Source organism: Enterococcus sp. AZ149, assembly GCF_051714285.1.
Lineage (GTDB): Bacteria > Bacillota > Bacilli > Lactobacillales > Enterococcaceae > Enterococcus_D > Enterococcus_D entomosocium.
Map to the genome: position 1 here is coordinate 2,097,888 of NZ_JBIORO010000001.1, position 461,373 is coordinate 2,559,260.

The window sequence follows — 461,373 nt, forward strand, 5'->3', positions numbered from 1 at the left end:
CTATCTGCTTCTTCTAACACCCACTCATGAAAGCCACTATTGGGATCGCCAAATCCCATTGTCCCTAAACATAATGGTGACACATCAAGTCCCGTATTGCCAAATTTTACATAGTTCATTTGCTCGTCCTCCTGTTTTTTAAGTTACACTAAGCATACAGGTTGAAGTGCACTCTAAGTCAAGCGAATCAGCAAACTTTTTTTCATTTTACTCGCAAATGACTCATAATGACATGCTTTTTGTCGTGCGTTTCATTTCGAATCAGCTTTTGGTACACTAAAGATAAGTATCGATACGCTATCTAGCTGAGAAAAAGGAGCGGAAGATTTTGACTTGTATTTTTTGTACTGCCTCAAAACATGCGATCATTGAAAACGAACGCTTTTATGCGATCTTTGATAAGTTTCCCGTCACCCCTGGACACCTGCTATTGATCCCCAAAGAACATCGAAGGGATTATTTTGCCCTCACCCAAGAGGAATTACAAGACTTGCAGGCTTTGTTGCAGGAAGGCAAAGCCTATTTGTTGGAAACCTATCGACCAGACGGCTTCAACATCGGCTTCAATTGCGGGGAGGCTGCCGGACAGACGGTCTTTCATTGCCATTGTCATTTGATCCCACGCTACCAAGGCGACGTGGAGGAACCAAAAGGCGGCGTTCGAGGCGTGATTCCTGACAAGCAAGCCTACTAAATACAAACAAGCCGTTTCTTCCAGCAAAGGGAAACGGCTTGTTTGTGTTTGTTAAAAATGAGGACGCTTAGGAATTGATCGCTGAATGGTTCATCAACCGATTGATATGAACGCCTAGATAGACGATTTCATTGACAGGGATCTTCGTTTGATATTCTTTATCGATATAGGCTTTGACTTTTGTCGCGATCTCCATAGCATTTGGATAAAGAGCCCACATTTGACGGTATAGTCCTTCGTCTTCTTCTTGCAGCAGACCATCCAAAAAGAACCGGTCAACGAAGAAACGCACGTGGGTGATAAAGCGATTATAATGGATCGAATTGGTGTTGACGTCTTGCTGGATCGAGTAGCGTACCATATTGACGATCAACCCGATCAATTTGGCTTTTTTCAACCCATCTTGATTTTCCTCGGTGTTCGACTGGGCATTGATCAAATGAAACGCGATATTGGAGGCTTCTTCTTCCGGCAGATCAATTTGATACTTCTCTTTCAACAAGCGTAGTGCCTGTTCGGCGGCTCGAAATTCCTCCGTATAGTAATTCTTGATTTCCCAATAGAGTCGATTCGTCACACTCAAGCCTTTTTGCTGACGTTCCACAGCAAAGTGCAAGTGATCCGATAAGGTAAGGTAAATCGTTGAATTTAGCGGATAGGGCAGCATTTTTTGCGCCAGCTGAACGATTTCTTTGGTCATTTCAAAATAGTACAACGGAATCTCATCCACCAAATCGGCAAACTGACCCGATTTTTTTTCATCGATTGGCAGAAAAACTTGATCGATCTGGGTATCGGCTATGCTGTCGCCGACTTTCTTTCCATAGCCGATCCCCTTCCCAAGTGCAATCATTTCCTGGCCTTCCTTATCAACAAGTACGACACTTGAATTTAAGACTTTCTTGATGTAAATCATGCACTCTCGCTCCTCACTGTTTATTCTGCCAAACTTGCGCCATTGGTAGCGATCACTTCTTTGTACCAATCGAAGGAATCTTTTTTCAAACGGTCATAACTGCCGTTTCCTTCATCATCGGCATCCACATAAATGAAGCCGTAGCGTTTCGTCACTTGTGACGTCCCAGCACTGACCAGATCGATCGGTGCCCATGAAGTATAACCAATCAAATCGACTCCTTCATCGATGGCTTCCTTCATTTGTTTGAAGTGTGCCTTGAAATAATTGACCCGATACGGATCATGCACTTGACCGTCTTCAAGGACATCCACGGCACCCATACCATTTTCAACGATCATCAATGGCACTTGATACCGATCATACAATGAAAGCAAGGAGATTTTCAAGCCTTTAGGATCGATCTGCCAGCCCCATTCAGTTGACGGCAGCTTGGGATTTTTTACCCCTAAAACCGTATTGCCCGGTGTCCGTTCCGCATGTGGGTCGCCTGATTCAGCCATAGACATATAATAACTGAAAGAAAGAAAATCAACGGTGTGATCTTTTAAGATTTGGCGGTCTTCTGGTGCCATTTCAATCTTGATGCCCCGTTTTTCGAGATCTTTTTCAATCATTCGCGGATAAGCACCTTTGACTTGAACGTCCGCATAAAAATCATTTTCCAAGTTTTTCTTTAAAGTTAATTCAACATCCAATGGGTCACAAGTCAATGGATACGTCATCAACTTCGTGATCATACAGCCGACTTTGTTGTCGGGATTTATTTCATGGGCGATTTTTGTCACTAATGAGCTGGCCACAAATTGGTGATGGAGGGCTTGATACACGTCTTGCTCTTCCTTACCAGCTTCTGATTGCTCAGGAATGAGACCTGCTGTTGTAAAGGGATGACGATGGATACTGTCGATTTCGTTAAAGGTCAGCCAATACTCCACATACTCCCCAAATTCTTCAAAGCAAACGGTCGCAAAACGGACAAAGTCATCGATCACTTTACGTTCCACCCAGCCATTGTACTTCAAGCTAAGCGCTAACGGCATCTCATAGTGAGACAACGTTACGATCGGTTTGATTCCCAAACGCTGCATTTCTTGGAAGACATTGCGGTAAAAAGCGATCCCTTCTGGATTGGGTGTCGTTTCTTCCCCAGTTGGGAACAATCGGGTCCATGCAATCGATAAACGCAATACTTTAAAACCTATCTCCGCAAATAAAGCCAAATCTTCTGGATAGCGATGATAGAAGTCGATCCCTCGGCGTTTTGGATAGATGGTATCCGTTGAATCCGCCATTGCTTCTTTGACGGCTTCAACAGTCACGCTCATATGTGCTGCAAAGTTTTTCACGTCGACATGAGGTTTGTAAGTAGCCACATCCGCTACCGACAAGCCTTTGCCGCCAAGATTCCATCCCCCTTCTACTTGATTTGCGGCGATAGCGCCACCCCATAAGAAGTCCTTTGGAAAAGTTGTTTCAGTCATTTTTTCAATCCCCTTTTACATTGTTTTTGTTGCATTGCTCATTGGTTTAGACGATCGGTGCAATCGATAAAACACCTTGTTCGTTGCGCTCATCGGTTGATTCGATCGGTTTGACAGTAAAGTTCTCTTGATTGGTGACCACACAGATCACGATTGGATCAAACCCATCTGCTTTGATGGCATCTAGATCAAATTGAATCAGGGGTTGCCCTTGTTTCACTTGATCCCCCGCTTTCACGTAAGGGGTAAAGTGTTTTCCTTCTAATTGAACGGTATCCAAGCCGATATGAAAGAGCAATTCTGCGCCATTACGAGTTTTTAACCCGATCGCATGGTTGGTTTCAAACAACATCGTGATCTCGCCATCTTCTGGTGCGATCAATTCGCCAGACGTCGGGATGATCCCGAAACCTTCTCCGATCATACCGCTTGAAAAGACTTCATCGTTGACTTCAGATAGGGCTACCACTTGGCCTTCTACTGGTTTACTCAATACTTCGGCTTTCGGATCGGCAACTGTCGTCTTATTTTCCACTGTTTTGTCTTTGAATAAGAAAAGGACAAGGACGAAGGAAACAGCAAAGGATACCCCTAACGTGACTAATGCCCACACAAGATTCATCGGGTTGGCTTCATCGACGAACATAGTGATACTTGCTAGACCGGGACCAACTAATGCGAAGGCCTTGATGGCAAATAACCCAGCCACTGCACCACCAACTAGGCTGGAAGCCATCACGCCGTAAAGCACTCGTTTGTGCAGGATCGTCACCCCATACAAAGCAGGCTCGGTTATGCCAAAAAGGGCGGAGATGCCTGCAGAAACAGCGGTTGAACGAAGTTTTTGGTCTTTGGTCCGAACACTCACCGCAAAACAAGCACCGGCTTCTGCGATGTTATGTGCCAATGAGGCAGGTAAGTATAACAGCTCTGCCCCCATCTCACTCATAGACGAAACAGCATAAGGAATCATAGCTTTGTGCATACCGGTAACCACCATCAATGGTAAAACAGCGGCTAAGATCCCCGTTGCCACCCAACCTAAATGGGCATACAGCCAAATAATCGCTGCTGAGAAAATCGTTCCGACTTCAAAGCCTAATGGGCCTAAAATCAATAAAGCAACTGGAACCGTAATAACTAAGCTCATCATTGGAACAAAGAAGATACGGATCGGTTTTGGTGAGATTCGGGTAAACAGTTTTTCAATTTGAGCGTAAAATAAAACCGTTAAAATGGCTGGAAATACTTGTGACGCATAAGCGATATTTTGTAAACCGAAGCCCATGAAAGCTGCGCCATCTGTCAATAGTGTCGTTAGTTCAGGCAAAATCAAGGCACCGACAGCGGAAACCGCCACCAATTGGTTGACCTTTAATTTATTTGCCGTGGTGATCGCCACTAAAATCGGTAAGAAATACAATGGTGCGCCACCGATCAGATTCAAAATTTGATACGTTTGGCTGGTATTGTCCATCAATCCAGTGACAGAAGCAAGTAGCAGTAAGGATTTCAAGACGCCCCCACCAGCGACCGCTGGAATCAACGGTTGAAAAATCGAGATAATAAAATCAAGCAGGACCGCACCCCACGATTGTTTTTGTTTGCCTTCACTTCCTCCATCCGCTGTTAGCTCATGACCTAACACGTTCATAACCTCATCATACACTTCGACGACATCATTGCCGATGATGACTTGGCATTGGACATTTTGTCGCACCCCAATCACGCCATCGACTTTTTCCAAGGCATCTTTTTGTACGAGGCTATTGTCTTTTAAGGTAAAGCGCAAGCGTGTGGAGCAATGTTCCAAATGTGCGATATTTTCTTTTCCGCCAATCAACTCAACGATGGCAGTTGCCGTTTCTTTTACATTCATAATTTTCTTCTCCTTTAATTAGTTTTCCTTTGTTGGCCAAACAAAGAAAAAAGCAGGCAGCACCTACAAAAACATTGAACGGAATCCAACGATCCCTTCCATGTTTTTTATAGGTCCTGCCTGCATTACCAGTCACATGCCTGTTTTATTACTTGCATAATACCATGCTTTATTTGAAAACGCAACCACCGTTTTAAAAATATTTTGCTAAGCCTTTTGCTGAAACGAGAAGTTTGCTACACTTAGTGGATAATCAGTTATTTCGTCTTCCTTGGCTTGCACCAGAAGCAAGAAGAACATAGCTGGCTAAACGTATCACAAGAAAGGATGAATCGGATGACTTCATTGAATCACTCACTGCATGTTGCCGTCCCAACAGCATTTGATCATGCAGAAAGACTTGACACGAAAAGGACGATCGCTCATATCTTGCAACTGCAAAAGCAAGGGATCAAATCGGTTTTGGTGTGCGGCTCCACCGGTGAACAGCATTCATTGACTTTAACAGAAAAAAAACAGCTTCTACATGCCTTAGCGCAAGAAACCAGCTGGGCAGCCGATTTCGAAGTCCTCTTCGGTTTAGCTGGCATTGTATTTCATGAAACGCTCGCGTTGGCAGAAACAATCAGCAAAAATCCCCGAATCGATGGTGTGGTTTTAGGCTTTCCCCCTTATCTTTGCCTGACCCAAAAGGAAGCCGTCCTCTATGCTCAGGGATTGATCCATACTTGCGAAAAACCAGTTATTTTATACAACAATCCCCGCCGCACGGGCTTTGATTTATCTGCAGAAAGTCTCTTGACCTTGATCGCTGACCCTCGGGTGATCGGCTTAAAAGAAGCTGGCAGTAAGGAGCGAGTGCCTCAACTAAAAACAAAGACGGCTGCCGATTTTCGTTTTTATGCTGGTGGTGAAGCGGACTTGGCAGAAAAGGTCGCACTAGGGTTTAACGGGCTGTCATCAATGGCAGGAAACCTTTGTCCCGAGGAGATCCAGGTGATTTGGCAAGGGTTACTCAAAGGTGCTGCAACGATTTCTACGTCGGATGAATGGCAGAAAATGGAACAAGCAGCTGCCGGCGATCCAACAGATACCATCAGTTACCTTCCGTGGCTCAAGCAGCAAATCACCATTGATGGACAGCCCTTTGGCTTTTGTCGTCAGCCGCTAGGTCTAGAAACGAGTGATCGGTTTGGCACTGGCTCAATTCCCCCTCATCTAGCATAAGAAAGGCAGGAGAACCAGACAAATGAAGATTGATTCACAACTAAAGCACTATATTGAAAGCTCCATCATCCCACAATACAACCAATTGGATAGCAGTCACTCCCCAGCGCACGTCCACCAAGTGATCCAAAATAGTTTTGAGATTGCTGAAACATTGCCTGTTGACCTGAATATCGTCTATACGGTAGCTGCCTACCATGATATCGGCTTGCTCTATGGCCGCAAAAACCACGAAAGCAATTCCCGCAAGATCGTTGAACAAGATGCTGTGTTGCCACACTTTTTCTCTCCTCCAGTCATTTCAATGATCGGCGAAGCAGTAGAAGACCATCGCGCCTCGCTGCCCTATGAGCCTCGCTCGCTTTATGGCAAAATTATTTCCGAAGCCGATCGTGACTTAGATTTTGAGCGAATCCTCAAGCGAACCTTGCTTTTTGCTTATGAGAAAAAGCAACTCACAGATCTAGAACAATTGCACCAAGAAGCGTATCAGTACATTTCAAAGAAATATGGTCCTCAAAGTGAGCTGAAGGTTTGGTTGGATTATCGCAAAAACCAAGACGGTTTGGCGATCATTTATCAAAAGTTAGCACAACCTGAAAGCTTTCGTCACTCCTTTGAAAAAATCGTGCCATTAGTTATCCCTACAAGCAAAGAAATTGACGATTGACACTTTGATCCAACACCAGACTTTAAATAGAAACCCTCTGATTTCAAAATGCGCCGAGTGTTTGCGTGCGCTGAATTAGAGGGCTTTTACTGTTATCCTAGTTCTTTTTTCACTGAAGTCCCTCGCTCCTTCACTGCTCCCTCGCTCCTATTGAAATCAGGGAGCAGCAACTGGTTTTCTTCAATCAACAAACGCCACTTCTAAATAACCTTCCTTTTTTTACCGAATTTACTCTTTGTAAGCAAGATAGTTTGCTGAAAATAAAAAAAATGGTATTTTTATTTTATCAAGTGATAAAATAATAGGAGGAATCGTTATGTTTTTGGCAATCAATGAAATACGCCATTCCAAATTGCGTTACGCCCTAGTCACAGGGGTCATGTTTTTAATCGCCTATCTGGTCTTTTTTTTAACTGGCTTAGCGTATGGGTTGGCTCAAGATAATCGGATGGCGGTCGACAAATGGGAGGCAGATCAAATTTTGTTGACTGAAGAAGCAAATGATAATTTAAACATGTCGATGCTTCCTCGCAGTCTTTATGACGAAGTCGATGCACCAGAAAAAGCTGTTTTGGCGCAAACCGCTGGGGTAGTGACTAAAGAAGACAACGGTGAAAAAGTCGATGTCACCTTTTTCGGCATTGATCCAGATCAATTTCTAGCACCAAATATTATCGATGGCGAGATGTTTGCGTCAGATGATGAAGCGGTCGCAGACAGCAGCATTGAGGAAGAATACGGGATTTCCATTGGTGACACCATCAAATTAGCCGGCAGTGACAAAAAATTGAAAATCGTCGGTTTTACAGATAACGCCCGCTTCAGTGTTGCTCCGGTCCTCTACACCTCGATCGGTGCCTATCAAGAAATTCGTTTTGAAAAAGAAGATGATTCAGAAAATGCCCGTATCAACGCGATCGTAACTCGTGGCAAAATCAAAGAAGTGCCAGATAATCTAGTCGCTACGGATATCAGCAAATTTATTAATGAATTGCCTGGTTACAACGCACAAGTGCTGACCTTTGGCTTTATGATCGGGTTCTTGATTGTGATCGCTGCCATCGTTATCGGTATTTTTATCTATGTACTAACGATGCAAAAATCAGAAATTTTCGGTGTCATGAAAGCCCAAGGGATCTCTAGCCGCTACATTGCTTTTTCGGTGATCGCCCAAACGTTCTTGTTGGCCACCTCGGGTGTTTTGATCGGTGGGTTGGCAACGATCGGTACCGCCCTCGTGTTACCTGCGGCAGTGCCATTCCAAATCAATCTATTATTCTTTGCTAGTATCAGTGTAATGATGATTCTGATCGCGATGCTAGGTGCTTTCTTCTCGGTGCGAACGATTGTAAAAATCGACCCATTAAAAGCAATCGGATAGGAGGAAAAAACATGAGTGCCATTGAATTCAAACAAGTCAAAAAATCATTTAAAGATGGGGACGCGACGATTGAAGCCTTGAAAGAAACCAACTTTTCGGTAGAAAAAGGCGAATTTGTCGCCATCATCGGTCCTTCCGGCTCTGGGAAAAGTACCTTTCTGACGATTGCCGGTGGTCTACAAGCTCCCTCTGAAGGCGAAGTATTTATCAATGACGAACCTTTTAGTAAACAAAAAGAAAAGCAACGGGCAAAAACTCGTTTCAAAAAGATCGGCTTTATTTTACAAGCTTCCAACCTTGTCCCTTTTTTGACGGTCAAAAAGCAACTTCAATTGGTGGATAAGGTCAGCAAAGAACCCCAAGAGCAATCAGCTACTGAATTGTTTGAACAACTAGGGATTGAAAAGCTGCAGAACAAATACCCCGATGAACTATCTGGTGGTGAAAGGCAGCGTGTGGCTATTGCCCGAGCGCTCTATCATGATCCCACCATCATTTTGGCAGATGAACCAACGGCGAGTCTTGATTCAAAAAAAGCCGTCGAAGTCGTCAAAATCTTAGCAAAAGAAACCAAAGAAAAACAAAAAGCCACCATTATGGTGACCCATGATACCCGTTTGACAGATTATTGTGATCGGGTCCTCGTCATGAAGGATGGCGTTTTAGAAGAAAAAGAACACACGAAAAAAGAAGCCGAATCAAGTGATTCGCAGAAGGAGCAAGCATGAAAAAAATTATTGTTGTCGGTGCGGGCGTGTCAGGATTAGCTGCTGCTGTCCGTTTGCAAAAACTTGGCTATGACGTCACCCTCTACGAAAAAGAAGGTCAACCTGGGGGCAAAATGAATCAGATCAAGGAAAACGGCTTTACCTTTGATGTGGGACCCACCATCGTGATGATGCCTGAAATTTATCGTGAAGTATTTGAATTTGCTGGCGTTGATCCGAATGACTATATTCCTATGGAGAAAGTCGATCCGATGCTGCAGCTGTATTTTACTCAAGACGAACCGCTGACCTTCTCAAACGACTTAGTAGAATTGACCAAAACGCTAGAAGCGATCTCGGAAGAAGATGCTCAAGGCTATTTTGCCTTTTTAGCAGATATTTACAAACGCTATGTGATCGCCAAAGAGTCCTTCATCACCAAGTCGTTTCGGACATGGCGAGACTTTTACAATCCCAAATCATTATGGGCAGGGTTAAAGCTGCGAACGTTTAGTGACGCCTACTCTTCCATTTCTAAATTTGTCAAAGATGATCGCCTGCGAAAATCATTGGCGTTTCAAACCTTGTATATCGGTGTCTCCCCTTACCAAGGGCCGTCCCTTTATACCATCATCCCTATGATCGAGTTGATGTATGGGGTCTATTTCATCAAAGGCGGCATGTATACATTAGCCACTGGTATGGCACGTTTGTTCCAAGAATTAGGCGGAACGATCCATTACAATACCCCAATCGATGAATTATTGATCGAAAACAAGCAAACCAAAGGCGTTCGTGTCAATGGAGAAACGATCACCGCAGATGCTGTGATTTGTGCGGCTGATTTTCCTTATGCTATGGAAAGCTTGATTCCTGATGAATCAAAACGCGGCAAATATACCAATCAAAAAATCGCTTCGATGGATTACTCTTGTTCTTGTTTCTTGCTTTATTTAGGACTGGACAAAAAATATGAAGATAGCGCACTCCATAGCATTTATTTTGCTAATGATTTTAAACGCAATGTAGACGATCTTTTCGAGGCTGGCAAGCTGCCAGAAGATCCTTCCTTCTACTTGTATCGTCCAACCCTGAAAGATGCTTCCTTAGCACCTGATGGTCAAGAAGGTCTTTATGTTTTAGTCCCAGTACCTGAATTATCTAAATTTGATCAATGGACGGATGAAACGATCCAAAGCTACCGCCAGCAGATCATTGGATTATTAAAAGAAAAAACGATCTTTACGGATATCGATGAACACATCGTGTATGAAAAAATGTATACGCCAGATACGTTCAATGATCGGTTCAATGCCTACAACGGTGCGACATTTGGCTTGAAACCGACCTTAGCCCAAAGCAATTACTATCGTCCCCATAATAAATTTGATTATGCAGAAGGCCTATACTTCTGCGGCAGCAGTACGCATCCGGGAGCGGGTGTGCCAATCGTGATGCAAAGTGCCAAGTTAGCTGTTGAGGAGTTGTTAAAAGATGACCGTTAAATCATTAAGCGTCTTTGATGAATACGACAACGATTTTTTATACTGTGAGGCCATCATAAAAAAGCATTCGAAAAATTTTCATACCGCCTTTTCTCAATTGCCAAAAGACAAAGCCCGCGCCGTCTATGCCGTCTACGCCTTTTGCCGACGTGCCGATGATGCCGTCGATGAAAAGCAAGACCCATTGTTGATCGAAGCCATGAAAAAACGCTTGGAAGAAATGCAAAAACAAGTATCAGACGATGCGATCGACTTGCCGCAAGCCGTCAAGGAAGAAGATCCTGATGAAGCCATTTGGCGGGCATTGACCCTTTCTTTCCAACAGTTTGATCTGCAGTTTCAACCCTTTTTCGACCTATTGGTGGGGCAAAAACAAGACCTTGACTTCCAGCAGCCCACCTCTGAAAAAGAGCTTTCTGACTATAGTTACTACGTAGCTGGCAGTGTAGGTCTGATGCTCTTGCCGATTCTCTCGCAAGCAGCCGCTGCGATTCAAGAGCCTGCCATCAAATTGGGTGAAGCGATGCAGCGCACCAATATTTTACGTGATATTGGCGAGGATCTGCGGATGGACCGCATCTATTTGCCGCAAACGGTCTTGGCGCAATACAACCTTTCGCGAGAGGCTTTAGCAGCTGGCAATCAAAACCCGCAGTTTATCGAGATGTGGGAACACGAGGCGCAACTGGCAGAGACGCTTTATCAAGAATCTTTTGTCATGATGCCGCAAATCGATGAAGATTGCCGTGAGGCTCTATTAGCAGCTGCTTTGATCTATCGGGAAATCTTGACTGTGATTCGCAAAAACAACTATCAAGTATTTGCTGAAAAAACAGCGGTACCGAAACAACGGAAAATCCAACTTTTGTTTACCGCGAAAAAAATGCTTCGTCAGGAACGTTGGGAGGGCTGACTTTGAACTTGCGAGAAAAAATATTACGAGTGGCAGAGAACCTGTTTATGCAGCAGGGGTATCAAGCAACTTCTACTAGACAGATCGCAGAAGCCGTCGGCATCACGCAACCCAATCTTTATTATCACTTCAAAGGCAAAGAAGCCATCTATTATGAAGTGATGGTCTCTTTGGCACAAGAGGTTTCTGGAAAGCTAAATCAGACCGTTGAAGATACTTCCTTGACGATCTCTGAAAAAATCTTGAACATGTTTCTTTTTTTAAGAAGTCGGCATCGGATCAATTTTTATATGATGATGCACGACATTCAGCATACCGTTTCTGAGGACACCTCAAAAAAACTGTACTTGCTTTGGCGGAAAAATTACAAAGAACCGTTTCTTGACTTGTTCCGTCGCAGTGATTCCAATCTTCGTTCGGATGTCGATCCAGAATTTGTTACCAGCCAGTTATTAGTGCTGATGGCGGCTCACTTGGACTCACCAGAAAAAGAAGACAAGATGCCAGAAGCGATCGATTTGTTTTTATTCGGTGCACTAGGCAATGGGCCAATTGCGAAATAGCTGGAACGTTGGCTTTTGTCCCGAGAATAATCATTCGACGAATTTCTGACAATCGCGTACACTGATCCAGTAAACAGAAACTTAAAAGGATGGATGTACATGTCAAAAAATCGAATCGAAGCCTTTACGGATGCGGTCATTGCGATCGTAATGACCTTATTAGTACTGGAATTGCACCAGCCCGAAGGCGATACCTTTGCTTCTTTTTTAGGAGTGGAACAGCAATTTATTATTTATTTGATCAGCTTTGTGATGTTAGCGATCTACTGGAACAATCACCATCATCTATTTCAAGTAGTATCTAAAATTGACGGTTGGACCTTGTGGGCGAATCATTTATTGATCCTGGCACTAACCCTCTTTCCTTTTGTAACGTCATGGGTCAGTCGTTATCCAGTCGCTCTTGCCCCTCAGCTGCTATACGGGTCTGTCATTTTATTGACGGATTTCAGCTATTTCCTTGTAGGAAAGTCCTTGGTGCGTGCCAACCCTGACAATCAAGCCATCGTAGAACTGTTTCGCGGATACAAGAAACTCTACTTTACGTTGTTTATCAACGTGCTGGCATTGCTCCTCGGCTGGCTGGTCCATCCACTACTTATCATCACGCTGGATAGTCTCGTGCTATTGTTGTGGGTGATCCCTGAGAAAAAAGTAGAAACCTTTTTAAAACAATAAAAACACTTGCGGTCTTCTCCTAAAAGCGATGGATGATTGCGCAAAAGCAGCCGATTGTTCTGCTTTTGCGCAGTTATCCATCAAGAGAAGGACGCAAGTGTTTTTTCTAGCGAATCAAGTCTTTTCCTGGTGCCTGTAAGACTTGTTCCACTTGTTCTTTGGTGGTTAATGGGACATCTCCCAGCATCGTATGAGCCAATACAGCATTCGTGATTGCAAAATCAGCGGTGCGTTGGAGCGACCATTTTTCGGCATAGCCTAATAATACACCAGCGGCATAGGCATCCCCTGCCCCGATCCGATCCAATACTTGCAGCAGCTGCGGTGCCGTTTCATAGGCATCCTGCGCCGTAATGATTCTTCCACTGATAAACTGCTTGTCTTCCACGGCTAGACGGCGTGTCCCGCAGAACCATTCTAGTTGATACTGGTCAATAAAGGATTGGATCAACGCAAGCTCGGCGCCTTCTGTTTCCTCTAAGGGATATGCCAGCAGCTCCTCCAAGTCACGGACAGAGCCGAAAACTAGATCACAATAAGGTAGAATCGTTTCATACCGTTGTTTTAGTACCTCCCGATTTAATTCTTCATTCAAGCTTGGGCGGAAGTTAAAATCAAAGCAGACGCGAATCTGCTTTACATGGGCCTGTTTCGCCAAAGCCAATGCAGTTTGCCAGGTTCTCTCAGTCAAACTAAGAGAGATCCCGCAAATATGAATGAGATCGACTGTTTCTAGAAATCCATCGATGGCATATTCTTCTGGACCTGAAACGCCAAAGGAACTATGATGGCGATTTTGATAAGTCACGTAAGTCGGACGAGCGCCGTAGCCGATCTCGGCGAAATAACTGCCGATATGACTATATTTTTTGCCAACAAATGCCGTTTGAATCCCATAGGAACGCAAGCTGGCTTTTGCCGTATCTCCTAATCGGTTGGCTGGCACCTGCGTCAGCATCGACGTCGTCAAGCCGAAATGCGCCAAATTGCCTAACAGATTGACCCCTGTTCCTGTAAAATCCATCCGCAAAGAGTGGGTTTGTTCCAATGTTCGATATTCTGGTGGCGTCAACCGCATCATTACCTCACCGTAAGCACCGATCCGCATCATTGATCCCCCCTATTTGGCTGCTGCCAACACCTTTTTCGTCATTTCTGCTAATGTCTGTACATCTTCAGGGCGTGTGTTCCCTGTTTCGCCATCGATGATCGAGCTGTAAATATGTGGAATGATTTTTTTTACTCCTGCATCAACAGCGATCTGCAAGATTTCTTCAAAGTTTTCTAAATCGATGCCGCCGGTCGGTTCCAAATAAAAATCATTCGCAGCACAAGCCTCTGCTACTGCTTGATACTCTGCTTTATGAGCCAACCCTTTCATTGGAAAATACTTGATAGAACTAGCCCCCATGTCTTTTAATAAAGCGATCGCTGTTTCGACGGGGACTTCTGCAGCTGGAGTTTGTGAACTCAATGGTCCAGTAGCAATATTGACATAGCCGACTTTTCCCGTTGGTGAAACAAGGGCATTGACGATCGTTTCAGATTGTCCTAACAAAGCTCGTGAGGTCCCTGCCCCCGTGAATACTTGGTTGACATGCTGTGGCTGCAGAACAGCGGAAATTCGGGAGACCATTTCACTTTGGTTGGGGTCGCCAGCACCAAGCCCAACAGAAAGGGCATTATTTGTTGCCGCTTGATAGGTTTTCATGTCAACGATGGCTGCCTCATCGCTAGCATAATTTTTTGATAAAACACCTAGGACGATGTTGCCCTCTGCTGCTTCATAACAAGCTTTCGCATTTTCAACAGAGTTTGCTAACACATTCAGACAGACACGGTCAGCGAAATAATTGGGTGAAGTTTTCATTTTTGGGTTGCTCCTAACATAATTTCTTGTAAGCGATCGGTGATCACTGCCATTTCTTGTTCATTGACTGCTCGGATATCAAATTCAATAATGCCGTTATTGGCTTGGTATTCACGGGTATAAATCGCTGGTTCTCCCGCTTTTAGCGCGTCGATCACTGCTTTGGCACTTGGTTCTTTCACTTTGACACTCGCTCGATAAATGTCTCTGCCAGCGCTATCTTGAACGATTTTTGCTTCGAAACCAGTGATTTCATTGATTGCCGCAATAAATGGTTGTAGGCGCTCTTGCATCGAAGCGCCAGATTCTGTTCCCTCCGCTAGATAATCCGTCACGGCTTGGGTAAATCCGAGAATATTGTCTTTACCGATTTTCATTGCTCGACCAATACCTTTGGATTGCAGGCGCACCCAAGAGACATAGGGCTGCTTGCCGATCACTAAGCCAGCACTTGGTCCTGACAGTGCTTTCGCACCTGAATAGATCACTAAATCAGCACCTGCTTGGTCATAGGCAAACAAATCTTCCTCAGCAGCCGCATCAACGATCAATGGAAGATCGTGTGCCTTGGCAACTTGGGCCGTTTCTGCTACCGTCAGCATACTTTTTTGAACGGTGTGATGACTCTTTATGTAGAGGATTGCCGCTGTTTCGGGCGTGATCATCTGTTCAATGTGCTCGGGTGTGCACATATTGGCATAGCCTGCTTCCACGACTTTTCCGCCCCCTTGCGCCACCATCACTTCCACCGGTGTGCCATAATCTACGTTGTGGCCTTTGGGCAAAATGATCTCCCGCTTGCTGATTTTCTCACTGTATGGGTGGTACAAATGATAGCTGTCGCCTTGACCGATGAGTGCCGCCACTGATTGGGCGATTCCCGCCGAAGCGGAAGAAACGATTTGCGCATCTTCCGTTTTCAACAATTTTGCTAAATAGGCACCGGTTTTTTCTGCTAGATCTGCCATTTCAAAGAAATGCTCCCCGCCATAGCGCTGGGCTGCAAGCACGCTTTCGCTGACTTTCGAGACACCTAGAATCGTCATTTTGCCGGAAGCATTGATGACTTCTTTCAAGCCTAGTTCTTCAATATTCAGTGTCAAAAAGTTCCCCTCCTATCACCGCTTTTTGCGGCACGATCTGTTGTGTCGTGATTCGGCGATTGCCGTTAGAATCCGTCAATTCCTTTTCGCCCTCTTCAAAGCGGAAAATCGTAAAATCAGCATCATATCCCAATGCGATCTCGCCTTTGTTCTGTAAATGAAATTGCTTCGCAGGGGCACTGGTCACCTTCTCGATGATCTCACGCCAATCATACCCTACGACCGCTAATTTTTCCATAGTCGTCGCTAAATCAAAAACAGGTCCATTGGTACGATTGCGGATGTAGATATCCGTACTAATGGAAGAAGCCTTTAGCTGATTGGCAAAGGCCGTCTCCGCCACGTCAAAATTGAAACTGTCTGTCCCATGACCAATATCGAAGACCAAGCCTTTTTCATAGGCAGCAAAGACGTAAGGCTTGATGGTTTGGTTCGTCTGATCCAAAATCCCATTGGCTTTGCCGTTAAAGCAATGGGTCACCACATCACCTGCTTCCAATTCAGCGAGAATCTCTGCTAAATTCGGTGGTGCTGAACCAATATGGACCATCAGAGGCAACGGTTGATTTTCAGCTTGGATCGCTTTGGCTAATTTCAACGGCGTGATGCCATTTTCGCCGATCACCGTTTTGCTCATTCGGGCTTTGATTCCGACGATAAAGTCAGGAAACTTCTGCAGCGCTTCTTTGACCAATTCTTTTTTGACTTTTGACAGATCCGCAAGTTCATCCTGCTCTACGATCCCCCATTTGGAAATATTGACTAAAGCAAAGACATTGGTTTTGGCTTCTTTGGCTAAATCATAAAACCGATGGATATTTTCGGCGCCAGTCGTCCCCGCATCGATAACGGTCGTGACACCTCGTTTGACACCGATCTCGTCTGGATAATCATAATAGAGCGTCATTTCCTCGAAACAATGGACATGGTCATCGATCCAACCAGCTGACAAGAACTCCCCTTCTGCTAAGGTCATCTCTTGTTTCGCCTGCTCCTTCAACGTGGGTGCCAAAGCAGTGATTTTGCCGTCTTGAACCCCAATATCAAATACTTCTTCATCGATCGTGCGGGCTTGACGAATAATCAAATCAAACATTTCGTTACACCTTCCTCTCTGTGAAAGTGAATTTCGACCAAGGATGGATAAAGGGCAGCAGAACTAACTCTTGTTCGACGATCGAACCGATTTTATTTTTTCGTGGGTCTGAGTGAGGCTCTAGCACTACTTGCAGCTCGTTTTTGTACTTGCCAAAACGATCATTGCCGATCACAACATCCCCTCGTTGAAAGACGCCTTCGTGGTCATGAGCAGGATTGTCATGGTTCTTATACTTTTTACGAACTTCTGTGGAACGGATCATCCGGTCAGTGATGTCGCCTCGACGGTAATGCTGCTCGTCCAGGGCGATTTGGCGTTCAACTTCATTGATTTCAGGCACAAATTCAATCGCAAATGCCGTCTGGTAGCGATCAATCGCTCCTAGTGCCGCCAATTCTGCTTCCGAAGCATAAGCATTGCCGATAATGACATCATCAATCAAGCCTGTGGCAAACAAATGCTTTGTGGCAGTTTCTACAGGCATTCTTCGGTGCATTTCTAAGGTCGGTAAGCCATCATTGATATCCCAAGGTCCGATCGTTCCCGTTTGAGAAGAGATAAATGCGGCGGTTCGAATGCCTTTTTCCTTGAAACGACGACTGCATTTTTCAAAGAAATCATAGGGTAAGGCAGTCCCTTCTTGCGGATAGAAATTGTGGCAGCCGTATAAGTAAGGAATGTTGGCTTGATAGGTCAAAATATTGTCTAAATACGCCACATCATTGCTCATATTCAATTCAACAGCTAAACCAAAGGGATTGTAGGTCAACATCGCTTCTTTGTTGCCGTCAAAACCTAAATCTAAACGAATTCCATCGGCACCTAGTTCATGGAAAAAGGTCAAATCATCATAGGAGATGCCTAGTTCAGAAAAAATGGCTGGTGCCACGTCTAAAATCGTTTCATAGCCTAATCCTTTGGCAAAATCAATCAACGCTTTAAATTTTTTCTGCACGTTTTCTTTGCCGTCACTCACTTCCAACATACTCATAAAAATGCGGCTAAAGCCATAATCATGGGCTAATTGCAGATAGGCTTTATCTGTTTCAAAATCACTGTGATCGGGATACACCGATACTCCTAGTTTTCTTTTCAACTTATCTCATCCTCATTTCTTCATAAAAAGCAGTAAAACGTGTCAGTAAAAGCGAACTGCAAACAATCGTCGCCGTCATCGTCAAAAATGGTCCCCACGGAAACTGACGGCTCAGTAGGATCGCTGCAGCAACGCCAAGAATCCCGAACAAAAGCATCCGCCAAAACGGCACTTCTTGAATTTTTTTCCCTTGTGCTGATTTTGTTAACCAAATTTGACAACCAAAAAATAAACAAATGGCATAAATCCCCATGTTTGCACCTCACTCTTTTTGTTTTGCTTAAGCGGCTGTTTCTTCTTCTTGCTCTCGGGCAATCTGCTGTTTCTCAAAGACTTTAAAGAATGGGTAATAGATTGCGAGTGTGATAAAGAAGTTGACGATCACTAAAATCGCTGCTGCGATACTCCAGTCCGTACTCATCCAGGCGGCGATTGGTGCTGGAATGGCAAACCCAAGTCTGGCAGCCATCATCGGTACGACGCCCGTAATGGTCGCGAAGTAAGAAATCGTTGTCGTAATCAACGGTGCCACCAAGAAAGGAATGCCTAAGATCGGGTTCATTACGATCGGTGCACCGAAAATCACAGGTTCATTGATATTGAATAGGCCTGGCAAGATGGACAAACGGCCCAATTGTTTCAAGTATTTTGATTTGGAGAAGAAGAACAAAACGACCAACGCTAAGGTCGTACCGGCTCCACCGATCCATACGAACCATTGTAAAAATTGTTCCGTAAAAATATTAGGCAATTCATGCGCATTGCCAGATGCTTGGAAGGCTTCCATATTTTCAGCGATGGAAATATCCCAGAAGGGACGAATGACAGGACCCATGATGGCTGGTCCATGAATTCCCAGTACCCAGAAGAAACAGATCAAGAAGACAGTCAATAAACCACCAAACAAACTGTTACCCGCTAGCACGTCTTTTAACGGCATCAACAAATTACTTAAAAAGCCATTGATATCAAAACCAAGCATATGACGGATCACCCAGAACAAAATCAGGATCGCTCCTCCAGGAATCAATGCCATAAATGAATTCGTCACTTCTGGCGGCACACCATCTGGCATTTTGATGGTGATGTTTTTTACGATAAAGAAACGATAGATTTCAACGGACAAGATCGCCGTAACGATCGCGCCAAACAAAGAGCCGGAGCCTAGGTTGGCCACATTGATATAACGTCCGGCATCAATGATACCTTCCACAGAATCAAAGACTCGCAACGGTGGTGCAGCGGTTACAAGAAAGGACATCGTTGCTAAGATACCCGCAGTCAATGAATCCAGCTTGTAGCTTTTGGCTAGCGATGAAGCAATCCCATACGTTGCATATAATGCCAATAATCCGACTGTATAACGAAATGGAATATCCAAAACTTCCCGATACGGTTCGATCACCGCAGCGACCGATTCAATGGGGAAATTCAGCAAAATCGTAAAGAACGACCCAACGATCGTTAATGGTAAAGTAGCGATGATCCCCTTTCGAATCGCTACCATGTGCCGTTGCATCCCCACTTTATTTGCAATCGGCATCAATTTCTGTTCAATAAATTCTACAAACCCTTTCATAATTGCCTCCTTAGTTTATAACATTATAATGTTTATACAAGGATAATAGCACAGAGGATCAAGGTTCGTAAATAGTTTTTTAAACAGTAGATAGAATAATCTTTTCGCAATAACATTTCTTACAGTAACCATCAAGCGTCCTATCGTTGTCCTTTCGGTCGATACTGATACATAAATCGATTTTGGATGACGGTACAATTGATGATAAGTAACAAAATGAAAACTGGCGCCAAAGGAGTGCGGATCAACAGGAAAAACAAACTGAGTAAGAAAAGTAAGGAAACAAGTAATAGTTTCCAAAAAGCCAGCGTGATTCTAGCATTATTTTTTTCTAAAAGAAGATGGGTCAGAAAAATCAAGAGCAAACAACTCACTACTAGAACCATTCTACTCACCTTCTTTAACTGTTTCTAGCTCTTGCGCCACTTGAAGTTTCTCAAATGCTTTGAAGAATGGATAATAAATCGCTAACGAAACGAAGAAACAGACGAAGACCATCAAACAAGCAACCCAATTCCAATTTGAGGTAATCAATGCGCCAAGAGGTGCGGGAATCGAAAATGGTGGTTTGACCATCATCTTAGGCATCCAATCTAAAGCGGTAACGATATAGACTAAGATAGTATTAGCGATTGGCACAAGAATAAACGGAATTGCCAACAGTGGATTCATCACAATTGGCGTCCCAAAGATCATCGGTTCATTAATATTAAAAATCCCTGGTAAAATGGAAAGACGACCCAATTGTTTTAAATAGTTTGAACGAGAGAACATAAACAAAACAACCAATGCAAGCGTTGATCCAGTACCACCCATTTGCGCATACCATTGATAAAATTGTTCGGTAAAAAGATTTGGTAGATCAAAGGCAGACATCCCATTTTGGAATAATTCCGCATTTTCTAAAATTGCTTGATCCCAAAATGGACGAATGATGGGTCCTAAAACGGCATGGCCATGAATACCCAATACCCAGAAAACGCAGATAACAAATTGTGTGATGATTCCGCCAACCAAATTATTGCCTGTTAAGAAACCTTTTAAAGGAGAGATGGCGATCGTCAGTAATCCATTTAAATCGAAGCCGAAAAAGTGGCGCGGAATCCAAAAGACTAAGATAACCAGCAAGGTTGGTAGGAGTGCCGCAAAGGATTCGCCTAAAACAGGCGGTACGCCTTCTGGCATCTTGATTTCCAAGTTTTTTGCTTTTGTAAAATGATAAATCTCTACTGAAACTAGCGCCGCAATGATCGCACCGAATAATCCTTGTGATCCAAGTGAAGCGATGGGTAAATACCTTCCTGCAAGTACGGCATCTCCTGTCGTGCTGATGCCTTCCGCCAAATTGATTGGAACGACCATTAAAATCGTCGCTAACATGGATAAAAACCCACTTGTTATCCGATCGAGTTTGTAACTTGCACCTAAGTTGGAGCCGATCGTAAATGAGGCATAGAGAGACATTAGCCCCACCGTAAATCGAAAAGGAATGTCAAGTGCCGGTAAATAAGGAGCGACCCATTCGGTATAACCAGGAATCGGCAAATTTAAAATAATGGTGAAAAAAGAGCCAACGATCGTGAGCGGCAAAATAGAAATCAACCCATTTCGAATTGCCTGCAAGTGCCGCTGCTGTCCAATAGCATTGGCAATCGGTAATAACTTCATTGCAACCGAGTCTAAAACTTTCATTATAAAAACCTCCTAAAATTCGTTTGAAAAACCATTTCTTTGAATCACTTCTTTAAACCATAGTCCAGACTTTTTCACCGTTTTTTCTCCTGTTTCTAAATCTAAGCGATAAAAGCCATAGCGATTTTTGAACGCATTTTGCCAACTCCAACAGTCCACAAATGTCCACATGTGATACCCCAGACAGTTACTACCCTCCGTCATTGCTTGGTGAAGCTCAATTAAATGCTCTTTTAAAAAAGCAATCCGATAGTTGTCTTGTACTTGCCCCCCTTCGATAAATGTTTCTTCTCCCTGAATCCCGATGCCATTTTCTGAAACAAACCAATCAATATTCCCGTATTCTAACTGGATTTTTTTGGCGATATCATACAAGCCATGAGGATAAATTTCAATCCCCCTTGAAGTATTCATCCTTCTGCCGGGCATCTCGTAATCATCGTAAAACCATTCTGGCGAAAAAACTCCCTCGGGATTAGGCAATGATTCTTTGGCTCTCACTCGCCGTGGACGGTAATAATTGATCCCTAACAGATCAATCGTTGTTTCAGCAATCAAGGCAAGATCCTGTTCTTCCACTCGTGGCATTTGGTCGTAGCACGTTAAAATAGCCTTTAACTCTTGAGGGTAACGACCTTTTAATATCGCTTCATTAAGGGAGCGAGTATAGAAGAGGTCTGCCATTTCCGCTGCCTTTAAGTCGGCAGGATGCTGGCTTCTTGGGTAAACTGGGATCACATCCATGATGATACCGATTTTTCCTTGATAAGTTCCTTGTCGAAAGACCTTAACTGCCTCACAGTGAGCAAGGATGATATGGTGAAGTACTTGTGCCGCCCGTTTAAAATCAACTACATAAGGATAGTGCCGGTCATGCAAATAGCCGGCTTCTGCTGGAATCATCGGCTCATTAAAGGTAAACCAGTACGCAACTTTCTCATGAAATAAATCAAAACAAATTTTCGCATACGCCCGATACGCTTCGACGACCTCACGATTTTCAAATCCGCCGATTTCTTGTAATTTCATTGGCATGTCAAAGTGATAAAGATTGATAAACGGTTTGATGCCTCTTTGATTTAACCCATCAAGCATTCTGGTATAAAAGTCAACTGCTTCTGGATTGACTTCCCCTGTACCTTCGGGAATAAGACGTGACCAAGAGATCGAAGTCCGAAAAGAATTAAAAGAAAGTGCCGCCATTCGATCCAGATCCGCTTCCATTTCCTGATAAAACCTTGATGTATGTTCTGTTGTAACTCCTTCAAAAAACCGATGGTTATAGTTTTTTGATGCATAATCCCAAATGTTTTCTCCTTTCTTGTCTCCAGCTATCGTTCCTTCTGATTGTGTCGCACTCGTTGCTGCACCCCAGAAAAAATTCTTTGAAAAATTATACTCCATGTCGCCCTCCTACAATTCCTTTTTTACTAAGCGAAGCATCCGCTTACATCGTTGAACAACGAAAGTATAGCATGAAGTAAAATCAATATAATGTTATAATCCAAAATAGAGAACGTTTTCATCCCTTGTCATTTGTTCCACAAAAAAAACACTTTGCTACGGAGGTGCATCATGCTTTTTCTTGACTACAATCCTGAACTTACTGCACTAGAATACGAGGTTTACCGATTTGTATCAAAAAACTTGGCTTCAGTGTCTAAAATGAAGATGAAAGAACTTGCCAAAGAGACCCATACCAGTACTGCTAGTATTAGCCGCTTTTGCAAGAAATTTGAATGTGATACGTTTACCGAATTTAAGATCAATTTGCGCTTTTACTTAGATTCTCTCGTAAAATCCAAAATATCCGATAGTGATGAATCTCAAACAATTGATTTCTTAAAGCGAGTAAACCAGCCCTTTTTATCTGAGAGAATCAATCGAGCAACAGAGATTCTTAAGAACAAAAGCTTCGTTCTATTTATTGGATCAGGCTTATCTGAAACGATTGCGGAATATGGCGCACTCTATTTTACTGACTTGGGAAAAACGGCATTAAAAGTTGACGATCCCTCAAATTATCCTATCGACTGGTTTCCAGAAGACATATTGTGCAAAACCGGTATCATTGTTTTGTCGATTTCTGGGGAAACACAAGAAATGATTCGATACTTACAAAAGTTAAATCAAAAAGATTGTCAGATTATTGCCATCACGAATACGGAAGATTCAACCATCAGCCAGTTATCCGACTTAACGGTGCCCTATTACATTGAAAGAGAGACCATTTTTAAAGCTAGTCAAAAAAAAGAGAAAACCATTGAACTGACTTCTCAGCTACCAGCAATCTATTTAATTGAAAAAATTGCCAAAAGAATACGCCTATCAGAAGAACTTCTCTGATAGGCGTAGGTAGTTTTAATTATTCAGCGGCCTTCACAATCAGTAACTAAATCAAATAAAAGTTCCACCAAATAAATGGCTGGAATTTGTGAGGACAATGAATCAGCTTCTTGATTATCGGAATAATAATAAGCAAAATTTCGCTCAGATAGTTTAGCAATTGACGTTGTTGAACGATTTGTCAGTGAAATGGTTGAAATTCCAGCGAGGCTACATTCAGTGATCAAAGATTCAAGGAATGGATCGGCGCCTTTATTAGAAAAGACCAGCAACGTGGTTTCGCTACTTAAGGTTCGCCAAACGGATTTAATCGATGTTGCTTCTTCCTCTACGCTCACGATCTTATCTAAACGTGTAAACTTTTGTTGGGCATAGCTCAAAGCAAGTGTCGATTCCCTATCACTGGCTAAGATCAAAAGTTTTGCTTTACTTATTCGTTTGGCGATCGTTAATAATGTTTCTCGATAGAAGGATTCATCCATACGTTCAAAAAAATAGTGCAGGGCTTTTTTATCTTGTTTGAATAATCGATCAGTCTTTCCTTGTTTCTGTAACGTCTTTTTCAATTTGATTTTAAATTCTGAAAAACCTTCGCAATCAAATTTTCGACAAAACCGCAGAACAGTCGTTGAGCTAGTTTTTGTTGTATCAGCCAATTCACGAATAGACATCGAACAGACTTCTGCTTGCTGATTTAAAACGTATTGAAATAGTTGCCATTCTTTCTTACTGAACGACTTATTCTTGGCAGTGAGTTCCATTCGTTTTCTCCTTGTTACGCCCCTTCGTCTCCAGCAATCTTCTTCTCATAAATAAAATCATCCATAACAAATCCCGAACCAATCGTAACGGTGCGTTCAGAAACGCGTTCAAAGCCGCGATGTTCATAAACAGCGATCGCCTGCTGATTTTGTTTGTTGACGTTTAAATGCAACGTTTTGCCTGAGGCGATTTCCTCATACCAATCAAAGACTTGGCTGGCATAGCCTTTGCCTCTTGTGGATAGGTGGAGATACAATTTACTTAAATAAATCTGCTGCGGCGTTTCTTCATACGCTGTATACCCCACTGCTTGGTCACCTTCCATTAGTAAAAGATAGACGGCTCCTTGCTGGACTTCGTTTTGAATCGCTGCTGTTGATTGATAATGAGCCAGCATATACGCGACTTGATCCGAACCAATGATTGGTGTAAACACTTCTGGCCAGATTTCTTTGATCAAACGATCCAACGTTTGGAAGTCTTCTGGTGATTGAATGATTTTTTGTGTAATTGCCATAAGAATCCCTTCTCTCTGTTGCTGTGCGAAACAGAAACTCGCTTATAAATATCTCTATTATAAGGGAAGAACCAAAAAAAGAAAGGGCACGTTGAATAAAGATCCCTAAAAGTTTCAAAAGATGGTAAACTAGAAGTGAAAAAAAGGTGACGAAAAGGAGGTAGCAACACGATGCAACTCTTACAACTACTTTTACTGGCAATCATTTTTGTTTCTTTCTTCATGGTGTTGATTGGATGGGTTTTATCGATGACCAATGGCTTGATCTTTTCTCGTTTTCCTTAGCAATTTAAAGCACACGCTCATGATCCTAACTATGAAAAAGAACGACAAGCAGGCAAGCGCTTGAAAGAGATTATATTTCGACGCATTATTCCTTTAGGAATAGCCTCTTTGCTCGTCTATGGATTAACCGCACTATTAAACGTCCTTTAAAAGTTTTTAAAAAGACTTGAACAAATCAAAAAAAACCAGCATCTTTTCCTGTTGATCAATGCTCCTTTCGCTTTCGCTGTGGGGAACATCAATGCATAAGATGCCGGTTTTTTTTATTTGCTTACTGCTGCTTTAGAGGCTTGAACTTTTTTCAGTAAAGCGAAGAGGACTTGGCTATCATCGATAGCCGCAATATATTGTTGGCAAATTGCCATCATTTCTGTTTCATCCATTTTATCTAAAGAAATAACTAATTCATTTTCTACTACCTGCTTATTATTCATAGGGCTCCCTACTTTCTTCCTTTGTTACCTCTAGTTTGCCATGAATGAGCAGGTTCCGTAAGAACTTTTCAGTTTACAAACAGGAAACGGGTGGTTTACATCCTTGTCCTACCAAGGTTTTTCCAGAAAATTTATTCGGTAGCTGGCTCAATGTGGATGTCAGTATCAAACACCTGAAAACGATCAGCTAAGAGATCTTCAATAGCATCTGCCACGTTATGACTCTTTTCAACCGTCAAAGATTTGTCCATCGTCACGACGACATCAAGAAAAACATTGGCGCCATACATTCTTCCTCGAATCGATTTAACAGATTTCACTTCAGAAAAACCAGCGATTGCCGCTTCATACTCCACGACTAACGATTCATCAAACCCATCAGAAAGTGAAAAGGCACTCTCGCGAAAAATATCAACGGCGGTTTTGATAATCAAAAGAGCTACCACGATCGCAGTCAAACTGTCTAACCAACCGATACCAAATGAGGCGGCAAAAATAGCGATCGCCGTTCCAATACTCGTCCACGCATCGCTGCGGTTGTCTTTAGCAGCTGCTAGCAAAGCGGAGCTTTTTACGCGAGCGGATAATCGCTTATTGTAGTAATACATACCATACATCAAAATAGCTGAAATGATACCGACGACTGCCGCAATCATATCGGGACTTTGCGTTTCACCGAGTAGAATCGTTTGAATGGAGGACCATAAAACCTGCAGACCGACCGCCAGCATAATCAAGGATGTTACGAGACTCGCCACATTTTCTGCTTTCCAATGACCATATTTATGGTCTTCATCTGCTGGCTTTTGAGCCAAACGCAAACCGATCAAAACAGCGATAGACGCTACGATATCCGTCGCATTGTTTAATCCATCCGCCCATAATCCTTCAGAGTTTGCCAAACGACCAATAACTAGTTTGGCGATGGAAACAAAAATGTAGGCAACGATACTTAAGATAGCGCCTCTTTCTGCTTGTTTTAATTCTGCATATCTTGTTTGATTCATGTCATCCCCTCCAATTAGTCAACTTGAAAATAATAGCTGAAATTTTCATCAATTGCATCATTTATTTGAGAGATTTTATTTTTTAGGAGTGGCAAACATTCACTTCTAGTGAAACGAATTTCTGTTCTGAGGTTACCAAAAAAACAGGACTCCCAAGGGAATCCTGTTTTTTGCTTTTTTTCTTTCACAAAGAATCGCTGCTACTCGTTCACCAGCAGCTGTCGATTTCTTTCACTGAATTTCTCATTATGGGAAGAAACCATCGCCTGTGGGACACTGGTCGGCTCTAAATAGTGTTTGATTTGGTTGACTGCTTGCGCAGCATCTTGAAAGGCGCCTGCCAAAAGATTCACTTTGCCTTTGAAGTAATGGATGTCACCAGCTGCAAACACACCGGGATGGCTGGTTTTTGTTGGAATCTCACAGTTCAAATAAAAATCTTCATGACGCGCGAGATCAAAGGAAACTTTATCTAACAAGGCACTGTCCCGGTCATAGCCATGTTGGATCAACAAATGATCGCATAAAAAATCGATCGTTTCTTGGTTAGCACTGTTTTTTAATCTTAGAACCATATTGAAGGTTTCGGCTTGATTCACCCCGTCAATCGTGTGATTCATCAGCACTTGAATCCCTTCTGCTTTCATCTTCTTTACTTGTGCTTCATGGGCCTTCAATTTCTCGCCCCGATAACAAAGCGAAACTTTTGCCCCATAAGACGCCGCTTCAATCGCATAATCAACTGCTGCATCCCCGCCGCCAGAGATCACAAGATGTTTGCCTTGGATCGCTTGCTGGTCAGGAAACTGATAGTGGATATAGTTGTCGACATTATTATGGATGAAACAAGGCAATTTTTGCGGAGAAACGACACCGCCGCCAATACAAACTAAAACGGTGCGTCCAACATGGGTCCTCCCTTGGTCATCCACTGCATAAAAAAGATCGTCTTCCTTGGTCAATTCGATGATTTTCGTTTTCAGATAGATCGTTGGATCAAACAACTTAGCCTGTTCAATCAAGTGTTCTTTGACTTTCTTCCCCTTGGTTGGCGGCAATGCACCCACATCCCAGACCATTTTTTCAGGATAAAAATTGATCTTCCCGCCTAATTCGGCTTGTGCTTCAAACAATACGACCGATAGATCACGTAATCCAGCATAAAAACTCGCATAAAGCCCCGTGGGCCCTCCTCCGATAATCAGAACATCTGCTATAGTGGTCATTGGCTAGCCTCTCTTTCATAAATGAAAATCATTCTCAATTAGTTAGTTCGATTATAGTCAACGAATACGTGTTTGTAAAGAATTTTCTGAAAACAAATTAATTAACTTAGCCGATTATTTTTATTTACATTGTAAAGAAAAAAGCCTTTTCCTAAATATCTGCTAAAGAAAAAATGAGTAGAATGTTATTTTTTCTCATTTTATCTAGTGATATGTTTGTGATAGCTACTGACTTCAAGGTATACTCTTAGAAAGTAGGTGAAAAAATGAAAGTTGAAAAATGTTACGCACCCTTACCGGATGGGTCTGTCCTCTATTACGAAAAAACCGGTTCAGGATGCCCTCTTTTTTTATTGCACGGAAATGGCGGTAGCAGTGCCTATTTCTCAAAGCAGGTCGACGCATTGCGACAAAAACATCAATTGTACTTAATCGATAGCCGTGGGCATGGCAAGTCCACTAACACACAGAAAAAGATCGATTTTTTTAAAATGGCAACGGATCTTTTAGCAATCATTCAGCAAGAAAATTTGTCTAAAATCGCCCTATTAGGATTTAGTGATGGGGCTAATCTAGCAATGGTCTTTTGTCATCTTTACCCTGAGTATGTTAGTTGTATGATTTTAAACTCGGGCAATACTGAGCCACGGGGAGTTAGACTCTTTTCTCGAATGGGGAGTGTCTTGCAATATCTGATCGTTTGGCTTTGTTCCCCATTCTCAAAAGGAATGCGGGGCTTTCTCCCTATTTTGGGATTGTTGTTTCGTCCAATCGGTTTATCTACAGCCGATTTGAATCACCTCAGTGTGCCGACATTGATTTTGGTCGGCAAACGTGATTCGATCAAGCTTTCCCATTCTTTTTATATTGCAAACAGTATCCCTCAGTCCAATTTTATCGTCGTCAAAGGACAAGGACATAGTTTTGCACGAAAGAATCCAGAGGTATTTAACACGAAAGTATTATCTTTTTTAGAAAAGGTCGGTGAATAACTATGAGAATCTTTACTTGGCTCCGCGACCACCGCTCACTGTTTAAAACACTCTTCTTGATTGCAGTAGCCGTGATCGTGTTGGGCGAACTGCTTTCATTAAGCAAGACGATCTCCATTGATCAATTAAAAGAGTTGTTTGCGCAACTGGCACTTTGGCGAGTGGCATTAATGGCTGTCATTGGGTTATTATGTGTCTTGCCAATGGTCTTATATGACATTGTCTTGAACCGCCTATTAGGGGACAAACCTGATCGCCGTTATTTGCTGGAAACCAGCTGGATCATCAACACTATGAACAACTTAATCGGCTTCGGCGGCTTCATCAGCATCGGATTACGCTCGGAATTTTACGGCAAAGGAAAAAAAGGCAAAGAAGTTGCCCAAGCAATTTCGAAGATTTTTATTTACCTGATGTCTGGTCTTTCGATTTTATCCCTTGCTGCACTAGCCTTCGTCTTATTTGGTCCAACGACAGATTATCTGCAACAGTATTGGATCTGGCTTTTAGGCGGTAGTCTTTATTTTCCAGTTGTCTATGCCCTTAGTTTTTCCAAAAAAAATGCTTACTTAGGTGGACTGCAACGGCGTGATCGTCTGCAGTTGATCGCCGCTTCCTTATTAGAATGGCTAGGTGTTTTTGCAGCCTTCTTTACGACTGGTCTCTTGATGGGCATCTCGGTGGATGTGTTTCAATTGTTGCCACTTTTCATCGCTGCCTCCGTGATTGGGATCGTTTCGATGATTCCCGGAGAACTTGGAACCTTTGATGTAATGATGATCATGGGAATGGGCTCACTGCAGATTCCCCGTGAAAGTGTCATTGCTTGGCTGTTGCTTTTCCGCCTGTTTTATTACATCATTCCCTTTTTGATCGGTTTGCTTTTTTTCTCAAAAAATGTCGGCGTCTCCCTCAACCAGCGCTTTTCTGGTATTCCAAAAAGCTTGTTGTTGGAAGTGTTCCACAAGATCGAAGTGTTGCTGCTTTATTTGACGGGAACGATGTTGGTGCTCTCCGCCACGATTCCAGAAGCCTTTGATCAAATCAAATGGTTAGCCCACCTCAATCCGATTCGCTTGAATTTTGTGATGCAGTACCCGAGTATTTTTCTCGGTTACCTCTTTTTAATTGCCGGTCGAGGGATATCTGCCCGTGTCAGTCGCGCGTACGTGCCGACGCTTTTGTTGATTGCAGCAACAATCGGTTATGCTATTTTTGCGGGCTTCCGTTTTTCGACCATGCTGTTTCTTCTATTATTATTAGCAATCATGATTTTTTCAAAAAGCGAGTTGTTCCGTAAACAACTCGTCTTCTCGTGGGAATGGCTGACGATCGATGGTTTGTTAATTGGTTCGTTGACGATCCTCTATGTCATTATCGGGGTCTACAATATGCCTCATATCAATCGACATCCAACGCATCACCATTCGATGGATTTTTTGCTTTTCCCTTCTGAAAAATTATGGCTGCAAGGGTTCGTTGCGATTTTATTCGTCGCCATTGCGATGCTGCTGTTTGCCCGGTACTTGATGGGACCAAAACACCAATTAGGCGTCAGTGCTGCCACTGATAAAGTGAAACATGTTTTAAATACTTACGGTGGCAACAGCGACAGCCATCTGGTGTATCTAAAAGACAAGAAAGTATACGTGTATCCAGAAATTGGCGAGCCGACGGTCTTTTTTCAATTTACGACCTTTAATAACAAATGTTTAGTCATGGGGGATCCTTCTGGGAAGCAAGCAGACTTTCCACAGGCACTGGAAACTTTCTTAACAGAAATGGATCAATGGAATTATCTGCCGGTCTTTTATGAAAGTAGTGAAGAAATGGTGATGCTGCTGCATGAATTTGGGTATGACTTTATCAAATTCGGTGAGAAAGCTTATGTGGATCTACCTAGCTTCACCCTCTCAGGAAAGAAAATGAAGGGACAGCGAGCATTGAACAATAAGATTACTAAAGAAGGCTTTACTTTTGATGTGCTCACCCCACCCTTTTCAGCCGAAACATTTGCAACGCTTAAGGAAATTTCTGACAACTGGCTAGATGGACGGAAAGAAAAAGGGTTCTCCCTTGGGTTCTTTTCAGAATCCTATCTAAGCACCGCACCAATTGCTGTCGTCCGAAATCAGCAACAGGAGATCGTCGCATTCGCTTCCTTTATGCCCACCTATCAAACAGGCCTAGCATCCATTGATTTGATGCGCCACGATCCTGAAAAAGCGCCGAATGGAACGATGGATTTCTTGTTTATTCAGCTATTCGACTATTTTAAAGAACAAGGCTACCAACAATTTGATTTAGGCATGGCACCATTAGCCAACGTTGGTACTTTCCGCAGCAGTTTCTTGCAAGAGCGGATCGCCTATCTCGTTTACACCTTTGGTTCTCGTTTCTATTCTTTTGAAGGGTTACGCGAATACAAACAGAAATATGCCGCTTCTTGGTCCCCTCGCTACATTTTATACTCTCGGGATAGTTGGATCGGGTATGTCATGATGGCCCTCTTGATCGTCGATAATCAATCGGCGGAAAAAACGAAGTAAAAAAGGTTCCCATACTCCTCTTTCTTTTCGGAGTATGGGAACCTTTTTCAATTGTTGTGCTTAACTTATTCAGCCGATTTAGATGGTGCATTTTCCCAAAGTTGTTTGACGACTGGAATATTTCCCAGTTCCGTCATATTTGATGGCAGAATGACCGTATTGGTATTGCTATTCACCACATCTCTGAAGGCTTCGATCCCTAGATATGATAGTGAGCGCTCGTCGAGCTGGCTTTCTTTGATTGCTTCATTGATGGCTAAAATCCGTTTGCGTTCAGCTTCAGTGATTTTCGCGATTCGTTCTGCTTCCGCCTCGGCATCAATCCGTACACGCTTTGCCCGCGCCTCGGCATCGATTTGAGTTTGTTCCGCTCGGGCTTCGGCGTCGATCGTCATTTGAGAAGCTTTGGCTTCTGCACTCAAGACTGAAGAAGATTTCTCACCTTGGGCTCTTGTGATCATCGATTCTTTGTCTCTAGAGGCAGTGATCAATTTGTTCATTGATTCAATGATTTCTTGCGAAACTTTGATTTCCCCAATGTTGATTCGGTCGATCGCTAACCCATAGCCTGCCGTGATATCTTTGATTGAAGTAAACAATGCTACGTTGATTTCTTCAGTCCCATTTAAAACTTCATTTAAATCCATTTTCCCGATGATTCCCCGCAAGTTAGATTGGGCATCTTGGATCATTGAAACAACGGAGTTTTCATTTTCGTAGACAAAGGCACGCACATCTGTGACATGGTATTTGATTGCTTCATCAATTTGAACGATTACATTATCTTTTGTGATTGCACTTTGGGGTTCGATCTCCAAAGGAATCTGTTTCAAGGACACTCTTTCTCTAACTGTATACAAAATCGGAACAAGAAAATGAAGCCCTGGTTCCAACGTTCGAACGTACTTCCCAAAACTTTCGACAACTTTGACTTCCCCTTGACGAACGATCACAGCAGTGCTTGCAATCAGCCAAATCAGAATCACTAATACTAAAATAACTAAAATAATTTGGATAATGATCATTGTAAAAACCCTCTTCCATTTTCAAATAATGTATTGTTTACACGGGTCAATAAGACACCGTTTTCAACCCCGATAATCTCTAACATGACATTTTCAGCAGGAATCCCTGCAATCACCCGATATTCTGTATAGGTGCCATAAAGCCGTATATAGCCTGAATAATGATCCGTCAACGATCGAAAATAGCGCCCTACCGCTCGTTTTTCCATATAATCTACGATGATTTTCACCCTCTTTGCCTTCATGCAGTAAATTTGAAGCTTCAAACTCATTTGTTAATCTATTACAAGTGTTACTAACTATGATAGCACGTTTCACCCAAGAGAACAGTAAACTTATGCTGATTCCGGTTTTTTTTAGAAAAAAAACATAGAACGAAAACCAATTCCTTGCATTTTTCAATTAAATTGCATACAATTTAATTGTACAAAATATAAAAATCAGGAGTGAAGAAATGATGAAAAAAATGTATTCGACTAAAATGATCAACACTGGTGGCCGTTCAGGAGAAGTACACAGTCCCGATCATTCATTTGAGCTAAACATCACTGCACCTGGCAAACGTGTCGAAAATGCTACCAATCCAGAACAACTTTTTGCAGCTGGTTTTAGTGCTTGCTTCAACAGTGCCCTTGAATTGGTGAAAAGCAGCAAAGGAATCGATGGTGCTTCTACGGTGAGCGCACAAGTGACCTTATACGCAGAAAGCGAATCCAGTTTTGTCTTGGGTGTTGAGATCGAAGGTCAAATCGAAGGATTGTCAACAGAAGAAACACAAGAATTGCTTGAGATCGCTCATACCGTATGTCCTTATTCAAAAGCCACAGCTGGCAACATTGAAGTGACTGTCAAAGCCGTTAGCGAGTAGACTTTCGTTGAAAAAACAGCTATGATAAGAGGCGGATATTAGAAAAAGGGGTGAAAACATGAATGTCTTAGCGTTAGAAAACCAATTGTGTTTTCCTCTATACGCCGCTTCAAAAGAAATTATCAAACAGTACAAAGACTTACTGGACCCGTTGAATTTGACCTATACCCAATATTTAGTGATGTTGGTGTTATGGGAAGATGAAGCGATCAGTGTCAAAGCATTGGGGAAGCAATTATGTCTCGACTCTGGCACACTGACACCGGTTTTAAAAAAGCTTGAAGCAAAAGGCTACCTAGCAAGAAATCGAAATCAAGACGATGAACGTTCTTTGCGGGTCACATTGACTGACTCAGGCAAAGCGCTTCATGAACAAGCGTTAGAGATCCCCTACAAAGTGACCGAATTCTTGCCTCTTGAACCGGAAGAACTGTCCGTGCTCCATCAATTGACGACAAAAATGGTACAAAGATTTCAAGAACAAGAAAAATGATCCGCTGTTTTCACAGCGGATCATTTTTTTATCATGCAAACGAGTATTCTTTAAGAAGCTTTAGTTTTCAATTCACCAATCACATTTAGCAACTGGGTTAATTGTTCAGGATCTTCGATTTTTCTGATGGCGATTTTCACTAATTCAAAAATCTGGTCATCGGTTAGGCCTGTCTGTAATATCTCCAATTCACTTACAGCTGGCTGAAAGCGACGAGCCAAGACTGATCCGCTCATTTTGATACTTGCAATCTCCAGAACTCCTTTGTTTACTAACTTGCGAATCACGGACAGTGATGTGTTACGGTTTAAGCCGAAACGTTCACTAAATTCTGTACAGCACAGAGGTTCATCCACAGCCCAAAAACAAACTAAGACTTCCCACTCTTTTTTTGAAAAACTCAAGTAATCCATAATTGCTCCTTTCCATGCCGATGAGGCTGGTTCTTATTTTCTAAATTAAAAAAATCGCAGCTATTTCAGTCAGCTGGCTTTCCTCTTCCTTTTTTCGATTGTTTTTTCTTTCACTAAAAGGATTATATACCAATAATAATCTATTTTACTCATAATTTCAAAATAATTTTTATTTTAATGATAAATAACATGTTTAATTATTCTTTTTCTTGATAAAAAAAAACGACTAGATCAGCTAGTCGTTTTCTTACTCTACTTGATATTCCTACGAGAAGTGTTTATTGAACACTGAAGATCAAACTCTCATGCTCTTGTTCTTTTAAGGAATAGCCACAAAATTCTTTATTCAAATTCGGAAAATCACGTTCGATCATCTGAATAATCTCGATTTCCGTCAACAGTTTGTCTTCTGACAATTGCAGCGAGTTCAACAAAACAAAGCGAGAATCATAGCCTAAAATTTCCGGCATCAACCGCCAAAAATTTGTGCTGTCAATTTGTTGGATCGTTTGTTCCATAGCAACAATCAAGTTTTGCACGTGTTCATAGACTTTAGGATAATCAGATTTTAGTAGATCCAACAGTGCTTGGTCTAGCACTTTATCTAAATAAGCCTTTGTATCGGTATAAATTATTGAAGAAATCACTTATTTCATCAATCCTTTCATTCAAATGCCATATTCGACATTGTCAAGGATGGCTCCTTGTTCTTATATATAGCATACTATCGGTGATTTTCGTTCTCAGATTAAGGATAGAATATAGAAAAAAAAGAGAAGCGTCTTTTCTTGTCCCCTAATCTTACTCCACAATAGCAAAATTTTGCTAAACTGATAAGCAAAGCGATTCAGCACCTATCGAAAATGAGAAAATTGTCAGATTTCCTTCCTTTTTTATCTATAGCGATTCCTACCCATCGGGCTCTGTAACTGCCAATATCCTCGCAATTACACACTTCTACGCCTCCCCCAATAAACGTAGGTTTTTTCTCATTTTAACAAACGTCTTACACAGCATAATTTCAGACAGAACCTTATACAACATGTATAATTAAATTATAGAAAGTCATCAAAATAAAACGAAACGAGGAGTGGATCACAGATGAAGAGTCATTGTAAATGTGGAAAAAAAATGAATGCCCATGAAAAAAACTGTCCAGACTGCAAACACAAAAAACAGCAAACCTTAGAATCCTTGGAAAAATTCGTTAAATACGGCAGTTTTGCTTTAGCAGGCCTATCATTAGTTTTAAAAATTGCGAAAAGTCGCCAAAGTTAAAGGGACCGACTTAAACTTTTAGACGAAAAAAACGCCTTCTAGGCGTTTTTTTTTGCTATTCATTAATGATTGTACTCTCCAACAGCCAGTCGACTGTGCCTGTATAGGTACCTGGTAAAATCAAATCTAACTTGGGGACAAAGCGAAAGTAGCAATCATATTCCTGAAGATCCAAGGTTAAGTCCGTTGCTCCTGTTGGCTCCTGCTGGAAAATCACTTGCTCTTCAGAAGTGACAGAAGCCACCAGCTGATTGGTCACCGGATCATAGAGTACCAACTGAATTTCCTCTGCCAATAGTTGCTGCTCTTGCATAAAATCCTTTATCTGTCCACTTAACTGCCAGGTCCCTTCGCTGGTATTGCTGACAGACAAAAGAGCTTCTTGATCAAAAGAAATCGTTAAATAAGCAAAGCCATCGTCTCTGATGGATCGTGCGAGTTCATTCAAGGTCACTGCCGCTGCGTTGATTGAAGCAGGCGCACGCTCAAATACCACGATCCCTCGAAAGTCAATGCCATAATAACGTGTCGCCGATCGATTGCCTTCTGTATCGATCACATAGGAAGCCAGATAATAGGTTGTGCCTGGTTCTAGTTCTTCGGTGTCTAACACCAATGTATCCGTTAGCGGCTCCGACAATGTTCCCCGTTCAACCAACGCTGCTTCAGAGAAATCGGTTTCGGTGATTGTCACATCCTCCGTAAAGAACTCCGTGACATATATTTTGGCTTGGGTCGAGTTTTGGTCATCAATCGTGATCGGTATATAGGAATTGCGCTTTTGCCGCACGATCTGCAGGTCTGCTTTTGCTTCTGCCAATGACGCCGAACCTGTTGTAAGCGTTGGTGGAAAGATTCCAGTCATTTGATAATAATGAATTTCTGGATCACCTGACGTCATACTGGAAACAAAAGCATTTCCATTAAAAACAGTTTGGACAGGGATGGCTATATCTAAATTCTGATTGAGCGGCGCTTCTGTGTAATTGACGGAAAAGTGAACGATGTATTCATTCCCTTTGACCATGTCAGGCAGTGTCGCAACCAATTGCCCATTTTCAATGACAAAAGGTAAGGCAGTTCCGCCTTCCGGCATGCCATTAACCATGATTTCACTGGCTTTTCCAAAATAAACCGCCTCGGGAACTAATGATAGTCCTTCTGGAAAAAGCGATGAGAGCAAGATTCCCGATTCCAAGTCAGCTAGATCACTGGTGCTTTTATAGGAGAGATAGGTCGCATAAGTAATGGTTTTGCTATTGTCGACAGTGGCTTGCTGGGAAAGTGTCGTACCAGTATCCAACAATAGTTTGACTGGGTCTTTTTCAAAAACACCGGTTCGCATCTCAAGTTCTACTAATCCTTCAACATCGACAAACGCCACTGCTTTTTCTTGAACATAGCCCCCGTTTGCACCAGTAAAACCAAAATAGACCGGTGCACTATTAGTCAGGTTCAAATTTGATTTGAAGGTGTCATCAACAGGTACCGTCACATCAACACCGAAATCTGGTACGGTGTAACGCAACGTTTGCGTTGGCTGATCAAAAACTACTGTAAAACTATGCCACACCCCATCGGAAATATCACTTACTGATACCGTATCACGATGATTTAAGACTTTATCGATAATCAGCCAGCCATCGGTGGTATATGCGTCATTTGAGCCGGGAAAATTCCATGCGATATGATGGCCGGAAGGAACATCGCGATCCATCATACCGTCCCCAGTCAAACCGGCATTATTATAGAACGTATCGAATTCAATCGCAAAACTTTGCGGGATTGCCCCCGTATTTAAAGGAGTCGTTCCTCCTGTATTTGACCAGACGCCAATCGTCGGTCCTGCTTGTTCTGCCAGCGCATTTAAGCCATTGCTTTGCATCACAAAAGCGAGCCCATCGCTGTCCGTTGCTGTATTATCGATACAAAATGCCATTTCTAACCGAAAAGAGCGAGTAAAAGAAACCGGCTTATTGAACCAGACACCACCACTGGAGTTGGTAGTAGCTCCATCATTAATCTGAACATAATTAACGCCCGGTTCCCCTTGTGGCGACCCCGCTTGTCCCACAGGAGTGATCAGAGAATCGTCAATCGCTAACGTAGGAAAATCTGGCGCAGATACCGCAGCATGGACGATTTCTTGTTTCCCACATAGCAGCAAAATGCTAAAAAAGAACACATAGCCCCATCGGATAATGCCAAACTTTTTCATCACTGTCCTCCGCTTTCTTCATTCTGATTCTTCTTGCACTGACAGCCTAACATCTGCTTCTGCTTTTTTACGTCTCCTATATAAAATGAACAAGAGAAGTAGGACAAACAGGAAGAGAAGTAGCCCTCCTGCATAGAGCCAGTACTGTTTTTGAAGATACGCTGCACCTAACGTTGTCTGACGGTTGATAAGGTTGGCTTGCTTGCGATCAACCACCACCGAATCCTCAAACACCCATGTTCCTTTAGGCGCATTCAACTCAATCCGTAATAGATAGGTCCCCGGTTCGAGAATGTTCTGATCAAAGGCACTAAACAGCTCCAAAACCGAATTCGGAGCTATTTGAAAATTCTCTGCAGAAAACCCACCGACCTTGTTGCCGCTATCTTGCTCACGTATCACTGTTTTGACAGTGATGTTGCCAAAGGCTGTGGGCTGATCATTGCGGATCCTACTTTTGAGAGCTGTAGAACCATATCTTTCCACCGCCTCAGAATTGACCAAAGACAACTGGGGGTCAGGCATGGTTGCTACATTCTGACGCAAGCGGATCCCTTGTTGAATTTTATAGTTGGCTTGCAGATTTGTTTGCTGACTTTCAGTTGTTTCCGCCGGTTCTTCTTCAAAGTCAAACACACCAAGTATTTCTCCTGCAAATTCTTTTGCCTTCATTGAAAGGGTAAAATGGACCTGACGACTTTCTCCAGGGTCAAGCTGGATCGTCTGTCTCGGATTTTCAATCAATTGACTAAACGAGATTCCTTGGTTCTCTTCGGCGGTCTGTTCTGCTTGGTACGCGATGATCCCAGTAGAGGCCGTATAACTATTTAGTGCTGCTGCTTTAATGGTCAACGGCTCTGAACTTGTATTATGAAGGGCAACGGTCAAATTCTGTTCGGTCTCATGATTTACCAGTAAGTCGAAATAACTGACGTCACTGACTTGATTTTGGGGAAGTTCTGGGGTTACAGTGAACCGTGTGGTCTGTGCATGACCGGTGACTTTCGTAAAGCAACACAAACTGATAAAGAAACTAATGAGTACGAAGCACTTGATTTGTTTTTTCATTGTCGCCCTTTCCTTGCTATTCTGCTTGATAGGTGTTTGATAAGGTCCAAGTGATCGTTCCACTATAAGTGCCGCTGTTCACATTTTGTTTTGGTACGGTTAATGAAGCATTGGAAAAGTTAAAATCATTGGTTGCTAAGCCAGTTGTGCCATTAGCAGAAGCAATCAGCGTTGGATCTGTTGCCCCTACCATCAATTCGGTGCCCGAGACTAGCGCTGCATCGCCTGAAGCCGTTGTACCATTTAAAGTGACTTTGGCATTTGCCAGCTCGTTATCGCTGGCATTCGTCATTTTCGATAATTGCGCCGTCAACTGCCAGCCAGCTTGATTCGGCCCACGGTAATCTGTGATCGATGTCACTTCATTTGACGTTGTTTGAATCACTTGTTCATCGGTAGCGATCTCTTGGATACTGCTTGTACCGAAGTTAAAATTAGTCACCTGATCCAGTGACAAGATTCCTTGTTCGATCGTTAGTGTTGCTTGACTCGTCATTGAAGCCGTTGGATTCGCTTCTGCTGCAGCTGCCGCAGTGGGCGCCATTCCTAAACCCATTCCGACCAAACCTAACATTCGTACCTTTTTGTTCATTTTCATCTCTTCCTTCACTTTTTTTAATGAGAAACCGAGGGTCATCGAAAAAACAACCTTAAAAAATAATAATTTAATTGGTGTTTTTTCATTCTATTCTCATCTATCATAAGTATAATCCATCATGGTTATCATACGGTTCACAGATTTAGCGTAAAAAAAACGCCAAAAAGGAGAATCCCTTATGTATCGAGAATTCATTTCTCCCGCAGAAGAAAAGAAATTAGAGATTTTCAAAGTTGTCTGCAATTCCAACGGAGTGACATTGGTCCAACTGTCAGAAGTTTTGAATATCCCGCAAAAAAGCCTGCAAAAATATATCTATTTTTTAAATGAAGATTTGCAACTGCTCTCACCTCACCTGCTTCTATCAAAAAATCATTACAATCAGTATTTTCTTGATCGAACAGAAGATGATGAACCTTTCTATGCACAATTGATGTATCATTACTTGCTCAACTCCACACAATATAACCTGATTCATTACTTGATTGGGCGCCCGCAAATGACCTTGACTCAATTATGTTTGGATTTGCATGTCAGCCAATCGCATATGTATCGGTTGATCAAGAAAATCAACCAACTATTGGAAAAATTTCAAATCCGAATTCGAACAGACCTGAATAATCGCATCGTTCTTGCTGGAAAAGAGCTTGATATCCGTATTTTCACCTACAGTTTCTTGACCCAAAGTGCGCCTGCTGATTTGTGGCTTTTGCCGAGTATTTCCCATAAAAATGTCGAAGAATTTACGGCATTCTTTGCTGTTTCTCACTTTGATCCGTTGACGAAAAATAAACTCGCTGCATTTTGGCAAGCAGTGGTCAGCCGAACGATCCAGAAAAAATATTTACCGCCGATTCCTGAAAAATACATGGGATTGATGAATTTCTATTGTTTTTTACCAGAAGAAATTCTCGAATCACTTTTTTTGAGTGCCGATTATGCCTCAGAAAAGATGCTTCAGTCAGAGTATCTTTACTTGAATTTCTTTTTGCATGTCTTTTTGCCAGGGGTTGTTCCCCAAGAAAAGAATCAAACGATCATCCAAGAGATCAAACATTCTGATACTGATCTTGTGCGCTTTTTCACTGCAATGATCAAAGATTGGCACGATACCTTTGCTCCAAGTCAGGAAGCCGCCGAATTCGAAAAATTATTAAGCAGCTGTCTACTGGTCTTCAATCTATCGATCATTATCGGCATCGATCTTCTGGAAGTGTGGCAGCTAGAACACCAACTGTTGACTGAAAATGCTCCTTCCAAAGACAGAACCTATGAAGCAATCTGCACACTTTTACTGACCCATGTTGAAAAGTATCCATTTGCTGACTTGGATAAAGAGTATTTTGAACAGACACAGTTGCCTTATCTGGCTCATCTCTTGTATTTGGAAACACAGATGAATACGCCCCCGACCGTGTCGATCTATATTCAAACGACGATTCAATACCGCACAAAGCAAATGATTGAGACGAGGATTCGTTCGATTTATTCTAAAGCTTCTGTGACTTTCGTCAAACAAATGGAAGCCGCAGATTTATTGATCACGGATAATTATGAAGAAGTGATGTTTTCCGAAAAATTAGTCTTACTGTCTAACCTGCAAGCCGAGCAAGAGTGGGCAGCCGTTTTTGCAAAGATCAATCAACTGATGATGACCAAGATGTTTGCCGAACAAGGAAAATAAGTTGCCGATTCCATTTTCATCCGCAAAAAAGCCCGAGCCTCTTTGCTCGAGCTTTTTTCTACTATTTTAGTCCTAGGAATTTTAAGCGAAGAAGCTACCGCCAGTTACACTGTAAACTTGACCAGTTACATAACTTGCTTCATCAGAGGCTAAGAAAACATAGACTGGTGCTAATTCGACTGGTTGTCCAGCACGTTTCATCAGTTCTTTTTGACCAAATTCTGGGATCGCAGATTGTGGCTGTCCACCCGAAATTTGAAGTGGTGTCCAGATTGGACCAGGAGCCACCGTATTGACCCGAATGCCTTTTTCACTTAATTGAGCAGCTAGCCCTTTACTAAAGGAAGTAATAGCACCTTTCGTGGCTGCATAGTCTAAAAGATGGGCACTAGGCTCCGCACTTTGGATCGAAGTGGTCGTGATGATGCTCCCACCAGCTGGCAGATAATCCAACGCTTCTTGGACTGTCCAATACATCGAGATGATATTCGTTGTAAAGGTATCTTGAATTTGTTGTGTAGTCAACTCTTTGATGTCCTTCACCGCTTGTTGCATCCCAGCATTTAGAACCAACGTATCTAACCCGCCTAATTCTTTGGCTGCTTCATGAACCAATTGACGAGCGAAAGTTTCATCTTTCAAGTCTCCTGGGATCAAAACTGCTTTGCGTCCAGCTTTTTCAATGACTGCTTTGACTTCTTGCGCGTCTTCTTCTTCAAAAGGAAGATAGTTGATTGCAACATCGGCGCCTTCTTTGGCAAAAGCAATCGCTGCTGCTCGACCAATACCAGAATCACCACCGGTCACTAATGCTTTGCGTCCAGCTAATTTGCCTGAACCTGCGTAGCTTTCTTCCCCGCAATCAGGTACTGGCTGCATCTTTCCTTGAATTGCCGGTGCTTCTTGCACCTGTTTTTCAAATTTGCCATCATAATACTTCGTTAACGGATTGTTGATTTTTTCTGACATGCTCGTTTCCTCCTTGATTATTTCTACTTCTATTTGTCATAGTTTGTTATGACCTTACTTAAAAGTGTAAAGGAAGATGGAGGGAATGAAAAACGAAACGCTCACCAGAAAAAAAGCATCTGTAAGAAAACAGATGCCTAGTAAAACGAAAAAGCTGCGTGAATCAGTAGTGAAAACGCCCACAGGTATCTCACTATTCTTCTGGAAAATCGTAGTGAAATTTCTGGGTGCAGTGTTTGATTTTGCTACTTTTCTAGCAGTTCGAGGAGAGCCCGATGAAAGGCCTCCATCTCCTCCGCGGTCTGTAGAAAAACATCGGGATGACTGTGATGGCTGTCGATCATCCAGTGTTTCGTGTCTGTAACTTTAAGAAAATCTGCTACTACGGCGTCGGTTTGCTGCGGTTGTGCAGCTTGAGCGGTCTTCAAGAGATAGAAATCTTCAATCCCCCGCTGTAGTTGTTTATACCTTAGGGACAACAATAAATGTCCGTGATTGCCAGGATAGACGAAACAAAGATCACCGATCGGTAGTGTGCTCGTATTGTACCGAATATCGGACCGAGCATGTTCTGGCCAGCAATTGTAGGCCCAACGCAGAAAGCCGTCTGTTTTGAACTGATACGATAAGATTCCTTGCATTCGCGTCTCTAACAGGGGACTATGCAAAAAGGTATTTGGTTTGTCCGGATAATTGCAGACATAGTACTGCATCTTGCCCGGATGGCTTTGTGCTAGTGTTTCGTAATGGTTGCAAGTACAGTAATAGGAAGTCACAGGATGATCGATCACTGGCAGCAGCTCAAATAACACGTCTTCTTTATCAAAAGCAGCTTTGATCTGGATCGACGGATCAATTTCTTTTAAAACAGCTAACGAGGCTCGGAAACTGTCGATTTGATGTTTCTTCGGTTCGTCAGAAACGATGCGAACCTTCTCCCACAGATTCTTTCCTTTAAAATAATCAAATACTTGGCGTAGATACTCCTGCAACTCAGCTTTTTGATGAATAAAGCCAAAGGCGCCTTTCCCTTCATCATAAAAGCGAATCACCAATTTTTCTGGATGGTCCAAGTTGACTAACGGAAAAAATGGCGGTTCCCAGACCCCTAATAAACCAAACACGTCAATTTCTTCTTTGATACCCGCAGCAAAAAAACAATCAAGGTAACGTGTCAGCACAGAAAAATCGCAGGAAAGTTCTCCGTCTGGCGTCTTTTTGACCTTTACCATCGAATACTCATATAAATTGGCGGGATAATCTTTGACGATGTAATTGAACCAGCCCTTCCAAGGAATCTCTCCGGCGATCACTGTGATCGCTTTTTGTCCGATCACAGCGAGACTCTCAGCCATTTCCTTGATCAAGTCAAAGTGGGCATCGCTCCATAACGGAACGTCAAAGGTGCGAGCCAAATTGCTGGGCTGCTGCCACATATTTAAGTGGAACGTCTCTAAATAATCTTTTGGAAAAGTAAAAGCGTCCACTTCAATCGTTAGGTTCTTTTCTAACAAGCACTCCTCTTGGCTAGTCAGATGTGCCCGATAGACCTTGATTTTCACAGGATAAGCTTGCGGTTTGATCGTCTCATCGATCTGCCACTCCAAATAAAGAGGCGCAAAGCGATCGCCAGGATAGGTTTTGGCAGTTCGTTCAAGTAATTTATCGGCGTACGCCAATTCCTGCTGACCGACATAATAGTCGACGAATTGCGCTTTGACCGGCAATTCGCTAAAAATCTCAACGCGTATCATGGGAATCTCGATTTCATCGGGGATCGAAAACTCGTCGCCAATAATATAATGATTGCGGTTGCCATCGTGCAGCAGCAACTGACAAGCAGCAGTACTGTTACGAACAGCTGATAACTGTTCAATCGCTTGTGGCTCTTGGGTGATCAATTCTGTTGAAGTCTTATAGCTTTCATGGACCAGGATTGCTTTCATTTTTACTCTTCCTTTCTAGGATCAATCAGCTGCAAAACAAGCGCTTGATAAGAAACATTCTCAAAAGCTTCTGGCATGATCGTTAGTAGTTGCTGCAAGCTGATGTTTTTTACGATTTTTAAGCGGCTTTTGTCTGCCCATGATGGAAAAGCCTGCAACAGCAAGCGTTTGTTTTCACCTGACTCGAGTAATGCCCGAATTGGCCACTGCCCTAAATCAGGAAACAAAGCTGGCTGGGCAACTTTATCTGCCCAGTTCAACTCTAGCCATTCGACGCATTCATCAAACCAACGGGCAAAACGTGGATCAACCATTTCTTTACGATTACCGAAGCGTTCGGTCGCCAAAGAAAGACCGTGACGTCCTTTTTGGAAAATATGACTTTCAAAGGGAACCTCGTGATCTTCTAGGGCCTGCAGATACGCCAATGAATTTTCGATAGGAACGACATTGTCTTCAAAGGTTGAAAACAAAAAGGTGGGCGGCGTATCTTTTGTGACACATTCCTCTAATGAAGGGGCATCGATCTTCATCACAGTAGCAAATGAAGACAATATCGCTGGGTAGCCTAAAATACATAAGCTCGGTTTCATTGAGGAGAGTGTTGATAACGCCGCTGCCAAATGGCCGCCGGCAGAAAAGCCGATCACAGCGATTTTTTCGGCATCGATTCCCCATTCACTTGCAAGTTCTCGGATTTTAGTAATCGCTTTTTCTGCATCTGCTAAGGAATGGCTGAAACTGCGATGTGTCCCTACATGATAGCGTAAGACCCCGGCGTGAAAGCCTTGGGCAGCAAAATTTAAGGCAATTGGCTCAGCTTCCCGCTCACTGCAAAAGGAGTAGCCGCCACCGGGAATCACCAAGACAAACGGACGATCGCCCACCCGTTCATACTCGGCTTTTTCCTCATGCAGGTACACTGTCAAACCGGCTTGCGCTTCTGGATCAAATAGATATTCCTGAAAAAACATCGCTTACTCTCCTAACCCGTTTTTATCGATAACGTTTTGATACCAATAAAAACTATCTTTCTTGTATCGCGCCAAGTCCAACAGCTGATCGTCCGTACGATTGACATAGATAAACCCGTACCGTTTAGCGATGCCTTCGTGAGTACTGACGAGATCAATGGCACTCCACGGGCAATAGCCGATCACATCGACACCGTCTTCGATCGCCAATGCCATCTGTTTTATGTGCTGCTGCAAGTAGTCGATGCGATAATCATCGTGGATTTTACCATCAGTTGTCAAAACATCCTTGGCACCGATTCCGTTTTCCGTGATCAAAAGAGGCAGACGATAACGGGAATAGATTTCGTTCAACGTAAAGCGAAAGCCTTCTGGATCAATAGGCCAACCGAATTCAGTCATGGGCAAATGGGTGTTTTCTACTACTTGGAAAAAGCCAGGAATCCCGAAACCAGACTGTTGATCGAGTTTTGTCTCTTTTTGAAAATAGCTGCTGACGGTCATCGTATTATAATAATTCAATGCGATGTAATCACATGTTCCAGCCGCCAAAATCTTTCGATCTGCTTCAGTGACTGTCGGTGCTGCACCAATCGTCTCTAACAAATGCCATGCGTTATGGTTGTATGTGCCGAAAACAGCCGCATCTAGGAATAACCAATTTCTCAGCGCACTCATAGAAAGAGCTGCCAGCTGATCGGCTGGTTTTTCAGAAGCTGGATAGACACTGGCGATATTCGGTGCTGGGCCAATCTTGCCGCTAAAATTACCGGCATGAAACTGTTGGGTCACCAATGCTTGTGCCACTAGCATATGATGATTTTCTTGAAATTTTTCTTTCATGGATTTTTGACTTGTCCCAATGACCGAACCAGCAAGTGCCATCACATTTTGCTCGTTGATGGTTTGCCATAGCGGGACTTGATGGCCAAAGTTTTCGAACAGTACTTGGCAGTAATCAGCAAATGCTTGGATCGTCTCTCGGTTTTCCCACCCGCCTTGCTTCGCGATCGCAACGGGCAGATCAAAATGGAATACGGTGACGATTGGTTGAATCTCGTTTTCTAGTAGCAGATCGATCAGGTTTTGATAAAACGCCAATCCTGCTGGGTTGACCTGACCATCGGGCATGACTCGACTCCATGATATAGAAAAACGATAGGCTTTTAACCCTAATTCTTTAAACAATTTCACATCTTCTTCATAGCGATGATAGTGATCTGATGCTACTTTAAAATCAGTGGTCCCTTGCGGAATCTCTTTGATGTCTTGCACTGAGGGACCTTTGCCGTCTTCTGCCCATGCGCCCTCTACTTGATAAGCACTAGTGGATGCTCCCCACAAAAATGCTTCCGGAAATTTACTCATCCCACGGTTCCTCCTTGGCTGCGCCGATCAAATTGGCGTCCGCTTGAAAATAAGCGGCTTGGATCGCAACTGGCTGCAGCGTTTTCTCAATGATTGGTGCGGTTTTAAAAATAGCTTGATAGCTGCTAGCTATGGCTTCGATCAAGCGTGGCTGACGGCTGATCCCGCCACCGATAACGATTTTCTCCAGAGCTAAAAGACACTGAAGATCGAAACACAAGACAGCGACTTCTTTGGTATAAGTTAAAAATAAAGCCTCTGCCTCAGGATCAGCAGTTTTCGTAAGGGTATCAAAGACCAAAGGACCATCAGGCGCGATAGCCATACTAGCAGCCAAACGCTCAATTAATCCGACAGCCGAAAGTCCGATCCCCACAAAAGAGTCCGCGCCTCTCATTTGTCGGTCACGAATCATAAAACTGACTTCACCAGCTTGTCCATGATGCCCACGATAGAGTTTTCCATTGAGACAAAGACCAACTCCCACGCCGGTTCCTAAAATGATCGCCGCACCATTTTGGATCCCTTGCAGATTGCCGGCTTTCATTTCCCCTAGCGCGGCGGCTTTTGCGTCGTTTTCGACAGTAACCTCTGTCACCATGCCATCGCTTAACTGGCAGATCAATTCTGGCAAATTTACCCCATCAAGGTATGGCAAGGCACCACCAAAGAAGACCGTCCCTGTTTCATTAACTGAACCAGGGACTGCGATAGCCACTTTCGTGAAAGAAACTTGACGGGCATAGCTTTGGAGGATCGTTTTGATAGTTTCACTAAATGCCGCCAGCGTTGCCGGGGTGGGAAAACTTCGTCCGTCGGTGACTTCATTGTTTTCAACCCATCCCGTTTTGATGTGCGTCCCACCGATATCAATTCCTAAATAAACCAAATGTGCCACTTCCTTTGTTTACGCTTGAATTTCTTCCACGACTTTTTCTGTCATTTTTGCTGCTTCACTTGCTTGCTTTTTTTCAGCAGCCATTTCTAATTCGTACTCTTTTTTATCCGCAATTTTTAGAAACGGATACCACATAACAATACCGATCAGCATACAGATAACCATCAAGATCGTGTAATTGAGCCCTCCTGAAAAGGGCATTTTGATAAAAGTCGGTGTAGTCCATGGCAATAGACTCATGGTTGGATTCAAACTGATTGGGAGGATCGTTGTCGCCAATCCCCAGGTCACAAAGCCAGCGATCAATTGTGTAAAGACTTGCGGAATAAAGAACAACGGATTCAAAATAATCGGCATCCCGAACATGATTGGCTCTGTGATGTTAAAGATCGACGGGATAAACGACAATTTTCCTAATTGTTTCATTTTTGCCGATTTGCTGCGGATCATAAAGAAGGTCACAAAGCCCATGAAGCCAGCAGCATACATGCCCATATAAATCACTGAAGGAATCAGATAAGGCAGCGCTTGTCCTTGTTGGTAAGCGGCAATATTTGAAACGACCATGGTCATACTAATCGCCCCGAGTGGTCCTTGTAAAACTGCATTATGAATTCCGAAAAACCATAAAACAGCTAATACTTCCATAATGATGATGATCGATAGCGGGCTAGCAACTAAGGAGTTCAACGGCGCATTGATCACATCGATAAAGAATTGGAAAATCGAACCGGATGAAGTAAACCCAAATAAGACACGTAAGACAAAGACGACTGCAAAAATGATCGTGACAACAAACACTGGTGCTAAAGATTGGGTTACCATTGGGGGAACACTATCCGGTAGCTTGATCATAATGTTTTTTCTCGATAAGAAAGCATAAAAGCGAGTGACCAACAAAGCGGTCAGCATGCCGATAAACAGTCCTTGTCCGCCTAAGAAATCAAGCTTCAAAGCTCCAATCGTTTGTTCCACTGCTTGACCATCTTGCATAACAGTCGTTGCGACGGTTTGTGGCATCAACATAATGAAACTAGCTAAAGAAATAATCGCCGAATTGCGTTCGTTGCTTCCTAACTGTTTTGCGTAAGAATACGCCAAACTGTAAACGACATACAATGCAAAGACACCAGTTGCTCCATTAGTGATTGCTTCAACATGCTGGAAGATGCCAATTTTCGTCAAATAGTCCGTCCAACCGGGAATCGGAAAATTTCCCACGATCGTGATAAAGGCAATCCCTAAAGTGATGGGACTCGTTCGAATAAAACCTTCCATCAAAGCGGCCAATACTTTGTTTTGTTGTAATTTTTGTGACATTGGTAATAGTTTGCTACTTAAAAATGCTTCTAATTTTTCCATTTTCTCTCACTCCTTTAGTTTAGATCGTTACACTAAGCATCGTTTCTTTTTGATCGATCCGCATTAGAAATCGATAAGTACCTTTGGTTATGTGTTTCTTCCCCTGATTGTCATAGAAAATAAGTTCTGACAACGGCAGTGACAATCTTTGCTCTTTTTCTTCTTGGGATGCGAATGAGATGAGGTCACTCGCAATTAATTGCCGACTTGGACGAACCATTGCTGCTGGGCGTTGCATCAGGTAAATTTGAATGACGGTTTCTGCCGCTGTTGCCGATTGGTTTTTCACTCGATAAGCCAATTGGATCGTCTCACTAGATACTTCACTACCAAGCCATTCACCAGTAAACGTACCATAACTGAGACCTGTCCCAAATGCGAATAAGGGTTCATTGGATTCATCTCGGTATTTTGACAAAAAGCGATCAGAATGCTCACTATCTGTCAAAGGTCTGCCCGTTGGCAGCTGGGCACTGTATAGTGGTATCTGTCCTTCACTGCGAGGAAAGGTCATGGACAGTTTTGCTGTCGGAGAAGCCTGTCCACTCAGCAGATTGGCGATTCCGATCCCGCCCATCGTTCCCGGATACCAAACCAGCAACAGGCTATCAAATAATGCTTCCACTTGCGTTAAGACTAACGGTCTGCCAGTGTAAAGCACGCCGATCAAAGGCTTACCAGTCTTTTTCAACGCTTGGATCAAACGAATTTGTTTCAGTGGCAGCTGCAAATGAGCTTTTGATGCCCCTTCGCCGCTCTCCAAAAACTGCTCTCCAAAAGTCAAGACGATAACTTCGGCGGCTTCGGCGGCTTCCATGGCTTCCAAAAGCAACTGATCTTCTGGTTCGATCGGTCCATTCAGCTGTTCGATCCCGGCTTTTAAAGGACCAAATTGCTCATACGAGTCGAATAGATTGTATCCACGAGCAAAGATCAAGTTTTCGGGTGCGAAATGCTGCAGCAAACCGGTTTTTAAAGGAATCGTGTCTTGTGGCTTGCCGCTGACTGACGCCCAAAAACCTAAGGTCAACCAGCTTTCTCCATAAGGACCGATCACAGCGACGGTTTGGTCCTTTTTCAAAGGTAAGCTGCCCTCATTTTTTAAAAGCACACAGCTTTTTTCTACTAGCTTAACGGCTAGCTCTTTGGCTTCATCCGACAAAACTTCTCCCGTCTGTTGCGTTTTCAACCCTCGATAAGGGTCTTCAAACAGTCCTAGTTGATTTTTTAATACCAGAATACGCCAAACTGCTTCGTCTAATAAAGCCGCGAGTTCAGGTTGCTTGATCAGTTCTGGTAAGTAAGTTGCATAGACCGATGTCATCATATCAAAATCAACGCCCGCTTCCAAACCTTTCTGAGCGGCCTCCCGTTCATCTTTGACAAAACCGTGGGGGACCAATTCTTTGATGGCGGCATGATCGGAGACCAGTACCCCATCAAAACCGAAACGTTCGCGCAAAATCTCTCGGTTCAACCAGCGGCTACCCGTTGCAGGTTCACCATTCAATAGGTTGAAGGCTGTCATCACTAGCAGTGCTTGGGCTTCGATCGCCGCTTGATAGGGTTGCAAATATTCATTGAATAAGCGCTGATTGGACATATCGACCGTATTGTATTCTCTGCCCGCTTCGGGTGCACCATAACCAGCAAAATGTTTGATGCAAGCAGCAACGTGATTTTCTGCCACTCCTTGATCAAGATTGCCTTGGTAGCCGGTCACGACGCTTTTAGCAAAACGTTTTGCCGTATACACATCCTCTCCTGGCGACTCCATCACTCTGCCCCAGCGAGGATCGCGAACAAGATCCAGCATGGGTGAAAAGATCACATGAAGGCCATTTTGGTAACATTCTTTGGCGGTCATCTCAGCGGCTTGCTCGATCAAATTAAAATCGTAGGAACCTGCTTGGGCAAGGGGAATCGGAAAAATGGTCCGAAACCCGTAGATGACGTCCGACATAAACAGCATAGGAATCTTGAGTCGGCTGTGTGCTAACGTTTCCCTCTGTAACTGAATCAATTTTTGGTAATCGTTCACATTATAAATCGAACCAATCTCGTGAATCTTCAAATTTGGTGGAAGCCCTAAATCGTGCATCGGGCCAGTAGTCATCACCTCATTTTCAATGACTAAACTGCCATTCAATTGAATCGTCTGAGCGATTTTTTCTTCTGGCGTCAATTGCTGAAACAATTCTTTCAATTTTTTACTATCCATGTTTGCTCCTTCCTGTAACCGTTTTATTTATCTGAATTATAGAAAGAATCCTTCCTTAGATATACTAAAAAACTAGTGTTTATAATAAATTGTTTATTGAATGCTAAAAAATTTACGTTATACTAAAAGAAAAAACAATGTTTGGATTTTGAGGTGTCTCATGAACAAAACAACACTTACGACCGCCATGGATCTGCTGTATCGCAAATATTTGATCCCGATGATTCTCTTGGATCAAGAAGGGACTCCGCTGTATCCCCCACTCACCTTAACAGCCAAGAATCCTCTGAAACACTATTTGGAAGAAACGAACGGCCCAGTTGCAAATCTCTATCATTTCGGCAAATATATGCTTGGTTGTTTTGCGTTTCAGTTAGCTGGAAAAACCTGTTATATGGTCATCGGACCCTGTGGTGTGATTGGTACACCAGATACGTCATACCTATTTCTTGAACATGAATACCACTACAATGTGCACTATTCCAAAGAAGACAAATACTCCTTTGAAGAATACATCCAGCTGCTTTATACGCTGTTTGCGGAGCAGAAGTTGGCAAAAGACCAAATCCATTGGCATTACCAAACTGAATCCCACGACCGATCCATGCAAACAGATCTTAGCTTGGAAACCAATCTTTATGAACGCCGTGTGCATGAAGCTACCTTTGATTCCTATCATTTTGAATTGCGCTATCTTGACTACATCAAACGAAACGAGCCGGAAAAAGTAGTCTGGGTATTTAACAAAATGAAAGAGACCTACAGTGTTTCCCTTTCCCCTCATGAACTTGAAGGCTTAAAGCTAAAGTTTTCGGCCTTTGTCGCTGTCGTGACCCGCATGAGCATTGATGAAGGAGTACCAGTCAACCAAGCATTCGGCTTATCTGATTCCTTGATCCAAGGTCTGGTTTATATTCATTCTGCCGAGGAGTGCCTCCGCTATATCAAAGAAGCCACCTACCGCTTTATGGAGCTTCTGCATAGCTATCCGCTGGCGCAAAAATCACTGTTGGTCAAGACGATTGTGAATTATGTCGACAGCCATCTCTATGAAAAAGTGACCATTGATGATCTCGCAGCCATCACTCAAAAACATAAGACCCATCTATGTAATCAGTTCAAAAAAGAAATGAACAAAACGATCCACAGTTACATTCAGGAACGAAAAATCAGTGAAGCCAAACATTTATTGTTGTTCACAGACTATTCCTACGAAAAAATCAGCACCCAATTAGCCTTTGCCAATCAGAGCCATTTTATCCGCAATTTCAAAGCAGTTACGGGGCAAACACCAAAAGAATTTAAAGAGCAGCATTACGCCCATGCTTTAAGTTGAAAACACAATTTACGAAAAAATGCTCAGAAACAATGGTTATTATTTTTAATAACAAGCGTTGTAAGCTATCCTTTTACTCAAATCAATTTGAATGAGGAGAGATAAAATGATCCAACTTGCTCGCTTGATCTTTTGGGTACCAGTCATCTTTTTTTCGTTAGGATTGATCATCTTAACGAAACGAGTGCCGCGTTTCACATGGGTTTCCTTATGCATCACGGTTTCTTTAGTGATCTTTGTTTGTAAGATTTTAGAGTATTCCTATACGATGCCTGACATGCAGCTAACTTTCTATTTTATGGGTTTCTTGATTTCGGCTAGTCTTCTTTGTTTTATTTTCTACTTGAGGATCAGAAAACGGTGAATGACAGTGGCGGGTTTTCCACATAAATTAGTCAGGTCCCCAGTAACTAGGGACCAATAGCTCCATCAAATACACGGGTTTCTTCCTATCTTTTTAAAGAACTCCCCTCCCCTGAAAAGGGGCTTTTTTATTGCTAGTTCTGATTCTAACCTCAAGCTTACTGTGTTACTCTAGAAAGATTCGAATCAAAATACAAGGATGTGCCACTCGTTTTTCTCCCCCCTTCCTGCACACGATCGTTATTCCATGAGCTCCTTGCCTTTTTAACGAACTAAATATATAATGAATTTGCAAAATAATAACACGAAAGAACAAATCATCTATCCTCATAAAAGGAGCTTACCCTATGAACTGGCTGACCTTTGTCGTCCAACCACTGACCCTGTTGTTTTTTCTTACAGTATTCTCTCTTGTCTATTTGATGCCCGAAGCCGTTGTGCCTAAGCCCAAAATGAAAAAATGGGCGTTGACTGTTTCTTTGATTTATCTAGCATGGCAGCTGCTGATTCCCTTTTTCTTCTTTTTTTACTGAGCACAACAAAAAAGCGGCTCTCTTTTTGAGAGCCGCTTTGGTTTATTTTTAATCCTGTAACAAACTACCACCATTGGTGGCAATGACTTCTTTGTACCAGTAGAAACTATCTTTGCGAGAACGATCAAAGCTGCCATTTCCTTCATCATCCGCGTCTACATAGACAAAGCCGTAGCGTTTCGACATTTCTGACGTTGAAGCCGAAACTAAGTCGGTACAACCCCAAGGCGTATAGCCCATCAATTCCACACCATCTTCGATCGCTTCATACATTTGTTCGATATGCGCCTTCAAATAATCGATTCGATAGCTGTCATGGATCGAACCATCCTCTTCCACCGTATCCAAGGCACCTAAGCCGTTTTCAACGATAAACAATGGTACTTGGTAGCGGTCGTACAAGTTATTCAAAGTCACACGCAAGCCGATTGGATCGATTTGCCACCCCCAGTCAGAGGCTTCCAAGTATGGGTTTGATTCGCCTAAAGAAAAGTTGCCGGCCGTTGCTTCGCCGCCTTCTTCAGGATTGTGGCGGGCAATAGAACTCATGTAGTAAGAAAAGGACATGAAGTCGACAGGGTATTGCGCAAGAATGTCTAAATCGCCATCTTCGAAGGTCACTTCGATGCCGTTTTCTTTAAAGAAGCGCTTCGTATACGCTGGATACTTCCCACGAACTTGGACATCAGAGAAGAAGAGATTCTCGTGGTCACGCTTGATTTCTTCCATCACATCTGCTGGATTTGGTGTAGCTGGGTAGGCTTGCATCCGTGCCAACATCATCCCTACTTTGATATCAGGATTGATTTCGTGGGCAAATTTTGTTGCTAAACTAGAAGCCACAAATTGATGATGCACAGCTTGATACATGTCAGAAAGGTTTTGCGTGCCATCTTCGGATAACAAGGCACCGCCAACATAGCCAGAGATCCCCATGATATTGATTTCATTGAAGGTCAACCAATATTTGACTTTGTCTTTGTAGCGGGTCAACACAGTTTCTGCGTATTTGACGAACAAATCGATCACTTGGCGATTTTTCCAGCCGCCATAGTTTAACGCGATCCCGATAGGTGTTTCGTAGTGAGAGAGGGTCACTAAGGGTTCGATCCCGTATTTTGCACACTCATCAAACACGTTGTCATAAAATTGCAAGCCTTCTTCATTTGGCTGAACATCGTCACCATTTGGAAAAATTCTTGACCAAGCGATGGACAGACGGAACGTTTTAAAGCCCATCTCTGCGTACAAGGCGATATCTTCTTTGTAACGATGATAGAAATCTGATCCCCAACGTTTTGGATACAAGCCTTCTTTGTCATTTAAGGCAAACAAGACTTTTTCCCGAGTCATTGGTGCAGCAAATTCTGCCATGTTTTTGCGGTCTTCTGGTTTGACAGCGATCGCCGTATCGGATGTCGCTGGGCCACGTCCGCCTTCGTTCCATGCTCCTTCAAATTGGTTGGCTGCAGTGGCGCCGCCCCATAAAAAGCCTTCTGGAAATTGTTTTTCTGTCATGATTAGCCTACTTTCTTTTTCTTTATTGATCGACACAGCGGATCAGCAAGAAAGCATTCTTACTGATCCTACGACGTGCCGATAAACGCATTTATTTTACGACTTCGATCAAATTGTCGTTCGCTGTTACTTCTTTTGACTGTGTCGTTTGGATGTCACTGTAGTCGTTAGAGTTTGTGACGATGACTGGTGTCAGTAAGGAATAGCCTTCCGCACGAATCGCTTCAGTATCAAATGAGATCAATTTTTGACCGGCTTTGACTTTGTCTCCTTGGTTGATGTAGGCAGTAAAGTGATTGCCTTCAAGTTCCACCGTATTCATGCCGATGTGGATCAATAATTCTGTCCCATCCTCAGTGACTAAGCCGATGGCATGTTTTGTTGGAAACAAGATTTTGACTTCTGCATCTGCTGGAGCAGTGATTTCACCGATCGCTGGTTCAACGGCGATCCCTTTTCCCATAGCACCTGAAGAAAATACTTTGTCTTCCACATCTGCTAAAGCAACCACTTGACCGGTTACTGGGCTTTTGACTGTTTCATCTTTGACGCTGGCAGAAACGGTTTTCGCTTCTGGTGCTGGTGCTGCTGGTGTTGCTTGACCGTCGACTGGTGAATCAACAGTTGTATACAAAGTTGGTACTTTCAATAACATCATGATGATAAATGACGCTACGATTGCAATAACTGTACCGATGGCTAAGTGGATCACGCTATGGAAGCTGCCTGTTGCTGGATCGATATATGCAGGATACAAGAAGATGCCCATACCGCCCATTGCGTAACCAGTGACGTTAAAGATTGACAAGTAGATACCGACGAAACCTGAAACTAAACAAGAAACGATAAATGGTGTTTTCATTGGCAAAGTATAACCGTAGATCGCAGGTTCAGTCACACCGAAGATCGATGAGATCAATGCTGGCATTGCGCCTTGTTTGACTTTTGGTTCTTTCGTTTTCAACCAAATCGCTGCTAACACACCCGTTTGCGTGAAACATGGTAGCACTGCGGCGGTCAAAATAATCGAAGAACCGTTTTGCGCCATATCCATGATCGCCAATGGCACAAGACCCCAATGAAGACCAAACATTACCAATACTTGCCATAATGCCCCTAAAGCAAATCCATAAATGATTGGGCTGAAATCATAAACCGCTTGGAAAGCAATACCGATCCAGCTAGATGCTGTATTTGCGACTGGACCTACCACAAAGAAGGTCAACGGCACAGTGATCAAAATCGTTACAAAAGGAACCACAAACATTTTGACTACATCAGGTGTAACTTTGCGCATAAACTGTTCAATTTTCGAAGCGACAAAAATCGCTAAAATAATCGGCAGTACGCTATTAAAGTAGCCACCTGCTGGTAAGGTCAAGGTTAGACCAAAGACTTTGCTCGCTTCAGCAACGCTTTCTGCTAAACCAGGATAGACCATCGCACCTGCAATCGCTAATGCTGTATAGGTATTCATCTTGAATTTCTTTGCAGCAGTTACGGCTAAGATCATAGGTAAGTATTGGAACAAACCATCGCCTAGGGTATTCATTACTACATAGATTCCATTGGTCGCTTCCATCCCAGTTGCTGCAAGTAGCGCCGTGATCCCTTTTAAAATACCGGCTGCCGCTAATGGACCTAAGAACGGTTGAAACAAGCTTGAGATGACATCGATAAAGCGGTCAAACAAACTGCCTTTCTTTTCGTCGCCTTCGTCGATATCAAGACTGCCGCCATCGGCTAATCCGCCGACTTTCAGCACTTCATCGTAAACATCTGGCACATGATTACCGATAACCACTTGGTATTGTCCGCCTGCTTTGACAACGGTCACGACACCGTCACGTTTTTGCAAATAATCTGTGTCTGCTTTGCTTTCGTCTTTTAAGTGGAAACGTAAGCGAGTCACGCAGTGTTTTACAGAAGAGACATTTTCTTTGCCGCCAACGTGGGCCAAAATGTCTTGTGCTAATTCAGTATATTTTGCCATTTTGATTTCTCCTTTTTAATAGATCATTTAATAAAAATAAAAAGACCGGCCATTTCTACAATAAACAAGCAGGAGTATCACCCATAAAAAACGAGACGGGTCTCCTCAACGAGTATTGTAAGAAAGTGCAGGTCTTGCCAGCCGAACTGTAACGAATCCATTTCCATTCTTAGGTTAATTTTGAGTGAGCGGCTAAGTTACCGATATGCAGAATCAAATACATCAATTCCATATCGTTGACATGCCAGCCCTTTTGTTCAAATAAGTATTCTTTGATCGAATCTGCGGTTTCTTTTTCTTTCGGATAGCTGCTGAAAGCCAAGGCAATCATCGGATTAGCCAATACTGGCTCTTCTTTTTCTTGACTTTGTCGAATTAAATAATAGCGAATGTGGGTCACAAACCGTTGGAAGTAGGAAGAATTCTCATCGTACTCGATGTTCATGCTATACTTAACGATCCGTAAAATATTGTTGGTCAACTCGGTGTGCTCATAGGCACTTTGATTGGCGCTTTTTTCAATTTGCGCATTGACGAAATGCAAAGTGATAAACGCAGCTTCTTCTTGCGAAAAATCGGGATACAGCTCTTTGCGGATCAACTCGACCGCTTGGACACTGACCGCATATTCCTTGGCATAGATTTTCTTGATTTCCCAATGCATGGGATTGGTCAAAACAATTTCTTGCTTTTGACGACTGATGGCAAACAAGATATGATCCATCAGTGTGAAATAAACGTTTGGATTGAAATCGGTTCCAACACTTTCCCGAAAAAGACGCACGATTTCATAAATGACGGCCATTTGTTTCTCGTCAGCCTTCGTCATGACTTTCGACATATGTTCCACTGTCAAGTCATCTTCTGGGTAGTATTTTTTTTCGATTCGCTCAGCCGGAATCAGGTCACCCGGTTTCGTTTGAAAGCCGATCCCTTTTCCCATTAGGATCACTTCAACTTCATCTTCTTTTGAAAGTACAACATTGTTGTTGATCCTCTTGATAATCTTCACGAACGATCCTCCTTGATCAGCATAGCGCATACACAGCTTTGCATCGTTTGACGTCTATGCAGAAGGTCTTGTATTTTTTTCTTTCTCTGACTTGCCATTAAGTGACGAGGTGAATGTCTGCTCCAGGCAGTACTGTAGGATATCGTCAAACCTAGCTGGCACTTCATTGCGTTTTACTTCTCCCCTCCTTTGATGATCAATGACTGGACCTTACCTTGGAACCGGTTCTTTTTTTAGCGAATAGAAATAATGGAGCAAAAAAAGAAGACCAAAGCAAAAAAGTGTACAACCCAAGAAACCTTGGGTAATCAATGCACTTTTTTCCTCTGGTCTTGCCTGCCGAACAGTAACGAATCCAGTAATGAGAACACTCTCGTGTTCCGTTGAGATAATAGTACTCATTCTGAGAAAAAATGTCAACACTTTTTTTGCAAACGTTTTTCTTTTTTTGATTTTGACTTTTTTTCACTATCTTTCTCACTGAATTTCTTGTCTAGCTTTGGTCTTTTAGTTCACTTGAAATACATGGTTTACTGTGTAGCACAATAAGACCACAAAAAAACCGTAATCTTCGTGCATTACGGTCATAGCTGGAAGTATGATGCTTGAAAGACGATCAATCACAAAGAATCAGAAAATTGGGGAAGGTCTGGTGCATGACAGACATTCAATGGGACTGACCACCTTGCGCGATTCATGCGTTTCATGACTTCCACAAACGAAAAGGTCTCTTTGAGTGGGGGAATCAACCAAATAACCTTTCGATTCTTCAAGATCTTCTCTTTCCTGCTTAGAATGTTCGCAGTTCGCCGCGAAAAAAGCAGGACGTAAACTAAATTTCATTTATCAATCTGTCACTGATCCTTCAATGACAAGTATCTAAATGAAAGCCTGTACTAGTTTTTAAATGGGTTGATTTCCCAAGGACCAAATGGTTCAAATTCCATGAAAAACGACCTCCTTTATTATTTGCTATACCCTATTATATTTGATAACATGTTATTAAAATCACATTGTTCAGAAATGCGTCACAATTAAGGAGGTCCCCCATGAAACAGCAAGGCTCTTTAATCAAAAAACTGCGCACAGATCGCAAAATCTCGCAAGCCAAGCTTGCCGAAGGTATTTCCTCTCGTACCACCCTTTCTTCTTTCGAAAATCGCAAAACAAATCTCTCTTCACAAACCTTGTTTGACTACTTAGACAAAATGAATATCACGGTTCATGAGTTCAGTCTGTTGATCGACAGCGAAGCCACAGGACAGAAACGTCAGCTGGTGCAAGATTTCTATACCCGATACTATGATCGAACACTGACTATCGACTACTTGACTAGCCTTGAGGAACGCTACTTTGAGACACAAAATTTTTTTTATTATTCTTTGTATGTCCAAGGCCTGCTGCTGCTCAACCGTGAATCATTTCTGATGAATCGAGGAGCTTACACCCAAGAAGTTGAACTGGTAAAGCAATACTTGTTTGATATCGAAACCTGGGGGCGCTTTGAGTTGAACTTATTCTCAAATTTGTTATTTATTTTCGACCAAGAAACCATCAGTTACTATTTAGATCATGGGATCAAAAAAATTCTTCGCTATGCCAATGATCCCTTTTATGCAAATCTGTTAAGTGTTGTGATCTTAAATGGCTGCGCCTTTGCCAGTGAAAGTAAGGATTCCTATCTGCTTAACAAGTTTCTGCTTTTGTCTCATCCCTTGCCTAATACACCTCTGTATTTTTATTTGAAAATCCATCAAGTCTTGTATCAAGAAATTTACTCCTATTTGCAATCTTCTCAATTAAACAAAGAAGTGTTAAGAAACAGCTTAATCGTTATCGAACAAGCTGGTTACCAGAACCATAAAAATGACCTGCAAAACTTGATTCATACCGTGACGAATATCTCCATTTAACATTTTTCCCTTTGAATCATCCTATATCCTTACAAACATGATTTATCTTTTTCGTAAACGCCTGTCTGCTTATTGAAGGACAGGCGTTTTTCAGTCAAATGCTAGCCTAACTTGTACACAAAAAACCAGTTAGGTGCGTAGACCTAACTGGTTTTCGGGCTAAAATCTTAAAACGTATCTGGTTTATCCTGACCCAGATTTGATTTTACACAACTCATCCCTCCGGTTAACTATAGAAGTAAACTGAGCTGGCTTTTCAGAAAACGACAAAAGCGTTGTTCTCTTTTGATTTCAGTGATTCAACAAATCGATTAGCGAGATTCTGAAGTCACTCCAACTCGTGCCCATGGATTATGATCTGAATCATATGCCCACGTAAAGTTTGCGACACGATCAGAGACCGGCAAAACTTGGTTACGGTACAATGTCGGAATAGCAAACGCTTCTTCAAATGCATATTCTTGCCATGCATCAAATGCTTCTTTACGTTTTTCTTCATCGAAGGAATCATTTGAATCGATGGCTGCTAACAATTCTGTATTGCGTTCAGACTCGTAACGAGTGTAGTTAAAGGCTGAATTTGGTCCCCATAAGCTAGTTGGTGATGGATCTGATCCAGTAGACCAAGCAGCTTGGAAAACATCGATATCTGGATCATCATTTTTCAACTTGTCATAGAATGCTTGGAAGTCGATCAAACGACCTGTAGAGTATTGGACATCCAAACCGATTTCTTGCCATTGTTGGACATAGTAATCTGCCAGTGGTTGTGCCACTTCTCCACCTGACATTGAAGCAAAATTGATGGTTAATTTATTGCCATCTGGATCTTCCCGGAAGCCATCACCATCAACATCGATAAAGCCAGCATCATCTAGGAGTTGATTTGCTTTATCCATATCTAAGTGGTAACCTTCCACATCAGTGCTGTGCAAACTACCATAAACCGGTGGGATCAATGTTGTACCATTTGAACGCAAGCCATGGTAGAAACGCTCACCAATCGCATCATTATCGATAGCATAGCCCATTGCTTGACGCAATGCTTTGTTGGCCATTTTTGCGTTTGGATCAAAATCAACACTATTTGTTTCGTCATTCCATGTTCCTAAATTAAAACCAAGATAGGTGTAAGATTGTTCTGGTCGTCCTAACATTTGGTAGCCATCCATATCTTGATACGTATCGAACGTATCTGTTGGCATTTTCAATACTAAATCATATTGTTTTGCATTTAGTGCTTCATTGATCGATGCAGATGGAACATTACGCATCACAATTTTTTCTAATGTTGGTGTTCCCCCATAATAATGTTCATTCGGAACATACTCTACGGTTTCCCCAGGTACGATATTCGTCATCTTGTAAGGACCAAAACCAATTGGGTTTGTCCGTACAGGATCACTGGATGGCATATCTGCTACTTCAATACCTTCAAAGGTATGTTTTGGTAATGCCGCGTTCCAAATTGCTCCACCGGATTGCTGCATTCCAGGATGCATTTCCTTAAATTCGATCTCAACTACTTTATCGCTAACTGCTGTGATCCCAGAAATCGTATCTGCTTCACCGCTATGGTATTCTTCCATTCCAACAATATTAGTAAAGTCATTATTGTAGCGAACGCCATCATAGTCTTGATGACCAATGACTTCATAAGAAAAAATGACATCTTCGGCTGTAACATCTACCCCGTCCGACCATTTTAGTTCATCACGTAATGTGATCGTCGCTTTATTGTTTTCGACATCCAAGTCTAAGTCTGCAGGTCCACCATCAATAATCTTAAAATCCTCATCTTGTAAGAATAGATATTCATGACTTGGTAACATAAAGTCACGGTCATAGGCATCCTGATAGAACTCCCACTGGAATAATCCTTGGAACTGAGTGTCCATTACTACAGCAACGTCTAAAACTCCACCTTCAATCACTTCATCATCATTGACTACCGCTAGCGGTAATGTGCTGATATCTGATGCTGCAGCGTCTGATGACGACTCTCCTGTATCTGTCGAACCTGTTCCACCTCCGTTACTTTGTCCGCAAGCCCCTAAAACAAGCGCTGCCAATAAAGTAATCATGCCAAACTTCGTTTTCTTCATACTCTTCCTCCTTATTAAATCCCCTCATTTGTGATTCACTGATAAAAAAACCAAGCAAACAGTTTTTTTTATCTTAAAATGGCTTTTTTATTAGAAAATCTGAACGAGATTAACTAAATTATAACAATTTTCTCAAAACTCTTTCCGTCAATAATTTCATCAATCTATGAAATTATTGAAAATAAGACGAAAATCATTGATAAATCGCTATTGCTTTTTTTCAAATATCCTTAAGTTTTTCTTTTATGACGTTCCTTTTCTCTCATATTTTTCGAAAAACGCCTTGTGGAAACTGTCAAAAAAACCTTCTTAGACGAGAAAAGATGTGATACTATGAAAAAAAGGAGCGTTCAGTGAAACTATGTCAGACAAACGAATTTTCTTACAAACGAAATCGAAACCTTTTGCACCGATCTCACAGCTCTTAACTCAGCGGTTGCTTCTGGCTTACAGCTGTGTGTTGATTCTACTCGGCTTGTTCACCTCGCCGCCTCAGGCATTGTGGCAAGGATCGCTGGCTATTTTGAATGCCCCTAGCAATTTGATTTCTGATTATTTTGCAATCGGCAATCTCGGAAGCGCCTTTTTGAATAGCGGCTTATTGACTTTGATTAGTATCCTGCTTGCTAAAAAGCAAGGAACCATTATTAGTGGTCCGATGATCGCCGCTTTCTTTACCATATCCGGCTTTTCTTTTTTTGGAAAAAACATCTTTAACTCAATCCCCATTCCCTTGGGTGTCTATCTATACTCTTACATACAGCAACGGCCCTCAACCCAGTACTCACTTGTCGCTTTATTTGGTAGTGCTGCCTCACCCGTCATTAGTTACTTAGCATTTGGCTTAGGCTTACCTTTGCCCCTAGGAATCGCGTTAGGTTATGGAATCGGCATTTTGATTGGCTTAACACTCCCCCCACTGGCAGCACAATTTTTACAATTCCATCAAGGATTTTCTTTGTACAATATTGGCTTTGCCACCGGTATTATCACTATGTTTTTCACTAGCTTTTTAAGATTATTCGACATGGAAGTCTATTCGAACAAGCAATTGACGACTGACTATCACTATTATCTGACGGCTTTCTTGCTCATCCTTTGTTTTTTCTTGTTTTTTATTGGTTATTTTTTAAATAAACGATCGGTAAAAGGTTTAACGGATCTTTTTAAAACTTCTGGGAAACTGATGACCGATTATGTCACAATTTTTTCACTAGGAATCACCATGATGAACATGGCAATGATGGGGCTCTTGATGTTAGTCTTTATTTTCCTGCTGCAAGGCGAGCTTTCCGGTCCACTTTTAGGGGCTGTATTGACCGTGATTGGTTTCAGTGCCTTTGGAAACCATTGGAAAAATAGTTTGCCCGTGATGATTGGGGTGGTTTTAGCCACCAAAGTCGGTTTGACTTCTGATGTATCCACCTTCAGCTTATTACTCACAGCGATCTTTGGAACAAGTTTAGCTCCGATCAGTGGGTATTATGGTCCTGTAGCTGGTATCTTAGCAGGCATCGTCCATGCAGCACTGGTCACAAATATCACTTATTTACATGGAGGATTGAACTTATACAATAACGGTTTTTCCAGTGGATTTGTCGCGGCGGCAATGGTACCATTGTTAGATGAATACCAACAAATCAGAAGGCGGCGAAAAAAATGATTGAAAAAGAACGGGCACGACGAATCGTCGATGAAGTAGTCACCTACTTTTTGTCCCATGACTGTCAAAAGATAACGAGCGAGATGGCCTTTGAAGCAGAAGGTTTCAAAGCAGTCGTGCAGGGCCCTTTCCCTGAACAGCCCTCTGATCTAGAACATTTTATCAACATGCTCAATACACCAAGAGACAGTACCTTGGAAAACTATTACGTTGAACTGTTGGGCGGTCATCAAACGATCCATGAAGAAAAAGATTACTATTTATTGGGATTAATGATCGATGAAGCCGCCATTATGTATGATGAGGGACAACTAGTCGTTGAACTGTTTCGCAAAAAATATGACTGAAGAGTAACAAGCAAACGACGTTTCTGATTTGTGGATCACACAATTCAGAAACGTTTTTTTGTTCGTTCCTCGTGACAAAATTGAAAGTTTATTGATAGATTTTTCACACTCCTTTTCAGAAAACTAGCGTTATACTTTCATCATAATAAAAAACGAGGTGACCTATTTATGAAAAAATTTTTGATTGGACTAGCAGTTGTCGTGCTTGTGGGATTTGGTGCATTGCAAATTGCTGAATCAGTCATCATGGGAGGCGACAGCTATTATGTCCAAATCACGACAGATGGCGAAAAGACGACTTCTAAAGATGACAGTGGCAATGTCTATACTCAATACCACTATGAACTACCGGCTTATGACGAAAATGGCAAAAGCAAAACCCTTGATTTCAATGGTTTCCAAGAGCGGCCTTTGCGTAAAGAAGCCTATTTGAAACTTACTTGGAATGAGAAAAAAGGCGTGACCAGCTATGAAGAGGTCAAAGAAAAAGACATTCCCGCAAAAGCACTAACTCAATTAAAAGGAGCGTAACTTAATCATGGAAAAAATTATTCAAGCAAGTGAACTTACTAAAGTTTACGGAAAAGCCAACGAAAAACAAACCGAAGCCTTGAAAGGCATCAGCTTTGATATTGAAAAAGGTGAATTTATCGGAATCATGGGAGCTTCAGGCTCCGGTAAGTCTACCTTGTTGAACATTCTTTCAACCTTGGATCATCCAACCAAAGGTATGATCCGCATCAACAACAGCGATATCACCAAACTAAAAGGCGATGCCTTGGCAGATTTTCGCAGCCGTGAAATTGGCTTCATCTTCCAAGATTTCAATCTCCTAGAAAACTTAACAGCTTCTGAAAACATCGCGGTGCCCCTTTCTTTACAAGGGGTCAAACCAAAGATTATCCAACAACGGATCAAACGAGTCGCAGAACGTTTGTCTATCACGCATATCCTCGACAACTATCCGGCAGCAATCTCAGGTGGGCAAAAACAACGGGTGGCAGCCGCTCGAGCCTTGATCACGGAACCAACGATTCTTTTTGCGGATGAACCGACAGGTGCCTTGGATTCAAAAAGTGCCAAAGACTTATTAAATATGATGGACGACTTGAATACCAATGACCAAGTATCGATTTTATTGGTCACTCATGATCCCCTTTCTGCCAGCTATTGCCAACGTATTTTATTTATCAAGGACGGGAAGATCCATCAAGAAGTGAAACGTGAGGATCAAAGCCGGGAAGAATTTTACCGCAAGATCCTTGTCATTCTAGGAAACTTGGAACAATAAGGAGGAAGAACACATGCTTTGGAAATTATCACTTACCGGAATCAAAGGCCGGTTGAAGGATTATATCGTCCTCTTTTCTGGTTTAGTCATGGCCTCAGCCATCTTCTATATGTTCGAATCAATGGCCAGCAATGAAGCCTTTTTAAAAAGCAACTCGATCATCAGTATGGTGGTCTTTATCTTTCGCTTTGGTTCTGTCTTATTGGGGATCATCACCTTTGCCTACATTTTATACGCCAATTCTTTCTTAATGGCGATGCGGCAAAAAGACTATGCCATGTTTATGATGCTAGGAGCCAAAGGACGTAAGATCGCCCAAATGATTTTCATTGAAACATTCTTGGTCGGGATCGCCGCCACTGCTGTTGGTTCTTTACTAGGTATTGGATTAGCCAGTGGTGTCAATACCTTACTAGTGAACCAATTAAATTTACAGATCAGCCATTATGCGGCCTTTAATCTACAAGCATTAGTCGTGACACTTGCCTTCTTCTCGATTCTCTTTTTGATCGCTGCTATCTTTAATGCACGGGCAATTGCCAAAAAATCAATTTTAGCCTTGTTACGAGAAACCAGCACACCGGCGCAAGTCAAGCAACGTCCTTTCATGCTCTTTTTGCAAACTGTCTTAGGGATTTGTTCTTTAGCAGTCGGTTATTATATGATGAGCGACTTGATGAAATTCCAATTGGTGGGGATCGGTGTTGCCCTAGTTACTATTATTTTAGGGACTTACCTCGTCTTTCGTTCCGTGATCATCACGATTTTATCTTTACTGAAGAGGACCGATGCCATTGCTTTGAAAAGGTTAAACAATTTCACCTTGTCTCAGCTAAGCTTTCGGATTCGTGATTATACGCAGATGCTATCGATGGTAGCCATGCTCTTTGCTCTTGCATTAGGTGCCTTGACTGTTGGTCTGGGCTTCAAAAACGAGATCCCAATTATGGCAAAATCCGTTGCCCCTTATGACTTGTATTTGAATAATGCCCAAAATGCTTCTGACGAAAAAGTTGCAGCCTTAAAGCCGACTCTTGATGTCACTTATAGTCTGAAGGAAACAGACGACACCCTTTATTACAATAAAGATCAATTCAACAAGAACAACTTGCTCAGCACCAGTACGAATCAGTTGAGTATCGACGTTACCTACAACAAGCTGTCGGGAGACCAATTAGCCAAAGATATCACCGCGCAGGACCAATTGCGTAGCTACCTCTTGCCAGAACAACGAGGCAAAGAGATCCAAGTTGTCGATCAAACCGCTTTTGACACAATCAATGCCCCTGAATCCAGCTTGCGAATGGTGCAAGTCAAAGACTTTCAAGCAAGTTACGATGCATTACATGAATTGGCGCAAACAAACCAAGAAACCAATACTACTGAAACTGCCGATACGAATTTTTCGCAACGGGTCTTCGTCTATGACACGTATAATGGTCTCTTCTCCGGTTTTGAATTTATGGGCTTTTTCTTGGGGATCGCGTTCTTGACGATGTTAGCAAGCTGCTTGATGTTTAAAATTCTTTCTGGGGCCAACAGCGACATTCAACGCTATACGATGTTGAAAAAAATCGGAACCCGGACTAGCTTATTGAAAGGATCGATCCGCAAAGAGATTGGTGTGCTCTTCCTAGTTCCTGGTATCTTAGGGATGATCCATGTCTTGTTCGGATTACAAATGTTCACAACATTGATGATCGATCCATACCACGATCTATGGCTGCCCTTTGGCATCTTTATTGCTCTCTATGCCATTTATTACGTGGTGACCATCTGGTTATACACCAACATCGTTTTACGACCAAACAAAAAATAACTCGTACAGACTTTCCGAATTGCTCAACGCAAAGAGACCATCAATCCGCTTGATGGTCTCTTTCATTTCGTCGCTCTTCTATCGAAAAAAAACGCCGTTAGCTTTGAGGTTTAACGCCCATATGCATCGCGGCCGCACCTCCTGCATAGCTTTTGACTTGCAGCACATCAAAGCCAGCTGCCTGAAACTCCCGTTTCAATGCCTCCTTGTCAGGAAAATCCCGCGCAGACTCCTGGAGCCAGGAATATTCTTGATAGCTTTTGGCGAACAATTTGCCAAATAACGGCATGACATGGTGAAAATAAAAAGTAAACAGTTGCCGCCAGCCGATCAGTGCGGGCTGTGATGTTTCGAGACAAACGATTTTCCCGTCTGGGCGCAGCACCCGATGGATTTCCGCCAAGACTTGTTGGCGATCCGCGACATTTCTCAACCCGAACCCGATCGTCACATAATCAAAGTGCGCGTCTGGAAAACTTAATGCCATCGCATTGCCGGTCTGCCACTGGATCTGCGTTTGTTGCTTTTTCTGTGCCTTTGCTTTGGCAACCGTTAACATTTCTTCGCTAAAATCAACGCCGGTCACTTGCCCCGTCGGACCGACCGCTTCATTTAAAGCAAACGCCCAATCCCCGGTCCCGCAGCATAAATCTAATATCTCAGCACCCATTGGTACTGCCATCCGTTTCATGGTGTCCTTGCGCCACCGTTTGTGCAGCTGAAAGGAGATAATACCGTTCATTCGATCATAACGGGAAGCGATCGATTCAAATACATCATGTACTTTGGTTTCTTTGGCTGTTGTTGCCATTGCGGCACGTCCTTTCTTTGTTCCCTTCGTTTTGCTGTTGCTTCACGTGCTTCTGCTTTTTAGTCTAGCACGAAAAAACCTGCGGAACAAAAACCCTGCTTTCTCCTTTTCCTCCAGTCATTTTCCCACCAAAAAACAGCCTTTCCTACATAGATCCCCACGTTGTTGACCAAGGCAATTCGGTCAGCAACAAGCGGATCCAGCAGTGAAAGACTGTTCTTCTTCTGTTTGTTTTAAAACAGGTTGTTCACGTTTAATCGATGAAGTCCCAGATATTGTTCCAATAAGAAACACGGTCTGCGCCATTTTCATCTTTGTAGCGCACAAAAATCAAATTACGGATGTCATGAACAGGAATGTCAAGGGTGACAGAATCCGTTACGGGTCTTTGCTGCACGTTGTATGTTCGATAAAAGGTGCCATCCATATAGACGTCAAAGGTACTAAGATTGGAATAAAAAATTTGCAGCTGATTGTTATGAACAGCAAGATTGATCAACTCACCAGTGACAGCGCGTGTGCCGGTCTGAAGCGTGAGACTGTCTTCCCCTATCAGGATGTTTTCCGTCTCTGGTTGATTCCCCGAAACTCTTCCGTTGATCGTTACCGGGGTCAGAACATTACCAGCAGCTGCCTGTTCATCCACTCGAGCAGTCAAGTTCCATTCCATGCGATCCCCCGGTGCGATTGGTCGTTCTAAGTGGATCGTGATACGATCGCCAGAAAGACTAGCCGAGGCTATATTGTCTTGGTACACGAGCGCATCGACATTTAAGAACGTCAATAAATTCGGCGAGATATCTAACGTCACGACAACATTCTCAATATCGTCTTTCCCAGAATTTCGCGCATCGTTGCTTTCTACGATCGTCCGCAAGATCAATTGATTACCCACTGTGATAATCGGATTGCCTTCTTCATCACGATCAAAGCTTTGCGGTACTCGCAACGTAATCGATGGGTCAGAAGGTCGAATACTGGTGACTTCAAAGGATAGTGCTGGTGGGAAACGTTCATCGCCAATGGCATCACGATACCCTAAATAGTCCTCATAATCGCTGGCGGACGGATTCGTGCTCCCCAACTGACCATTGGGTTCCGTCGTGGTCGTATCTGGTAAGGTTCCTACGAAATCGTCGTAGCGATCATTTGCGAAATCTTTTGCGTAAAATTCGATATACACATCCTCTTCAGGAACAAGGCGACGAGGTAATTGATACTGCCAGGGTACGGAATTGCCTTGTTCGGCATCAAGCGTAATGACATATGGGTCACCTGAAGCATCACGGATCAATCCTTGCGCGGTACTCGCATAAATGGCGACGCGCTCTTTTGGCTGGTCGTCTTGCGGAGAATGAAAATCCATGATCCCCGAAACTGTTGTCGTCCGTTCATTAAAGACCTGATCCTCTGCCACTTGCAGACCAGTCGGTGGTCGTACATCCACGACGACCGCATCAGGCAAAGCGGCAATACTCTCTTCTGTTGCATGAATAAAAATCGAATCGTCAACACCCTCCATCGTAGGGTCTAATCCCCGATGGGCACGCAGCACTTCAAAACGTTGACCTGTCTTGAAAAAGTCGTCCCGCGTCCATGCGATCACCCCATTATGCACCTCCCCAAAAACATCGACAGTTGATTGGGAGGAAAGCCATTGCGTTTCAAGCTGGTTGCCTGCTTCGTCCTTCAAAGCAACTTCCACCCAGACTTCATCTTCCCAGGCATCACGAATCGCCCCCGTGTATTCATACGGAACGACCGCTTTGGCATAAAAGGTTTTGTCGGCATTGGTCGGGGTCACTAAGTGCTGGATCATTGGCGGGTAATTATTAGCAGAAAATCGCGTGTAGGCATTTCCGCCCCTAAAAGTCGTACTGTTGAATTCATTTGAAAAAGGCTCTCCCGGCTGCGGACTAACGATTTGTGCAAAATTGACATTGCCTAGTTGATAGCTCAATGGATTCCAGAAATTGTCCGGATCACCATCTAGATTCACTCCGTTGCGTTTTTCCCAAACCGCTAGTCCAACACGATTAGACGTAAAGGTACTGTTGCGATTTGTGTTTGAGAATGCTTGTCCGCCATTCGGACGGTTATTTCGGAAGTCATAAAACAGTGGTTCGTCGATAGTGAAATTACTTACATTGGTGGAACTGATAATACCATTGTTGGCTCCACTTGTATGACCCTCCATTCGAAAGGTAGCATCTTTGCCAGCTAGAAATTCGAACCCACCACTTTGTCCCCAAACTGCTGGTCCCCTGTGAGCATAAATATGAATTCGACTGTTTTCATCTTTTGCATTAAAGACCGAGGTTCCACTGCTATCAAGGGGAAACTGAATCCCTTGTCGACCTGCTCTATCTGCACCATTACTGGCAGTAATGGTGGAAGCGGCTGACGGATCAAATTCTCGTTCTTCATCATTGTACTGATCGAATACGGCAAAGCCTGTTTCATCAATATAGATGCCGTCATCTGCCGCAGTCCTGGTGCCGGCATGGTTAAAGATGTTCAATTGGCCAGCTGACTCCACATAGAACTCGTTGTTCCGCCCGTACATCCGCACTGCAGCCGCATTGCCATGGTATTTGACGATATTCATTCTCCCTTGGTCGGCAAGCACAAAGGTCTGTTCCCCTACTAAGCGAAACCGCATGACAGAAGCATAGTCATGATTTTGCCCATCGCCAAACAGATTGAACTGCGACCCTTCTCCCGTCACCGTCACATTGCCACCGAGTTTGGTGGTCGCTCCCGCTTTTGAAATTTGATTGACAAAAGAAGGGGTTCCTTGCGGTACACCATTCGTGGGAGCAGGCGCTCTAGAATACGAATTTACGACCGCCCCACCAGAAATAATGGTACGGGAAAACTTATTTTGCGTCTCATCCCGTTGTCCAATCAAGGAAATGATTGCACCGTCAGCTCCCGCTAACTCCATTTGTGATGAGGCATTTAAGACCGTGCCTTCACCATCGACTTCAAAAATCACCTCATTTGTGCGATTTTCCATATTCGCCCAAATTACTTGTCGCTGGACGCTGTAGAGGTCTACTTCGGAACCCTTATTGACCCGAAACGAGGTTGAAATGTTGTTGTTATTTGGATGAAGCCGAAAAATCGGCTGCGTATTTGAGATCTTGACATCCGCCTCATCTGTGATCAAGACACTTTTGACATTAAAGCTGCCAGTATCTGAACTGTTGCCCGCGGCTGGGTTCCTGTGAGCCACCCAATGGAACGTTCCGCGAATCTCGAGATTTCCTTGTTGCAAATAAAGGAAATTATTGCCTGTACTTCCCTCTAGCACACCACTTTTTGCCTCGATATTTTCTATTTTGACCGTCCAAAAAGCTGAGGCTGCCAACGATTGTTGATAGATCAACGCGTTTAATCCTAGATTGTTTCCCTGAAAATCGATCGTCATATTTTTCAACTCAAAGACCGCTGGCTGATGATCATGGGTAGTCGTCAGTTCAAAGAAACGTCCAGTAGGATTCGTGCTATAGTTTGGTGTCCCGTTCGTGTTGAAACGCTTCGGTGTGGTTAAGGTAAAGCCATTCCCATCGATGGACACCGACCGATCCAACGCTGTTAAACGATTGTTGGCCTCATCCGTATAATCAGCGGTAATGTCAGCGAGAAACACGATTTCAGAGATCGATGAATCGCTAAAAGCAGCCCGCAGCGCTTGATAGTCCGAAACTTCGGCACGCTCTCCTTGCGTCGCCCGTTCTGAAAGCAGTTCGACTGCCGCTGACTCATTGGTTTCCTGCTGCTGAATGTCAAGCAAGGCTACTTCTTCTACAGCCTTGTCAGCTTCCAATCGCAAGGCTTGTCGTTCCTCGAGAGAAGGCGGAGCGATTTTTTGCAGCGTCCGATTTCCCCGCTTAAGGACAAATTCGATGGCTTCTTCTTCTCCTAAAGAAACTGGTAATGCCAAGGACAACGTTTCTTCCGTAGGCGCCACTTCGATCGCCACACCATAAACACCCTCTTGTTCAGCTGGATGCAAGGTCGCTTCCTCAAGCTCAAGCATTTCAAACATTTCTAATGACACCAGCGCTTCATGATTTGCCATCAAGAAAAGCGTCTCGCCAGCGGCTTGTTCCGATTCGATCGTCAATACATATTGTCCTGTTTCTGGGTCAAAGTGACCGGACACTTCATAAGAATTGCCACCATGGATAGCAAAGACCGCATACAAGATAGAAATTACGATAAAGCCCCCTAATGCAGCGGTAGCCAATTTGATTTTCGAGACAGTCGCTAGAACAGTAAATGATTTCATCTAGGCACCCCTTTCCTTTGATTACTCCAACAGTTCTTGTCCCGTTTCAAAGCTCGATAGATAATACAGCTTGATAACGACACTTGCCGAAAACGCATCTGCTCCTGACGTATTGCTTCCTTGCCGATATTCGACTGATTCAACTTTTAAAAAGCGATTCAGGTTTTCCATCCGATCAATAAAACGCACGATTCCTTCATTCGTCTCACTCAGGAGGTCAAAGCCGATCCTTGTGACCCGAAATTGCGTAGCCAAAGGATTGTCACCAGTCTGATCCGCCATTTGTTCTGGTGTAGGGTAAAGCATCTCCTCATTAAAGGTCGATTGCAAAATCGTGATCGGCAATTCCGTTTCAAGGGCAGCGAGATCGGTAAAATAAGACTCGATCGCCATACCATTGGGAATGATTGGCACCTCATTGACCGTCTCTGAAGAAAGAAGGTCTGGTTCCCCTTGCAGGTAGACCAGCTGTTCCTGAATGTCACGGATCTCAGCTTCGATCCCAGCTAATTCCTGAGCCAATTCGATCCCTTCGGCACGTTTGGGATTCAGTAAAAATAGCCAGAAAATGAGTACTGAGGTAGCGAGAACTAACGCAATTACCGCGGAGATGATGATGTGTTTTTTGGAGAAAAAGACTTTAGTCATCCGCTTCCACCTCGCTTTCTTCTTCGCTGTCTTCACTGATCACTTGTGGTGCATCGATTCGTGAGAGATAGACAGTGATGCGCCCATCTTGCGGCGTTGAACTATGAGAGAAGGATTGATAGGTCACATGGTGCACCCAATCGATTGCTTCAAAAGCTGATTTGAGGCGAATCAGACTTTCATAAACATCCCCTTGGACCGCCAAGTTCACCGAAGGAAACAATGGTGTACCGTCTTGGGCTGTTTCGGACATTGTCCCCTCGCCATTTAGCAGCAAATTATACGAATTGATGGTCACATCGATCCCCGCTGCCACTTCCTCAAAGGTTTCCATAATAGGTGCCGTGAAATATTTCTCTTGCTTTTGCAGGGCGATGAATTCTTGTAGATCTTGTGATTTTGATGCCAGCATCTCTTCTAACTGGCGCTGAAAGACGATACGCTCTGCTTGACTAGACATGATATTGCTTTGATAATTAGTCACCAAACGTTGATAATACCAAAAGCCTAACCCGCAAACCCCAACAACAACTAACGAAAGGAGAAGCGAAACCGAAAGAATGACTTCAAACGCCCGATTACGGATAAATTTATTAGGCAATAGATTGATGTTCATGGTTACACCTCTTTCGTCGCTAATCCCGCAGCCAAGATATAGCGGTCGGGAATTTTTTCTTGCTGGTTTCACTTACTTTTGCGGAAATCGTTTTGACCGGCAAAGAAGACAACTCATGAAATATTTCTTGGACTTCTTTCCGCAGCATTGGATGACCGCCGACTAAGTAGATTTTTTTCAATTCACAATCAGGCGAGATTTCCTGATAATAGTAAGCAATCACCGAATTCAAGGTTTCTGCTAACCCTTCCAGTGCTTGGATCTCCGCACTTTCCCTAAAGTTCACTTGCACAGATTGGGCTTTTTCAATATATTTCCAGTTGGCTTGATTATAATCTTCATACTGCAGGTAAGTCGGCACCAATTCTTCAAAAAAGGTGATATTGGCGATGCCAGCATCTAACTCGACCAGCACGAAATTTTCACTCCAGTTGATCTGTCGCTGAAACATACGACTATACGCCAGAAAACTGCAATCGACGCCCATCAACTGATGGCCGCCTTTTTTCAATGTGTCGCCGAGTTGAATCAAAATCGGCTCTGATGTGACCACGACTGGCACATTGCCATTGATGGTAAACCGATTCCGCTGGATGACCACAGCTTGCGGTTCTGCTTTCTCTTCCTTCTTGCTGGCTTTTTTCTTTTGTGCTTTTGGTGCTTTTTCCTTGTTGCCTTTACCAAGGATCAGTAGATCAAAAATCGGGTTTTCAAAAGGCAAAGAGATGGACTCCCCCAATTCAAAATACAAGTACTCGCGAATCTCTTTTTCCGAGTTCATCTTACCGATTGGGATCTGTTTGATCAGCAGACGAGAATTTAGTGCCGTGATCACCACACTCATCGTGCGTAATCCCAAGCGTTTGGCAATCTCATTGAAGGCGGCTTCAAGACTATCAGGATTGCGCAGCTTATCATCTTTAAAAATCGTACCATTCACAACCAGCTCGCCGTATTTGAGACGGTCACCTTTTTTGGTACAGTAACGGATGCAGTTTTTTTGGATGTCGATCCCTACTAAGCGGGGAATTGTTTTTTTGCCAAACATACGAGGACCTGCTTTCTTCTTGTTGGTTTTATATGAAGGAACCAACGTTATTTCTATGTACAACGCTTGCTTAGCTAATCAAGCAAACGTCAAGGTCAGCAACCCAATTCAAAGGAACCAGCCGCTGCCAAGATAAACCATGCCGGTAGCAATGGCGATAAAGGGACCAAAAGCAATGTAGCGGCTTTTGACTTTGCCCCGTAGCATTTGGATCACGTAAAAGATCACTGCCAAGCAAGAAGCGACAAATAAAACCGTCAAGACTTGCACTGGGCCGATATACACACCTAAGACGGCAAATAATTTGATATCGCCGCCACCCATGCCTTTTTTACTGAGCTCCGCTAATAGATACAATGGCAAGAAGCCAGCAAAGAAGCCGACGAGCCAATACCACCAAAACTCATTTTGCGGTTGGATCAACCGTAAACCGATCCCTCCGGCGAAAAAAGGGGCTAACACTTTATTGGGGATCAGCTGATAGAAGATGTCGCTGGCAGAAATAATGGCTAATAAGGCTAATAAACACCAAGCGGCAATCACTTCAGCAGTGCCCCAAAACAGCAAGGTCGTACCCGTAAATAGCATGCCGATCAACACTTCATAAAGAAAAGCAATCAGCGGGATCTTTTTTTGACACTTACGGCACTTGCCTTTTAAAATAAGGTATGATAAAACTGGAATGAGATCCCTTGCACCTAATGTCTGTTGGCAGTCATCACAGTGCGAGCGAGTCAGCAGGGATTCCTTTTTGGGAACCCGCCAACCAACCACTAGGAAAAAAGAACCTAGACACATTCCTATGATGAAAAGATAACCAATGATTAGGCCCATTGGGATCTGTTGCAAAATTTCGTTCATAAAAAACTCCTTTTTTCCTGGGGGTTGAGTTGCCATACACCTTAGGTCAGGTTAGTGACTTAAGGTCGTGTAAATAGATCATCTCGTGTTAAAGCATTGATTTGACTCTGACTATAACCAGCATTTGCTGCTCCCACAGGATCATTGGTTACTTGCCCTGCTCTCAAAACATCACCTGGAACAAACATTGTAAGTTCACCATCTGCTGAAACATAGAATTGGACTGTGCCTGGAGCATTTGCTGACACTGATGTCCACGCATTTGCACTCAACAAGCCGTCTTCAATCACATCTGCCAAATCAAAATTTGCTGCTCCTGCTGTTCCATTGTTTAATGTACGATTCGTTGATTGGTACAATATTGCTGCTGAAAATGCTTGTTGTACATCTGCAACAGCTGCATCTTCCCGTGAATTTTGAATTACGTTACCGATCGCAATAACCCCGATCCCAGCGATGATCGCTAAGATAACGACTACTGCCAGCAACTCGACCAAGGAGAGGCCGCGCTCGTCTTTCAATAATTTATTCAATCGATTGTCTGTTGTTTCTTCTGCTAAAATTGCATCAATCATAGTGTGTTTACTCCTCCTGTTTCTTCCATATATATTAAACAAGCCGTCTAGGTGGCTTGATAATACCAAAATCATTACCCTTGGATCGCACCGAATAAATCGAACATCGGGATCATGATCGCCGCAACGATCAAGCCAACGATCACACAGATTATCAAGATGACAATCGGTTCCATGATCGTCTTCAGTCGTTTACTGGTTTCATCAACTTCTTTTTGATAGATGATACTCAATCGTTTCAGCATGTCCTCTAGGGAACCAGTACTTTCGCCAATCTCGACCATCTGGGTCACTAACATCGGGACCATCATGTTGCCACGAAAGACATCGCTCATCTTGCCGCCTTCTTCAATTTGAAAAGCACAATTATCGATGATTCGCTTGATGTATTTATTGGAAACGACATCCCGACTCATATTCAAGGCGGTCACCATACCAACGGAACTGCTAAGTAGTGTCGACATGGTGGTCATAAATAATGAAAAACTGTTTTTGGTGATCATATCGCCCATTAGTGGAATGCGTAATAGAAAACTTTGAAAAGCGAAATCGAAGGTTGGATTGCGTCGCGCGATCCACAGTCCGACGAAAAATCCGACGATCAAGACGGCTAAAACCCACCCTCTGGTTTGAAGGAACTCGCTGATCGCCATCGTGGCGACGGTGATCGTCGGCAGATCCGTGTCAAAACTTTCGAATACTTCCACAAACATCGGGACGATCGTTACTAATAAAATAATGGCTACGATAAAGGTTAAAATCACTAAAATAATCGGATAGACCATCGCTGTGACGATCCCGCTGCGGTTTTCGGCGCTTTTTTCATAGTAATCCGCCATATCCTTCAAATTTCCTTCCAGTGATCCAGACATCTCCGAAACAGCGATGACACTGGTCAGAAGTGTCGGAAAGGCATTGGGATGATCTTTGTAGGCTTCTGAGAGCGGGCGTCCGCTATCAATCTCATCCCGAACTTCACCGAGAATTCTCTTGAAATTTGGGTTTTTTTGCTGTTCTTCCAGCATTCGTGAGGCATCAACGATCGTGATCCCCGAAGCGATCAATGTCGAAAACTGGCGCAAATACCCTACCAGCAGTTTTAACGAAACTTTTGTAAAGAGTTGAATCTCTTTATTCGCCAAGGTTTCTGGCTGTTCGATCAAGCTGTTGACTTTGATGTGCTTTTGGCGCAGTTTTTGGCGGGCTTCGACGGAGGAATTGGCACGCAAGCTGCCAGAAAACGTTTCGCCTCGGACATTGGTGCCTTGATAGGCAAAGAGTGCCATCGGCTATTCGCCCCCTTCCTCCATTAAGTTATCTGCCACATCAGCATCGACCCGTTCCGCAGCAACCAGTTCTTCTAAAGAGGCGCTCATGGTATGCATGCCTTCGTTTTTCCCCATCTGCAACATATTATGGATCTGGTGGGTTTTCCCTTGACGGATCAAGCTGGCGATCCCTCGGGTATTGAGCATCATTTCGGTTGCTGCTACACGTCCGTTGCCATCGATCGTTGGCAGCAAGCGCTGGGACAAGATCCCTAGTAATGCGCCAGCAAGCTGTGTACGAATCTGAGTCTGCTGATCGACAGGAAAGACATCGACGATCCGTTCAATAGTCGCTGGGGCACTTGACGTATGCAAGGTTCCTAATACCAAGTGTCCCGTTTCCGCTGCCGTCAAAGCAATCGAGATTGTTTCAAAATCTCGTAGCTCCCCTACTAAGATGACGTCTGGATCTTGACGCAGGGCAGCTCGTAAGCCATTGCCAAAGGACATGGTGTCGCTGCCGACTTCGCGCTGGGCAACGATGCTTTTTTTGTGGTTATGGATGTACTCAATCGGGTCTTCCAACGTCAAAATATGCGTCTTTTTGGTATCATTCAAATAGTCCAGCATCGCAGCCAGTGTCGTTGATTTCCCTGAACCGGTCGGCCCTGTAACTAAGAACAAGCCTTGGCTTTTATGGATCAGAGTCCGCAAGACGGTCGGCATACCGAGTTTGCTTAACTTCGGGATCTCGATGGGGATCTGCCGCAAGGCGATCGAAACGGTATCTTTTTGGCGGAAAATATTGACCCGAAAGCGACAGATGTCGCCTAGTTCGTAGGCCAAGTCGGTCTCGCCTTTTCCCTTGAATTCCTCCCATTGCCGTTCGTTGCAAAGGATTTCGGCAATAGCTTCGATATCCTTGGTGTCGATGGTCGGCACCCCTTCGATCGGTAGCAAGTCGCCGTGGCGACGAAAAATCGGCGGTACGCCTTCGACTAAATGGATATCCGATGCTTTTTGTTCGACGGCGATCATCAACCAATGATCGATCCGCTCTTTAGGTGACATGGCAGCAAATTGCGCCGCTTCGTTGCGATTGACGCCCTGTGTACTGCTGGCAGTCGTCGTTTTTGTCACTGATTGCCGTTCTGCTTTTTGAATGATCTCCCGCGTCGAGACAGATCGGTCTTGATCGCTCTGGCGACTGTGGGCACGTTTTTTTTCTCTCAGTTCACGATTTTCCCGAATGCGGGTACGGGTCGGAGCTGTTTTTTCTCTCGTCGCCCTTTTGGTTGCTCGCTCTTGTGTTGCCACTCTCGTTTGATCCATTAAACCAGCCCCTTTCTATGTGCATTTCCTTCTAAAACAATGTATGTAGTTCTCCGGTGATCCCTGGATCACCGATAAATCAATCAGCGCCTCACTCTTCTGCAGCGACCACCTTCAAGACTTCTTCGATGGTGGAAAAGCCTTGTTGCACTTTGTCTAACCCATCATCCAACAAAAAGCGCATCTTTCGTTCCTGAACATAATCCATCAGCTGGTCGTTGGTCGCTTTGTTCGTGATCATACGGCGCAGCTTGGCATCGATCGTCAACAGCTCTTGGACGGCCATTCGCCCTTTGAATCCCGTATTGCCACACTTTGGACAGCCCACGGGTTGTGCCAGTTCCGTAACCGTGATGCCATAGGATTCAAATAACTGCTTGTCCTTGTCGCTGGCTGGTCCTACTGTCTTACAAGAAGAACAAAGGGTTCGGACGAGCCGTTGAGCTAAGATGCCTTCTAACGCATTGGCAACCAGAAACGGTTCTACCCCCATGTCGACTAAGCGATTGATGGTGCTGACGGAATCATTGGTATGCAGGGTGGATAATACCAAGTGCCCGGTCATGGAAGCCCGAATCGCAATCTCCGCCGTTTCGCCATCTCGAATCTCTCCCACCATCACGACATTGGGGTCTTGTCGCAAGATCGACCGTAACCCAGCGGAAAAGGTCAAACCGACATTGCTGTTGACTGCCACTTGGTTGATGCCTTGCAGCTGAAACTCTACTGGGTCTTCGACGGTGATAATATTGATCTCCGGCGTGTTCAACTCTTGCAGCGCCGCATACAAGGAAGATGATTTCCCTGATCCTGTCGGTCCTGTGACAAGAATGATTCCATGGGGTTTATGCAAAATCGCTTTAAAGGTCGCCAATACCTTCGGTTCAAAGCGAAACTCATCTAGGCGCCGAATGCCACTGGAGCGATCCAACACCCGAATCACGACTTTCTCCCCATGAATGACAGGCAAAACCGAGACCCGCAAATCAACCACGTTGCCCCCGTTACGAATCATTGCCCGACCATCTTGTGGCACACGTGTTTCGGTGATATCCAAGGAGGAAATGATTTTCAGTCGTGAAGTAACACCAGTCTGAATACTCTTAGGCAAGTTTTCATGGGTACGAAGCTCCCCATCGACCCGTAAGCGAACAACTAATCCTTTTTCTTGGGGATCGAAATGGATATCACTGGCGCCCCGATCCACTGCATCTTGCAGCAGGGTATTGACCAATTTTACGATTGGCGAATCATCTAATTTTGAGTCGCCTTCTGGATCGATGGTTTCAACGAGAGAGTCGCTCAAGCCATCCAAACTGATCTCAGAAGGGTAATCGCGAACGATCAGTTGTTGGATATCGGCATTGTGGGCTTTTTGCGGACGAATCAATAACCCAGTGATCAAACGCATTTCATTGATCGCCGCATAATCCCCAGGGTTTGCCATCGCAACGGTCAAGCGGTTGCCTTTTTTTTCTAATGGAAAGACGCTGTGCTGTTTGGCAAACGAGCGGGGGATCAGGGACAAAACCTCTGAGCTGATCTCTAAGTCAAACAGGTTGCCTGTTTGTGTTTTCTCAGCGGTGGTTGAACTTGGACTACTCTCAGACTTTTTGAGAGGCCTTCTAGGTTTTCTACGTGGCGTTCTTTCACTTGATTGCGGCAACTGGCGCCCTCCTTTCAATAATCGAGTTTGTTGATATAGTCAAACATTCGTGTAACGGTTAAATATGCTTCATCATCAGACCACATGTTTCGATCCAAAAAACTTCTGAGGATCGTTACCTCCCCCGGTTGCGCCTGACTTTCAAAGTCGCGGACGCGATAATTGACGCCTAATTGTTGCAGTTGATTTTCTAGTTCCACCTGGTCATCCATATAGTAAGGTACGAGAACGACCGTTCCTTCAAGACGACGGTTATGAGCCCCTGTTGCTAAAAAAGTCGGGTCAAATAATGCCAAATCTGGCAGTATTTCCATGACAAAGGTCGACTCTCTATCCACAGCTAAATGAAAGGGTTCAACGCCTGTATGACCCAAGATCAGCTGGGCACCATTTTTTAAGGTGATTTGATTCCAATACGCTGGATCTTCATAATAAGAATCAAAAACCGCTGAACTGCCGGCTTCTGCTAATGCCAATCTACGAGCAGTTTTCGGCGCATCGATAAATGAAAGCCCGTGAACCTCCATTATGGTATTGCTGCCATCCAATGTGATTCTTGACGGGTCATGGGGCACCGTGAAGTGATTTTGATTCTGAAAATACGAGAAATCATCGATCGTTCCACCACTCGGCATCATCGTATTCGTCAGCATAAAATCACCATAAACAGTAATTCTTCGTTCCGTATCTTCGGTACTATGCACGATCGAGCCTTCCGTGACTGGCCCTGCATAAAAATTGCTGCTCGTCAGAACCATCGATGGCTTCATAAACGTCAAACTACCATCTGCCGCAGGGTTTTGTTTCGTGGCTTCTCGATGATAGAAATTAAAATAATTGCTATTTAATTCGCCTAATCCAGAGCCCGCATCTGGTGAATTTACGGAAACATTCAGATGACCTTCAGCAAAGAGAACCCCTTCTTGCTCAACTCTCGAAGCCGAACTATTGGTATTGTTGATCCATAGGTTTCCAGCAAAAATATCCGTATATGCTTGTGATAAGACCAAGCGGCTGCCAGATCGACTGCCCAAATCGATATACATTCCTAACCCCGCTTGCAAGAAGACGTCTTTGATCAAGTTCAACCCGTTGCTAGGCTGTCCGCCATCATTCTGGATCGCAAGCAGACTTTTTGCCGAAAACTGCCCGCTTCCCTGTCCTTCCATCTGGACCCCATGATTAAAGAAAAAGGAACCATCGAAATGCAGCCGATTAAGAATCGGCTTTGTACGAAAATCTAAAAATCTGCCGTCTTGAAAATCTTGCAGGACATTGTTGGCAAACCCGAATTGCAGGAAGTCATCCGAATCAAAGGCGAGATAATCAAAAGCTGGGCGTACGCGCTGAAAATCGGCAACTTCGAATAATTTTCGAATCCAAGTATCGGCGGATACCGCTTGTCCTACTGTAGAGGGTAGGTAATAGGGATAAAAAATGTTTCGCCAAATATCCAGCTGTGTTTGTCTTTGTTCGAGGTCTTCTTCTTCAAGCTGCATTTCATAGATATATTCGGCAGAAGCTGTATGTACTCGCGGTTGCCCTTCAGCCAATTGCGTCTGATCCGTGACTTGCGATTGAATTTGAATAATGATTTGAAGATTGGTTTTATCTGGCAGCATCGAGGCTGCTTGGATCCATCCTTGCTCCCCACCAGATTTGGTCATTACATAAGGGGCGATCTCATTATATTCATAGTCAACGACAGAGGAGGTAAAAGAAAATTTATCATCGATGGTCTCATTCACATCGACTTCGTCCAGCACAAATCTCAATTCGTTATCCAGATTGTCTATCCATTCATTATTATTAGAATAGAAGCCGCCAGATTGCATGGTTCGAGTGATGAAATCATCTATTCTCAGTTTTAGCTCCTGAGAAGCGAGTTGAAAGGAATATTCGTGTACATCTTCCACGCGACGGAAGCTATCTATCGTTCGAATTTGTGAATTGACATTTCGAGCAACAAGGAAGACCAAGCCAATCATCAAAGAGGAAAGAATGATCGCCGCGAGGGCATAAATCAGCGCAAACCCAGCTTCATTTTGTCTACCATCGTCCATTCCCGGGTCCCCCCCCTCTTGCTTTCTCATTGTCACGATAATTGATCGTAAATTCTCGTTTATAGATAATCTGCTTGTGGTAATCAGTGACCAGATCCTCCATCTGCCACCAGCCAGTCAAATCATCATAATAATCCGCAAAATTGATCGTTTCCGTGTAAAATAAAACGAAAAACTTGGTCTGGATACTGAACGTATCGCGATAATTTGGCGTATAGTGATGGGTCAACGTCGCTTCATTCTCATTTTTTTGTTGAATGATCTTTAACTTAATCGTAGGATCTTTCGTATCATAGACTCTGGCACGGATATTGTTGGTATCTGTGATATCCGTCACAACCATTCGCGGACTGCCCTCTTCCGTAATCGTTGCCCCTAAGGTTCCTTCGGGCATGGTTTTGACAATATGTTCCTCGTGGAAAAGAAGACTATCATATTTTCCTAAATACCCCGCATGTTCATAGATACCATCAATTTTGGCGATTTGGTCTGCTTGCGCCAAGATTTCATTCGCTATCCCTTGAAAGGCAGCAATTCGACCTTGACGAACAGAGGCTTGGACGATCAAAAAGAGTGTCCCAGAAAAGAGTGCAATGATGATGCCGAATATGACCATCGCCCCTAACAATTCGACAAGCGTGATTCCTTGCTCATCCTGTAATCGATGCTTCATCTGCCCCCCTCCTTTGCAACTTCCGAAAGAACAGTCAGCCCTTTCAATAGTCTACTACCCAATGCAGATACGTTTCTGTCAAAAATGCGCCCGTTTGTTTATCGAAGACCTGAATAATAAGTCCGAGCCCGAGCTGACGACGGTCGTAACTGTCTTCTCGCAGTCCATGTCTGGGGTCTTCGCGAATGGAGACCTTGACCAAATAGTTGGTGGTTTCTTCATTCTCCGACAAGTACGTTCCCATATAGAGGCGATTTTCTTCCGAATTTACCAAGGGCTGCGGCAAATGAGCGCCAGAATGATCGTATACCACCTTGCGAATAAATCGGCCCCGATTGAGATCATCTACAGCAATCGGGATTTCTTCATACATCGGTTGCCCTTGCGCATTGTATTGAATCCCTGAATTATCGAGGACCAAATGGTGTCGGCGAACTTCTGAGGGATCATCTGGATCGACCATCATCCAAGAAGGTCTAGCCGTAAAGATCCCGATATTCAAATCCGCCAAGTCTTGAGTCTGTGCCCGGTATATTAGCCATTCCTTGACATCATCTCGTGCTGCGATGGCCTCTTCCATTCGGGTATTGTAGCTAAGGATCAGGTTGTTTTGGATGATCAGCATGGCGATCATGACCATTGCGATCCCGAGAATGACGATCGCTCCAAGGATCTCAACCAGGCTGAACCCCGATTCATCAAGTACACTATGTGCATGTCTGCCGTTTTTCAGTTTTATCACCTGCTTTTTGCCTAGCCTCCGATCAAGGAGAATCCTTTTCTTCTAGCTGGTTGATACTTGTATCTGGGTCAAGAAAAGATAATTTGCTAAGGGTAAACCCCCAGTGAATCAGTTTATTGAAATCAGGGTAGTCAGCTAATGGAATACTTTTTTTGGCTTTGCGTGTGATGCGGATTCGTTCCCTGATATAATGATACCTTTCTTCTTCAACCAGTCGCTGAATCTCGGCGATCCCTTTTTCAACATCAGGATCTTCGACATTCGCTTGCATGTATTGTTGATAGAAATAATCCAAATACTTCCCGTATTGAAGAAAATAACGGTATTCAATTTCTTCAATGACCATTTTCACGTGAATCTCTCCTTGACTTATTTTCTAGCAACTTATTGAAGTGAGTGCAAATGCCGATAGATGATCGCAGTGGCACTCTCTGGCCGATCATTGTCTAACTGAAAGACCTCCTTTAATGATTGTCGATCAGAAGCCTGAATGACTTCGACTTTCGGTAAAAGTTCGTAGGCAAGATGGCTATCGTCTGCGACACTTGTATCGATCATCACTTGTTCGATCAGTGAACGGGTGACGCCATAACCGTCTTCACTTTGATAGGATCGGTCCAAAGGGAAACTATAATAAAACCAGCCATCATCGGGATTATAGATCCAAGTATTTCGATCAATCTGACGGTAATCGCTCAAAGAACCGAATTCGATCATAATGGCTTCTGAATCGATCTGGGCGGGACTTTCAGAGACAAAGCTGCTTAGCGTTTTCACCGTTTGGGTCGGATACAAGCCAGCAGCATCGGGAAACGCACTGATCATCTCTGGCAAGTGAAAGGCACTGCCTAACCCAGATTCTGTCGTCGTGTAATCAAATGACGACTGGTCAATCGTTCCCTGTTCTCCGAGATACGTGAATCCCGTAGGTTCCTCACTGGTGGAAAAGGGGCTGGCTAGCTGCGACTCCGCCCAGTTTCGAACAAAATAACGATACCCTTCAAGATAATAACTATAGGTCAAGTTGGCTGCTTCAAAGGTCCACTCAGCAACCGGATCAGCAGGATTGAGCAGCAGCAGTTCCCCACTCATTTTCTGCATGACCGGTTGTTGGTTTCGTCGAAAGGAATAGCTGAAGTGAGCTTCGACAAGGACCGGTTCTTGCCAGAGATCTGGTGGACCATCGATCAAGTCTGATGACGGTGGCTCCTCCATTTCTTCATTGCCTTCGGTGCGATCGTAGAAGTTCTCAGGATTTTCCTGTTCTTCAGCGTCTAGTTCCCCCAATAACTCCTGCATCTCTTCACTATCGAAGGCATCCAAGGGAGGCGTGGGTGCCAACTCTTCGATCGTCTCATCGCTGATCCAAACCATCACTTGACCATCAAGAGCATTTCCAATGAGTTCTGGGATCTGCTGGGTCACGTTCTGATACCCCCTTGCTAAAATTTCGTTTTCATCAAAGCGAGACAGTACTGGTAATAAGTCTGGCGCATCACTCGCATCTGCCGCCTGCTCAAAAGCTGCTTCCTCACTGTCTGGCGCGATATAGCGCAGCACTTCTTCAAAACTTGCTCGGACAAAGACTGGCACTTCACTAGCGTTCATTACCCGAACGGATCGTTGGATCGTCGTCCCTGTAAGGGTCATTCGTTCCTGCCATTCTTCCAAAATCTCGATTTTTTCGAACACTTCATTTTCATCCGCTAATCGACGAATATGAATAGACTGATTATTCTGCCAAATCAAGATGCTAAGCAACAAAAGAAAGAAAAGCAGACCCGCGATACTATTTCTTAACACAATTTTTTTTTGCACCCTTGTTTCCTCTTTTCTCAAGTAATGACGGCTCTCAAGTAAAGAGATAAATGCCTAATAGAATGAATAAGGCGATCAATGATACACAGAAGATGATGGATAATATCAAGTTTTGATCAATAAAACGAAACACATCTGCTACATGGTTGATACTCATTGAGACTTCTCCAACGAAACGGTCTGCTTCGATGGCTTCTTCCCCAAATGCCTGTCCATCACCAATGACGGATAAATGATAGCCCTGCTCTTCGTCAGCCTCGATCGATAGTACTCGGCGAGCAATATAGCCGGTTCCTGAGCCATTTGTAAAGACCGCGAGCCCGTTTGGCTGTACTTGAGTGAAGGCTTGTTCTCTTAAAATGATCAAATCTTGTGTGCGTAATGCGGAGCTGTCAAGATTCGCCATCCCATTATCTGATAAACGCACCACCCGATGATTAAAAACTGTCATTTCGTTTTGATCAGTCACATATAAGCCGATAAACGTAAATAGGACAGTCATGCTACAAACCAAGAAAATCAGATAGATGATTTTCAGTACGAGATTGCCAGATTTCTTTTTGGCTGTTGGTTTCTTCGTCGCGGCTTTGCCTTTTTGAGGGGGACGTCGTTTCTGGGAAACTTCCGCTGGTTTTTTGCCGTGCTTGTGGGTCCCTTTTGATTTGGCATTAGGATGACTTGATTTTTTGATTTTCCCCTGCTCGTTGTGCTGACTTGGACGTGCTTGCTGCGGTGGACGCTTTTTCTTTTTGCGTGGTGCTTCACTGGTCGTACTGGCAGCTGCTCTTTCTTTTTGCTTGCTAGGATGCTGCTTTTCGGTCGGTAATTTGGGGCGATTCGCTGTGCCAGCCGCTTTTTTTCGTTTCTTTTTCACAGGCGCCTGTCCTGTCGGTTCTTTTTGGGTCGGCTTTTTTGGTCGTTTCTTGCCACTAGAAGGGCTGGCTTGCTTTCCTTGCGCCTGAAACTTTTCGATTCGGGGATTTCTCGGTGTATCCTCTGATTGGTCTCGTTTTTTTTCACGTTTGGCAGGCTGTGGCGGACGTTTTTTTCTTCTAGGTGCTTGCGACTGATTACTCATTGGCATCTACCTCGCTGCCCGCTCGTTCCATCCCTCTTAATTGGTTTGCATAAGTATTGGCATTGGCATTTTCCTGCAAGCGATCCTTGACGGTCCGAATGGACGCTGGCAAATTCCCTGAGCCTCGACGATTTGCCGCGCTTCTTTGCAAGTCTTCAAACAACGAACGGGTCGTCTCCGCTTCTTCCTTGCGGGCTGCTTCGATTGCTTGTGCACGTGTGCGTTCAATCTCTTCCAAAATCTCTTCGGTCGGCTCATTATCATAAATGGTTAGATCATAGGACTTAATCAACGCATTCAGCTTTTGGTCATAATGGATGTCCGTAGCATAGCGCCCTGTCAACCACGCAGTTGCTTCCCGATAAGTTGGGGCATTTTCTTTCCAAACGGGGGCATAAAAGCGCGGGTTGCCTGTGATGCCTCCTCTTAGTAAGCGAGCGTAATCTTCGATGGATTCACGGTAACTTGGGTATTTACGGAAATTGGAAGAGATCGTATACCACGCACCACTTCCATCATCTTCTTGCGTATTGAAGGTCACTTTTTGCCCACGAAAGCTGCCCTTGATGCCAAAGAGATTGTGGTTTGGCGGACTGGATAAGGCACTATTTCCTGAGCCAGTCTCCAAGATGGCTTGTGCGATCATCACTGAAGCATAAAGATCATTGTTATAGGCAACATCCTGCGCGTCAGAACCAATCTCATTGATGAATTGTTGTGTCGTTAGATTACGAGAAACCGAAAATTGAAAGTTGCTTTCCCGCTCTTCTTCATCGATCGGCGATTCGGGTTCTTCAGTGATTGGATCGGGCTCTTTTTCTTTGTCCTGATTGGTTTGATTCCCATTTGATTGGTTGTTTCCGCTATTGTTGCTGCTGTTGGTATCGTTGGTTTCTTGCTCATTCGTTTCAGGTCCAGCAGGCTGATTCGGCTGTTGATCGCCTTCTGAAGGATCTGGCGTCGACGGAACGTCTTCGGCCTCTTGATTTTCTGTTTCATCCGTGCCGCTCTCCATTTCTTCCTCGTCTGTCTGTCCCTCGTCTGCCGGTCGTTCCACATCATTTACGACTTGGACTTCCGTTCCTTTTTCGCCCTGCTCCGCTTCTTCTGGAAGGGTTTCTTTTGTTTGTTCTGGAGGAGTATCAAGTTGCTCCGTTATCCTGTCAGCTCCTTCGTAAGAGACCGGTCGGAGGGCATCCGTTATCGATTGCCCACGACTTTCTCGTTGTGCATCGATGGTTTCCATATAAGTAGATGGTTCTACACCTAAGATCGATCGAACCATGGCTTCAGAAATCGTTTGATTATTGATGATTCCGATAAATGCTCCGATCGCTAACAGACTTTTTACGTTTCTTCTGGGCTTTTTCATCTTCTTGATCCTCCTCCTTGGGGCTGTTCTTGCTGGTGCCTTTTTTTGGTCGTTCATGGTCTTTGCTTTCATTTTTCTCAAGCTGCACAAGCAGCAATTGATAATGAAAGGCATTGTTCCGCAAATACATCGTAAAACCTAGCAAAAGAGCGAGTAAAAACAAGTGACTGATAGTGACATATTCTCGAAAGGCAGAGAGATAAAAATAGGCGGTCAGCTGCAAAAATACCGCTAATGGGATCAAAGAAGCAATAAAGTAGATGCGGTATAAGAATAAGAATCGTTGTTTTTGCTTTTGGGTTCTCATAGACTGCTCCTAACGTCTGTATTGCCTTCGATCAATGCTTTTTTTTCTAATAGATAGCTTTCGCTTTGGAGAAGATCAAAGTAAGCGGCTTTTCGTAAAAGATTGTCATAGTCCATCTTCATAATGCGTGTGTAAGGTTTTCTAAACCATGGTCGCTCATACAATTTGACTCGTGATTCAATCACGCTGCATTCATAAAAAACTAAACTGATATCTTTAGCAGATAGGTTGTTGTCGACCACTTGCTGCACTTGCCCTCTCTCATAGGTCAATTCTTTTTCGTTCAACGTCATTTTTTCGATCTTTTGTACGAGATTGTCATTGATGCGCCAAACCTGTTCGAGGTATTTGGCTTTTTGAAAAAGATAGGTATATTCTCGTAAGCTGATTTTCAATTGCGTATGCCAGTTCTCGTCTTCTTCATCGGTCAAGCTGTTTAAATAGTGGATACTATTTTTGATCAAAGAGGCTTCTAAGTTTTCGATGTAGATCTCAAGCTTTTGATTGGCCAAGCGCAAGCGCTCTTTGCTTGCTCGTTCTCGTTTCGCCTCTTCCTCCAACGCTAATTCATTGGCGTTGACTTTGGACAATTGCTTGGCTTTTTTTGACTGTTTTTTTTTGCTGCTTTTTTTGCGAACTTTCTTTTTGAACTTTGGTGGCTCATCCGCACTGACCTTTTGGAACTCGAGCGTGTCTTCCAGTTCTTTTTTCACTACATTGGTTTTGCCCTGACGTTTTTCTTCATGGACTTGCGCTTTCGGGCGACTCACAAACGTGACATTTTGTTCATCGATCACGCTTTGAACGATTTTTGCCAGTTGCTCTTTAAAGTCGTTCGCATCACTTACACCAGCCGAGGCTTGCTGCTGCAAGCTGGCATCCAACTGAATCGTAAAGGGAAACTCTTCTTCTGTGTAAGCGATTGGTACAAACTCCAAAAACAGATTGCTTTTTTCATCGGACACATGATTGATGCCGATTTGCGTCCACACAAACTGTGGGAATTGCTGTTCCAAAGGAATGCGTAATTTTGAGTAATCGATTTTTTTCCGTAAAATCTCCATCTCGATATGATGGGTGAAGGCTTCGATGGAATAAAATTGCTCAAAGTAATGCGTCACTTGTTTGCGGATCGAGGATTTGAGCGGCCACTTTTTTTGATAGAGGTTGTCGCAGGCAGTGATTACTGATGGAAGTGCCTCTTGTTTATAAAATAATTCCTCAAGATTTGGACTCAAGGTTGGATAGATGGCAATTTTTAAAATATCATTCGTCACATTCGTCCCAATAACCAACATTCTCATAAGAAATCAACTCGTAGTTGTTGCCCGTGATTTCTTAAACAGCACATATGGTCCTAGTGGGTTTCCCTCCTTTGTCGTGTCGCTCTCAGAAATTATTCAGCAGACCTTTTCGTCTATTCCGACTTAAAACCTTCGTTTTAGTCTGGCAGATTCAATACTTTGCTATGCTGGATCAACTGCTCAAACAACCCTTTCGATTCATGATGAAACGTCGTAAGTCGTTCTTGGTATTGCTTGATCTCTTGACGGATTTTCATCACCTCCATCGATGCTTCTGAAATGATCTTGTGGGCTTCATTTTCCGCCATCTGACGTCTTCTGTCGGCTTCCAGTTCTGCTTCAGCAGCGGTTTCCCGTGCTTTTTCTTTTGCTTCGATCAAAATCGTCGCCAGCTCGTCCTTCATTTGTTCGACCTTTGCCAGCTCACGTTCCAAGTCACGCTGTAAGACATTCTTATCTGCCAATTGTTCGACTCTTGAACGTTCGAGATCCCGATATTTCGCTTCCGCTTCTTGCAAGCGCAAGTTCAACTGTTGATTTTCATTTTCAAGCGAAGTGATCCGGCGCATGCTTTCGACTTCTTTTAATTTGTAGTTTTCGATTATCGCCGCTTTTTCTTCTAAATGAATCGCTTTTTCTTCAAAAGCTTGGACTTGTTTGCTTTTCTCTTCTAATTCTTTTAGCAGTTCATCTTCTCTTTGACGCAATTGTTCGAGCTCTTCTTCTACTTCGATCAATTCGTCTTCTTGACTCGTCAACTGCTCAATTTCTTGCTCATAATTGGTTTTGAGGGCTTCTTGTTGACGTTCTGCTTCTTTTAACTGCTGCTGTAACTCGTTGTAGCGCATTTGCAGCTGCTTGTTTTCATAAATGATACTTTCTTGTTGCGTCGCTTGCGAAGCCATCCGATTGATGGATTCTTGTTTGTTTTCCAATTGCTTGGTCAAATGTTCGACTGTCTTGGTCAGTTGTGAAACGGTATTTTCTAATGCCAGCAGCTCTTCTTGGGCATCATCGTCATACTCGTCTTCCTCGTATTCTTCATCCTCGTACTCATCGTCCTCGTACTCGTCGTCATCATATTCTTCATCGTCATACTCATCGTCATCATATTCTTCATCATCGTACTCGTCTTCGTCGTACTCTTCTTCATCATATTCCTCGTCGTAGACATGAACGCCTTCGTAAGTTTCTTCATCTTTCTTTTTGCGAAATAATGCCATGTTACCCCTCCTGATTCCTCACTCATCGATGATTTGATTCGTTGAACAATTTAATGTGTCTACAAATTGGTCTGCTTGTTCGTCTGCTTTCGTGAAAAGTTGCACTTTGGTTGTTCTAACCTCGGTCTTTTTTTCAAACGAGCTGACGTTTCTGCTGTGACCTTTTGAGCAGTGATGTCCGCTTGCTTCTTGTCCCCCTTCGCTTAAAAAAAGAAAGCAAAGACCACCACATCCCTTGATTTCCACGACCTCCATTTATTTTGGAAGATAGAAATCAAGTAAATGAATCGGCCTGTTTCTCAATAAAATAGCCATTAAACGAAAAGACGGCTTCCGTTCGCAGAACATCTGTTGTCTATTTGATAGTATCAAAGCAATAACAGATTGAAAAATCAGATATTTCTTCACTTGATGAAATATTTGTCAGAGGAAACCATTCATCTCAACGATATTGTTAAAAATTGAGCAAAATATCTTCGTGTTAAGGAAACGAATGGTCTTCTTTAAACGATCTTTATCTTAAATCAACAATCACGCCTTCCTAACCGCCGATCAATCCCCTCAAAAAAAATCAGCGACCTTATAAGCCAAGGTCGCTGATCGATTCTTTACCTATTATATAGTTTTACTGCTCAGTCATCTTTCATCTATTGGAAGCGATTCCTTTTCTCTCAGTTTGAAAGCAAGTTCCAGTCCGCTGCTCCGCAACTGTAAGTTTTTTTCTCCCTAATGGGCTGCTCTTCTCTTGCCTTCAAAAAAAGAAAGAACCGTTTCTTGAAAATCAGTTTTCTTTAATCGAACAACTTTTTATGCATGTATAATGTCGCCATCCGATAATCATAATGGATCATCGAAAAGGCTAATAGCTCCCCATTTCTCAGATAGCTGTCGTCTCGTACGATCAGTGCGGGCATGCCTTCTTCTAGATGAAAAAACGCAGCTTGTTCCTGTGATAGCGGTTTGCTTTGGATGAACTTGTCGATGAAGGCGACTGTCAGTTGTTTTTCTTCTGCCAAAGCTTGGAACATTGACCCCTCCATCATTGTTTCGGAGATCTCCCCTACGATTTCAGGTATATAATAGGAACGCTCAATCAAATACGGTTTGTCATCTAGCGTGCGAAACCGTTGGACTTCGATAAAGTGCTGATCTTTCGCAAATTGTTTTTGACTTGGGAGAAACAACGCCTCTGATACTTTGACCAGTCGCTTTGAGGCTTTGACCGTTCGAATGTTTTTCTCGCCCCGTGTCAAGTCTTCATTGAAGCCAAGATCTCCTTGTTCAATGGTCGGTTTTTGGTTGTTATGAAAACGAATATACGAGCCGCGGCCTTGCATCTGGTAGATCCAGCCCATCTTGCTCAACTTATTGAGGGCTTGGCGTAACGTATAACGAGAAACTGGATAAATTGCCAAAAGCTCTCGTTCACTAGGCATCTTCCCCTGCTCATTTCCAATGTCACCGGCTTCGATCTTTCTGATCAATTCTGCTGCTAAGTCTTCAATACTGAGTTTCGTCATCTGCCTACTCCTTTCCTTGCGATTCTCTACTACTATTATCGTCTTTGGCGTAAAAAAAGCCAGCTATTTTTCATAGCCGGCTTATCAAAAAAACGGATAGATTATGCCTTCGTTGCGTTTGCTTGTTCGTCCTTGTATAATTTGCCATCATACATTTTGATGAATGGGAACCAAATCAAGAAAGCAACGACTGCACAGATGATTGCTAAGACAAAGGCACGCCAGTCACCACCTGAACCAATAAAGCCGGATAAGCCAATTGGGGTCGGCCACGCTACTTGGGCAATCGGTGGGTTAACAAAGCCTAAGTTGATGCCAAAATAAGCAACGGACATTGAAACCATCGGTGCTAAGAAGAATGGGATCGCTGTGTACGGGTTGTATACCACTGGCATCCCGAACAAAATCGGTTCATTGATATTGAAGAAGGATGGCACGATCGCTGCTTTTCCTAAAGCACTTAACTGCGCTGATTTTGCAAAGAAGGCGATGAAAATCACCATTCCTAACGTCGCTCCTGAACCACCGATCGTTACGAAACTATTGTTAAACTCACCCGCAAAGGCAATGTTGGCACCATTTTGGTTTTCCACCATATTCGACAATACGATTGGCGTCAAGAATGAGGTCACGATCGTTGCCCCATGAATACCCACGATCCAGAGCGCATGCATGAAGAAGTAGATAACAAGTAGTCCGACCCAAGTACTGGTCAATTGCGTCACGAAACTAAAAGGAATCGCAATGACTTTGAAAATATCTGTGCCCATTGCGACTAATGCACCATTGATGACGATTACAGCTAATGAAGTCAGTGCCGTTGGGATCAATGCTGTAAAAGAGGAAGATACTCCTGTTGGCACTGTGTCAGGCATTTTGATAACAATATTGCGTTTCACACAGAATGCGTAGATTTTTACGGCAATAATCGCCATGATGATCGCTGTAAAGATCCCAGTTGTTCCTAAACGAGTCACCCCGCCAGCCATTTCCCAACCATCGATGATTTTTTGGTCATCAGAAATGACATTGACTAATGTTGCCATACCGCCTTCAAAAACTAATTGTGGCAAGCACATAAAGAACGCCATCATTGAAAGCAACGCGCCATTGACTGGGCTAAGAACGATTTTTTCTTCTTGTGCTTGGATTTTGGTGTACTCGTAACCAAACACGACACAGAAGTAAAGTGCTAAAATCCCCATCGTTGCGGTATTACCTAACATGTAAAGATTTTGGATCTTATCGAATGACGCACTCCAAATGCCCTCTAATGCAGGGAAGCTTTGTGGCAAAACGCTGACGATCAAGAACATAGATCCTACAATAGTGAAAGGAATCGACGCCATCCCGGCTGCCATGACCCCACGAACGATCCGTAATTGTGAGATTTTCCCCATTGGACCCATTAAGTAGCGGTCCAAGAAGGCAAACATTTTGTTATTTTCTGAATCCATTGACTGTTCCTCCTTGAGTTTCAAATGTAGTCAAATACGTGAAATATTTGTCGCGGTCATGCTCGATCAACCACGCTTTACGCTGGATGAACAGGCACGCGATCATGCCGACAGTAAACAAGGCAAGTAAGATGCCTCTACCCGATTGATTCATAAAAGGAATCAATGTTGCTTGCTGTCCGATCAAAATAAATAGAATTGCAATCAGATTGACACCGAATTGGAGCCAATATCCGATTTTTGTCACCAGTAAACGATTCGATTGCTGCCAATATTTTTGAGTTTGTTCAATAAGTATAAGTCCATCAACGATCAATAAGGCAATGGGAATCAAACCAGCCCATGTCCATTGAGACAGACTCAATAGGGTCCAATAAAGATTGACAAAGAAAAAGATCGCCGTCATATAACGAAAAAGTAAAAAACGATTAAACCGCATACTTTTGTTTGTATATTCTTTCTTGGCTGCTTGGGTTACCGGTTTCCTTTTGGTCACAAGTCCTCCTCCTTTCTTTTTGCTTTCGCTCAACAACTTGTTCGAACAAGTTATATTCTAGCAGAATTCTTGTTGAATGCAACCGATTTCTTTTTGAAAGTTTTCTCTGAAAATAATCTGCTTTTTCATTTGTTATTTCTGAAAAGTTAAGCTGATCTCAAGGAACCGTGCAGGATAATACTGGAATGTTCCTGATGTTTGGCTTTTGTTCGAGCAGAAAAAAGTTGTTTTTAGCGTTACTTTTTGCAAAAAATGTTTGTTTCTGAAGGCTTTATCCCCCATTCAAGGCAACAGGTTTGTCAACTTACTAACTTTACAGTACACTCTAAGTAACAAAATAGTTGATTTCAAACATGCGTTATTTTTATTAATCGACATTGCCTGTACTCGTTCCTTAAAACGAAAGGAGATCTCCCAATGGATGTATTAGAAACTTACTTAACCAGCATTGAAGATCCAGTAAAACAAGAAAAACTGCGTGCCTTATTTGCCGCTATTACCAAGAAATTTCCTGACCTCGTTCCAGTCATTAAATGGAATCAGCCGATGTTCACCGCCCATGAAACCTTTATTATCGGTTTCAGCGTTTCAAAACCGCACTTTTCTGTCTCTCCAGAAACCAAGTGTCTTGAACAGTTTATCGATGCCATTGAAAAAGCTGGCTACAGCCATACGGATAACATTTTTCGCATCAAGTGGACTGAGCCGATCGATCAAGCATTGATTGAAGACATGATCGCTTTCAACCTGAAAGACAAAGCGGAGATGACCCGCTTTTGGCGCTGAGCCAATTGAGACTTCGTAAAAGAAGAGCAACCAAAAAATCCGCAGAAGCCTGTTCGCTTCTGCGGATTTTCTGACTATTATAAGCCCAATTCTGGTGCCGGATCAAAGAATCCTGACCATAAGCTTGTTGACATCCCTAAATGTAGATGGACGCCAGTTGAATTTCCAGTCGTTCCCATACCGCCTACATATTGTCTAGCTGAGACGCTTTGTCCGACCGAGACAGCTGGCAGTGTACTAAAGTGCATGTAGTAGCTGTAAATGCCATTGGCATGTTTGATAATCACATAGTTACCAGTTGACGGACCATAGCCCGCTTCGACAACTTCGCCTGCTTGAATCGCATAGATCGGTGTTCCTGTCCCCCCGGTAAAGTCGATGCCATTATGTTGATTTCCTGATGCCCCTGTTGGATCTGTTCGATACCCAAAACGACTCGAAATATGAACCGAATCGACTGGCATTTGCCATCCACCTGTGCTTGCTTGTTCTTTTGGCTCAGTTGCTTGCTGCACAGGTGCAGGAGTAGCTGCAGTTTTTTCTGGCGCCACCGATATTTCTGGCGCCACTGCTGCTTCCGTCTTCGGCTGTGCTGCTGCCACTGCTGCTTGTTGAACGGCAGGATTTTCAGCAGTTTTAGCTGACTCGGCTTCTGCTGCTTGCTGGCGTTTTGCTGCTTCTTCTGCTTCTTTGCGCGCTTTTGCTTCTTGTGCTTCTTGCTCAGCCAGTTGCTTCAACGCTGCTTCTCGTTGCCGTTTTGCTTCTGCTTGGTCCGCTTCCAATTGGTCTTTTTTCTCTTCTTCGGTGTTCAATGCCAAGGCAAGGTCCGCTAGTTCAACTTCTTGATTCAATTTGACATCAGCTAATTCCGCTTGTTTTCCTTGCAATGCGCTTGACTGCTCTTCGATCGCAACCAATTGTTCCTGCAACTCTTTTTCCAATTTCTGGCTCATTGCGATATCTTCTTGCTGTTGTTCGACGATGCTATTGCTGGCATTCATGATCGTTACTGAAGCAATCGCCCGTTGAATGGCTTCTCCGATGGATTCAGCATCAACGATTTTTTGGAACAACCGATTGGAAGGTTCCGACGTTTGAATGTCACGCGCTTGATTCGCCAGTACCTCTGTGCGCTTGATGATTTTTTCTTCAAGGACTTGGATCTCTTGTGCCAAGGCATTGACTTCTTCTTCCGTCGTCGTTTTCTTTTGTAGGATTGCTTGGATTTCTCCTTCAATCGATTGAATCTCTGCCTCTGTGGATCGTTTCAGTGATTCTAATGAGGTAGATTCATTTTTTATGTCACTGATTTTTTCATTTTGCTGCTGGATCTTCTGATCAAAGCTGTCTGCGGATACCGTCACGACAGGCAGCGTCAGCAAAACAAGTGAACTTGCAACCAAAAGTGTCTTTTTCATTTTTTCTCCTTAACTAGATGTGTCTTATCGCTTTCTCTAGCATACCGAAAGATTTCATTCTTGGGGCTGTTTTCACACAAATAACATCTGGCTGCAAGAAATTGACATCTAGCTGAAACAAAATTGTTAGAATATTTCAACGAAAAAGATTGCTTTTCTTCGTCATTTAACCTTCGTTACTTATCAAGCGGTTCGTCTCCTGACCGATTGTCTACGAAAGTGCCGCTATTTGCAGCAATCAGTACTGGACCTATGCTATACTGAATAAAAACGGAGGTTCTCATGATACAACAAGTGACCCAATTTACTGATTCTGAATTAGAAACCATCGCCCAGATTTGGCTGCAAAGTAATTTGGATGCCCATGACTTTATTTCGGCTGCCCATTGGCAAGATAACTATGATTTTGTGAAAAAAGCCTTCTCTGATGCCCTTATTTACACCTATTCGGTGGATGATCAGCCCGTCGGCTTCATCGGGATGTTGGGTGATTATATCGCTGGTATTTTCGTTTTGAAAGACTATCGTGCCCACGGCATTGGCAAGCAGCTTTTACAAAAAGCACAAGCAGAACACGAGAAGCTGACTCTGAATGTCTACCAAAAAAATACAGCTGCTATTGCGTTTTATCTCAAAAACGGCTTTACCATCGTTTCTGAACAACTGGATTCTGATACCAATGAAATCGAAAACACCATGGAGTGGCATCGTTGATGCTGCTCTTTTTCCTATTTTTTTCTACCTGTTAGTTAACGAACCCTTTGGAAACTGTTTAATAAAAAAAGTATAACTGATCAAACAACATATTTCCCAGCAATACATATAGGACAAATATACAAAATTTGAATGAGCGACATTTTCCCCTTCGTGCAGTCCCATCTTCCCTTGGATTGGCACTGTCAAATGGTATAAAGCAGTGGATACTATGGTCATCGATGCAATGAAAGTAAACAGCCTCCTCCTAAATTTTAGGAGGAGGCTGTTTAGGATTGAATCGAACTTATACAGAAGATTCTGCTGGATACTCCCGCAAGCGATACCCGACGCCGATTTCAGTGATCAAATATTCTGGCTGCAGCGTATTGGTTTCGATTTTTTTGCGAATGTTTGAGATATTGACTCGTAAGGTTTGTGCATCCGCTGCAAAAGGTCCCCAAACTTCGCTGGTGAGCGTATCGTAAGTGACGACTTTGCCTAAATTCTTGAACATAACTGCCATGATGCGGTATTCGTTTTTGGTCAAATGGATCTCATTTTGATTCTTGTACAGGATTTTCTTCTCAAAATCGATCGTTAACTCCTTGTTTACGAGAATCGGGCTGCTGCTAAAGGCAGCTGACTCCTTGTGCCGCAATGCCGTGCGGATACGGGCAAATAATTCATTGGTACTGAAGGGCTTTGTTACATAATCATCGGCACCGAGGTCTAACGCTTGCACTTTGTCTTGTTCATCTTTGCGGGCAGAGATCACGATGATCGGTGTGTTCATGCGCTTACGAATGATTTTTAACAGCTCCATGCCGTCAATGTCCGGTAAGCCCAGATCCAGCAAGATGAAGTCGATAGTTTCTTCCTGCAAGAGCATCAATGCCTCCATGCCCGTGCCAACTGACGTAAAGTTGTAGTGTTCTCTTTGCAAGACGACCTCCATAAAATCAACGATATTCGAATCATCTTCAATCAATAAAAAATGTCGCTGCATGCTCTTCCTCCTTACTGCTTTAAATAAATACGAAAGATGGTACTGCCAGCTTTCGTTTCGATCGCCAATTTGCCTTCATGGGCATGGATGATGGTTTTAACGATACTCAGTCCGATGCCTAGTCCATTTTTGGAATCCACCGGCACTTCGGTGTCATTAGTCAAATTCGCTTGGATTTTTTGGTATTGCCCTAGGGGGATCTCCCCTTGGTTCTCGATTTCAATGACCACTTCTTGCTCCTGAAAAACTCGCAAGAAAATCGGTGTATCGGCGGTTCCATGGCGTACGCCATTTTCAATCAAATTAAACAAGGCTTGTTCGATCAAGATTGGATCGACTTTGACAAAAATCAGCTGATCGGGCATCTTCACGATGATTTTTTGTTGCGGATAGACTTTTTTTAGGTGCGTTAAAACCGCTTCGATAATTTCTTCGATTGGTTCTTCACTGCGCTTGACCGCCATGTTAGTCAAATTGATGCGGGTCACCGACAGTAAGTTTTCGACCATGCGGATCAACCACTGGGATTCACTTTGGATATCTCCTAGCAGCTTTTGTTTCGTTTCCTTTTTGATCGCGCCTTCGGTTTCGCTCAATGTTTCGGCAATGCCAGAAATCGTCGTCAGTGGCGTCCGCAAGTCATGAGAAACCGCACGCAGTAGATTGCTGCGGACTTTTTCCCGTTCGTTTTCTAATTGGATCTGTTCTTTCTCACTCGCCAGAGAGACTTGCTCCAACACGGTAGCAATTTGGGTGATCACAAGGCGCAAGTAATTCAATTGACTATTGGCCAACTGATGCTCCTCGTTGCGTTCTACCCCAAGGGCGCCTAGTGGTTTGCCGTTTAAAACGATCGGCAAGTAAAATCCATTGGCACCAATCAGAGTATCTGTGCCGCGACCGGCTTCTTTTTGATTTTTCACGACCCAAAAAGCGACGGCTTTCTCATCCTTGCCAGTCAGTTGAGACAATGTTTCTCTTGAAGAATGCAGACTTCTCAAGTGACCTTCCCTGTCATATAACGCCACTTCTCGCTGGAGTAAGCGTGCCAAATAGGTGGTCGTACTTTCATAAATGTCTTGCTCATTCCGCGTTTCCATGTATTGTTTGTTCAACTCATACAATATCTCCATTTGATGCTCTTTTTCCTTGGCATTTTCTGCCTGGGTCTTCAATCGAACCATCACATTACTGATCATTAAGGCAACGATCAGCATGATCACTAATGTGATTGGATAGCCTGCTTTATAGACCGTCAAGGAATACAAGGGGTCGACAAAGAACCAATTGTAAGAAAGGACACTAATGATCGATGCCATGGCACTCCAAAGATAGCCACTTGTGTAACGTGCCACTAAGAGAACAAAAAAGATATAAACCAGCATCAAATTCTGATCGCCGAAATGTAAGTACTGCATGCCTTCTGTCACTATGGTGGCGAGCATGATCAGCCCAAAGGTCAAGGTGAAATCTCGACCACCGCCTTCAAATAATTGCGAAAACGTCAGCCGTGGTCGCTGCATTTTTTCTTTAAAAGGAATCAAATGGATCTCAATATCATCAAGGCGCCGAATCAAGCGGTCTTCTAAATCCTCGACAAACAATTTTTGGAACCACTTCTGAGAAACCTGTTTCCCCATGATAATGTCACTGGCACCCGTCATTTTGGCATACTCTACGATGGTCTCAAAACTGTCATCCGCTTCGATGTTGATGACTTCTGCTCCCAAACGCTCTGCCAATGGCACCTCGGTAGGTGTATCATCTAACGATCGAATTTGAATCACCGTCCATTCCGCCCCCACTCCTTGGGCTAAGCGGGCGGTCCAACGAATGCATTTCTCTGCCATTTTCGGCAAGCGATCATCAATAATCGTCAAAAGCTTGCTTTGGACTCGTTTTCGACCGCCGTTCATTTGATTGATATGATTGGAAGCTTTTTGGATCGCTAATCCACGTAAATGATCAAGTTTTTCTGGCGTAAAAAAGTTTTTTAGTGCCCGCTTGGCATTTTCATCGGCATAGATTTTGCCTTGTTCCAACCGATCAATCAGTTCGTCTGGTTCAACGTCCACCACTCGTAAGCTGGCGTGCTGGAAAAAGGTGTCGGGTACAGTTTCTCTGACTTCCACTTCCGTGACCTTTTCCACGATGTCATTCAGACTTTCGATATGCTGGACATTGATGGTCGTGTAGACGGTGATTCCTGCATGCAAAAGTTCATCAACATCTTGGTAACGTTTTTTGTTTCGCGCACCAATGGGATTGGTATGTGCTAACTCATCGATCAAGACGATATCTGGTTTTAGTTGGATCAGTCGATCGATATCCGGCTCATATAGGGTCAATTGCTTGTGCTGATATTGCTTTAATGGTACTTGTGGTAACCCTTCAAGCAATCGATTGGTATCGGGACGTTTGTGGGGTTCGATATAGCCGATCACCACATTTTTGCCCATGAGCAAACACTCATGGGCTTCGGTTAACATCGTATAGGTTTTTCCGACACCGGCAGCAAAACCGAAAAATACCCGCAGCTTGCCACGTTTGGGGCCAAATCCGGCTTGCAGCAGCATCTCTTCTGGGATAGTCTGCTGGTTGTTTTCACTCATAGATGCTTCCCCCTATTCTTCGGGTAATTGATCGAGCTGCTGATTCAAGGTCATGATATTGACATATTCTCTCGTGGAGAACAGATCAGCTACTTTATTTCTGTTTATTATATCATGAATTGTTTGTTCATCGATGCCTCTTGTGTCAGCGATCCGCGGCAGTTGAAAAAGTGCCGCTTCGACACTGATATCAGGATCAACGCCACTACCCGAAGCGGTCACGAGATCGATCGGCACACTGGTTTGGGTTGGGTTTTCTGCCAGTAACGCCGCTGTCCGCTCAGCTACAGTCTTTTTTTGGGTCGGATCATAGGGCGACAATTGTGAAACAGTTTGATCACGGCCTTGGAAGTAACCTGTTTGGTCAAAGGGTTGCGCAAGCAGCTCAGACCCTTTGACCTCTCCACCTTCCACGATTTGACTGCCATTGGCTTGATGGGCAAAAAAGACTTGTCCGACACCGGTGACCAACAATGTATAGAGACCGCCAAATAGCACGGTACTAAATAGTAAAAATTTGATACTGGCAAAGAGGGTGTTCTTCATCATGTTTTCCTCCTAAATGACTCTTTGACTCTGATAGACTTCTCTTATAGTAGAACAGCTGACAAAAGCAAATCTACTAGCTTGATACAAATGAATGGTGCGATGATGCCGCCTAGGCCGTAGACGACAAGATTGTGCCGCAGCATTTGGCTGGCTGGTTTTTCTTGGTATTTGACCCCTTTTAACGCCAGAGGGATCAAGGCGATGATCACGACTGCATTGTAAATGACTGCGGACAAAATCGCCGTCAAGGGACTACCAAGATTCATAATATTCAGCGCTGCAAGTTCTGGATAAATCGCATAAAACAGGACAGGGATCACTGCGAAATATTTGGCGATATCATTCGCGATACTAAAGGTCGTCAATGCCCCACGGGTCATCAGCAGCTGTTTACCAATTTGGACTACTTGCAGTAATTTGGTTGGGCTGGAATCAAGGTCGATCATATTGCCCGCTTCTTTGGCTGCTTGTGTACCAGTGTTCATCGCCATTGCCACATCGGCTTGGGCGAGTGCGGGTGCATCGTTGGTTCCATCCCCCGTCATCGCCACCAAATGCCCTTTTTCCTGATATTCGCGAATCAGGTTCATTTTGTTTTCTGGTGTTGCTTCGGCTAAGAAATCATCGACGCCCGCTTCCGCAGCAATAGCAGCTGCCGTCAAGGGGTTGTCTCCGGTGATCATGATCGTCTTGATGCCCATCTTGCGCATGTCGGCAAATTTTTCTTTGACGCCGTTTTTCACGATGTCTTTTAAATAAACGACTCCGAGTACCTGGCCATTTTTCACTACGACCAATGGGGTTCCACCAGCCTTAGCGACCTTTTCTACGATCTCGTCACATGCCGTGTGATAGGTCTGCCCTTTTGCCGTCACATATTGCTTGATCGTATCCGCAGCTCCTTTACGGATCTCATCGCCACGATAGTCGATCCCAGACATCCGTGTTTTGGCACTAAAATCGATCCAATGAACATCGGCTTGCTGAAATTCCCGTTCCCGAATATTGAAGGCTTCTTTGGCTAAAATCACGATACTGCGGCCTTCCGCTGTTTCATCGGCAAAAGATGCCAACTGCGCTGCATCTGCCAACTCTTTGGCGGTGACACCTGGTACCGGCAAGAACTCGCTGGCACGGCGGTTTCCCAGAGTAATGGTCCCTGTTTTATCCAGCAGCAAAACATCCACATCTCCTGCTGCTTCAATCGCGCGGCCACTCATGGCGATGACGTTTTCTTTGGTCAAACGACTCATTCCAGCAATCCCAATCGAGGAAATCAAGGCGCCGATCGTGGTCGGTGCAAGACAAATCAATAAAGCGATCACGATCACACTGGAAATCGCCGTTCCCCGACCAGATAACTGACTGCTAAAATCGGTAAAAGGAATCAATGTGATGGAAACTGCCAAGAAGATGATGGTCAGTGTCACTAAGAACAGCTGCAAGCCAATCTCATTGGGTGTTTTTTTCCGTTGCGTCCCTTCCACCATCGCAATCATCTTATCCAAAAAGGAGTGGCCATTTTCAGCGGTCACTTTGATGACCAAGTAATCGGAAACGACTAACGTTCCTCCCGTGACTGCACTGCGGTCGCCGCCAGACTCACGAATGACAGGGGCTGATTCTCCTGTGATGGCACTTTCGTCCACCGAAGCAGCACCTTCCACGACATCCCCATCGGCAGGAATTTGTTCGCCAGAAGGAACATACACCAAGTCGCCTTTTTTCAAATCGGAGGATCGGACTTCGATAAAAGCCTCTTTCGCTACATCTTCCAAGGACATGACTTTGTAGGTCATGATTTCTTTTTTTGCTTGCTTCAAACTATCCGCTTGTGCTTTGCCGCGCCCTTCTGCCACTGCTTCGGCAAAATTGGCAAACAACAAGGTCAACCATAAGAAGACGGTCACACTGATGCTAAACCACAACGGGACCGTTTGTTCTTGAAAACATAAAATCGTTGTCAAGATCGCCCCTAAGTAAACCACAAACATTACGGGGTTTTTGATTTGTTGGCGAGGGTCCAATTTCTTAAAGGATTCGCCGATCGCCCATTGATAGATTTTTTTCATTTTTTCTCTCTCCTATTTCGTTGTAAAAAAGTCTGCGATTGGTCCTAAAGCCATCGCTGGTAAAAAGCTCAGTGCACCGATCACGATGATCACAATGATTAGCATCGTGACAAAGACTGGACTCGTGGTTGACAAGGTTCCTTCATTACGAACGGTTTTCTTTTTGGCACCCATGTTTTCTGCCAGATACAAGATGGCTGCGATGGGAACGAAACGTGAAACGAACATCAAGATACTACCCAAACTATTCAGGAAAACAGTATCTGCGGTCAAGCCGCCAAAGGCACTCCCGTTGTTGTTGCTGAACGAAGTTGCTGCATACAACAGTTCGCTAAAGCCATGGGCGCCTTGGTTGGTTAGCCAGCTCATGATGTCAGGATGCAAGGTCATCAACATAGCCCCGAAAAGCGTCAGTAGCAATGGCGTCAAAATAACGATACTCGTCATTTTAATGTCAAAGGCTTCGATTTTTTTGCCGATATATTCTGGTGTTCGTCCCACGAGTAAACCAGCGATAAAGACCGTCAATAATAGAAAAGCGATCATGCCATAAAGTCCGCTACCGACACCGCCAAAGATGATTTCCCCCAGCTGCATCAAGAACATTGGGATCGCACCCCCGAGTGGTGTGAAACTATCCAGCATGGCATTGACTGATCCACTGGAAGCGGCGGTGGTACTCACTGCCCAGAGACTCGACCAACCGATACCGAAACGTACTTCTTTGCCTTCTAGGTTGGCATTCCCAAGCACTTGACTGAATTGCGGCCCATAAGCTTCACTGATCACTACGCCAATAAAGGCCAGGATCAAAAAGACGGTTGCGGTGATCAAGATCGTACGTCCTTGTTTCCACTCTTTGATCCAAAAGCCAAAGGCAAAAATCACAGCAGCTGGCAGCAACAAGATCGCTAAGTTTTCTAAAAAATTACTGAACATCGTTGGGTTTTCAAATGGATGGGCGGCGTTGGCGCCAAAAAAACCGCCGCCGTTGGTCCCTAATTGCTTGATGGCGATTTGACTCGCTACCGGCCCGAGCGCCATCCAAAAGGATTTCCCTTCAAATCCATTGACTTCCACGCCGCTGCTCAACGTTTGAACGACGCCTTGAGACAGGAGCAAGATCGCTAAAATCAATGAGAGTGGTAAAAGGATATACAGTAAGGAACGGGTGATGTCTTGCCAAAAATTCCCTACCGTTCGTTTTTGTTTTTGCTGCAGCCCACGAATCAAGGCACACAGTACAGCTAGTCCTACTGCCGCAGATAAGAAATTTTGCACCGTTAATCCTAATGCTTGGGAAAGATTGGTCAGTGCTTCTTCCCCAGCGTAAGCTTGCCAGTTCGTGTTCGTCACAAAACTGACGGCTGTGTTCAATGCTAAGTCAAAGGACAAATTCTCAACGGCCGCCCCTTGCGGTAACCAGTGCTGGACCATCAATAATCCGGTCAATCCGATGATGGAAAAGACGCTGACGGCCAAGACGGAAAATAGATAGGTTTTGGCGGTCATTTCTTTTTTGCTGACCGAACCAATCACTCGATAGGTCAACCGTTCAATGGGTTGAATAAAGCGGACAAACCGCGGTGTTTTTCCTTGCATGATTTCTTTGATATACCAGCCCAAAGGAACCGCTGCTGCTAGTAAGATCAGTAAAAATAAAAAGCCTTGCACAAAATAGCTACTCATCGTTCTCCCCCCTCAAACAAGTACCAAAAGAGATAGATCATTACGATCACTCCGATTATTCCTAAAACAAGATTCATATTCTTCACTCCTTCATGACGTAAGCATACGCAAAAAGAAATAAAAATAGTGTAAATCTTCTGCTAGCATCTTTACATCTTCTTTATACGGCTGCTTATCAGACAAGAAAACCGCAATACTGCAGGTTTTTTTAGAAAGCAAACTAAAAACAGCGGCTATCATTAAGGATAGCCGCTGCTATAGTCATTGAGACTTATTTCGTTTTTCTGCTTTTGTTCGTGTGTTTCTTACGAAAGAAGACGATCCCCGCTAGTGCCACAAGGCTCACTCCTACAATCGAATAACCTTGAGTGATGGCTGTACCGGTCTTTGGTAACACCCGTTTGTCCTTTGCGGTCGCTTTGCTTTGTGTACCAGGCTGTCCTGCATCCGTTGGTTTTTCTTGCCCTTTATTAGAATCATCTTTCTCTGGCTGCTTATCATTCTCCTCTGGTTCTTCTGCTTTTTCAATGACTTTGATCGTCGCTGTGGCGGTGACTGCTTCTTGTGAGTCAGTACCAAATAAGCGTGCGAAAAAGTTAGGAGTTGCTGCTTCATCGGTTATGATTGAATAAGTGACTTGATAGGATCCGGTTTTTTTGGTATCAACCGAACCGTCCACCAACAGTTGCTCCAACGTAAGTGTGTTACCATCACGATCTGTAGCGGAGACAAAATTGTCGGCAGCTGTCCAGTTGTCACCAACATAAATCACGCTATCTTTCACAGTCACAGAGGTCTGGTCTGCCAACACGGTAATTGTGGCAGTGGCTTCGGCTTTGCCGTTGCGATAGGTTACTTGGTATTTTCCAGGCACATCAGTATTGACTGTACCGCTAGTCAATACTTGATCATAATCGACTGCTTGTCCGCTTTTATCTGTTGCCGAGACAAAATTATCGACGGCTTGCCACTTCTCTCCTTCATAGATCGTACTGTCTTTTGCTATGACCGTTTCTTCGTGAGCAACCACAGTGATTGTCGCTATGTCGCTGACTTTTCCATTCGTATAAGTGACTTCGTATGTGCCTTCTTGAGTGGTATCGACGGTACCAGTAACGATTACTCCTGATAATTCAACCGTTGCTCCCGTTTTGTCTGTAGCTAAGACAAAGTTGTCGGCAGCTTCCCAATCGTCACCGACGTACAGAGTACTGTCTTTGGCTTTGACACTCGTTTGATCAGCCAATACGGTGATCGTGGCAGTTGTTTCAGCTTTACCATTGCGGTAAACCACTTCATATCTGCCTGCTTTAGAGGTGTCAACTGTGCCTGATACCGTAATATCGGCAAGTTCTAGTTCTTTGCCGTCTTTGTCTTTGGCCGACACAAAGTTGTCGGCGGCTTGCCAGTCATCGCCTTCATAAATCGTACTATCTTTGGCGACTACCGTTTCTTGGTTCGCAACAACCGTGATCGTAGCAATAGCTTCCATTTTACCATTGCTATAAGTAACTTTATACTGACCTTCTTTGCTGGTATCAACTGATCCGCTAACGATCACTCCTGAAAATGGTAGGTTTGCTCCGGTTTTGTCTGTGGCTGAGACAAAGTTGTCGATTGCTTGCCAGTCATCCCCGATATATAAGGTGCTATCTTTGGCTTCAACTGATGTTTGATCAGCTAACACGGTGATCGTTGCTTTCGCCTCGGCCTTGCCATTGCGATAAATTACTTCATATTTCCCTGGTGTGGCGCTGTCGACTGTACCTATCGTTGTGATATCAGCCAGTTTTACTGCGTTGCCGTCTTTATCTGTTGCCGACACAAAGTTATCGGCGACTTGCCAGTCATCGCCTTCATAAATCGTACTATCTTTGGCGACTACCGTTTCTTTGTTGGCAACCACCGTAATCGTCGCCGTTGCTTTTACTTTGCCGTTTTGATAAACCACTGGATATTGACCTTCTTTGGAAGTATCAACGGCTCCACTAACGGTCACATTTGAAAATGGGACATTCGATCCTGTTTTGTCTGTGGCTGAAACAAAGTTATCAACCGCATGCCAGTCATCCCCAACATATAAGGTACTGTCTTTGGCTTTGACACTCGTTTGATCTGCCAATACAGTGATCGTCGCTGTTGCTTCGGCTTTGCCATTGCGATAGGTTACTTGGTATTCTCCTGGTACTTTCGTATCCACTTCACCACTGGTGGTGACTTCTGCCAAGCTTAACGGTTGCCCCTTCTTATCCGTTGCTGAAACAAAGTTGTCCGCAAGCTCCCATGCATCTCCAACATAAAGTGTACTATCCTTGGCCACGACTGTTTCTTGGTTGGTAACGACCGTAATTGTTGCGACTGCTTTTTGATTGCCATTTTGGTAAATTACTGGATATTGACCTTCTTTGGAAGTATCCACGGCTCCACTAACGGTCACATTTGAAAATGGGACGTTCGCTCCTGTTTTGTCCGTTGCCGAAACAAAGTTATCAACCGCATGCCAGTCGTCCCCGATGTATAAGGTGCTGTCTTTGGCTTTAACCGAAGTTTGGTCGGCTAAGACCGTGATCGTGGCTGTTGCTTCGACTTTGCCGTTACGATAGATCACTTGGTATTCTCCTGGTGTATCCGTGTCAACTTCACCGATAATGGTCACTTCTGATAGTGACAATGCGTTTCCGTCTTTATCCTTTGCCGCTAGAAAATTATCAGCTGCTGTCCATGCATCGCCCACATATAACGTGCTGTCTTTGGCTGCCACCGTTTCTTGGTTGGCCACCACAGTGATCGTCGCTGTCTCGCTCACGTTGCCATTCATGTATTTGACTTCATAAGTGCCGACTTTAGATGTGTCGACCTCACCGTTGACGGTAATTTCCGAGAAGGTCAACGCATTGCCATACTTGTCTGTCGCTGAAACAAAGTTGTCTTCAGCATGCCACTCGTCTCCCACGTAGATCGTGCTATCTTTGGCGTCGATCGTCGACAAGTCTTCTTCTGGTGTGATGCCGACAGAAAGATGATTGCCCGTCCGGTTCACTTGCACCTCTTTACCAAGCTGAAGTTCCTGTGGTATGACGTAACCTTCTGGGACGTAGGAAACATAAAGCATATAGGTCCCTGTATAAATATCAGCTAATTGATACTCTCCCTTCTCATCCGTTACAACAGAAATAACATCTCCAGTCAACTGATTCCAAAGCATCAATGTAACGCCTGCAATTTTCTGAGTTGGTTCTTCGGTATTATAAACATCAAGTGACGCACTAGTTTTGTAAATGATCCCGTTTGAATCACCTGCCGAAAATTGCAGGTTAGTCACCGTCGAAGTAGCTGTCCGTTTGGCTTCCGACAAGGTATCAATCGTATCAGAAACGATCGTTGCTGAAGCTGAGATTTGGCCGGCGTTTTGTGAAAGTACGTTGTAACTGATTTCGATATTTTTCGTTAAAACATAGTTTGAAAAGACAAGCTGTACGTCTCCGTCAACTTCTTTGATTTCGTAGCTATCGTCTGGCACATTTGAAACATTGATTGACCTAAGATCGATTTCACCATTGGTATTTCCCAATGATTTTAGAAGGATCGTTGGATTTGCTACTTTTTTCGAGCCATCATCGATATTTTTTGTTGTGACCTTGACCTGAGTCATGTTTTTTGTATTATTCACGGTATTTTGAGTAATCCCAATAATATCCGTCGCTGTATTGGAAACCGAAACGGTAGTTGAGCCTTGCTGATTATTTGATAGCGGCTCTTTTGCAAAACCAGGTACATAAATCGTACTCATTTCCTGCCAACCATTGGCGTACCGATAGGAAATGATGTAGCGATGGTTAGTCGTCCCAAAATCAAAGGTATAATAGTTGGTTGCCTCATCATGGGTGATCGTTGGATAATTCGGATCGCTTTCTTTCATGGCTTGATTATCATAATAACCACGATCCCAGTACTGTGGATAAATGCCACTGACTTGTTCATTGGAAACATCGATGATCGAAAACACAACATCCGTATTTTTCGGAACATGGGTCTCAACAGTCAAATCACTGATGGTATCTTGACGAGCGTTGACTAAAAACTGATTCTTACTGCTTTGGAGCGTGCGTTCAGAATACAGTTTTCTTCCGGTATAGACGGAGGTATGAACCGTGTCAAGTCCTGTCGCGGAAATCGTGATTGGAATTGTATCGTTAGGAATTGATTTTGTCGGTGCTAAACTGTCTGGCACATAATTGAAGCCAATATCAAATTGAACAGAATAGGTAATGGGCGACGTAAAGGTGACCATCGTTCCGCCTGCTACTTCTTCAATCGTATAATCAGTTCCTAAAGTATAATAGAAGCCGACTTTTGGTACCTTTCTTAAAGAAAGATACTCGGGATGTTCAATAAACATTTGTAAATTTTCGATCGGTTGTGAGGTGCTGCCTTCGATATTGACTGAAGTGTCACTGGCATAGGCACCATTTTGATCATAATTTCCCCAAGCAGTTTCAGCGTTATTGGGATTAAGAACACTGATTGGTTCGACGTAGTTGTCTTCAACGATTTTGAATTCTTTATTAGCAATTAACGGTGTCGAGACATTGAGGATGATATCTTTCTGATCAAAGGGTACGGTTATGTTCGTGGAACCAAGAGTGAGATTGCTGTCTTTTGTGGCCGTCACAATCAGTTTGTCCCCATTATTTTCGACAGAAAAATAATCCGTAAAAGTCACATTTTGATAGAAGGCGTCTCTTGCTGTTAACTGTTTCGCCGTGATCGGCTGTCCGTTTTGACTCGAAAGAATGATTTGTTGACCTGCTTTCATCTCCGTCGGCATTTGATGAATTGATACATAGTAGTTTCCTTTAGAAAGGCCATTCATAAAACTGGCAGAAGCAACCCCCATATAATACCTAGAATCGACTTCTTTTTCATCTTTACTGGTTGCTGCGGTAAAGGAAAACCCTCTGTTTTGGGCAGCTGTTTGTTTTAGCTGTACCGAACCAAATCCGGTCGTCGGATACCCTTTTGAAAAAGAAGAAGTATAATCCGTCAACGCGGTCAAACTCATCGTGAATTGATAAGAAACACCATAGGCCTTTTGCTTGTCCATTTGTTTGACTTCAACAGCAGTATTGTAGAGACTATTTGAGGTGATTGTGTAGTCCGTCCCTTCAGTCAATGCTGTTTGTGTTTCTGGCTTGATCTTTCCTTTGATATCCACTTCATAGCTGAAGACTTTTAACGGTTGGGTCTCAATCTTTTTGAAGGAAGCCCCCGGCGTATCAACCAAATGCAGTGAAAGAGTTTCCGTTCCAGATAATGTCCGATCAGTATTGTAGTAAACCATTCCTTGCATCCCAAAGACATTTTTTTCTGACACATATTGAATCGGGTCAACTTCTTCATACAAATCAATGGCGTAGCTTGTCTGGTTTTGATCGCCCATCTCAATGGTTAGCTGAGGCTTGTCTTCTGAATAAAGATAACTGGTCAACTCGATCGAAAACGATGCATCATGAATGGATTGGTTAAAGGTGATCGTTAATTGATGGGCGGCGCTATCTACTGCCCACGAAGCATTGATTGCTTCATTTGTTCCTTGCATATCACTAAAACCAAGGCCTTCCGGCAGGTCAAAAACAGCAGTGGTACCGGCTAAGTAGTCTTCGTCATTGATTTCAAAGTCTAATTTCAGTTTCACCGGACTATTGTTTAAAATCCGCGTTTCTTCCGTTTGACTGAACTCCTCACCAGCAATCGTCAGTAATGTGCCTTTTTCTAAAAGCTCTTGTCCATTGATGCGGGTGCTGACACGGGAACTCTTTTCGGCTCCTTTTGCCTCTTTCGATTCAGTTTCTGAAGAACTTGTTTGCGTCGAATCTGTAGTATCTGCTGTATGCGTTGATGAAGTTGTAGCAGGCGTTTCACTTTGACTCGTTGTTGCTGCAACCGTCTTGGAGGTTGCTTCGCCGCTTTCTTCTGAAGAACGATCCGTTTGAGTAGTCTCAGTTGTTTGCGCGTCGCTTGTGTTTGTTTCATTGGCAACGCCGCTGGTTGATTCCAGCAGATGATTTGAGTTATCTAAAGTACGAATGGTCTGTTCCTGTTCCGTGGTTTCCGCAAGCGCCATGACCGGAGTGATCACTTGGGACAGACCTAAAGCGGTAACAACAATGCCATGACGAATTCGTTTATTTCTCTTTTTCATTTTTTTCCTCCATTAAATATATGTAGTTTTAACTGATTGCTTTACGGATTTTTTTTCCAACTTCTAATTCTTCCCCATTAAAAAAGCAAAGAACATTGTTTGTTCGATCAATCATTTTGATTTGTCGCGCATTAATAATGTACGATTTGAATACTTTATAATACTCAGGCAAATCTAGCTGTTTGATGACCTTTAACGAAGTTTCAATGCACTCAACTGATTTCTTTTGATGGAATACGATTCGGTTTCGCTCACCTTTGATCGTTGTTATGTAGTTGATTGCTTCTGCATCAACGATCATCAACTCTCGTTTACTAACAATTTTTAATAAGTGTTTTTTTCCCAGCAATGATCGTTTCACTTCAATTGCTTCTGTTAACAAATTTCTTAACTGCATTGCCACATCCTTTTCTTCTGTATCGATGATTCCTAAAGGACAGATAAGATTCAGTTTCTTGATTTCGATTTTGGACGCATAGGCACCATAAAAAGCAATTTGACACTTTTTGCACTGCTCCCTCAATCGCCCTGCTAATTGAAAACTTCGATCAAAGCCCATCATTTCAATGGAAAATAAAAATAAATCGTTCACATCTGTTAGATACCCTTCAAGAAAAGAATCTAGTTCTTCCGGTGAAATGATCTCCACCATAGAATAAGGAACATGACTTTCAGTGATCATTTTTTTCATCAAATTTCCATTAAAAAAGTTGTCATCTACTATATAAACAGCGAAATTGCTCAAATTTGCAGACATCTTAATTCTCCTTTTCACATCATTTCTAATTGTATTCTTAATTAAAAATGCCTGCTTGCACTTTCAAACGAATTAGCGAAACGTTTATGCAAAAAAGGTAGTTTAAATTAAAAACAAAGTAAGAAAAGACTTTATAATTGGTCTAAACCTATTATAGTAAAGGAGTTCCCGTCGTACTGCTTTCTTAACACATTTATAAGACAGAAAGCGCAAACAACAATAAAAACTTATGTTTTTTTAAGTAGTTTAACTAATTAACAATTCCAAAACTTACCGACTACTGCCCAACCTTTCTAATGATTTTAAAAAAAAAAACCTTCGTTCAAATTAAATATTAATCGTTATTTATTCTTCGTTTTTTCGCAAAAAAAAGCTACCCTTCTCTTTGGGCAGTCCGGTTAAGGGTAATCAACTGTTTCCTCTGAAGATTTTCCATCAAAATAAAAGTGATCGTTCGCTGCTGTAAGATGCAATCAAAAAAATTTTCTACTTAATTTACCATATCGAATCTTCATGGACACGACAAAAAACCATTTATTTCGAACAATAAATGGCCTGTTTGCTGCTTTTATTATGCTTTTGATTTACATGCATCCCGTGAATTTTGATTGTTTTCTTTTTTCCTTCTATATTAATAAGGAATTTCTTACAAGTGCTCATGGGGTTTTATCATCTGTTTTTTTTAATGCTCGTTTTAGTTTTCGATTATGCCAAATCAGATAAGCGATGATCAAACATAAAACACCACCAATCGATAGATAGAGAAGGATCGGCGAAGCGGTTTCTTCAATACTGACATCTTGCTCGTTTCTTTCTTGCGCTTCTTGCCTTGCAACTTGGAAGGTCGGCTCTCCCTGCCATTCTTGATCGGCTGCTTTAAGGGTCGCTTTTATTTCATACTCTCCTGATAACAGTTCCTTTCCATCCAGCGGAAGTGCGTAATTCATTAATGCATTGGGCGCTAATTGGATTTCTTTTTCCCCTTTGATGGCTGTTGCTTTTCCTTCATGGAACACTTCATAAGCAAGCGTGGCTTTACTGAGATAATCGGCTGCTGCATTTTCCACCGCTACGATGATGACATTGCGGCGGTTGATCTCTTCCAAATGGGCTTCTTCAATTCGGACCGCTGGCGGGATGTCTGACTCTTTATTTCGGAGCAATACCGCCACTTCTCTTGCTAATAGGTTTTGAACATTCCCTTGAAATTCTTCACTGCCGGTTTGCTGTACGTATAGTCCCCCTGCCAAAATCCCATCAAATGATTTAGATGGCATCCGGACTGTCAAGGTGATTTCTTTTTGTTCATTAGGGGCTAATGAAAGTGTTTCATCACTCAAAGTAACGAGTTCTTCGATCGCGTACGGAGCAGAAGGCGTTGCTTCCTCATTTGCCCCAGAGTACTCAACGACGCCAGTCATGTTCGTGACCGCTCGATTAAACGATAGCTGTAGATTGATTGGTTGCTCGCTTTTATTGGAAACCATGACTGCTAGTTTTTCTTCTGCCTTGGGCTCCAGCAACAAATCATAGTACATCAACTCTTTGTCCCGCTGTGACTCCGGCAATTTGATTTGAACATCGAAGGTATCAAGTGAATCTGCTGCCCCCGTACTACTAGTACCAATGAAAAATAAGACCGTTAGAATACTTACTACCCAATACTGAAATCCTTTGCCTCGAAGTTTGTTCTGATGCATCCTGTCAGATCCTTTCTACACAAAATAGGAAAGAAAAATCAGCTAGCATAAAAAGCAGCCGCTTAGGCAAGCTGCTTTTTTTCTGCTAACTGTTAAGCAATGACTACTAACCTATGGGGTCGTCGGAGCACTGCTGATCGTCCAAACGAGGGTCGTTTGATAGGTTGCCGATTGTTTTTCCGTATTGGCTGGGATCGAAAGGGTAAATTGTTCTAGAGGCATCGACGTTTCACCGATCCCTTCACCAGCATTGGCGGTCAAGAAAGCATATTCATTGTTGATCGCCACAAAATCAAGCTCGCCATTGGCAATATCACTGGTTCCGGTTGGCGGCGAACTTAAGTTGTTGGTCAATGTACCCGTATCTACCGTTAATACCGCACCGTCCAACGTACTGTCTCCTGCCGTAAATTGGGTTGCTTGCCGTACTTTAATTGCCCAAGAAGAGTTCGCCTGTCCTCGGTTATCACTGACTGCAACTGCCCCTCTTTGCAGCGTGGACCCATCGCCAGGTAGTCCAGTCCCATCTGTAGTAGCCACCCACGTTTCGGCATTTTCTGTTTGGATCTCATGGGCACCAAAATCTAAATTCGTTGGTAGCTGCGTATTGGGATCACTCCCGCCTTTATCCGGGTCAAACACGATGCCACCAGAGGTATATTCTACGACACCGGTCGTATCGTCCGCTTGCACCGTGGTCACAATACTAAGGGCGGTCAATACCCCCAATGCGCCTATTACCGATTTCTTTGAAATCATGTTGCCATCCTCCTTTTTTTGATGCAAATGATCAATGTCAGACTAATGAAGAATCCACCTATTAAGGGCAGCCAAAAGTGATTGGTTTCAGCAAGCTGCGGCAGTGGTTCTTCTACGTTAGTGACCGTTTCTTGACTGGGCGGTGGTTCAATTTCTTCATCAATTGAATCACTGCTAGCTGTTTCCGTTGGTCCTTCATAAAACTCAATGTTGCCGGTCGTCGTATTGGCTACTGCTGATGGAACGAAACCGCAGAAACTGCCGATCATCAAAATCAGAAGCAGCACAAGGGGATTCTTTTTCATTCTGCTCTTCCTTTTCAAGGTGTATCGGAAACGGTCCACACGACTGTGGCGCGATACTGACCTTGAAATTTAGGTGTTTTCTCAGGTACAAATAAATTGAACTGGGAAAAATTAACGGTCAGTCCACCAGTCGATGCCGCATTTTCCAACGCCACCACATTTTTTTCGACATTTTGCTGCAGGGCAATCGTTGCATTATCAGGTAAAACCACTCGACCGTCTGTAAATGTCGAATTGACAGTTCCAAGCTGAACCCTTAATTCGGCAGCTGGCAATGTTCGCGTGCCATTGACCCAATTGGTGGATTGTCTGACCTTGACTTGCCATTTTTTCTGACGATTGCGGGTATCATTGATTCGTAAAATCCCAGTGGTAGCTGCTGCGCTTTGATCGCCGTTGGCGGTTGCCCGCCACGTCTCACTCTTTTTCGTTTGAATGGCATGTCGGCCAAAATTCAGCTGAGTCGGCAAATTCGTCCGATCCATCGTCAGTGCTTCGACCATGAAATAAACCATAGTTTGGCGACTGCTGATATTTAGCGCACTAAAGTTTAAGAGATTGATGTCCGTCGGCTTTGCTTTCAAAACAGAAGCGGAAAAATTAGCGGTCCAATTTGCAGTCAACTGACCCGGACCTGAAAGTAACGTCGGAATTTGAACATCCGTTGCTCCTAAAACAGCTGCATCCGCTAGCTGTTCTTGGACAGTTGCCAAATCATTCAACGCTGAATTCACGGTGCTCAGCAGGGTATTGAGCAACCCTTGCAGCAATGTGCGAACGACGCCGCCAATATCGATACCGATCACTCGGATCTGGGTATTTTGAATCGCGGTACTTAAATTCCGTAGAATTTGCGGGACATTGGTTCCTAAGACGACACCAAGGTTCGAACTCATATTGGCATATAAAGCTTCTTTCTGGGTCGTAAACTGCAATGGACTGGTAAATTCAACATTCCCAATATTTCCGACAGTCTTTAGTAAAGAAATCTGCTGATTGATCGCTGTCAAATCGATTTGAACAATCCCAAGGTTGAGATTTAGTGAACTGGTCAAGGAATCAAGCGCTGTTAAGATCGCATTCAAAAGTGGGACATTGGCAATATTGACTGTGGTCGACGTCTTGATCGATGCGGATCCATTGGCACTAATGCTAGTTCTCAATTCTGCTGGGATCGCTAATAAAGCAAATTTATCTTCCCCACTGACATTGACAGAAGCATTCAACCCGCCGTTGCCTTTAATAGAAAAAGTCACTGGTCGATTTGTCACGCTGCCTGGCCATGGAACGCTTACTGAGGTGCCACTTGTATTGGCACTCGTTAAATTGCTTAAAATCTCCACATCTAAAACATTCACTGCTGCTTCGGCTTTTATTGTCGTTGTTAAAAGATACAAATTGACGAAACTGATGCTGGTCAAAAAGAGAATTAATTGGCCGATCGTCCATTTGTAAAGACATTTTTCCCTCCTTCTGCTTTTCATACCATTTCTAACCCTTTCTTTACGAAACGATGATCATTGCTTCAAAACTATTGTTCACTAGAGATACCAGCGGAGGATGTCCACTCCGCTGGTAAAGTCATGCTATTTTTGTTGGTCTTTTTTCTTTCTTGCTTTGAAGAACAAACCAATTCCTCCTACAACGAAGACTGCTGCCCCAATCAGTGAAGCATACCAAGTTCCTTCAGATCCCGTTTTCGGTAGGTACTTACTTCCCCACCAGCTTTGGTTGTTATTGCTACCGTTGCCGTTGTTGTTCCCCCAACTGCCCCAGTTACCCCAAGCGCCGTTGCTTCCGTCGGTACCATTCGTTCCATTGGTACCGTCCGTGCCATTGCTACCGTCCGTGCCGTCGGTACCATCCGTACCATTGTCACCCGTTGGTACCACGATTGGTGTTGCTGCACTGCGGTATTCTCTGCCACCTGCTGTAACGATAGCCACAACGTTAAGGGTTTCTTCTGGTGAAACATCCTCTGGGTCTAATGTGATGCTGAAGGCACCATTCCCATTGGTCGTTCCAGTTCCGACAACGTCACCCGCTTCATTCAAGATTTCGATCGTCGCATTGGCTGGCCCATTCCCGAAGACTGGATAGCCATCGGTAGGATTGCCAGTGATCGTGGCAACCGGTGCGTCAACCGTCAAGGCACCGACTACGGTCGTCGCCGGATCACTTAAGGTTTCGCCTTCGGCTAAAGCAAGAACCGTAACGGTTTCGCCTTCCGTCGCTTCCGCGGATAACTCAACATCCCAGTCACCATTTTGATCGGCGATCGTTGTGATTGGTCCTTCAGCCGCGAAGATGGTCAGGAATCTACTTGTTAACGGATCGCTGATGGTAACGGTGATCGTAGCACCTGGCTCACTCGTTCCGCTGATCGTTGTATCACCAGCCGTAACTGGGTCAATGGTTGGTGTATCTGTCTTGATGCTTTCATCATCGACAGGTACGACGATTGGTGTCGGATTACTGCGGTAGTCATCCCCACCAGCAGTGACGATCGCCACAACCGATAAGTTTTCTTCTGGTGCGACATCCTCACTAGTCAATGTGATCGTATAGTCACCATTTTCATCGGTCGTGCCTGTTCCTACGACAACACCCGCTTCATTAAGAATTTCAATTGCTGCATTGGCAGGCCCGTTCCCGGCTACTGGATAGCCTTCTTGGGAATTACCCGTAATGGACGCTGAAGGTGCGTTGACCGTGATGCCATTAACAACAGTCGTTGCTGGTTCACTGGTGGTTTCTCCTTCACTTTGCGCCACTGCTGTTACGATTTCATCTCGAGAAACTTCTGCAACTTCCACTGACCAATTTCCTGCTTCATCTGCTTCGGTTTCAACCGCTTCTTCTCCCGTTACCGTCACGGTGACCATCGATCCCGGTACAGCAGTACCAGTGATGGTCGTGTCACCAGCTGTGACTGGTTCGATGATTGGTGTGGCGGTTTGATCGATCGTATTCTCAACGGGCACTACGATTGGTGTGGCATTACTCCGATAGTCTTTGCCGCCGGCTGTAATGATCGCAACGACGTTCAATGATTCTTCAGGAGAAACATCTTCACCAGAGAGCGTGATCGTGTAGTTGCCATTTTCATCAGTATTGCCTGATCCAACGACATCCCCCGCTTCATTCACGATTTCAATCGCCGCATTTGGTGCTGCCATCCCCGTCACTGGATAACCATCCTCTGGATTGCCAGTGATGGAAGCGGTCGGTGCTGAAACCGTGATGCCATCCACACTCACTGTGATTGGTGCACTAGGGTCTTTTTCAGGGGATTGTGCCACAACAGTGACGGTATCACCCTCCGCAACTTCAGGTACCTCGACTGTCCAATTGCCCTCTTCGTTCGTTTCAGTTGTGATCGGTTCATTTTCACCAATCGTTACCGTCACCGTCGAACCTGGTTCGGCAGTCCCGCTGATCGTCGTATCGCCAGCTTTGACTGGATCGATCGTTGGTGTTGCAGTTTGTTGCTCTTCTTGATCCAAAGGTACCACGATTGGTGTCGCATTACTGCGGTATTCTTTGCCGCCAGCTGTCAGAACTGCGACGACTGTTAGGCTTTCCGCTGGTGCAACAGCTGTTGGTTCAAGAGTGATACTGTAGTTTCCTTCCGCGTCTGCGGTTCCTGAACCGACGATTTGTCCATCGCTATTCAAGATTTGTATGGTGGCATTGGCTGGTGCCGTCCCACTTACTGGATAGCCATCCGTGCTGTTGCCTGTGATGGTTGCACTAGGAGCATTGACCGTCAACGCCCCCACACCAACTGTTACTGGAGCGCTTGGCTCTTTGTCAGGTGATTGAGCCACAACAGTGACTGCATCGCCTTCAGAAACTTCTGGTACTTCTGCTGTCCAATTGCCTTCGTCATCCGTTTCAGCCGTGATTGGTTCCGCATCTGGTACAGTGATCGTCACGGTTGAACCTGGTTCTGCGGTCCCACTGATGCTGGTATCTCCTGCCGTGATTGGATTGATCGTTGGTGCAGCTGTCTGATCCACTACCGTATCTGCTGGTACGATGACCGCTGTTGGATTACTGCGATACTCTTTCCCACCAGCTGTTACGATGGCAACGACATTTAAGGTTTCTTCTGGATTGACAGTTTCAGCAGTTAAGTCCACTGTATAGTTGCCGTCTCCATCGGCAGTGCCTGTTCCAACGACTTCATTGTCTGCGTTCAAGATCTCGATCGCTGCATTGGCTGGTGCTGTACCAGTCACTGGGTAGCCATCCGTGCTGTTGCCGCTGATGGAAGCTATTGGTGCTGCGACAGTCACTCCTTCAACGATGACAGTGATTGGATCACTTGGGTCTTTGCCGTCACTGTCTGCGACGACTGTGATGGTATCCCCTTCAGACAATTCAGGCACATCGACACTCCAGTTGCCTTCGTCATCTGTTTCGGCGGTCTCTTCTGTGCCATCAGGTAGTGTCACAGTCACAGTTGAGCCAGGTTCGGCCGTTCCACTAACTGTTTCATCGCCTGCTTTGATTGGATCAACCGTTGGTGCCGTTGTTTGATTTTCACCCGGTTCAGCTGGCACCATGATCGGTGTCGCTGGACTACGATAATCTGTACCACCAGCTGTGACCACCGCAACTACCGTCAAGTTTTCTTCAGGAGAGACATCTTCACTGGTCAAATCGATCGTGTAAAGCCCTGCAACATTGGTCGTACCCGTTCCAACTGTCTCGCCAGCTTCGTTCAAGATTTCGATGGTCGCATTCGCTGGTCCTGTTCCGGTCACTGGATAACCTTCGGCTGCATTGCCACTGATGGACGCACTAGGAGCCGCCACCGTTAATGCACCGACTGTGATCGTTGCTGGTGTACTTGGTGTTTCATTTTCTACTTCTGCTACTGCCGTAACAGTCGTCCCTTCGGAAAGCTCTGGCACATCAACTTGCCAATTGCCCTCTTCGTCAACTTCGGCTGAGATTGGGTCTTGCTCACCGACCGTCACGTTGACTATTGCTCCTGGTTCGGCTGTCCCGCTGATTTCTGTTGCGCCGGCAACTGCTGGATTGATCGTTGGTGTCGCCGTTTGATCCGCAGGTACCACGACAGCCGTTGGTTGACTACGGAAGTCATCCCCACCTGCTGAAACGATGGCAATGACACGGACCGTTTCTCCTGCTGATGCCTCTTCACTGGTCAAGGTAACGGTGTAAACACCATTCTCATTGGCCGTCCCTGTGCCAATCACTTGATCATCAGCATTTAAGATTTCGATTGACGCATTAGCTGGTGCTGTACCAGTTACTGGATAGCCATCTGCACTATTGCCAGAAATCGTTGCCGTTGGTGCTGCCACGATCAGCCCTTGCACCGTCACTGTTACTGGTAAACTTTCTGTTTTGCCGTCTGCCAAAGCAGTAACTGTCAAGACATCATCCAGAGAAACCGTCGGCACAGTTGCCGTCCACTCACCTTCGTCATTCGCTGCCACTGTAACAGTATCGCCGTTTGGTAGTTCAACCGTTACATCTGCCCCAGGTTCAGCCGTTCCGCTAACGGTTGTAGCCCCAGCAATCACTGGTGCGACAGTCGGTGCCGCTGTTTGGTCTTCTGCGTTATCTTCTGGCACCACGATAGTAGTTGCCGGACTGCGATAGTCTTGACCGCCGGCTGATACGATAGCCACCACTCGCAAGGTTTCTGCTGGTGAAACACCTTCTGTCAAGGTGATCGTATACTCACCGTCTCCATTGGCAGTACCACTGCCTACCACTTCATTGGCAGCATTTAAGATTTCAATGGTTGCGTTGGCTGGTGCTGTTCCTGTGACTGGATAGCCGTCAGTACTGTTGCCCGTGATCGTTGCGGTTGGTGCAGCCACGTTTAAGGCACCGACACCAACACTGATTGGTGCACTTGGGTCTTTGCCTTCAGCTTCAGCAACCACTGTGACCGTGTCGCCTTCTGAAAGTTCTGGTACGGTGACTGTCCAATTGCCTTCCTCATCCGTTTCGGCAGTCACTGGATCTTCTCCAGGAATCGTTACCGTCACCGTTGAACCAGGTTCGGCAGTTCCTCCGACGGATGTATCACCTGCTTGCACTGGATCGATCGTTGGGGTAGTCGTTTGGTCTGCTGGTACCACGATGGAGAGCGGCGCACTGCGGTACTCATCGCCGCCAGCTGTTACCACTGCCACCACCTGAAGTGCTTCTGAAGGATCAACATCGTCGCTGCTCAATGTGATGCTGTAAGCACCTTCCTCATTTGCTTCACCGCTACCAACAACCTCACCGGCTGCATTTAAGATCTCAATCGCTGCATTTGGCGTGGCCGTTCCGGTTACTGGATACCCCTCCGAACTATTGCCGCTGATCGCTGCTGTCGGTGTCGCGACAGTGAGTGGATTTACGACGACCGTAGCTGCATCACTTGGTGTTTCCCCATCAAGGGTCGCTACCACAGAAACAATTTCTCCTTGAGAAACCTCGGGCACAGTTGCCGTCCAATTGCCGTCGTCATCCGCTTCGGCAGTGACTGGCTCTGCGTCACCAATCGCGACTGAGACTGTCGCGCCAGGTTCAGCCGTACCACTGATGGTCGTGTCGCCGGCTGTCACCGATTCAATCGTTGGGACTGCAGTTTGATCCAAAGGTACTGTGATTGGTGCAGCCGCACTGCGGTACTCTTGACCACCGGCTGTGACTACCGCCACCACCCGTAAGGCTTCAGCTGGAGACGCGTCATTACTCGTTAACGTGATCGTATATTGGCCTTCGTCATTGGCGGTGCCAGTACCTATGACCTCGTCATCGGCATTCAAGATTTCGATGGCTGCATTGGCTGGTGCCGTTCCCGTTACTGGATAACCTGCGGTACTATTGCCGCTGATCGTCGCGGTTGGTGTAGCGATCGTCAACCCATTGACTCCAACACTGATCGGTGCACTTGGGTCTTTGTCTGGTGCTTGTGCGACCACTGTGACGGTTTCTCCTTCAGAAACTTCAGGAACTTCAACTGTCCAGTTCCCCTCGTCATCGGCTTCACCAGTAACAGGTTCTTCACCTGGGATCGTTACCGTCACCGTAGCGCCTGGTTCTGTGGTCCCACTGATCGTCGTATCCCCGGCATTGATTGGGTCAATGGTTGGTGATGCTGTTTGTTCAAGCTCATCTGCTGGGACCGTCACCGGTGTGGCAGGACTGCGGTACTGATCTCCGCCTGCTGTAACAATCGCAACGACAGACAAGGTTTCTTCTGGTGCTGCATCGGATGGTGCGATGGTTACCGTATAGTTTCCATCCCCATCGGCTGTCCCAGTACCGATCACATCGCCTGACTCATTCAACACTTCAATCGCTGCGTTCGCTGGAGCAGTTCCCGTGATTGGATAGCCATCGGTACTATTGCCGCTGATGATCGCTGTTGGTGCTGCAACGGTGACTCCATTGACTCCAACGCTGACTGGCGCGCTTGGCTCTTTGCCTTCGGCTTCCGCAACGACTGTGACTGTATCGCCACCAGAGACTGCTGGCACTTCCGCAAGCCAGTTTCCTTCGTCATCCGTTTCAGCCGTTACTGGTTCTTGACCGGTGATCGTAACAGTAACCGTCGAACCTGGTTCTGCCGTTCCGCTAATCGTGGTATCACCTGCTGTGACCGGATCGATCGTTGGTGTCCCTGTTTGTTCAATGTCTGCTGGTACCGTGATTGGCGTGGCATTACTGCGGTAGTCTTGACCGCCCGCTGTCACAACTGCCACCACCTGCAAGGCTTCTTCTGGCGCCACATCAGCTGGATCTAAGATGACGGTATAAGCACCCGCGTCATCCGCCGTCGTGCTACCAACGACATCTCCTGCTTCATTCAAAATCTCAATGGCCGCATTCGGCGTGGTTGTTCCACTGACCGGATAGCCATCCGTACTATTGCCTGTGATGGAAGCGCTCGGTGCACTGACAGTCACACCATCAACGGTCACGGTAATCGGTGCACTTGGCTCTTTGCCTTCTACTTCGGCAACGACTGTTACCGTATCACCTTCCGTTAATTCTGGTACCGTCGCTTCCCAATTGCCTTCGTCATCGGCTTCTGCCGTGATCGGATCGCCTTCAGGCAGCGTAATCGTCACAGTTGCCCCTGGTTCAGCCGTTCCGCTGACGGTCGTATCCCCAGCTGTTACTGGGTCGATTGTTGGTGTTTCAGTTAAATTTTCTTCATCATCTGCAGGAACTACAAGCGGTGTGCCTGTACTGCGATAATCTTCACCACCAGCCGTCACGATCGCTTCCACTCGTAAGTTGTCGCCAGCTGTCACCTCTTGAGGATCAAGGGTGATCGTGAAGTTACCATCCTCATCAGCTGTTCCGCTACCAACGACCTCTCCTGCTTCATTCAAAATTTCAATTGCTGCATTGGCAGTCGCTGTTCCCGTTACTGGATACCCATCTGTGCTATTTCCGGTGATCGTAGCCGTTGGCGCCGCCACGGTTAAACCGTTTACACTCACGGTGATTGGGGCACTCGGATCTTTGCCTTCAGACTCAGCTACGACGGTCACGGAATCGCCTTCTGATAATTCAGGAACCGTTGCTTCCCAGTTGCCTTCATCATCGGCTTCAGCCGTGATTGGATCGCCTTCAGGAAGCGTGATCGTTACCGTTGCCCCCGGTTCCGCTGTCCCACTAACGGTCGTATCTCCAGCACTGACTGGATCGATCGTTGGTGTTTCCGTCTGCAGGATATCTGCAGGCACCACAACAGGTGTTGGGTTGCTTCGATAGGTTTCGCCGCCAGCGGTCACAACCGCTGTCACATTCAGGGTTTCTTCCGCGTCAACATCCGCTGGATCTAACGTGACTGTATAAACACCATTCTCATTGGCGGTACCTGTTCCGACAATTTCGCCATCCGCATTGGTGATCTCAATGGCCGCATTTGGTGCTGCGGTTCCAGTCACTGGATAGCCCTCTTGACTATTTCCTGTGATCGAAGCCGTTGGTGCGTTGACTGTTAAGGCGGACACGGTGGTGCTAGCCGGTTGGCTTGGCGATTGTCCTGCTAGTTCGGCGATAGCTGAAACCGTATCGCCCTCTGACACTTCGTCCACATCCACACGCCAATTGCCCTCTTCATCGGCTTCCGTCACGATCGGATCTGCACCGTTGATGGTCACAGTAATCGAGGCACCAGGCTCAGCAGTTCCGCTGACGCTTGTATCCCCGGCAGTCACCGGTTGAATCGTTGGTGTTCCCGTTTGTTGCTCCGCATCGTCTGCTGGAACGACAATTGGCGTATTGCCACTACGGTAAGTTTGCCCACCGGCAGTGACGATTGCGGCAACATTCAAGTTTTCATTTTCTGCTACATCTGCTGGGTTCAACGTGATACTGTAGTTGCCGTTCTCATTTGCCGTCCCAGAGCCAACGACTTCACCTTCGGCATTGGTGATTTCAATGGCTGCATTTGCTGCGGCTGTCCCCGTCACAGGATACCCATCGGTACTATTTCCTGTAATCGAAGCCGTTGGTGCATTAACCACTGGTGCTGCTACCGTTGCCGTTGCAGGCTCACTCGCCGATTCCCCCTCAGCTTCCGCTACTGCTGTGACTGTATCGCCTTCCACCAATTCAGGGACATCCGCCGTCCAATTGCCGTCACCATCTGCGGTTGTTGTAATAGGTGCACCGCCGTTGATCGCCAATGTGATGGCTGCGCCTGGCTCAGCTGTTCCGCTGATCGTCGTTTCCCCTGCTGTCAATGGATTGAATGTTGGTGTATCGGTTTGATCTTCTGGTGTATCTGGCGCAAACCAAATCGAGTTATTGCCGTCAGCATCCGTAAATAAATCAATGGTGATCAAATCAAGTTGAGACATCGTTCCTTCGAAGCGGGCTTCGTAAGGATTAGATGGATTCGCCACGCCGTTTTCAACCAATTGTGCATAGGTCGGACTGGTGACATTCGTTGGAATGACCACATTGGTTTGACCTAAAACAGATGCAGAAGCGATTTGATCTGCTAAATCTGTCGTTGCATTGAAGACTGTTTGTGCCGTTTCAACCGTTGCGTTTAAAGTGGCTTTAGCTGTATTAACGGTACTTTGTACCAACGTATTGATTTGACCGATCAAGGTACCGATGCCTGGAATCCCACTTGCACCATCCAAAATACTGACTTGAATCTGGGCTGCTTGTAAATTATCGAGAATTTGATTGATGCGTTGATTGATAACGATAAATAAACCATCATCCACATTGGCAATCAGGGCACGTTCGTTATCGGTTAGTCCAGCTGGAACTTCAAAATTCGCTTGGCCAAATTGTCCAAGTTGATTTAATAAGTCTAACTGGGTAGTGATTTCATCTAAGTTGACGGATATCACTTGGCTAACATCCACGATTGAAGCCGCCGTATACAATGGATTTGGCAAGCCGCCAACGATTGTTGGCGGAATATCAAGTGCATCAGCTAAATTTTGATTGACGATTCCATCCACCGTGCTGATCAAGGTATTGACTGCTGGTGTGACTGTACCGATCAGTGTTTGCAAGGCTGGGAAATTCCCCAGTTGGAGTATCACATTGGTGGAAATCGATGCATTCCCTGCCGATTGAACCAAACCAGTAAGGCCTTGAGGAACCCCAACAACCGCGACTTTATCCCCATTCAAGACATCAACCGTTACTGCATTCGATCCAGAAATCGAGAAATTGACTTGGTTCGTTGCACCAGGAGTTGCATAAGGTGCAGACGCACTCGTGCCTGAGTTATTAGACGCTGTGATATCTGAGAAAAGTTCAGCTGAAACCAAAGCAGCTTCAACCGTCGTTGGTGCCCATAACAAACTTGCTGGCACGACCACCGTACTTGTCAACAACATTCCACTGACAGTTAAATTCGCAATAATATTTTTCTTTGTTCGAACGCGTGTGTTTTTCTTTGAATCCATGAGCTTTTTATAATTAATGCCTTTCATTCATTCTCCTCCTGTTCGAAAAAAATTTAACCGACAAAAGATAAAACTGATGATCTCTGGAATCCTTCTTTCCCCCTTTAAAACCAGATGAAAATCTATTTCAACCCAACACCAAAAGGCATAGAGAGAAAACAAAAAGTAACCGATCGCAAAGCGAAGATTTTTTCGCATGCTTTCTGAAAAACCCAGTGATTTTTGTTCAAATAGTTTAGAAGCACATTAGCTCACTCTTGTGAAACTAAAAAATAAAATAACTAAACGAACACACTGTGTACCAAAATTCTAGCAAATTTATTTCTTTCCAACAAATTATAAACACGATAAATAATTAAAAAAACACTGAATTTCACCTTTCAAAACACAAAAGGTTTATTTTATAAACAAGCAGAAATTATTTATATTTATCTTATAAACAAATGTATAATGATAAAATATTGCCTTTTTTCGTCAGTTAACCTTTCTTTTTTTTATATTTAATCAATATAATGAATACGATTACAATTGCATGTTTATACACCGGGATAGAGAAAAATGATGATTGTGTTTTTTCATGATTTTAACCTCGTTTTTTACCTCCGCAAATAAAAAAACAAAAATAATTTAGACGTTTTTCACGATATCACCTAAAATAACTCTTGCTAACGAAAAAAAGGAATCGAAACGCTCGCAGAAAGGTCTGTGAAAAAAGAATGAAACTATTCTATCAAAATCAACGTTGCACTATTATGAACGATTATTTCTTCAGTTGATCTTCGCTGCTTTTCATCCTCACCTAGTTGTTTGGTCCTACATTTCGGACGTAAACGTTCATTCTACTCGAAGCGGTTATACTTGTTGGTAAGAAGGAAACACCGCTGCCCAATTGGCTTCTTCTAATACGACTTAAGGAGCAACAAACGATGCATTGGCTAGTAATGATTTTTCTATTGATCTACCTCAGTTTTGTCTAAAAAAAGCGTGAGAACCGAATGTTCTCACGTTTTTCTACGATCCCCCTCTGAGGATCCTCTATCACAAAGATTACTGAACGATTTCTTCCACCAAATCAAGGAAAGTCTGAAATAAAAGACCTTTTAGATTCCTCTATTGGCTTTACTTTACTATAATGGGGATACAAGATCTCATTAATTCAACGAGAGCGGAGGCTTTCTTATGTATGGCGAAACGATCAGACAAATCCGATTGAAAAAAGGCTTCACCCAAAAAGAAGTCTATGGCACGATTATTTCAAAGTCTTATGCCATCGAGTTCGAAAAAGGCAAGCATCAAATTGCTGCCAACCTGCTGTTGCAAATTTTAGAAAATCTCTCAATGGATATCGATGAATTTCTTTATATCGCGAATGGCTATCGCTTGGATGAGCAAAACAGCTATAATCATCGGTATAATCAATATTCAAACAAACACGATCTGCCAAATTTACAAAAGCTGTTACAGGAACTACAAAAAACCACTAGTAGACTGAACAATATCCGTATTGCAGAGGTTCGCTCGCGAATTCGCATGCTACAATGCTTGGCAGAACATGGGGTCTATCGACAAAGTGCTGTTTTAGAATGCGATCGCCAAACGATCACTTCTTACCTCATTGATGTTGAGAGCTGGACGTTACAAGAAATCCAACTATTTGGCAACACCATCGATCTTCTGGACAACGACCATAATTTCCTCTTTTTCAAAAAAGTATCCAAGATGCTCGAGTACTACATCGATATGGAAAAAGGTCGTGAAATCTACTGCGCCTTGCTGATCAATTTGATTGAATATACGCTAAAACACCAGCAGTACGATGCGACGGAAGTTCTCGTTGTCCAATTGAAACTTTTAGCGACAGACTACAAAGAATTTTTCCACCAAACCGTCTGCAAGTTTTTCCAAGGCGTGTTGCTCATAAGAACCGGCGATCAAAAAGCTGGTGAAACGATCACGCAAAAGATGTTGGCTATTATGCGAGAACTGGATCAAGAAGCCCTTGCCGATGATTTTGCTTTGCTATTGGATGAAGATTATCTCCGAGCATTTGCCTCCTCCGAGTGATAAAGCGGCAACTGCAGCGTTCGTTAATAAAAAAAGGAAGTGATGATTGCCATCACTTCCTTTTTCAGCTATTAGCTAACACTACGTTCGTCTGTCGCTCCAAAGTATTGATACATTGGTTTTTGGTTGCCATTGAGCAATTGATCCACCGTCACAAATTCATAGCCTTGCGCTTTCAGCGTTTGAATAATACCAGGTACGGCTTGAACGGATTTCGGATGAATATCATGGAGCAGAATTATTGAACCATCGTAGACATTATTTTGTACGACCTTCAAAATTTTGTTCGGATCTTTTAGCTTCCAATCCTCGGTATCAACACTCCATTGAATGATCGATTTTCCTGCCGCTTGGGCGCTCTGTTGATCGATCGCCCCATACGGCGGGCGCAAATTCTTAGGTAAGACTCCTGTTGCCTGATAGATTGCTTTGTCGGTCTTAGTTATTTCAGCTTTGACATCCTCCGGCGACAACGTATTTAATTGCGGATGTGAATAGGAGTGACTGGCAATTTCATGCCCTTCCTCATGGACTTTTCTCGATACTTCAGGATACCGATCCACCATTTGTCCTAATTCAAAAAACGTTGCTTTGACATCGTTGTCCTTTAAAATCTTCAAAAGATCTAATGTGGTTGTGTCGTTAGGGCCATCATCGAAAGTCAGTGCAACATATTTTTTGTTTTCGTCCAATGTCGATTGTTGCTCTTTCAATTGATCCGCATTAACAAGTTCCGGATCAATAAACGGTGCAATCTCTTTGTACGCCAACGTGATCTCAGATACGCCAGTTTGATTTTGGGGCAACTGGATCGTTAATTTTTCAGGATCATACGTAAATTTCGACTCATAGGTGATTCGATCCATCGCCAAGACCGCATCAATGACTTTATCAGGTTCCTTGGCTTGGTCTAAAATCTTTTGCTGAATGACTTGCTGGATCCCTAGCAAGCTGCCCTCGTCTGGAACCAAGTCTTTCAAGGATAATTCATTGCCGGTTTTCTCGGAAATAAAAATTGGATCGGCAACCACGCTATCCGCATCTTCAAAGCGACCAGTTTCCCGATTCCAAACATAGCTGTCCGCTTTTAAAGAATAGGTTGACACTTTCGATGCGACCGCTTGTGCTTCAATCCGAGCAACGGTGACTGTCTCTTTATCTGTGTGTTTTTTGCATAATTTGTTCGCCATGGTCGACAATTTCTTGCTTGCATCTTTGACAGGAATCGTACTTTCTTCTTTTGGTCGGAAAATCAATTCTTTCTTGTCCCCATTAGACAATGTTTCGAGTTTTGCTGGGATTCCCTCTTTAGCTTGTTCTTCTTGGATCGATGCCAATAACTTTTCAGCAGCAGCCTCATATTTTTCCCGTGCCAAGGCTTCTTGCTGCTTCAACGTGAAAGCAATATAGCCGCCAGTGGCGATAATGACGATTGTCAGCAGCGTCATCAATGAAAAGAGATACTTGCGATGGGTTGGCTTCTTTTTAGAAACTTGACGATTGGTGGTTTGCGTGCGTCTTGCCGTTCCCGTTGTTTGCTTTTGATGTGATTCGACCCTTGAAAAAGGTGCTTGTTTTTCAGACGTCGCTTCTTTATGTTGTGAATTATTTGAATAATTGCTTGATTTCTTCATAAACATTCTCCCTAAAACATAATAACGTAAACAAAATGTAACATAAGCGTAATAATATTTCAACAGTGTTACAGAGATTCTTATAAACTTCTCTTTTTGTTCACCATTTTTGAGAATTATTCTAAGAAATCTTTTATTCTGATACTAATAAAAGCAAGCCTATCAGCCATGATATCGTATTCACTCCGTTTTATTTTCGTTTAAAAATAATGAGAGAGATCTTTTTGTACTTTGATGTTTTTTCTGTTTATAATTCAGCGTGTGGCAATTACTTTAAAGGATGTGTTCAAAATGAAACACAAGTCAACAACGTATTTATTTATTCTTACATTAGTCATCGGTTTAACCTATCAAATGCTTCCCTATACACCCCTAAGCGATTCCGTTTTATCCATCATTGGTACTGTATGGAATGTGATTTTGGCATTTGGTGCAGGGTACTTTCTCTTACGAAGGACCTTTTTGGAACAATTCAAGCATTTTCGTTTCATCGTTTTATTATGGGGTGTGCCTTTCGTCATTTTGACTGGCGTGTTCTTTTCCTTTATTTATGCCGCTATTTTTGGACAACCAACAACTAACTCGATCGGCGAAACCATCACTGTCCAAATGGTCTTTTTACAAGTACCCTTCATGTTGATGGGAGAAGAGTTGCTTAGTACCAATCTCTTGTTAGCTTTACAGAAAAAAGGATTCTCTTTCCTCTGGTCTTCCATCATTTGCAGTGTGCTGTTCGCTTTGTGGCATATCCCAGCGTACGGTTTTCATCCAGCACAATTATTGATCACCTTGATGCCCGCAAGATTGGCACTCAACTACGTCTGGAAAAAATCCAATAGTGTTTGGGTCAGCTGGATCTGCCATTTTCTTTATGATGGACTCGGTTTTATTTCATTCTTTCGTTAAATAATCAAAAAAAGACAGCTGAATCGTAGCTGTCTTTTTTTGATAGTCAGTAACGCCTTTCCCCAATGACTTACTTGATCGCTATTTTCGCTTTCTGAAATAAAGCCAGCTTGCTGTGGCGACGAAGCACAAACCAACTACAAATGGGAACAACGTCCCCTGCTCATCGGTTTGCGGCAATCTTTGCGCAGAATTGCTTTTTTTCGAAGTGACAGTCGCTGTTGGGTCTTTTTCTTTTTTATCAGAACTATCCACTGTTGCTACGTTTTCTTTTGTATAAACATACGTCACAGTTGCCCCCTGCTTACCGAATGTGCCTTTGGCATTTTGCGGCAGCTGACTTCCGTCTAATATGTAGCCGTCGATTGTTAGTTGATATTTTTCTGTGCTGGCATCATAAGAGTCGCCTAAGTTTCCACTGATCCTTTGTGGAGGGTGAATTTCTTTGCCTTCGGTGTCCATATACTCCACTGTTATATCCGCTGCTGGTATCGGATTTTTTTTGTAGATGTAGGTGACAGTTTGTGCTGTTTCTTCAAATACACCTTTACTATTTTCTGGTAATTGACTTTGATCTAAGGTGTAGCCTTCGATTGTTACTTGGTATTTTTCTGTGCTGGCATCGTAAGACTCGCCTACGTTTCCAGTTATGATTTGAGAAGGGTGAATTTCTTTGCCTTCTGTATCCACATACTCGACCGTTATATCCGCTGCTGGTACAGAATTTTTTGTGTAGATGTATGTGACTGTTTGTGCTGTTTCGCTAAACAAACCTTTACTATTTTCTGGTAATTGACTTTGATCTAAGGTGTAGCCTTCGATTGTTAGTTGATATTTTTCTGTACTAGCATCGTAAGATTCGCCTACGTTTCCACTGATCGTTTGTGAAGAGTGAATTTCTTTGCCTTCTGTATCCACGTACTCCACTGTGACATCAGCTGCTGGTACCGGATTTTTTATATAGATATACGCAACTGTTTCCGCGGTTTCGCTAAAAATACCTTTACTATTTTCTGGCAACTGGGTTTCATCTAGAGTATAGCCTTCGATCGTTACTTTATATTGATGTGTGCTGGCATCGTATGAATCACCTATACTTCCGCTAATGGTTCGGGAGTCATGAATTTCATTGCCCTCTGTATCAACGTATTTTACTGTTATATCCGCTGCTGGTATCGGATTTTTTATGTAAATGTAGGTAACAGTTTGGGCCGTATCGCTGAATACACCGATACCATTTTCTGGTAGCTTAGTTTCGTCTAAAGTGTAGCCTTCGATTTTTAATTGATATTTTTCTACGCTGGCATCGTATGATTCACCTACATTACCGCTAATCGTTTGGCTAGCGTGGATTTCGTTGCCTTCTGTATCCACATACTCAATCGTTACATCTGCTGCTGGTACGGGATTTTTTGTATACACATAAGTGACTGTTTGCACCGTTTCACCAAATACTCCTGTGGTATTTTCTGGCAGTTGGCTTTCATCCAGTGTATAGCCGTCGATCGTTAATTGATAGTTCTCTGTACTGGCATCGTATGGATTGCCCACATTACCGCTAATCGTCTGAGAAGCGTGGATTTCGTTGCCTTCGGTATCTATATATTCGACCGTGATATCCGCTGCTGGTACGGGATTTTTTGTATACACATAAGTGACTGTTTGCACCGTTTCGCCAAATACACCGATACCATTTTCTGGTAGTTTAGTTTCGTCTAAAGTGTAGCCTTCGATTTTTAATTGATATTGTTCTGTGCTAGCATCGTATGGGTCCCCTACATTTCCACTGATCGTTTGAGAAGGATGAACTTCTTTGCCTTCTGTATCTACGTACTCGACTGTTACATCTGCTGCTGGTGCGGGATTTTTTGTATACACATAGGTGACCGTCTGTGCTGTTTCTCCCAAGATACCTTTACTGTTTTCTGGTAACTTAGTTTCATCTAACGTGTAGCCATCAATTGTTAACTTATATTCTTCGTTGCTGACATCATATGGTTCACCAATGGTACCGGTCAAGGTCTGCATCTCATGGATTTCTTGCCCTTGACCATCAAGGTATCGGACATTTACCTCTCCAATTTGCTCCGGATCGACAATGACATTGACCACATGTGTGGTATTCACGCTATAGGAGGCCTGTCGAGCCATAAAAATTGCTACATAGGAACCTGGCTTGCTTGGGTCAACATTGGTGTAGTAAGGATAGATTTGCGAGTCAGAAATGCTTTTTTCTATATTGCCGCTAAAATTTAGTTTAAACGCCTCAATGCCTAATGCTTTGGTTGAGAAATCAAACGTACTGTTTACAGGAATATGAATCGTATCGGGGCTGTTTCCAAAAGCATACTCACCCGTAATTAAACGCTCGTAGAGTTCAAGTGTTTTCGTTTCCCCAGGCTGCAAGGTGATGGAATTTCCAACCGACGTGAATGCATAGTTTTGTCTTTGATTCGTGGTACCAACTTGCTTAATAAAATAGCCACCTGAAGGAAGTTGAATTGTAACCTTTCCTGAACTGTCCGTGACTAACAATGTCACTTCACCAGATGTCGAGGAGGTCAATGTGAAATAAGCTCCTTGGATCGGTTGGTTTGAATTACCATCTAACACTTGAACCGTCAGTTGCCCATTGACAACTCTTGCAGCTGAAGCATTAACAGATGAGGGGACCTTATCTACAGTGCTTACAGCAGAATCTTCTTTAATATCTGATTCAGAAATATTTTTTTCATTATCACTGTTGACTTGCGTTTGCTCGTTTTTAGCATCCACACTCGATGAGGTCATTGATGTCATCGCAGCATTATCTGCTTCCGTTGAATCATTTGTATCATTAGATGGTGTAGCTATCTTTTCGTCTTGCTCCAACTGTTGGGAATCTGAAAAACCTTCGCTTTCCGCCATTACCTGAAATGCTGGCGTTACCACCGCAGCACTTAATAGGATTATTAAAGACATAATATGTTTAAATTTCTTTTTCACAAACTTTCACCTTAACCTTCTTTTTCAAAATTTATACTTTTTTATTCAAGCTTTTTTCACGCCTGAAAATCATTATAATTTATTAAATTTTAATTTACAAACATTTTTTTATTTATAGTATTCTCCACTCCTAGCTGAAGTTTTTATGCGGACTCATGAAATGCCCTTTATCTTGTGTATACCTGATTCATTTATCATTGCACTACATCACCTCTTCAGAATTTTATAATTCAAGTACCCTTCCCTTCAAGCAAATCCAGTGCAAATCAACGCAAAGCTTCTTTGCATCATTGTTTTATCAACGATTTCCATTTTCTGAAAACAGGACACTATTTTCACCTAAGATTTACTTTCTTTTTTAAATGACTCATATAAAAATACCTCCTAATCTTCAAAAGAGATATTTTTTCAAATTTCCAACTCAGCATAATTGAATTAGGTATTATTTAAAAGAAAAAATCACTAAAAACAATCGAGCTGTCGTGAATATCCAATGCGAAATTCTAGCTAAACTCATTTTATTTTCATTTTTTGAAAACGGAGAAATATACTTGTGCATTTCTTCGTTAAATCGAGCTTTACAATTGTTTCTTTGAACCGCTTTATGATAGGATATGTCAGAAGGAGCATTGAAATGACTATAGCTGAAAAAATAAAAGAGAGTCGCTTGAAATTAGGACTCACCCAACAAGAAGTTTCCGAAAAATTATTTGTTACCAGACAAACGATCTCAAATTGGGAAAACAACCGAAGTACCCCAGACATCGATACATTGATCAAATTAAGTGATCTCTATCAAATCGATTTAGAGGCACTGCTAAAACCAGAACAATTAGCAGACGAACCAGAAAGAATGAGTGAGGAAAAGAAACCCACCTTCCGCCTTCCTCTATACTTGCTCAATTTGACTGCAGTCGTCGCTTGCGTTTTCACCGACTTCTTAACACCTACAGGAACAATGACCCTATGGACAGCTGCTGCACATTTTTTGTTACTAGTTAACTTTGTCCTTTTATTCAGTTTTTTCCTCACAAAAAAAGACCCCTTCCTGCAAAAACAATTGTCTTTGCATTAGGAAAAGGCCTGCTGATCTTAGCCAATATATTAGGTTTTACTCTTTGGTCGAATAAAGGAGCTTCCGCTGATGCGTTACATCTGATCGGCCATAATTATGGTCATTTTGTCTATTTGATGTTTAAAGCAATTGGGGTGATTTATTTGTTTGATTGGCGGAAGTTTGAGATGTAAGGACTCCAATTTCAAATTTAAAATCAAGAATGCAGTTGAGAACAATAATTGATTTGATTGCTCTCAACTACATTAAGATTTAAGAAGAATAATTTTATTCAACAAAACGAAGTTAGTTGTCTCCAAAGATATCTCTTGTATATACCTTATTCTCAACATCCTTCAAAATTTCTTCAAAACGATTGGTAACAATTACATCAGACAAATCTTTAAATTCATCTAAATCTTTTATTACTCTTGAATGATAAAATTCAGTTGCATCTAAAGTTGGTTCATAGACAACAACTTCTATACCTTTTGCTTTAATACGTTTCATAATCCCCTGGATGGAAGAATATCTGAAATTATCTGAGTTTGCCTTCATAGTCAGACGATAGATACCAACCATTTTAGGTTTTTTTGCAATAATTTGATCAGCAATAAAATCCTTACGGGTAGTATTCGCTTCTACAATAGCACCAATAATGTTACTAGGGACATCTTCATAATTTGCTCTTAACTGCTTTGTATCCTTCGGTAAGCAATAACCACCATAACCAAAGGAAGGATTATTATAATGTGAACCTATACGTGGATCTAATCCTACACCCTCAATTATTTGTCTACTATCTAAACCACGTGACTCTGCATAAGTGTCTAACTCATTGAAATACGCTACTCTCAGGGCAAGATACGTATTTGAAAAAAGTTTTATTGCCTCTGCTTCAGTAGAATGAGTGAGTAAAACTGGCACTTCTTCTTTAATACAACTATCTTTGAACATAGCAGCAATTTCTTTGCCCCGATCAGAAACCTCGCCTACAACAATTCTGGAAGGATATAAATTGTCATATAAAGCTTTGCCCTCTCTTAAAAACTCAGGAGAAAAGATAATATTCTCAGTATTAAATCTTGCCTTTATATCTAACGTATATCCAACTGGTACAGTTGATTTAATTATGAAGGTTGCATCTGGGCGTATCGCCAATGCTTTTTCTATAACGTCTTCAACTGTAGATGTATTAAAATAGTTCTTCACTTCATCATAATCAGTTGGTGTAGCAATAATTAGATAATCTGCAAATTTTACAGCGTCTTCAAAATCCTGCGTGAACTCAATATTCAAGTCGTCACGTTTCAAAAATTCGTGTATTTCTTTGTCTTCTAAAGGTGATTTCCTTTGACACAAAAGATTAACTTTTTCATTTACAATATCATACGCTTTAACATGTTCAGTTTGAGATAATAATAACGCGTTTGCTAAGCCAACATAGCCTAATCCAAAAACAGAAATGTTCATTTTTTATTCCACCAATACAAAATTTTTATAATACATCTCTAATTACTTACTAGATTGCACCATCATTCTTAAAGCTTCTTGCCATGTAGGAATTTCAAATCCCAACTCTTTTGCTTTTGAAAGATTCATCACCGAATATTGTGGTCGCTTCGCCTTTTGTGGGAACTCGGAAGAAGGAATCGGCTTGACAACTACATCTGAATCTTTTAGTATCTCGCACGCAAATTCATGCCATGAGCAGCTGTTATCATTGGAAAGATGATAAATTCCAGTCGGTGCTTGCTTTTCGATAACATAAAGCATAAATTCTGCTAATGTTCGTGTCCAAGTTGGGCGCCCATATTGATCATTGACTACTGTTAAAGTCTTATGTTCCTTAGCTAACCGCTGCATGGTATAGACAAAATTGTGTCCGTACCGTCCAAAAACCCAAGAAGTACGAATAATATAGTAATCATCCAATATTCCTTGTACAGCTCGTTCTCCTAATAATTTGGTTCTTCCGTATTCATTTTGGGGATTTACTTGATCATCGACTTGGTATTCACCAACTTGCTTTTCTCCATCAAAAACATAGTCAGTACTGATATAAACAAGTTTTGCACCTATAGCTTTTGCAGCCAGGGCCACATTTCTTGTGCCGTTGACATTGATTAACTCATCTAATTCTTTGCCTTCTTCTTCTGCTTTATCAACTGCGGTATACGCAGCACAATGAAAGATAACCGATGGGTGGATTTCTTTTACTTTCTCCATCGTGACCGTTTCATCTGTGATATCCATCTCTTTCGCATCGGTAGACACGTAGTCAATACCTTTTTCATCAAATAGATGACGTAATTCACTGCCTAATTGGCCATTTCCTCCTGTGATTAAGTACATAAATGATCGCTTCCTTTCAAAAAAGCAGGATCTCTCCTGCTTTTGATTCCTTATTGTCCCTGTTCTGCGTAACTTTTCTCAACTTGATCTTTTTCATCTTGCCACCAAGAAGGATTGTTTCGATACCAGTCGATCGTATCAGCTAGACCTTCTTCAAAATCCGTGAACATCGGCTGCCAACCCAATCCTTCTTTTAATTTTGAGGCATCGATGGCATACCGCAAGTCATGACCGGGGCGATCAGTCACATGATCATAGGCATCTTTTGGCTCTCCCATCAATGTTAAAATCGTTTCAATGACTGATTTGTTGTCTGCTTCTCCATCAGCACCAATCAAGTAAGTCTCGCCAATTCGACCTTTTGTTAAGATTGTCCATACTGCTGAAGAATGATCATTTGTATGGATCCAATCGCGAACATTTTTTCCTTCACCATATAATTTTGGTCGTATGCCACTCAGAATATTCGTAATTTGGCGTGGAATAAATTTTTCGATATGTTGGTAGGGACCATAATTATTGGAACAGTTAGAAAGGGTTGCCCGCAAACCGAACGAACGAACCCAAGCTTTGACTAATAAATCAGAGCCAGCCTTTGTGGAAGAATAGGGACTAGATGGGTTATAGGGTGTTTGGTCGGTAAACTTCTCCCCTGGTCCTTCCCCATGCCCTGGAAGATCTTTTCGTAACGGTAGATCGCCGTACACTTCATCGGTTGATACGTGGTGATAACGCACATCGTATTTTCGACAAGCTTCAATCAATGTATAGGTGCCAATCAGATTTGTCTGAACAAAAGGAAATGGATCTTTCAATGAGTTATCATTGTGTGATTCTGCAGCATAATGAACCACCGCATCGGTTTGCTGGACCAACTGATCGACTAATGCGCTGTCAGCAATATCGCCAACCACTAACTCTACACGATCTTTTGGAAGACCCGCTAGATTTTCTTTGTTTCCAGCATAAGTTAGTTTATCTAAAACAGTGACATGGATCTCTGGGTGATGATTAACGACATAATGGACGAAATTTGACCCAATGAAGCCTGCCCCTCCGGTTACAATGATTTTTTTCATGTCCACTCGCTCCTTATATCTCGCCATAAATAAACGGGTTTTGTTCTTCAAACGCTTTTAAAGTTGGGTGATGTTGGTCTTTTTCCGAAAGAATCGCTTTTTCTTTTGCAATGGGCCAATCGATCGCCAAATCAGGATCATCAAATGCAATACCTGCATCAGCCTGAGCATCATAATAATTATCACACTTGTACAAAAAGTTTACATTTGAAGTCAATGTCATGAACCCATGAGCAAATCCTTTAGGAACCAACAATTGTCGCTGATTACTTTCAGATAAAATATAGCCTTCCCATTCTCCATAGGTTGGACTTCCTTTTCTAATATCAACGATTACATCTAAAACGGCACCCGTCACCACACGAATCAATTTGGTTTGCGCGGCAGTTCCTTTTTGAAAATGAAGTCCTCGCAAAACACCTGCTTCAACGGACAAGGAATGATTGTCCTGTACAAAGGTTTGTGTGATTCCTGCTTCTTGAAAATCAGCTTGAGAATAGCTTTCGGTGAAGAACCCACGATGATCACCAAAGACAGCAGGCTCTAAAATCAAGACATCTGTCAATTTTGTTTTTGTTACGGTTAATTTTCCCATGTTTATGCCTCACTTGCCAGGTTCAATAAATATTGACCATATTGATTTTTTTTCAATGGTTGTGCTAATGCGATCAATTGCTCCTGATTGATATAACCCATTCGATAAGCAATTTCTTCTAAACAAGCAACTTTAAGATTTTGTCGCTTTTCAATGGTTTCAATGAACGTGGATGCTTCTAGTAAGGACTCATGTGTACCTGTATCTAACCAAGCAAATCCCCGTCCCATCACTTCTACTGAGAGTTTTCCTTCTTCAAGATACTTTTGATTGATATCGGTGATTTCCAATTCTCCTCGTTCAGAAGGGACAATTTTTTTAGCAATCTCAACAACTTGATTATCATAGAAGTATAAACCTGTCACGGCATAGCTAGACTTTGGCATAGCAGGTTTTTCTTCAATCGAAACAGCTTGCATCGACTCATCAAATTCTACCACACCAAAACGTTCTGGATCGTTGACATGATAGCCAAATACCGTGGCACCTTCTTCTTTTTGAGCAGCTTTTTGTAACATCTTAGATAAGCCACCGCCATAGTAGATATTGTCTCCTAAAATCAGGCAGACACTCTCATTTCCAATAAATTCTTCCCCAATGATGAAAGCTTGTGCAAGTCCATCAGGTGTTGGCTGAACAGCATATTCTATCTGAAGTCCTAATTCTCGTCCATCGCCAAAGAGCTCTTCGAATCGTGGGGTGTCCTGTGGTGTAGAGATAATCAAGATCTCTTTAATGCCAGCCAGCATCAGCGTAGACATAGGGTAATAGATCATTGGCTTATCATAAATTGGCATCAATTGTTTCGATGTTGCTTTTGTGAGTGGATACAAGCGTGTGCCTGATCCTCCTGCTAGTATGATTCCTTTCATTTACCTACACTACCTCCTAAAAAGTATCGTGTTTCTTCATCTTTATATACACATCTGATAATAAGCAGAGAAGCCACAGATTCAATAAATACTGTATTAACTGCAGTACCAATTTCATTGAATAGAGGAACCAAAATAAAAGTAGATATCAGACTCAGTATTCCTGTCAGAAAGTAGACTTTTGATAATTTATTCTGCCACCCCATGTTTACCAGAACTAAAGTTCCAAATATTTTAGCCCACAAAATTATCAAAGGAATAAAAGACATAATCATTATTAAACTTATTGAACGATTGTAAGAATTTCCAAAAAAATAAGGAAAAGCGAATGGAGATGCTACACAGAGTAAAAAACAAATCATACCCACTATGATAGTCGAATACTTAGTTATTTTCCTAACAAATAATACTGCATTATTTTTATTTTGTTTTAGTAGTAAACTTACATTAGGATAAACGGCTTGAACTAATGGTGATGTTATATTTGTTACGGCTTTAATAATTTTATCTGCTGCAGAATAGTAGCCAACAGAAACATTACCAGCAAAAAAACCTAAAATAACTACGCTACTAGTTGTATAAAAACTGGTAAAAACATTAGACAAAAATAGTGGAAATGCTTCTTTTAGTTGTTTAACTAGTAATTGTCGTTTTGGAATTATGATGGTAGCTTTTTTTGAAATAATAATTATCGTTAGACTTAAAATACCAGACAATATTGAACCTAATGTGTTTAAGATTGGAACTAATAAATAATCATTCGGTGTTTTTACTAAGATAAATATACCAATAGTAAATACTAATTTGGATACAAAATTCAAAATCGCTGTAAATTTCATTTCTTCAATACCTTGAAAATAAAATGATGGAAATAAAACATTGCCTAACACCATGCCAAATGTGTATAAATACAAATTTGTATATCCCTGTAGTTTAGGTAAAATGTTGACGAGTACCATCAGAATTCCAAAGCAAGCAATTAATAATATAGATTTTAATATCATTATAGACCATAGGATCTCCGACTGTTTGATTCTATTCCCTCTACTCTGAGAAACATCACGTGCACCGGTTAAATTAAATCCAAATTCAGTTATAAGTATAAAATATTGAATAATTGCTTGTGAAAAACTAATTAATCCATAAGTTTCAACGCCTAAAGTTCTTGTAAGAAACGGTAAAGTTATAAGAGGTAAAATATAGTTCATGATTTGTACACTAGCTAAAGAAAAAAAATTCTCAACTAATTTATTTGATTTAACCTTCATTTAACATCCCATCTTTCAAGCCCTTGGCAATCGCCTTTATTTTTAAAACTTTTTTTTCTTCGAAAAAAATAATTTTTATGAAACGTTTTAATAATCTTCTATTAGAATCATGAAACCAGTTTTTATATTTTTTATTATACATTTTATACAACCAAATATAATTTCTATAAATATAATACTGGCGAAATGGAGAATGATTATAAACTGAAATATTCTTACCAAAAACTTTTCTTGTTGAAATATATCCCAATTCATGATGAAGCACCGCATGTGCTGATTCAATAACTACTAAATCTTTGGATTGCAATTGAAAACAAATCTCATGATCCACATGATCAATAAAATAATTCTCATTAAACCATATATTATTTTGCATAAACAAGTTAACATTCAATATATTTCCTGATGTCATAATGGTCTCTACTATAGAGTAATGAGTAGATCTATCTTTGGAAACGATATTTTCATCATCATAAACATACTTTGGGCCTATTATTGCCGGATATGTCTTTTTATCTTCTAAAAATTTTAACATAGTTTTTTCCATTTCAATCAAATAGTTTTCACTTGGAAAACTGTCTTGATCTAGAGTTAAAATAAATTTATAGTTACTATCTGAAGCAAATTTTAATGCAATATTTAACGGCTCTGCAATGCCTTTGTTACGATTGTCAGATAGTAAAGTGACCCTAGGTTCAATTTTCTTTAAAAACTCATTTTTACCTTCAGAATTATTAACAACTAAGATTCTTAAATCTCTATTTAAAAAATAATCTGTCAATTTAACAATATTTTCATCTGGATAATATGCTATTATAACAACCAAAATTTGACTTGGATTCATATAAGATTCCTCTTTCTAAGTCCATTTAAAACTTATTCCTAATTTTTGAAATAATATATTTTTCGAATGTTCCAATTTTAAAACAACATATATACCATGGCATTATTAATTTTGAAGCTTTAAGCCATTTTAAAATATAAACTTTCTGAGACTCCAATAAAATTTTTTGTCTGTTTATAAAACTCCCAATACTTTTCTTTGTTGAAGTTCCACCAATATGAGTAATCTTAACTCTAGTATCAACAAATACCTTCTCTGTGACTAAAGATATTTTTTTAAACAATAGATTTTCTTCACCATAAAGAAAAGTTGTTTCATCAAAAAAGCCTACTGATTCAAACAGCGCCCCGTCAATAATGAAAAAACATCCGGATAAAACATCAACTTTCATAATTTTATTATCATAGTTTTCAAAATTATAAAATCTACTTTTATTTATAACCTCAGAAACTTTGGTTGTAAAAAAAGTTGTTTCACTGAATAAATGATAATATGTAGGAAACTTCCAAGCAAAATTCCTTACGATTTTATTTTTATTATCTGCAACCAATCCACTGATTGCTTTTGCTCCATCAGTTTTGATATCATCAACAAGTAAGTTAAAATCTTCTTCACTTATAATAATATCAGGATTGCTAATAATATAGTTTTTAACTTTGTATTTCTTTGCAGCATAACGAAGTCCTAAATTATTTCCAGCTGAATATCCATTGTTCGTCTTATTAAAGATTAGATCAATTTTGGGCTTTTTATTTAAAGATTGAAGGTGCTTTTCTGAATCGTCTGAAGAATTATTATCAACAACGATAATTCTATCGATCCGATTAAATTCAACTAGCGAGTTGACTATCTTTAATGTATTAAATGCATCATTGTAATTTAATATTACCACTATGTTCATCATGTAACTCCTTTTCGAGAAAAAATACGGTTATTCCCCACCATATAGTTGAAACATTTAAATAAAAAAATATTTCAAATAATGTGTGAATCATTAATACACAATAAGCAAAAAAGAAAGCTTGAATGGTTTTTGACCCTTTGTATCCTTTTGAATTTAATAATTTCAATACAGGAAACAAATATAGCATGATTGAAATAATACCTGCAAAAATACCAAAGCTTCTCAGAGAAATCAGAATAAAATTATGTGGATCGTTTTTAAGAGAGTATCCCATGCCAAATATATTTTGAGAGATATCTTGTAAAGAATTAATGATGAGTATATCTCTTCCTGAAATATATCCATCAGAAAGAGATGAAATTGTTGCATTCAAAAATACATTGCCAATTGATGTTTTGCTTAACCCCAAATAGATAATTCCAAAGAGTATTATTAAAGACGAAATTAACCACAATTTCCCTTTTTTTCTCGAAAACCATATTTGGTATAATGTATAAAAAAGTAAAACAAATATAACTGAAATTATTGCTGATTTAGACATAGTTAATAACAAACCTAAGGAGGCAATTAAAGTGTAAATCAACCAATGCTTTTTCTTACCAACATATTCAAATACCAATATGAAAGATATATATATCGATAAATAGTTAGAATTCCCCATAAATGTTGACGCAATTTCTTTTATTGTATAATAATTTGTAGAGTTAATTGCACCATTTAAATAGAATGATATAGAAAGCTGAACAATCAAACTTATAAGCAAAATTCGATTAGCATATATATAATCTTCTAGATTAAAATTGACGTTAGAAAAGAAAATAAATATTAAGATAATATATGTATACACAATTACTGGTAATATTGAAGACATACCAAAAGGAGACCAAAAAAATGTTAACATACTGTAAATTATCATAATAAACGATGTAATTATATATTTTCTTGAAAAAGAATAAATACGGAAATCACTTTTTTTGTATAATATTTTAAGTGTAATCAAAACAATAAAAAATAACAAGAAAACTTCTGCGTAGTTTATATTATAATTTTCCGAACTGTAACTTATAGTTAAAAAGTTTCCAAAGGTTAAAAATAAAAATAAAATCTTAATCATGAATTATCCTCATATCTATGATTTTTTATAATCTGCGGCACCCTTGAACAAGGATTTCAAGGCCTTAATTCTCGAGATTGAACTTTGATTGTTATACCTTCTTAACCAAAACTGAATTATATAGAAAAAGAAATACTTTCTACTTATAGCTGCAAATAATGCTCCCTTGTCAAAATAAAACTTTTCATTATATCCCTTAAACCATGTTGAATCTTCATTATAAACATCTGCAATTGTTTGAGTCACTGAATATACTTTCAATTTTTTATTCAGGACATTCATTAAAAACAAAGAATCTTCTCCTGATCCATATTTAGCTCCACCACCAAATAACAAAGAAAAAAATATTGCATTCTTGTGAATCTTGTCTCGCTTAAACGCAAATGTTACTGTTCCATATCTCAAAGCATTGTAAAATCTGACACGTCCATTTTTAGTTGTAGTATTTTTGATTTTCGATTTATTGTGCACCCGAACGTTAAATATTATCATATCAGCATCCGGATTGTTTTTAAATTCATTCAAAATTATAGATTCATAGTTATCTACAAAAACTTCATCATCATCTGCCATTATCAAAATATCGTCCCAAGCATTTATTAATGCTAAATTACGCGATTTTCCAACACCTCTTTGATTTGAGTTAAATACTTCAACATTGAATTCTTTCTCTTCTAGTTTAATATATTTATTCTCATCACACTGGTTAACGTTTATGACGTTAGTCTTTATATTCATACTTTTATAGTGCATTATATCTTTGTTTAATGATGATAATAATACTTGCAATTAATATTCACTTCCTAAGATAGATTTTTTGATCCAAAATAGTACGAGAAACATAGATGAAAAAAAACTCAAGTTCTCATACACTCTATATATTTCCCAATGGTATTTAATGAGAGATTTCTTATCATACGAAAGACTATTTACTACAACTCTATGCGAACCTAGTACTTTATTTAAGCATCCTAATTTTTTTGCTTTTTTTATCACTTCAATCCACATAAGATAGTCGTTTCTTTTCCTTATATTTGGAACCTCAAATTTACCTAATTTATGTGAATCATATATTACCGTTGAGTTTCCAGGACAATACTTCAATAGCATTTTATAATCTGCAACCTCGGGATATTTTATTATTCGATCCAAATCAATTGATTTCTCATCGATTTTATTATAATAAGTACAAGAAAAACTTAGTTTTTCTTGTATCATGAATGCTATTTGCTCTTCTAGTTTTTTCGGAAACCATAAATCATCACTATCTAAAAAGGCAATGTATCTACCACTTGCTCTATTTACACCAATATTACGAGATTGTGCTGCACCTGAATTAACAGATTGGTATAAGGTCACTATTCTTTTATCCATCTTCTCGTACTTACTAATAATTCTTTTTGTATCATCTTTAGAATTATCGTCAATTAATATAAGCTCCCAGTTCTCGTAAGATTGATTAAGAACACTATTTATTGCTTCTTCTAAGTACATTTCGCAATTATAACACGGCATTATTATCGATACTTTATCCAATTTAATCCACACCTTGCTCAATAATTAAACTTCCAAATGCTTTATTTATTAATCTTCCAATTCTACCAGGAAAATACCCCAGTAAATAAATAATCAAATTTAATCCAGAAAAAAGATATACCTTCTTCCCCTTTGATGCAGCTATTTCTTTGACCATAAAACTAGTTCTCTGAAATACTGGATCTTGTGGTAAAAATACACCGGAATCGGAAAAATCCACTCTTAATTTAATAAAATCACATAGGCGATAAATATTTAACATTGATCTTTCATTTTTTATATTCGGAAAAACTGGTGTCCAATTTGCTATCTTCACAAGCAGTTGATAATTTCCTTTACTTCCCTCACCATATATCATTGGAGGACGGATGAATACTATTTTAAATGTGTCACTTTTGAGAGGTGTCAATTTTTGTTCAGCTTTCCACTTACTATCCCCGTAAAAATTAGATGGATTAGGTAGAGTTTCTGAAGTAATAACACGCTTCTTATTTATGTTTGTTTCCTCACCATAAATAATAATCGAACTCATAAAAATAAATTGTCCGTTTTTACCATTCAAATCATTTTTGTACTTTTCTGCTGTCTCAACTGCAAGATCGCAATTCACTTTATAATAAAGTTGTTTCGTTTCTTCACTGACTTTTGATACATCTGCATGAGCAATTCCTGCGACATGAAAAACAGAATCATACTGAGAGAAATCTTTTTCTTTCCATTGATCTCCATGCATATCAATTGTATCAATTTGATAGTTATCGCCAAATTGCTGCATCCATTTCTCAAAGGATGTGCCGATATAACTATTCGCTCCTGTAATTAGAATTCTTTTCATTCGATTTCCTCCTTCTTCATCGTTCCAGTCCCACCTTCAACGACACCGTCACTTTTGAAAACAGAAGTAATCGTACCAAAGAAGCATTTTATATCCATCCTTAAACTAATATTATCCGTATATTTGCCATCTAACTTGGCCTTAATTGGAATCTCAAGCTCGTCTCGACCACTAATTTGAGCCAAGCCAGTCAATCCTGGTCGAATATCATTTGCTCCATACTTATCACGCTCTTCAATCAAATCATATTGATTCCAGAGAGCAGGACGAGGCCCAATGACAGCCATATCACCTTTGATAATATTGAACAACTGAGGCAGTTCATCCAAACTGGTTTTTCTTAAAAATTTTCCGACCTTGGTGATATAAAAATCAGGGTCTGCTAAAAGATGTGTCGGCATTTCTTTCGGTGTATCGATCTTCATTGTCCGAAATTTATAAATGTTAAAATGGGTTTTATTCTTTCCAACCCGTTTTTGTTTAAAAATAATGGGACCCTTTGAATCGATTTTTATCGCTAGACATAATAGTAATAGTACTGGTGATAAAATAATTATCCCTATTAGCGATAACAGAAAATCAATAATTCTTTTCATTCCATCCTTATACAATAAAACCCACTCCTATTTGTTTGAAGCATTTGCAAATTTCACAATTTCATTAGCCAATGTAGCACTATCTTTAGGAAGTGCATCTACAAAACAAAGTACCTCTTCCAATGAATATCCTTTGATATTCCCAACAAAAATTTTCTCAAAGACTGCTTTATCATTTCGTTCTTTATCCAGCAAAAGCTCTTCATATAATTTTTCCCCAGGTCGAATCCCAGTTTCAATAATCTCAATCTCTTCTTCGCTATAACCACTTAGACGAATCATATTCTTCGCAAGATCAACAATTTTCACCGGTTCGCCCATATCTAAAATGAAGATTTCGCCACCTTGAGCAAGTGCCCCTGACTGAATAACCAAGCGGCTAGCTTCTGGGATCGTCATGAAATAGCGGGTCATACGAAAATCAGTTACTGTGATCGGTCCACCTTTTGCTATTTGCTCACGGAATACTGGAATCACACTGCCTCTTGAACCTAATACATTGCCAAAACGCACAGCAGAAAATTTCGTGCACCCTTTTTCATTTAAGCCGGTAACAATCATCTCGGAGATGCGCTTTGTTGCCCCCATGACGTTTGGTGGATTATTGGCTTTATCCGTAGACACCATTACAAAGTTTTTCACTTTCGCAGCTTTGGCAGCTTCAGCGGTATTTTTCGTTCCGTAAATATTGTTTTTCACTGCTTCTTTAGGATTGTATTCCATCAACGGTACGTGTTTATGTGCTGCCGCATGATAAACGATATCCGGTTTGACTTCCTTCATGATTTCAAACATCTTTTCTCGATCTTGTATATCGGCTATAACAGGAACGATTTCGGTAATATTATCTTTAAAATTGATGTTCAACTCACGGTCAATTAAGTAAATCGAGTTTTCTCCATGTCCTAACAAAACTAGTTTTTTAGGATTGAATTGAATCACTTGGCGACAGATTTCGGAACCGATCGATCCACCAGCACCAGTCACTAATATCGTCTTTCCAGTAATTTGATCTTTGATGGAGTCGATATCCAATTTGACTTCGTCTCTGCCTAGCAAATCAACGACATCGATTTTCTTCAAACGTGAGGTGCTGATTTTTCCAGAGGCGATTTCTTCCATTGATGGCATCGTGTTGACTTTGACATGCAAAGGTTCAATTAAGCTAAAAATACTCCGCAATTTTTTCCGTGACAAGGATGGAATAGCGATCGTAACCATATTGATCTCATACTTTTGAATCAAATCAGGTAAATCACTGATACAACCCAAGACTTTTTTCCCAGAAAGATAAGTGTTTCGTTTATTCGGATCATCATCGACAAATCCGATAATATTAATGTCACTTGCCGTTTTCGAACCTACGAAGCTATTGTAAAGAATACGGCCGCCTTCTCCTGCACCGACGATCAGGGTATTTTTGACAACCTCATTGGACGTACCCCTCATGTTTTTTCTTTCAATATAGATCCGCCAAATCAATCGACTAGCAATAATCAGAAAGAGCGAAAGAAAGTACGTAAAGATCACTAAGCGCACGCTATAGGTTTCATCACCGAAAAACAAGATCACGTTACAAGTAAAAGCGCTGCATGATACAGCCAAGAAGATAGCGATCATTTCTTTCAAGTTCGTGTAACGATTGATCCGAGAAAAAACACGAAATACGGAACCATAAAAAAGGTAGAAACCGACAGACAGACTCACCGACATCAATGTAAATTCTTTTGGAATCGCCACAAAGGGTTTCATAAAATAAACTGCTGCAATATTTGCTGCTATGATCAATAAACTATCTACAACTATCAAAGTTACAATTTTTCTTCTTCTCGTTAATTCAAACAACCCAGTTGCCCCCTAAAATAACCCGAATTTCTTTTTTTTCACTTCTGTAAAAGCTGGAAAACTGATTTGATCCCCGTTTATCAAATCTTTTGCTACTTGTTTCATCAAGGTTACTTTGAGCATGCCAAAATCTTGCTCAATTTGCTCATAAGCTTCTTTTAAATTAAAGGTGCGTTTTGTAACGCCATGGGCATCCGAAGCGACCATCTGAACAAGATTATGTTCAACCATTGTTTTTGCTGTTTTTTGGATTTCTTTTCCAAATACGCCGACATAACTTGGCGCAGTTAACTGTGCCAAACAGCCCATATCCAAAAAAGGGATGAGATTGTTAGGGTCTTTTCTAAAATGAGCATTCCGCTCGGGGTGGACAATGACTGGAATCTTTCCCAGCTGTAGTAAATCGAAGAATATTTGTTCTGTATACGTAGGCACTTCAATGGTAGGAAATTCTATCAAGATATACGTATCATCAAGATCTGTAAAAAGGATGTCATTTTTCTGTATATCCTCAATTAAATCTCCTGTTATCCTAACCTCTTGCCCCTCAAGAACTGTCAAGGGCAGGTTCCGTGCGTCTAATTCTTCTTGTAAAGAGGTAACGAGAGAAATGACCTCTGACTTCGGATTGCGGTATTTTCCATTGTTATGATGTGGGGTACAAAGGATATGCGTAATTCCTTGGCTAATCGCTTTTTCAGCCATAGCAATGCTCGCAGTGATGTCTTCTGCACCATCATCAATTCCTGGTAAAATGTGGCAATGTAAATCAATCATTTCTCTCGTCTCCTTCAAATTAATTAATTTCCATAATAATAGTAGTAACCTGAATCTTTCGAGTGTTCGGCACCGTTATAGACCACCCCAATGATTCTTGCTTGAACCATATTCAAAAGATCTCTCGCTTTTGTTAAGGATTCTTTACGTGCAACATTTTCTCGAACCACTAAGATCGTCCCATCTGCTTTCGATGCCATGATTTGTGCATCGGTGACTGCTACAACTGGTGGCATATCAAAGATAACCACATCGTAAAGGTTTTTCGCTTCTTCCATCACTTGGTTCATTCGTGCTGACCCAAGTAGCTCAGATGGATTTGGTGGTTTTGGTCCGCTAGTTAAGACAGATAAATTATCAATCACCGTTTTTTGAGCTGCTTCAAGGACGCTCGTTGAGGTACTTAATACGGTACTCAATCCACTCGCATTGTTTAAGCTGAATGTTTTGTATACAGTAGGCTTTCGCATATCGGCATCAACTAACAATACTCGTTGTCCTGATTTTGCAAAAACAACCGCTAAATTAGCTGAAGTTGTCGATTTTCCTTCACCTGGACCAGAAGAAGTAACAACAATGGTCTTGATTTGTTTATCTGCTGAAGACGCAAATTGAATATTTGTACGGATCGTACGATATTGCTCTGAGATTGGTGAAGAAGGATCAATTAGCGTGATCAAACTTACTGCATGTGTCTGTGTCCCAGTACGTTCTTGTTTTTTTGCCATCATTGTTCCCTCCTAGACCCGGCTACGACTACGGCGTGATTCTGCCGTTTTGTCGCCTTGCGGTTTCTTAATAAATGGTGCGCTTGGCTTTTTCTGAATGGTCGCAGCCAATTCTTTTGGTGACATTTGGGGTACAGTACCCAATACGGTAAAGCCTAATGTTTCGGTTACAAATTTATCATCTTTGACAGTTCGATCTAGTAGCTCCAATAAGAAGGCTAAACCGACACCGACCATGATCCCTAATACCAGACCAATAGCTAGATTTAGTTTGTTGTTAGGTGAAACGGGTGTAGTACTAGCTACCGCACTTGAAATGATTGAGATTTTATCAACATTCATAACATCTTGAGCATTTTCTTGAAAGACCAATGCTGTCGTATTGGCAATATTTTGCGCTGACACTGCATTTGTACTAGTTGCCTGAATGGAAAACATTTGTGAGTTCTGTGACTGGTTGATCGAAATGGATTCTTTCAATTGTCCGACAGTCAAGTCAAGGTTATTTTCAGACTCCAAACGATCCTTTACTTGTGTCATAACCAAGTCACTGACAATCATATCTTTATACGTATTGATCATTTGCAAGTTTGTATTCACATCGTTGGCATTGGTAGTTTCGGATTGAGGCAATGTCACAATCAACTGAGCTTGTGAACTGTATTTCGGTGTAATGACAAAGAAGGTGAATATCCCTGCTAAAGCTAAACCAGCAAACATTGAAATAAAAATAGCAGCTAAGTGTTTCCGTAGAATTGCGAATATTTCTTTTAAGCTAATTGTTTCTTCCATCTTTTCTCCACTTTCCTATTCATTCTCTAGATTTAGTTGAGCTTTCAACTCTTTTTGAACTCTTGCTAGTTCTTCGTCACTCACACGCTGATATGAGATGCCATCTTGCATGAATCCTTCCCCTTGCAACTGATCTTGTTTGATCGTTTGAAAGGCACTGCGATAGTTAAATGCTAAGGTTCGCATGTCATCGAAACTCATATCTGTCTTCATGTTTTGCTCAACGGCATTTAAGATCGTTTGATATTGGGTGATTCCATCAAGACTCAAGACTTTCTTAACGATCCCTTCAACGATTTTACGTTGGCGTTCTTGACGTCCATAATCGCCGTTTGGATCTTCATAACGCATTCTTGAATAGGCAAGGGCTTGTTCGCCATTTAGTGATGTACGTCCGATAGCAAAATCAAAGCCATCTTGCGAAAAGGTGATTTCATTATCAACTTCAATGCCGCCAACCGCATCGACTAATTCTTTCAAACCAGCCATATTGATTGATACATAATGATCGATCGGAATATCCAAGAATTTTTCTACGGTATTCATTGCCATCGCTGGTCCACCAAAAGCATAGGCATGATTAATTTTATCTGTCGTCCCATGTCCAACGATATCAACATAGGAATCTCTTCCAATACTCACCACCGTCGTCTGATTGTCTTGCGGGCTGATGGTCGCCACCATCATGGTATCAGAACGTCCTTGTTCGACTCTTCCTAAATCACCGGTATCGATCCCCATCAGTAAAACCGAGAAGGAATCTTTTTGGGATAGGTCGACATCATTTTCACGTAGACGATCTTCTCGATCACGTTCGACTGATTGATAGGTTTCTTGAATTGAGTTTGATACATCAAAATATAATTTTGCAGCGACACCGATCATTCCGATGACTAACACTGCAACGATTGAAAAGATGATTAAAAAGATTTTTTTTCCTTTTGACATTTGCTTTCCTCCAGTTATCTCTATTTTCTTCGATACATCTTTAAATTAGTAAACAGTGTCTGAACTTTGGTCTGTCCAGGTGCCATCTCCTGCGGATGTATCCTCTGAATAACTTTCCGTTGAAGCGGGGGGTGTATACGTGCTGTATCCTGTGTACCCCATTTGGGTAGCGACTTTATCTGCTAATTCGGTGAATTTCTCTTTCAATTCTTCGTTGCGAACTTTGCTGATACTGTCGACTGCACTCAGGTATTTTTCTAAGGTGACTTCACTTGTCACCTCATCCCCATCAAGCATTTCATCAAAAGTTTCTTGTAATTTTGCAATGCGGTCCAATTGAGTATCCGCATATTCTAAATAGGAAACAACTAACTCTTTCCATTTACTATCCTCAAAAAAGCTCAGATTTTCACGGACATTCCCGACATCCGTTTCTTTTAGATCAGCTCTAATGGTGACATCATTTTCAGCACTTTGCCAATTTGAAACACCTTCAGTAAATAAGGCTTCCGTATCCGCTTGTACTTTTAATTTTGCCTCGATGTCTTTTAGCTGATCATCAAGGGCGGTTTTTTCTTGTTGGATCTCCACTGACTCACTTGGCAGTGCATCATCATCGATCCCATAATCGTCTGCAGATACTTTCACTGCAGAAAGTTTTGCGACTGTTTTAAGAACGTCTTCTTCTTTAAGATCTTTTCGCAAAAACGTTTGATCTTCGTTGCTGTAAAATTCAGCAATTTCATTTGACAACTCATTGATGCGATCTTTTTCGCTGGCAATCGCTGTCTGTGCATATTCGACTCGTTGCTGATATTGCCTTTGGTTATTTTGTCGGTAACCAATAAAACAAATTGCAACGGCGCCAATACCAACGGCTAAAACAGTCAAAGTCTTTATTAACGGCTTTCCCATGAACACACTCCCTACTTCAATTGTGCTTGTTTAAGCATTCTGCCTTCCTCTCACATAATAAAGGCAATTCTAGTTTATTATAAGAGAAATGTATCATTAAATAAAGGAAATTCCCGTTTTTTATTTATTAAGGTATATTTTTCGTCAATAAAAGACTTATATAATGCCAAACATCAGTTATTTTAAAAAACCATAAATAACGTCTACTTTACTTGACAGCTTTTTTAAACCCTCATTTTAAATAATGAATAATTCAGTTATAATCGTTGTTCTCATCACCTTTGAAGGTTGTCACATTATAGAAAAATAACCTTAAGAGATTATATTCGTTCACTTTCTCAACATCTTTTCATTATAAATAGAAAAGATAAGAAATTCAGAAAGTATTTTTATACACTTTTCTTGTTATTATAAATTAATTTGGCAAAGCTGAATTCTTTTCTTGGCGCACTTAGGGTTTCCTTTGCGGCTGCTATTTATTTACGTCAATCGTTCCTGTTAAAATTATAAGTTGTCTTTCGCAAAGTGACTTTTTTCTTCAATTCTGTTCCCCTTAATATTCAATCGCCCCCCCGAAAAACAATAATCATTTAATTTTTATTCCACCACTAAAAACTTATCGCCTCGTCCCCTCTCTGGCTATTCAATTTCCATCAATCTTCTTCGACATGCTGGAAAAAACGTGTTTCTACCTATATATATGCCGATCGTCAGTTGATTTATAGAAAATGCAAAAAATCTCGCATAGACTCAGGTATAGATTTCACCAATCGATGAAATACGTGATTTGTTTTTTCTTCCCTATCTTCTTTAAGATGAATAAGTAAGATTTGCGATTTTGTTCATGAAAGGAGCCACGTCTTGAGAAATTTTCAAATAAATTTTATTACTAATACTGCAACGATTCGATGGCTGAAAATTTTGAGGGCATTCGAGAAAAATTATCAATGTTCGACTCAAGGTTTGGCAAAAATTTCAGGAAGTACCACGCGAACGATCGTTACGGATGTGACGGATCTAAAAGAGTACTTTGGCGATTGTTTATCGATCGACTCTTCTCACAAGGGCTATATTTTTTCGATCAAACATTCCGCTGTTTATTTAACGAAAAAACGTGCACTGATTGCCAATGAGATTCTGTTCCATATCATCGAAAGTATTTTCCACAATGATCTTTATAGCTCATCTGAATGGGCTGAGAAATACCATATATCAGAAAGCACTGTTCTTCGCTATTTGCGGAAAGTGCAACCGATTTTTTCTTTCTATCGTTTGGAGATCCAAACCAATCCTATTTGCTTTATTGGTGAGGAGATCAATATTCGCAAGTTTTTCCATGATTTCTATTACGAATCGGAAATTACTGCCCATACGATTTTTCCGCCGATCGCCATCCAAAATATCACTGCTAGCGCTTTTTCTAGATGTTATCAACTTGACCAGCATGCTTGTTCGTTTGGTGAATTCAATTATTACTTGTATATCACCTTTGAGCGCCATTGTGCGGGTCAAGGTATCGAGTTGCCTAAGCAAATAAAAAAAATATTTGAGCAATATAATGATTTTTGGCTATTTTCTGAAATCAACGAGACAATGAGTGAACAATACCAAAAAGAACTTCCCTATGAGGAAGTCCTTTATTTGTTCTTATTGGTGAAAACCCGTCGTTCGATCAGCAACTTGGCGATCGAACAAACCTTTTGTAAAGAGTATAATCATTGGCCTGAAATTAAGCAGCTTGCTGCAGCCTTTGTCAAGGATTGTTTGCCAGATACTCAAGATAGCGCTCGTGACCGGCTCTTAGTAGAATCCTTTTTTACGGTAGCAAAAATCAAGCAATTATTATCCCCCTTATTAAACCATATGATTTCGGATACCGTTCATTTTGTCGAAGAGGCGTATATGGATGATTACCATCTATTTAAAAACTATCTGTTGACGCAACCATTAGCCAGAGAAATTTGGGACAGTATCACACTGGAACACTTAGGAACGAGTCTTACGATGTACGTTACCTCTATTAAATCTTTGTACTGGCAAGCAAAGAAGAATATCGCTTTTTTGTTTGAAGGCCCCTTTTATTTATGCCAATTATTAAAATGCAAATCTGTTCGTTATTTGCGCAGCTCTCGGACATTTTATTTTCCAGACTCCAATGAATTGTCGGCAGGCTATTTGGAAAAAAATCAAATTGACTTGATCGTCACCAACTATACGGAATACATTACCGAATATGCCCAAGACATTGATTATTTGCTATTCAAAACTTTTCCCGATGAGCACGACTGGGAAACTTTAGAAGAAAAACTGAATGCCAACTTCAATCCTTGATAAATGAAAATCTTGGCTCTTTAATTTATGGGACTGAGGAATCATAACTGATTCTTCAGCCCCATTTTCATTTTAGGTATTAAAAAACATATCGTTCTCTAGTATGATTAGATCACCACAAAATAAATAACTGAGAGAACGATTGTAAGGACTTGTGAGCAATTTAAATCAAAATAGAGCGTATCGTTCGGGTCGGCACTGACACAGCGATACGCTCTCTACTTATGCCTTATTCTATTAAAAGCAAAAAAAGAAGCAGCCACTTCATTCAGTGAGCTGCTTCTTGCTAGTTGATTGATTAATCGAGAATCGTTACTTTTACTTGACGACGTCCCCATTGGATACATTGTGCTACGTTATCAAAGTGAACATCAATGATATTTCCTTTGATCGCGCCACCAGTATCAAGCGCTAGTGCTACGCCATAGCCTTCAACATTGACTAAGGTGCCTAACGGAATCACGCTTGGATCCACGGCAACTGCCATTGGATTTTTACGTAAGTCTGTACCGCTTGCTGTAAAGAAACTGGAGCCAGCTTCTTTATAAGAGTAGGCAGTTGATTCCATCATCAATGTCCGACCACTGCTTGTATTGCTGTTGTTGCTATTGTTATTGTTGTTGTTGGTATTGCTTGAGCTGCTATTTGAGCTATTGTTACTGCTTGAAGAGCTGCTCGATGATGAGGTGCTGCTTTCAGTCGTATTGCTGCTCGATGAAGCAGCCGATTGTGATTCAGAAGCGCTTGAACGTTCGGCAGCTTGGGCGGCTTCTTTTTCTGCTTTTTCTTTCGCTGCTTGTTCTGCCGCTTCTTTGGCTGCTCGTTCTTCTGCTGCTTTTTCAGCAGCTAAGCGAGCTGTTTCAGCTTCTTTGCTTGAAGCGATTTGTGCCAAGGTTGATTCGTTTTCTTTCAATTGGGCTTGTAGATTCGCAATTTTTGAATCCAGTGTTTTGGCTTCTGATTCTAATGCGGTTTGATTTTCTTTCAATGATTGCTGTGTTGACTGTGCTTTTTCTTCTAAAGCTTCTAGCTTTTCTTTTTCAGTTGTTAATGAATCGATCTTTTCTTTTTCCAAGTTTTGTAACATCGTCATCGCATAGGCACGATTGATAAAATCTTGGATGTTTGATGATTCTAACAGTACCGTCCAGTCTCTGGTAGCCCCGCCATTGACTTGGATGTCTTTCATACGTTCCGCAACGACTGCTTCACGCTTTTCAATTGTTTCTTGTGCAGTTTTGATTTCTGCTTTGGTTGTTGCTAATGATTCTTCATTTTCAGCGATTTGAGATTTTAGCTCTTCTACCTCACTGTATTTCGCATTCACATCAGTCAATGCAATCTGTACTTCCGTACTGATTTCCTGACTTTGCTGCATGACGGCACTTTCTTGCTCTTGCAATGATTCAAGTGACTCAGCCTGCGCAAAGATTGGAGAAACGATTCCTGCCGCAAAGACAGCGACAACGATTGTTCGTAGTTTCTTTGCCTTCAAAAAATTCCCTCACTTCTCACTATGTTTTCCAACATATCCTATTATACAAATTCTTAAGAAGAATTTTATTGCAGGACCTTTACAATTTGTTACAAATTATCGTAATAGTGGGTGTTTTAATCGTCTTTTTCAACTGAAATCAGTCAGAAGTGGGAAGAATCAGCATTGATAAGGGTTTATTTTTTGTAATCTTACCGTAACAAACCTATTTTTTCTTACGGATCGCTTCAATAAATCGAGACAATTCCTGACTGCTTTTTATCTGATTGATTTCTAACTTTTGAAAGTTTTTTAAGAGTCTTCTTTGATGGAAATTCAATCTCGGTAGATTCTGTTTTAATACGCGCCATTCTTCTGGAAACGCTGCGAAGCGCCCTTGCCAATCGTTTTTATATTGCTCAATATTTTCAGCCAATTCTTTTTTGTGCTGTTCAAAGGCTTGATTGACCTGTTGCACCGCTTTCTGAAAGGCAACCAAGTTAGCTAGGGTATAGCCCATATCAAAAGAGAGAACCATTAATAAGAAAACTGGCAATAAGAATCCTACGCGAGCACTCAATGTTTGAACAATCTCCAGCATTTGCGGATGAACAAATCGAACAATGAGCACACAGCACACGCCCCAAAAAAGAGAAATCGGCAATGCCACCCGTCCATTGATATTTAATGGGACTTCTTTATAATCCCACCATGAGGCATGAAAAAAACGCTCAAGTAAATAACTTGTCACATATTCAAGCACGGTAACCAACAACGCTGCCGCAAAGAACAGTGGAATCACTTGCTCATGCAATGGCCGCAATAAATAGACAACGCCAAGAATCCCAAAGCCGTAGATGGGTGTGATGGGACCAACAAGGAAGCCCCGATAAACAAAGTGCTTGGCTTTTAGTGAGCAATAAATGGTTTCCCAAAGCCAACCGATAAATGAGTACAAGAAAAATAATAAAATGATCCGTTCAAATTGAACCATACCTATCCGCTCCTTTTCAAACTGTCACAATGATCTGTGCAATCGTACTTGTCATCACAATCATACCACAAATCAATCAGTCTTATTTTGAATCAGTGCAGTAGCTTATTCCCTGTTTGAACGTTCTTTTTTCGTTGCTTATTGATCACCAAAAATAATTGATGGGTGCACTTGTTCTTTCAAACTATAGCCACATAGTTCTTTGTTAAAGGTAAAATGATCTTGTTCCACATTTGCAATGATCTCATCTTCGGAAAATCCGTGAAAATCGTAGTCATTGATATAACTGCGAAGTAATACTAATTTTGCATCGATCAAGAGAACTCTTTGGATATCCATCCAAAAAGCCATGTCTTTATTTTTCAATATTTTTTTCAATTCTGCTTCCTGTGCTAACCAGTACGCATAGACTGATGGCATTTCACCTTTAATGGTTTCAGCAGATAATCCTTCTCTCATTTTTACTAGATACTCATTTACTGATTGATAAAACAATTTCCTTCCCCCTAGTTCCATTATTTTAAACGTAGATCTTATGTTTCTTCTATTCCTCGCCGCTTTGAGCTATCTTTCTCTATCCGGCTGTCGCTGATGTCGCCCTACTTTTTGTATCGAAAGAAGCCATAGTATTTCGCAACAAAATTCTGACAATTATTCAAAACAAATAGATAAATAAAAAACACACTATTATTTTATAGATATAACCGACACAATTTTTAACTTCACTATTCTTTTAATGCTTCCTTTCTTTTCTAAAGCATAGCAAAAGTCGCCCCGTATTTATAATCAACTTTTGCATCAATCTAAGAAAAAAGTGAAAATAAGCGGTAACAGTCAGTTATTTCGGCTACATTTTTTTAAATTTATTATTTAACAATCCTTTATTTTTTTCTTTTCATGCAGTAACTGAGAATATTTTATTGCGTTATTTCCTTTCCTATTATACGATTAACTAAATAATGTTGGTTATTTGAAAATAGAAAACAAAGGGGAACGTGAGAATAATGAGAAAAAGTGTTGTTTTTAGTTTATTGGGGTTCACACTTCTTTTTGCTGGCTGTACGCCAAAAGAGGAGAAACCAGCTTCAGAAAGCACGGAAAATGCAAGCGCTACAAGCTTATCTATGACTTCGTCAACAGAAGTCGCGCAAGAATCGACGGGCTCTTCCAGCGAAGCGGCTTTACCGAGTTCGGAACAAACCATCACAGGCGTGAGTGGAACAAACTATACCATCGATTTGCCTAGTAATTGGCAAGAGGTACCCGATTTCACTTCATTGAATCCTGACAATGATTTCATGTTGTCAGATGCGTTAGAAACGAAATACTTAGCTGCAGTCGTTGAATCGAAACAAGATTTTGCCGATTTAGAAACATATCTCGGATTGGTTCAAGAAAATTTGGCAACAAGCTTCGATACGACCGCCACCTTTTTACCAATTCCTGACACGAAGGCCTATTTCGTTGATTTCCCAGCGACAGTTGAAGGGCTAAATATCCACTATATTTATTATGTACTTGAAACCGACAATAATTATGTTCAGTTGTATGGTTGGACGTTAGAAAGCTTATACGACTCTTCAAAAGACGAGCTAACAGCGATCATGAACAGCTTCAAAGAAGAATAAACAAAACATCTGGAACCATTTTGGCAAATAGCCGCAAAAATGGTTCCAGATGTTTTTTCATTTTATCTACTTTATCTACGGACTACAAGACGCTGTCCTACAAGAATCAATGAGCCAGAAAGATTATTCCACTGCATCAACTGATTCACAGTCACACTGTAGCGTTGCGAAATGCCCCATAGAGTGTCTCCCGAACGTACGGTATAGGTGGTGCTGTTTGATGAGGAAGTGTTCGTTTCTTGAACATACGCTGCACTTACCCAGCCACGCCCTTCAATTCGATACCAGACGTTGTTGCCATTCACACTGGTTCCGGTCTTTTGCGCAACCGCGCGAAAAGAGGAGTTGTTTAACAAAGAACCAACAATTCTGGCACTGGTAGACGCATCAGAGCGAATATTCAATGTTGCGGTTGTACGAAACTCTTTGTTGATGCTTTGCTCAGAGCTATTACTTCCAGCGTTCACTTCTGTCACGTACGTAGCACTCACCCAGCCGCGTCCTTGAATTCGATACCACACATTGTTTCCGTTGACACTCGTTCCCGTCTTTTGAGCCACTGCTCGAAATGTCGCATTACTTGCCAAGGAGCCAACAACAGAAGCGCTAGTCGATGCATCTGAACGGATGTTCAAGGCAGCAGTTGTGCGGAACTCTTTGTTGATGCTTTGTTCGGCATTGTTGTTATTGTTGTTACCATTATTATTGTTGTTATCATTCCCACCCGTATTCGATGAGATCTCCGTCACGTGAGCAGCACTTACCCAGCCACGTCCTTGAATTCGATACCACGTCGTATTGCCGTTCACACTGGTACCAGTTTTTTGCGCTACTGCTTCAAATGTTGCATTGGCAGCCAATGAACCAACGATCGAGGCGCTAGTGGAAGCATCCGAACGGATATTGAGTGCTGCATTTGTTCTGAATTGCTTATTGATCGCCTGCTCAGAATTGTTATTGTTGTTATCATTTGAACCGCCACCACTTGATGTATCGTACTGGGTCAAATTGTGCGTTTCAATCAAGTTGTTTAGCTTACTTGCATAAGAAGTATCGGTGGCATAACGTCCTTGCAGCCATTGAGTCGCGTCACGATAAGAATTTGTATTAGACTTCCATGCCCCATGGTAGAAGAAAACACCCGGCGAAAATGAGGTAGTTCTCAAAACGTGTGCATTGTCTTGAAAAGATTCTTTTAATGAGGGGTATTTACGAAACCTAGCAATAATCGGATAGAGATTGCCATTCCCGTCATCTTCCATGGTTTGCATCTCTACAAATTGTCCATTGTAAGATCCCTTGATACCAAACATATTATTTGCAAGAGTGGTCAGCGTGGATTGCCCCCAACCCGATTCTAAGATCGCTTGGGCAATCATGACCGAAGCGTAGAGGTCATTTGCCCCGGCAACTTCTTGTGCCATTGGTCCTACTTGCTGAATAAATGCTTGCTGATTGTTGGAACGTGCCATTGGATTGTTGTAGTTGGGCATGACCTTCGTTTCAATGGCGATCCGCTCTTCTTCTGACAGAACAGGAATATCACTATCGGTTTCTGCTTTATTCTGTTCAGAAGCATCATCTGCTGGTGCATTTTCGGGTACCTCTTGGATGTCTACTCCATCCGCACTTTCAGCTTCTGATGGATCGGTACTATCTTGAGTTGCTGGTGATCCCTCGTTCACTTCTTGATCTTCTACAATGCTCACTGAATCATGCGTCGATGTGTCTTGGGTTGACTCTGCTGTTTCAACTACTTGAACACCATTTTGGGCTTCTGCTGACTCGAGTGTATCTGCTAAAACATTCATCGGCAAAATATTCACCGTACTAACAAGTGCAGCGGTTGCCGCCGCACTTTTACGGTAAAGAAGCCCTCTTTTTTGTTTCTTCGCACGATAACGAAGTTGTTTTCTTTCTTCCATTTGTCTCTCCTTAAAACTACAGCTAGCTACTTCTTACATTCTTACTGCAAAGCTAGGTGTAAAATGAGCGGTGCTGCCAACAGAAACATTTTGTCCTGGGCGTGGTGCATGAATGTATTGTCCGCCACCTAAAGCAATGGCTACATGATAGGTGCTACCTGATGAACCCCAGAATAAAAGATCTCCTGGTTGTGCTTGGCTAACGGAAATCACTGTACCGGCTGTTTCTTGTGGCACCGTCCATCCACCAATATCTCTCCCTGTTACTTGTAAAAAGACATAGCGAGTAAACCCAGAACAGTCAAAGCTGTCCGGTCCTTTGGCACCCCACACATAGGGTTTTCCGATATGCTTATAAGCTTCTGCCACGATTGCAGCACCATTTGTTGATGCTGGTGCAGAAGGTGCTGGCGGCGTCACGATCGGTGCAGGTGACGGAGCAGGCGTTGGCACCGGTGTTGGTGTAACGGGCGTCGGTGCAGGAACTGCAGGTGCGCTGTCCGCTGGTGTCTCCGGTGCTGCAGGTGTCACTGGTGTTTCTGGCTCTTGAATTTCTGGTGTATCTACTGGTGTTTCCTCTGGAACCTCTGTTGTTTCAACCGGTTCAGATTCTTGTGTATCCTCTGGTTGCGTTTCTGCTGGTGCTTCTGGCTCTTCCACTGGCGCTGGGCTCTCTGTTTCTGCGTCAGGTTCTGTGCTCTCTACTTGAACAGCTGCTTCATTCAAGGCTGCTTCTTCCGCTGCAGCTTGTTCTGCCTGCTGTTGCGCCGCTTGTTCCGCTTGGGCTTGTAAAGCAGCTACTCGGGCAGCTTCTTCACGAATTCTTGCTTGCTCCGCTTCATAGGCTTCTTTTTCCGCACGCAGCTGTTCTTTTTCTTCTTCTTTCGTTGCTTCTTCGTAGGCTAAATTACTAACTAAGACATTTAATTCTGCTTGGCTTGCTTCCAAAACACCTTTTTGTGCTTCCAGATGGCTCTGTGCTGCTTGCAATTCTGCCACTTTTTCTTGTGATTCCGCACGCTTTTGTTCAACAGCTTGTTGGTCGGCTTTTTGCTGTTCGATCACTTCATTATTCGCTCGAATGATCGTCGTCATCGCATGCAAACGACCGACTAGATCACTGACAGAGTCCGCCTCTAGTACCGCTGTTAGAAAATGGTCGCCTTTTCCATTAACTTGTGTTTCTCTGGCTTGCTTTTCAATGTTTTCTGAGCGTTTGGCAATGCGCTCTTCTAACTGACTGATTTCCTGATCCAATCCTTCGATCGCTTGCAACAAATCACTTTGCTGCGCTAAAATGATTGCTGCTTCTTGATTTAACGAATCAATTTCTGCAGACAATCCGTCAATTTCCCCTTGTACGCTTTGACGTTGCTGTCTCAACTGATCAATTTCGTTATTTTTTTGTTCGATCAATTGATCGTGATTCGTAGCAAAAACGGTCACAGGTCCGCCGAATGATGACAATACAATGCCGCACATACACACTGTTGCAAAGATTTTCTTCTTCATCTGATCCTCCAAATTCAATTTTAAAACTTTTTTTTCATTTATTTGACCATTTTCATTTTACCATAGTTCAGCAACAAACCCAATCCGTAAGCGATTTACATTTTAGTTACATAAATAAGCTCTGTTTTTTTATTACATGTTCCCCACTCCTATCCCACCGACACGCCGAGTGAATCCCTATGTATCAACTGTTCAAGAAAACTTCATAGAAAAAGTCCTTTTTCTTAAGAAAAAATAAATAATGTTGTAGATTTCACTTTTATTACATTAATTTTCTGCAAAATATGCTTGATTCACAAAGTTATAAACAGACGAAAAAAGCTCCTTCCTAGTGTTTTCTAGAAAAGAGCGAGTTTTTTTGTCTGTGTTATTCACGATAAGGGAGTAGTTGTCTCATTACGGCGATTTGGTCATCAATGGTCTGTTCTGTGATGTGACCGGTCAGAGCCAAAATCCCTAATCCTTCAATCACGAACATATAGTTTTCTGCAATCACTGCCAAGTTTTCATCTTTTAATACACCTTGCTGAACGCCCACTTGAAAAATCTCATGGATCGTCCGTTTCGTCTCAGCGAGTTGAGCTTGCTGCAGTGAACTGGAGGCTTCGGTTTTATGCGTATAGTAATACTCGTAGACGGCTCGCAGCATACCGTCAGAAATGCTGTGGAGTAGACGCTTGCGATGGTCGGAAAAATATTTGTTTAAAATCGTTTCAAAGGGTACTTGCTCCATGATCATCTCTCGTACATCATCAAATTTTCGTTTGGAACGCTGCTCTAACACTGCCAAAAAAATCTCATCCACCGAACGAAAGTACAAATAAATGCCGCCGCGACTAATGCCGCACTCTTCGATAATGTCCTTCATTGTCGCATCAATCAAACCTTTCTTACTAAAGACGACTTTGGCACTTTCAAGAATCAAATCACGCTTTTGTTGTTTTTTCTTTTCCGCTGTAGTCAATTCGCTCTGCTGCTTCTTCGCCATTTTTTTGGCTCCTTTCATCACATTATTAATGACACTCGTGTCATTTTGTTGTATAATCAACCTAACTTAAAAATGACACGAGTGTCATTATAAAAAAAGGAGTTTTTACAATGAATACAAAAAGCAAAACCTATCGCCTTGTCATTCGTGCCATTTTGACTGCTATTATTATTTTACAGACGATGGTACCTTTCCTTGGATTTATTCCGATCGGTATCACTAGTTTAACGATCATCCATATCACGGTGATCGTCGCTGCCATCGTTTTAGGGACAAAAGACGGGATGTTCATCGGCTTAGTCTGGGGTGTTTTTACCATGATCCGTGCGTTTACTTCTCCGACAACGCCCTTGGACATTGCCGTTTTCACCAACCCAATCATCTCGGTGGTTCCCCGTGTGTTGGTTGGCTTAGTGGCTGGTCTCTTGTTTACGATCATTTACAAAAAGACCAAAAAAGTCGTCGCTGCTTCGATTGTTGCAGCAATCTTTGGGACCATCACCAATACAGTTTTGGTCTTAACCCTAATGGGAACCTTATATACTGGCTTAGTTGCCAATACCTATGGTGTCGATGCTTCGGCTTTATTCGTGACCCTCGGTGGAATTGCTATAACGAATGGAATCTCTGAGGTGATCACAGCTGCGATCTTAACACCCATTCTAGTAAAAGCCTTATTTGCGGCAACCAGTTTACGTCCAGAAAATCGTTAGTCCCTTCTCTTATCCTATCATTTTTTTCACGTTCTGAGTACTCTTTGCCCAAACATTAAAAGCCCCCGATTTAAGAAAGCTTCTATTGTATAGAAAGGCTTTCTTAGATTAGGGGGCTTCTTCTTTTATTGGTTAAAAAAAGGTGGACAGCAAGGCAAGGATCGCTAGACCGCCTTGGGTCAAAATAATTTTCTTGTCGCTAGTCACACTGCCATATGCAGCTACTAAGATAATGTAGATCAGCAACAAGCGACTGATTTCCAATGGTGCTGAAGCAAAGGTAATACTATACAGTAACCCCAAACCAATGAGTCCATTGTAAACCCCTTGGTTTTTGAACAAGGTCACAACGATCGGTCGTTCAAGTTCTGCTTTCGTCACGTTGAAGACCCGCGCCGTTGCTTTGGACGTAGTGGCAAATGTTTCTAAATAGAGAATATAGAAAAACTCTAAGGCAACCAGTACAATTAAAATCGTCGATAAAATCGTCATCTTTATTCTCCTTGTTGAGCGACAATGATCTCGCTCGGTTTGGCTGCGAAGCCAGGCATTTGCTGGAATAATTGTTGCAGCAGCGGGTTTTGATTGTGGACGGTGATCGCTTCTTGATTCGCCCATTTTTCGACCATGACAAACCGATTGTCCTCTTCCAATGATTCATAGAGATGATAGCCGTGGCAGCCATCCTCAGTTCTTGCCGATGCTATTAATGGGGTAACAGCGGCTAAAAAATCTGCCCGCTTTTCTTCTTTGATGTAAAACGTTGCATTGATGATTTCCATCGTTTTCCCTCCTCTTATAGAAATGTCGTAATTTGTTCTGCGTCTAACCGAACGGATTCATAGCCTAATTCTTTGGCTTTTCCGACTGAAAGGATCATGACAGGAACATAACGTTCTTTGTCTAAGCCAAAAGCTTCTGCTAATTGATCTGCTTCAAAGCCGCCGATTGGGTTGGTTTCATAGCCATGCGCCCGCGCAACTAGCATAAATTGCATCGCTGCTAAACTAGCGTCGATCTTCACCACATCATTCATTTGTTCTTTTGTAAGATTTTCGTAATGAGGAATGATCGCTGCTAATTGTTGGTCACGTACTTCCGCTGGCATTTTGCCTTCTGCTACTGCTTTGTTATAAATTTCTTCTCCTAGTTCATGACAAAGCATATCGCCAAAAATCAAGACCATTGCAGAAGAGGTATCATTTTGTCGGACGTTGAAACGAATCAACGGTTTCAATTTTGCTTTTTGCTCATCGCTTTCCACAACGACAAAGCGCCAAGGCTGCATATTGACTGAGGAAGGTGCTGTCGTTGACTCTTGGATCATGGTCAACATTTCTTCATGGGGGATTTTGTAGGTTTCATCATAGACACGGACCGATTTTCGGCCAAAGGTAATCTCTGAAAAATTGTTATTGCTGTATTCTGTCATGGGTTTGCCTTCTTTCATGGAACTAATTTCATAAGTAATGTTAGAAGCTGTGCTTCTTCTTCTTCGGTCAAATTGATGCCTAACGACTCCTCAGAGCTGGCATGCTTTGAAGCACAACTAGCCAAATCGGCTTGTGCTTTCGGTGTCAAAGAAACAAAAATCTCGCGGTTATTGTCTTTGTTTCGTTCCCGTGTCACAAATTGTTTTTCTTCGAGAATCTTCAAATGCCGGGTGACCGCTGCACTATCGATCTTCAATTCATTCTGTACTTGATTTTGGGTACAGCGTCCTTGCTCATTCAAAAACTGCAGCAACTGATAACGGGTCAGACTAAAGCCAGTCTCTTTTTCAAAGATCGCCGTTAATTCTTGATTCACGATTTTCATCCGATACAGCAATCCGCTTAGCTCACGTAAATTCATTGCATAAACCGCTCCTTCCATCATTGACTTGTCAACTGTTGACTAGTCAAGTATAAATCATTTTCTTTTGCTTGTAAAGAGTAAGCAAAAAAGACCCGCAGCTAGGCGAACTTCATCAAGGATCGAATCAAGAATCCTTTGGCGAAGTTGCGCCATTAGGCTGCGGGTCTTCGTTACTCCGGTATTGAGAAAATACTGGATAATTTATTTTATTTTAATTGGAAGAGTTTCTTCAAGCCCATCACAATCAGTGTAGAGATCGCTGCAGCAGCGAAGATGATCCCCCACGTGCCGGCTTGAATTGGCATCGTGTCTAATAGCTCATTCATAAACGGTACATAGACTGCTGAAAGCTGCAAACCTACGGAAAGGAGCAATGCCCCCATCAACGGTTTGTTTTTCAAGAGAGTTTTGTCTAAGCCAAAACCGCTGCTCTTACGAACGTTGAAAATATGCATCAATTGTGCTACTGCCATAAAGGTAAAGGTCGCTGTTTGTGCATAAAGCAACTCGTGATCCGTCAACATCAAGAAATTGAAGAAGCCAAACGCCACCAAACCAATCACAACACCACTTAAAATGATGCGTCCTAAGAAGCGTTTGTTGACGAGGCCATCAGCTTTCGACCGTGGCTGACGTTTCATGATATCGTCTTCTGCTGGTTCAAAGGCTAACGCCATTGCTGGCGCAATATCGATGACTAGATTCAAGAAAAGGATATGCAACGGTTGGATCGGCATTGGCATCAAGAAGATGACACTTAAAAAGATCGTCACGATCTCAACCATATTACATGAGAACAAGAAAGAAACATATTTTTTGATGTTGTCAAAAATGATGCGTCCTTCTTTGATGGCATCGACGATTGTTCCAAAACGGTCATCCGTTAAAATCATATCGGAAGATTCTTTGGCTACTTCTGTCCCACGAATCCCCATGGCGATCCCGATATCGGCGCCGTTGAGTGCCGGCGCATCGTTAACGCCATCGCCGGTCATTGAAACGATATCGCCTTCTTCACGCAAGGCTTCCACAAGTTGTAATTTATTTTTTGGAGAGACTCGAGCAAAGACAGCGACTTCTTCGATTTTTTCGTTAAAGCCTTCTTGACCTGCCAATTCATCGATCTCTCGACCTGTCATGGTTTTCTCATGATCTATTAAACCAATTTCTTTGGCGATCATTGATGCGGTCTTCGGATGGTCCCCCGTGATCATCTTCACTCGGATCCCCGCTTCTTGGGCGACCTTCACTGCCTCTTTGACATCTGTACGGGGCGGATCGACGATGCCCGCAAAGCCTTGGATCTTGATTTCCTGTAATGCTGCTTTCAGTTCTGCTTCGTCCGTCCCACCTTGATAATCCTTGATGCAACCGACAGCGATCACCCGCTGCCCATGACTGGCTAACGTGTCATTGTATTCATGAAGTTGTTCTTTTTCTGTGGCATCAGCATCAGCTAAATCAATTAAGACATCTGGTGCCCCTTTGATGATCAATGTCCGTTGCTCTCCTTCATACACGGTCACCATGTATTTGTTGTCGGAATCAAAGGGCATTTCTGCGATTTTCTTCAGCCCGCTGTCCTGCTCTTTTTGCCGATCGATGCCGATCTTTTGACCTAAAACGACAAACGCCCCATCCGTTGGATCACCGAGGATCTCGTATTGCCCTTTGTTTTCACGTAAAGTGGCGGTGGTACATAAAGCACCATTTGCAACCATCCCTTGCAGTGCATCATGATTGGTTGCGTCGATCTCGGAATTATCATCCGAGTCTGCCTTATAGAATTTTCCGTTGGGTTCATACCCATTTCCTGTCACTTTGAACATTTCCCCAGAACCTAAAATGATCTCGGCAACCGTCATTTGGTTTTCTGTCAGCGTCCCCGTTTTATCACTGGCAATGATACTGGTGGCGCCAAGAGTCTCGACGGCAGATAACGATTTGACGAGTGCTTTGTGCTCGGCCATCGTCCGCATGCCTCGAGACAATGTGATTGTCGAAACGGCTGGCATTGCTTCAGGAATGGCTGCGACCGCTAAAATAATCGAAATATGGATCATTTCGACAAATGGCTGATTCGTCAAAATACCTGCGACCAAAACTGCCACCGCAGCAAAGAGCGCTGCAATAATGATTGCTTTTCCAAGCTTGTCCAATTCGATATCTAATGGCGTTTGACGCTTTTTATCCCCCGTCAGCATGTCACTGATTTTTCCGACCTCGGTCTTCATGCCGGTTTCTGTCACTACTGCATAGGCATTTCCCCGAGTTGCCGCAGTTCCTGCGAAAACGACATTGCGGCGATCGCCTAATGGAACATCTTCTTCATAAGTTTCTCGTGCATCTTTTTCAACAGCTTCTGACTCACCGGTCAGCGCTGATTCGATGCAGGCAAAGTTGCTCGTTTCAAGTAAGCGGGCATCTGCGGCAATAGCATCCCCTTCTTCCAAAACGAGAATATCGCCTGGAACGATCTTTGCCGACTCGATCTCCATTACTTCTCCATCACGAATCACTTTTGCGGTAGTGTAAATCATGCTTTGAAGTGAATCAATTGATTTTTGTGCTCGTAATTCTGTAATGAAACCGGTCATTACAGCAATCACCACGGCAATCAGTACTGCAATTCCTTCAACCGTTTCCCCCATCGCAAAAGAGAGTAACGCAGCTGCTAGCAAGAGATAAACAATCAAGTTGTTCAAGTTATGCCACAGCAATTCCCATACAGAAAGGGATTCTTGTTGCTGGATCGTGTTTTCTCCGTATTTTTCTAAGCGTTTGTCGGCTTCTTTCCCGCTTAGGCCTTGCTTGCGGTCACTTTCAAAATGTTTCAAGGTCTCTTCAGTCTTTTGCTGGTAAAATTTTTCCATCAAATTCCTCCTTTTAATTGTAAACTTCTTGCCGAGGGTTTCCACGTTTCTGAAGGGATAAAGCGATACAGATACCTTGCACAGTCATTTTTTGATTTTTAATCGGTTCAGGCAATTGCTGATTGAAGGGAATATAACCAATAAGAAAAGCAAACGCAGATTGACTGGCTGAGGGAAAAGGTATGTGTGATGAGCATCGATCATTTTGCGAGCAATGAAGTCGCTGCTTTTAGTCATCGCAAGTGATCTTTCTATGTACGTACTTTGTGAAAAAACCATTCGGCCTATTTCTAACCTATCATGGATGAAGATGTTCGCAAAGGATTTTGCTTCACAAGTGGTGTAAAAAAACAGTCGTGACAAAATTAGCACCACCGCTTTTGGTGACGATTGGGCAGCATGCCAGTAACGGCAAACAGGCACTCGTTTCGGCATTTTCTTAATAACCTGAGCTTTCGCTATGTTGTGATTTACAATGTTACAACTCTAGCAAAAAAATAACTTCAAACAGAGAACACTCGCTGTCCTTACTTTATTTTAACAAAAAAACACAAACTTTTGAACAAAAAAACTGTTTACTGCTAAAAAATAGATAAATCGCTGGATCTTTCCGCTTACAATCTAATTCCTGATCGTCAGAAAAGCCTAAGTTAAAACAAGCCATTGATCCTTTGTGTTCATTCAACACGAGCTCACCACTACCCAAAACAAGCATTCATCGGTTGAATTGTGAATCACCAACCGAAGAATGCTTCGTATTTATTCTACTTTAAGAGGTAATTTCCTCACTCTCGATATAGCAATAGACCCGCAGTTCAGGCAAAGCCTGCTTTATTTGTTGCTCAATGGTATCAATAAACGTGCTTGGTTCTTCATCCGGCGCTAGTTTCAAGCTAAGGTCGGCGACGATCAAAAGTTCCTCTGGGCTTAGATGGAGGGTTCGTAAATCTTTGATTTGAATGATTGCAGGGTCGGCTAAAATTTGTTTGATCGCCATTAAATCTGATGCGGATGCCCCTTCGCCAATCAAAAGGCTATAAAATTCTTTGGCTAAAAAGACAGCAGCAGCAATCAACAACAATCCACCTAAAATGCCCCCGAGGGAATCAAATACTGGATTGCCTGTCAAAGCAGTCAATGAGATTCCTATGATGGCGATCGTCACACTGCCTAAGGCAAACAAATTTTCCGTAAAACCTAATAGTAAATCAGAATCCCGGCTTTCTTTCAAAAAACGGACGAGGGGTTGTTTTTGTTTATTTTGTTCTTTGACTTCTTGCCAACCATCTTGAACTGCAGTCACTTCAATAAACAAACTGACAAATAAGATTGCTGCCACCAGCTGGATCTGCTCCACTTCGTGGGTGGGATCCAGCAAATCGCGGCTGGCTTCGACAACAGCTAAAATGCCGCCTCCTAAAAAGACCGTCATTGCGACCACGGTACTAAAAAAGTAGGTCGCTCGTCCTTCACCGAACTGATACAATTCACTGCGTCCTCGCTGTGCTCGGTTTTCACCGATGGCCAAAAGACCTTGATTGATGCAATCGATCATACTGTGAATACTTTCGTTCATTAAAACTGCACTGCCGCTAAGGAAGTACCCGATGGCTTTCATGAGCAACCCTAAGACATGGGTCAACAAGACGATTCTTCGGGCTTTTTGTTCTTGCTGTTTTTCCATCATGGTTCCTCCCCCAGTGTATGACTTGCTGCAACAAGCTGTCTCTTTTCTTAAGAATAGCACTGCACTTCTTAGATGCAAACGAAAGCGGCTTGAGAGACTGAACTTGTTTTCAATCGATTTTTAAAGGTCTGAGGGTACAAAAAAAGTCAGGAATGTTCCTGACTTTTTTCTCTTGATTAGTAGCCGGTTCCGTCATCAACGACATCCGAGCCGTATCCGTCACCAGTTCCTGCACCTGTCTCGTTTCCAACACCGGTTTGTGTTTCTGTATTGGCATCTGCTTGCGAATCTGCTGGTACTTGACCTAATGCTTTCAACATATCATTACGGATTTCATTGTAAGAATAGTCTTGAATATATACGATCGATTGTCCATCATAAGATTCCCCATCGTACCATTCAAAGGTATGTTTTTGAATATCGAACCCAGACAACATATTGCCCGCTAAAGATACTAAGTCTTCAAACTTAAAGTTTGTATTCACATCTTCGCTGACAGAATCTAAAATTTCTTGGTACTTGGTGACATTATTGATTTTCAAAGCTTGGTGGATCGCTGCTTCAATAACTTCTTGCTGACGGTTTCCTCGATCCACATCAGTATCCATTTTCCGGATACGGGCAAAAATCAAGGCTTGTTCACCGTTCAACAATTGACGTCCTTCTGGAATCAACGTTTCTCCCGTGTTGTCTGAAGTATATTTCTTGTTGATGTCGTAAGGCACATCAACAGTGATTCCGCCAATCGCATCGATTATTTTTTCAAAACTTGTAAAATTGATGTTTACGTAATAGTCAATTGGCAATTGCAGGTAGTTTTGGACTGTTTCAATCGTTGCGTCTTCCTCACCAATCGTGAATGCACTATTGATCTTGGCTGTAGTAGCAATTGTCCCAGTTCCTGTTCCATCATAAATATTGGTCCAAATATCTCTAGGGAGACTAACCATATCGATTTTCTTGTTTTCGCCATCATATACCATGTAAATCAAACTGTCGGTACGGGCACTGTCCAAATGTTCTGTCTTTTCACGTTCCGCGTCATTATCGACACCCATCAGCAAGATCCCAAACTTTGAATTCACGTCAGAAGCTTTCAATGAGTTGTCTTCTTTACTTTTATTGGAACTGATTACAGCGGATTCTTTAAACATTTTATCCACTGAATTTTTTGCTGCATAATACGTATAGCCGGCAAATAAAACGATGCCTGCAATGGCGAAAAGAAAGATTCCTCCAATAATCACGCGTTTGTTGCGCGCTTTGTGGGCTCTTTGCTGTTTATATCTCGTCTTTCTATCCATAGTGCCTCCTTCATTTCTCCTGAATTGCTCTCCCCGATTGTACCAGAATTTTTGCGATCCGCCTATTTTTTTAAGAAGTTTTATTCTTTTTCTGTGAAGTCCTTTAAACATTCCTTAAAAATAATTCTGATGATGAAAGAAAGCTGGATAATTAGTCAACTTCTATGGATATTTTATTAAAAAACGATTTTTTTCATTCACCCTTTTTTGATGGATCAACTTCTTTTTCGACAGTAAGCTGAATAATTACACCAAATGGATCGCGAACACTTGCATAAAAAAACGCAAACGGATTTTCACTAGGTGCCTGGATCACCTGACTGCCCTTTTCCACTAGTCGTTGATAAAGCTTTTGAGCTGTTTTGGTATCGTCTATCGTCAAACTCAAGGATAAGTGATTCCCTGCTTGAATGGGCTCCCCTTCGATCAATGGATTGTCAGCCAGCTGCAACTGGAAATCTCCGATTTGTAGGATAGAATGAGAAAGATACTGTTCTTGACCTGCAAGAATCTCCAGCGTTGGATCAAGTTTTTTTTGATATTCTTGGTTGGTGATGGCGAATAAGAGGGTCGCGTCTAATGTTTCCTGATAAAAGTGGATGGCTTCTTGGGCTTTGCCGTCTAAGGTTAAAAATAAAGCGATTTTTGGTTCGATCATTTGTTGGTTCCTCCTTTTCTTGTTACCATAAGTGTAACTGTGAATATTGCCAAAACTTGGCACCATTGGAGAAAGAAATGAAAAAATCAGAACGTTTAACTCAGGAGCTATTGTATTTACAAGGAAAAACCACTTTTCATCTAGCTGATTTGATGGAAACCTTTGCGATTTCAAAACGCACAGCCGTCCGCGATGTCCAATCGTTGGAAGAGCTGGGCTTGCCTCTCGTAGTAGAAGCCGGTCGTTATGGCGGCTATCAGATTTTAAAAAATCAACTGACCCCCTTGTACTTTGACAACAATGAGCGCTATACCCTTTTCTTTGCTTTACAGCTCTTACAAAAACTGTACGATTCTCCTTTTGATCGGAGCTATCAAGGGCTGCGGCGAAAACTTTTGCAGTCTTTTTATCAAGGAGATACCGACTGGTTAGAAAAAATGGAGACGGCGGTTTCGTTTCAAGGGGTGTCTCAATTGACGAGTGCACCGATCCTCTCAGCGCTTTTTTCAGCGATCGTACAAGAACAGGTCATCCAATTTACCTATCAGCGTTATCAAAAAACGAACAAGACCGTACAACCCTATCAGCTGGATTTTCGTGCTGGTTACTGGTATTGTTTGGCCTTTGATTGTCAAAAGCAGGCCTTTCGCCGCTATCGCTGTGATGCAATGCAGGAACTTGCTCCGACTGAAAAAACAGGCTATACCTTGCAGCAGTTAGCTGAAAAACAGCTGCAGCAACAAGTGTTGACACAAACACTGGGCTATCACATCCGCTTTGATCTATCGGCAAAGGAACGCTTGTGGCAAGAAAAATATCCTGATATGGCAGTGGTGGAACGTCCTAGTGAGCTTTGCTTAGAAGGACACATTGCCGACAATGAGCTTGATTTTCTAGCTGACTTTCTCTTGCAATTTGGGCCAACCATCAAAGAAATCGAACCGTTAGCCCTCAAACAGGCGTATACTGAAAAAGTTCGGCGGATGCTGCAGCCATTTACAACTGACTAAGCGTCTTCACGCTGTTCGATGATGGTTGACACTCTGCCTAAAACGATTCTTACTTATAAGGAGTTTTCTACCCATGTTTCTTTTAAATAAAAAAACCTTCCAAGCGTTGGCAGCCCCCTATTTGACGGAAGGAGCTGTGATCGGTTATGCAAAATGGCAGTCCTTCAATGCCATCACCAGCCGTACCCTGCTCGTCTTAGATGATCAGCAATTGACGATTTTGGCATTGAATCTTTTCTCGACAAAAGTCCTGCAGCACAAAATCGTGCCGCTTGCTGAGCTAAAAAAACAGCACAAAGATCCTGTTGTAGGGATGCTCGTCCCGATTCGCTTTACTTATAAAGGGGAAACCTACCGTTTTCAAATGCAGCGAGTGATTTTGCCCTTGGGGGATTGGCAAAAAACCTTTCTTGCCCGCTGGCAGGCGTGGTAAATAGGCAGCAACTGGCAAGTTCTAATTGTAAAAGAAAGAATTTTCATGAAATTTACACTCTTTTACAAGAAAGTTGTTGTATTTTTCTGATAATGTTTTCGGCTATTTCGTTCTATGGTAAGATGTCCCTAAAGAAATGGAGGCTGTCTATGGTATGTATGGAAAGTGAACGGTTAACGATCCGTCCGTTTCAAGAAAGTGATTTTGCCGATACCTTTGCTATTTATCAGCAAGCGGAAGTTTGCCGTTTCTTACTTCATGAGCCTTGGCAGACAGAAACGGCAGCGGCGTCTTTTGCCAAAAAATGTCAACAGCACACCTTGACGGACCAAGCAGGTCTTTCTTTGGCGGTACTACACGATCAAACGGTCATCGGCGATTTGTCGGTGTGGTCTACTGGTCAGCCGTCTTCCGTTGAAATCGGCTATGTCTTCCATCCGTCATTTGGCGGACAAGGGTTTGCTCAAGAAGCCTTGAAAGAGTTGTTGGACTGGTTGTTTGCCAGTCAGAAGATCCATCGGGTCCAAGCGACGCTAGATGCCCGCAATCAGGCCTCAGCCAAGCTTTGCCAACGGATTGGATTGCGCCAAGAAGCACATTTTATCCAAGACTGGTGGAACAAGGGGGAATGGACCGATAGTTTGGTTTTTGCCTGTTTAGTCAGTGAACATCTTGCTGAAGTTCACTCATAAGCTCATGAGGATGAACAAGTCCGCTCATCCGCAATAATTTAGGAGGTTTTTTATGATAAGCTTGTTACGCTACGCCAAGGATTATCGCAAACAGATTATTCTTGGTCCGTTTTTCAAATTTTTAGAAGCGGTGTTTGAATTGGTCCTGCCTTTACAGATGGCCGCTTTAGTCGATGAGGGGCTACGGCAAAACAATTGGTCGAAAGTCGTTGAAATGACGATCTGGATGATCGTGATGTCCGTGGTAGGCATGATCTGTGCCGTCATCTGTCAGTATTATGCTTCCGTCGCTTCTCAAGGATTCGGGACAGAATTACGCAATCGCTTGATGAAAAAAATCAACACCCTTTCCCATAGCGAACTGAACTTATTCGGTACTGATACGTTGATTACTCGAATGACCAACGACATCAATCAGATGCAGATTGCTTTGGCGATGCTGATTCGGCTGGTTGTCCGGGCGCCCTTCTTAAGTATCGGTTCTGTGATTATGGCCTTTGTCATTGATTGGCAATCTGGCTTGATTTTCCTACTCGTTTTACCGCTCTTTTGTATCGTCTTATTCTGGATCATCGCCAAAACCGTGCCATTGTATAAGAAAGTTCAAGTCCATTTAGATGAGTTGAATGAGCTAGTTAGTCAAAATTTAAGCGGGATTCGGGTGATTCGTGCCTTTGCCCGCACAAAAACGGAAACGAAACGCTTTGATAAGGCAACTGATGATTTAAGTGAGGTCTATTTACGGGTCACAAATCTCTCTGCCTTATTGACGCCTGCCACCACCTTGATCATGAATGTCGGCATTATCGCGTTGTTTTATATCGGTGGATTCAAGGTCAATATTGGCAATTTGCAGCAAGGACAAGTATTGGCACTGGTCAATTACATGAATCAAATGCTCTTAGCGTTGATCGTGGTTTCCAACTTAGTGATCATCTTTACCCGTGCGGCAGCATCTGGTTCACGGATTAACGAAGTGTTAGCCACTGAGCCGTCGATCGGCGACGAGCTTTCAGAAGTCTTTATGGATCAGCCGAAAAACAACGTCGGAGCGATTCGCTTTGAGCACGTTGATTTCCGCTTTTCAAAAGAATACGGATTAGCCTTGAAAAACATTGATTTCCAAGTCGCGCCGGGGTCTATTTTAGGTATCACTGGACCAACCGGGAGTGGGAAATCTGCCTTGACCCAATTGATCCCCCGCTTCTACGATGTGGCAGATGGCAAAGTGATCGTTGACGGACACGATGTGCGGAAATGGCCTTTACAGCAATTACGCCAAAAAATCGCCATGGTGCCTCAAACCGCCGTGCTGTTTACGGGAACGATTCGAGAAAACTTGCAATGGGGCAAAAAAGATGCCACCGATGAAGAGTGTTGGCGAGCACTCGAAATCGCTCAAAGCCGCGACTTCGTTGAAGCCTTGCCGCAGCAACTGGATACCCCGATTTTTGAAGGGGGCAAGAACTTTTCTGGGGGACAAAAACAACGGTTAACGATTGCCAGAGCATTGATCGCTAAACCAGATATCTTGATTTTGGATGATTCTCTAAGTGCCCTTGACTATCAAACCGATCTTGATTTGCGGATGGCTTTAAAAGAAAGCATTCGTGGCACGGTCATCATTATCTCTCAACGGGTTCGCTCCATTCAAGATGCGCAGCAGATCTTAGTCTTAGACCAAGGGAATTTGGTAGGCAAAGGGACCCATGAAGAGCTGTTGGCATCTTCAAAAGAATACCAAGAAATCGTCGCATCACAGGCAGAGGAGGAAGAAGCATGAAAAAGAAATCATTCGATTGGTCGGCCTTTCGTCGCTACCTCCCTTATTTGACTGCCTATGCGAAGGAAACTTGGGCAGCAGTTGTCCTCGGGATTGCTGCTGGCGTCTCCTCGGTTTATATGACGTATCAGATTGGTCAAGCCGTCGATCAGCTGATAGGTGCTGATCAAGTGCAATTTAGCACTCTCTATCGTATTTTGCTTCTGTTTGCCGGAGTGGTTTTAGTGACTGTGGTCAGTCAATGGTTGATCCAGCGACTGGGTAACCGCGTGGCGTATTTATCTGTCGCCGATTTGCGCAAAAAAGGTTTTGCGCATCTCAATACATTGCCTTTGCGCTATTATGACCAAAACTCCCACGGCAACATCGTCAGTCGTTTTACCAATGACATGGATAATATTTCCATTGCCGTCGCTGCAGTCTTCAACCAGCTGTTTTCTGGTATTTCGGTCGTCTTGATCGCCTTAGTCGTCATGCTGCAAATGAGTGTGCCCTTAACGTTGGTCGTATTGGTTTCGACCCCGATCATCTTTTTGGTCAACTGGATCGTGGCACGAACGTCACAATCGCATTTTGCTCGGCAACAAGAAATCGTCGGCGAAATTTCTGGCTTTGTTACGGAAATGATCGGCAATCAAAAAATCGTCAAAGCCTTTGATCGAGAAACCATCAACCAAAACCGTTTTGAAACGATCAACCAAGAATTGAATGTCCGGGGGCAAAAGGCACAGTTTTCTTCTTCTTTGACCAATCCCCTTTCACGATTCGTCGATCATTTGGCGTATCTGTCAGTCGGCTTTGTCGGCGGTCTGCTTTACTTTTCTGGTTCAGGTGCTGTCACGGTTGGGATGATTTCCAGCTTTACGATCTACTCCAGTCAGTTTTCGAAACCATTCATTGAATTGTCAGGAATTACGACCCAGATCCAAACGGCATTGGCTGGACTTTCAAGAACCTTTGAGCTGTTGGATCAAGAGCCAGAAACAGCCGATGATCAAGAATCTCAATCACTGGGAGAGATCAAAGGCGAGATTGCCTTTGAGGAGGTGTCTTTTGCTTATGATCCTGGTCAAAAATTGATCGAAGATTTCACTTTTACTGCAAAACCTGGAGAAACCGTCGCAATCGTCGGAAAAACCGGTGCCGGTAAATCGACGTTGGTCAATTTGTTGATGCGTTTCTATGATGTCGATAAAGGCGCGATCAAGATCGATGGCACCGATATTCGTCAGTTGAAACGAGAAGAATTACGGCAAAGCTTCGGAATGGTCTTGCAAGATACATGGCTCTTTGATGCCTCTTTACGAGAAAACTTGCAATACGGAAATGACACTGCCACAGATGAAGAAATCTATGATGCCCTAAAGCATGCCTATATGTATGAATATGTGATGCGCTTACCAGAAACACTAGATACACCGATCGGTCATCAAGGCATCAAGATCTCTGACGGACAACGACAGCTATTGACGATTGCCCGCACGATGATCAGTAACCCACCAATGCTGATTTTGGATGAAGCAACCAGTTCGGTTGATACTCTGACTGAGAAAAAAATCCAAGATGCCTTTTTGAAAATGATGGAAGGCAAAACCAGCTTTGTGATCGCCCATCGGTTATCAACGATTCGAGCAGCAGACAAGATCCTTGTAATGGATGCCGGTCAAATCGTGGAGCAAGGAACCCATGAAGAATTACTGGCAGAACAAGGCTATTACTATCGCCTGTACCATGCTCAATTCCAACATTGATCAGTCATACAACACCCCCCACCACCTCAAAGAGAGACTCTTGAGTTGGCGGGGGTTGTTTTGGTTGATTTATTGGTTCCAAACATCGGCATATTCTGGTTTGCGTTCAAATTCTTTTTTGGCAAAGGGACACAAAGGAATGATTTTCTTTTGTTCTTTGCGGGCTTTTTCCACCCCTTTTGCCACTAATTTTTCGGCGAGTCCTTGTCCCCGATAAGCAGGATCGACAAAGGTATGATCAATGATCATACGCGTTTCACCGGCTTTTGACCACGTCATTTCACCAATTTCTTTGTCACCGTCTTTTAACACAAATCGAGCATTTTCTTCTAAGATTTCCATGATTGTTCCTCCTTTAACACATACTTTAATGCACCGCTTGGACAGGTATGGATCACTTGTGCCGCTTGGGCTGCTTCCCCATTATCAGGAATCACCCAGGGACGCCGTCCAACTTCAAAAATGGCGGGATTGCCCCGCACACAATTACCGCTGTGGGTGCAGATCTCTTTGTTGTAATAAATATCGATCGCTTCACCACGATACTTCCGATATCCTGCAGCAATCAACCCTTCTTCTGTTTCATTCGCTAGTGGCTGTTCGTCCATGTTGAACACCCTCCTCTTACTGATTGTCAGAAGCAAACTGCCTGCCTCCTCCTTCATCATACGACTTCTCGAGAAAAAAATAAATCATTTGTTCTAAAATAGCCTCTCAGTTGCCGATCATTAGCCAAAAGCTTGCGGCAGCACAATAAAGCGTTCCGTCAAAACAGCATGTTTTGACGGAACGCTTTTTTCATTCGTGGGGCACTTTTGCAACAAAATGAAACCGCTGCGTGGCGTAATCCCCTGCTAAATGAGGATCGATATATAACCCGAGTTGCATCAATTCATCGCCACCGAAGTTCTCTCCCCCACTTTGATAGGTGAGGTCAGGATCAAGACCAGCCAGCTTTAAAGTAACCAATGGTGCAGAGGCTTCAGCTAAAACTCGGAAGTAAAAGACGATCGCTTCTTTTTTATCCTGAGAAACATACAGCCAGGCGGCGTCATTGCCTTCATAAGGGCTGAGCAGTCGAACAAAGCGGCCCAACTGCAGCAGGCGCCGATGTTTTTTATAAAAAGTGATTTGTTCTTTGATTTGCGCTTTTTCTTCTTCTGTCAGCTGTGTTAAGTCAAGCTCATAGCCCAGCAAACCAGACATCGCAGCATTGCCGCGAATCGCTAGATCCGTTGCCCGTTGGGTCTGATGGTTCGGGATCGCTGAGACATGCGCACCCATGGTGGATGGCGGATAGACCAGACTGGTACCGTACTGGATCTTCAAGCGGGCGATGGCGTCGGTGTTGTCGCTGGTCCAAATCTGCGGCATATAATACAAGAAACCGGCATCAAAGCGCCCGCCACCGCCAGAACAGCCTTCAAACAGGATCGTCGGATAGGCAGTGGTCAGTTTCTCTAGGAACTCATACAAGCCCAGCAGATAGCGATGCGCGACCTCCCCTTGCTGGGCAGGATCGAGGAGCAAGGAATAGACATCCGACAGACTGCGGTTCATGTCCCATTTGATATAGTCGATGGCAACCGTATCAAACAGTTGGGTTAACTGCTGATAGAGATGGTCTCTGACATCTTGTCGAGAAAAGTCCAACACATACTGACTGCGGCTAAGCGCTGGCTTGCGATTTGGTACTTGTAACAGCCAATCGGGGTGTTGTCGGTTCAGTTCACTGTCGCCCGAAACCATTTCTGGTTCCAGCCAAAGCCCGAATTGCAGCCCTTTGTCATGGACTTTTTGGGCAAATCCTGCCAAGCCAGAAGCTAGCTTGCCTTCGTTTTCAAACCAATCGCCTAATGAGGTTTGGTCATCTTCTCGCTGACCAAACCAGCCGTCATCCAAAACAAACAGTTCGATTCCCAGCTCCTTCGCTTCATCAACGAGGGCATCCAGTTTTTCTTCATTGAAATCAAAGTACGTTGCTTCCCAGTTATTGATCAGGATCGGCCGTTCTTGCTTTTTGTATTTGCCCCGAATCAAATGCTCATCATAAAAGTCATGATAGGTGGCTGACAGCTGGTTCAAGCCAGTCTCACTATAAGCAATCACGGCTTCTGGGGCTTGAAAGCTTTCAGTTGGCGGCAATTGCCAGGCAAATTGATGGCTGTTGATCCCCATGATCACACGAGTCTGATGATAAGGATCTTTTTCGATGATAATTTCATGGTTGCCACTATACAGCAAACTAAAACCAAAACACTCCCCAGCAAACTCCGTAGCATTAGGTTCCAGTATGACGGCAAAGGGATTTTGCTGATGGCTACTGGAACCACGCTTGCTGTCCAAACGCTTGATGCCGCGATTGATTGGTTCTCGGGTGACTTGGCGTTCCTTCGCCCACGCCCCCGGCAAGTGGATCAAATCAAAGGAACGGTTAGGAAAATCGAGCGCTTGACTCGCCAGCTGCTCGATCGTAACAGGCTGGTTTCCGTGGTTGATTACTTTACTTGAGCGGACGATCACTGCCGCATCCTCGAAAATCGTGTAAAACAGCTGCAGTTCGAGTCCCGTCACATCATCTTTTAAGGACAGAATCAGTGTTTCGATCCCGTCGTCGGCACCATGGGTCTGAGGCAATCCTGCTAGGGCGGGTTTGCCTTGTTGAATCTGGTAATCACTAAAGACAAAATGGCTGACTCGGCTACCGTTAGACTGGCGAATCCTATAAGCTGCTTCTCGAAAATCTCCGAAGCCGTTGCCAGGAAATTCCATCATCAAGGTGTCTAATGAGAAAAGTCGGTCGCTGCTGTCTGGGGGATTGGGCGAAAAGGACCGATCAAGACGTGGATAACGATAGCCGCCAGAATAATGAGCGATTTTTTTTCCAAAATAAAGGTGTGCCACATTGCCCCCTTCTTCTATTTGTATGAGATAGCTGATTTGATCGTTGCTTAAATGAAAGACGTTTAATTGTTTGTCAAAAAGAATCATATCGTACCCTCTACTTTATAATTGTTCGCTGATGCCCCGCTTATTTCACGGATCCCAGCATACCTTGGACAAATTGTTTTTGTAAAACGAAGAAAATGATGGCCGTTGGCAGTGTGGCGATCACAATGCCGCACATCATCATGCCATAATCAGGTGTATAAGAAGCACCCATAGCCGAAAGAACCAGTGGAACGGTCCGTTTGTCTGGTGATTGCAAGGCAACTAATGGCCACAAATAATTGTTCCAGCTGCCCATAAACGTAATGATCGCGGCAGCTGCATAAGTATTTTTAGCCGTCGGCATGTAGACTCTAAAGAAAATACTCAGTTCATTCAAGCCATCGATCCGAGCAGCTTCGACTAATTCTCTAGGGAATGCCTTGATGTTTTGGCGGAAAAAGAAAATCAAAAAGGCGGTACAGACCGAGGGCAAAATTACGACAGCGAAGGTATTGATCCCGATCGGTGTGCCGCTAAGCTTGCTGAACATCCGATAGAGCGGGATCATTAGCGCGGCAAAAGGCACCATCATCGACAGCAGTAGAATATTAAAGATACGGTCTTTGGTTTTCGTCCGATAGATCTCAAAGCCATACCCTGCCATGGAGGAGAACAACAGTGCAAAGAAGGTCGTAATCACGGCAATCACCGCTGAGTTTCCTAATGCCCGAGTAAAATTCAAATCGGAAGAAAAAAGATTTTGGAAGTTGATGACCAACTGATCCCCAATCATGATTTTCCCGGCAACGATATCAAAGGTTTGATTGGTCATCCCTAGGATCATCCAAACAAATGGAAAAATAGAGATGAAAGCCAAAATCGCAAGAAAGACGTATTTTAAAGTGAGTGAGATTGTTTTCAATTTTCTTTTCCTCCTATTTTCGTTTGGATGATCGATAAAATCACGATTGCAATCACGATAACAAAGGAGACCGCAGCGGCATACCCAAAGTTTGGCGTGAATTTGTAACTTAAATTGTAGATGTATTGTGACAAGGTCGTCGTAGCATTGGCTGGTCCACCGCCAGTAATATTTTGAACTTCATCGAATAATTGCAGCGTACCGATCGTTGAAGTGATCGTGGTAAATAGGATGATTGGACGCAAGTTGGGAATCGTGATTTTGAAGAATTGATCCCATTTTGAAGCGCCATCGATCTCTGCCGCTTCATAAATACTTGGATCGATATTCTGCATGCCTGAGATGAAAAAGATCATATTGTAGCCGGTCCAACGCCACGTGATGGCAAAAATAATCAGTACTTTTGCCCAAAAAGGATCTGTCAACCATTGGATCGGCGCATCGATCAGATGTAGCTGCGTCAAAAAGTTATTGACTAACCCGTTTGCCGAAAAGAGACTTTTCATGATCAAGGAATAAGAAACCAAAGATGTGATACATGGTAAAAACAAGGCGGTGCGGAACAGCCCTTTAAATTTCAATTTTTTGTCATTCAATATGTTCGATACGATCAGCGCCAAAAAGAGCATGATCGGAACTTGGACTAATAAGTATAAAAACGTATTGCCAAAGGCTTTTTTAAAGGTTGAGTCGCTCAACATCCGCTGATAGTTGCCAAGACCGTTAAAGGTCATCGCTGTCGGTGGTCCTGATTGGAATGACGTGAACAATGCCGAGACCATCGGGATAAAGACCAGCATCGTGATCAAAATGACGGGTAAGGTAATAAAGGCATTGCCGTTTGCAAACCAATTTTTTGTTTTGTTTTTCATTGTAATTCCCCCTTAACACAGAAACTCGCGATCGCTCACGAGTTTCTGCAAAGTTGTTCGATTAGTTTGCAATTTGTGCTTCCACTTGTGATTGTGCTTCTTCTAATACTTTATCGATGTCTTCACCGTTGATCACTCGTTGCAAGCTTTCAGTCAAGACGGATTCAATGGCATAGGTGTGATTGCCGTAGTTCACGGCTGGAATTTCTTGTGACCATTGTGAGAAATCTTGGAAGACTTTTTGACCGCCATAGAAATCAAGACCCGACGTATATTCTTCCGTTTCTTCTGCAGCATTCATGGTTGAAACTAAACCGATCTCGGTAGCTAATGTACCCATCAATTCTTTGTTTGAAGCAAAGGTATTGGCTAAAAAGTCTTTGGCATTTTCTTCGCCGTCAACCCCTTTGATCACGTACCAGCCTGCTCCGCCGATGCTGGAAGCATTGACTGAATTGCTATCGCCAGCGATGGATGGGATCGGAGCGATCGCCCATTTGCCGCTTTGATCTTCAGCGCCTTGAATTGTGCTAGAATACCACGCACCGGTTGGCGCAGACGCAACATTCCCCGATTGAACAGCATTGACCCCGCCATCCCAATCGGAAACTTGTTCAACTAAGCCTTCATTCAACAATGTTGCCAAGACAGTTAGACCGGCTTTGAAGGATTCATTGTCTTTGATGGTCACGGTGGAGCCATCTTCACCGGTATACCATTCGCCTGCCGATTGCATAATGATTCGTGCCAAGCCAAGATCGCTTGGGTCTAACGACATCATAGCGTGACCCGTTTTTTCTTTGACATCTTTGGCAATGCTGATAAAATCATCCCAGGTAATATCTTGGAGATCCGCTTGCTCATAGCCTGCATCGGTCAAATAATCTGTGCGGTAAAATAGTCCTGCGACGCCACTGTCAAATGGCACCCCATAAATGACATCGTCGACTTTATTGACCGCAAATTTATAGCTGGAGAAATCCTCCTCATTCACGATATCCGTTAGATCACTAAACGCATCTGGATAAGAAGAAAGGTACCCTTGGATGCGGTAGTCTTCGATCAAGACGATATTTGGCAGTCCGTCCGTATTTCCTGATGCCAGACTAGTATTTAATTTTTGGACGATATCATCTTGCGACATCGTCACAACTTCCACATCGACATCTTGATTTTCATACACTTTTTTGGCTTCATTGACTGCCTTGATGTTGAAGGTCTCATCCCATGCCCAGACCGTGACTTTGTTTGAGGACTCGCCGGAATCCCCAGAGCTTGTGTTGCTGTTTCCGCAAGCCGCCAAAGTCAGCACTGCAGCCGCCGTTACCATCGATGCAAGTAGTTTTTTCATTTTTATCCCTCTTTCCTTTTATTTACAAGGCTAACTATACACTGATTTTGTAACCGTATTCAACGATTATGAAAGAGCTTACTAAATTTGTCCAAAAATAGAAAAAAGTTACAATACCTTTCTTTTTTGAAAGCGTTTATAATAAAGAAGAGATATAGGGGGGATACCATGACTATTTTACGCACGGTCTTAGTCGTTGATGATGAGGCAACGATCCGAGATGGATTGAAACATATGATACGTTGGGAGCAAGAAGGGTTCCGTCTCTTAGGCGATGCAGCGAACGGGCAAGAAGCATTGGCGCTGATCCATGAGCTAAATCCCGACATCGTGATCACGGATTTGAAAATGCCACAAATGGATGGTCTTCAACTCACAACGATCATTCAACAACAATATCCAGAAGTCCATTTTTTGGTCTTGAGCAGCTACGATGATTTCCAATACGTCAGTCAGTCTTTTAGAAATGGTGCCATAGATTATCTTTTAAAACCGACACTGACACCGACACTCTTGTTGAAGACGCTGCACAACATCTCACAAAAGCTGTCACATACAAAAGGCTCCGTGACTGAGGAAACGCAGCTGCAAGAATCGTTGAATCGCTATTTAGCAGGGTATGAAGAACCGTTGGCTCCTTTAGCGGACTCTCTTGCATTGGGTCAGCCGCAACAGCAAGCCCAAATTTTGACCACCAATTTTAGCGGCTTTCGTGCCAATGATCAGCTGCTACATGCGTTGACAGAATTTACTCAATCACAACCGCAGGTAAAGACGCTCTTTTTTCAAACCAGTAATAAAGATGCCGGCTTAGTGATCAGTTATCCAGAAGGAACGGATGTTTATTCCGCTTTGAAAGAAACGTTGGAACAATTGCGTTTTACCGAGCCGGATGCCTTCTTTACTCTCAGTGTGCCCTTTCGAAAGATTGAACAGTTACGGGATCATTTTGTGACCCTTAAAGCCAAAAGCCAAGGACAATCGTTTTTTTATAAACGCCAACGGTTGGTGCAAGAACACGAACTCTTTTTGTACATCGAAAGTGATCGCTTTGATACTAAGAAATTCTTACGGGCTTTGTTAGACAACAACTTTTTGCTAGGAATCACCAGAATCGAGGAATATTTTAATGACATGATTTTATCCAATGTCGATCCGACATTTTTAAAACAGCAGGCCAGCAGTATTTTTTACACGTTACTCTCCCGCTTGGAAGAAGAATTTCCCACTGCTCCACGCTTTAGCCGCTTAAAAGCTGAATTTTTGCACGCTATCGGTCACGTACAGTATTTGGAAGATTTTTCTGATTTATTGTTAGCGACCATCGATGATATTCGTCAACAGCTGACGACCTTATCACCGCTGGATGAAGATGATCTACTCGTTGCGATCCAGCGCTTTATTCAAGACAACTACACCAAAAGTCTGTCTTTGTCTGAACTGGCTGAAACCTTTCATTTTAGTTACACCTATCTTTCGGCTTTTCTTTCTGCAAAACTGAAAATGAGCTTTTCTGAGTACGTAAAGAAAACCCGCTTGGATAAAGCCAAAGAACTACTGACACAATCTGATCTGAATCTATCTGAAATCAGTGAAGCGGTCGGGTATTCGGATATCAGCTATTTTTCTCGCATCTTTAAGAAAGAATGTCAGGTCACCCCATCGAAGTATCGGCGGTTGAATCAATTATGAAAATCAACCAATGGATTCAGAAAAATGAATTATTCAGTCGGATCTTCCTCTTTGTTGTCGTCGGGGTCATTAGTGTTTGTCTGCTAACCGTCGTCGTGATCTATGGTCGCTCGAAAGATGCCTATGTTGCTTCGTACCAAAGCTCCAATCAGCTACTTCTGGAAAAAATCCAAGAAGATTATGAGCGTCTGAACGAGAATATCCATCGGATTTTTGACATCGTCGATGAAAGCAAAGCCGTTGAAACATACTTAGAAGGCGACATGAATCAAGGCCGTACGATTTTAGAATTAAACGAGCAATTAAAAGACACCCGCTCTTTGTTTCAAGACATCCCCTCAAATTTAGTGTTGATTGGGGTCAACGGGGGTACTTTTTTTCAAAACGATGCGGTTCGCAATCAATCGGTGGATGATTTTCTCGCCAGTACCTTTATCCAGCAAATCAATGACAATGTCGCCATCAGTCAGTATTATTTCTTGGACCAAGGCTTAAGTACCTCCACCAGCGACTCCCCTGGCTTGATGTACGTGCGCAAATTGATGAAAGAAGAAACGATTTTCGGCTATGCCCTGATTTTCTTAAAGGAATCCGATTTTTCTTCAATTTATCGTCAACTCTTAGATACCAGTCTTCACTCGATCTATATCGTCAATGAACAAAATCAAATTCTCTCCACTTCTGATCCGAGCCTTTTAGGCAAGCCATTTGAGGATCGTCTCATCACGGTCAAAAAAGATACCAGCATCAATCAGCTGCCCCTTTATTCGTATCACTTTACTTTTTACGATGTCTTGGATGAATCGCATCTGGTACGCAATATGAATCTGATTAAACCGGCCCTTTTGATTTCTGTCGTTAGTATTTTACTCTTTAGTCTGCTGGCATTTTGGATCATCCGCAACATCACCCAACCGATTTATCAGCTGATCGCCAAGCTGCCGGCGGTCACGCAAGGCGATTTCAGCGATAAAGTCACCATCAACGGGACGTATGAAACGCGAGAATTGGGGCGTGCCTATAACTTGATGCTGGAGGACTTGGAATCTTATGTCGATCATTTAATGGTTACAGAAGCTGAAAAACGCAAGTTCGAGATTCGTTCACTGCAAATGCAGATCCAACCGCATTTTGTCTACAACACCTTGACTGCTATCAAGTTTTTGATCTGGCAAAACGAGCAAGAGGCCGCCACCCAAGCGATTGAAAGTTTTGTCCAATTGTTGCGGCATACCTTTAACCGCAAAGAGATCGTCCCTTTAAAAGATGAACTAGCGATCGTGGAAGAATACCTCGTTTTAATGAACGTGCGTTATGGCAATCGCATCCAATCGACGATTTTTTCAGAAGATGGCTGTGAAAATATTCTCGTACCGAAAATGATTTTGCAACCGATTATTGAAAATGCCTACTTGCATGCCTTTCCCGAAGAGGATTCAGGATTGATCCAGATTTTTTCTCGTGTCAGTAAGGAAGGCCTGAAAATTGAGATCATCGATACGGGCATCGGGTTCAATGAAGACCACCCAACCAGCTCCGCCAACCATTTTGAACACTATTCGGGTATTGGCTTGGACAATATTGATCAGCGTATCAAGCTGCTCTATGGGGAAAAATACGGATTGACTGTAGAATCACGCATCAACGAAGGAACCACCGTTCGCTTGCTGCTGCCGATCCAGCGGGAGGAAGCAGAATAATTTCTTTCATTAAATAAGAAAAACGCCAACTGAACCAGGCTGCTTCCATGAGCAGTTCTGTTCCGCTGGCGTTTCTTTCCTTAATGATAATCGTTAATTAACTGGCTTAAGCCAAATCTTCCCCATTTGTGGCAATCACTTTTTTGTACCAATAAAAAGATTGCTTCTTGCTGCGGACTAATGTACCATTGCCTTCATTGTCGCGATCGACATAGATATAGCCATAGCGTTTCTTCATTTCTCCGGTTCCTGCAGAGACCAAATCGATACAGCCCCATGAAGTATAGCCCAACAGTTCCACACCGTCTTGGTCAATCGCTTCTTTCATCGCAGCGATATGCGCACGTAGATAGTCGATGCGATACACATCATTGATTTTTCCATCTTCGTTTGGCGTATCCACCGCTCCTAGACCGTTTTCGACGATGAAAAGCGGCTTTTGGTAACGATCATAGAGATCATTCATCGTGATTCGCAAACCAAGCGGATCAATCTGCCAGCCCCATTCTGACGCTTCTAAATACGGATTTTTAATGGTCGGGAACAAGTTGCCTTCCGTTTTCTCAACACCGGAATCTTCTGAAGCAGCAACCCGAGAGGCATAGTATGAAAAGGAAATAAAATCGACGGTATGGGCTTTTAATAAAGCCGCATCTTCGGCGGTTCGTTCCAAAGTGATTCCTTTATCAGCTAGCATCTTCAAACCATAATTTGGATATTCTCCTCGCGATTGCACATCGATAAAGAAATAGTTGCCGCGATCGCTTTTTTTGCTTTCCCAGACATCTTTCGGATTGCAGCTGTAAGGATAATAACTAGCCGCAGCCAGCATACAGCCAACTTTATTTTCTGGATCGATCTCGTGGGCGATTTTTGTTGCCAACGCACTTGCGACTAACTCATGATGAGCAGCCTGGTATTTGACTTGTTCTTCATTTTCTCCTTCAGCAAAGGTCAGCCCTGCACCGAGAAACGGGGCATGCAAGATCATATTGATTTCGTTAAAGGTCAGCCAGTACTTCACCAATCCTTTGTATCGAGTGAAGATCGCTCGACAAAGGTTTTCATAAAAGGTGATCATCTTGCGGTTGCGCCAACCGCCATATTCTTTGATCAAATGGATCGGACAGTCAAAATGCGTGATCGTCACCAAGGGTTCGATTTGGTATTTGCGGCACTCTAAAAATAGTTCTTCATAAAAGCGCAAGCCTTCTTCATTAGGGGTTTTTTCGTCCCCCTTCGGAAAAATTCTTGACCAAGCAATCGATAAACGATAGGTTTTAAAGCCCATCTCCGCAAACAAGGCGATATCTTCTCTGAAATGATGGTACATATCGATCGCTTCTTTGGCTGGATAGAAATACCCTTCTTCAAAGGCAAGCATCTCACGCTTGCTGGTAATAACTGCTCGGCGGTCCTTGCCAGTCGGAATTACATCGACATTGGCAAGCCCACGCCCGCCTTGATCAAACCCGCCTTCACATTGATTGGCGGCTGTTGCACCGCCCCATAAAAAGTTTTCTGGAAATCCCATGTCTTATTCTCCTTTTTTAGCCGATCACTTTGATGATTTGATCGCCAAACGTGATCGGGCCACTGTTAGCCGTCAAAATGTCCCCCACTTCAGTACTGTTGGTGATAACGATCGGCGTGATTACTGGATAGCCTTTTTCTTTAATAAATTCAATATCAAACGTAATCAATGGATCCCCGACTGTCACTTTTTGCCCTTTTTCTACTTGATAGGCATAGCCTTCACCATTTAATTGCACTGTATCGATCCCCACGTGGATCAATAGTTCAATGCCTTCTTCACTGGTCAAGCCAATAGCATGTTTTGAATCAAAGACTGCTGTGACAGTCCCGTTTACTGGAGCTAGCACTTCTCCGACGGTTGGCTCAATCGCTACCCCTTGGCCAAGAATCTCTTCCGAAAACATGCCGTCATTGACTGCTTGCAAGCTTTTTAGTTCCCCTTTTAAAGGTGCTTTGATCTCTGCGCCGCTGATTTGATGTGCGGGTTCTTGCGCTTTGTCTGTCGGTGTTGCTTCAGGTGCTTCTTCTGTGACAGGGTCTTTGTATAAGAATAATGTCGCAATAAATGTGATCACGATACTGATTGCCGCACCGATACAAGCATTGGTCAAATGACGTAAGGTGTCATCGCCGATATAGCTTGGCAAAGTCAACAGGCCTGGTGATCCGCCTGAGAAATTGCGGACACGCATGATTCCCATAAATAGACCACCAAATCCGCCACCGATCATTGCTGCATACAAGGGTGTTTTAAACCGCAAATTGACCCCATACAACGCCGGTTCAGTAATGCCGAATAGCCCAGTCAGACCAGCAGAAAATGCCAGTTGTTTGATCGTAGAATCTTTTGATTTAAAACCAACGCCGATAGCTGCAGCTCCCTGACTGACGTTTGAAGCCAGCATGCCAGGGTAGATCACTGTGTCATAACCTGTGGTCATCCGGTTGTTGATACCGATAGGAACCAATCCATAGTGGGTACCAGTTGCCACGAACAATGGTGTGAAGGCGCCAATCAGTAATGGAACGATCCATGGGCTAACCGTTTCTAAGGCTTGGATCCCTGTAGAGATCGCTTCACTGATCATGTAGCCTAGAGGGCCTAAAGCAACTAATGCTACTGTCCCTACGACGAAGATCGTTAGCAACGGTTTGCTGAAGAATTTGATTGCTTTTGGCGAGACTTTATCGGCGATCGGTTCAACGTAAGACATAAACCAAACACTCAAGATGATTGGGATAACCGATGATGAATAACTCACTGGTGAAATCGGCAAGCCGAATAAATGGATGCCGCCGCCTGCCTCATTGACTGCTGTCACCATCGCGATAAAGTTCGGATGGAGTAAAATCCCCCCTACCATCATAGCTAAATACATATTGGCTTTGAATTTTTGTGCAGAAGAAGCAGCCAGCAAAATCGGCAAGAAGTAGAACGCCGCATCCGCCATAAAGTTTAATATTTGGTAACTTTGACTCTCTGCCGTCAAGACATTGAAGACCACTAGCAATGAAAGAACCGCTTTTAGCATCCCAGCTGCCGTGATGGCTGGTAATATTGGAGTGAAGATCCCGGTGATCGTATCGATGACTTTCGCAACACGTCCGCGATCGTCTTCTGCTGTTTCTTGGTCACTGTTTAAATTGGTTTGGGCAGTGATTTCGTTGTAGACATTGCCAACATCACTGCCGATGATTACTTGGTATTGCCCACCTTTATTGACCACACCCATGATCCCTGGTGTATGTTTTAAAGTACTTTCTTGGGGTTTGCTATCATCTTTCAAGTTGAAGCGCAAGCGTGTCGCACAATGGGTCAAGCTTTGGATATTTTCTTCCCCACCAACATTGGTGATGATCGTTTTTGCTAACTCTTTGTAATTCATGTCGTTCCTCCTATTTTGGTCTTTCGCTTGTTTTTTGTGTGTCAAACCATAAAAAAATACCTAAACAAACCCCTTGGGAGTTCATTTAGGTATAGCCTGCCAATCCAGTAACAATCCTAAGCACTTGTTATTCGTTTGATGTGTATAGTTAAATAGATCAATTCGTCTTCTTCTAACGGTCTACCGAATTCTTTGTTGATGTAGTCACTGATTTTCAACGCACACGCATATTCCTTCATGTAGCGGTCTTTCAACATAAAAATAAAACTGCCGGTTCCTGCATCATCGAGCTTTGTACCGCTGAATAAGCGCTGGACAAAAAATTTCAAATGGGTCACAAAGCGTTCGTAGTTCAATGAATACTCATCAAGCTCCATTGAAAAATGATATTTGACGATGTTTAGGATATGCTGAATGATCTTCGCCATTTCCGATACTTGACTGACCTGCGCCATATCCAACTCAGCATTGACAATGTGCAGAGCAATGAAGCCGGCTTCATCTTCCGGCAGCTCGATCGCCAAGCGATTTTTAATGATCGATAACGCTTCTTTGCCAATGAGGTATTCATGGTTATAAAACCGCTTGATCTCCCATAGCAAGGCATTTTTAATTTCCATGCCGTTTTGATAGCGCTCGATAGCATAATTGATATGATCGGTCAGCGTCAGAAACAATTTTTCGCTCAACTTTTTCCCAAGGGAAACTTTTGCAAAACTGATGATCTCATTCGCTGCTTGAATATGTTCGATAGGGATAGAAGAAAGTAATTGGGTTAGTTTTGTGACATTCCACTCTTGTGTACTGAGATAGACTTTTTCAATCTTGGTATCGTCGATCGCATCGCCCGGCTTTTTCTTAAAGCCTAAGCCTTTGCCCATGACGACCAATTCTTGTTTTTCCTCATTCTCAGAAATCACAATGTTGTTATTGATCACTTTTGTTACGTTCATTTTAACGACCCTATTCTTCTTTAGATTTCTTCACACAAAAAAATAGGTATAGCCCGCCTAAAGCGGTAACAATCCTCAGAGCCAGTGTAGCATGAGAAAAATCACTCGTCAATGGGGATTTTCAACCGCTTGTTTAAAAGCAGAAAACAGCGCTGCTGCCATTTGACTCTTTGGCAGAACGCTGTTCACTGGTTTATAAATCACTAGCTCTCTTGATGAGAGGTAAAATTAGATACGGTTTTCGTGGTCAGCAGTTTTAACTAAGTTTGCTCCCACCATACCACCGATTGACGTAAGAGCGAGTCCTAAGACCATTGCCACAAAGCCCCAAATAGACGCTTTGGCTGTTGCATCACTTGCTTCTTCCGCTTTTTGACGAGCGTCTTCCACTGCTTGGTCAATGTCTTGTTTGGCTTGTTCAAGATTTTGTTGTGCATTTTCGATTTGTTTTTGTGCTTCATCAGAAGCATCTTGTAAGCCGTTCACGATATTGTTCGTTGCTTCTTCCGCTTCTTGTTGGCTTAGATCTGTGTTTTGAGCCACTGCATTTGAGATTGCTTCTTTATCGACTGAATCACCGATCGTTGTAGCACGATCTTGTAATTTGCTTGCTAAATCATCAATGATTTTATCAGCATCATTTGGATTGGTTGCAATGTCTTTGCCGGCATCTTTGATGTCGTTCGTCGCATCAGACAATTGATTTTGCAAGTAGTCTGGTTGCAATTCAGGAACATCGGTATCTTGTAAAACATCATTGACATTCGCTTGTAATTCATCTGTATTGACGTCTTCCATGTTTCCTGTTATTTCATCGAAGGCTTTTGAAGCGACATCGCCAGCACCTGAGGCAACTGTTTCAACGCCACTGCCAACAGCAGAAGCAACGTTTCCTAAAAGTGAACCGACTACAGAAAATGCACCGATCGTTAAGTAAGAGAGCATAACCATCATCACGATCATACTAGTTGCCCATGTTAAGAAACCATGAACCAATCCAACACGTCGAGCCGCCACACCTGAAACAAAACCTGCACCGAATAATGCCAAGACAAAGGTAATGACTGTCCAAATCAATAATCCTGTACCCACACCATCTAATGGATTATTTGATGTTGGTTCCACCAAACCAAAACCGATTGCTGAGCCGATCATTGACAGTGTCATGAACAATGCGATAAATGTTACGACCCCTGCAAAGATAGAACCCCAAGACAAATTATAGCCTGCCTCCCGCTCATCTGAACCTAAATAATTTCTGAATCCTTTTTTCATCATTACATCCCCTTTTTGTTTTTTTAACCTGTATTCAGTCTAACAACTGATTGTTTTTTTATCAATCAACTCGACTTGCGCTATCTTTTTGTAAGAAAAATGAATGATTCTGAATTGTTTGACTATTTATTAAAATAAAACAAAAATTCATTCGTGTATTTTAACTAAAAAAATCTTTCCACGCTCTTTCTTCCGATTACAGGCTTGTTTCTCACATTCTTCTCTTGATTCGCCATTTTGAAGCTAACAAGGTTTCATTAGAGAAAAAAACAGCTTTTCTCAACGTGACCCAAATGAGGGGCAATCGCGAAAAACCACCTTTGCCCAAGGCAAAGGTGGTTGTCTACTTATTTTTCTTCATTTAGTCGATCTGGCATCATGTTTTCCATAAAACCCCAAACGCCGTTTTGTAATACGAGTTCCTCACGTTCGTAAGTAGAAACCGTGGTGCGGATCAACTCATCTTGACCGTCTAAGACTTTTTGTCCCCAATGAGGATCAATCAACAATGCCCGCCCCACTGCAACAAAATCTGCATGTTCTAGCAAGCCCGCGGCATCTTTCGACGTTCGGACATCCCCTACACCAATCAAAGGAACCCGCTGAGCGATTTTTTCATAGACATACGCCAACATTGATTTTTCTTGATACGCTTTTGAAATCGATTTACGGGTATAATCCGCAAGAGAAATGTGCAGATAGTCTAATCCTTTTTCTGCCAGTTGGTCCACTAAGAACAACGTATCTTCAAAGCGAATCCCTGGTTCTTCGAATTCTTCCGGTGAAAACCGATAACCGACGATAAACTCCTTCACACCTGATTGGTCTACTGTTTCCAATACTTCATCGACGAGCTTCTCAATAAAACGATAACGGTTCTCTAGTGAGCCACCCCATTCATCGGATCGACGATTTGAGTGAGGAGAAAAGAATTGTTGGATCAAATACGTATTGGCTCCGTGGAGTTCTACGCCATCAAACCCCGCCTTGATCGCCCGTTCGGTAGCTTTTTTAAAGTTTTCAATAATCGCTAATATCTCATCCACCGTAACTTCCCGGGGAACTTGGGCATTTGGTCGTTCAGCTGCAACCGCGCTGGCGGATATGGGTTGTGTGCCTCGTAAAACTGAGTCATCCGTCATCCGACCGGCATGAAAAATCTGTAAAATGGCTTTGGTCCCATTTGTTTTGATGGTGCTGGCTAATTTGCTTAATCCAGGTAAAAAGGCATCGTCATAAGCGCCTAATTCCCCTTCCCAGCCCTTGCCATCTTCTTGGACATTGGCTGCCGCTGTGATGACTGCTCCGACTTCCCCAGAGCGTAAGCCATAGTAAGCCAACTCATCTTTCGTAATCACCCCATCAAAGAAGGACATCTTGGTCGTCATTGGTGCCATAATGATTCGATTTTTCAACTGTAATCCGCGCTTAAATGTTGCTTTGTCTGTTACATTTCGCATGGGTTTCCCGCCTTTTCCATTGGATTCATTTCGCTTTGTAAATCTGACTGGCTTGGTTACCTAAGGAGATCCTTAAAGCAAATCGGTGCATTTTTTTCTCTTTTGCCAAAATATACATGCACATGCATCTATATTACAAAAGAATCAAGGAGAAAACAAGTGAAAACATCTTTAGTCTAGCATTTCCTCCAAGACTTTTTCAAAAACGACTTTTGAGCGCTGCAGTTTCTTTTCCCCTGATTGGGTCAAATCAATATAGATCCCCCGCTTATCCTCTTGACAAGAATGCCGTTCGATCACACCACACAGGTTGTCTTCCATGCGCATGATCATGCGTGACATCGCACTTTGACTCAAATCAAAATGGGCGATCAAATCGTTGAGGCGCATGCTATGATTGGGGGTCTTTTCTAAGTAATAAAGCACGTAATACTCATTCAAAGACAGATTGCTTTCTGCTTTGAGGGCTTGTTCCAAGCGAGCTTCGATCGTTTGATGCTGATTCGTGAAGGCTAACCATTGGCCCATCCGTTCTTTTTCCATCCTCTTCACCACCCCATTCTCCTATACCAAGGTATTTTAATCTAGATCCCTGCGTTACGCAAGCCGCCAGAAAGCTTCGCCACTATGGCTGAAACTTTATTATACAAAACTAGCCAGCTGCTGCGGACGTTAATGAATATTTTATGATAGAATTGACGAAAAATTCAGCAAAAACTTCCTATTCTTTTTCAGTGTTCTGGATTAAAATATCTTTAACATTAAAGAATATTTAAACGCTATGTCAGCAAAATTGTGCATTTCGCCACAATAGTTTGCTTGTTTTAGATGCTTTAGTATTCTAAGGAAAGGATGAAGTAAACAATGAAAAAAACATTTTCTTTGATTGGCACACTGACGCTCGTCAGTCTGGGGCTTTTGACAGGCTGTAACAACGAAAAAGATACCGCGCAATCAACAAGCGAGCTAAGTCAGAGTCGTGTGTCTACTGAAAGCAAAAAAAGCACGACGGCGCAAACGACTGAAAGTAGTTCATTAGATTCAACCTCTACTTCAAAAACTTCAACCACAAGCCAGCAATCGACGGATCACTCTGACGCAACGCAAACAACAGCAAGCTCAGTATCCACCAATGAGTTTCCATATGCCGTTGATCTTTCCCAATATGGCCCTTCACTGACTTTTTATTTCCATGGCGTCAATGTACCAGATGCTGTCACGATTCAAAATACGAGCCCATTGATCATTTCGATCGGCGACAGCGCAAGCTATGAAGCACAAGTCGATACGATCGCAACAAAAGAGATTCGCGTGTTTTCTGCGAAAAACAATGAGATTCGCACAGTAAAAGTGAACACTCAGTTGACCTTTTCGAAAGGGATCACTTCCAATGGAAATCCTGATTTTAACCAAAACCTGTACCTATTTACAAATAAAGAGGGTGGTCTATCTTTAATCACACCAAATTATGCGGGGAATGTCAGCGATGACCAACGAGATGTGATGTTAGAAGTACTTCAATAAACGAAAAACAGGGAAACGAAGCGTGCTTCGTTTCCCTGTTTCGTTACCCGATCATCACGGTTTCATCAGGATATTTGTAGCCGGCTTCTTGTTTGTTGGCTTTTTTCATCAGTGAAAAAGCAACGGTCATGATGCCAACTCGACCAATGAACATCAAAAAAATGATCAATAGTTTGCCAAAAACCGACAAGTAAGGCGTCAACCCCATGGTCAACCCCACGGTTCCAAAAGCGGAAAAAACTTCAAAGGCAATGGTTGGTAATCCAAAGTTTGGGTTTTGTGGCATACGCTCAGTGATCGACAATAAGAAAATCGCTACGAAGCATAACGTCAATGTAAGGAAGAACAACGTAAAGGCACGCGATACAGCAGATTCTTTGATCGTGCGACCGAACACTTCCGCTCGACTGCGCCCTTTCAATAAACTGCGGATCTTGATGATCAAGACTGCAAACGTCGTTGTCTTCAATCCCCCAGCCGTTGATCCCGAGGTCCCGCCGATATACATTAAAATCATCGTCAGCATCAAGCCTGCTTGACTCATTTGTCCGTAATCAATACTGAAAAATCCCGCGGTTCTTGGGGTGACCGCTAAGAAGAGGTATTGGAAAAAACGTTCGATGACCGAGTCACCCGTGATCAACTGTGAATTGGCTTCGGTCAAAAAGAACCCTGCCGTTCCAAAAACCACCAAAACGATCATAGCGTTCCATGCCAAGCGGCTATGCAGGGACCGTTTTTTGGACGCCGTATGCAGGAGATCGAACCAAACGAGAAACCCAAGACCGCCGGCAATGATCAAGAAACTGATAATCCCCAGCACAAACGGGTCATTTTGAAACCCTACCATGCTGTTTCCGAACAAATCAAACCCAGCATTACAAAAGGCCGAGATCGCATGAAAAACACTGTACCAAAGGCCTTGCTCCCAACCAAAACGGGGCACGAATGCAAAAGCCAGCAAGATAATCCCGCTGACTTGGATCAAAAAGGCGATCCGAATCAGGTACCATGCCAAATGGATCTCTCCAGACATCCGATCCAGATTCAATGATTCCCGCAAAATCATCCTGGTACTAAGATGGACTCTTTTTCTCGCCAAGATGTAAAAGAAGACGGGAATCGACATGAAGCCGATCCCACCGATCTCAATCAACATCAGCAAGACCCCTTGGCCCCAGAGATTGTAATGGTCGGCTACTGTCAAGGTCGAAAGACCCGTCACGCAAACAGCCGATGTGGCAGTAAACAGTGCATCTAAAAAGTTGGTACCTTCACCACTTTGGGTGACAGCCGGCAGCATCAGTAAGCCAGTTCCTGCCAATATCAACAAAACGAAGACCAGTGTGACGATCTGCGGAATCAAAAAGCGTTGCGATGCCAGCTTTTTTTTCAAACGATTTCTTTTTTTCATTTTCATTTCCTTTGACCTTTTGCAAAAACCAATGGCTTGGTAATCCTAGTTTATTGCAGTTGTTTTTCACTTATCATACCATTTTATTTTGATTTATTCTTCACTTTGATCATTCTTGTTACGTTTGCTCGTTCATTTTCTTCCAGCCGCATTTTGATTCCATAAATGGCTTCTTCCAGCTCGGGAATCGTCAAATATTCTAGGGCATTGACGCGTCGGCGAGTACGTTCGATTTCCCCTGCCATCAATTGACAGGTCTTTTCGATTTCCGTTAGCTCCAACAGCTTCGGCATGGCGTCGGTAAAACGGGCGACCGCATTATCTAACGGAACATTGGAATTCAAAAAGCCATATTCGATCGGCGCTTGCATCACCGTATCGTCATAATCAAAATGCATCACTGGCACTTCCACACTCATGATATTTTTCGTGGATAACTCAAGGGAGACCTCAGTTGCTGGTAAAATAAACATTTCTTCAATGTATTTTTCATTGATCGTGGCATTGGCTAAGCGAAATGCCTTCATGGCACGCTGCAATTGTTCTTCTACTTCTTTACGCAAGTGGTCATTCTTTTTGATCAATTCAATAAATTGACGCATGAGTTCGTCTTGTTTGTCTTTTAATAATTTATGTCCGCGTTTGGCTGTCGCCAATTGTTTGCTGAGGCGCGACAGCTCCATGCGGGTTGGATTAACGGTTTTTTGCGCCATTGTTCTCCTCTCCCGGTAAGTATTCCGCCAGTAAGGCATCGCTGATCCGCTTCAGTTCGACTTTTGGCAGCATCGCCAACAAGTCCCACCCTAATTCCAAGGTTTCGATAATCGAACGGTTGGTGCGGTACCCTTGGTTCAAGTATTCATTTTCGAAGCGTTCTGCAAATTTGGCATAGGTTTTATCTACTTCCGACAATGCCGATTCTCCTAAAACGACTGCCAATTCCTTGGCTTGCTTTCCTTGAGCATACGCAGAAAACAACTGGTTCATCGTTGCGGCATGGTCTTTGCGTGTCTTGCCTTCGCCGGTCCCTTTATCTTTTAACCGTGACAATGACGGCAAGACATCGATGGGCGGCTGGATGCCGTTTTTATACAAATCACGAGACAAGATGATTTGTCCTTCGGTGATATAGCCGGTCAAATCGGGAATCGGATGGGTTTTGTCATCTTCTGGCATGGTCAAAATCGGCAGCTGGGTCACTGAACCTTTCAAGCCGCGAATCCGTCCAGCACGTTCATATAACGTGGATAGATTGGTATATAGATACCCAGGATAGCCGCGACGTCCTGGCACTTCACGACGAGCAGAGGAGATCTCCCGCAAAGCTTCACAGTAGTTGGTCATATCCGTCATGATCACCAAGACATGCATGCCCTTTTCATAAGCCAAGTATTCGGCCGCCGTCAGTGCCATTCGGGGAGTAGCGATCCGCTCGATCGCTGGGTCATTGGCTAGATTCATAAAGACGACAGAATGGTCGATGGCGCCCGTTTGACGAAAATCTTCCATGAAATATTCAGCTTCTTCAAAGGTGATCCCGATGCCAGCAAACACAACAGCGAAATCATCTTCTGAATTCAACACTTGTGCTTGACGCGCAATTTGCGAAGCCAATTCTTTATGAGGCAGACCAGATCCAGAAAAAATCGGTAGCTTTTGTCCCCGAACGAGCGTATTCAAGTGGTCGATCGATGAGATCCCCGTTTGAATAAACTCATCAGGATAATCCCGCGCTGCTGGATTAATCACTTCGCCGTTGATGTCCATAAATTTTTCTGGGACGATCTCTACTCCGCCATCTTTGACCCGACCTAAGCCGTCAAAGACTCGCCCGATCATTTGCTCGGAAACGCCTAATTCCAAAGGATGTCCTAAAAAGCGGACCGCAGATTCCCGCAAATTGATCCCGCCGGTTCCTTCAAAAATTTGGACCAACGCTTTGTCTTCTTGGATCTCAAGTACTTGTCCTTGCCGCGTTTCGCCGTTTTGCATGCGGACTTCGATCAACTCTTCGTATTTGACACCGGAGACGCGATCGACGGCCATCAATGGTCCGACGACTTCTCCAATCGTTTTATATTCCTTGATCATCAGTGCGGTCTCCTTTCTGTAAAATTTCTTTCATCGTTGCTTTGATCTCTTGATGCAACGCAGGAATTTTTGCTAATTCTGCTTCAGGCAGGTACTTCATACGTGCCACTTTGTCTCGCAATTCTTCGGTCCCTGCATAGATTTCTGAAAGATACGCACCTAGTGTCAACGCATCTTCCGCTTCTTTGTGGAGCAGCAAGATCGTTTCCAGCATTTTGAACTGCTTTTCACGAGAGGTAAACGTATCAACGTCGTCAAAAGCGTTTTGCTGCAAGAAATCTTCTCGCAAAGACTTGGTGGTTTCTAGCAATAACTGATCTTTTTCGGATAAAGCGTCGATGCCGACAAGTCGCACGATCTCTGACAACTCAGATTCTTTTTGCAGCATCCGCATGGCTTCTGTTACTTGTTTGGACCAATCTACTTGCATTTGTTGGTCCAAAAAGGCACCCAATTCGTTTTCGTATAAAGAATAGCTCTTCAACCAATCGATCGATGGAAAATGACGCTTTTGCGCTAAGGTGGCATCTAAGCCCCAAAAGACTTTAACGACCCGCAACGTATTTTGGGTAACTGGTTCTGAAATATCACCGCCTGATGGTGAAACAGCGCTGATGGCAGTGATGCTGCCTTCTTGATCAGAACCTAAGCAAATCGCTTTTCCAGAACGCTCATAATACTCTGCCAAGCGGCTGCCTAAGTAAGCCGGATACCCTTCATCCCCGGGCATTTCTTCCAGACGACCAGACATTTCCCGCAGTGCTTCTGCCCAACGTGAGGTGGAATCCGCCATGATCGCCACGGAATACCCCATGTCTCGGAAGTATTCCGCAATCGTGATCCCAGTATAAATCGACGCTTCCCGAGCGGCTACCGGCATATTGGAGGTGTTAGCGATCAACACGGTTCTCGCCATTAAAGATTCACCACTGCGAGGGTCGATCAACTCTGGGAACTCGTTCATTACATCGGTCATTTCATTGCCGCGTTCGCCGCAGCCGACATAGACGACTAGGTCGACATCCGCCCATTTGGCGATTTGGTGCTGAACGACAGTCTTCCCTGCACCAAAAGGTCCTGGAACGGCTGACGCCCCGCCTTTAGCGATTGGAAAGAAGGTGTCGATCACTCGCTGGCCAGTAATCATTGGTTCGACTGGATTCAGTTTTTGCTTTACAGGACGACTATGACGAACGGGCCATTTTTGCAGCATCGTGAAAGACCGTTCTCCTTTGGGTGTATCTAAAACATAAATCGTTTCATCGATCGTAAATTCCCCCGCATAAACAGCCTTGACTGTTCCTGAAACGCCATGAGGAACCATGATCTTGTGATTGATCAATGGTGTTTCTTGCACGGTGCCGATGACCATCCCGGTACTGACTGCCGCGCCGACTTCCACAGTCGGTACAAAAGGCCACTTTTTCTCATGATCCAACGCAGGCAATTGCACCCCACGAGTCAAGAAGTTGCTTTGGGTGACAGACATGAAGGTTTCTAAGGGACGTTGGATGCCATCAAACATTTGTGACATGATCCCAGGCGCCAATTCTACGGATAGCGGTTCACCGGTGGTTTCGACTGGTTCACCAGGTCCGATCCCGGACGTTTCTTCATAGACTTGGATCGAAGCGACGTCGCCGCGCATTTCGATGATCTCACCGACCACGCCTAAATCTCCTACATAACAGATATCTTCTAAACTTGCATGGCCCATATTTTTGGCTAACACCAATGGACCGGATACTTTAATAATTGTTCCTTTTTCCACAACATCGGCTCCTCTCTATAGTATGTTTTGCCCAACTGCTTTTTCGACATTTTCTTGAATCATTCGTTTGCCGATTCCTCGGGAACCATCGTAATCAGGGATCAAGATGACTGCAGGTGTCATTTTTTGTTGGACTTTTGCTAATTCATCGGGAATCAGCTCTGCACATTTTTCAGTCAGGTAGATGATCGTACTGTTCTTCATTAATTTTGCCAGCGCCTGCTTCACTTCTTTTTCTTCCGAGGCATAGCAGACCTGAAAGCCAAATAGTTGAAAAGGAATGACGGATTCTTTCTCGCCGATCACGCCGATTTTATGAGTCATAGTGCCGCATCCTTTCTCTGATTTGTTCTTCCGTAAAGCCGCTGCGTTTGCCTACCAGCAAGATACGCAGATTTTGCAGTTCCAAAACCTTAGCATTCAAAAATGCGAGTAAAGGCAGTGGTCCTAAAGCATCCGTTTGAGCTTGACCATAGCTTTCTGTGATCAAATTGTCTTGTAAAAGTGCCAAGCCAGCAAAGTCGATCACCTGTTCATGAATCAAAGGTCGCAACACTTCCTGATAATCACTTTCTAATAAGAAGGCTAAAAAGTCGCTATAGGACGCATCCGCAAACGCTAAAAATTCTTCTTTCGGGATACTGCCGACACTCACTAGGACTGCCTCCATAAAACTGCGCGATCGTTTTTGAAGTACACAACGAGCGGCGATCGTTAGATTGGTCAGATCGATCATCTTGATTACAGCTTCTTGTAGCTCAGGGATCTTGATTTCATCTGCCAGTCGCCGTTGTTCATGTAAATACCGGCGATCGTAAATGATATCGATGCCTTGCAGCACGGCGCCGCCTTCTAAGTACTCCCGCACCTCTTGGATCGTAGTCACGATTTTCTCAGGCAATACCTCTGAGGTTCCCGTTTTGATGGCGGTCCGACACTCATCGATCGTGTAAAAACCATCTTCGATCAGTAGATGATTATAATCTTTTTTAGTGACTGACTCTTTGGTCAAGACTTTTAGATTATGGAAAGTAAAAGGCATCATATACAGTCGGAGGATCTCTTGATCAGGAACCAGCTCGGCCAATTCTTTGATCGTCTTTAACAATTCTTCATCGAGATAGGTTTCGAATCGTTCATGAAAATCCGGCTTCAAATAGCGTTGATAATGGGTCTGCTGCAAGACAGCTTCGACTTCAGCAAACCCTTTTGCCGCAATCATTTGCTCGACTTCTTGCGACTTTAACAACGTCATCTCTTTCAGCCGAATGATTGGATTCAATTGATGATAGTTCCTCATGGATCAACCTCCTTGTTGTATGATCTGCAACCACCGTTCTCGGGTTTCTTTCTTGTATTCATCAAGCAGTACCTGATAGGTAAAATTGTATTGAATGCCGTTGTCATCTACCAAAAAGCCCGCTTCTGTCAATGGTGCGCCTGCTTTGATTTGATACGGTAGTTTTGATTGACAAGACGTAAGCCAAGCGGCATCTAGATGGGCTGCTTGCTCAGGACCAGCGTGGAAGGTCACCGTCCCACTGATCGGCAACTGCTGCAGCACATTTTCAGCAAATGACTGCAGCTCTTCTGGCGTCCAGGCAACCATTTTTTGATACGCTTGCTCAAAAAGTTGTGTCAGGTATTCGTTTTGTTTCACCATTTGCTGCTGCTTAGCGGCACTTGCTTGGCGATTCAGGGCTTGCTGATAATGTTTTTCGGCTTGCTTTTTTGTTTGCTGGGCACGAAGCTGCAAGTCCGACTCTTTTTTCGCCCAGTCACGTGCCATCGTTTCACTGATCCTAGCACGTTCAGCGGCAGCCAAACGTTCCCGTTTTGTCTGCGCTTCTTGGTCTAGTTCAGCAATCATTTTGTCGATTGCGTCCATACCTTCGCCCCCTTTAAATCGTTCCTAAAAGTAAGAAAGAAATAACAAATCCTAAGATGGCATACATCTCAACCATTACTGAGAACATGACCCCTTTAAAGAAATGCTCTGGTTTCTTCGCTAAAATTTGAATCCCAGCTGCAGCGACCTTCCCTTGGGCCATTCCTGAGAATAAGCCAGTAAAGGCAACTGGCAGTGAGGCCATCAAGTACGCCATACCAGTCACTGTCGACATTTCACCACTTAAGCTACCATAGATCATAAACGCAATAACGAATCCGTATAGCCCTTGCGTTCCGGGAAGTAATTGTAAAATCAAGGCTTGTCCAAACTTCTCCGGCTGATTCGTCGTTAAGGCTGCCGCTGCTTCACCAGTTTGGCCCACCCCTTTGGCTGAACCGATCCCAGAAAAGATCGTAGCGATCCCCATTCCGATAATTGCAAACACCATACCACCATTATTATTAATTAAGTAATCAATCATTTATTGTCTCCTCCATTTTCTTTATCAAAATCAACGTATTTCTCACTTGGCTTGAAGGTTTCAAATTGGCGCCCCCCACCAGTGAAAAATTTCCCGAAAAACTCTACATATTGTAAACGAGCGGCATGCACATACGCACTCAGCAACGATAAAAAGATGTTTAAAGCTTGCAGGACAACCAATAAGAGAATGCCTACAGAAAAACGAGCGGCTGGCGGCAAGTAGCCCACCAATAAGTTGAAAGCTGCTGCGATACTCCCACCGGAGATCCCTAATGCCATCAAGCGGCTGTAGCTGACAAAGTCGCCGATGTAACTGGTCACACCGTACAAGTCATACAACCCTAAAAAGAAGCCGCCCACTTTGGTTTTCCCTTTCAGAATCGGTACCACGATGATCAATAAGGCACTAAAGCCTGCTAAGATCAAGCCGACGTTTGTTAGTGCTGGGACATCGATCAAAAGATTGCCTGCGGCGGCCACTAAAAGACCACTCAAAAGTCCTAGCCACGCAAAGCCTTCGTTGACTGCACCTAAAAGATCCTTTTTGCGGATATTTTCTTTAGCTGCTAAATAAAGGCCTGTAAACAGTTGGATCCCACCAAAAATCATGGATAGACCAAAGATCGCCATAAAATCTTCGGAGGGCGATAAAAGTTGGAAGGGCAGTGTAACGCCAAAGAAGGAGCCGTAGATTGCGCCCCAAATCATAGTTGGCACGGACAAAATCTGGAACAATTTCAGAAACCGTTTGGTCCCTTTGGGCAATCGCATGGCGTGCAGCCCGATCGTGGTCGCTACAGCCATTAATGCACCATACCCTAAGTCAGCCACCATCATGCCAAAGAAAACATAGTAAAAAGGTGTCATCCATGGGGTTGGATCGATCTCATCGTATTTTGGCAGGCTGTACATCTCCGTCAACATTTCAAAGGGTTGAATAAACGAGGCGTTTTTTAGCTTCGTTGGCACTTGATTAGCAGCGATCTCCTCTGCAGTGGGTTCTTCAAACGAATAGTAAATCTCGTTGGCAAAGGATTCTTGGACCATTTCCGCCACTAACGGTTGATCCTTTTCTGCGATCCAGCCGCGCAAGAGGGCAAAGGTCTGACCAGCTGCTAAGCGCTGCTGCATCATTGCTCGATTCTCACGAGTCAAAAACAGTTCTTCCGCTTGCTGCAACAGGATCAGCCGTTGTTTGTGCTGACTGATTTCTGTAATCAGTTCTTTGCGCTGCTGGGTCAAGGAAGTCAACGCTTGTTTCGCGTTTTGCAAAACCACTTTTGGTGATTCGGATGTTAGACCGGTTTCTTTCTTCACCCCATATCGGTGAAACAATTGGAACACTCGCTCTTCGATCGCTGTTAAAAACAGGCAGCTGAAATTGACTTTTTTGGGTTCAGAATAGATCACTTCGATATGAACCTCTTCCAATTGACGCAAGGCTTCAGCTAGATCTTCCCAGCGTGGACCTTCGACACTCCCAGCAAAAAAACTTGTATGTGCAGGCGCTTCGATCTCCAAGGGTACGTCAAGATTTTGCCATTGTGTCGCCCATTCTTCCGACTGCGTCGCTGCTTCGATCGCTTCGATCGTCTCTAGCCAGCGCTCCTGCAAATTCTCGACTTCAACCAGCTCCGTTAATGCTGCTGCTTCATCGAAGCTTGTTTCAAAGTCCGACAGCCGCAAGGCATCTCGTTGCCATTCTATGCCTTTTTTCGCATCACCATTTTGGCGAATAAAGCGGATTGCTTCTTGCAGTCGACGAATCATTGGTTGGTGAGAAGCACCTTCTGGGGTGGCTCCTGCAAAAAATTCCCGTAGCCAAGTTTCGTTCGCTTCCTGCTCAAATACGTTCTCGATTTCAACAAACTGCATCGTTTGCAGCTTCGTCAATACCCTTTCTTGGTAGTGCTTCGGGGTGATCAACGTTAGTTTATTTAGTTTGGTTACTGCCATAAGTTCCGATCACTCCTTCAACGATCTGTTGAACCGCTTGCTCTTGGAAGCTTTGCATATTTTTTTGGTAACGATCTAACACTTGCTGGGTCTCTTTTGCCAGCTGCTGCTTTTGTGCTTCTAGTGACTGTTGCAACTGGTCTTCGACTGTTGCTTGTTCCTGAGCAAGGGCTTCTTCCAAAGCGGAAGCCCGCTCTTGCAATGCTTGTTGCTGCTGCGCTTCTTCCGACTGCAGTTCTTTTTTCAAAGCGAGCAATTGCTGTTCATTGGCTTCTTCTGCTTCTCGTAAACGAGTCAAAGCTTCTCTCATCGATTTCCCTCCCATAGTGATTTATATTCTCAACTGAAAAATAAACAAAAAAAGCATACCTCACGAAGAAGTATGCTGATAACAAAAAAAAGGCCAGCATTCCTCCAAGAATGTTTGCCTCACCCCTTGGCAAACCTGATCCTTGAAGCATAAAAAATGCTCAACCTTTGTCTATTTTATTTTTCAATTCCTGAACTATTATAGCAAAAAAAAATGTTTCCTTCAAGTAGAATCGTTTTTTATGAGAAAAAGACGATTTCTACTATTGTATGTTCGCTCGTAATTCCACTGCTCTTGGCTGTCCGAATAACCATTACTATTCGTTCAGTCTCTTGGGGACTTTTCACCTAACATTTGTCAGTGATCGGATTGTTCTTACTAAATTGAAATCGGTCAAAATCAATTTAAGCCTTAGAATGGTCTGAATGAAGAACGTTGAGATTTTTTGAAAATGCTAGACATCATTTGATTGGTACCAAAAAGGAGATAACAATTCCAACAACCCGTTCGATCCCTGACAAATCTTAAGTGAGAAGTTCGCTTATTTCGCTTCTCTTTTTATCGATGGCAGCGGTTGGCCCTTTTCTTCACAAATGAAATAACCGCCTCGGTAAAGGCATGTATAAATCTTACCGGGCTCCATTGTTAGGGGAAGCCCATTTTTTAAATACATCGGTTTTCTTTCCATTGAGCTCACCTTGTCTTTCGTGGGATAATAAGTCAAAATAAAAAACAACAGCTATTTCTAATCTTATCTTCAAGAATACCAAAAAATAAACTAATTTTCTAGTTTTTAATCAAAATATCGCAACTATATTGAATATTTTATAAAAAGATGGATATTTATCCGAGAGCGTGTGTAAAGAATGAACAGGAGGAAAAAAGGATGTCAGATGAACGTTGGTTTCAAATAAGAAGAAAGCGAAACATCGAATTAGGAATTTGTTTGCTCGTCGTCCTGCCGATGGTCTATGGCTTGTGGTTTCAACTGGCTTTTTTGATCCATTACATGTCGTTTTTGTTTCTGGTTGCTGTCTTTACTGCAATCTACGAAGGAATTCGTTGTATCTGGGCTTTCATTAGAAAAAAACGATCTTGAGAAAGCTTTGCTCTGCTATAATAAATGAAACGAGCAGAGAGGAGTGCTTCTATGAAACGAATCATTATGGCTTGTGACTTACAACATACCCCCAAAGCTTTACAAGAATCCGCCCTTTCTTTTGACCCCTTTATCCCGGATTCTCGAAGTGTCGCAGAACTTTTTTATTCGGCCTATCATGAAACGACGGATGACGAAGGGGAATCGATTGCTGACTGGCAAAGAGAGCTGAGAGAGACTGCTGACGGAAAATACGGTCCCTTGAGTCCAGAGCTTTCTTTTCGGTTGCAAATGGATAATTATCCTATCGGTGCCGTAGTAACCAGCACGTTTCAAGAGCTTCCCCTGCTATTATTTGTTGTTATGAGCGCAGCCTTTAAAGGCAAAGGCTTATCCAAACTAATGATGAATGAAGTGATCCAACGAGCAAAAGCCATGGGACTCACTCACCTTTATCTGGTAGTGACGGTTGAAAATCAGCCAGCCTACAAGCTGTATGAAGCATGCGGTTTTTCCTTTGCAGGTGAAAGCTGGGCTGATCTTTCCCCTTAGCTAGGCTCGCAAGTTATCCGTGTCATTTTCTACTATTTGAAAAGGAGCTTCGAACCAATGAATGAACGACTAGCTGCTGCGATCCAACTGCGGGCTGAAAAAAAGCTGCAACAATCAAATGAACAATTGATTCAATTAGCTGCCGAAAATCCCCAAGATGCCTTTGTCCACTACCAAACGGCTTGGAGCTATGATCTTTTAGGGGAAGAACAACAGGCAATTCCTTATTATGAACAAGCAATCGCGTTAGGTTTATCAGAAAACGACTTGCCAGATGCCTACCTAGGTCTAGGCAGCACCTATCGTGCCCTCGGCAAGTATCAAAAAGCCGAAGAAGTGTTTGTACACGCGATGCAGCTGTTTCCAAAAAATCATGCTTTGCAAACCTTCTATGCCATGACACTGTTTAATCTAGCCGAGTATGAGCAAGCCGCTGAACGATTATTGACCCTGCTTGCCGAAACCTCTAGCGATCCAGACATCCAGTCTTACCGACAGGCACTTTTGTTTTATGCGGATAAACTCAATGAGACATGGGGTTAGATGTTTCCGTTGGATCAATCCCTCTACTCCCTTTTCCATTAAGGAAAGGGAGTATTTCTTTTTTCTTCCCCCTAAATCATCCTTCACTATCAGCGATTTGTTGAATCAATGGTCGCCGACTTTCCATGCCCCACTTTCCTTCAATCAATGCCAAACATCCATTATCGAAATATTCGATAATGAAATCAATTGACGTGCACGGTCAAATTTGCTAATTTATCTATGTTTTTTCTATCCCTATTGATCATTTATATTCCCACTCCCACACTTTTGTTGTTTTTTCAAAAACTCGCCTCCCAGCATGACAATCTGACGGCTTTCAGTAAACTTTTTCTACTGCTGATGGTCTTGTTGGATTATTACTTAAGCTATTATTGGTTGAAAAACTGCAAGGTCAAAAAAGCGCACTACCTTTATTTAGTCCTTGTCAATGTCTTCGAATGGCTGATCCACTTCTATCTTTATTCACGATTTGAAACGATCAATCTACTAGTCATTTTGTTGTTCCAGACCGTGCTACTATGCTGTATGATCTTTTTTCCTGTCTCGGAGAAATTTCGCTCATTCCTTCTTACCTAAAAAAAGAGCATCCTTGGTTTCCACATAAAAAACTCCAGCTTCTCAATCGTTTCTTTCTAAGAACCGATTTACACGATAGCCCACCTTTGTTACGATTGATAAAAAGGATGTGTTGTGATGTCATTGATCGTCTTGATTGGCGCGCAAGCGGTAGGAAAAATGACTGTGGGGAAAGAACTGGAAAAACGATTGGATGCAAAACTATTATTCAATCACCAGACCATTGATCTTTTTGCGAATTTTCTTGGCTATAGCCCAGCAGCATTTGCTTTGTCTAATCAAACGCGGATCGAACTCTTCAAAGCCTTTGTTCATAATGAAGCCAATAATACGACAAAATCAATCATCTTTACGGTTTTGATTGATTTCGATCAAGCGGGAGACTTAGCTTTTTTACAAGAGATCGCCCAACTATTTACCGATGCCCGACAAGAGGTCTATTTTATCGAATTAGTGGCTGATATTGAGGAACGTTTAAAGCGCAATTGCCATGAGGACCGTTTAGCCGCAAAGCCGTCAAAAAGAGCGCTGGCTTTTTCTAGAAATGAGCTTTTGTCTTCGTATGAAAACTATCGCTTAGAAAGCCTGCCACAGGAATTAACTACCCTTTTCCCAACAATTCCTTCGCTGAAAATCAACAATACCCACTTGTCACCTGATGAAGTGAGTCAAAAAATTATTGCCCATTTTTCCTTGACTTAAGTGCCAAAGAAACGCCATTATCAAGCTTTGCTTCAATACGAAAATGTCTATTGACTTTGACGCTGCGTCAAGCGGTATCCTCTAATCAAGAGGAGGTGTCAAAATGAAAGTTTATGTTATGCCAATGTTTTACCAAATGAAGACAAAAGATATTGTGCAATCATCGAAATGGTTCACAGAAATCTTGGGTTTCCAGTCATTGTATCAGTTTCGCAATCAAGAAAATCAAGTGATGATGGACCACCTGCGTCTTGCTGACTACCAAGATTTGATGCTGATTGCAGCAGAAGCGTTCACTGTTGGCGATGGGGCAATTTTGAATGTAGCGATGAATGATCTTCAGAATATCGCTCAGAAAATTCCCTCAAAGTGGATCGTGGAACCTTTGATGGAAAAGCCTTGGAATGCCCTTGAAATGACCATCAAAGACCCCAACGGTTATTTGTTTACCCTAACAGAGGCAATAAGAAAAAACGAATCAGACTTTCAAACCTTGATGGACCAAGCCAAGGATTATTTTCAATAAAAGGAACCGAGTAAGAAGAATTGCTTTCTTACTCGGTTCCTTTTTATATAAAAACTTGATTCTGGCAGCAATGACAAAAAAAACGACCCTTTCCTAGAATTACCTAGCGAAACTTTTTGCCCCATCAGATGTACCAATACACCGCTTTAGTATATTTTTAAGTATTGAAGGTAATTATTAACACACCTAACTCAGAACATGTTACACTAAGCGAAAAGGGGGATTTCCTATGGAAAAGAAATCGCAGCTTCCGTGGTACAAGCGTAAAAAATTCTACCTTCCAGTTGCCGTCGTCCTCGGCGTGATTGGGTTTCTTCCCAGTCTCGTTTCTCTTTTCGGGGTATCGATCGATGATGAATTCAATCCTGATTACTATTCTGATCCGAATGAACCAATGTTTAAGAAAAAGCAAAACTGACTGTTGCGATGCCGTATGTAGGTTTTTTGACCAACAAAAAAAGAGCAATCACTCGCTGTTGTGTTTGCTCCTTTTTTAAAAGGGATTCGGCAAACCTACGCACCTTGACAGGGTAAGCTGTTTGGGGAGAGGGCGTTTGAATGCGCGAATGAACAGTAACTTATTACGTGAAACCACTTATACTTTTTTCCTGTTAAAAAATCAATTGCTAACCAATCACAAAGGATCGATTATTTGAAGAAAGAAAAAACGTTAGCCATTAGTTCTACAACTTCCCAGGGAAAACTAAAAAAATCAAACATCCATTTCTCCTCCTTTAATTGACTTTCTTCAAGTTTACCCGCAAAATAAAGCTGTAACATATTTGGACTATTTTTCCGTCCACTTTTTTTAGGAGGGATTTTTTGAAGGCCAATGACTTGTTAAAAGAGTTACGAACGGAACGAAATATCTCACAGCGAAAATTGGTTGAGAACATTTCAGAACGCAGTACACTGGCAACCTTTGAACAAAAAGGGCATCGCATCGCCTTTGATATTTTGCACCAATATTTGGACCGCTTAAATGTCACCTTAGAGGAATTTGAGTATCGCTTGGATGACAATCAAGTCAGCGAGAAAAAACAGCTATCCAAACAGTTGACCACCGCTTACTATGAAAGCAATTATTCTGAAGTACTCTCTTTGATCAACAAAGCCCAAGCACTGTATAAAACCACGAAGGATTTTTTCTATTATGTATTGTATAGTCAATTCTTTTTGATTTTAGAGAAAAAAGGCGTAGTTACCGACGAGGAAGAACGTTGCATCATCGAAGCGACCATCAAGAAATACTTGGAACGAATCGACACGTGGGGAAAGTTTGAAATCTCCTTATTTACCAATCTGCTTTTCCTTTTTTCTGACGAGTACATCTTGTATCAAATGAAACACCTGAATAAAAAAATTTTTTACAGCAATACGCTAAGTATCAATTATCAAATCTACACAAAATTGCTGACGAATGCGGCTTTCTTGTTTATCGATCGCAAAAAACCTGCCGAGTTGGCGCATGTGCTGACGTATCTAGCCGATCACCTGCCGCCGGACAATGATCGTATCCGCCTGATGATTCGTTATTTCGAAGGCATTTACGCCTTGTTCCAAGGAGATCGTACGCTGGGAATGGCCACGATTGAAAAAGCCTTGGACTATCTGCGATTTATTGGACAAGAAGCCTTTGCCAAAGAATTAGAGGTACTGGCTCATAGTATCTAAAAAAACCTGCTGCTTCCTCTCAGTAAGAGAACGACTCTCTTACACGGAGGAAACAGCAGGTTTATTTTTTCTTAAAGTAAATGCAATGCTTCTTTCCAGAGCAAAACTCGTTTGACGGAAGCATTCAAATCAGCTTCCAAATAGCGGCCATCTTCAACCGCTTGTACGACAAAGGGGATCTGTTCTTGGTAGGTAGATGAGATCACTAGATCATTTCCCGCCTGCAACGCCTGTAATGCGGCTTCATTTTGCGGAATGAACTCAGAAAGTCCTGCCATATCCAAGTCATCCGTCATGATGACCCCTTCAAAATGCAATTCATTTCGGAGCAACTCATGCACGGGTTTTGAAATAGAGGCGGGTACAGTGTTATCGATACTATTGACAATCGTATGGGCCACCAAAATACTATCGGCACCAGCCTTGATCCCTGCTGCAAAAGGCAGAAAATCCGTTTCCCGCAGTGCAGATAGCGGGCGGTCATCGGTGACGATGGCGACATGCGAGTCACGATTGTTGCCATAGCCGGGAAAATGCTTCAAGGTTGACCCCACGTGGTGTTTCTGCAAAACATGAACCACACGTTCTACAAACGCACTCGTGCCCTGCGCATCCATGCCAATGGTTCGGTCGTAGATAAAGGACTGCGGATCAGTGGAAACATCGGCAACGGGAAACAGCCCGGCATTGATGCCATACGCTTTTAAAATTTCCGCTTTCTTTGCTGTATCTTCTTCGATCGCCGACCATCCACCTTGGGCATATAGCTGTTGTGGTGAGAGAAAACGCTGATCCGTAAGGTTCGGATTGCGGCTGATGCGAGTCACCGTGCCCCCTTCTTCATCCATACCGATCAACAGCGGAATGGCGCTGGCTGCTTGGTAATCTGAAATTTTCTGTTTCAAGCTCTCCGCCGTCTCATTTTCGGTATCACGGCCGAATAACAGATAGCCGCCAAAGTGATAGTTTTGAAGTTCTTCGATTTGATTGCTTTCAGGTACACGGACAAAAAACAATTGCCCGACCTTCTCCTCCAAACTCATCGTGGCGATTTTTTCTTCTATTGCCTCTTCTGACTGTTCTTGCGTGGAAGTTGAAACAGAAGGTGACGTGGAAATTGAGGTGGTTTCTTGGCTTGCACTGCTTTCTTCCTTTGTTTCGTCTCTCGAGCTGCTTTGCTGGATCACGGATGACTCCTCCGTTTGCTGTTTTTGCTGTTCTATCACCCACTTCATCCCTCCCATTGCTGCTAAGACCAAGAAAAGAAACAGTCCCATAGCGAGTCCTTTTTTATTCATAGGTTCACCTTCCCCTCTAAACAAGTTATTGAGAATGACTAAGCCCATCCTTAGAAAGAAAAAAGTGAACCACTGTCGAAATATTCGCAGATGATTCACTTCAATGGATGTTATCGTTCTTTTTTACTCGTTAAACGAACCGTCGGATCAGCCGTTTGTATGGTACCGCACGCCCTACGATGTAAATCAACGCAGTTTGTATCGGGAACATGATGACTGCTTTTAGCAAGCGGACCGACCAGATGGCCCAGCTTGTCAAAGGAATATTCAGCATCATAGCTAACCAGATCGGAGTTAAGATCAAGGTTATCAAAATAGTATTTAACAAGACGACCGTTGCCGCTCGTTTTAATGTGACTTCTTTCCGATAGAAGAAGTAGCCATAAATCAGTCCACCAACAAAGGCATTGATGGTAAAGCCGAAAAAGTAGGCTGATTTTGGAAAAATCACCATTCCTGCGATATCAGCTAATGACGATCCAACTGCGGTCCAAAACGGACCAAACAGCATACCCATGATCAGCTGTGGTACAAAGGAAAATGTGATTTTGATATAGGAGGTTTCAAACCCCAAGATTTGCGACAAGACCACCATTAAGGCAATCAAAAGTCCCATGACCGCAATCATGTGTGCATCGACTTTTCTTTTCATAGCGAGCATCTCCTTTTAGAGTTGCTACAAATTCATGCAGCGAATGCGAAAATAAAACCGCGAACGAATGACCGTTCTTCGTCCGAAAGGCAACATCCCATCCTTTCAGCACTTAACGCTTTATTTCCTACTCTGATTTTTATTAGGTATTACTACCCAGACACACTATAGCATACAAGCGCGGACTGCCACAATTTTTCTTGCTTATTTTCTTGTACAAAATCTGCCAATGTTCGCTTTTCTTTTTTGCGCATCAAAAAAAACGCTTTTCTTATGTGAATTTTTCTGCCACTAGTAAGTGAGCAACAAACATTCTCAAAAAAAGCGTTCATTCCTGTTTCTTGTTTCCTTTCATGCTTTATGACAAATTATCCAATCAGATTGTCATTGATCAATACCGATTTGATGTCGCGTAATTGATGATCGATAGCTAGTTGTTCATGGGTCATCGTTGCGGTGACCTCTTTCATAGCGTGCATTTCTTCATTTAATTCGTTGATGTTCGTCACTAATTTGTTCAATGCTTCAATAATCAATTGATTGTTATCCATGGTGAAACACTCCTTTTTGTGATGGTTGAGGTCATTCTTCTTCGTTGATTGGCTGCTTCAAAGTACCAACGGCGGCAACTGCGCGTTTCGTTTTATAAAACAATTTGTATAAAACAAGAACGACGACTGGGATCAGTCCGCATAAGATGTAGATCTGCGAGTAATCAAACAGACCGTGCAAGCTTCCTAATGCATAGGGACCTACGCCTAAGCCGAGGTCCAGTCCAATGAAATAGGTGGAGAGCGCTACGCCGACACGGTGAGGATCGACCTCTTTTAGACAAACGGCTTGGCCATTCGACATGAAGGTGCCATAGCCCAAGCCGACAAAGCAACCCGCAAGCAACAACATCCAGCTGCTGCCGGTAATACTCAATAGGAAAAGACCAAGGGTCAAGAAAAGAAAGCTAGGATACATGACCGCATCTGCGCCATGGCGGTCAAATAGTTTGCCAGTCATTGGCCGTGTGAAAGTCACGGAAAGTGCATAGACGATGAAGAAAAAGGCACCGGCCGTTTCTAACCCAAGCTCACTGGCGTAGATCGACAAGAAGCCGAGAACACTGGAGTAAGCCAACCCGATCAAAAAGGCAATCCCGGAAATGAAAAAGACTTTTGGTTCGACAAAACTTTTGATGGACCATTTTTTTAGTTGTGCTCTGTGTTCTTCTGTTAATGGGATGTTTTTGACTGGGAACCAGAAACACGCGATGGCTGTTGCGATTGATAAGATGGTTGCTAACCAAATAATGAAATCAAAGCCGACGGTCGGTAATAATAGCATGCCAATAAAAGGCCCGACTGCCGCTGCTAAACTGGTACTTAATCCATAGTAATTGATCCCTTCGCCATGTTTGGAAGCTGGGATATATGCTGTGACGATCGCATTAGCCGCAGTTGAGACAGCACCATAAGCAAAGCCATTGAAAAAGCGAACGGTATCTAAAATATAGATGTTGACCGAGATTAAATAGGCAGCGGTGGTAATAACATAAAACAAAATCCCCCAGCGCAAAACGGCTTTGCGACCAACTAATTCTAAAATTTTTCCAACATACAAGCGAGCGATCAAGGTCCCGATAATGTAGATCCCCGCTGCCAAGCCAGCTTGTGCGGTGGATGCCCCTAACTCCTGAGTGGCAAATTTCGCAGTGATGACGACAAAACAATAATACACGAGAAAGACGATAAAATTGATCAAGGTAATCGTGATAAACCCTTTGTTCCATAGTTTTTCATTTTTGGTTGACGGCGTCGAGCTGACGATTCCTTCTTGATTGGTTTCCCTGTCTGACATGTTTCTTCCATTCCTCCTGTTTGTGCTGTGATGCGTTTTACTATACCGAAACTTCCTCTACTTGAAATGCGCTTTTGCTGTTAAAAAAGAGCATTAACAAGAAACATTAACATTTGTTATTGCTTTTTCACTAGAAATGTCTTTTAATGAAGCTTGAATAGAGGATATTTCATCTTTTTTTCAGAAAATGTTGGGTTGGCATGAAGTGAAGGAGTAACGTGGGTGGAGAAACAGATATTACGTGATTATTTAGAAAAACAAGCAATACCGGTCGTTATCCGCAAGAAAAAGAGTTACTTGACGTATGAAGGCATCCCGGATCGGTACGTCTATATTTTAAAAAAAGGCATCATCAAAACTAGCGTAGTGACCCATGAAGGGCGCGAATTCAACTTGCGCTATTTGACGGATTTCGAGATCGTCTCTTTGTTTAAAGACGAATCCTCTCAAGAAGTCGAAGCCCCTTTTAATGTGCGGGTTGAATCAGAAGAAGCCGAATTATACAAAATCGTGCGGGATCAATTTTGGGCAGATGTCAATCGTGACCGTCTGCTACAGGATTATGTCAAAGAGTATTATCGGAGAAACTTGATGGATACGATGAAAAAGATGCAGCAAATGCTGATGAACGGCAAATTCGGTGCTGTCTGTACCCAAATCAATGAGCTCTATGAAACTTTTGGGGTTCAAACAACAGAGGGCGTCTTGATCGACTTTGAAGTCACCAATGAAGAGATCGCTCGCTTTTGCGGCATTACCTCTGCCAGCAGTGTCAATCGAATGATGCAAAAATTACGAGAATCTGGCGCCCTAAAGAGTGTCGATCGCAAACTATTAGTGACAGATATCGATTTTATTCGGGAGAATATTATTTATTGATCAAAAAAGACTTTGTACGCCTTTTGGTTTCAGGCACACAAAGTCTTTTTTCGATTAAATAAACGTCACCGTTTCCGTCACTTCGATCGTTGGATCTAACGATTGGATCACGGGGCAATTTGGTGAAACGAGTTTTAGGCAACGGGTCGCTTTGTCATGATCAGCTTCGGCGATTTTCGCATAAAACTGAATTTGGATAGCACTGACTGGTTGGGCTTTTTTATTGTCGTCTCGGTCATAGCTGACTTCGATCTTTTCGATTTCTGCTTCAACCTTTGAATTCTCTAAGACAGATGCGTATACATAGCCGCCGCAAGCAGCTACCGCACTCACAAGCATTTGGACAGGCGAATAGCCTTTTTCCCGTGCTAACACCCAATTGCCAGTTGGTGTCGTCATTTCAAATTTGTCGCTTCCTTGATGGATCGTCAATGTTTCTACTGTCATCGTTTTTCTCTCCTCACAAAATGATCTGGTTCAACTTCGACCCATTCATACAATGGTGTCAAAGTAATCGTGCTTTGAATTTCCGTTTGTTCCATCGCACCTCTTGCTAACACAGGATCAGCGATCGGAGCTGCTGCTAATAATTTCTTCGTGTAAGGATGCAGCGGATTTTCAAACAAACGATCGGTAGGTGCCAATTCAACTAATTTCCCTTGATACATGACGGCTGTTCGATCACTGATATGACGAATCACGGACAAGTCATGGGAAATGAATAAATAAGACAATGAAAACTCTTTTTGTAGACGCAGCAGCAATTGGATGATCTGAGCCTGAATGGAGACATCTAATGCCGAAGTCGGTTCATCACACAAGACGAACGCCGGGCGATTGACCACCGCACGAGCGATACCGATCCGTTGCCGTTGTCCGCCGCTGAAACTGCGAGGCAGTTTATGGACGTCATCACCGGTGATCCCGACGATCGCTAAGATTTCTTTGGCTTTCGCTCGAGCAGCATCTTTCGTTTCATGATACAACGGCTCCATCACCAGTTCAAGTGCTGTCATACGGGGATTCAATGATGAATACGGATCTTGGAAAATGATCTGCATTTGCTGATACGCTGCTTTGCGATCTTCTGCCGTCAATGCTGTTAGCTCTTTGCCTTCAAAGAAAATCTCCCCGCTTGTTAAGGTCTCTAAATTTAAAATACTGCGTCCTAAAGTGGTTTTCCCACTCCCAGATTCCCCCACTAGCCCCAATGTCTCGCCCCGATGGATCGTTAGGCTGACATCTTCGACCGCTCGGACTTCACTGACAGTGCCGCGCCAGTTTTTACTGCGAAAGATTTTCGTCGCATGTTCTACGCGAATCAGTTCTTCCATTATTCTGTCACCTCCTGATTGCGCCAGACGCGATGTGTCTTAGATAGTTGCGTTTCTTGCAGTTCATCTGCCAATGTCTCATGATAGTCAAAGACTTTTAATTCGGCATGCTTGTCGCCTAAATGGGCCGCCTGCAATAATTGTTTCGTATAAGGATGTTCCGGCTGATAAAAAATTTCTTCCGTGGTTCCTTCTTCCACGACTCGGCCTTGATACATCACTTTAATAAAGTCGCACATTCCTGCAACGACCCCAAAGTCATGGGTCACAAGGACGACGGAAAGCTGGTTCTCTCTTTGCAGGTTTTTGATCAATGCCAAAATCTGTGCTTGGATCGTCACATCTAAAGCCGTTGTCGGTTCATCTGCGATCAGCAATTTCGGTTGCGCCAACAAAGCCATGGCAATCATCACCCGCTGACGCATCCCCCCAGATAGCTCATGAGGATATTGTTTCATGCGTTGTGCTGGAAAAGGTATGCCGACTTTTTCTAACTCTTTGACGGCGATTTCTTGTGCTGCTTTTTTCGATACTTTTTGTGAGCGGCGAATCACTTCGATCAAATGATAGCCAATCGTGCGCAAAGGATTTAACGAAGTCATCGGGTCTTGAAAAATCATGGCGATCGGTAATGTTCGACGATCGGTCACTGCTGCTCCTTCAAATGTATAACTGGTATAGTGATCGGTCACTTTATCAGGCAAAAGATCCATGACGCTTTTCATGGTCATACTTTTGCCGCTGCCAGATTCGCCAACGATCCCAACGACTTTGCCCTTAGGAATTACCAGATCAAGATTTTTTACTAACGGTTTCGGACCGGTTTTGCTTTGAAATGTCACATTCAACGCTTCGATCGCTAATAACTCTGTCTTCATCGGTCACACCTCTCTCTGCAAGACATGTTTGATCATGTCGCCGATATTGTTAAAGGAATAGATGGTGAAAATAACAAAGAGCCCTGGAAGAATCGCCATGTATGGTGCCCGCTGCAAGCTGTTTTGCGCGTTTTGCAACAGACTGCCCCACGAAGCCATCGGTTGCTGTATTCCTAAGCCTAGAAAACTCAAAGCCGATTCGGTCATGATCGCTCCTGAAATACTTGCAGATGCCGCAACGATCAAGGTAGGAAGCACTGCTGGGAAAACATGCTTCACGATAATACTAAATGAAGAACGTCCGATAAATTTCCCGTATGCGACATATTCCCGTTCTTTCGCCGCTAACGTTTCACCACGAATCAAACGAGCGATGTTCATCCAGGAGAAGCCGCCGATCACAATAATAATCGTGGTTAGTCCGGGACGTAAAAAGACGCTCAAAACGATCACTAACACCAACCAAGGAATCGATGACAATACATCGACGAGCCGCATCAGCAGGTTGTCGATCCAACCGCCAAAGTAGCCAGAAACAAGCCCGACAAGAGTCCCAATAAACGTCGCTGTGATCATTGCCAAAACACCTACAAACAATGATACCCGACCGCCGTAGACGACCCGAATAAAGTAATCTCGCCCCACTTCATCGGTTCCAAATAAATGAGACCAACTCGGCGGCTGTGACATGTTGCTGACATCCGTTGCATTAGGATCGATGGGGATCAAAGGTGCAACAAGCGACAAAATAATCAATAACGTCAGGAAAACGACAGAAAAGGTATAGATGGGCGAAGCAAGCATGACTTCACTGATTTTTTTGAAACGTTTCATTACTTACTCCCTCCTTTACGGATACGTGGATCAACCACGGAGTATAATACATCCGCTAACAAATTCCCTAAGATGACCAGTGTTGCTGACAACAGCATGATGGCCATGATCACAGGATAATCGAGGCTTTTCGTCGCACTCATCAAGTAAGGGCCGACGCCCGGCCAGCCGTAGATCGTTTCTGTAATGATCGCACCGGTAACTAACATCGGCAACGCCAAGCCGATTTGGGTGACAACAGGAATCAAAATATTTCGACTAATATGACGGCTGAAAATCTGCCATTTGCTGGCATGAAATGCCCGTTGCACCATCACGTAGTCTTCTGAAACTTGTTGTGTCGCTGATGCGCGGATATATCGCGTCAAATCTGGAAAGAAGGCGACTGTCAATGTGGTATAAGGCAAAATAAAATGCTGCAGAAAATCGCCAAAATCCCCTTCTTTACCGACCGTATACATGCCAATGATTGGAAACATATTTAATAAGTAACCAAATACATAAATCAAGATCATCGCAAACCAGAAGGTCGGCACAGCGATTCCTAGAGATGCCACAGCGTCAATGATCCGATCCCAAATCTTTCCTTTGTTGGCAGCAGCCAACAGGCCCAAAATGATGGCCAACAACAAGGCAGTCAAATAAGCGGGGATCACTAGGCGCATGGTATTGGGAATCCGAGTCGCAAGTTCTTGTGAAATACTACTTTGAGACACCAAAGAAAAGCCAAGATTACCGGTAAGAATATTTCTGATCCAAAGAAAATATTGAACCAAAAAGGGTTGATCCAAGCCATAGCGCTGCCGCAAAAGATCGATTTGCTCTTGCGACATATTGGGTGTCGTGATGGAGTCGATCACATCATACGGTGCGATATGTATAAGTGAAAAAACGATAAAAGAGATCACAAACAGCAAAGGGATTGCTTGCAATACTCGTTTTGCAATGTATCGAAACATAACTGACCTACTTTCTTTTTCATAGAAAAAAGCTGTGATAAAAAAGATTCCTCTTTATCACAGCCAATGGATTTACTTGATTGTCAATTTAGACATATCTTCGAATGTATAGATTGGGATCAAACCTGCATCTTCTACATTACCAATTCGGTTATTGACCGCTAGGATTTTCTTGTTGTCAACGATTGGGTAAATGATCGCTTCGTCAGCAATGGCCTTTTGCAAATCATCATACAATGCTTCACGTTTGTCCGTGTCTAATTCAACTGCTGCTTGGGCAAACAAATTGTCAATGGTTTCGCTATTGCTTTGGAAGTAGTTGGCACTACCGCCAGTTTCAAATAGACTGCCGTATAAGTCAGGGTCATTTCCCATGATATACCCGCCAAGGAATAAGTTGTACTTCGTTGAATCAGGTTTCTTCAACTCGGTAAAGATCGCTGTACCATCGCCACCTTCAAGTGTAACCGTTATGCCTGCTTGTTGCAATTGTTGTTGGATCAACGTAGCTTGGATCGTTTGGGCTGGATCGGTTGAGTTGAAAGCCAAATTCAATGACAAATCAGTCACCCCAGCTTCTTGTAAAAGTTCTTTTGCTTTTTCAGCATTCGTCTCATATTTTTCAACATCATCAGTGACGTATGGGTTGTTCGGTGGCAAGAATGAATATGGTGTTGCATAATACTCTTCATCTAAATATGCTGCTTGATTTAATTCATCTTTGTTCAACGCATAGAGAACTGCTTGTCGAACTTTCACATCTTGCAAAGCATCTGAGTGAGTGTTCAAGCCTAGATAACCAACACGGTTTTCAGTATAAGGATAAACAGAGATCTGCTCATCATCTAAGTCTTCAATATCTGAAGGCAAGACAACGGCTGCATCCACTTCCCCTTTTTGCAAAGCGACTTTCGCAGTATCGGTACTTTCGATGATGCGCAACGTCACATTTTGAATCGAAGGCTTGCCGCCATAATAGTTTTCATTGGCTTCAAAAGTAAAGTACTCACCACGTTTGTATTCTTTCAGTTGATACGGACCAGTGCCGACTGGTTTTTCAGGCAGTTCACTGACAGAGAAGTCGGTAACATCTTTAAAGATATGCTCGGGAATGATGTATGTTTCGGTTGCAATATTACTGATCGCTGCCGCACTCGGTGTCGGCAACACGAATTTGACGGTGTATTCATCCACTTTTTCGATCGCGATTGGTTGGTCGTCGACCCAAAGGGAATCGGCATTGCCATTTTCTTTTTTGACTTTTTGTTCATATGTGAAAACAACGTCATCGGCGGTAAAGTCTTCGCCATCTGACCATTTCACATCTTGTTTCAAATGTACTGTCAATGAAAGGCCGTCTTCAGCTGGTTCCACTGATTCTGCCAACGCATTTTGTGTTGTTCCGTCTGCTTCCACTGTAACTAGTGGAGAATAGATCATGTTTGTCACTGTCAATCCCCAACGATCACTGGTGTTGATCGGGTTAGTGGACGATGGGTCCCCGCTGATCGCATAAGTGAATGTTGAATCATCCCCAGCTCCAGCTGCACTACTGGTTGACGTTTCTTCTGTATTTGATCCACCGCAGGCTGCTAGAACAAATCCTAGTCCAACGACGGCAACACTTGCTAAACCTTTTTTCCAATTTATCATTTTTCCATCCTACTTCCTGTTCCTATATAGTAATAGTCGTTTTTAACTTTCTATTCCCATACAGGTATACTAGATTTCTTTGTTACTTCCTCGATGATTGCTTTTACTTCATCGGTCTGATAATATCGAACGACCGTTTGGTAAACGTCATTGTCTGCTTCGTCTGCTCGCGCAGCGATCACATTATAATAAGGCTTGGAGGAATCAGCCACAGGTTCTAAGAAAATCGCATCTTCTGTAGGAACCAAACCAGCATCGACGGCCATGCCATTATTGATCAAAGAAATGTCGATATCGGTCATTGCCCGAGCAGTTTGATTGGAGTCAAGTAGCTCAAATTTCAGGGCTTTGGGATTGTCAATGACATCACTGGTTGTTGGCAGTAAACCTTTTGATTCATCCAAAGTGATCAAACCGGCGGTCTGTAAGAGTAATAGTGCACGGCTCTCATTTGAGACATCATTGGGTAAAGCCACCGTAGCACCATCTGCCAATTCGTTGACATCGGTGATTTTATCGGAATAAATACCAAGTGGGTTTAATGTCGTATAGGCAATCGTCGTGTTGGAATAACCACTTTCTTCGTTGACATTGTCCATAAAAATCTCCGTCAATGCTGCGTGAAGGTCAATTGAGCCATCCTCAAGCGCCACGATTGGCTGACGATAATCGGTGAATTTCACCAATTGCAAGTCGATATTTTCGTTTTCCTTCAATTCTTCCTGCACATGTTCCCAGGCTTCGTTTTGCTCACCCACGACACCCAATTTGACAACGGTGGCTTCCTCATCTGCTTGACTGCTGCCGCAAGCGGCGAAGCTGAACAATGCCAGCAATCCAAGAGCCCCTGTTGCCAATCCCTTTACTACGTTTCTTTTCATCCCTTTTTCCCCTTTTGTTCCCTCCTCAGATCAATCGTCCCGTTTTCTTGACGTATTGCTCAACTAGACCAATTTCACCTCTGTTTCTCAAAACAAATTGTTTTTTCAAAGGAGAAATGGCAAATGCCTGTTGCCGTCAACTGAAAACATCGGACTCACTATTCATATGTAGTGTAACTTTATCCTATACAACTAAAACTGTCAATAAAATTACTCTACAAAAGTAAGTTTTTAACTAGCTGATCTGTGGTCGGGTTATTTGAATATCTTCAGTGCATTTTCTAAGTCATCGATCAAATCTTTACTACTTTCGATCCCAATGGAGATCCGTAAAAGATCCGGCGTCAACCCATAAGATTCTCGTACCTCTTGAGGAATATCCGCGTGGGTCTGTGTCGTTGGATACGTGATGAGACTTTCCACACCACCTAGGCTTTCCGCAAAGGTAAAGACCTGTAATGCTGCTAAAAAGCCGCTGATTTTGGTTTCATCAAGCACCCGAATACTGATCATCGCGCCGGCATTCGGGTACAGCACCTCTTTGATCGCCGGATGGGCTCGTAAAAAACGGCCGACTTCCTTGGCGTTGGCTTCCTGTCGTTCAAAGCGCAACGGCAGCGTCTTTAAACTTCGGATAAATAACCACGTATCAAAGCTGCTCAAAGTCGGGCCTGAAGTATTGGCTAAATAATTCAAACGCTCCCCTACTTGCGCATCTTTGGCGATCACGACACCAGCCAAAATATCATTGTGGCCAGATAAGAATTTGGTGCCTGAATGGATCACTAGATCCGCGCCTTCTTCTAATGGCAACTGCCGTAACGGCGTCAAAAAGGTATTATCCACGATCAATAGTGCCCCCTGTTCGTGAGCAAGCTTGGCGGTTTCAGCAATATCCGTCACGGTCATCAAAGGATTCGTTGGGGTCTCTAAAAAGACAGCCGTTACCTCGTCAGTTAATTTTTCACTTAATTCTGTTACAGTACTGAAGGTATCGAAGAATGCCCGTTGGCTTTTTTCCAATTCCGCAAAATAGCGAAAGCTGCCGCCATACAAATCACGAGAAACCAAAAAGCGACTCCCGCTGGTAAATAAGTCAAAAATCAAAGCGATCGCACTCATGCCAGAGCTGGTCACTACTGCCCGAGCTCCTTTTTCTAATTCGGCAAGACCCGCTTCTAAAATATCCCGGGTCGGATTTTTGGTCCGAGTATAATCATAGCCGGTACTTTGCCCCAATTCAGGATGTGCAAAGGTCGTGGAAAGATAAATTGGCGGACTGATCGCCCCGGTTTGCTGATCCGAATGATTGCCTAATTGGGCCAGAAAAGTTGCTGTATCAATGGTCATGTCGTTCCTCCTTTTTGATTGCCTCGATCAAACGATCAAGGGCTTTTTGAATGATCGTTGGTGTTGTCGCAAGATTCAGACGAATCATGCCCTGACCGTCTTTGGCGAACCATTCCCCATAATCGACTGCGAGACCGGCAGTATCTTGGACCACCTGCTTGGTTCGTTCTTTGGCGATGACTTGCCTCAGATCGACCCAGAGAAGATAGGTTCCTTCTAATGGCAGGAGCTCAATTTTGGGAAATGCTTCTTGCAGTTGCTGGCGGACCTTTTGTTCATTGGCAGCAATCACCAAAAGCAGGTCATCTAGCCATTGATCCCCCGATTCATACGCGGCTTTCGCAGCCACCAATCCCAAACGATTGACTTCCGTCTGCTTGTATTGTCGGCACCAAGCCTGATAGGCTCTGCGCATCTCTAAATCAGGAATCCAAACATGAGAGAGTAACAATCCTGCTAAGTTGAAGGTTTTTGAGGGCGAATCCAGAACGATCAGCTTCTCAAAGCCGAACCCCTGTGCCACTGTCACGGCTGAAACAAATTGCTGCTCACCGAGTATCAGTTCACGATGGATCTCGTCGGCGATCACGACAACCTCATGTTTTTGGCAAATGGCCAATAACTGATGCAATTCTTTCTCTTGCCAGACCCGCCCTACTGGATTGTGGGGGGAGCAGAGAATAAATAGTTTCACTTTTTCTTCAATGATTTTGGCTTCAAAAGCAGCAAAATCGATTTGATAGGAATTCTTCACCTTTTGCAAGGGTGCTTCTATCAAGCGCCTTTTCGTCTCTTTGATGCTGTCAAAAAAGGGATAATAGACGGGCGGCTGGATCAAGATGCCATCGTCAGGTTCTGTGAAACAATGAAGCAAATCAACCAAAGATTGGACGACCCCTGTGGAAAACGAGAGCCATTTTTCTTCGAATTTCGTCCCCCAGTGGCGATCTTGCCAAGCTTGATAGGCTAAAAAATAGCCTGAGGGGGGAATCGCATAGCCAAAGGTTCCTTGAGCAACCAGTTGCTGCAAGGCTTCTTCCACTGCCTTTGGCGCCGCAAAATCCATATCAGCTACCCATAAAGGCAAAAGCTTTTCTCCTTGGAACCGTTGATCCACAAGATCCCATTTTAAAGAATTGGTGCCTTTTCGCTGCCTGGCATAGTGGGAGAGAAAATGCTCAATCGTCATTGATACTCACCCGACCTTCTGGCTCACTGCCAATTCGGTAACCTTCTTTCGTTGGCATGACGGACAGGTCATACGGCGTTCGCAAATAGGTTTCATTGATCCAATTGCTGAAAAACAAAGAGGCATGTCCCCGCCAACGGTTGGTGATTTTTCCCCCTAAGCGGTCATAAGCAAAGTAATTTTTGGGCAACGCGGTATCTAAGCCCCGTTCCATGTCTCGCAAGTACTCTTCATTCAAGGTCGCTGAATGGTATTCAAAATGTCCTAGCAAGAAGGCATTTTTATGATCTTCTGATACGAAGATGGAAGGCCCTGTTTCAACGCCCGCTGCCAATATTTCTAAAGGCGCTTGGGCCAGCTGGACATCATCGATGCCAGTATAGCGCGAATGCGGTGTATAAAAGACGTCGTCAAAGCCCCGAACCAGTGGATGAAAATGCGTGACTGTTTGTTCGAAGACACCGAACAATTTGCTTTGGTACAACACTTTGTCGATACCGTAATGGTAATAAAGCCCCGCTTGTGCCCCCCAGCAAATATGTAGGACTGAAGTGCAATTCGTCTGACTCCAATCCATGATTTTTTGTAGTTCTTGCCAATAGTCAATGGCTTCGAATGCCATTTTTTCAACTGGGGCTCCGGTGATGATCAAGCCATCGAATCGTTGCGGCTGGATCACTGAAAATTCTTGATAAAACTTTTCCATGTGATCGACAGAGGTGTTTTTGCTTTCGTGGTATTTCATTTTTAGTAAAGTCACCTCAATTTGCAGTGGACTTTGGGAAAGTAAACGCAACAACTGATTTTCTGTAGCGATCTTTTTCGGCATCAAATTGACGATCGCGATTTTCAAGGGACGGATCTCTTGCTTCGCCGCTTTATGCTGCAGTAAGGCAAAGACATTTTCTTTTTGCAGGACCGCTGCAGCGGGTAATTCTTTGGGAATAATGATTGGCATTGATTCAACCCCTTACAGATAAATTTCTTGTTGAAGAGAAAGCGAACAGTTTCGGCTGTGAAAAACAAAAAAAGCCGCCCTTTTATCCTTATGGATAAAAGGGACGACTTGATGCGCGTTACCACCCTAATTCGTGCTATTCTCACAAATAACACCTCAACAGTACACTATGATACTTGGCGCTGTAACGGGCGCATGCCGTTTTGCTGGCGTGAACCAACAAAAAAACTCAGAGCTCATCTTCACTGATCACCGCATGTCTCCTTTTTCACCAACCGGAGTCTCTGTACCTTTGTTGATCTGCTACTCTTCTCTTCAACGTTATCGAATTCTTTGTTTAATTTTAAAAAATTATAATTGTTTTTTCATTTACTGTCAACGGCAAGTTGAGACTTTTTCTTAGATTTCTTCTAAATATAAGTATTGCTGACCCATTTTTTCATAGATCGCTGCTAAGTCTTCTTTGCTGACTTCGCGATCCTTATGCCCATAAGGGTCGTTGACATACATCGTATCACCATCGATGCCAGTGATCACTACCGAATGGATCAATGCAGTCACAAGGATTTCGCCATTTTGGGTATTCCATTGAAAGAAATCAGCATCGGTAGGTACTTGTAATTCTAACGTCGCGATCATCCAAACTGGTTTCCCAGATTGCAGGACTTTGACGATCTCATCAAAACTTTTGTCTCGTCCACTAACGACTTCATATTGCTCTTTTACAATACTTTCGGCGACATCAGTGATCGGTTCTACGTCAACACCCATCGCGCTATCGCCGCCATAGATGTTTCCAACAAAGCCTTCTCGCGGATCTCCATGGTGATTATAATCCTCATAAAGTGGGACATACACTAATTCTTCTGCCAATTGATTTTTATTGGTATCAAATCCGTAAAAATTCAAGAGCATCGATAAAGCCGTTACTTCACAACCATTTCCTAACGTAACTTCATCGAATTGATTTTCTAACGGAACGTCCAATTGAATAACGTCACTGTATTCAGGCTCTGGTGTTTGTTCTTCATCCGAAAGTGCTAGTGTCAATTCATCCTCTATCTTTTCAAATGGGGACTGCCCATTCTTACTGTCATAAAAAATCAGCAGAAAGAAGAGCATCAAGACGAACATACCTAAAAGTAACCGTTTTAACTTTTTCTTCTTCATCTACTTCCTCCTCTTTTATATTATAACTTATTTCTGTTTATTATTTCACTATAATAAACGTTTTAAGAGGGAGTATTTTCTTAATCTAAACACAAAAAAATAGACCCGTTTACGCAGCGGGTCTATTCAAACTGGCGCTTATGCCGCTTTCTTCTGTTTCTGAATAAAGCGTCCTTTTGCTTTTGAAAACGAACGAATATCAAATTGTTTGCTTAAGGCACCTGCAACAAAATAAGCCAAATTGAAATCGATCAAGCTATGGATCAAGCCACCGATCCCCATCAAAACGAACAAGAAATAGTAGAAATTGCCATCGAATGCTGTCCCTGGTACATTTCCTGTGAAGTAAAAGGCGACAACGACTGCCATTTCAACGGCAGAATGAATCAGTCCGATAATCAAGTTAAAGCTCTGAAATTTGATATTCAATAAAGAGGGTTTGCCATTTTTCAGTAAAATATCTGGGTGCTTCTGTAAATAAAAGGCACCGATGACTGCAAAAACAACATGGGACAATGCCCGTAATGCAATGATTGGTGGTAGTGTTAAGAAAAAGCCAAAGGTCGTTCCTAAAGCTACAGCGATCGCCATCGCTGGTGAAAAGAACATCGCCACAAATACGGGAACATGGCTAGCTAAGGTAAAAGATGCAGGTCCGATGACGATTTTGGGCATTACCATGGGAATGACGATCCCCATGCCGATTAACAATGCAGCGATCGTTAAATGGCGGATGGAATGATTTTTCATTTATACTCTCTCCTTAAATGTGTCATGACAGTTCTATCTTGCTTATTCTACTGGTATTTCCACAAGGTGTCAAGACACACAAAAAAAAAAAAAAAAACGAATGTTTATTCAACATCCGTTTTTATAGAAGTTATCCTTTGCGCGCTTGCATTTCATTGCTTAATTTGGCAAATTCCGCTAACGACAGCGTTTCTCCACGACGTTTCGGATCGATCCCACTTGCTTCTAAACTGTCTGCCAACCACTGTTTGGTTTCTTCATCTTTTCCATAGCTATTTTGCAAATTGTTCCAAAGGGTTTTACGACGCAACTGAAAGGCTGCTTTCGTTAATTTAAAGAACTCTTTTTCATCGGTGACTGCGACCGCTGGTTGTGGACGGCGCGTCAATTTCAAAATAGCCGAATCAACATTCGGTTGGGGTACAAAAACGGTTTTCGGGACGATGAATGCCAGTTTTGCTTCCATGTAGTATTGCACAGCGATCGACAACGAGCCATAGGCTTTGGTCCCGGGAACTGCTGAGATTCGATCAGCCACTTCTTTTTGCATCATCACGACCATTTCATCTACTGGTACCTGAGACTCTAAAAAGTGCATCATGATAGGCGTAGTAATATAATAAGGCAGATTTGCGACAACTTTTAATGAAGCAGCCGTATCGCTGAATTCTGACCGAATGGTCGTTGATAGGTCTGCTTGCAAGACATCTTGATGAATGATCTTTACGTTTGCGTAAGGCTGCATCGTATCAGCTAATACAGGGATCAACCGATCATCGATTTCAAACGCCAACACTTGCTTGGCGTGTTTTGCCAACTGTTCGGTCAGCGCACCGATTCCAGGTCCAACCTCAATGACGTTTGTCGTTTCGTCGATGCCTGCTGTTTCTACGATTTTCCGTAAAATATTCGGTTCTGTTAAGAAGTTTTGTCCTAAACTTTTTTTAAAGGTAAAGCCATGTTTCGCTAAAATCTCTTTGGTTCTTGAGGGGGTTGCTATATCCCGTTCTTCCTTCACAATTCTTCCTCCACTGTTTTCATAGCTTCTGCCAACTCTGCATCGGTGATACGAAACATTGCCAGCCGCTTCTCTAATTGTTTGCCGTTCGTATAGCCGATGCGTAAAAGATCTCCTAGCCGCTCTCGTTTCTCTTTTGCTCCAGCGCCTGCGATCAAGCCATACGCTAATAACTGTTGGCGATCAATGGTTCCTTCACTGACTTCATTTGAAGCAATCGGGGTTACGACTTTTCGCAAGGCTTCTTTCAATGCTTCATGGCTGGCGTGTTCCACGCCCAAACTGCCTTTGCTTTTCGGTGCTGCCTGACTGCGCGGTAAAAAGGCATGCTTGGCATCCGGAACCACTTCCATAATGATTTTGCGGATCTTTTCTCCCGAAAAATCGGGATCGGTAAACACGATGACCCCTCGTGTTTCTTGGGCATGCTCGATTTGATCAAGGATCGTATCATCGATCGCTGAACCGATCGTTTCGATCGTATCTACTTCGAACACTTCTTGCAATCGACGGGTGTCGTCTTTGCCTTCGACGACAATGATTTCTTCGATTTTCGGTTTATCAGTCATTGATCCTAAACAAGCGGTGGGCATTTTTTGTCGTGTAGGCCGCAACATCAGCGACCGCTTCTTGCCGCAGCTCCGCGATTTTATCCACCACATAATGGGTATAGCCGGGTTCATTGCGTTTGCCGCGATAAGGAACAGGGGCTAAATACGGCGCGTCAGTCTCAACGAGTAGCCGATCTTGTGGTACGACTAGTGCAGCTTCTTGTACCTCCGTGGCCTTTTTGAAGGTCACGACACCACTAAAGGAAATGTACATTCCTAGATCCAAGAACTTTTTCGCCCATTCTCCGTCTCCACTAAAGCTGTGCATAATACCACCGATTGTTTGGACTTTTTCATCCTTTAAGATCGCATAGGTATCTTCTAAGGCTTCACGGGTATGAATACTGATGGGCAGCTGATGTTCACGAGCGATTGCCATTTGCCGACGAAAGACCTTTTCTTGAACTTCTTTCGGATCTTCCATCCAATGGTAGTCTAAACCGATTTCACCTAAGGCAACGACTTTTGGTCGTTCCAAGCGCTCTTGCAAATAGGTTTCTACGTGTGGGGTATAAGAACCAGCTTCGGTGGGATGCCAACCGATAATGCTGTAAATGCCAGGATATTCTTTGCTTAATGCTAACGATTTTTCAATCGTTGGCTGATCGAAACCGACGACCGCCATCTCCGTTACTCCTAGTTCTTGCGCACGGGCGACCGTTTCGGGAATGTCTTCGTTAAACTGTTCTGCATTCAAATGTGTATGAGAATCAAAAATCATGAAATCTCCTCCTTAGTCCTTCTATACTCTAGCATATTTTGACGGTTTAAGAAACGAATCCTCTTCGCTTTTTTCAGCAGTTTAAGAAAACTTTCAGCAAGCAAAAAAAATCCGCCCAAAGTTGGAGGACGCCGAAGCTGATTTTCTCTATACTGAGGGTAACGAAATCGTATGGAGGTGGAAATATGGAACGATCAAAAATTGATCCCGGCCGCTTTTTTTCTGGCCAAAAAGCAGCAGCTAAAGGCACGTTAAAAAATCAATATCACTACTATCGGCAGCAAAATGCCCATCAAGCATTCAATAGCGATTTTCAGCGAAATTTCCAGCAAGATTTCCCCAATTTTGCTACATGGCTAAAACTGCAGCAGCAGACGCCACAAAAGAATCAAACAGCGACTTTTTCTCACTGGTTATTGGTTGGTTTCTTCGGACTTTTGACGGCAGCAAGTTTTTCGCAACAGCTCTTATTCCTACTTTTTGTCTTTGTCATAGCTGCTCTCGTCAAAGGACCTGGCATGATCGTATGGGGCATCGTTTATTCCTTCTTAGTTAGTCTGTTCCCTCCATTGGGTATCGTTCTTTCTAGCTTGTTTTTCTTACTGACCTTGCGTCAATTAACCAAAAATGTCACTTTCGTTTTGACTGCATTGTACTTTTACGGCTATCCGTTTGTCATCACAGCCCTCCAGCACTTCACGAATTGGGACCCGCAATGGCTGTGGGTCGGTAGTATCGGTTTTGCCTTGATCAGTGGCCATTTTGTCTTACAGCAAAACTATCCCTTTGCTTCAAGTAAAAGTCTCGCATGGGCGATCATCTCTGTCCCTTATGATTGTGTCATGGCTTTGATCCCTGTCAAACACAAGGCACGCTTCAAACGATTGGTGAAAATCAAATAATTGCGATCTAGGATACAAAAGATAGGCTGTTGCAGCTTCTTTTGTATCTTTTTTAATGGAAAAATCAAGCGAAATACGATGGATATTTTTTGTTATTTTTGCTTCCGCATGATTGCTTTTTTTGTAAGAATCTACTATGCTAGAAACTAGCAAATCAAAAAAGGAGCCACGCCATGTACACCCTCATTCTTATTGCATTCCTCCTTACGGGCTTGCTAGTTTACTCCTTTATTATTGAACCGCATCTTCTCAAACAACGGCATTATCTCATAAAAAAAGACAAGCGCACCGTCTTAGATATTTCAAAAGCTTATGACCTTTACCAAGCAGAAAGCAATATCGTGATTGCCCATATCAGTGATCTCCATTTTTCTCGTTGGTTTAAACCAAGACGAATGAATCGCATCATTCGATCAACGATCCAAAACAAGCCGGATCTGATCATCATCACGGGGGATCTGATCGATAATTATAAAAAATGGCCGCATCGTTCAACCAAGCGACTGATCGAAAAGCTGAAAAAATTGCAAGCACCTCTGGGTAAGATCGCAGTTATGGGGAACCATGACCATTTGAATGACGGTCATTACTTTGTTAAGGAAATATACCAGCATGCAGGGTTTACCTTACTTGATAATGAGTCGGTTTTTGGTTCTGATGACAAGACGTCGATGAATATTGTCGGTATCGATATAGAAAGTCCGAAAGTCAGTTTTACCTATGAAGCAACCTTAGCAGAATGGCAGCTGCTTTTGCTCCATGAACCCGATTATGTTTCTCGGATCACCAATCTGCCAAACTACGACTTGATTCTTTCTGGCCATAGCCATGGCGGGCAGATTCGCTTGCCTTTTTATTATGCGAAAACAAAGGGCGCGTTGAAATATACCGATGGGCTCTACCTTTTAGGAAATGAGACCTTATTGAGTGTTTCCAGCGGGGTCGGTATGACCAAGATTCCCGCCCGACTCGGCGTCCCGCCAGAGATCCTTTATTACCATTTAGAACCGCAACAGCAATTGAACGTTTCTTAACTGTTCATCGTTGTAATTGGGAAAAAATCAGCAAATCGTTTCAGCAAACGTTCGATTCGCTGATTTTCTTTTTGCCCCTATCGTGTTAAAATATACCAAATAAATACTTTTAAACAATTAGGAGGAACCAAAAAATGGTCATCTCAGGAACACTCTGGTTTTTGATCGCCATCTTTGCTTATACAGCCTATGTTTACGGTCAGGGGTTGTACTTTCCTGTCATCGCATTTCTTGCTGCCTTGATGGGCTGCGGATTTTATCTCTTTGCTTTTCTCCAGCACAAAAATACGACGAAAAAACATCCTTAGCCAGAACGAGCTAAGGATGTTTTTGTATTATTGATTCAAGCCTTGATAAATCGTCTCGAGATTCCACTTCATCATGTTATAGTAGCTGTCGCCTTCTTCTCCCGGTTCTGCAATCGAATCGGTAAAGACGGTTCCGAAAATCGGAATGCCCGCATCACGAGAAACACTTTGCATTGGACGAGTATTGACGCTGCTTTCGACAAACAAGGAAGCGACGGCTGAGTTTTGCAGCTGATCCACTAAGTTTTTGATTTGCGCAGGGGTACCTTCTTCTTCGGTATTGATTTCCCAAATATAGGCAGACGGTACACCATAGGCTTTAGAGAAGTATTTGAAGGCTCCCTCACTGGTGACGATCAATTTCTTCTCTTCAGGAATCGATTGGAAGTTTTCCTTCGCTTGCTGATCCAGTTCTTCTAATGAAGCCAAGTAGCGTTCAAGGTTTTCTTCATAGAAAGAGCGATTGTCAGGGTCCTTTTCACTCAGGCGTTGAGCGATGTTACGGGCATAGATCATGCCGTTTTCTAGATTTAACCATGCATGAGGATCGGCTTTGCTGTGGTCTTCATCATCAGATAAATAAAGCACATCCACGCCATCACTGACGGCAAAGTAATCTTCATTTTCTACCTTATTGGCATTGTTCATCAATTTGGTAAACCAGCCATTGCCGCCAGTTTCTAGATTCAAGCCGTTGTAAAGGATAAGATCAGCATCGGTCGCTTTTCGAACATCTTCCACTAAAGGTTCATATTCATGGGGATCACGCCCCACTGGTACGATACTGTGAAGATCGATTCGATCACCGGCAATGTTTTCCGTAATATCAGCAATGATCGAATTGGTCGCTACTACTGAAAGTTTCCCTTCTGTTTGGGCCATCTGTCCGTTTTGCTGTGCCAAAAAGAAGCCACCAGCTACAGCTGCCGTCGCTAAAACCGCTGTCGCTGACCAGCGCTTGACTGGACTGGTCTTTTGTTTTGGTGAGAACAAGAAACCGATCACGAAAAAGGCTCCTGCGGTCAAAACGATACTTGATCCTGCGGCAATATTAAAGCTGTACCCGATAAATAAGCCGATAAATGAGGCGAGACCACCTAAAACCCCTGCGATGATCATCATATGCTTCAATTGTTTTGTATATAAATAAGCCGTTGCTGCCGGAGTGACTAATAAAGCCACGATCAAGATCGTTCCGACGCTTTGCATCGCTGTCACTGAAACCAAAGTTAATAAGAACATTAATAAGTAGTGATAGGCTTGCACTTTCATCCCAAAGGCCTTTGCCATCATCGGATCAAAAGAAGTGATCAGCAGCGGACGGAAGAAGAGGATGATCACTGCCAGCACAAGGATAGCGATAGCGATCGTCAGCCATTTGTCACTATCTTGCACAGCTAGCACATTCCCAAACAAAATGTGAAACAAATCAGTCGAACTGTTTGCTACCCCAATCAAGATAACCCCTAAAGCTAGAAACGAACTAAAGGTGATACCGATCGCCGTATCACTTTTGATCAGACTGTTATTGGCGATATAGGTAATAATCATGGAAGCCAAGATCCCAAAGAAGATCGCCCCGACAAAAAAATGAACGCCGAAGATATAAGACAAGGCTACCCCTGGTAAGACCGCATGAGAGATTGCATCCCCCATCAAGGACATCCCTCGTAAGATAATAAAACAACCGATCACCCCTGCGACGATTCCGATCGCGACTGCCGTGATCAAGGCATTTTGCAAGAAATGATAGTTACTTAAACTGGTAAAAAAGCTTGTCAACATGTTAAACGCCTCCTTTCACGATGATCGCATCGCCAAATGTTTGCTTCAAATTGCTTTCGGTAAAGACTTCACTCACTGGGCCCGCAGCGATCAGGGTTTGATTGAGCAGAACCAAGTAATCAAAGTATTCGGTGATTTTCCCCAGATCATGGTGAACGATAAAAATCGTCTTGCCAGCATCTCGCAAGTTACGTAACAGCCCGACGATGATCGCTTCACTGGTGGCATCGATCCCTACAAAGGGCTCATCAAGGAAAATATAGTTGGCATCTTGCACCAACGTTCGAGCAATCAAGACCCGCTGAAACTGCCCACCGGACAATTCCCCAATCTGACGTTCCGCAAAGGATTCCATTTCTACCGCTGCCAGAGCGTCTGTCACTTTCTGCCAATCATTGGCCGACATTCTTTGGAACATGCGCATCTTAGGATACAAGCCTAAAGATACGACTTCTTTGACTGTGATCGGAAACGTGTAATCAACCGCGGTCTTTTGTTCGACATAGGCAATTTCCTTTTGAAAGTCTTTTAACGCTTTTTTGTTGACACTCATGTTCCCACTGGAAGGGATCAACTTCAACGCCGCTTTGATCAGCGTTGACTTCCCTGCCCCATTTGGTCCGATGATCCCTACGATCGCCGGTTTCTCTACTTGAAACGACAAATCCGCGATCACTTGATGATTGCCATCATAGGCTGCAGATATTTCTGAAAAAGTAATCATTATTTTCACTCCATTTCCATAGTTAAGGATAGTTTATTTATTTTTTAGGTAGACCTAACTTATTTTTATTATACAAGAAAGGATTGGTTTTGCAAGACAGTTCTCTTGATTTTTTTAAGAAACACCGCAATTTTTTGGCAATGGTTCTTGAAACCCAAGATTCTATCTCTATTTATTGAATAAAAATTGGCGACCACAAATACTGATTCCACTAATTTCTTTCTATCTTTTGATCGCAAAGCGGTTGATTTATTTTCAATAAAAGAGATCGTTCCTCGGCACCTCAGTGACGTACTTTTTTTCAATAACAGAAAAGAGACCAATCAAATCTCATTTCATACTCCCTTCATGATTAATACCAAACAAATCAAAGAATCAGTAATTCTTCTATTTCCACAAATTCACGAATCTACTCTTTTTTATGATGACCAAGAAACCCTTTCATCTCGACTAAAACGCTTTATAAATTAAACTTTTCTAATTATTATGTGATTTTTCGAACAAAACCTAAAAATAACATGACAACTATGTTAGTCTTTGATTTGGAAAAAGTTTTAGGAGGAATAAAAACAATGAAGAAAATTTTCCAAACACTATTAGTCCTAACCTCGTTAGCAACTTTGAGTGCTTGTGGCGCTGATTCACAAACAAGCAGCAGCACAAGTTCTGGTTCATCTGCTAATGAAGAAACAGATGCAACTTCAGCTGCATCTGGTCAAGAATACACAGACCCTAGCGAACTTGCAGACAGCTACGATGTCGTGATTGTCGGTGCGGGTGGCGCTGGAATGGCCGCTGCGATCCAAGCAAAGGAAGCTGGCGCAAACCCAGTTATTTTAGAAAAAATGCCAATTTCTGGTGGGAATACATTGAAATCTTCTGCAGGAATGAACGCTTCAGAAACCAAATTCCAAGAAGCAGAAGGCATTGAAGATTCAAACGATCTATTCTATGAAGAAACATTAGCTGGCGGTCACAACACCAATGATGAAGAATTGTTGCGCTACTTTGTGGATCATTCAGCAGAAGCGATCGATTGGTTAGATTCCATGGGTATCACTTTAGACAACTTAACAACGACTGGCGGGATGAGTGAAAAAAGAACGCACCGTCCATCTGATGGTTCCGCGGTTGGGGAATACTTAGTTGATGGCTTGATGCGCAACATCCATGAATTGGAAATCCCAATTTTTGTAAATGCCGATGTCAAAGAAATCAATGAAGAAGATGGTCAAGTCAACGGGGTGACCGTTGAAGTAGAAGGAAACGAACAAACCATTGATGCCAAAGCAGTTGTCGTTACAACAGGCGGTTTCGGTGCCAATTTCGACATGATCACCGAGTACAAACCAGAATTGGCAGACTACGTGACAACGAACCAAGAGGGTTCGACTGGTGATGGAATCAAAATGATCGAAGCGTTAGGCGGACAAACGGTTGATTTAGAGCAAATCCAAATCCACCCAACAGTGGATCAGTCTAAATCACTGTTGATCACTGAAGCTGTCCGTGGAGAAGGCGCGATCTTGGTCAATCAAGAAGGCGAACGGTTCTTCAATGAAATGGAAACACGAGACAAAGTCTCTGAAGCGATTATTGCCCTACCTGAAAAATCGGCAACGTTAGTTTTTGATGCAGGTGTCAAAGAACGCGTAACAGCCATTGATTTTTACGAGCAACAAGGGTTAGTCAAATCCGCTGACACGATCGAAGAATTAGCAAAAGAATTGGACATGCCAGAAGCAGCGCTTGCTGAAACGATCGCTACCTGGAACAGCAGTGTGGCTGCTGGTGAAGACGAAGCCTTTGGACGCAGCACAGCAATGGACAACGATTTGTCAACAGGACCTTACTATGCCATCGCCATTGCTCCTGGTATCCACCACACGATGGGCGGCGTGAAGATCAACACGAACACAGAAGTGATCGCTACGGATAACGAGATCATTCCAGGTCTCTTTGCAGCCGGAGAAGTAACTGGTGGGTTGCATGGTGAAAACCGAATTGGCGGAAATGCAGTTGCCGATATCATCATCTTCGGACGCCAAGCAGGAACAAAAGCTGCCGAATTTGCGCAAGAAAATTAAACCATTCTCTATAAAAAAGAAGTACTAACGCTTTTCATCAGCGTTAGTACTTCTTTTTTCTCATATAATTGACACAATAGTTTTATTGATCTTATGCTGTCACTTTGATGATCTGCACCTCATAAGGCGCCAACTGAAGAAGTTGGTTTGTCGTTTTTCCTGTAAGCAAGTCGATTCCTGAAGTTGCTACCTCTACTTCTTGATTTTCTTCGGAAAAATTCATCACAAAATAATAGGTAGTCGGAGCGAGCTGCTCTTGCTGACTTTCTCTACTTTGAATCGACACGTTCGTTGAACCTTGGCGGACCCACTCATTTTGTAAGCGAAGCTGTTGTGTTACTTCTTGATAGAAGTCTTCCAAAAAGGCTTGATCCGTCCGTCCCCCAAGATAGTAGGCACTTCCTTCACCATAATCATTTACGGTCACTGCAGCTTGACCTTGATAAAAATCTGCACCGTACACCCCTAACGTTTGGGCGGTGTTTGTTTGGACAATACTACAATAATCATGAATTTGGTACTGCTGTTCCTTCATTAAAAGCAGATTTTTTTGCTTCGGATATAACGTATCGATTTCTTTCACAGACACACCAAACAGTTCTTCTAACTCTTGGGGCCATCCTCCTAAATAGGTCAAGTCCGTTTCATTCACGATCCCCGTCAAATAAGTGGAAACCAGTGTCCCGCCATTTTTCGTATACTGTTGAAATTTTTTCATAGTTTCTTTTGGTAAGAGGTAAAGCATCGGAGCGATGATCAATTGATAAGCATCAAAGTCATGATCTTTCGTGATGACATCAACCGCGATGTCATGATCCCAAAAATAGCGGTAATGCTCTTGCAACGTTTGTGGGTAGCGTTTGCTCTCTAAACCAAAACCTTGCGCATCATTGAGCGCCCAATTGTTATCCCAATCATAGATGATCGCCACTTTGGCTTTTTTGTGCAATCCTTTGATTTCTTTGATTTCTTCTAAGGCTTTCCCCACTTCTGCTACATCTTGAAAAACACGATTTTGCTCGTCGTTGTCATGGTCCACGACGGCCCCATGGAACTTCTCAGATGAGCCTCGAGATTTTCGCCATTGAAAATAAAGATTACTATCTGAACCGTGAGCAATAAATTGCATAGAAGACAACAGATGCATCCCGGGGCGTTTCGTGCGGTTGACTGGATGCCAATTCACACCACTAGGGGTTGATTCCATGATCAAAAAGGGTTGCTTTTTCAAGCTACGATATTGATCATTGATAAACCCAACCTTACTTGCCAAATCGGCTGTCGTTCCCCAATCATTATGCCAAGCAGGATAACAGTCCCAACTAATGACATCCACATGCTGGGCAAATTTTCCATAATCAAGACTATAAAAGGGAATCAAATCACGGGTATCTGCCATGAAATTCGTTGTGATCGGCACATCTGGAGACAAACGACGAATGTCTTTGATCTCATGTTCATAGAAATCAATAGTCTGATCGGTTACAAAACGATGCCAGTCTAGATTTAGTCCATGAACTTGCATTTCGCCGATCGGTGAAGGAGATTCGATTTGCGACCAATCGGTGATCGTATGGCTCCAGAACGGTCCCCACCAGGCCTCATTCAAGGCTGCTAGCGTTTGATACTTCTGCTTGACCCACTGACGAAAGTTTTCTTGGCAAATAGGACAATGACAATCTCCAGAATACTCATTGGAAATATGCCACATCAATAGTGCTGGGTGATCGTGGTAGCGTTCAGCTAATTTCCGATTGATGATCGCCACTTTCTCACGATAGATTGGCGAAGAAAAACAGTGATTGTGTCGCCCACCGTGTAACATTTTTTCCCGTTTTTCATTGGTCCGGAGAACTTCAGGGTATGCTTTAGACAACCAGGCAGGACGCGCACCGCTTGGCGTCGCTAAAATGACGTTACTGTTTCGTTCGGCGAGCTGATCCATGATTTTGTCTAACCATTCAAATTGAAACACCCCTTCTGCTGGCTCTAAGGCACTCCAAGCAAAAATACCAAGGGAAAATGTATTAGCATGAGCTTTTTCCATTAGTTCTAAATCTTTGGCTAAGATCTCGGGATAATTTAGCCACTGGTCAGGATTATAATCCCCACCATGTAAAAAGCGTTCTTCTAAGTTATATCTTGTCATCTTCTCTTCCTATCCTTTTGTGCCGCCAGCGGTCAAACCGGTGACAAAATGTTTTTGTAATGCAATAAAGACGAGCGCGATCGGAATACTGATCAAAATGGCCCCTGCCGCAAAAGTCGTATAGCTGGCACCCATTTTATCCGTGACTAATTTGTATAACCCGATGGGTAATGTATAGTACTCAGGATTACGTAAAATCACTGAAGACAGGGCAAAGTCTCCCAGTGGTCCGGTGAAACCATTCATGGCAACCACTGCGAGCATTGGTCGAGATAATGGAATCAAAATTTGCCAGAATATTCGCGTATTGCTTGCACCATCTATCTTGGCACTCTCGTCTAAATCTAACGGAATCGAGTCAAAATATCCTTTCAATAAGTACGTGTTCATGGGAATCTGACCCCCAACGTAAATCAAGATCAGCAACCAATGACTATTGATCAAGCCGAGCATTTGCGCCAGCACAAAAATTGCGATCAAGGCAGAGAACTGCGGGATCATTTGTAGTAGTAAGAACAGCATCAATCCATTTTTACGGCCTGTAAAACGAAACCGTGAAAAGGAATAAGCCGTCATGGAGACAAAGATCAGTGACAGGAACATAGTGCATACACTGATTTTCAATGAATTCAAATACCATTGACTATAATATAGCGAGTTGTCACCAGCAAACAATTTCGTGTAGTGACTTAATGTCGGACTCGTCGGAATCAGACTCGTACTTATTAAACTGTTCCCAGGATTAAAACTAGCACCGATCGTCCATAGTAAAGGGTAGACGATCACCACTACCGTAAAAATCAGTACAAGATATGTCAAGGATAGGCGGACAAATTTTTGTTTTTTCATACTTGTTGCCTTCATGTTATCCAACCTCCTTGAATGAATTTGTTCGGCGGAATTGCCATAAAGCAATCGCGATCACGACGATCGATAAGAGAATCGTCAATGCTGCTGCTAGTGCATATTGACTATTTTGCATCGTGAGCTTATAGATCCATGAAACCAAAATATCGGTACCACCAGCGGTCGAACCAGGAACTGCCGGTCCGCCAGAATTAAACAGATAAATGATATTGAAATTGTTGAAGTTAAACGTATATTGCGTAATCAAAATTGGTGCCATTGCATAAAGCAGTAATGGCAATGTGATTCGTCGGAATTTTTGCATAGCTGAAGCACCATCGATGGTCGCCGCCTCATACAAATCATCAGGAATGGATTGCAGCGTCCCTGTAGTCACGATAAAAATATACGGAAAGCCTAGCCAGCCTTGAATCAGTAACAAAGCTAAACGGGTCCAATTCGCACTCGTTAGCCAAGGAATCGGTGAAATCTGGAAGAAATTCAAAATCGTATTATTGATCGCACCAAAGGAATCATTGAACATTCCTGAAAATACCAAGATCGTAACAAATCCCGGAACTGCCCATGGGAGGATCAAAATCGTTCGAAAGAACTTTTTGAATCGTAGTTCTTTTTGATGCACCAGCACCGCTAAAAATATTCCGATAGAAACTTGTAACGTTGAGGCGATCAAGGTCCAGATAACTGTCCAGCCTAGAACATTGAAGAAGGTACTACGCCAAATATCGACAGTAAAAATATTCTTAAAGGTCTCTAATCCCACCCAATCTGCTAAATTGGCAGGTGCAGAATGATAGAGATCATAGTTCGTAAAAGCTAACGCGATACTAAAGAGAATCGGAAAAATAACAGAAAACACGAGTAAGAAAAATGCTGGGCTACTCATTAAATAAGGATAGCCTTCTCTTAATAGTGCCTGGTAGCTTTCACGGATAGAGTTGACTGGTAGCTCATTGTCTCTTAATTCGCCGTTTTTATAGGCATCACGGATGTTTAAATAATAGAACAACAGACCAAAACCGATGACGATCAAGGCAACTAATCCTTCTGCTAATAAAAAGATGGAATTGTCTCTCGGCACTTCCACGCCTAATGTCACGATGCCCCAAAGTCCCATATTAAATAAATCTTTAAAGACGACAAGATACATAGCAAAAAAGAAGAAAAATAAAGCGCCTTTGATTTTTTGCCGATTATAAAATTGACCGAATCCTGGTATTATCGAGAATAGCATTGCTCGTTTTGCATACGACTGCGTGTTTTTCACATTTTCGCCCCCTGTAAGAAAAAGCCGCTGACAAACGTTTCGTTCGGCATTACTTGATTCCTAGTGCTGAATCACCATCCGAAACGTTTGTCCTCGTAACGACTTTTTAGTTTTGAATTGCTGTAATGGCTGATTTGATCTGATCGACTGCCTGTGGTAGAGCTGTTTTCGGTTCAGCCTTTCCAGTAGCAATGGTCTGCAATGCGGCATCCATTGGTTCCCATACTGAATTCATTTCAGTGATCCCAGGCGTTAGTTCTGCGTGTTGGGACTGAGCGGCAATGGCTGCAGCACTTTCACTTTCTTGAACTGCTGGATCATCTGCCAAAGAAGCAACCGCTGGTACTTCCTGTGTTTTTTCATAACGAACTTTTGAGTTTTCTTCATTGCTGATAAATTTGACGAACGCTTCAGCTAATTCAGGGTTTTGGGAATAGCTACTTACGTTGTAGCTTTTGACACCGATAAAGGAGCCCATATGTTCACCATTGCCTAATAATGGCAATTCTTTCACACCATAGTCGATGCCCGCTTCTTTATAAGGAGACAAGTTCCATGGTCCCGAGACGACAGCTGCAGCTTTTCCTTCCGTAAATAAAGAGTCCAACACATTGATTCCTTGTTCACCGACCAATCCGGATGGAAAAACACCGGCATCATAAAATTGTTGGATATAGTCTGCTCCTTCGATCGCGCCTTCATTAGCTAATCCAATATCTTCAGGGTCATAGGATCCATCGGCATTCTCGCCAAAAACATACCCGCCATAACCGCTCAATACACCTTGTGCGTAATAAATTTGATCCCATAATGCCAGTAACCCATAACTGTCAGCACCTAAGACAGACTTGGAATACTCCAGCCACTCATCCGTTGTCTGTGGCAAGTCTTCTTCGGAAATTAGTTCTTTGTTATAATACAAAATTTGTGTTTCAACCGCTTTTGGTAAGCCGTAGACTTTGCCGTCAACGATTTGCGATTGCATTGCTGATTCCGTATACAGATCTTGTAGCGTTTGATCGACTGTTAATTCTTTCAACAACCCTTCGGTAACTGCTGTACCGATTTGATCACCAGGAATTGTGATGACATCCGCACCTGTACCCGCGGGGCCATCCAATCGTAAATCTTCGATCTGTCCACCATAGGCTTTTTCGACCACTTTGATCGTCACATCGTGTTCTTCTTCAAATTGTTTGACTGCCTCTTCAATCCCAGCTGATTTTGCTTGGTCTTCCCAGACCAATAGATCATAGTCCTTACCGTTGCCACTATTTTCCGCAGTACTATCTGTCCCTTCACTTTGTGGACCGCAAGCACCTAATCCTAAAGCTGCTACACTTAAAAAAAGAACTCGAGACATTTTTTTCATCATCATTTCTCCACCTTTTCTTTATTTTGCAAACGCTATCTTCTCGTTTATAATAAATTATTTTACTTAATATGTAAATAGTTTTACTAAATTAATTTCTTCAATGGAGTAAATAAACGGATAAAATCAAGGTTTATCACACAAATATTTTTTTCGAAATACCTCTATGTTACTAACTTCCACTATTAAGTAAATATATTTAGTAAATTCATTTACTTGGTAAAGTTGTTAGCGTATACTAGAAGAAAGAGGTGAAGAAGATTGGTTACAATAAAAAAAATTGCCGAGCAATCAGGCTTTTCACAAGCGACTGTTTCCCGATTATTGAAAGGCGACGAATCGTTGTCGATCGCAGCCGATACGCGTCAAAAAATTATTCATACCGCTTTATCACTAGGTTATGATCGCTCAAAAATAAAAACAACACTAGAAAAAATCGCCGTCCTTTTCTGGCTGACAGAACAAGAAGAGCTTCAAGATGTCTATTTTCGACAATTGCGAATCTCTTTAGAAAAATATGCGAAAATCAACAATTTGGAAATTCAACTGATCACCCATGAAGATGATGTTTTAGAAACATTGCAAGAGGTCGCGGGGTTTATTGGGATTGGCTCTTTCACTGAGAAAGAAACGCAGCAGTTCAAATCCGTTTGCCCCTATGGTGTCCTTTTGGAAATCAACCCCTGTCCAGAGCTGTTCGATACGGTCAAACCCGATACTGATCGAATGACGCAACTGGCGATCGATCTGTTTTTAACAAAAGGATACCGAAAGATCGGCTTTATTGGTGGCGCTTATCTAAATCCTGATACTCAACGTGCAGAAATGGATAGTCGCGAGATCATCTTCCGTCAAACGCTGGCTCGTCGAGATGCGTTCGATGAGGCGTTCTTATTTAGTGGTGGCAATTTTTCCGTTGAAACCGGCTATCGTTTGGCGAAAAAAATGGTGGAATCCCTTGGTGACAATTTGCCAGAGGCGCTCTTTGTGGCTTCTGACACCGTCGCAGTTGGTGTGCTCCAAGCGTTAAATGAACGATCTATCATCATTCCTGATCGCTTGGAATTAATCAGTATCAATGACAATGAGATCGCAAAATTTGTGGCTCCCCCACTAACAACGTTTAACATCGATGTGGAGGAAATCGCCAAAACCGCGATCGATTTGCTGGTGGATCAGATCGTTCATCCTCGAGCGATCACCAAAACAGTCCTTTTAGGGGCTGAACTCATCGAGCGAAAAAGCTTTACGCAAGCTTAAAAAACGCCCCTAGAAAGTTAGAAAAAGCTAACTTTCTAGGGGCGTTTCATTGTCTAAATCGAAAAAAGCATTCTTTCGTTTTTCACATCTCTTTCGCCACAGCATACACAAGATGCGGCATGTCCACTTGTCGATAGTGTTTAACAAAGCGATCCACCAGCTTCATTCCATTGCGCAATGCCACATTTATGGAGGCTTGATTGGACTCACGAATGATCGAATAAACAATATCGGCATTCAGCGTTCCAAACGCATAGTCTTTACAAGCCTGGGCGGCTTCTGTGGCAAACCCATGATGCCAGAAGTTCTTTTGAAACAAGTACCCAATTTCTAAAACAGCTTCTCCCTTGACGTCTTGCCACGTCAAGCCGCATTGGCCGATCGCTTGCCCGGATGCTTTCTCAATCACTAGCCACAAGCCAATGTGATCGTTTTGATAGCGTTGCAGCTGTTTGTCGATCCAACCAGTGACTTCCTGCTCACTGAAGGCTCCTTCATAGGCAATCATGACTTCTGGATCTTGCAAAATCTTTTCAATCGCTGGACGATCGTCATGACTCATTTCTCGCAACAATAATCGCTCGGTTTCAATTAGTGGTTCCATAGTTGTTGCGCTCCCTTCTATTCCATTCGGTTCCTTTTCCAAAAATACCAACTCGCTGACCATGCGGTGATGGGTAAAATAATCACCGCTGCCAGACCCGTGATCAAACAAACGATCAATTCTGAGACGAGCGCCTTTGAATTGATCATTTCACCAAAGGAGATCGACAAATCTTGAAACCACGCAATCAACGCCAGATTACTTCCCATAAAGGCAAACAATAAGGTATTGATCGTCGAAGACAATACGTCTGATACCACTGTCATACTACTTTTACTTAATGCCTTGATTGAGACTTGCGGGTTTGCTTGAAAAAGTTCATAGGTCGCAGTGCTGATCGCCATACTCCCATCTGCCACCGCCCCCGAAAAACTCATCAAAATGATCGCAGTCATCAATGTCTTAAAATCGATGGCTACATCAAAGGAATACATCGCCAACTCATCGAGTTCCTCTGCCGAAAACCCATGAAGATTCATTGCAGAGAGCACAAGAGGAAATAATAGTAGAAAAAGCCCTAGAAAGACCAACACACAGACAAAGGCAATTTTGGTTTTCTGATTGACGCCGTTCACGAAAAACAAGGTGATCGCCGCCACGGCTAAAAAGGCAACACAAGCCGCTGGTAAAATCGGTGCCCCTCGGTCAATCAGGACCAGTAGCGCTAGAAAGACGGCCACATTCATAAACAGACCTGTGACTTGAAACAGCCCTTCGATCCGAAAAACAGCGAAAGTCAGCAAGAGAAAAAGCAAGATCAACACAAACAAAACAGTCATTTTGCTTTCCTCCTTTGCACTTCAAAACAAAGGAGCGTCAACGGTACCGATAAAACCAACGCAAAGCCGCCGCATACTGTACGCACTATTTCTAAAGAAAGATGCATCGGCAATGCTTGCGACAGCAGCCAGCCATTTGCTAGGTAAAACAATAGCGCTGGCATACTCCCACTTAAATAGGCAAACAACAAGACATTGATCATCGAAGAAGTCGTATCTTGCGCGATGGACCGCCCGATCGCTAATCGTTCCTTGCGGCTAGTCTGGGGATTGATGCGCTGGATCTCATCTAGACTGGCAATCAGCATGACGATATTGTCCATGCTGGCACCAATCGCGCCAATCAGCAGACTCCCTAGATAGACACTGCGATACGGACGGGTCAGAAACGACATTTCTTCATAGCGCAACCCATGATCTTGCAAAAGATCCATGGCGAACCGACAGAGAAAAAACGCCAAGAGGACGCTGGCTAACGAGGCAATGATTTTGCGGCTGTCGATCGTACGAAAGCCATAAGAAATCCCCATCGTCAAAACCAACGAGACGATCGTAAAAACGATCATCAAAAAGACCAATGAAAAGGAGCTGTTGCCTTTGTGAAACCAAAGAAAGAGTAGCAGCAAGCCGGTATTCATAAAGATACTAAGCAAAGCCCGTAAGCCCTTTTTGCCACCAATTGCGACTACTGCCATCAGGAATAAGGCAAGGAAGAAAAAGAGATACCCATCCCGTTTTTGTGTTTGTACCTGCCAGCCATCCCCTTCTTTTTGCAAAAGCAGCTGTTGTCCGGTCTGGTACAACGGATGAATCGCACCGTTGGGCGTGTATTCGGTAGAGACTGTCCGCAGTACCCCAGCTTCTTCTCCGTTGCGAAGGATCCCTTGAATCTGCTGCTGATCGGCTGCGACTTGAACCGTCTGTACTTCTATAATCGGCTGTGCATAAAAGCGGCTACTTTGGGTTTGGATCAGCCAGCTCAAGACCAGCAAGCTAACAAAGGCCGCTAGATAATAATACTTTTTCAAGACCGTCTCCTTTCATTTTCAGCAAAAAAAGACTTAGACAAACCACCAGTCCTACGACCAATCACCTTGTGAGGCTGGCTGACTGGTCGAAATGGTTACTGTGTTGGCGAGACTAACTGCTTTACTAGTCGCCTGCTTTGTCAAAGTCCTTTTACTTGCTCGTTTTGCTTACACGACATTTTGCGGTGTACCTGCTTTAAAACCGCTTAAGTTCGCCACAGCGATCCCCATCAAACGACGTCGGGTTTCGACGGGTGCCCAAGCGATATGCGGTGTCAAATAGCAATTTGGCGTCTGTAATAAGGGATTGTCAGCTGCGATCGGTTCTTTTGAAACGACATCTGCCGCCAAGGCTGCAATCTGCCCGGTTTTCAGCGCTTCAGCAACTGCTGCTTCATCAATCAAGCCGCCACGGGCGGTATTGATCAGGATCGCAGAAGGTTTCATTTGTGCCAAAGCTGTGCGATCGATCATTTTTTCTGTCTCAGGAAACTGTGGAACATGAAGGCTAATGATATCTGCTTCTTGATACAGTTCCGCCAACGACACTTGTTTTGCCCAAGTAGCTTGTGCTGGTTTTGGTCGATGATTAAAGTAGATTACTTTCAATTGAACCGCATGTGCGATCGTGGCAACTGCTTGAGCGATCGCACCATATCCAATCAGCCCAATCGTTTTGCCTGCCAATTCCATCAATGGTGTCTGCCAATAAGAAAAATCTTTGCTGGTTTGCCAGTCACCCTGATGCACGGAACGATTATGGTGTCCCACTTGGTTCGTCACTTCCAGCAGCAAAGCAAAGGTCGCTTGTGCCACTGCATTGGTACTATAGCTAGGAATATTGGTCACGGTGATTCCTTGTTCCTTCGCTGCTGCCAAATCAACGACATTGTATCCAGTTGCTAATACCCCAATGTAGGTCAATTGCGGACATGCTTTGAGCACATCAGCGGTGATCGGCGTTTTATTTGTCAAAATCGCTTCGGCATCACCGATTCGATCAATTATTTCTTGTTTATCTGTATATGAGGTACGATCATACACCGTCACCTCTCCTAATTCTTCAAACCCTTGCCAAGCCAAATCCCCTGGATTCAACGCATAGCCATCAAGTACAACGATCTTCATTCTTTCGCCCCTCTCGCTTTTCCTTTTGCTTTTCCATAAAAAACGGGAATTCCTAGTAACGTCACGCCGATTCCCACGACTGCTAACCACGTGTCAGTGATCAAGGTCATGATCAAGATAAAACAGCCACCTAAAATTGCAATCAAGGGAATGATTGGATAGAAGGGAACTTTATACGGACGCTTCATCTGCGGTTCTGTTTTTCGCAAACGAAAAACTCCTACAAACAATAATACACTAAAGAACCACATAACAAAAACCAGCATATCGGTCAAAAGATCAAAGGTGCCTAAAAGCATCATGATACAAGCGATCCCTAATTGTAAAAAGGCCGCCGCATAGGGTGCATTGGTGGTTTTGCTTAGGGTCGCAAAGGTCTTACTGAAAGGAATCTCATCTTCCAACGCCATCGCATATGGGACCCGCAAGCCAGTCATTGTATAGCCGTTCAATGCGCCATAAACAGAGATCAAGATACCGATCGTGACCAGTTTTCCGCCAAAACTGCCGAACAAGGCCATCGCAGTTTCTGAGGCACTGTTCAAATTACCAGCGATTTGATCGATCGGCAATGTTTTTAAAAACGCAACATTGATCAACACGTACACCAAGGTGACAAAACTCAGCCCAAAGATGATGGCTTTAGGCAAATCTTTTTCGGGTCGCTTCATTTCTCCAGCGACATTGCCGACCCCCATCCAGCCATCATAAGCAAAAAGGGTTGCTAAGAGGGCACTACTGATACCAGCTGCAAGGGAGCCTTGAGTATTGGAAGAAAAATCCACCAATGAGACCGATACTTGCCCTGGTGTCATCAGGCCAGCCACGATAATCACCGCAATCGGAATCAGCTTGACTGCTAAGGTGACGGACTGGACTTGAGCTGCAGCTTTTGTTCCCAAAAGATTAATCAAGGTCACACTCGTTCCGGTCAAAATCGATAAAGGAAGCAAATAATTGCTAGGTAGATGAAATAAGTTCAAACATTGTGTTGCGAAAATAATACTTAAAGCCGCCACGTTCGCTGGAAAGTAAATGATACTTTGTGCCCAGCCTAATAAAAAGGAGGGTAATTTTCCATAAATTCTTTCAATATATCGAATGGGTCCGCCAGTCTCAGGAATCGCCGTCGCTAACTCCGCCACCGTCAAACCGCCGCAAATCGTTAGAAAGCCGGCAAGCAGCCAAACCAACAAGGTCAATCCAGTCGATTGGGTCTGCTGGACCACAGCCGCTGCTTTGAAAAACACGCCGGCGCCGATCACCGTTCCCATTACTGTCGATAATGCCCCAAAAAAACTGATTTCTTTTTTCAATTGACTTTTCACAACATCACTTCCTTTTTAAATGAATAAGTCAAAGTATAGCGGATAGAAACTATCTTGACTAGAGGAATTTCAGAAAACAAAAAGCAAATACCATGAAAAGACGGCATTTGCTCCAAAATTTTTTTATTCTTTTGTGGATTCTTGAAAAACCAGCAACGGAAGCTGTCGTTTTTTGTGCATTTGTTGAACCAAATAAATTCCTGACAGCAAGATGATCGGGAAAATGATCGCACCTAAAATCCCAACCTGCAGCTGTTGTCCCGTCCATTCGACGATGCTACCGACGACAGCGGGTCCGATTGAACATCCTAGATCTCCCGCTAATGCCAAATAAGCAAATAGCGCCGTCCCGCCGTTGCGAATGTATTGCGCAGAAAGACTAAAGACCCCCGGCCACATGATCCCTACGGCAAAACCGCTTAAGCCGCAGCCAAGGAACCCGATCAATGGCAATGAAGCAAAGCCGATCATCATATACGCCAGTAGGCAAAGCAAAACACTCAAAAACATAAAGCGTTTCAAATCGATTCGTTCTCCAAATTTGCCGTAAAGCAAGCGGGAGATCCCCATCATCAAGGCAAAAACCATCGGTCCTGCCAAATCGCCTAGTGTCTTACTAACACCTAAGCCCTGTTCAGCAAAGGTTGATGCCCATTGGCTGACTGCTTGTTCGCTGGCTCCAGCACAGACCATCATCACCAGAAACAGCCAAAAGCTTTTCAAGGAAAAGAGCTGCCGAGTGGTCAACCCTCGTTCTCCTTCGGCAACGATTGGCGCCAACGGGACTTTGGTAAAGAAAAACAAATTGACCAACGGGATCAGCGCCCAGACGATCGCTAAAATCGGCCACTGTTGAATACCGAACACCATGAAGAACGCCGTTGAGAACAAAACGACCCCCACGTACCCCCAGCAATAAAACGAGTGCAGCATGCTCATCGTTTTTTCCTTATGTTCCGTTGGACAGGCTTCAACGATGGGACTGACTAAGACTTCCAGCAAGCCACCGCCAATGGCATACAGCAAAACCGCTGCTAACAATCCGCTAAACGGGGTCGGAAACCATAAGGGAAAAACGGCTAGACCAATCAAGCCGATCGCTGCAAAAAAATGCGCCGCTACGATCGAAATACGATAGCCGATACGGTCTACAAAAAAGATTGCTGCAAAATCGACGGCTAACTGAGTCAAAAAGTTAAAACTGACCAACAAAGTTATCTGGCTGATTGGTAGCTGGTATTGGCTTTGAAAGGTCAAAAATAATAAGGGGGCAAAATTATTGATCACGGCTTGAACGATGTACCCTACAAAGCAAGCCGCAATCGTCGAACGATAACTTTTCATTTTCACTTCTCCTTTACTCGTCTTATCAGTATACCAAGTCCAATCAGTCGGGAACCATGGAGAAAACACTTTTTTTACCCAGAGAATCTTAAGGAAATCAGGATTCCTCTTTCTTCAGATGATTTCCTTAAATGGAAGCAGCAAAAAAGCTGCCCTCACAGACAGCTTTTTCCGACTTATTCTCAAGGCTAGGCGTTTTTCCTTCGGGCAGCGATGGTTTTCATGGTGGCTTCAAAGATTGGGCCAATAAAGACGATACACAAGAGAGTACCTAACCCCACACTGGCGCCTAACGCAAAACCGATCAAGACCATCGCAGCATCCAAGCCGATACGGATCGTTTTTTGGGTCAATTTGCTTCGTTTGTAGATCAAGGCCGTCAAGGCTTCTAACGCCGCTGAACCTTTGTTGGAAGAAACGTAAATGCCGGCGCCGATGCCAAATAAGATCGGTGCCGCGAAAATAGCGATCCATGGGTAGAAAGGCAAATGAATTGATACTTTGTCCATCACTGGTTCAAAGATCCCAATCAACAAGCCTAAGCCGATCCCGTTGATAAAACTGCCAATGCCTAATTCGGCACGATCAAAGACTGCAACGATCAACAAAACAACAATGTTAAAACACAAACTGGCTATCCAAAAAGGGACATCGATAAAATTCAAAATTCCTAACAAAAACGTACTGATCGTATCATATCCTTGATGGGCAGTGATCAATAAGGATATGGCTAACGCAATCAGCCCGGTACCTATCAAAACTTGTGCAAATTTTTTGGTTTCTTTCACAACATCACGCTCTCTTCTTTATTTTTCCTCTCTTAGTTTACCGTGAAAGCGTCACAATTACTATCATTTAATCACAAAAACCGGATTTTTTTTGAAGAAATCTAAATTCAATCAAGAGATTCATAATGCTGTTCATAGGTATCGCGAAACTCTTTGGGGGTCAAGCCATTTAACTTCTTAAACATCTTCGAAAAATAGTTGGTATTGTTGTAACCAATGCGATCCCCGATCTCACTGATCGTGGCTTTCGAATGAAGCAGCAGCTGTTGGGCTTGCTTGATGCGCACCAGATTGACATACTGATTAAAGCTCATTTCCGTTTCTTTCTTAAAGAGCTGCCCCAAATAAACAACACTAACGTGCAGTTCTTCTGCCGCTGATTTGACCGTCAAATCATGGGTATAACCTTCTTCAATCAGCTGGATCGTCTTTTGAACGATCTCTGAATAACGTTTTTGCGGCGGTTGTGATTTAGCCAATTCCAGCACATCATCAAAGAGTTGCCGCAAATCTGCCAATGTATTGGACTCGCGGATTCGTGCTAAAATCTGCTCATGGTTTTCTTGGGAAAGCACCGGCAGTTGCCGATAAATATCATTGAACAATAAAAAAGAAACATAACGAACATGCTCAGGGTCTGCTTGGGTTTGTTCCAAAATAGCGAACATTTTATCTAGCTCATGTTGGATTGTTTTAACATCCCCGATGGTCAGCGCTTTGTTAAAAGATAGAAACGGTAGTTCTTCGTTTCGCTCTAATATATCCACGTGGATCGTCTGTTCTTGTAAAAACAGATCTGGATAGAAGGCTTGCAACGATTGAACCTGCTTGATTTTCTCATAGGCTTTATACAAATTCTCCCACTCGTTGATGGTTTCGCTCATGATCAACTGCCAGTCTTTACTATTAAGCTGCTGGGCTAGTGCTTTTAAGTCAGCGTTGATTTGCTGTCTTGGTCCGGCTGCGGTAATGATCACTTGGTTTTCATCTAATCGCCCTGGTAAGATCAATGGCTGATCGTGTTGCTGAAAAAACGTCGTGATTTTTTGTAAGATCTCGGCAGTCCCATTGAACTGCAAAACGGTAAAGGGGGCTGCTAGCGGCACCCGCTGTTGCGCCAGCAAATGGAGGTACTCGCTTTCGTTCAATTCATCATTCAACCAAAGCAGCAGGCTTGATTCTTGATAAAGTTCTTTTTCTGCCAACAGTTTTTGCTGCTCCTCTAACTCAGCTGCAATCGCTTGAACACTGCTACGCAGTTCTTCTTTGTTAACAGGTTTGACTAGATAATTACGCACACCTAACGCCATGCCTTGTTTGACAAAGGCAAACTCTTGATAACCAGATAGAATGATCGAAAAAAATCGATTCCCAAACGCTTGCGCTTGGCGGATCATATCGATGCCGTTCATTTCTGGCATCCGAATATCCGTGATCAGCAAATCAACGGAATGTTCTTGTAGATACTCTAGGGCCTCACTAGCACTTTTCGCTGTATGCACCACCTCAAAGCCCAGCTCTTGCCAAGGCAAGATCATTTGCAGCCCTTGCAAGATCATATATTCATCATCAACGAACATTGCTTTATACATCTGCCTCATGCCCCCTTTGCAAATTGTTTTCATCTAGACGGATCTTGACCGTAAACCCAGCGGCTGCTTGAGACGTAACGTCCATTTGATAAGCGCCATTGAACATGCCCCGCAACCGTTCGTGAACATTTTTGATCCCGATTGAGGTTTGGGCTCCGATCTCCTGATTTTGCAATTCTTCATGAATCATCCCTAACTGCTGCGGATCTGCGCCTTTGCCGTTGTCTTTGACTTCAATCACGATTTGACCGGCTTCTTTATAGGCTTTGATACTGATGGCGTTATCATTGCGCTGATAATCGATGCCGTGAACAAAATAGTTTTCGACAAGTGGCTGCAGTGTGAACTTCGGCAATTCCAACTGTTCTAATGCCGGATCGATGGTTACATGATAGGCGATCTTATCTGGGTAGCGCATCTGAAACAAGTAGACATATTTTTCACAAAAATCGATTTCTTCTTTTAAGGTCTTCGTCTTTTCTTGCGTCGTGTTGTTCCGTAATAGGGCCGAAAAAGCATAGACGACATCCGCCAGCTCTTCTTGGTTGCGGCTCAAGGCATACATTCGAATGTATTCTAATGTGTTATAGAGAAAATGCGGATTGATCTGGGCTTGCAGCGCCCGCATGTCGGCATCCCGTTGTTTGATCTCTAGCGTGTAAATATCTTTGATGTACTCGTTGATACTGTAGGTCATTTGATTGATGGCTTCTGCGATTTCTTTCAGCTCTTGTTGGACATTGGCGGTATCGATCCGTTTGTCAAAATTCCCTTGGCTGACTTCTTTCGTCGCATAGACGATCTGCTGTACTTGCGATGTATAGCGCTTAAAGGTGCGATGAAGCACCCATAGGACTAATAAGAGAATCCCGATCCCGAAACTAAAGATCCAGATGGCACTAGAAAAAATATCACGCCAGATCACCCTTTTTGACAACAAAACCAGGGACACTTCTCCGCTGACAGTGGTTTGTTTTTTGATATAAAAGTCTTTCGAAAGAGTGTCGTGAATGGTTCCGTGAGCAACCGCCTGATCAATTTTGGCTAAAGTTTCCTTGCTGAGGTTCGTGGCATCCTTGTACAGCCGCTGACCATTTGAGGTATACAAAAAACTGTTGATTCCATGAATTTGGTTGTCTTCTTGTCGATTGGCTAAAACATCGTCTGAACGAAAGATCACGTAGACTTGGCCTAAGGGCTGGGCATAATTACTTGGTTGGGCGATCGAACGAACAAAAAACAGACGATTTTTTAAATCAATCTGTTTGCCGCTGTGTTTTTCTCCGTAAGGTGTATCCGGCGTTGCCACTAGTGTCTCATTGCTTTCATCCAATTGAATGATGATCTCTTCGATACTAGGATGATTACGAATCAAACGATAGAGAATATTGGGCAAGTAAACACTTTGTCCCGTCTGGCGAAAAATATCATTACTATAGGAAAAATAATCTGGCAATGAAAGCTGCAAATAGTTGCGTAATGATTCAAAGGCGGTATCTGAACTAGTAAATTCGCCAAGTACCGTTGAAACAACGGTATTTTGGTCTTGTACATAAGCATCCAGCTGCATGCTTGTGCTCTCCACTAAACGTTCACTCGTAGTAAAACGATCCGCTCCGGTATAAGCGGTCAGGACCAGCATAATAATGATGGAGATGATCACCAAGAGCACACTGTACAGCTGCATCAACTGATTGATCAAAAAATCATGTTTGAACAAACGAAAACGCCACTTAGTCATGTGCCAAATCCCGATCAATGACGTTTTTTTCCTGGCTGATCGCCACATGGCACCATAAAATCAGTAAGCTGAATGTTCCAAAGAGCAAGAGCCCTTTCATCATCCAAGTAAAAACTAGAATACTAGCGATCCCAACCAGTAATTTTAGAAAGGTCGCCATATGAAGAAACAGACACACAAAGGACAATTTCAGGTTATTCCACAAGGAAATCTCATAAGACGTGTCAAAAACCACACTTAACAGGTACAGTAAAACACTCAATCCACTGACAACAACTAAAACAAAAGAGATCATCAGCCAAATCAAGCCTTGGATCTGGGTAGCTAAATACAAGTTATACACTAAGAACCCTGTCAGTAGGAAAAACAGATAAAACTGCTTGTTGGCCTTGACAAAGACGTTGCGCCAAATGCGCCATGCCCTACGAAAGCTTTGATTCTCATAGTTCAGTCCATCTTCGTGGATCAAAGCACTGATGGTATGAAACGCTGGACCGATCCCTAAGATTCCACCACCGGCAAGCGTCAATACGACAAAAAACAAATTCAACTTCACGATCGCCCAAATCAAGCGAAAGCCCTTGACCAACCCGCTATTTGCTGTTTCTTCCATTTAAAATTCCTCCCTTATTTGTTCCCTACCGAAAATGTAGCATGATTCCAGCTTCCTACTCAAGCTACCTGAGAATCTTTTAATGCTATGTACGTTTTAGATGCAACATGCTTGCTGTTTGAACGTTAAAAACAAAAGTAACGTTTTTTATCAAAGATTTTGCTATTTACTTTACAAGAAAAAGCAGCCAAAAGCTAGACGTGGGAACCATTGGTCCTGATGCGTTTAGCCTCCGGCTTGCTTGATCTATTGATTGGTGAGCGGCGCCTGTTGCTTATTCTTGGCTTGCACGATACTCATCAAATTGTTTTTGCATTTCATCGCGGACCTTCTCCCAGCCAGCGGTTTTTAATTCTTCGTTTAGTTTCGGAACATTTTCTTCTGGATCGATCGTTCCGGTTGCTAAACTTGCTTTGTAACGGTTCATGACATTGGCGATATTCGTGATTTCTGTTTTCACATTATCAGTCTTGAAGTTGAAGCCTAAGATTGGTGATGCTTCCGCGTTAGCGATGTTTTCATCACGCTCTTTGATCATATCGTCTGTGATGGATTCTTGTGTGTAAAGGATCATGTTGTTTCCAGTGTTCCAAGCAGCCATCCGGGTATTTGGCAAGTAGCCATCAAGGAGACGGATTTTGTCGTCTTGGCCTTCGATTTTTTCCCATGCTTCGCCTTCGACACCCCAAACCAATCCATTCAACAATTCAGGATCGCTGTTCAACAAGCCCAACACTTCCACTGCTTTTTCTTTGTTTTTCGAAACATTCGCTACGACAAAGTTTGCCATTTGCGCTTGTCCGGTTGATTTTAATTGTTTCGTGATTGGACGTGAAACCAATTCATGACCTGCGGCATTGCTTAAGATCGTATCGCCGTAATCCATTGGTCCTTGGGTTTCTTCACGCATGAACCATGTGTTGCCTTCTAATGGGTAACCAGTCGTATTAGTGGCTGCATCGGTTGGGATCAAGCCTTCGTTGTACCATTTGTGCATCAATTTCAAGTTTTCCATTTGTTCATCATCTTCGTATTGATTGATGATCTTCGTTGTATCGCCATCCAATTTGACAGCAAATGGGTAATCTTTCCCAATCACATAATCATAGTTTCCAGAAACATTAAAGGTTTGTCCGATCGCAAACGGTGCGATGTTTGGTTCTTCTTCTTTAAACTTCTTCAACACGTCTTCGGCATCTGCATAAGATTCGATCCCGCTGATATCCAAATCATATTTGTCTAAATATTGTTTATTGAAGGTCAAGACTTGTTGGGCATAAATATTGCCGTTGACTGGAAAGGCATATAATTTCCCGTCGATCGTATTGCCTTTGATATAAGATTCGTCTAATTGATCATACGCTTCTTTGGCATATTTTGGTGCTAATTCCGTCAAATCTGCATACGCGCCTTTTTGCGCATTCGCAACATAGTTTGAGGCAAAGGAAATATCGTAGTTTTCACCCGATGAAATGATGGTGCTCATTTTTTGATCCCAGTCTCCCCAGCCGATATACTGCAGATCGATGCGAGCGTTGGTTTTTTCTTCAATGCGTTTATTAGCGATCTCCATTAATTGATCAAAGTTTTCTGGCTTGTCCCCGACTTGATACATCAATAAAGTCGTTACGCCGTCTGCATTGTTTTCTGAATCGGATGTTGCGCCGTTCGACCCACAGGCAGCCATTCCCAAAGTTGCCGCTGCGGCCATCCCAGCAAAAGCTGTTTTTTTCCACAAATTCATTTTTGTTTCCTCCCTATACTCATTTGATTATTCTTTGACGCCACCAATTGTCAGACCACCGACAAAATACCGTTGGAAGAATGGATAGGTGATCGCAATCGGTAAGGTTGCAACAACAACGATTGCCATGCGAGCAGTTTCGCTTGGCAAAGCGGCCAAACCACCTTGGATCTGGGCAGCCATACCAGAGCTTTTGGCTAGATAGTCCAAGTTACTTTGAATCCGCATCAAAAGTGCTTGTAACGGCACTAAAGAGTCTTTTTGAATATACAACAATGCATTGAACCAGTCGTTCCAATAGCCAAGAGCGGCAAATAGACTGATCGTTGCGATCCCTGGAACCGCTAAGGGCAACACGATGGACAGAAAAATCTTCATTTCGCTGGCACCGTCGATGCGCGCAGATTCTATAATACTATCTGGTACCGTCTTTTTAAAGAAGGTCCGCATAACAAGGATATTAAAAGGCCCTAAGGCAAGGGGTAAAATCAACGCCCAAATCGTGTCTTTCAATTGGATCAAGTTGACCATCACTAAGTAATTGGCAACCATCCCTGGCGCAAACAACATGGTGATCAAAGCAAAGATCGTAAAGAACCGACGGAATGGAAAATTTGAGCGAGAGATGACATAGGCATATAGTGAAGTCATCGTTGCATTGACGAAGGTACCAAAAACAGTGATAAAAATAGATACGCCAAATGCTTGGAAAATTTTGCTGCTCATTTGTCCGCTAAACAGGTAGGTATATGCTGCGAACGAAAATTCTTGTGGCCAAAAGCGATAGCCGTTTTCTGCCAAAGAGGTTTCACTGGTCAATGAGATCGCGATCACAAAGAGAAACGGCAAGACACAGGAAATCGCGAACAGACCGATCACGATATTAAAAATCAGGTTGACCGTTGGGTTAAAGGAGCGGATCTCGACTTTCGTTACTTTTTTCTTCATTTATCCATCCTCCTTAGAATAATGCTGAATCTGGTTCTAGTTTACGAACAACCAAATTCGCTGTTAGTAATAATAATGCCCCAACCACTGATTGATAAAGGCCGGCAGCTGCGGTCATCCCGAAGTCGCCTGTGGCAGTCAGTCCATTATAAATGTACGTATCTAAAACGGAGGTGACTTGGTACAACGCCCCAGAGTTTCGTGGGACTTGATAGAAAAGTCCGAAGTCGGCACGGAAGATCCCACCGATGTTCAAAATCAACAAGACGGAAATCATTGGAATCAGTTGTGGCAACGTCACATTTTTAATCTGCTGCCATTTGCTGGCACCATCGACCATCGCGGCTTCGTAATACGTTTGATCGATCCCGACCACTGACGCATAATAGATGATGCTGTTGTAACCTAAGCTCTTCCAGACATTCATAAAGACGAAAATAAACGGCCACCATTTCGGATCAGCATACCAGTTGATTCCTTCACCGCCCATACCCGTGATCCATTGGTTGATGATCCCTTTGTCTGGACTCAAAAAGGCATAGACAAAGTACGAAATAACCACCCAAGAAAGGAAGTACGGCAACAGTGACATCGTGTGATAAACTTTTACCAAACGCTTATTGCGTAGCTCACTCATTATAATGGCAAAGGCAATCGCAAAGAATAGGTTGAATGCTAAAAATACGATATTGTAGAGTAACGTATTTCTAGTGATCAGCCAAGCATCATTGGATGCAAATAAAAATTTAAAGTTATCAAAGCCGACCCACGGGCTTTGTTTCAAACTGGCAAAAAAGCCGTCTGGTGAAATGTGGAAATCTTTGAACGCCACCACATTTGCGAATACAGGTATATAGAAAAAAAAGATAAACCAGACAACACCTGGCAAAGCCATCAATATTAACGCTTTGTATTGCCAGACATTCCTCCAAAACCCCTTTTTCTTCACATCTCATCATCTCCTTCATGCTACTAGAATAACGCTTTCATCCCTAAAAAATAAGGAACAAACTAAAGATAAAATGAAACAAATTAAAGGTCTTTGTTTATATTTTGTTTTTATTCTCTAAAAACCAGAAAAACGTCCTACCTTTTGCAAGATAGGACGCTTCATTGAGTTGTTTTTTACAAAGGATCAATCGACAAAGCCGTTTTGCTGAATCACTTCGCGGAACCACTCACCTGACTTTTTGATGGTGCGTTTTTGGGTAGCCAAATCAACGGCAATAAACCCGTAACGATTTTTGAATTCATTCAGCCAAGACCAATTATCCATGCAAGTCCACATGTGATACCCGCGGCACCGGCTGCCTTCTTGGATTGCTTGGTGAACATACCGCAAATGATCTTTGATAAAGGTGATGCGGTACTCGTCTTGGATCTGACCGCTGGCATCGATAAAGCGTGTTTCATCTTCGACTCCCATGCCGTTTTCTGAAATATAACAAGGGATATTGCCGTAGTTGTCTCGTAGGTTGATCAAGGTATCATAAATGCCTCGTTCATAAATTTCCCAGCCTCGATGGGGATTGATTTTCTTTTCTGGCCAATCATAAACATCGAAGTAATCTTCTGGCATTGGAGTGTCCGCTGTTTTGGCTGAACGCTTTTGCTGCACCCGCCGCGGCTGATAATAGTTGACCCCCAAGAGATCGACCGTGTTTTCTTTAATGATCTGCAAATCTTCTGCTCTGGTTTCTGGCATGATCGCCAACTCGTTTAAGACAGTGATCAATTCTTCCGGAAAGGTGCCTTTGACCGCTGGATCTAAGAAGGAACGGTTGAAAAAGGCATCTGCCAGTTGCGCCGCTTGGCCATCTTTTTCATCATTCGGATCTTTCGGATAGGTCGGTGTCAAATTCAAGATGATGCCGATTTCGCCTGATTGCTGAGACTGACGGAAGCGTTGGATCGCTAAAGCGCTGGCGAGTGCTTCATGGTAGCCGACTTGCACCGCATGTGCCAAGTTGATTTCTGCTGGGTAATGCTGTTGATACAAATACCCCATCTCCACTGGCACGATCGGTTCATTTTGCGTGAACCAATGACGGACTTGATCACCGAACAACTCAAAACACAAAGCGGCATAATCTGCAAATGCTGTGACAGTCTCGCGATTGAGCCAGCCGCCTTCTTTTTGCAGTGCCATCGGCATATCAAAATGATACAAATTGATGAAAGGCTCGATGCCATTTTCGATCAAAGTGGCGAAGTACTCGCGATAAAACGCCACCGCTTGTTGATTGACCGCTCCTCTTCCTTCTGGCAGCAAGCGACTCCACTGGATCGAGGTTCGAAAAGAATTAAAGCCGATCTCTTTCATCAATGCTACATCTTCTGGGTAACGCTGCAGCAGCTGGACGGTATCTTTGGGTCCCCGTTTTTGATAAAAGCGTTCTGGTTCCGTTGCGTACCAATAGTCCCAAATCGAATCGCCTTTGCCATCATCGGCCGTTCGTCCTTCAGTTTGCGGACCGCTGGCAGCGGCTCCCCACCAAAAATCTTTAGGAAAATGCAGGTTAGTCATGGGCAGTCACCTGCTCTTTGCCTAACAAGAGACAGCCGATAATGCCACTTTTGTTCGGCAAGCCCCAAGTGACGATGTAGTCTTCCACTGGTGGTGTCTCCATATAGCCTGCCATTTGTTTCAGGAAGGCTTGTTGGATTTGAGCGAGTAAATGCGGCTGATTCATGACCCCACCGCCTAAAATGATTATCTCAGGTGCTAAAGTTAACGTGATATTGACCAGCGCTTGCCCTAGATAAAAGGCCTGCAACCCCCAAATCTCGTGCGCTTGCGGCAAGTCTTGTCCTTTGATCCCCGTACGTCCTTCCAAAGAAGGCCCTGCGGCTAATCCTTCCAGACAGTCGCCGTGATACGGGCATGTACCAGCATACATATCTTCACTGTGACGTTTGACATAGGTATGACCGATTTCTGGATGACCGATCCCTTCGAAAATCTTTCCTTCACGAACGACCCCGGCGCCAATGCCGGTCCCTACCGTCAAATAGACACAGCTGTCTTTGCCTTGTGCCACTCCTTGGCGTAATTCTCCATAAGCGGCAGCATTGACATCTGTTGTCCAAGCAAATGCTGTCTCTGGGTAGCGCTTCTTCAACGCACCGAGAAAATCGAACTGCTGCCAGCCCTGTTTCGGCGTGGCTAGTATGTGGCCATAGGTCGCTTGGGTTGGATCGATCCCGATCGGACCAAAGGAACCGACCCCTAATGACACGAGATCGTAGGGATCGAAAAAGGCAAAGATCGCCGCTAACGTTTCCTCTGGCGTTGTCGTTGGGATCGACTCTTGGGCGATGATCGTCAGCTGTTCATCGGCAACGGCACAAATCATTTTTGTGCCGCCGGCTTCAATTCCTCCGTAAACCATCATTTCTCACTCCTTTACTCCAATGGTTCGAATTTCATATGGGTGTAATTGCTCATTGACGGACGATGCTTGTTCTTCCTCTAATAGGTTCAACAGACAGAGTGTCGCCTGCTCTTTTTGCACATGAAAGGCAGTGGCTTGATCCGCCAAATTATAGCCCCGCAAAACGATCTGCTGGTCTTGGCGATTGCGTTTTAAGGCGGTGATAGCTACCGTCGTTCCATGAGCTTCCATGTATTGGTTGCTGCTGGCTAGCTTGCCTTGATGCTTGTCGGTCTGGCTTGCCGTCCAAGGAACTTGGGCAGCTTGTGCTTGGCGATACGTTTCATAACGTTCTTCAGGAGCCCCATGACAGGCTACGCCATATTCAAAGGTGTGGCTGCCTAAGCATTGCGCTTCTGGTGTTGGGAAGTAGCCCCAATCGCCTAGCTCTCCCGTACAGCGTAACAAGGTCAAGCAGATCTGATCCTTCACGATTTCATATTCGTTCAAACCAAAATTAGAAACCGTCATGCCGCCTGTTTCATCATGCAAGTTGACAAAGGCGTGTTGATGCTGCGGATTCGTTGGGTTTTCCCAATGACTGGAAACCTGATTCGGCCGTTTTACGACTTCATAAATGCTGTCAGCTTCATGGAAATCCGTGATGATCCCTGTTGGGAATAAAACCCGCAGTCGGTGATCTTTGCTTTGGTTGTTGACGGTGGTTTTAAATGCCAGGCGGTTGCTGGTTCGTTCTAAGCGAATCTCCGTCTCGATCTTGAAAGCAACCAATTCTTGACTCCGCTGTGCTTTACGGAAACGGAAATCGACGACAGCTTTTTGTTCTTCTAACAAACGGTCATCTGCTGAAACAGGAATCTGTAATTCTTGTGTCAGTCGCACAATTCCCACCAGCGGATCGTTTTGTTCGATCGTCACCTGATGCGGAAATTGCGTCGATAAGATTGCTTGATCCCCTTCTGGTTGTTTGAAGATGTACTCATTGGCGATATCCCCCACATCCTCGAAAACCAGTAAATTGCGATACGTTTTTTGGGTTGCTTTGTCTGTAATCGTCAAGCTGCCGTTTTCAGTAATGACGGCTTCCAAATGTGCGTTGGCAAGTTTACGCCCTCCTTCTGAAACGATCGGTGCACTCTCTACTGGCGTAGCGGCTTTTTCCACTAGGGCAAAGGTCTGCCATGAAAATTCCGGCAACTGGTTTGCTTCTACTTGGACCGTGACAAAGCGTTTCATGAAAGGAATCCGAAAGGCATCTTTAGGCAATTCATAGTCAAAAAGGACCTCTTCTTCACTGATGATCGCAGCAACAGGTTTCCCCTGTTCATCGATCACCGAATAAGAACCTTTTGGCTTCGCCAATAATTCGTGGTAAAGCTTGCTTGGCAATCCTTCACGGAATGTTTTACGCTCAAGTTCGATCACGACTTCCACTAAACCAGAACGGGTGCTGCCAGTGGTGTTGAAGACCACGAAGGGGCGACTCTCCTCAGGAAACTGGCTCGTGTCTATGGCTGCTACTAAATTGCGTAACGCTTCATCTGCCACGAACTTGCCGATTTCATTGGCTTTTTCAAACCGCGGCATCATTTCTCGGTGTACTTCGTCCACTGAACAGCCGCAGATACTGTCGTGAGGATGATTTTGCATCAGGGTTTTCCACGCATGATCCAACATATCGTGTGGATAGCTGCCGCTTGCTTCATAAGCCATAGTTGCTAATGGCTCCGCAACATTTTCTAATTGGCGGGAAACCTTTGTATTCCATTGTTTCAGATAGACTCGGGAAGAGGCGGTATTGGCTAGAGTATACCAACCATCGGTTTCTTGACTGGTCAATTCACCTGTGACAGTTCCTAGGTCATCTGGCAGATCTGCTTGCACCGCTTCAAGGTATTCGGTAAAGCTGGCGTGTTTGAATTCATACTCTGGGAAAAGCTCGTTAGCTGTACGAATCGCTGCCGAAATGTCTTTTTGGACAGGTTGATGATCGACCCCATTCATCATTAAGTAATGATTGGTGGCACCAAATTTCTCTACATCTTGCAGTTTTTGTGTCCAAAAAGCTTTGGCTTCTGCTTTATCCACTGGAATCTCATTGCCATTGGAGTACCAGTTGGCAAAAAGTAGACCAAAGATTTGACTGCCATCTGGACCTTCCCAATGCATTTCAGAATATTGGGAAGTAAATTGATCATCGGGTAAAACTTCGTTGTCAAAGCCGATTGGTTTGACGCCACGTCCAAATGCAGCACTTTCAAGATTGGCTTGCAGCATCATTTGCGGGGTTTGCCCCATATTGCCGAAAGTATCTGGGAAATACCCCAACATAACAGGGGTGCCCCACTTTTTGCTTTCTGCCATTCCAATCAGCATATTACGGGTGTTTGATTCAGCACTGATCAAAAAGTCATCTTGCAAAATATAAAACGGACCGATCTGTAATTTTCCTTGTTTGATGGCCGCTTTGACCGCTTCGCGTTTTTCAGGTCGCACTTCTAAATAGTCATCCAAGATGATCGTCTGCCCATCTAGATGGAAGCTGTGGAACTCAGGGTCATTTTCAATTAACTCTAAAAGATCATCCATCAATTCAACTAGCCGCATGTGATGCTGTTCGTAAGGCATGTACCATTCCCGATCCCAGTGGCTGTGAGAGATGATATAAACTTGTTTCTTCATTGATTTTTACTCCTCGCTGTTTGCGTCGTTGGACTGCTTTTTGTGTCACTCGAACGGTCGTGGGTCGTGCTGCTTATTTTTCCACTCGGATATCGAAATAATCCATGACCAATTCACAAAACATCATGTTCGCCCAAGAGAACCATTCTCTCGTGTATTGCGAAGGATCATCGACATCGAACCCTTCATGCATCAAATTTGTACCCGCATCTGTCGCCACTAACTGATCCAAAATTCGTTTCTTTTCTTCTTTGTCAGTGGTGGTCATGCCTTCCATTGCCATGGCGATCGGCCACACATAATTTTCTGGCGTATGAGAGCTGCCAATGCCTTTAGCGTATTTGCCTTCATAGAAATACGGATTTTCACTGCTCAACAACGTTTTACGGGTCTGAAGATAAAGGGGATCTTCCATACTGCCATACCCCAAGTAAGGGGCGGCGATCAAATTCGGCACGTTGCTGTCATCCATCAGTGTGCCGTTGCCGAATCCATCCACTTCATACGCGTAGACTTCTTCGCCAGCTTGATTTTTGGTCAACCCGTATGCTTTAATCCCTGCTTCGATCTCTGCTTGCAATTTTTTCGCTTGTGCCACGATCGCGGTATCTTCTAAAACCGTCGTAAAGATTTCTTGGATATAGCCTAAGACCACCACCGCAAACATATTGGAGGGAATCAAATAGCCGTATTTGCAGGCATCATCACTTGGTCGAAAACCTGACCAAGTCAAGCCAACGGGTTTCACCGGCGCGCCTTTGCCGTCATGAGTCAAGGTATCTTCTTTTCGCCAGGTATCCCGTTCAAAGCGATACGGGGATTCCTCATGGTTTTGTTCTGTTACAAACACCTCCAAGGCTTTTTTGATGCCTGTTACAAAATCATCATTGAACTGATCTGTTCTGCCTGTGTTTTTATATAGCAGATAGGCCAGTTGGATCGGATAACACAAAGAATCGATCTCATATTTGCGTTCCCAGATCCAATCGTTCATTTCTGTATCGTCTGTTTGGTGGCCAGCGCCATTGGCTGATTCGTTAAAGGCATTTGCGTAAGGATCGATCGTAATATAGTAGAATTGCTTCTTGACCAACCCGCTGATCATACTTGCTAAGTCTTCATCTTCTTTGGCGATCACTAAATACGGACGAACTTGCGCAGTGGAATCTCGCAGCCACATGGCTGGAATATCCCCCGTCAGTAAAAAGGTCGTGCCATCTTCATGACGCTTGACCGTCGTTAATAGTGTATTGGCAAAAGCTGCATTAAAATTTTTCGCCCAATCGGCATGCGTTTCTCCGCATAGATCCGTAATCGTTTCCATAAATGTTGCTACTGAAGTTGGTATTTCTTTATAAACCATTCCATCACCTTCCCTGATTTGATATATCAATTTACGAACCTAGTATATCATGAATCATGTGAATGTCTAGCGCTTTTTCAAAATAATTAAAGGGTTTTCATTTTTATCGGTTTATGGTATGCTAACAAATATGATATATCAAAAGGGGTTTTCTTATGAAACAACCATTATATAAAAAAATTTACTCGGAGCTTCACGAAGCCATCGTTGAAGGGCGATTAGCTCCGGGCAGTCGTGTCCCTACTGAAAAAGAACTATCTGAACAATACCAAGTCAGTCGGATCACCTCTAAAAGAGCCTTGACGGAACTGGAACAAAATCAGCTGATCTATCGCGTGCAAGGCAGCGGCAGCTTTGTCCGAGAATTGAAGGAAAAAAAAGCGACTGGACGAATTTTGTTTGTCTTGCCCTTTGCCAATGATCTCTCTTTAGGAAACTTTACCGAAGGCATTTACCCCGTGATGCAAGAACACGGCTTTGAACTTTTGATGACACCAGTGGATTATTTGGAAAAAACGACGGCAGCTGAGCTGATGCAAGAATTCGACGGCCTGATCTATTACGCCAGCAATACGTTTTCTTACTATGACTTGCTGTTCGAATGTGCTGAAAAACACTTTCCTATCGTGACCTTAGATAAAAAGCTGCATGAGTTTGATTTTCCAGCGGTCATGCCAGATAACTTTCAAGGTGGGCAGCTAGCTACGGAGCATTTACTTGCGTTGGGGCATCAACGGATCGCTTATATTTTTGGTGATACCCACCATCCACAATCCGTCCGTCAGCGTTATCTAGGTTACATCGATGCGCTGAAAAAAGCCCAAAGAACCTTTCGCACCAAGCTCGACGACACAGCTGCCAGTATCGCAAATGCGCTTGCCTACCTGGAAGAACATCAGGTCACGGCAGCCGTCTGTGAAAATGACTTGATCGCCATCGAATTGATGCGTGCACTGCGTCAAGCAGATTTTCACGTCCCTGCCAACATTTCCCTGGTTGGTTTCGATAATATCCAAGCCGCTGCCCTCGTTGATCCAGCACTAACGACCATCGGGCAGAATTTTGCGGAGATGGGGCGCTTGGCAGGAAACCAAGTGATTGAGAAAATCAACGCTGCGAAGGCAGCACCCCCAGTACCAACGGAGACGACCACCCATTTAGTGGCTGTTTCTTTGATCAAAAGAGAATCAACCCAATTAAAGGAGTGAACCAAGTGAACGTATCAATGATCGACACACGACACGGAACAGACAACCAATATAGTTTTTCCCATGGCAACTGCCTGCCTTATACAGGGGTTCCTTTTGGCATGAACTACTTTGCCCCGCAAACCAGCGATCAACGAGGCAGTTGGTGGTTTCATCCAGAAGATCGAACCTTTCAGGGCTTTCGCATCACCCATCAGCCTAGCCCTTGGATGGGTGATTTCAGCCATCTGACGATGCTGCCGATAAACGGCACGCTTTCTGAAAATACCCTTTTCCATGCGCAAAGCTCGTATCGTCCGGAAGAAAGCACCTTTAATCCAGCCTTTCTTAAAATCAAGACGCAGCGGTATTTAACAACAACGACTTTGATTCCCAGTATGTATGGCGGTGTGCTGTCTATTGAAAACTGCGGGGATCAGCCGGGTCTTGGCTTGTCACTGCCGGGTGACTATGTCTTAGAACAGTTGGATGAACAGACAGTGGCTGGTCAACTGATCGTATTTTCAGGATGCGAAGACGAAAGCTTCACCTTCCATTTCGTCTATCGTTTTGAAACACCCATCACGGCGATCGAAGGTGCCTTGACAGGCAAAGAAGCCTTCGTCGTTCTCCGCTTTGATAATTGCCAAACACAGACGATCCGTTTTGCAACCTCGTTTCTCAGTCGCGAACAAGCTTGTTTGAACTTGCAGCGGGAACAGCAATGGGCTCCTGCCGATTATCTGGCTTCTGTCCAACAGCAATGGAATCATTTTTTGCAAAAAATCGAGATCGAGCATCACGATCAAGCACAAGTTTCTACTTTTTATCATAATTTTTATCGCTTATTCTTGTTTCCTCAAACCTTCTTCGAAATCGATCAAGAGGGTCGCAAAGTGCACTGGGATACCTTGGCAAAAGCGATCAAACCAGGACCACTGTACACAAACAACGGCTTTTGGGATACGTATAAAACTGTCTACCCGCTCTTTTCACTCTTGGCTGTCGAACAATTGGAAGACATGCTGGAAGGCTTTTTGAACAGTTATCGCGAAAGCGGCTTTTTACCAAAATGGCTATCACCTGATGAGCGGGGGTTGATGCCCGGGACGCTGATCGATGCCGTGATCGCTGATGCCGCAGTAAAAGGCATTCGTCCCGATTTGATGCCCGAATTTTTAGCAGCGATGAAAAAAGGTGCCACCGTCCAAAGTGAAAATCCCAATTATGGTCGGCGCGGCACGACGGACTATTTGACTTACGGGTATGTGCCATTGACGCATCATGAATCGGTCAATCACACCCTTGATTATTGTTACAGTGATTTTTGTATCTCACAAGTCGCGCATCAGCTGGGTGACGAGCAAGCAGACTATTATCAGCAGCAATCGCAAAATTACCGCAACATTTTCGATCAGGAGACCGGCTTTATGCGGGCAAAAGACCCAGATGGCGCTTTTCGTCCAGAGTTTAGTGACACACGCTGGGGCTTGGATTATGCAGAAGGCAGTGCGTGGCAAAGTAGTTTTGCTGTTTACCATGATTTCGCTGGCTTGATCACTGCACACGGCGGCAAAGCGGCCTTTGAAGCAAAACTGATCGACTTGTGCAATCAAGAACCTCGCTATACGACAGAAGGCTACGGGTTCGAGATCCATGAAATGAGTGAGATGGCCGCACTCGATTTTGGTCAGCTGGCGATCTCCAATCAGCCAAGCTTCCACTATCCGTATCTATTCAGCTATTTGGGCAAACCAGAAATGGCACAGCCCTTGATCAAGCAGCTACTGACACAGTGCTTCAATGACTCACCAAAAGGCTTTCCTGGCGATGAAGACAACGGCAGCATGGCTGGTTGGTACATCTTCAATGCCTTGGGCTTTTATCCAGTCACACCGGGGACAGGCGAATATGTCATTGGCATGCCCTTATTTGATCAAGCAACACTGCATCTTGCTTCAGGCAAAGACTTAGTGATCAAGAGCACGCCCAATGCACCGCAACAGCTCTTCGTGGATAAAATTACATTGAACGAAGAACCCTTCGAGCGATTATTTTTCACCCACCAAGAATTGACTGCCGGTGGTACATTGAACTTCCAGCTAGGTATCGTCCCTCGCAGCAAAGAGTGGTCAGCCGATGCCTATCCTTATAGCGTCAGTCAACCACATGCATAACGAAAAAACCGCTCCTTAGCAATAGGCAGCAGTCTACTTTCAGTCAAATGAAAGTGCACGCTGTCCCTGCTAGGGAGCGATTTTTTTATTGGTTCATTTGTATCGGTAACAGACGTTCGATAGTTTTCAGCACACCATTTTCATCGTTTGACTTGGTCACAAACGCTGCCGCTGCCTTGACTTCCTCAAAGGCATTGCTCATGGCGAAACTAAACGTGCCAGCTGCCATCAACTCCAAATCGTTCAAGCCATCGCCGAAAACCATTGTCTCCTCGGGTGTGACGTGCAGCAATTCTTGCAAGTGTGCCACAGTCGTTCCTTTGTGGACGCCTTGATTGGTGATATCGATCCAAGCGGCTTCCGAAGCCACGATGTACGCTTCATTGGTAAATTCGCTTAACTGTTGGACATGCTCAAAACAACGTAGTTTGGGATCAAAAATAGTGAGCTTCACAAAATCTTCTGTGATAGTTTGATAATCCGCCACCGTTTTGACCACCCGATAAGAGCCACGCACTTTCTGCGCATCCGCTTCACTGGTTGTGTCAGCAATGTACGCCGCAGTCGGTGTACAAGCGATGATCACATGATCTTGCGCAATCGCAGCGAGCTTCGCAATGATCCGCCGCCCTAATTCGTTTGGCAGCAGCGATTCAAAGATGTACTCTCCTTGATGTTTGATGCGGGTCGCGCTATCCCCAAGAATCCAAACATCCGCTGCTGCTTCACCAAACAGTTCTTCCACTCGTTCACACTGTTTGCCGGTACACGCAGCAAAAGCAACACCCGCTTCTTTCATTTGTTGGCTGACTTGTTCATAATAAGGCCGATCAAAACTGCCTTGGCTGTTCAAAAATGTACCGTCTAAATCTGTGATGACTAATTTGATCATACGTTTCTCTTCCCCTCTACCTCGTGTCCTCTTCATTCCAAATCACTTAATTAACGTTATTAATTAAGTATACTTATTTTCAAGTTTTCCGTCAAGTCAGTCTTTTAAAAACTTTACATCGTTTCATCCCGTCGGTATACTTAATTAAATCACTTCATTAAGGAGAACATTTATGGCTTCTACCACCCATACCATTCGCCAGCAAAACAAACAGCTGGTTTTAAAAACTTTGTTTCAAAACGGGGCATTATTCGCCTCCGATTTAGTGAAGAAAACCGGCATCAGCATGGTCACCACTAACTCATTATTAAAAGAATTGTTAACAGAGGGGGAAATCACGAAAGGTCCGCTGGAGCAAAAAGAGCTAGGACGACCAGCAGTGACCTATCAGCTAAATCAAGACCGAGGTCATTCTCTTTTGCTTAGCTTTATCGATCACGATGGCTCCTTGGCTCTTTGGTCCATGCTGATCGACCGCAAGGGGAAGGTTTTGGCAAAACACGACCAGCCCTTTCCTGATGTTGCCCCTCATCGCTTTCAAGAATGTGTAACGAACGAGCTGGCATTATTTCCTTCTGTGGAACAGATCGCCCTCTTTTTACCAGGAAAAATCAGTGGAGGAACCGTGACTTCCAGCTGGTATGAAAAATTTAACGGCTGGCAGCTGGCAGCCCTCGTGGCAGAGGTCACTGCACTGCCCTTCTACTGTCAAAACGATGCCCATATTTTAACGATCGGCTATTGCATCGCCCAACAGATCTCCTTGCAGCAAACCATCGTTGGCATGTACAATCCTGAAAAAAGCATGCCCGGTATCACGCTCCTAGTCAATGGTGCGCTTTTAGAAGGAAAAGATGCCCTAGCGGGAGAGGCAAAATTTTTACCCGGCTACTTGGATCAAGGGGCACCGCAAGACCGCACGGCTTTGGTCCAGCGCCTGACAAGCATACTGCCATTTTACAATGCAGCTTTTGCCCCCCACTGTATCATTTTAGCCAGCAGTGATGCAGTAAAAACCGATCTCCTAGACGCGATCCAAAAAAATCCATTGCTGCAGCAACAACCCAATCAGCCCGCTTTCCATTATATCGACGCTATCGATGAAGCCATGGTGCTAGGCATGCACTGGCTGATTTTCCGCAAGACACCTTTTGACTTAGCCCGTTGATGACACAAAGACCATAGAATAATTGAGGTGGTGTGATATGAAAATAGCGATCATTGGTGCTGGTCCTCGTGGACTTTCACTTTCAGAACGGCTGATTGCTTATAGCAAACAAAACAAACAAGCCATCGACTTGCTGCTGTTTGATCCTTTTCTTCCTGGGGCAGTTTGGCGCACGGACCAATCGGCAGATTTGCTATTGAATTCTGTGACCAGCCAAGTCACCCTTTTCACGGATGACACATTAAGCACCGGCGGCCCCGTGGTCAAAGGACCTACCTTGTACGAATGGGCAGTGACAGAAGGGAAACATTTCGCAGCCATCCATGCCCCTGAGCTCGTTGCGGAATGCACAGCACTTGATTCACTTGATCCTAACGGGCATTGCTCGCGGGCGTTATATGGACTCTATCAGCTGTGGTTTTATCAGCAGTTGTTAATAGAGTTACCTGAATCCATTACCATCAACCATCTGTCAGACAGGGTCAGCTCTTTGACCCCTCTTTCCAAAAATCGCTACCAGTTGACGACGGCTCACCAAACATTCCTTGTTGATGCCGTCGTCTTAGCTACAGGCCATTCACAAGCCCAACTGTCATCAGGGGAACAACAATTGGCGGCTGCCGCAGAAAATAATGGCTGGTTTTATGCACCGCCAGCCAATGCGGCAGATACGGATCTAACGGCTGTGAAAGCTGGCGAACCTGTGATTTTACGGGGACTAGGACTTGCCTTTTACGATTACGTCACCCGCTTGACCAGTGGTCGGGGCGGAACCTTCGTCAAAGTCAATGAATCCCTCGTCTATCAACCTTCTGGTGAAGAACCGCAAATCATCGCCGGTTCTCGTCGGGGTGTCCCGTATCATCCTCGTGGCCGCAATCAAAAAACACCAACGCAGCAGCGAAAGCCCGTTTTTTTGACCCCTGAACGCCTAGCTGCTTGGCAAGCAGCCAAAACGGTTGCTGGCAAGACACTGCTCTTCTATTTAAAGAAAGAGGCAGAACTCGTCTATTATCAGACGCTGCTTTTAGAAAAACAGCGGCTTGACAAAGATCAGCTTGACGCTTTTACCACCGCCTTTGTTGCCACGGAAGGATCTGAAGACTTGCTAAAAAAATGGCAGCTTCCTAAGAGGGAATGGTGGTCATGGCACCAACTAGCCGATCCCTTTGCTCAGAAAGAGCAGCAGTCCTTGCAAGACTTTTTCATTGCGCTATTACGTACCCAAATCCAAGATGCCGAAAAAGGCAATCTAGCGGGACCTATCAGCAGTGCCTTGGAAGTCTTCAAAGATCTGCGTGACCCGATTCGGTTTGTTCTCGATCATCAGCTAATGCCAGCAAAAGACCTGAAAACACTCTTTTGGCAGTCTTTCGTTCCCTTTAACAGCTTTTTATCGATCGGTCCGCCGGTTCAACGACTGCAGGAACTGGTCGCCTTGATGGAAGCCGGAGTGGTGACCTTACTAGGTCCTGACATGACTGTTGAGATTGAGGAGGCTTATTGTACGTATTCAAAGCGATTTCCCGACACACGCTATCACGCGACGCAACTAATTGAGGCCCGCATTCCATCGACAGCGATTCGTCGAACCAACAATTCCTTGTTGCGGCAACTGCTAAACGATCGGATCATTCACCCGCACCGGTTGCCGATACCCAATGAGGTGCCTTTTGAGACGGGTGCTATCGCCATCGATCCTGAGACCAATCAGGTCCTTGGACCAGATGAACGCCCCTACACTGCCCTCTATTGTTTCGGGATTCCCACAGAAGGCATCCACTGGCTGACGGCTGCCACTGCTCAGCCAGGAACCGATGCTTGGAATTTACGGCAGGCGGACCAGATCGCCGCTGACCTCTTACACCACATCTTCTAGTCGCTTCTTTTCTATCAAACGCAAACTTCCGACGAACCGCTTCGGAAGTTTTTTGCTTTTCTTCCGCAAACCCGCAGGCAGGATTTTCCTTTTTTTGAATATTCTTGAAATTTTCTTTAATTGTTACACGAAAATTGCGACAGTCCTAGAAAACCGTTACAATAGAAGAAAAGAACGCAAGGAGGTTGTTTCATGACCGCTGAATTACAAAAAATTGATGCCTTGATCGCAGAAGTGGAAAAAGTGATTTTAGGCAAACGAGATGTGATCCAATTTACCGTGGCTGCGCTGCTTGCTGGTGGACACGTTTTATTCGAAGATATCCCCGGTGTTGGGAAAACGATGTTGGTCAAATCATTAGCCAAAGCCATTCAAAGTGACTACAAACGGGTACAGTTTACCCCAGACCTTTTGCCTAACGATGTGTTAGGTGTGTCGATTTTTAATTCCCAAAGCCACCAGTTCGAGTTTCGTCCCGGCCCGATCTTCACCTCCGTCCTCTTGGCAGATGAGATCAACCGAACCACACCAAGGACGCAAGCCTCGCTCTTAGAAGCCATGTCAGAAAATCATGTCACCATCGACAATCAAACGTACCCATTGAGTCCCCACTTTTTTGTGTTAGCTACCCAAAACCCAATCGAATATGAAGGAACGTATCCTTTGCCTGAAGCCCAATTGGATCGTTTTTTGTTCCGCCTGCATATCGGTTACCCAGATTTTCAAGATGAGCTCGCCCTCTTGACTGGAAAACGACAGCAAAGCTTGGATCAGATCCAAACCATTTTACATGCTTATGAAGTGACCGCTTTGAAAGCGATGGTGGACGACGTGTATGTCGATGAGCGGGTCGCCCGTTACGCATTGCAGCTGGTTCAAGCGAGCCGCCAGCATAATGCCATTGACCTTGGTATCAGTCCTCGTGGTGGGATCGCCTTCTTAAAAGGGGCAAAAGCGTTAGCGTTGACGGAAGGACGGACCTTTGTCACGCCGCAAGACTTGCAGCGAATTTTACCAGCAGTCTTCGGTCATCGTTTATTACTGAAAGGCGGCGTTCATGCTAGCGCGGAGACCCTTTCAGATTTGATGAAACAGATGATCCAACGGGTGCCTGTCCCTACGAGGAAATAGCGATGAAGAAAAAAAAGCTTGAACGCGTGCTGCGCCTCCTGTTGTTTAGCGCTGCCTATTTTTTGCTGCTGGCTTACTGTGTGATCTTTAATAATAATGCCGGTTGGAGCCTCTGGTTTTTACTGACTCTGTTATTGTTGCTTGACGCAGTATTCTTGCTGCCCTCCCTCAAGAAGGTCCAAATCGTTTTAGAAGAATCGATCCAAGCTGAAACACAGACAGCGATCACCTTACCGCTGCAAGTCTTCAAGTATCGCCCGACGCTGCTGCCGCTGGTCGATTTCACCTTGCAGTTTGACGATCGTTTCAAGGAAAGTCATCACAGCACCTTTTATCGAGGCAATCTGATTCGGCTCCAGCTGCCTTGGACCCCAAAGGAGCGCGGCAGCTATGAAGAATTGCCCGTTCAATTGTACAGCCATGATCTCTTTGGCTTTTTTGAAAAAAGCTACGCTGCAGGTGCGAAACAATCGATTTTGATCCTACCGAAATTGAAGCTAGAAGCCGTTGCCCTATTGCCATTTTTTAAACAGCAAGTCCGCAGCCAAACCCATGGGGAACCCAATTTTTCTATTCGACAGTTCCGTCAATACCAGTTAGGGGATTCATTAAAAAATATCGATTGGAAATTATCCAGCAAACAACAGGAATTGATCTATCGCGAACGAGAATACGAAGAAGAACAAGACATCTTTCTGCTCTTTTGGGGAGAAGATCATCCTGCTTTTGAAGAGACCTTGACACTGTTTTATTCGATCCACCATTTCTCACAAAATCAACGACTTTTTCAGCCGCTCTTGATTGGTGACGGATTGACTTCTCCTTACCAAACGGATGCCGCTGCCTATGCCCAGATCCTTCCCTTCGAGAAAGTTCCTGAAGGGGTACCGCTCTTGACTGGCAGCCATCTTATCTTCATTACCCCGGTTTTCACCCCACAACTGGAAAACTACCTCAGTCAGTTGGAAGCAAAAAACAGCTGCCAAGTGTTTACCTACGCTGATTTAATGAGGCAGTTGAATGAACTTGAGGAGGTGGTAGGATGAGATTTATTAAGAAAGCACTGATTGGTCTTTTGACCTTTCTCAGTCTATCACTGGTGATCTTGCCGTTTATCGCAGTTTATGACCTTGGCAATCAGTTCACCCTTTTAACTTATGCCTTTAGTGTCTGTTTGATTTTGACCATCGTGCCGAAAGTCCGTTACAGTTTGCCTTTGCTGGCAGCCGCTTGGCTGATCGTCTTGTATCGGATCTTTCCTTATGGGACTGCCTTTTCTTTTGATTGGCTACTGCGTTTTTGGCTAGACCTGCACCGTGCCTTTCAAGAGATCCTCAGTGGTGAAGTCGGCTATATCACCGAACTGGCGGCGGTGACATTGATCGTTAGTTGGGTCTTGTTTTTAGCGATCTTACCGATTGCTTATCAACGCTTTTTCTTGATTTACGGTACCATGATCGGCTACTTGCTGACAGTCGTGATTTTTAATCAATTTGATTTGACGTGGCATTTGATCGGTATTTTTCTTTGCGCGCTGGCTTCTTCCATGATCCAGCGCAGCGCCTTTCAATCCAGTCAAACGATCGCCCCCTGGTTCGGCGTGATGCTATTGATTGGTGGCTTAGCCGTCACTGCTGTCTACTTGCCGCAAACGAGCGTGCGAGAACAATTGGCAGCTAGTTCCACGCCTATACGGACAAATCTGAATCAGCTGGGTTTTTATCAATTTATTGAAGAACATGGCACCCCCACTGGTTCTCGCACGGGCTTCAGTGAAAATGATCGTCAATTAGGCGGACCACTACTTGATGATGCGACGATTTTATTTGAAGCGCAACAAGAAACCCCGCATTACTGGCGGGTGGAAAGCAAAGACTTTTATTCTGGTAAAGGCTGGATCAGTACTAGCCGGGAAGACATTCGCTTGGAAGCAGGCGATGTCACCATCGCTGACCAGAGCTATCAACAAACCTATCCTGAGAATGAACAAGTGCGGATCCAATTTCAAAACCATGGAGACTATGTCCCATTGCCCTATGGGCGCAGCACGTTGTCCCTTGAAAACGGTGCTCGCGGTTTTCAAATCAGCGATGCCATCCAGCGGGTCGATCTCATTGATCCACTCCCCGACACCACCTTGACCTTCGATTGGGACCATCCAGATTTTGCCGCAGAAAATCTCCAAAATCTGCCTTTGATCTATCCGGATTCTCCGATCGATTATATCCAGTTACCCGATTCTTTGCCGCAGCGGGTACGAGATCTCGCCGCTGAGATAACCACTGACAGCAACAGTCTGTTTGATCAAGTCACGGCGGTTGAAAGCTATTTGAAAGACCCACTCGTATTCCGCTATTCCAAGACCGATGCCGTCGTGCCTGCAGAAGAGCAAGATTACGTTGATCAATTTTTATTTGAATCACAAGTTGGCTACTGCGACAATTTTTCCACGGCAATGGTCGTGCTACTACGGAGTTTAGAGATCCCTGCTCGCTGGGCTAAAGGCTTTTCTCCTGGATCCCCCGTGACAGAAAACGGCATCACTACTTATACTGTCCGTAACTTGAATGCCCACTCATGGGTGGAAGTCTACTTTGACGGATACGGCTGGGTGCCTTTTGAACCGACACCTAGTTTCCAAAATCCAGATCGTCCCGTGTTGACGCAAGAATCTACTAGCTCCGAAGAAACACCGACCGCTAGCAGCGAGACAACACCAACGAGAAATACGGAAACAGAAAGTAGTGAAACCACGACCAGCAGTTCTGCAACAGCCGCGGTTACCGATGATGTTTGGTTGACTGAGGAGCTGAAACAAACGCTGCGCAATGGCTTCTTTGGAGGCTTAGCTATCTTAGGACTTGGCCTGCTTTTCTATTTCCGCCATTCGTTTTTCCGTATTCATTTATGGTTGATCTGCCGCTTTAACAAACAGCCGCTAGTTGCTGCCTATCCTTTGTTTTTACGGCAAACGACGAAAGTTCTGTACCGTAACGAGGCGGAGCCGTTGATCGATTATGCCCAACGACTCGAAGCATTCTATCCACTGTTCCATGGTGATTTTATCCGCTTGACGCAGCAATACGAAGCCTACCTTTACAGCCAGGAACAGCCGGCTGGTCAAGAAGCCTTCTTGAAGCAAGTCGCTGCCCAAATCAGTCAGCTGAAAAAAATCAACTAAGCAGTGAGGATAAACGACAAAAAACGTATCGATCAAAGGATCGATACGTTTTTTGCTTTAGGCGTTTCCTTGACGTTTTTGAACGGCAATAATAATCAGTTTCGTGATTTCCATCAAAACAACTGCCACAGCAGCCATTGCGATACATAGACCGACATGTCCTAAAGTGAAGGTTGCGGGAATCGCAAAGACTTCACGGATGCCAGGAATCAAGGTAATGCTGTATAGTCCACCACAAACGACGATCGCCAGCCATACCATTTTATTGGCAAAAAGGCCAGCTTGCCAAGCAGTCTCGGTATTTGAGCGTGCTGGCAATGTTTGCAATGTCCGGCTCCAGATAAGTGTTGAGAAGGCCATCGCTACACCTAACTCAGGTGATTGGCTCATCCCTAACCATTGTGCCAAAATCACGACAGCGGCAATCAAAATACCGCGATACGTTACTGAGATCAAAGTTTTTCCAGTGAAGATACCTGCATTTGGATCTCTAGGCTGACGTTGCATGATGGTTGGTTCGGCTTTTTCCATTCCCAGAGCAATTGCTGGTAATGAGTCGTTGACTAAGTTGATAAAGAGTAGCTGCAAGGCAGTAAATGGATTGTCCCAACCCATCACTAAGGCAAAGACGATCGCAATGATCGCACCTAAGTTTCCAGCAAACAAATACGAAATGGCTTTTTTGATGTTGTCAAAGACGTTTCGGCCAACTTCTACGGCACGAATGATCGAGGCAAAGTTATCATCCGTCAAGACCATCGCCGCTGCATCTTTGGCAACGTCCGTTCCGGTTCCCATTGCGATCCCGATATCCGCTTGTTTCAAGGCGGGTGCATCATTGACTCCATCTCCGGTCATGGCAGAGATCTTGCCTTTGTCTTGCCAAGCCCGCACGATACGGATTTTGTTTTCCGGCGAAACACGAGCATAAACCGTGATTTTGTCTAATTGATCCGCTAGTTCGGTTTCAGAAAGAGCATCCAATTCCGTACCAGTCAAGGCTAAGTCGCCCTCAGCTGAAATACCGATCTCTTGTGCGATCGCCACGGCTGTCGTTTTGTGGTCCCCTGTGATCATCACTGTTTTGATACCGGCAGATTTGGCATCTGCTACGGCTTGTTTGACTTCTTTACGAGGAGGATCGATCATTGCCATCAAACCAACCAAAATCAGCTCGTTTTCATCCTCAAGTGTCAATTCTCGTGATTGGGCATCGGTCAATGGACGGTAAGCAAACGCCAAGACCCGTAATGCCCGTTTTGAGAATTCTTCGTTTTGATGCTGCAATTTATTTCTGATTTCATCTGTTAAAGGCACGACTTGATCATCGATCAAGACTTTGGTACTGCGGCCAAAGACGATGTCTGGACCACCTTTGGTCAACAACAAATGTTCGCCATCGATCTCATGTAAGGTGGACATCAATTTACGATCAGAATCGAAAGGCAATTCTTGCAAACGAGGAAACTGTTGACGAATCGCCCGATATGGCTGATTTAGTTTCTCACTGTAATCCAGAAAAGCAATTTCAGTAGGGTCTCCTAGCTTCGCCCCATCTTCACTGATGGCAGCATCATTTGCCAAGACACTGATCTCTACTAAGCGTTTTTCAGGCAATGTCCAGGTAGTTGGCTCATCGGGGAACGTGCCCGTTTGCCCATTTGGTAAATAGTAGTCAACAACGGTCATTTTGTTTTGGGTCAAGGTCCCTGTCTTATCTGTACAAACGATACTCGTTGAACCCAATGTTTCAACCGCTGGTAGTTTTCGAATGATGGCATGACGCTTCGCCATTTGTTTTGTTCCGATCGAAAGGACGATCGTCACGATCGATTGCAATGCTTCTGGAATCGCTGCAACGGCTACGGCTACCGCAAACATAAAGGCGTTGACTAAGTCTTCCGTCATATCACCTGTTCCGTCACCTAAGAACAACCGTGCTACTTGAACCCCTAAAATAATCAATGAAAGGACCAAGATCGCCAAGCTCAGTTTTTTACTGAAGCTGTCCAGTCCTCGTTGCAATGGTGTTTTGTGTTCAACTGTACTTTCCAATAAGCCAGCCACTTGACCGATTTCCGTCACATTACCAGTCGCGGTTACGATAAACCGACCACGCCCATAAGTGACGATCGTTCCACTGAAGACCATGTTGTCACGGTCGCCGATCGGTGCGGTACGATCGATCACACCTAATTCTTTTTCCGCTGGCGTTGATTCCCCAGTCAGCATTCCTTCATCGACCTTCAAAGAACCCTCTTCAATCAATCGACCATCTGCTGGTACATAGTCCCCAGCTTCTAAAATAACGATATCGCCGACAACCAATTCTTTCGCCAGCACACTTTGTTCTTTGCCATCCCGAATGACGTTAGCATCTGGTGCTGACAAGCTTTTCAAAGCGTCTAACGATCCTTCGGCTTTTTTCGTTTGTATCACACTGACGACGGAATTCAACAAGAGTACTGCGAAGATAACGATGGACTCAACGTGTGCACCCATAACCATTTGGATGATTGCCACAATCAACAAGACGATCACCATCGCATCTTTGAAGGTATCTAAGAATAAGGCAAAGCTTGATTTCTTAGGTGCTTCCTTCAGCTGGTTCAGGCCATTTTCTAACCGCTTGGCTGCCTCTTGCTGCGTCAACCCCTCTGGACTGCTCTGGACCTCTGCCATAATTTCCGAGATTTCTTTTTGATACATTTCTTTCGCCAATTTTTTTGCCCCTTTTAATTTTATTTTCCTTAGGCACTCTGCTAGAAAAAAAGAGACCTAAGACAAGTATACGCTTGTCTTAGGTCTCACCATTTCAAATAATACCAGAAAGCTGTCGCCAGCTTACTTACTGTTGATATTATCGCAGCTTGCGCCACCGGTTACTCCCCTAAGGAATAATAATAAGAATGTATCATTATCATAACGGAAACTGTTGTGCTTGGCAACTATAAAACATCAATTTGAAATTTTTTTGAAAACATTCTTTTTGTTCCCATTCCTTTTTTTCTGTTACACTAAAGAAGAAAGAAATTTGTACGTTACAGGAGGAAAAACGATGGATCTTTTTGATACTTTTACCCGCCACAGCTCTGTCAGAGATTTTCAACCCCGGTCACTATCAAAGGAACTCAAGCAAAAATTAGTAACGGTTGCCCAGAGCGGCTCCAGTTCGAACTTTGTTCAAGCTTATTCGATCATTGAGGTCAGTGATCCTGAAAAACTGGCTGCTATCGAAAAAATTGCCGGTGCCCCAAACTACATCACTCGAACGGGGGTCTTCTATCTTTTTGTCGCCGACTTACATAAGCATCAGCAGCTGCTGGCCCAAGCAGGATTGCCGGATACCCACTTAACCACGATGGAACCATTTATTGTGTCAGTCGTTGATACGACGATCGCTGCCCAAAATATGGTAGCATATGCTGAAGCACAAGACTTAGGAATTTGCTACATCGGCGGCATCCGCAATGATTTGCCTCGTATCGCAGAACTCGTCGGCTTACCAAAATTGACGTTTCCGTTATTCGGTTTAACGATCGGCTATCCGCAACACAGAAATGAGCCGAAAGTCCGCTTGCCCCAAGAAGCGATCGTAAGTGTCGATCAGTATCAACCGCTGACGCAGGAGCAAACAGCCCAGTACAACCAAACGACAGAAGCCTATTATGCACAACGCAGCAGCAATCAACAGCAAACCAATTGGCAAACGAAAATGACGGAATTTTTCCGTGAACCGCGACGTCCAGTTGTCGCTGCCTTTATGAAGCAACAAGGCTTCTCAGACCACTTTGGCGAATGAGGACACTAATCACCACGGGAAAATAAAAAACGATCTTTGGCAAGGAATCTTGTCAGGATCGTTTTTTTACTTGGTGTAAAAAATCAGGTTCAGGCTGCTCTTGTATCTTTGTCGCGCTAATTAATGTGCGGCTTCTTGTGCGGTTTCGTTGACGGCAACTGCCTGCTCACATTTTTCCATTAATTCTACGAATGCTTTATCTAACACGGCTGCATTTTCGGAGGTTCGCTGACTGATTTGCGTCATAGGTTGCGCCGCAAGATCCAGCAAATAGGTAGGGATTGCTTCTTTTTCAGAAAAAGTGCCCTTGATCAGCGGCTGGTAGACAGACTCGCCACAAGGTCCAGTTTTGATAAAGGCTAGTTCGAACTGCGCCTTCCCTGACAAGCGCAACCGATAGACCCCTTCATTGGTCAGCAGTTTTTCATCGGTAAAGCGTGCCTGTAATCGTGCAAAGCGTTCATAATCCATGGTATCTGCTCCTTTTTGATTCCTTCTTTCCTCTAGTGTAGCAAATTTCTTGTTAGCAAAACATCTTTTTCATAGAGAACGCATCCCCTTTTTCCTCGTCTGGCGATTTTCCACTTTACAAGTAGAACAAATGTTCGTATAATTCAAGTGAGGTGAATGCGTATGCCAGCTGCAAAAATTGCTTATGCAAAACAAGAAACCTATGCATTTGAAAAACACTATTATGAATTGGTAAACTTTCCCACACCAGTGGCGCTTTTGTTTGATGAATTCGCACTGACGATGGAGCGCAATCAAAAATCGTATATTACGATCCCCGCGCGCTATTCCGTCTTAAAGGTTCCGCTCGTCTTTGTTTTTCGACTAGAGACTAAGGATGCGCCTGTTTATTATTATGAGCACGTACTTGCTGAAAATAAGATTATTCGCCGCTACAACCCCGAGCGTAACTATTTACCCGGTGGAAGATAGACCAATGGTTCGATACGTTTGCTTAGATAAGCGGATGCTCTCTCCTGATGAAAATCATGGGTAGCAGTTCGAATGTTTGTCATCAAAACAAAACCCCTCTATACTAAAAAGAAAGGGGTTTTTCACAATGACGAAAAAACCGCCGCAAACGTCTGAAGAAAAAGAAGCCGCTTCTAACAATATGGGATTGGGGATCGGTGTCGGAATGGCCTTAGGTGCTGCATTTGGGATGCTGTTTTTTGACAACCTGGCATTAGGCATGGGTTTAGGCATCGCACTAGGTGTAGCGATCGGTGCCGGTATGGATCAAAAAAGCAACAAAGACAAGAAATAGCTGAAGCAAAGAGCTGTGTTTATCTGTCACAGCTTGCTGCCCAGTAAATACAAAAAAAGCCTAGGTTCTGCACTTGTTGTACAGGACCTGGGCTTTTTTGCTACTTCGAGCAATTTTCTCGAAAACAGTTGCTTCACAGTTGGTTACAGCAGATTTCTTTTCGCCATTTCCGCGCGATACAGTTCATAAACCGCATCACTTTGCTTTGCATGACTGCGGTAAAAGAGCCCATAAGAGAAAATCGCTTGGAAATTGCTTCCTTGATTTGCTCGTGCTACAGCGTGGTACAAATTCGCCAACTGCTGATCAGACATCTTCCCGCTTTTGATTTGTTTGGCAACTGCTTTTTGAGAAAGGGTAAATAAAACCGTCGTAAATACTTGATAAACCACCCAAATCGCCAGAATGACCAAAATAAATTTCACCAAATCAGGCATCACTTTTCAACTCCTTACAAAAAGTAAATCATTCGGATGATTTGATGTCAATAATAAAATAACCCAACGAAAATAAAATATTTATTTCCCAAAGTAATAAAATAGCAGTATGACAATGATTGAAACAATCAGTCGTACTGCTATTCCTTTATTGCCTCTATTCATCTAAGTATCAATAAATCGACTCAGCTAAAAAAAGAATAGACGGTATCAATGTCTCTTTATTTCGCCAAACGGTAGATAGCATCTGCATAGATCACCGCTGCGTTGAATAGGTCATCCAAGCTCATGAATTCATTGGCTTGGTGCATGGTGTCAACATAGCCTGGGAACATTGCGCCATAGGCAACGCCGCGTTTCAATAGACGGCCGTATGTGCCGCCGCCGATGATTTGTTCAAAGCCTTTTTCGCCGGTATGTTCTTCATAAACCGCCAATAAAGTTTCTACCAATGGATCATCTGCTGGCACGTAGTGAGGTTCCATGTTGCGGTCATTGCGAGTAACGGTGGCCCCTTCCATACCGACGGTGCGTTCCACACCGATTTCAAGTCCTTCCGCAGTTACACCTTTAGGATAACGGAAGTTCAAGGCGATAAAGTTGTCTGCTTGCGTTCCTGCTTGGTTCGCTTTAAAAGCAAACAAGCCAGCATTCATAGTTAATTTACCCATTTTTTCGTCTTCGTACGCCACACCTAATTTTTCACCGTAGAAATCTTCATGGACATAGGCTGCTGCTGCATGGATGAATTGTTTTGCGCCGCCGCCAAAGGCATAGTTATCTAAGAAGACAGCTAAGAAGGTTCCCGCATTGATTCCTGATTGTGGGCTGGCACCATGGGCACCTTTACCGACTAATTCGATCGTCACTTGTTCATTTTCTGTTTCAATTGTGCCCGTCACTGGATTGGCTTCAACGTAATCGAAAAAGGCTTTTTCGATCGCTAATGCTTCTTCTGTTGATGGAGCAATGAAGCTTGCCGTTGCCGTTCCTGGTACCATATTTTCTCGCAAGCCAGCAGTGAAACTTTGTAGCGTGAAGTCTCCTTCATTGTTGCCTTGGAAATGGATCCCTAATGTCACATTTCCTTTTTCTCCATTGATGATTGGGAAATTGGCATCTGGCGAGAAGCCAAAATCAGGCTTTTCTTCATGCTCAAAGTAGTAATCCATATCTGCCCAGCCGCTTTCTTCATCAGAACCAACGACAAAACGGATTTTTTTCGATAATGGCAAGCCCAATTCTTTAATGATTTTCATCCCATAATAGGCGGCCATTGAAGGACCTTTATCATCAGAAGAACCACGAGCATAGATTTTGTTGTCATTGATGACTGGATCATAAGGATCGGTTGACCAGCCGTCACCTGCAGGAACAACATCCATGTGACCGAAGATCCCTAATGTTTCGTCTCCTTCACCAAATTCGATGTGACCAGCGTAATTATCGACGTTTTTGACTGTGAAGCCATCACGTTCGCCATAAGCTAGCATGTGTAGCAACGCATCACGAGGTCCAGGACCAAATGGCGCGTCCGCAGTCACTTTATCATCTTCTCTTTCACTTTTCACTTTCAATAGATCAATCAAGTCGTTCAGCAAATCGTCTTTGCGGGCTTCGACCTCTTTTTTCCAATCGATTGTCATAGTGTTCCCTCCATTTCTGTTCTCGCTATTTATGATAACACTCTTAAACCAAAAAAGGAAAAAAAATTGCGCCTTTTTCCATGGGTCTTTTCTATGAAATTTCTAGGAAACAGGTATAATAAATATAACTCGATTTTGATTAACGAAAGGAGTCATTGCATGGAGCAACTTGATTCTGCGATTTTATCCAAAGTGATCCAACAGCGCCCGACAAAAAGCCACAAAGGTACCTTTGGCCGGGCCGTTTTAGTAGGGGGCAACCGCCAATTCGGTGGGGCGATCTTAATGGCGGCGCAAGCCTGTGTATATGGGGGAACTGGTTTGACCACTGTGATCTCCGATGGCGTCAACCGAACCGCCCTGCACGCCCGCTTGCCTGAAGCGATGTTTGTCGATTGGCAGCAAACAGAACTGATCGATACGGTCACCGAATCGGCGGACGTCCTACTGATTGGTCCCGGATTAGGAGAAGGAAAAAGCAATTTTGATCTGCTGCAGCGGATCGTTTCTGCCCAAAAAGAACACCAATGGTTGGTGATCGATGGTTCGGCGATCAATTTGGCTGCCAAATATCCGCTGATCATCCCCTTTCCTGAACAAGTCGTCTTCACGCCGCATCAGATGGAATGGCAACGGCTCAGCGGACTGGCAATTGCCGACCAGACCGAAGAAAACAATCAGCAAGCCCAACAAAAACTCGGAAGTCTGGTGGTCTTAAAAAGCCATCGCACGCAAATTTACGGTAGCAGCATCGCCCAAAATCCCCTAGGAACACCCGCAATGGCGACCGGCGGCATGGGGGATACGCTGGCAGGCATGATCACCAGCTTTTTGGCACAGTTTGAAAAAACAGAGGAAACGATCCAAGCGGCTGTCTATCTCCATAGCCTGATTGGCGAAGACTTGGCAAAAGAGCACTATGTCGTGTTGCCGACACAAATCAGTGCCGCATTGCCTCAATGGATGAAAAAGCACCAAGCATCTGATCCCGAATGATTTCTTATAAACCATTCACCAAAAAAACGTCCCTTTCTGTATTTGTCGAAAGGGACGTTTTTTCCAATGGTCAGTTAATTGTTAAAATAAACCACTCGCACTTCATACGGCGCCAAGGTTGCTGTTGGAGGAACTGCTTGATTGGTCTCTAAATCAACGACTTCTTTGATCAAGTGTAGTGTCTGCTCTTTCTCAGAAAAGTTCATGATGAAAAAATACGATCGTTCCGGACTGATCCTGCCTTGGATCGAGACTGCAGGATTGGCATGCGCGATCCTTTCCTCTGCCAAGGACAGCTCACGGACCAAAGAGGCATACAACTGTTCGAAAAAGTCATAGTTGGTGCGAGCCGCCAAATAATAGGCGGTGCCGGCACCAAAGGCATTTTTGGTGATCGCAGGGGTTCCTTGGTAAAAATCTGCTTGATACTCCCCTAGTACCTCCGCTGTTTCGGCTTCGATGATTGCAGAATAGTCCCGTGTTTCAAAGGGCTGTCCTTGAAAAAACACTTGATTGTGTTCAGTGTCAAAAAGAGTTTCCAGCTCCAGCACGTTGATGCCTAATAACGCTCGCAACGGCTGTGGCAAGCCCCCCAGATACAACAGGTCGGTTTCATTGACCATGCCGCTAAAGTAACTGGAAATCAAGGTACCACCAGCTTCCGTGTACTGGCAAAGTTTTGCCATCGTCTCTGAGGTCATCAAGTAAAGCATCGGAGCGATCACCAACTGATAGTCAGAAAAATCTTGCTCTGGCGTCAAAATATCGACAGCGATGTCTTGTTCCCAGAAATAACGATAATGCTCCTGCAACGTTTGCGGATACCGTCTGGTTGGTCGCCCAAACCCGCCGCCTCGCTTCAATGCCCAGTTGCTTTCCCAGTCAAAAAGGATCGCCACTGCTTTTTTTCTTGTGGTTCCTTGAATCTCTTTGATTTTTTCCAAGCGCTTGCCGTAAGCCGCAACTTCTTTGAAGACCCGATTCTCCGTGGAATCATCATGTCCCACGACTGCTCCATGGAATTTTTCTGAATTGCCGCGGGATTGGCGCCATTGAAAATACAAGGTACTATCTGAGCCGTGGGCGATCTGCTGCATGGCACTCAACTGATGGACACCAGGCTTTTTCGCTTTATTAAAGGAATGCCAGTTAACAAAACTCGGCGTGCATTCCATCACTAAAAAGGGCTGTTTCTTCAATGACCAGTATTGATCATGTACATAGGCGGATTTCATCGCTGTCGCTGCCAAGGATTCAAAGTTGTTGTTCCAATCAGGGTAACTATCCCAGCTAACGATGTCCACATGACGAGCGAACTTGCTGTAGTCAATGCCTTCTAAAGGAATAAAATCTTGGGTAGCATGTCCTTCCGCCATAAAATTCGTCGTCACAGGAATGTCCGGTGTCAGCTGACGGATCGGCGCACATTCATGCAAATAAAAATCGATCGTCCTATCTGTGACAAATCGTTTCCAATCAAGATCCATGCCATGCACTTTGTGTTCCCCTAAAGGTGAAGGCGGTAAAACCTGCGACCAATCGGAGTAAGTACCGCCCCAAAAAGAAGTCCACCAGGCATGATTCAACGTGGCTAAATCACCATATTTTTTTTGCAGCCAGCTGCGCCAGTTTTCCTGACAATAGGAGCAAAAGCATTCCCCAGAGTACTCATTGGAGATATGCCACATGGCTAATGCCGGATGCTTGCCGTAACGTTTTGCCAACTGCTGATTGATTTGCGTCACCTTTTCCCGATAGATCGGTGAAGAGTAACAGTGATTGTGGCGAAACCCATGGGTATGTTTTTGCCCTTGGGCGTTGGTCCGATTGACTTCAGGATACTTTTGGCTTAGCCATTGAGGCCGCCCACCGCTAGGAGTGGCCAAAATGACTTTGCCGCCGATGCCATGGATCTGATCAAACACTCGATCCAACCAGTCAAACTGATAAACGCCTTCTTGCGGCTCTAAGGCACTCCAAGCAAACACCCCTAATGTGACGGTATTGACATGGGCTTGCTGCATATAAGCAAGATCCTTTTGCAAAATTTCTGGATAAGCCAGCCATTGATCGGGGTTGTAATCCCCGCCATGCATAAACTGCTGATCAAACAATTGATTGCTCATGATTCTACTCCTTTTTTGGCTTGTAACTGGTAGACAAATGATTGAAAATCGCCAGTGACTTGCGCTGTTCCATGGTTGACGGCATTAAACTGATAGGGTTTACGCAACCCTAATTGCCTTAACAGCTGACCAGAGACAGTTTCGCCATTGACCTGATACACCTGTTGGGCATTAAGAAAGGCTGCGGGCAAAAAGTCTTCCGCCGTCGGATTGGCTTGTGCCAACACGCGAAAGAAAGCAATCAATGCTTCTTCGTTTTGCGGATCATACACTGCCCAAGTCGTTTCATTGGCATGGTCCAACTGCTGCAACTGGTAAAAAGTGCCAAAGGTCAGCAATTGCCGCTGTTTTTTATAAAAGACGATTTGGGATTTGATCGCCTGCTTTTCGGTTTCAGACAAGTGAAAGAGATCGAGTTCATACCCCAAAGGCCCAAACATTGCGACGGTTTGCCGAAAGGCTAAAGACGTTGCCCGGCCGACTTGGTGGTTTGGTGCCGCCGACACGTGATTGCTGAAGGAGGACAAAGGATACCCTAACAACGTTCCGCTTTGGATGGCTAAACGTTCCACTGCATCACTATCATCACTAGGCCAAATCTGCGGACTGTAAAATAAGATCCCTAAATCGTATCTGCCCCCGCCGCCAGCACAGCCTTCGATCAAAAGGGTCGGAAACGCAGCTAAGATTTTTTCATATAAGCGATAAAGACCTAAAATGTAGCGATGATAAAACTCCGTCTGAGAAATTCCCTGTTCCGCTAAATAGGGAGAGTAAGCTTCCGTGATATTGCGGTTCATATCCCATTTGATGTAATCTAGCTTGGTTTCAAGGATCACTTTTTGCATCGCTTCGAAAATCGCCTCGACCACTGCTGGATTGGCAAAATCCAACACGTATTGCCCGCGCCCCACAGAGATCCGCTCATAAGGATGCTTGACTACCCACTCAGGATGCTCTTGGTACAACTGACTATCTGGCGAAACCATTTCTGGTTCAAACCAAATCCCCAGTTGCAGCTGCATGGCATGAATTTTCTCAGCAAAAGACCCGATTCCTTTTGGAAATTTGGCAGGGTCCGCCACCCAATCGCCTAATGAACTGCGGTCGTCGTTGCGTTTTCCAAACCAACCATCATCCAGCACAAAGCACTCCATCCCTAACGCCTTGCTTTCTTGGGCTAAGGTCAACAGCTTTTCTTCATTAAAATCAAAATAAGTCGCTTCCCAGTTATTAAAGACGATCGGCCGCTGACGCTTTTGCCAATAAGGGGCAATCACATGCTTTTCGATAAATTGGGCGGATTCTTGACTCAAGCCATTCAGACCAGCAGCGGTGAAGGTGAAGAGGCATTCTGGGGCTTCAAAAGTTTCTCCTTGTGAAAGCTGCCAGCTGAAATGCTCAGGATGTATCCCCAACATCAATCGAACGTTGTCCCATTCATCCATTTCCGCTTGCGCCAAAAAGTTGCCCGAATAAATCAGGTTGGCACCATAGACGTGACCAGTGTCATTGGTGGCTTGCTGTTCTTTTAAGGCGACAAAAGGATTGTGCTGATGACCAGACGCTCCTTTTAACGAGCCGACACTGATCGTCCCTTGGGTCAAAGGGACCGTCTTGATGTGCCGTTCTTTCAGCCATGCGCCTGAAAGATGCAGCAGTTCAAAATCGCGATTTTTCAGCTCCAAGACACCACTCAAAAAGCGCTGGATGGTTCTCGGCTTGCTCCCCGTATTGGTCAGTGTTTGCTGCCGCGTGATGGTTCCTGATCCTTTGAAGATCGTATAGGTGAGCGCCATTTCCAGCTGTCGCTCTTGATCTACTAATTCAAAGACGATGCTTTGGCTTTCATCGGCAGAAGCAAAGCTGGCTGGTTGCGCCAGCTTTCGTTCTTTGCCCTCAAAACAGTGAAAAGCCACAAGTTTAAAATCAACATAAAGAGGGGTTTCTTCCTCAAAAACTGACACTGCCCCTTCTCGAAAATCAGAAGTCCCATACGTTGGCAATTCTTGAAAACGGTCCGCCAAAGTAAAAAGATTGTCTGCTTCAAAAAATTTGACGGTTCCTGCCGATTTATTCTCTTTTTTCTCAAGGTACGCTTGATCAAACGGCGCCAGTGTGCCTAGAGATGGCCCAAAATAGACATGACCCAGTTGCTGATTTGGTAACACATTTATGATATAACTGATTTTTTCATTGTATAAGTGAAAGAGTTGTTCATTCCTAATTTCTATCATTGCTATCCTCAATTTTCCCCATTTTTTTCATTTGTCCCTGCTCGTTGACAAGCTGCTTCAAGATAACGCAAGCGTTTTTTGACGCCGCGATTGAAAAAGAATTTGTAAAACAGCGCCGCCAGCATAAAACTGTAGGTTGTTTTCTGCTGCGCAAAACGGCTTTGTTCCGAATACGTGACTTGCAGCTTCCCTTTTCGTCCTGGAGCAAAACTGTACCGTTGATCGATCACTCCTTCTTCATGGGTCGTACGAAGCCACAGCTCATCCGCGGCAATTTTTTTGACCGTCATGACGGCAGGTACCAACCGTGGGGCGGTTTTGGTTTGGATCATCGTTTCAATACGGCAGCCTTCCCCGAACGGTTCTTGGGCTTGTTTGGCTAGAAAGAATTTCTCTTGTTCCGCCAATAAAACACGGGAAAAGTCCGTAGGTGTGGTATTCATTTGATAACTGCAAGACAATGTATCGGTTCTCATCACAAATTCCTTTCTAAAGGGTGCGCTATTGCATTCCTTTCCGTTTCTGGGCTTATCTTTCTTCTACCCTTTGATTGATCGTTTCAGATGTCGCTTGTTCATTTAATGCCGCTTCCGCTTTTTCTTCTTTCAAGTACCCGCGATCCATTACGATCAAGAATGGCACCCAAATCAAGGTCATTACGGCAACCGTCACTAACTGTAAGATTGCGCCGGCAACAGAACCCGTGCCTAACCAACCAGATAAGAAAACAGGGGTCGTCCAAACCACCGTTGCTCCGATTGGTCGTGGCACCAAGCCTGCGGCGATCGCAAAGTAAGAAATCGTCGTACTGGCTAATGGCGCTAAGATCCATGGGACAAAAGCGATCGGGTTCAAGACGATCGGCAAACCAAAGGTCATCGGTTCAGATACGTTGAAAACAGATGGAGCGATCACCGTCTTCATTAATTTTTTCATCCGAATCGAACGAGCGATAAAGAATGCCATCGTAATCGAGATCCCCAGCTGCATTCCTTGATTGACGAACACGCCCATAAACGTAGTGTTAATGATATGGGGCAGTTGTTCAGCTCCCGCTTTGTAGGCTTCATAGTTTTCGATCGCTAACGCATTCATGATTGGATCGATCACCGCATTGACCACTAGTGTCCCGTGAATCCCAAACCACCAGAAGAATTGGGTGAACAAGACGGCGATCAGTACTGCTGGCAACGTACCGCCTAAGCCCATCAATGGTTTTTGCAGAATCTCATAAACGAAATCAACGGCATTGCCCCATGAAGTAAAGGTGAACAAGTAGCGGATCAAATTGAAAAGGAACAACGGTGCCGCCCCAGGAATGATGGCGACAAAGGATTCTGCGATCATTGGCGGAACCGAATCTGGCATTTTGATCGTCAGCCCAGCCGCACTGATTTTGCAATAGATCTGCGTAGCGATAATGGCCGTGATGATTCCGACAAACATTCCCTCAGCCCCTAATTTCGACAAGGGGATCACTGTACCTAACTCTTCGGATGAGCCAAAAGGCAGCAACATCAAAAACGAAGACAGTGAGATGGCACCTGCAAATAATTTGGCTTGTCCATACTTGCCAGCCAACTGATAGCCGATCCCAAAAACAACGAAAATAGCGGTGATACTCATGGTCGCATTTCCGATAGGACCAAAAAAGTCGTTTAGAAACGTGATGAATCCCTCTGGAAGTTTTTCCGAGAGTCCGAAAGTAGCAGGCAGATTTTGAATAATAATCATAATTGACGCAAACATTGTTGCAGGAAAAGCGACCATAAACCCATCACGCAGACTTAACAAGTATTTGTTGTTGGCAATGATCTGAGCAAAAGGCACCATCTTTTCGGCTAATTTATCAATAAACTTCATTTCGTTTTCTCCTTTATTTTCGACTGTAAACGTTTACTACAATCAGTATATTTGTTTAGTTAATGTTTACACAACCCCTAAAATAAAAAAAGATCAGACGTCACTGATCTTTTTCGGCAATCGATTCTCTAATGATCAATTCACTGCCACAAACGACGCGAACAGGCATCGTCCGCACCCCAAGGATTTTATTTTTCGCTAATTCGACACTCATTTGCCCCATCTCTTCAGCTTTCATCTTGACGGAAGACAATGCGGGCGTCATAAATTGCGCCATTTCGATATCATCAAAACTAACGACTGACACATCTTTAGGAATCGATAGCCCCGCTTCAGCGAGTGCCTTGTAAACCCCGACAGCCATAGGATCGCTGGCAACGACGATCGCTGTGGGGCGAGGATTCATTTGCGCGATCTGCTGACCAAAATGCAAACCAGTCTCTGGTGACCATTTCCCCTGCAGCACGGTTGTGAACTTTTCCAATTTATTGAGCAGCATCCATTGGCGATAATTTTCTGCTCGAATCTCTTGTTCATCGTAAACGACTTCGCCAGAAATCGTCACTCGGCTGGCAACACCGCCCACAAAGGCAATATTCTCATGGCCCTTCTCTTTTAACAACGTGAGGATCTGGTGAGTCTTTTGGGCAAAATCGGTTTGGATGCAATCGTAGCTGGGTGCTTCACTATAATTATCCACCAGGATAATATTGGCATTTTGCTGACTGATCTCTGCCAAAGCATCGCTGGTCATCTCTCCAATAATAATGACTGCGCCATACTTCGCCAATTGTGCCAAATCTTTTTGAGGCTCCCGCATGGAAAAGGCCCGAATCGTTTTTAAGCGCCACTTCGCCGCTTCCTTTTCGATCCCATTGCGGATCATCATAAAATACGGATCGTTTCTTTCCGACTCTCGATCGTGGCGGGTAATGATGGCAATCGTGTTTTGGTCACCGACTTCACGGGAATGGGGTTGATTTTTTTCTTTTGAATAATTCATTTGGTTGGCGATCTCAATGACTCGTTGCCGCGTGTGTTCATTGATACTGAAGGTTTCATCATTGTTAAGGATTCTAGAAACACTTGCTACCGACACCCCGGCTAATTTCGCGATATCTCTCATACTTGCCATAGCTGCACCTCATCTGTTTACTGTTTACTAAATTTACATTCAGCATAGGCATAATTTTTGACCCTGTCAACCTTCTTTTCACAAAAAAACCGAAACTCCTTAGCTTTTCACTAAGGAAGTTTCGGGATACCCGTTTGTTTTCTATTTGAGCGCTTGGTCACAGAGCACGACATTGACCAAATACAAGGTGCTTATTCCTAAGACCAATAAGTAGACTGGGCCAAACAGCAAAAAGGTCAAGACAAGCGTCACTGTTGCTAAAAGATGCGCCAGTACTCGTTTGGGTGAACGAGCAAACTGATAAAAACTATAAAACAATGAGCTGGGCTGCTGCGGATAGGTGTGAAGCAGCCTCGTTTGATAAAGTAAGACCAAGCAAAACAAGCCAAAGGTGAACGCTAACGCGTAACTAGCGATCTGAAACAGCGGGTGCTGCAAACGGCTAAAGATAAAGCTGTCCGCTAAAAGCAGCAGGAAGAATAGACTGAGCAAACGGTCTTGCCCTTTTCTTGTTGTCCACTGTTGATGAAATACCTGCTGAAAACGAGCTTTACTGCTTGCCTCCAAGCCATCGTTACGCAGTTCCGTCAACGTCTCGATCAATGCTCGACTAGCGGTGGTACTGGTGATCAAAGGCAAGGAATACAACAGCCACATGCCTTGTAAAACCAGTAAATGCGGAAGCCAGTTGATGCCAGTCAACAGCGCTTGGTTCAAGCGTTGCGGGGTAACTTTTGTTCTCATCCTTTGGAACCTCCCGTCAGATCCATTCCCTCAATAAAGTAGCGTTGTGCGAGGAAGAACAGCAAGATCGTCGGCAATAGCACAAGCGTTGCTCCTGCCATCAAGTAGTTCCACTGGGTCGTTGATTGGTTTTGGAAGACTTGCAGGCCAATCTGCAGCGTGTACTTTTCTTGGTTTTGAATATACAGTAATGGTCCTAAGAAATCATTCCACGCCCCATTGAAGGAGTTGATGGCAATCGTGATCAGCGCGGGTTTCGTCAATGGGATCATTAGATGGCTCCAAATATAAAGATGATTGGCGCCATCGATCTTAGCGGCTTCGATCAATTCATTGTTGACGGACAAGTAAAACTGCCGCATCAAGAAAATGTTAAAGGCGTTGCCGAAAAACGCTGGAACGATCAGCGGCAGATAGGTGCCGACCCAGCCGATTTTGGAAAACAAAACATATTGCGGGATCATCGTCACAAAGCCAGGAATCATCATCGTAGACAAGACGAGGGCAAAGATCAGATTTTTTCCTGGAAAGGCCAATTTTGCAAACCCGTAGGCAATGAAGGAATTTGATAAGACATTCCCGAAGACCACTAAGACGGTAATGAATAACGTATTTTTTGCATACTGCCAAAATGGAAAGGCGTTGATAGTCTCCAAGTAATTGCCAAGATTGATTTCTTCTGGGAAAAAGGTCGGCGGGTAGCGCACGATCTCCTCCATCGGTTTCAATGACGTAAAGACCATCCACAGCAACGGAATCAGCAGCACGATCCCGATGATCGACATCACCACATAGCTGATGATTTTTTTGACTCGCTGTTGGCTTGATTTGCTTCGTGTTTTTGTCGTCATTTCCATTAGCTGCCACCTCCGGTATAGTGAACCCAGCGTGGTGCCAGCTTGAGATTGATAAAGGTCAAGACTAAGACGATCAAGAACAAGATCATCGACATGGCCATCGCATAGCCCATATCAAAGGCGACGAAGGCTTTGTTCCACATATGCAAATTATAGAAGAGCAGCGAATTTGCAGGACCGCCGGTACCATTTTTGGTCATCACGTATGCTTCTTGGAAAATTTGAAAAGAACCGATCGTTGAAGTAATCACATCATAGAAGATGATCGGCGTGATCAAAGGAATCGTAATATTTTTGAATTTCGCCCAAACCCCCGCTCCATCGATCTCAGCCGATTCGTACAGCGTCGGCGAAATATTTTGCAAAGTAGCTAGATACAAGAGCATAGCGCCCCCTGAACTCCAAATCTTCATCAAAATCAACGCTGGTTTCGTCCATTCTGGATCAAACAGCCATGCCGGACCTTTGATATTGAACCAGCTCAAGAAGGTATTGATCAATCCTGCGGAAGGAGATAATAATTGCATCCATAAGACGTAGACGGCAACCCCTGAAAGGATCGCTGGTAAGTAAAAGGTCGTTCGGAAAAAACTGATTCCGCGGATTTTTTGATTCAGTAAAGTGGCTAGAAAAACACTGAATAACGTTGTTAAGGGAACATTGAAGAGTACAAAATACGCCGTGTTATAAAGAGATTTCCAAAACAGGGTATCTTGCGTAAACATGCGGGTAAAGTTCTTAAAGCCGATAAAATTCATTTTTGAAGTCAGATTGTAATCGGTAAAGCTTCCTACGAAGGAAAACAGCATGGGCCCTAACATAAAGATCACGAACCCAAGCAAAAATGGTGCTACGAAGAAGTAGCCCCAAAGAGCTTCTTGCCGTTTACTTTTTGAACGCTTCTTTGGCATTCCTTCCACTCCATTCTATTTTTACTCATTGTTTATTCAAGAAATCACGTCCGCTTCGCAAAGCAGAAAGCAAAGCCCAGTCCGCTAACCGACTGGACTTTCCTTCTTTTTTAAAAACGCTCGTTTTGAAATTTATTTGTTTTGCTCAACGAGATCTTCCACCGCTTTTTGCGCATCTGCCAACCCTTCAGCCGGTGTTTTGCTGCCCAGCATGATTTGGTCGATCTGTTCATTGACAAGACTGCTGAAGTCAGGCGCTGTCAATGGCACAGGCGTGATCACCGTATTGGCAAAGTTTTCATCCGCCATTTGGTAGATCATTTGGCCGTTTTCATCTAGATTGTCGTTGTTGACCAAGTTTTCGTTGGCTGTTCGATTCGCCATGATATCAAAGCTTTTCTCACCAAATTTCTCTTGAACTTCTGGTGTCGACAAGTATTTGATAAACTCATAGGACGCTTCAGGATCTTTGGCTCCGTATGGCACTTCTAAGACGAACCCGCCACCCCATGACCAGTGACCAGAACCACTTTCTTTTTCAGGAATTTGAATGACCCCAAATTCAAAGTCATCCGGTGCATTTTCCGCTAAACTTGAGTAGTAGTTGATGTTTTGCGCACGCATCGCCACTAATCCAGAAATGAATGGATCGGCAACACCTGAACCAAATTCAGCTTCTAACCGATTGATGGTATCTTGACCATAATACTCTTGCCAGTCTAAGATCCATTCCAACGCTTCCACTTTGTTGTCTGTATCGATTTTGACGTTCTCATCCTTGTCAAACCAGCTGACGCCATCGTCGGCATTCAAGGCCCACACATCGGCGCCTAAATTCCACAATGGGTAAAAACCGATCCGCTCAAAGTCATCACCGTTTTTGACATCTAATTTACGAGCAACTGTTTCTAACTCCTCCCACGTTTGGGGCAGTTGCTCTTCACTGATACCTGCCTCTTTAAAGAGTGTCTTGTTGTAGAAAATCACTTGCGTATCTGTATTGAAAGGAACAGCATACGCATCCCCTTCATACTCCACCGTATCCCATAATTGCGGATAAAATTCATCAGAAAAGCCTTCTTCGATATACTCGCTTAAATTTGTTGCTTGCTGCGCTTCTGCCCGCTGAGCAACAGAATTAATATCTTGTACAATAACATCAGGCGGATTACCAGCAGTGATCGACGACAGTGATTTTGTCCAAATATCGCCCCAAGGCTGGTAGCTGTATTTGACCTCGATTTTATCTTGTGACGCATTAAAATCATCAATAATTTCTTCAATTACTTCTTGTCTTGCACCAGACCCCCAGAAGGACCAAAAATCCAACGTCGTTTTGCCATCTGCTGACTCATTCCCCGAGGAATCAGCGGTTTCACTATTGCCACATCCTGCCGCCAGTACACCAACTGAAAAAAGCAAAGTCCCCATATAAAATAACTTTCTCATTTAACCTAACCTACTTTCATTTATTTTTAATGTACTATTTAAAAGCTATCACTACTTCTTCTTTTCAGCAAACAAAAAGCATCGTTATTCGAATAAAAAAATAACATTTTTACCGTTTCACGATAAGAAGAGCGTTTTCTTTGAAAATTTAAAAAAAGTGGGGCATCATAGAAATAGCACCTATTTTTCAACCTCTCGTTAGATCATTTGAAAAACGATGTTTATAGAAAGGGAGTAACCACATGCTAGTCATTGTCGATATGCAAAACCAAATTCTCGATGAAGAGAACGAAGCGTATGTGCCAGATAGCGCCGCTCTCGTCAAACGAATCGCCAAGCGCCTAGAACAAGCGCGGGCGAATGGGGAGTACATCTTACACACCCGCGACATCCCAATCGAAGTCAAAGGAACGCCTGATGAAGAAGCCGCTGCCCTGCAGCTTATCCCAGAACTTAAGCCTCTCGAAAATGAAAAAGTCGTCAAGAAATACTATTACAGTATTCCACCTGAAGTCTTGATCGACATCAAGAAAAATCTATTTAAGCCTGAAGAAGAAAAGAAAATCGAAATCACCGGTGTTGAAACCAACATCTGCGTCCTTTCCAATACGATCGAGATCCAAAGCGCCTTTCCTGACGCTGATTTCACCATCAATAAAACATTAGTCGCCGGTAAAAATCACGAGTCGCAAGGACTCGACATCTTACGAGACTTCAATGTCCAAATCATTGATGGAACAAAATAAACCAATGACCAATAAATAACGAAAGCTCCCTGTTCAAGGAACAGAGAGCTTTTTCAATTTAATTATTCATTCAATTCATTGAGCCATCTAATAGCTCGGTCGGAATTTCAATCCGAACCTCATTTTCTGTCTGACAGTTTGGACATACGAAGGTTCCTTCGATGGCTTCCTTCACTTCCCCGTAAGTATAATGAATAGCGATTTCATCTTCTGCCAATTCATTCGTTTCCAACGGTGGTACCATGGTTAATTGCCCCTCGCTGTCTTCTTGTAAATGAACGACTAGCTTCCCATCAAAGTTTTCATTGCAATTGGTGCAGGAAGCTTTTCCTCGAATCGTTAGATCCATGATCATCCCTCCTCATTTCTTGTCACTGGTTGATGCAGGTTCCGTTAGATACTCGTAACGCATGCATGCTTCACTTTAATAGTGTCACGCTTTCACTTTTTTAGCAAATCATCTGTTTTTCTTTTTTTAAACCATTGATGAAGAAAAATCCTAATCAACCGTTTTGAGCGTTTTCGTTGTCAAATCGTTAAAATCCTTGCAGAATTAACTTATCTGTTACTGAAAAGTAAAAACATGTTGTTGGAAAAATTAGTGATTGTCCGAACTTATCTGAACAAACAAGGAGGAAAAATGATGCAAGCAGTAACCTGGCAAGGAAATCAAAAAATGGACGTTCGCCGTGTAGAAGATCCAACGATTTTAGAACCGACGGATGCGATCATCCGAATCACCGCAACTGCAATCTGCGGCTCTGATCTCCACCTTTACCACCATGGCGGCTCGGTTTTGGAAGAAGGCTATGTCGTTGGTCACGAACCAATGGGTATTGTCGAAGAAGTCGGCAGTCAAATACAGAAACTAAAAAAAGGCGACCGCGTCGTCATCCCTTTCAATATCGGTTGCGGTCACTGCCACTTTTGTCAAAATGAGATGGAAAGTCAATGCGACAATTCTTCAGAAGATACATTGTATGGCGGCTTATTCGGTTTTGGAAAAATGAACGGCAACCACTGGGGCGGTCAAGCCGAATTCTTGCGCGTACCGTTCGCAGATTTCACCTCGTTTATCGTACCTGAATCAACGATCCCTGATGAAAAAGTATTGTTTTTATCTGACATCTTACCTACAGCATATTGGAGCGTCCAAAATGCCGGCGTCAAAAAAGATGATACCGTGATCGTCTTAGGCTCAGGACCAGTTGGCTTGTTTGCGCAAAAATTTGCTGTGATGGCAGGCGCTAAGCGGGTGATTGCCGTGGACCCTGTTGCTCATCGCTTAGAAAAAGCCAGCAGCTACAATCAAGTCGAAACATTCCAATTGGATGATCTGGCTACCAGTGCCGATGAATTGTATGAGCTGACCAAAGGTGGCGCTGATGTGATCATCGACTGTGTTGGGATGGATGGTTTAGAACCCGTCAAAGAAAAAGCCAAAAATCTAGTCAGCTTGCAAAGTGGAACAATCTCACCGATCCAGATGGCCGCCAAGGCAGTCAAAAAATTTGGTACCGTCCAAATCACTGGCGTTTACATGACACCTGCTTCTTCTTATCCATTGCAAGAATTCTTTATGCGCAACATTGATGTCAAACACGGGCAAGCACCTGTGATCCATTTGATGCCAAAAATTTATGATATGATCGCGGACGGTTTGTTTGACCCGTCACAGATCATCACCCACACGATGCCTTTAGCAGATGCTGCCAAAGCGTATGAGATTTTTGACAAAAAAGAAGACAAGAACATCAAAGTTGTCTTGAAACCTTAGCACAAATAAAGGAGCAGTGATGGCACCTATGCCAAAAATCAAACGGAGTGAACATCAATTCGATCCTGGAAAAGAAGAAGATGTGATCATCAAGGCAAGTCGCTTTCGCATCTACTTTCAAAATCGCTACATGTTGATCTCACTTACGAATGATATTTTGACGGGCTTGTTTTATATTTTCGGGAGTATCGTTTCATTAACTAGCTTACCTGCGATTTACGGAACGATCGCCTATTTGATCGGCGGTGTCTTTTTGACCATTCGCCCGCTGATTAAAATCGTTCGCCATGTCTATATCTATAATGATCGCAATCAAGAAGGCGAGAAAGAAAAAGATGTCACCATCACCGACGATGAAAGTTGATGGGGCGACAACTAGAGAGGAGTTTCCTATGTTAAAAACATTTGATGGGATCGCACTGACACTATTGATCATCGGTGGGATCAATTGGCTGCTGGTCGGCGCCTTCGAGTTTGACCTTGTCGCAGCGATCACCGGCGGCAGCACGTCGATCATTGCCCGCGTCATTTATATTCTAGTTGGGATCAGCGCATTGTATAGCCTAAAATTCTTTCCAGCTATCGCCCGCCAACAAACACTCGACTAAATGAAAATAAAACCTGCATCTGCGGTGTGCTGACCCCAAAAAAGTTAGATTTTTGGTCTAACTTTTTGAGGTCGCATCTGTGGATGTAGTTTTTTTGTCTACAATCATTGAAAAAAAACACCAGTTGTACTACTCTTGTATTTAACCTACTATTTTCGAAAATATAAAAAGGACGTGACTCATGACCCCACCTACTAGACCCTCGCTGATACGTCGGATACTCGGTCGGATGCTTTTGCTATTGATTTTCTTATTTATTCTAGGTATTATTGGCGGAATCATTGTTTTAAATAACCTCACCATCGCGGAAAATTGGTTTGGTCTGAATGAATACCAAGTCGTTGAAACCAGGCACCAGATCATTCGTTTGTTCCCCTACTTTTGGGTAGCAGGGATCCTGCTGGTCTTTTTGATCGGTCTGATCATCGGCCTCAAAAAACACAAAAAATCGCCATTTTACTGGTTATTCTCATTGCTCTTGCTGCCAGCGATTCTCTTTTGTATTGGCGTAGTTTCCACCTTTTTACCTGTAGACCGCCAACTCTTTCGAGAAGAAACCAGTGCCAAAGAAATTATGGCGGCGCTGCCAAATCAATCTTCATTCAAGGACAAAGAGCTGCAACTGGTCAGCTATAGTTTTCACATCCGCAATGTCCCGCTAAAAAGCGGCATTTATGCAGTTGCGCGAGTGATCAATCCAAACACAGGCCTACAAGACGAGTATTGGTATTACCCAGAAAATCTGTTGACCAAATGGAAAAAAGACGACGATACGATCGAGCTTTCGATGGAAGATACCATTGCCTTTGATGCCATCGACTGGGGCGTCATTCCCAAGATCATCAAGGATTCTGAGGCGCGAGCAGCTCAGCTAGATTACTATGTTCCTGGCGTCAGCATCGTCATTTTAAACGGCTTCCAAGGCGAATGGACTTGGACCGTTGGTTTAAATGGGATTCGTAATCGAACCGAGATCAATTATGTCTATGATCTCAAAGGAAATTATCAATCCGAATGGCAATAGAATTTCGCGAATAAGGGATTCTAATTATCAAAAAAGGGCTAAGATTTCAGCTATTATCTGAAATCTCAGCCCCATTTATTTATACATTTACTAACAAAAAATACTTAGAAAGAATCCTTCACTCGATTTCAATATGCAAATCCGTAACAGAAGAAGATGTGCAATGATATTCTATTTGCCGCTATTTAGCGATTTTCCATTTGTCTTTATCACTTCTTTGTACCAATCAAAACTATCTTTTTTCAAGCGTCGCTTTGATCCTTTCCCAAAGTTATCTTGGTCAACATAGATAAATCCATAACGCTTAGTCATTTCATTCGTTCCCATGCTGATGATATCAATAGGCCCCCAAGAAGTATAGCCCATAATCTCTACACCATCATCAATCGCATTTTCTACCTCTAACAAATGCTTAGTCATATAATCAATACGATAGTTATCATGTATTTTCTCATCTGCAGTTAATTCATCGTTGTATCCCAACCCATTTTCTACAATGAATAATGGGATTTGATACCGATCGTATAAGCTATTTAAAACATATCTCAAACCGACTGGATCGATTTGCCATCCCCAATCAGAAGTTTGTAAATAAGGATTTTTTCCCCCGGACATCAGATTTCCCGAAGTCAATTCTAAACTCTCTGCATTAGCACTCGTAACAGATGAACAATAATAGCTCAATGCCAAGAAATCAGATGTATACTGTCTAATCAACTCTAAATCATTTTCGCCAATATTGAGCATAATATTATTTTTTTCTAAATATCGTTTGATAAATGATGGATAATATCCTCTTACCATCACATCTCCATAAAAATAATTTTCCAATTGTGTATCTGTCAGAGCTTTCATAATATCATTCGGATTACAGGTTGCTGGATAAACTGTGAATCCAGCAATCATACATCCAATTTTTGCATCAGGAATCATCTCTTTGCCTGCCTTGATCGCTAAACTGTTAGCTACGAAGACATTGTGTGCTGCCTGATATCCCGCTTCAAACATATTATCTACTTTATCTTTTAGCACTCCTGCAGCTAAGGGCGTCACAGTTGTCATTCCATTTTGTTCATTGAAAGTAATCCAATATTTTACTCGATCGCCAAAGCGTTCAAATAGAACCTTGACATATTTTATATAGTGATCAATGACTTCTCTATCATAGAATCCTCTATATTGTTCCATTAATCCGAGTGGTATTTCTCCATGACAAATAGTGATCAATGGTTGAATATCATATTTTAACAATTCATTGATGACATCATCATAAAATTGCAAGCCTTCCTCATTAGGTTCTTCTTCTGTTCCCAACGGAAAAATTCTTGACCAGCTAATAGAAGTTCTAAAAACCTTAAAGCCCATTTCTGCGAATAGCTTAATGTCCTCTTTATAGTTGTGATAAAAGTCTATCCCAATACGCTTCGGATAAAATTTTCCATTTGATAAGTCTTTTCCTTCGTTCATTTTTTCAGTTGTGTAAAAATCTAATAAATTAATTTTTTGAGCATCTTTGCCTGATTCATATTCGATCATATCCATCGGTGACCATCCTCGTCCACCTTGATCAAATCCACCTTCAGCTTGACAAGCAGCAATGGCTCCTCCCCATAAAAAATCTTTTTGGAATGTCTTTTTTTTCATGCGTTCAATTCTCCTCTTAATTTATTTCAAAAATAGTCGCTGTTTTATCAATATTTTTAACACTATCATTTATTTGAACAGTGTCATAGTTCTTGTAATTTGTAACAATAACAGGTGTTGTTACTGGATATCCAGCTTCCCGAATTTTAGCTATATCAAACTCTAATAGCACTTCACCTTTATTAAAGCGTTCACCTTCATTCTTAGTAATATGGAAATATTTACCTTGTAAATTTACAGTATCCATACCTACGTGAATCAAAACCTCTACACCTGATTCTGAAGTTAAGCCAATTGCATGTTTTGTTGGAGTAATCGCACTTACTCTTCCATCGAAAGGCGCATAAATTTTTCCTTCATTAGGTTCAATAGCAATACCTTGTCCCATAGCTCCTGAACTAAAAACTTCATCTTCAACATCTATTAAAGGGATTATTTGACCAGAAAGTGGTGACTTCACAAATTGCTTTTTAGCTCCTTCAAATTTATTGTTTTCATCTTTTTCGACGATATCATCTTGTGATTCCTTAAACGTTAATGCCACAATAATAAATGAGACAGCAAAAGATAAAACCGTTGCGATAACATGTTGGAAAAATTTAGGATTTCCTAAATTCATTAATGGAGTGAAAACGCCCAATCCTCCAAAGAAATATTGAACAGCGTCGGTCATGACAATGTATGCACCACCCACTGCACCACCTACCATTGTTCCAATCAAAGCGCTCTTATATTTAATCATAACACCATAAATACCAGGCTCAGTGATTCCCATCAATCCAGAAGGTGTTGCAGCCGCAGCAATGGTCTTCATTTTCATGTTTTTAGAGCGAACTAATACTCCAACCACTGATGCTGCTAATGCGACATTAGCCATATTTGTAGCAGGCATTAAAATAGTAGAACCTGTTGATGCAATTTCTTGGAACAGTAATGGAATCACTCCATGATGCATTCCTGTAACAACTAACGGAATCCAAAATGCTCCAATAATCGCTCCTGAAATCAATTTTGATGAGTTGATCAGAACCGTCAGACCCTTCATTAAGATCACACCGAAATAAGAACCTAATGGTGCAAACAAAATCAACGTTAATGGAATCATGATAAGCAATACAATAAATGATGTGAAAAACATTTTCAGTGCTTTTGGCATCAAACGATCAACAAAGCTGTAGACGTATTTTAGGACAAAAACAGCCAATAGGATAGGAATAACTGTTGAAGAAGAATCAACTATCTTCACTGGAATCCCAAGAAAATACATATACTCAGTACCTGCACTTATAGCGTTCAAAATGGTTGGATAAAACAACGCTGCAGTAATTGTCAAGGCTAGCATAATGTTTGTCTTCATTGCTTTTGCAGCACTATAAGCGATTAATATCGGAATAAATGTGAATACTGTATCTGCAGCAATATATAATATCTGATACGTATCTGATGCATCCGATAGCCAATGCAACTGTGTACATATCGTTAGAAACGTTTTTAAAAGTCCCGCTCCTGCAATGATCGGAATAATGGGAGCAAAAATCCCAGCCATTGCTTCCATAGCTGATGATAGCCCCTTCTTCTTATTTGTCTTCTTTGAGGGAATCAAATCAGCATCTTCTAAGGGAATCATCTCTTCGACAAACGGGTAAACGTATCGAACTTCATCTCCAATAATAATCTGGACTTGATCCGATTTTGTCACAACACCAGATACACCAGAAATAGAATCCAGCTTTTCATAATCCACTTTGTTCAAATCATTGATATTCAACCGCAATCTTGTTGCACAATGATAATGATGGGTCACGTTATTTTTTCCACCAACCGCCATAATGATTGATTTTGCCATTTCTTTGTAATCCATGTTCATCTCTCCTTAAAATTTTTTAAAAATAAAAGGCCAAATAAAACCATACTTCAATGAGTATGATTCTACTTGGCCTTGCCCTTTCGGTTACAATCCTATCTAGAAAATATTCTATTCAAATGTATGCTTAAAAAAACTTTTTCATCATTTGTCATTTTAAATTCGTATTGTTCTGCTAGATATTGATCAATTTTTTTTAAACATTGATTAATTTCTTCACTAAAGAGTTCTTGCTTTGAAATCCAATTTAAATCAACTTGGTTCAGACTTTCTTCATTCAAGACTCTTTTTCCAAAAAACTGAATATGCACTACAAATCGATTATAATTTAATGAATTCATATCTATTTTTACTTTAAATTCCTTCTCAACTATCGAAAGAATATCATTTACAAACAATTGGAGTTTTCGGTTTCGATCAAACTTTTCTTGGTTCCACTCACTATTGATGAAATGCATCGCAATGAATGCTGCTTCATTGTCATCTAATTCAATCGCTTCATTATAGTTAATTATCTCAACAGCTTTTTGAGCAACTTCGAACTCCTTGTGATACATTTTTCTAATATCGAATAGAAGTGAGTTGGATAGTTGAATATTTTGCTTATAACGCTTTATAGCAAAGCTAATATGATCAGCTAAAGAAATATATAAATCATCATCAAAATTAGTGTGCAATGTTTGCTCCGCCATCTCCACAATTTGATTTACCAATGTTATATGATGACTAGGCACCTCTCTCAATAGACTAAACAGCTTATCGGTTTGAAGGTGTAACGAAAACTTTTTTTCAATCTTATCATTATCAATTGGTTCTTCGATTTTCTTATTAAATGCCAGTCCTTTTCCTAATAAAACATATTCTTCATTGTTTTCATCACAAACTAAAACAGCATTATTATTAAAAAGCCTCTTAACAAAATAAGTATGCTCCATATCATGTTCCCTCTGAATTAGAAAGTAGTCTTTCCAACAATAAAATTAGCGTATCTACCTCACTCTCAGTGAAATCTTCGGTTACTTTTTGATCCATTGATTCAAGATAGACATGCTGAAGCTTAAGCAAATCCTTAACTTCCTTGTTGTCACTGATAGATACATTTGTTTGCCTTCTATCACTGACACCTTTTATTTTATCAACAAAGGTCTTTTCTTCCAGCCTTGAAACAATCCCAGAAACAGTTGCATAGGAAACATTTAAGTATGTTTGAATTTCTGCAACTGTCGCCATTTTATTCGTCTTTCCATCCAAATACTCCAGAATATCCATTTGACTACCAGTTACATTGTATTGTCTAAAAAAATTATTGCGGTTACTCTCAAAAGCACCATGAAGTTGTTTGATGGTAAAACCTAATTTGTATCCATTATTCATTGTAAAACTTCCCTCGGGATAATTTATTTAGCGTGCTAAATTAATTATAAAACGGTTTCATTGTTTTGTCAACAACTTATTGATTGAGACATGAACACATAAACAATCAATTCTGTCAGTTTTCTTCATATCTAATCTTATTAGCTATCTGTTAATAAAAACTCAATTCCATCATCAATTCCTTCTTCTGCTTGCATAAAGCAACCTATTTTATCCATAAATGCATGAATCATTCCATTATAGATGACATATTCAGTTGAGACACCACAATCTTCTAAGTGCTTGATGAAAGCTTCAACTTGTAATCGCAAAGGATCATATTCTCCAATAATAATTTTTAGTGGGGGTAATAACGCTACTTCATCTTTGGAGGCAAAAATTGGCGAAAGCAAAGAATGATGTCTATTTATATCACCACCATACCATTCATCTATAATCGTATCTTGTTGAGCGAATTTTTTAATATAGGATTTAACTATCTTAGCCTCTTCTTGATTACTAAAGAAATACTGATCCGTATCCCAAAAGGCTCCTTGCCCAGCAGTTGTAATATCAACTACAGGATAATATGCCAAAGTCTTCTTGATATAACTTGATTTAAAATGTGCACAATCCAATAATGATACACAGATAGATAAGTTTCCACCAGCAGAATCTCCAGAAACAAATAATTTCTCAGAATCAATAAATTCTTGAGCTGCGTGAATCGCAAAATATTCAACTACGTTATAACAGTCGAGAAGTCCAGCTGGATACGGATTTTCTGGGCTCAACCGATATCCTACTGATATTACTGAAACATCACCCTTATCAGCAAAAGTACGACATATTTGTTCTACGTTCTGGATTGATCCTCCGAAAAAACCTCCTCCATGAAAAAAAATAATTGCAGGTATATTTTTCATCAGTAAACTTTTTTTTCTATAAGTCTTGATTGGAACATGCCCTTTTACAATTCGATCTTCAATCACAAGCTCATGTTTGCAAATATCTTTAGCTGGCCACCCCATTCCATCTCTCAGTTGAATAAGTGTTGGCTCTTTACTTTCTTGATTATCTTTCTGATCATTCTTTCTGCCAGATGTTAATTCTTTAAGAGCATTTGGGTCAACAATGCCTGGTTTATCGCTTTTTTTAAAAAAATTCTTTTCTATAAATGCCTTCATTCTATATTTCCTCCCTAACGTTTGTCCTTTTATTTTTTAATGACAATTCCAGCGTGAAATGAACTGCACTACAAATTATTAAAATTAATCCAGCTGTAATAAAAGAAAACGACACAGTATTATTATTAAAAATAGCACCAATAGTTGAGAAAATATATGGATTTAAGAAGCAACCTAAATTAATCCCAATCAATAAGCACGTAGATGCAGTATTTTGAGAAGCGGAGTTACTGACCCTGGCTGTGTCACTAAACACAGAAGGATTTAAAAATCCTTGGAACACACCAGCTAAAGCGGCAATGATACCTGATAGTATGATATTCGCAGAAAAGCTTAGCAAAATGATCATCCCCCCTAAGAGAGCAACTACCAAAGGCCCCGTAAATTCTTTAAATATTGAACGAACTGATCCGAAAGTAATACCGCTTACGAAGCCACATATTGTCATTATGGCTAAAATAATACTAGCTTGCGCCCCCGTTGCGTAACCAATCTCCACAAATTGACTTGCAAGTTTATAAATTATTGTCATAAACGCTGCGTACACAAAAAACATATATATAGCATAAAAAACGACTTTTCCATTTATTCTTATACTCTTTGATGAAGCTTTTTCTTTTTTTATCTCGCCTTCTGATTCATTGGTCCTATTTGGGATGACCAATCCAAACAGCATAATTGGAATGATAGCAATCAAGTATGTCAAAAAACTCAATCGCCAATTAACACTCATTAGAAATCCTGCGATTAAGCTAAACAATGTGCTGCCTAAAGCAGATACAGCGCCTTGATAACCAATGAGCTTATCTCTTTCAGCCCCATCATAATGCGTACTAATTAATGAATATGCTAAAGAATTAAACAGGCCAATTCCACATCCAAGCATAAATCTAGATATTAATAAAACTGGAAAATTTAAAGTGAAAAATGGAATCACACCAGATAATAAGGAAATTATTAACCCTGCTATGACCGTTGCTTTATCACCAATAAAACGATTGACAAAAGGAGCTAGAAAAACAAAAAGTAGTATCCCAAAATTAGGTACGGACATTAGCATTTCAATGGAAGGCTGTGCCACTTCCGGTAATGCTTTTGCTAAATAAGGAACTGTTCCAGATACTGCCGGTGCCGCCATACAAAGTAAGGAAATTGATAAGATCGATATTTTGAATAGTATTTTTTTTCTGTCCATAGTTAACCTCCTAAATCATCAGGTAAGCGCTTCCTGTTAATCTAAGAATAACTGATTATAATAAAAAATAAATGCTATTATCCGTTTACTTTTAGGGCACATCTTGACCTTTGTAATATTTTGCAGTATGACCATAAATTTTTTTCAGACTTCTATTTAGTGCCTTGGTATCAGCAAACCCATTTCTTTCAGCAACTATTTCAATTGTTTCTTTTTTGCTTCTCAAATCTTCAATCGCATGATTGCATCTGACTATCTCAATATAGTTGAACACCGACATGCCTATTCTTTTTTTTATGTACCTCGCGAAATAACTTTCCGATAGATAAAATGTTGCTGCTATTTCCGCAAGTGTTATCCTTTCTGTATAATTCTCATGTAGATATGTCAATATTTCATATATCTTTTCCTCATTTATATCTAATTGACTTTCTTTTTTTTCGGAAAAGTGTTCTGCAAATATCAGCAATATTTCCAAAATACTAGTCACGATTTTCACTTTTAATAACTGATCCGACTCTAGCTTAGCTAATTGAGCTAGATGTTCAAATAACTTTCTCAATTTATAATAAACCACTTTATCTGGTACAAGATTACTATTAATTTTTCTCTTGGTTACATGATAGCCTTTCATTTGTGGAAAATATTTATCAATAAATGTATTTGGGATAATCACCGTTAATATACCATCATCAAAATCCTCCTCATGAAAGTTTTGAACGCCGTGAACTTCAAATGGATTAACAAACAAAATATCCCCTGGAAGTGTCTTAAAAGTTTCACCTTCAATAAAAAATTGATCAATTGAACCTTTTATAGTGTAATTCAACTCTATTTCTGAATGCCAATGTCTTAGGATATTTTTTTCTACACCGCCTTGAAGTATTAGTATAGCTGGTTTTTCATCATCTTCAAAGAACATTTCTGGTTCGTACATATTATTCCCCCTCTTCCATTCTAACTATCACCACTACTCTATCATAGCACTTTTAGATAACAAAATTTTCCTGCTTCTTCGATGGAACATGAAGTCCATCAAAACTAATTTTATTTACTTTAAATGCTACCTGAAAATTTTATTACGTTAACCAAACATGATTTTCAATAATTCATAAATGATGTTGCTTAGAAATACAGTTTTTTTTGCCAATCATGTGACTGGGGCAAAAGCCCTTATTCTCCTTTGAAAGTTGAGATCAACTATGAACATGTTGAAGTAAAAATAACTGTAGGCCAGTTAGATAATTTGGTTAGACATAGGAATGAGCAGATTTTTTATCTTATTGTATAAATAGATGATATGAACCATACATAAATTTTCGCTTTTATCGATTTATTGATCCAAGTCTTTGACACACCGAAACCCTAAATTATTGGCTGCCGACATCCCAGAATTACCATTTCTAGCGGCAATTCGGTATCGTTTGCAATAGGATTCATGGCACAAAAATGAACCGCCGCGAGTCGCATACATTTGATCATCTTGTGTTTGATTCATTATCCAAAAGGTTTGTCCCGTCTGTTGTTGAAACTGCGTCAACGGGATGCGGGCAGGATTGACGCACCATTCCCAGACGTTGCCGATCACTTGATACAGACCAAAGCCGTTGGGCTCATACCATTTCGCTGGCGCTGTATTGGCAAAGCCATCTGCTCGCGTGTTGCTTTTTGGAAACTCTCCTTGCCAAATATTGCAATGATAGGTATTTTCTGCCAAAAATTCCCTTCCCCAAGGATATTTTTCAAAACTTGTCCCGCCTTTTGCAGCGATCTCCCACTCTGCTTCTGTCGGGAGGCGTTTTTTTGCCCATTGGCAATAGGCGATCGCATCGTTGCGAGACACCTGAACCACTGGGTGATCCATCCGCTGGGCAATCGTTGAATCAGGTCCTTCAGGATGACGCCAATCTGCGCCGCTAACCGCGTACCACCAAGCCATATTCGGTACCTTTTGACTGCGGTGTTTCGTTTGCTCACTTAAAAAATAGTGAAAAACGAACGACCAGCCAAAACGCTCGGCTTCTGTGACATATCCTGTTGCTTCCTCAAAAACTTGGAAAGCTTGGTTCGTTACTGTCGTGGCATCAATGGCAAATGCTGGGCTGTCGAGGCTGATTTGCGGTCCCTCAAGATCCCCGGCAAAGCCGTCCATCGTATTCGTGCCAATTCGGTAAGTTCCTGCTGGAATCGTGGGCATCTGCTTGCCTCCTTTTTACAATAATTGATAGCCATTGTACAGATTGATCAGTAACACCAGCACGATCACGGTTTGGAATACCAGTGTCACTCGCTGTGGTGACAGGACGTTGCTGGCCTTGGCGCCTAATAGTCCCCCCACGATCGCGGCTGGAATAACAAACCACAAAATTTGCAGATCATACGCACCAAAACCTGTCGAAAAAGCGATCGTCAAAATTTTTGCCAGCTGCGAGAAAAAAATCGTACAAATTGAATAAATCGTCGCCTCTTTGATCGGCATGGCAAACAGCAACATCAATAAAGAAACATTGATGGGTCCGCCGCCGATCCCCAGCAAACTGGCTAGAAAACCGAGAATCAAGCCACAAGCTGCATACCAGCCGACTTTTTCCAACGCAAACCCGCGCCAGTTATATTTTGTATACAAAAAAGCGAACAATAGTGTCAGCACGGTCACAAGGATTTGGATCAGCTGAACCATCTTGTCGTCTCGAAAAACCAGCAATAGCTGTTCAAAGGCAACATTGCCTAAAACACCGCCTAACACAGCACCACCAGAAACCCACAAGGCAATCGACCAATTGATTTTCCGTCCACTGGCTAATTGTCTAGCTGTCGAAACGATAGACATCGTGAAGACAGCTGTCGCCGAGTAAAAAGAGATCGCAGCAACAGAATGGGCGCCGATAAAATCGAAAATCGGTTTGATCAGCACGCCGCCCCCCATGCCGGAAACTGCCCCTACGGTATTTGCTAAGACGATCACGAGAAAATAAATCAGTCCGATCATTGTCTCACCCCTTGCAACAGCCCCAATATCTCATTGATTCTGGGTGTGAAGTCTTTTAACAGCTCCTGATAGCCGCAAAACCCCTCACTATCCACGTACATTGCATCTTTCATTCGTTTACAGCCTCCTCGGCACATTTTTTGGAAAGGACATTGCGTACACTTCGAAGGCATGTCTTTTTTCTGGCACAAAAACTGCTGCGAACAGTCTTGAGAAAACAATTCCCGCAACGTTTGCTCTTGGATATAGCCCATGCGAAACTCATCTAATACATAGAAGTCACAAGGATAGACACTGCCGTCGGCTTCGATCACATACTGCACTTGGCAGTTGCCTAGAATCCCACAGGCAGTTACTTGCTGCCGCACCAATAGATTTAGTAAATCATCGAACAGCTTAATACTTAGGTAGCGCCCTTGTGTCAATTCCTGCAGCCAAAACGCCAACAGCTGCTGATAAAAGTGCGCAAAGCTTCTTGGTGTCAAGGCATAGTCGTTCGTTGACGTGGCATCCAAATCAGCCAAACAAGGAATGAACTGCGCAAAGGCAATCTGCTCTTCCTTGAGAAAATCAAACACACGCTGGGCTTCCTTTGCTAATGGATTTGTCAACACGCACAAGACATTGTACTCGATCTGATAGGCGTCCAATAATCGCTTGGTCTGCAAAACCCGCGCAAAGGTCCCCCGCCCTTTGGCGTCTAATCGATGCCGATCGTGAGCAAGCGGATGCCCATCGATCGACAGCCCGACTAAAAAGCGATGCTCTTTCAAAAAACGACACCATTTATCATTGATCACCATGCCGTTGGTCTGGATCGCATAGTGTACTGTCACTCGCTTTTTTTGCGCCGCAACATAAGTCGTTAGTTTTCTAAAATAACTCAGCCCTGCCATCGTCGGCTCTCCGCCTTGAAATGCCAACGTCAAATGATCGCCAGCTTCTAAGTCTGCATAGATGTTTGCAATCATCTTTTCCATTACATCCTCTTTCATTTTGCCAAAGGAACGCACTTCGCGCAAGGAACTGACGTTGGCATAAAAGCAATAGGTGCAGCGCAGATTGCAAAGAGAGGATGCTGGCTTGATCAATACGGAGATGTGTTTCATGTGGAGGCCTCGATTCTTTTTTTTACTTTTTTAGCGTTTGTCGCGTTTCATCGGAACAAAATCAGTCGTTTCCATATAAAAACGAGTAACGCGTTGTTTCATTTTCTCGACAATTTCGGTGTATTCTTTTTCTAGCGCCAAGTTTTTGATTTCCATTGGGTCTTTTTCCAAATCATATAATTCGTCATGCTCATAAAGACGCATCACATATTTATAGTTTCCCATCTTGCACATAACTGCTTTTGTATGTTCCGGACCTTCGCTATACTGTGTCGCAAGCCGCGGCCAATATGGAGATTTCGGTCCATGCCCCAGCTCCATCGCTTGTGTCTCGTCATGAATGCGTCCGCCTTCGCAAAAAACAGCATCTTTGTGCTCTTCGGCTCCTTTGATCACAGGAACCAATGACTTTCCAAATTGTGTATAGGAAAGATCGAACTCAGCCAGTTCGGCGATCGTTGCTGGTAAATCTAGCAGTTCCGCTTGTGCTTTGGTGATTCGCGGCACACTTTCAATCGTTTTAGCAGGTTTGATGACCAATGGGACATTCGTGATCGGCTCTTCAAAACAGTTTTGGACTTTTTCAGTGATCGTGTAGTCACCAGTATAGTCTCCATGGTCACTGAAAACAATGAGGTTTGTTTCATCGTAAACCCCTGTTTCACGCAGCTTCTCTTTGATCATGCCCAGTTGATGATCAAAACGCGAAACCATTGCTAAATAGGTAGCTCGTAATTCATCAAAGCGCTCTTCTGTCCAACCGTTCAAATTCTGTTTCTCATTGATGCCATACAGCATTGAGGCTTTGTTAGGAATATCTTTGATATTCGGCCGACGTTTCGGCAGTTTCTGACGATCAATACTCGAATACCATGGATCTTCGCAAGCATAGGGTGGATGTGGGAATGAGATCGTACAATAAACGAAAAATGGTTTGTCTGTCTTTTCCTGACTGCGGCGTTCAAGATAGTCCAACGCCTTTTTCACACAATTCCAGTCCGTTTTGCCATAGCCCTCACTGTCTGGTAATTTTCCCATATAAAATGAATAATACGTATCTCCTGAAAGCATCTGGTCGTATAGCTGTTTACTGGCTTCGTTCATATCGGCGGAATGATTGACTTCACTGTTTTGTGCATCCCGAGTGTTTTCGTCTACCACACCGTCATAATATTCATCACAATAGTCTGTTTTTGGTTTATCTCCCGGAACCACATCATTTCTGCCGATCCAGATGACTTCATAGCCTTGATTCTTCATTTCTTTCAAAATATTGGGTTCATCTTCTCTTTGCAAATAGTGCATCGTTCGATGCCCATTGACATGTGGATAAAAACCCGTCAGAAAACTATTTCTAGAAGGCACACAGACGGGGTTTTGGCAGTAGGCATTTTCAAATGAAACCCCTTCTTCTGCCAGTTCATCAAAGTTAGGGGTGATTGATGCGGGATTCCCCATATGTGCGAGTGCGTCATTTCTCATCTGATCTGCTACGAATAAAAAGATATTTTTTTTCAACTTGTCTTTCCTCCTAACCGATGACCGTTAATAAGGTATCTTGTTTTTCAACATCTTGTTTGTCTGTTTCAACAATATCTAGGTAATCCGCCGTGTTTGAAATAATAATCGGTGTCACGATGGAATAGCCTTCTTTTTCCAATGCGTCTTTATCAAAACTCAAAAGTAATTGTCCCTTCGTTACTGAGTCTCCTTGGGCAACTGCTGGCTGGAAATACTGTCCTTTCAAATTCACTGTATCCATCCCTACATGAATCAGAACTTCAACGCCATCTGCGGTCGTGATTCCCACTGCATGATTTGTCGGAAAAAGTGTTGAAACGATTCCATCTGCTGGTGCGTAGACCTTTCCTTCTGACGGAATGACAGCTAATCCTTTCCCTAACAATCCGCTGGAAAACGCTTCGTCTTTTACTTCTTTTAGTGGGATGATCGTTCCTCTAACCGGTGTTGCCAAATCATAGAGAATAGTTTGTCCAAGTTCATGATTCAGTGTCGATGGCTCCACGTTTTTTTCCTGGGTGCCTTCACTAGCTGGTTCATCATCGCTTTTAGGATCATAGGCATAAAAGAACGTGATCAAAAATCCTAATGCAAAGGCAACGGCACTAGCTATGGCAAACCCGATAAAGCTATTATCAATGCCATTTTCTGGGTGAATAAATCGTGGTAAAGCGAAAATACCTGTCCCGCCGTTGATGTAGACTCTCGTTTTGAACAATCCCATGATTCCTCCGGCAATAGCGCCTGCGATGGAGGTAGTATAAAATGCTTTTTTCCTAGGTAAGGTTACCCCATACAGTGCCGGCTCCGTGATACCAAAGATAGCCGAAAGAAAAGCAGGGAAGGCGATTTCTTTTAATTTTTTGTTTCTAGTTTTCAAAAAGATTGCGAGGGTGACTCCCGCCATCGCCACGGGAGTTGCCAGACCAGCCATCATCACGACATCGTACCCTAGTGTGGCATAGTTGTTCAAAGCGATCGGCACAAAACCCCAATGCAGGCCAAACATAATGAAGACTTGCCAAAATCCCCCAATAACAATACCAGCGATAATCGGACTAAACTCGTAAGCAGCTGACAATGCTTGCCCTAATAGTAATCCTGCCCAAGTAGTAATCGGTCCAACGATTAGAAAGACTAATGGAACTGTGATTATCAAGGTCAGAAAAGAAACAAAGAAACTCCGCACTGCTCGTGGAATCAATAAAGAAAAGAAAGCTTCTAGTTTTGATGCCAAATAAGTAGCTGCAATAATCGGAATCACACTTGAAGTATAGCTCATCAATATAACAGGGATTCCAAGAAAAGTAATATAGATTGGAGATTCTAAGACAGAACCTGCAAATAAGGTATACATCGCTTCGCTTCCGCCATTTGCTGCTATGATCGTCGGATAAACTAATGCTGCCCCGATCGCCATTCCGATAAAGGGTTTACCCCCAAATTTTTTCGAAGCAGTGTACCCTAGAAAGAGTGGGAAGAAATAAAACAATCCATCCCCTGTCGCATTTAAAATCAAATACGTTCCTGATGCTTTATCCAGCACTTCAAATGTTGTCAATAAAGCAAGTAACCCTTTGATCATCCCTGCTGCCATCAAGACATTGATGATCGGCGTAAAAATACCAGCGACAATATCGATAAACCGATTTAGAATCCCTTTGGGTTCTTCCTCTTGCCCAGAAGTTTCTTCCGTATTCATATCGATCATGTCCGTAAATTCTTTGTAAACTTCTGCTACGTGATTTCCGATAACTACTTGATATTGTCCCCCACTTTGGACGACGGTGACAACCCCCGGCAAGTTTTTGATCGTTTGGGTCTGGGCTTTTGATTCATCTTTAAGTTTAAACCGAAGACGGGTAATACAATGCGTCAACCCAGCAATGTTTTCTTTTCCGCCGATATTCTTTAAAATTTGTTCATTCAATTCTTGGTATTGCATATCGTTCATTCCTTTCTCTACTATCAACCAATGAAAAAGGCAAGACCAAACAACACTACATTTCTTGTAGCCTTGTCAAGTCTTGCCTGCTTTACCAGTAACACCTTGAATTATTGATCGATCAATTTTTGTACATGAAGCGTTAAGTACAATTGTTCATCGTCATATAATGTTTTATTTAAATATTCGCCAATCAAACGGGTGGTTTCATAGGCTTTAGGATATTTATCGATCACATGAACTAATAGGGGATTCCCCACGCCTTCAACGATTTCCTTGTTTTCAATCCGTTTAAAAAAGAATCTCAAATGGGTGACGAAGCGATCGAAAGCTAAACTATTCTCATCAATGTGCACACGATTGTGAATACGAATAAGTGAAATAATGTCTTTGATTTTTTGTGTCAGCAATTCGATATCTTCCATCTTCTCTGAATCGTCATTGATTTGCGCATTAATAAAATGCATGGCGATATTACTGATCTCTGCCTCATTTAGGGAGAATTGCGTTTTGCTTTCGATCAACCGAACCGCATGCTCTCCTACTGCATACTCGTTGGGATAGAAACGCTTGATTTCCCAGGTCAAGCGATTGTTGATGCTGATCCCTTCTTCTTTCAAGCGAATCAAATTATAGATATGATCCGTCAAAGAGATGTAAATGGAATCACTTAATTGGTAGGAAATGACTTGCTTTCCATAACGGATAATATCATCCGCAAGAGATGCATATTGGATTGGAATGTTCTCTAGCAATTCTATCAAACGATCAGAGGATTTCTTATGAAGCACAAACACTTTTTCAATTTTTGATTCATCGGCGGTTTGTCCTGGTTTCATTTTGAAGCCAAGGCCGGTACCGATCCAGATAAAATCTTTGCCATCTTGTCCGACCAAAACTGCATTGTTGTTTAAGATTTTTTTGATCTTCAAGACGCTTCTCACCTCCTTAAAATGAAAAAAGGCGATACCTTAATACATGTGTAGGATCCATACACACGTAAAAAGGTATAGCCTGCATTATCAGTAACTACCCATTTGATTGCCTTTACTATACTATTTTTCTAGAAACGTTGCAAGCGTTTTATTGATTTTTCTTTTTTTCGCTTCGTTTTGAATAGACGCAGATCAGCCTTTCTCCAAACTGTTCACTGATCCAGCAAACGGCTTTGCCCTTCGATTTTTTGGATCTCCGTAATGTCTTGCGTGACTTCTAGACAACCTAAATAGATACCTGCTTCGTTTTTTAATGCAAAATAGCGAATATAGATTTTACGGCCTCGCATATCGATCCAAAATTCAGCAGTCTCCCGTGTGCCCGCTCGAAAATCATCCAAAATCTGCTGCACGAGATGCATGCTTTTCGGTGGATGGCAGTTGACGACTTCACGGTCTAAAACCGAATTCGTTCGTGGAAAGACGCGACTCTTGCCTTCTGAATAAAAGCGCACCCGCTCTTCACTATCTACAAAGGTCAAGTCCACTGGCAACGTTTGAAAAATCGCCACCAATTGTTCAAATTGCAAATTACCAGTAGGCAATGAGAGGGCCGGCTGTTCAGCAATTTGCGGCGAATTTTCCGTGTCTATGACTTGAAATTCATCGAATCCTAAACCGGCTGCGATGCCGGCGGTTGTTTCTTGGGCTTGTTTGATCGCCGCTTGCCTTGCGGGTTCTGCCGCCTGTTCCTTTTCAAGAGCTTCTTGGCTCGGTTTCCAAGGAAGCGGTTCTGGAATAAAGGCAAAGCCGATGTCTAAACTGTCAGCCGCAATTTGTTCCCAATCTTTAAGACTGAAGACATCCAGCGTCATTGGCACCATGATTTCTTCTTTGAAAATCATCTCTTCGATTTCGTTTTTGACCGCTTCCCATTGGACAGCAATCGGATTATAGGCAGTTTTTTCGGAAGCCAAAAGCTCATTGAGCGCTTTGATCATGACCCGAATATTATCATCAACACCCCACATCACTTTTGGCGGTGCAGTGATGCCGTACTTCTCCATGTAAGAAAAAATCAACGTTTCTTTTCGCGCATAGTGTTTGTCGATCTGCATTAAATCATTGCAGGCAGCTTGTAGACGCTTTTTAGGCGTCCAATCACCGGTTTTGATTTTGGCTAAGAGGCTGTCGATCTCATCGGTCAACAGGGATTGCAGGACTTGGTTCTCCAATTTCAGGGTATGAACAGGATGGCCTGGTTGCCCATATTCTTCATTGGAGTGATGGATCTCATTGATCGATCCTTTAAAAACAGCAGCATGAATATTGCACAAACGCTGAATCTCAGAAGGGTCCAACCCCGTTTGGATCAAAGCTTTTTCAGCAGCAGTGATCTCCGTCACATCCACACCATCAAATTCTTCGTTAAACAAGCGTTTAGCTTCTTCAAAGGAACCGCCTTGGTGAAGCAAACTCAGTATTTCGACGATCCGTTCTTGTCTTTGACTGTTAGTCTTCATTTCGTCGCTCCTTTCACAAGAAACCCTTGTTTTTCGAAAGCGAGACAAACCATTTCCAAGGGGATCTTCTTCATCTGAGCACCTTTGGGTATCGTCATATAACGTCCAGCAGTTTGTAGCATCCCTGGTTGATTGATCGCCGTAAACCCTAGTTGACTCATGATTTCTAGTATTTCAGGATATTGTGCCACAAGTTCATAGAGCGTTTTTGACAGATCGATTTCTTTCATAGTAAGGTCTTCCTTTCAGTGAGAATGATTCTCAATAAGATATCCTTAGTATAAATCATTTTGTTCAAAAATACACGAACTCCCGCAAACATTCATCAATCGATTATTTTTTTCTAAGATTGCCGGTAACGGCAAACCACTCTTTCCAACCAATCGATACTGGCAAAAAGCAGATAGCCCATCAAAGCAATCAGAAGGATCCCGGAAAGCATTTGCGGGTAGTCCATTTTTGACCACGCACTTAAGATCAGATAGCCGACACCATACGTCGTGTTGTAGTTTTCGGCAAAAAAGAGGGAAGCCAACGCAATCCCGATACTGACCCGCACACTGGCAAAAAGTGCGGGCATGAGTGCGGGCAAAATAACGAAGCGCAAGACATGGCGCCATTGATTGGTATAATTTTTCATGACCTGAAAGTAAGCAGACGGGATCTTTGTGACTGCATCACGAATCGAGACGATCACTTGAATGACGATTACCGCAAAAATCAAGAGAACTTTTGAGAGATTGCCTAAGCCAAAGAAAATCATAAAGACGGGTAAAAACGCAACTTTAGGAATCGGATATAAAAAGTAAAGCAGTGGACCAAGCAGCCGATCCACTCTTTGGGATCGCCCAATCAAGATTCCTAACGGCACCCCGACTAGCAACGCCCCACTCAACGCCGCAAATACCCGCAGCAAACTGGCACCTGCGTGGATCAGCAAGACTTCTCGCAATGCCCAAAAACGTTCAGCTGTTTCTAAAGGATTAGGCAGTGAGCGAGTGTTGGTCACCCAGCTTACGCCCCACCAAACCACGACAAACGAACAGAAGCCCCAAGCAAAAGATTTGATGGGTTTCATTGCCTCGCCTCCCTCATTTGTTCTTTCAACTGCAAGACGACTTCATAAAAAGCCAACGAGTCTCGTTCCAGCTGGCTGCCGTAAAATGGATTACTGATCGGCGTAACGTCCTGATCTTTTAGCAACAAAATCGTCTGCCCCAAAAACACTGCCTCTTCTGGATCGTGGGTCACCACGATTAAGCTGTTTTGTCTACGCTGCTGTTGAGCAGCGATCATGGCTTGTGCGTTTGCTTTGGTTTCTTGATCTAGCGAAGCAGTCGGCTCATCCAATAATAAAACATCGGGCTGTGTGATCAGTCCCCGCCCCATGGCGGTCCGTTGTTTTTGACCGCCACTAAGCTGATGCGGATAGCGGTCCTGCACCTGCGTCAATCCCAACTCAGCAATACAGCTGGTGACCCGTTTTTTACGGCGCTCACTAGGGATTTGGTTGATAAGCAGCGGCATTTCCAGTGCTTGGTAGACTGTTTGCCAAGGAAACAAATGCAGTTCTTGGAAAACGACCTCGATGTTATCAGGGGAACAGCCTTGGTAAGTGATCGTGCCCGATTGCGGTCGCTGCAACCCTTTGATCAAGGATAAAAGCGTGCTTTTGCCAATCCCCGATTCTCCCAGCAGCACATAAGTCGCGCCTTGTTCAAAACAAAACGAAAGGTTTTTAAAAATGGCGGTATCTCCATAGGTAAAGGAAACGGAATCGAATAGAATACTCATCAGAGAATAAACTTCTTTCTTCAAATTATTTGTGTTGGTTTTCACATTTTGTGCTATACTATTTTTTGCGTGATTGACAAGAAAGGATGGTTTATGATGTTTCAGACCCTCGTATTTCATGAAATACGTCCCGAAGCAGAACTTTATGATCAGGTTCGCCCGATCAAAGTCGCAGACGGGTATCAAGATGCCTTGCCTCTGCCCTTATTCAATAGCACTTCTCATTTTAAACAACAAATCGACTTTTTGAAAGCAGAAAATTACCATACGTTGACCCTTGCAGAAGTCAAAGATTTTTATTTCCGGCAGCAGCCGCTACCAGAAAAATCCGTGTTGCTGACCTTTGACGACTGTTATCAATCAATGAAAGAATATGCCTACCCACTGTTGAAGGAAGCTGGTTTCAAGGCCACTGCCTTTGTCGTGACCGGCTGGCTTTTTGATGCCCCTCAGCCTTACGAACCAGAAGTTTCGCGGACATTGAGCAGTGCCGAATTAGCCGAAATGAGCGATGTCTTCGAATATGCCAATCATACCGCTCATTTTCACGAACGCAAGGACCAGCAAGGGCGGTCAATGTGGGAAACACCCGCAGCCTTTGCGCAAGACTTACGAAGCTGCAATCAGCACGTGGCCATCAAGGATGTTTTTGCCTATCCCTTTGGCTTTTATGATCAGCAGACGATCGCAACACTAGAAAAGGAAGGCTTTGTTCTGGCATTTACAACCAAACCTGGCATCAATACGACAAAAACCAAGCCAATGGAACTCCATCGGGCTGTCCTCCCGTTCTCACTACCAATGGCTGCTTTTGAACAACGATTTAGAAACGAGGAAATGAACCAATGAAAAAAACGATTTTAGCAAGTATCCTAGCACTATTCGCTGTCGGCGCTGCCGCCTGCGGCAACACTGGCGAAACAGCAAGTACCAGCAATTCCAGCACTAGCAGTACAGAAGCTGCGGTCACGGATCAAACATTGACGATCGGGGTGTTACCAGCAGAATCAGCGATTCCGATCATTCTAGCAAAAGAAGAAGGCTTTTTCGAAAAGCAAGGATTGACTGTGGAACTCAAATCCTTCACTTCCCCAAATGACCGCAATGTGGCAGTGCAGGCAGGCGAGTTGGATGGTACGATCAGCGATGTCATGACAGAAGCGACCTTCAAGCAAAACGGCATCGATATGACGATCACTTCTGATATTTTGGAAAACTTCAAGATTCTCGCTTCACCGAATTCAGGGATTACTGAGATGAAAGGGTTAGCGGATAAAAAAATCACCCTTGTACCGAATTTCATTTTAGAATACATCATGGATCAATTTGCACAAGAAAATGATTTTACTTATGACATCGTGGATATCGCTTCTTTTTCTGCCCGTTCCGAAGCATTGCTCAATGACCAAGTCGATGGCGCTGTTTACACGGAACCACAAGCCAGCATGTTGGCTGCCCAAGGGGCGATTGTTTTAGGCAGCTCTAAAGATGCTGGCATCAAAGGCGGGACGCTGCAATTTATGGACGAAGTCATCCAAAATCGACCGCAAGACCTAAAAGCATTCTACAGTGCTTACAACGAAGCCATCGATTACATGAATGCTCATTCAGCAAAAGACTATGCCGACATCTTGGCAGACTATCAATTTCCCGATGCTATGAGTACTTACTTAGACAGCCAGGAAGACTATCCGTATGCCCAGGCAGTGCCGCAAGAGCAATTCGACGCAATCATTGCTTGGACGAAAGACAAAGGACAAATCGACAAAGCATATTCCTACAACGAGTTGACCAATTTCGATTTTTTACCCGCTGACGAATAAGAAACAACAAAAAAGACGCAAATGCGTCTTTTTTGTCTTTTCACTTCTTTTTGACACTCTTTTTTGCTCGTGGCAAGAAATTCAGGTATACTTTTGACAAATCAGCTGCCATGAAAGGATTTGATTTAATGCCAACGATCGCTGTTTATGCCGACCAGAAAGAAGATACTTGGGAAGCACACTTGACTCACCAGTTAAAAATAAATGAAGAAAGGACCCAGGCTCATCAAACATTCCATAACGAACCTTTAACGATCGACGAATACTTCTTTACAGAAGATCCTGCCCCTTTTCATACGAATCAAGCCGTCAAGCAGCAATTAGCAAGCAATGGCCGCAGCTGTCTGCCACTCGTTTATGTCGACGATCAGCTATTTTGCCAAGGTCGCTTGCTAACGATCCGTGAATGGGAACAATTGACGAAATCTGGGATCACTGTGCAATTTGATGAGTAGCAGCCACTGTTTTCTTTGCCAGACAAAACAACGCACCACGTGCCAATCATAAGCGTTTAGTTCTCCCCCTTCGCGGCAACTGCGTCGGTAACGCCTTTTTCTTCTTCCGTTAAACTTCGTTCGCTGATTTTAAAGAATGGATAGTAGATCGCCACACTAATCAGTAAGGAAGCGATACTCCAAAGAACAGCAGGGATATTGCCGCCGGTTGCAAGGTAAGTATTGATAAAGGGCGGTGTGGTCCACGGTGGATTGAACATGATTCGCCCAATGACATTGGTGACCGACAAGAAATACGTTCCGACACATAATACAAGGGGTGTCAGGATGAAAGGAATCATCATAATAGGGTTCATCACGATCGGAAACCCAAAAAGGATTGGCTCATTGATACAAAAAATAGCAGAGGGCAAAGCCATCTTCCCTAGGGAACGATAGGCTTTTTTCTTTGAAACTAACATGTTGATGATCAGCCCCAGTGTTGAACCAGTGCCTCCATAGCACAAAAACATGATATAAAACCCGCCTGCAAAAATGTTCGGTAACGGTTCGCCTGCAGTGTAGGCTTCGGTATTGGCTGCTAATAAAGCTAGAAAAATCGGATCGCCGATACTCCCCATCACATTGCTGCCATGAATCCCTAAACACCAAAGCAACAAAATCAAAAAGGTATACAACAGCATCCCAGGCAATGAGTTTAGACCAACTGCCAGCGGTGAAAAGATGGCTTGCACGAATTGATTGACATTAAATTCCAACAAGACCCGAATCACCCAGGCACCAGTGATGATGGCAGCTCCGGGAAGCAAGACCGAAAAACTCTTGGCAACTGCGGGCGGCACTTCTGCTGGCATCCGAATCACTAAGCGGTGCTTGAGAAAAAAGCGATGGATCACTACTGTCGCAATCGCTGTAACGATTCCTGTAAACAGACCAGACGCCCCCAAAGAAGCTGGATCGATCGTCCATTCTTCCCCCGCCTGCAGCAGCAAAAACGCGCAGACTGCCAACACGACAGAACCGATCCGATCGATCTCATACGAAGCCGCCAAATAGTAGGCGATCCCGATACAAGCGGCCAGTCCCAAAATCCCAAATGTAAAATTGCTGGCGGCGCCTAGTTTGATGCCAAACTCCCCGACAAAATCGGTCCATCCGGGAAAAGGCAGATTGGCTAAAATCAAAAAGAGACTGCCGATAATCGTCAGCGGCATCGTAACGGCGACTCCGTTGCGCACGGCGACTAAAAACCGATTTTCACTGATCCTAACCAATTTTGGTGCAAAATTTTCCTGAAACCCTTCAATCAACCGATTCATCCTGTCTCCTCCTACTAAACATCTCGATTTTTTAATAAGAGTAGCATAAAAAACGCTTTCTGCATTTTTAAAACACTCGACGCCTTCCCGATTCCAAGAATACTGCTGGCTAACTGTTTCTTTGCCAAATGGGTAAAGCCCCTGCCAAATCACGTTCCTTCGACCAAGCGATGGCACCTGACAGCAAAAAGAAACTAATGACCGTCCCTTCCCTCACCGCTAGCGGTAAGCCCAAACTGATCGCTAGCAAGAGTGCCCCCGAAATACAGACTGCATCAACGCCATAACGGTACTGCTTAAATGTCCAACGACTGCGTTGCGCCAGCAAATGACACCAGTGCTCGATTGGAAATTTCAAGACCTGCAACCGTAGGACTTGTCCCGTCGCCGTTCCAGAAATCAAGATCCCACCGATCAAAGCAGCTAGTTGGCTCCAATAATTCGTCAAGTGCAGCGATGCCAAGAAGTAGTAAACAAAGCCATTGATCAAATAGCCGAAAGCCAGCAAAGCGAAAAACATAATCAAGTACTCACTGCCTTTTTGTTTGAGGGACGTCTGCCGCCGATCCAATAGCCAACAGGCAGCTAGAAAGCCCAAGTTGATGGCTGTTGTGATGGTGCCGACTTTGATTCCTGACATCGTTGCCAGCGTAACATTCAAGGCATTAAAACTACTGACCCCAACGCTTGCTTTAATGGTCAAGCTGATCCCGAATGCACTCAGCCCATAAAAAATCCCTGATCCTATCCATTGCTTTTTATTCATTTTTTCTCCCACACTTTCGTTTTTGCTTTTCTAAGTATGTGCTATACTGACTAAAAACAAATAGGAGATTTCTCCTAGTTTGGAGGAAAAAAGTGAAAAAAACCGCTTATGCCTTGGCAATAAAGCAGGTACCAATCAAAGAAAGCTGCCCCTTGCCGATTCCTGAAGAGATTTTACAACAAAGTGCCCTCTGGACCTTTGATCATCGAGAAGCGATCCAAAAAGAAACGATGCCGATGTCGGTCTTTTTTGTCCTATTGACTGGCAAAGCCAAGATCATTCAAACGCAAGAAAACGGCAAACGTGCCTTGCTGCAGTTTCTCCATCCTGGTGATTGCATTGGCGATCTCACGTTGATTGGCGCCGAAACAGTACCAAAAACCGTGGTTGCGATCGGTGAAACAACATGTCTGGGCATTCCTATGAAAGCAGCAGCCCACGGGCTCATGCAAGACCTGGCTTTCGTACAAACGCTAGGCAAAACTATCGGTGAAAAATTGCTGCTGCGTATGGATCATTTTTCCGTCAATCAAACCTATCCCTTAGCATGGCGCCTTGCCCAGCTACTGTTGGAAGCTTCGATCGATGAACTTTTTCAAGAAAAATTGACGGAGACCGCCGAATACTTAGGCGTGAGCTATCGCCATTTGACGTATACCTTAAAAGATTTCAAAACGCAAAAACTAGTCATAAAAACTGAAGACGGCTATCGGATCGATGCGCCTGCGCTGCAGACCTTTATCCAAAACCAACAAAAGCAGTAACAAGCAAATAACGACAGCAAAATAGTTGGTATGATACACCCCCTAAAAGCCAGAGAAAAAGCTGACTCTTGGGGGTGCAACAAGAAAAACCAACTGTTTGCTGTCGTTTTCGGATCGTTGCTTTATTTTTTCGCCAATGCCCAAGCATTGACAGTAACCGTGCCGGTTCCGCTGAGAGCGATCGCCTCGGTCCGTTTTGGATACACGCGAGAGGTCAAACAATATTGCCCGCCATTTAGGAAGATCTCAATCGAAGACGTATCGACAAAAATCTGCAGCTGCGTCAGTTCATCGACCTTGACACTGCGCTGTTTACGACCGTAGCCAGAAACGCCATGATGGATCGTGAAGACACCAGCTTCATAAGCCAAAGTCGTATCTTGCAAAAGTCCAAGCTGGAACTGCTGCAATGGGGCTTCCGCCGTAACTTGCAACTCATATGCCAATTCATCGAAAGACAAGTGCTGCGGTTTCTCTGAAAGCACAATTTTTTGGCTGACTTGCTTGTCTCGCAATTTTTGGAATTCTGGCAAAGGTTCTTGATACAACTGGTCATTTTTGACCGAAAGCTGTCTTGGCAGCGTTGCGGCATGCTGCCAGCCGCGAGGGGTCGTAGGATTGCTGTATTCAGGACTGGTATCCCCTAGCCCCATCCAGCCCCACAAGATCCGACGTTTCTGCTCATCTTCAAAGGTTTGCGGGGCATAGAAGTCAAACCCATAATCAAGTTCACGGAACGCAGAAGTTTCTTTAAACGTCAGGGTTTCCCAATCCACCTCACCGATCAGATACCCTGATTGATGAATATTTTGGTAGGCATGTTCTTTGGCTGCCAAGCCTTGCGGTGAGAAGACCAACACATCTTTGCCATCTAAATGGAAGTAGTCTGGGCATTCCCACATGTAGCCTAGAGCATAGTCCTCACCGAAAAAGATTCCTCGATAGGTCCATTCATTTAAATCCGTCGATTCATAAATCAAAATTTTGCCTTCGTTTTCCAACGTACGCGCGCCTAGCAGCATATAGTAGGTGTTTTCATGGGCAAAAACCTTTGGGTCACGAATATGATCGGTAAATCCTTCAGGGTAGTCCTCATGAGGAATCACGACTTCTTGCTTTTCGACGGTATAGCCGTCTTTGCTGATTACATGGACCGTGTTTTGTTCTCGTCCACTAAAGGTATAGTCATGATCACCAGGATGTTTGACATTCCCAGTATAGAAGAAATGGATCGCGTCATTCTCGATAAAGGCAGAGCCCGAGTAGACCCCGTCTTTGTCATAGTCGTGTTCGGGAGAAAGAAACAGCGCTTCTTCTTGAAACGTGACATAATCCGTCGACGTTTTGTGTCCCCAGTGAGGTGGTTCCCCGCCATGGGGCGTTTGCGGTACATATTGATGGTAAAAATGAACCACGCCTTTGAATTGGCAAAGACCATTCGGGTCGTTCATCCATCCTGTTTCTGGCATCAAATGATAGTTCAAGCGCCACGCATCAGCACTGATTTTTTCTGCTAATTCGTTTTGTGTTTGGGCAAGCTGTGCCCAGTATTCCTTCGTTAACAATGCGGTACCTCTTTTCTCTTGCCGATGAACAGCAAGGGATTATTTATTGATTCAACTCTTTGGCTAGCGGTTTGCGCTGCAATTGGACACCAGCAAAACCGACTGCAAAGGCAATCAAAATCACGACAACGTATTTCAGCATGGCACCGAAATCTCCAGTATACAACAACAGTCCTGGTATAAAAGTGATGCCCATCCCAGTGGCAGCTAATTGGAAGACATACGTCGCAAACCCGCCGACTGCGCCCCCCAGCATGCCTGCGCCAAAAATCCGCATCGAGCGTAAGTTGACCCCAAATAGTAAAGGTTCAGTGATCCCAAATAAGGTTGGAACCGCCGCACTGATGGCATTTGAGCGTTTGACTTTGTTTTTATAAATAAATGCCGCAGCGATCGCAGCCCCGAATTGTCCCGCCATACTTGCTGTACCTAAGACTTGTAGGACGTTTTCGCCTGTCGTATTCAATAACCCTAACTCAATAATACTTAACGAATGGTGCAATCCAGTGATCACGATCACTTGCTGAACCCCTCCGTAAATGATATAACCGATGCCCAATGGCGCTTGCACCAAGTAGACGATACTGTTGATGACTGCTCTTTCAGCTACTTGCAAGATTGGTCCTAACGCAAACAAAATCAAGCCTAAAGTAATGACGATCGTTAAGAATGGTGTCACGATCAAATCCATCATTTGCGGAACAAATTTACGGAACCATTTTTCTAGCTTAGAAACTAAGATCCCGACAATAATTGCTGGAAAAATAGACCCTTGATACCCAGAGATCGATAAACCGAATAAGTGCAATGGCTCTGCATCCCCGCTGGCAACTGCCCAAGCGTTCGGCAATTGCGGTGCCACCATCATTAACCCTACCACGATCCCGATGATCGGATTACCGCCGAATTTTTTCGTCGCACTATAGGCGATCAAAACAGGTAAAAAGGCAAAGGCTGTATCCGTTAACATTTCAAACATGGCTAACCAGTCAGCACTATAGGTGACCCCCAACTCGGTCAATAATCCCCGAATCCCCATCAAAAGCCCCGTCGTTACCAAAGCTGGAATCAATGGCACCAAGACATCTGACAACGTGCGGACAACTTTTTGGACGGGTGACAGATTCGAATAGACATCGTCTTTGAAGCCAGCTTTATCAGCGGAGGCGTCATTGCCCATTTCTGCTGCGAAGGCTTGATAAACTTCATTGACTTTTCCTGTTCCAAAAATGAACTGATGCTGTCCCGTGTTGAAAAAATAGCCCTTGCTGCCCTCAACTGCTTCCGCTTTGTCTTTATCTACTAACTGATCGTCTTTCAAAATCAAGCGCAAACGTGTGGCACAGTGTTCAAAGTTTTTGACATTTTCTTTGCCGCCAACAGCTTCTAACACTTGGTCGATCGTTTTTTGTTCCTTCATTTTTCCCACTCCTTTGATCGTCGGTTCATTTGTGGAACCGGTTCTACATCTGTAGATTAACAGAAACCGTTTGCAATTGCAAGCAAAGAAAATAAAAAAACAGAACGCCGCAAATGGTCGTCCTGTTTTCTCTAAAAATATTTGCTTTATTTCTCCTGCTTTTCACGCTTGGCAGTCGACTGTTTGACCACTAATCGATTCGGCAATTCGATCACTTCAGGAACCTCTTCCCCTTGCGTCAGTTTTTGGATTGTTAAGACGGCATCGATGCCTAATTGGACATAGGGATATTGGGTCGTTGTGATGGTCGGATAGACATAATCCGTCGAATCATAGCCGCCAAAGCCGTTCAAGGAAAAGTCTTGCGGCACTTGATACCCTAGTTCATGGGCGGCTTTCAATACAGCAACAGCAATATTGTCGGTAGCACAGGCGATGTACGTTGCCGGTTGATCTTTCAAGAACACAAGGGCTTTTTGGTACGTTTCTCTTCTTGAAAAAGACGTTTCGATAAAGTCGACTTTGACGTTGGGGGTTTGTGCCAAGACATCAAGAAATCCTTTTTTCCGCAAGACACCTACCGCATAATCATTTTCGCTGACACCAACAAATAAATAACGTCGGTGGCCAGCGCTGACTGCATATTCTGCCATGGTTTTGCCAGCTTGATAATCTTCATGGACGATGGAATGAATGCCAGCTAACTGTTGACCTAACAATAAAACAGGCATAGGAACCTCTGCCAGCACCGCTTGCAGCTGCGGCGTGATTTTGCGCGCAAAAAGGATCATCCCTGCTACTTTTTGTTTGACTAGCATTTCGATATTTTCTAGTTCCCGTTCATCGCTTTGATCAGAGTTGGTGATCAGCATTTGATAGCCGTTTTCCCGAGCCGTCGTATCGATCCCTTTTAACACATCATTTGTCGAGGGCGAATTCAATCGAGGAATGATCACGCCCAGCAATTTCGTGTCTTGGGCTTTCAGCGATCGAGCAAATGTATTGGGGCGATAACCAGTTTCAGCAATGATCTGATCAATTTTTTTGCGCTTTTCTTCACTGATATAGCCATTGTTCAGATAGCGGGAAACCGTACTTTTCGCTACTCCCGCCTTTTCAGCAATGTCCTTGATCGTTGTCATGATTTCCCACCTTTGCATTTTCTTTTATTATAACAATAACTGAAAGAAAAGCGCAGGTTTTGCGTAAAAAACAAATAGGAGGGAAAGATCAAGTATTTTTTTCATCTCCTAATGCTAAGTGCTGATAAAAATAATTGCAGACAAAGTATTTATTCAGATATCTTCTTTTTTACAAGTACTAAGATCAATAAAAAAGAGTGTCTTCAGCAGACATTAAAAACGATTGAGTTTTTCGTTTCCATACTAAGATCATACCCACACAATTCTTTAAAATAATTTTTATAGTCGCTCTCAATAATTCTTATGATGTCGTTGTCTGAAAACTCCTCATACTTAGATAAATCAACTAAAAGGCCCAATTTTGCATCAATTCCAAGAATTTGTGGAATGACCTCCCAAAAGGTTTCTTTCGAAATTGCTTCAATTAGTTGATTTAATCGTTCTACTTGTTTTTCTAAATAGTCTTCCAGCGTGTCTTTCTCTCTTGGCAAACGATCTATCTCTTTTTGAAAATAATTGACATACTCTTTTTTCGTCGCAAACAACATTTTCTTATACTCCTCTCCGCTCTTACTGATTATTCTCACATACCATAAAAGGACTACGCATCCCTTTTCATTTATTGAATACTCTATTTTGTAACTAGTTTTAGATTTGAGAAAGCAGCAAAACCTTCATGGGCTTTGCTGCTTTTTTTAATATTGACTAATGTAAGTCTTACCTGTCTTTATTTTTCTTTTTGTCAAAGATAATGATTAAGGTAATTAATAGTAGTAGTGATCCAACAATGAGCATGATTCGTTGCCCCGCCATCATTTCCCCAGTATTGGGAAGTTTTGGATCTGCAGGATCTCTTTTGTCATTTTCTGGATTCTCTTTTTCAGGCGAAGTTTGTCCACCATTATTTCCTTCTTTTTGATAGACATAAATCACTTTTTGGAGGTCATTCGTAAACGTTCCAGAGGCGTTGGTTGGTATTTCCATCACGGTCCAACCAGAAATTTCTTTTGGCTTGCTTTCATATGGCATGTCGACTTTCCCAGTTAGAATCGTTGGCTTCGATAGTTGATTTCCTTCGGTATTCTCATACTTAACTATCACTGGTGCCGCATCAGAGCGATCATAAACGTAGATCACTTCCTGTGGGGCTTCACCAAAAATCCCATGGGCATTGCTTGGTGCCTCTGGCACATACCAACCTGGAATTTCTTTTGGTTCGCTTTCGTAGGGCAGACCAACTTTTCCGCTTAAGATCGTTGGTTCTGACAGTTGATTTCCTTCGGTATCTTCATACTTGACCGTCACTGGTGCCGCATGGGAGCGATCGTAAACATAGATTACTTCCTGTGCGTCTTCGCTAAAAATTCCATGAGCATTAGTCGGTGTTTCTGGCACATACCAGCCTGGAATTTCTTTTGGTTCGCTTTCATATGGCAATCCAACTTTCCCGTTTAAGATCGTTGGTTCTGACAGTTGATTTCCTTCGGTATCCTCATATTTGACTGTCACTGGTGCCGCATCCGAGCGGTCGTAAACATAGATCACTTCCTGCGGGTCTTCGCTAAAAATTCCTTGAGCATTGCTTGGTGTCTCTGGCACATACCACCCAGGAATTTCTTTCGGTTCGCTTTCATAGGGCAATCCAACTTTTCCGCTTAGAATCGTTGGTTCCGACAGTTGATTCCCTTCGGTGTCTTCATACTTAACTGTTACAGGTGCCGCATCCGAGCGGTCGTAAACATAGATCACTTTCTGTGGGTCTTCGCTAAAAATTCCTTGAGCATTGCTTGGTGTCTCTGGCACATACCAACCGGGGATTTCTTTTGGTTCGCTTTCATAGGGCAATCCAACTTTTCCGCTTAGAATCGTTGGTTCCGACAGTTGATTCCCTTCGGTGTCTTCATACTTAACTGTTACAGGTGCCGCATCCGAGCGGTCGTAAACATAGATCACTTCCTGTGGGGCTTCGCCAAAAATTCCATGAGCATTACTTGGCGTTTCTGGCAAATACCAACCTGGAATTTCTTTTGGCTTGCTCTCGTAGGGCAGACCAACTTTCCCACTTAATATCGTTGGCTCCGAGAGCTGCTTCCCTTCTGTGTCTTCATACTTAACTGTTACAGGTGCTGCATCAGAGCGATCATAAACGTAGATCACTTCCTGTGGGTCTTCGCCAAAAATCCCATGGGCATTGCTTGGTGCCTCTGGCACATACCAACCTGGAATTTCTTTTGGTTCGCTTTCGTAGGGCAGACCAACTTTTCCGCTTAAGATTGTCGGTTCCGACAGTTGATTTCCTTCGGTATCTTCATACTTGACCGTCACTGGTGCCGCATCAGAGCGATCATAAACATAGATTACTTCCTGTGCGTCTTCGCTAAAAATTCCATGAGCATTACTCGGAGTTTCTGGCACATACCAACCTGGAATTTCTTTTGGCTCGCTCTCGTAGGGCAGACCAACTTTCCCGCTTAGAATCGTTGGTTCCGAAAGTTGATTTCCTTCGGCATCCTCATACTTGACGGTTACAGGTGCTGCATCCGATCGATCGTAAACATAGAGCACTTCCTGTGGGTCTTCACCAAAAATTCCATGAGCATTACTTGGCATTTCTGGCACATACCAACCAGGTATTTCTTTTGGTTCGCTTTCATATGGCAGACCAATTTTCCCGCTTAGAATCGTAGGTTCTGACAATTGATTTCCTTCGGTATCTTCATACTTGACCGTCACTGGTGCCGCATCAGAGCGGTCATAGACATAGACCACTTCCTGCGCTTCTTCGCCAAAAATCCCACGAGCATTACTCGGAGTTTCTGGCACATACCAGCCTGGAATTTCTTTTGGTTCACTCTCGTATGGCAGACCAACTTTCCCGCTTAAGATCGTCGGTGTCGACAGTTGATTTCCTTCGGTATCTTCATACTTAACTATCACTGGTGCCGCATCAGAGCGATCATAAACGTAGATCACTTCCTGTGGGGCTTCACCAAAAATCCCATGGGCATTGCTTGGTGTCTCAGGCACATACCAGCCTGGAATTTCTTTTGGTTCGCTTTCGTAGGGCAGACCGACTTTCCCGCTTAAAATCGTTGGTTCCGAAAGCTGATTCCCTTCGTTATCTTCATATTTGACTGTTACAGGTGCCGCATCCGATCGATCATAAACATAGATCACTTCCTGTGGGGCTTTGCCAAAAATCCCATGGGCATTGCTTGGTGCCTCTGGCACATACCAGCCTGGAATTTCTTTTGGTTCGCTTTCGTAGGGCAGACCGACTTTCCCGCTTAAAATCGTTGGTTCCGACAGTTGATTTCCTTCGGTATCTTCATACTTGACCGTCACTGGTGCCGCATCCGATCGAGCATAGACATAAATTACTTCCTGCGCTTCTTTTCCGAAAATCCCATGAGCATTGCTGGGTGTCTCAGGCACATACCAGCCTGGTATTTCTTTTGGTTCGCTTTCATATGGCAGACCAACTTTCCCGCTTAAGATCGTCGGTTCCGATAATTGATTTCCTTCGGCATCTTCATATTTGACTGTTACAGGTGCTGCATCCGAACGGTCATAGACATAGACCACTTCTTGCGCTTCTTTTCCGAAAATTCCATGAGCATTGCTTGGTGTCTCAGGCACATACCAGCCTGGAATTTCTTTTGGTTCGCTTTCGTAGGGCAGACCGACTTTCCCGCTTAAAATCGTTGGTTCCGACAGTTGATTTCCTTCGGTATCTTCATACTTGACCGTCACTGGTGCCGCATCCGATCGAGCATAGACATAAATTACTTCCTGCGCTTCTTTTCCGAAAATCCCATGAGCATTGCTGGGTGTCTCAGGCACATACCAGCCTGGTATTTCTTTTGGTTCGCTTTCATATGGCAGACCAACTTTCCCGCTTAAGATCGTCGGTTCCGATAATTGATTTCCTTCGGCATCTTCATATTTGACTGTTACAGGTGCTGCATCCGATCGAGCATAAACGTAGATCACTTCTTGAGGTTCTGCGGTAAATATTCCAAAAGCGTTACTCGGTGTTTCTGTCAAGAACCACCCTGGTATTTCCTTTGCTTCAGTTTCATAAGGAAGTCCTATCGTACCGTTTAAAATTGTCTCAGTCGACAGTGGATTCCCTTCGACATCCTCATATCGAACTGTAACTGGTTGTGCTTCCTTTTTTTCCCACACATAAGTACCAGTCTTGCTTCCGTCATATTCATGAAAAAAGTTAGTTGGTGTCAGGGTTAAATGTTCGGTGGAAAGATTCCCCTCAAGGTCTTTTTCAAAGATCCAATTACCTGTATACAGTTCAGCAGGCATCACATTCTCTGGCAAAGTAGGACGGAGATTTTCTGCTAGATGTAAAAAGGTCGTCTTATCTCCTAAATGTAATCTTTTGAGTCCATTCATTCCTCTAAACATCCCACTAGCAACAGCAAATGCAGAACTAGAAGAACCAACATTTGTGGTGTCCCAATTTGATAAATCCAATTCTTCTATTTTCGGTGTTACTTCAAATAAGTTAAACATACTGGTAACGCTTGAGGTATCCCAATTTGACACATCTAAATGAAGTAAGTTTCTTGCTCCCCCAAACATACTCATCATGTTTTCTATATTTGAAGTATCCCAATTTGAAACATCAATCGTAGTCAATTTACTGACCCAATCACCGGTCAAATTATTATAGAACATATAGTCTGTTCGTTTTACTTTAGAGGTATCCCAATTCGAGACATCGATTTCTGTTAAACTAGCAGTATTTTGAAAGACCCCCTGCATTCCTTCGACTTTAGAGGTATCCCAGTTCGAGACATCCAACTTGGTCACTCTTCTAACACCATTAAACATATTATTTATATTCGTAACATTGCCTGTTTCCCAATTCGAGACATCCAGCTCGGTTAACTGATTCACATTTTGAAACATAAAGAACATGCCAGTGACATTGGAGGTATCCCAATTTGAAACATTCACTGAACGTAATGCGCTAGCGCTATGAAACATGTAACCAAAGTTTGTTACATTCGAGACATCGATTTTCTCTGCATTCTCGATAGTCTCCAGACTTGTTAATCGTGTATCAAGGGTATGACCAGAAAACATATAGGCTGAATTGGCTGGAAAAATGACCGTACCATTTACAACAATTCGAGTAACATTTCTATAAGTTATTCGCCAAGGGGATGTGGCTGGCGTGCCAGCTGTTCCTTCTTCTAGCACAACTGTTCGAGTTTCCTCATCCCATGTCCAAGGAACGGTTCCCCATGTTCCTCTGACTAATGAGTCTGATCGCTCATAGACATAAATGACTTCCTGTTCTTCTTCAGTAAATCTACCTGATGCATTGGCTGGTGTTTCTACAACAGACCAACCGGGAATCTCTTTGGGCTCACTTATGTATCGTTCTCCTACCTCCCCATCTAGCATGTCTGGTTCAGATAACTCATTCCCTTCGGTATCTTCATAACGTATAGTCACTGGTGCTGAGATTAACCTTTCCCAAACATATGTCCCTGGGTTACTGCCATCATACTGATTCATAAACTCATCAGATGAAGCATAAGTTACTGGAGTTAAACCATTCTCCCCTTCATCATTGATACGCTCTATCCATCTTCCAGAGTAAGGTAGACCTGCATTGATCCTTGGCAATCTAACGTTTGAAGCAAAGACTGATTTCTCACCTAAGGTCAGCTCACGTAGAGATTGAGTTGATTCAAACATATTGTTTGTATTTGCAACATTCGTTACATCCCAGCTCGAAAGATCAAGACTCGTTAACGCTCTAGCCGAACTAAACATCCTCAACATCGATGAGACATTTGACACGTCCCAGTTTGACACATCAATCGTGGTTAATGAAGTCGCTATTCCAAACATATCCGACATGTTTGTTACACTCGAAACATCCCAACGTGAAAGATCCAAGCTTGTGAGAGAGTTAACCGCATTAAACATCAAGCCCATATCAGTTACACTGGAAACATCCCAGTTTGAAAGGTCTAAGTCGGATAGGGATCTGGCTAGACCAAACATGCTACGCATATTCGTCACGCTTGATACGTCCCAACTTGCAACATCCAAACTCGTTAAAGACTCTGCTGAATTAAACATTCCTCTCATATTTTGTACATTTGATACATCCCAATTTGACACATCTAAGCTTGCTAAAGATCTGGTTTGTCCAAACATTCCATTCATGTCCGTCACATTCGATACATTCCAATTTGATACATCAATATTTTTTAGTGTAGTAACGCCATGAAACATGCGATCCATGTTTGTCACATTTGACACATCAATATTTCCTGCATGCTCAATCGTCAGCAAATCAGTTAGACGTTCTGCTGCTTGCGCTTGCGGTGATCCAAACAACCATGAAACGTCTTCTGGAAAAATAACCTTGCCATTAACAGAAATTTGAACAACATTCGTGTAGGTTTTCCAAGGTGCTGTGGCTGACGTGCCGGCTGCCCCTTCTTCTAACGCAATTGTTTTCGTTTCCTCATTCCATGTCCAAGGAACGGTTCCCCATAGACCTTCAGCCACTTCTCCTGATTCCTCTTGATTGACTTCCGCCTTACTATCTAAACTAGCTTCACTGGATTCATCCTTAGAAGAGCTTTCAGATGTTTCTGCCTCTATACTGGTTTCTGTTTCGCTAGGGTCCACAGATTCAGTAGTATCTAAACTCTCTTCAGTAGGTAGCGTCGATTGTTCTGCATCTGTCAATCGACTCTCTTCAAACTGCTCCGTACTCCCCTCCGTTTCTTCAGCTGTAAAAGCTTCACCAATAGAAAGATCCGTCATTTCCTGATTATTTTTAACCCTGTCATTTTGGGAAACATCTACAACTGTATTTGCTAATACAGTGATGGGATGTCCTAATGCCATTGTAATGACCAACATAATATACCCTAACTTGCGTATCACTTTCCTAACACTCCTATTCTTTTCGCTTCAATTTCTCAAATCATGATCATTTATTATTCAGGCAGTCACCTTCGAATCCGCATAGTCATAAAAGGAAACTAAGTTCTAAAGAAGAGTATATAAGGTTGCTTTTGAATAAAAAAATCGTATTTTTCACCCTGGGGGGAAATACAGCATAAAAAAGCCTATTCAAAAGGCTTTCCCTGCTTTTGAATAGACTTAAAATATGTTTATTATTTAATTATTTTATAAGTTCGAACATTTGAGGTTCGACTGTTCTGAATAATAGTTCCCAGTCCTGTTTATCAGGTACTGTTTTTAATAGTAACCAGTTGGTACTTAGATTATACTCTGATAGATATTCACTATAATTCGTGACAACTAGATCAATATCTTCTTGATTCAAAAAATCTTCCGTCAAAGCAGGAATCGTAATGAAAAAGATTTGATGCCGATCACCAAAATATTGAAAAATTCGAGATTTTATCATTTGACAAACATATAGATCGCCCTCTAATAAAAAAACAATTTTCTTCCTTTTGTATAACCATTGTTCCCGCAGTCTTTCTGATAGCAATGTTAAGCTAGTCGCCATATCTTCCAAAAAGTCTTCTGTTAGATCTAATTTAAATAGAAAGGAGCGCAGAAAATGGCGATTTTTCATGTATGATTCTTTACATTCAAACTTGGTTTTTTCTATAATCTCAGACATTATTTTATTTTGGACCGGAGAAATCAAGTGATTGATATATCTCGAAAGGAAAAAAGCGTCGAAAACCCAAAATAGTTCGGTTGTGTGTAATTCTGGAAAGTAGTTTTTTAGATAATTTTCCGTTAGATCAGTTAAAGAATCATTTAATTGTAACAGTTCACAAAATAGTTTATCTTGATCGACTCGATCAAAAGGACGCTTGGCAATAGTAGCTAAATATAACCAACAAAGCTCGTTTGCTCCTAATTCAACTTGATAGTTCTTTTGAATTCTTTGCTGGATCAAAAGTAGATTATTGGAGTCCTTGCTATTCATTACATTTTTATAAAGCTTTGATGGTACTTTGATTGTTTTTCCTTGTCGTACTCGCTCAATAGCAATATATAGACTGTAATAAAATTCAATCGGCGAAGTACCTGTTCCAACTGATGCTTCAGTTAACTTCGATAAAAAAGTCTGATAGATTAATCCATGAATCTCTTTAGGAGGAACCAACGTGTGAGGGGTCATTTCTCCTTCATAATAAAAGTCTTTGAAAAATTTTCGGATGTTTGCTTCATCACCTTTTAAATCAATTGGAGTAAGTGATAGTTTTAAGCCGTATTCTTTAAGAACCGGCTCAATTCGTCTCAAATAGCGTCGAAAAGACGTTTCAGAAAGGTGAAAACGGTCAATCAATTCCGCTACATCCTCTAGTTCACCATAGAAAATATTCCCTAACAATTCAAACAGAATTTCATTTTGCAATAGCTTTTCTTTTTGTTCAATAAATCGTAGGGAATTCTTTTTTTCGAAAAGATAGCCATTATTGGTTGAAACAATTTTAGCACTATCAGAAAAATATTCTTTTAACTTGTTTATATCAGTTAAAATCGTCCGTTCAGAAACTTCATTTAGTTTAGCTAATTGGCCTTTGGTCGCTATTTGAGTGCGTTCAAAAAGGTTTAGTATCCGAAACCAACGAACAGTTGTCGGGTCAGCAATAAACTTCAGTTGTAAGTTTTTCATCTACACACCTCCAATTCAAATCAAAATCACTATACCTATCTTAACATTGTATATTCATTTAATCATACCTTATTTGATCTATGATATTTGAAAAAATAAGCTAAAAATATCCATTTCCTACAAACTATTTCTATTTAATGATAATTTAAAAATAATTAAAGTGAAGCCAAACAGTATATTAAACAGCTACCACAATTTTAACAAGATATTATAATGAAATAGATCAGTTGAAGAAATTGTAAAAAATAAGAATGGAACACTGAAACAACATCTCTCAGGATATTTTATATTTCACCTTAAAGCTAAATATGGTGAAAAATTATAAGTTGAAAATCAAATCACTTTTTTATTGAGAGGTAGCGTTCTTCTCAATAGTAGTTAGAACACAACTCTGACTATTTCTGATTGAATAGAAAATCCTCAATCATACGTACTATCATATAGACATTTTAAAAATCAATGTTCACATCTATTTTCCAGTTATTCCAAATAAAAAAACAGCCAAGCCTCAAGCTTGACTGTTTTTTCATTTCATATAGGAATACAATTCCTACTCTTAAATTGTCCCTCACACATTCAAAATCCACATAAACCCAAGAAAGACAAAGAACAAGCCGTACATGATCGGTGAGACTTCTTTGCCGCGTTTGGCTGCTAACATGGTGATTGGGTAAAAGATGAAGCCCAACGCGATCCCATCGGAGATGCTGTAGGTCAACGGCATGCCTAATAGAATCAAGAAGGCTGGGATTGCGATTTCCATTTCGTGCCATTTGATCTCTCGCAGCGATTGCGCCATCAATACACCTACGACGATCAGTGCTGGTGCCGTCACTTGAGAAGTGACAACGGATAGCAATGGTGAAAAGAACAAGCCGAACAAGAAGAAAATTCCAGTCGTCACAGCAGTCAAGCCAGAACGACCGCCCACGGCGATCCCAGCGGAAGATTCCACATACGCCCCTACTGGTGAGGTCCCTAATAAAGAACCGGCGAGCATGGCGGTGGAGTCAGAAGCAAGTGCTTTGCCGACCCGCGGCATTTTGTTGTCTTTCATGAAGCCTGCTTGGTTGGCAAGCCCCACCAAGGTGCCTGCGGTATCAAAGAAAGTGACGAGTAAGAAAGTCAGTACTACGACCCACATTTGCAGGGAGTTGATGTCTCCTACATGGTTTAGCGCCACTAAGAATGTGGAAGAAATACTTGGTGCAGCAGAAACGATACTGGATGGTGCTTGGATCAAGCCAGTCAAAAGACCTAAAACAGTTGTTGCGGCCATCCCGATAAAAATTCCACCAGGAACTCTGCGAACCATCAAGACGGCAGTGATCACTAGACCAAAAATCGTCAGCCACGTCGTACCGACACTCAATGAGCCTAGTGCCACAAGGGTCGAATCGTCGGAAACGATGATCCCGCCTTCGCTCAGTCCCAAAAAGGCGATGAACAGACCGATCCCGCCAGAGATGGCGTATTTTAAATCAGCAGGGATCGCATCAATGATCAGCTCCCTTAATTTGAAGATCGTGATCACGATGAAAATCAGTGATGCCACAAACACACCCGCTAATGCTGTTTGCCATGGAACCCCCATTCCAATACAAACTGAATAAGAAAAGAAGGCGTTGATCCCTAATGCGGGTGCCGTAGCGATCGGGTATTTTGCTAAAACCCCCATCAAGATACAGCCCAATGCACTGGCTAGCGCCGTTGCTGTAAAGACGGCACCTTCGTCCATCCCAGATGCCCCAAGGACCGTTGGATTGACGAATAGAATATAGGCCATTGAGATAAAGGTGGTAAAACCAGCTAAGATTTCTCGTTTAACCGTTGTTTGTAAGACATCCAGCCCAAAAAAGGAATTGATTTGATTCTTCATTTTTACTCCTCCAGCAATCAAGCAAAGGTGTCGCCATTGCTTGATTTTTTTATAATGAAAACGACGAAATCAATCATAAACCAACTTTATCTGCAAGTAAATATTATCCGGTTAAAAAAACCAATAAAACGCTTTTTCCAACATCTTACCCTTAGTTGTTTCTAATCAACGTGTAACGACTTCTCATTCACCAATTGCTCCAGCTGTTCCTTGGTGGTGCGCTTGATGGAAAGCTTTGGCAACTCGTTCAACGCAAAGTAATCGCTGTTGGAGGTTTCACTGTTTTTGATAAAGTCCCCTGCCAGAACCTCACATTCAAAGACCAACTTATAGTATTGAAACACTTGCGGAATGTCTTGTCTTAGATTCGTATCAAAAATTGCTCGCAGCTCCTTCACCTCTACTAGCAAACCGGTTTCTTCCAGCACTTCTTTTTTGATGTTTTCCCGAGGCGTCAAGCCAATCTCTGCATAGCCACCCGGCAGTGACCATTCTTTCGTCAGGCTGTCTTCCACTAGCAAGATTTTTTCGTCTTTTTGGATCAATGCTCGTACGTCGACTTTAGGTGTAGGATACCCCTCATTTTTTTCTGTTAAAAGGGTCAACGCAGCTGCGTCTTGATCCACGACGGTACTCATCAAATGCAATGCCAACTCTTTGATTTCTTGGTATCGTTCCTTATCGTACACATCTTTGCCATAGTACAAACCTGCTTCAGCGATCGATAACAGGCGTTTGTATTGCGCAAAATAATCTTTCATCCATTCCCCGCCTTTTCCATTTCTCTGTTATGCTTCTTATTCTAGAGGAAATCGGCGGTTTTGCAAAAGAAAGTCTTCTGAGACATAAGAAACAATCCGTCTTGCTGTGACAGCTAAACTTCCCCAAAAGCTGAGTCATGAGAAATAGCTCATAAAAAAAAGCAGTTGGCATGTACCTAGAACAGGTATAACGCCCACTGCTTTGCTTATTTACTTAGCTCAATTGCGATTCTCTCGATCAACGGACGATAATCCACTTGCTTGTAATCTTCCACATTGACTTCGATAAGCTCCCCTAACTGAAAGTCATCGTAACGGCGATCGGTGATGATTTGCCGAAACGCTTCTTTGGTTATATGGTTGGTTGCAGCTTGTCTATCTTCCAGCACATCCCCGTAATGGTATCGTTCCATGATAAAACTCAAATGACGGTCATCCGCTCGATCACGTATGAAACGTCTTTCCCATAAGGTTTCAAACGAGGCAGTCAAACGTATGGTCAAGCAGTCGTAGCCATAACTTTGAGCGAGAAAAGTCAGCAAGGGCTTCTGCTTTTCACTAAAGGGGTATTCCGAGACCACCAAGCGTTTTCCTAGAGACATATACAAGCCCAATGACTGATAGTAAAAAGGCCAAACATACTGCTTTTCGATCTGGGCTTTTTCTGCCAATGAATCAAAGCCAAGGGATTCGGCATAGCACTCTTTGATTTCATCTGGCGTAAGAGCGAAAAGATCGGGAAAACGTGCCTTCAGCAGATTCAGTAAATAACTTTTTCCAGTCCCAGGGCTGCCTGCCAATAAAACAAGCATCTTTTTGCGTACCATCTATTTGCCGATCGCAGTCGGCGCTTTCGTATTCATGAAAAGGCCGATCTTGTGCTTGACGATTTCTTTGATGGCTTCATTGGATGGGATCACGTTGTGGCGCAATGATTTGTTGACTTCCGTTGCCCCAAAATTTTCTTTCGCAATCTTCGTCCAATTGACCAACAATTCAGTACCTACATTAAACTTGCGAATGCCGTTATTGATCAATTCAGGATAATCTTCTTCTTTGACGCCAGTTCCTCCATGAATGACTAGCGGCACGTCGACGACTGCATGGATCTTCTTCAATAACGCAACATTCACTTCGGTTTTGGAGCGGAATTGGCCGTGATTGGTTCCGATAGCGATGGCTAGCGCATCGACGCCAGTAGCAGCGACAAATTCTACTGCATCTTCTGGGCATGTGAAGACTTTATCGTCTTCTTCCACATGAATGCCTTCTTCTGTGCCGCCGATCGTTCCTAGTTCTCCTTCGACGGACACCCCATGGGCATGGGCGTATTCTACGACTGCGCGCGTTTTCAAAATATTCTCTTTGAAGGGCAAATGCGAACCATCATACATCACCGAGCTATAGCCGCTATCAATCGCCGCTTTGATCTCATCGAAATCTCTGGCATGGTCCAAATGCAAGACAGCGTCCACCAGCTCGTGATCGGCAATCGTTTTGACGACATTGACCAAGACATCATAGCCGATGTATTTCGCCGTATCGATACTTGTTTGAATGATGATAGGTGCCCCCATCTCTTTGGCTGCCCGCAGCATGCTTGGCAGCATTTCTAAATTATGGGTATTAAAAGCCCCCACTGTAAAATTCAATGCTTCTGCTGTTTTCGTTACTTCTTTTAATGTTGTATACATCCTTGATTCCACCTCGTCTAGTTTAATTGCCGCTGATCGTAAGTTGTTTGGCGATTTGCCGCATTTCTTCCATTTTATCCATGTAATAGTCGATCTTTGCATCATCGCCATTTCGTGCGGCGGCGGCACGCTGAGCATTGTAAAGGGACATCAGTTTTTTGTAGCCGTCCCCGATCGATTTCTTCGCCTGCAAACTTTTTTCCAATGCGTCGATCGCTTCTTCTGTGCGAGAAAGTTTTGCCTGGGCTAAGCCTAACGCTTCATACAATTTTGCCTGTTCGTCGATGTCGGTTTCTGCTTGCAACTGACTTTCTAAAGTTTTAATAAGCGCTTCTTCCTCTTGGCTTTCTTCAGCGGTCAAAGTAACCGCTGGTGTTTCTGTGGGCTTTTTTTCTTTTTTGAAAAAAGAGAACATGCGTCTTCCTCCTAGCGATTAAAAGTTTTTCAACAATGGACTGATGATCCAAGCATATAGCAGGGCTGCCGTGACGGTATCCACATCAGTTGCCGTAGCGTTAACAAAGCCCATTTGATTGAAGATCGTCACAAGTAGTGCTGGCAGTAACGTAATGAAGAAACCGTGGAAGATCCCTCCGATAATCGCCCCTCGACGTCCACCGACCGCATTGCCGAAGATCCCAGCGGTACCGCCGGCAAAGAAGTTCGTCAGCATCCCCGGCAAGATCATCGCCAAGCCAAAGACTGGTAAAACGAACATGGCGATGACTGTCCCAATCGTTGTAGTAATGAAGCCTAAAATAACTGCATTTGGGCTATATGGGAAGAACACTGGGCAATCGAGTGCTGGTTTTGCATCAGGCACCAATTTCATGGCGATCCCACGAAACGCAGGGACGATCTCGCCTAAGAGCAACCGAACGCCTGCTAACAAAACATAGACCCCAACCACGAATTGAATGGCTTGTAAGAAGGCATACATGATGTAATTTTGATCACCAGAGAGCGTAGAAGCAAAGGTTTCTCCAGCAAACAAGACCGTCACGATATACAGTGGAACCATCACGACCATGACAGAAAGATAGGTATCTTGTAAAAATTCAAAAGAACGTGGCAGTTTGATGTCTTCGATCGATTTTTTCTTCTCGCCTCTTTCTCCAAACAGATAGGCAACGCCTGCTTCAAAAAGGTAACCGATCGTACAGAAATGTCCGAGAGCAATGTCGTCTGCCCCAGTGACTTTGCGGATGATGGGCTGAGCCATCGCTGGCATCGCTACGGCAAAGATCGCCCCAATCAACCCACCGACAAGAATCAAGACAACGCCCCGTAAACCAGCGAAATAGCCAAAGACCGTCGTCATGGTCGCCATCCATAAAATGGCTTGACCCGTCAAGAAAATATATTTCCATTTTGTAAAGCGTGCCAATAAAATATTAAAAACAAAGATGGCTAAAAATGTCAGCGCTATGTCCCGACCCAAGCCCAACTCATTCATCGCTTGCCCGTTGATGGCTTCGATGGAAGGGATTATGCCTTGCATGTCGAATCCTTCTGTGAAAATCTCGCCGAAATAGGTCAAACTACCGACGATGATGCTAGAACCAGCGCTTAAAACCTGGAAGCCCAATAGCGTCTTCAAACTTCCTGAAATGACTTGACCTGCTGACTTTTTCTGAAGCAACAGCCCTAACATCGCGATCAAAGCGATCGTGATCGATGCCTGCGTTAAAATATTATCAATGATAAAATTGATGATGCCCATTTTTTCAAACTCCCTTCGTCATGCCTCTTCCTTACAGTGCGCCTTTTTCCGTTAATACTGGGATGATTTTTTCTTCGATTTCTGGTTTTGAAACGATGTTGCGTAAATAAATGATTGCGGTTGTCGGATCCAAAGCAAACTTTTCAAATTGCGTCCGAAAATTCTCTGCCGTAATGATGATGTCTGGTTTCATTGATACTGCTGATGAGATATCGACATGATCCAATTTCGCCTCCACTCCTAATTTCGTTAAGACATCTTCTGTTGACATCTGAGCCGCAAAGCTGCTGCCAAGACCTGCACCGCATACGAATAAGATCGATAATTTGTTCATGATTTTTTCCCCTTTTCTTGTTTTTTATGAAAATAGCAATGATTGAAAAGCTTCAATCGTGGAACAAGCCAGCAACTGCGTGACTTTTTCTTCATCATTGATCAGTTCGATCAATTCCTTCATGATGGCAAGATGAGAGTAGGAGTCCACCGCAGCCAAGCAAAAAATGATTTTGACAGGGTCCATTTCTGGGTTCCCAAATGCGACTGGCGGCGCCAAGGTGAGGACACTCACACCCAACTGCTGGGCGCCATCTTCTGGTCGGGCATGCGCAAGCGCCAAATGTTTGCCAATGACGATATAAGGACCGTATTCCTCCACCGCCGCAACCATTGCCTCGATATAGCGTTTTTCGATGATCTGTTCTTTTACTAGCGGCTGCGCCGAGCGTTCAATGGCTTCTTCCCAATTTTGAACAGGAACGTTTAATTGAATATGACTAGCGGATAAAACATCTTTTAACATTGGCTGAATCTCCCTTGCATTAATGGCTAATTGATTTTGTTCAAACAAGTGTGTCAATTTGCGATAGGCGGCAGCATCGACCGTCCCGCCACTTTCTTCAATGACTGTAAGCAACTGATTGAAGAACAGCGTGGCATTTTTTTGGTCAAAGGCGATCCGTTTGAATTGTTCATTGTTGTTTAAGAAACGACGGATCACTTGGTGATTTTCTTCATTGATGATCGGTGGGATCAGTAATACTGGCTTTTCTCGATAATCGATCTCATAGGTTGAAAAAACTAGATCCACATCGAATTTCGTGATCAAATTGACTTCTTGTGAATTCAAGACTGCCGCAACTTCTACTTCTGGAAACTTCTCCTTGAGGCTGGCTGCCAGCAGATTGCCGGTTGCCATTCCATGGTTACAGACGACGACCGCCTTATAGATCGTAATAATCTCGTGGTTCAATGAACTTAGGGCTGTAGAAAAATGGATCACGAGAAATGTCAGTTCATCTTCCGATAGTGGTTGACCGACGATCTCTTCGATCGTAGGAGCGAACCCCTTGACGGCTTGGTAGATTTGTCCATAATTTTTGCGAACGGTCTCTTTGATCGGATTGGGTACTTGAATACCGCTCTTGGCTCGAACGATCAGCGCTGCCATATGTTTATACAATCCCTCTAACAACTCTTCTTCCTTTTTACTAAAAGGGATCTTGGTTTGGCATTCCACAAATTGGATCAGCTGCAGCGACAAGAGTTGCGCATGCGCCCATTCGATGGAATTGGACAAATCTTTAAAATTCAGTGATTCGATGATGAAAGAAAGATAGTTGACTTCGATTTCTGGTGGCTCAATCGAAAAGGTTTCAGCGATCGCCTGAATATAGGCTGACCCTTGGAGCGGATTGCTGGAAGTAGACCAATTCATGCGAGTGATAAATTCCTTCATTCTGATGCGCATCAGCCAAATGGCGGTAAACAATAAGATTTGGCTGCTGTACAGCTCATTTTGATTTGGCGGCAACACTGCTTGCATCACTTGTTGGATCTGCTTGATTTCTTTTTGCGGCAAATAGCGATAAAGCAATTTTGTAAAGACTAAATCTGGGGTCTGTTTATCAAGTGGCAGCCTACCGATCCGCTGATTGATGATGTCAAAAATCATCGTCCGAATCGCTCGTTCCGATCCATTCAACCGCAGTCCTTTTTTTCCTAGACTAATGATCTCAATGCCATATTTATTGATGTCCGCCCGCAAACGGCGCATGTCTTCATCCATGCTGCTTTTCGATATCTGGTACGCTTCTTCTTTTTTATTCAACACCAGGATCTCTTCTGAAAATGTCAGATGCAGTAGCAGATCAAAACTCCGCTCTTCACGGGTCATATATTCCGACTGTTGTGCCTGTAATGCCTGCCAAACGATGGCTTGCTGCTTTGAGGGCATTTTCAAAAGGATGCCCTTTCCTCGAAGGGTTTGGATCGGTCCGATGTGTAAGTCAGCAAGAAACGTGTTGATCTCATTCAAATCATTGCGGATCGTCCGCCCACTCGCTGCGGTCTCTTCTGCCAGTTGCTCGATGGATAGTGGATAATCAGTCACCAACAGGCGATGCAAAACATCTACGATTCGTTTTTTCACAACTTTCTCTCCTTCTCTGATTTGAGTATATGATTTCGCTTACAACAAAAAAAGTAGATGTTTCTGCCACTTTAGTTTGCAAAAATGTAAACGCTTCTATTTAAAGATAGAATTCTTTGCTCGATTATTTCATATTTTCCTTATTTTTCCTATCCGATGGAGAAAACGTTTAGATAGAGGATCAGATGCAAAAAAAGCAAGAGCAGCTGCTCTTGCTTTTCGATGATGGTGCATTCTATTGTGTTTGATCCGTCGTGTCTTCTGGCTTATTTCCCAGCGCTTGCTCCATTTGCTTTACTGCCCAATCCATTAGAAAGATCAACAGCATTGCCAGCACGCTGCCAATCAATGCCCCTGAAAAACGCAATGGGATCAATTTCAGTGGCGTAAAACTAGTACCGATCGTCATTAACAGCAGGACTTGTGGGTTGGTAAAGAAATTAGCAACGGTATAATTGACTGGCATAAAAAACTCCGTCAATATGTTTAGAATGATCAAGACAACTGCGATCGCTTCAAGGGGCATATGCAAGGACATCAATAAGAAACCCAGCAGCAGCCCTACGATTCCTCCCAGTACCCTGCCGATCGTGCGATTTTTGATTTTTTCCATATGTTCCCCTGCCAATACGGCAGCAGCGGAAATCAAGATCCAATACCCGTTGCTGTCCCGCAACAGATAGGCAATGTAGGTCGCAATAAACAATATCAAAGAAAAGTGCAGTGCTTTGATGACCATTTCTGGTTGCTGAGATAATGCTAGCGAATATTTCTCGTGCAAGCTCAGTTGTTGAAAGGCCGTTTTTTCTTCTTTCAACGGCAGCTGTTCAGCCAACGAAATCACCAGTCCAGCAAGCAGCGAGCCTGCGATGCCGTAAAGCAAATAGGAACTGTGGTGCAAGATCTCTCCAAGGTGCGCTGCGTGAAAATTAAAGCCGGTGGCATAAAGCATCAACACGAAGAAATAATCGGGCTTGGGGATCCGCATCACTTTTGACAACAAAAACGCAGAAAACGATAACGCACCGATGATAAAAGGCGCGCTCCAAGGAATCAGTGCTGTCCCAGCGCCTAAAATAAATGCCAGCAGCAGCGCAGCGCCGTGGGTCAAAATGGCGCGCAGATTATAAAAAAGGGACCGATGTTGAAAAGCCAAGTAGGAAAAAGCCCCCATCGCCCCCACAGAACTTATCAAAGGGTCCTGAACGAGGATCCCTATAAACAAAGGAACCGCCATCGCAAACCCTGATCCTAACGGACGCAAGACTTTTCGTTTGTCTTTCATGCAATTCCTCCTATCAAAAAATATGTACGATGATACAGCCGTTTTATAAGCAACGTCCTAAACTAGTATACGAAGCAAAAGATGAATATGCAAATTTTTTTCAGAAACTTTGTGAAATCCTCGCAATGATGTCCTTGATCAACTCAATCGCTCATAGAAAACCGTTTATTCATGAAAAAGCAGCAAAAAGAGAAGCATTCGCTTGGCAACTGATTGCAAGCGAATGCTTCTAGCGATTCCTTCTCTCCCTTTAGACAACCCTTATTTCACTGAAGCGCTGGTGACCGCATCTGCTGCAGGTGCGTCATGAGTACTGGCACTAGTGACCGCATCGGTCGGTTCTTGGTGCACAGAAGCACTGGAAATGGCGTCTTCATTGCCGACAAGTTTTTGACCGGTTTGTTGCAAATACCATTCGATGATTGGCTTGAAATCAAGGATGTATTCGTTGATCCCCGCATATTCGCCGTTTTCATCGTGCATCGCTTGATAATTGTGGACGATGTATTTTTCTGGCACCTGTTTCGGCACATGGACCCGAACCGCGTCGGTTGCCCCACTGCGCAGCTGTTGGATCACCCACTCAACATTTTTGAAGGATTTTTCAGGATGGCATTTTGCTAATGGATTGCCGACTTGTCCTGGCACACGTGCTGCCAGCATATTTTGGGCTTCTTCGCGCAGATTGTAATACAAGAATTGGTTGTTGCTATCGGCAAATGTCAATTCCATCGGCATCGAATCTAAGAAGTAATTGATCTGATCGACTGTCAGCAAGCCGCGATTTAGTTTGACGTAGGTATTGCCAGAAACAGCACCGACTGCTTCAGCGGCTTTTTCCAGCCATTGATCATCATACATATCCACCCCTTCCACGGTGGTTGCGATTTTCCCTGTGGCGTAGAGGTCTTCGGGCGGCAATTGTTTGGGACCCGCTAAGGCAGAAACGACTTTGATAAATTGCAAGAAGCTGTTGATCGTCGCATCTAAAAAAGCAACCGTTCGGGCATCGATCAAATCACCCGCTTCATCGAAAGCTTCTTTGGCTTTGCCCAACAAAAACTCATTCCCTGGCATCACTAAAGCATTGACTCCCGGTGCGTCCAAAATCTGGCGCAGATGCAGCTGGGCCCTTGAAGTTCCTTGATCGTAGTAAGAGGCACCCACGATCATCACTGGTTTGTTTTCCAGAGGATGGATCTTGAATGAAAGCCATTCTAGCAAGCTTTTCAGTCCTGCCGTCACGGTATGGTTGTGCTCTGGTGTAGCAATGATCACACCGTCTGCCATCAGCAATTGCCGATTCAAACGCTGGATGGCTGGGCTTTGGGTTTGATCTTCCTCTTGATTAAAGAGAGGAAAGTCTTTGATCTCTACAAGTTCTAACGTGAATTCCTTTTTGTATTGCTTTTTGATAAAGTTCAGCAGCTGACGATTGGTGGAGACTTCAGCGGCTGATCCGACGATTCCGATCAATTTCATTGTCTTTACGCTCCTATCTTTTGCGATTAGATGGTTTCCCATGAAAATTCAGCAGCTTCTTTTTGATTAGCGGCATGGGCGTGCTGCAACTGGCTGGTAATTTTTACAAATAATAGAAAATCGTTGAACAGTCCTTGCAGTTTTTGGGTCTGCTCTTCATCGATCAAGTTGCCTTGCTCGTCAAACGCTTGCAGCGAATGACCTAATAGAAATTCAGAGCTAGGCATGATCCGTGCTTTTAACTCTGGAGAGTCCAGAATCTGTCTTAGATGGGCTTGGGCACGAGAAGAACCTAACGTCCCATAAGAAGCACCAGTGATCATCACTGGCTTGTCAACAAAAGGGAAAATTCCATAGGACAACCAGTTCAGGGCATTGATCAACGCTGCGGGTACGGCATGATCGTATTCTGGTGTACTGATAATCACACCGTCTGCTGCTGCGATTTTTTCGGCAAGCTGGGTTACTTGTACGGGCAACTCCTTTGATTCTGGTTTGTTGAACATTGGAAGATCTTTGATCTCGACTAGTTCGATCTCTGCCTCATTGGCAAACATTTTTTTCATAAACTGCAACAACGTACGATTGGTGGAACGAGTGGTATTGGTTCCCACGAATCCGATAAATTTCATCCTGTCTCTTCCTTTCTGGTTGGGCTATCTTAAAAGTCTTGCCTGAATGCCTTTAGAGGCAATGACTTCATTTTCTTTGGTTACGATGATTCCTTCGATTTCTGGCTGCTGCTGAATCTCTTGCAAAACAACTGGAATGGGCTTGCCAAACAAGCGCGAAGTCCAGATTTCCCCCAGTAACGATGTCGCTGCAACGATCGTGATGCTCAAATACCCACATTCGATGGAAAAGCCACTCTGAGGATCAATCAAATGATGATACGTTCCTTCAGCGGTGGTCAAGACCCGCTCATAGATCCCCGAAGTGACGACGGTTTGGTCCTTGATTGGCAGAATGCCCAAGGTGTCTGCCCGACCGCCTTTGGGATCTCGGATCCCGATCCGCCAATGCCCGTCCGAATGATTTGGTGCAGCGCCGAAACAGACAATATTTCCGCCTAAGTTGATCAATCCATACGCTGCTCCACGGGCTTGGCAATGGGTGCGTAACTTATCAGCGATGTAGCCTTTTGCTAATGCTCCGAGGTCGATCCTCATTCCAGCTTTTTTCAAAAAAACCTTGCCTGCTGCCAATTGGATCTGTTGCGGGTCTGTTAGCGCAAGCAATTCTTTGACCTGCGTCTTTGATACGATGCGGGCATCTTCAAACCCGATGCGCCATGCTTGGACCAGTGGACCGATGGCAATATTCAGCTGACTGTGGGGAGCACAGCTATGATGTTTGCCGATTTCGATCAGCTGGTACAATTCTGGATCAAGCACAAGCCCCTTTTGTCCTGCTAACTGATTCAGCTGATTCAATTCCGATCGCGGATCATTGGCACTAAAGCGATGGTCGTATACTTTCAGTTGGGTCTCCAGCTCGTCCAGTACACTTTCTGGTTTTGTATGAGCGACTTTTAACTCAATGGACGTGCCCATCCGCTGAATCGTGCGAGCGGCTTCTCTCACTGCTGTCTTCATAAAATCCCTTCTCCTAAAAACGATATACCTCAAATTATGTTAGTTTTTTCACAATTAAAGAATACTCCCGATATATTTTTTTGTCAACACGATTATATATTTTTTTATATAAAGAAAATTCAAAAAAGCAGTCCCTTCGTCGAAAGGACTGCTAGTTATCAAGCATTTGCGCAACAAAACTTTTTTGTCGAAAATATATTTTTAATCAATCGTTTCTTCGACCGCTTTTAAATGCGCCAATAATTTTACATTTTTATTGATTTTGGCATACGCTCGTGCATCGTGTAACATTTCCAAAATTGTTTCTTTCGGCTGTTGTTCACGAATGGCATTTTCGGTCAGTTGGGCTGCCGCGCGAGCCAAGTAGTAGGTCAAATGATTGTCGGAACAAATCGCCAACACATAATTCAACAAGGTATCACTAGTTTCCAAATCATCGACTTTGGCATAAAAGACGCCGCAATGAAAAACGATGTTCAACACCCGCCACGTGTCTTCGATCGTTTTGATCGGATAGGTATAAATTTTCTCAAAGACCTTCGTCACATAAAACTCAGCCTTTGCCCATTCCTCTTCTCTGGCATACACCAAACCGATCCCAGTATAAGCTAAGAGATCAAACAATTCCTCCGCCGTTTCATTCATCAATAACTGATCGAATTGAAACAAGACATCGGTAATCGCAGCTTCATTAAAAATCATTTCAAAGCCTTTTAAATAATCATATTGCGCTTTTAATGCTGGTTCATCGATCAACTTCACTTCGATTTGACTTAACAATGCAGCCAACTGTTCATACTCGCTCGTGATCAAGTAGAATTCGGCTTTTGCCAATTCTTCCTTGATTTTGGTCGTTGCGACATTCATGGAAGAAAACAAGTCGACCAATGGCAAGCCGATCCGATTACACAATTTGATCAAAATTTTGAGGGACGGTGCTTGACCGTTGTTTTCAAATTTACTCAAAGTGGCTTGCGTACAGATTCCTTCCGAAAGTTCTTGCTGCGAGAAGCCCGCCTGTTTCCTCGCTTCAATAAATCGTTCAACATTCATCGCCTTGCTCCCTCCCATTGTCGATAAGACACTTGTTTTTTTCGTAAGCTGTCTCAACTGCTGGGTCAGCTTGTCACAGATGCTGCGTTTTTCTTAGAAAAATCACCTTTTGCGATGGCTTTGTCCGTACAATAGTGGCCTTTGCCATGGGTCTGACGGACTTCCGCCAATTTTTCTTGGATCATCTCGAGGATCACCATGAGGTTGTCTTCATTGGCAACAAAGTCCAATTGATCCCCATCAATTTGCATTTTCGGACAAACGTCAAAGTTTTCATACCATTCATCGTATCGCTGATTCAACTCTTTGTAATAGTCGTACAATGTCGGATCGTTGGCAATTTGTTCATAGGAACGACCACGTTTGTTGATCCGTTCAATCATTGTATCCAAGGAAACCTTAATATGAACCATTAGATCTGGATGTTTCAATGGCGCTGATTCTTCCAATTCCCGCAACATCGTATTCAACAGGTTATCGTATTGTTCGACCTCCATCGGTGCGATTCGACCTAGATCCGCATTTAGATGAAACATCAAACTGTCCTCATAGATGGAGCGATCAATGACATTGTCATCATTCGACAAAGCTTCTCGCATCCCTAAAAAACTTTTGTTTAAGAAAAAAATCTGCAATAAAAAGGCGTATCGTTCTGGATTGGAATAAAACAATGGCAGAACATCGTTGTCCTCCACGTTTTCATAAAAAGGCTTCGACGCCATTTCCTTCGATAAAAAATCAGTCAAACTGCTTTTTCCTGCCCCGATCGTACCTGCGATTAATAACACATTCATCCATCCTTTATTAAATATAGTCACCGACAAATGCTCGGTGCGCCATCTCTTCAAAATCGTACGCTCTTAGTGCCGTCAAATCAGTCAAATACGCTTGTACCGACTCCGTCAACATCAGATTGACCGCCGCGGCTTTTTCCTGAAAAGCGATCACTGGTTTATTTAGTACGTGTGCTGCGCCGATTTCAAAGGCTGTTCCCGGATCAGTGATTCCTTCATGGTAATCCAAAACGGCAACGACGACGTCGGCTCGTGTCAATTCCAGCACGTCTTTTTCAAAAATTTCTCTCGCCCATTCCGGTGTATTGGGTTCAGATGAACCTTCTTGATACAGGCGCGGCGAATAGACCGCCAAAGGCTGTGGGTTTTCAGCTAAACTGCGTTCTACCTGTTTGAGTCGTGCGACTTGTTCGTTTGAAAAAACGGTCCAGCTAAATAGACATGCTTCATCCTGCCAAGCACTCCTTTCCTGACCCCTTCGCCGCCAATCGTTGGATCAACGACTCAACGTCAGATAGGAAAAAGAGCGTTTCCGGCAGTTCAGCCCAAGCAAAGCTGGAAGCTTCAAACATTTTTAGCAGTGGCTTCAGTCCATCCTTCAAGACTTCGTTCATCAACACACCGATTGGCTTGACTGGCAATTTCCCAAGAGTCATAAAAGAGCATATTGATGACAACTCCTCTAGTGTACCAAATCCACCAGGTAATACAAGGTAGGCATCGCTCATTTCCAGCAATTGTTGTGTTTGCTCCTCCCTCGTATCCGTATAGAACTCGGTGTATGTGCTTGATCCAGTGACGATTGACGGCAAATCTTCTGCAAAGGAACCTGATGGATAGATCCCCGTCACTGCGCCTTCTTTTTCAAAGACCCCATTAACGATCTCCCTCATCAAGCCAGCCAAAGGGGCGCAATAAATCAACTCGATGTGATTTTTTGCTAAGGCATTGCCGATGGCACGAGCGGTCTTTGCCAACTTTTCCTCATTTTCTAAACGGGTACCGCAAAATACAGTTACTCTCAAAAACAACAGCTCCTTCTTCACTACACCTGCTATTTTACACAATCTATTAAAAAAGTAAATACTACATATTGTGCTTTATTTAGATAAAAATCGATCTATTCACTATATATTGTATATATCCATTTACATCTTTTCGCTTTCCCTTAAACGTTACAAACTTTGAAAATAGCAGATAAGAAAAAACAGCATCAGCTGCCATCGATTGCCTCAGTCCTCTTTCATCCCACATAAAAAAACACGATGCAGGTAGGCTCGTGTTTTTTTATCCATCACTTTTTTTCTCTTGTCCAAGCAAAATTTAGCAAAAATCTGTATAAAAAAATTATTTTTCGTCGGTGGCTGCTTTCAGCTTTTTCAAATCCTCTTGCTCGACAAAAAAGGTCACTTCTCCTGTTTCTAAATCGACGGATGCTTTGACTTCAACCCCTCGTGGGAAAAACTTGCTGGCATCAGTCTCGATTTTCAAACGCATCGTTCCGTCTTTCAATCCAGCACCATAGGTCATCGTACGAAAGTTCTTTTTCATTCCTGCTCGCTCCTTTTTTAATAGCTCATCGACACTGCACCCATAAAGGGTACTCAGTTTCAATAAATTCAAACTGTCTGGTACCGTCTTGCCGGTTTCCCAATTTGAGATCGATGTGCGGGTCACTAAAATTTTTTTTGCTACTTCTTCTTGGCTCATTTGCTGTGTGACTCGATGGTTCTTTAGTGCTTCCCCAATCGTCATCTTGGCCTCCTTCTTCTACCTTAACGCAGACCTGCTGTGGTTTCTGCTCAAATCCATTGATATCATGGCGTTGTCAAACAGTTTTGACAGGATTTTCTTAAACGAACTCTCCGTGATAGCGGTTTTCTTTCTATCATAGATGAAAAAAGAACAAATGACTAGAAAATGATTTTTTTATCTCGACTATATTACTACAAAAAAAGTAGCACGAATAAATCGTACTACTTGAGAAAACACGATCTGTTGTTAACGGTGGATCGTCACTTCTTTTTTTACTTCCACAGTGACACGGCCATTTTTGATGACCACTAAACGTTCAGGAATATCGATCAGCACATCGGCTTTTCTCTGGGTATCTAAAAGAATCAAATCTGCGCGGTTGCCAACAGCGATCCCATAGTCTTTGATATTTAATGCTTTGGCGGTATTGGTCGTAATCATTGGCAAGACCGTCGGCAGGTCATCGGCGCCGCCTAAGTGTGCCACTGGCACAGCCAACATAGCGATTTGAATCAAATCACCGTTGCCATATGGCGTAAAGGCGTTACGAATATTGTTGCTGCCTAAGCAGATATTCACACCGGCATCACGTAATTTGCGAATCGGCGTCACGGCACGACGAACGTTGTAGGCATCGTTTCTAGCACCTAAGTGTAAGTCGGTCGCAGGCAACGGCATCACATTGATTTGGGCTTTGACCATCAAATCGATAACTTCTGCCAGCTGATCCGGTTCCATGGCGTGCAGCGCAGTCAAATGTCCTACAGATACCCGACCTTGGTAGCCTTCTGCGATGGTTTTTTCACACAGGTAGACGATCGATGTATCGTCTGCTTCGTCAGCAAAATCCTGATGCAAGTCAATGTCTTTGTCAAATTGTTTGGCGATCTCAAAGATCAAGTCGATGTGTTCATTGGCTGGCGCATCATTGTAAGGAATGCCGCCAACGACATCGGCGCCTTTTTCCATCGCTTCGATCATCATTTTATCCGTCCCTGGAGCTTTAAAAATCCCTTCTTGCGGAAAGGCAACGACCTGAATATCGATCAAGTCGCGGTATTCTTCTTTTAAGCGCATGATGGTGTCAAATCCAGTGAAGCCTTGTGCTGGATCAAATTCGGCATGGGTGCGCACAGCAGTCGTGCCATGTACGATCAGCATTTCTAATGCGCGTTTCGCCCGATCGTAAATGTCTTCTTCGGTAAAGGTCGGTTTCAGTTTTGCCGTAACTTGGATCGCTTCTTGCAATGTACCTGAATTATTGGGCTCACGATCGGCGATCAAGGCTTTGTCTAAGTGGATATGGCTTTCGATCAATCCAGGGATCACCACTTTGCCTTTCGCCTCAATCGTTGTTGCTGCTGATTCTTCAATGTTGGGTGCAACTGCGGTGATTTTTCCTTCTGAAATTGCAATGTCTACTAATACTGCATCGTCTTCAAGACGTGCTTGCTTGATCAATAAATCCATGTTTTCCTCCTATCCATCAGCCAAACACTAAGCCGATGACTAATAATAATACGGCTGCTAAACTCAACCACTTCACGTTTCCTTTGACTACAGCCAGAATCGGAATTTGGAAACCAGAAGATAAAGCTTGCATCGTAATGTTGACGAAACTCATTTGACTGCCGAGGCCAACCCCCATCGTTACAAAGCCAAGAGCTAAGACTGGGAAGCCTAATGAAACGGCAACTGGTAGCACTAATGTTAAAACGGAGCCGACATAGGCACCTGCGGGAATCCCAATCAAGACACCCGTCAAGATCGCCACGGGAACGACGATCGCTGCGGGGGCATTTTGTGCCGCACCTGCAATTACAGCAAACGTCCCAGTTTCAGCGATTACGTTGATGAAGGCTAAAAAGATCCCCACTTGGAACAAGCGGGTCAAAATATACGTGGATCCGTCCACCATCGCTTCCACCGATTGATTCATCGAAAAGTCGGTACAAACAAAAATCAACGCCAACGTGACCACCATATAAACTAGCGGTGTAAAGAGGACAAAGCCGATCAGGTCATTGATCAACGGACCAAAGATGACCGCAAAAAGCAAGAAGATCGCAGGCAGTGTCGTTTTGAACAACTCGCCATTGCTTTTGTTCTCATACTCTTGATTGGCTGATTCTTTGAAGCCCAGATGACGACGCTTGGTCCCGAAGAATGCCAATAAAATCGCCAAACCAACGAATAACAACCAAAATGGGCGCATTTGATCGACATAAGAAGCGACACTAAAGCCGCCTAGTTCAGACACGATACTAGATTCCAAAGAGGCAGGAGAAGTCGTAAAGGAGACCGCTGCTGCCAACGACATCGCTGCGATCAATTCGGGTACCACCCCAACTGCCGCAAATGCTAACGGTGCGATCACCATTGCACTCCCGCCGCCGATCCCAGACATATAAGTCGCTGCTGCCAATAAGATGACAATAAAACCAGCCACATATTCCACTTTTCCTTTGGTCCCTCTTTTGGCTAAGGTTAAGGCTGCCGTATAACTACCGGCTTTGAAGACCGCCATCGCTACAGCGGAATTGATGATTGGCACCGTAATACTTAACATCGTCGGAATAGCTTCCAACAGTTGCGAATTGGCTTCAGCTAAACTGATCCCGCCAATAATCATCGCCAATATCCCAGCAATCAAGCCAGCAATGATCATATCTACTTTTTTAAAGAGTAAAACCAGTACTAACACTAACGGAATCAGTACTAAAAATGCTTTGACTCCAGTTGGTGCAACGATCTCATTGATCGCTTCTGCCGCAAACACTGTTCTTTCTGAAAAGATAAAAAGAATGAGAGCCATAAACAGTGAGACGAACGTTCCCTTTTTTTTCATCACATTTCTCCTAACTTATATGAATCTTCATATAATAAATGTTGTGTTGCTATGGGGTGTTGCTGATTGATTTTTCCGCTGATTATTCTCTGGTGTTTCCCACCTTCTTTCCTCGAAGAAAGGAATCAAGCAAAAGACACCTGCTTTTTCGACCTTTTTCGCCACTTTTTCTTTCTCTATTATAATTCTTGTTGTTAACGCTTTCTTTGGACATTATTCTAAAATAAATCTACGTTTTTTATCCAATTGGCTAAACGCGCAGAAAAAAGCGCGGCTTGTGGAGAAAAGAGCCTTCATTTGATCCTCTGGTCTTTTCTCGGAGCCCCGCTTTTTTTGATGTATCTTCTGCCTATGATCGTTTTTCCCCTCGGTTTGTCCAGCGTTTCAGTTTATAAAAAAGCATCAGTTGCTTGCGCGCTCGCTTGATCCGCTGGTAGCGCTTGGGCTGCTTCTTGTAAAATTCTTGATGGTAGTTTTCCGCTGGCCAAAAGGGTGCAGCCATGCGGATCTCGGTCACGATGGGTTGCTGATAATAACCAGATTGTGCTAGTTCCTTTTTGGCTCGTTGCGCAAGCACTTCTTGCTCAGCAGTCGTACAGAAAATGATTGGACGATAAAAATTGCCGCGATCTTGAAATTGTCCGAAAGCATCTGTCGGGTCTGTCACTTGCCAATACAACTGTAACAAGTCCTGATAGGTGATGATTTTGGGATCAAAAATGATCTCTACTGCTTCGACATGCCCTGTTGTTCCACTTAGTACTTGATCATACGTCGGATTCGGGACTGTTCCCCCAGTATACCCCGACAAAACGGAAAGAATGCCCGGCTGGTCTTCAAAAGGCTCTACCATACACCAAAAGCAGCCGCCAGCAAAAATAGCCACTTCTTGTGCTTTTCCACCTGTTTCGGTCGGCTCCACGGAAACTTCTGCTGGTTGGGCTTTGCTTGTTTCTTCATTCCTTGCCTTTTTCGGTGCTGGCTGGCTGATTGTTTGATAAAACTCGGCGACATTCGGGGTCAGATTGTTTCTCAGTGCCAAAGGACGCAACGACGCTTCTAGTTTTTCCAAAACCCGTCTGGTCTGTTGGTCTTCAAGGCTATTTAACGATTCCTTTTCGTGTTTGCCTGCTTTTTGTTTGGTCGCCAGCTGAGTTTCCAGTGTATTTTTTGCTTGCACCAGTTGTTCTCGTTCCCACTGTCTCGTGCCAGGATGCAAGATCAAATTATAGATTTCTGACAGCCACGCCATCGTTGTTTGCTTCATCACCATTGCCCCTTTGTCTCATGAAGGAGCGGCTCTCACTCCTTGTTTGGTTGCACTGTACCATAGTTTCGCCGATTCGCCCAATTTGATGCCCAAAAAACGTTCGAGAGAATGTCTCGAACGTTTTTGGCTTTTGTATAGGTTAGCGTATAAATCGTTCAGGATTTTGAGAATGGCGTTGCTATCTCAAAGATTACAAAGGAGTATAAGTTTACGGACACACTGTCTATAGAATAAAAGAAAACAGCATGGTCAACATAGATAAGATGATCATGTTGTTTTTATTTACTTACTTTTTGAAATATTGTTCTAACTTTCATCAATAACTCCTCAACCAATCTCTCATGCGCTTTTTCCAAAAAAACACACGCTCTGGCCTCATAATCAATTGTCGTTAATTGATCTAGCAATACTTTTCCTGTTGTTTTCATGCCATAATCTGGATCAATACTTACGTATAACGAATAGTTTCTACTTGTACTAGAAATCGGAGCAATGGTGGCAACGTTACTATAATCTGCAATCATGTCATGACTTAAAACAATATAGGGCCTTTTTTCCGTTTGTTCATGTCCAGAACGAGGAGCTGTATCCAACAACAAAATATCACCTTATCTAGGTTTTCTTACCATTTTTCATTTCCTATTGCTTCACCTAAATGTTGAATTTCCTCCTGATTTCTCTCAGCAGTGTAATTTTCAAATAACTTTTCAATCGTTAACTCGTTTTCTGAATTTGCCGCTTCGATGATTAGTCGCTTATGCCCGTTTACTTCTTCTTGTATTATCTTCACTTTGTCATCAGTATGAATGCCAAGATACTCCATAATGTACTTTGGCAATCTAAGACCGTTACTATTGCCCCATTTTTTTATAGGTAACATTTCCATGCGCGACACCTCTTTCTATATATACATAGTATAAGATATATCACGACGGAGTATATACATAATTATCCTTTTGTCGAAGCACCTAAATTCATTTAAAAAGAATTGTTCTTAAAAGTTTACTCTGCTGTCCTAAATTAGGATCTTTCTATCCTAACTAATTGAGCTACTAAAGGAATTTTGAAATGAAGAATAGAAAAAGGATCAAAAATTATTAAGTTTCTGATCCTCAATAATATTGTACCAATATTATCTCACAACAAGAACAAAATACATAAATTAGACTCTGTCGCATTCTTAAAAATCAAAATTGTATAATATCATACTATGATTAGTTGCTTGATTCGGTGAAACCTTCTTCATTAGGCGCAACTTGCCACCCAGCACTATGAAATGCTCTTGTTATTAAGTCTTCAACAAAATTTGGATTATCTGTAGGGTAGCCGTGGTCATATAATATTTACCTAGAATAGATTAATAACATGCCACTATCTTGATTAGACCGTGCCATCAGTTGAATAGCATGTTCTAACTCGTCGACAGTGGCGCCAATATTGAAAGTAGTGTTTTGGTTTTGTGCCAAAGTCATCCGTTCATGAAAATCCGATATCAAACTTTCTGCTTGGTTATACCATTGCGGCTCCGATGTAGATGGCGCCATAGTTTCGCTTGTGCTCCTTCCTGATTGTTCGGTACTCCCAATAGACTCCATAAACGTTGGTTCCTTCATCGCCTCGACAAACCGATTTATTGGGTGCTCCGATTTTGCCAAGACATAGCCAAATAAAATTACCAATGCGCAAGTTATACCAGATACAATCACAGATGAAAGAGTTGATTTTTTCATAGATTAATTTCCTATTAATAATAACTCTTGCTTCAAGAGTATCTGTGCTAACTTTTGAACCTCTTGTCGATTACATTTTCTCTCAATTTCTTTCTGACGTTTCTGATCGATTGGGCTTTTGAACTTAAGGGATCCGCATCGGTATGTTTTATATGTTAATTCTTCCATTTGATTTCCTCTTTCCTTACAATGTAAATCTTATAATAAGGCTATTTAAGAAGAAAATAAAAAAAGTCCGATATAATGGACTTCCCAACAATTTCTATATAAATATTCATTCCCCAAATAAGTTATTGACAACTATGTTTATAGTTATTATCCCTTTAATTAATATAAATCATAATTCTCTTTAAATACCTTCAGCTTCCTATTTGGGCAAATTCATCTAATTTGACCATCTAATTCAAATTAGTAAACATATTTAGAATGAAAAATAAACCATAGTATTTTAAAACTTAAATAGCTTTCTAATTTAAGTCTTAATATCTACTTTTAAATAGATGCACAATCGAAAACTACATGCCCTATATAATTATGAAACTAATTGTGAATAAAGCTCAGCTAAAGAGTCTTGATTTAAATCTCTCATTATCTGAAGCATTTTTTGTGTAAGATCTCTTCCCTCTTGCTCAGGCCCTCTTTTTATTAATAGTAACCCGCTAAAAAACTTATATACCGTTCGGTGAAAAAATTCTTTATAATCGGTTGATAGTAAATCGAGCTGTGTTAATAATACTTCTGTATAGTCATACTGCTGCCTTTTAAATGTATATTCAATTAGGTTGATCAACAAAACACAATATATTTCTCTTCCTTTTTCAAGTTTCACATAACGTTCCATCAATTTTGAAACTCTTTTAAAAAAAACTAGAATAATTTCACTATCTAAAAATTCGAGTGTATTCGTAAATAGTTGAATTTCTTGCAGAGACCAACTTTCCACATCGATCAGATAGGTTAAAATGGTATGTCTATCAGCTTCTAAAACTACTTTGGTATTATATTCCCCATACTCTTCAAAATATTCTAAGAGACGTATCCGAGATCTGACCTCAGCAATTCTAATTCCATTTAACTTGCCGGATTTTACTTGCAGATCTTCTAAAAGATGTTTGAGTCCTTTGATATCTTGATTGTTCGCCAGTTTATTATAAATATAATTATAGTTATTCTGTTCATTTAATTGGTATCCATTAGAAATAAACATAAATTCATCAATGTCCATAGAAATATTGTCTAATATTTGCATCAGTATATTGGCTGATATTTGATGTTTTCCTTTTTCAAATTCAATAGCATATGATTTAGATATAATATTTCCATATACATCTTTCTGGCTAAATCCTTTTTTTAATCTTATTTCCCTTATAGTTTCTCCGTACATATAGTACTCCTCTCACATTCAAGATTCTCTCATCCATATCAACAAAGAAATATGTATGCTAGCATATTATTCATTAAATTTCTTTAAAATAATATTTGATCTTATTATACAATTTGTTTTCTGATCATTATAGTGACTTAACCTATAAGATGAAAGAAAAAGAGGAGTGAATGACTTGGATACATCTCATTCGCTCCTCTTTTTCTTTCGTTTAGATTAAAAACAAGAAGTCCTAATCGTGAAAAACATCTCATCTGTATCATTTAGTCTTTAATTTATTTATTAATAGCTTAGTAGTAGTTATAGAAATTGAAATAAAGATTGATAAATATCCTAGTGGTATACAAAAGAATGCTGGCTCTACAACAAATCCTCTTGAGTCCAGATGCGACCCTACCAAGTTACTAACCATAAAGAGCACTACTGCTAATAAAAAAAAGAAAATTGAACTGCCAAATTGTTTCATTTTATATTCCTCCTGCTTTTTAATTTATTTAAATGATTGGTTCAGTTTAACAAGTAATGGATTTATTATCATCTATGAAAAAATCCGTTAAATCAATAAAAGGGCGTACAACTTCGCTAGTGGTTCTTGGTTTAATTTTTTCATAATATCTAACATATTTTCTGCAATAGCTCTTCCCTTTTCTTGATCAAGTTTTTTCATTACCAAGAGTCCCTCAAAAAAATTATAAACGGTTCTAAAAAAAAACTCTTTATAGTTGGATGATAAAAGATCCAATTGGATAAGTAATATTTCTGTATAGTCGTATTGCTTTTTCTTAAATGTATATTCCAATAAATTTATAATCAATGCGCAATATATTTCTTTCCCCTTCTCTAGATCGGCATAATATTCAAGCACACGAGAAACTCTTTTAAAAAGAATAAATATTGATTCATTGTCTAACAAATCTATCGTATTAGCGAAAAGCTTAATTTCTTGAAGTGTCCAACTTTCCCTCTCAATTAGGTAGGTTAAAATAGTCTGTCTATCTTCTTGTAAAATCACATTTGTATCATAAACACCATTGTCTCTGAAATTTCGTAAAATTCGGAGACGAGACCTTACTTCAGCTATTCTAATATCATTTAATCTACCTTCCCTACTTTTTAATGTTTTTAATAAATCTTCTAGACCTTCAATATCATGCTTGTTGGCTAACTTACTGTACGTATAATCATAATACGTTTTTTCGTTCATATTATAGTTATTAGCAATAAATAAAAATTCGTCTATTTCTATAGATAGATTCTGTAAAATTTCAAGCAATATATAAGTAGAAATTTGATGCTTTCCTTTTTCGAATTCTACTGCATATGATTTTGATATGATGTTTTCATACACTTCTTTTTGAGTTAACCCTTTTTTCAGACGAATTTTCCTTAACGTTTCTCCATACATTTATTATCCTCCTATCATAAGATTGTATTAAAAAACTTCTTACATTTCTTATTATAGTAATCTTTCTTTTTTTGGATCATCAGGTATGAAATATGAGACCGAAAAATTCGAAACAATAATTTTTTTATAACTATTACGAGTCATGTATTGAACAATAAGGTTCTTTATATAAATAGAAAAAAAGAGAACTAGCAAGTTCTTGCTAATTCTCTTATTCGTCTATATATCAATATAGGAATTAAAAAAACACTATTTGAGAAAAAAGATAATAAAGCCTAGCGAGTCATAGATAAAATGACAGATCCAACTCACCCAAACACTAGATGATTTCTTCCATACATAGTTTAGTGCTAACCTAGCCGGTGCTAGGGTGAATATTAATTGTATAGGGTGAAATCCATACGCAGGAATGTGCCAGAATGCAAAAAGAATGCTGCAGATAATTGTTGACCAGAAAAAAGAAAGGCCTTTTTTCTGAAGAGCGATTAGGATATTTGTACTTAATAGTTCTTCTCCCATCAGCATAAAGGGCACTTGAAACAAAATCATTTTTACTGAAAGTGTATCATTAATCGCATTCGGCGTAGGTTGCCCAAAAATTAATGAATAGAGGAATGAAAAAAGCATTCCAGAAAACAAAACAAGAGGTAATCCCCAGGCGAATGATTTAAAGTTGAAGTGCTTGAACTGATTTAGAAAGTCCTTTCTTAATAAACAATACCCGGCAATAAAGGCAAATACTAAATTCCAAACCGTTCCAAAAACGACATGAAGTAGCTCGGGAAAATTTATAAAAGATAAAATTTGATAAATCAAAGCAATTCCTATAGTAGTCAATAACAAGAAATTAGCTGATTGTTTTTTCATATTTACCCAACCTCCTTATTTTTATCTGATTATTATTTTAAAACTATTCAAACATGGTAGCCTTCTCGGGAAAAATAAATATACATACTAATTTTCTGTTTCATACAAAATTTTGTAAAGTTTTGTATTTTAATTATAACATATTCATATTGAATACCAGGAAGATTGAGAAAGACTGATACTATACCAAGGACAACTAATTTTCCCAGCAATATCGTGCTTGCTAAAAATGAAACATACGATCATATAGATAAATCATTATTTATATTATATATACCTATATTTTACTTTTTTGAAGTATGAAATATCTGTCTTTTTAGGTAATTTGAACCTAAAATAACCTAAAATAGATTTTGCAACAAAATAAATAAATGGAGAATTTAGAACATGAAAAAAAAGCAATTATCAAAATCTTTAATAGCCACTGGCTTACTTTGTACAATATTCGGGAGTGTTACAACATTTGCAGCCAGCACTGCACTTTATCGTGACTCCACGGCAACTACAGAAGCTATCTACCAAGGTGTTCATGCCTTATCCCGAACTTTAAGCGGCACTAAGACAGACTTGGCAACAGCGTTAGTAGATAAAGCAAAAGCAGAAGCTGATAAAATAAAAGCTGAGAATGAGAAGAAAGCTGTCGAAAATAATCTCGAAACGGCAAATAACACAATTACTGATTTAAGAACACAACTTACAAATGCCAATAACGCTGTCACAGAAGCGCAAGCCAGTGCAGCTCTTGATAAAAAAACTGCTGAAGATAAAGGAAGTGCCGTAGCAGCTGCAAAAGATGAACAACTAGGCGCCCTTAAAACTGCAGTTGATAGTATCCTGTCTGAGCACAATGTGCTTCCTGACAGTAATAAAGATAGTGTAGAAGCATTAAAAGGTAGCGATGATGCAGCAAAAGCTGTCGATGACGCCAATAAGAATCAAACAGAAAAAGTGAATCAAGGTAATTCATAAATTTGTTTAGTTCTTCTAATATCAAACTGTAAATCATGGACCCTAACATTAAATAGGTTTATTCAAAGTATTATGCTCAATAGATAATAAACTTTGAGATAAATAATAAAAAAGCAACCCGTCATAAATAAAAATGTCAGGTCAGGAGAGTAAAGTTCTGTCCTGTCTTTTTATTGTAAATATATATTTAAATCGCATATTAAAATTTTATATTATCTGAATAAAATTCACTTTGAACAGTCTCCTGAAGTCATTTATTTTATAGAAGTATAAGTGAGTGAATCTTACTAATATTTGTCATTCCATCCATCCTGAATATTTCTTCATAGTAAGTTCCGCTATCTATTTCTGCCAATCTTATTATTTCAGTTTCAGATAATTTGAAAATATTGTCATCAATTAAACTAGATAAAATTTGCAACTTAGCATCGATTCGTACCAATTCTTTGATGGTTGCAAACGCATTTTTGGTAGAAATATTCTGAATCAATTTAATGAAATTTTCTTTTGTCGTTATATAGTACTCGTTAATTAATGGATAGTTATATTTTTCGAAAAAATCATCGAAAAATAAGAAATATTCGTTAGCTGATTTTATTGTCACTTGTTATCTCCTTTCAAATTTATTCTAAGAGATCCGCACAATACCTATTCGTTTATTCAAAATGTTTCCTCTTCTACTTGTCATTTTAAAAGCAGTCTGCGAATTTCCATTTATTTTACCTCTTGAATTTGGTCAAAGAAAAAAAAGTCTTTAATTTAGGACTTATAAAAAAACATATGACTTTGGAAGTTTATTGTTATTCATGGAATTGAGTTACAAAAGAGATATTAATCATCTTTATGTACACACATATTCAGAAAAATTAATTAACCATTTTGTCCTTATTATCTTTGAATACAAGTAAGAATATGATTACTAGAAACAAAAGAAGAAACAATGGGCTGTTTTAGAACAAGAATTTCAATAAATAATATAATAGCACTCACCATAATTATCATTGAGGTACTAAATTTAAGACCTTCTATGTAGAATAAGCCAAAACCTTATATGATAAGTTTTGTCAGACAGAATCAAGAAATTTTCATGAAATAATTCATTGAATTTAAATACCATTCAGTATTTACTTCCATTTTCACTGGTGTTCATGGAGATTTGTCTTTTATTTTGCCGTGGATTGACTATCTTATTCTAAGTTCTTAGACAAGATACTTGTATTTCTACGAGAAAAACCAATCACAAATCGAATTTGAGGAGAAATTTTAATCATGAAAAAACAAATCATTGCCACATCAATCATATTAGCTAGCATAACTACCGTAATCGCGACTGAGGCTCAAGCCAATGCAGACTCCATCAATGGCGTTGATGTAACAACTGATCAAACACAAAAAAAAGCCACCAGTGAAAATGGTGAAACTTGGGTTAATGATAATAATGTATGGTATAACCAAACTTCAGGGGATAACGGTATCATTACACCACCGAATACTCCCGGTCAGCAAAAACCTGAGCAGTCTTTAACGCCTGCTGAACCTAATCAAACACCGTCGATTATTAAGCAAGAAACCCCATCTGCACCATCGGTACCTACAAAAGCCGAGTATATCGCACCAGCTAAACCTATCTCTGAGCAAAAAGTATCGAATACGCCAGCTGTTCCTGCTACTCCTGTGATAAATGTCCCTGATTTGCAGCCGAATGCATCGGTTCAATTGGTTCCTGCTACTCCTGCTGTTCCTACAAAAGCCGAGTATATCGCACCGGTTAAACCTGTCTCTGAGCAAAAAGTACCGAATACGCCAGCTGTTCCTGCAACTCCTGTGATAAACGTGCCTGATTTGCAGCCGAATACGCCTGTGCAATTGGTTCCTGCTACTCCTGCTGTTCCTACAAAAGCCGAGTATATCGCACCAGTTAAACCTGTCTCTGAGCAAAAAGTATCGAATACGCCAGCTGTTCCTGCTACTCCTGTGATAAACGTGCCTGATTTGCAGCCGAATACGCCTGTGCAATTGGTTCCTGCTACTCCTGCTGTTCCTACAAAAGCCGAGTATATCGCACCAGTTAAACCTGTCTCTGAGCAAAAAGTACCAAATACGCCCTTTGTACCTGCTACTCCTGTGATAAATGTCCCTGATTTGCAGCCGAATGCATCGGTTCAATTGGTTCCTGCTACTCCTGCTGTTCCTACAAAAGCTGAGTATATCGCACCGGTTAAACCTGTCTCTGAGCAAAAAGTACCGAATACGCCAGCTGTTCCTGCAACTCCTGTGATAAACGTCCCTGATTTGCAGCCGAATACGCCTGTGCAATTGGTTCCTGCTACTCCTGCTGTTCCTACAAAAGCCGAGTATATCGCACCGGTTAAACCTGTCTCTGAGCAAAAAGTACCGAATACGCCAGCTGTTCCTGCAACTCCTGTGATAAACGTGCCTGATTTGCAGCCGAATACACCGGTTCAATTGGTTCCTGCTACTCCTGCTGTTCCTACAAAAGCCGAGTATATCGCACCAGTTAAACCTGTCTCTGAGCAAAAAGTACCGAATAAAAAATACGAGGATCCAATAAATAAACAGCTAAAAGAAGTACCTAGTATGATACCTAGCCAACCAGTAGAAATGACAATAAATGTTCCTATTAAAAAATTTCCACAAATGAATACTTTTAATTTTTCTATGCAAGCAATCAATACTTTTGCGACTACTATAATTGATAATACATTCTCTACAAATACAGAAAAGATTACTCCTGCAACTAATGTACTAGTCGAAAAACAGCCATCACTTATCGATGGAGATATCCCTAAAAATTTAAACCCTTTTGATCATAAACAGTTTATTCAAGCTAGTAGAGTACCAATTATTGAAAAACCAGTAATTATGAAATTGGAACAACTAAGTGAACAGAAAACAAGCCGACCTGTCCCTAAGACTTCTGAAGAAAAGCAAACAATTAAAACAATCCAATTCAAAACAGCGCTCATGAAATCTGAAAGTAAACAAACAGCGCAATCTTTAACAAAAAAAGAAAATCAGGTAAATAGAGAGACGATTCCCCTGCCTACTAGGTCTTCAAGGCATGACGTGAAATCCACACTCTTAAAATCTTCAAGCCTAGCAATGATGCCTAAAACAGGAGACACCGACTCTTTTACTTTTCAAGAAAGTTTACGAATCATTGGTTTTGTTTTGGCTAGTCTAAGTCTGTTAGGTTTATCATTTAAAAGTAGAAAAGGTTACAAGAAATAAGATATAAAAAAGACTAGCTCTATATGGCTAGTCTTTTTATGCTTTATTGAAATTTGACATATAAAGTATTATTATTTGTAAACTTAAGTTAATATATTTTCATAGATCGCTAGTACTAATAATCTATGAAAATATTAATAAAATAGAGATCAAAATTTTAAGTTTCTGCCCCTCTTTTCTTAATCTATAAAAAAGGCGCTATAATTTATGGGACTGATGAATCAGAATTGACTCTCCAATCTCATTTTCATTTTAAGTAGAAAAAAGATCATTCTCTAGTTTGTTTAAATCACCCCAAAACAACTAAGGACACGATATACTATATGAACGACTCCATCAAAAATACCAATATGAATAGACAAGCACTCGTTGATTACTGAGTTCTTTTATGAGTCTTTTTGAAAAAAGCACAGTTCGAAAGGGCGTACCATCAGTTAGGTATGCCCTTTAAGAGAAGTAGGAAATTCTCATGTTACGGAAGTTCCACACAGTTATTTTTCAAAGACATTAAGTGATGTTGGCGTTTCTTCCTTTTGCAACGTCATGATGACTGGACCTTCTTTGGTGATGGCGATCGAATGTTCATATTGGGCACAATAGCTCCCATCAATCGTGCGTGCTGTCCAGCCGTTTGGGTCCATCTTCATGCGCCAAGTGCCGGTCGTGATCATCGGTTCGATGGTGATCGTCATGCCCTCTTTCAAACGAATTCCTTTGCCAGGTAACCCGAAATGAGGAAAGAATGGTTCTTCATGAATGGTTGGGCCAATGCCGTGAGCAATAAAGTCGCGCACAACACCATAACCTTTTTCTTCAGCGAAGCTTTGGATCGCATAACCAATATCGCCGACTCGGTTGCCAACCTGTGCTTGCTCGATGCCTCTCATCAAGGCTTCTTTCGTTACTTCCATCAGCGCTTGATGTTCTGGCGAAATCTCTCCTACAGCATATGTCCAACAGCTGTCAGAGATTGCTCCTTTGTAATCGACACAAAAATCGACTTTGACGACATCGCCTGAATCTAAAACATATTCTGAAGGGAAACCATGACAAATCTCTTCATTGACACTGATACACGTCGCAAATTCATAGCCTTCAAACCCGATTTGCGCGGCTGTTGCCCCTGCAGCTTCTATCTGTTGATGGACAAAGGCGTTGATTTGGTTCGTGGTGATACCGGGAACGATTTTTTCCCGTAGCTGCTCGTGAATACTTGCCAAGATACGACCAGAAGTTTTCATTTGTTCGATCTCTCGTGGGGATTTTAATGTGATCAATAGATGATCTCCTTTCCTTAAATAGCCATTACCATGTTTCTTTTAATAATACACCTCATCTAGAAATAAGCCATGAGAAGGCACTGTTTCACCAGCTGCTTGTCGTACTTTATCGGCTAACACTTGATCGATCACTTCTGGCGGTAGCGTGCCATCGCCAATGGCAATCAGTGTGCCTGTCAAGATTCGGACCATTTTATGCAAAAAGCCGTTGCCTTTGAAGGTAAACCGCAATAGGTCGCCTTCTGGTGTGATAGTGATTTTATCGATTGTGCGCACCGTTGATTTTTTTGATTTTTTCAACGCAGAAAAGCCAATAAAATCATGGGTGCCGATCAACTTCTCAGCCGCTTGCTGCATTTTTTCCAAATCAAGGGGCTGCGGGCAATGAAAACTGGTATTGCGAGCAAAGACCGATGGGATCGCGTTGTTCCAAACATAATAGCTGTATTGCTTGCCTTTAGCGTGATAGCGTGCATGGAATCGTTCAGGCACTTCTTCAATCTTGTTGACAACAATGTCTTGCGGCAAATAGCGGTTAAAGAACTGCTGCATCTCTGGCAAACTCATTTGATGGGTCGTCTTGAAATTTGCCACTTGTCCTCGAGCATGCGTGCCCGCATCGGTTCTACCAGAACCCACGATCTCAATTTCTTCTCCCGTCAATAATTTGATGACCCCTTCAACTTTTTCTTGGATCGTTTTTTCAGAATCTCCTAGTCGTTGCCACCCTAAGTAGCGCTTGCCGTCATATTCAATCGTTAATTTGATATTTCGCATGATTGTTGCTCCTTTTTACCGGTAGTACCGGTGGATAATTGTGATAATGTTTTTTCCTTTTGTATCATCCATCAACATAAAGGTCTTCAATTACCTTCTAAATAAAAGTCCGTTTTCACTTGTTCATATAAATTCCTTCTTAAGCTCTTCTTCTACAATTCTTATTCTATTTAAAAATTCAGAATAGCTTGAAGCTTCTTGAGGTATAAAGAACTTATAAGTAAACATTTCTCCGCCAAAACCACACAAAATCCCCAACTTTTTATAACCATGTTTTTCAGGATTAACATCTGAGGTAGGCTGTATAAAACCACCCCTTATCTTTCCTTTTTTCTCTTTGTTCATGATATGAATATAAGTTGTCATTTGATTGTAATCGTTCCTAGTATCAAGGTTCTTTTTATATTTAGTATCAATTGGCAAGTTTCCAACAGAAAAATCTGGATACCGAGGAGATCGTCTTGAATTCTGAAATAGACTTATAGTTGCTAACTCTTTGTTTCTCCCATAGTGTTTCCAACCTGTAACTTTCCCAATGTATTCTTCCCATAACCATGATATGTCTATAATTATACCGTGTATCTGCTGGTGATCACTGTCAAAACCAGATTTTTCTTCCGATAGAATTTGAATGCATAGTCTCTGGAGAGCCGCGTATTCAGCATAGTAACTGTGTCGGATCGGATGCATAATATTGGACTGAAGAACTTCAAAACGTTTTAGTTTAGAATAAGTAGTAGTTGTTTGCTTTATTAGGCTCACATATTTTTTTATACTATCATTATTATTAAGTATATATTGATATTCATTTTGAATTTTCTCAATCGTGTGTCGTACAAGCTGGGTCAATTTATTGTCGTAACTGAATTCCCTTGTACGATAGGCAACATTTCCAATAAAAGGAATATTTGAACGCACGTGACGTGCGACATCTATAGTGCCGCTAATATTAGTATTATTATATTGCCGTTTAACATATTCTTTGTATACACCTTTTCTCATCGCTTCTTCTAGATAGTACGGAAATAAAAAAATTAACATATTATAGTAAGACATTTTCTCTGATGAGCTTATTGAATCCTCAATCACATTATAATTTAAAACTTTTTGGAGCATATATCTCAAAAAGTAATCTTCATTAATCGTTCTATTACTAAATCTAGAATTAATTCTAAGTTCGTCCTTAGAACCACTAAAAATGCCTACAACATTACATGTCCATATTTTTCCATTTCTTGATTGAAAAATCATATTATCTTCTTTTAAATCATTTGATTCATTGATATGTTGAGGAAATATAATGAATTTCTGTCTATCTAAACTTTTCAAATCATGATTAATTAGCTTTTTTATAATCGGGTGCTCAGTCAATGAATCATTGATCACTTCATTGTCATAAAGCATCTTAATTTTCATCAGAATCACCAAGTCCAAAGTATATCTTTGTCAAATGTTCAATTTTATCAGAAGCTTTATAATCGCCTCGGTAGTAATCTTTTAATAGTGGATAAAGTTTTGTTTGCCACAAGTCTTCAATAGATTCTTCATCAGAATCTATACCTAAAAAATAGCTAGCACCAATCTGATAGTCTGTCGACAACCCACCTATTTCACTATTTACAATTGCTTCATTCAAGCGCATCATAATTTCTTTTGTTTCTTGACGAGATAACATATTATCTGCTGACTCTTTAGCCGTAATTTCTATAAACGAAAATCTTCGACGCATAGCAAAATCGAATGTATCTACAGATCGATCTATATCATTCATCGTCCCAATTATATATACATTATCTGGAATGTAAAATTTCTCTTCTGGATTTGTATGAATACTTGCATACTGTGTATATACACCTGCAGTATTCCCACGATATCCAGGATCTATCGAGAAGAAAAGCTCTCCAAAAATTTTAGAGATTTCACCACGATTAATTTCATCAATGATGAAAACATAATTTTGATTATTAAATGAATCCTTTCTTGATTCTATATAGTTTCTCAATCCAAATTCTTCTTTTAAATGTTTTACAATAGCTTTGCGGTAAGTATCAAATCCCCCTTTAGGTGTTCCAGGTAAACCTCGGTAAACATTGTAGACTTGATCGTGATTCAGGTAGATATTCCTATTCTCAGGATATACTCCTTGAATTTCATTTCTTTCGTAAGCAAACAGATTATGAACGGGTTTTCCAGTTAACGTTTTAAGTTTATTATAACCACCATCAGCACTCGCTTCCGTCACCGTGTCGAAAAATTTTTCCCAAGCTTCATCAAAATCAGATTGATTATCGCTCGTGTTAGGTTTCAACGCTTTTTCTATAAATGATTTAAAACTCCCAGATTTCAAAGTAAAACTTACAACACCATCTTCTGATGTTGAGGGTCTCAGTCCTTCAACAAAATCAGTGTAATCGTAACTTGGATGAAACTGGACAAAACCGATTCTACTTTTTTCATCTTCATTTAATTCATTCATTTCTGTAGTTTTACCATTTGAAACTATATCTGCAGCAACTTGATTAGCAATAAAGGTTTTCCCTGTTCCAGGAGCTCCTCGCAAAATTACATTTTTAGTCTTAATCAGTCTATCTGATATCTCTAATAGGTATTTTTGTCTCTTTGTCATTACAGTTTTTGATCTTTCCTTGTCCATAAAGCTCCAAAATATTTTAACTATCTCTTTTATCTCAGAAGTAAAAGGTCTATCTGACAATAAATAAATCTCTTTTTTGATCTCTTTATTTACACTAAAAACCAATTTTTTATTATTTTCATCACTGCGATCGTAAGAAATATTATTGTAACCAGTATTAAGGAAACCTTTTGGCCAAAGTTTTTTTCCAGCATTATTTTGGTTGTAATTCCATCCAAAGTGTAAGTCATCTATAATAATGGAAGAATTTCTATCGATCTTCCGTTTTCCTGTAATAAACTTATTCCGCTTTGCTCGATCTTCATTATAATTGCCATTATTTTCCTCATAACACCAATCACTAAATTCAATCAGCTCAGAAACCACTTCACATAATTCCACAATTCGGTTATCACTGCTCATTTCGATTCCTCCATAATATGTAACCCATGATACGCCTTGACAATAGTTCAGTAAATTAGGTTTTTTATAAGATTACAGCTAAATAAATAGTTCAACTTACATTTAAAAGCTATACTTCAATTGATGATTATACTCTTATTACTTATGATACGGCGCCCCCGTATTGATTCGATACGCGCGATAGATTTGCTCCAATAAGATCAGTTTCATGAGTTGGTGGGGGTAGGTCATTTTGCCAAAGGAGATTTTGGCATCACTACGGGTCATGACTTCTTGACTCAAGCCTAGGGAGCCGCCAATGACGAAGGTCAGTTGGCTTTTTCCTTGGATGCCGAGTTGATCGATTTGTTTGGCGAAGGCTTCGCTAGTGGGGTTAGTGCCTTCGATCGCTAAGGCAAAGACATATTCGGTGTCTTTGATTTTGGCTAAAATGCGCTGCCCTTCTTTTTCTTTGATCTGCAGCATTTGGGCTTCACTCAAGGTTTCTGGTGCTTTTTCATCTGGTACTTCGACAAACTCAAGCTTTGCGTATGCCCCCAATCGTTTGGCGTACTCGTTGATTCCTTGAACGAGGTACTTTTCTTTTAGTTTTCCTACCGTGACGATTTTGATTTTCATAGGTTCCTCCTCGTTATCCCCTTATTTTATGAAAATGTGGACAATGCTATCCACAACCTTTTACACACTTTGACTTTCTTTGAAATTCTTCTATCCTATCTATAAAACCGCGACACTTGAAGGGTTTCTTCATCCACCCAACCAAAGCTTTCAAGTTTGTCCACACACTGTGGATAAAAAGACCTTCGCTTCTCCCCAGTTTCGCCTGCTATTTTTATTCAAAAATGAACGGGTTTTGCGAAGAAAATTTCATCGTTTGAAACAGATTCTTACGCAACTTCTTCATATTTTTTTCAAAATCTCTTAGTAGACTAATCTCAGATAGAAGGAATATACTGATTATAACGAATTATTCATTAAGGGGGAAATAGTAATGGCAAGAAAATATGTCACACCAGGTAAGAAAACTTCTCCTGGTTTATTAAAACGATTAGGTATTGGGATTTTAGGCGGTATGGTCGGCGGTTTATTGACCTTCGGCGGTCTGTATCTGGCAATGGGTTCCTCTTTGACTTCAACACCAGAAACCACGACCAACAGCGGGGTCCAAGATTCTAACGGACAAACCCAAGTATCCAATGTAAAACTTGATGTGACTAGCGATGTCACTGAGGCAGTTGAAAAAGTACAAGATTCTGTCGTTTCCATCATTAATCTACAACAAAGTCAAAGCAACGACTGGAACAGCCTCTTTGGTCAGCAAGGCGGACAAAGTGAAGGCGATAGCCAAAGCGACGACGACAGTGCTTTAGAAGCTTCTTCTGAAGGTAGTGGGGTCATCTACAAAATCGATGGCGACGATGCCTATGTTGTAACCAACAACCACGTCGTAGAAGGTCAAGACGGTTTAGAAGTTGTTTTAGCAGACGGTACGAAAGTCAAAGCTGAATTGGTCGGTACTGACGCTTACACAGACTTAGCTGTATTGAAAATCTCTTCAGAGCATGTGACGACTGCCGCAACATTTGGTGATTCAAGTGCCTTGAAAGTCGGCGAACCAGCCATCGCGATCGGTTCTCCTCTCGGCTCTGACTACGCAAACTCTGTGACACAAGGGATCGTTTCTTCCTTGAATCGTCAAGTAACAAGCCAAAACGAATCCGGTGGTACGATCAGCATCAATGCGATCCAAACGGATGCTGCGATCAACCCAGGGAACTCAGGTGGTCCACTGATCAACGTTGATGGCCAAGTGATTGGGATCAACTCAAGTAAGATCGCCAGCACCTCTGGCTCTGCTTCAGGTGTTAGTGTCGAAGGGATGGGCTTTGCGATCCCAAGTAACGATGTCGTTGAAATCATCAATCAACTAGAAGCAGACGGCAAAGTGGTCCGCCCTGCACTAGGGATCCAAACGATCGATTTAGGTTCCATCACATCACAACAACAAGAACAAATCTTGAAAGTTCCTTCATCCGTAACTTCAGGCGTTGTGATCTACTCCGTCAACAATGCAACACCAGCAGAACAAGCAGGATTGCAACAATATGACGTTATCACGAAGATCGATGACACAGAAGTCAGCACCACAACGGATCTACAATCTGCGTTGTACAAACACAAAGTCGGTGACACGATCACTGTAACCTTCTATCGTGGCGATGAAGAAAAAACAGCAGAAGTAAAACTTTCCGTTGATACGTCGATCAACGAACAATCAACAGACAGCAGCAACTAATCACTAAAACCAATCGAAACAATCAAAAAATGAACTGCCGCAAAAACAGGAAGCGGCAGTTCATTTTTTTAGGCTTTACCGACTGGAAAAGCTTCACCTACAACGGCATCTTGAGGCAGCTCAAGGATGCCTTTTTTCATTGGTGCACCTTCTAAATGCAGTTCTTTAGCAGAGCAGATCATTCCAAAGCTTTCTACGCCACGAAGCGTCCCCGGCCAAATCATCAAGCCATCTGGCATCATTGCCCCAGGTTTTGCGACAACGACTTTCAAGCCTTTACGGATATTGGCAGCACCACAGACGATTTGCAAGACTTCCCCATCCCCAACTTCTGTTTCCGTGATAGACAGATGGTCGCTGTCTGGATGTTCCACACAAGACTTCACATAGCCAACGACGATTTTTGGTTCTGTGTCTGCAGGCAGTTCTTCGCTGAATCCAGCTTCTTTGATCATGGTGTTCAATTGTTGGATTTGTTCTTTCGTCAACGTCACTTGACCACGGCCTTCGATCGTCATCACTTCTGAGATCGCAAAAAAGTTCCAGCCGACGATCGTGCCTTCTTCATTTTTGATTTGGGCAACATTGCCTTTGCGTTCGACGGTTTGTTCTAATCCTTTATCATCTGCTGTGATGGCAAGCAGTGTATCACTGACATATTCTTTGTTATAAGCAAAAATCACGTTTTTTCCTCCTTAGGTACTTACACATTCCGCCCATAATCTTAACAAATTTTTCGGCATCCGTCATGGAATTTCTTTGTTTTCCTTGAAATTCTACTTATTTTCAAAGACAAAAAACGCCTGAGAACCAACTTCTGCTGGCTGGCTTAGGTTGAGAATTGGCGAAGGAGCAGAACCCGCGGCTTCTAAAGAACTTGATAGTAGAACTACTCTCTACGAAAGAAGGCAACAATAAGTTATCCAAAAACTGTATACAGGAAAAAACTAAGAACCAGCTGCGGCTTATTAGCTAAGACGCTGCTTTGCTAACGAGCCGATAAACGCTGGTTTTAAAACTTCTGTTTGGCACTATTACCTACGAAACAAGACAGCAGCGACAGATGTTTTACCTCAAAACGAGCACAAAAAAACCTAAGAACCAGCTGCAGCTTATCAGCGAAAGACAATGCTTTGCTAACAAGTGAAACATCGCTGGTTCTCAGGAACTTTCTTTTAACCCTTGTCTTCTTTTGCTGCCATCTTCTTTATGGAAAAGAACACGGCAACGACAAGCTTATTTTTTCAAAAATGACCTTACGCTTTTGTTTCTTCAGGCGATACGATCAGCACGTCGCACCGGGCTTCACGGATAACGAAGCTGGCGACACTCCCCATCATGAAGCGTTCCACTGCGTTCAGCCCAGATTGCCCCACCATGATCAAATCGATGTCGTATTGGTCTGGTAATTGAGTGGCAAGGGCATCTTTGATGGAGCCGTAAGCGACGATGCCTTCTACTAGATCAAAATCCACTGATTTTGCATAAGCTTTGCAGTCGTCGATCAGATTTTTCGCCGTATCTTTTTCTTGTTCCAAGATCGAACTATCCAAAGGTGCATAGCCCATCATGGTCGGCACTTGCTGGTCGATGATCGTTGCGGCATAGACCTTCCCTTGATTTCGACGAGCGACTTCCACTGCTTTTTTGAAGGCAGACATCGCTTGATCTGAACCGTCGATCCCTACTAAAATGTTTTGATATCTTTGTGCTTCCATCTTTTTCCCCTCCTATGCTGATTGTACGCTGGTTAAAAAGGCTTCGATCTCTTCTTTGGTTTTGCGATCCTTGTTGACTAACCGTCCCAGCTCCTTGCCGTCTTCGATAACGACGAGGCTAGGAATACCAAAAATGTTCCATTCAACCGCTACATCCATGTATTCATCACGGTCGACTTCGACAAATTGAAGATCTGGAAAGTCCGCTTCGATCTCAGGCAATTGCGGTTTGATGTATCGACAATCGCCACACCAATCGGCGGTAAAAAAGAAGACATTTTTGCCTTTCTCCACATATGTTGCTAACTCTGCTAAATCTTTTGGAATAATCAAATGCTCACCACTTTCTTTTCTTTCAGTATACACCTTTCTTTCAGGGACTACCAACTGACATGCTGATCTTGCAAAGCCCTGCAGAAAAAAAGAGACAACGGATGGCTGTCTCTTTGCTTTCGTTCGTTCTCGCTTATTGTCCTGCCAAGATCGTATCAACAGTTGAACGATCCAAACCTTTCAAGACTTGAATCACCATTTCCCGTGCCGCTTCATAATCAGCGATACTGAATAGGGTTTGGTGGGTGTGGATGTAACGTCCAGGAACACCGATGACTGAACTTGGGATCCCTTCATTTGCCATGTGTGCCGCACCAGCGTCGGTACCACCTTTTGAAACAAAGTATTGGTACGGAATGTTGTTGGTTTCTGCTGTGTCCAACAAGAATTCTTTCATCCGTGGCAACATGATCATGCCTGGATCATAGATTCGCATCAAAGTCCCGGCTCCTAGATGACCAAAGGTACCATTTTTGGTGACTGTGTCATCTGCTGGCGAGCAATCTACTGCAAAGAACAAGTCTGGTTTGAATTTTGTCACAGACGGACGAGAACCCCGTAAGCCGACTTCTTCTTGAACGTTGGCACCAGCAATCAGCGTATGGCCTAACGTTTCCTCTTTCAAGGCTTCAAGCGCTTCTAATACGACCGCACAGCCGTAACGGTTGTCCCAAGCTTTCGAGATGATGTTTTTTCCATTGGCTGTTTTGATGGTTTCCACTTGTGGGACGATCGTATCGCCAGGACGTACGCCAAAGCTTTCTGCTTCTTCTTTTGATTCAAAACCAGCATCAAACAAAATATCTGTCACTTCGACATTTTTTTGACCGCTACTTCCTCGCAACAAATGTGGCGGTACTGAAGAAGAAACACATGGATAATCGCCTTTTGCTGTTTTCAATGTAAAGCGTTGAGCAGAAACCACATAAGGGTTCCATCCGCCCAAAGGAGTGACTTTGAATAAGCCGCGATCGGTGATCGTCGTCAATAAGAAACCAACTTCATCCATGTGAGCAGCTACCATCACTCGTGGTGCATCTGCTTCTTGGTGGTGACGCAAACCGAAGATGCCGCCTAAGCCGTCTTGTTGGATCTCGTCCACCAAGGGGGTCATCGCTTCACGCATATACGCCCGCACGTCGTGTTCAAACCCGCTGGTTCCTTGTAACTCCGTTAGTTCTTTGATGCGTTGAAATGTTTTTTCTTCCATGATCATTCGAGAAACACGTATCGGTTGTTTGCTGCCCTAAAGAAACAAAGCTGCTTTTTTTGAAAAAGCAACGCTTGCTGTTGCTGTGTTTTCCAGCAATTTTTGGGTGAAACAACGGATGTGCTCTCTTCCTCCTTATTCCTACTGATATTCTTTATTATAGCGCAAATTTCTATTGTTGGTTATTTTTCTTATAGAATATTTCTAAACTATGGTAAACTATTGTTAAGAGAACCTGTGCTTTCACCGAGATCAAAACATTCGGGAAAACTTACTTTAGGAGGGACATTAGATGGAGAATGATCATCCATTGCATTATTTTAAAAATGGACTGACCATCGGTTTAGGTCTTGGCTTTGCAGGAGGGATTTTTTCAACGATCTGGTTGAAGAAAAGGCAAGCCATGAATGCCGATGATGTCTTAGACAATATAAAAGCGGCGTTTATCAAAGAAGGACCGATCGAAGGTTCTTGGATCAATTTCGAAAAACAACCTTTGCGCAAATTTGCGATCACTTCCCAAGGCTATACTGGCGGCATCACCCGCACCGAAGACGGGCAGCTTGTCACCTATGAATTTTTGGCAGATGCTCATACAGGTACCGTCTTAGATATCCAACGAGCAATCGTGGAATAATCACTGCACTTACGACCAGCTTCTTAAGAGGCTGGTCTTTTTTCTTTTTAAGCAGTGCTTTTACTGGAGCAAGGTCGCAAGGTCCAATACCACGACTTCATCAATGCTGCCGCCTTTTTGCCGATACGCCCATGCCCCACTTTCAAACAAGCAGTACAGCTGCCCTTTTTCTACCACGATCTGTTCAAGGTAATGGGGAAACTTGATGCGCCGCAACGCATGTTTGCGGGTCAGCACCGTTGCATCCTTTAAAAAGACCCATAACTCCGCCGACCCTGGTCCAAATGAACGTGCCAGCAACATATATTCAGTGGTAAAGGCGATACTTTGGACTTTCGTGGTGGTGACCCTTCTCTTACGCGGCTTGATGCGAGGAGACGCTTTGCGACCGCTGTCTGAAAGAACAGGCAGCGGATAATTCGCCACCACGCCCCCTTGTTTCAAGGCAAAGGTCCCTGAGACAAGTTCACCGCTATCGGCTGCCAAATAGGAGCTGTGAGTGATGCCTGCCAATTCGATGACTTGCTGATAAGCGATAGGCTGATTGGTTGCCAAGGAATCATCTTCCAGCAGTGCTTGTAGAGAAACACACGCCACGCGCCCCATTCCTTTCCCTGTAATGGTTAGCCACAGCATTTGCGTTGCTCGATCAAAGACTAGGCCACCGACATGGGGTCGCTTTGGCAGAACCACCGTTTTCAGATGCCGCCCGCTCGTTCTTTCTATTATATAAAGCTGTGAGTGATGTTCCTGCTGCGAACAATACGCTGAGATGATCAAATAGTCCTCTGAAACGGCCAACCCTTGTGGGGTCATTGCCTGACATTGATCTGCATGCTTGTGCAGCCTCGTTTCTGCTTTCGCCGTTGCTGTCGTTGCCACTGCGGCAGTGGCTTCTTTTAAACCGGGAGCCAAAAGGACTGCTTCCCTCTTTGCCCCGGCTGCCAGCCACGCTTGCCGCACGTTGGGATAACGCTTCAGTTGAGCTGCCAGTGCTTGGTTGTGGCGCGCCTGTCGGTGCTTTTTTAGCCAGTACACCACAAAAAGGCCAACCACAAACACGCCCAAAAGCAGCAAGCTCTCTGTTTGTCTCATTGATTGGCCTCCTTGATGAATTCCCTCTTGTCGGCTGATTTTTCAGCCGCTTATTGTTTGTCTATTCGTAATACTGCTTAGACTACTTGAACTTCGACATCAATGTTGCCGCGAGTGGCCCGAGAATACGGACAAAAATCGTGGGCTTCTTCTGCGATTTTCTCTGCCTCGGCTTTTTCAACGCCTGGTAACGATACTTCTAAAATCACGCCGATTTGGTAACTACCGTCCTCATGCTGATACAAAGACACTCTTGCTTTAACTTCGGATTCGGATTCGATGTTATGCTCTTTCAGCATATGCTGTACGGCACCGTTGAAGCATGAAGCATAGCCTGCGGCAAATAATTGCTCTGGATTGGTCCCTTCACTATGAAGACCCGGCTTGTCGATTTTCAGGTGAAAACTACCGTTTGGTGCTTCAACCTCTCCGACACGTCCGCCTCGATTGATCATCGCTGTTTCATATTGCTTTTTCATTGAACCTCTTCCTTTCTTTTTTTGACCTACTTCAAGTGTAACGACAATTTTCTAATCTGACAAAAGGATTGCTTATGCTTCCTTAAAAAATACAAAAAAGGCAAACCCAGAAACTCTGGATTTGCCTGTCTATTCGAGGTAATTGCTACCCGAAATAAATGAATGTAAAAAATTGCTGAATGGACTAGCCGTTTGAACGTCCTAAGAAGAATGAAACAACAGCAACTACAATAACCGCACCAATAATTGATGGGACGATTGCCATTCCAGCAAGTGATGGACCCCAAGAACCTAAGATCGCTTGTCCAATAGCTGAACCTACTAAACCTGCAACGATGTTGGCGATCCAACCCATTGATCCACCTTTATTTGTGATAGCTCCGGCGATCAAACCGATAATAGCTCCTACGATTAATACCCATAACCAATGCATATTTTTCTCCTTCTTTCTTTTAAGTAGTTATTACACATATTATGTTACGCTTAATCCCCGTTTTAGACAAAAGATTTGCACTCAATTTGCAAAAAAAAATTTCAAACCTTGTTATATTAACGTTTATCAGCACTTCCTAATTATCGTTGTAAGAGCTTTAATTCGTTTTTTTTAGTATTGGTGCATTTTTTGAAATCGTTTTATTTTGTATTTTGCATCTTATCCGCTAAACTGAGGGAGAACCACTCTTATTTTGTCAGATAATTGGCACTTTTCACTCCTCAATCAGTCCTAGGACTGCTATCTTTTCAGTACTTCAGCTATTTTTCATTGGGGGACGTTTCGATCGTTTTCGATTGGAAACGTTTTTTTGAACAAAAATCATTCAATTAAGGAGAGGAACAAAATGAACAAAAAAATAGGGTATTCAATTTTGTCTTTGGCGGCAGTGATGTTAGGGGTCGCTGGCTGCGGCAGTGGTGACAGTGCCAGCGAGAACAAGCAGATTCGTATGTTCGTTTCTGGAGATACCAGTGAAGGCGGCGCTTATTCGAAAATGGCGGAAAAATACAAGGAAGAAACTGGTGTGACTGTCGAAGTCACCGACGTGCCTTATGCGGACTTGCTGACAAAGATCACCAAAGCTGTTCAAGCGGATGATGCGCCAGAAGTCGTGCGGGTTTCTACTGTTCAACCTGACTGGAATGACTATCTGATGGATCTATCAGACATCGCCAGTGAGGCAAAAACATTGGAATCGATGACGATCAAAGATGAAGCAGATGTCGTCAAAGCACTTCCTTCTGATGTCACTGCCACTGGGTTGTTTATCAATACGGATTTGTTTGACGAAGCTGGTGTGACCTACCCCACTTCGGAAGAGGACATTTGGACTTGGGATGAATTTTTAACTGCGATCAATGAAGTCGTTGAAAAAACCGATGCCAAATACGGCATGGTCATGGACGCGTCGGATCACCGTTTACGGGCTTTCACCTATCAATACGGGGGACAAGATTTCTTTTTAGATGACAGCGGTGATTCTTACACGACCGATGATGCTACGAAAGCGGCTTTGCAAAAATTTGTTGATTTGAACAATGACGAAGTAATGCCAAAATCGGTTTGGACCTCTGGAGAAGATGCTTCTGCTATGTTCAAGAGCGGCCGTGTTCCAGCTTACTTTTCTGGCAGCTGGCAGATCGTTGATTTTTCTACCAACATCAGCAACTTTAACTGGCAATCCACCTATTCTCCTTATGAAGAGACCCGCGCGGTCAATATGGGCGGCAACTTCATCACTGGCTTCAACAATAGTAAAAACAGTGAAGAAGGCGAAAAATTCATCAAATGGTTGTACGAAGAAGAAAATTACAAACAGCTTTGTACCTATGCTGGTTACTTACCTGCGGTGGAAGATTTGACGGTCGACTATGAACAAGGCCAGGATGCTTATGAAATCTACAACCAAGAGATCGCAGCCGCTGCTCAACCAATCAGCAGCAAGCAAACTACCGATCAAGTGACGATGAGTATGAAAGGCTACACTGGATTGACAGGGGCTTACCGTGATGCCATCGTGCAAGTATTAAATGATGAAATTACATTAGATGAGGCAATCGACAAGACGATCAAGGATTACAATGATGGGTTTTTGAAGAAATAAACAGACGTTCAACCACAAAGAACCCATAGTCTGACTTTTTGCAGACTGCGGGTTCTTTGTTGCTGATACGATCGTCGGAGGAGGAATTTTCTGTGAGTACTTTACAAAAAAACAAATGGCCGTTGCTATTCACTGGCGCAAGCATCATTTTGTTCATTATCTTCTTTTTGATTCCAGCACTCTTAGGACTTTATTACTCGTTAACCGACTATAAAGGCTTTGCGACAGCCAATTTTATCGGCTTGGCGAATTATCAAGAATTGTTTCAAGACGCCAGCTTCTATAAAGCACTATTTCGTACATTTCGTTATGTGATCATTCTGGTCCCAAGTATCTATGTCGTTTCTCTCGCCGTCGCTTTGATGTTGAACAGTCAGCTGGCGAAAGGCAAATTTTTCGCAAAGATCATTTTTTTCTTACCATGGACCATCTCTGGGATCATCGCTGGGGTTATCTGGAAATGGCTGTTTGGTGAAAACTTTGGCTTTATCAACTTTATTCTAGAGCAAGCAGGACAACCAACTGTCCCGTGGTTTACCGACTCGAATGCTGCCTTTTCTGTTATTATTTTGGCTGCCATCTGGGGCGGGACTGCCTTTAACATGCTGCAATTTACTGCAGCTTTGAAAAATATCCCCCGCTCGTTGTATGAAGCTGCCGAGATCGACGGCGCCAGCTTTGGGCATAAATTACGCTACATCACCTTGCCTATGCTGCGACCGACTTCCTTTATGGTCATCTTATTGGCTTCGATCGGCGCCATGAAAGAGTTCGCCCTCGTGCAATCGCTGACCAATGGTGGTCCAGGAACCGACAACATGTTGATCGTGCAATATATCTATACGACTGGGTTTGACAAAATGCGGGTCGGCTATGCCAGTGCTGCCTCCATGGTACTTTTCGTGATTCTTTTACTGTTAGGCTTAGCACAAATGAAGATTGGAGGCGGCAAGAATGACATCTAAGACCATCAAAACCAAACGACCTGTCACAAGAAAGTCAGCGATGTTTTTTTTAACGCTGGCACTGATCATCACTTCCCTGCTGTACCTTTTTCCACTACTTTGGTTCTTATTAAGTGCCTTTAAACCAGGAACTGAACTATTTGCTTATCCCTTGAAAATCATTCCTGAAAATCCAACCATCCAAAACTTTATTGATGCTTGGACGACATTGGATTTCTTTCGTTACTTCAATAATACGTTGATTTCAGCGGTCGTCACCACTTTATTGACGATCCTAGTCAGCGCCGCCTGTGGCTATGCCTTTGCAAAATACGATGCCAAATGGCTGCGTTTTTTCTTCATCTGTATCATCGCCACCACCATGCTGCCGACGGAAGTTATTATGAATCCGACGTTTTCCGTCATTCGTTCGCTGGGCTTATATGATAACTTGTTGGGGATCATCATTCCTTCCATCAATACAGCAACCGGTATCTTTATGTTCCGAACCTTTTTCGTCTCCGTCCCTGACGACTTGATTGAATCAGCCCGCATCGATGGCGCTTCGGATGGGATGATCTTTTTGAAAATCATGCTGCCGATTGCCCGACCAATCATTATGACATTGGGGATCTTCTCCTTTCAGTGGCGGTGGAATGATTATATCTGGCCCTTGATCGTCTTGAATGATCCGAAAAAATACACCTTGCAAGTGGCGATCCGGAGCTTGGTGGGCGCGGAAAATATCAATTGGACGATTTTGATCGCTGCCTCAGTAATTTCCATTTTGCCTTTGCTGCTGGTCTTCCTCGCCTTTCAGCGCTGGATTCTCGACAGCAATTTAGACAGCGGACTAAAATAAAAAAAGTGCCGACTGCTTCGTCACACCTTTCTCCTTTTATGGATGAATGGTGCAACAGAGCAGCGGCACTTTTTATTTTGAAAAGTCTTTTCGTGACAAGTAGACGGCAGTTAAAATGCCGACTAAAATAGCCAAGCCAAAGACAATGATCGTACCGATCGCATTGTCTTTTCCTGGCAGTCCTCCGGTGTTGATCCCCCATAGCCCCGCGATCAAGGACGGCACAGCCACCACTAATGCCGCAGAATCTAAGTATTTCATCAGATGGTTTAGATTGTTGTCCATCATATCGGAGAACAAGCCACCGATGGTTTCTAACAAGTCGCGATAGATAGTGACCATTTTCATGGCAAATTTCTGCCGCAGCTTGATGTCATAAACGAGTGCTTCATTATCCAAACGATCCAAAAATTCTTTGCGATCCATCAATCGATCGACAGTATGGTTTTGGTCCCGCAAGGTGTGATCAAGATAGACCATGTCTCGTTCAGTATCGGCTAAATTGAACAATTCCTTGTTTTCCGTCGTTTTACGAGCTGCTTGATCCAAATCATCGATTTGCTTCTTCATTTCCTGCAGACCTTTGATGTAATGGGTGTAGATCATCAACGTCGAATAGGCAACAATATCTTCATACCGCTGGATATCTTGCTCATGCTTTTCGATCAATCGTTTGATCAGATTGGATTGTTCAGATACGTAGGTGATCAACAGATCCTTGGTGTAGATAAAAGTCACAGGCTCAAGTCGGTCTTCGATCCGATCCTCAGTCGCTTCCGATAAATCGATCAAGGTATAAAGAATCGGATGATGAAACTTGGTATTACGGAGGTATTCCAACCGTGACACTTCTTCTGGATCGTTCGCTCCCATAAAAATATCTTCGGGCAGTTGATACTTATTTAACAAGTGTCGTTGTTCCTCTGGATCTGTGCCAGAAACCACTAGCCAATTGTAATCCTCCTCCGAAGATTTGCTTATTTTTCGGTCTTCCATTTTGTAATACTGAAACATGGTGACTCGCTCCTTTTCTAATTCTCTCTTAATTTAACTATCTAACGCTTACGGCTTTTTGTCAAAATAAATGGCTTTTCTTTTCGATGCTTTTTTCATTCGGGAGAAAGTGCATTTTGTTAGACGAACGTTTCGATTCATGAGAAACTTTTTATGGGCCCAATAAAAAATTTTAGGAGGAATCGTATGTTTCGTCATCAGAAAGAATTACAGTTTGAAGCTAAGCCAGAAAAACCAAATCCGTTAGTTGCGAAATACCTTCAAGAATTAATCGGTGGACAATATGGAGAGATGAGTGTTGCCATGCAATACTTATTCCAAGGATGGAGCTGCCGTGGGGAAGAAAAATACAAAGACATGTTAATGGATATCGCTACTGAAGAGCTTGGACACGTTGAAATGTTAGCAACGATGGTTGCACGTCTACTGGAAGGTGCACCTGTGGAAGATCAAGAAGCGGCTATGAAAAAAGACCCAACGATCGGTGCGATCATTTCTGGAATGAATCCGCAACATGCCATCGTTGCAGGCTTAGGACCACGTCCTGCTGATAGCGTCGGCAATCCATGGTCAGGTGCGTATATCATTGCTAGTGGCAACTTACTTGCTGATTTTCGTGCCAACTTAAATGCGGAATCACAAGGTCGTCTGCAAGTAGCACGCATCTATGAAATGATCGATGACCGTGGGGTCAAAGACTTACTTTCGGTCTTATTAGCGCGTGATAGCTACCACCAAAATCTCTGGGCAGCTGCCGTGAAAGAATTGGAAGAAAACGAAGGCTCGATTTTAGTGCCGACTACCTTTGACCGCAAAAACGAACGCTTAGATATCGCTTATGATTTCTATAACTTCTCAGAAGGCGACCAAAGTAAAGAAGGCTCTTGGGCGAAAGGCAAAGCCCTTGATGGTGAAGGCGAATACCAATGGCTAGACGAACCAAAAGTCGAAGGAAAAGCGCCAAAACTCGATCAAGTCACACCAAAAATGTATGGCACACCGCCTGAAAAATAATTTGATCAAAAAGAGCAATTGTTTCTGAAACAGAAACCGTTGCTCTTTTTTCTTTGTCTGTTTGAGCAAGTTGGTTACGTTCCTGTCAAAAAAGCGTTAGAGTAGAATGTAGAGAAGAAAAGGAGGAATCATTTTATGAAAGCACCTTTACTGACATTAAACGACGGCAATTTACGCCCCGCAGTGGGCATCGGTACCTATCAGATCCGTGGTGGCGAAGGATTGAGCCAGCTGCAAGCAGCGATCGCCGACGGGTATCGCTTGATCGATTCTTCAACCAATTATGACAATGAAGGCATTGTCGGCAAAGCGATCCGTCGCTCTGGTATCCCACGTTCAGAATTTTATATCACCTCAAAATTACCAGGAAAATACCATGGCTATGATGATGCCTTAACCAGCATTCAAGAATCCCTTGCTCGCATGGGGCTCGACTACTTCGATGCCTTTTTGATCCACTGGCCATTACCAAAACGCGGCAAATATGTCGAAGCTTGGCAAGCCTTAGTGACCGCCCAGAAATTAGGTTTGATCCGTTCCATCGGCGTTTCCAATTTCGAGCCAGAACATTTGGATGCCATCATTGAAGCAACTGGTGTGACCCCTGCACTAAATCAAATTGAGATCCATCCTTACTGGGTTCAAGAACGAATGGTTGCAGAGAACAAAAAACGCGGCATCGTAACGGAAGCTTGGAGCCCATTAGGCCGCGGCAGCGATGCCCTGAAAGAACCACTGATCACTGAATTAGCTGAGAAATACCAAAAATCAGCTGGTCAAATCATCTTGCGCTGGCATGTGGAACGTGGCATTTTGCCCCTTCCAAAATCAAGAAACCTCGCCCATCAACGAGAAAATCTTGCGATCTTCGACTTTGAACTGACTGAAGATGAAATCAATCAAATCAATCAGTTAAACAAAGCAGACGGCCGTATCGATGGTCAAGACCCAAATGAGTATGAAGAATTTGAATAAACAATTTCAACTGAAAAAAACACCATAGCTATCTCTTGGCAGACAAAACCTCTCAAAAATCAGCGACCAGCTGCTTTTGAGAGGTTTTTTATGTAACCAAGGCTCCAGTGGTTAGCTTTGCCTGAATCAAAGTCGTACGATAAAATATTCTTTTTGGCAGAAATTCCCTTGCTAGCAGTTCGATTTTCTTAAAGGTGACAAGCGTCAGCTAGGCGTTCATCACAGCTTTTAATCGAATGTCGGTTTCTCGAAAGAAGGTTGTCCTTCACTGTTTCGACACTTAAAGACAACAACGTTTCTCCGTTTTCCTTCAGCTTGAAAGGAATTTCCACATGCCCATCAGTGAACGTTACCCCCAAAACTCGTGTTTCTTGCGAGGAGGTCTTTTTCGGTAAATGAAGATGGCGAAATTCAGAATGCCACAAAATAGACTGGCGCCTCCTAGTAGTTTCACGATAGTCGGCAGCCCTCTTAAGCCCATATCTGCCATTGAAGAAACTGTGCCATTTTCATTAATCCTTCCCCAAAATTGGTATATTTGTTGTTCTAAGTGATTTAATCGCCTATCAAGAGGTTTTCTTTCGTATTCAGGAATTGTGGCATAACGTGGTGTTTTTATGTCTGCCAATATAGCTAAACGTGCTTCTGCAAAAATGTTGGGGTGCTCTGCCAATAGTTTTTGGGCTTTTTTTATCAATTCTCTAGGTGTCCCATCAGCAACCTTTACGCGGAAAAGAGAATAACTAGAAGGATTTCTTTCCAATCGAATCCCATCTATTGCTGTAATTGTTTCATCAATCTTATTTTCTATCAGTTTTTTACTAAGGTAAGTCTCTGGAAACGTTTCAGCATTCAAAAAAGATGTTTCTTCATGCAATTGAAAGCTCAACACATTGTTTTGATACCTTCTCAAAAACAATCCAGGAACAAAACCAACTCGCACCATTTCAGGTTTTAACTCAAAGGAGCGGTTGACAGGTTCTTCCTCACTAGGCAATAAATCTGATGTGGCTAAAGCTATCTCTTGGATCTTTCCATCAGCGATAAATCCATAGGATTCTGAGATTGACTTCTGTATAATCCTTTCAAGCTCTTCATAAGAAGTTCCCTTCAAACGAATTGTTGCAAAATCATTTTTATCTGGACCGGATAGAAGTTCACCACCAAAATATGAAAGTTCATAAAGTAATTTGTCTAAAACCGTTTCATGGTTTGACCCGAATTCTCGATTAAAGCGCTCCCTATCCAGTTGAAAATGGAGCCGATTGTTAATGAAGGTCACTTCTTCACCGGAATACTCTTCCGTCGTTACATCAGCGATAGTCGGCAACGGCGGCTCGGGATTTTCCAATAACCAAAATGACTGCTCTATGGGATAATAAGTCCTTTTGTTACTGCTATCGACGGCGACCAATTCAAATTTACTTTCCTGTTGATCAGCAGAAAGAAAAAGCCTCGCCTCACCAAATGTTCGCTCCGTGACTTTGGGCTCCCCCATCGCTCTTTGATACAAATGCCGATCGTATTCGCCGTTCACACTAACATAGACTTCTTCCAGCATTTGCCCCGCACTTGGTGTCACTGCATAAATCAGTTCTAAAAAGGAAATCATTAATTCTGAATCGGGAAGTTCCGTGACGATTTCCAGCAATGGTTCAGTGAGTGGCTCTGTGGGTTCTGGGGTATTCCTTTCGCTGTTGAAGATGTCGGCTAAGACGCCTTGAGACTGGCCGGTTGGTCCTTCGGCTGCTGATACTTGCCAACTGGTCATATGATAGATGGCAAGAGCAAAGAAACACAGACTAAAGATTTTATAGATGGGAAAGATATTTTCAAAAAATTTCTCTTCGGTTGAATTTATTTGCGCAGCGACTTGCATTCACTTTGCTCCTTTCTTCTTTGGAGGTAACAGAATTCTATTAGAATTTAAGAATGGCCAACGAGAATCAGTTTTTACCTGATTGTCTATTCCTTTTCCGTCTTTCTGCCCTTTGACAAGCAAAAAGTTCAAATATAAACACAATAAAGCCGATAGAACCAAATCCTATCACCAACGCCATGCTGACAGTCACGCCGTGCCAACCCATACTCGTTAACGACGAAACTGTGCCATTCGGGTTGATGATTGCCCAGATAGGATAGTTCCGTTCTTCAAAGGTGCTCATAACACGCCATCGTCGTTTGTATTCGTCTGTGGTACCATAACCATAAATATTTTGCCTTCCTCTGATTATTACATACCCTTTTGAAAAGACTTCGGGATAATTCGTCAGTAGTTGCTGCCCTTTCTTCACTAAATTCCTTGGTGTATTTCCTCCTACAGCTATTTGCACATAAGGATAAGAAAGTCGATTTTCTTCTAAACGAATGCCGTCAATCGCTGCAACAGCTTCGTCGATTTTTTCATTTATCAGTTTCTTACTGAGATAAGTTTCAGGAAACGACTCGGGATTTAAAAAAATGGTTTCTTCATGCAGCTTGAAACCTACCACGTTGTCCTGATACCTTCGGAAAAACAAGCCCGGTACCCAGCCGATTTTTAACATATGACGTTTAAACTCAACCGAGCGATCGATGGGTGCTGCTGTTTTGGGTAACTGGTCCGCCTCAGCTAAAGTCATCTCTTCAATTTCTCCATCGGTAACAATACCAGAAGTAAATGTTTCTAAATCACGAAAGAATCTATTAAGCTCTCTATAAGGAGTTTGCTTTAACTGAATCGTTACTCTCTCATTCTTGTCTGGTCCAGCAATCAACGCCATGTCATAATAAGAAAGTTCATCCAACAGCTGATCTAAACTCGTTTCGCCGTTTTGCTCGTTTATTCCTGTAAGTATCTCGTCATTATATTGGAGATGGAGACGATTATGTACAAAAGCTATCTTTCCTTCATAACGGTCAAGTATTGATATGTCGGCAATAGTCGGCAACGGCGGTTCGGGATTTTCCGATAACCAAAATGACTGCTCTATGGGATAATAAGTCCTTTTGTTACTGCTATCGACAGCGACTAATTCAAATCGGCTCGCCTGTTCATCGGCAGAAAGAAAGAGACGAGCTTCACCGAATGTTCGCTCCATGACCTTCGGCTCCCCTATCGCTCTTTGATACAAATGCCGATCATATTCACCGTTCACATTGACATAGACTTCTTTCAGCATTTCCCCTTCACTTGGTGTCACTGCATAAATCAATTCAAAAAAGGGAATCATTAGTTCTGAATCGGGTAGCTCTGTGACGATTTCCAGCAATGGTTCAGTGAGCGGCTCTGTGGGCTCTGGGCTATTCCTTTCGCTGTTGAGGATGTCGGCTAAGATGCCTTTGGACTGGTCGGTTGGTACTTCGACTGCTGATACTTGTATGCTTGTAAAGTGATAAGTGGCAAGAGTAAAGAAGAGCAGGTAGCAGATTTTCAAGTGGCGAAAGAGTTCCCTAAAGACTCTCTCGACGATTGATGCCGCATAATCAATGAATTGCATCTATTTAACTCCCTTCTTTTATTGATTTGAGATACGCACCACATCGTATGCTGTATCAGATTCTAATTTGTTACACATTTGGAACCAAAAGGTTTACACAAAAACATTCTCTACCTTATAGAAATAAATCATTGCCTTTGAAGCCTGCCTTCGTAATGAAAGGAGATTCATTTGTCCTTCAACGAATTTCAACCCCAAAATTCATGTTTCTTGCGAGGAGGTCTTTTTCGGTAAATGAAGATGACGAAACTCAGAATGCCACAAAATAGACCGGCGCCTCCTAGTAGTTTCACGATAGTCGGCAACCCTCTTAAGCCCATTTTGTATATGGATGATACTGTGCCATTCCTATTGATGGTCGCCCAGATAGGATAGTTCCGTTCTTCAAAGGTGCTCATAACACGCCATCGTCGTAGATAGACATCTGGCACACTATGAAGTTTTTGACTTTCTCTGATTATTACATACCCTTTTGAAAAGACTTCGGGATAATCAGTTAGTAGTTGTTGCCCTTTTTTCACTAAATTCCTTGGGGTATTTCCTGCAACGCCTACTTCCACATAAGGATAGGAAGGTCGATTTTCTTCTAAACGAACGCCGTCAATCACTGCAACAACTTCATCGATTTTTTCGTTTATCGTTGTCTTACTGAGATAAGTTTCAGGAAACGACTCAGGATTTAAAAATGTCGTTTCTTCATACAGCTTGAATCTTACCGCATTGTCTTGGTACCTTCGGAAAAACAAACCTGGTACCCAGCCAATTTTTAACATCTCTGGTTTGAATTCTACAGAACGATTGACAGGTTCCTCTGTTTTTGGGAGATGCTCAGCCGCTGCTAAATCGATTTCCTCTTTCCTCCCATTGGCAATCACATCACGTGTGAAAAGTCTCAAATCAGAAATAAGCCTGCCCAGTTCCTCGTACGAGGTTTGCTTCAACTGGACCACTACTCGATCATTTCTGTCTGGTCCAGCAATCAGCTCCATATCGTAGTAGGAAAATTCATCAAGAACAAGGTCAAGCATCGTTTCGAACCCTCCCTCATTTTCTCGCGAAAAACTCTCACCATTCAATTGGAGATGGAGACGATTATTAATATAGGTCACTTCTTCCCCATAATAATCTTCCGTCGTTACATCAGCGATAGTCGGTAACGGCGGTTTAGGATTTTCGGACAACCAAAATGACTGCTCAATAAAATAGCTACTGACAGCACCACCACTATCGACGGCGACCAATTCAAAGTAACTTTCCTTTTGGTCGCTAGAGAGAAAGAGTCGTGCCTCACCGAATGTTCGCTCCGTGACCTTGGGTTCCCCTATCGCTCTTTGATACAGATGCCGATCGTATTCGCCGTTCACATTGACATAGACTTCTTTCAGCATTTCCCCCGCACTTGGTGTTACCGCATAAATCAATTCTAAAAAAGGAACCATCAATTCTGAATTCGGAAGTTCCGTGACGATTTCCAGCAATGGTTCAGTGAGCGGAACTGTGGGTTCTGTAGTATTCCTTTCGCTGTTAAGGATGGCGGCTAAGGTGCCTTCTATCTGAATTGAATCAGCATCTGAAACCTCGGCTGCTTTTACAGGTAAAACTAAAAAGTGACAGATGGTGAAACAGATAAATAAAATACAAAGAATGGTACATAATGAATCTGCTCTATCAGCCTCTTTCTTACTCATTGCGGTTATGCGTTTATCTGATTGCATTCAATTCACTCCTTACATCTAAGGTTTTGGAAGTTTATGAAAAATGTTCATCAAATGATTATTTTTTCATTAGTTAAACATCAACTAATTGACAACCATTTGATGAACAACAAATTCAGATTCCTTGAAAAGAACTCTATGCTACTAAACGTTCAGACTCCACATTGGTCGTCTGAAGATTTTGAGCAATAGTATCTGAAAGTTCGATTTGCAGCTTTTGGATATCTTCGTCAAATAGTTCGTAACGAATTTTTTCAAAAATTTCTGCTAATTGTTGGAAGTTAGAGATATGGAAGAATTCACCATCTGTTTCTTTTGCAATATTTTCAAGAAAGCGTTGATTTAGATTATTCCCCACCCCTATAGAAAAGATTGTTACATCGTTTTCTTTAGCCTGTTGGATCAATTCTGCCTCTGGGGGACCTGAAATATTATTGTGTCCATCTGTAAGAACAACCATTACTTTTTTTGCGTTTTTTCGTCCATACTGTTCAAATTCTTGGTTACCTTGCGCAATTGCTTGGTTTAATGCAGTACTACCGCCAACTTGCCTAGGAAGCCGCTCAGCTGCAAGTAAAGGATTTAAAAATGAGAAATGTCGATTTACTCTAGAATTAAAGGTAAACAAGCTAATCCGATCGTCACTCGTAAAAGCATCTTCATTTAAAAATAATGCCTGTACTTCATTAGTCATCTGCCTAAAATTATTCGCGCTGATACTGCCAGAATCATCTAATAAAAAGACAGTGTCAATTCCTACATAAGAAGATTCATGGAGGAAAATTAGCCCTACATTCGTTTCTTGACTGCCAGCAGTAGTTGAAAGATTATTGATTCTGGCAGCTGCATGCCATGGGTAGTGCACTGTTATTCGGTAATCATGACCGGGCGTTTGATTGTGGAATCGAAACTCTCCCCCTTGATCTGTCCATGTTCGTTCTAATAGTTCATTATTCTGATACAAATGAACACGAGCATTTTCGACCATATGACCATTAGATTCTAGACAAACTTTTCCACGAATGAGAACCGTATCAATATCTGGATTTACTCCACGAGCTTGACTTAGTGCAGCATGAGCATCTACTTGATAGTATGTTAGTTTAGGAAGATCTGCTCTAGTTTCTTTAACCTCTGTGCCAGACCTTTTTGCAGATTGGGTGATGACCTCTTTAACTTGTGCACTCGAAAGTCCTGGATTTTCCGACCATACTAGAGCAGCTAGACCAGCTACATGAGGTGCTGCCATGGAAGTACCGTTTTTTTTAACATATAAGTCTTTGCTAACCGATGAAGCACTTTTTATATCATGCCCTGGAGCAACAACATCTATAATCGTTCCATAATTTGAATTGCTCCACATTTCAACTTGATTGTTCCTATTCATTGTTGCTCCGACTGTTATAATACGTTCTCTGAGCTTGTGTCCCTCTCCAATATTTGAAAAAGATTGGTTGAACTTAGCATCAATTGCCCTATTCCCAGCAGAATGAACGACAATGAACTCATATTGAGCACTAACTAAGTTTTGTGTGGTTCTTATGAAAGGGTTTAGAAAACTATTTTGATACATCAGTCGATCCACTTCTTTTCCCCCACCAAGACTCACGTTTACAACTTGGGCACCATTTACGACATTCCAGTTTAGTCCTCTTGTTTGTGCAAAATTACTAGTTGTAAGTCTTTCAACCTCTGACTTACTACCATCCTCGTCGTCATTTTTTACTAAACCTATCCTATCAAACGAATTATAACTAAGAAGATTCTGCCGTGAAATATTAATCAGTCCACTGACTCCTAGTTGATTATCTTGAATGGCTCCGATCGTTCCTATAACATGCGTACCATGATCGGCTGTAAATAGATCCGTCTTTATTTTAGCGTTTGGATCATTTTCAATATTTCCAGCTGGTATTTGTAGATCCTCGTGCTCCCCCCATACACCATCATCGATAATCCCTACTTTGACATTCTCCCTTTCATGTGTGCCAAATAACGCCCATGCTTCGGGTAAATTAATCGCACGTAGCCCCCATTCACCGTTATTCCACCATGGATCGTCAGGAAAATATTCCTTATTGCTCATTGTTTCCACAGGGGTGACTTCGTTGAATGATGCATCATCTAATGTATCAAGATTGCCATCTTCAAAGACTTCTGGGAAATTTTCTATCACATTTTCAATCATTTCAATCAGCTCTTCTGCCGTACTTTCTTTCACTTGAACAGTAAGCTGACCGAGCCAATCAGGTTCGATCAATAAAGTGGCATCGATGGAAGCAAGTGCTTCTTCAATCATCTCTGGCGTTACATTTTTTCTTTCCTCAACGGTAGCTCCTGTAAGCCATAACTGGAAGCGATTATTCACAAAGGTGCGTTCATCTTCCCAAAAGAACTCCGTACTAATTTCTTCTGGTTTTGGTGAATCTGGAACAGGATGTTCCACCACTTTCACAGGTTGATCAACTTTATAACTTCCTTTCACACCACTACTATCAAAAGCCACGACCTCAATATGATTTTCTCCTTGTATCGGTCGGAAAAAGACTCTCCCTGTACCCAACTCACCCTTGGGCGTAATACCATTCCCGCCTTTCAGATACAAATAACTATCAAAATTACCGTTGATTTTCACATAGACTTCTATAATCTCATTGCCTATTGTTGGGGTTGCTGTATACTCAATGTCAATGAATGGGACAGTGACTTCTCCTTCTGGAAACGCCGTATGAACAATGATCATGGGTTCTTCGATCTCCTTTGGAATGTCAGGTTCTTTATAGGAAAATTGAAATACCGGATAGCCCTTATCAATGATCCAAGTGTCATCAAAGTCCCACCCATCAAATGTCCCTGACTGTGAAAATTCTTGCGTATCTTTTCCTTGAGGTCTAGCACCACTCGTTTGCTCGCCGCCTGCATTACTTAAATTTTGTGCGATACCAGCTATTTGCTGATCAAAATAATTCGTCCCTGCATATTGTTGCCGTGTGCCAAGATGTTGACCGGCAAAAGCACCGGCACGCTCTTGATTTCTTTCATCCGTATGGATCGTATTCGCTGCATAGCTGTTTTCAATGATCGCTGAATCATAGAATGTACCAACAAAACCACCTAGTTCGGTCGTTCCAGTCACTGCTCCTCGTGCGTAAGAATTACTTACAGAGGCCGAGTTATACAACGCTCCGACAAAGCCCCCTGTATAGCGCACAGCCTCGACAGAACCATAAGCCGCAGATTGGTCAACCGTTGAACGATCGTAAATGACTCCAGCAAAGCCGCCATTGTAGGACCCTTTGCCGATTACTTTCGCATGTGTCAGTGTTTGCCGCACTTCACTTCCTTCATAAATTGCCCCAAATGCCCCTCCGGCATAGGAGCCTCTTCCCTGTACGCTGCTTTCAGTATCGACAATATTTTTCGTTACTAATGTGCCATTGCTGTGCGCCTGAGCAGAGTATCCATAAGTAACCCCAGCTATCCCTCCAGCATAGGAATACGCCTCTACCTTGGCACGATTGATTGCATTATCGAATAATGAAGAGTTACGAGCAGCACCGACAAGTCCTCCGGCGTAATTGCTAACGCCATTTGTCAGGACATTGATATGTTCTACCTGATTGTTTTCCAGTCGTGTATTATCTCCAGAATAACCAATCAGCCCGCCGGCATACCCAAGCAGCGCCGTGGCTCTAACTGTATGCCCGTTGCCAATCACCTGATTGTTTTCTAAAACGGCACCATTGTTTGTTACATGCGTCGTTCGCCCTGCAATGACACCAACAGCGGAAGATCCTAGGATATCCCCACCAAGTGCAACGGTCACATTTTTGATTGTCGCTCCATTGACTGAACCAAATAAACCTAAAAAACTACTACCTGTTCGATTTATCCGCAACCCACTGATCGTATGGCCATTACCATTGAACACACCCGTAAAGTTTGGGATCGGTAGCCATCCTTGATTCGCAGTATTTGTATTAGAACGATAGTCGGATAGATCAATGTCCTTAACTAGCTTAAAATTACCGTTTAGTTCCTTACGTATTAAGGTATCTAATTCTTCTGCTGAATGAATCTCTGTATATTCGATACCATCTTCACTATTTTGCTTTTGTTCTGTAGAAGTAACGGCTTCTACCACATTGTCAGCATAACGACCAAATGGAAATAGATTAAGTACAAGGACAACGATCAGTCCGACAAGCAGATACTTATGTAGTTTCCGACTCCTTCGCTTGTCTGTTTCTTCACAATAACTTTTATCACCTAACATTCTCTTTTCTTTTTTCATATTCTTCCTCTCCTTCTTATCGAAAAATCGATACCCACTACCTACTCCATAAGCTGCTCCTTTCTAATCAACGGTTTGTAGATTTTTTATTCATTATTTGTTGTCTTGCTGTAGCTCCCAAGCTAATTATACCGAGCGGGAAGTTAAACAACAATCGTTTTTGTAGTATTTTATTCATATTTTAGCTAGTATTTTATATAATTTTATTTTTAAAGACCATTATTAAGCAAAAATACATAATTCCAGTTTAAGCCTTCTTTGCTTGAATCGCTTTTTCATCCCTATGCTCCGGCCCTTTTCTAACAAGTAAGCAAAAAAAAGACATTCTCTCGCAAGGAGAAAATGTCTTGAATGGTTTCTTTGACCGTCTTATTTCGCTAAGGAACGACTAACTCTTGACTTACAGCTGATAATGGATCGCTTCTTGGTACTTTTCAAACAGGGACTGGTTCAATTCATCCCCGCCGTCTAGGTTCGCTGAGTAAAAAATCGGCGGATAGTCGACACCGGCTTCTTTTAGTTTTTGGCAAACTTCAACGATAATCGCATTTAAGATCGTTGCGCCGACTACGGTGGATGTAGGTCCGACTTTTTGTTCGACGTCTGGAATCGTACACGCAGCATCGCCAATCTCCCCATGATTGTCGATGACGATATCCGCCGTTTCAAACAAACGCAAGCCTGATGTATGACGGCTGCTGACTGTTTTCGAATAGGTAAGGTTCGTTAATGCGATGATCTTGACCCCTTTTTCTTTGGCATGAAGCGCCATATCGATGATAACTGGATTTCGCCCAGACACCGAATGCAAGATCAGCACATCGCCTGCTGTAAAGGGCTGGGTCGCCGCCAAGGTACTACCGTAGCCTTCTAAGCGCTCCATTTTACTAGTGAAGGTGATTGGGCTGCGATCAAGCATCAGTTCTCTTCCAAAGATCGCGTTGATCGTCATCATGCCGCCTGCTCGATAATACATCTCTTCGGCTAAGATCCCAGCGTGACTAGCGCCAAAAATGTAGATGGCTTTTTTGGTCAAGTTGGCTTGCGTCAGCAATTCAATGGCTTGCTCAATCGCTGGTGCTTCTTTTTCTTCTACAATAGACAATAGTTCTTTTGCTTTTTCAAAGTATTGAAACATTTAAAACCCTCCAAACAGCTTGCCGATCAATTCACCAAGGATGCCCCATAGAGATAAATCGTTCCCACCGAAAATCAAGATCCAGTTTTGAATCGTCGTTGAGAATAACGCTGCAGAGATCCCAACGAGTGCTACCATAACGACAGAAGCTGTGATCGTACCAATAATGGCCCCTCGCAAGCCCCCTTGTCCTTCACCGATCACCGCAGCACCGCCACATTCAAAGAAGCTGGTGATGACTAAAGGAACGATCAAAATGCCAAAGACGTTGGTGGTATTGGCAATCACCACTAAAATCGTTGAGGTGATCATCGCCACGATAAAGCCGATGATTACAGCATTTGGACGGTAGTTGAACAAGATTGGCACATCAAAAGCTGGTTTTGCTCCAGGAACGACTTTTTCTGCGATCCCTTGAAAGGCGGGAATGATTTGGTTGATCAATAGACGTACCCCATACAACATGATCAATAATCCTGCACCGAAGTTCAAGCCAGCATCAACCGCAAACATCACCAAGTTGCCCCCTTCAGGAACTAATACGGGCGCAATCAAACCGATAACGATATTCATCAAAAACATCACTAACGCGCCAGTAATCGATATTTCACGGAAAAACGATAGATTTTCTGGCACTTTCAAATCTTCCGTCGATTTTTCTTTGTTTCCGACCCGTTTTGCAACAAAGCCTGAAACCAATGACAAGATCCCCGTTGGATGACCGATCAAGAATGAATCATCGCCTGTGGCATCCCACACATATTTACGCATGATCCATGGCATGAATGACCAGTAACAAGCAGATAGAACCGCCCCTAAGATCAACAGTGGGATTCCGGTAAGTCCGCCTTCAACGCCCCCAGCGACGATGACGAATGGGAACCACCACAACATGTGACCGGTGAGGAAAATCGTCTTCACAGGTGTAAAGCGAGCAATCAATAGATGAATGATCAGGCCGAAAAACATCGCTAAACCAACTGTTCCGCCGTATTCTGCCGTAAAGGTGATGTCAGAGAGTCCATCTGACACAGCAACGCCTAATTGGGTTTGAACCGCAGCATTGATCGGTGCGATCGTTCCCACCAACATGTTTACCCCAGCCGTCAATGCCACCATCCCGAAGGAAGCTGTTAAGGTTCCTTTGACGACTTCTGCGAAGGGCTTTCTTTGTACCAATAACCCAATCATGGCAATGATCCCCAATAGGACTGGCGGATTTTTTAAAATATAATCCGTGACAAAATTCATGATTATCCCTCTCTTTCAGCTAAAAATTTTTCCATTTGCTGTTTGACTTCTTCTTTATCCATATACTTTTTGATTGGATAAACGGGTGCTTTCACGGATGCTTTTAACTCATTCAATAATTCATTACTCGTAAAATAAACATCTGCTGGTGTCGCTTTTGCCGTTGATAAATCAGTATTCTCGGCAGTTGCCGTCAACCCTAACTCTTTGATCACCTTATCGATCGTCATCTTCAATACCATTGAGCTTCCTACACCAAATCCACATACTGCTAAAATTTTCATATCCTTTTCCTCCTATTGGAATAATTGACAAATTTGTTCCCGATCGCCATTTAATATCACGTTGTATTTTTCTTCATCCATAAAGATCGCCATGATCTCTTTCAAGCTTTCTAGATGGCTTTCACTATCTGCGGCGGCTAAGACAAGAAATATCCGCACCGGTTTGCCCTCAAGATCGATGGGCTGTTTCGTTACTAAAAGGCTCATACTTTGCTCCAAAACCCCTTCTCCAGGACGGGCATGCATCAGCGCAAAGTAATCCGCCAACACCATGTAAGGACCATTTTCTTCCACGCTCTGAATCATCGCTTCAATATATTCTGACGTGATCAGCGCTTCATCGAGCAAGGGCTGACTGGCTAATTTTACGGCTGAGCGCCAATCTGCCACTGTCTCATCCGTCTGTATATGCTTCTCAGGCAAAGAATCCTTCACTTTCATTCTGATTTAACCTCCAACATTTTTGATAGGAACCATTCTTTGTTTTCGATTCCTTGCATGATCAATTTCATCATTGGTTCCACCTTTTGCGTCTCATCCTCTCGGATCATCAATAAAATAATGATGTCGGCTTTTTGGTTGCCCCATTCTACTGGCTGATCCAAAAGCAGGATCGAGATCGCTGTTTTTTCGACATAATTCGGATTGCCATGAGGGATGGCAAAGCCATTATCTAAATAGGTTGATTGTAGCTGCTCTCTTTCAATGACGGATTGCTGAAACTGCGCTTTTCGTTTTTCATCACTAAAAGGGGTTTGTTCGATCAAAAAATTGATGGCTTCTGTTTTACTGGCAAATCGCTCGAAAAAGACGGTTGGCTGGATCATCGATTGGGCTTGAAGAAGTAAACCATTTTGATCGACCACCGCCTCATTATCGATGACTAAATCGATGTAGTGATTCATGATCCGCTTCATGTCGCGATTGGTCACCATAGGCGAGATCCGCACCACAGGTTTTTGAATCCCTACGAGATCGATGGTTGAAATAATAAAATCGATCGCCGAGATGTCCATCTGCTTTAATTTTTCTACTGAAACGGTTTCGATACTGTCGATTTCAGGCAGAATGCGACGAATTTTCGCAGAGACAAATGAGCTAGTGCCGACACCATTGGGACAGACAAAAATGATTTTGTTCATGCGGCGCATTCGCTCGATTGCTGCTTGAAAATGGATCGTGACAAATCCGATCTCATCATCAGAGATCCCCACTTGATACGCTTTCAAGAAATCATGAAGCGAGAACCAGACCACGCCATACAAGGCAGGATAGTTTTGTTTGATTTCTTCTAACAAAGGGTTGATGACTGTGGTTTGCGCTTCGATCCGCAGCAGTAATTGATACAGATGGATCGTCACATCTTCTTCCAAACGATTGTCTTGGGTCAAGTCGGTGCCTAAGCCTTCGCTGATCTTTTGAATCAAGTTACGCACTTTTCCCCGAAACACGAAAGGAACTTTTTCACTTTTCATAAAAAATTTCAAGCCGCTACCTACAATTAGGTAGGTTAGATATTGCACTTCTTTTGGTGAAAATTGATAAATGTGTTGTTCTTCGATTTCTTTCAGTAGCTCATAGACTAACGGATATTTGTCGAACTCCAAAAACAGCTTCCCCACTTGGCGGTTTTCTTCAATCACTAAGTTTTCCGCATGACTCGCCCGCTCGATCAGCAGCACGATGGAAAGGACGATACTTTGAATATAGCTGTCGGGCATTTCTACTTGTTTTTCCACTAACGCTCGACGAAAGGCCTGATTTACTTCCTGGTATTTCTCAGGTTCCACCAACAAGGAAAACGCCGCTGGTTGATCCAGCATCATTAAGCAAAAGCGTTTGAGCACTCGATGGATCTGGGATTCACTTCCTTCAAAAAATGTACCTGAATTATCAAATCTCAGACGTAAGCTTTCTTTTTGAAACAGCTCTTTTAAATAAGAAATATCTTTGGCAATACTGCTGCGGGAAACGAAATAATCCTCTGCTAACTGCTGATAGCTGAGGTGCTCGCCAGCAATCAACCGTTTAAAAATCAAAATCCTTCGTTCCGATGTCCCCGAATAATTCATTTTCATACGCTCACCCTCTACATCTATTTTATTGCTACTGTACCAAATTAGAAGGCTAATTGTTAGATTAAAGAATGATTAAAAGGAGTGTACACTTTGATTTTTAAGGCTCCTGAAGGCATTTTATAACAATTTCAAGGCGCTTTTTTTCACAATCTGCCGCCTTTCTCTTATAATTAAGCTAGGATTTATATAGGAGGAGATAACATGAAATGGCGTGGGGGTAGACAAAGCAGCAATGTCGATGATCGAACGGGGCGATCATCTGGCTCAGGTGGGATGTTGGCTGCTGGTGGCGGGATCGGTACGGTGATCATCGCTGTTTTATTTTTCCTGTTTAGCGGTGGTGATTTAAATTCGCTGCCGGATGTCTTGGGTGGCAGCGGACAAGCTGCCAATTACCAGACAGAAAATGTGGGCACCAGTGAGTACACGGAAGAAAAAGAGTTTTCCGCAGTCGTATTCGGCTATTTAGAAGATTACTGGCAAGACGTTTTTCAAGAGCGTCAAGAAACCTATCAAGACCCAACACTCGTATTATTTACGGGAAGTGTCCAGTCGGCATGCGGCTATGCCACGTCACAGGTTGGTCCGTTTTATTGCCCAGCAGATGAGAATGTGTACCTTGATCTGAGTTTTGCCAATGAGCTTTCTGATAAATATGGCGCAAGTGGCGACTTTGCAATGGCCTATGTCATCGCCCATGAAGTCGGTCATCATGTGCAAAATGAGCTGGGGATCACCCAACAATTGGAAAAAATCCGCCAGCAAGTTTCAGAGAAGGAATACAATCAGTACAGCGTTCGCTTGGAGTTGCAAGCTGACTACTTAGCTGGTACCTTTGCGAAATATTTGCAAGGCGAAACCTATCAAGGACAGCCGATTTTAGAAGCTGGCGATATTCAAGAAGCGATCACGGCTGCCAATGCCATCGGGGATGATACGCTGCAAAAAGAATACCAAGGCTATGTTGTTCCAGATAGTTTTACGCACGGCACATCGCAGCAGCGCGTGGACTGGTTTAACCGTGGCTATCGTTATGGTGACTTAGCACATGGCGACACCTTTAATGTCGATAGCCTTGATTTGAGCAAGTAGCTTCAACTAAAAAAACACTCCGTAACAGCATGAAACGCATGCTGCTTCGGAGTGTTTTTAGGTTCTGGGTGTCCCTTCAAGCCTTTTGGTGAAGGGGCACTTTAGGCTTTCTTAACTTTCGCAACGATTTTTTCGCAAAAACGTGCCTGCTTCGTCATACTTTTTTCACATTTCGAGACTATTATATAAGCATACCAACAAACAACCCTAACACTTTTTCATTTTTACTCCTTTGCCTGTCAGTCCCCGCTGACAGGCTCTTTTTTGTCTTTTGATTGTTGGGCTCAGACCTGCAAGTCTTTGCGCTCGTAACGGTAAAAGGTGCCAAAGAAACACAATACACCGATCAGCAGTACCCATAGGATTGATGTGGCGCCGTTATCCATGAGTTGGACGGGTAATGCGTAAGCTTATCGCAATCGTTACCCATTGTTCTTGATCATAGTCAAACTCCTGTCTTCCATTCGATAATAGCGATCAAATTTCACGGTTGAAAGTTCTTGGTGTGTAATTACAATCAAAATCTTTTTCTCACCAAAAATGTCAAATATTGCTTTGTAAATTTCGTTACCTGTTTTCATGTCTAAAGAAGAGGTAGGTTCATCTAGAATAATAACGTCAGGATTTCTAAGTATTATCCTGCTTAAAGCAATTCTTTGTTTTTGCCCCGTAGATAGATTCATATCTTTTTTATAAATACTTTCGTAGCCATCAGGTAACTTAATGATAAACTCGTGTGCTTGTGCTTTCTTCGCTGCTTCAATCACCTGCGCCTCCGTTACGTTAGGATCGGAAGAACCAAATTTGATGTTTTCCAAAAGTGAGGTTTCAAACAGAAAAATGTCTTGTGACATAAATCCTATGCACTCTCTGATGCTATACAGGTTTAGCCTCTCAAAATCGACACCATTCATCTCAATTATTCCTTCTGTTTGCTTGAGAAATCCTAGCATTAAATGAACGAATGTGGTCTTGCCAACTCCACTTTTGCCTGTTATACATATTTTTTCACCCAACGTAATAGAAAAGCTACTATCTTTTATTAAATAATCTTGGCTATTATGAACTTTATAGCTAATATTTTTAAGATCAATTTTATATATACTATCTAACGTTACACCATCTTCATTTTTAATCACCTGTTCATGCTTTTCAGGTACATATTTTGAGTAACGCGCACAGGAAACAATCGCAGATTGAAATTCACTCATTACTTGAGTAAGTCGAGTAATAGGCCATTCTATTCTGTCAACATAGTTTAAAAGTATCAATAAAGAACCTATAGTCATTCTCCCGTTAACGACTTGTGAGCCACCAATCCATAGTACGAATAACATGTTTACCCAATAAATAACCATCGTCGCACTTGCATATCGTATATACTTTACTTGTTGCACTTTTAGAGGGATAAGAGAATCAAATAGTTCACTTAATGTTTTAATAATCTGACTTTGTTTATTAAAAATCCTTATTTGATTGAAGCCCCCTGCCTCTTCTTCGATCTTTGCATTGATTTCTACCTGTTTTTTCTGAACGAGCGAAGAAGCTTGTTTGATTTTACTTTTGAAAATTATAGGTAAGAATAAATAGAATGGGATGGACAGGAGTGAGAGAATTGCTATCTTAGGCTCTAAATAAACTAAGATACTAATCGTTGAAATTAGTGTTATGGTGTACTCCACGGTATCTTTGAATGTTTTCGAAATCAATGATGCTATTTCAGGTATGTTTTTATTATAAACATTTAATAAGTCACCTTGTGTGGAAAAACTCAGGGAATTATTCTCATCATAAAAAAAATGGCTACTGAGCTGCTTTCTAAGATTTGCTACGATTTCTTCGTTGATTTTGCTACTTAAAATAGGCAGGATTAATGCTAATAGGATACTGACTAAAGCAGCTATCACATACAATGGAACTATATATTTTAATAAATCAAATTGCTGATTCGTTAAAATTTCATCTAGTAATATCTTATTTAACCAAGGGATCGAAAATGAAATGAGTAAGCTTATCAGCACAAGAACAATTACTATCACTATCTTCATCAATCTACTTATTAATAGTTCATACAGAAGGTTCATTTACCGAATAAATCACTCCTAACCTAGTTAATCATTCTTTTGATGCGACCTTTGCTTCATGAGTATTCAACCAATTGAGCAACTCTTTCTTCTTCTCAAAACGTTTATTTTCCTTTATCAAATAAAAACCCCTGTACCTACACCTCCCCTCGCTTCTATCCTTTTCGTTTTAAAGCATGAAGTTATTCCAATGGTTCAAAACGGAGATAAAGGGTTTCTTTGAGAAAAAAGGAGGAAAACACAGAAGAGAAAGCGCTATCTATTAAAATTAACATATACACACTACTTTTTCCATAACATTCTTTGCTTTTAGTCAAATTTCATAAAAGATTATTTCTTAAATGAATTATTTAGGTTTTTTCAGTAAGTATTTTACCATTTCGACATTTCGAGCCTGTCAGTCCCCGCTGACAGGCTCTTTTTTTGTCTTTTGATTGTTGGGCTCAGACCTGCAAGTCTTTGCGCTCGTAACGGTAAAAGGTGCCAAAGAAACACAATACACCGATCAGCAGTACCCATAGGACTGATGTGGCGCCGTTATCCATGAGTTGGACGGGTAATGCCATCCGCACAGGCGAAAGTCCTGCCAGCCATTCCAATTTATCGTAGAGTTCCCCCACGATGCCGAGCAAATACAGACCGAACACGCAGCCTAAGCCGACACTTGCGGTTTGTTTGCTGGAACGCAAGATCGTGGATAAAAAGAAACCTAGACAGAGGAAGAAGACTAAGACACCATACTCGGCAACGAAGATTTTGCTGATTTCTTCTATAAAAGAGGACAGGTCGTCTCCTGGTAGTTTGAATAGGGCAAACGAGGCCAGACTACTGCCATAGGCAATCAGCCAAAAGCCAGTCAGCAGCAACAATCGGGCGAGGAACTTCCACCCAACGATTTCTCTGCGGCTAATAGGCTGAGCATATAAATACTCGATCGTTCCTTCTGATTCTTCAGTGATCAGACTGTTCAAGCCTAAAAGCATCCCATAAATACACGCGGCGATAAATAAGTATTGAAAGTAGTACCCGAAAAAGCCTGTCGGTGAAACCAAGCTTGAGGGTCCTGTCAGTTGGATGTTAAAGATGCCTAGTAATTCTGGGCTGAAAGAGCCCAACATCTGGTCTAAGGACGTTTTCATTTCTGGCGTGATCATTTGAGGATAGATAGCCGTAAATGCAAAAATGATTGCTGCAAAAAGGATCGTCCAGACCAGCCAGCCTTTGAAGGTATTTTTAAGGTCGATTTTCATTAAAGTCATTTTTGAGAACCTCCTTCATAGAGGAGCATAAATTGCTGTTCAAGGGTTGGGTGTTCGATCGTGAACTCTTTAATGGCAGGATTGGTTAAAAAATGTGCCAGCTGATTCATGTCCCCTTGATAGAAAAAACGCAAGCTGTGTGATTCCTGAGCAAGAACCTGTACGTTTTCCAAGCCGGCTAATGAGAGGCTACCCTCATTCGTGAGCGTTACAACTTTGCCGAAATTTTCTTCCTCACTCAGTTCTTTCACGGTGATGATCTGTCCTTCACGAATAAAGGCGGTCCGATGGGCATAGGTCTGAATTTCATGCAGATCATGACTGGATAGAAAAATCGTCATCCCCTGTTTGTTTCTTCTGAGAAGCTCTTCAAACAGCCGTTTTTGGATCAAGGGATCTAATCCATTGGTCGGCTCATCTAAAATCAACATTCTCGGTTGTGCAATCAAGGCGCTCGCAAGCCCGACTTTTTTCTTGTTCCCTAAAGAAAGTTCTGCGATCGATTTGTTTGGATCAATTTGAAAAAGCTCCATCAACTCCTGAATCTCTTTTTTTGGCTGCTTGACTTGATGAAAATCCGCCGTAAATGCCAGTAGTTCTGCTGTCGTCATTTTTGAATAAAACCGTACATCACTGGAAACATACCCAGTAAACGTTTTGATCTCTTTGGCTGCTTGTTGGCAATCTCGTCCAAAAATCGCCGCCTGTCCTGCATCTGGTTTGATAAAATTCAACAATACTTTGATGGTCGTTGATTTTCCCGCACCATTTGGTCCGATAAAGCCAAAAATCTCTCCTTCTGCCACTTGCAATGATACATTCTCGATGGCGTACTTCTTATTGTATTGTTTGCTTAGTCCGTTGATCGTAATGGCATCCATCCTGTTCCCTCCTTTTACTGCTTTGATGCCATCAGTGTAGCCTTATTTCGTATTTCCGTCAATCAAAGATCTAAAAGGCTTCCGTTGGGATTTTTTACGAAAATCATCAACAGATTGACACACTTCTATTGCTTTCTCTTCCTATTTTTTTCACATTTTCCCGCTATTATCAATACATACCAACAAACAACCCTAACACTTTTTCATTTTTACTCCTATCCCGCCAGTCCCCGCTGGCGGGCTCCTTTTTTTAGCGGCAAAAAAACGCAGACCTAGCAGCAACTGACTTTAGCAAATGTAGCACTCGCTAAAGTCAATTGACTGACTATCCTGCGTTTTTTGGCTCGATCATTTCTGGGACGGATGAATCAACTCTGATTTATCCGTCCCACTTTCATTATTGACAATGCGTCCGCTTTTTTTAAGTTTTCATGGGGTGATTTGTTAACGAAATGGATTGTAGAAACGTCCGCCATTAAGGACCATCAAGGACAATCCAAGCGCCACGATCAAGCAAACGACAGCAATCGCCAAGAGATCTTTGCCTTGGATCGGCTTAGCTTTCAGCCAGGTACGCTGCTTGTGCTTGCCAAACCTTCTTAGCTCCATGGCAGCAGAAATATGGTCGATCCGTTCCAAGCTGGAAAAAATCAAAGGAATCGCGATCGCGACATTGCCTGCCACTCGCTTGCGCAAAGGTGCTTTTTTAGAAAGCTCCACGCCCCGTGCTTGCTGCGCTTTGGCAATGGTCCGAAAATCATCTTGAATATCGGGAATGTAACGCAAAGCCAGTGCGACTGCATAGGCGATCTTGTAGGAAATCCCGATGCGGTTGATACTGGACGCCAACTCGCTTGGATTGGTGGTAAACAGGAAAATCAACCCTGGGGGAATCGTGACAAAATATTTGATCAACAGATTCAGCTCATAAAACACTTGCTCTTGGGTCAATGTATACCGACCGATCCCTTCGAAAATCACGTGGCGCGTACCGTAGATCTCCACTCCGTATTCTGGCGCGAAAAGATAGACCGCCACCAAATTCAAAAGCGAAAAGAAGATGATAAATTTCAATACAAAAGCGATATCTCGGTAGCGAATTCCAGCACTGGCAAATAGAAAGACCGAAAATAATGCCAGTCCAATGAGAAAGCGCGTATCATAAGAGATCATCCCGATGACGGATAGCAGCAAAAAACAAATCAGTTTTGCGGCACCGCTTAATTGGTGAATCCACGTTTTGCGGTCAAGATAGCCGATTAGATTACTCTCCATCGTGTCCCCCCTTCTCGCTGGCAATGAAGGCGGCAGTAAAAGCGGCGGGATCTGTCAGCTGGTTAAGGGTCGCCAGTGTATACAAGCTGGTTTCTTTGAGGTTTGCGGCACTCACCACTTGTTTGTCTGCTAAGACAACTTCTGGCGGCGCGTCCAGCAAAATCGTTCCTTTTGTCAAAACGATCGTCCGCTGTGTATACTCCAACATCAAATGCATATCGTGGGTGATCATAACGATCGTTAATCCCCGCTGGTTCAACTCCTGTAAAAATTGCATCATTTCGGTGTAATGGCGATAGTCTTGTCCCGCTGTCGGCTCATCCAATAAAATGAGTTCAGGATCTAAGACAAGGATCGCTGCAATGGCGGCTCGGCGTTTTTGCCCATGACTTAGTGCCGACAATGGCCATGAACGAAACGGATAAAGACCACAAATTTTCAAGGTCTGATGAACTTTTTCTGTGATTTCAGCCTCTGGAACGTTTCGGTTGCGCAAGCCTAAGGCAACTTCATCAAACAGGAAATTTTTTGACAGCATTTGATTGCTGTTTTGCAACACATACCCGATTTTTTGCGCTCGTTCTTTGATGGAATCATTGCCCATGTCCGCTCCTTGCCAAAGTAATTTGCCAGAAGTCGGAGTTAAAAAGCCGGTAATCAAATGGGACAAGGTGGATTTTCCTGCGCCATTATGCCCGACCAAACTAATCATTTCTCCTTGATGGATGGTAAAATCCAGTGCCTGCAAAATTGGTTTGCCCACTTGGTAGGAAAACGATAGATTTTTTGCTTCCAACAACGGCGGCTGGTGGCTAGGAAGTGCCGGTTTCGGAAATTTTTCTTGAAACTGAGTCAGTTTTTCGGCAATCTCAGGTGATGCAAATGCTTCTACCGCGACCAAATCAGCAGCGTCGGTCACGGGAACCCCCGCTTTTTTTAAAGCAGCTAAATACAGTGGTTCACGAATGCCGACTTGCTGTAGCATATCCGTTTTTAATAGTTCATTCGGTGTACTGTCGGCAAGGATGCGGCCTTCTTCCATCACGATGATGCGATCGACAGCTGCTGCTAACACTTCTTCTAAGCGATGTTCAATGATGATGGTGGTAAAACGCTTCTCTTGATACAGCTGGTCGATCATTTTGATGGCTTCCACACCTGTATGCGGATCCAAGTTGGCTAGCGGCTCATCAAACAGTAGAATCGGTGTTTCATCGATCAAAACACCTGCCATTGAAACACGCTGCTTTTGGCCACCCGATAATTCCTGCGGTTTTTTCGCCAAATGATCCATTAAGTCAGTCTTTTCTGCCCAAAAACGCAGCGCCTCTTGCATCACTGCTTGACTGCGCTGATCGTTTTCCAATGAAAACACGATATCTTCTGCTACGGTCAAGCCTACAAATTGGCTATCGGTGTCTTGCAGCACCGTGCCGACGGTCAAAGACAGCTCGTAGATGGAAGCTTGCCCAAAGGCATTGGTACCGATCGTCAATTCTCCAGTACTACTGCCTTTGTCGTTTTGCGGGATCAAACCGTTCAAACATTTTCCTAATGTACTTTTGCCAGAACCGCTGGCACCGACGATCAGGACTTTTTCTCCTTCATAGATCGTTAGATCGATGTTTTTCAAGGTCGGTTCCGCTTGTGCATCATATTGGAAAGAAAAATTCGTAAATTGAATGATTTTTTGTTTCATTTTTAGCCTTCACACATTTCTTTGGTTAGGATTCCTTGCTCAAGCTGCCTTTTTTGGTTTTGGTTTGGGCATAGGCTTTTAGCAGGATCACTCCGATTATCCCAGTTACGACTGCATTGGTCAATCCCGCAATGACTCCTTGCGTAAAGACTTTGTTCGCTGGTTCGCCATAGATCAAAATATCCCCGATCGGGGCAATGATCACCCAGACGACCAAATTTGCGATCGTTTCACCGATCAAGAAGGTCCGAATTTCTTTAGCGCCAAAGGTTCCTTGCTGGATTGGAATCCAACGAGTCAAAAGTCCAAAGAACACCCCTAAGATCCCAGAGGCGGCGATCCAAGACCACCACGGACCATAAGTCGTTAAATCTCCTAGGGCATGCCCGATAAAACCTGCTAAACCAGCCACGATCGGACCGTAGACAACGCCTAATAGCGCCAAGAAAGGATAGGCTGTGGCGATATCTGTATTTGGGAAACCCGTCGGAATCGTGACGAAACGTTTTAAGACGAAAAAGACCGCAGCACCGATACCGATTGCAACAATGTGTTTTACTGTAAATTTTGATTGATTCATTTTTCATTTCTCCTTTTTTTGAGGGTAATTTTCCAATTTGTGCCAGTTCCGATTTTATAGGTTTCAGCAAATGAAGCCAAGTTGAGCCCTAAACCGATATTCAGCAAGGAATTGACATATAAGACGGGTTCTTGTTCTGCCACTTGCGCAAAGGAGCGTCCGAAACGCACTTCTTCTTGATAACGCAGGGTATCTTGGTAGTAGATACTGACGAGCAGCGACTCATTGTATTGGACCTGCCATTGCTTAAAGAACGTGTGGGGAATATTCGTCCACAACGAACCAAAGCGGATATCGAGAATATCGATCGTCCCTGTGATCGTTTCAGCTGTTTGGCTTGGCTTTTCAATGGCAAAAACTTGGATCGCTTCTTTAGGTTCAGGTGTTCCTAGCTCTTCAAAGCTGATGGCACCGCTGGCGAGCCGAGCGGCATTATACATATAAACATCCCGACCATGAAACGTATGGCTTTCGGCTGATCCTGCCAAGCGCTCAGTTGCCTCATTGATCACCCGAAGTTCAGCGATTCCGATATAAGTCGCTAAATAGGTCAGGGTGCCGTTATCTGGTGTCAAAACCAACTGCCCGGTCGCCAGCTTAGCAACCACACTTCGTCGATCAGACCCTACGCCAGGATCGACCACTGAAACAAAGACTGTTCCTGCTGGCCAATAGGTGACGCTTTGCAGCAGGCGATAGCTGGCGTCATGAATGTTGTATGGCTCGATCTCATGAGTCAAATCCGCAATGACCAGCTCTGGTGCCACTTGATAGGCTACCCCGTACATCGCATTGACCGCTCCATCTTGCAAACCAAAATCGGTTTGAACCACTAATTTGTGCATTTTCTCTCCTCCCAACAACCTTTCTCCTTTTCAACAAAACCTTCGCATGAAACAGCTGACCCTACAGACACAAAAAAAGCCCTTAGCCAAAGCTAAGGGCATCACCTGCGGTACCACCTTAATCTGTAAAGCCTTCACAGGCCTCACCTCATTCAGTACCCGAAAACACTCGGAGACTGTCGCTTGTTAACGGGGCAACCGTATTTTCCTAATTAGTCAGAAAATCCGCTCCAAAGTCATTTTCAAATCATTTGTTGTCGTTCCTTCTCACCTGCTGGAACTCTCTGCTAGACAACGCCCGTGATTCTACTTTCTTTTTCATCGCGTTTGCATTTTGTTTCATTAAAATTATCAAAGCTTGTGCCTTTTGTCAATTCTCTTTTAAGAAAAAATTCAAACAGAAGCCATAATTTGTCAAAAGATTCACGCAATTTCTAAATTTCACTCGAAAATTCTTCATATTTTCTCGGTATGATACCTGTATACCAACAAACAACCCTAACACTTTTTCATTTTTACTCCTTCCCGCCAGTCCCCGCTGGCGGGCTCCTTTTTGTCTTCTGACTGTTTTATCTAGTTTCACTTTTTCTTGGCGATTTCTTCTCAGAATTCTGTTTGATTCGTCAATTTTTTTTCACATTTTCACGCTATTATAAATGCATACCAACAAACAACCCTAACACTTTTTCATTTTTACTCCTATCCCGCCAGTCCCCGCTGGCGGGCTCCTTTTTGTCTTCTGACTGTTTTATCTAGTTTCACTTTTTCTTGGCGATTTCTTCTCAGAATTCTGTTTGATTCGTCAATTTTTTTTCACATTTACACGCTATTATAAATGTATACCAACAAACAACCCTAACACTTTTTCATTTTTACTCCTATCCCGCCAGTCCCCACTGGCGGGCTCCTTTTTGTGAGATTGGACTTGCATTTCTTCCTAGAAAGGATTATCTTTATCTTATGCGGAAGTGGCGGAATGGCAGACGCGCACGCTTCAGGCGCGTGTGAGTTTATCTCGTGTGGGTTCAACTCCCATCTTCCGCATTTAGCAGTTCAGCTTTCTGAACTGCTTTTTTTGTTGCAAAAAGCGCATGTTCATCGAATAAACATGCGCTCTTCATTCAGCTATTTTTCTCCTTATTCACTGACATAGGCGGTGCGGAAAAAGAAATGCGCGCCATAGGCTGGGAATTGGATGTCTTTTACATTTGATTTGATCAGATAATTTGAAGCACTTTGGTATAGAGGGACTTGCGCAGCATCTTGTTCCAACAAAATTTCTTCTGCCGCTTTGTAATCTTCAAAATATTGATCGGGGTCATTGGCATGAACGGTGCGAGCATCTTCCGTCAATGCCGTATATTCTTCGTTGACATAGCCGCCGTAGTTAAAGGAAGCGCCATTTTTGTATAAGATAAAGAACATATCCATGTCACTACTTCCAGCGATCCAGCCAGAAACGGAAAGCTCGTAATCACTATTTGCTCTTGATTGATTCAAGCTGGCACGTGGCTGTTTGTTGATGGAGATCGACAAGCCTGGCAAGTTTTCTTGCAGTTGGCTTTGCAAGTACTCCCCGATTTTTTGACCATTGTCATCATCTGTCACTAATAAACGCAACGTCGTACTTTCGCCAATTTCCGCTTGGGCTTTTTCCCACTCTTCCTTGGCCGCCTCTAAATCATACAAGTTGTAATCACCGCTATATGCTCGAAAATCTTCACCGGTATTTGGATTCGCAGCTAAGCCGGTGGGGATCAGCCCGTTTAAAACTTTCGCTCCATCGTTCAACACATTAGCCACGAGACTTTCTTTGTCGATCGCCAACGCGATCGCTTTACGCACATGAACATTTGCCAAGGCATCGTTGGCCGTTTTGTTAAAGTCTAAGAAAAAGTTCGCAACATCATTTTGCGTAACTAGCTCTTCATTGTCTCCATATTGTTGAACGTAGATCCCACTGATTTTTTGCAAATCCAGGTCGCCGCTTTCAAACAATTGGATCCCAGTATTTTCTTCTTTGATGGTGGAGCCTTTGATCTCTTCCAATTGAACGACATCAGCATCATAGTATTGGTCATTTTTCACCAATGTCCACTCATCCCCAGTCTGTTGCCAATCGGTCAATGTAAAGGGACCAGAATACAGCAAATCTTCACTTGTACGAGCATAGGTATCACCTTTTTCTTCAACAAAGGCTTGGTTTTGCGGTGCCAACCAGCCGATGGAAATCAAGGATAAAAAGGATGGCTGTGGCTGCTCCAACTGCACGATAAAGGTCGCGTCATCTGGGGTCTCCAGACCAATCGTTTCTATATCAGCATTGCCTTCACGAATGTCTTTACTATTAACTACATTATCTAACAAATAGGCGTTAGGTCCCATCGTTGCTGGATCGACTAACTTTTTCCACGCATAAGCAAAGTCAGCTGAAGTGATCGCTTCGCCATTGCTCCACTTCGCATCCTCTCGCAAGGTAAAGGTATAGGTTTTGCCATCTTCACTGATTTCGACTCCTTCTGCCAAGCCCGGAACTGGTTCACTGTTTTCATCGAAACGGTAAAGCCCTTCGAATAAATGTTGTACGATGGTAAATGTTGCTTTATCCGTCGTTTGAGTCGTATCGAGAGTCGTCAGCTCAGCCGGTAGACTCACCGCAATCGCTTGATTCGGCGCTCCGTTAGTTTCAGCCTCTGATCCCTCGGTATTTCCTGTTGTCGTGCAGCCGGAAAGGGTCAACCCAATCACTCCTGCTGCAACCAATAAACGCTTCTTCCAGATCATTTCCATTCTTCCTCCTATGTGATTGCGCAACCAACGCAAGTGTTTTTCATGACGGCAAAAAACGCATTCATCGATAAAAAGAAAAAACCTCATCCCTTTGCTTATCAATTTTGACAAACAAAGGGACGAGATTTTCGTGTTACCACCCTTTTTCGCACCATCCTCACAAATGGCACCTCAACAGTACGCTAAGATACTTGGCACGATAACGGCTGCTTTCCGTCTGATTTGCGTGAACAAATCAGATCACTCAGAGCTCATCTTCACTTTTTTTCTGCTGCCCTTTCTCACCATCCGGGTTCTCTTCTAACAGATTCCAAAGCTACTCTTCTCTTCATCGTCTTTCTTTTTATCTAAAAAACAGGTAAATGACGTTTTTTTGTCTATTTAATGATTGTTATAAAGTATACTATTGGTGTTTTTGGAAGTCAACAAGAATTGCGAATATTCAGTTTTTTATGATTTTTCTGGCAGACTTTTTTTTGCATCTTGCTTGCCTTTCATCACGTTCTTCTCTAGGATAAGAACTAGATAAGCTGTTCTCATTTGTAAAAAGGAGTGTGCCAAAATGAAATTAGCAGAAGCGTTACTTTTAAGACGGGATTTGAACAATCGTCTGTTTCAATTACGTAACGAGATCTCTAGCAGTGTGTTAGTCCAAGAAGGCGATACCTTGGATCGTAGTATCACAGAATTGTTCAAGGAATACGATGAGATCAATCAACAATATTCAGAATTAGTCGTTGCCATCAATCGGAAAAATGCGACTGCCTCTTTAGCAGATAGTGCGTTATTGCTGATGGAAGCACTAGAACAGCGAGAACAGCTGCGCCGCAAGCATGCACTGCTAACGCAAGCACTGGATGAAACCAAAGCAGCTCCCCGAATAGGTCGCAACGAAATTCGACTGGTGCGTACGATCGATACAAAAACGCTAACGGAGCAATTGAATGCGACCGCCAAGCAGCTGCGAGAATTAGATGGAAAGATCCAACAAACCAACTGGCTGGTCGATCTTTAATCAATATGGGTGGGTGTCAAAGGCGAGCACAAAGCAGGTACAGGCTGATATGTACACTATGGAACGTCTGGCAGAGACGTAAACGTAACAACCACTGCTTATGAATCACAATCGTAACAATCACATTGTATTTTTTAGCGACCACGTGCTGATTTGACTGGATGGGAAAAACCCTCTTCTTTTTTGAGAAGAGGGTTGTTTTTATCGTATCCAGTCGTACATGGAGGCGGCTCTTTTACTGCGAAGCCTGCTGCTTGTTACTCACAGCGGAAGGACGCGCCAGAAACGCTTGCCCTTTCTCACTGCTCCAAAACTCCTTCATCAATGCCGTCAATCCCTCTTTGGTTTGATTGGCACCAAAGAAAGGACTGCCGGGTTCCAACATGATGCCATTAGCTAAAGCACCGATAGGAAAGGGATCAAAGCCGAAAGCGTCAACGATTTCGTCTGTCTGATCGAGGGCGGTTTGGTTATCACCAGCAATGGCGATGGCTTTTTTGGCAGTTCCTTGAACAGCCGTTCTCGTCAGCAAGGATTCCTCTTGGATGTCGTGGTACCCCATATGATTGAATCCTTTGACTACTTTACTTTGGGAAAAATAGCGTTGCACACGTTCCGAAGAAGTCTGCTCGATGGATGAGTATTCTGTTTCTTTGCCATCGACTTCCCACCAATAATTCATGGCATCGATCACTAGCTTGCCAGCCAATGCTTCTGCCGGCAGCTGTTGGTACTTACTCAATGGGATTGCCAAAATGATCGTTTGGGCTTCTGTCATCACTTCAGCGGCATTTTTTGCGATCGCTCCCGGAGCCAACACAGAAACGGACAAGGCGATTTTTTCTGCTGGCTTCGTACTGGCGATCAAGACCCGATAGCCCGCCTGGGCACCAAGATTTGCGAGCGCTAAGCCTAACTTGCCTGCGCCTAAAATACCGATGGTTTTAGGCATTGCCATCACCTGCTGCCAACAATTCTTTCACTCGTGGAATCACTTTGGTTCCATACAATTCAATCGTTTTGAAACGGTCTTTTTGCAGCTGGCCGCCAGTACCGTAAACCAGATCAAAGCGTTCTACACCGACTTGCGGCATCATACGGGCGATTTTTTGCGCCACGGTTTCTGGACTGCCAACATAATAAGACCCATGTTCGACTTCAAAGTCAAAGCGCTCTTTGCTCATGGCTGGCCAGCCGCGATCAAGACCGATTTTGTCCATGCTCTTTTTGATGTAATTCCAGCCGATTTCATAAGCTTCTTCGTCGGTATCGGCGATCACACCATGAGAGTGCATGCCGATTGGCAAAATCGGTTGCCCCAGTTGCTGCGCTGCCTTTTTATATAGGTCAACATAGGGCGCAAAACGAGCGGGTTCGCCACCGATGATCGCTAACATAACAGGAAACCCATAACGGACGGCACGAATGATCGATTCAGGGGTTCCACCGACACCCACATAGGTATCTAGTTGATGCCCCTCAATTTTTGGAAAAACGTCGGCATTTTTTAAGGATTGCGTAAACTTGCCTTCCCAAGTTAATGGTTTGCCTTTTCTCAATTCACTGAACATTGCTGTTTTTTCTTCAAATAGTTCTTCATAATCTTGCAAGTCATAGCCGAATAGAGGGAATGATTCAGTAAAAGATCCTCGTCCCAGCATGATTTGTGCGCGACCGTTCGACAACGCATCAACGGTCGCGAACCGTTCGTAGACCCGCACAGGATCATCCGAACTCAAGACAGTTACACCGGTACCTAATTTGATGGTTTTGGTAACCATTGCTAAAGCCGCTAGTACCGTATCAGGACTTGAGATCGAATATTCTTCCCGATGGTGCTCCCCTAAGGCAATGACATCGATGCCGACTTCATCGGCTAATTTTCCTTCTGCTACGATATTGCGCAACGATTCGCTGTAACTGATTCGTTCTTTCGTTGTATCATCAAAGGCTAGATCGCCAAAAGTATCTAACCCAAATTCAAGATTTCTGTGATTGATGGTCATTTTCTTTTCCTCATTTCTCATTACTGATTCTCTGTTCTCACTATAACAAGGAACAAAAAAAGTTGCGAACAATATGCTTACTTTTTGTAAGTTAACGATTTTAAAGCGAAAAAAACACTTTCCCGAACAAAAATTCAGGAAAGTGTTTGGTCTTTAAAGATAGATCCCCTTACGATGGAGATTCACTAAGCATTCTTCCAAGTATGCTTCATCATGTTCTGGATAGATCGGCGTAGTCAAAGGGACGGCTTGAACGGATGATTCCAGCGGCAGATTTTTGCCACGATACGCCGGATCGTACCATTCAGGTGCTGGCCGATAGCCTCGACGAGTCATTTCATCCAGCACTAACTGATGGTATTGAAACAATTTATAGGGTGGATGAGTAAAAACGTAATCGACGGTTGCATGCTTCTTGCCCCAGCCTAACCCTCGTAAGGCTGCTGCTTCACGATGCTGGCCTAACAGCTGCTGCCGAGGCAAAGCAGGTATCAGTGCTTCATGCCATAAGCGCATCGGTTCAGCCTCCTTTATTCTGCGTCTTGGCTGATGAAATTGTCTTGATTTTCAATAACGATCTTGCCGACCGCATGATGTGTCTCACTCAATGTGTGGGCATCGTAAATTCCTTGTGCCGTCAATGGGAAGGTTGCACCGATGACACTGTTGACTTTTTCTGCTTCGATCAGCTCTGTCAATTCTGCCAATTGTTTGCCGTTGGTTCGTAACCAAACTGCTTTGGCGAAGATGTCTTTTTCTTTTGCCAAGTCTTCGTCTTCAATACTCAAAATCGAGATCAGACGGCCCTTAGGTTTTAAGACAGTGAAACTTTTCTTCTGGGTGTCGCCCCCCATCGTATCAAAGACCAAATCGATGTCTTGCAAGACTTCTTCAAAATCTGTCGTGTGGTAATCGATGATCTCATCGGCACCAAGTTTTTGCAATAACTCATGGTTACGTGGACTAGCCGTCGTGATGACGTAAGCGCCAACTGCTTTGGCCAGTTGGATCGCATAGGTACCAACTCCGCCTGCTCCGGCATGGATCAAGACTTTTTCCCCTTCTTTTAAACGACCGTGTTCAAACAACGCTTGGTAAGCAGTCAAACCAGCTAATGGCACTGCAGCTGCTTCTGCGTAGTTTTGGTTTTCTGGTTTAATCGCTGCTAACTCAGCATCCACGATGGCATAATCAGCATACGTCCCAAAACGAGTCGTTTCAGGGCGGGCATAGATTGCATCACCAACTTTGAATTCTGTCACGTCAGCGCCTATTTCTACGATATCCCCTGCGACATCCCATCCTAAAATAATTGGGAAGTCCCATGGAAACATTTGTTTCAAATAGCCTTCTCTTAATTTCCAATCGATTGGGTTGATGGATGTTGCGGCAACTTTGACTAATAATTGATTTGCTTTTAATTCTGGTAATTGGACCGTTGCTTCTTTTAATTGGTCTTTTCCACCATAGGCTTCAATAACGACAGCACGTGTTTCCATTGATGCTTCACTCCTTACATTCATTCTTCATCAAAGAGAGGTTCCTGTTTTTCCATCCCTTGATTTCTCACTTCCCTAGCTTAGGCAAAAGGAAGAAATTTGACAAATGATATGTTTGGAAACTGCCGCAGCCACCTGGCCATTCCTCCTGCTAAGCCTTGAAAGAAACGGGTTTATTTTTTCTTCATTTTTTTATTGCCTTTTCTTTAAAAATCAATTACGCTACTCAAGAAATACGAAATTGTAAAGAAAGAAGGAATTGATGAATTGAAAAGGTTGTGGGTATTTTTTGGCGGTGTGATCGGCATCACCGCATTGCTGTTTTTCGGTGCTTCGGTGTTAACGAAAGAATCGGGGGCAGCAACGTCGTCCGACAAAAATACAGTGATTATTTACAATTGGGGCGAATATATTGACCCGGAATTGATCAAAACATTCGAAACTGAGACTGGTTACTCAGTGATTTATAATACATTTGACTCCAACGAAGCGATGGAAACAAAAATCAAACAAGGCGGCTCACGCTATGATTTGGTTTTCCCTAGCGAATCGATCATTCCGAAAATGATCGAAGAAGGACTGTTAGTGCCTTTAGATCATCAGAAATTGACGGGAACGGAAGATCTGTCGCCTTTTTTGATGGATCAAGCCTTTGATCCAAACAATACCTATTCGATCCCCTATTTTTGGGGCACGATCGGGATCATGGCAAATACTGAAGAAGTCGATGTTTCTTCGATCCATGGCTGGGGGGATTTATGGAACCCTGCATTTAAAAATGATGTATTGATGGTGGATGGTGCTCGCGAAACCTTAGGAATCGCGTTACAGACGCTCGGTCTTTCCCAAAATGAAAAAGACCCGACCAAAGTCGCCAAAGCCTTGAAGAAGCTGGAAAGTATCCGTCCCAATGTCAAAGCAGTTTTGACCGACGAGATCAAAACCTTGATGATCAACAACGATGCCCCTTTAGGAATCGGGTATTCGGGCGATGCCGCTTATGTGATGGCGGAAAATCCTGCCGTCACCTATATCGTTCCCAATGACGGCGGTGCGATTTGGACAGACAATTTTGCGATCCCGAAAACCGTTGGTAATCTTGAAGGAGCCTACGCCTTCATCAATTTTATGCTCCGCCCAGAAAATGCCGCACAAAATGCCGAATACGTGGGCTATGCCACGCCGAGTGAAACGGCCAAAGCCATGCTGCCGGCTGAACTGACTGCTGACAAAGCTTTCTACCCTGATCCAAGTGCGATGGAACAAATGGAACATTATGAATACTTAGGAAAAGAAGCGGTTGAGCTTTACAACGACCTTTTCCTTGAATGGAAGTTGGGATTATAATTGTCACTATTACTAAAATCTGAACACATCTTTGATACCAAAACGAAAACGACTTTTGCGGGCTTTCTCCTGATAGAAGACCAGAAAATCACGGCTGTGGGTCCTCTTTCAGCGCTGCCAACACTTGCTGAAGACACCCAGGTCATTGATCTCAAAGAACAAATGATCATCCCGGGCTTTATTGATGCTCATGTTCATTTTTATCTTTCCGCATTACTCCATCAAGGGGCACTGACCCATCTTACGGGAGTGACAGAAGAAGCCGTTGCCCAGCAAGTGCCCGCGCTGCCCATCACACATGGATGGAAAATCGGCATCGGCTGGTTCAGCAGTGATTTCGGTCAGCAAGTCTACCCAACGAAAGATTCGATCGACAACTATTGTGCCGACACGCCTGTCATGCTGATTTCCGGTGATGCCCACAGCATTTGGTTGAATAGCCAAGGGATCGCTGCTTTAGGGATCACACCTGAGAACTTGCCAACGGGGATCAGCGGGGAGGCATTGCTTGACGAAAACAGCGGACAATTAAGCGGCTGCTTTTTAGAAGCGATCGCCATTCATTATTTAGCAAAGGTCTTACAGTCATTCCAAGCGCAAAGCCCTGCTGCGTTTTTGACCTATATGAAACAGCTCAATCAATACGGCATCACGACGATCGGCGATGTTGCCTTGACAGGAGAAAGCTGGGACGATTTGGTCTACCCCAATCTTTATCGACAAACGGAAGCAGAAGCGACCTTGCGCGCTGTCTTTTATCCAGCCATGCGAGAAGACATCACACAACTAACAGAAACTTACCGTACGTATCGCTCCGAAAAAGTACAAATGGGCGGCGTCAAACAATTTTTTGACGGCGTGACGAGTACTCACACCGCTTTTTTAAAAGCGGAATATGAAACACCGTATTTTGCTGGTGATGTCGGGATGCCGTTGATCGATGTTCAACGGATGCGCCGCTTTATATTACAAGCTAACCAGCAAGACTGGCCGATGCGCATCCATACCATCGGTGATGAAGCGATTCGACAGGCACTCCTCTTTTATCAAGAAAGTGCTGCTGCTCACCCGCTTTCTAAAGGAAAAGCCAATACCTTGGAACACTTGGAAGTGATGGATGCCGCCGATTTGCCACTAGTTCGCCAAGAACAACTGGTACTCTCCGTACAGCCTAGCCATTTATTAGTCGGTTATGAGACCCTCGATGAAGAAGTAGGACCTCAGCGTGCCAGTCAAATGTTTCCTTTTCAATCCTTTCTAGAGCAAGGTGCCACCTTGGCTTTTGGGACTGATACGCCGGTCGTGATCGACGTGACCCCTTTAGACTCGCTGTATTATGCGGTTGCTCGACAAGAAAAAAATAGCCAGCCAGCAGGCGGATTGATGCCACAGGAAAAAATCACCATCGCCGATGCCCTCTATGCCCACACCGCAGGCGCCGCCAAAGCCTTGAGTCGGCAAGATATCGGTCAATTAGAAGTTGGCTGTTTAGCCGATCTTTGTATTTTGTCACAAAACATCTTGCCTTTAACTGCCGAAGAATTGCTTCAAACGACCGTTGAAGCCACCGTATTTGATGGACGATTTGTTTATCGGGGCAACTAACATGAACCCCTGATAGGGACCACGCGTGTTTTACGCGTGGTTTTTGTTTTGTACGCGCTGAAATTGATACGCAAAAAAACTCCAGCACTTGTACACCGCAAGTACTGGAGTATTTAATCATAAGCCGTTTCGTTCAATCACTTTTTGATACCAATAGAAACTGTCTTTTTTCTTTCTATCTAAAGTCCCTGTCCCGTCGTCATATTTATCCACAAAAATGATGCCATACCTTTTTTTCATTTCTCCTGTAGAAGCACTGACAATATCAACGGCACTCCAAATCGTGTAACCAATCAACTCGACACCATCATCGATGGCTTTCTCCATTTCAGCAATATGCTTTTCTAAATAATCGATGCGATAATCATCATGAATCTGTCCATCTTCAGCAACAGTTTCTGAAACCCCGATCCCATTTTCCACGATCATCAATGGCAGTTGGTAGCGATCATAAATATCATTCAACGCAATTCTCAATCCTACTGGATCAATCATCGCATTCCATTCCGTCTGCTCTAGATAAGGATTATTTACGCCTGAACCGCCAATCATACTGTGCCCATTTTTGGTAACTTTCTCATCTGCAGAGACACAAAGTGTTAGATAGTAACTAAACGTGTAGTAATCCACTGTTCCCTTAGCTAGGATCGCTTGATCTTCTGGTGCAAACTCGATTGCAAAGCCATGATCAGCAAAATATTTCTTTGCATAATAAGGATATTTCCCTGTGACCTGCACATCGCCACAAAATTTCGAGTGCATATTTTCTTCTTGTTTGGCTAGTAATACATCATTTGGATGGCTAGTATAAGGATAGCGTGGCATATAAGAAATCATACAGCCGATTTTCAGGTCTGGATAATGCTCATGTCCGTAAGCGGCAACCTTTGCACTGGCAACAAATTGATGATGCAGGGCTTGGTAGCGTTGCTGTAGATTATCCGGCTGATTGATAAATTCAGATTCACCAACTTGCAGTCCCAGTGATAAAAAGTTTCCGATACTTAAGGTGGCCGTGTTGATTTCATTAAAAGTGATCCAATAGTTTACTTTTTCGTGATAGCGTTCAAACAACACCGCCGCATATCTCGCAAAAAAGTCGATCACTTCACGACTCGCCCAACCATTGTATTCTTGGCTCAAATATGCGGGAACATCAAAATGAGCAATGGTTACAATTGGTTCAATCCCGTACTTCCGACACTCGTCAAACACGCGATCATAAAAGGCCAGGCCTTCTTCATTCGGTTCAGCGTCGTTGCCCTTGGGAAAAATCCGGGTCCAGTTGATAGACATGCGGAAAGCTTTAAATCCAGCTTCTGCAAACAATGCAATATCTTCTTGATAATGATGATAAAAATCAGTTGCTTCGTGGCTTGGATACAACAACTCTTCTTCAATTTTTGCTGTGATTTTCCGAGAAGTCGTATGGCTGCCACCGCTGATCAAGTCAGCACAAGCGAGCCCTTTTCCGCCCTCATTATAGCCGCCTTCATATTGGTTTGCCGCCGAAGCGCCGCCCCATAAAAAATGTTTTGGGAAACTCATTGCTGTCATCCTTTCTTCTTTCTAATGGTTAAAAAATGGCTAATAACTGATCGCCAGCTTTAATTTCTTGATTTTGGGCAAGTGCCACAACATCTAAGAAGTCTGCCGTATTGGTAACAGTGATCATAACGGTATCTTCATACCCTGCCTGAGCGATTTTTTCTGCATCAAAGTGCAATAATGTTTCTCCCATAGTGATTTGATCACCTTCATTGACTAGTCGTTCAAAGGCACTTCCTTGCATATTCACCGTATCAATACCGATGTGGATCAGAAGTTCAATCCCCTCGGTACTGGTAAGTCCAATCGCATGATTTCCTGGAAAAACGGCAGAAACCTGTCCCGTAAATGGGGCAATCACCTGTTGATCTTGTGGCTTAACAGCAATTCCTTTGCCTAATGCCAATGAAGCAAACGCCTGATCATTGGTTTCTGTCAATGGAACGGCAGTTCCTTTTAAAGGTGATACTACAATTTTTTCAATCGCTGATTGTTCTTTCTTCGTTTCAGAAGAAACATCAGTTGCTTTGGCTGTCACATCTTGCGCTCCAGATTTGACTGCTTGCGGCTGATTATTATTAGGAAAATCTGCATCTTTGACCATGACCCAGGTGTAAGCAAAGGCAATCGCAAAAGTAATCAACGAGCCGATCAGCGCATGAAACACACTGCTGTATGATGGAAGCGCCACAAATGAAGCAATGACTACTGGCGTATTGATTTTCATCAAACCAAAATAAAGTCCCCCAGCAGCACCCCCCAGGATCATTCCGACAATCGGTTTTTTCAGACGTAAGGTTACTCCGTACAAAGCAGGTTCAGACACACCCATCAAGGCAGTAATTGCCGATGAAAAACTCACTTGTTTAAATTCCGTATCCTTAGCTTTGATTCCAGCCGCTAAACAAATCGCTGCTTCGGCAGCCAATCCAAGCAGCATACCAGGGACGATCAAATCATCATACCCGTACGTTGCCAAAGAAGTTAATAAAATAGGGGTCAGCGTCGTGTGCATGCCCGTCATTACTAGCAATTGAGCAAAGGCACCCATAAACAAGACGGCTAACGGACCAAAATTGTTTGTTAAGTAGTTCAAAAACTGTGACACATAGTTGCCGATCGTCACACCTAATGGTCCGATTAGCAATAGAGCCAGCGGTGTGATCACGATGATGGCGATCAATGGACGTAGAATAAATTTGACACTGTTCGGTAAAATCCGATCGGCGAACCGATAGACATAAGACATAACCCAGACACTTAATAAAACTGGCAAAACGGAGGCATTGTAGCTCACATTCGGTACGAGCAATCCAAATAATGTGATTCCTCCTTCTTGGCTAAGAAGGGCCGTCAATCCTGGCATCACAAAAATCGCTCCGACGTAGCTTCCTAAGAAAGGATCAATTTTCAATCGTTTGGCCACAGAATTTCCTAAATAAACGGGAATGAAAAAGAAGGCTGCTTGCGATACTTGATACAATACGAGATACGTATCGTCAGTTGCAGCTAAAATTCCTGATAACTCCAATAGTGAAAGGACCACTTGCAGCATTCCTCCAGCTGCTATGATTGCAATCATCGGTGTAAAACAGCCTGCGATAAAGTCAAGGAGTCGTGAGATGATCGATTGATCGCTACTGCTTTGATCAGCCGTCGTTTCTGTCGTCGGTAGTTGAGCGTATACACTCGATACATCTGGCCCAATAATCACTTGGTATTGACCATTTCCCTGAACGAGTCCAGCCACTCCTTTTAACTGTTTGATTGCTTCACTGTCAGCTTTTTTGTCGTCGGCCAGCGTGAAACGCAGTCTTGTTGCACAATGGGTCACGTGCTGGATATTTTTACCACCGCCGACATTTTCATAAATTTCATTGGCTAGTTGTTTATAGTCCATTGTTTTTCTCCCTTTCTCCTTGTTCCGTCAATTTCTGGATATGGAGTGATAGATAAATTTCTTCATTTTCTGAGATGTTGATATCATACGTATTTTTGATATAAACCTTGATTTTTTCCACACAGTGAAACGCTTGCGGATACATCTTCTCAATTTGTGCATAGAGCGTCGACGCTTCATAGCTGGGAAGTGTATGATTGATCACATTTTGTGCAAAATAGTGCAGATGCGTGACAAAGCGAGAATAATGGAAACTATTCTCATCAAAATTTTGTTTGTACTCATACTTTACGATCGTCAGTACGTCTTCTATAAATTTCGCGATTTGATTGGTAACCGCCATATCCTTCTTTTGTGATTGGACATTTACAAAATGCAATGCGATGGAGATCGCTTCTTCTGTTGGTACATCGATCGTTAGTTCTTGCTCCATAAGTTGGACAGCATACACCCCAATGGCATATTCATCGGGATAAAATCGCCGAATATCCCATTGCAAAGGACTATGAAAAGTCATTTGCTGCTTGATACGATGAACAGTGAAATCAATATGATCCAGCAAAGTCAAATAAATATAGTCGCTGACTGCTAAGCGATAATTCTGTTTGGCATAAGCCACGATTTTAGCAACGATCGCTACGTATTTCGGATCGCACTTTCCTAATTGATAGCTAAAATGTTCCAACATTGCGTGAGTATCCAATACAAAAATCTTTTCAAAATCTTGTTCTTCTACATCATCTCCTACCTTCTTATTGAAGCTGATGCCTGTAGAAAATCCGATAATTTCATTGCTGCCTTTCTTTAGTAAGACAACATTATTATTTAAAAACTTCTTTATTTTCATGATTTCCTCCACCTTAAAAACACTAAAAAACCTCATACTCCACCCTTGGTGGAATATGAGGTTTGCCTTCTTACAGTAACACGCCTCTTGGTCACAGCACTTCTGTAACCGTTATCTAATTACATCGGTATCATAGCACTTCAAAAAAAACTTGTCAATCGCTTCCTTAAATTTTTTCGCACGATCGTTAAGCCCCCGTTGAGCTTCTCACAAAAGCTATTTTTGTCAGACTGGTGTTTTAAGAACAACTTTTGCTTTTTTTATCCCCAAACCAACAACTTGCCGGCACAATAAACAACAATCTTCGTGCTTATGCAGCGCTTGAATCATCGTTTCTTTCTACAAACCATTTTTTGAGGGGAAAATGTCTCAATAACACGCAAAAACGAAAATAGATTCTCTTCTCTACTTTTGACACCTATCTTAGCTATTCCTCGATTGGTCTATTTGTTTAAATTTCAAAACAAAATCGCTCTCATTTTTTGTCCTTCTATGCTGGAAAGCAAGTAGCAGTAACTTTATACATCTAGGTTCCTTCGTCTTTCCTTTCAAATGCGCATTGGTCTATTCCACACCTCCCTTTATCCCTCAATCTTTTCTTAAGCGTTTGAACAATTTCTTAATAAAATAACTAACAAAAAATAAAGTTTTACTATATCTCTTGAATGTAAGCGGTAAATTTGTTATTATTACGAAGGATAAGGAGGTGTTTATCGATTGTATGCGATTAAAATCTTTCATGGTTATCTAACCGCCGAAGGAAAAAGAACACGGGACAAAACAATTGCATTGACCTATACTTGCAGAGAAGATGCTGAACGTTTCGCAAATAAAATCGGCGGGAGAGTTAAAAAAATTGGCTAACCAACTAGAATAAAAAAGGCTGTCAACCTCAGTAGGTGACTGCCTTTTTTTGTTATCTGATTTCTTTTAACTCTTTTCGCGGTACTAACTTTTTACATAACCGCCCCTATCCTTTCGTTGTCGAATCACGCTGTGAAGCAAGTTAGTTGGTTTTGACGCCTTGAGTCTTTATACTGAAACAAAGGCACCAGCCAATCCAAAAAAAGGAGTGACCTGTCCATGTGCGGCCGATACTTATTTGATCCATCAACTGGCGAATTGTCAGAATATTATCAAGAAGCCGCGGCGAAAGCCCGCAAGCGCCAACAGACTGTCGCTATCAATGATGTTTTCCCCTCCAATCACGTCGTAACCATCGGTGCAAATCAACAACAACAAGTTGTAGCTGGTGTGACAAGATGGGGCTTTACCGGCTTTAAAAAAGGGCATTTGATGATCAATGCGCGTTCTGAGACCGTTGAAGAGAAACCGACTTTTCGCCAGCCTTTCCAAGAGCATCGCTGTGTCTTTCCGATGTCTGGTTTCTATGAATGGAATCATGAAAAGGAAAAGTTCCTCTTTTCGCAAGATCACGTGATTTATGCTGCTGGTTTTTATCGCATCCTTCAAAAAGAGGATCAGATCGAAACCGAATCAATCATTCTAACGACTGCCGCGAACGATTCTGTTGAACCAGTCCATGATCGAATGCCTCTGTTCTTAGAAAAAGAAGCGATTGCTTCTTGGATCAATGACTTGGCTTTTGCTCGCCAACAACTCAAAGCAGAAATGCCCAAGCTGAAAACCCAATTGCTCTCTTCTTAACTGCTTGCTACTTCTTTTTCAGCAGAACAAAAACCGCCAAGTCAGCTTTGATTTGGCGGTTTTTTTCTACTTCTGCTTTTTCTTAATAAACGGTGAAGGTCTTGCCAGTCATGATTCCAAAGACTGCTTTTTGATACGCTGCAAAAACGGGTGCGTCACCAACGGGAATAAAGCCTTTGAAAGAATCGGCGAAGGTTTCCCAAGAGCCCACAAGCGCATTGGGACTGACTGCATTGATTCGTATCCCCTGACCGATCTCAAAAGCTGCCGATGCCACGAAGGCTTCTAAACCGCCGTTGACCAGTGCTGAAGGCGTGCCCATTGGGATAAATTCGTCTTTGATAATTCCAGAAGTCAGCGTGATACTGCCACCTTCATTGAGAAAATGCTGGCCAATCAACGCAAGGTTGACTTGTCCTTGCAGCTTTGAAGCCACCGACTGTTGAATATCTGCTGGCGTCAATTCCTCAAAGGGTTTAAACACTGTGCTTCCCGCAGCGGAAACAATGGCATCCACTTTCCCAGTGGCTGCAAATAGCTGGCTGACACTGTCTGCATCCGCAATTTCGACTTGATGATCGCCGCTGCTACGGCTAGCCGTGATCAGCTCCACCTCTGGTAGCTGCTGAAAGCCTTCAACTAAAAGCTGCCCAAGTGTGCCGGTATGTCCAATCAAAACTAATTTCATTTGCTCGCCTCTTTTTTTGTTTTGTGTTTCGATTCTAACCCAACCAAGCGATTTCGACCATTCATCTGCTTTTCCTGCTTTTTAGGTCTATTCTTACCCTTGTCCATTTGTTCCCCTACTACCTGCGTAGTGATTGGAATCACCTATCACGAAAGCAATTGACAACTTTCTCATCTTGTTCTAAGATACTACTAATTTCATACACATGCAGTGAGAAGAAGAGTACGATCCCCCCTTTCTTTCAAGAGAACTCGGAACTGGTGGAAACGAGTAAGGAAGACGATCCGAAAATGACCTTTGAGCATTCGTGGACGAACAATCCCCGACGGAGAAAGCCCGATAGCGCAATGCAGTTTATTTGATGAACTGACTGAGGTTTTTTGTTTCAGCAAAAAACAAACGAAGGTGGTACCGCGAAATGATCGTCCTTCCCAAAGACTATTCTTTGGGAAGGCTTTTTTTATAAAAAAGGAGGAAAAGTTATGAAACGAAAGATTCGATTGGGTGTGGGCTTTGGTTTATTGTCCTTAGTTTTATTTGCCGGTTGTGGCAATCAAGAAGAAGTGACCGGAAATGCCGAAGAGCAGCAGACAGAAATCAGAGTTGGTACGACACCAGGGCCTTACAGCGAGCTGTTTCTTCAAGGAATCAAACCAATTTTAGAAGAAGCAGGCTATACCGTGACCGATATTGGCTTTACTGGGGTATTGGAAGCAGACATTGCACTGAACGATGGCGAAATCGACTTAAACGTGGATCAGCATACCGCCTATTTAGAGAACTTTAATGAAAACACGGGTGCCGATTTGGTCGGTATCACACCGATTCCTACCGTTCCAGCCGGCTTGTATCCTGGCAGAAAGGACAATTTAGCAGCGATTGAAGCAAACGATACCATCGGGATCCCCAATGATCCGTCAAATAGTGCCCGGGCCCTGTTGCTGCTGCAAAAAGCCGGCTGGATCGAACTTGACCCGGAAGTGGCGCCCATTGACGCGACGTTAAGAACCATTACTGACAATCCTTATGACTTTGATATCGTTGAGATGGATTCTGCGCAAATCCCCCGCAGCTTAGCAGATTTAGACTATGCGGTGATTCCCGGCAGCATCGTTTACAGTGCTGAAATCGCTGCAGAGGAAAGCTTATTAAGTGAAGACATTTTGCAAGAGTATGAACTGGTGGCAACGGTAAAAAAAGCCAACAAAGATAGTGACTGGGCACAGGCAGTGGTGGCAGCTTATCATTCTGAAGCCTTTAAAGAACTGCTGGCAGAAGAAAATCAAACGGGTTATTGGTTTATTCCTGAAGAATTGGAATGACCGCTTCACAAGTAGCAATAGGCAGCAACTGTCGTCGTATTTTTTAAAGAAGCTTCTATTACTATAGAAGGAAAAGACATGACTACTATTGATTAGTGGACCATTCCCCGTCTGAATCTTTGTAAAGGAGGTCAAAAATTGAATATTCAACAAATGCGCATCGTGCAAGCGATCGCTGACCATGGAAGTTTTCGTGAAGCAGCCAAACGGCTGTATCTTTCGCAGCCAAGTCTTTCCCAAGCCGTGAAAGAGTTGGAAACAGAATTGGAGGTCCAGCTTTTCGAGCGTACGAATCAAGGCGCCCGCTTGACTGCCGAAGGCTCGGAATTTCTAGACCATGCCCAGCCAATCTTGAGTCAAGTGGCGCAGCTGCAAACGCGTTTTTCCAGCAAGCAAGCAGCGAGTCAAACCTTCGCTATCGCAAGCCAGCACTATGATTTCACGGCTGGAATTTTCAGTGAGCTGCTGCAGGAATTTCCCGACTGCCGCCAGTTTCGCTTATTAGAAACCACGACCTTAAAGGTGATCACGGACGTGCAACAATATCGAAGTGAATTTGGGATCCTTTATTTGAATGAGCAAAACCAAGCAGGATTGGAACGACTGCTGCAAGGCGCCCAATTGTCCTTCGAGGCGTTGGGACGGTTTCGCCCCCATGTCTTTTTGCGAGCAGCTCATCCCTTGACAGAAAAAAGGCAGCTTTCCTTAAGAGATCTCGCCCCTTATCCACAAGTACGCTTTTTGCAAGAAGATGAACGCTATTCGTTCTTCTCAGAAGATTTGATCGACTTCGCTCAAAGCACTCAAGTGGTGCATGTCAGCGATCGAGGCACGATGGTCCAGCTATTACAACAGACGGATCTTTATGGAACCGGCTCGGGGATCGTTGCCCAACCAGAACGCCAAGACTTGGCTTTTCTTCCTTTGATCGACGCGTCCGAGGGTGAGATCATCCTCATTAAAAAGAACGATCGCCCGTTATCAGTGATCGGCGAGCGTTTCTTAGCAAAATTACGGCATCATCTTACAGCTTTTCCTATTGATATATAAGCGAAGGCCTCCTCTTCCAACTCCCCATAGATGATTGGCTGCTCCTTCGCATTATATAAAAAATCCTTGAGCCACTTCCCATGCAGGAGGCTCAAGGATTTTCTTTTACGGTTAACATTGTCGGCAATCACCGCTGATTACAGCTGCTCTGCCTGCATTTGATACATTTGCTGATAGATTCCTTGCCCTTGGACAAGACTCGAATGGGTTCCCCGTTCCACGATCTTCCCTTGATCCAAGACCAAGATTTGATCTGCTTGTTTGATCGTTGACAAACGGTGAGCGATCATAAAGGTCGTCCGTCCTTTTTGCAAGATGGTCATCGCCTTTTGAATGATGGATTCTGTTTCAGTGTCCACATGGCTCGTCGCTTCATCCAGAATCAAGATTTTCGGATCAAACACCAATGCACGGGCAAAACTGATCAGCTGGCGTTCTCCACTAGAAAACTCATTGCCTTTTTCAACGACTGGATGATGGATGCCTTTTTCGTAGCGGCTCAAAAGGTAGTCAGCGCCGACTTGTTTCAAGGCATCGATAATCATCGCTTCGGTGATCGTTGGATCGTTCATTCCGATGTTGCTGGCGATCGTTCCAGTAAATAGATAGGGATCTTGCATGACGATCGCCATTGAATCTCTTAAACTATGACGATCAAAATCAGCGATCACTTGTCCATCCACAACGATTTTTCCGTGCTGCGGATCATAAAAACGGAACAACAGGTTCAAAATACTCGATTTTCCAGAACCAGTATGACCGACTAGAGCAATGGTCTCTCCTGCTGCAACGTCAAAGTTGATATCGTGCAAGATTGCTTGCTCAGGATCGTAGCCAAAGGTCACTTGTTGGAAAGAAACATCGCCATTCGTGACAGTCAGCTGCTCACTTTGTTGTTTTTCAACCGGCTGATCAGCAAACTCAAAGACCCGCTGTCCGGCTGCCAATGATTGCTGCACATTGGTGATGGTTTGGACAAGCCCTTCGATGGGATCATACAGGCGGTTGATGTAATCAATAAAGGCATACAGCAAGCCTGCTGAGATCGCCAAGCGGCCATCAAGGAAAAAGGCAGCCAAGGTCGTGATCAAAATCAAGATCGTTGAATTTCGCAACAAATTGCCTAATCCCCAAGCGATACTTGAATCGAGTAAGAGGTATTTACGTCCGGTTTTGAACCATTTCTCTACTGTCTCATTAAATTCTTTCTGCAACTGATTTTCTCGTTGGAAGGCTTGGATGATCGCCATTCCTTGGACAAATTCATTTAACTGCCCACTGATTTGTGAGATGTATTCCCGCATTGCTAAATTGTAACGAGAGGCATATTTTGTGTAAAAATGCTGCCAGATTCCTAAAATCGGGATCAGGATCAGCATCGCTGCTCCTAAGGTGCGATTCAAAAGAAATAATGCAATAAACGCACCAATGATTTGGATAATGTTGCTTAACAAATTACTGATCACGATCACGTAGAAATTAGACCGCAAAACTTCGGTGTCATTCGTAATCCGTGCGACGACTTTACCAGCTGGGATCTGGTCAAAGTAAGAAACCGGTAATTTGTGCATATGGTCAAAAAGCTGATCCCGCATTTTTTTGACAATACTGTTGGACATTTTTCGCAATTGCAGCAAGCTGATATAACGAAAGAGAGAACCAATCAAATTGACCAGCAAATACCCAGCGAGTAATTGGATCAAAAGCATCGTGTTTAGGTTTCTGCTGTCAACCGCCGGTGTCATCACTCGGTCGATCAGCTGTTTGGCAATCAGTGGTGAAGTCAGTTCGAGCGCTGCTGCCAACAACAGCAAGATTGCGCCCACGGTAAATTGTTTTTTATAATAGCTCAAATACGTGAGCAAACGCTTAATCGTTGAGAACACTTGTATCGTCCTCCTTTAACTGTTGATGGTAATACTGTTCTTGGTACCAGCCTGGCGTTTCGATCAACTCCTGATGGGTACCACGCTGTGTGATCCGTCCGTCTTCTAAGACGATGATTTGATCCGCTTCGGTGATGGCGGACAATCGATGGGTCACGATGATGGAGGTCGGTGCCTGCTTCATCGTTTTCAAATTCGTGATGATGGCTTGTTCCGTTTTGGCATCAACTGCCGAAAGGGCATCATCCAGTAAGAGGACTTCACTGTTTCGTAAAAACGCCCGTGCTAAGGACAAGCGTTGTTTTTGTCCACCAGACAGGGAAACGCCTTTCTCACCGACGACCGTTTCGAGCCCTTCTGGCATCCGCTTGATGTCTTCACTAAAGCAAGCGGCTTCCAGTGCTTCCCACAACACTTCTTCTGAAGCATCTGGCTGTCCGAATAGCAAGTTCTCGCGAATTGTTCGTGAAAACAAGGTATGTTCTTGCGGCACTTCTGCAAAGTGGTTGCGCACTGCTGTTGTTTGATAGGTCGTCAACGGCTGCTCGTTAATCAAGGGTACTTGATCAGAGTATGGATAGCGGTGACCGAATTGTCTTAGCAGCGTCGTTTTTCCGCTACCGGTCTTCCCAACGATCCCTAAGACTTCTCCACGAGTGATCGTCAAATCCAGTCCTTCTAACACATAACGAGCTGCTTGTGGGTATTGGAAATGGTATGCTTCAAAACGGATCGTATTGATGGCTTGCAGGTCGGCTTCACCAGGAGTTTCTAATTCATCACCCGTCTGCAGCACTTCATTGATCCGACGCCAGGATGCGGCACCTTGTTGCATCACATTCACAAGATCTCCTGCTGAGATCATCGGCCAAACGACCATTGTCAAGTACACTTGGAAAGAGACCATCGCACCGATGGTGATCGTTTGGTTGGCAACAAGAAACGCCCCAACACCAAAGCTCATCACAAAACTGATCGCTAAGATGATGGTAATCAGCGGCCCGAAACGGGAATCGATCTCAGAAACGATATTGTTTTTTGCTCTTGTTTCCAGTGTTTTCTTTTGAAACTGTTCAGTGGTGGCTCCTTCTAGTCCATAAGCTCGGACGACCCGAATGCCATCAATGATCTCCAACACTTCACTGTTCATCTCAGAAACAGAATTCTGCGCTTCCGTAAACGCCTTATCGACTTGCGAGCCCCATTTGAAAATGTAATAGGCTAAAAGCGGCATTGGGATCAAGGCAATCAACGTCAATAGCCAAGAAACCGTCCCAGCCATCATCGCCACGATAAAACTTAGATACAAACTAGTATTTAAGAAAACCATCAGTCCATACCCAACGGTCATCCCCATCACTTGGACATCGTCACTGGAACGAGTCATTAAATCGCCTGTTCGGAAACGATGGTAAAACGGCGCCCCCATTTTAAGAAAGTGGCTCATCAATTGTTCCCGCAATTGTTTTTGCAAATCGTAGGAACCAATAAATAAATTAAACGTCCAAACAAATTCGGCCAGATATCCTAACAAGATAGCTCCAGCAAAGAGGGTCACGTATTGGACCAGTATCGAATAATCAAAATTATCTTGGATCAGCGCATCAATGAATAAGCGCAAGATATAGATTGGTGCGACATACATCGCACTAGCAATCACCATAAAGACGAATACGAAGGTATAGCGCACCTTATGTTCTTTAAAATACGTTGTTAATTGTTTTAATACATACTTCATGTTTTATCCCTCACATTCTAAAAAAGTACACAAAAAAGCTCTGTCCCTTCGGAAAAAGGACAGAGCATAAACGTCGTTATTATAGACATTATCTGTACACTAATGGTTACCGAATGAGGGATTCACTTTATTCAATTTGGTTGTTTTTTTATCAAATACTTTTTGCATCGTAATCCCTCCTTCTCTTTTTATTTTGCTGACTACACCTAACACTTTACAGATAAGTTTCTGAGAATGCAACAACTTTTATTAATTTTCTTTAAAAAAGATTGACTTTTCTAAAAACACAGATGTGAAAACAGCCCTTTTTAACAACCTTTTTTTGAAAACGAATTCCTGTTTTACCCCAAGAGTTGCAACGATTTTGGCTAAAATAAAAAAACAGATGCCCTTCTCTTCAACAAACGCTGTTTGATCAGCACACTTGGTTGAAAAAAAGTTCCTCTGTTTTCTTACTACCTGTTTATTCTGTGACAGATGCTAGGCGATAGGATACTGTTCGTCCAAAAGGAAACACTTGCACCCCTTGCAAACGATCTGTTTTCAAATACGCCACCGCCCCTTGATATAACGGCAAAACGGCTGTATCTTCAACGATCAATTGTTTTTCCAGTTCTTTCAATAAGTCCCAACGGGCAGCTGGGTCGTTTGCTAAAGTCGTCCGTGCTTCTGCTAACCCTTGATCGTAACTTTCACTAGCATACCCAGACGTATTCAAGCCACCTGTTGAATCATAAAATTCTAAGAAGTTGATCGGGTCCGCGTAATCTGGTGTCCAAGTCCCAAAAACGAGATCAAATTCACCTTGGGATTGCAAGTCCAAACGGTTTTGTAAAGGAATCGACTTGGCATCGATGGTTAATCCCGGCAAATTGGTTTCTAACTGCCCTTGGACAAACTCGATGGTTTTCTTGGCTGCTGCTGTATCTGCTGACAACAGTTCCAAAGTGATTTCCTCTTGTCCCAACTCTTCTTTGGCTTGTGCCCAAAGCTCTTGTGCGGCTGTTAAATCGTACGGCAGTAAATCGCCATTTTCTTCACGAAAATCTTGGTCTGTTTCAGGATCTTTGGCAAAGTTGCTTGGCACAAAGCCGTTCAATGCAGTGGACCCATCACCTAAGATATTTTCGGCAAATGCCTCTTTGTCGATGGCTTGTAAAATTGCTTGACGTACTTTGACATTGCCTGTGACTTCTCGTTTTTGGTTGGCACTTAAATACCCCACCAGCGCCTTTGGCACATAGTTGGCTTGAGCTGAGTTTTGGTATTGCTGCGCGTAAGTATCCGTTAAGGTGGTGTAGTCCAGTTCTCCTGTTTCAAAAAGGCTGACACCAGTCGCCGTTTCCTTCACTACTTGCACGTCGATCTTGGTCAATTGGACATTCTCAGCATCCCAATAATCAGGATTTTTCGTTAACGTCCATGATTCGTTGGTCCCGTTCCACCCTTCGATCAAGAATGGGCCATTGCCGACAAAATTTTCCGCTGATAACCCATAATCGGCACCTTTTTCTTCAGCAAACGCTTGGTTTTTTGGCATAAAAGGTGTCCCGACCAAAATTTGATCCAGATACGAGATTGGACTTGCCAATGTCAGCTCTAACGTCTGCTGGTCCAATGCTTTTGCACCTAACTCACTCACCTCAGCGTCCCCTTGACGCACTTGACTGCCATTTTTCAACACATCCATTTGATTACTGCTACTAGAACCATTCTCTGGATTAGCAACATATTGAAAGGCGTAGACAAAATCATCCGCAGTAACAGGATCGCCATTGCTCCATTTTGCATCACGAATGGTGAAGGTATAAACCAGTCCGTCTTCTGATACCGTAGGCTCTTCAGCGGCCATCGCAAGCTCAGGATCCCCCTCTTGATCCAGACGGTATAACCCTTCTGCCACTTGTCCGATCATATCGGAACTATTGACATCCGTGTATTGTCCGCTATCAAGGGTTGATAAGGCGCCAGCGGTTGACACTTGAATTTCTTGCGCAACGGCTCCTTGCTCCTCTTGCTGTCCAGAATCCGTCGTGGGGCTCGTGGTACTGCAGGCACTTAAAACCAATACTGTGAAAGCAGTGATACCCATCATTCTCTTTTTCATTTTTCTCCTCCTTGCGTGATCCTCTTTCTTACAATACGTCAACGACATACTTGAAAACCGCTTGTTCTTGTATAAGCGCATCATAGGCAAAATCAGGATGCCATTGAACCGCCAACAAGCGCTGACCCACGTGTTCAATGCCTTCAATGATGCCATCAGGACTCCAAGCTGTCTTTTGCAATGGACGAGCCAATCGATCCACCGCTTGATGATGAAAGGAATTAACCTTTGTTTTTTGACCGTAAACACGAGCCAACATGCTTTTTTCAGCCGTCACGATGGCATGGGTCGGCACTTCTTTCGGAATCGGCGCCTGCATATGAATGATCTCACTGAAGGTACTGATGTCTTGCTGCAGCGTGCCACCGAATGCCACGTTGACCAGCTGCATTCCCCGACAAACCGCAAAAATTGGTTTCTTTTGCAGCAGCGCTTCATCGATCAGCGCTAGTTCAAACTCATCCCGTGCCAACAAGCCGCTTCCAGTTGCCTGATGGGCCTCCTGCCCATAAAACTTGGGTGAAACATCTTGTCCACCAGCTAATACCAGTTTATCGATCTGTGAAACATAGTCCTTGGCTGCAGCTGGCTCACTGATTGGCACGAGCAATGGCAGTCCGCCCGCTTGCTGGATCGCTCGCACATACCCTAATGGTGTGTAGGCGATCGGCAAATGATGCAGCACATCGCCAGCATCTTGCACTTCATTCGCAGCGATCCCTATAATTGGTTTGCCCATCGACATCCCTCCCTGATTAACGATTTTTTCAGAAAAAAGCGGTATCTAGCAGTTGAACAAGGCAAGCGCCGCACTTTTTCTCAAGATATGTTTCAACTATTCTAAACCAATCCGCACTTTTTGTGAAACACTATTTTCACTTTCGCGATCATTTATTACAATCACCATTCTATTTAACCCCCTCTTTGATAAGCAATAAAGAACACCGCTAGTCAGATATAGTTGAATTTTGCCAATGCTTTCTCTACGTAAAAAAACATGCGAGAAGCCGTTGCTTTCCGCATGTTTCGTCATTAAAATAATCGATTGTCTTTTAAAAACTCCAGCATCTGTGTTTTTAGGGGATCTTTTTCATTACGGATCGACTTTGTTTGCGTCGTTTCATCAAGTGTCGATGGCCGCTTTTTAGGAAAAGGCGCCGCTGGTTCTTCTGCCAACTCTATGATTTGGAAGCTATCCACCACCACTTCTGCCGCACAAAGTCTCTGACCTTCTGGTGTTTCATAAGGACAGCCTTGCAAGTGTCCATTGATTTTGATACTTGCCCCTTTTTGAGTATACCGTAAAAAGGTCTCTGCCTGCTTTCCATGAATGACGCAAGCAAACCATTCATGGTGCACTTCTTCACTGTTTTGCCATTGAGACACAATGACAAGATCAAAACGTACGCTTTGATCGTCCGCCGCATCAAACGCTTCTTTACTAGGCATCTCTGCGATTTTCCCAGTAAGAACCACTTTATTCATTGCCACGTTGCATCCTCGCTTTTCTCTCATTTCTTGAGTGATCTTAACTTATGCGACCTATTCTACCACATTCCAAAAAACAAGCAATCAAAGGTCGAATGGCTTAAGAAATGCTTTGAACAAAATGAACCAACTCAAAGAATTCATCTGATCCTGCCAATAATGTGCGATTTTCTGACTGAAAACTTCTCTTTGCTCCAGACAGCAAAAAACAATTGGTTCAATCCCCCTATGAACCAACTGCCTTTTGCGGATTTTTATTTAGCAAAGGAATCTTGACTACCATAGCGATCAAAATGGAGGGTTTCGCTTTCGAGGTAGTCGATGATCGCTTTGGGGATCATGACCCCTTCTTGCTGGGCTTTTTCAAAGTGTATTTGGCTGATCTCTCCAGGATAGTAGACTTGTGATTGCCCTTCTACTGGCGGGATTGCATGCAGCTCAGTCACCATCTGATCGATGCTTTGCTTGAAGGTTTCGGTGTTGGTAAAACGAGATGGATCGATCACAAGAAGGAATTGTCCTAAGCGGCGTTTTTCCGTCAAGTCCGCATACATGGAGGTGACCTGTTTACCAAAAGCCAAGCCTAGCATCGAGCCAGCTAAAATATCCACCATCATCATCAAGCCATATCCTTTAGCACCAGCGATTGGCAATAATCCTTGGACAGCATAGGGATCGGTGGTAGGCAAGCCATGCTCGTCTACTGCCCAAGTATCGGGGATCTGCTGCTTCTTCGAGCGAGCATCCAAAATTTTGCCCCACGCTTGAACCGTCGTCGCCATATCAAAAACCACCGGTGGATGATTGGCTCGTGGTGCAGCAAACGCGATTGGATTGGTGCCAAAATAGTTTTCGGTCCCACCAAAAGGCACCGCCATCGGATCCGATTGACACATGGCGATCGCTACTAAGTCGGCTTCAGCAGCCTGTTTGACGTAATACGCCATCGTCCCGCTATGGCTGGTCTGCTCGATTCCTACTGCAGCGATCCCGGCTTCTTTTGCCAGATGAATGGCGATCGCCATCGCTTCATTGCACACATAATGCCCCATGCCGTTATCTCCGTGGAAAATTCCGGTAGCGGCGCCTGTTTTTTCAAAAGACATGTTTGGTTCCAGCGTGATGCCACCTTTTACTAAACGCTCGGCATAGTAGTCCATCCGCACGGCACCATGAGAATGGATCCCGCAAGCATCCGCAAAGGTCAAATGCGCCGCTGTTTCACTGGCAGCGGCTTCTGGCAAACCAGCAGCCAATAGTTTCTTTTTCATCAATGCTTCTAATTCCAGCAGAGAACGTCTGCTCATTTCTTCCATCTTTTCTCCTCCTTAGAAAAAGAGAAGCACGCTTGGCAACGGCTTCTCTTATTGATTAAACACGCGATAATCCAGTTCATCGGCTGACTTAGCGATCAGCAGCGCTGAATAGACGTCTGAGTTCACGTTCAAGATCGTCCGCAGCATGCCAACAAACCATTCGACACCAGCAAATAGCGCAATGCTTTCGATTGGTAAACCGAGCTGGGGAACAATGATTGCCAAGGAAACTAACCCCGCTCCGGGAACAACTGCATTGGCTAAAGAAACGAAAGTCGCAGTTACAGCTACCGTCACCATTTGGATCCCGTCAAAGTTGATTTGATACATTTGGGCGATCGTCATGACTGTAATCGCCATATGCATCGCTGACCCATTGCTGTTCAAAGACATCCCTAACGGCAATACCAAATTGGTGATGCGGCTACTGAGTCCTAATTTATTCTGGGATTCTTCCATAGCGATCGGCAGCGTGATGGCAGAGGAGGTTGTCGCCAATGCCATGACCGACATATTTTTCATATTTTTGATCAATCGTAACGGATTGATCCGACAATACACGGTCAACAAGACTAGCCACAGCCCAAGGAACGTGACGGTGGCTAGACCGTAGACAAGCAAATAGCTGCCTAATGGCAAAATGATCTGCAAGCCCAGGGAGCTGATCGTTGAAGCGATCAAAGCAAAAATACCGATTGGTGCCACGATCATCACGTAACGAATGATGGCAATGACGACCTCATTCAGATCCACGATCAACCCATAAAGAGCTGACTCAGGTTTCTTTTGCATAAAGCGATTGAGGGCAACACCAAAAAATAACCCAAAAACGATGATTTGAATAATTGACCCTTTACTCAACGCATCGAAAATATTCGTGGGAATAAAGTTGATCACTGTCTCTGATATAGAAATTTCTTGTGCTTGCAGAGGTTCGCCGGCAGCTTGTGAAAAGTCGATCCCTTTGCCTGGAGCAAAGAAGAGCGCCATCAGCACGCCCCATGCAGCAGCGAATAAGGAGGAAATCCCAAAGACAGCGATCGTTTTTCCACCCAAACGAGTGAGTTCTTTCGGGGCAATCCCCCCAACTGCTTGAATGATTTGGCCAACGATCAATAATGGGATCGCCATTTGTATCAGACGCAAGAAAAGATCGCCCAAAATTTTTAGGAACGAAGCGGCTTGCCCAAAGAACAAACCGCAAAGAATCCCTAGAAGAACGGCAATAACGATCTGCGTCACCATCGGTAGTTTTTTTGCTTTCACTTTGATCCCCTCTTTATTTTCGAAGTATGGTTCCTGTATGCTGATCCAGTTCAGCTAACTTTTCGATTGAGGTAATAATCGCGGTTCTGGCTGCATCTTCTTCAACAAAATCAATCGCAGCTTCTATTTTTGGCAACATACTGCCCGCTGCAAAATGGCCTTCCTCGATGTAGCCCTTGGCTTGTGCCACACTGATTTCCCCTAAGGCTTGCTGATTCGGCTGGTTGTAATTGATGTAGATATTGTCGACACCAGTCAAAATGATCAGGCGATCGGCCTGCACGTCTTTTGCTAAGACACTAGCGGTAAAGTCCTTGTCGTTGACGGCTTCCACGCCAGTAAACCCATTGTCGTTGCGAACGACAGGTACGCCACCACCACCGGCGCAAATCGTGATCACACCAGCATCGACCAATGTTTTGATGGCTTCTTTTTCAACGATTTCTTGCGGTTTCGGGGATGGAACCACTTTCCGGTAACCACGCCCAGCATCTTCTTGATATACCCCGCCATTGGCTGCCATCGCAGCATTGGCTTCCTCTTCACTATAAAAAGGTCCGACTGGTTTGGAAGGTTTCTCAAAGGATGGATCTGCTGGATCGACACGAACTTGGGTGACTAATGAGATCACCGATGGATGTGCTTGTCGTGTGGCAAACTCATTGATCAAGGCATTTTGCAGCCAATAACCGATACTTCCTTGGGTCATTGCCACGCAGCTGTCTAATTTCAATTGGGGATTTTTTTCACTTTCCCCTGCTTTTTGCTGCAACAGTAAATTGCCGACTTGTGGTCCATTGCCGTGACAAACAATGACTTTTTCCCCTTTTTCGACAAAATCGGCAATATAACGTGCTGCTTGCGCAACAACTGCTTTTTGTCCTTCATCACTAGGGTCTTTATCTAAAATAGCATTGCCGCCTAACGCGATCACATTCAAACTCATTTTATGCTCTCCTTCTGATTTTCCTTTGCTAATACGGCAAAAACACCTAATCCGATCAGCAGTAATAGACAAGACAGGTAAAACCCGACCTGCATCGATCCTAAAGAATCGGCTAAAAAGCCAGTAACATAAGGTGCTAAGATCGACCCCGACATCCCGATAAAGTTATAGGCACTCAAAGTCGTTCCTAAGGCGCCTTTTGGTGCGTTTTTCGTCACAAAGGTCACGACGATTGGATCAAGCGCCAGCTTGCCAGTCAATCCGTACAAAATCAAAACAGTGATCAATAAGGTACGATCCGTTACAAAGGCAATGGCAAATACGGAAAGGGTCGCCAATGGGACCAATAAATAGACTAATTTTTTCGTTGCGCCTGTTTTATCATTCAATCGAGCAAAAATCAACGCACCTGGAATTGATGCCCATGGGACTAAGGAAGCAATAAAGCCGACACTCGCCCCTTCAAAGCCACGCTCGGCAATCAAGAATTGCGGCAGCCAAGTAATGATCACAAAGTTTGCATAAATGCTGGTAAAGCATAGAACAAAGGCTGCCACGAGATTGCGGTTTGAAAAAATCTGCTTCAAGGAAATCTTTTCTTTCGGCCCTTCTTCTTTTATTTCTTGTCCTTCATCTTCTGGACGAATCACTTTTTCTTTCAAAACAAAATAGAACAAGACACCGACGATCAAGGTCGGAATTGCCATTAGGAAGAAGGGTTGGCTCCAATGGCCCCCGTTATCCAAGACCAATTTACTAGAAAGCAAGTACCCACCAGACGTTCCAAACGCCATCCCACTGTTGATAATGGCATTTCCGACGGTTCGTTTGTTGTCGGGAATCGCTTCGGTAGACAATGCGTATTGCGGACCGTAATAGGCACCTTGACCAATCCCTGCAATGGCACGAATCACTAAAAACAAAACAAAGCTTGTGGCTAGCCCACTGAAGTACGTAGTCACCGCCAATAAAACAAAGCCTAGAGCGATCACCAATTTACGACCGATTTTGTCGCCGATGATCCCAAAAGGAATTTGCGCAACGGCATAAGTCAAAAAGAAAATACTATTGGCAAGTCCTAGTTGTGTGTTACTTAAATTGAATTCTTCACCGATCACACCCATGATTGGATTGAAGATCGTCCGTGTGGCGTACATTAAAATCCAGCCGACAAAGAAAATAGCAACGACTTTTTTCCAGTAAGAATTGCTTACTTTGACCGCATCTTTCTGGTTACTGATTTCCATGATTTCTCCCCTTTTCTATTCTTTCTCCTCAAGTGACAATGACTCCAACGCTAACAACAACCCAAAGCTAAGATCTTTGCCTGACGAATGACCGATGGACATCAGCTGCTGCACATCGTTTTCCAGCACCTGCGGGTTTTTACTTTTTACGTCTTGGAATAATTGCAGCATTACCGAATTGACATACCCTTGACTGGCACTTTGAATATAAGCAAGGCTGACATCCGTCGTAGACAGCGGTTTTGCCAATGCTTGTGCTAACGCGTCGGCTTCTGGCTGTTGCAAGGCATAGAGCATCGCTTGATAGGCAACGAGAAGATCATCGCCGCTAGGTGTCAATCCTTTGCCGCGGCCAATCAGGTGGTCAATGATTGGTTCCCAATCTGAGACAGGTTGCCGCAATGCCGCAAACACTGCTTGGGTTTTCTCATCTTCTGGCAACCCAATCTTGGTTTCTAGTTCTTGCTGAAGCAGTATTTCTTTCAAAAGCTGCAATTCCGCAGAGGTGAAGGATAACTCCTTCACCTGCAGCGAAACCAATTCTTTCTCCTCTAATGAAAGAGAAAATGTTCCTTTTGTGCTGTAAAAGGTCAGACCATGCTCTCGGACTTGCACGCGATTGCCGACTTCGATCAAAGGCAAGACTTGTTCAAACAATGCATCGGGTAAAAAGACCCCGAAGCCAGTCAAATAGTTGCGATAGTTGTTGATATTGACCAGCTGCTGCCCGATCATCACATTGAATGAACGATCAAACACGCTATGCACCCGACCGGTACGACCGAATCGTTGCAGTGGGTCTAGATAATCACTGATTTTAATTTTCTCAGTCAACATCGATCCCCAGATCCTTCGCATAAGCCGTCAAGGCATTTTCAAAACAGCCTAACGGTGCACGCACCGTGCCTGCGCCGACTTGACCGACACCTGCTTCTTTATGGGCGATCCCAGTATTAATGATTGGGGTGATGCCTGTTTCAACGACTTTGCGGATGTCGATCCCCAAACAAGTCCCTTGGAAGTCCCATGTTGGGATCGAGAAGGTCGGATTATGACCGAAACAGATTTTTGCCATTTCGTTGGAAGTTTCCAGCGCATCCTCAAAGCCCCCAGCGCCGACAAAGCGTGTTACCCCTGGTGCGGCTACCATCGCCATTGCTCCGACGCCGACGGTTTCAGTAATGGCACTGTCCCCAATATCAGGATTGCCATCTGCTTCGGTAAACCCAGTAAAGTACAAACCTTTCGGCGTATTGACTGGTGCAGTATGCCATTGGTCTTCTGTTTGAGCGACACGAACCCCAAAGTTAACACCGTTTCTCGTCATGGTGGTCACGATCGTTCCTTTGGCATCGACACGGGCACCGTCAACGATGGCTTTGCCGGTTGCCATCATGATATTCAAGAAGAACTGATCGGTATCTGCTAAGAACTTGATCACTTCATATTTTTGCTTTTCATCGATTTCTGTTTGGATGATCAACGGCGCGATCTCTTTCAAAAAGTTCAATGATGCTGCAATATTTCGCTGATGGAATTCATCCCCCATTGTGATCGACCGGGCAATCAATACATTCAAGTTGATGCCTTCTTCTGTTAATTGTAATGCCTTGGCAATGGTTGGTCCTAAGACGTCTTTGATCCAATCCAAACGATCGATGACTTCTTGTGAATAGGCACCAAATCGTAAGACTTTACCGATCCCTTCGTTCAAAATACAGTAGGCTTTGTTGCCGACAAGGCGGTTTTCAACCACAAAGACAGGCATATTCCCAGAAGTGATTCCCCCCATTGGTCCAACTGCCTGGACATGGTGACATGGCATAAAGCGGACTTCCCCACTTTCGAGTAAGCGGCGGGCTTCGTCTTCATCTTTCGCCCAGCGTTCAAACAAGGCAGCGCCGATACAAGACCCTTGCATCGGTCCCGTCATTTCCGACCATTGGATCGGCGGTCCTGCATGCAGCAAGGTTTTCTGGCTTTCGTTTAATTCAGCGATCACTGATTTAGCTGGAACGACATCAATCAAGAATGGTTGGGCATTTTTGATTTTATCCGTCACTGCTTGATTTTCAGCTGCGATTTTTTCGTCAAATTCTTCTAACGCGTCTAAAATACGGATCATTTTCTTGTTGCCGTTGGCACGAGGACGCCAGTTAAATTGTTCTGTTTTCCCGCCATATTGCAGGATCGATTCATTGAAGCTTTGCAATCCAACATTGATGATCCGTGGTTTGGTGGTCAACAGCTCCATCACTTTCTCGCTAACTGTCGGCACCTCAACTTTGCTACCAGTATAGTCATTGACTGTTTTGTCTGCTTCAGAAAGAGTCGCCCCTTTTAAAGCGAGGGCTAATTGCACTGCTTGAGCATTGCTTGGTGCCACATAGACGCCAGCTGCTTTCAAACGGTTGACTGCTTCTTGATAGTTTTGCGGATCTTTTTCAGTTCCGCAGACGGTAGCAACAAAGTATAGCGCGCGATCAGCTGCTTGGGCTGTTTGCTGTGCAGCTTCGATGGCTGGTAACAGTGCACCTACCATATCTGCATGTGCGCCGTAACCTAACACCACATCAAATAAAATGACCCCGGTTTGCTCATCTTGCGCATAGTCTTCGATTTTTTTGATGCGCACTTCAGGATCGATCATTGGGTGCGGTTTGCCTTGGGTATAGATATCATCACCAAGGTCGATCACATCATAGCCGTGGGAATGCAAGATATAGCCTTCTTGTTTTACAAGGCCTTCTAGATTCAAGGCTTCGGAGATCAGCATTCCTGCTTCGGCAGCTAATGTACCGCCAGAATAAAGACCTTTGACCACTTTGTCTTCAGCGAGTTTGGGCACATCTGGGGTTGCCACGCGTTCAAAATAGTTCGCTTTGACGGGTTCTTCATTGGCAAGATCAACAGCGATGCGCGCTGTTTCTTCCAGCGTATGTGCCAAATAGACTTTTCCTTCATGGGCTTCTGGTTTTTCTCCTAAGAAAATCGCTACCACTGGTTTGCTGATACTTTGCAGCAATTGAACGACTTCATCCCGCACTTCTTTTGCAGGTGGTTTCGAGATCACGCAAATCACATCTGTCGGTTCATGATTTTCTAAAGCAACGATGGCATCTTTGACAGTGATCGCCCCAACTTTGTCGCTTAAGTCACGTCCGCCGGTCCCGATGGCATGAACGACACCACCGCCTAATCGGTCAATGATCGTCGTCACTTCTTGAATCCCTGTACCAGAGGCACCAACGACGCCGATGTTTCCTGGTGCCACGACATTCGTGAAGGCAATCGGAATGCTAGAAATAATACCAGTCCCACAGTCAGGCCCCATCATCAATAAGCCTTTTTCATGAGCCAGCTTTTTCAAACGCACTTCATCTTCGATAGCGACATTGTCCGTAAACGAGAAAACATGCAAGTCATTTTTTAGCGCTTTTTCCATCTCGGCTGCGCCATATTCCCCAGGAATACTAAATAATGCAACATTGGCATCTGGCATTGCGCTCAAGGCTTCTTGCCATGAAGCCGCCGCTGGCGTTTCTTTGCCTTGATCTTTTGCTGAAAGATCAGCTAAAAATGAATCGATCGCTGGCATTACTTGATCCATGATCTGTTCGTTTTGGCTATCGACCACGATCATCATATCGTTGGGTGAAGCACCTTCTGCCTCTTTAGAAAGCAATCCAGTGTTATTTAATATGTCTTTGTTTGCATCCGTCCCCATCATGATTTGACTCATTTCGACATCGCCTAGATCATTGATCGTATTCGTCAGCAGCATTAAGTTAATGGAATCTTGGTAGTTATTCTTTAAGATTACTGTGTGCAGCATTTGTTCTCCTCCTTTTCTTATACTCTCATTCTAACGAGCCTTGTTTGCGTTTTCATTGGATAAAGTTCTAAAAAAATGCTATACTTTTTATCCAAAAGAGAAAAAAGGAGCATTTTATGAAATTAAAAGAATTGGTTGAACTGCCGCTTTTTGAAAAAAGTAAAGTCCTGACTGGCTCCATTGGTTTAACAAATTCCGTTGGTTCCGTTATGGTGTTGGAAGCGATGGATATCGAAAAATGGAGCAAAGCCCATCAATTGATTTTGACTTCTTTTTATGCCTTCAAAGACCAATCGCCTGAGGAACTGCGTGTTTTTTTTGAAAAAATGCAGCAAATCGGTGTCAGCGGTTTAGTGATCAAAGTGGATCGCTTGATCCCTATGATCCCAGATTGGGTGATCGAGCTTAGCTTTGCTTATCAGATCCCTTTGATCAAAGTGCAGCAAGAAGTCAGCTATGAAGCCATCATGCTAGCGGTTTACGAACCATTGCTAAATCACCAAACCCAGCTGCTGCGTACCTATTACGAAGTTCGCCAGCGCTTCATGAAAGTTGAGCGCAACCACTCTTCTTTCGATCAGATCATGCAGGAGTTCTATCAATTGATCGAAAAGCCTTGTTCGTTGCGCATCCCCCATTTAGATGTGTATGTGTCCGTCGGTCAATCCTTTAAGAATTTCGTGGTGACCAAACAAGAACCCATGAAAACCATCGAGTTTACCAAGAACCACTACGAATATTTGGAATTATTTTCTCATGAGAACAATCAATATGTGACTGCCATCAAAGTAGAGATCATCAATCCTTACAATGATCTGTGTACCTTGATCGTTTATCAGAAAGATTCGCAGATCCCTGAGGCAAAAGTCATGATCATTGAAAATGTGATCGACGTCATTTATGAACGCCTCCAAATGGCGTATTTGTTGAAGAAAGAACGCTACAATCGCATGAACAATCTTGCCGATGCGATCTTACAAAACACTCCTAGTAATTTGGCTGAGCTGGATCTTTTGTTAGAAGAAGCGCAACTGGATCGCTACGATTTCTACCAAGGCATTGCCTTTGCTTCCAACAGCTTTAAAGATAAGGAGCGTAAGTCCGTCGTTTTGCACAAGCTACGAGCGTTGAAAACACCCCACGTCTTTTTTGAACACCACAATTATTTGGTGATCCTCTATAATTTCCAATCGATCGCCCATCAGGTGACGAAACAGATGCTGCAGACACATTTTGATGATGCCCTGTTAGCCGATGAACATGGCTGCTTGGTGGTCAGCGAAGTCTTGCGCAAGGAACAGATCAAAGAGATCCTGCCAGAGTGTTTGGATGCGATCCGCTTCAATCGGCAGTTTTATTTGGCGCCGATCATTGCCTATAGCGACTTAGGTATCTTTAGTTCCTTTATCAAGGAGAACCAACTGGAAAAGCTGCAGCAAAGCATTCCCCCGAAGCTGTATCAACTCTCGGAAGAAAATGAAGAGCTGTTCAAAACGCTGTATACCTTTTTTATCACGAATCGCAATTACAAAAATACGGCTGAAACCTTGTTTCTTCATGCCAAAACGATTCGTTATCGGCTAAGCAAAATCGAACAGCTACTAGAGATCGATCTGACAAGTCCGATCCAATTAGTCAATTACGAGATCGGCACCTATTTATTAGAGCTTCAGAAAAGGAGTCAAGCAAAATGAAAAAAGAATGGCAATTGACCACCGGTGCTTCGGTGTCCCTTTATCCTGCTTCGGAGAAATACGTGATTTACTTTCACGGCGGCGGTTTTGTTTATGGAACCCGTCAAGACATTCCCGCATCACTGATCGCACTATTTCAAGAGCAGCAATACAGCGTCCTCACAGTCGATTATTTACTGGCGCCCAATTCCTCGTTAGCGGAGATTTTGGCGCTGAACTGGCAGAACTTTCAAGAATTGCAAGCAACTGTGCTTAAAGATAATTCGTTTTGTTTCTGCGGACGCTCAGCTGGCGGTTATTTGATGCTGGCGCTGACCCAGCAATTACTGAAGGAACAACAGAGATTGCCTGAAAAACTAGTCAATTTTTATGGGTATACCGATCTTTCTTTTATTGAAAACAAACGAGTCTTGCAGCAGCCGCTCTTAAGCAAAGAGCAAGTCCCTTCTTTGGATCAAACCGAGATCGTTTGGGATGATCCGCAGTTTCAGCGCTATTTGCCTTATGTTTATTGGGTTCAACAGCAAGAACTCACCACGATCTATGGTCTAACAGCTGAAGCTCTTTCTGACTATGCCATTGATCCTGAGCTGCTTGCTCAATTTCCTCCAATTTTCAGCAGTGCCAGCAGTACCGATGAGGAAGTTCCTTTTCGTTACAGCAAAGGCTTGAAGAAAGTGCCTAAAAGCAAATTTGTCCCTGTCTATGATTTGCCCCACGACTTTTTGAAAAACGTCGAGGAGCCGCAAGTCCAAATGGTGTTTCAGCAGCTCGCCCGTTGGCTCAAACAATAATTTGATACAAGTAAAGTGAAAATAATGTTTTTTTATTTCGACGAGTGCACAGAAAAACTCTGATTGCCTTCGCTTCCTCCTTATCTCAAAAAACGTGTGGTTTAATGAAACTCTTTTAATAAAAAAAGGCTTGATACAGGCTCAATTCAAGAGAGAATGCTATACTAAAGGGGAGTATGTTATAGGAAAGAAGGATGAGGTTTTATGCATTTTGTCGGGATTTTGTGTTTGATCCTAATCACGACGACCCTCTTCTCGCATCTGGCGAGACGGATGGGCGTTCCTGCTGTTATCGGGCAGTTGTTAGCGGGGGTTTTATTAGGAGGCGCAGGACTCAATTGGGTCCATCCAGATATTCTGGTTCATGATTTTTCAGAGATTGGTGTTATTTTGCTGATGTTTTTAGCGGGATTGGAAAGTGATATTTCTTTATTGAAACGCTATTTTCGTCCAGGGATGCTCGTTGCCCTTTTGGGGATCGTGTTCCCTATGCTCTTCGGGTATGCCACGGGGGTCGGTTTTCAAAGCAGTCCCACAGAAGCGTTCTTTTTCGGGATCGTATTAGCTGCCACCTCAGTCAGTATTTCTGTCGAAGTATTGAAAGAGTTGAATGTGGTGAATACGAAAGAAGGGTCGACGATTCTTGGTGCTTCCGTCGTGGATGATATTTTGGTCGTGTTGGTTTTGAGTCTTAGCCTTTCCTTTTTAGGCGGCGAAAGCAGCCAAGCAACACCACTGCCGGTCACCTTATTGGTAGAATTGATTTATTTTGTGTTGATTTTTCTATTAGTGAAATGGATTGCTCCGTTCTTATTGGCACTTGCAGAAAAGCTATTTGCAAATTCCGCGGTGATCATCATGTCACTGATCATCTGCTTAGGAATGGCGTATCTTGCTGACCTCGTTGGGTTAAGCTCGGTCATTGGTGCCTTCTTCGCAGGGATCGCTGTCAGTCAAACGAAGGTTCGTGAGGAAGTGGAACACAGTGTCGAAGCATTAGGTTACGCCGTCTTCATTCCGGTGTTCTTTGTCAGCGTTGGCTTAGAAGTTGATTTTTCCCGCTTAAATGAGCAATTATTCTTTATTCTTGCCTTTACCGTGGTCGCGATCATGACCAAATTGGTCGGTGGCTATGTCGGGGCGAAAATCGCGAAATTCTCAAACAACAGTGCTTGGATGGTGGGAGCTGGAATGATTTCCCGAGGTGAAATGGCATTGATCATTTTGCAGATTGGTCAACAAAACCAATTGATCTCATCCGCATTGTATTCCCCTTTGGTGATCGTTGTCTTGTTGAGTACCTTGATCTCTCCCCTGATCTTAAAATACTTTACGAAAAAGATTTATTAAGCGATGTAGCAACAGCGAGGCGATACCGATGATTGCAAAAAAAAACAGCGCGGGTTTTGTAGTGACCGCTCAACGGCCGATTGTTGATCGAACGTTGGGCGGTCGCTTCCTTTCCCGCGCTGTTTTTCTCTATACAGGTATAAAAGCGACAATGCTGCTAGTTACTGGAAACCAATGTTAATTTTCCATGATCGATTTGATACACATCATCCGCGACGGCATCGATAAACGCTTGATCGTGAGATGTGAACAAAACGATGCCTCGATAGCTGCGAATCAATTGTTCCAAGACGGTGATTGTCGGTAGATCAATAAAGTTCGTCGGTTCATCAAGTATCAAGACATTGGCAGATTGAGTAAAGATGCGTGCGAGCTCGACCCGTGTCGCTTCCCCGCCGCTTAGCACATTGACTGGCTTCATCACGTCAATCTGGCTAAATCCCAGATTGTGTAAAATACTGCGGACCAGTGGTTCCTGATAGTCTGTTTGAGCCATCAATTCCGTCAAAAGCGGTGTGGTGCTGTTTTTTCGATAGCCCATTTGCTCGTAGACCGCAAAGACGATTTTCGGTGATACATAGATTCCCTCTCCACCTGCGATGATTTCTTTTAGTAAAGTCGACTTCCCCGAACCGTTCGGACCCACGATAGCGATTTTCTTCCCGGCAGCAAACTGGAAACTGCTGCTGTCTAGCAAACGTTTCGCCCCTCTTTGAATGGTTACTTGCTCCCCACGAATCGGTCGTTTATTATGCAGCTCCACTGCAGGGACTACTGGAAAACGAATCACCTGCTGCCGGGCAACACCCTTCACTTCTTCCAACTGATCCAAGCGGCTTTCCATGGCTTTGACTGTTTTTTGCAATGATTTTTGCACCGTGTCTTTTTGTTTTGATGACGACAAACGGTCTGGTCGGATGTTCTGCTGCCGCTTTTTTTCAGAAATACGACTGCTCTTGATCGCTTGTTCTTTTTTCTTTTGGATTGCTTGGGTCAACTGCTGTTTTTGTTGCTGATACTGCGTAGCCTCCCAGGCAACACGCTGTGCCGCTTGCTCTTTTTGCTGTCGGTAACTGTCATAATTGCCAGAATACTCGGTGACTTTGCCTTGATCGACTTCCCAGATTTTCGTTGCCAGCTGATTCAATAGATACCGATCATGACTGACCACGATCAGGGTACCATAATAATACTGCAATTCCTCAATCAAGACTTGAATTCCTTGCTGGTCTAAATGGGTCGTTGGCTCATCGAGCAAAAGTCCTAACTGATAGGAAGATAACGTTTGTGCCAACCGGTATTTGGTCTCCTCCCCGCCGCTTAGTGTCGCCAATTCATTTGTTGGGATCGAAAAACGACCAAACAGCGCCCAGTCAAGGGCCTCCGTCTTTTCAGTCACCTCAGCGATTTGTGGGAAATAGTGAAACGAATTTTCTCTTTGGATCGTTCCTGAATCAGGATCGATCACTCCCGCAATCAATTTTAGCAAGGTAGACTTGCCTTGCCCGTTTGCGCCCACGATCCCGATACGATCCGTTTGATAGGCACTCAGTTCTTCAATGTTCAGTACTTCTTTGGCCCCATAATTTTTGATTAGATTGTTTATTTTTACACTTAATTGTTCCATCAGTCTGTCCTTCCCGTCTAGGAAAACGCAAGCACAAAAAAAAGGGCATAGCCTACCGCTATACCCTGATTTTAATAAGAAATTGGAAAAAAGAGGACACTCATCCCTTGAAATCACGATTGCCTAGACTTTTGAAATAGATTTAAGTTAGCTATTCAAAAGGTCAATCCACAATTTCATCGATGCTGTCATGTTTTTTCCTCCTCTTTTTGTCGTAGTTGTCTGTTGAATGACAAGCGGAAAATCAGCCGCTACTGTTTACCGTTTACGGTATTTCAGGAAGCTTCTTTAGTCTATCAACGAATCAATCGTAGCACGTTTTCAAAAAAGAGTAAAGTTTCATCACAAGAATGATTGGTCTTATACGCCATCGGTGATTTTTTCTGCTAATTTGACCTGGGCTTTTTCACCATTGAAGACTGCACGATCCAGTTCTCCTTCATCATGAGCAACGATCAACGCCACCGTGACGTCAGGGTCAACATTCAAGAGGGTCCGAAACATCCCAGAAAACCAATCGATCCCTGCCAGTAAGGCGATGCTTTCATTAGGTAGTCCTAACATAGGTAAAACCGTAGCCAGTGTGACTAATCCGCCGCCTGGAACGACGATCGTTCCCAAGCATGCCAACGAGGACAACAAGACCACTTGCAAAAGATCCCCCCAGCTCAATTGGATCTGGTACGCCTGAGCAACGGTTACGATTGCCAGGGCTAAAAATAAGGAGAGCCCATTGCTATTTAAGGTCATGCCTAAAGGCATCACGAGCTTATTGATTCGATCACTGATCCCAAATCGTTCTTTGCCATCTTCGATTTGAAACGGCAATGAAACAGCAGAAGAGGTGGTCGTAAAGGAAACCACCGATAGACGCCACATATTCTTTATCAAACGAAACAAGGAAACTTTGCAATAGAGCGACGTCAAGAGAAACCAAAGAAACAAAAAGAGCAAAGATGCCGCTGCTAACGTCAATAAAAAACTGGCTAACATTCCCAACACACGAATGCCGGTATCTTCTACCAAGGAAGCAACAAGGCCGAAAATCCCGATCGGCGCCAACTTCATGATCATGCTGACCATTTTTAACAAAATATGATTAAAACTACCGATCATATCTAGAAACAGCTGATTCTTTTTTTCATGCTTGATTAAGCTCAAGGCAAGGCCAAAGAAGAGCGAAAAAATAATCACTTGGATCATATTCTGCTCCACCATGGCTTGAATAATGTTCAGTGGAACAAAGTTCAAGATGACTTCTTCTATGCTGCTGGTACTTAATGCAGTTTCTGTACTTTGCAGCAGCGACTGGTCAAGGCCTGCGCCGGGCTTGAGGATCAAGGCGAACAAGAGACCGAAAATAGCGGCGACGAGGGTCGAACCGGTAAACCAGAGGAAGACTTTCCCGCCGATCCCACCTAATTCTTTTGGATCAAGTCCCCCCACCGCTTCAATCACCGAGCCCATGACCAACACGACCACAGACATTTGAATCAGTCGCAAGAAGAAGTCCCCGACTAGCTGCATTTGATCACCTAAACCGGGAAAGGAAACGCCCCAAAAAATCCCCAATACCGTTGCAATCATGATTTGGTTGGTCAAACTGATTTTTAAGGATCGTTTTTTCATCTGTTGTTCCTCACTTTTCTACTTTGCTGTTTTCTTAGAGTTTACAGTCAAGAATAAGAATGTACCACCGATCAACAAAATAATTGCGATATAAAAGCCCATTACTTTTGACCCTGTTGCATCCGAGATCGATCCGGTCAATGTTGGTGCGATAACGGAAGACATCATGCCGAAAAAGTTGAAGACCCCTAATGTCGTACCGACCCCAACTTTTGGTGCATTTTCCCCTAACCAAGAAATGATGATTGGTTCAACCGCTAGTTTTCCAAGGAACCCGTACAAGATCAACGCGATCATTAAGAAAGTCGAATTTGTTGCTTGCACCGTTACTAATAACATCAACGCCGCTAATACTTCTAAAATAACGATAAAGGTAACTTTTTTATGCATGTATTTGTCTGCCAAGCGGCTAAAGAACAAGGCCCCAGGAATCGAAGCAAATGCCACCAATGAAGAAGAGAAGCCGATTGCGACTCCTTGGAAGCCTCGTTCTGTTCCTAAGAAGTTTGGTAGCCAAGTAACCGTCATATAGTAGGCATAACACGTCGCAAAATATAACACATACGTAAAGAGCATCCGCAGGGAGAACAAGGTCGAAAGGGAAACTTTTTCTTTCGGCTGATCCGTTGTTTCTTCTTCAGCTGCTGCTTGACTCTCCAAGAAAGCTACGTCTTCTTTGTTGCTGCGGATAACCAATGCGAAAGCGATCGTCATACAAACGATCAAGAAAGCGGATAAATACATCATTGTTTGCCAAGGCATATTCATCTGAATAACGATAAAGCTTGATAAGATCATCCCAAACCCTGAACCAACGGCAGAACCACTATTGACGATCGCTGTTGAGAAGCTCTTCTTTTCTTTCGGAATGTTCTGTGAGGTCAAAGAATACGCGGAACCATAAAATGATCCACAGCCGATCCCTGCTAAAAAGCTACCGGTATAGATCATGGAGATTGAAGAGGCTTGTGAAATCAGTAAAGCTGCCAGTGCAAATACCACAAATCCTGGGAGCAGAACTGTTTTCTTCCCAATCTTATCCACTAAAAAGCCGGCAGGGATCTGCATGATCACATAGCCGAAAAAGTAAAAGCTGGCGATCGATCCTAATGCTGTATCAGAAATATTGCCGCCAAGTGACTCATTGATTTGCGGATAGACCGGTGATAACGCAGCGCGATAAATCCAGATAGTGACCCAGCCTGAACACATTAAGATAATAATTTGTTTCCAGTAGGCAAGCCCACCACGTTCTTTATTGATTTCCATTTTTTCCCCTCCATCAGTTACACAAGTAAAGTTTGTGAAGCACGCCAACGAAAGCGCTTTAAGATAGTCTTAGTGTACGTTTTTTTGCCGACTATTGCATTTGTCATTTTTCACAAAGCGCTTTCAGTCGTTGTGCATTTGTGCTAAAATTTTAAGTCGTTTTTTGGTAGTAATTTAACGCAGCGATGAGCGCTTTGCCGGCAGAAATTGGTGCTTGCTGGTACAATAGTGCCCCTTCTAACGCGGCTAGGACATGTAAAATATTTTCTTTGCGGCTGCTGTAGCCCATATTTCCAATCCGCCAGATTTTTCCTTTTAGATCACCAAATGAACTAGCGATCTCTACACCAAAGGAGTGAAGCATCTCTTCTCGGACAGCTTCGCCATCAACACCTTCTGGAATAAAGATGGGGGTAACTGTCGGCATTTTGGTTGCTTTTTCGCCATAAATCGAAAGCCCCATTGCCTCCAGTCCAGCGACCAACGCCCCTTCATTCGTCAAATGACGTTGATAGGCTGCATCGAGGCCTTCGTTTAGCAACATCCGTAATCCTTCATGAAGCGCATAGATCATACTCGTCGCTTCTGTGTGATGGTTGATTCGCTCTTTGTTCCAGTAGCGTTGCAATTGACTCAAATCCAAGTAATTACTCATAATGTGCCGCTTGTTTCGATCCGTTTTGCTCAAGCCTAATTCTTTTTGGTAACGGGCATTAAGGACGGCTTCGACGCGATCGTTGTAGGTCACTAATGAAAGACCAGACGGCACACTTAAACACTTCTGTGTACCGGCAATTGCCAAATCGACACACCAATCATCGACTGACAGGGCCACGCCACCATAAGTCGCCACCATGTCAACGACAAAGAAAATATCTTTTGCGCGACAATACTGCCCGATTTCTGCTAACGGCTGCATTTGCCCATTGGCAGTTTCCCCGTGGACCATCGCCACGATCTTGGGTTGAAATGCGTCGATTTCTTTGATGACCTCTGCGGGTGCAAAAGGAGCCGTCCATTCTTTTTCTACATATTTGACTTGCGCTTGGGCACGTTCACAGATTTCTCCAAGTAAGAAAGCAAAGCGCCCATAGGCGGGGATCAAGACTTTGTCCCCTGGTTCGATCAAAGCGATCAGCGCCGCTTCTAAACCAGCTCGGGAAGTCCCATCAATGGCAAATGCCTCTTTGTTTTTGGTTCCAAACGGTTGTTTGATCATTTCTTTGACCTCATCCATGATCGCCAAAAAATTCGGATCAAACTGTCCCAAAATACGATTGGTCATTGCTTGAAGAACAGCTGGATGGGCTTCTACAGGCCCAGGTGTCATGATCGTACGTTGTGCGATCGTTAACTCTTTATACATCTTTTCCCCTCATTTCTCTTTTTGATTTCACTGCCCAACGCCTTGTCAACGTTTCCAAGTTTGTTGTACAATAAAGCTAAAAAAGGACATGTTTTTGTTTGTTTTGTTCAATTCTAAAAGGAGTTTCTCTATGAAGTTAGTTGCTGAATTGCTTGCTACACCACGCTTTTCCAATTTGCGTTTGTTGACAGATCCCATTACCGCGGAAATTCCCGTCGACAGTATCGAAATCACTGAGACCCCCGATATCGCCCACTATATTCCTGAGCATACCTTTATCTTAAGCACGGCGATGGTTTATAAAGATAATCAAGGAGCACTGCTTGAACTGATCGATTCCCTCGTAGCCAAAAATGCCGCTGGATTAGGCATCAAGATCGGTCGTTTTTTGGATGTCATCGATCCTGAAGTCATCGCTTACGCCGATAGTTTAGGTTTCCCCATCGTAGAAGTACCTGCCACGATGCCGCTGGGCCGTTTGATGCACCAGCTTTTGAATTTACTATGGAACACCAAAACCGAGCAGCTGAGTTATGCCTTAGATATCCAAAAACGGTTCTCTGCTTCCTTGATGAAGGATGTCAGCATCGCTCGCTTTATCGCTGATTTTGGCCAAATGGTCAATACACCGATCATTTTGTTGAATCCTTTTAAACAAGTGATTGCCCACTCCAAGCATTTCACCCGCATGTCAAAACCCGCGGAGTACTACATCCATCAATTAGGACAAACGAAAGGGGTTTTTACTGGTGAAAAAAGTGGGGCGATCCCTATCAAAGATCTCCATGAAAAAACGTCACAAATTTCTTATTATGCCATTGAAACCTCCACTTATTTCCCGCATTATTTAGTCATTTTGAATCCTGAGGCGATTCCTTATCCTGTCTCGGATTTTGCGCTGGAACAAGCAGCATTGGTCTTGTCGTTTATGCTCTACAAAAACCAAAAAGTGCAAGAATCTTTTGAAGATTTAAAAAGTGACTTTTTAACACGGATGATCGAATACCAGCAATCTTCCAAACAGGAACAAAAAGATTGGTTAGATCTCGGAAAGACTTACGGGTTGGTCAAAGCCCGCCATTATCGTGTCATCTATGGTGCCTGTGAACCAACCAAAGAAACCAAAGACAAAGACAAATACCTAAAAGAAGAAAGTGACTTGGTCTATCAGTGGTTTAGTGAACAACTGCCTTATCGCATCAAAGATGTTTGTCTCTTTCGCTTAAAGGGCAGCAATCACTTTGCGATTTTCGTGCAGCATAAGTGTGATGCCTTAGAAGACCATTTGATTGAGACCGCCAATGCTTTGACCAATCGGTTGCCTTTTCGAATGGCCTTTGGTGTAGGGAGTGTCTGTGAAAGCATCAATGATTTAGCCAGCTCCTACATTGAAGCAAAGACTGCTTATGAAGAACGAAGAGGCCAACATGATTCTCCCATCGTCTCTTTCTACCATCAACGGGGAATGCGGAGTCTATTTGAAAAAATGAGCCCTGAAGATATCCATTATTTCTGCCGCACGATCCTCAAAGAATTGGCGTTTCCGCAAGAAGATGCCACCATCGAATTGCGCAAAACCTTACGGGCTTACTTGGATTATCAATGTGAGATCACCCGCACCGCCAAAGCCTTGTTCGTTCATCGCAATACGATCAAATACCGCATCGAACAGTGCCAAAAGCTACTAGGAAAAAACGTGCATGATCCTAGCATTAGCCTGGATCTGCGCTTAGCCCTTGAGCTGTCCGAAGAAGGCGACTAATAGGCGAATCAAGCAGTTGGATCGCTGGTGTTACCCAGCGATCCTTGTGCCTGCTTCACCTAACAATGCTAAGTCTGCTTCTTCCAATGAGCAGATGATTGCCGTCTTTCCTTGCTTGGCAAACGCAATCGCTGCTTCCATTTTCGGCCCCATACTGCCTTCTGCAAAATGCCCCGCATCAAAATATGCTTGCGCTTCACTTACGGATAACCCCGTTAATTTTTCTTGCTCCGGTGTTCCGTAATTGATATAAACGTTGCTGACGTCGGTCAGCATCATAAATACATCGGCATCCACTTGTTCTGCCAATTTTTTCCCAGTTCGGTCTTTATCGATGACTGCTTCGATCCCTTTCAAGCCTTCCGCTTGTTTTACGACTGGAATCCCACCGCCGCCACCAGCGATCACGATGGTATTTTGATTCAATAAATGAACCATTGATTCCACGCCGTGGATCGTCACAGGTTGTGGGGATGGCACGACGCGACGGTACCCACGTCCAGCATCTTCTTCCATCACCCAATGTTTTTCCTCAGCCATTGTTTTTGCTTCTTCTTCTGAGTAGAACAAGCCGATCGGCTTCGTTGGCTTTTCAAACGCGGGATCATCCGCTGCCACTTCCACTTGAGTCAATAAGGTCACGACATTGCTGGTCAGTTCTTCTTGATCGATTTTATTTTTGATGCTTTGCTCCATCAAATAACCGATAAAGCCTTGTGACTCTGCATTGCAGACATCCAGTGGAAAAGGCGGCACGACTTCTTTGGCTTCTTCATTTTGTCGTAAAATATTGCCGACTTGCGGCCCATTGCCATGCGTCACAACGATTTGATGGTCAAGTTTCTCGATTTTAGCGATCTGTTCTGCACTTAACTGGATATTTGCAAGCTGTGTCTCTACGGTCGCTGGTTGATTCGGTTTTAAAATTGCATTGCCCCCTAGAGCGATGACCACTCGTTTTGCCATATGAATTCCTCATTTCTATTGTTTTGAAATTGATTGATACTGCGAGCAAACCCTGCCAAAAAGTCAGCCCCCGAGGTATGACCGATCGCTAGTATCTCTTTGATTACTTGGTAAAAAGCCGCTGAATCGGTACACCTGGTCAAGGATAACGCCGATTGATTGAATGCGCCTGTCAACGCATGCAGAAGATAATGTTTACTGACGTCAGTCGTCAAATCATTGACTGTCAACAGCCTTCTTTGTAGATAAGCCACCAAGCGGGTATCTTCTTGCCCCATCACTCGGCGAGCCAGTAAATGACCAACTAGCATATCATCGCCTGTGGGGGTCAATCCGACACCCCGTCCGACTAAATAAGCGACTGCTTGCCGTTGTTCTTTAAATGAAGGCGTGCATAGCTGATCGATTGCGTCATAAAACGGATGATTGCTGCTGATGGTTTGTGAAACAGCTTCTTGAATCCCCGTCTTTTCCGTGACATGTTGGAGGGTTGACCAAAACAGTTCTCGATCAAATGGGGCTGTGCCAGCTGGGAAGGTGGTTGTAAACATGGCTGCCTTTTGAAAAGACAGACGATGATGCGGAAAATGGATCACTCGTTGCTGAACCAAAAGAGTGGTACCAGCAAGCAAGTCGGTCGCCAACGCTGCATAATCGTCGGCAGCTAAAATCATCCCTTTGGGCACGCGAGCCGCTTGTTTAGAGACACAGATCAGCTGATCCTGACGAGGATCTTGCAGATTGAAACTATGCTGAAACACACTGTGAACGAGCCAGGTGCCATTGATAAATGCGGGTTCAAATAAAGCTTGGTCGATCCATTTTGCCTGTATCATCGCTAGGTTGCTCCTTTTCACGTTTTCAGACCCTGAGTTATTCTTCAAATCCTAATTTTTTTGCATAAGCCAAGACAGCTTTTTCAAAGCAATCCATTGGTGGTGTCACTGTCCCGGCCCCAATTTGTCCCCGTCCAGCTTGTTTGTTGGCGATCCCTGTATTGATCACCGGTAAGATCCCTGTTTCCACGACTTTCCGAGCATCGATCCCTAAACAGATCCCTTTGAAGTCCCATGTAGGAACGGGAAAATTCGGATTGGTATCAATGGAGATCTCTAACATCTCATTGCTGGTTTTCAACGCATCGTGAAATCCGCCGGAACCAACGAAGCGTGTCACAGCTGGGGCAGCAATCATCGCCATTCCCCCAACACCAAAGGTTTCCGTAATGGCACTGTCGCCCATATCTGGAGAGGCATCTTCTTCACTGAATCCTGAGAAATACAACCCTTTTGGTGTATTGACAGGACCGGTAAACCACTCGTCCCCCATACCAGAAATACGGATACCGAATTCATGCCCGTTGCGACACATTGCTGTCACAACCGTTCCTTCTTCAATCGTCCGGGCGCCATCAAGCACCGCTTTTGAAGAAGCCATCATGATATTCAAGAAAAACTGATCCGTGTCTGCTAGAAACTGAATGACTTCTGGTTTTTCTTTTTCAAATCCTTCAAGGGTAACGATCGCTGGTGCTACTTCTTTTAAGAACGCCAACGAAGCAGCGATATTCCGTTGATGGAACTCATCCCCCATGGCGATTGCTTTTGCGACTAAGACATTGATGTTCAAGCCATCGGGTTTTGTTTGTAGTGCAGCACTTAAAACTGGTGCTAACGTATTTTTCATCCAATGCAAGCGATCAATGACTTCTTGAGAATAGGCGCCAAAACGTAAAACTGCCCCAATCCCTTCGTTCATCGTACAGTACGCTCGGTTGCCGTCTGTTTTGTTTTCCACCACGAGAACCGGCATATTGGCAGAGGTGATGCCCCCCATTGGGCCAACCGCTTGCACGTGGTGACAAGGAATCAGTTGAACTTCCCCAGATGCTAATAAATGACGTACCTCTTCTTCCGTTTCGCCCCAGCCTTCAAAAAGTCCCGCTCCAACACAAGCGCCTTGAATCGGATCGATCATCTGGTCGTAGCGGATCGGTGGTCCTGCGTGCAATAGGACTTTTCCTTCACCTAATTCTGGAATGACACTGACTGCTGGAACGACATCCAACAAAAAAGGCGAACCGGCAACGATCTTGGCAATAACGGCTTGGTTTGCTTCTTCAATAGTTTCGTACACGATAACTTCCTCCTACTCTGATAGTGACACTTGTGCTAAGAAACGTAAGGCTTTTTGTAACGTTACGTTCCCACCAGCAATTGGCTGCCAGTCATATTGAACGACTTGACCGTGATGCGTCTGGATCGCTTCTGCAAAGCTACGCAACCCTACATTGATGAACGCGTCATTCGACAACAATTCGCGGCTCTTTTCAGATGGCTCTGGCAACCCATCGGCAGTTGTCACTGCTTTTGGCAACAGCTTACGACTAATTGGGGAAAAGGGATGGCCGAGCATTGCTAAAGCTTTTTTGACTGCTTGGGCATTGCTTTGACACAAAATCACGCCAGCTGCGGTTAAAATCTCTGCTTGCTCGTTGCTATCTTGGGGGTCTAAATCAGTTCCAACGATCGTAGCGATCACCGCTAACTCCCGACCAGCTGCTTGTGCTTCTTCCTTCAATGATTTGATGGTCGGTGCCAATTCACTCGCCATATCTTGATGAGAGCCGTACCCTAAAACGATATCTAACAAAATCACTGCCGTTTCAAGATCTTCCCCCGCTTGTTTCAACAGTTCGATCCGCTTTGTTGGGTCGATCATCGGATGGGGCTTGCCTTGAGTATAAATGTCATCACCTAAATCGATGATCTCATGGCCAGCTGCTTTTAAG

At 43.0% G+C, this 461,373-nt stretch carries 390 protein-coding genes, 1 tRNA gene, 2 pseudogenes, 1 riboswitch and 3 other annotated features (2 of these 397 running past the window's edge); of the genes and pseudogenes, 96 read left to right on the plus strand and 297 right to left on the minus strand.

Annotation, left to right across the window (positions count from 1 at the left end; translation table 11 throughout):
- A protein-coding gene (locus IGI94_RS09845) for an aldo/keto reductase (RefSeq protein WP_438899668.1) crosses the window boundary here: on the minus strand, positions 1–119 show its 5' portion. Its footprint begins 862 nt before the window's first position; the window shows 119 of its 981 coding nt (coding positions 1–119); the start codon lies at positions 117–119; its stop codon lies off the left edge, out of view.
- A 173-nt stretch (positions 120–292) separates the two neighbouring features.
- Here IGI94_RS09845 and IGI94_RS09850 point away from each other — a divergent pair, with 173 nt between their 5' ends.
- Positions 293–694, plus strand: a complete 402-nt coding sequence (locus IGI94_RS09850) for an HIT family protein (RefSeq protein WP_254905026.1) — start codon at positions 293–295, stop codon at positions 692–694.
- 67 nt (positions 695–761) lie between these two features.
- Here IGI94_RS09850 and IGI94_RS09855 read toward each other — a convergent pair whose 3' ends face one another.
- The 3 genes from IGI94_RS09855 to IGI94_RS09865 are packed head-to-tail and all read right to left on the minus strand — an operon-like array spanning position 762 to position 4,973.
- On the minus strand, positions 762–1,610 hold the full coding sequence (locus IGI94_RS09855; RefSeq protein WP_005235258.1) for a PRD domain-containing protein: 849 nt from the start codon (positions 1,608–1,610) through the stop codon (positions 762–764).
- A 20-nt stretch (positions 1,611–1,630) separates the two neighbouring features.
- On the minus strand, positions 1,631–3,094 hold the full coding sequence (locus IGI94_RS09860) for a glycoside hydrolase family 1 protein (protein WP_008378571.1): 1,464 nt from the start codon (positions 3,092–3,094) through the stop codon (positions 1,631–1,633).
- A gap of 46 nt (positions 3,095–3,140) precedes the next feature.
- Complete coding sequence (locus IGI94_RS09865; RefSeq protein WP_438899669.1) at positions 3,141–4,973, minus strand: beta-glucoside-specific PTS transporter subunit IIABC; 1,833 nt, start codon at positions 4,971–4,973, stop codon at positions 3,141–3,143.
- Between the two features lie 336 nt (positions 4,974–5,309).
- Between IGI94_RS09865 and IGI94_RS09870 the strand changes: the two genes are divergently transcribed.
- From IGI94_RS09870 to IGI94_RS09905, 8 genes are all read left to right on the plus strand, one after another.
- Complete coding sequence (locus IGI94_RS09870; RefSeq protein WP_438899670.1) at positions 5,310–6,200, plus strand: dihydrodipicolinate synthase family protein; 891 nt, start codon at positions 5,310–5,312, stop codon at positions 6,198–6,200.
- Between the two features lie 22 nt (positions 6,201–6,222).
- Positions 6,223–6,870: an HD domain-containing protein gene (locus IGI94_RS09875; RefSeq protein ID WP_438899671.1), complete on the plus strand. Its 648-nt coding sequence runs from the start codon at positions 6,223–6,225 to the stop codon at positions 6,868–6,870.
- A 316-nt stretch (positions 6,871–7,186) separates the two neighbouring features.
- Positions 7,187–8,251, plus strand: a complete 1,065-nt coding sequence (locus IGI94_RS09880) for an ABC transporter permease (protein WP_422705894.1) — start codon at positions 7,187–7,189, stop codon at positions 8,249–8,251.
- 11 nt (positions 8,252–8,262) lie between these two features.
- The gene (locus IGI94_RS09885; RefSeq protein WP_005235241.1) at positions 8,263–8,979 is read left to right on the plus strand and encodes an ABC transporter ATP-binding protein; all 717 of its coding nucleotides are present in this window, start codon (positions 8,263–8,265) and stop codon (positions 8,977–8,979) included.
- Positions 8,976–10,463, plus strand: a complete 1,488-nt coding sequence (locus IGI94_RS09890; RefSeq protein ID WP_438899672.1) for a phytoene desaturase family protein — start codon at positions 8,976–8,978, stop codon at positions 10,461–10,463. Before IGI94_RS09885 ends, IGI94_RS09890 begins: the two co-directional genes overlap by 4 nt.
- Complete coding sequence (locus IGI94_RS09895; RefSeq protein WP_438899673.1) at positions 10,453–11,376, plus strand: phytoene/squalene synthase family protein; 924 nt, start codon at positions 10,453–10,455, stop codon at positions 11,374–11,376. The genes IGI94_RS09890 and IGI94_RS09895 overlap by 11 nt, the downstream gene beginning before the upstream one ends.
- 2 nt (positions 11,377–11,378) lie before the next feature.
- Positions 11,379–11,939 (plus strand): TetR/AcrR family transcriptional regulator, encoded by a 561-nt coding sequence (locus IGI94_RS09900; protein ID WP_010747950.1) that lies wholly within the window; start codon positions 11,379–11,381, stop codon positions 11,937–11,939.
- Positions 11,940–12,038: 99 nt separating this feature from the next.
- Positions 12,039–12,617 (plus strand): TMEM175 family protein, encoded by a 579-nt coding sequence (locus IGI94_RS09905; protein ID WP_042890962.1) that lies wholly within the window; start codon positions 12,039–12,041, stop codon positions 12,615–12,617.
- A gap of 106 nt (positions 12,618–12,723) precedes the next feature.
- Here the strand turns inward: IGI94_RS09905 and IGI94_RS09910 are convergent, their stop codons facing one another.
- The 9 genes from IGI94_RS09910 to IGI94_RS09950 form a co-directional block, all read right to left on the minus strand.
- Complete coding sequence (locus IGI94_RS09910; RefSeq protein WP_061054288.1) at positions 12,724–13,728, minus strand: sugar kinase; 1,005 nt, start codon at positions 13,726–13,728, stop codon at positions 12,724–12,726.
- Between the two features lie 9 nt (positions 13,729–13,737).
- Positions 13,738–14,487, minus strand: coding sequence for a 2-dehydro-3-deoxy-phosphogluconate aldolase (dagF, locus tag IGI94_RS09915; RefSeq protein ID WP_142971944.1), 750 nt, complete (start codon positions 14,485–14,487; stop codon positions 13,738–13,740).
- On the minus strand, positions 14,484–15,590 hold the full coding sequence (locus IGI94_RS09920) for a DgaE family pyridoxal phosphate-dependent ammonia lyase (RefSeq protein ID WP_438899674.1): 1,107 nt from the start codon (positions 15,588–15,590) through the stop codon (positions 14,484–14,486). Before IGI94_RS09920 ends, dagF begins: the two co-directional genes overlap by 4 nt.
- A complete protein-coding gene (locus IGI94_RS09925; protein WP_438899675.1) occupies positions 15,574–16,686 on the minus strand; it encodes an amidohydrolase/deacetylase family metallohydrolase in 1,113 nt (370 codons plus the stop codon). The genes IGI94_RS09920 and IGI94_RS09925 overlap by 17 nt, the downstream gene beginning before the upstream one ends.
- Before the next feature lie 4 nt (positions 16,687–16,690).
- Positions 16,691–17,785 carry a DUF871 domain-containing protein gene (locus tag IGI94_RS09930; RefSeq protein WP_438899676.1) on the minus strand — a complete coding sequence of 365 codons (1,095 nt, stop codon included), beginning with the start codon at positions 17,783–17,785 and terminating at the stop codon, positions 16,691–16,693.
- 1 nt (position 17,786) lies between these two features.
- Positions 17,787–18,038 (minus strand): hypothetical protein, encoded by a 252-nt coding sequence (locus IGI94_RS09935; protein WP_005235223.1) that lies wholly within the window; start codon positions 18,036–18,038, stop codon positions 17,787–17,789.
- 27 nt (positions 18,039–18,065) lie between these two features.
- The gene (locus tag IGI94_RS09940) at positions 18,066–19,364 is read right to left on the minus strand and encodes a PTS sugar transporter subunit IIC (protein WP_005225702.1); all 1,299 of its coding nucleotides are present in this window, start codon (positions 19,362–19,364) and stop codon (positions 18,066–18,068) included.
- Positions 19,365–19,751: 387 nt separating this feature from the next.
- A complete protein-coding gene (locus tag IGI94_RS09945; RefSeq protein ID WP_438899677.1) occupies positions 19,752–21,056 on the minus strand; it encodes a PTS sugar transporter subunit IIC in 1,305 nt (434 codons plus the stop codon).
- Between the two features lie 12 nt (positions 21,057–21,068).
- Complete coding sequence (locus IGI94_RS09950) at positions 21,069–22,460, minus strand: glycoside hydrolase family 1 protein (RefSeq protein WP_086373074.1); 1,392 nt, start codon at positions 22,458–22,460, stop codon at positions 21,069–21,071.
- 171 nt (positions 22,461–22,631) lie between these two features.
- Here IGI94_RS09950 and IGI94_RS09955 point away from each other — a divergent pair, with 171 nt between their 5' ends.
- Positions 22,632–23,402 (plus strand): MurR/RpiR family transcriptional regulator, encoded by a 771-nt coding sequence (locus IGI94_RS09955; protein WP_086299339.1) that lies wholly within the window; start codon positions 22,632–22,634, stop codon positions 23,400–23,402.
- A 23-nt stretch (positions 23,403–23,425) separates the two neighbouring features.
- Here IGI94_RS09955 and IGI94_RS09960 read toward each other — a convergent pair whose 3' ends face one another.
- The 5 genes from IGI94_RS09960 to IGI94_RS09980 all read right to left on the minus strand — a co-directional run bounded on the left by IGI94_RS09960 (position 23,426) and on the right by IGI94_RS09980 (position 27,633).
- Positions 23,426–24,163 carry a MurR/RpiR family transcriptional regulator gene (locus IGI94_RS09960; RefSeq protein ID WP_086299338.1) on the minus strand — a complete coding sequence of 246 codons (738 nt, stop codon included), beginning with the start codon at positions 24,161–24,163 and terminating at the stop codon, positions 23,426–23,428.
- Between the two features lie 14 nt (positions 24,164–24,177).
- Complete coding sequence (locus IGI94_RS09965; RefSeq protein WP_438899678.1) at positions 24,178–24,681, minus strand: GNAT family N-acetyltransferase; 504 nt, start codon at positions 24,679–24,681, stop codon at positions 24,178–24,180.
- 548 nt (positions 24,682–25,229) lie between these two features.
- Entirely contained in the window at positions 25,230–25,400 is a 171-nt protein-coding gene (locus IGI94_RS09970) for a hypothetical protein (RefSeq protein ID WP_005235207.1), read from the minus strand.
- A gap of 131 nt (positions 25,401–25,531) precedes the next feature.
- The gene (locus tag IGI94_RS09975) at positions 25,532–26,407 is read right to left on the minus strand and encodes a cation diffusion facilitator family transporter (RefSeq protein ID WP_005235206.1); all 876 of its coding nucleotides are present in this window, start codon (positions 26,405–26,407) and stop codon (positions 25,532–25,534) included.
- A gap of 200 nt (positions 26,408–26,607) precedes the next feature.
- The gene (locus IGI94_RS09980) at positions 26,608–27,633 is read right to left on the minus strand and encodes an NAD(P)/FAD-dependent oxidoreductase (RefSeq protein ID WP_005235204.1); all 1,026 of its coding nucleotides are present in this window, start codon (positions 27,631–27,633) and stop codon (positions 26,608–26,610) included.
- Positions 27,634–27,899: 266 nt separating this feature from the next.
- Here IGI94_RS09980 and IGI94_RS09985 point away from each other — a divergent pair, with 266 nt between their 5' ends.
- Complete coding sequence (locus tag IGI94_RS09985) at positions 27,900–28,625, plus strand: alpha/beta fold hydrolase (RefSeq protein ID WP_005235202.1); 726 nt, start codon at positions 27,900–27,902, stop codon at positions 28,623–28,625.
- 2 nt (positions 28,626–28,627) lie between these two features.
- Entirely contained in the window at positions 28,628–31,174 is a 2,547-nt protein-coding gene (gene mprF, locus IGI94_RS09990; protein ID WP_005235200.1) for a bifunctional lysylphosphatidylglycerol flippase/synthetase MprF, read from the plus strand.
- 65 nt (positions 31,175–31,239) lie between these two features.
- Here the strand turns inward: mprF and IGI94_RS09995 are convergent, their stop codons facing one another.
- Positions 31,240–32,199, minus strand: coding sequence for an SPFH domain-containing protein (locus tag IGI94_RS09995; RefSeq protein WP_005235198.1), 960 nt, complete (start codon positions 32,197–32,199; stop codon positions 31,240–31,242).
- On the minus strand, positions 32,196–32,471 hold the full coding sequence (locus tag IGI94_RS10000; protein ID WP_016620494.1) for a hypothetical protein: 276 nt from the start codon (positions 32,469–32,471) through the stop codon (positions 32,196–32,198). Before IGI94_RS10000 ends, IGI94_RS09995 begins: the two co-directional genes overlap by 4 nt.
- Before the next feature lie 185 nt (positions 32,472–32,656).
- Here IGI94_RS10000 and IGI94_RS10005 point away from each other — a divergent pair, with 185 nt between their 5' ends.
- Both IGI94_RS10005 and IGI94_RS10010 read left to right on the plus strand, forming a co-directional pair.
- Positions 32,657–33,067: an organic hydroperoxide resistance protein gene (locus tag IGI94_RS10005; RefSeq protein WP_034872372.1), complete on the plus strand. Its 411-nt coding sequence runs from the start codon at positions 32,657–32,659 to the stop codon at positions 33,065–33,067.
- A gap of 58 nt (positions 33,068–33,125) precedes the next feature.
- Positions 33,126–33,560 (plus strand): MarR family winged helix-turn-helix transcriptional regulator, encoded by a 435-nt coding sequence (locus tag IGI94_RS10010; protein WP_061054296.1) that lies wholly within the window; start codon positions 33,126–33,128, stop codon positions 33,558–33,560.
- Between the two features lie 50 nt (positions 33,561–33,610).
- Here the strand turns inward: IGI94_RS10010 and IGI94_RS10015 are convergent, their stop codons facing one another.
- From IGI94_RS10015 to IGI94_RS10035, 5 genes are all read right to left on the minus strand, one after another.
- Positions 33,611–33,973: a hypothetical protein gene (locus IGI94_RS10015; RefSeq protein WP_008378626.1), complete on the minus strand. Its 363-nt coding sequence runs from the start codon at positions 33,971–33,973 to the stop codon at positions 33,611–33,613.
- Between the two features lie 278 nt (positions 33,974–34,251).
- Positions 34,252–34,620 carry a DUF7006 family protein gene (locus IGI94_RS10020; protein WP_005235188.1) on the minus strand — a complete coding sequence of 123 codons (369 nt, stop codon included), beginning with the start codon at positions 34,618–34,620 and terminating at the stop codon, positions 34,252–34,254.
- A gap of 686 nt (positions 34,621–35,306) precedes the next feature.
- Positions 35,307–37,469 (minus strand): lectin-like domain-containing protein, encoded by a 2,163-nt coding sequence (locus IGI94_RS10025; RefSeq protein ID WP_438899679.1) that lies wholly within the window; start codon positions 37,467–37,469, stop codon positions 35,307–35,309.
- 18 nt (positions 37,470–37,487) lie between these two features.
- On the minus strand, positions 37,488–38,537 hold the full coding sequence (locus IGI94_RS10030; RefSeq protein WP_016620496.1) for a DUF916 and DUF3324 domain-containing protein: 1,050 nt from the start codon (positions 38,535–38,537) through the stop codon (positions 37,488–37,490).
- Between the two features lie 16 nt (positions 38,538–38,553).
- A complete protein-coding gene (locus IGI94_RS10035) occupies positions 38,554–39,174 on the minus strand; it encodes a WxL domain-containing protein (RefSeq protein ID WP_438899680.1) in 621 nt (206 codons plus the stop codon).
- A gap of 139 nt (positions 39,175–39,313) precedes the next feature.
- Here IGI94_RS10035 and IGI94_RS10040 point away from each other — a divergent pair, with 139 nt between their 5' ends.
- Positions 39,314–40,819, plus strand: a complete 1,506-nt coding sequence (locus IGI94_RS10040) for a helix-turn-helix domain-containing protein (protein ID WP_438899681.1) — start codon at positions 39,314–39,316, stop codon at positions 40,817–40,819.
- An 81-nt stretch (positions 40,820–40,900) separates the two neighbouring features.
- On the opposite strand, the gene IGI94_RS10045 is transcribed toward IGI94_RS10040, so the two are convergent.
- The 7 genes from IGI94_RS10045 to IGI94_RS10075 all read right to left on the minus strand — a co-directional run bounded on the left by IGI94_RS10045 (position 40,901) and on the right by IGI94_RS10075 (position 50,557).
- Positions 40,901–41,788: an SDR family oxidoreductase gene (locus tag IGI94_RS10045; protein ID WP_005235175.1), complete on the minus strand. Its 888-nt coding sequence runs from the start codon at positions 41,786–41,788 to the stop codon at positions 40,901–40,903.
- A gap of 245 nt (positions 41,789–42,033) precedes the next feature.
- Positions 42,034–43,734 carry a DUF4091 domain-containing protein gene (locus IGI94_RS10050; protein ID WP_438899682.1) on the minus strand — a complete coding sequence of 567 codons (1,701 nt, stop codon included), beginning with the start codon at positions 43,732–43,734 and terminating at the stop codon, positions 42,034–42,036.
- A gap of 2 nt (positions 43,735–43,736) precedes the next feature.
- Entirely contained in the window at positions 43,737–44,708 is a 972-nt protein-coding gene (locus IGI94_RS10055) for an alpha/beta hydrolase (protein ID WP_061054302.1), read from the minus strand.
- A gap of 3 nt (positions 44,709–44,711) precedes the next feature.
- The gene (locus IGI94_RS10060) at positions 44,712–46,076 is read right to left on the minus strand and encodes a glycoside hydrolase family 1 protein (protein ID WP_438899683.1); all 1,365 of its coding nucleotides are present in this window, start codon (positions 46,074–46,076) and stop codon (positions 44,712–44,714) included.
- Entirely contained in the window at positions 46,069–46,974 is a 906-nt protein-coding gene (locus IGI94_RS10065) for an ROK family protein (protein ID WP_087663953.1), read from the minus strand. The genes IGI94_RS10060 and IGI94_RS10065 overlap by 8 nt, the downstream gene beginning before the upstream one ends.
- Positions 46,975–46,983: 9 nt before the next feature.
- Positions 46,984–48,336 carry a PTS sugar transporter subunit IIC gene (locus IGI94_RS10070; protein ID WP_438899684.1) on the minus strand — a complete coding sequence of 451 codons (1,353 nt, stop codon included), beginning with the start codon at positions 48,334–48,336 and terminating at the stop codon, positions 46,984–46,986.
- Positions 48,337–48,355: 19 nt separating this feature from the next.
- On the minus strand, positions 48,356–50,557 hold the full coding sequence (locus tag IGI94_RS10075; RefSeq protein WP_438899685.1) for a glycoside hydrolase family 3 N-terminal domain-containing protein: 2,202 nt from the start codon (positions 50,555–50,557) through the stop codon (positions 48,356–48,358).
- Positions 50,558–50,657: 100 nt separating this feature from the next.
- Here IGI94_RS10075 and IGI94_RS10080 point away from each other — a divergent pair, with 100 nt between their 5' ends.
- The 3 genes from IGI94_RS10080 (at position 50,658) to IGI94_RS10090 (ending at position 52,789) form a co-directional block, all read left to right on the plus strand.
- Positions 50,658–51,893: a helix-turn-helix domain-containing protein gene (locus IGI94_RS10080; protein WP_438899686.1), complete on the plus strand. Its 1,236-nt coding sequence runs from the start codon at positions 50,658–50,660 to the stop codon at positions 51,891–51,893.
- A 106-nt stretch (positions 51,894–51,999) separates the two neighbouring features.
- Entirely contained in the window at positions 52,000–52,257 is a 258-nt protein-coding gene (locus IGI94_RS10085; RefSeq protein ID WP_438899687.1) for a hypothetical protein, read from the plus strand.
- Positions 52,258–52,603: 346 nt separating this feature from the next.
- Positions 52,604–52,789: a hypothetical protein gene (locus IGI94_RS10090; RefSeq protein WP_142971674.1), complete on the plus strand. Its 186-nt coding sequence runs from the start codon at positions 52,604–52,606 to the stop codon at positions 52,787–52,789.
- 48 nt (positions 52,790–52,837) lie between these two features.
- Here the strand turns inward: IGI94_RS10090 and IGI94_RS10095 are convergent, their stop codons facing one another.
- The 3 genes from IGI94_RS10095 to IGI94_RS10105 form a co-directional block, all read right to left on the minus strand.
- Positions 52,838–54,307, minus strand: coding sequence for a glycoside hydrolase family 1 protein (locus tag IGI94_RS10095; protein ID WP_086299326.1), 1,470 nt, complete (start codon positions 54,305–54,307; stop codon positions 52,838–52,840).
- A 91-nt stretch (positions 54,308–54,398) separates the two neighbouring features.
- Entirely contained in the window at positions 54,399–56,300 is a 1,902-nt protein-coding gene (locus IGI94_RS10100) for a beta-glucoside-specific PTS transporter subunit IIABC (protein ID WP_005235158.1), read from the minus strand.
- A 169-nt stretch (positions 56,301–56,469) separates the two neighbouring features.
- Positions 56,470–57,312 (minus strand): PRD domain-containing protein, encoded by an 843-nt coding sequence (locus tag IGI94_RS10105; RefSeq protein ID WP_008378663.1) that lies wholly within the window; start codon positions 57,310–57,312, stop codon positions 56,470–56,472.
- A 1,049-nt stretch (positions 57,313–58,361) separates the two neighbouring features.
- Here IGI94_RS10105 and IGI94_RS10110 point away from each other — a divergent pair.
- Positions 58,362–59,225: a helix-turn-helix domain-containing protein gene (locus tag IGI94_RS10110; RefSeq protein WP_008378664.1), complete on the plus strand. Its 864-nt coding sequence runs from the start codon at positions 58,362–58,364 to the stop codon at positions 59,223–59,225.
- A 311-nt stretch (positions 59,226–59,536) separates the two neighbouring features.
- Here the strand turns inward: IGI94_RS10110 and IGI94_RS10115 are convergent, their stop codons facing one another.
- Positions 59,537–61,330 (minus strand): oligopeptide ABC transporter substrate-binding protein, encoded by a 1,794-nt coding sequence (locus tag IGI94_RS10115; protein ID WP_438899688.1) that lies wholly within the window; start codon positions 61,328–61,330, stop codon positions 59,537–59,539.
- Between the two features lie 361 nt (positions 61,331–61,691).
- Between IGI94_RS10115 and IGI94_RS10120 the strand changes: the two genes are divergently transcribed.
- The 5 genes from IGI94_RS10120 to IGI94_RS10140 all read left to right on the plus strand — a co-directional run bounded on the left by IGI94_RS10120 (position 61,692) and on the right by IGI94_RS10140 (position 66,450).
- Positions 61,692–62,993, plus strand: coding sequence for a DUF1576 domain-containing protein (locus IGI94_RS10120; protein ID WP_218192944.1), 1,302 nt, complete (start codon positions 61,692–61,694; stop codon positions 62,991–62,993).
- The gene (locus IGI94_RS10125; protein ID WP_008378669.1) at positions 62,990–63,340 is read left to right on the plus strand and encodes a hypothetical protein; all 351 of its coding nucleotides are present in this window, start codon (positions 62,990–62,992) and stop codon (positions 63,338–63,340) included. Before IGI94_RS10120 ends, IGI94_RS10125 begins: the two co-directional genes overlap by 4 nt.
- Positions 63,341–63,508: 168 nt before the next feature.
- Entirely contained in the window at positions 63,509–63,871 is a 363-nt protein-coding gene (locus IGI94_RS10130; protein WP_005235132.1) for a YxeA family protein, read from the plus strand.
- Between the two features lie 7 nt (positions 63,872–63,878).
- Positions 63,879–64,631, plus strand: coding sequence for an ABC transporter ATP-binding protein (locus tag IGI94_RS10135; protein ID WP_086332504.1), 753 nt, complete (start codon positions 63,879–63,881; stop codon positions 64,629–64,631).
- A 13-nt stretch (positions 64,632–64,644) separates the two neighbouring features.
- Positions 64,645–66,450, plus strand: a complete 1,806-nt coding sequence (locus IGI94_RS10140) for an ABC transporter permease (protein WP_005235129.1) — start codon at positions 64,645–64,647, stop codon at positions 66,448–66,450.
- Positions 66,451–66,547: 97 nt separating this feature from the next.
- On the opposite strand, the gene IGI94_RS10145 is transcribed toward IGI94_RS10140, so the two are convergent.
- The 23 genes from IGI94_RS10145 to IGI94_RS10255 form a co-directional block, all read right to left on the minus strand.
- Positions 66,548–67,261 carry a demethylmenaquinone methyltransferase gene (locus IGI94_RS10145; protein ID WP_438899689.1) on the minus strand — a complete coding sequence of 238 codons (714 nt, stop codon included), beginning with the start codon at positions 67,259–67,261 and terminating at the stop codon, positions 66,548–66,550.
- Positions 67,262–67,514: 253 nt separating this feature from the next.
- The gene (locus tag IGI94_RS10150) at positions 67,515–71,558 is read right to left on the minus strand and encodes a pectate lyase-like adhesive domain-containing protein (RefSeq protein WP_438899690.1); all 4,044 of its coding nucleotides are present in this window, start codon (positions 71,556–71,558) and stop codon (positions 67,515–67,517) included.
- A 21-nt stretch (positions 71,559–71,579) separates the two neighbouring features.
- The gene (locus IGI94_RS10155; RefSeq protein ID WP_086316318.1) at positions 71,580–72,206 is read right to left on the minus strand and encodes a hypothetical protein; all 627 of its coding nucleotides are present in this window, start codon (positions 72,204–72,206) and stop codon (positions 71,580–71,582) included.
- Positions 72,199–72,822 carry a hypothetical protein gene (locus IGI94_RS10160; RefSeq protein ID WP_438899691.1) on the minus strand — a complete coding sequence of 208 codons (624 nt, stop codon included), beginning with the start codon at positions 72,820–72,822 and terminating at the stop codon, positions 72,199–72,201. The genes IGI94_RS10155 and IGI94_RS10160 overlap by 8 nt, the downstream gene beginning before the upstream one ends.
- 19 nt (positions 72,823–72,841) lie before the next feature.
- The gene (gene pilM / locus IGI94_RS10165) at positions 72,842–73,870 is read right to left on the minus strand and encodes a type IV pilus biogenesis protein PilM (protein ID WP_438899692.1); all 1,029 of its coding nucleotides are present in this window, start codon (positions 73,868–73,870) and stop codon (positions 72,842–72,844) included.
- A gap of 108 nt (positions 73,871–73,978) precedes the next feature.
- On the minus strand, positions 73,979–74,731 hold the full coding sequence (locus IGI94_RS10170; protein WP_008378680.1) for a prepilin peptidase: 753 nt from the start codon (positions 74,729–74,731) through the stop codon (positions 73,979–73,981).
- 59 nt (positions 74,732–74,790) lie between these two features.
- Positions 74,791–75,306 carry a type II secretion system protein gene (locus tag IGI94_RS10175; RefSeq protein ID WP_061054314.1) on the minus strand — a complete coding sequence of 172 codons (516 nt, stop codon included), beginning with the start codon at positions 75,304–75,306 and terminating at the stop codon, positions 74,791–74,793.
- 74 nt (positions 75,307–75,380) lie between these two features.
- Positions 75,381–76,592 (minus strand): type II secretion system F family protein, encoded by a 1,212-nt coding sequence (locus IGI94_RS10180; protein ID WP_438899693.1) that lies wholly within the window; start codon positions 76,590–76,592, stop codon positions 75,381–75,383.
- Positions 76,593–76,595: 3 nt separating this feature from the next.
- The gene (locus IGI94_RS10185) at positions 76,596–77,906 is read right to left on the minus strand and encodes a type IV pilus twitching motility protein PilT (RefSeq protein ID WP_438899694.1); all 1,311 of its coding nucleotides are present in this window, start codon (positions 77,904–77,906) and stop codon (positions 76,596–76,598) included.
- Positions 77,907–77,997: 91 nt separating this feature from the next.
- Positions 77,998–79,572, minus strand: coding sequence for a GspE/PulE family protein (locus IGI94_RS10190; protein WP_008378687.1), 1,575 nt, complete (start codon positions 79,570–79,572; stop codon positions 77,998–78,000).
- Between the two features lie 14 nt (positions 79,573–79,586).
- The gene (locus tag IGI94_RS10195; RefSeq protein ID WP_438899695.1) at positions 79,587–81,635 is read right to left on the minus strand and encodes a type II secretion system protein; all 2,049 of its coding nucleotides are present in this window, start codon (positions 81,633–81,635) and stop codon (positions 79,587–79,589) included.
- Complete coding sequence (locus IGI94_RS10200) at positions 81,622–82,308, minus strand: PulJ/GspJ family protein (RefSeq protein WP_438899696.1); 687 nt, start codon at positions 82,306–82,308, stop codon at positions 81,622–81,624. Before IGI94_RS10200 ends, IGI94_RS10195 begins: the two co-directional genes overlap by 14 nt.
- A 43-nt stretch (positions 82,309–82,351) precedes the next feature.
- Positions 82,352–83,050 carry a type IV pilus modification PilV family protein gene (locus IGI94_RS10205; protein WP_244732034.1) on the minus strand — a complete coding sequence of 233 codons (699 nt, stop codon included), beginning with the start codon at positions 83,048–83,050 and terminating at the stop codon, positions 82,352–82,354.
- 22 nt (positions 83,051–83,072) lie between these two features.
- On the minus strand, positions 83,073–83,396 hold the full coding sequence (locus IGI94_RS10210) for a hypothetical protein (RefSeq protein ID WP_016610400.1): 324 nt from the start codon (positions 83,394–83,396) through the stop codon (positions 83,073–83,075).
- Positions 83,397–83,434: 38 nt separating this feature from the next.
- Entirely contained in the window at positions 83,435–84,889 is a 1,455-nt protein-coding gene (locus IGI94_RS10215; protein ID WP_142971667.1) for a hypothetical protein, read from the minus strand.
- A gap of 13 nt (positions 84,890–84,902) precedes the next feature.
- A complete protein-coding gene (locus IGI94_RS10220) occupies positions 84,903–85,946 on the minus strand; it encodes a hypothetical protein (protein ID WP_008378699.1) in 1,044 nt (347 codons plus the stop codon).
- Entirely contained in the window at positions 85,939–87,318 is a 1,380-nt protein-coding gene (locus IGI94_RS10225; protein WP_438899697.1) for a glucosaminidase domain-containing protein, read from the minus strand. Before IGI94_RS10225 ends, IGI94_RS10220 begins: the two co-directional genes overlap by 8 nt.
- On the minus strand, positions 87,251–87,625 hold the full coding sequence (locus tag IGI94_RS10230) for a hypothetical protein (protein ID WP_005235091.1): 375 nt from the start codon (positions 87,623–87,625) through the stop codon (positions 87,251–87,253). Before IGI94_RS10230 ends, IGI94_RS10225 begins: the two co-directional genes overlap by 68 nt.
- Positions 87,622–88,929 carry a hypothetical protein gene (locus tag IGI94_RS10235; RefSeq protein WP_438899698.1) on the minus strand — a complete coding sequence of 436 codons (1,308 nt, stop codon included), beginning with the start codon at positions 88,927–88,929 and terminating at the stop codon, positions 87,622–87,624. Before IGI94_RS10235 ends, IGI94_RS10230 begins: the two co-directional genes overlap by 4 nt.
- 137 nt (positions 88,930–89,066) lie before the next feature.
- Positions 89,067–90,152 carry a DivIVA domain-containing protein gene (locus IGI94_RS10240; RefSeq protein WP_373192198.1) on the minus strand — a complete coding sequence of 362 codons (1,086 nt, stop codon included), beginning with the start codon at positions 90,150–90,152 and terminating at the stop codon, positions 89,067–89,069.
- A 791-nt stretch (positions 90,153–90,943) separates the two neighbouring features.
- A complete protein-coding gene (locus tag IGI94_RS10245) occupies positions 90,944–91,672 on the minus strand; it encodes a GntR family transcriptional regulator (protein WP_142971657.1) in 729 nt (242 codons plus the stop codon).
- Positions 91,673–91,773: 101 nt separating this feature from the next.
- Complete coding sequence (gene celB / locus IGI94_RS10250) at positions 91,774–93,129, minus strand: PTS cellobiose transporter subunit IIC (protein ID WP_005235081.1); 1,356 nt, start codon at positions 93,127–93,129, stop codon at positions 91,774–91,776.
- The gene (locus tag IGI94_RS10255) at positions 93,113–93,625 is read right to left on the minus strand and encodes a hypothetical protein (protein ID WP_438899699.1); all 513 of its coding nucleotides are present in this window, start codon (positions 93,623–93,625) and stop codon (positions 93,113–93,115) included. Before IGI94_RS10255 ends, celB begins: the two co-directional genes overlap by 17 nt.
- 417 nt (positions 93,626–94,042) lie before the next feature.
- On the opposite strand from IGI94_RS10255, the gene IGI94_RS10260 reads away from it, so the two are divergent.
- Positions 94,043–94,411 (plus strand): iron chaperone, encoded by a 369-nt coding sequence (locus IGI94_RS10260; protein ID WP_005235074.1) that lies wholly within the window; start codon positions 94,043–94,045, stop codon positions 94,409–94,411.
- 77 nt (positions 94,412–94,488) lie between these two features.
- On the opposite strand, the gene IGI94_RS10265 is transcribed toward IGI94_RS10260, so the two are convergent.
- Positions 94,489–95,829: a peptidoglycan DD-metalloendopeptidase family protein gene (locus tag IGI94_RS10265; RefSeq protein ID WP_144330539.1), complete on the minus strand. Its 1,341-nt coding sequence runs from the start codon at positions 95,827–95,829 to the stop codon at positions 94,489–94,491.
- Positions 95,830–96,111: 282 nt separating this feature from the next.
- On the opposite strand from IGI94_RS10265, the gene IGI94_RS10270 reads away from it, so the two are divergent.
- Positions 96,112–96,543: a GNAT family N-acetyltransferase gene (locus tag IGI94_RS10270; protein ID WP_016613476.1), complete on the plus strand. Its 432-nt coding sequence runs from the start codon at positions 96,112–96,114 to the stop codon at positions 96,541–96,543.
- A 286-nt stretch (positions 96,544–96,829) separates the two neighbouring features.
- On the opposite strand, the gene IGI94_RS10275 is transcribed toward IGI94_RS10270, so the two are convergent.
- The 12 genes from IGI94_RS10275 to IGI94_RS10330 form a co-directional block, all read right to left on the minus strand.
- Positions 96,830–97,531, minus strand: coding sequence for a response regulator transcription factor (locus IGI94_RS10275; protein WP_016613477.1), 702 nt, complete (start codon positions 97,529–97,531; stop codon positions 96,830–96,832).
- A gap of 11 nt (positions 97,532–97,542) precedes the next feature.
- Entirely contained in the window at positions 97,543–100,143 is a 2,601-nt protein-coding gene (locus tag IGI94_RS10280) for a DUF4118 domain-containing protein (RefSeq protein ID WP_438899700.1), read from the minus strand.
- Between the two features lie 12 nt (positions 100,144–100,155).
- The gene (locus IGI94_RS10285; RefSeq protein ID WP_438899701.1) at positions 100,156–100,692 is read right to left on the minus strand and encodes a potassium-transporting ATPase subunit C; all 537 of its coding nucleotides are present in this window, start codon (positions 100,690–100,692) and stop codon (positions 100,156–100,158) included.
- Between the two features lie 41 nt (positions 100,693–100,733).
- Positions 100,734–102,764, minus strand: a complete 2,031-nt coding sequence (gene kdpB / locus IGI94_RS10290) for a potassium-transporting ATPase subunit KdpB (RefSeq protein ID WP_438899702.1) — start codon at positions 102,762–102,764, stop codon at positions 100,734–100,736.
- Between the two features lie 12 nt (positions 102,765–102,776).
- Entirely contained in the window at positions 102,777–104,453 is a 1,677-nt protein-coding gene (kdpA, locus tag IGI94_RS10295; protein ID WP_086332521.1) for a potassium-transporting ATPase subunit KdpA, read from the minus strand.
- 271 nt (positions 104,454–104,724) lie between these two features.
- The gene (locus IGI94_RS10300; RefSeq protein WP_438899703.1) at positions 104,725–110,655 is read right to left on the minus strand and encodes a bacterial Ig-like domain-containing protein; all 5,931 of its coding nucleotides are present in this window, start codon (positions 110,653–110,655) and stop codon (positions 104,725–104,727) included.
- 28 nt (positions 110,656–110,683) lie between these two features.
- Positions 110,684–111,412 (minus strand): LytTR family DNA-binding domain-containing protein, encoded by a 729-nt coding sequence (locus IGI94_RS10305; protein WP_005235024.1) that lies wholly within the window; start codon positions 111,410–111,412, stop codon positions 110,684–110,686.
- Positions 111,413–112,068: 656 nt separating this feature from the next.
- Positions 112,069–113,112 carry a DUF916 and DUF3324 domain-containing protein gene (locus tag IGI94_RS10310; protein WP_005235023.1) on the minus strand — a complete coding sequence of 348 codons (1,044 nt, stop codon included), beginning with the start codon at positions 113,110–113,112 and terminating at the stop codon, positions 112,069–112,071.
- Positions 113,113–113,223: 111 nt separating this feature from the next.
- On the minus strand, positions 113,224–113,871 hold the full coding sequence (locus IGI94_RS10315) for a WxL domain-containing protein (RefSeq protein ID WP_438899704.1): 648 nt from the start codon (positions 113,869–113,871) through the stop codon (positions 113,224–113,226).
- Positions 113,868–114,176: a hypothetical protein gene (locus tag IGI94_RS10320; RefSeq protein WP_438899705.1), complete on the minus strand. Its 309-nt coding sequence runs from the start codon at positions 114,174–114,176 to the stop codon at positions 113,868–113,870. The genes IGI94_RS10315 and IGI94_RS10320 overlap by 4 nt, the downstream gene beginning before the upstream one ends.
- Before the next feature lie 14 nt (positions 114,177–114,190).
- Positions 114,191–115,660 (minus strand): adhesive domain-containing protein, encoded by a 1,470-nt coding sequence (locus tag IGI94_RS10325; protein ID WP_438899706.1) that lies wholly within the window; start codon positions 115,658–115,660, stop codon positions 114,191–114,193.
- A gap of 102 nt (positions 115,661–115,762) precedes the next feature.
- Positions 115,763–125,137: an Ig-like domain-containing protein gene (locus IGI94_RS10330; protein WP_438899707.1), complete on the minus strand. Its 9,375-nt coding sequence runs from the start codon at positions 125,135–125,137 to the stop codon at positions 115,763–115,765.
- Positions 125,138–126,289: 1,152 nt separating this feature from the next.
- Here IGI94_RS10330 and IGI94_RS10335 point away from each other — a divergent pair.
- Positions 126,290–127,174, plus strand: coding sequence for a helix-turn-helix domain-containing protein (locus tag IGI94_RS10335; RefSeq protein ID WP_142971628.1), 885 nt, complete (start codon positions 126,290–126,292; stop codon positions 127,172–127,174).
- A 71-nt stretch (positions 127,175–127,245) separates the two neighbouring features.
- Here the strand turns inward: IGI94_RS10335 and IGI94_RS10340 are convergent, their stop codons facing one another.
- Entirely contained in the window at positions 127,246–128,808 is a 1,563-nt protein-coding gene (locus IGI94_RS10340; protein ID WP_438899708.1) for a polysaccharide deacetylase family protein, read from the minus strand.
- A gap of 234 nt (positions 128,809–129,042) precedes the next feature.
- Between IGI94_RS10340 and IGI94_RS10345 the strand changes: the two genes are divergently transcribed.
- Positions 129,043–129,714 carry a CPBP family intramembrane glutamic endopeptidase gene (locus IGI94_RS10345; protein WP_061054343.1) on the plus strand — a complete coding sequence of 224 codons (672 nt, stop codon included), beginning with the start codon at positions 129,043–129,045 and terminating at the stop codon, positions 129,712–129,714.
- 81 nt (positions 129,715–129,795) lie between these two features.
- Here IGI94_RS10345 and IGI94_RS10350 read toward each other — a convergent pair whose 3' ends face one another.
- Positions 129,796–132,699 carry a MucBP domain-containing protein gene (locus tag IGI94_RS10350; RefSeq protein ID WP_438899709.1) on the minus strand — a complete coding sequence of 968 codons (2,904 nt, stop codon included), beginning with the start codon at positions 132,697–132,699 and terminating at the stop codon, positions 129,796–129,798.
- A 634-nt stretch (positions 132,700–133,333) separates the two neighbouring features.
- Between IGI94_RS10350 and IGI94_RS10355 the strand changes: the two are divergent.
- Positions 133,334–133,947, plus strand: a pseudogene (locus IGI94_RS10355) (helix-turn-helix domain-containing protein).
- Positions 133,948–134,059: 112 nt separating this feature from the next.
- On the opposite strand, the gene IGI94_RS10360 reads toward IGI94_RS10355, so the two are convergent.
- From IGI94_RS10360 to IGI94_RS10450, 19 genes are read right to left on the minus strand one after another with little or no spacing between them, the layout of a single operon-like run.
- Complete coding sequence (locus IGI94_RS10360) at positions 134,060–135,226, minus strand: nucleotide sugar dehydrogenase (RefSeq protein ID WP_429969774.1); 1,167 nt, start codon at positions 135,224–135,226, stop codon at positions 134,060–134,062.
- Between the two features lie 42 nt (positions 135,227–135,268).
- The gene (gene rfbD / locus IGI94_RS10365) at positions 135,269–136,108 is read right to left on the minus strand and encodes a dTDP-4-dehydrorhamnose reductase (RefSeq protein WP_438899710.1); all 840 of its coding nucleotides are present in this window, start codon (positions 136,106–136,108) and stop codon (positions 135,269–135,271) included.
- Positions 136,109–136,158: 50 nt separating this feature from the next.
- Complete coding sequence (gene rfbB / locus IGI94_RS10370; protein WP_438899711.1) at positions 136,159–137,187, minus strand: dTDP-glucose 4,6-dehydratase; 1,029 nt, start codon at positions 137,185–137,187, stop codon at positions 136,159–136,161.
- 13 nt (positions 137,188–137,200) lie between these two features.
- Entirely contained in the window at positions 137,201–137,782 is a 582-nt protein-coding gene (rfbC, locus tag IGI94_RS10375) for a dTDP-4-dehydrorhamnose 3,5-epimerase (RefSeq protein WP_005236920.1), read from the minus strand.
- A 2-nt stretch (positions 137,783–137,784) separates the two neighbouring features.
- Positions 137,785–138,654: a glucose-1-phosphate thymidylyltransferase RfbA gene (gene rfbA / locus IGI94_RS10380; protein WP_016613197.1), complete on the minus strand. Its 870-nt coding sequence runs from the start codon at positions 138,652–138,654 to the stop codon at positions 137,785–137,787.
- Positions 138,651–139,922: a flippase gene (locus IGI94_RS10385; protein WP_429969770.1), complete on the minus strand. Its 1,272-nt coding sequence runs from the start codon at positions 139,920–139,922 to the stop codon at positions 138,651–138,653. The genes rfbA and IGI94_RS10385 overlap by 4 nt, the downstream gene beginning before the upstream one ends.
- On the minus strand, positions 139,912–140,766 hold the full coding sequence (locus IGI94_RS10390; protein ID WP_429969769.1) for a glycosyltransferase: 855 nt from the start codon (positions 140,764–140,766) through the stop codon (positions 139,912–139,914). The genes IGI94_RS10385 and IGI94_RS10390 overlap by 11 nt, the downstream gene beginning before the upstream one ends.
- Before the next feature lie 25 nt (positions 140,767–140,791).
- Entirely contained in the window at positions 140,792–141,667 is an 876-nt protein-coding gene (locus IGI94_RS10395) for a glycosyltransferase (RefSeq protein WP_429969768.1), read from the minus strand.
- Positions 141,636–142,784, minus strand: coding sequence for an O-antigen ligase family protein (locus IGI94_RS10400; protein WP_429969767.1), 1,149 nt, complete (start codon positions 142,782–142,784; stop codon positions 141,636–141,638). Before IGI94_RS10400 ends, IGI94_RS10395 begins: the two co-directional genes overlap by 32 nt.
- A 15-nt stretch (positions 142,785–142,799) precedes the next feature.
- Positions 142,800–143,573 (minus strand): glycosyltransferase family A protein, encoded by a 774-nt coding sequence (locus tag IGI94_RS10405; RefSeq protein WP_429969766.1) that lies wholly within the window; start codon positions 143,571–143,573, stop codon positions 142,800–142,802.
- Entirely contained in the window at positions 143,574–144,320 is a 747-nt protein-coding gene (locus tag IGI94_RS10410; protein ID WP_429969765.1) for a glycosyltransferase family 2 protein, read from the minus strand.
- A gap of 1 nt (position 144,321) precedes the next feature.
- Positions 144,322–145,155: an NAD-dependent epimerase/dehydratase family protein gene (locus IGI94_RS10415; RefSeq protein ID WP_438899712.1), complete on the minus strand. Its 834-nt coding sequence runs from the start codon at positions 145,153–145,155 to the stop codon at positions 144,322–144,324.
- Positions 145,152–145,766, minus strand: coding sequence for a sugar transferase (locus IGI94_RS10420; protein WP_438899713.1), 615 nt, complete (start codon positions 145,764–145,766; stop codon positions 145,152–145,154). The genes IGI94_RS10415 and IGI94_RS10420 overlap by 4 nt, the downstream gene beginning before the upstream one ends.
- A gap of 12 nt (positions 145,767–145,778) precedes the next feature.
- A complete protein-coding gene (locus tag IGI94_RS10425; protein ID WP_438899714.1) occupies positions 145,779–147,596 on the minus strand; it encodes a polysaccharide biosynthesis protein in 1,818 nt (605 codons plus the stop codon).
- 12 nt (positions 147,597–147,608) lie between these two features.
- On the minus strand, positions 147,609–148,373 hold the full coding sequence (locus tag IGI94_RS10430) for a tyrosine-protein phosphatase (protein WP_086292090.1): 765 nt from the start codon (positions 148,371–148,373) through the stop codon (positions 147,609–147,611).
- Between the two features lie 23 nt (positions 148,374–148,396).
- Positions 148,397–149,104 (minus strand): CpsD/CapB family tyrosine-protein kinase, encoded by a 708-nt coding sequence (locus IGI94_RS10435; RefSeq protein ID WP_005234973.1) that lies wholly within the window; start codon positions 149,102–149,104, stop codon positions 148,397–148,399.
- A gap of 9 nt (positions 149,105–149,113) precedes the next feature.
- On the minus strand, positions 149,114–149,893 hold the full coding sequence (locus IGI94_RS10440) for a YveK family protein (protein WP_008378786.1): 780 nt from the start codon (positions 149,891–149,893) through the stop codon (positions 149,114–149,116).
- 15 nt (positions 149,894–149,908) lie between these two features.
- On the minus strand, positions 149,909–150,841 hold the full coding sequence (locus tag IGI94_RS10445) for an LCP family glycopolymer transferase (RefSeq protein ID WP_005234969.1): 933 nt from the start codon (positions 150,839–150,841) through the stop codon (positions 149,909–149,911).
- 45 nt (positions 150,842–150,886) lie between these two features.
- Positions 150,887–151,756 carry a hypothetical protein gene (locus tag IGI94_RS10450; RefSeq protein ID WP_016613512.1) on the minus strand — a complete coding sequence of 290 codons (870 nt, stop codon included), beginning with the start codon at positions 151,754–151,756 and terminating at the stop codon, positions 150,887–150,889.
- An 861-nt stretch (positions 151,757–152,617) separates the two neighbouring features.
- Here IGI94_RS10450 and IGI94_RS10455 point away from each other — a divergent pair.
- Positions 152,618–154,087 carry a helix-turn-helix domain-containing protein gene (locus IGI94_RS10455; protein WP_438899715.1) on the plus strand — a complete coding sequence of 490 codons (1,470 nt, stop codon included), beginning with the start codon at positions 152,618–152,620 and terminating at the stop codon, positions 154,085–154,087.
- Between the two features lie 298 nt (positions 154,088–154,385).
- Here IGI94_RS10455 and IGI94_RS10460 read toward each other — a convergent pair whose 3' ends face one another.
- The 3 genes from IGI94_RS10460 to IGI94_RS10470 form a co-directional block, all read right to left on the minus strand.
- Positions 154,386–155,582: a 3D domain-containing protein gene (locus tag IGI94_RS10460; RefSeq protein WP_438899716.1), complete on the minus strand. Its 1,197-nt coding sequence runs from the start codon at positions 155,580–155,582 to the stop codon at positions 154,386–154,388.
- 205 nt (positions 155,583–155,787) lie between these two features.
- The gene (locus IGI94_RS10465; protein WP_005234965.1) at positions 155,788–156,555 is read right to left on the minus strand and encodes a putative ABC transporter permease; all 768 of its coding nucleotides are present in this window, start codon (positions 156,553–156,555) and stop codon (positions 155,788–155,790) included.
- A gap of 138 nt (positions 156,556–156,693) precedes the next feature.
- On the minus strand, positions 156,694–157,071 hold the full coding sequence (locus tag IGI94_RS10470; protein ID WP_005234961.1) for a DUF7006 family protein: 378 nt from the start codon (positions 157,069–157,071) through the stop codon (positions 156,694–156,696).
- A 488-nt stretch (positions 157,072–157,559) separates the two neighbouring features.
- Between IGI94_RS10470 and IGI94_RS10475 the strand changes: the two genes are divergently transcribed.
- Positions 157,560–158,183: a hypothetical protein gene (locus tag IGI94_RS10475; protein WP_005234960.1), complete on the plus strand. Its 624-nt coding sequence runs from the start codon at positions 157,560–157,562 to the stop codon at positions 158,181–158,183.
- A gap of 71 nt (positions 158,184–158,254) precedes the next feature.
- Here the strand turns inward: IGI94_RS10475 and IGI94_RS10480 are convergent, their stop codons facing one another.
- The 3 genes from IGI94_RS10480 to IGI94_RS10490 all read right to left on the minus strand — a co-directional run bounded on the left by IGI94_RS10480 (position 158,255) and on the right by IGI94_RS10490 (position 162,608).
- Positions 158,255–160,108, minus strand: coding sequence for a glucosaminidase domain-containing protein (locus IGI94_RS10480; protein ID WP_438899717.1), 1,854 nt, complete (start codon positions 160,106–160,108; stop codon positions 158,255–158,257).
- A gap of 33 nt (positions 160,109–160,141) precedes the next feature.
- Complete coding sequence (locus IGI94_RS10485; protein ID WP_438899718.1) at positions 160,142–161,620, minus strand: C40 family peptidase; 1,479 nt, start codon at positions 161,618–161,620, stop codon at positions 160,142–160,144.
- Positions 161,621–161,987: 367 nt separating this feature from the next.
- Positions 161,988–162,608, minus strand: a complete 621-nt coding sequence (locus IGI94_RS10490) for a TetR/AcrR family transcriptional regulator (RefSeq protein ID WP_005225615.1) — start codon at positions 162,606–162,608, stop codon at positions 161,988–161,990.
- Positions 162,609–162,718: 110 nt separating this feature from the next.
- Between IGI94_RS10490 and IGI94_RS10495 the strand changes: the two genes are divergently transcribed.
- Positions 162,719–163,321 (plus strand): ECF transporter S component, encoded by a 603-nt coding sequence (locus IGI94_RS10495; protein ID WP_016613515.1) that lies wholly within the window; start codon positions 162,719–162,721, stop codon positions 163,319–163,321.
- A gap of 132 nt (positions 163,322–163,453) precedes the next feature.
- Here IGI94_RS10495 and IGI94_RS10500 read toward each other — a convergent pair whose 3' ends face one another.
- From IGI94_RS10500 to IGI94_RS10535, 8 genes are all read right to left on the minus strand, one after another.
- On the minus strand, positions 163,454–163,813 hold the full coding sequence (locus IGI94_RS10500) for a DUF1304 domain-containing protein (RefSeq protein ID WP_016613516.1): 360 nt from the start codon (positions 163,811–163,813) through the stop codon (positions 163,454–163,456).
- Between the two features lie 2 nt (positions 163,814–163,815).
- Complete coding sequence (locus IGI94_RS10505) at positions 163,816–164,103, minus strand: putative quinol monooxygenase (protein ID WP_438899719.1); 288 nt, start codon at positions 164,101–164,103, stop codon at positions 163,816–163,818.
- A gap of 14 nt (positions 164,104–164,117) precedes the next feature.
- On the minus strand, positions 164,118–164,753 hold the full coding sequence (locus tag IGI94_RS10510; RefSeq protein ID WP_008378805.1) for a nitroreductase family protein: 636 nt from the start codon (positions 164,751–164,753) through the stop codon (positions 164,118–164,120).
- 14 nt (positions 164,754–164,767) lie between these two features.
- Positions 164,768–165,175, minus strand: coding sequence for a MarR family winged helix-turn-helix transcriptional regulator (locus tag IGI94_RS10515; RefSeq protein WP_008378808.1), 408 nt, complete (start codon positions 165,173–165,175; stop codon positions 164,768–164,770).
- A gap of 209 nt (positions 165,176–165,384) precedes the next feature.
- Positions 165,385–168,051 (minus strand): cation-translocating P-type ATPase, encoded by a 2,667-nt coding sequence (locus IGI94_RS10520; protein ID WP_438899720.1) that lies wholly within the window; start codon positions 168,049–168,051, stop codon positions 165,385–165,387.
- A 769-nt stretch (positions 168,052–168,820) separates the two neighbouring features.
- Complete coding sequence (locus tag IGI94_RS10525; RefSeq protein WP_086296857.1) at positions 168,821–169,738, minus strand: cation diffusion facilitator family transporter; 918 nt, start codon at positions 169,736–169,738, stop codon at positions 168,821–168,823.
- A gap of 176 nt (positions 169,739–169,914) precedes the next feature.
- On the minus strand, positions 169,915–171,042 hold the full coding sequence (locus IGI94_RS10530; protein ID WP_438899721.1) for an LCP family protein: 1,128 nt from the start codon (positions 171,040–171,042) through the stop codon (positions 169,915–169,917).
- A 193-nt stretch (positions 171,043–171,235) separates the two neighbouring features.
- Positions 171,236–171,700: a VOC family protein gene (locus IGI94_RS10535; protein WP_042890471.1), complete on the minus strand. Its 465-nt coding sequence runs from the start codon at positions 171,698–171,700 to the stop codon at positions 171,236–171,238.
- Between the two features lie 77 nt (positions 171,701–171,777).
- Between IGI94_RS10535 and IGI94_RS10540 the strand changes: the two genes are divergently transcribed.
- The 5 genes from IGI94_RS10540 to IGI94_RS10560 all read left to right on the plus strand — a co-directional run bounded on the left by IGI94_RS10540 (position 171,778) and on the right by IGI94_RS10560 (position 177,369).
- Positions 171,778–172,710, plus strand: a complete 933-nt coding sequence (locus IGI94_RS10540; RefSeq protein WP_438899722.1) for a helix-turn-helix transcriptional regulator — start codon at positions 171,778–171,780, stop codon at positions 172,708–172,710.
- Between the two features lie 73 nt (positions 172,711–172,783).
- Positions 172,784–173,143, plus strand: coding sequence for a hypothetical protein (locus IGI94_RS10545; RefSeq protein ID WP_016621521.1), 360 nt, complete (start codon positions 172,784–172,786; stop codon positions 173,141–173,143).
- A 149-nt stretch (positions 173,144–173,292) separates the two neighbouring features.
- Positions 173,293–173,835, plus strand: a complete 543-nt coding sequence (locus IGI94_RS10550; protein WP_438899723.1) for a GNAT family N-acetyltransferase — start codon at positions 173,293–173,295, stop codon at positions 173,833–173,835.
- A 52-nt stretch (positions 173,836–173,887) separates the two neighbouring features.
- A complete protein-coding gene (locus IGI94_RS10555; protein ID WP_438899724.1) occupies positions 173,888–175,618 on the plus strand; it encodes an ABC transporter ATP-binding protein in 1,731 nt (576 codons plus the stop codon).
- Positions 175,615–177,369 (plus strand): ABC transporter ATP-binding protein, encoded by a 1,755-nt coding sequence (locus tag IGI94_RS10560; protein ID WP_061054371.1) that lies wholly within the window; start codon positions 175,615–175,617, stop codon positions 177,367–177,369. The genes IGI94_RS10555 and IGI94_RS10560 overlap by 4 nt, the downstream gene beginning before the upstream one ends.
- A gap of 69 nt (positions 177,370–177,438) precedes the next feature.
- Here IGI94_RS10560 and IGI94_RS10565 read toward each other — a convergent pair whose 3' ends face one another.
- The 6 genes from IGI94_RS10565 to IGI94_RS10590 all read right to left on the minus strand — a co-directional run bounded on the left by IGI94_RS10565 (position 177,439) and on the right by IGI94_RS10590 (position 183,445).
- Positions 177,439–177,711, minus strand: coding sequence for a GNAT family N-acetyltransferase (locus tag IGI94_RS10565; RefSeq protein ID WP_005234932.1), 273 nt, complete (start codon positions 177,709–177,711; stop codon positions 177,439–177,441).
- The gene (locus IGI94_RS10570; protein ID WP_008378829.1) at positions 177,699–177,977 is read right to left on the minus strand and encodes a (4Fe-4S)-binding protein; all 279 of its coding nucleotides are present in this window, start codon (positions 177,975–177,977) and stop codon (positions 177,699–177,701) included. The genes IGI94_RS10565 and IGI94_RS10570 overlap by 13 nt, the downstream gene beginning before the upstream one ends.
- A 190-nt stretch (positions 177,978–178,167) precedes the next feature.
- The gene (locus tag IGI94_RS10575) at positions 178,168–180,360 is read right to left on the minus strand and encodes an alpha-galactosidase (protein ID WP_016621525.1); all 2,193 of its coding nucleotides are present in this window, start codon (positions 180,358–180,360) and stop codon (positions 178,168–178,170) included.
- A 40-nt stretch (positions 180,361–180,400) separates the two neighbouring features.
- On the minus strand, positions 180,401–181,222 hold the full coding sequence (locus IGI94_RS10580; RefSeq protein ID WP_008378833.1) for a carbohydrate ABC transporter permease: 822 nt from the start codon (positions 181,220–181,222) through the stop codon (positions 180,401–180,403).
- A complete protein-coding gene (locus IGI94_RS10585; RefSeq protein WP_005225588.1) occupies positions 181,219–182,094 on the minus strand; it encodes a carbohydrate ABC transporter permease in 876 nt (291 codons plus the stop codon). Before IGI94_RS10585 ends, IGI94_RS10580 begins: the two co-directional genes overlap by 4 nt.
- A gap of 61 nt (positions 182,095–182,155) precedes the next feature.
- The gene (locus IGI94_RS10590) at positions 182,156–183,445 is read right to left on the minus strand and encodes an ABC transporter substrate-binding protein (protein ID WP_005234924.1); all 1,290 of its coding nucleotides are present in this window, start codon (positions 183,443–183,445) and stop codon (positions 182,156–182,158) included.
- 168 nt (positions 183,446–183,613) lie between these two features.
- Here IGI94_RS10590 and IGI94_RS10595 point away from each other — a divergent pair, with 168 nt between their 5' ends.
- On the plus strand, positions 183,614–185,137 hold the full coding sequence (locus IGI94_RS10595) for a response regulator transcription factor (protein WP_420657692.1): 1,524 nt from the start codon (positions 183,614–183,616) through the stop codon (positions 185,135–185,137).
- Positions 185,134–186,837 carry a sensor histidine kinase gene (locus IGI94_RS10600; protein WP_430617280.1) on the plus strand — a complete coding sequence of 568 codons (1,704 nt, stop codon included), beginning with the start codon at positions 185,134–185,136 and terminating at the stop codon, positions 186,835–186,837. Before IGI94_RS10595 ends, IGI94_RS10600 begins: the two co-directional genes overlap by 4 nt.
- A gap of 106 nt (positions 186,838–186,943) precedes the next feature.
- Here IGI94_RS10600 and IGI94_RS10605 read toward each other — a convergent pair whose 3' ends face one another.
- From IGI94_RS10605 to IGI94_RS10630, 6 genes are all read right to left on the minus strand, one after another.
- Positions 186,944–188,371: a 6-phospho-beta-glucosidase gene (locus IGI94_RS10605; RefSeq protein WP_438899725.1), complete on the minus strand. Its 1,428-nt coding sequence runs from the start codon at positions 188,369–188,371 to the stop codon at positions 186,944–186,946.
- A gap of 16 nt (positions 188,372–188,387) precedes the next feature.
- Positions 188,388–190,259, minus strand: a complete 1,872-nt coding sequence (locus IGI94_RS10610) for a beta-glucoside-specific PTS transporter subunit IIABC (RefSeq protein WP_430607009.1) — start codon at positions 190,257–190,259, stop codon at positions 188,388–188,390.
- 116 nt (positions 190,260–190,375) lie between these two features.
- Positions 190,376–191,212, minus strand: coding sequence for a BglG family transcription antiterminator LicT (gene licT, locus IGI94_RS10615; RefSeq protein WP_005234912.1), 837 nt, complete (start codon positions 191,210–191,212; stop codon positions 190,376–190,378).
- A gap of 228 nt (positions 191,213–191,440) precedes the next feature.
- Positions 191,441–192,487, minus strand: a complete 1,047-nt coding sequence (locus IGI94_RS10620) for a hypothetical protein (protein WP_008378859.1) — start codon at positions 192,485–192,487, stop codon at positions 191,441–191,443.
- Positions 192,488–192,834: 347 nt separating this feature from the next.
- Positions 192,835–193,947 (minus strand): NADH-dependent flavin oxidoreductase, encoded by a 1,113-nt coding sequence (locus tag IGI94_RS10625; protein WP_061054377.1) that lies wholly within the window; start codon positions 193,945–193,947, stop codon positions 192,835–192,837.
- Between the two features lie 171 nt (positions 193,948–194,118).
- Positions 194,119–194,490 carry a MarR family winged helix-turn-helix transcriptional regulator gene (locus IGI94_RS10630; RefSeq protein ID WP_196044076.1) on the minus strand — a complete coding sequence of 124 codons (372 nt, stop codon included), beginning with the start codon at positions 194,488–194,490 and terminating at the stop codon, positions 194,119–194,121.
- Positions 194,491–194,811: 321 nt separating this feature from the next.
- On the opposite strand from IGI94_RS10630, the gene IGI94_RS10635 reads away from it, so the two are divergent.
- On the plus strand, positions 194,812–195,471 hold the full coding sequence (locus IGI94_RS10635) for a hypothetical protein (RefSeq protein ID WP_144330511.1): 660 nt from the start codon (positions 194,812–194,814) through the stop codon (positions 195,469–195,471).
- 43 nt (positions 195,472–195,514) lie between these two features.
- Here IGI94_RS10635 and IGI94_RS10640 read toward each other — a convergent pair whose 3' ends face one another.
- The 10 genes from IGI94_RS10640 to IGI94_RS10685 all read right to left on the minus strand — a co-directional run bounded on the left by IGI94_RS10640 (position 195,515) and on the right by IGI94_RS10685 (position 205,387).
- On the minus strand, positions 195,515–196,891 hold the full coding sequence (locus tag IGI94_RS10640; RefSeq protein ID WP_438899726.1) for a TrkH family potassium uptake protein: 1,377 nt from the start codon (positions 196,889–196,891) through the stop codon (positions 195,515–195,517).
- A gap of 77 nt (positions 196,892–196,968) precedes the next feature.
- On the minus strand, positions 196,969–197,598 hold the full coding sequence (locus tag IGI94_RS10645) for a V-type ATP synthase subunit D (protein ID WP_008378868.1): 630 nt from the start codon (positions 197,596–197,598) through the stop codon (positions 196,969–196,971).
- A complete protein-coding gene (locus IGI94_RS10650) occupies positions 197,579–198,976 on the minus strand; it encodes a V-type ATP synthase subunit B (RefSeq protein ID WP_061054381.1) in 1,398 nt (465 codons plus the stop codon). Before IGI94_RS10650 ends, IGI94_RS10645 begins: the two co-directional genes overlap by 20 nt.
- A complete protein-coding gene (locus IGI94_RS10655) occupies positions 198,960–200,747 on the minus strand; it encodes a V-type ATP synthase subunit A (protein ID WP_016621536.1) in 1,788 nt (595 codons plus the stop codon). Before IGI94_RS10655 ends, IGI94_RS10650 begins: the two co-directional genes overlap by 17 nt.
- 15 nt (positions 200,748–200,762) lie before the next feature.
- Positions 200,763–201,071, minus strand: coding sequence for a V-type ATP synthase subunit F (locus tag IGI94_RS10660; RefSeq protein ID WP_005225570.1), 309 nt, complete (start codon positions 201,069–201,071; stop codon positions 200,763–200,765).
- Positions 201,061–202,047 carry a V-type ATPase subunit gene (locus IGI94_RS10665; protein ID WP_008378876.1) on the minus strand — a complete coding sequence of 329 codons (987 nt, stop codon included), beginning with the start codon at positions 202,045–202,047 and terminating at the stop codon, positions 201,061–201,063. The genes IGI94_RS10660 and IGI94_RS10665 overlap by 11 nt, the downstream gene beginning before the upstream one ends.
- Positions 202,048–202,050: 3 nt before the next feature.
- Positions 202,051–202,635 carry a hypothetical protein gene (locus IGI94_RS10670; protein WP_438899727.1) on the minus strand — a complete coding sequence of 195 codons (585 nt, stop codon included), beginning with the start codon at positions 202,633–202,635 and terminating at the stop codon, positions 202,051–202,053.
- Positions 202,636–202,648: 13 nt separating this feature from the next.
- Positions 202,649–203,119, minus strand: coding sequence for a V-type ATP synthase subunit K (locus IGI94_RS10675; protein WP_005225567.1), 471 nt, complete (start codon positions 203,117–203,119; stop codon positions 202,649–202,651).
- Positions 203,116–205,077 (minus strand): V-type ATP synthase subunit I, encoded by a 1,962-nt coding sequence (locus IGI94_RS10680; RefSeq protein WP_438899728.1) that lies wholly within the window; start codon positions 205,075–205,077, stop codon positions 203,116–203,118. The genes IGI94_RS10675 and IGI94_RS10680 overlap by 4 nt, the downstream gene beginning before the upstream one ends.
- A complete protein-coding gene (locus tag IGI94_RS10685) occupies positions 205,055–205,387 on the minus strand; it encodes a hypothetical protein (protein WP_008378883.1) in 333 nt (110 codons plus the stop codon). Before IGI94_RS10685 ends, IGI94_RS10680 begins: the two co-directional genes overlap by 23 nt.
- Positions 205,388–205,499: 112 nt before the next feature.
- Positions 205,500–205,553: a sequence feature (sodium ion sensor (DUF1646 type); this cis-regulatory element may regulate processes involved in with the transportation of sodium ions), on the minus strand.
- A 720-nt stretch (positions 205,554–206,273) separates the two neighbouring features.
- Between IGI94_RS10685 and IGI94_RS10690 the strand changes: the two genes are divergently transcribed.
- The 8 genes from IGI94_RS10690 to IGI94_RS10725 all read left to right on the plus strand — a co-directional run bounded on the left by IGI94_RS10690 (position 206,274) and on the right by IGI94_RS10725 (position 211,062).
- Positions 206,274–206,486 carry a hypothetical protein gene (locus IGI94_RS10690; protein WP_008378885.1) on the plus strand — a complete coding sequence of 71 codons (213 nt, stop codon included), beginning with the start codon at positions 206,274–206,276 and terminating at the stop codon, positions 206,484–206,486.
- 24 nt (positions 206,487–206,510) lie between these two features.
- The gene (locus IGI94_RS10695; protein ID WP_016613544.1) at positions 206,511–207,038 is read left to right on the plus strand and encodes a GNAT family N-acetyltransferase; all 528 of its coding nucleotides are present in this window, start codon (positions 206,511–206,513) and stop codon (positions 207,036–207,038) included.
- A gap of 57 nt (positions 207,039–207,095) precedes the next feature.
- Positions 207,096–207,581 (plus strand): tetratricopeptide repeat protein, encoded by a 486-nt coding sequence (locus IGI94_RS10700; RefSeq protein WP_244732133.1) that lies wholly within the window; start codon positions 207,096–207,098, stop codon positions 207,579–207,581.
- Between the two features lie 222 nt (positions 207,582–207,803).
- Positions 207,804–208,160, plus strand: a complete 357-nt coding sequence (locus tag IGI94_RS10705) for a hypothetical protein (RefSeq protein ID WP_438899729.1) — start codon at positions 207,804–207,806, stop codon at positions 208,158–208,160.
- Between the two features lie 117 nt (positions 208,161–208,277).
- On the plus strand, positions 208,278–208,862 hold the full coding sequence (locus IGI94_RS10710; protein ID WP_008378893.1) for an AAA family ATPase: 585 nt from the start codon (positions 208,278–208,280) through the stop codon (positions 208,860–208,862).
- A 103-nt stretch (positions 208,863–208,965) separates the two neighbouring features.
- Positions 208,966–209,388, plus strand: coding sequence for a glyoxalase (locus tag IGI94_RS10715; protein ID WP_005234855.1), 423 nt, complete (start codon positions 208,966–208,968; stop codon positions 209,386–209,388).
- Between the two features lie 229 nt (positions 209,389–209,617).
- Positions 209,618–209,806, plus strand: coding sequence for a hypothetical protein (locus tag IGI94_RS10720; protein ID WP_005234854.1), 189 nt, complete (start codon positions 209,618–209,620; stop codon positions 209,804–209,806).
- A gap of 404 nt (positions 209,807–210,210) precedes the next feature.
- Positions 210,211–211,062, plus strand: coding sequence for an Rgg/GadR/MutR family transcriptional regulator (locus IGI94_RS10725; protein WP_008378897.1), 852 nt, complete (start codon positions 210,211–210,213; stop codon positions 211,060–211,062).
- Between the two features lie 71 nt (positions 211,063–211,133).
- Here IGI94_RS10725 and IGI94_RS10730 read toward each other — a convergent pair whose 3' ends face one another.
- The 4 genes from IGI94_RS10730 to IGI94_RS10745 all read right to left on the minus strand — a co-directional run bounded on the left by IGI94_RS10730 (position 211,134) and on the right by IGI94_RS10745 (position 214,860).
- On the minus strand, positions 211,134–212,360 hold the full coding sequence (locus IGI94_RS10730) for a glycoside hydrolase family 3 protein (RefSeq protein WP_035006661.1): 1,227 nt from the start codon (positions 212,358–212,360) through the stop codon (positions 211,134–211,136).
- 130 nt (positions 212,361–212,490) lie between these two features.
- Positions 212,491–213,021, minus strand: coding sequence for a folate family ECF transporter S component (locus tag IGI94_RS10735; protein ID WP_005234846.1), 531 nt, complete (start codon positions 213,019–213,021; stop codon positions 212,491–212,493).
- Positions 213,022–213,047: 26 nt separating this feature from the next.
- Positions 213,048–213,149: riboswitch (THF riboswitch) on the minus strand.
- Positions 213,150–213,380: 231 nt separating this feature from the next.
- Positions 213,381–213,563, minus strand: coding sequence for a hypothetical protein (locus IGI94_RS10740; protein WP_005225550.1), 183 nt, complete (start codon positions 213,561–213,563; stop codon positions 213,381–213,383).
- A gap of 31 nt (positions 213,564–213,594) precedes the next feature.
- Positions 213,595–214,860 (minus strand): MFS transporter, encoded by a 1,266-nt coding sequence (locus tag IGI94_RS10745; RefSeq protein ID WP_438899730.1) that lies wholly within the window; start codon positions 214,858–214,860, stop codon positions 213,595–213,597.
- A gap of 222 nt (positions 214,861–215,082) precedes the next feature.
- Here IGI94_RS10745 and IGI94_RS10750 point away from each other — a divergent pair, with 222 nt between their 5' ends.
- On the plus strand, positions 215,083–215,739 hold the full coding sequence (locus IGI94_RS10750; protein WP_061054390.1) for a Crp/Fnr family transcriptional regulator: 657 nt from the start codon (positions 215,083–215,085) through the stop codon (positions 215,737–215,739).
- A 54-nt stretch (positions 215,740–215,793) separates the two neighbouring features.
- Here IGI94_RS10750 and IGI94_RS10755 read toward each other — a convergent pair whose 3' ends face one another.
- The 15 genes from IGI94_RS10755 to IGI94_RS10825 all read right to left on the minus strand — a co-directional run bounded on the left by IGI94_RS10755 (position 215,794) and on the right by IGI94_RS10825 (position 230,045).
- On the minus strand, positions 215,794–216,186 hold the full coding sequence (locus IGI94_RS10755) for an OsmC family protein (RefSeq protein WP_016621556.1): 393 nt from the start codon (positions 216,184–216,186) through the stop codon (positions 215,794–215,796).
- Positions 216,183–217,073, minus strand: a complete 891-nt coding sequence (locus IGI94_RS10760) for an ATP-binding cassette domain-containing protein (protein WP_005234837.1) — start codon at positions 217,071–217,073, stop codon at positions 216,183–216,185. Before IGI94_RS10760 ends, IGI94_RS10755 begins: the two co-directional genes overlap by 4 nt.
- On the minus strand, positions 217,073–217,951 hold the full coding sequence (locus tag IGI94_RS10765; RefSeq protein ID WP_005234835.1) for an ABC transporter ATP-binding protein: 879 nt from the start codon (positions 217,949–217,951) through the stop codon (positions 217,073–217,075). The genes IGI94_RS10760 and IGI94_RS10765 overlap by 1 nt, the downstream gene beginning before the upstream one ends.
- Before the next feature lie 3 nt (positions 217,952–217,954).
- Positions 217,955–218,785, minus strand: coding sequence for an ABC transporter permease (locus IGI94_RS10770; protein ID WP_005234832.1), 831 nt, complete (start codon positions 218,783–218,785; stop codon positions 217,955–217,957).
- The gene (locus IGI94_RS10775; protein ID WP_005234830.1) at positions 218,785–219,744 is read right to left on the minus strand and encodes an ABC transporter permease; all 960 of its coding nucleotides are present in this window, start codon (positions 219,742–219,744) and stop codon (positions 218,785–218,787) included. The genes IGI94_RS10770 and IGI94_RS10775 overlap by 1 nt, the downstream gene beginning before the upstream one ends.
- A 72-nt stretch (positions 219,745–219,816) precedes the next feature.
- Positions 219,817–221,397 (minus strand): ABC transporter substrate-binding protein, encoded by a 1,581-nt coding sequence (locus IGI94_RS10780; protein WP_016613557.1) that lies wholly within the window; start codon positions 221,395–221,397, stop codon positions 219,817–219,819.
- 50 nt (positions 221,398–221,447) lie between these two features.
- Positions 221,448–222,278 carry a MetQ/NlpA family ABC transporter substrate-binding protein gene (locus IGI94_RS10785; RefSeq protein ID WP_438899731.1) on the minus strand — a complete coding sequence of 277 codons (831 nt, stop codon included), beginning with the start codon at positions 222,276–222,278 and terminating at the stop codon, positions 221,448–221,450.
- A gap of 255 nt (positions 222,279–222,533) precedes the next feature.
- Positions 222,534–223,628, minus strand: coding sequence for an aminotransferase class I/II-fold pyridoxal phosphate-dependent enzyme (locus IGI94_RS10790; protein WP_438899732.1), 1,095 nt, complete (start codon positions 223,626–223,628; stop codon positions 222,534–222,536).
- Positions 223,618–224,817, minus strand: coding sequence for a MalY/PatB family protein (locus IGI94_RS10795; protein WP_438899733.1), 1,200 nt, complete (start codon positions 224,815–224,817; stop codon positions 223,618–223,620). Before IGI94_RS10795 ends, IGI94_RS10790 begins: the two co-directional genes overlap by 11 nt.
- Positions 224,807–225,775 (minus strand): homoserine O-succinyltransferase, encoded by a 969-nt coding sequence (locus IGI94_RS10800; RefSeq protein ID WP_244732169.1) that lies wholly within the window; start codon positions 225,773–225,775, stop codon positions 224,807–224,809. The genes IGI94_RS10795 and IGI94_RS10800 overlap by 11 nt, the downstream gene beginning before the upstream one ends.
- 399 nt (positions 225,776–226,174) lie before the next feature.
- Positions 226,175–226,945, minus strand: coding sequence for a C39 family peptidase (locus IGI94_RS10805; protein WP_016613561.1), 771 nt, complete (start codon positions 226,943–226,945; stop codon positions 226,175–226,177).
- 138 nt (positions 226,946–227,083) lie between these two features.
- On the minus strand, positions 227,084–227,695 hold the full coding sequence (locus tag IGI94_RS10810; RefSeq protein ID WP_438899734.1) for a hypothetical protein: 612 nt from the start codon (positions 227,693–227,695) through the stop codon (positions 227,084–227,086).
- A 130-nt stretch (positions 227,696–227,825) separates the two neighbouring features.
- A complete protein-coding gene (gene rsmA, locus IGI94_RS10815) occupies positions 227,826–228,713 on the minus strand; it encodes a 16S rRNA (adenine(1518)-N(6)/adenine(1519)-N(6))-dimethyltransferase RsmA (protein WP_008378923.1) in 888 nt (295 codons plus the stop codon).
- Entirely contained in the window at positions 228,710–229,282 is a 573-nt protein-coding gene (gene rnmV / locus IGI94_RS10820; protein WP_005234813.1) for a ribonuclease M5, read from the minus strand. Before rnmV ends, rsmA begins: the two co-directional genes overlap by 4 nt.
- Positions 229,275–230,045, minus strand: a complete 771-nt coding sequence (locus IGI94_RS10825; RefSeq protein ID WP_008378926.1) for a TatD family hydrolase — start codon at positions 230,043–230,045, stop codon at positions 229,275–229,277. Before IGI94_RS10825 ends, rnmV begins: the two co-directional genes overlap by 8 nt.
- Before the next feature lie 185 nt (positions 230,046–230,230).
- Between IGI94_RS10825 and IGI94_RS10830 the strand changes: the two genes are divergently transcribed.
- The 3 genes from IGI94_RS10830 to IGI94_RS10840 all read left to right on the plus strand — a co-directional run bounded on the left by IGI94_RS10830 (position 230,231) and on the right by IGI94_RS10840 (position 232,289).
- Positions 230,231–230,947, plus strand: coding sequence for a hypothetical protein (locus IGI94_RS10830; protein ID WP_438899735.1), 717 nt, complete (start codon positions 230,231–230,233; stop codon positions 230,945–230,947).
- A 173-nt stretch (positions 230,948–231,120) separates the two neighbouring features.
- The gene (locus tag IGI94_RS10835; RefSeq protein ID WP_005234806.1) at positions 231,121–231,981 is read left to right on the plus strand and encodes a metallophosphoesterase; all 861 of its coding nucleotides are present in this window, start codon (positions 231,121–231,123) and stop codon (positions 231,979–231,981) included.
- Between the two features lie 134 nt (positions 231,982–232,115).
- The gene (locus IGI94_RS10840; protein WP_438899737.1) at positions 232,116–232,289 is read left to right on the plus strand and encodes a hypothetical protein; all 174 of its coding nucleotides are present in this window, start codon (positions 232,116–232,118) and stop codon (positions 232,287–232,289) included.
- Between the two features lie 27 nt (positions 232,290–232,316).
- Here IGI94_RS10840 and IGI94_RS10845 read toward each other — a convergent pair whose 3' ends face one another.
- Both IGI94_RS10845 and IGI94_RS10850 read right to left on the minus strand, forming a co-directional pair.
- Positions 232,317–234,074, minus strand: coding sequence for a metal ABC transporter permease subunit (locus IGI94_RS10845; protein WP_008378930.1), 1,758 nt, complete (start codon positions 234,072–234,074; stop codon positions 232,317–232,319).
- Between the two features lies 1 nt (position 234,075).
- Positions 234,076–234,798, minus strand: a complete 723-nt coding sequence (locus IGI94_RS10850; protein ID WP_086332564.1) for a metal ABC transporter ATP-binding protein — start codon at positions 234,796–234,798, stop codon at positions 234,076–234,078.
- A 572-nt stretch (positions 234,799–235,370) separates the two neighbouring features.
- Between IGI94_RS10850 and IGI94_RS10855 the strand changes: the two genes are divergently transcribed.
- Positions 235,371–236,885: a flavocytochrome c gene (locus IGI94_RS10855; RefSeq protein WP_438899738.1), complete on the plus strand. Its 1,515-nt coding sequence runs from the start codon at positions 235,371–235,373 to the stop codon at positions 236,883–236,885.
- Positions 236,886–236,976: 91 nt separating this feature from the next.
- On the opposite strand, the gene IGI94_RS10860 is transcribed toward IGI94_RS10855, so the two are convergent.
- The 4 genes from IGI94_RS10860 to IGI94_RS10875 form a co-directional block, all read right to left on the minus strand.
- Positions 236,977–239,034, minus strand: a complete 2,058-nt coding sequence (locus IGI94_RS10860) for a beta-galactosidase (RefSeq protein ID WP_087664940.1) — start codon at positions 239,032–239,034, stop codon at positions 236,977–236,979.
- A gap of 9 nt (positions 239,035–239,043) precedes the next feature.
- Positions 239,044–239,898, minus strand: coding sequence for a sugar ABC transporter permease (locus tag IGI94_RS10865; protein ID WP_438899739.1), 855 nt, complete (start codon positions 239,896–239,898; stop codon positions 239,044–239,046).
- 1 nt (position 239,899) lies between these two features.
- Positions 239,900–241,135 carry a carbohydrate ABC transporter permease gene (locus IGI94_RS10870; RefSeq protein WP_438899987.1) on the minus strand — a complete coding sequence of 412 codons (1,236 nt, stop codon included), beginning with the start codon at positions 241,133–241,135 and terminating at the stop codon, positions 239,900–239,902.
- Positions 241,136–241,274: 139 nt separating this feature from the next.
- Positions 241,275–242,546, minus strand: coding sequence for an extracellular solute-binding protein (locus IGI94_RS10875; RefSeq protein ID WP_438899740.1), 1,272 nt, complete (start codon positions 242,544–242,546; stop codon positions 241,275–241,277).
- A 255-nt stretch (positions 242,547–242,801) separates the two neighbouring features.
- Here IGI94_RS10875 and IGI94_RS10880 point away from each other — a divergent pair, with 255 nt between their 5' ends.
- A complete protein-coding gene (locus tag IGI94_RS10880; protein WP_016621569.1) occupies positions 242,802–243,800 on the plus strand; it encodes a LacI family DNA-binding transcriptional regulator in 999 nt (332 codons plus the stop codon).
- 82 nt (positions 243,801–243,882) lie between these two features.
- On the opposite strand, the gene IGI94_RS10885 is transcribed toward IGI94_RS10880, so the two are convergent.
- The 17 genes from IGI94_RS10885 to IGI94_RS10965 all read right to left on the minus strand — a co-directional run bounded on the left by IGI94_RS10885 (position 243,883) and on the right by IGI94_RS10965 (position 264,877).
- Positions 243,883–244,404: a GNAT family N-acetyltransferase gene (locus IGI94_RS10885; RefSeq protein WP_438899741.1), complete on the minus strand. Its 522-nt coding sequence runs from the start codon at positions 244,402–244,404 to the stop codon at positions 243,883–243,885.
- 17 nt (positions 244,405–244,421) lie between these two features.
- Positions 244,422–245,183, minus strand: coding sequence for a YibE/F family protein (locus IGI94_RS10890; RefSeq protein ID WP_438899742.1), 762 nt, complete (start codon positions 245,181–245,183; stop codon positions 244,422–244,424).
- Positions 245,180–246,211 (minus strand): YibE/F family protein, encoded by a 1,032-nt coding sequence (locus IGI94_RS10895; protein WP_438899743.1) that lies wholly within the window; start codon positions 246,209–246,211, stop codon positions 245,180–245,182. Before IGI94_RS10895 ends, IGI94_RS10890 begins: the two co-directional genes overlap by 4 nt.
- A 168-nt stretch (positions 246,212–246,379) precedes the next feature.
- Positions 246,380–247,339, minus strand: coding sequence for a D-2-hydroxyacid dehydrogenase (locus IGI94_RS10900; protein WP_438899744.1), 960 nt, complete (start codon positions 247,337–247,339; stop codon positions 246,380–246,382).
- Positions 247,336–248,667: an APC family permease gene (locus tag IGI94_RS10905; protein ID WP_008378950.1), complete on the minus strand. Its 1,332-nt coding sequence runs from the start codon at positions 248,665–248,667 to the stop codon at positions 247,336–247,338. The genes IGI94_RS10900 and IGI94_RS10905 overlap by 4 nt, the downstream gene beginning before the upstream one ends.
- A gap of 123 nt (positions 248,668–248,790) precedes the next feature.
- Positions 248,791–250,011, minus strand: coding sequence for an MFS transporter (locus IGI94_RS10910; protein ID WP_438899745.1), 1,221 nt, complete (start codon positions 250,009–250,011; stop codon positions 248,791–248,793).
- 188 nt (positions 250,012–250,199) lie between these two features.
- Positions 250,200–250,799 carry a YczE/YyaS/YitT family protein gene (locus IGI94_RS10915; RefSeq protein ID WP_005234774.1) on the minus strand — a complete coding sequence of 200 codons (600 nt, stop codon included), beginning with the start codon at positions 250,797–250,799 and terminating at the stop codon, positions 250,200–250,202.
- A 107-nt stretch (positions 250,800–250,906) separates the two neighbouring features.
- The gene (locus tag IGI94_RS10920; RefSeq protein ID WP_008378952.1) at positions 250,907–252,391 is read right to left on the minus strand and encodes a response regulator transcription factor; all 1,485 of its coding nucleotides are present in this window, start codon (positions 252,389–252,391) and stop codon (positions 250,907–250,909) included.
- Positions 252,384–254,132 carry a sensor histidine kinase gene (locus IGI94_RS10925; protein ID WP_430607046.1) on the minus strand — a complete coding sequence of 583 codons (1,749 nt, stop codon included), beginning with the start codon at positions 254,130–254,132 and terminating at the stop codon, positions 252,384–252,386. Before IGI94_RS10925 ends, IGI94_RS10920 begins: the two co-directional genes overlap by 8 nt.
- Entirely contained in the window at positions 254,125–254,745 is a 621-nt protein-coding gene (locus IGI94_RS10930) for a DUF624 domain-containing protein (RefSeq protein WP_438899746.1), read from the minus strand. Before IGI94_RS10930 ends, IGI94_RS10925 begins: the two co-directional genes overlap by 8 nt.
- 274 nt (positions 254,746–255,019) lie before the next feature.
- Positions 255,020–256,489: an ABC transporter substrate-binding protein gene (locus IGI94_RS10935; protein WP_438899747.1), complete on the minus strand. Its 1,470-nt coding sequence runs from the start codon at positions 256,487–256,489 to the stop codon at positions 255,020–255,022.
- Between the two features lie 27 nt (positions 256,490–256,516).
- The gene (locus IGI94_RS10940; protein WP_005225516.1) at positions 256,517–257,437 is read right to left on the minus strand and encodes a carbohydrate ABC transporter permease; all 921 of its coding nucleotides are present in this window, start codon (positions 257,435–257,437) and stop codon (positions 256,517–256,519) included.
- A 13-nt stretch (positions 257,438–257,450) separates the two neighbouring features.
- On the minus strand, positions 257,451–258,332 hold the full coding sequence (locus tag IGI94_RS10945; RefSeq protein WP_086294872.1) for an ABC transporter permease: 882 nt from the start codon (positions 258,330–258,332) through the stop codon (positions 257,451–257,453).
- 240 nt (positions 258,333–258,572) lie between these two features.
- Positions 258,573–259,964 (minus strand): glycoside hydrolase family 1 protein, encoded by a 1,392-nt coding sequence (locus IGI94_RS10950; RefSeq protein WP_016613579.1) that lies wholly within the window; start codon positions 259,962–259,964, stop codon positions 258,573–258,575.
- Positions 259,957–260,832, minus strand: coding sequence for an ROK family protein (locus IGI94_RS10955; protein WP_438899748.1), 876 nt, complete (start codon positions 260,830–260,832; stop codon positions 259,957–259,959). Before IGI94_RS10955 ends, IGI94_RS10950 begins: the two co-directional genes overlap by 8 nt.
- A 3-nt stretch (positions 260,833–260,835) precedes the next feature.
- Positions 260,836–263,514, minus strand: a complete 2,679-nt coding sequence (locus tag IGI94_RS10960; RefSeq protein WP_438899749.1) for an alpha-mannosidase — start codon at positions 263,512–263,514, stop codon at positions 260,836–260,838.
- A gap of 73 nt (positions 263,515–263,587) precedes the next feature.
- Positions 263,588–264,877 carry a glycoside hydrolase family 125 protein gene (locus tag IGI94_RS10965; RefSeq protein ID WP_016613582.1) on the minus strand — a complete coding sequence of 430 codons (1,290 nt, stop codon included), beginning with the start codon at positions 264,875–264,877 and terminating at the stop codon, positions 263,588–263,590.
- A 155-nt stretch (positions 264,878–265,032) separates the two neighbouring features.
- On the opposite strand from IGI94_RS10965, the gene IGI94_RS10970 reads away from it, so the two are divergent.
- Together IGI94_RS10970 and IGI94_RS10975 are read left to right on the plus strand one after the other, a co-directional pair.
- Positions 265,033–266,085 carry a GntR family transcriptional regulator gene (locus IGI94_RS10970; protein WP_438899750.1) on the plus strand — a complete coding sequence of 351 codons (1,053 nt, stop codon included), beginning with the start codon at positions 265,033–265,035 and terminating at the stop codon, positions 266,083–266,085.
- 5 nt (positions 266,086–266,090) lie between these two features.
- Positions 266,091–268,241 carry a GH92 family glycosyl hydrolase gene (locus IGI94_RS10975; RefSeq protein ID WP_438899751.1) on the plus strand — a complete coding sequence of 717 codons (2,151 nt, stop codon included), beginning with the start codon at positions 266,091–266,093 and terminating at the stop codon, positions 268,239–268,241.
- Positions 268,242–268,326: 85 nt separating this feature from the next.
- Here IGI94_RS10975 and IGI94_RS10980 read toward each other — a convergent pair whose 3' ends face one another.
- A complete protein-coding gene (locus tag IGI94_RS10980; RefSeq protein ID WP_438899752.1) occupies positions 268,327–269,133 on the minus strand; it encodes a Cof-type HAD-IIB family hydrolase in 807 nt (268 codons plus the stop codon).
- Positions 269,134–269,305: 172 nt separating this feature from the next.
- Here IGI94_RS10980 and IGI94_RS10985 point away from each other — a divergent pair, with 172 nt between their 5' ends.
- The 5 genes from IGI94_RS10985 (at position 269,306) to IGI94_RS11005 (ending at position 276,492) form a co-directional block, all read left to right on the plus strand.
- The gene (locus IGI94_RS10985) at positions 269,306–270,301 is read left to right on the plus strand and encodes an ROK family protein (protein ID WP_087664952.1); all 996 of its coding nucleotides are present in this window, start codon (positions 269,306–269,308) and stop codon (positions 270,299–270,301) included.
- 37 nt (positions 270,302–270,338) lie between these two features.
- Positions 270,339–272,180 (plus strand): FAD/NAD(P)-binding protein, encoded by a 1,842-nt coding sequence (locus IGI94_RS10990; RefSeq protein WP_438899753.1) that lies wholly within the window; start codon positions 270,339–270,341, stop codon positions 272,178–272,180.
- Between the two features lie 192 nt (positions 272,181–272,372).
- A complete protein-coding gene (locus tag IGI94_RS10995) occupies positions 272,373–273,311 on the plus strand; it encodes an AAA family ATPase (protein ID WP_438899754.1) in 939 nt (312 codons plus the stop codon).
- Between the two features lie 2 nt (positions 273,312–273,313).
- Positions 273,314–274,357, plus strand: coding sequence for a DUF58 domain-containing protein (locus tag IGI94_RS11000; RefSeq protein WP_438899755.1), 1,044 nt, complete (start codon positions 273,314–273,316; stop codon positions 274,355–274,357).
- On the plus strand, positions 274,354–276,492 hold the full coding sequence (locus tag IGI94_RS11005; RefSeq protein ID WP_438899756.1) for a transglutaminase-like domain-containing protein: 2,139 nt from the start codon (positions 274,354–274,356) through the stop codon (positions 276,490–276,492). The genes IGI94_RS11000 and IGI94_RS11005 overlap by 4 nt, the downstream gene beginning before the upstream one ends.
- A 57-nt stretch (positions 276,493–276,549) precedes the next feature.
- Here the strand turns inward: IGI94_RS11005 and IGI94_RS11010 are convergent, their stop codons facing one another.
- Positions 276,550–279,201, minus strand: coding sequence for a cation-translocating P-type ATPase (locus IGI94_RS11010; protein WP_016613591.1), 2,652 nt, complete (start codon positions 279,199–279,201; stop codon positions 276,550–276,552).
- Between the two features lie 349 nt (positions 279,202–279,550).
- Here IGI94_RS11010 and IGI94_RS11015 point away from each other — a divergent pair, with 349 nt between their 5' ends.
- Positions 279,551–280,294 (plus strand): NADPH-dependent oxidoreductase, encoded by a 744-nt coding sequence (locus IGI94_RS11015; protein WP_438899757.1) that lies wholly within the window; start codon positions 279,551–279,553, stop codon positions 280,292–280,294.
- Positions 280,295–280,414: 120 nt separating this feature from the next.
- Here the strand turns inward: IGI94_RS11015 and IGI94_RS11020 are convergent, their stop codons facing one another.
- Positions 280,415–280,765: a hypothetical protein gene (locus IGI94_RS11020; RefSeq protein ID WP_438899758.1), complete on the minus strand. Its 351-nt coding sequence runs from the start codon at positions 280,763–280,765 to the stop codon at positions 280,415–280,417.
- Between the two features lie 162 nt (positions 280,766–280,927).
- Here IGI94_RS11020 and IGI94_RS11025 point away from each other — a divergent pair, with 162 nt between their 5' ends.
- Positions 280,928–281,236: a DUF5960 family protein gene (locus IGI94_RS11025; RefSeq protein WP_260606928.1), complete on the plus strand. Its 309-nt coding sequence runs from the start codon at positions 280,928–280,930 to the stop codon at positions 281,234–281,236.
- A 127-nt stretch (positions 281,237–281,363) separates the two neighbouring features.
- On the plus strand, positions 281,364–281,570 hold the full coding sequence (locus IGI94_RS11030) for a hypothetical protein (protein WP_008378986.1): 207 nt from the start codon (positions 281,364–281,366) through the stop codon (positions 281,568–281,570).
- Positions 281,571–281,713: 143 nt separating this feature from the next.
- On the opposite strand, the gene IGI94_RS11035 is transcribed toward IGI94_RS11030, so the two are convergent.
- Together IGI94_RS11035 and pepV are read right to left on the minus strand one after the other, a co-directional pair.
- Positions 281,714–282,007: a hypothetical protein gene (locus IGI94_RS11035; RefSeq protein WP_008378988.1), complete on the minus strand. Its 294-nt coding sequence runs from the start codon at positions 282,005–282,007 to the stop codon at positions 281,714–281,716.
- 221 nt (positions 282,008–282,228) lie between these two features.
- Positions 282,229–283,653 (minus strand): dipeptidase PepV, encoded by a 1,425-nt coding sequence (pepV, locus tag IGI94_RS11040; RefSeq protein WP_008378990.1) that lies wholly within the window; start codon positions 283,651–283,653, stop codon positions 282,229–282,231.
- A 159-nt stretch (positions 283,654–283,812) separates the two neighbouring features.
- Here pepV and IGI94_RS11045 point away from each other — a divergent pair, with 159 nt between their 5' ends.
- Positions 283,813–284,649 (plus strand): NAD(P)H-hydrate dehydratase, encoded by an 837-nt coding sequence (locus IGI94_RS11045; protein ID WP_008378992.1) that lies wholly within the window; start codon positions 283,813–283,815, stop codon positions 284,647–284,649.
- Positions 284,650–284,723: 74 nt separating this feature from the next.
- Here IGI94_RS11045 and IGI94_RS11050 read toward each other — a convergent pair whose 3' ends face one another.
- The 9 genes from IGI94_RS11050 to IGI94_RS11090 all read right to left on the minus strand — a co-directional run bounded on the left by IGI94_RS11050 (position 284,724) and on the right by IGI94_RS11090 (position 295,971).
- The gene (locus tag IGI94_RS11050; RefSeq protein WP_438899759.1) at positions 284,724–286,775 is read right to left on the minus strand and encodes a beta-galactosidase; all 2,052 of its coding nucleotides are present in this window, start codon (positions 286,773–286,775) and stop codon (positions 284,724–284,726) included.
- Positions 286,772–289,012 carry an alpha-galactosidase gene (locus IGI94_RS11055; RefSeq protein WP_375856245.1) on the minus strand — a complete coding sequence of 747 codons (2,241 nt, stop codon included), beginning with the start codon at positions 289,010–289,012 and terminating at the stop codon, positions 286,772–286,774. Before IGI94_RS11055 ends, IGI94_RS11050 begins: the two co-directional genes overlap by 4 nt.
- Positions 289,013–289,020: 8 nt before the next feature.
- Positions 289,021–289,488 carry a hypothetical protein gene (locus IGI94_RS11060; protein WP_015509293.1) on the minus strand — a complete coding sequence of 156 codons (468 nt, stop codon included), beginning with the start codon at positions 289,486–289,488 and terminating at the stop codon, positions 289,021–289,023.
- Positions 289,489–289,540: 52 nt separating this feature from the next.
- Positions 289,541–290,875, minus strand: a complete 1,335-nt coding sequence (locus IGI94_RS11065; RefSeq protein ID WP_015509292.1) for a PTS sugar transporter subunit IIC — start codon at positions 290,873–290,875, stop codon at positions 289,541–289,543.
- A gap of 100 nt (positions 290,876–290,975) precedes the next feature.
- On the minus strand, positions 290,976–292,010 hold the full coding sequence (locus IGI94_RS11070; RefSeq protein WP_016621049.1) for a LacI family DNA-binding transcriptional regulator: 1,035 nt from the start codon (positions 292,008–292,010) through the stop codon (positions 290,976–290,978).
- A 141-nt stretch (positions 292,011–292,151) separates the two neighbouring features.
- Positions 292,152–292,754: a hypothetical protein gene (locus IGI94_RS11075; protein WP_375856247.1), complete on the minus strand. Its 603-nt coding sequence runs from the start codon at positions 292,752–292,754 to the stop codon at positions 292,152–292,154.
- Positions 292,751–293,611 carry a carbohydrate ABC transporter permease gene (locus tag IGI94_RS11080; protein WP_005225484.1) on the minus strand — a complete coding sequence of 287 codons (861 nt, stop codon included), beginning with the start codon at positions 293,609–293,611 and terminating at the stop codon, positions 292,751–292,753. Before IGI94_RS11080 ends, IGI94_RS11075 begins: the two co-directional genes overlap by 4 nt.
- The gene (locus tag IGI94_RS11085; RefSeq protein WP_008379008.1) at positions 293,611–294,522 is read right to left on the minus strand and encodes a carbohydrate ABC transporter permease; all 912 of its coding nucleotides are present in this window, start codon (positions 294,520–294,522) and stop codon (positions 293,611–293,613) included. The genes IGI94_RS11080 and IGI94_RS11085 overlap by 1 nt, the downstream gene beginning before the upstream one ends.
- A 132-nt stretch (positions 294,523–294,654) precedes the next feature.
- Positions 294,655–295,971 carry an ABC transporter substrate-binding protein gene (locus IGI94_RS11090; RefSeq protein WP_008379010.1) on the minus strand — a complete coding sequence of 439 codons (1,317 nt, stop codon included), beginning with the start codon at positions 295,969–295,971 and terminating at the stop codon, positions 294,655–294,657.
- Positions 295,972–296,213: 242 nt separating this feature from the next.
- On the opposite strand from IGI94_RS11090, the gene IGI94_RS11095 reads away from it, so the two are divergent.
- Positions 296,214–296,717, plus strand: coding sequence for an isochorismatase family cysteine hydrolase (locus tag IGI94_RS11095; RefSeq protein WP_008379012.1), 504 nt, complete (start codon positions 296,214–296,216; stop codon positions 296,715–296,717).
- A gap of 70 nt (positions 296,718–296,787) precedes the next feature.
- Here IGI94_RS11095 and IGI94_RS11100 read toward each other — a convergent pair whose 3' ends face one another.
- Positions 296,788–297,072 (minus strand): hypothetical protein, encoded by a 285-nt coding sequence (locus tag IGI94_RS11100; protein ID WP_005234711.1) that lies wholly within the window; start codon positions 297,070–297,072, stop codon positions 296,788–296,790.
- Positions 297,073–297,360: 288 nt separating this feature from the next.
- Between IGI94_RS11100 and IGI94_RS11105 the strand changes: the two genes are divergently transcribed.
- The 4 genes from IGI94_RS11105 (at position 297,361) to IGI94_RS11120 (ending at position 300,126) form a co-directional block, all read left to right on the plus strand.
- Positions 297,361–298,494, plus strand: coding sequence for an alcohol dehydrogenase catalytic domain-containing protein (locus tag IGI94_RS11105; protein ID WP_086299276.1), 1,134 nt, complete (start codon positions 297,361–297,363; stop codon positions 298,492–298,494).
- A 19-nt stretch (positions 298,495–298,513) separates the two neighbouring features.
- Complete coding sequence (locus IGI94_RS11110; protein WP_008379018.1) at positions 298,514–298,858, plus strand: YrhK family protein; 345 nt, start codon at positions 298,514–298,516, stop codon at positions 298,856–298,858.
- Between the two features lie 28 nt (positions 298,859–298,886).
- Positions 298,887–299,102, plus strand: a complete 216-nt coding sequence (locus tag IGI94_RS11115) for a DUF378 domain-containing protein (protein WP_008379021.1) — start codon at positions 298,887–298,889, stop codon at positions 299,100–299,102.
- Positions 299,103–299,283: 181 nt separating this feature from the next.
- Positions 299,284–300,126 (plus strand): hypothetical protein, encoded by an 843-nt coding sequence (locus IGI94_RS11120; RefSeq protein ID WP_438899760.1) that lies wholly within the window; start codon positions 299,284–299,286, stop codon positions 300,124–300,126.
- A 171-nt stretch (positions 300,127–300,297) separates the two neighbouring features.
- Here the strand turns inward: IGI94_RS11120 and IGI94_RS11125 are convergent, their stop codons facing one another.
- The 17 genes from IGI94_RS11125 to IGI94_RS11205 form a co-directional block, all read right to left on the minus strand.
- Positions 300,298–301,770 carry a glycoside hydrolase family 1 protein gene (locus IGI94_RS11125; protein ID WP_438899761.1) on the minus strand — a complete coding sequence of 491 codons (1,473 nt, stop codon included), beginning with the start codon at positions 301,768–301,770 and terminating at the stop codon, positions 300,298–300,300.
- A gap of 16 nt (positions 301,771–301,786) precedes the next feature.
- Positions 301,787–303,631 (minus strand): beta-glucoside-specific PTS transporter subunit IIABC, encoded by a 1,845-nt coding sequence (locus IGI94_RS11130; protein WP_438899762.1) that lies wholly within the window; start codon positions 303,629–303,631, stop codon positions 301,787–301,789.
- Positions 303,632–303,729: 98 nt separating this feature from the next.
- Positions 303,730–304,569 (minus strand): PRD domain-containing protein, encoded by an 840-nt coding sequence (locus IGI94_RS11135; protein WP_438899763.1) that lies wholly within the window; start codon positions 304,567–304,569, stop codon positions 303,730–303,732.
- 1 nt (position 304,570) lies between these two features.
- The gene (locus IGI94_RS11140; RefSeq protein WP_438899764.1) at positions 304,571–305,008 is read right to left on the minus strand and encodes a MarR family winged helix-turn-helix transcriptional regulator; all 438 of its coding nucleotides are present in this window, start codon (positions 305,006–305,008) and stop codon (positions 304,571–304,573) included.
- 140 nt (positions 305,009–305,148) lie between these two features.
- Positions 305,149–306,174: an alpha/beta hydrolase gene (locus tag IGI94_RS11145; RefSeq protein ID WP_438899765.1), complete on the minus strand. Its 1,026-nt coding sequence runs from the start codon at positions 306,172–306,174 to the stop codon at positions 305,149–305,151.
- A 1-nt stretch (position 306,175) separates the two neighbouring features.
- Positions 306,176–307,369 (minus strand): MFS transporter, encoded by a 1,194-nt coding sequence (locus IGI94_RS11150; RefSeq protein ID WP_438899766.1) that lies wholly within the window; start codon positions 307,367–307,369, stop codon positions 306,176–306,178.
- 91 nt (positions 307,370–307,460) lie between these two features.
- Positions 307,461–308,306: an AraC family transcriptional regulator gene (locus IGI94_RS11155; RefSeq protein WP_438899767.1), complete on the minus strand. Its 846-nt coding sequence runs from the start codon at positions 308,304–308,306 to the stop codon at positions 307,461–307,463.
- A gap of 396 nt (positions 308,307–308,702) precedes the next feature.
- Positions 308,703–309,566, minus strand: a complete 864-nt coding sequence (locus tag IGI94_RS11160; RefSeq protein WP_438899768.1) for a formylglycine-generating enzyme family protein — start codon at positions 309,564–309,566, stop codon at positions 308,703–308,705.
- Between the two features lie 15 nt (positions 309,567–309,581).
- The gene (locus IGI94_RS11165; protein ID WP_016613609.1) at positions 309,582–310,358 is read right to left on the minus strand and encodes a sulfite exporter TauE/SafE family protein; all 777 of its coding nucleotides are present in this window, start codon (positions 310,356–310,358) and stop codon (positions 309,582–309,584) included.
- Positions 310,355–311,467 (minus strand): SPASM domain-containing protein, encoded by a 1,113-nt coding sequence (locus IGI94_RS11170; RefSeq protein WP_438899769.1) that lies wholly within the window; start codon positions 311,465–311,467, stop codon positions 310,355–310,357. Before IGI94_RS11170 ends, IGI94_RS11165 begins: the two co-directional genes overlap by 4 nt.
- Positions 311,468–311,497: 30 nt before the next feature.
- Positions 311,498–312,985 (minus strand): sulfatase-like hydrolase/transferase, encoded by a 1,488-nt coding sequence (locus IGI94_RS11175; RefSeq protein ID WP_438899770.1) that lies wholly within the window; start codon positions 312,983–312,985, stop codon positions 311,498–311,500.
- A 13-nt stretch (positions 312,986–312,998) separates the two neighbouring features.
- On the minus strand, positions 312,999–314,933 hold the full coding sequence (locus IGI94_RS11180; protein WP_438899988.1) for a beta-glucoside-specific PTS transporter subunit IIABC: 1,935 nt from the start codon (positions 314,931–314,933) through the stop codon (positions 312,999–313,001).
- A gap of 110 nt (positions 314,934–315,043) precedes the next feature.
- Positions 315,044–315,865, minus strand: a complete 822-nt coding sequence (locus tag IGI94_RS11185) for a PRD domain-containing protein (protein WP_086294844.1) — start codon at positions 315,863–315,865, stop codon at positions 315,044–315,046.
- A gap of 215 nt (positions 315,866–316,080) precedes the next feature.
- On the minus strand, positions 316,081–317,391 hold the full coding sequence (locus IGI94_RS11190; RefSeq protein WP_438899771.1) for a DUF438 domain-containing protein: 1,311 nt from the start codon (positions 317,389–317,391) through the stop codon (positions 316,081–316,083).
- Complete coding sequence (locus IGI94_RS11195; RefSeq protein ID WP_438899772.1) at positions 317,388–317,621, minus strand: DUF1858 domain-containing protein; 234 nt, start codon at positions 317,619–317,621, stop codon at positions 317,388–317,390. The genes IGI94_RS11190 and IGI94_RS11195 overlap by 4 nt, the downstream gene beginning before the upstream one ends.
- Before the next feature lie 113 nt (positions 317,622–317,734).
- Positions 317,735–318,469, minus strand: coding sequence for an ABC transporter permease (locus tag IGI94_RS11200; RefSeq protein ID WP_438899773.1), 735 nt, complete (start codon positions 318,467–318,469; stop codon positions 317,735–317,737).
- Positions 318,466–319,185: an ABC transporter ATP-binding protein gene (locus IGI94_RS11205; RefSeq protein WP_438899774.1), complete on the minus strand. Its 720-nt coding sequence runs from the start codon at positions 319,183–319,185 to the stop codon at positions 318,466–318,468. The genes IGI94_RS11200 and IGI94_RS11205 overlap by 4 nt, the downstream gene beginning before the upstream one ends.
- Before the next feature lie 96 nt (positions 319,186–319,281).
- On the opposite strand from IGI94_RS11205, the gene IGI94_RS11210 reads away from it, so the two are divergent.
- Genes IGI94_RS11210 through IGI94_RS11220 form a run of 3 tightly spaced genes read left to right on the plus strand, consistent with a single transcriptional unit; the run spans position 319,282 to position 321,463 of the window.
- A complete protein-coding gene (locus IGI94_RS11210) occupies positions 319,282–320,034 on the plus strand; it encodes a polysaccharide deacetylase family protein (protein ID WP_181154902.1) in 753 nt (250 codons plus the stop codon).
- Positions 320,031–321,008, plus strand: a complete 978-nt coding sequence (locus tag IGI94_RS11215) for an ABC transporter substrate-binding protein (protein ID WP_438899775.1) — start codon at positions 320,031–320,033, stop codon at positions 321,006–321,008. Before IGI94_RS11210 ends, IGI94_RS11215 begins: the two co-directional genes overlap by 4 nt.
- Before the next feature lie 50 nt (positions 321,009–321,058).
- Positions 321,059–321,463, plus strand: a complete 405-nt coding sequence (locus IGI94_RS11220; protein WP_438899989.1) for an arsenic metallochaperone ArsD family protein — start codon at positions 321,059–321,061, stop codon at positions 321,461–321,463.
- Between the two features lie 56 nt (positions 321,464–321,519).
- Here IGI94_RS11220 and IGI94_RS11225 read toward each other — a convergent pair whose 3' ends face one another.
- The gene (locus tag IGI94_RS11225; RefSeq protein ID WP_438899776.1) at positions 321,520–322,782 is read right to left on the minus strand and encodes a PTS sugar transporter subunit IIC; all 1,263 of its coding nucleotides are present in this window, start codon (positions 322,780–322,782) and stop codon (positions 321,520–321,522) included.
- 109 nt (positions 322,783–322,891) lie between these two features.
- Positions 322,892–323,548: a YczE/YyaS/YitT family protein gene (locus IGI94_RS11230; RefSeq protein ID WP_086316407.1), complete on the minus strand. Its 657-nt coding sequence runs from the start codon at positions 323,546–323,548 to the stop codon at positions 322,892–322,894.
- A 92-nt stretch (positions 323,549–323,640) separates the two neighbouring features.
- Between IGI94_RS11230 and IGI94_RS11235 the strand changes: the two genes are divergently transcribed.
- Complete coding sequence (locus IGI94_RS11235) at positions 323,641–324,312, plus strand: cyclic nucleotide-binding domain-containing protein (RefSeq protein ID WP_438899777.1); 672 nt, start codon at positions 323,641–323,643, stop codon at positions 324,310–324,312.
- Between the two features lie 122 nt (positions 324,313–324,434).
- Here IGI94_RS11235 and IGI94_RS11240 read toward each other — a convergent pair whose 3' ends face one another.
- The 34 genes and pseudogenes from IGI94_RS11240 to IGI94_RS11405 form a co-directional block, all read right to left on the minus strand.
- Positions 324,435–325,877, minus strand: coding sequence for a glycoside hydrolase family 32 protein (locus tag IGI94_RS11240; protein WP_438899778.1), 1,443 nt, complete (start codon positions 325,875–325,877; stop codon positions 324,435–324,437).
- A gap of 43 nt (positions 325,878–325,920) precedes the next feature.
- Entirely contained in the window at positions 325,921–327,297 is a 1,377-nt protein-coding gene (locus IGI94_RS11245) for a PTS transporter subunit EIIC (protein ID WP_005234670.1), read from the minus strand.
- Positions 327,298–327,443: 146 nt separating this feature from the next.
- The gene (locus IGI94_RS11250) at positions 327,444–328,439 is read right to left on the minus strand and encodes a LacI family DNA-binding transcriptional regulator (RefSeq protein ID WP_008379063.1); all 996 of its coding nucleotides are present in this window, start codon (positions 328,437–328,439) and stop codon (positions 327,444–327,446) included.
- A gap of 203 nt (positions 328,440–328,642) precedes the next feature.
- Entirely contained in the window at positions 328,643–328,987 is a 345-nt protein-coding gene (locus IGI94_RS11255; protein ID WP_061054418.1) for a DUF7006 family protein, read from the minus strand.
- Between the two features lie 169 nt (positions 328,988–329,156).
- Positions 329,157–335,375, minus strand: coding sequence for a MucBP domain-containing protein (locus IGI94_RS11260; protein ID WP_438899779.1), 6,219 nt, complete (start codon positions 335,373–335,375; stop codon positions 329,157–329,159).
- Positions 335,376–335,616: 241 nt separating this feature from the next.
- Complete coding sequence (locus tag IGI94_RS11265; protein WP_139960053.1) at positions 335,617–337,095, minus strand: helix-turn-helix domain-containing protein; 1,479 nt, start codon at positions 337,093–337,095, stop codon at positions 335,617–335,619.
- Between the two features lie 568 nt (positions 337,096–337,663).
- The gene (locus IGI94_RS11270; RefSeq protein ID WP_016621395.1) at positions 337,664–338,974 is read right to left on the minus strand and encodes an NCS2 family permease; all 1,311 of its coding nucleotides are present in this window, start codon (positions 338,972–338,974) and stop codon (positions 337,664–337,666) included.
- 161 nt (positions 338,975–339,135) lie between these two features.
- Complete coding sequence (locus tag IGI94_RS11275) at positions 339,136–339,735, minus strand: NUDIX hydrolase N-terminal domain-containing protein (protein ID WP_008379067.1); 600 nt, start codon at positions 339,733–339,735, stop codon at positions 339,136–339,138.
- 206 nt (positions 339,736–339,941) lie between these two features.
- Entirely contained in the window at positions 339,942–340,562 is a 621-nt protein-coding gene (locus IGI94_RS11280; RefSeq protein WP_194188416.1) for a zeta toxin family protein, read from the minus strand.
- Positions 340,563–341,429 (minus strand): class II fructose-bisphosphate aldolase, encoded by an 867-nt coding sequence (locus tag IGI94_RS11285; RefSeq protein ID WP_430607092.1) that lies wholly within the window; start codon positions 341,427–341,429, stop codon positions 340,563–340,565.
- 22 nt (positions 341,430–341,451) lie between these two features.
- The gene (locus IGI94_RS11290) at positions 341,452–341,844 is read right to left on the minus strand and encodes a tetratricopeptide repeat protein (RefSeq protein WP_430607095.1); all 393 of its coding nucleotides are present in this window, start codon (positions 341,842–341,844) and stop codon (positions 341,452–341,454) included.
- Positions 341,845–341,862: 18 nt separating this feature from the next.
- Positions 341,863–343,152 (minus strand): PTS sugar transporter subunit IIC, encoded by a 1,290-nt coding sequence (locus IGI94_RS11295; RefSeq protein WP_430607096.1) that lies wholly within the window; start codon positions 343,150–343,152, stop codon positions 341,863–341,865.
- Between the two features lie 31 nt (positions 343,153–343,183).
- Positions 343,184–343,486: a PTS sugar transporter subunit IIB gene (locus IGI94_RS11300; protein ID WP_015509266.1), complete on the minus strand. Its 303-nt coding sequence runs from the start codon at positions 343,484–343,486 to the stop codon at positions 343,184–343,186.
- A 24-nt stretch (positions 343,487–343,510) separates the two neighbouring features.
- The gene (locus IGI94_RS11305) at positions 343,511–345,580 is read right to left on the minus strand and encodes a BglG family transcription antiterminator (RefSeq protein WP_438899780.1); all 2,070 of its coding nucleotides are present in this window, start codon (positions 345,578–345,580) and stop codon (positions 343,511–343,513) included.
- Positions 345,581–345,815: 235 nt separating this feature from the next.
- Positions 345,816–346,865, minus strand: a complete 1,050-nt coding sequence (locus IGI94_RS11310; RefSeq protein WP_005234658.1) for an FUSC family protein — start codon at positions 346,863–346,865, stop codon at positions 345,816–345,818.
- 261 nt (positions 346,866–347,126) lie between these two features.
- Positions 347,127–348,347, minus strand: a complete 1,221-nt coding sequence (locus IGI94_RS11315) for an NAD(P)H-dependent oxidoreductase (RefSeq protein WP_042890446.1) — start codon at positions 348,345–348,347, stop codon at positions 347,127–347,129.
- A gap of 26 nt (positions 348,348–348,373) precedes the next feature.
- Positions 348,374–348,979 carry an NADPH-dependent FMN reductase gene (locus IGI94_RS11320; protein WP_086297474.1) on the minus strand — a complete coding sequence of 202 codons (606 nt, stop codon included), beginning with the start codon at positions 348,977–348,979 and terminating at the stop codon, positions 348,374–348,376.
- Between the two features lie 24 nt (positions 348,980–349,003).
- On the minus strand, positions 349,004–349,942 hold the full coding sequence (locus tag IGI94_RS11325) for an FAD:protein FMN transferase (protein WP_438899781.1): 939 nt from the start codon (positions 349,940–349,942) through the stop codon (positions 349,004–349,006).
- A gap of 201 nt (positions 349,943–350,143) precedes the next feature.
- Entirely contained in the window at positions 350,144–350,995 is an 852-nt protein-coding gene (locus IGI94_RS11330) for a helix-turn-helix domain-containing protein (protein WP_142973744.1), read from the minus strand.
- A 65-nt stretch (positions 350,996–351,060) separates the two neighbouring features.
- The gene (locus tag IGI94_RS11335) at positions 351,061–351,783 is read right to left on the minus strand and encodes a deoxynucleoside kinase (RefSeq protein WP_005225447.1); all 723 of its coding nucleotides are present in this window, start codon (positions 351,781–351,783) and stop codon (positions 351,061–351,063) included.
- A 16-nt stretch (positions 351,784–351,799) separates the two neighbouring features.
- A pseudogene (locus IGI94_RS11340) lies at positions 351,800–352,156 on the minus strand (nucleoside 2-deoxyribosyltransferase); the annotation flags it as partial.
- Positions 352,157–352,235: 79 nt separating this feature from the next.
- Positions 352,236–352,814 carry an LOG family protein gene (locus IGI94_RS11345; protein WP_101699226.1) on the minus strand — a complete coding sequence of 193 codons (579 nt, stop codon included), beginning with the start codon at positions 352,812–352,814 and terminating at the stop codon, positions 352,236–352,238.
- A gap of 322 nt (positions 352,815–353,136) precedes the next feature.
- Positions 353,137–353,544: a helix-turn-helix domain-containing protein gene (locus IGI94_RS11350; RefSeq protein ID WP_061054425.1), complete on the minus strand. Its 408-nt coding sequence runs from the start codon at positions 353,542–353,544 to the stop codon at positions 353,137–353,139.
- A 246-nt stretch (positions 353,545–353,790) separates the two neighbouring features.
- Positions 353,791–355,014: an amidohydrolase family protein gene (locus IGI94_RS11355; RefSeq protein WP_430615466.1), complete on the minus strand. Its 1,224-nt coding sequence runs from the start codon at positions 355,012–355,014 to the stop codon at positions 353,791–353,793.
- A gap of 16 nt (positions 355,015–355,030) precedes the next feature.
- Positions 355,031–356,392, minus strand: a complete 1,362-nt coding sequence (locus IGI94_RS11360; protein ID WP_430615468.1) for a citrate transporter — start codon at positions 356,390–356,392, stop codon at positions 355,031–355,033.
- Between the two features lie 349 nt (positions 356,393–356,741).
- Complete coding sequence (gene msrA, locus IGI94_RS11365) at positions 356,742–357,665, minus strand: peptide-methionine (S)-S-oxide reductase MsrA (protein ID WP_438899782.1); 924 nt, start codon at positions 357,663–357,665, stop codon at positions 356,742–356,744.
- A 275-nt stretch (positions 357,666–357,940) separates the two neighbouring features.
- Positions 357,941–358,264, minus strand: a complete 324-nt coding sequence (locus IGI94_RS11370; RefSeq protein ID WP_438899990.1) for a type II toxin-antitoxin system PemK/MazF family toxin — start codon at positions 358,262–358,264, stop codon at positions 357,941–357,943.
- 20 nt (positions 358,265–358,284) lie between these two features.
- On the minus strand, positions 358,285–358,548 hold the full coding sequence (locus tag IGI94_RS11375; protein ID WP_438899783.1) for an AbrB/MazE/SpoVT family DNA-binding domain-containing protein: 264 nt from the start codon (positions 358,546–358,548) through the stop codon (positions 358,285–358,287).
- A gap of 457 nt (positions 358,549–359,005) precedes the next feature.
- Positions 359,006–359,392 carry a hypothetical protein gene (locus IGI94_RS11380; RefSeq protein WP_087664983.1) on the minus strand — a complete coding sequence of 129 codons (387 nt, stop codon included), beginning with the start codon at positions 359,390–359,392 and terminating at the stop codon, positions 359,006–359,008.
- A gap of 3 nt (positions 359,393–359,395) precedes the next feature.
- Positions 359,396–359,560 carry a hypothetical protein gene (locus tag IGI94_RS11385; RefSeq protein ID WP_194188423.1) on the minus strand — a complete coding sequence of 55 codons (165 nt, stop codon included), beginning with the start codon at positions 359,558–359,560 and terminating at the stop codon, positions 359,396–359,398.
- Positions 359,561–359,924: 364 nt separating this feature from the next.
- Positions 359,925–360,776, minus strand: coding sequence for an Rgg/GadR/MutR family transcriptional regulator (locus tag IGI94_RS11390; protein WP_034878435.1), 852 nt, complete (start codon positions 360,774–360,776; stop codon positions 359,925–359,927).
- 259 nt (positions 360,777–361,035) lie between these two features.
- Complete coding sequence (locus IGI94_RS11395) at positions 361,036–361,242, minus strand: DUF3955 domain-containing protein (protein ID WP_438771756.1); 207 nt, start codon at positions 361,240–361,242, stop codon at positions 361,036–361,038.
- Positions 361,243–361,329: 87 nt separating this feature from the next.
- Positions 361,330–362,181 carry a helix-turn-helix domain-containing protein gene (locus tag IGI94_RS11400; protein WP_430615477.1) on the minus strand — a complete coding sequence of 284 codons (852 nt, stop codon included), beginning with the start codon at positions 362,179–362,181 and terminating at the stop codon, positions 361,330–361,332.
- A gap of 249 nt (positions 362,182–362,430) precedes the next feature.
- Complete coding sequence (locus IGI94_RS11405; RefSeq protein WP_438899784.1) at positions 362,431–363,048, minus strand: CPBP family intramembrane glutamic endopeptidase; 618 nt, start codon at positions 363,046–363,048, stop codon at positions 362,431–362,433.
- Between the two features lie 387 nt (positions 363,049–363,435).
- Here IGI94_RS11405 and IGI94_RS11410 point away from each other — a divergent pair, with 387 nt between their 5' ends.
- The gene (locus IGI94_RS11410; RefSeq protein ID WP_005234617.1) at positions 363,436–364,017 is read left to right on the plus strand and encodes a hypothetical protein; all 582 of its coding nucleotides are present in this window, start codon (positions 363,436–363,438) and stop codon (positions 364,015–364,017) included.
- Between the two features lie 259 nt (positions 364,018–364,276).
- Here the strand turns inward: IGI94_RS11410 and IGI94_RS11415 are convergent, their stop codons facing one another.
- Positions 364,277–364,621 (minus strand): DUF7006 family protein, encoded by a 345-nt coding sequence (locus tag IGI94_RS11415; RefSeq protein WP_005234616.1) that lies wholly within the window; start codon positions 364,619–364,621, stop codon positions 364,277–364,279.
- A gap of 665 nt (positions 364,622–365,286) precedes the next feature.
- On the opposite strand from IGI94_RS11415, the gene IGI94_RS11420 reads away from it, so the two are divergent.
- Positions 365,287–367,269: a hypothetical protein gene (locus IGI94_RS11420; protein WP_438899785.1), complete on the plus strand. Its 1,983-nt coding sequence runs from the start codon at positions 365,287–365,289 to the stop codon at positions 367,267–367,269.
- A gap of 491 nt (positions 367,270–367,760) precedes the next feature.
- Here IGI94_RS11420 and map read toward each other — a convergent pair whose 3' ends face one another.
- The 5 genes from map to rlmH form a co-directional block, all read right to left on the minus strand.
- Positions 367,761–368,546, minus strand: a complete 786-nt coding sequence (gene map, locus IGI94_RS11425) for a type I methionyl aminopeptidase (RefSeq protein ID WP_438899786.1) — start codon at positions 368,544–368,546, stop codon at positions 367,761–367,763.
- 42 nt (positions 368,547–368,588) lie between these two features.
- A complete protein-coding gene (truA, locus tag IGI94_RS11430; RefSeq protein WP_438899787.1) occupies positions 368,589–369,326 on the minus strand; it encodes a tRNA pseudouridine(38-40) synthase TruA in 738 nt (245 codons plus the stop codon).
- A 123-nt stretch (positions 369,327–369,449) separates the two neighbouring features.
- A complete protein-coding gene (locus tag IGI94_RS11435) occupies positions 369,450–370,742 on the minus strand; it encodes a 5-methylcytosine restriction system specificity protein McrC (protein ID WP_438899788.1) in 1,293 nt (430 codons plus the stop codon).
- Positions 370,732–372,381, minus strand: a complete 1,650-nt coding sequence (locus IGI94_RS11440) for an McrB family protein (protein ID WP_438899789.1) — start codon at positions 372,379–372,381, stop codon at positions 370,732–370,734. The genes IGI94_RS11435 and IGI94_RS11440 overlap by 11 nt, the downstream gene beginning before the upstream one ends.
- Positions 372,382–372,519: 138 nt before the next feature.
- Complete coding sequence (gene rlmH, locus IGI94_RS11445) at positions 372,520–372,999, minus strand: 23S rRNA (pseudouridine(1915)-N(3))-methyltransferase RlmH (protein ID WP_008379108.1); 480 nt, start codon at positions 372,997–372,999, stop codon at positions 372,520–372,522.
- 373 nt (positions 373,000–373,372) lie between these two features.
- Between rlmH and IGI94_RS11450 the strand changes: the two genes are divergently transcribed.
- Complete coding sequence (locus IGI94_RS11450; RefSeq protein WP_010747716.1) at positions 373,373–374,677, plus strand: S1C family serine protease; 1,305 nt, start codon at positions 373,373–373,375, stop codon at positions 374,675–374,677.
- Between the two features lie 68 nt (positions 374,678–374,745).
- Here the strand turns inward: IGI94_RS11450 and ytpR are convergent, their stop codons facing one another.
- The 4 genes from ytpR to pepA form a co-directional block, all read right to left on the minus strand.
- On the minus strand, positions 374,746–375,360 hold the full coding sequence (ytpR, locus tag IGI94_RS11455; protein WP_005225431.1) for a YtpR family tRNA-binding protein: 615 nt from the start codon (positions 375,358–375,360) through the stop codon (positions 374,746–374,748).
- A gap of 573 nt (positions 375,361–375,933) precedes the next feature.
- Positions 375,934–376,395 carry a universal stress protein gene (locus IGI94_RS11460; RefSeq protein ID WP_005225429.1) on the minus strand — a complete coding sequence of 154 codons (462 nt, stop codon included), beginning with the start codon at positions 376,393–376,395 and terminating at the stop codon, positions 375,934–375,936.
- 12 nt (positions 376,396–376,407) lie between these two features.
- Entirely contained in the window at positions 376,408–376,728 is a 321-nt protein-coding gene (locus tag IGI94_RS11465) for a thioredoxin family protein (protein WP_016613643.1), read from the minus strand.
- Between the two features lie 133 nt (positions 376,729–376,861).
- Positions 376,862–377,938, minus strand: coding sequence for a glutamyl aminopeptidase (gene pepA, locus IGI94_RS11470; protein ID WP_034870266.1), 1,077 nt, complete (start codon positions 377,936–377,938; stop codon positions 376,862–376,864).
- Positions 377,939–378,230: 292 nt separating this feature from the next.
- Here pepA and IGI94_RS11475 point away from each other — a divergent pair, with 292 nt between their 5' ends.
- Entirely contained in the window at positions 378,231–378,575 is a 345-nt protein-coding gene (locus tag IGI94_RS11475; protein ID WP_115232055.1) for a hypothetical protein, read from the plus strand.
- Between the two features lie 60 nt (positions 378,576–378,635).
- Here IGI94_RS11475 and IGI94_RS11480 read toward each other — a convergent pair whose 3' ends face one another.
- The 3 genes from IGI94_RS11480 to IGI94_RS11490 all read right to left on the minus strand — a co-directional run bounded on the left by IGI94_RS11480 (position 378,636) and on the right by IGI94_RS11490 (position 380,582).
- Positions 378,636–379,670: a hypothetical protein gene (locus IGI94_RS11480; RefSeq protein WP_087627107.1), complete on the minus strand. Its 1,035-nt coding sequence runs from the start codon at positions 379,668–379,670 to the stop codon at positions 378,636–378,638.
- A gap of 77 nt (positions 379,671–379,747) precedes the next feature.
- Positions 379,748–380,149, minus strand: a complete 402-nt coding sequence (locus tag IGI94_RS11485; protein ID WP_005225423.1) for an Ohr family peroxiredoxin — start codon at positions 380,147–380,149, stop codon at positions 379,748–379,750.
- A gap of 184 nt (positions 380,150–380,333) precedes the next feature.
- Positions 380,334–380,582: a GlsB/YeaQ/YmgE family stress response membrane protein gene (locus tag IGI94_RS11490; protein WP_005225422.1), complete on the minus strand. Its 249-nt coding sequence runs from the start codon at positions 380,580–380,582 to the stop codon at positions 380,334–380,336.
- 406 nt (positions 380,583–380,988) lie between these two features.
- Between IGI94_RS11490 and IGI94_RS11495 the strand changes: the two genes are divergently transcribed.
- The 3 genes from IGI94_RS11495 (at position 380,989) to IGI94_RS11505 (ending at position 384,054) form a co-directional block, all read left to right on the plus strand.
- Positions 380,989–382,248, plus strand: coding sequence for an ABC transporter substrate-binding protein (locus tag IGI94_RS11495; protein WP_087627106.1), 1,260 nt, complete (start codon positions 380,989–380,991; stop codon positions 382,246–382,248).
- 92 nt (positions 382,249–382,340) lie between these two features.
- Positions 382,341–383,213, plus strand: a complete 873-nt coding sequence (locus IGI94_RS11500) for a carbohydrate ABC transporter permease (RefSeq protein WP_016610005.1) — start codon at positions 382,341–382,343, stop codon at positions 383,211–383,213.
- Entirely contained in the window at positions 383,203–384,054 is an 852-nt protein-coding gene (locus IGI94_RS11505) for a carbohydrate ABC transporter permease (RefSeq protein ID WP_010747711.1), read from the plus strand. The genes IGI94_RS11500 and IGI94_RS11505 overlap by 11 nt, the downstream gene beginning before the upstream one ends.
- 72 nt (positions 384,055–384,126) lie before the next feature.
- Here the strand turns inward: IGI94_RS11505 and IGI94_RS11510 are convergent, their stop codons facing one another.
- Positions 384,127–385,068, minus strand: coding sequence for a magnesium transporter CorA family protein (locus tag IGI94_RS11510; RefSeq protein WP_115232053.1), 942 nt, complete (start codon positions 385,066–385,068; stop codon positions 384,127–384,129).
- 186 nt (positions 385,069–385,254) lie between these two features.
- Between IGI94_RS11510 and IGI94_RS11515 the strand changes: the two genes are divergently transcribed.
- On the plus strand, positions 385,255–386,082 hold the full coding sequence (locus tag IGI94_RS11515; RefSeq protein ID WP_005225417.1) for a manganese catalase family protein: 828 nt from the start codon (positions 385,255–385,257) through the stop codon (positions 386,080–386,082).
- A 135-nt stretch (positions 386,083–386,217) separates the two neighbouring features.
- The gene (locus IGI94_RS11520; RefSeq protein ID WP_074534944.1) at positions 386,218–387,057 is read left to right on the plus strand and encodes an aldo/keto reductase; all 840 of its coding nucleotides are present in this window, start codon (positions 386,218–386,220) and stop codon (positions 387,055–387,057) included.
- 349 nt (positions 387,058–387,406) lie between these two features.
- Here the strand turns inward: IGI94_RS11520 and IGI94_RS11525 are convergent, their stop codons facing one another.
- The 9 genes from IGI94_RS11525 to IGI94_RS11565 form a co-directional block, all read right to left on the minus strand.
- The gene (locus IGI94_RS11525; protein WP_438899790.1) at positions 387,407–388,936 is read right to left on the minus strand and encodes a hypothetical protein; all 1,530 of its coding nucleotides are present in this window, start codon (positions 388,934–388,936) and stop codon (positions 387,407–387,409) included.
- 67 nt (positions 388,937–389,003) lie between these two features.
- Positions 389,004–390,536: a hypothetical protein gene (locus IGI94_RS11530; RefSeq protein WP_438899791.1), complete on the minus strand. Its 1,533-nt coding sequence runs from the start codon at positions 390,534–390,536 to the stop codon at positions 389,004–389,006.
- Between the two features lie 188 nt (positions 390,537–390,724).
- On the minus strand, positions 390,725–392,251 hold the full coding sequence (locus tag IGI94_RS11535; protein WP_438899792.1) for a hypothetical protein: 1,527 nt from the start codon (positions 392,249–392,251) through the stop codon (positions 390,725–390,727).
- Between the two features lie 136 nt (positions 392,252–392,387).
- Positions 392,388–396,545, minus strand: coding sequence for a S8 family serine peptidase (locus IGI94_RS11540; RefSeq protein WP_438899793.1), 4,158 nt, complete (start codon positions 396,543–396,545; stop codon positions 392,388–392,390).
- Positions 396,546–396,945: 400 nt separating this feature from the next.
- Positions 396,946–397,683: an SIS domain-containing protein gene (locus tag IGI94_RS11545; protein WP_438899794.1), complete on the minus strand. Its 738-nt coding sequence runs from the start codon at positions 397,681–397,683 to the stop codon at positions 396,946–396,948.
- Positions 397,684–398,934: a PTS ascorbate transporter subunit IIC gene (locus IGI94_RS11550; RefSeq protein ID WP_005234555.1), complete on the minus strand. Its 1,251-nt coding sequence runs from the start codon at positions 398,932–398,934 to the stop codon at positions 397,684–397,686. It abuts the gene before it with no gap.
- Positions 398,935–398,936: 2 nt separating this feature from the next.
- A complete protein-coding gene (locus IGI94_RS11555) occupies positions 398,937–399,218 on the minus strand; it encodes a PTS sugar transporter subunit IIB (RefSeq protein WP_005225413.1) in 282 nt (93 codons plus the stop codon).
- A gap of 12 nt (positions 399,219–399,230) precedes the next feature.
- The gene (locus tag IGI94_RS11560) at positions 399,231–399,659 is read right to left on the minus strand and encodes a PTS sugar transporter subunit IIA (protein ID WP_270276159.1); all 429 of its coding nucleotides are present in this window, start codon (positions 399,657–399,659) and stop codon (positions 399,231–399,233) included.
- Positions 399,656–401,296, minus strand: a complete 1,641-nt coding sequence (locus tag IGI94_RS11565; RefSeq protein ID WP_008379149.1) for a BglG family transcription antiterminator — start codon at positions 401,294–401,296, stop codon at positions 399,656–399,658. The genes IGI94_RS11560 and IGI94_RS11565 overlap by 4 nt, the downstream gene beginning before the upstream one ends.
- A 201-nt stretch (positions 401,297–401,497) precedes the next feature.
- On the opposite strand from IGI94_RS11565, the gene ypfJ reads away from it, so the two are divergent.
- Positions 401,498–402,388, plus strand: a complete 891-nt coding sequence (gene ypfJ / locus IGI94_RS11570; RefSeq protein WP_016613658.1) for a KPN_02809 family neutral zinc metallopeptidase — start codon at positions 401,498–401,500, stop codon at positions 402,386–402,388.
- Between the two features lie 422 nt (positions 402,389–402,810).
- Here ypfJ and IGI94_RS11575 read toward each other — a convergent pair whose 3' ends face one another.
- The 7 genes from IGI94_RS11575 to IGI94_RS11605 form a co-directional block, all read right to left on the minus strand.
- Positions 402,811–404,427, minus strand: coding sequence for an ABC transporter ATP-binding protein (locus IGI94_RS11575; RefSeq protein WP_438899795.1), 1,617 nt, complete (start codon positions 404,425–404,427; stop codon positions 402,811–402,813).
- Positions 404,428–404,915: 488 nt separating this feature from the next.
- Positions 404,916–405,731, minus strand: coding sequence for an ABC transporter permease subunit (locus IGI94_RS11580; protein WP_244732254.1), 816 nt, complete (start codon positions 405,729–405,731; stop codon positions 404,916–404,918).
- The gene (locus IGI94_RS11585; protein ID WP_081116807.1) at positions 405,728–406,612 is read right to left on the minus strand and encodes an ABC transporter ATP-binding protein; all 885 of its coding nucleotides are present in this window, start codon (positions 406,610–406,612) and stop codon (positions 405,728–405,730) included. The genes IGI94_RS11580 and IGI94_RS11585 overlap by 4 nt, the downstream gene beginning before the upstream one ends.
- A gap of 444 nt (positions 406,613–407,056) precedes the next feature.
- Positions 407,057–407,887, minus strand: coding sequence for an energy-coupling factor transporter transmembrane component T family protein (locus IGI94_RS11590; RefSeq protein WP_005225404.1), 831 nt, complete (start codon positions 407,885–407,887; stop codon positions 407,057–407,059).
- A complete protein-coding gene (locus tag IGI94_RS11595; RefSeq protein WP_438899796.1) occupies positions 407,877–409,586 on the minus strand; it encodes an ABC transporter ATP-binding protein in 1,710 nt (569 codons plus the stop codon). The genes IGI94_RS11590 and IGI94_RS11595 overlap by 11 nt, the downstream gene beginning before the upstream one ends.
- Before the next feature lie 25 nt (positions 409,587–409,611).
- On the minus strand, positions 409,612–410,166 hold the full coding sequence (locus IGI94_RS11600) for an ECF-type riboflavin transporter substrate-binding protein (protein ID WP_005225401.1): 555 nt from the start codon (positions 410,164–410,166) through the stop codon (positions 409,612–409,614).
- Positions 410,163–411,011, minus strand: a complete 849-nt coding sequence (locus tag IGI94_RS11605) for an SAM hydrolase/SAM-dependent halogenase family protein (RefSeq protein WP_005225399.1) — start codon at positions 411,009–411,011, stop codon at positions 410,163–410,165. The genes IGI94_RS11600 and IGI94_RS11605 overlap by 4 nt, the downstream gene beginning before the upstream one ends.
- Before the next feature lie 91 nt (positions 411,012–411,102).
- Positions 411,103–411,342: a binding site (T-box leader), on the minus strand.
- A gap of 631 nt (positions 411,343–411,973) precedes the next feature.
- On the opposite strand from IGI94_RS11605, the gene IGI94_RS11610 reads away from it, so the two are divergent.
- A tRNA-Leu gene (locus IGI94_RS11610) sits at positions 411,974–412,055 on the plus strand.
- 93 nt (positions 412,056–412,148) lie between these two features.
- Here IGI94_RS11610 and IGI94_RS11615 read toward each other — a convergent pair.
- A complete protein-coding gene (locus IGI94_RS11615; protein WP_086332601.1) occupies positions 412,149–413,801 on the minus strand; it encodes a peptide ABC transporter substrate-binding protein in 1,653 nt (550 codons plus the stop codon).
- 562 nt (positions 413,802–414,363) lie between these two features.
- On the opposite strand from IGI94_RS11615, the gene IGI94_RS11620 reads away from it, so the two are divergent.
- Positions 414,364–414,816 carry a DIP1984 family protein gene (locus IGI94_RS11620; protein WP_005234539.1) on the plus strand — a complete coding sequence of 151 codons (453 nt, stop codon included), beginning with the start codon at positions 414,364–414,366 and terminating at the stop codon, positions 414,814–414,816.
- A gap of 235 nt (positions 414,817–415,051) precedes the next feature.
- Here the strand turns inward: IGI94_RS11620 and IGI94_RS11625 are convergent, their stop codons facing one another.
- The 4 genes from IGI94_RS11625 to IGI94_RS11640 all read right to left on the minus strand — a co-directional run bounded on the left by IGI94_RS11625 (position 415,052) and on the right by IGI94_RS11640 (position 418,321).
- Positions 415,052–415,768 (minus strand): NADPH-dependent F420 reductase, encoded by a 717-nt coding sequence (locus tag IGI94_RS11625; RefSeq protein ID WP_438899991.1) that lies wholly within the window; start codon positions 415,766–415,768, stop codon positions 415,052–415,054.
- Positions 415,761–416,822, minus strand: coding sequence for an LLM class flavin-dependent oxidoreductase (locus IGI94_RS11630; protein WP_015509212.1), 1,062 nt, complete (start codon positions 416,820–416,822; stop codon positions 415,761–415,763). Before IGI94_RS11630 ends, IGI94_RS11625 begins: the two co-directional genes overlap by 8 nt.
- A gap of 153 nt (positions 416,823–416,975) precedes the next feature.
- A complete protein-coding gene (locus IGI94_RS11635) occupies positions 416,976–417,338 on the minus strand; it encodes a TIGR02328 family protein (RefSeq protein ID WP_016613668.1) in 363 nt (120 codons plus the stop codon).
- Between the two features lie 14 nt (positions 417,339–417,352).
- Entirely contained in the window at positions 417,353–418,321 is a 969-nt protein-coding gene (locus tag IGI94_RS11640) for an NADP-dependent oxidoreductase (RefSeq protein WP_430607141.1), read from the minus strand.
- A 267-nt stretch (positions 418,322–418,588) separates the two neighbouring features.
- Between IGI94_RS11640 and IGI94_RS11645 the strand changes: the two genes are divergently transcribed.
- Together IGI94_RS11645 and IGI94_RS11650 are read left to right on the plus strand one after the other, a co-directional pair.
- The gene (locus IGI94_RS11645; protein WP_438899798.1) at positions 418,589–419,668 is read left to right on the plus strand and encodes an ABC transporter substrate-binding protein; all 1,080 of its coding nucleotides are present in this window, start codon (positions 418,589–418,591) and stop codon (positions 419,666–419,668) included.
- A complete protein-coding gene (locus tag IGI94_RS11650; RefSeq protein ID WP_438899799.1) occupies positions 419,669–421,273 on the plus strand; it encodes an amidohydrolase in 1,605 nt (534 codons plus the stop codon). It abuts the gene before it with no gap.
- Between the two features lie 117 nt (positions 421,274–421,390).
- Here the strand turns inward: IGI94_RS11650 and IGI94_RS11655 are convergent, their stop codons facing one another.
- Genes IGI94_RS11655 through IGI94_RS11665 form a run of 3 tightly spaced genes read right to left on the minus strand, consistent with a single transcriptional unit; the run spans position 421,391 to position 425,568 of the window.
- A complete protein-coding gene (locus IGI94_RS11655; RefSeq protein WP_438899800.1) occupies positions 421,391–422,821 on the minus strand; it encodes a glycoside hydrolase family 1 protein in 1,431 nt (476 codons plus the stop codon).
- Between the two features lie 28 nt (positions 422,822–422,849).
- The gene (locus tag IGI94_RS11660) at positions 422,850–424,721 is read right to left on the minus strand and encodes a beta-glucoside-specific PTS transporter subunit IIABC (protein WP_438899801.1); all 1,872 of its coding nucleotides are present in this window, start codon (positions 424,719–424,721) and stop codon (positions 422,850–422,852) included.
- On the minus strand, positions 424,711–425,568 hold the full coding sequence (locus tag IGI94_RS11665) for a PRD domain-containing protein (RefSeq protein WP_034872360.1): 858 nt from the start codon (positions 425,566–425,568) through the stop codon (positions 424,711–424,713). Before IGI94_RS11665 ends, IGI94_RS11660 begins: the two co-directional genes overlap by 11 nt.
- A 717-nt stretch (positions 425,569–426,285) precedes the next feature.
- Here IGI94_RS11665 and IGI94_RS11670 point away from each other — a divergent pair.
- Together IGI94_RS11670 and IGI94_RS11675 are read left to right on the plus strand one after the other, a co-directional pair.
- Positions 426,286–426,432, plus strand: a complete 147-nt coding sequence (locus tag IGI94_RS11670; RefSeq protein WP_005234527.1) for a hypothetical protein — start codon at positions 426,286–426,288, stop codon at positions 426,430–426,432.
- A gap of 219 nt (positions 426,433–426,651) precedes the next feature.
- Positions 426,652–427,236: an SOS response-associated peptidase gene (locus tag IGI94_RS11675; protein ID WP_005234526.1), complete on the plus strand. Its 585-nt coding sequence runs from the start codon at positions 426,652–426,654 to the stop codon at positions 427,234–427,236.
- An 82-nt stretch (positions 427,237–427,318) separates the two neighbouring features.
- Here the strand turns inward: IGI94_RS11675 and IGI94_RS11680 are convergent, their stop codons facing one another.
- Complete coding sequence (locus IGI94_RS11680) at positions 427,319–427,924, minus strand: short chain dehydrogenase (RefSeq protein ID WP_420658027.1); 606 nt, start codon at positions 427,922–427,924, stop codon at positions 427,319–427,321.
- Between the two features lie 201 nt (positions 427,925–428,125).
- Positions 428,126–428,357, plus strand: a binding site (T-box leader).
- Positions 428,358–428,406: 49 nt separating this feature from the next.
- On the opposite strand from IGI94_RS11680, the gene IGI94_RS11685 reads away from it, so the two are divergent.
- Entirely contained in the window at positions 428,407–429,246 is an 840-nt protein-coding gene (locus tag IGI94_RS11685; RefSeq protein ID WP_438899802.1) for a MetQ/NlpA family ABC transporter substrate-binding protein, read from the plus strand.
- A gap of 138 nt (positions 429,247–429,384) precedes the next feature.
- A complete protein-coding gene (locus tag IGI94_RS11690) occupies positions 429,385–430,296 on the plus strand; it encodes a LysR family transcriptional regulator (protein ID WP_438899803.1) in 912 nt (303 codons plus the stop codon).
- Positions 430,297–430,433: 137 nt separating this feature from the next.
- Here IGI94_RS11690 and IGI94_RS11695 read toward each other — a convergent pair whose 3' ends face one another.
- The 11 genes from IGI94_RS11695 to fdrA (IGI94_RS11745) all read right to left on the minus strand — a co-directional run bounded on the left by IGI94_RS11695 (position 430,434) and on the right by fdrA (IGI94_RS11745) (position 446,125).
- Positions 430,434–432,182, minus strand: a complete 1,749-nt coding sequence (locus IGI94_RS11695; protein WP_016621448.1) for an ABC transporter ATP-binding protein — start codon at positions 432,180–432,182, stop codon at positions 430,434–430,436.
- Positions 432,166–433,920: an ABC transporter ATP-binding protein gene (locus tag IGI94_RS11700; RefSeq protein WP_438899804.1), complete on the minus strand. Its 1,755-nt coding sequence runs from the start codon at positions 433,918–433,920 to the stop codon at positions 432,166–432,168. The genes IGI94_RS11695 and IGI94_RS11700 overlap by 17 nt, the downstream gene beginning before the upstream one ends.
- A 463-nt stretch (positions 433,921–434,383) precedes the next feature.
- Positions 434,384–436,027 carry a peptide ABC transporter substrate-binding protein gene (locus tag IGI94_RS11705; RefSeq protein WP_430615520.1) on the minus strand — a complete coding sequence of 548 codons (1,644 nt, stop codon included), beginning with the start codon at positions 436,025–436,027 and terminating at the stop codon, positions 434,384–434,386.
- 28 nt (positions 436,028–436,055) lie between these two features.
- Positions 436,056–436,766, minus strand: a complete 711-nt coding sequence (locus IGI94_RS11710) for a gamma-glutamyl-gamma-aminobutyrate hydrolase family protein (RefSeq protein ID WP_005234504.1) — start codon at positions 436,764–436,766, stop codon at positions 436,056–436,058.
- Between the two features lie 293 nt (positions 436,767–437,059).
- The gene (gene ssb / locus IGI94_RS11715; RefSeq protein WP_016613685.1) at positions 437,060–437,542 is read right to left on the minus strand and encodes a single-stranded DNA-binding protein; all 483 of its coding nucleotides are present in this window, start codon (positions 437,540–437,542) and stop codon (positions 437,060–437,062) included.
- A 227-nt stretch (positions 437,543–437,769) separates the two neighbouring features.
- Positions 437,770–438,831: an ureidoglycolate dehydrogenase gene (gene allD, locus IGI94_RS11720; RefSeq protein WP_086297667.1), complete on the minus strand. Its 1,062-nt coding sequence runs from the start codon at positions 438,829–438,831 to the stop codon at positions 437,770–437,772.
- A 48-nt stretch (positions 438,832–438,879) separates the two neighbouring features.
- Entirely contained in the window at positions 438,880–440,097 is a 1,218-nt protein-coding gene (locus IGI94_RS11725) for a dicarboxylate/amino acid:cation symporter (RefSeq protein WP_438899805.1), read from the minus strand.
- 13 nt (positions 440,098–440,110) lie between these two features.
- Positions 440,111–441,043, minus strand: a complete 933-nt coding sequence (arcC, locus tag IGI94_RS11730; RefSeq protein ID WP_008379201.1) for a carbamate kinase — start codon at positions 441,041–441,043, stop codon at positions 440,111–440,113.
- Entirely contained in the window at positions 441,040–442,290 is a 1,251-nt protein-coding gene (locus tag IGI94_RS11735) for an MFS transporter (RefSeq protein ID WP_005225376.1), read from the minus strand. The genes arcC (IGI94_RS11730) and IGI94_RS11735 overlap by 4 nt, the downstream gene beginning before the upstream one ends.
- A gap of 15 nt (positions 442,291–442,305) precedes the next feature.
- Entirely contained in the window at positions 442,306–443,127 is an 822-nt protein-coding gene (locus IGI94_RS11740) for a DUF2877 domain-containing protein (protein WP_420698286.1), read from the minus strand.
- A complete protein-coding gene (fdrA, locus tag IGI94_RS11745; protein WP_438899806.1) occupies positions 443,117–446,125 on the minus strand; it encodes an acyl-CoA synthetase FdrA in 3,009 nt (1,002 codons plus the stop codon). Before fdrA (IGI94_RS11745) ends, IGI94_RS11740 begins: the two co-directional genes overlap by 11 nt.
- A gap of 116 nt (positions 446,126–446,241) precedes the next feature.
- Here fdrA (IGI94_RS11745) and IGI94_RS11750 point away from each other — a divergent pair, with 116 nt between their 5' ends.
- From IGI94_RS11750 to IGI94_RS11760, 3 genes are all read left to right on the plus strand, one after another.
- A complete protein-coding gene (locus tag IGI94_RS11750) occupies positions 446,242–447,819 on the plus strand; it encodes a PucR family transcriptional regulator (RefSeq protein WP_438899807.1) in 1,578 nt (525 codons plus the stop codon).
- On the plus strand, positions 447,816–448,613 hold the full coding sequence (locus IGI94_RS11755) for an alpha/beta hydrolase (RefSeq protein WP_429961450.1): 798 nt from the start codon (positions 447,816–447,818) through the stop codon (positions 448,611–448,613). The genes IGI94_RS11750 and IGI94_RS11755 overlap by 4 nt, the downstream gene beginning before the upstream one ends.
- Positions 448,614–448,817: 204 nt before the next feature.
- A complete protein-coding gene (locus IGI94_RS11760; RefSeq protein ID WP_005234488.1) occupies positions 448,818–449,963 on the plus strand; it encodes a cation:proton antiporter in 1,146 nt (381 codons plus the stop codon).
- A gap of 157 nt (positions 449,964–450,120) precedes the next feature.
- On the opposite strand, the gene abc-f is transcribed toward IGI94_RS11760, so the two are convergent.
- From abc-f to IGI94_RS11780, 4 genes are all read right to left on the minus strand, one after another.
- Complete coding sequence (abc-f, locus tag IGI94_RS11765) at positions 450,121–451,590, minus strand: ribosomal protection-like ABC-F family protein (protein WP_438899808.1); 1,470 nt, start codon at positions 451,588–451,590, stop codon at positions 450,121–450,123.
- A 360-nt stretch (positions 451,591–451,950) separates the two neighbouring features.
- Positions 451,951–453,219, minus strand: a complete 1,269-nt coding sequence (locus IGI94_RS11770; RefSeq protein ID WP_005234475.1) for a dicarboxylate/amino acid:cation symporter — start codon at positions 453,217–453,219, stop codon at positions 451,951–451,953.
- 18 nt (positions 453,220–453,237) lie between these two features.
- Positions 453,238–454,488 carry an MFS transporter gene (locus tag IGI94_RS11775; RefSeq protein WP_005225368.1) on the minus strand — a complete coding sequence of 417 codons (1,251 nt, stop codon included), beginning with the start codon at positions 454,486–454,488 and terminating at the stop codon, positions 453,238–453,240.
- Positions 454,489–454,639: 151 nt separating this feature from the next.
- Positions 454,640–455,854, minus strand: a complete 1,215-nt coding sequence (locus IGI94_RS11780) for a pyridoxal-phosphate-dependent aminotransferase family protein (RefSeq protein ID WP_005234468.1) — start codon at positions 455,852–455,854, stop codon at positions 454,640–454,642.
- 130 nt (positions 455,855–455,984) lie between these two features.
- Between IGI94_RS11780 and IGI94_RS11785 the strand changes: the two genes are divergently transcribed.
- The gene (locus IGI94_RS11785; RefSeq protein WP_016613699.1) at positions 455,985–457,616 is read left to right on the plus strand and encodes a PucR family transcriptional regulator; all 1,632 of its coding nucleotides are present in this window, start codon (positions 455,985–455,987) and stop codon (positions 457,614–457,616) included.
- A 30-nt stretch (positions 457,617–457,646) separates the two neighbouring features.
- On the opposite strand, the gene arcC (IGI94_RS11790) is transcribed toward IGI94_RS11785, so the two are convergent.
- The 4 genes in view from arcC (IGI94_RS11790) to fdrA (IGI94_RS11805) are tightly spaced (at most 37 nt apart) and all read right to left on the minus strand, a layout consistent with a single transcriptional unit that may run on beyond the window.
- On the minus strand, positions 457,647–458,582 hold the full coding sequence (arcC, locus tag IGI94_RS11790) for a carbamate kinase (RefSeq protein ID WP_008379225.1): 936 nt from the start codon (positions 458,580–458,582) through the stop codon (positions 457,647–457,649).
- Complete coding sequence (locus tag IGI94_RS11795; protein WP_034872369.1) at positions 458,555–459,418, minus strand: DUF2877 domain-containing protein; 864 nt, start codon at positions 459,416–459,418, stop codon at positions 458,555–458,557. The genes arcC (IGI94_RS11790) and IGI94_RS11795 overlap by 28 nt, the downstream gene beginning before the upstream one ends.
- A 37-nt stretch (positions 459,419–459,455) precedes the next feature.
- Positions 459,456–460,718 (minus strand): DUF1116 domain-containing protein, encoded by a 1,263-nt coding sequence (locus IGI94_RS11800; protein WP_005234461.1) that lies wholly within the window; start codon positions 460,716–460,718, stop codon positions 459,456–459,458.
- A 12-nt stretch (positions 460,719–460,730) separates the two neighbouring features.
- A protein-coding gene (fdrA, locus tag IGI94_RS11805) for an acyl-CoA synthetase FdrA (protein ID WP_438899809.1) crosses the window boundary here: on the minus strand, positions 460,731–461,373 show its 3' end. It continues 1,112 nt past the right edge of the window; 643 of the gene's 1,755 nt are visible here — the last part of the coding sequence; its start codon lies beyond the right edge, outside the window; it ends in the stop codon at positions 460,731–460,733.

Excerpts from the sequence above, each read along its gene's own strand:
- IGI94_RS11660 (WP_438899801.1), bottom strand. The coding sequence starts at position 424,721 with ATGGACTATAAACAACTAGCCAATGAAATTTATGAAAATGTCGGCGGT.
- IGI94_RS10630 (WP_196044076.1), bottom strand. The coding sequence starts at position 194,490 with ATGGAAAAAGAACGGATGGGCCAATGGTTAGCCTTCACGAATCAGCAT.
- IGI94_RS10980 (WP_438899752.1), bottom strand. The coding sequence starts at position 269,133 with ATGATCAAATTAGTCATCACAGATTTAGACGGTACATTTTTGAACAGC.
- IGI94_RS11160 (WP_438899768.1), bottom strand. The coding sequence starts at position 309,566 with ATGCCCACGATTCCAGCAGGAACTTACCGAATTGGCACGAATACGATG.
- IGI94_RS10900 (WP_438899744.1), bottom strand. The coding sequence starts at position 247,339 with ATGAAGATCGTTGTACTTGATGGCTATGCGTTGAATCCAGGGGATTTG.
- IGI94_RS11130 (WP_438899762.1), bottom strand. The coding sequence starts at position 303,631 with ATGGATTACAAAGAAATGGCAAAATCAATCATTATGGCGGTTGGTGGA.
- IGI94_RS10875 (WP_438899740.1), bottom strand. The coding sequence starts at position 242,546 with ATGATGATGAAAAAAATGTCTCGAGTTCTTTTTTTAAGTGTAGCAGCT.
- IGI94_RS11110 (WP_008379018.1), top strand. The coding sequence starts at position 298,514 with ATGGCACCTATGCCAAAAATCAAACGGAGTGAACATCAATTCGATCCT.
- IGI94_RS11630 (WP_015509212.1), bottom strand. The coding sequence starts at position 416,822 with ATGACCATCAATCACAGAAATCTTGAATTTGGGTTAGATACTTTTGGC.
- IGI94_RS11560 (WP_270276159.1), bottom strand. The coding sequence starts at position 399,659 with ATGAAAGTGAAGGATTCTTTGCCTGAGAAGCATATACAGACGGATGAG.
- IGI94_RS10000 (WP_016620494.1), bottom strand. The coding sequence starts at position 32,471 with ATGAGTTTGAAGCTTCAAATTTACTGCATGAAGGCAAAGAGGGTGAAA.
- IGI94_RS09890 (WP_438899672.1), top strand. The coding sequence starts at position 8,976 with ATGAAAAAAATTATTGTTGTCGGTGCGGGCGTGTCAGGATTAGCTGCT.
- IGI94_RS11680 (WP_420658027.1), bottom strand. The coding sequence starts at position 427,924 with ATGAAATTAGTTTTGATTGGACATACCGGCACACTTGGGCAGCTTTTA.
- IGI94_RS11245 (WP_005234670.1), bottom strand. The coding sequence starts at position 327,297 with ATGAAGGAACAAAAAACGATCGACCAAGTGTTAGAAGCTGTTGGCGGC.
- IGI94_RS10175 (WP_061054314.1), bottom strand. The coding sequence starts at position 75,306 with ATGATTGATGCAATTTTAGCAGAAGAAACAACAGACAATCGATTGAAT.
- IGI94_RS10805 (WP_016613561.1), bottom strand. The coding sequence starts at position 226,945 with ATGAAGAAGAAAAAGTTAAAACGGTTACTTTTAGGTATGTTCGTCTTG.
- IGI94_RS10345 (WP_061054343.1), top strand. The coding sequence starts at position 129,043 with ATGTTTTTTCTGTTTATAATTCAGCGTGTGGCAATTACTTTAAAGGAT.
- IGI94_RS10225 (WP_438899697.1), bottom strand. The coding sequence starts at position 87,318 with ATGAAAAAGCCCAGAAGAAACGTAAAAAGTCTGTTAGCGATCGGAGCA.
- IGI94_RS11080 (WP_005225484.1), bottom strand. The coding sequence starts at position 293,611 with ATGGAAATGACGACAAAAACACGAAGCAAATCAAGCCAACAGCGAGTC.
- IGI94_RS10700 (WP_244732133.1), top strand. The coding sequence starts at position 207,096 with ATGAATGAACGACTAGCTGCTGCGATCCAACTGCGGGCTGAAAAAAAG.
- IGI94_RS11095 (WP_008379012.1), top strand. The coding sequence starts at position 296,214 with ATGCTAGTCATTGTCGATATGCAAAACCAAATTCTCGATGAAGAGAAC.
- IGI94_RS11555 (WP_005225413.1), bottom strand. The coding sequence starts at position 399,218 with ATGAAAATTTTAGCAGTATGTGGATTTGGTGTAGGAAGCTCAATGGTA.
- kdpA (WP_086332521.1), bottom strand. The coding sequence starts at position 104,453 with ATGAGTAGCTATTTTGTGCAAGGCTTTTTATTTTTACTGATCTTACTA.
- IGI94_RS11025 (WP_260606928.1), top strand. The coding sequence starts at position 280,928 with ATGCCAGCTGCAAAAATTGCTTATGCAAAACAAGAAACCTATGCATTT.
- IGI94_RS11535 (WP_438899792.1), bottom strand. The coding sequence starts at position 392,251 with ATGCAATCAGATAAACGCATAACCGCAATGAGTAAGAAAGAGGCTGAT.
- IGI94_RS10710 (WP_008378893.1), top strand. The coding sequence starts at position 208,278 with ATGTCATTGATCGTCTTGATTGGCGCGCAAGCGGTAGGAAAAATGACT.
- IGI94_RS11000 (WP_438899755.1), top strand. The coding sequence starts at position 273,314 with ATGAAGAAAAAAAAGCTTGAACGCGTGCTGCGCCTCCTGTTGTTTAGC.
- IGI94_RS10150 (WP_438899690.1), bottom strand. The coding sequence starts at position 71,558 with ATGAAATCATTTACTGTTCTAGCGACTGTCTCGAAAATCAAATTGGCT.
- IGI94_RS10770 (WP_005234832.1), bottom strand. The coding sequence starts at position 218,785 with ATGAAACGTTTCAAAAAAATCAGTGAAGTCATGCTTGCTTCGCCCATC.
- IGI94_RS10810 (WP_438899734.1), bottom strand. The coding sequence starts at position 227,695 with ATGAAAAATCATTCCATCCGCCATTTAACGATCGCTGCATTGTTAATC.
- IGI94_RS10110 (WP_008378664.1), top strand. The coding sequence starts at position 58,362 with ATGAAACAGCAAGGCTCTTTAATCAAAAAACTGCGCACAGATCGCAAA.
- IGI94_RS11060 (WP_015509293.1), bottom strand. The coding sequence starts at position 289,488 with ATGAGAACCGATACATTGTCTTGCAGTTATCAAATGAATACCACACCT.
- IGI94_RS11490 (WP_005225422.1), bottom strand. The coding sequence starts at position 380,582 with ATGCATTGGTTATGGGTATTAATCGTAGGAGCTATTATCGGTTTGATC.
- IGI94_RS10575 (WP_016621525.1), bottom strand. The coding sequence starts at position 180,360 with ATGATTCTTTTTGACAAACAATTAAACGTCTTTCATTTAAGCAACGAT.
- IGI94_RS10315 (WP_438899704.1), bottom strand. The coding sequence starts at position 113,871 with ATGATTTCAAAGAAATCGGTAATAGGCGCATTGGGGGTATTGACCGCC.
- IGI94_RS11675 (WP_005234526.1), top strand. The coding sequence starts at position 426,652 with ATGTGCGGCCGATACTTATTTGATCCATCAACTGGCGAATTGTCAGAA.
- IGI94_RS10120 (WP_218192944.1), top strand. The coding sequence starts at position 61,692 with ATGTCAGACAAACGAATTTTCTTACAAACGAAATCGAAACCTTTTGCA.
- IGI94_RS10010 (WP_061054296.1), top strand. The coding sequence starts at position 33,126 with ATGAATGTCTTAGCGTTAGAAAACCAATTGTGTTTTCCTCTATACGCC.
- IGI94_RS09880 (WP_422705894.1), top strand. The coding sequence starts at position 7,187 with ATGTTTTTGGCAATCAATGAAATACGCCATTCCAAATTGCGTTACGCC.
- mprF (WP_005235200.1), top strand. The coding sequence starts at position 28,628 with ATGAGAATCTTTACTTGGCTCCGCGACCACCGCTCACTGTTTAAAACA.
- IGI94_RS10185 (WP_438899694.1), bottom strand. The coding sequence starts at position 77,906 with ATGGATCAAACGAGAGTGGCAACACAAGAGCGAGCAACCAAAAGGGCG.
- IGI94_RS11280 (WP_194188416.1), bottom strand. The coding sequence starts at position 340,562 with ATGGTACGCAAAAAGATGCTTGTTTTATTGGCAGGCAGCCCTGGGACT.
- IGI94_RS11760 (WP_005234488.1), top strand. The coding sequence starts at position 448,818 with ATGCATTTTGTCGGGATTTTGTGTTTGATCCTAATCACGACGACCCTC.
- IGI94_RS10180 (WP_438899693.1), bottom strand. The coding sequence starts at position 76,592 with ATGGCACTCTTTGCCTATCAAGGCACCAATGTCCGAGGCGAAACGTTT.
- IGI94_RS11380 (WP_087664983.1), bottom strand. The coding sequence starts at position 359,392 with ATGAAAAAATCAACTCTTTCATCTGTGATTGTATCTGGTATAACTTGC.
- abc-f (WP_438899808.1), bottom strand. The coding sequence starts at position 451,590 with ATGGAACAATTAAGTGTAAAAATAAACAATCTAATCAAAAATTATGGG.
- IGI94_RS10500 (WP_016613516.1), bottom strand. The coding sequence starts at position 163,813 with ATGACGATTTTATCGACGATTTTAATTGTACTGGTTGCCTTAGAGTTT.
- IGI94_RS11795 (WP_034872369.1), bottom strand. The coding sequence starts at position 459,418 with ATGATACAGGCAAAATGGATCGACCAAGCTTTATTTGAACCCGCATTT.
- IGI94_RS10800 (WP_244732169.1), bottom strand. The coding sequence starts at position 225,775 with ATGCCAATCATTATTCCCAAAGAATTACCCGCTGCAGCGGTCCTGCAA.
- IGI94_RS10055 (WP_061054302.1), bottom strand. The coding sequence starts at position 44,708 with ATGTTTTTTCAGGAATATCTATTTGATCCAGAAGCGCAAGCCGGTTTG.
- IGI94_RS10960 (WP_438899749.1), bottom strand. The coding sequence starts at position 263,514 with ATGAAGAAACAAGTTTATATCATCTCTCACAGCCACTGGGATCGGGAA.
- licT (WP_005234912.1), bottom strand. The coding sequence starts at position 191,212 with ATGAACGTAACAAAAGTGATCAATAACAACATTGTGATTTCTGAGAAT.
- IGI94_RS10730 (WP_035006661.1), bottom strand. The coding sequence starts at position 212,360 with ATGAATAAAAAAGGACTCGCTATGGGACTGTTTCTTTTCTTGGTCTTA.
- IGI94_RS10550 (WP_438899723.1), top strand. The coding sequence starts at position 173,293 with ATGGTATGTATGGAAAGTGAACGGTTAACGATCCGTCCGTTTCAAGAA.
- IGI94_RS10340 (WP_438899708.1), bottom strand. The coding sequence starts at position 128,808 with ATGAAGAAATCAAGCAATTATTCAAATAATTCACAACATAAAGAAGCG.
- IGI94_RS11170 (WP_438899769.1), bottom strand. The coding sequence starts at position 311,467 with ATGAAACACATCTCCGTATTGATCAAGCCAGCATCCTCTCTTTGCAAT.
- pilM (WP_438899692.1), bottom strand. The coding sequence starts at position 73,870 with ATGTTTGGCAAAAAAACAATTCCCCGCTTAGTAGGGATCGACATCCAA.
- IGI94_RS10310 (WP_005235023.1), bottom strand. The coding sequence starts at position 113,112 with ATGCATCAGAACAAACTTCGAGGCAAAGGATTTCAGTATTGGGTAGTA.
- IGI94_RS10080 (WP_438899686.1), top strand. The coding sequence starts at position 50,658 with ATGCTAAAAAATTTACGTTATACTAAAAGAAAAAACAATGTTTGGATT.
- IGI94_RS10860 (WP_087664940.1), bottom strand. The coding sequence starts at position 239,034 with ATGACAAGATATAACTTAGAAGAACGCTTTTTACATGGTGGGGATTAT.
- IGI94_RS11740 (WP_420698286.1), bottom strand. The coding sequence starts at position 443,127 with ATGTTGACTGAGAAAATTAAAATCAGTGATTATCTAGACCCACTGCAA.
- IGI94_RS09980 (WP_005235204.1), bottom strand. The coding sequence starts at position 27,633 with ATGACCACTATAGCAGATGTTCTGATTATCGGAGGAGGGCCCACGGGG.
- IGI94_RS10285 (WP_438899701.1), bottom strand. The coding sequence starts at position 100,692 with ATGATGAAGAACACCCTCTTTGCCAGTATCAAATTTTTACTATTTAGT.
- IGI94_RS10495 (WP_016613515.1), top strand. The coding sequence starts at position 162,719 with ATGAATACAAAAAGCAAAACCTATCGCCTTGTCATTCGTGCCATTTTG.
- IGI94_RS11420 (WP_438899785.1), top strand. The coding sequence starts at position 365,287 with ATGAAAAAACAAATCATTGCCACATCAATCATATTAGCTAGCATAACT.
- IGI94_RS10160 (WP_438899691.1), bottom strand. The coding sequence starts at position 72,822 with ATGAACATCAATCTATTGCCTAATAAATTTATCCGTAATCGGGCGTTT.
- IGI94_RS11625 (WP_438899991.1), bottom strand. The coding sequence starts at position 415,768 with ATGCCTAAAACCATCGGTATTTTAGGCGCAGGCAAGTTAGGCTTAGCG.
- IGI94_RS10335 (WP_142971628.1), top strand. The coding sequence starts at position 126,290 with ATGTATGGCGAAACGATCAGACAAATCCGATTGAAAAAAGGCTTCACC.
- IGI94_RS11200 (WP_438899773.1), bottom strand. The coding sequence starts at position 318,469 with ATGAAACCCATCAAATCTTTTGCTTGGGGCTTCTGTTCGTTTGTCGTG.
- IGI94_RS11330 (WP_142973744.1), bottom strand. The coding sequence starts at position 350,995 with ATGAATGTTGAACGATTTATTGAAGCGAGGAAACAGGCGGGCTTCTCG.
- IGI94_RS11010 (WP_016613591.1), bottom strand. The coding sequence starts at position 279,201 with ATGTATCAAAAAGAAATCTCGGAAATTATGGCAGAGGTCCAGAGCAGT.
- IGI94_RS10795 (WP_438899733.1), bottom strand. The coding sequence starts at position 224,817 with ATGACGATTGAGCATTTTCTCTCCCACTATGCCAGGCAGCGAAAAGGC.
- IGI94_RS10840 (WP_438899737.1), top strand. The coding sequence starts at position 232,116 with ATGGTCATCTCAGGAACACTCTGGTTTTTGATCGCCATCTTTGCTTAT.
- IGI94_RS10660 (WP_005225570.1), bottom strand. The coding sequence starts at position 201,071 with ATGACTCATAAAATCGGCGTGATCGGCGAGAAAGAATCCGTCATTCCT.
- IGI94_RS11250 (WP_008379063.1), bottom strand. The coding sequence starts at position 328,439 with ATGACAACGATCAAGGACATTGCTGAAAAGGCGGGAGTAGCGAAAAGT.
- IGI94_RS09885 (WP_005235241.1), top strand. The coding sequence starts at position 8,263 with ATGAGTGCCATTGAATTCAAACAAGTCAAAAAATCATTTAAAGATGGG.
- IGI94_RS11405 (WP_438899784.1), bottom strand. The coding sequence starts at position 363,048 with ATGAAAAAACAATCAGCTAATTTCTTGTTATTGACTACTATAGGAATT.
- IGI94_RS10835 (WP_005234806.1), top strand. The coding sequence starts at position 231,121 with ATGTACACCCTCATTCTTATTGCATTCCTCCTTACGGGCTTGCTAGTT.
- IGI94_RS10095 (WP_086299326.1), bottom strand. The coding sequence starts at position 54,307 with ATGACAGAAAAACAATTTCCAGAAGGCTTTTTATGGGGCGGCGCCACT.
- IGI94_RS10430 (WP_086292090.1), bottom strand. The coding sequence starts at position 148,373 with ATGATTGATTTACATTGCCACATTTTACCAGGAATTGATGATGGTGCA.
- rfbC (WP_005236920.1), bottom strand. The coding sequence starts at position 137,782 with ATGGGAAAATTAACCGTAACAAAAACAAAATTGACAGATGTCTTGATT.
- IGI94_RS10850 (WP_086332564.1), bottom strand. The coding sequence starts at position 234,798 with ATGATTACTTTTTCAGAAATATCTGCAGCCTATGATGGCAATCATCAA.
- IGI94_RS11620 (WP_005234539.1), top strand. The coding sequence starts at position 414,364 with ATGAAATTAGCAGAAGCGTTACTTTTAAGACGGGATTTGAACAATCGT.
- IGI94_RS10595 (WP_420657692.1), top strand. The coding sequence starts at position 183,614 with ATGACTATTTTACGCACGGTCTTAGTCGTTGATGATGAGGCAACGATC.
- IGI94_RS10265 (WP_144330539.1), bottom strand. The coding sequence starts at position 95,829 with ATGAAAAAGACACTTTTGGTTGCAAGTTCACTTGTTTTGCTGACGCTG.
- IGI94_RS10070 (WP_438899684.1), bottom strand. The coding sequence starts at position 48,336 with ATGGAAAAATTAGAAGCATTTTTAAGTAGCAAACTATTACCAATGTCA.
- IGI94_RS10680 (WP_438899728.1), bottom strand. The coding sequence starts at position 205,077 with ATGGCAGTAACCAAACTAAATAAACTAACGTTGATCACCCCGAAGCAC.
- IGI94_RS11090 (WP_008379010.1), bottom strand. The coding sequence starts at position 295,971 with ATGAGAAAGTTATTTTATATGGGGACTTTGCTTTTTTCAGTTGGTGTA.
- IGI94_RS10130 (WP_005235132.1), top strand. The coding sequence starts at position 63,509 with ATGAAAAAATTTTTGATTGGACTAGCAGTTGTCGTGCTTGTGGGATTT.
- IGI94_RS10400 (WP_429969767.1), bottom strand. The coding sequence starts at position 142,784 with ATGATTAAGATTTTATTTTTATTTTTAACCTTTGGAAACTTTTTAACT.
- IGI94_RS11400 (WP_430615477.1), bottom strand. The coding sequence starts at position 362,181 with ATGTATGGAGAAACGTTAAGGAAAATTCGTCTGAAAAAAGGGTTAACT.
- IGI94_RS09960 (WP_086299338.1), bottom strand. The coding sequence starts at position 24,163 with ATGGAACTCACTGCCAAGAATAAGTCGTTCAGTAAGAAAGAATGGCAA.
- IGI94_RS11125 (WP_438899761.1), bottom strand. The coding sequence starts at position 301,770 with ATGAAAAAAAAGACATTCCAAAAAGATTTTTTATGGGGAGGAGCCATT.
- IGI94_RS09995 (WP_005235198.1), bottom strand. The coding sequence starts at position 32,199 with ATGATCATTATCCAAATTATTTTAGTTATTTTAGTATTAGTGATTCTG.
- IGI94_RS09870 (WP_438899670.1), top strand. The coding sequence starts at position 5,310 with ATGACTTCATTGAATCACTCACTGCATGTTGCCGTCCCAACAGCATTT.
- IGI94_RS10005 (WP_034872372.1), top strand. The coding sequence starts at position 32,657 with ATGAAAAAAATGTATTCGACTAAAATGATCAACACTGGTGGCCGTTCA.
- IGI94_RS10520 (WP_438899720.1), bottom strand. The coding sequence starts at position 168,051 with ATGGAAAAATTTTACCAGCAAAAGACTGAAGAGACCTTGAAACATTTT.
- IGI94_RS11275 (WP_008379067.1), bottom strand. The coding sequence starts at position 339,735 with ATGAAAGATTATTTTGCGCAATACAAACGCCTGTTATCGATCGCTGAA.
- IGI94_RS11030 (WP_008378986.1), top strand. The coding sequence starts at position 281,364 with ATGACGAAAAAACCGCCGCAAACGTCTGAAGAAAAAGAAGCCGCTTCT.
- IGI94_RS11605 (WP_005225399.1), bottom strand. The coding sequence starts at position 411,011 with ATGCACAAATTAGTGGTTCAAACCGATTTTGGTTTGCAAGATGGAGCG.
- IGI94_RS10600 (WP_430617280.1), top strand. The coding sequence starts at position 185,134 with ATGAAAATCAACCAATGGATTCAGAAAAATGAATTATTCAGTCGGATC.
- IGI94_RS11385 (WP_194188423.1), bottom strand. The coding sequence starts at position 359,560 with ATGGAAGAATTAACATATAAAACATACCGATGCGGATCCCTTAAGTTC.
- IGI94_RS09905 (WP_042890962.1), top strand. The coding sequence starts at position 12,039 with ATGTCAAAAAATCGAATCGAAGCCTTTACGGATGCGGTCATTGCGATC.
- IGI94_RS11360 (WP_430615468.1), bottom strand. The coding sequence starts at position 356,392 with ATGAAAAAAAAGGGAACGTTCGTCTCACTGTTTATGGCTCTCATTCTT.
- IGI94_RS10790 (WP_438899732.1), bottom strand. The coding sequence starts at position 223,628 with ATGACCATTGATACAGCAACTTTTCTGGCCCAATTAGGCAATCATTCG.
- IGI94_RS10735 (WP_005234846.1), bottom strand. The coding sequence starts at position 213,021 with ATGCTCGCTATGAAAAGAAAAGTCGATGCACACATGATTGCGGTCATG.
- IGI94_RS11410 (WP_005234617.1), top strand. The coding sequence starts at position 363,436 with ATGAAAAAAAAGCAATTATCAAAATCTTTAATAGCCACTGGCTTACTT.
- IGI94_RS10245 (WP_142971657.1), bottom strand. The coding sequence starts at position 91,672 with ATGACGAAACTCAGTATTGAAGACTTAGCAGCAGAATTGATCAGAAAG.
- IGI94_RS10775 (WP_005234830.1), bottom strand. The coding sequence starts at position 219,744 with ATGTTTCGATACATTGCAAAACGAGTATTGCAAGCAATCCCTTTGCTG.
- IGI94_RS11580 (WP_244732254.1), bottom strand. The coding sequence starts at position 405,731 with ATGACTTTAATGAAAATCGACCTTAAAAATACCTTCAAAGGCTGGCTG.
- IGI94_RS11435 (WP_438899788.1), bottom strand. The coding sequence starts at position 370,742 with ATGAAAATTAAGATGCTTTATGACAATGAAGTGATCAATGATTCATTG.
- IGI94_RS11135 (WP_438899763.1), bottom strand. The coding sequence starts at position 304,569 with ATGGAGCATACTTATTTTGTTAAGAGGCTTTTTAATAATAATGCTGTT.
- IGI94_RS11655 (WP_438899800.1), bottom strand. The coding sequence starts at position 422,821 with ATGAGTTTCCCAAAACATTTTTTATGGGGCGGCGCTTCGGCGGCAAAC.
- IGI94_RS11640 (WP_430607141.1), bottom strand. The coding sequence starts at position 418,321 with ATGGAAACACGTGCTGTCGTTATTGAAGCCTATGGTGGAAAAGACCAA.
- IGI94_RS10545 (WP_016621521.1), top strand. The coding sequence starts at position 172,784 with ATGTTTCTTTTAAATAAAAAAACCTTCCAAGCGTTGGCAGCCCCCTAT.
- IGI94_RS10565 (WP_005234932.1), bottom strand. The coding sequence starts at position 177,711 with ATGGAAATCTTAGAAGAAAATGCTCGATTTGTGTTAAAAGACGGTGAC.
- IGI94_RS11255 (WP_061054418.1), bottom strand. The coding sequence starts at position 328,987 with ATGTTGTTTGCGACGAAAAAAGAGTATGTCAATTATTTTCAAAAAGAG.
- IGI94_RS11195 (WP_438899772.1), bottom strand. The coding sequence starts at position 317,621 with ATGAAAGAAATCGATCTGTCAAAAACGCTCTATGAACTTGTGGCACAA.
- kdpB (WP_438899702.1), bottom strand. The coding sequence starts at position 102,764 with ATGAAAAAAATCTATCAATGGGCGATCGGCGAATCCTTTAAGAAATTG.
- IGI94_RS10925 (WP_430607046.1), bottom strand. The coding sequence starts at position 254,132 with ATGACTAAGTGGCGTTTTCGTTTGTTCAAACATGATTTTTTGATCAAT.
- IGI94_RS10610 (WP_430607009.1), bottom strand. The coding sequence starts at position 190,259 with ATGAATTACAAAGAGTTAGCAAAAACGATCATCACCAATGTTGGTGGG.
- IGI94_RS10950 (WP_016613579.1), bottom strand. The coding sequence starts at position 259,964 with ATGACTAACCTGCATTTTCCTAAAGATTTTTGGTGGGGAGCCGCTGCC.
- IGI94_RS10170 (WP_008378680.1), bottom strand. The coding sequence starts at position 74,731 with ATGAACGAAATTTTGCAACAGATCCCAATGGGCCTAATCATTGGTTAT.
- IGI94_RS11015 (WP_438899757.1), top strand. The coding sequence starts at position 279,551 with ATGGATCTTTTTGATACTTTTACCCGCCACAGCTCTGTCAGAGATTTT.
- IGI94_RS10995 (WP_438899754.1), top strand. The coding sequence starts at position 272,373 with ATGACCGCTGAATTACAAAAAATTGATGCCTTGATCGCAGAAGTGGAA.
- IGI94_RS10485 (WP_438899718.1), bottom strand. The coding sequence starts at position 161,620 with ATGAAGAAGAAAATCTTTGCAACAGTGTGTATGTGCGGCATTGTATTG.
- IGI94_RS09855 (WP_005235258.1), bottom strand. The coding sequence starts at position 1,610 with ATGATTTACATCAAGAAAGTCTTAAATTCAAGTGTCGTACTTGTTGAT.
- IGI94_RS10830 (WP_438899735.1), top strand. The coding sequence starts at position 230,231 with ATGGAACGATCAAAAATTGATCCCGGCCGCTTTTTTTCTGGCCAAAAA.
- IGI94_RS11775 (WP_005225368.1), bottom strand. The coding sequence starts at position 454,488 with ATGGAAATCAATAAAGAACGTGGTGGGCTTGCCTACTGGAAACAAATT.
- IGI94_RS11450 (WP_010747716.1), top strand. The coding sequence starts at position 373,373 with ATGGCAAGAAAATATGTCACACCAGGTAAGAAAACTTCTCCTGGTTTA.
- IGI94_RS11770 (WP_005234475.1), bottom strand. The coding sequence starts at position 453,219 with ATGAAAAAACGATCCTTAAAAATCAGTTTGACCAACCAAATCATGATT.
- arcC (WP_008379225.1), bottom strand. The coding sequence starts at position 458,582 with ATGGCAAAACGAGTGGTCATCGCTCTAGGGGGCAATGCAATTTTAAAA.
- IGI94_RS10040 (WP_438899681.1), top strand. The coding sequence starts at position 39,314 with ATGTATCGAGAATTCATTTCTCCCGCAGAAGAAAAGAAATTAGAGATT.
- IGI94_RS10625 (WP_061054377.1), bottom strand. The coding sequence starts at position 193,947 with ATGCGAAATGTAACAGACAAAGCAACATTTAAGCGCGGATTACAGTTG.
- IGI94_RS11285 (WP_430607092.1), bottom strand. The coding sequence starts at position 341,429 with ATGTATACAACATTAAAAGAAGTAACGAAAACAGCAGAAGCATTGAAT.
- IGI94_RS10870 (WP_438899987.1), bottom strand. The coding sequence starts at position 241,135 with ATGCTATTCTCGATAATACCAGGATTCGGTCAATTTTATAATCGGCAA.
- IGI94_RS10030 (WP_016620496.1), bottom strand. The coding sequence starts at position 38,537 with ATGAAAAAACAAATCAAGTGCTTCGTACTCATTAGTTTCTTTATCAGT.
- IGI94_RS10220 (WP_008378699.1), bottom strand. The coding sequence starts at position 85,946 with ATGAGTAATCAGTCGCAAGCACCTAGAAGAAAAAAACGTCCGCCACAG.
- IGI94_RS10890 (WP_438899742.1), bottom strand. The coding sequence starts at position 245,183 with ATGACTGTTTTGTTTGTGTTGATCTTGCTTTTTCTCTTGCTGACTTTC.
- IGI94_RS11565 (WP_008379149.1), bottom strand. The coding sequence starts at position 401,296 with ATGAAAATGAATTATTCGGGGACATCGGAACGAAGGATTTTGATTTTT.
- IGI94_RS11375 (WP_438899783.1), bottom strand. The coding sequence starts at position 358,548 with ATGGAAATGTTACCTATAAAAAAATGGGGCAATAGTAACGGTCTTAGA.
- IGI94_RS10135 (WP_086332504.1), top strand. The coding sequence starts at position 63,879 with ATGGAAAAAATTATTCAAGCAAGTGAACTTACTAAAGTTTACGGAAAA.
- IGI94_RS11750 (WP_438899807.1), top strand. The coding sequence starts at position 446,242 with ATGAAATTAAAAGAATTGGTTGAACTGCCGCTTTTTGAAAAAAGTAAA.
- IGI94_RS10465 (WP_005234965.1), bottom strand. The coding sequence starts at position 156,555 with ATGGTTCAATTTGAACGGATCATTTTATTATTTTTCTTGTACTCATTT.
- IGI94_RS10865 (WP_438899739.1), bottom strand. The coding sequence starts at position 239,898 with ATGAAGGCAACAAGTATGAAAAAACAAAAATTTGTCCGCCTATCCTTG.
- IGI94_RS11315 (WP_042890446.1), bottom strand. The coding sequence starts at position 348,347 with ATGAAATTGATCGGAATCGTCGGATCAGCCGCTGAAGTCTCCACCAAT.
- IGI94_RS11595 (WP_438899796.1), bottom strand. The coding sequence starts at position 409,586 with ATGAAACAAAAAATCATTCAATTTACGAATTTTTCTTTCCAATATGAT.
- IGI94_RS10930 (WP_438899746.1), bottom strand. The coding sequence starts at position 254,745 with ATGGAAGAAACAGCAAATAGCGGGTTGGTCAAGGGCTTTCGCTTGATT.
- IGI94_RS11705 (WP_430615520.1), bottom strand. The coding sequence starts at position 436,027 with ATGAAAAAGAGAATGATGGGTATCACTGCTTTCACAGTATTGGTTTTA.
- IGI94_RS11105 (WP_086299276.1), top strand. The coding sequence starts at position 297,361 with ATGCAAGCAGTAACCTGGCAAGGAAATCAAAAAATGGACGTTCGCCGT.
- IGI94_RS11550 (WP_005234555.1), bottom strand. The coding sequence starts at position 398,934 with ATGAATTTTGTCACGGATTATATTTTAAAAAATCCGCCAGTCCTATTG.
- IGI94_RS10270 (WP_016613476.1), top strand. The coding sequence starts at position 96,112 with ATGATACAACAAGTGACCCAATTTACTGATTCTGAATTAGAAACCATC.
- IGI94_RS10035 (WP_438899680.1), bottom strand. The coding sequence starts at position 39,174 with ATGACCCTCGGTTTCTCATTAAAAAAAGTGAAGGAAGAGATGAAAATG.
- IGI94_RS11325 (WP_438899781.1), bottom strand. The coding sequence starts at position 349,942 with ATGAAGACAGCAGTGAGAGAAGCCGCTCGCACGATTCAGCGGATGGGC.
- IGI94_RS11270 (WP_016621395.1), bottom strand. The coding sequence starts at position 338,974 with ATGAAGAATCAAATCAATTCCTTTTTTGGGCTGGATGTCTTACAAACA.
- IGI94_RS11005 (WP_438899756.1), top strand. The coding sequence starts at position 274,354 with ATGAGATTTATTAAGAAAGCACTGATTGGTCTTTTGACCTTTCTCAGT.
- IGI94_RS10620 (WP_008378859.1), bottom strand. The coding sequence starts at position 192,487 with ATGAAAAAAGGATTCAGAAATTATTTAGGTTCAGATGAGCGGGAGGCA.
- dagF (WP_142971944.1), bottom strand. The coding sequence starts at position 14,487 with ATGAAAACTTCACCCAATTATTTCGCTGACCGTGTCTGTCTGAATGTG.
- IGI94_RS11035 (WP_008378988.1), bottom strand. The coding sequence starts at position 282,007 with ATGCCTGATTTGGTGAAATTTATTTTGGTCATTCTGGCGATTTGGGTG.
- IGI94_RS11165 (WP_016613609.1), bottom strand. The coding sequence starts at position 310,358 with ATGATCGGACTGATTTATTTTCTCGTGATCGTCTTAGCAAATACCGTA.
- IGI94_RS10705 (WP_438899729.1), top strand. The coding sequence starts at position 207,804 with ATGTTTTTTCTATCCCTATTGATCATTTATATTCCCACTCCCACACTT.
- IGI94_RS10785 (WP_438899731.1), bottom strand. The coding sequence starts at position 222,278 with ATGAAAAGAAACGTAGTAAAGGGATTGGCAACAGGGGCTCTTGGATTG.
- IGI94_RS10445 (WP_005234969.1), bottom strand. The coding sequence starts at position 150,841 with ATGTCAAAAGGAAAAAAAATCTTTTTAATCATCTTTTCAATCGTTGCA.
- ypfJ (WP_016613658.1), top strand. The coding sequence starts at position 401,498 with ATGAAATGGCGTGGGGGTAGACAAAGCAGCAATGTCGATGATCGAACG.
- truA (WP_438899787.1), bottom strand. The coding sequence starts at position 369,326 with ATGCGAAATATCAAATTAACGATTGAATATGACGGCAAGCGCTACTTA.
- IGI94_RS10240 (WP_373192198.1), bottom strand. The coding sequence starts at position 90,152 with ATGGCATTATTTCGCAAAAAGAAAGATGAAGAAACTTACGAAGGCGTT.
- IGI94_RS10390 (WP_429969769.1), bottom strand. The coding sequence starts at position 140,766 with ATGAATCCAAGTCAAATTTTGGTTGTTATAATAGCATATTATCCAGAT.
- IGI94_RS11075 (WP_375856247.1), bottom strand. The coding sequence starts at position 292,754 with ATGAGAACAAAAGTTACCCCGCAACGCTTGAACCAAGCGCTGTTGACT.
- IGI94_RS10195 (WP_438899695.1), bottom strand. The coding sequence starts at position 81,635 with ATGGACGATGGTAGACAAAATGAAGCTGGGTTTGCGCTGATTTATGCC.
- IGI94_RS11590 (WP_005225404.1), bottom strand. The coding sequence starts at position 407,887 with ATGGAGAGTAATCTAATCGGCTATCTTGACCGCAAAACGTGGATTCAC.
- IGI94_RS10540 (WP_438899722.1), top strand. The coding sequence starts at position 171,778 with ATGAAAAAATCAGAACGTTTAACTCAGGAGCTATTGTATTTACAAGGA.
- IGI94_RS10535 (WP_042890471.1), bottom strand. The coding sequence starts at position 171,700 with ATGATCGAACCAAAAATCGCTTTATTTTTAACCTTAGACGGCAAAGCC.
- IGI94_RS11115 (WP_008379021.1), top strand. The coding sequence starts at position 298,887 with ATGTTAAAAACATTTGATGGGATCGCACTGACACTATTGATCATCGGT.
- ssb (WP_016613685.1), bottom strand. The coding sequence starts at position 437,542 with ATGAGAGAAAAGCGAGGATGCAACGTGGCAATGAATAAAGTGGTTCTT.
- rfbB (WP_438899711.1), bottom strand. The coding sequence starts at position 137,187 with ATGAAAAAAATCATTGTAACCGGAGGGGCAGGCTTCATTGGGTCAAAT.
- IGI94_RS11230 (WP_086316407.1), bottom strand. The coding sequence starts at position 323,548 with ATGAATAAAAAGCAATGGATAGGATCAGGGATTTTTTATGGGCTGAGT.
- IGI94_RS09910 (WP_061054288.1), bottom strand. The coding sequence starts at position 13,728 with ATGATGCGGATCGGTGCTTACGGTGAGGTAATGATGCGGTTGACGCCA.
- IGI94_RS10635 (WP_144330511.1), top strand. The coding sequence starts at position 194,812 with ATGAAAAAAACATTTTCTTTGATTGGCACACTGACGCTCGTCAGTCTG.
- IGI94_RS10090 (WP_142971674.1), top strand. The coding sequence starts at position 52,604 with ATGAACTGGCTGACCTTTGTCGTCCAACCACTGACCCTGTTGTTTTTT.
- IGI94_RS10230 (WP_005235091.1), bottom strand. The coding sequence starts at position 87,625 with ATGAGAACCCAAAAGCAAAAACAACGATTCTTATTCTTATACCGCATC.
- IGI94_RS11700 (WP_438899804.1), bottom strand. The coding sequence starts at position 433,920 with ATGAAGTATGTATTAAAACAATTAACAACGTATTTTAAAGAACATAAG.
- IGI94_RS11065 (WP_015509292.1), bottom strand. The coding sequence starts at position 290,875 with ATGAAGTTTATTGATAAATTAGCCGAAAAGATGGTGCCTTTTGCTCAG.
- IGI94_RS11600 (WP_005225401.1), bottom strand. The coding sequence starts at position 410,166 with ATGAATCAATCAAAATTTACAGTAAAACACATTGTTGCAATCGGTATC.
- IGI94_RS11145 (WP_438899765.1), bottom strand. The coding sequence starts at position 306,174 with ATGAAGGCATTTATAGAAAAGAATTTTTTTAAAAAAAGCGATAAACCA.
- IGI94_RS11150 (WP_438899766.1), bottom strand. The coding sequence starts at position 307,369 with ATGGACAGAAAAAAAATACTATTCAAAATATCGATCTTATCAATTTCC.
- IGI94_RS11100 (WP_005234711.1), bottom strand. The coding sequence starts at position 297,072 with ATGATCATGGATCTAACGATTCGAGGAAAAGCTTCCTGCACCAATTGC.
- IGI94_RS10560 (WP_061054371.1), top strand. The coding sequence starts at position 175,615 with ATGAAAAAGAAATCATTCGATTGGTCGGCCTTTCGTCGCTACCTCCCT.
- IGI94_RS09875 (WP_438899671.1), top strand. The coding sequence starts at position 6,223 with ATGAAGATTGATTCACAACTAAAGCACTATATTGAAAGCTCCATCATC.
- IGI94_RS10590 (WP_005234924.1), bottom strand. The coding sequence starts at position 183,445 with ATGAAAAAACTACTTGCATCGATGGTAACGGCGGCTGCAGTGCTGACT.
- IGI94_RS10360 (WP_429969774.1), bottom strand. The coding sequence starts at position 135,226 with ATGAACATTTCTGTTTTTGGATTAGGCTATGTTGGCTTAGCAAACGCG.
- IGI94_RS11685 (WP_438899802.1), top strand. The coding sequence starts at position 428,407 with ATGAAACGAAAGATTCGATTGGGTGTGGGCTTTGGTTTATTGTCCTTA.
- IGI94_RS11190 (WP_438899771.1), bottom strand. The coding sequence starts at position 317,391 with ATGAAGACTAACAGTCAAAGACAAGAACGGATCGTCGAAATACTGAGT.
- rlmH (WP_008379108.1), bottom strand. The coding sequence starts at position 372,999 with ATGAAAATCAAAATCGTCACGGTAGGAAAACTAAAAGAAAAGTACCTC.
- IGI94_RS10745 (WP_438899730.1), bottom strand. The coding sequence starts at position 214,860 with ATGTCAGACAGGGAAACCAATCAAGAAGGAATCGTCAGCTCGACGCCG.
- IGI94_RS10760 (WP_005234837.1), bottom strand. The coding sequence starts at position 217,073 with ATGGAAGAACTGATTCGCGTAGAACATGCGACGAAAATCTTTCGCAGT.
- IGI94_RS10235 (WP_438899698.1), bottom strand. The coding sequence starts at position 88,929 with ATGAGAATGTTGGTTATTGGGACGAATGTGACGAATGATATTTTAAAA.
- IGI94_RS10570 (WP_008378829.1), bottom strand. The coding sequence starts at position 177,977 with ATGGACGAACAGCCACTAGCGAATGAAACAGAAGAAGGGTTGATTGCT.
- IGI94_RS10945 (WP_086294872.1), bottom strand. The coding sequence starts at position 258,332 with ATGGCTTTGCCAGGTGTTGTCTGGTTTATCTTTTTTTTCTATATACCT.
- IGI94_RS10640 (WP_438899726.1), bottom strand. The coding sequence starts at position 196,891 with ATGAAAATGAAAAAAAGAAATCGTTTGAAAAAAAAGCTGGCATCGCAA.
- IGI94_RS09865 (WP_438899669.1), bottom strand. The coding sequence starts at position 4,973 with ATGAATGTAAAAGAAACGGCAACTGCCATCGTTGAGTTGATTGGCGGA.
- IGI94_RS10325 (WP_438899706.1), bottom strand. The coding sequence starts at position 115,660 with ATGAAAAGCAGAAGGAGGGAAAAATGTCTTTACAAATGGACGATCGGC.
- IGI94_RS09945 (WP_438899677.1), bottom strand. The coding sequence starts at position 21,056 with ATGAAAGTTTTAGACTCGGTTGCAATGAAGTTATTACCGATTGCCAAT.
- IGI94_RS09925 (WP_438899675.1), bottom strand. The coding sequence starts at position 16,686 with ATGTTTGATTTGATTATTCGTCAAGCCCGCACGATCGATGAAGAAGTA.
- IGI94_RS10395 (WP_429969768.1), bottom strand. The coding sequence starts at position 141,667 with ATGAACATAGTGGTAATATTAAATTACAATGATGCATTTAATACATTA.
- IGI94_RS11755 (WP_429961450.1), top strand. The coding sequence starts at position 447,816 with ATGAAAAAAGAATGGCAATTGACCACCGGTGCTTCGGTGTCCCTTTAT.
- IGI94_RS09935 (WP_005235223.1), bottom strand. The coding sequence starts at position 18,038 with ATGGGGATTTATGCCATTTGTTTATTTTTTGGTTGTCAAATTTGGTTA.
- IGI94_RS10330 (WP_438899707.1), bottom strand. The coding sequence starts at position 125,137 with ATGAAAGGCATTAATTATAAAAAGCTCATGGATTCAAAGAAAAACACA.
- IGI94_RS10045 (WP_005235175.1), bottom strand. The coding sequence starts at position 41,788 with ATGTCAGAAAAAATCAACAATCCGTTAACGAAGTATTATGATGGCAAA.
- IGI94_RS10280 (WP_438899700.1), bottom strand. The coding sequence starts at position 100,143 with ATGAGTGAAAACAACCAGCAGACTATCCCAGAAGAGATGCTGCTGCAA.
- IGI94_RS11780 (WP_005234468.1), bottom strand. The coding sequence starts at position 455,854 with ATGTATAAAGAGTTAACGATCGCACAACGTACGATCATGACACCTGGG.
- IGI94_RS11735 (WP_005225376.1), bottom strand. The coding sequence starts at position 442,290 with ATGGAAATCAGTAACCAGAAAGATGCGGTCAAAGTAAGCAATTCTTAC.
- IGI94_RS10450 (WP_016613512.1), bottom strand. The coding sequence starts at position 151,756 with ATGGGAAAGCCGTTAATAAAGACTTTGACTGTTTTAGCCGTTGGTATT.
- IGI94_RS10675 (WP_005225567.1), bottom strand. The coding sequence starts at position 203,119 with ATGATTGATTACTTAATTAATAATAATGGTGGTATGGTGTTTGCAATT.
- IGI94_RS10480 (WP_438899717.1), bottom strand. The coding sequence starts at position 160,108 with ATGGAAGAAAGAAAACAACTTCGTTATCGTGCGAAGAAACAAAAAAGA.
- IGI94_RS11045 (WP_008378992.1), top strand. The coding sequence starts at position 283,813 with ATGGAGCAACTTGATTCTGCGATTTTATCCAAAGTGATCCAACAGCGC.
- IGI94_RS10990 (WP_438899753.1), top strand. The coding sequence starts at position 270,339 with ATGAAAATAGCGATCATTGGTGCTGGTCCTCGTGGACTTTCACTTTCA.
- IGI94_RS11215 (WP_438899775.1), top strand. The coding sequence starts at position 320,031 with ATGAAAAAAACGATTTTAGCAAGTATCCTAGCACTATTCGCTGTCGGC.
- IGI94_RS11635 (WP_016613668.1), bottom strand. The coding sequence starts at position 417,338 with ATGCGCTTATGGCATGAAGCACTGATACCTGCTTTGCCTCGGCAGCAG.
- IGI94_RS10920 (WP_008378952.1), bottom strand. The coding sequence starts at position 252,391 with ATGTATAAAGCAATGTTCGTTGATGATGAATATATGATCTTGCAAGGG.
- IGI94_RS11290 (WP_430607095.1), bottom strand. The coding sequence starts at position 341,844 with ATGTTCTCTTTTTTCAAAAAAGAAAAAAAGCCCACAGAAACACCAGCG.
- IGI94_RS11120 (WP_438899760.1), top strand. The coding sequence starts at position 299,284 with ATGACCCCACCTACTAGACCCTCGCTGATACGTCGGATACTCGGTCGG.
- IGI94_RS09940 (WP_005225702.1), bottom strand. The coding sequence starts at position 19,364 with ATGAAAGGGTTTGTAGAATTTATTGAACAGAAATTGATGCCGATTGCA.
- IGI94_RS11300 (WP_015509266.1), bottom strand. The coding sequence starts at position 343,486 with ATGAACAAATTATCGATCTTATTCGTATGCGGTGCAGGTCTTGGCAGC.
- IGI94_RS11530 (WP_438899791.1), bottom strand. The coding sequence starts at position 390,536 with ATGCAATTCATTGATTATGCGGCATCAATCGTCGAGAGAGTCTTTAGG.
- IGI94_RS10470 (WP_005234961.1), bottom strand. The coding sequence starts at position 157,071 with ATGGAACTAGGGGGAAGGAAATTGTTTTATCAATCAGTAAATGAGTAT.
- IGI94_RS11205 (WP_438899774.1), bottom strand. The coding sequence starts at position 319,185 with ATGAGTATTCTATTCGATTCCGTTTCCTTTACCTATGGAGATACCGCC.
- IGI94_RS10085 (WP_438899687.1), top strand. The coding sequence starts at position 52,000 with ATGATCCAACTTGCTCGCTTGATCTTTTGGGTACCAGTCATCTTTTTT.
- IGI94_RS10210 (WP_016610400.1), bottom strand. The coding sequence starts at position 83,396 with ATGGTCATTGAAGAAATTGAATACCGTTATTTTCTTCAATACGGGAAG.
- IGI94_RS10415 (WP_438899712.1), bottom strand. The coding sequence starts at position 145,155 with ATGAAAAGAATTCTAATTACAGGAGCGAATAGTTATATCGGCACATCC.
- IGI94_RS11295 (WP_430607096.1), bottom strand. The coding sequence starts at position 343,152 with ATGGGCATCATCAATTTTATCATTGATAATATTTTAACGCAGGCATCG.
- IGI94_RS10940 (WP_005225516.1), bottom strand. The coding sequence starts at position 257,437 with ATGAAGAAAAAAGTAACGAAAGTCGAGATCCGCTCCTTTAACCCAACG.
- IGI94_RS10695 (WP_016613544.1), top strand. The coding sequence starts at position 206,511 with ATGAAACGAGCAGAGAGGAGTGCTTCTATGAAACGAATCATTATGGCT.
- IGI94_RS10935 (WP_438899747.1), bottom strand. The coding sequence starts at position 256,489 with ATGAATTTGTGGAAAAAAACAGCTTTTGCTGGGATGGCCGCAGCGGCA.
- IGI94_RS10200 (WP_438899696.1), bottom strand. The coding sequence starts at position 82,308 with ATGAAGCATCGATTACAGGATGAGCAAGGAATCACGCTTGTCGAATTG.
- IGI94_RS11050 (WP_438899759.1), bottom strand. The coding sequence starts at position 286,775 with ATGAGCAATCAATTGTTTGATCAGCAGTTTATGCATGGCGGGGATTAC.
- IGI94_RS11155 (WP_438899767.1), bottom strand. The coding sequence starts at position 308,306 with ATGTACGAACCAGAAATGTTCTTTGAAGATGATGAAAAACCAGCTATA.
- IGI94_RS09970 (WP_005235207.1), bottom strand. The coding sequence starts at position 25,400 with ATGAATAATAAGCAGGTAGTAGAAAATGAATTAGTTATTTCTTTAGAT.
- IGI94_RS10555 (WP_438899724.1), top strand. The coding sequence starts at position 173,888 with ATGATAAGCTTGTTACGCTACGCCAAGGATTATCGCAAACAGATTATT.
- celB (WP_005235081.1), bottom strand. The coding sequence starts at position 93,129 with ATGGATTCAGAAAATAACAAAATGTTTGCCTTCTTGGACCGCTACTTA.
- IGI94_RS10320 (WP_438899705.1), bottom strand. The coding sequence starts at position 114,176 with ATGAAAAAGAATCCCCTTGTGCTGCTTCTGATTTTGATGATCGGCAGT.
- IGI94_RS10300 (WP_438899703.1), bottom strand. The coding sequence starts at position 110,655 with ATGAAAAAGAGAAATAAACGAATTCGTCATGGCATTGTTGTTACCGCT.
- IGI94_RS09950 (WP_086373074.1), bottom strand. The coding sequence starts at position 22,460 with ATGGAGTATAATTTTTCAAAGAATTTTTTCTGGGGTGCAGCAACGAGT.
- IGI94_RS10155 (WP_086316318.1), bottom strand. The coding sequence starts at position 72,206 with ATGACTAAAGTCTTTTTCTCCAAAAAACACATCATCATCTCCGCGGTA.
- IGI94_RS11540 (WP_438899793.1), bottom strand. The coding sequence starts at position 396,545 with ATGAAAAAAGAAAAGAGAATGTTAGGTGATAAAAGTTATTGTGAAGAA.
- IGI94_RS10740 (WP_005225550.1), bottom strand. The coding sequence starts at position 213,563 with ATGGATAACAATCAATTGATTATTGAAGCATTGAACAAATTAGTGACG.
- pepA (WP_034870266.1), bottom strand. The coding sequence starts at position 377,938 with ATGGAAGAAAAAACATTTCAACGCATCAAAGAACTAACGGAGTTACAA.
- IGI94_RS11395 (WP_438771756.1), bottom strand. The coding sequence starts at position 361,242 with ATGAAACAATTTGGCAGTTCAATTTTCTTTTTTTTATTAGCAGTAGTG.
- IGI94_RS11520 (WP_074534944.1), top strand. The coding sequence starts at position 386,218 with ATGAAAGCACCTTTACTGACATTAAACGACGGCAATTTACGCCCCGCA.
- IGI94_RS10970 (WP_438899750.1), top strand. The coding sequence starts at position 265,033 with ATGAAACAACCATTATATAAAAAAATTTACTCGGAGCTTCACGAAGCC.
- IGI94_RS10140 (WP_005235129.1), top strand. The coding sequence starts at position 64,645 with ATGCTTTGGAAATTATCACTTACCGGAATCAAAGGCCGGTTGAAGGAT.
- IGI94_RS10050 (WP_438899682.1), bottom strand. The coding sequence starts at position 43,734 with ATGAAAGCAATCCTGGTCCATGAAAGCTATAAGACTTCAACAGAATTG.
- IGI94_RS11585 (WP_081116807.1), bottom strand. The coding sequence starts at position 406,612 with ATGGATGCCATTACGATCAACGGACTAAGCAAACAATACAATAAGAAG.
- rfbD (WP_438899710.1), bottom strand. The coding sequence starts at position 136,108 with ATGTACTTAATCACAGGAGGAAATGGCCAATTAGGCAGTGAATTACGT.
- IGI94_RS10505 (WP_438899719.1), bottom strand. The coding sequence starts at position 164,103 with ATGGAAATCATCAATGCAACGTTTTACATCAAAGAAGAAAAGCGGGCA.
- IGI94_RS10530 (WP_438899721.1), bottom strand. The coding sequence starts at position 171,042 with ATGGATAGAAAGACGAGATATAAACAGCAAAGAGCCCACAAAGCGCGC.
- IGI94_RS10015 (WP_008378626.1), bottom strand. The coding sequence starts at position 33,973 with ATGGATTACTTGAGTTTTTCAAAAAAAGAGTGGGAAGTCTTAGTTTGT.
- IGI94_RS10715 (WP_005234855.1), top strand. The coding sequence starts at position 208,966 with ATGAAAGTTTATGTTATGCCAATGTTTTACCAAATGAAGACAAAAGAT.
- IGI94_RS10100 (WP_005235158.1), bottom strand. The coding sequence starts at position 56,300 with ATGGCAAAATATACTGAATTAGCACAAGACATTTTGGCCCACGTTGGC.
- arcC (WP_008379201.1), bottom strand. The coding sequence starts at position 441,043 with ATGAGTTTGAATGTGATCGCGTTAGGCGGCAATGCTATTTTAGATAAA.
- IGI94_RS10885 (WP_438899741.1), bottom strand. The coding sequence starts at position 244,404 with ATGGAACCACTAATTGAAACCGAGCGATTATTGTTGCGAGAAATGAGT.
- IGI94_RS10490 (WP_005225615.1), bottom strand. The coding sequence starts at position 162,608 with ATGGCGAAGAAGCAGCAGAGCGAATTGACTACAGCGGAAAAGAAAAAA.
- IGI94_RS10720 (WP_005234854.1), top strand. The coding sequence starts at position 209,618 with ATGGAAAAGAAATCGCAGCTTCCGTGGTACAAGCGTAAAAAATTCTAC.
- IGI94_RS09985 (WP_005235202.1), top strand. The coding sequence starts at position 27,900 with ATGAAAGTTGAAAAATGTTACGCACCCTTACCGGATGGGTCTGTCCTC.
- IGI94_RS10525 (WP_086296857.1), bottom strand. The coding sequence starts at position 169,738 with ATGATGGAAAAACAGCAAGAACAAAAAGCCCGAAGAATCGTCTTGTTG.
- rfbA (WP_016613197.1), bottom strand. The coding sequence starts at position 138,654 with ATGAAAGGAATCATACTAGCAGGAGGATCAGGCACACGCTTGTATCCA.
- IGI94_RS10665 (WP_008378876.1), bottom strand. The coding sequence starts at position 202,047 with ATGAGGAACTATCATCAATTGAATCCAATCATTCGGCTGAAAGAGATG.
- IGI94_RS10275 (WP_016613477.1), bottom strand. The coding sequence starts at position 97,531 with ATGCAGCGACATTTTTTATTGATTGAAGATGATTCGAATATCGTTGAT.
- IGI94_RS11140 (WP_438899764.1), bottom strand. The coding sequence starts at position 305,008 with ATGAATAATGGATACAAATTAGGTTTTACCATCAAACAACTTCATGGT.
- IGI94_RS10075 (WP_438899685.1), bottom strand. The coding sequence starts at position 50,557 with ATGGATAGTAAAAAATTGAAAGAATTGTTTCAGCAATTGACGCCAGAA.
- IGI94_RS10510 (WP_008378805.1), bottom strand. The coding sequence starts at position 164,753 with ATGACAGAATACAGCAATAACAATTTTTCAGAGATTACCTTTGGCCGA.
- IGI94_RS10435 (WP_005234973.1), bottom strand. The coding sequence starts at position 149,104 with ATGATGGCAAAAAAACAAGAACGTACTGGGACACAGACACATGCAGTA.
- IGI94_RS11225 (WP_438899776.1), bottom strand. The coding sequence starts at position 322,782 with ATGAATCGGTTGATTGAAGGGTTTCAGGAAAATTTTGCACCAAAATTG.
- IGI94_RS10115 (WP_438899688.1), bottom strand. The coding sequence starts at position 61,330 with ATGAAGAAAACGAAGTTTGGCATGATTACTTTATTGGCAGCGCTTGTT.
- IGI94_RS11510 (WP_115232053.1), bottom strand. The coding sequence starts at position 385,068 with ATGTTTCAGTATTACAAAATGGAAGACCGAAAAATAAGCAAATCTTCG.
- IGI94_RS11460 (WP_005225429.1), bottom strand. The coding sequence starts at position 376,395 with ATGGAAGCACAAAGATATCAAAACATTTTAGTAGGGATCGACGGTTCA.
- IGI94_RS11545 (WP_438899794.1), bottom strand. The coding sequence starts at position 397,683 with ATGTTTCAATACTTTGAAAAAGCAAAAGAACTATTGTCTATTGTAGAA.
- IGI94_RS11475 (WP_115232055.1), top strand. The coding sequence starts at position 378,231 with ATGGAGAATGATCATCCATTGCATTATTTTAAAAATGGACTGACCATC.
- IGI94_RS10650 (WP_061054381.1), bottom strand. The coding sequence starts at position 198,976 with ATGATCAAGGAATATAAAACGATTGGAGAAGTCGTCGGACCATTGATG.
- IGI94_RS10260 (WP_005235074.1), top strand. The coding sequence starts at position 94,043 with ATGGATGTATTAGAAACTTACTTAACCAGCATTGAAGATCCAGTAAAA.
- IGI94_RS10845 (WP_008378930.1), bottom strand. The coding sequence starts at position 234,074 with ATGTTGACAAGCTTTTTTACCAGTTTAAGTAACTATCATTTCTTGCAA.
- IGI94_RS11310 (WP_005234658.1), bottom strand. The coding sequence starts at position 346,865 with ATGAAAGACAAACGAAAAGTCTTGCGTCCGTTAGGATCAGGGTTTGCG.
- IGI94_RS10515 (WP_008378808.1), bottom strand. The coding sequence starts at position 165,175 with ATGAATTTACGTGAGCTAAGCGGATTGCTGTATCGGATGAAAATCGTG.
- IGI94_RS09860 (WP_008378571.1), bottom strand. The coding sequence starts at position 3,094 with ATGACTGAAACAACTTTTCCAAAGGACTTCTTATGGGGTGGCGCTATC.
- IGI94_RS11390 (WP_034878435.1), bottom strand. The coding sequence starts at position 360,776 with ATGTACGGAGAAACTATAAGGGAAATAAGATTAAAAAAAGGATTTAGC.
- IGI94_RS10955 (WP_438899748.1), bottom strand. The coding sequence starts at position 260,832 with ATGATGGTTTACGGAGGAATTGAAGCCGGCGGCACAAAAATGATTTGT.
- IGI94_RS10765 (WP_005234835.1), bottom strand. The coding sequence starts at position 217,951 with ATGAAGACAGAGTTATTAGCGATCGAAGCGTTGAATGTGACATTTCAA.
- IGI94_RS11070 (WP_016621049.1), bottom strand. The coding sequence starts at position 292,010 with ATGGCAAGTATGAGAGATATCGCGAAATTAGCCGGGGTGTCGGTAGCA.
- IGI94_RS10690 (WP_008378885.1), top strand. The coding sequence starts at position 206,274 with ATGTCAGATGAACGTTGGTTTCAAATAAGAAGAAAGCGAAACATCGAA.
- IGI94_RS11665 (WP_034872360.1), bottom strand. The coding sequence starts at position 425,568 with ATGAAAATAAAGAAGTTTTTAAATAATAATGTTGTCTTACTAAAGAAA.
- IGI94_RS10605 (WP_438899725.1), bottom strand. The coding sequence starts at position 188,371 with ATGGGATTTCCAGAAAACTTTTTATGGGGCGGTGCAACAGCCGCCAAT.
- IGI94_RS11495 (WP_087627106.1), top strand. The coding sequence starts at position 380,989 with ATGAACAAAAAAATAGGGTATTCAATTTTGTCTTTGGCGGCAGTGATG.
- rnmV (WP_005234813.1), bottom strand. The coding sequence starts at position 229,282 with ATGACTGATAAACCGAAAATCGAAGAAATCATTGTCGTCGAAGGCAAA.
- pepV (WP_008378990.1), bottom strand. The coding sequence starts at position 283,653 with ATGACAATCGATTGGAAAAAAGAGGTCGAAGCCCGCAAAGACGATTTG.
- IGI94_RS09895 (WP_438899673.1), top strand. The coding sequence starts at position 10,453 with ATGACCGTTAAATCATTAAGCGTCTTTGATGAATACGACAACGATTTT.
- IGI94_RS10060 (WP_438899683.1), bottom strand. The coding sequence starts at position 46,076 with ATGAGTAAATTTCCGGAAGCATTTTTGTGGGGAGCATCCACTAGTGCT.
- IGI94_RS09965 (WP_438899678.1), bottom strand. The coding sequence starts at position 24,681 with ATGGCAATTACACAAAAAATCATTCAATCACCAGAAGACTTCCAAACG.
- IGI94_RS10385 (WP_429969770.1), bottom strand. The coding sequence starts at position 139,922 with ATGAAGGTTAAATCAAATAAATTAGTTGAGAATTTTTTTTCTTTAGCT.
- IGI94_RS10305 (WP_005235024.1), bottom strand. The coding sequence starts at position 111,412 with ATGTCTGCAAATTTGAGCAATTTCGCTGTTTATATAGTAGATGACAAC.
- IGI94_RS11055 (WP_375856245.1), bottom strand. The coding sequence starts at position 289,012 with ATGATAGAAATTAGGAATGAACAACTCTTTCACTTATACAATGAAAAA.
- IGI94_RS11210 (WP_181154902.1), top strand. The coding sequence starts at position 319,282 with ATGTTTCAGACCCTCGTATTTCATGAAATACGTCCCGAAGCAGAACTT.
- IGI94_RS10125 (WP_008378669.1), top strand. The coding sequence starts at position 62,990 with ATGATTGAAAAAGAACGGGCACGACGAATCGTCGATGAAGTAGTCACC.
- msrA (WP_438899782.1), bottom strand. The coding sequence starts at position 357,665 with ATGGTGATGAAGCAAACAACGATGGCGTGGCTGTCAGAAATCTATAAT.
- IGI94_RS11615 (WP_086332601.1), bottom strand. The coding sequence starts at position 413,801 with ATGGAAATGATCTGGAAGAAGCGTTTATTGGTTGCAGCAGGAGTGATT.
- IGI94_RS10965 (WP_016613582.1), bottom strand. The coding sequence starts at position 264,877 with ATGGTTTATAAAGAAATACCAACTTCAGTAGCAACATTTATGGAAACG.
- IGI94_RS10685 (WP_008378883.1), bottom strand. The coding sequence starts at position 205,387 with ATGAGAGAAGCTTTGACTCGTTTACGAGAAGCAGAAGAAGCCAATGAA.
- IGI94_RS11180 (WP_438899988.1), bottom strand. The coding sequence starts at position 314,933 with ATGCAATACCAAGAATTGAATGAACAAATTTTAAAGAATATCGGCGGA.
- IGI94_RS10855 (WP_438899738.1), top strand. The coding sequence starts at position 235,371 with ATGAAGAAAATTTTCCAAACACTATTAGTCCTAACCTCGTTAGCAACT.
- IGI94_RS11710 (WP_005234504.1), bottom strand. The coding sequence starts at position 436,766 with ATGGGCAAACCAATTATAGGGATCGCTGCGAATGAAGTGCAAGATGCT.
- IGI94_RS11355 (WP_430615466.1), bottom strand. The coding sequence starts at position 355,014 with ATGGATTTATTGATCAAGCAAGCACGTCTTGAAGACGATGCAGTATTA.
- IGI94_RS11440 (WP_438899789.1), bottom strand. The coding sequence starts at position 372,381 with ATGAGCAGTGATAACCGAATTGTGGAATTATGTGAAGTGGTTTCTGAG.
- IGI94_RS10475 (WP_005234960.1), top strand. The coding sequence starts at position 157,560 with ATGAGAAAAAGTGTTGTTTTTAGTTTATTGGGGTTCACACTTCTTTTT.
- IGI94_RS10825 (WP_008378926.1), bottom strand. The coding sequence starts at position 230,045 with ATGATTTTTGATTCTCATACACATTTGAATGCAGAACAGTTTAACGAA.
- IGI94_RS10910 (WP_438899745.1), bottom strand. The coding sequence starts at position 250,011 with ATGAAAAGTTATCGTTCGACGATTGCGGCTTGCTTTGTAGGGTACATC.
- IGI94_RS11480 (WP_087627107.1), bottom strand. The coding sequence starts at position 379,670 with ATGAGACAAACAGAGAGCTTGCTGCTTTTGGGCGTGTTTGTGGTTGGC.
- IGI94_RS11785 (WP_016613699.1), top strand. The coding sequence starts at position 455,985 with ATGAAGTTAGTTGCTGAATTGCTTGCTACACCACGCTTTTCCAATTTG.
- IGI94_RS10985 (WP_087664952.1), top strand. The coding sequence starts at position 269,306 with ATGGCTTCTACCACCCATACCATTCGCCAGCAAAACAAACAGCTGGTT.
- fdrA (WP_438899806.1), bottom strand. The coding sequence starts at position 446,125 with ATGCTGCACACAGTAATCTTAAAGAATAACTACCAAGATTCCATTAAC.
- IGI94_RS09975 (WP_005235206.1), bottom strand. The coding sequence starts at position 26,407 with ATGAATCAAACAAGATATGCAGAATTAAAACAAGCAGAAAGAGGCGCT.
- IGI94_RS10780 (WP_016613557.1), bottom strand. The coding sequence starts at position 221,397 with ATGATAAATTGGAAAAAAGGTTTAGCAAGTGTTGCCGTCGTTGGACTA.
- IGI94_RS09955 (WP_086299339.1), top strand. The coding sequence starts at position 22,632 with ATGCTTTTTCTTGACTACAATCCTGAACTTACTGCACTAGAATACGAG.
- IGI94_RS11515 (WP_005225417.1), top strand. The coding sequence starts at position 385,255 with ATGTTTCGTCATCAGAAAGAATTACAGTTTGAAGCTAAGCCAGAAAAA.
- IGI94_RS11085 (WP_008379008.1), bottom strand. The coding sequence starts at position 294,522 with ATGCCAAAGAAGCGTTCAAAAAGTAAACGGCAAGAAGCTCTTTGGGGC.
- IGI94_RS11350 (WP_061054425.1), bottom strand. The coding sequence starts at position 353,544 with ATGACGATTGGGGAAGCACTAAAGAACCATCGAGTCACACAGCAAATG.
- IGI94_RS10145 (WP_438899689.1), bottom strand. The coding sequence starts at position 67,261 with ATGGCAACAACAGCCAAAGAAACCAAAGTACATGATGTATTTGAATCG.
- IGI94_RS10670 (WP_438899727.1), bottom strand. The coding sequence starts at position 202,635 with ATGGACGCAATCGACAAAATGATTGCTGAACTAGACCAAGAAGCGCAG.
- IGI94_RS11485 (WP_005225423.1), bottom strand. The coding sequence starts at position 380,149 with ATGAAAAAGCAATATGAAACAGCGATGATCAATCGAGGCGGACGTGTC.
- IGI94_RS10755 (WP_016621556.1), bottom strand. The coding sequence starts at position 216,186 with ATGACAGTAGAAACATTGACGATCCATCAAGGAAGCGACAAATTTGAA.
- IGI94_RS10025 (WP_438899679.1), bottom strand. The coding sequence starts at position 37,469 with ATGAAAAAGTTTGGCATTATCCGATGGGGCTATGTGTTCTTTTTTAGC.
- IGI94_RS11525 (WP_438899790.1), bottom strand. The coding sequence starts at position 388,936 with ATGCAAGTCGCTGCGCAAATAAATTCAACCGAAGAGAAATTTTTTGAA.
- IGI94_RS11020 (WP_438899758.1), bottom strand. The coding sequence starts at position 280,765 with ATGGATTATGAACGCTTTGCACGATTACAGGCACGCTTTACCGATGAA.
- IGI94_RS10440 (WP_008378786.1), bottom strand. The coding sequence starts at position 149,893 with ATGGAAGAAACAATTAGCTTAAAAGAAATATTCGCAATTCTACGGAAA.
- IGI94_RS11320 (WP_086297474.1), bottom strand. The coding sequence starts at position 348,979 with ATGAAATTTATCGGATTCGTGGGAACCAATACCACTCGTTCCACCAAT.
- IGI94_RS11505 (WP_010747711.1), top strand. The coding sequence starts at position 383,203 with ATGACATCTAAGACCATCAAAACCAAACGACCTGTCACAAGAAAGTCA.
- IGI94_RS11265 (WP_139960053.1), bottom strand. The coding sequence starts at position 337,095 with ATGAAAAACTTACAACTGAAGTTTATTGCTGACCCGACAACTGTTCGT.
- allD (WP_086297667.1), bottom strand. The coding sequence starts at position 438,831 with ATGGAAGAAATGAGCAGACGTTCTCTGCTGGAATTAGAAGCATTGATG.
- IGI94_RS10645 (WP_008378868.1), bottom strand. The coding sequence starts at position 197,598 with ATGGCGCAAAAAACCGTTAATCCAACCCGCATGGAGCTGTCGCGCCTC.
- IGI94_RS10585 (WP_005225588.1), bottom strand. The coding sequence starts at position 182,094 with ATGAAAAACAAAACAAAAAATTGGTTTGCAAACGGCAATGCCTTTATT.